This is a genomic window from Pseudomonas sp. P9_2, assembly GCF_034008255.1.
Taxonomy (GTDB): Bacteria; Pseudomonadota; Gammaproteobacteria; order Pseudomonadales; family Pseudomonadaceae; genus Aquipseudomonas; species Aquipseudomonas synxantha_A.
Genome location: NZ_CP125376.1, coordinates 4,716,693 through 5,178,065 on the forward strand (window position 1 = coordinate 4,716,693; position 461,373 = coordinate 5,178,065).

The 461,373-nt window shown below is 59.5% G+C and carries 382 protein-coding genes, 2 tRNA genes and 5 pseudogenes (1 of these 389 cut by a window edge); 210 read left to right on the top strand and 179 right to left on the bottom strand.

Annotated features, from left to right (window positions below):
• Nucleotides 1-63: 63 nt before the first annotated feature.
• Nucleotides 64-1,239: pseudogene (locus tag QMK52_RS21005) on the top strand (pyridoxal phosphate-dependent aminotransferase); the annotation flags it as partial.
• 319 nt (nucleotides 1,240-1,558) lie between these two features.
• Here QMK52_RS21005 and QMK52_RS21010 read toward each other — a convergent pair.
• The gene (locus QMK52_RS21010; protein WP_005788428.1) at nucleotides 1,559-1,999 is read right to left on the bottom strand and encodes an Lrp/AsnC family transcriptional regulator; all 441 of its coding nucleotides are present in this window, start codon (nucleotides 1,997-1,999) and stop codon (nucleotides 1,559-1,561) included.
• A gap of 108 nt (nucleotides 2,000-2,107) precedes the next feature.
• On the opposite strand from QMK52_RS21010, the gene QMK52_RS21015 reads away from it, so the two are divergent.
• Entirely contained in the window at nucleotides 2,108-3,010 is a 903-nt protein-coding gene (locus QMK52_RS21015; RefSeq protein WP_005788426.1) for a DMT family transporter, read from the top strand.
• On the opposite strand, the gene QMK52_RS21020 is transcribed toward QMK52_RS21015, so the two are convergent.
• From QMK52_RS21020 to QMK52_RS21040, 5 genes are all read right to left on the bottom strand, one after another.
• Nucleotides 2,988-4,967 carry a peptidase U32 family protein gene (locus tag QMK52_RS21020; RefSeq protein ID WP_194438298.1) on the bottom strand — a complete coding sequence of 660 codons (1,980 nt, stop codon included), beginning with the start codon at nucleotides 4,965-4,967 and terminating at the stop codon, nucleotides 2,988-2,990. The genes QMK52_RS21015 and QMK52_RS21020 overlap by 23 nt on opposite strands.
• A 206-nt stretch (nucleotides 4,968-5,173) precedes the next feature.
• Nucleotides 5,174-5,554, bottom strand: coding sequence for a RidA family protein (locus QMK52_RS21025; protein ID WP_005788423.1), 381 nt, complete (start codon nucleotides 5,552-5,554; stop codon nucleotides 5,174-5,176).
• Nucleotides 5,555-5,637: 83 nt separating this feature from the next.
• Nucleotides 5,638-6,507: an isocitrate lyase/PEP mutase family protein gene (locus QMK52_RS21030; RefSeq protein WP_005788420.1), complete on the bottom strand. Its 870-nt coding sequence runs from the start codon at nucleotides 6,505-6,507 to the stop codon at nucleotides 5,638-5,640.
• A 109-nt stretch (nucleotides 6,508-6,616) separates the two neighbouring features.
• Nucleotides 6,617-7,282 carry a DUF3313 domain-containing protein gene (locus QMK52_RS21035; protein ID WP_194438296.1) on the bottom strand — a complete coding sequence of 222 codons (666 nt, stop codon included), beginning with the start codon at nucleotides 7,280-7,282 and terminating at the stop codon, nucleotides 6,617-6,619.
• Nucleotides 7,282-7,593, bottom strand: a complete 312-nt coding sequence (locus QMK52_RS21040) for a hypothetical protein (protein ID WP_005788417.1) — start codon at nucleotides 7,591-7,593, stop codon at nucleotides 7,282-7,284. The genes QMK52_RS21035 and QMK52_RS21040 overlap by 1 nt, the downstream gene beginning before the upstream one ends.
• A gap of 129 nt (nucleotides 7,594-7,722) precedes the next feature.
• Between QMK52_RS21040 and QMK52_RS21045 the strand changes: the two genes are divergently transcribed.
• The 4 genes from QMK52_RS21045 (at nucleotide 7,723) to QMK52_RS21060 (ending at nucleotide 12,235) form a co-directional block, all read left to right on the top strand.
• Nucleotides 7,723-8,466: a response regulator gene (locus QMK52_RS21045; RefSeq protein ID WP_122735028.1), complete on the top strand. Its 744-nt coding sequence runs from the start codon at nucleotides 7,723-7,725 to the stop codon at nucleotides 8,464-8,466.
• Entirely contained in the window at nucleotides 8,463-9,794 is a 1,332-nt protein-coding gene (locus QMK52_RS21050) for an ATP-binding protein (RefSeq protein WP_320403352.1), read from the top strand. Before QMK52_RS21045 ends, QMK52_RS21050 begins: the two co-directional genes overlap by 4 nt.
• Nucleotides 9,795-9,950: 156 nt before the next feature.
• Complete coding sequence (locus QMK52_RS21055) at nucleotides 9,951-10,907, top strand: ABC transporter substrate-binding protein (protein WP_122735030.1); 957 nt, start codon at nucleotides 9,951-9,953, stop codon at nucleotides 10,905-10,907.
• Nucleotides 10,908-10,918: 11 nt separating this feature from the next.
• Nucleotides 10,919-12,235: an LLM class flavin-dependent oxidoreductase gene (locus QMK52_RS21060; RefSeq protein WP_320403353.1), complete on the top strand. Its 1,317-nt coding sequence runs from the start codon at nucleotides 10,919-10,921 to the stop codon at nucleotides 12,233-12,235.
• Between the two features lie 28 nt (nucleotides 12,236-12,263).
• Here the strand turns inward: QMK52_RS21060 and QMK52_RS21065 are convergent, their stop codons facing one another.
• Complete coding sequence (locus QMK52_RS21065; RefSeq protein WP_320403354.1) at nucleotides 12,264-13,130, bottom strand: hypothetical protein; 867 nt, start codon at nucleotides 13,128-13,130, stop codon at nucleotides 12,264-12,266.
• Between the two features lie 207 nt (nucleotides 13,131-13,337).
• On the opposite strand from QMK52_RS21065, the gene QMK52_RS21070 reads away from it, so the two are divergent.
• The gene (locus QMK52_RS21070; RefSeq protein ID WP_320403355.1) at nucleotides 13,338-14,369 is read left to right on the top strand and encodes a hypothetical protein; all 1,032 of its coding nucleotides are present in this window, start codon (nucleotides 13,338-13,340) and stop codon (nucleotides 14,367-14,369) included.
• A 118-nt stretch (nucleotides 14,370-14,487) separates the two neighbouring features.
• Nucleotides 14,488-15,417 (top strand): cupin, encoded by a 930-nt coding sequence (locus QMK52_RS21075; protein WP_320403356.1) that lies wholly within the window; start codon nucleotides 14,488-14,490, stop codon nucleotides 15,415-15,417.
• On the opposite strand, the gene QMK52_RS21080 is transcribed toward QMK52_RS21075, so the two are convergent.
• Nucleotides 15,410-16,324: a LysR family transcriptional regulator gene (locus tag QMK52_RS21080; protein WP_005788400.1), complete on the bottom strand. Its 915-nt coding sequence runs from the start codon at nucleotides 16,322-16,324 to the stop codon at nucleotides 15,410-15,412. The two genes, QMK52_RS21075 and QMK52_RS21080, sit on opposite strands and share 8 nt — an antisense overlap.
• A 207-nt stretch (nucleotides 16,325-16,531) precedes the next feature.
• On the opposite strand from QMK52_RS21080, the gene QMK52_RS21085 reads away from it, so the two are divergent.
• From QMK52_RS21085 to QMK52_RS21145, 13 genes are all read left to right on the top strand, one after another.
• Nucleotides 16,532-18,253, top strand: a complete 1,722-nt coding sequence (locus QMK52_RS21085; RefSeq protein ID WP_320403357.1) for a hydrogenase maturation protein — start codon at nucleotides 16,532-16,534, stop codon at nucleotides 18,251-18,253.
• Nucleotides 18,254-18,402: 149 nt separating this feature from the next.
• The gene (locus QMK52_RS21090; RefSeq protein WP_005788397.1) at nucleotides 18,403-19,014 is read left to right on the top strand and encodes a dTMP kinase; all 612 of its coding nucleotides are present in this window, start codon (nucleotides 18,403-18,405) and stop codon (nucleotides 19,012-19,014) included.
• Between the two features lie 236 nt (nucleotides 19,015-19,250).
• Entirely contained in the window at nucleotides 19,251-19,415 is a 165-nt protein-coding gene (locus QMK52_RS21095) for a hypothetical protein (RefSeq protein ID WP_005788395.1), read from the top strand.
• Between the two features lie 86 nt (nucleotides 19,416-19,501).
• On the top strand, nucleotides 19,502-20,974 hold the full coding sequence (locus QMK52_RS21100; RefSeq protein ID WP_320403358.1) for an MBL fold metallo-hydrolase: 1,473 nt from the start codon (nucleotides 19,502-19,504) through the stop codon (nucleotides 20,972-20,974).
• The gene (locus tag QMK52_RS21105; protein WP_320403359.1) at nucleotides 20,971-22,362 is read left to right on the top strand and encodes an MBL fold metallo-hydrolase; all 1,392 of its coding nucleotides are present in this window, start codon (nucleotides 20,971-20,973) and stop codon (nucleotides 22,360-22,362) included. The genes QMK52_RS21100 and QMK52_RS21105 overlap by 4 nt, the downstream gene beginning before the upstream one ends.
• Entirely contained in the window at nucleotides 22,359-23,144 is a 786-nt protein-coding gene (locus QMK52_RS21110; RefSeq protein ID WP_005788390.1) for a hypothetical protein, read from the top strand. Before QMK52_RS21105 ends, QMK52_RS21110 begins: the two co-directional genes overlap by 4 nt.
• Nucleotides 23,141-25,957: a hypothetical protein gene (locus tag QMK52_RS21115; RefSeq protein WP_005788388.1), complete on the top strand. Its 2,817-nt coding sequence runs from the start codon at nucleotides 23,141-23,143 to the stop codon at nucleotides 25,955-25,957. The genes QMK52_RS21110 and QMK52_RS21115 overlap by 4 nt, the downstream gene beginning before the upstream one ends.
• A 23-nt stretch (nucleotides 25,958-25,980) precedes the next feature.
• The gene (locus QMK52_RS21120) at nucleotides 25,981-26,775 is read left to right on the top strand and encodes a hypothetical protein (RefSeq protein WP_320403360.1); all 795 of its coding nucleotides are present in this window, start codon (nucleotides 25,981-25,983) and stop codon (nucleotides 26,773-26,775) included.
• On the top strand, nucleotides 26,772-27,332 hold the full coding sequence (locus QMK52_RS21125) for a hypothetical protein (protein WP_005788384.1): 561 nt from the start codon (nucleotides 26,772-26,774) through the stop codon (nucleotides 27,330-27,332). Before QMK52_RS21120 ends, QMK52_RS21125 begins: the two co-directional genes overlap by 4 nt.
• 61 nt (nucleotides 27,333-27,393) lie before the next feature.
• Complete coding sequence (locus QMK52_RS21130) at nucleotides 27,394-28,002, top strand: class I SAM-dependent methyltransferase (protein WP_005788382.1); 609 nt, start codon at nucleotides 27,394-27,396, stop codon at nucleotides 28,000-28,002.
• 53 nt (nucleotides 28,003-28,055) lie between these two features.
• Nucleotides 28,056-28,547 carry a hypothetical protein gene (locus QMK52_RS21135; RefSeq protein WP_005788380.1) on the top strand — a complete coding sequence of 164 codons (492 nt, stop codon included), beginning with the start codon at nucleotides 28,056-28,058 and terminating at the stop codon, nucleotides 28,545-28,547.
• Between the two features lie 36 nt (nucleotides 28,548-28,583).
• Nucleotides 28,584-29,159, top strand: coding sequence for a c-type cytochrome (locus QMK52_RS21140; RefSeq protein WP_194438284.1), 576 nt, complete (start codon nucleotides 28,584-28,586; stop codon nucleotides 29,157-29,159).
• Nucleotides 29,156-30,454, top strand: coding sequence for an FAD-dependent oxidoreductase (locus QMK52_RS21145; RefSeq protein WP_194438282.1), 1,299 nt, complete (start codon nucleotides 29,156-29,158; stop codon nucleotides 30,452-30,454). Before QMK52_RS21140 ends, QMK52_RS21145 begins: the two co-directional genes overlap by 4 nt.
• 14 nt (nucleotides 30,455-30,468) lie before the next feature.
• On the opposite strand, the gene QMK52_RS21150 is transcribed toward QMK52_RS21145, so the two are convergent.
• The gene (locus tag QMK52_RS21150; RefSeq protein ID WP_320403361.1) at nucleotides 30,469-32,106 is read right to left on the bottom strand and encodes a GMC family oxidoreductase; all 1,638 of its coding nucleotides are present in this window, start codon (nucleotides 32,104-32,106) and stop codon (nucleotides 30,469-30,471) included.
• Nucleotides 32,107-32,338: 232 nt separating this feature from the next.
• Between QMK52_RS21150 and QMK52_RS21155 the strand changes: the two genes are divergently transcribed.
• The 3 genes from QMK52_RS21155 to QMK52_RS21165 are packed head-to-tail and all read left to right on the top strand — an operon-like array spanning nucleotide 32,339 to nucleotide 35,098.
• Nucleotides 32,339-33,286: an MBL fold metallo-hydrolase gene (locus tag QMK52_RS21155; protein WP_005788373.1), complete on the top strand. Its 948-nt coding sequence runs from the start codon at nucleotides 32,339-32,341 to the stop codon at nucleotides 33,284-33,286.
• A 47-nt stretch (nucleotides 33,287-33,333) separates the two neighbouring features.
• On the top strand, nucleotides 33,334-34,185 hold the full coding sequence (locus QMK52_RS21160; protein ID WP_194438277.1) for a LysR family transcriptional regulator: 852 nt from the start codon (nucleotides 33,334-33,336) through the stop codon (nucleotides 34,183-34,185).
• Between the two features lie 16 nt (nucleotides 34,186-34,201).
• Nucleotides 34,202-35,098: an alpha/beta hydrolase gene (locus QMK52_RS21165; protein WP_320403362.1), complete on the top strand. Its 897-nt coding sequence runs from the start codon at nucleotides 34,202-34,204 to the stop codon at nucleotides 35,096-35,098.
• A 48-nt stretch (nucleotides 35,099-35,146) separates the two neighbouring features.
• Here the strand turns inward: QMK52_RS21165 and QMK52_RS21170 are convergent, their stop codons facing one another.
• From QMK52_RS21170 to QMK52_RS21190, 5 genes are all read right to left on the bottom strand, one after another.
• Entirely contained in the window at nucleotides 35,147-36,076 is a 930-nt protein-coding gene (locus QMK52_RS21170) for a LysR family transcriptional regulator (protein ID WP_320403363.1), read from the bottom strand.
• Between the two features lie 399 nt (nucleotides 36,077-36,475).
• Nucleotides 36,476-36,808: an isochorismate lyase gene (locus tag QMK52_RS21175; protein ID WP_005788364.1), complete on the bottom strand. Its 333-nt coding sequence runs from the start codon at nucleotides 36,806-36,808 to the stop codon at nucleotides 36,476-36,478.
• A 28-nt stretch (nucleotides 36,809-36,836) separates the two neighbouring features.
• Nucleotides 36,837-38,060, bottom strand: a complete 1,224-nt coding sequence (locus QMK52_RS21180; protein WP_005788362.1) for a histidine decarboxylase — start codon at nucleotides 38,058-38,060, stop codon at nucleotides 36,837-36,839.
• A 39-nt stretch (nucleotides 38,061-38,099) separates the two neighbouring features.
• Nucleotides 38,100-39,935, bottom strand: a complete 1,836-nt coding sequence (locus QMK52_RS21185; protein WP_005788360.1) for a (2,3-dihydroxybenzoyl)adenylate synthase — start codon at nucleotides 39,933-39,935, stop codon at nucleotides 38,100-38,102.
• 27 nt (nucleotides 39,936-39,962) lie between these two features.
• A complete protein-coding gene (locus QMK52_RS21190) occupies nucleotides 39,963-41,138 on the bottom strand; it encodes an isochorismate synthase (RefSeq protein WP_413817823.1) in 1,176 nt (391 codons plus the stop codon).
• A gap of 113 nt (nucleotides 41,139-41,251) precedes the next feature.
• Between QMK52_RS21190 and QMK52_RS21195 the strand changes: the two genes are divergently transcribed.
• Nucleotides 41,252-45,592, top strand: a complete 4,341-nt coding sequence (locus QMK52_RS21195) for an amino acid adenylation domain-containing protein (RefSeq protein WP_320403365.1) — start codon at nucleotides 41,252-41,254, stop codon at nucleotides 45,590-45,592.
• A 31-nt stretch (nucleotides 45,593-45,623) separates the two neighbouring features.
• On the top strand, nucleotides 45,624-46,943 hold the full coding sequence (gene basC, locus QMK52_RS21200; protein WP_005788355.1) for a putative histamine N-monooxygenase: 1,320 nt from the start codon (nucleotides 45,624-45,626) through the stop codon (nucleotides 46,941-46,943).
• 45 nt (nucleotides 46,944-46,988) lie between these two features.
• On the opposite strand, the gene QMK52_RS21205 is transcribed toward basC, so the two are convergent.
• A complete protein-coding gene (locus QMK52_RS21205) occupies nucleotides 46,989-49,100 on the bottom strand; it encodes a condensation domain-containing protein (protein WP_320403366.1) in 2,112 nt (703 codons plus the stop codon).
• Between the two features lie 229 nt (nucleotides 49,101-49,329).
• On the opposite strand from QMK52_RS21205, the gene QMK52_RS21210 reads away from it, so the two are divergent.
• The 8 genes from QMK52_RS21210 (at nucleotide 49,330) to QMK52_RS21245 (ending at nucleotide 59,586) form a co-directional block, all read left to right on the top strand.
• Nucleotides 49,330-49,848 (top strand): sigma-70 family RNA polymerase sigma factor, encoded by a 519-nt coding sequence (locus tag QMK52_RS21210; RefSeq protein WP_194438265.1) that lies wholly within the window; start codon nucleotides 49,330-49,332, stop codon nucleotides 49,846-49,848.
• Nucleotides 49,849-49,984: 136 nt separating this feature from the next.
• Entirely contained in the window at nucleotides 49,985-51,763 is a 1,779-nt protein-coding gene (locus tag QMK52_RS21215; RefSeq protein WP_005788350.1) for an ABC transporter ATP-binding protein, read from the top strand.
• A complete protein-coding gene (locus QMK52_RS21220) occupies nucleotides 51,757-53,514 on the top strand; it encodes an ABC transporter ATP-binding protein (protein WP_320403367.1) in 1,758 nt (585 codons plus the stop codon). The genes QMK52_RS21215 and QMK52_RS21220 overlap by 7 nt, the downstream gene beginning before the upstream one ends.
• Nucleotides 53,511-54,455: an ABC transporter permease gene (locus tag QMK52_RS21225; RefSeq protein ID WP_005788347.1), complete on the top strand. Its 945-nt coding sequence runs from the start codon at nucleotides 53,511-53,513 to the stop codon at nucleotides 54,453-54,455. Before QMK52_RS21220 ends, QMK52_RS21225 begins: the two co-directional genes overlap by 4 nt.
• Nucleotides 54,452-55,402, top strand: coding sequence for an iron chelate uptake ABC transporter family permease subunit (locus QMK52_RS21230; RefSeq protein ID WP_320403368.1), 951 nt, complete (start codon nucleotides 54,452-54,454; stop codon nucleotides 55,400-55,402). The genes QMK52_RS21225 and QMK52_RS21230 overlap by 4 nt, the downstream gene beginning before the upstream one ends.
• Entirely contained in the window at nucleotides 55,399-56,181 is a 783-nt protein-coding gene (locus QMK52_RS21235) for an ABC transporter ATP-binding protein (protein WP_122735051.1), read from the top strand. Before QMK52_RS21230 ends, QMK52_RS21235 begins: the two co-directional genes overlap by 4 nt.
• The gene (locus QMK52_RS21240) at nucleotides 56,178-57,161 is read left to right on the top strand and encodes a siderophore ABC transporter substrate-binding protein (protein ID WP_032803542.1); all 984 of its coding nucleotides are present in this window, start codon (nucleotides 56,178-56,180) and stop codon (nucleotides 57,159-57,161) included. Before QMK52_RS21235 ends, QMK52_RS21240 begins: the two co-directional genes overlap by 4 nt.
• A gap of 148 nt (nucleotides 57,162-57,309) precedes the next feature.
• Entirely contained in the window at nucleotides 57,310-59,586 is a 2,277-nt protein-coding gene (locus QMK52_RS21245) for a TonB-dependent receptor (protein ID WP_087945247.1), read from the top strand.
• Between the two features lie 370 nt (nucleotides 59,587-59,956).
• On the opposite strand, the gene QMK52_RS21250 is transcribed toward QMK52_RS21245, so the two are convergent.
• The 3 genes and pseudogenes from QMK52_RS21250 to QMK52_RS27440 form a co-directional block, all read right to left on the bottom strand.
• Nucleotides 59,957-60,391, bottom strand: coding sequence for a hypothetical protein (locus QMK52_RS21250; protein WP_320403369.1), 435 nt, complete (start codon nucleotides 60,389-60,391; stop codon nucleotides 59,957-59,959).
• A gap of 194 nt (nucleotides 60,392-60,585) precedes the next feature.
• A complete protein-coding gene (locus tag QMK52_RS27435; protein ID WP_413817850.1) occupies nucleotides 60,586-61,449 on the bottom strand; it encodes a methyl-accepting chemotaxis protein in 864 nt (287 codons plus the stop codon).
• Nucleotides 61,444-62,199 (bottom strand): annotated as a pseudogene (locus QMK52_RS27440) (HAMP domain-containing protein); the annotation flags it as partial. The gene QMK52_RS27435 and the pseudogene QMK52_RS27440, both read right to left, overlap by 6 nt.
• Before the next feature lie 159 nt (nucleotides 62,200-62,358).
• Between QMK52_RS27440 and QMK52_RS21260 the strand changes: the two are divergent.
• Nucleotides 62,359-63,570: a multidrug effflux MFS transporter gene (locus QMK52_RS21260; protein ID WP_194438202.1), complete on the top strand. Its 1,212-nt coding sequence runs from the start codon at nucleotides 62,359-62,361 to the stop codon at nucleotides 63,568-63,570.
• Nucleotides 63,571-63,592: 22 nt separating this feature from the next.
• Here the strand turns inward: QMK52_RS21260 and xerC are convergent, their stop codons facing one another.
• Nucleotides 63,593-64,507, bottom strand: a complete 915-nt coding sequence (xerC, locus tag QMK52_RS21265; RefSeq protein ID WP_005788332.1) for a tyrosine recombinase XerC — start codon at nucleotides 64,505-64,507, stop codon at nucleotides 63,593-63,595.
• Between the two features lie 106 nt (nucleotides 64,508-64,613).
• Nucleotides 64,614-65,426, bottom strand: a complete 813-nt coding sequence (locus QMK52_RS21270) for a M949_RS01915 family surface polysaccharide biosynthesis protein (RefSeq protein ID WP_005788330.1) — start codon at nucleotides 65,424-65,426, stop codon at nucleotides 64,614-64,616.
• A 410-nt stretch (nucleotides 65,427-65,836) separates the two neighbouring features.
• Here QMK52_RS21270 and arnC point away from each other — a divergent pair, with 410 nt between their 5' ends.
• From arnC to QMK52_RS21330, 12 genes are all read left to right on the top strand, one after another.
• Entirely contained in the window at nucleotides 65,837-66,871 is a 1,035-nt protein-coding gene (gene arnC, locus QMK52_RS21275) for an undecaprenyl-phosphate 4-deoxy-4-formamido-L-arabinose transferase (RefSeq protein WP_005788328.1), read from the top strand.
• Nucleotides 66,868-68,859: a bifunctional UDP-4-amino-4-deoxy-L-arabinose formyltransferase/UDP-glucuronic acid oxidase ArnA gene (gene arnA / locus QMK52_RS21280; RefSeq protein ID WP_005788327.1), complete on the top strand. Its 1,992-nt coding sequence runs from the start codon at nucleotides 66,868-66,870 to the stop codon at nucleotides 68,857-68,859. The genes arnC and arnA overlap by 4 nt, the downstream gene beginning before the upstream one ends.
• On the top strand, nucleotides 68,859-69,743 hold the full coding sequence (gene arnD, locus QMK52_RS21285; protein WP_320403371.1) for a 4-deoxy-4-formamido-L-arabinose-phosphoundecaprenol deformylase: 885 nt from the start codon (nucleotides 68,859-68,861) through the stop codon (nucleotides 69,741-69,743). Before arnA ends, arnD begins: the two co-directional genes overlap by 1 nt.
• Nucleotides 69,740-71,395, top strand: coding sequence for a lipid IV(A) 4-amino-4-deoxy-L-arabinosyltransferase (gene arnT / locus QMK52_RS21290; protein ID WP_005788322.1), 1,656 nt, complete (start codon nucleotides 69,740-69,742; stop codon nucleotides 71,393-71,395). Before arnD ends, arnT begins: the two co-directional genes overlap by 4 nt.
• A complete protein-coding gene (arnE, locus tag QMK52_RS21295) occupies nucleotides 71,392-71,739 on the top strand; it encodes a 4-amino-4-deoxy-L-arabinose-phosphoundecaprenol flippase subunit ArnE (protein ID WP_005788320.1) in 348 nt (115 codons plus the stop codon). The genes arnT and arnE overlap by 4 nt, the downstream gene beginning before the upstream one ends.
• Nucleotides 71,736-72,149: a 4-amino-4-deoxy-L-arabinose-phosphoundecaprenol flippase subunit ArnF gene (gene arnF / locus QMK52_RS21300; RefSeq protein ID WP_005788319.1), complete on the top strand. Its 414-nt coding sequence runs from the start codon at nucleotides 71,736-71,738 to the stop codon at nucleotides 72,147-72,149. Before arnE ends, arnF begins: the two co-directional genes overlap by 4 nt.
• Nucleotides 72,146-73,528 carry a UDP-glucose dehydrogenase family protein gene (locus QMK52_RS21305; protein WP_005788317.1) on the top strand — a complete coding sequence of 461 codons (1,383 nt, stop codon included), beginning with the start codon at nucleotides 72,146-72,148 and terminating at the stop codon, nucleotides 73,526-73,528. Before arnF ends, QMK52_RS21305 begins: the two co-directional genes overlap by 4 nt.
• Complete coding sequence (locus tag QMK52_RS21310) at nucleotides 73,529-75,151, top strand: ArnT family glycosyltransferase (RefSeq protein WP_005788316.1); 1,623 nt, start codon at nucleotides 73,529-73,531, stop codon at nucleotides 75,149-75,151. It abuts the gene before it with no gap.
• Nucleotides 75,152-75,472: 321 nt separating this feature from the next.
• Entirely contained in the window at nucleotides 75,473-75,661 is a 189-nt protein-coding gene (locus QMK52_RS21315; RefSeq protein ID WP_269745282.1) for a type VI secretion system contractile sheath small subunit, read from the top strand.
• A 164-nt stretch (nucleotides 75,662-75,825) separates the two neighbouring features.
• Nucleotides 75,826-76,533, top strand: a complete 708-nt coding sequence (locus tag QMK52_RS21320; RefSeq protein WP_194438199.1) for an HPP family protein — start codon at nucleotides 75,826-75,828, stop codon at nucleotides 76,531-76,533.
• Between the two features lie 131 nt (nucleotides 76,534-76,664).
• Nucleotides 76,665-77,765, top strand: coding sequence for an enoyl-CoA hydratase/isomerase family protein (locus QMK52_RS21325; protein ID WP_320403372.1), 1,101 nt, complete (start codon nucleotides 76,665-76,667; stop codon nucleotides 77,763-77,765).
• A 3-nt stretch (nucleotides 77,766-77,768) separates the two neighbouring features.
• Nucleotides 77,769-78,920 (top strand): acyl-CoA dehydrogenase family protein, encoded by a 1,152-nt coding sequence (locus QMK52_RS21330; protein WP_005788309.1) that lies wholly within the window; start codon nucleotides 77,769-77,771, stop codon nucleotides 78,918-78,920.
• A 136-nt stretch (nucleotides 78,921-79,056) separates the two neighbouring features.
• On the opposite strand, the gene QMK52_RS21335 is transcribed toward QMK52_RS21330, so the two are convergent.
• Genes QMK52_RS21335 through QMK52_RS21355 form a run of 5 tightly spaced genes read right to left on the bottom strand, consistent with a single transcriptional unit; the run spans nucleotide 79,057 to nucleotide 84,613 of the window.
• Nucleotides 79,057-79,830 carry an enoyl-CoA hydratase gene (locus tag QMK52_RS21335; RefSeq protein ID WP_005788307.1) on the bottom strand — a complete coding sequence of 258 codons (774 nt, stop codon included), beginning with the start codon at nucleotides 79,828-79,830 and terminating at the stop codon, nucleotides 79,057-79,059.
• An 11-nt stretch (nucleotides 79,831-79,841) separates the two neighbouring features.
• On the bottom strand, nucleotides 79,842-80,969 hold the full coding sequence (locus tag QMK52_RS21340; protein ID WP_194438198.1) for an acyl-CoA dehydrogenase: 1,128 nt from the start codon (nucleotides 80,967-80,969) through the stop codon (nucleotides 79,842-79,844).
• A gap of 9 nt (nucleotides 80,970-80,978) precedes the next feature.
• Nucleotides 80,979-82,163 carry an acetyl-CoA C-acyltransferase gene (locus tag QMK52_RS21345; RefSeq protein WP_005788302.1) on the bottom strand — a complete coding sequence of 395 codons (1,185 nt, stop codon included), beginning with the start codon at nucleotides 82,161-82,163 and terminating at the stop codon, nucleotides 80,979-80,981.
• A gap of 11 nt (nucleotides 82,164-82,174) precedes the next feature.
• Nucleotides 82,175-82,942, bottom strand: coding sequence for an SDR family NAD(P)-dependent oxidoreductase (locus tag QMK52_RS21350; RefSeq protein ID WP_005788301.1), 768 nt, complete (start codon nucleotides 82,940-82,942; stop codon nucleotides 82,175-82,177).
• 21 nt (nucleotides 82,943-82,963) lie between these two features.
• Nucleotides 82,964-84,613, bottom strand: a complete 1,650-nt coding sequence (locus QMK52_RS21355) for an AMP-binding protein (protein ID WP_320403373.1) — start codon at nucleotides 84,611-84,613, stop codon at nucleotides 82,964-82,966.
• 245 nt (nucleotides 84,614-84,858) lie between these two features.
• Here QMK52_RS21355 and QMK52_RS21360 point away from each other — a divergent pair, with 245 nt between their 5' ends.
• From QMK52_RS21360 to QMK52_RS21380, 5 genes are all read left to right on the top strand, one after another.
• Complete coding sequence (locus QMK52_RS21360; protein ID WP_005788297.1) at nucleotides 84,859-85,752, top strand: bestrophin family protein; 894 nt, start codon at nucleotides 84,859-84,861, stop codon at nucleotides 85,750-85,752.
• A 76-nt stretch (nucleotides 85,753-85,828) separates the two neighbouring features.
• The gene (locus QMK52_RS21365) at nucleotides 85,829-86,887 is read left to right on the top strand and encodes a HEAT repeat domain-containing protein (protein ID WP_005788294.1); all 1,059 of its coding nucleotides are present in this window, start codon (nucleotides 85,829-85,831) and stop codon (nucleotides 86,885-86,887) included.
• A 132-nt stretch (nucleotides 86,888-87,019) separates the two neighbouring features.
• Entirely contained in the window at nucleotides 87,020-88,522 is a 1,503-nt protein-coding gene (locus QMK52_RS21370) for an ATPase domain-containing protein (RefSeq protein WP_005788292.1), read from the top strand.
• On the top strand, nucleotides 88,519-90,189 hold the full coding sequence (locus QMK52_RS21375; RefSeq protein ID WP_005788290.1) for an ATP-binding protein: 1,671 nt from the start codon (nucleotides 88,519-88,521) through the stop codon (nucleotides 90,187-90,189). Before QMK52_RS21370 ends, QMK52_RS21375 begins: the two co-directional genes overlap by 4 nt.
• Nucleotides 90,190-90,442: 253 nt before the next feature.
• Entirely contained in the window at nucleotides 90,443-95,068 is a 4,626-nt protein-coding gene (locus QMK52_RS21380) for a YopT-type cysteine protease domain-containing protein (protein ID WP_320403374.1), read from the top strand.
• A 40-nt stretch (nucleotides 95,069-95,108) separates the two neighbouring features.
• On the opposite strand, the gene QMK52_RS21385 is transcribed toward QMK52_RS21380, so the two are convergent.
• The 5 genes from QMK52_RS21385 to QMK52_RS21405 all read right to left on the bottom strand — a co-directional run bounded on the left by QMK52_RS21385 (nucleotide 95,109) and on the right by QMK52_RS21405 (nucleotide 101,676).
• Nucleotides 95,109-95,486 carry a response regulator gene (locus QMK52_RS21385; protein WP_005788286.1) on the bottom strand — a complete coding sequence of 126 codons (378 nt, stop codon included), beginning with the start codon at nucleotides 95,484-95,486 and terminating at the stop codon, nucleotides 95,109-95,111.
• A 78-nt stretch (nucleotides 95,487-95,564) separates the two neighbouring features.
• A complete protein-coding gene (locus QMK52_RS21390) occupies nucleotides 95,565-96,758 on the bottom strand; it encodes a hybrid sensor histidine kinase/response regulator (RefSeq protein ID WP_005788284.1) in 1,194 nt (397 codons plus the stop codon).
• On the bottom strand, nucleotides 96,752-97,351 hold the full coding sequence (locus QMK52_RS21395) for a chemotaxis protein CheB (protein WP_005788283.1): 600 nt from the start codon (nucleotides 97,349-97,351) through the stop codon (nucleotides 96,752-96,754). Before QMK52_RS21395 ends, QMK52_RS21390 begins: the two co-directional genes overlap by 7 nt.
• Nucleotides 97,348-98,178 (bottom strand): CheR family methyltransferase, encoded by an 831-nt coding sequence (locus tag QMK52_RS21400; RefSeq protein ID WP_171905487.1) that lies wholly within the window; start codon nucleotides 98,176-98,178, stop codon nucleotides 97,348-97,350. The genes QMK52_RS21395 and QMK52_RS21400 overlap by 4 nt, the downstream gene beginning before the upstream one ends.
• A complete protein-coding gene (locus QMK52_RS21405; RefSeq protein ID WP_194438196.1) occupies nucleotides 98,179-101,676 on the bottom strand; it encodes a response regulator in 3,498 nt (1,165 codons plus the stop codon). It lies immediately after the preceding gene.
• Between the two features lie 283 nt (nucleotides 101,677-101,959).
• On the opposite strand from QMK52_RS21405, the gene QMK52_RS21410 reads away from it, so the two are divergent.
• From QMK52_RS21410 to QMK52_RS21420, 3 genes are all read left to right on the top strand, one after another.
• Nucleotides 101,960-105,547 carry a hypothetical protein gene (locus QMK52_RS21410; RefSeq protein ID WP_320403375.1) on the top strand — a complete coding sequence of 1,196 codons (3,588 nt, stop codon included), beginning with the start codon at nucleotides 101,960-101,962 and terminating at the stop codon, nucleotides 105,545-105,547.
• Between the two features lie 258 nt (nucleotides 105,548-105,805).
• Nucleotides 105,806-106,168 carry a response regulator gene (locus tag QMK52_RS21415; RefSeq protein WP_005788275.1) on the top strand — a complete coding sequence of 121 codons (363 nt, stop codon included), beginning with the start codon at nucleotides 105,806-105,808 and terminating at the stop codon, nucleotides 106,166-106,168.
• Nucleotides 106,169-106,289: 121 nt separating this feature from the next.
• Complete coding sequence (locus QMK52_RS21420; protein ID WP_194438192.1) at nucleotides 106,290-107,690, top strand: DUF1254 domain-containing protein; 1,401 nt, start codon at nucleotides 106,290-106,292, stop codon at nucleotides 107,688-107,690.
• A 19-nt stretch (nucleotides 107,691-107,709) separates the two neighbouring features.
• Here the strand turns inward: QMK52_RS21420 and QMK52_RS21425 are convergent, their stop codons facing one another.
• The 3 genes from QMK52_RS21425 to QMK52_RS21435 all read right to left on the bottom strand — a co-directional run bounded on the left by QMK52_RS21425 (nucleotide 107,710) and on the right by QMK52_RS21435 (nucleotide 110,436).
• Nucleotides 107,710-108,381, bottom strand: a complete 672-nt coding sequence (locus QMK52_RS21425) for a DUF3313 domain-containing protein (protein WP_320403376.1) — start codon at nucleotides 108,379-108,381, stop codon at nucleotides 107,710-107,712.
• A 105-nt stretch (nucleotides 108,382-108,486) separates the two neighbouring features.
• Entirely contained in the window at nucleotides 108,487-108,981 is a 495-nt protein-coding gene (locus tag QMK52_RS21430) for a hypothetical protein (RefSeq protein WP_005788270.1), read from the bottom strand.
• 96 nt (nucleotides 108,982-109,077) lie between these two features.
• Nucleotides 109,078-110,436 carry a M10 family metallopeptidase C-terminal domain-containing protein gene (locus tag QMK52_RS21435; RefSeq protein WP_320403377.1) on the bottom strand — a complete coding sequence of 453 codons (1,359 nt, stop codon included), beginning with the start codon at nucleotides 110,434-110,436 and terminating at the stop codon, nucleotides 109,078-109,080.
• 256 nt (nucleotides 110,437-110,692) lie between these two features.
• On the opposite strand from QMK52_RS21435, the gene QMK52_RS21440 reads away from it, so the two are divergent.
• Nucleotides 110,693-111,385, top strand: coding sequence for an aspartate/glutamate racemase family protein (locus QMK52_RS21440; protein WP_005788267.1), 693 nt, complete (start codon nucleotides 110,693-110,695; stop codon nucleotides 111,383-111,385).
• Here QMK52_RS21440 and QMK52_RS21445 read toward each other — a convergent pair.
• Nucleotides 111,382-111,894, bottom strand: coding sequence for a GNAT family N-acetyltransferase (locus QMK52_RS21445; protein WP_005788265.1), 513 nt, complete (start codon nucleotides 111,892-111,894; stop codon nucleotides 111,382-111,384). The genes QMK52_RS21440 and QMK52_RS21445 overlap by 4 nt on opposite strands.
• Before the next feature lie 227 nt (nucleotides 111,895-112,121).
• On the opposite strand from QMK52_RS21445, the gene QMK52_RS21450 reads away from it, so the two are divergent.
• From QMK52_RS21450 to QMK52_RS21465, 4 genes are all read left to right on the top strand, one after another.
• The gene (locus tag QMK52_RS21450) at nucleotides 112,122-113,093 is read left to right on the top strand and encodes a helix-turn-helix transcriptional regulator (protein WP_005788263.1); all 972 of its coding nucleotides are present in this window, start codon (nucleotides 112,122-112,124) and stop codon (nucleotides 113,091-113,093) included.
• A gap of 99 nt (nucleotides 113,094-113,192) precedes the next feature.
• Nucleotides 113,193-114,068 (top strand): transporter, encoded by an 876-nt coding sequence (locus tag QMK52_RS21455; protein WP_194438189.1) that lies wholly within the window; start codon nucleotides 113,193-113,195, stop codon nucleotides 114,066-114,068.
• Between the two features lie 22 nt (nucleotides 114,069-114,090).
• Nucleotides 114,091-115,245: an MFS transporter gene (locus QMK52_RS21460; protein ID WP_005788260.1), complete on the top strand. Its 1,155-nt coding sequence runs from the start codon at nucleotides 114,091-114,093 to the stop codon at nucleotides 115,243-115,245.
• Entirely contained in the window at nucleotides 115,242-116,354 is a 1,113-nt protein-coding gene (locus QMK52_RS21465) for a class II histone deacetylase (protein ID WP_194438187.1), read from the top strand. The genes QMK52_RS21460 and QMK52_RS21465 overlap by 4 nt, the downstream gene beginning before the upstream one ends.
• Here the strand turns inward: QMK52_RS21465 and QMK52_RS21470 are convergent.
• Nucleotides 116,344-117,483, bottom strand: a complete 1,140-nt coding sequence (locus tag QMK52_RS21470) for a glycerate kinase (RefSeq protein WP_194438185.1) — start codon at nucleotides 117,481-117,483, stop codon at nucleotides 116,344-116,346. The genes QMK52_RS21465 and QMK52_RS21470 overlap by 11 nt on opposite strands.
• 100 nt (nucleotides 117,484-117,583) lie before the next feature.
• Nucleotides 117,584-118,699, bottom strand: coding sequence for a sugar diacid recognition domain-containing protein (locus QMK52_RS21475; protein WP_320403378.1), 1,116 nt, complete (start codon nucleotides 118,697-118,699; stop codon nucleotides 117,584-117,586).
• A 161-nt stretch (nucleotides 118,700-118,860) separates the two neighbouring features.
• Between QMK52_RS21475 and QMK52_RS21480 the strand changes: the two genes are divergently transcribed.
• Both QMK52_RS21480 and QMK52_RS21485 read left to right on the top strand, forming a co-directional pair.
• Nucleotides 118,861-120,171, top strand: coding sequence for an MFS transporter (locus QMK52_RS21480; RefSeq protein WP_005788253.1), 1,311 nt, complete (start codon nucleotides 118,861-118,863; stop codon nucleotides 120,169-120,171).
• Nucleotides 120,172-120,350: 179 nt separating this feature from the next.
• Entirely contained in the window at nucleotides 120,351-121,223 is an 873-nt protein-coding gene (locus QMK52_RS21485; protein WP_032803537.1) for a hypothetical protein, read from the top strand.
• A gap of 24 nt (nucleotides 121,224-121,247) precedes the next feature.
• Here QMK52_RS21485 and QMK52_RS21490 read toward each other — a convergent pair whose 3' ends face one another.
• Complete coding sequence (locus QMK52_RS21490; RefSeq protein ID WP_194438181.1) at nucleotides 121,248-121,952, bottom strand: SDR family oxidoreductase; 705 nt, start codon at nucleotides 121,950-121,952, stop codon at nucleotides 121,248-121,250.
• Nucleotides 121,953-122,053: 101 nt separating this feature from the next.
• Here QMK52_RS21490 and QMK52_RS21495 point away from each other — a divergent pair, with 101 nt between their 5' ends.
• From QMK52_RS21495 to rarD, 3 genes are all read left to right on the top strand, one after another.
• Nucleotides 122,054-122,956 carry a LysR family transcriptional regulator gene (locus tag QMK52_RS21495; protein WP_320403379.1) on the top strand — a complete coding sequence of 301 codons (903 nt, stop codon included), beginning with the start codon at nucleotides 122,054-122,056 and terminating at the stop codon, nucleotides 122,954-122,956.
• 81 nt (nucleotides 122,957-123,037) lie between these two features.
• Complete coding sequence (locus QMK52_RS21500) at nucleotides 123,038-124,054, top strand: aldo/keto reductase (protein WP_005788244.1); 1,017 nt, start codon at nucleotides 123,038-123,040, stop codon at nucleotides 124,052-124,054.
• 127 nt (nucleotides 124,055-124,181) lie between these two features.
• The gene (gene rarD / locus QMK52_RS21505; RefSeq protein ID WP_005788242.1) at nucleotides 124,182-125,063 is read left to right on the top strand and encodes an EamA family transporter RarD; all 882 of its coding nucleotides are present in this window, start codon (nucleotides 124,182-124,184) and stop codon (nucleotides 125,061-125,063) included.
• Nucleotides 125,064-125,118: 55 nt separating this feature from the next.
• Here rarD and QMK52_RS21510 read toward each other — a convergent pair whose 3' ends face one another.
• Both QMK52_RS21510 and hppD read right to left on the bottom strand, forming a co-directional pair.
• Complete coding sequence (locus QMK52_RS21510; RefSeq protein WP_320403380.1) at nucleotides 125,119-126,348, bottom strand: dermonecrotic toxin domain-containing protein; 1,230 nt, start codon at nucleotides 126,346-126,348, stop codon at nucleotides 125,119-125,121.
• Between the two features lie 164 nt (nucleotides 126,349-126,512).
• A complete protein-coding gene (hppD, locus tag QMK52_RS21515) occupies nucleotides 126,513-127,589 on the bottom strand; it encodes a 4-hydroxyphenylpyruvate dioxygenase (protein ID WP_320403381.1) in 1,077 nt (358 codons plus the stop codon).
• A gap of 426 nt (nucleotides 127,590-128,015) precedes the next feature.
• Between hppD and QMK52_RS21520 the strand changes: the two genes are divergently transcribed.
• Entirely contained in the window at nucleotides 128,016-129,557 is a 1,542-nt protein-coding gene (locus QMK52_RS21520; RefSeq protein WP_320403382.1) for an EAL domain-containing protein, read from the top strand.
• Nucleotides 129,558-129,731: 174 nt separating this feature from the next.
• Nucleotides 129,732-130,097: a histone-like nucleoid-structuring protein, MvaT/MvaU family gene (locus QMK52_RS21525; RefSeq protein ID WP_005788234.1), complete on the top strand. Its 366-nt coding sequence runs from the start codon at nucleotides 129,732-129,734 to the stop codon at nucleotides 130,095-130,097.
• Nucleotides 130,098-130,208: 111 nt separating this feature from the next.
• Here the strand turns inward: QMK52_RS21525 and QMK52_RS21530 are convergent, their stop codons facing one another.
• Nucleotides 130,209-130,745, bottom strand: coding sequence for a DUF4946 domain-containing protein (locus tag QMK52_RS21530; protein WP_005788232.1), 537 nt, complete (start codon nucleotides 130,743-130,745; stop codon nucleotides 130,209-130,211).
• 177 nt (nucleotides 130,746-130,922) lie between these two features.
• Here QMK52_RS21530 and gloA point away from each other — a divergent pair, with 177 nt between their 5' ends.
• On the top strand, nucleotides 130,923-131,444 hold the full coding sequence (gene gloA / locus QMK52_RS21535) for a lactoylglutathione lyase (RefSeq protein WP_005788230.1): 522 nt from the start codon (nucleotides 130,923-130,925) through the stop codon (nucleotides 131,442-131,444).
• 83 nt (nucleotides 131,445-131,527) lie between these two features.
• Here the strand turns inward: gloA and ahpF are convergent, their stop codons facing one another.
• The 3 genes from ahpF to QMK52_RS21550 form a co-directional block, all read right to left on the bottom strand.
• Nucleotides 131,528-133,093 (bottom strand): alkyl hydroperoxide reductase subunit F, encoded by a 1,566-nt coding sequence (gene ahpF / locus QMK52_RS21540; RefSeq protein ID WP_320403383.1) that lies wholly within the window; start codon nucleotides 133,091-133,093, stop codon nucleotides 131,528-131,530.
• A 130-nt stretch (nucleotides 133,094-133,223) separates the two neighbouring features.
• On the bottom strand, nucleotides 133,224-133,787 hold the full coding sequence (gene ahpC, locus QMK52_RS21545) for an alkyl hydroperoxide reductase subunit C (protein ID WP_005788226.1): 564 nt from the start codon (nucleotides 133,785-133,787) through the stop codon (nucleotides 133,224-133,226).
• A gap of 133 nt (nucleotides 133,788-133,920) precedes the next feature.
• Nucleotides 133,921-134,853: a site-specific integrase gene (locus QMK52_RS21550; protein WP_005788224.1), complete on the bottom strand. Its 933-nt coding sequence runs from the start codon at nucleotides 134,851-134,853 to the stop codon at nucleotides 133,921-133,923.
• Between the two features lie 169 nt (nucleotides 134,854-135,022).
• On the opposite strand from QMK52_RS21550, the gene QMK52_RS21555 reads away from it, so the two are divergent.
• The gene (locus tag QMK52_RS21555; RefSeq protein WP_005788222.1) at nucleotides 135,023-136,030 is read left to right on the top strand and encodes a DNA-binding protein; all 1,008 of its coding nucleotides are present in this window, start codon (nucleotides 135,023-135,025) and stop codon (nucleotides 136,028-136,030) included.
• Here QMK52_RS21555 and gorA read toward each other — a convergent pair whose 3' ends face one another.
• Both gorA and galU read right to left on the bottom strand, forming a co-directional pair.
• Complete coding sequence (gene gorA / locus QMK52_RS21560) at nucleotides 136,031-137,389, bottom strand: glutathione-disulfide reductase (protein ID WP_005788220.1); 1,359 nt, start codon at nucleotides 137,387-137,389, stop codon at nucleotides 136,031-136,033.
• Between the two features lie 105 nt (nucleotides 137,390-137,494).
• Entirely contained in the window at nucleotides 137,495-138,334 is an 840-nt protein-coding gene (gene galU / locus QMK52_RS21565) for a UTP--glucose-1-phosphate uridylyltransferase GalU (RefSeq protein WP_003173830.1), read from the bottom strand.
• A gap of 302 nt (nucleotides 138,335-138,636) precedes the next feature.
• On the opposite strand from galU, the gene QMK52_RS21570 reads away from it, so the two are divergent.
• From QMK52_RS21570 to QMK52_RS21620, 11 genes are all read left to right on the top strand, one after another.
• Complete coding sequence (locus tag QMK52_RS21570; protein ID WP_005788216.1) at nucleotides 138,637-138,822, top strand: hypothetical protein; 186 nt, start codon at nucleotides 138,637-138,639, stop codon at nucleotides 138,820-138,822.
• A 507-nt stretch (nucleotides 138,823-139,329) separates the two neighbouring features.
• Nucleotides 139,330-139,851 (top strand): fimbrial protein, encoded by a 522-nt coding sequence (locus QMK52_RS21575; RefSeq protein WP_320403384.1) that lies wholly within the window; start codon nucleotides 139,330-139,332, stop codon nucleotides 139,849-139,851.
• A gap of 51 nt (nucleotides 139,852-139,902) precedes the next feature.
• Nucleotides 139,903-140,463 (top strand): fimbrial protein, encoded by a 561-nt coding sequence (locus tag QMK52_RS21580; RefSeq protein WP_005788213.1) that lies wholly within the window; start codon nucleotides 139,903-139,905, stop codon nucleotides 140,461-140,463.
• A gap of 19 nt (nucleotides 140,464-140,482) precedes the next feature.
• Nucleotides 140,483-143,092 carry an outer membrane usher protein gene (locus QMK52_RS21585; protein WP_320403385.1) on the top strand — a complete coding sequence of 870 codons (2,610 nt, stop codon included), beginning with the start codon at nucleotides 140,483-140,485 and terminating at the stop codon, nucleotides 143,090-143,092.
• On the top strand, nucleotides 143,089-143,850 hold the full coding sequence (locus tag QMK52_RS21590; protein WP_005788210.1) for a fimbria/pilus periplasmic chaperone: 762 nt from the start codon (nucleotides 143,089-143,091) through the stop codon (nucleotides 143,848-143,850). Before QMK52_RS21585 ends, QMK52_RS21590 begins: the two co-directional genes overlap by 4 nt.
• Before the next feature lie 18 nt (nucleotides 143,851-143,868).
• The gene (locus QMK52_RS21595) at nucleotides 143,869-144,450 is read left to right on the top strand and encodes a fimbrial protein (RefSeq protein WP_005788208.1); all 582 of its coding nucleotides are present in this window, start codon (nucleotides 143,869-143,871) and stop codon (nucleotides 144,448-144,450) included.
• Nucleotides 144,451-144,460: 10 nt separating this feature from the next.
• Complete coding sequence (locus QMK52_RS21600; RefSeq protein ID WP_032803532.1) at nucleotides 144,461-144,952, top strand: fimbrial protein; 492 nt, start codon at nucleotides 144,461-144,463, stop codon at nucleotides 144,950-144,952.
• Nucleotides 144,953-144,981: 29 nt separating this feature from the next.
• On the top strand, nucleotides 144,982-145,461 hold the full coding sequence (locus QMK52_RS21605) for a fimbrial protein (protein WP_032803882.1): 480 nt from the start codon (nucleotides 144,982-144,984) through the stop codon (nucleotides 145,459-145,461).
• 11 nt (nucleotides 145,462-145,472) lie between these two features.
• Entirely contained in the window at nucleotides 145,473-146,015 is a 543-nt protein-coding gene (locus QMK52_RS21610; RefSeq protein ID WP_194438171.1) for a fimbrial protein, read from the top strand.
• A gap of 100 nt (nucleotides 146,016-146,115) precedes the next feature.
• Nucleotides 146,116-147,087, top strand: a complete 972-nt coding sequence (locus QMK52_RS21615; protein WP_005788202.1) for a fimbrial protein — start codon at nucleotides 146,116-146,118, stop codon at nucleotides 147,085-147,087.
• Nucleotides 147,088-147,232: 145 nt separating this feature from the next.
• A complete protein-coding gene (locus QMK52_RS21620) occupies nucleotides 147,233-147,514 on the top strand; it encodes a hypothetical protein (protein ID WP_005788201.1) in 282 nt (93 codons plus the stop codon).
• A 9-nt stretch (nucleotides 147,515-147,523) separates the two neighbouring features.
• Here the strand turns inward: QMK52_RS21620 and QMK52_RS21625 are convergent, their stop codons facing one another.
• Together QMK52_RS21625 and QMK52_RS21630 are read right to left on the bottom strand one after the other, a co-directional pair.
• Nucleotides 147,524-147,754: a hypothetical protein gene (locus QMK52_RS21625; protein WP_005788199.1), complete on the bottom strand. Its 231-nt coding sequence runs from the start codon at nucleotides 147,752-147,754 to the stop codon at nucleotides 147,524-147,526.
• 164 nt (nucleotides 147,755-147,918) lie between these two features.
• Nucleotides 147,919-148,269: a hypothetical protein gene (locus QMK52_RS21630; protein WP_005788197.1), complete on the bottom strand. Its 351-nt coding sequence runs from the start codon at nucleotides 148,267-148,269 to the stop codon at nucleotides 147,919-147,921.
• A gap of 213 nt (nucleotides 148,270-148,482) precedes the next feature.
• Here QMK52_RS21630 and QMK52_RS21635 point away from each other — a divergent pair, with 213 nt between their 5' ends.
• The 11 genes from QMK52_RS21635 to QMK52_RS21685 all read left to right on the top strand — a co-directional run bounded on the left by QMK52_RS21635 (nucleotide 148,483) and on the right by QMK52_RS21685 (nucleotide 158,219).
• A complete protein-coding gene (locus QMK52_RS21635) occupies nucleotides 148,483-148,785 on the top strand; it encodes a DUF1883 domain-containing protein (RefSeq protein ID WP_003173824.1) in 303 nt (100 codons plus the stop codon).
• A gap of 25 nt (nucleotides 148,786-148,810) precedes the next feature.
• Nucleotides 148,811-148,978 (top strand): hypothetical protein, encoded by a 168-nt coding sequence (locus QMK52_RS21640; RefSeq protein ID WP_005788194.1) that lies wholly within the window; start codon nucleotides 148,811-148,813, stop codon nucleotides 148,976-148,978.
• Nucleotides 148,979-148,981: 3 nt separating this feature from the next.
• Complete coding sequence (gene alkB / locus QMK52_RS21645; protein ID WP_005788193.1) at nucleotides 148,982-149,647, top strand: DNA oxidative demethylase AlkB; 666 nt, start codon at nucleotides 148,982-148,984, stop codon at nucleotides 149,645-149,647.
• 75 nt (nucleotides 149,648-149,722) lie between these two features.
• Nucleotides 149,723-150,772, top strand: coding sequence for a bifunctional DNA-binding transcriptional regulator/O6-methylguanine-DNA methyltransferase Ada (ada, locus tag QMK52_RS21650; protein WP_320403386.1), 1,050 nt, complete (start codon nucleotides 149,723-149,725; stop codon nucleotides 150,770-150,772).
• A 96-nt stretch (nucleotides 150,773-150,868) separates the two neighbouring features.
• Nucleotides 150,869-151,933, top strand: a complete 1,065-nt coding sequence (locus tag QMK52_RS21655) for a nitronate monooxygenase (RefSeq protein ID WP_320403387.1) — start codon at nucleotides 150,869-150,871, stop codon at nucleotides 151,931-151,933.
• A 113-nt stretch (nucleotides 151,934-152,046) separates the two neighbouring features.
• A complete protein-coding gene (gene modA, locus QMK52_RS21660; RefSeq protein ID WP_320403388.1) occupies nucleotides 152,047-152,796 on the top strand; it encodes a molybdate ABC transporter substrate-binding protein in 750 nt (249 codons plus the stop codon).
• Complete coding sequence (modB, locus tag QMK52_RS21665; RefSeq protein ID WP_320403389.1) at nucleotides 152,797-153,477, top strand: molybdate ABC transporter permease subunit; 681 nt, start codon at nucleotides 152,797-152,799, stop codon at nucleotides 153,475-153,477.
• Nucleotides 153,478-153,482: 5 nt separating this feature from the next.
• The gene (modC, locus tag QMK52_RS21670; protein ID WP_122735166.1) at nucleotides 153,483-154,562 is read left to right on the top strand and encodes a molybdenum ABC transporter ATP-binding protein; all 1,080 of its coding nucleotides are present in this window, start codon (nucleotides 153,483-153,485) and stop codon (nucleotides 154,560-154,562) included.
• 74 nt (nucleotides 154,563-154,636) lie between these two features.
• The gene (locus QMK52_RS21675; RefSeq protein ID WP_122735168.1) at nucleotides 154,637-155,686 is read left to right on the top strand and encodes a DNA topoisomerase IB; all 1,050 of its coding nucleotides are present in this window, start codon (nucleotides 154,637-154,639) and stop codon (nucleotides 155,684-155,686) included.
• A 124-nt stretch (nucleotides 155,687-155,810) separates the two neighbouring features.
• On the top strand, nucleotides 155,811-157,445 hold the full coding sequence (locus tag QMK52_RS21680) for an ABC-F family ATP-binding cassette domain-containing protein (RefSeq protein WP_320403390.1): 1,635 nt from the start codon (nucleotides 155,811-155,813) through the stop codon (nucleotides 157,443-157,445).
• 69 nt (nucleotides 157,446-157,514) lie between these two features.
• Complete coding sequence (locus QMK52_RS21685; protein WP_320403391.1) at nucleotides 157,515-158,219, top strand: YoaK family protein; 705 nt, start codon at nucleotides 157,515-157,517, stop codon at nucleotides 158,217-158,219.
• A gap of 148 nt (nucleotides 158,220-158,367) precedes the next feature.
• On the opposite strand, the gene QMK52_RS21690 is transcribed toward QMK52_RS21685, so the two are convergent.
• The 4 genes from QMK52_RS21690 to QMK52_RS21705 all read right to left on the bottom strand — a co-directional run bounded on the left by QMK52_RS21690 (nucleotide 158,368) and on the right by QMK52_RS21705 (nucleotide 160,184).
• Nucleotides 158,368-158,721, bottom strand: a complete 354-nt coding sequence (locus QMK52_RS21690) for a hypothetical protein (protein ID WP_005788175.1) — start codon at nucleotides 158,719-158,721, stop codon at nucleotides 158,368-158,370.
• Between the two features lie 172 nt (nucleotides 158,722-158,893).
• The gene (locus QMK52_RS21695; RefSeq protein ID WP_320403392.1) at nucleotides 158,894-159,205 is read right to left on the bottom strand and encodes an AzlD domain-containing protein; all 312 of its coding nucleotides are present in this window, start codon (nucleotides 159,203-159,205) and stop codon (nucleotides 158,894-158,896) included.
• Nucleotides 159,202-159,897: an AzlC family ABC transporter permease gene (locus QMK52_RS21700; protein ID WP_005788171.1), complete on the bottom strand. Its 696-nt coding sequence runs from the start codon at nucleotides 159,895-159,897 to the stop codon at nucleotides 159,202-159,204. Before QMK52_RS21700 ends, QMK52_RS21695 begins: the two co-directional genes overlap by 4 nt.
• A gap of 71 nt (nucleotides 159,898-159,968) precedes the next feature.
• A complete protein-coding gene (locus QMK52_RS21705; RefSeq protein ID WP_005788169.1) occupies nucleotides 159,969-160,184 on the bottom strand; it encodes a hypothetical protein in 216 nt (71 codons plus the stop codon).
• A gap of 175 nt (nucleotides 160,185-160,359) precedes the next feature.
• Between QMK52_RS21705 and QMK52_RS21710 the strand changes: the two genes are divergently transcribed.
• The 8 genes from QMK52_RS21710 to QMK52_RS21745 all read left to right on the top strand — a co-directional run bounded on the left by QMK52_RS21710 (nucleotide 160,360) and on the right by QMK52_RS21745 (nucleotide 168,097).
• Entirely contained in the window at nucleotides 160,360-160,716 is a 357-nt protein-coding gene (locus QMK52_RS21710; RefSeq protein WP_320403393.1) for a metalloregulator ArsR/SmtB family transcription factor, read from the top strand.
• Between the two features lie 19 nt (nucleotides 160,717-160,735).
• The gene (locus QMK52_RS21715) at nucleotides 160,736-162,019 is read left to right on the top strand and encodes an arsenic transporter (RefSeq protein ID WP_320403394.1); all 1,284 of its coding nucleotides are present in this window, start codon (nucleotides 160,736-160,738) and stop codon (nucleotides 162,017-162,019) included.
• An 11-nt stretch (nucleotides 162,020-162,030) separates the two neighbouring features.
• Entirely contained in the window at nucleotides 162,031-162,513 is a 483-nt protein-coding gene (locus QMK52_RS21720) for an arsenate reductase ArsC (protein WP_122735181.1), read from the top strand.
• Nucleotides 162,514-162,672: 159 nt separating this feature from the next.
• On the top strand, nucleotides 162,673-163,284 hold the full coding sequence (locus tag QMK52_RS21725) for a LysE family transporter (RefSeq protein WP_320403395.1): 612 nt from the start codon (nucleotides 162,673-162,675) through the stop codon (nucleotides 163,282-163,284).
• Nucleotides 163,285-163,602: 318 nt separating this feature from the next.
• Entirely contained in the window at nucleotides 163,603-163,896 is a 294-nt protein-coding gene (locus QMK52_RS21730) for a hypothetical protein (protein ID WP_320403396.1), read from the top strand.
• Nucleotides 163,897-164,131: 235 nt separating this feature from the next.
• Nucleotides 164,132-166,846 carry a magnesium-translocating P-type ATPase gene (gene mgtA, locus QMK52_RS21735; protein ID WP_320403397.1) on the top strand — a complete coding sequence of 905 codons (2,715 nt, stop codon included), beginning with the start codon at nucleotides 164,132-164,134 and terminating at the stop codon, nucleotides 166,844-166,846.
• A 63-nt stretch (nucleotides 166,847-166,909) separates the two neighbouring features.
• The gene (locus QMK52_RS21740) at nucleotides 166,910-167,257 is read left to right on the top strand and encodes a DUF2493 domain-containing protein (protein ID WP_005788155.1); all 348 of its coding nucleotides are present in this window, start codon (nucleotides 166,910-166,912) and stop codon (nucleotides 167,255-167,257) included.
• A gap of 18 nt (nucleotides 167,258-167,275) precedes the next feature.
• Entirely contained in the window at nucleotides 167,276-168,097 is an 822-nt protein-coding gene (locus QMK52_RS21745; protein ID WP_005788153.1) for a hypothetical protein, read from the top strand.
• On the opposite strand, the gene QMK52_RS21750 is transcribed toward QMK52_RS21745, so the two are convergent.
• Nucleotides 168,094-168,789 carry a tellurite resistance TerB family protein gene (locus tag QMK52_RS21750; protein WP_320403398.1) on the bottom strand — a complete coding sequence of 232 codons (696 nt, stop codon included), beginning with the start codon at nucleotides 168,787-168,789 and terminating at the stop codon, nucleotides 168,094-168,096. The genes QMK52_RS21745 and QMK52_RS21750 overlap by 4 nt on opposite strands.
• Nucleotides 168,790-168,914: 125 nt before the next feature.
• Here QMK52_RS21750 and QMK52_RS21755 point away from each other — a divergent pair, with 125 nt between their 5' ends.
• Nucleotides 168,915-169,442 (top strand): DinB family protein, encoded by a 528-nt coding sequence (locus QMK52_RS21755; RefSeq protein ID WP_005788149.1) that lies wholly within the window; start codon nucleotides 168,915-168,917, stop codon nucleotides 169,440-169,442.
• A gap of 114 nt (nucleotides 169,443-169,556) precedes the next feature.
• Here the strand turns inward: QMK52_RS21755 and QMK52_RS21760 are convergent, their stop codons facing one another.
• Nucleotides 169,557-170,033, bottom strand: a complete 477-nt coding sequence (locus tag QMK52_RS21760) for a hypothetical protein (protein WP_005788147.1) — start codon at nucleotides 170,031-170,033, stop codon at nucleotides 169,557-169,559.
• A gap of 224 nt (nucleotides 170,034-170,257) precedes the next feature.
• On the opposite strand from QMK52_RS21760, the gene QMK52_RS21765 reads away from it, so the two are divergent.
• The 3 genes from QMK52_RS21765 to QMK52_RS21775 all read left to right on the top strand — a co-directional run bounded on the left by QMK52_RS21765 (nucleotide 170,258) and on the right by QMK52_RS21775 (nucleotide 173,234).
• Nucleotides 170,258-170,344, top strand: a tRNA-Leu gene (locus tag QMK52_RS21765).
• 503 nt (nucleotides 170,345-170,847) lie between these two features.
• A complete protein-coding gene (locus tag QMK52_RS21770; RefSeq protein ID WP_078821311.1) occupies nucleotides 170,848-171,126 on the top strand; it encodes a hypothetical protein in 279 nt (92 codons plus the stop codon).
• Nucleotides 171,127-171,785: 659 nt separating this feature from the next.
• Nucleotides 171,786-173,234, top strand: a complete 1,449-nt coding sequence (locus QMK52_RS21775; protein WP_320403399.1) for a serralysin family metalloprotease — start codon at nucleotides 171,786-171,788, stop codon at nucleotides 173,232-173,234.
• A 124-nt stretch (nucleotides 173,235-173,358) separates the two neighbouring features.
• Here QMK52_RS21775 and QMK52_RS21780 read toward each other — a convergent pair whose 3' ends face one another.
• Nucleotides 173,359-173,997, bottom strand: a complete 639-nt coding sequence (locus QMK52_RS21780) for an NAD(P)H-dependent oxidoreductase (protein ID WP_005788144.1) — start codon at nucleotides 173,995-173,997, stop codon at nucleotides 173,359-173,361.
• 94 nt (nucleotides 173,998-174,091) lie between these two features.
• Between QMK52_RS21780 and QMK52_RS21785 the strand changes: the two genes are divergently transcribed.
• Nucleotides 174,092-174,559, top strand: a complete 468-nt coding sequence (locus QMK52_RS21785) for a MerR family transcriptional regulator (protein ID WP_242462602.1) — start codon at nucleotides 174,092-174,094, stop codon at nucleotides 174,557-174,559.
• Between the two features lie 110 nt (nucleotides 174,560-174,669).
• On the opposite strand, the gene QMK52_RS21790 is transcribed toward QMK52_RS21785, so the two are convergent.
• The 19 genes and pseudogenes from QMK52_RS21790 to QMK52_RS21880 form a co-directional block, all read right to left on the bottom strand.
• Entirely contained in the window at nucleotides 174,670-176,529 is a 1,860-nt protein-coding gene (locus QMK52_RS21790; RefSeq protein ID WP_194438017.1) for a calcium-binding protein, read from the bottom strand.
• A 475-nt stretch (nucleotides 176,530-177,004) separates the two neighbouring features.
• Nucleotides 177,005-177,481 (bottom strand): hypothetical protein, encoded by a 477-nt coding sequence (locus QMK52_RS21795; protein ID WP_242462601.1) that lies wholly within the window; start codon nucleotides 177,479-177,481, stop codon nucleotides 177,005-177,007.
• A 152-nt stretch (nucleotides 177,482-177,633) separates the two neighbouring features.
• Nucleotides 177,634-177,981 carry a hypothetical protein gene (locus tag QMK52_RS21800; RefSeq protein WP_194438016.1) on the bottom strand — a complete coding sequence of 116 codons (348 nt, stop codon included), beginning with the start codon at nucleotides 177,979-177,981 and terminating at the stop codon, nucleotides 177,634-177,636.
• A 10-nt stretch (nucleotides 177,982-177,991) separates the two neighbouring features.
• Nucleotides 177,992-194,938 carry a hemagglutinin repeat-containing protein gene (locus QMK52_RS21805; RefSeq protein WP_320403400.1) on the bottom strand — a complete coding sequence of 5,649 codons (16,947 nt, stop codon included), beginning with the start codon at nucleotides 194,936-194,938 and terminating at the stop codon, nucleotides 177,992-177,994.
• A 33-nt stretch (nucleotides 194,939-194,971) separates the two neighbouring features.
• Nucleotides 194,972-196,693 carry a ShlB/FhaC/HecB family hemolysin secretion/activation protein gene (locus QMK52_RS21810; RefSeq protein ID WP_194438014.1) on the bottom strand — a complete coding sequence of 574 codons (1,722 nt, stop codon included), beginning with the start codon at nucleotides 196,691-196,693 and terminating at the stop codon, nucleotides 194,972-194,974.
• A 200-nt stretch (nucleotides 196,694-196,893) separates the two neighbouring features.
• Entirely contained in the window at nucleotides 196,894-197,520 is a 627-nt protein-coding gene (locus tag QMK52_RS21815; RefSeq protein WP_413817824.1) for a hypothetical protein, read from the bottom strand.
• Complete coding sequence (locus QMK52_RS21820; RefSeq protein WP_320404210.1) at nucleotides 197,520-198,218, bottom strand: hypothetical protein; 699 nt, start codon at nucleotides 198,216-198,218, stop codon at nucleotides 197,520-197,522. Before QMK52_RS21820 ends, QMK52_RS21815 begins: the two co-directional genes overlap by 1 nt.
• Before the next feature lie 55 nt (nucleotides 198,219-198,273).
• Nucleotides 198,274-199,035, bottom strand: a complete 762-nt coding sequence (gene pstB, locus QMK52_RS21825; RefSeq protein ID WP_019817112.1) for a phosphate ABC transporter ATP-binding protein PstB — start codon at nucleotides 199,033-199,035, stop codon at nucleotides 198,274-198,276.
• 76 nt (nucleotides 199,036-199,111) lie between these two features.
• The gene (gene pstA, locus QMK52_RS21830) at nucleotides 199,112-200,005 is read right to left on the bottom strand and encodes a phosphate ABC transporter permease PstA (RefSeq protein WP_005788134.1); all 894 of its coding nucleotides are present in this window, start codon (nucleotides 200,003-200,005) and stop codon (nucleotides 199,112-199,114) included.
• Nucleotides 200,002-200,970, bottom strand: a complete 969-nt coding sequence (pstC, locus tag QMK52_RS21835; RefSeq protein ID WP_005788132.1) for a phosphate ABC transporter permease subunit PstC — start codon at nucleotides 200,968-200,970, stop codon at nucleotides 200,002-200,004. Before pstC ends, pstA begins: the two co-directional genes overlap by 4 nt.
• Before the next feature lie 75 nt (nucleotides 200,971-201,045).
• Nucleotides 201,046-202,077, bottom strand: coding sequence for a phosphate ABC transporter substrate-binding protein PstS (gene pstS, locus QMK52_RS21840; protein ID WP_005788130.1), 1,032 nt, complete (start codon nucleotides 202,075-202,077; stop codon nucleotides 201,046-201,048).
• Nucleotides 202,078-202,208: 131 nt separating this feature from the next.
• Nucleotides 202,209-202,499: pseudogene (locus tag QMK52_RS21845) on the bottom strand (transporter); the annotation flags it as partial.
• Nucleotides 202,500-202,605: 106 nt separating this feature from the next.
• On the bottom strand, nucleotides 202,606-204,024 hold the full coding sequence (locus QMK52_RS21850) for an OprD family outer membrane porin (protein ID WP_320403401.1): 1,419 nt from the start codon (nucleotides 204,022-204,024) through the stop codon (nucleotides 202,606-202,608).
• 119 nt (nucleotides 204,025-204,143) lie between these two features.
• Nucleotides 204,144-204,770, bottom strand: a complete 627-nt coding sequence (gene ycaC, locus QMK52_RS21855) for an isochorismate family cysteine hydrolase YcaC (RefSeq protein ID WP_320403402.1) — start codon at nucleotides 204,768-204,770, stop codon at nucleotides 204,144-204,146.
• Nucleotides 204,771-204,833: 63 nt separating this feature from the next.
• Complete coding sequence (locus QMK52_RS21860; RefSeq protein WP_005788122.1) at nucleotides 204,834-205,523, bottom strand: isochorismatase family protein; 690 nt, start codon at nucleotides 205,521-205,523, stop codon at nucleotides 204,834-204,836.
• A gap of 248 nt (nucleotides 205,524-205,771) precedes the next feature.
• Nucleotides 205,772-205,930, bottom strand: a complete 159-nt coding sequence (locus QMK52_RS21865) for a DUF2474 domain-containing protein (RefSeq protein WP_005788120.1) — start codon at nucleotides 205,928-205,930, stop codon at nucleotides 205,772-205,774.
• Nucleotides 205,917-206,933 carry a cytochrome d ubiquinol oxidase subunit II gene (gene cydB, locus QMK52_RS21870; RefSeq protein WP_194438010.1) on the bottom strand — a complete coding sequence of 339 codons (1,017 nt, stop codon included), beginning with the start codon at nucleotides 206,931-206,933 and terminating at the stop codon, nucleotides 205,917-205,919. The genes QMK52_RS21865 and cydB overlap by 14 nt, the downstream gene beginning before the upstream one ends.
• Before the next feature lie 15 nt (nucleotides 206,934-206,948).
• Entirely contained in the window at nucleotides 206,949-208,370 is a 1,422-nt protein-coding gene (locus QMK52_RS21875) for a cytochrome ubiquinol oxidase subunit I (RefSeq protein ID WP_194438008.1), read from the bottom strand.
• A 132-nt stretch (nucleotides 208,371-208,502) separates the two neighbouring features.
• On the bottom strand, nucleotides 208,503-210,827 hold the full coding sequence (locus QMK52_RS21880) for an FdhF/YdeP family oxidoreductase (RefSeq protein ID WP_005788114.1): 2,325 nt from the start codon (nucleotides 210,825-210,827) through the stop codon (nucleotides 208,503-208,505).
• 411 nt (nucleotides 210,828-211,238) lie between these two features.
• Between QMK52_RS21880 and moaA the strand changes: the two genes are divergently transcribed.
• The 4 genes from moaA to moaE are packed head-to-tail and all read left to right on the top strand — an operon-like array spanning nucleotide 211,239 to nucleotide 213,485.
• Entirely contained in the window at nucleotides 211,239-212,237 is a 999-nt protein-coding gene (gene moaA / locus QMK52_RS21885; protein WP_194438005.1) for a GTP 3',8-cyclase MoaA, read from the top strand.
• Nucleotides 212,238-212,283: 46 nt separating this feature from the next.
• Nucleotides 212,284-212,778: a cyclic pyranopterin monophosphate synthase MoaC gene (gene moaC, locus QMK52_RS21890; protein ID WP_005788109.1), complete on the top strand. Its 495-nt coding sequence runs from the start codon at nucleotides 212,284-212,286 to the stop codon at nucleotides 212,776-212,778.
• Complete coding sequence (gene moaD / locus QMK52_RS21895; RefSeq protein WP_078821301.1) at nucleotides 212,775-213,026, top strand: molybdopterin converting factor subunit 1; 252 nt, start codon at nucleotides 212,775-212,777, stop codon at nucleotides 213,024-213,026. The genes moaC and moaD overlap by 4 nt, the downstream gene beginning before the upstream one ends.
• A gap of 3 nt (nucleotides 213,027-213,029) precedes the next feature.
• Nucleotides 213,030-213,485, top strand: a complete 456-nt coding sequence (moaE, locus tag QMK52_RS21900) for a molybdopterin synthase catalytic subunit MoaE (protein ID WP_194438004.1) — start codon at nucleotides 213,030-213,032, stop codon at nucleotides 213,483-213,485.
• Between the two features lie 52 nt (nucleotides 213,486-213,537).
• Here moaE and glp read toward each other — a convergent pair whose 3' ends face one another.
• Together glp and moaB are read right to left on the bottom strand one after the other, a co-directional pair.
• Nucleotides 213,538-214,743 carry a gephyrin-like molybdotransferase Glp gene (glp, locus tag QMK52_RS21905; RefSeq protein ID WP_320403403.1) on the bottom strand — a complete coding sequence of 402 codons (1,206 nt, stop codon included), beginning with the start codon at nucleotides 214,741-214,743 and terminating at the stop codon, nucleotides 213,538-213,540.
• Nucleotides 214,740-215,279, bottom strand: a complete 540-nt coding sequence (gene moaB, locus QMK52_RS21910; RefSeq protein ID WP_005788101.1) for a molybdenum cofactor biosynthesis protein B — start codon at nucleotides 215,277-215,279, stop codon at nucleotides 214,740-214,742. Before moaB ends, glp begins: the two co-directional genes overlap by 4 nt.
• A 285-nt stretch (nucleotides 215,280-215,564) precedes the next feature.
• Here moaB and QMK52_RS21915 point away from each other — a divergent pair, with 285 nt between their 5' ends.
• Nucleotides 215,565-216,461, top strand: coding sequence for a LysR family transcriptional regulator (locus QMK52_RS21915; RefSeq protein WP_005788099.1), 897 nt, complete (start codon nucleotides 215,565-215,567; stop codon nucleotides 216,459-216,461).
• Nucleotides 216,462-216,510: 49 nt separating this feature from the next.
• On the opposite strand, the gene QMK52_RS21920 is transcribed toward QMK52_RS21915, so the two are convergent.
• Nucleotides 216,511-216,969 carry an Hsp20 family protein gene (locus tag QMK52_RS21920; protein WP_005788097.1) on the bottom strand — a complete coding sequence of 153 codons (459 nt, stop codon included), beginning with the start codon at nucleotides 216,967-216,969 and terminating at the stop codon, nucleotides 216,511-216,513.
• Between the two features lie 228 nt (nucleotides 216,970-217,197).
• Between QMK52_RS21920 and QMK52_RS21925 the strand changes: the two genes are divergently transcribed.
• Nucleotides 217,198-217,626, top strand: a complete 429-nt coding sequence (locus tag QMK52_RS21925; protein WP_032875586.1) for a glycine zipper domain-containing protein — start codon at nucleotides 217,198-217,200, stop codon at nucleotides 217,624-217,626.
• Between the two features lie 65 nt (nucleotides 217,627-217,691).
• Here QMK52_RS21925 and treS read toward each other — a convergent pair whose 3' ends face one another.
• Together treS and QMK52_RS21935 are read right to left on the bottom strand one after the other, a co-directional pair.
• Entirely contained in the window at nucleotides 217,692-219,755 is a 2,064-nt protein-coding gene (gene treS / locus QMK52_RS21930; RefSeq protein WP_194438000.1) for a maltose alpha-D-glucosyltransferase, read from the bottom strand.
• Between the two features lie 185 nt (nucleotides 219,756-219,940).
• Entirely contained in the window at nucleotides 219,941-220,729 is a 789-nt protein-coding gene (locus tag QMK52_RS21935; RefSeq protein ID WP_320403404.1) for an AraC family transcriptional regulator, read from the bottom strand.
• A 186-nt stretch (nucleotides 220,730-220,915) separates the two neighbouring features.
• On the opposite strand from QMK52_RS21935, the gene QMK52_RS21940 reads away from it, so the two are divergent.
• The 5 genes from QMK52_RS21940 (at nucleotide 220,916) to QMK52_RS21960 (ending at nucleotide 227,417) form a co-directional block, all read left to right on the top strand.
• Entirely contained in the window at nucleotides 220,916-222,541 is a 1,626-nt protein-coding gene (locus QMK52_RS21940; RefSeq protein WP_194437996.1) for an APC family permease, read from the top strand.
• An 11-nt stretch (nucleotides 222,542-222,552) separates the two neighbouring features.
• Nucleotides 222,553-223,479, top strand: coding sequence for a 4-hydroxyproline epimerase (locus QMK52_RS21945; protein ID WP_320403405.1), 927 nt, complete (start codon nucleotides 222,553-222,555; stop codon nucleotides 223,477-223,479).
• Between the two features lie 35 nt (nucleotides 223,480-223,514).
• Complete coding sequence (locus tag QMK52_RS21950; RefSeq protein WP_005788086.1) at nucleotides 223,515-224,462, top strand: dihydrodipicolinate synthase family protein; 948 nt, start codon at nucleotides 223,515-223,517, stop codon at nucleotides 224,460-224,462.
• A 133-nt stretch (nucleotides 224,463-224,595) separates the two neighbouring features.
• The gene (locus QMK52_RS21955; protein WP_320403406.1) at nucleotides 224,596-226,167 is read left to right on the top strand and encodes an aldehyde dehydrogenase (NADP(+)); all 1,572 of its coding nucleotides are present in this window, start codon (nucleotides 224,596-224,598) and stop codon (nucleotides 226,165-226,167) included.
• A gap of 2 nt (nucleotides 226,168-226,169) precedes the next feature.
• Complete coding sequence (locus QMK52_RS21960; RefSeq protein WP_320403407.1) at nucleotides 226,170-227,417, top strand: NAD(P)/FAD-dependent oxidoreductase; 1,248 nt, start codon at nucleotides 226,170-226,172, stop codon at nucleotides 227,415-227,417.
• Between the two features lie 15 nt (nucleotides 227,418-227,432).
• On the opposite strand, the gene QMK52_RS21965 is transcribed toward QMK52_RS21960, so the two are convergent.
• Nucleotides 227,433-228,416 carry a GlxA family transcriptional regulator gene (locus QMK52_RS21965; RefSeq protein ID WP_194440670.1) on the bottom strand — a complete coding sequence of 328 codons (984 nt, stop codon included), beginning with the start codon at nucleotides 228,414-228,416 and terminating at the stop codon, nucleotides 227,433-227,435.
• 551 nt (nucleotides 228,417-228,967) lie between these two features.
• Between QMK52_RS21965 and QMK52_RS21970 the strand changes: the two genes are divergently transcribed.
• Nucleotides 228,968-229,213, top strand: coding sequence for a hypothetical protein (locus tag QMK52_RS21970; RefSeq protein WP_005788077.1), 246 nt, complete (start codon nucleotides 228,968-228,970; stop codon nucleotides 229,211-229,213).
• Between the two features lie 62 nt (nucleotides 229,214-229,275).
• Here the strand turns inward: QMK52_RS21970 and QMK52_RS21975 are convergent, their stop codons facing one another.
• From QMK52_RS21975 to QMK52_RS27445, 7 genes and pseudogenes are all read right to left on the bottom strand, one after another.
• A complete protein-coding gene (locus tag QMK52_RS21975; protein WP_143508449.1) occupies nucleotides 229,276-229,458 on the bottom strand; it encodes a hypothetical protein in 183 nt (60 codons plus the stop codon).
• Between the two features lie 178 nt (nucleotides 229,459-229,636).
• Nucleotides 229,637-230,362 (bottom strand): META and DUF4377 domain-containing protein, encoded by a 726-nt coding sequence (locus QMK52_RS21980; protein ID WP_232289425.1) that lies wholly within the window; start codon nucleotides 230,360-230,362, stop codon nucleotides 229,637-229,639.
• A 586-nt stretch (nucleotides 230,363-230,948) separates the two neighbouring features.
• Complete coding sequence (locus tag QMK52_RS21985; RefSeq protein ID WP_199803501.1) at nucleotides 230,949-231,929, bottom strand: MBL fold metallo-hydrolase; 981 nt, start codon at nucleotides 231,927-231,929, stop codon at nucleotides 230,949-230,951.
• A gap of 128 nt (nucleotides 231,930-232,057) precedes the next feature.
• Entirely contained in the window at nucleotides 232,058-232,996 is a 939-nt protein-coding gene (locus QMK52_RS21990) for a DUF481 domain-containing protein (protein ID WP_320403408.1), read from the bottom strand.
• Nucleotides 232,997-233,538: 542 nt separating this feature from the next.
• Nucleotides 233,539-234,279, bottom strand: coding sequence for an alpha/beta hydrolase (locus tag QMK52_RS21995; protein WP_320404211.1), 741 nt, complete (start codon nucleotides 234,277-234,279; stop codon nucleotides 233,539-233,541).
• A 314-nt stretch (nucleotides 234,280-234,593) separates the two neighbouring features.
• The gene (locus QMK52_RS22000; RefSeq protein ID WP_320403409.1) at nucleotides 234,594-235,913 is read right to left on the bottom strand and encodes a serine hydrolase; all 1,320 of its coding nucleotides are present in this window, start codon (nucleotides 235,911-235,913) and stop codon (nucleotides 234,594-234,596) included.
• A 122-nt stretch (nucleotides 235,914-236,035) separates the two neighbouring features.
• Nucleotides 236,036-236,114 (bottom strand): annotated as a pseudogene (locus QMK52_RS27445) (hypothetical protein); the annotation flags it as partial.
• 111 nt (nucleotides 236,115-236,225) lie between these two features.
• On the opposite strand from QMK52_RS27445, the gene QMK52_RS22005 reads away from it, so the two are divergent.
• A complete protein-coding gene (locus QMK52_RS22005) occupies nucleotides 236,226-237,188 on the top strand; it encodes a LysR family transcriptional regulator (protein ID WP_248091500.1) in 963 nt (320 codons plus the stop codon).
• 277 nt (nucleotides 237,189-237,465) lie between these two features.
• Here the strand turns inward: QMK52_RS22005 and QMK52_RS22010 are convergent.
• Nucleotides 237,466-237,539: transfer RNA gene (locus QMK52_RS22010), tRNA-Cys, on the bottom strand.
• A 214-nt stretch (nucleotides 237,540-237,753) separates the two neighbouring features.
• Nucleotides 237,754-240,033, bottom strand: coding sequence for an acylase (locus QMK52_RS22015; protein WP_320403410.1), 2,280 nt, complete (start codon nucleotides 240,031-240,033; stop codon nucleotides 237,754-237,756).
• Nucleotides 240,034-240,270: 237 nt separating this feature from the next.
• Here QMK52_RS22015 and QMK52_RS22020 point away from each other — a divergent pair, with 237 nt between their 5' ends.
• A complete protein-coding gene (locus QMK52_RS22020; protein WP_005788058.1) occupies nucleotides 240,271-240,651 on the top strand; it encodes a hypothetical protein in 381 nt (126 codons plus the stop codon).
• Nucleotides 240,652-240,666: 15 nt separating this feature from the next.
• On the opposite strand, the gene QMK52_RS22025 is transcribed toward QMK52_RS22020, so the two are convergent.
• On the bottom strand, nucleotides 240,667-240,861 hold the full coding sequence (locus QMK52_RS22025) for a hypothetical protein (protein WP_005788056.1): 195 nt from the start codon (nucleotides 240,859-240,861) through the stop codon (nucleotides 240,667-240,669).
• A 316-nt stretch (nucleotides 240,862-241,177) separates the two neighbouring features.
• Here QMK52_RS22025 and QMK52_RS22030 point away from each other — a divergent pair, with 316 nt between their 5' ends.
• Nucleotides 241,178-244,642, top strand: a complete 3,465-nt coding sequence (locus QMK52_RS22030) for a membrane-targeted effector domain-containing toxin (RefSeq protein ID WP_320403411.1) — start codon at nucleotides 241,178-241,180, stop codon at nucleotides 244,640-244,642.
• Between the two features lie 47 nt (nucleotides 244,643-244,689).
• Here the strand turns inward: QMK52_RS22030 and QMK52_RS22035 are convergent, their stop codons facing one another.
• Genes QMK52_RS22035 through QMK52_RS22055 form a run of 5 tightly spaced genes read right to left on the bottom strand, consistent with a single transcriptional unit; the run spans nucleotide 244,690 to nucleotide 249,095 of the window.
• A complete protein-coding gene (locus QMK52_RS22035; RefSeq protein WP_164699546.1) occupies nucleotides 244,690-245,394 on the bottom strand; it encodes an ABC transporter permease in 705 nt (234 codons plus the stop codon).
• Nucleotides 245,395-245,447: 53 nt separating this feature from the next.
• Nucleotides 245,448-246,647, bottom strand: coding sequence for an ABC transporter substrate-binding protein (locus QMK52_RS22040; RefSeq protein WP_005788052.1), 1,200 nt, complete (start codon nucleotides 246,645-246,647; stop codon nucleotides 245,448-245,450).
• Nucleotides 246,634-247,437 (bottom strand): ABC transporter ATP-binding protein, encoded by an 804-nt coding sequence (locus QMK52_RS22045; RefSeq protein ID WP_005788050.1) that lies wholly within the window; start codon nucleotides 247,435-247,437, stop codon nucleotides 246,634-246,636. Before QMK52_RS22045 ends, QMK52_RS22040 begins: the two co-directional genes overlap by 14 nt.
• Nucleotides 247,434-248,495 (bottom strand): acyl-CoA dehydrogenase family protein, encoded by a 1,062-nt coding sequence (locus QMK52_RS22050; protein WP_320403412.1) that lies wholly within the window; start codon nucleotides 248,493-248,495, stop codon nucleotides 247,434-247,436. The genes QMK52_RS22045 and QMK52_RS22050 overlap by 4 nt, the downstream gene beginning before the upstream one ends.
• 39 nt (nucleotides 248,496-248,534) lie before the next feature.
• On the bottom strand, nucleotides 248,535-249,095 hold the full coding sequence (locus QMK52_RS22055) for a carboxymuconolactone decarboxylase family protein (protein WP_032875627.1): 561 nt from the start codon (nucleotides 249,093-249,095) through the stop codon (nucleotides 248,535-248,537).
• 103 nt (nucleotides 249,096-249,198) lie between these two features.
• Between QMK52_RS22055 and QMK52_RS22060 the strand changes: the two genes are divergently transcribed.
• The 21 genes from QMK52_RS22060 (at nucleotide 249,199) to QMK52_RS22160 (ending at nucleotide 276,678) form a co-directional block, all read left to right on the top strand.
• Complete coding sequence (locus QMK52_RS22060; protein WP_005788046.1) at nucleotides 249,199-250,104, top strand: AraC family transcriptional regulator; 906 nt, start codon at nucleotides 249,199-249,201, stop codon at nucleotides 250,102-250,104.
• A 200-nt stretch (nucleotides 250,105-250,304) separates the two neighbouring features.
• Nucleotides 250,305-251,207, top strand: coding sequence for a calcium-binding protein (locus tag QMK52_RS22065; protein ID WP_320403413.1), 903 nt, complete (start codon nucleotides 250,305-250,307; stop codon nucleotides 251,205-251,207).
• A gap of 90 nt (nucleotides 251,208-251,297) precedes the next feature.
• On the top strand, nucleotides 251,298-251,756 hold the full coding sequence (locus tag QMK52_RS22070) for an SRPBCC family protein (protein WP_320403414.1): 459 nt from the start codon (nucleotides 251,298-251,300) through the stop codon (nucleotides 251,754-251,756).
• Between the two features lie 82 nt (nucleotides 251,757-251,838).
• Complete coding sequence (locus tag QMK52_RS22075; RefSeq protein ID WP_005788041.1) at nucleotides 251,839-252,285, top strand: DUF411 domain-containing protein; 447 nt, start codon at nucleotides 251,839-251,841, stop codon at nucleotides 252,283-252,285.
• A 9-nt stretch (nucleotides 252,286-252,294) separates the two neighbouring features.
• Nucleotides 252,295-252,732, top strand: a complete 438-nt coding sequence (locus QMK52_RS22080; protein ID WP_005788040.1) for a YqaA family protein — start codon at nucleotides 252,295-252,297, stop codon at nucleotides 252,730-252,732.
• 45 nt (nucleotides 252,733-252,777) lie between these two features.
• Nucleotides 252,778-253,779, top strand: coding sequence for an alpha/beta hydrolase (locus tag QMK52_RS22085; protein WP_320403415.1), 1,002 nt, complete (start codon nucleotides 252,778-252,780; stop codon nucleotides 253,777-253,779).
• A 16-nt stretch (nucleotides 253,780-253,795) separates the two neighbouring features.
• Nucleotides 253,796-254,749 carry a D-2-hydroxyacid dehydrogenase family protein gene (locus QMK52_RS22090; protein ID WP_320403416.1) on the top strand — a complete coding sequence of 318 codons (954 nt, stop codon included), beginning with the start codon at nucleotides 253,796-253,798 and terminating at the stop codon, nucleotides 254,747-254,749.
• Between the two features lie 457 nt (nucleotides 254,750-255,206).
• Nucleotides 255,207-256,763 carry a glycogen synthase GlgA gene (gene glgA, locus QMK52_RS22095; protein ID WP_005788034.1) on the top strand — a complete coding sequence of 519 codons (1,557 nt, stop codon included), beginning with the start codon at nucleotides 255,207-255,209 and terminating at the stop codon, nucleotides 256,761-256,763.
• 31 nt (nucleotides 256,764-256,794) lie between these two features.
• On the top strand, nucleotides 256,795-258,540 hold the full coding sequence (gene treZ, locus QMK52_RS22100; protein ID WP_320403417.1) for a malto-oligosyltrehalose trehalohydrolase: 1,746 nt from the start codon (nucleotides 256,795-256,797) through the stop codon (nucleotides 258,538-258,540).
• Nucleotides 258,537-260,621, top strand: a complete 2,085-nt coding sequence (gene malQ, locus QMK52_RS22105) for a 4-alpha-glucanotransferase (RefSeq protein WP_320403418.1) — start codon at nucleotides 258,537-258,539, stop codon at nucleotides 260,619-260,621. The genes treZ and malQ overlap by 4 nt, the downstream gene beginning before the upstream one ends.
• Complete coding sequence (locus tag QMK52_RS22110) at nucleotides 260,618-263,368, top strand: malto-oligosyltrehalose synthase (RefSeq protein WP_320403419.1); 2,751 nt, start codon at nucleotides 260,618-260,620, stop codon at nucleotides 263,366-263,368. Before malQ ends, QMK52_RS22110 begins: the two co-directional genes overlap by 4 nt.
• A 23-nt stretch (nucleotides 263,369-263,391) precedes the next feature.
• Entirely contained in the window at nucleotides 263,392-263,652 is a 261-nt protein-coding gene (locus QMK52_RS22115; RefSeq protein ID WP_005788027.1) for a DUF2934 domain-containing protein, read from the top strand.
• A 121-nt stretch (nucleotides 263,653-263,773) separates the two neighbouring features.
• Nucleotides 263,774-265,933 (top strand): glycogen debranching protein GlgX, encoded by a 2,160-nt coding sequence (gene glgX / locus QMK52_RS22120; protein ID WP_005788025.1) that lies wholly within the window; start codon nucleotides 263,774-263,776, stop codon nucleotides 265,931-265,933.
• A 1-nt stretch (nucleotide 265,934) separates the two neighbouring features.
• Nucleotides 265,935-266,933: an acyl-CoA dehydrogenase family protein gene (locus tag QMK52_RS22125; protein ID WP_320403420.1), complete on the top strand. Its 999-nt coding sequence runs from the start codon at nucleotides 265,935-265,937 to the stop codon at nucleotides 266,931-266,933.
• Nucleotides 266,930-267,688, top strand: coding sequence for a PIG-L deacetylase family protein (locus QMK52_RS22130; protein WP_005788022.1), 759 nt, complete (start codon nucleotides 266,930-266,932; stop codon nucleotides 267,686-267,688). Before QMK52_RS22125 ends, QMK52_RS22130 begins: the two co-directional genes overlap by 4 nt.
• Complete coding sequence (locus tag QMK52_RS22135) at nucleotides 267,685-268,284, top strand: SAM-dependent methyltransferase (protein ID WP_005788020.1); 600 nt, start codon at nucleotides 267,685-267,687, stop codon at nucleotides 268,282-268,284. Before QMK52_RS22130 ends, QMK52_RS22135 begins: the two co-directional genes overlap by 4 nt.
• Entirely contained in the window at nucleotides 268,281-268,940 is a 660-nt protein-coding gene (locus QMK52_RS22140; protein ID WP_194440620.1) for a glycosyltransferase, read from the top strand. The genes QMK52_RS22135 and QMK52_RS22140 overlap by 4 nt, the downstream gene beginning before the upstream one ends.
• 143 nt (nucleotides 268,941-269,083) lie before the next feature.
• A complete protein-coding gene (locus QMK52_RS22145; RefSeq protein WP_005788016.1) occupies nucleotides 269,084-269,845 on the top strand; it encodes a PIG-L deacetylase family protein in 762 nt (253 codons plus the stop codon).
• A gap of 250 nt (nucleotides 269,846-270,095) precedes the next feature.
• Nucleotides 270,096-272,648: an autotransporter outer membrane beta-barrel domain-containing protein gene (locus tag QMK52_RS22150; protein ID WP_194440619.1), complete on the top strand. Its 2,553-nt coding sequence runs from the start codon at nucleotides 270,096-270,098 to the stop codon at nucleotides 272,646-272,648.
• Nucleotides 272,649-272,851: 203 nt separating this feature from the next.
• Nucleotides 272,852-275,005, top strand: a complete 2,154-nt coding sequence (locus QMK52_RS22155) for a TonB-dependent siderophore receptor (RefSeq protein ID WP_320403421.1) — start codon at nucleotides 272,852-272,854, stop codon at nucleotides 275,003-275,005.
• Between the two features lie 179 nt (nucleotides 275,006-275,184).
• Nucleotides 275,185-276,678: a methyl-accepting chemotaxis protein gene (locus QMK52_RS22160; protein WP_194440617.1), complete on the top strand. Its 1,494-nt coding sequence runs from the start codon at nucleotides 275,185-275,187 to the stop codon at nucleotides 276,676-276,678.
• A 77-nt stretch (nucleotides 276,679-276,755) separates the two neighbouring features.
• Here the strand turns inward: QMK52_RS22160 and QMK52_RS22165 are convergent, their stop codons facing one another.
• The gene (locus QMK52_RS22165; protein WP_194440616.1) at nucleotides 276,756-277,766 is read right to left on the bottom strand and encodes a zinc-dependent alcohol dehydrogenase family protein; all 1,011 of its coding nucleotides are present in this window, start codon (nucleotides 277,764-277,766) and stop codon (nucleotides 276,756-276,758) included.
• Between the two features lie 144 nt (nucleotides 277,767-277,910).
• Between QMK52_RS22165 and QMK52_RS22170 the strand changes: the two genes are divergently transcribed.
• The gene (locus tag QMK52_RS22170; RefSeq protein WP_005788004.1) at nucleotides 277,911-278,825 is read left to right on the top strand and encodes a LysR family transcriptional regulator; all 915 of its coding nucleotides are present in this window, start codon (nucleotides 277,911-277,913) and stop codon (nucleotides 278,823-278,825) included.
• Between the two features lie 12 nt (nucleotides 278,826-278,837).
• On the opposite strand, the gene QMK52_RS22175 is transcribed toward QMK52_RS22170, so the two are convergent.
• From QMK52_RS22175 to QMK52_RS22185, 3 genes are all read right to left on the bottom strand, one after another.
• Nucleotides 278,838-281,270 carry a TonB-dependent siderophore receptor gene (locus tag QMK52_RS22175; protein WP_194440614.1) on the bottom strand — a complete coding sequence of 811 codons (2,433 nt, stop codon included), beginning with the start codon at nucleotides 281,268-281,270 and terminating at the stop codon, nucleotides 278,838-278,840.
• A gap of 77 nt (nucleotides 281,271-281,347) precedes the next feature.
• The gene (locus tag QMK52_RS22180; protein ID WP_005788000.1) at nucleotides 281,348-282,313 is read right to left on the bottom strand and encodes a FecR domain-containing protein; all 966 of its coding nucleotides are present in this window, start codon (nucleotides 282,311-282,313) and stop codon (nucleotides 281,348-281,350) included.
• A complete protein-coding gene (locus QMK52_RS22185) occupies nucleotides 282,310-282,837 on the bottom strand; it encodes a sigma-70 family RNA polymerase sigma factor (protein ID WP_194440613.1) in 528 nt (175 codons plus the stop codon). The genes QMK52_RS22180 and QMK52_RS22185 overlap by 4 nt, the downstream gene beginning before the upstream one ends.
• Before the next feature lie 235 nt (nucleotides 282,838-283,072).
• Here QMK52_RS22185 and QMK52_RS22190 point away from each other — a divergent pair, with 235 nt between their 5' ends.
• From QMK52_RS22190 to QMK52_RS27450, 3 genes are all read left to right on the top strand, one after another.
• On the top strand, nucleotides 283,073-283,312 hold the full coding sequence (locus tag QMK52_RS22190; RefSeq protein WP_032803874.1) for a hypothetical protein: 240 nt from the start codon (nucleotides 283,073-283,075) through the stop codon (nucleotides 283,310-283,312).
• 156 nt (nucleotides 283,313-283,468) lie between these two features.
• Complete coding sequence (locus QMK52_RS22195) at nucleotides 283,469-284,602, top strand: sensor histidine kinase (RefSeq protein WP_005787994.1); 1,134 nt, start codon at nucleotides 283,469-283,471, stop codon at nucleotides 284,600-284,602.
• Between the two features lie 155 nt (nucleotides 284,603-284,757).
• Complete coding sequence (locus tag QMK52_RS27450; protein ID WP_413817851.1) at nucleotides 284,758-284,877, top strand: DUF6429 family protein; 120 nt, start codon at nucleotides 284,758-284,760, stop codon at nucleotides 284,875-284,877.
• Here QMK52_RS27450 and QMK52_RS22200 read toward each other — a convergent pair.
• Nucleotides 284,856-285,371 (bottom strand): GNAT family N-acetyltransferase, encoded by a 516-nt coding sequence (locus QMK52_RS22200; RefSeq protein ID WP_005787992.1) that lies wholly within the window; start codon nucleotides 285,369-285,371, stop codon nucleotides 284,856-284,858. The two genes, QMK52_RS27450 and QMK52_RS22200, sit on opposite strands and share 22 nt — an antisense overlap.
• A gap of 191 nt (nucleotides 285,372-285,562) precedes the next feature.
• On the opposite strand from QMK52_RS22200, the gene QMK52_RS22205 reads away from it, so the two are divergent.
• Together QMK52_RS22205 and QMK52_RS22210 are read left to right on the top strand one after the other, a co-directional pair.
• Nucleotides 285,563-286,183, top strand: coding sequence for a LysE family translocator (locus QMK52_RS22205; protein WP_320403422.1), 621 nt, complete (start codon nucleotides 285,563-285,565; stop codon nucleotides 286,181-286,183).
• 168 nt (nucleotides 286,184-286,351) lie between these two features.
• Nucleotides 286,352-286,891 carry an AAA family ATPase gene (locus QMK52_RS22210; protein ID WP_320403423.1) on the top strand — a complete coding sequence of 180 codons (540 nt, stop codon included), beginning with the start codon at nucleotides 286,352-286,354 and terminating at the stop codon, nucleotides 286,889-286,891.
• Nucleotides 286,892-286,990: 99 nt separating this feature from the next.
• Here the strand turns inward: QMK52_RS22210 and QMK52_RS22215 are convergent, their stop codons facing one another.
• The 4 genes from QMK52_RS22215 to QMK52_RS22230 all read right to left on the bottom strand — a co-directional run bounded on the left by QMK52_RS22215 (nucleotide 286,991) and on the right by QMK52_RS22230 (nucleotide 291,277).
• On the bottom strand, nucleotides 286,991-288,205 hold the full coding sequence (locus QMK52_RS22215; protein ID WP_320403424.1) for an aldose 1-epimerase family protein: 1,215 nt from the start codon (nucleotides 288,203-288,205) through the stop codon (nucleotides 286,991-286,993).
• A 240-nt stretch (nucleotides 288,206-288,445) separates the two neighbouring features.
• Nucleotides 288,446-289,012 carry a hypothetical protein gene (locus tag QMK52_RS22220; protein ID WP_320403425.1) on the bottom strand — a complete coding sequence of 189 codons (567 nt, stop codon included), beginning with the start codon at nucleotides 289,010-289,012 and terminating at the stop codon, nucleotides 288,446-288,448.
• A gap of 202 nt (nucleotides 289,013-289,214) precedes the next feature.
• A complete protein-coding gene (locus tag QMK52_RS22225) occupies nucleotides 289,215-290,384 on the bottom strand; it encodes a hypothetical protein (protein WP_320403426.1) in 1,170 nt (389 codons plus the stop codon).
• On the bottom strand, nucleotides 290,384-291,277 hold the full coding sequence (locus QMK52_RS22230; RefSeq protein ID WP_320403427.1) for a LysR family transcriptional regulator: 894 nt from the start codon (nucleotides 291,275-291,277) through the stop codon (nucleotides 290,384-290,386). Before QMK52_RS22230 ends, QMK52_RS22225 begins: the two co-directional genes overlap by 1 nt.
• A 94-nt stretch (nucleotides 291,278-291,371) precedes the next feature.
• Here QMK52_RS22230 and QMK52_RS22235 point away from each other — a divergent pair, with 94 nt between their 5' ends.
• From QMK52_RS22235 to QMK52_RS22255, 5 genes are all read left to right on the top strand, one after another.
• On the top strand, nucleotides 291,372-292,556 hold the full coding sequence (locus QMK52_RS22235) for an MFS transporter (protein WP_320403428.1): 1,185 nt from the start codon (nucleotides 291,372-291,374) through the stop codon (nucleotides 292,554-292,556).
• A 65-nt stretch (nucleotides 292,557-292,621) separates the two neighbouring features.
• Complete coding sequence (locus QMK52_RS22240) at nucleotides 292,622-293,341, top strand: SDR family NAD(P)-dependent oxidoreductase (protein ID WP_005787976.1); 720 nt, start codon at nucleotides 292,622-292,624, stop codon at nucleotides 293,339-293,341.
• 65 nt (nucleotides 293,342-293,406) lie between these two features.
• A complete protein-coding gene (locus QMK52_RS22245; protein WP_320403429.1) occupies nucleotides 293,407-293,889 on the top strand; it encodes a VOC family protein in 483 nt (160 codons plus the stop codon).
• 325 nt (nucleotides 293,890-294,214) lie between these two features.
• The gene (locus tag QMK52_RS22250; RefSeq protein ID WP_005787970.1) at nucleotides 294,215-295,591 is read left to right on the top strand and encodes a pyridoxal-phosphate dependent enzyme; all 1,377 of its coding nucleotides are present in this window, start codon (nucleotides 294,215-294,217) and stop codon (nucleotides 295,589-295,591) included.
• Nucleotides 295,588-296,754 carry a cystathionine gamma-synthase gene (locus tag QMK52_RS22255; protein WP_005787968.1) on the top strand — a complete coding sequence of 389 codons (1,167 nt, stop codon included), beginning with the start codon at nucleotides 295,588-295,590 and terminating at the stop codon, nucleotides 296,752-296,754. Before QMK52_RS22250 ends, QMK52_RS22255 begins: the two co-directional genes overlap by 4 nt.
• 126 nt (nucleotides 296,755-296,880) lie before the next feature.
• Here QMK52_RS22255 and QMK52_RS22260 read toward each other — a convergent pair whose 3' ends face one another.
• Nucleotides 296,881-299,079, bottom strand: a complete 2,199-nt coding sequence (locus tag QMK52_RS22260; RefSeq protein ID WP_005787966.1) for an OsmC domain/YcaO domain-containing protein — start codon at nucleotides 299,077-299,079, stop codon at nucleotides 296,881-296,883.
• Between the two features lie 155 nt (nucleotides 299,080-299,234).
• On the opposite strand from QMK52_RS22260, the gene QMK52_RS22265 reads away from it, so the two are divergent.
• A complete protein-coding gene (locus QMK52_RS22265) occupies nucleotides 299,235-299,795 on the top strand; it encodes a cysteine hydrolase family protein (protein ID WP_005787964.1) in 561 nt (186 codons plus the stop codon).
• Nucleotides 299,796-299,871: 76 nt separating this feature from the next.
• Here the strand turns inward: QMK52_RS22265 and QMK52_RS22270 are convergent.
• The 3 genes and pseudogenes from QMK52_RS22270 to QMK52_RS22280 form a co-directional block, all read right to left on the bottom strand.
• A pseudogene (locus tag QMK52_RS22270) lies at nucleotides 299,872-300,003 on the bottom strand (DNA mismatch repair protein MutT); the annotation flags it as partial.
• Nucleotides 299,996-300,793: a nucleotidyltransferase domain-containing protein gene (locus tag QMK52_RS22275; protein WP_320403430.1), complete on the bottom strand. Its 798-nt coding sequence runs from the start codon at nucleotides 300,791-300,793 to the stop codon at nucleotides 299,996-299,998. The gene QMK52_RS22275 and the pseudogene QMK52_RS22270, both read right to left, overlap by 8 nt.
• Nucleotides 300,790-301,269 (bottom strand): AAA family ATPase, encoded by a 480-nt coding sequence (locus QMK52_RS22280; RefSeq protein ID WP_005787958.1) that lies wholly within the window; start codon nucleotides 301,267-301,269, stop codon nucleotides 300,790-300,792. The genes QMK52_RS22275 and QMK52_RS22280 overlap by 4 nt, the downstream gene beginning before the upstream one ends.
• Before the next feature lie 188 nt (nucleotides 301,270-301,457).
• Here QMK52_RS22280 and QMK52_RS22285 point away from each other — a divergent pair, with 188 nt between their 5' ends.
• On the top strand, nucleotides 301,458-301,883 hold the full coding sequence (locus QMK52_RS22285) for a DUF2231 domain-containing protein (protein WP_005787957.1): 426 nt from the start codon (nucleotides 301,458-301,460) through the stop codon (nucleotides 301,881-301,883).
• Nucleotides 301,880-303,172: a sorbosone dehydrogenase family protein gene (locus QMK52_RS22290; protein WP_320403431.1), complete on the top strand. Its 1,293-nt coding sequence runs from the start codon at nucleotides 301,880-301,882 to the stop codon at nucleotides 303,170-303,172. Before QMK52_RS22285 ends, QMK52_RS22290 begins: the two co-directional genes overlap by 4 nt.
• A gap of 30 nt (nucleotides 303,173-303,202) precedes the next feature.
• Here QMK52_RS22290 and QMK52_RS22295 read toward each other — a convergent pair whose 3' ends face one another.
• Nucleotides 303,203-304,111, bottom strand: coding sequence for a LysR substrate-binding domain-containing protein (locus QMK52_RS22295; RefSeq protein ID WP_005787953.1), 909 nt, complete (start codon nucleotides 304,109-304,111; stop codon nucleotides 303,203-303,205).
• A 92-nt stretch (nucleotides 304,112-304,203) separates the two neighbouring features.
• Here QMK52_RS22295 and QMK52_RS22300 point away from each other — a divergent pair, with 92 nt between their 5' ends.
• A complete protein-coding gene (locus tag QMK52_RS22300) occupies nucleotides 304,204-305,187 on the top strand; it encodes a DMT family transporter (protein ID WP_194440601.1) in 984 nt (327 codons plus the stop codon).
• The gene (locus QMK52_RS22305; protein ID WP_005787950.1) at nucleotides 305,184-306,044 is read left to right on the top strand and encodes an alpha/beta fold hydrolase; all 861 of its coding nucleotides are present in this window, start codon (nucleotides 305,184-305,186) and stop codon (nucleotides 306,042-306,044) included. Before QMK52_RS22300 ends, QMK52_RS22305 begins: the two co-directional genes overlap by 4 nt.
• Here QMK52_RS22305 and QMK52_RS22310 read toward each other — a convergent pair.
• Both QMK52_RS22310 and QMK52_RS22315 read right to left on the bottom strand, forming a co-directional pair.
• Nucleotides 306,031-307,434: an MFS transporter gene (locus QMK52_RS22310; RefSeq protein WP_005787948.1), complete on the bottom strand. Its 1,404-nt coding sequence runs from the start codon at nucleotides 307,432-307,434 to the stop codon at nucleotides 306,031-306,033. The genes QMK52_RS22305 and QMK52_RS22310 overlap by 14 nt on opposite strands.
• A gap of 144 nt (nucleotides 307,435-307,578) precedes the next feature.
• Complete coding sequence (locus tag QMK52_RS22315) at nucleotides 307,579-308,109, bottom strand: GNAT family N-acetyltransferase (RefSeq protein WP_194440600.1); 531 nt, start codon at nucleotides 308,107-308,109, stop codon at nucleotides 307,579-307,581.
• A 320-nt stretch (nucleotides 308,110-308,429) separates the two neighbouring features.
• Between QMK52_RS22315 and proP the strand changes: the two genes are divergently transcribed.
• Both proP and QMK52_RS22325 read left to right on the top strand, forming a co-directional pair.
• Nucleotides 308,430-309,932, top strand: a complete 1,503-nt coding sequence (gene proP / locus QMK52_RS22320) for a glycine betaine/L-proline transporter ProP (RefSeq protein ID WP_005787944.1) — start codon at nucleotides 308,430-308,432, stop codon at nucleotides 309,930-309,932.
• Nucleotides 309,933-309,984: 52 nt separating this feature from the next.
• Nucleotides 309,985-310,488, top strand: coding sequence for a GAF domain-containing protein (locus tag QMK52_RS22325; protein ID WP_005787942.1), 504 nt, complete (start codon nucleotides 309,985-309,987; stop codon nucleotides 310,486-310,488).
• Here the strand turns inward: QMK52_RS22325 and QMK52_RS22330 are convergent.
• The gene (locus QMK52_RS22330; RefSeq protein ID WP_005787940.1) at nucleotides 310,466-311,386 is read right to left on the bottom strand and encodes an AraC family transcriptional regulator; all 921 of its coding nucleotides are present in this window, start codon (nucleotides 311,384-311,386) and stop codon (nucleotides 310,466-310,468) included. The genes QMK52_RS22325 and QMK52_RS22330 overlap by 23 nt on opposite strands.
• 168 nt (nucleotides 311,387-311,554) lie before the next feature.
• On the opposite strand from QMK52_RS22330, the gene QMK52_RS22335 reads away from it, so the two are divergent.
• Nucleotides 311,555-312,742, top strand: coding sequence for an MFS transporter (locus QMK52_RS22335; protein WP_005787938.1), 1,188 nt, complete (start codon nucleotides 311,555-311,557; stop codon nucleotides 312,740-312,742).
• Here the strand turns inward: QMK52_RS22335 and QMK52_RS22340 are convergent.
• Nucleotides 312,735-313,556 (bottom strand): AraC family transcriptional regulator, encoded by an 822-nt coding sequence (locus QMK52_RS22340; protein WP_005787936.1) that lies wholly within the window; start codon nucleotides 313,554-313,556, stop codon nucleotides 312,735-312,737. The genes QMK52_RS22335 and QMK52_RS22340 overlap by 8 nt on opposite strands.
• Before the next feature lie 96 nt (nucleotides 313,557-313,652).
• Here QMK52_RS22340 and QMK52_RS22345 point away from each other — a divergent pair, with 96 nt between their 5' ends.
• Nucleotides 313,653-314,864, top strand: a complete 1,212-nt coding sequence (locus QMK52_RS22345; protein ID WP_005787935.1) for an MFS transporter — start codon at nucleotides 313,653-313,655, stop codon at nucleotides 314,862-314,864.
• Between the two features lie 539 nt (nucleotides 314,865-315,403).
• Here QMK52_RS22345 and iolG read toward each other — a convergent pair.
• Nucleotides 315,404-316,408: an inositol 2-dehydrogenase gene (iolG, locus tag QMK52_RS22350; protein WP_005787932.1), complete on the bottom strand. Its 1,005-nt coding sequence runs from the start codon at nucleotides 316,406-316,408 to the stop codon at nucleotides 315,404-315,406.
• 43 nt (nucleotides 316,409-316,451) lie between these two features.
• The gene (locus QMK52_RS22355) at nucleotides 316,452-317,477 is read right to left on the bottom strand and encodes a LacI family DNA-binding transcriptional regulator (RefSeq protein WP_320403432.1); all 1,026 of its coding nucleotides are present in this window, start codon (nucleotides 317,475-317,477) and stop codon (nucleotides 316,452-316,454) included.
• A gap of 123 nt (nucleotides 317,478-317,600) precedes the next feature.
• Here QMK52_RS22355 and QMK52_RS22360 point away from each other — a divergent pair, with 123 nt between their 5' ends.
• Genes QMK52_RS22360 through QMK52_RS22370 form a run of 3 tightly spaced genes read left to right on the top strand, consistent with a single transcriptional unit; the run spans nucleotide 317,601 to nucleotide 320,533 of the window.
• Nucleotides 317,601-318,446, top strand: coding sequence for an SDR family oxidoreductase (locus QMK52_RS22360; RefSeq protein ID WP_005787928.1), 846 nt, complete (start codon nucleotides 317,601-317,603; stop codon nucleotides 318,444-318,446).
• Nucleotides 318,446-319,570 carry a phytanoyl-CoA dioxygenase family protein gene (locus QMK52_RS22365; RefSeq protein ID WP_320403433.1) on the top strand — a complete coding sequence of 375 codons (1,125 nt, stop codon included), beginning with the start codon at nucleotides 318,446-318,448 and terminating at the stop codon, nucleotides 319,568-319,570. Before QMK52_RS22360 ends, QMK52_RS22365 begins: the two co-directional genes overlap by 1 nt.
• Nucleotides 319,571-319,609: 39 nt before the next feature.
• Nucleotides 319,610-320,533, top strand: coding sequence for a sugar ABC transporter substrate-binding protein (locus QMK52_RS22370; RefSeq protein WP_320403434.1), 924 nt, complete (start codon nucleotides 319,610-319,612; stop codon nucleotides 320,531-320,533).
• 134 nt (nucleotides 320,534-320,667) lie between these two features.
• Here QMK52_RS22370 and QMK52_RS22375 read toward each other — a convergent pair whose 3' ends face one another.
• Nucleotides 320,668-320,973, bottom strand: coding sequence for a DUF2834 domain-containing protein (locus tag QMK52_RS22375; protein WP_320403435.1), 306 nt, complete (start codon nucleotides 320,971-320,973; stop codon nucleotides 320,668-320,670).
• Nucleotides 320,974-321,056: 83 nt separating this feature from the next.
• Between QMK52_RS22375 and QMK52_RS22380 the strand changes: the two genes are divergently transcribed.
• Together QMK52_RS22380 and QMK52_RS22385 are read left to right on the top strand one after the other, a co-directional pair.
• Complete coding sequence (locus QMK52_RS22380; RefSeq protein ID WP_320403436.1) at nucleotides 321,057-321,845, top strand: helix-turn-helix domain-containing protein; 789 nt, start codon at nucleotides 321,057-321,059, stop codon at nucleotides 321,843-321,845.
• 54 nt (nucleotides 321,846-321,899) lie between these two features.
• Nucleotides 321,900-323,609, top strand: a complete 1,710-nt coding sequence (locus QMK52_RS22385) for an amidase (protein ID WP_320403437.1) — start codon at nucleotides 321,900-321,902, stop codon at nucleotides 323,607-323,609.
• 453 nt (nucleotides 323,610-324,062) lie between these two features.
• Here QMK52_RS22385 and QMK52_RS22390 read toward each other — a convergent pair whose 3' ends face one another.
• Entirely contained in the window at nucleotides 324,063-324,278 is a 216-nt protein-coding gene (locus QMK52_RS22390; protein WP_005787917.1) for a DUF6434 domain-containing protein, read from the bottom strand.
• 152 nt (nucleotides 324,279-324,430) lie between these two features.
• Here QMK52_RS22390 and QMK52_RS22395 point away from each other — a divergent pair, with 152 nt between their 5' ends.
• Nucleotides 324,431-324,856 (top strand): nuclear transport factor 2 family protein, encoded by a 426-nt coding sequence (locus QMK52_RS22395; protein ID WP_320403438.1) that lies wholly within the window; start codon nucleotides 324,431-324,433, stop codon nucleotides 324,854-324,856.
• Between the two features lie 7 nt (nucleotides 324,857-324,863).
• Here the strand turns inward: QMK52_RS22395 and QMK52_RS22400 are convergent, their stop codons facing one another.
• Nucleotides 324,864-326,189, bottom strand: coding sequence for a PLP-dependent aminotransferase family protein (locus tag QMK52_RS22400; RefSeq protein ID WP_320403439.1), 1,326 nt, complete (start codon nucleotides 326,187-326,189; stop codon nucleotides 324,864-324,866).
• Between the two features lie 87 nt (nucleotides 326,190-326,276).
• Between QMK52_RS22400 and QMK52_RS22405 the strand changes: the two genes are divergently transcribed.
• Genes QMK52_RS22405 through yghX form a run of 3 tightly spaced genes read left to right on the top strand, consistent with a single transcriptional unit; the run spans nucleotide 326,277 to nucleotide 328,645 of the window.
• On the top strand, nucleotides 326,277-327,167 hold the full coding sequence (locus tag QMK52_RS22405; protein ID WP_005787914.1) for a DMT family transporter: 891 nt from the start codon (nucleotides 326,277-326,279) through the stop codon (nucleotides 327,165-327,167).
• 51 nt (nucleotides 327,168-327,218) lie between these two features.
• Entirely contained in the window at nucleotides 327,219-327,713 is a 495-nt protein-coding gene (locus tag QMK52_RS22410; RefSeq protein ID WP_005787913.1) for a PaaI family thioesterase, read from the top strand.
• A gap of 44 nt (nucleotides 327,714-327,757) precedes the next feature.
• Nucleotides 327,758-328,645, top strand: coding sequence for a YghX family hydrolase (gene yghX / locus QMK52_RS22415; protein WP_320403440.1), 888 nt, complete (start codon nucleotides 327,758-327,760; stop codon nucleotides 328,643-328,645).
• A gap of 18 nt (nucleotides 328,646-328,663) precedes the next feature.
• Here the strand turns inward: yghX and QMK52_RS22420 are convergent, their stop codons facing one another.
• The gene (locus QMK52_RS22420) at nucleotides 328,664-329,536 is read right to left on the bottom strand and encodes a LysR family transcriptional regulator (protein ID WP_194440588.1); all 873 of its coding nucleotides are present in this window, start codon (nucleotides 329,534-329,536) and stop codon (nucleotides 328,664-328,666) included.
• Between the two features lie 131 nt (nucleotides 329,537-329,667).
• On the opposite strand from QMK52_RS22420, the gene ampC reads away from it, so the two are divergent.
• Nucleotides 329,668-330,807, top strand: a complete 1,140-nt coding sequence (gene ampC, locus QMK52_RS22425; protein WP_005787910.1) for a class C beta-lactamase — start codon at nucleotides 329,668-329,670, stop codon at nucleotides 330,805-330,807.
• A 45-nt stretch (nucleotides 330,808-330,852) separates the two neighbouring features.
• Here the strand turns inward: ampC and dctM are convergent, their stop codons facing one another.
• From dctM to QMK52_RS22465, 8 genes are all read right to left on the bottom strand, one after another.
• Nucleotides 330,853-332,133, bottom strand: a complete 1,281-nt coding sequence (dctM, locus tag QMK52_RS22430; protein ID WP_320403441.1) for a C4-dicarboxylate TRAP transporter large permease protein DctM — start codon at nucleotides 332,131-332,133, stop codon at nucleotides 330,853-330,855.
• Nucleotides 332,133-332,765, bottom strand: coding sequence for a TRAP transporter small permease (locus tag QMK52_RS22435; protein WP_005787907.1), 633 nt, complete (start codon nucleotides 332,763-332,765; stop codon nucleotides 332,133-332,135). The genes dctM and QMK52_RS22435 overlap by 1 nt, the downstream gene beginning before the upstream one ends.
• A 162-nt stretch (nucleotides 332,766-332,927) precedes the next feature.
• Entirely contained in the window at nucleotides 332,928-333,911 is a 984-nt protein-coding gene (locus QMK52_RS22440) for a TRAP transporter substrate-binding protein (protein WP_005787905.1), read from the bottom strand.
• Between the two features lie 146 nt (nucleotides 333,912-334,057).
• Nucleotides 334,058-334,873 carry an HpcH/HpaI aldolase/citrate lyase family protein gene (locus tag QMK52_RS22445; protein WP_005787904.1) on the bottom strand — a complete coding sequence of 272 codons (816 nt, stop codon included), beginning with the start codon at nucleotides 334,871-334,873 and terminating at the stop codon, nucleotides 334,058-334,060.
• 14 nt (nucleotides 334,874-334,887) lie between these two features.
• The gene (locus QMK52_RS22450) at nucleotides 334,888-336,081 is read right to left on the bottom strand and encodes a CaiB/BaiF CoA transferase family protein (RefSeq protein ID WP_005787903.1); all 1,194 of its coding nucleotides are present in this window, start codon (nucleotides 336,079-336,081) and stop codon (nucleotides 334,888-334,890) included.
• Between the two features lie 10 nt (nucleotides 336,082-336,091).
• Complete coding sequence (locus QMK52_RS22455) at nucleotides 336,092-337,441, bottom strand: MmgE/PrpD family protein (RefSeq protein ID WP_320403442.1); 1,350 nt, start codon at nucleotides 337,439-337,441, stop codon at nucleotides 336,092-336,094.
• Between the two features lie 10 nt (nucleotides 337,442-337,451).
• Nucleotides 337,452-338,615, bottom strand: a complete 1,164-nt coding sequence (locus tag QMK52_RS22460; protein ID WP_005787901.1) for an acyl-CoA dehydrogenase family protein — start codon at nucleotides 338,613-338,615, stop codon at nucleotides 337,452-337,454.
• 28 nt (nucleotides 338,616-338,643) lie between these two features.
• Nucleotides 338,644-339,462: a MaoC family dehydratase N-terminal domain-containing protein gene (locus tag QMK52_RS22465; protein ID WP_005787900.1), complete on the bottom strand. Its 819-nt coding sequence runs from the start codon at nucleotides 339,460-339,462 to the stop codon at nucleotides 338,644-338,646.
• Between the two features lie 131 nt (nucleotides 339,463-339,593).
• On the opposite strand from QMK52_RS22465, the gene QMK52_RS22470 reads away from it, so the two are divergent.
• The 3 genes from QMK52_RS22470 (at nucleotide 339,594) to QMK52_RS22480 (ending at nucleotide 343,244) form a co-directional block, all read left to right on the top strand.
• On the top strand, nucleotides 339,594-340,475 hold the full coding sequence (locus QMK52_RS22470; protein ID WP_005787897.1) for a LysR family transcriptional regulator: 882 nt from the start codon (nucleotides 339,594-339,596) through the stop codon (nucleotides 340,473-340,475).
• 137 nt (nucleotides 340,476-340,612) lie between these two features.
• Nucleotides 340,613-342,436 (top strand): serine hydrolase domain-containing protein, encoded by a 1,824-nt coding sequence (locus tag QMK52_RS22475; protein ID WP_320403443.1) that lies wholly within the window; start codon nucleotides 340,613-340,615, stop codon nucleotides 342,434-342,436.
• 16 nt (nucleotides 342,437-342,452) lie between these two features.
• Nucleotides 342,453-343,244, top strand: coding sequence for a MipA/OmpV family protein (locus QMK52_RS22480; RefSeq protein ID WP_320403444.1), 792 nt, complete (start codon nucleotides 342,453-342,455; stop codon nucleotides 343,242-343,244).
• Between the two features lie 50 nt (nucleotides 343,245-343,294).
• Here QMK52_RS22480 and QMK52_RS22485 read toward each other — a convergent pair whose 3' ends face one another.
• Both QMK52_RS22485 and QMK52_RS22490 read right to left on the bottom strand, forming a co-directional pair.
• Nucleotides 343,295-344,572, bottom strand: a complete 1,278-nt coding sequence (locus QMK52_RS22485; protein WP_320403445.1) for an ATP-binding protein — start codon at nucleotides 344,570-344,572, stop codon at nucleotides 343,295-343,297.
• The gene (locus tag QMK52_RS22490; RefSeq protein ID WP_194440580.1) at nucleotides 344,573-345,280 is read right to left on the bottom strand and encodes a response regulator; all 708 of its coding nucleotides are present in this window, start codon (nucleotides 345,278-345,280) and stop codon (nucleotides 344,573-344,575) included.
• 157 nt (nucleotides 345,281-345,437) lie between these two features.
• On the opposite strand from QMK52_RS22490, the gene QMK52_RS22495 reads away from it, so the two are divergent.
• A complete protein-coding gene (locus QMK52_RS22495) occupies nucleotides 345,438-346,637 on the top strand; it encodes an MFS transporter (protein WP_320403446.1) in 1,200 nt (399 codons plus the stop codon).
• Here the strand turns inward: QMK52_RS22495 and QMK52_RS22500 are convergent.
• A complete protein-coding gene (locus QMK52_RS22500) occupies nucleotides 346,593-347,195 on the bottom strand; it encodes a tRNA-(ms[2]io[6]A)-hydroxylase (RefSeq protein WP_005787889.1) in 603 nt (200 codons plus the stop codon). The two genes, QMK52_RS22495 and QMK52_RS22500, sit on opposite strands and share 45 nt — an antisense overlap.
• 147 nt (nucleotides 347,196-347,342) lie before the next feature.
• On the opposite strand from QMK52_RS22500, the gene QMK52_RS22505 reads away from it, so the two are divergent.
• Complete coding sequence (locus tag QMK52_RS22505) at nucleotides 347,343-348,206, top strand: universal stress protein (protein WP_194440578.1); 864 nt, start codon at nucleotides 347,343-347,345, stop codon at nucleotides 348,204-348,206.
• A gap of 528 nt (nucleotides 348,207-348,734) precedes the next feature.
• On the opposite strand, the gene QMK52_RS22510 is transcribed toward QMK52_RS22505, so the two are convergent.
• The gene (locus QMK52_RS22510; RefSeq protein ID WP_005787885.1) at nucleotides 348,735-349,202 is read right to left on the bottom strand and encodes a DUF1289 domain-containing protein; all 468 of its coding nucleotides are present in this window, start codon (nucleotides 349,200-349,202) and stop codon (nucleotides 348,735-348,737) included.
• A 396-nt stretch (nucleotides 349,203-349,598) separates the two neighbouring features.
• Here QMK52_RS22510 and acnB point away from each other — a divergent pair, with 396 nt between their 5' ends.
• Nucleotides 349,599-352,208, top strand: a complete 2,610-nt coding sequence (acnB, locus tag QMK52_RS22515) for a bifunctional aconitate hydratase 2/2-methylisocitrate dehydratase (protein WP_005787883.1) — start codon at nucleotides 349,599-349,601, stop codon at nucleotides 352,206-352,208.
• Nucleotides 352,209-352,425: 217 nt separating this feature from the next.
• Here the strand turns inward: acnB and QMK52_RS22520 are convergent, their stop codons facing one another.
• Nucleotides 352,426-353,703, bottom strand: a complete 1,278-nt coding sequence (locus tag QMK52_RS22520) for a serine/threonine transporter (protein WP_005787881.1) — start codon at nucleotides 353,701-353,703, stop codon at nucleotides 352,426-352,428.
• A 553-nt stretch (nucleotides 353,704-354,256) separates the two neighbouring features.
• Between QMK52_RS22520 and QMK52_RS22525 the strand changes: the two genes are divergently transcribed.
• The 7 genes from QMK52_RS22525 (at nucleotide 354,257) to QMK52_RS22555 (ending at nucleotide 360,320) form a co-directional block, all read left to right on the top strand.
• Nucleotides 354,257-354,757: a DUF4822 domain-containing protein gene (locus QMK52_RS22525; protein ID WP_005787879.1), complete on the top strand. Its 501-nt coding sequence runs from the start codon at nucleotides 354,257-354,259 to the stop codon at nucleotides 354,755-354,757.
• A 53-nt stretch (nucleotides 354,758-354,810) separates the two neighbouring features.
• Complete coding sequence (locus QMK52_RS22530) at nucleotides 354,811-355,245, top strand: hypothetical protein (RefSeq protein WP_320403447.1); 435 nt, start codon at nucleotides 354,811-354,813, stop codon at nucleotides 355,243-355,245.
• A gap of 145 nt (nucleotides 355,246-355,390) precedes the next feature.
• A complete protein-coding gene (locus QMK52_RS22535; protein WP_005787875.1) occupies nucleotides 355,391-356,344 on the top strand; it encodes a 2-hydroxyacid dehydrogenase in 954 nt (317 codons plus the stop codon).
• Between the two features lie 129 nt (nucleotides 356,345-356,473).
• Nucleotides 356,474-357,541, top strand: coding sequence for a phosphotransferase family protein (locus QMK52_RS22540; protein ID WP_005787874.1), 1,068 nt, complete (start codon nucleotides 356,474-356,476; stop codon nucleotides 357,539-357,541).
• A gap of 21 nt (nucleotides 357,542-357,562) precedes the next feature.
• Entirely contained in the window at nucleotides 357,563-358,330 is a 768-nt protein-coding gene (locus tag QMK52_RS22545; protein ID WP_005787872.1) for an SDR family oxidoreductase, read from the top strand.
• Between the two features lie 70 nt (nucleotides 358,331-358,400).
• On the top strand, nucleotides 358,401-359,834 hold the full coding sequence (locus QMK52_RS22550; RefSeq protein WP_194440577.1) for a PLP-dependent aminotransferase family protein: 1,434 nt from the start codon (nucleotides 358,401-358,403) through the stop codon (nucleotides 359,832-359,834).
• Between the two features lie 84 nt (nucleotides 359,835-359,918).
• On the top strand, nucleotides 359,919-360,320 hold the full coding sequence (locus QMK52_RS22555; protein WP_005787870.1) for a cupin domain-containing protein: 402 nt from the start codon (nucleotides 359,919-359,921) through the stop codon (nucleotides 360,318-360,320).
• A gap of 351 nt (nucleotides 360,321-360,671) precedes the next feature.
• On the opposite strand, the gene QMK52_RS22560 is transcribed toward QMK52_RS22555, so the two are convergent.
• On the bottom strand, nucleotides 360,672-361,796 hold the full coding sequence (locus QMK52_RS22560; RefSeq protein ID WP_216091764.1) for an IS481 family transposase: 1,125 nt from the start codon (nucleotides 361,794-361,796) through the stop codon (nucleotides 360,672-360,674).
• A 224-nt stretch (nucleotides 361,797-362,020) separates the two neighbouring features.
• On the bottom strand, nucleotides 362,021-362,650 hold the full coding sequence (locus QMK52_RS22565; protein ID WP_320403448.1) for a DNA-3-methyladenine glycosylase I: 630 nt from the start codon (nucleotides 362,648-362,650) through the stop codon (nucleotides 362,021-362,023).
• A gap of 216 nt (nucleotides 362,651-362,866) precedes the next feature.
• Here QMK52_RS22565 and QMK52_RS22570 point away from each other — a divergent pair, with 216 nt between their 5' ends.
• From QMK52_RS22570 to QMK52_RS22580, 3 genes are all read left to right on the top strand, one after another.
• On the top strand, nucleotides 362,867-364,192 hold the full coding sequence (locus tag QMK52_RS22570; protein ID WP_177327440.1) for a C4-dicarboxylate transporter DctA: 1,326 nt from the start codon (nucleotides 362,867-362,869) through the stop codon (nucleotides 364,190-364,192).
• Nucleotides 364,193-364,350: 158 nt separating this feature from the next.
• Nucleotides 364,351-365,052 carry a FadR/GntR family transcriptional regulator gene (locus QMK52_RS22575; protein WP_005787865.1) on the top strand — a complete coding sequence of 234 codons (702 nt, stop codon included), beginning with the start codon at nucleotides 364,351-364,353 and terminating at the stop codon, nucleotides 365,050-365,052.
• Between the two features lie 16 nt (nucleotides 365,053-365,068).
• On the top strand, nucleotides 365,069-365,755 hold the full coding sequence (locus QMK52_RS22580) for a GntR family transcriptional regulator (protein WP_005787864.1): 687 nt from the start codon (nucleotides 365,069-365,071) through the stop codon (nucleotides 365,753-365,755).
• A gap of 137 nt (nucleotides 365,756-365,892) precedes the next feature.
• On the opposite strand, the gene QMK52_RS22585 is transcribed toward QMK52_RS22580, so the two are convergent.
• Nucleotides 365,893-370,761 carry an NAD-glutamate dehydrogenase gene (locus QMK52_RS22585; protein ID WP_005787863.1) on the bottom strand — a complete coding sequence of 1,623 codons (4,869 nt, stop codon included), beginning with the start codon at nucleotides 370,759-370,761 and terminating at the stop codon, nucleotides 365,893-365,895.
• 481 nt (nucleotides 370,762-371,242) lie between these two features.
• On the opposite strand from QMK52_RS22585, the gene QMK52_RS22590 reads away from it, so the two are divergent.
• The 10 genes from QMK52_RS22590 (at nucleotide 371,243) to QMK52_RS22635 (ending at nucleotide 384,350) form a co-directional block, all read left to right on the top strand.
• The gene (locus tag QMK52_RS22590) at nucleotides 371,243-371,596 is read left to right on the top strand and encodes a hypothetical protein (RefSeq protein ID WP_320403449.1); all 354 of its coding nucleotides are present in this window, start codon (nucleotides 371,243-371,245) and stop codon (nucleotides 371,594-371,596) included.
• Nucleotides 371,597-371,855: 259 nt separating this feature from the next.
• On the top strand, nucleotides 371,856-372,815 hold the full coding sequence (locus QMK52_RS22595; RefSeq protein ID WP_005787860.1) for an AAA family ATPase: 960 nt from the start codon (nucleotides 371,856-371,858) through the stop codon (nucleotides 372,813-372,815).
• Between the two features lie 5 nt (nucleotides 372,816-372,820).
• Entirely contained in the window at nucleotides 372,821-373,753 is a 933-nt protein-coding gene (locus QMK52_RS22600) for a DUF58 domain-containing protein (RefSeq protein WP_005787858.1), read from the top strand.
• A complete protein-coding gene (locus QMK52_RS22605; protein WP_003190798.1) occupies nucleotides 373,750-374,244 on the top strand; it encodes a DUF4381 domain-containing protein in 495 nt (164 codons plus the stop codon). Before QMK52_RS22600 ends, QMK52_RS22605 begins: the two co-directional genes overlap by 4 nt.
• The gene (locus tag QMK52_RS22610) at nucleotides 374,237-375,325 is read left to right on the top strand and encodes a vWA domain-containing protein (RefSeq protein ID WP_005787856.1); all 1,089 of its coding nucleotides are present in this window, start codon (nucleotides 374,237-374,239) and stop codon (nucleotides 375,323-375,325) included. The genes QMK52_RS22605 and QMK52_RS22610 overlap by 8 nt, the downstream gene beginning before the upstream one ends.
• Nucleotides 375,322-377,061, top strand: a complete 1,740-nt coding sequence (locus QMK52_RS22615; RefSeq protein WP_005787854.1) for a tetratricopeptide repeat protein — start codon at nucleotides 375,322-375,324, stop codon at nucleotides 377,059-377,061. Before QMK52_RS22610 ends, QMK52_RS22615 begins: the two co-directional genes overlap by 4 nt.
• Nucleotides 377,058-378,698 (top strand): BatD family protein, encoded by a 1,641-nt coding sequence (locus QMK52_RS22620; RefSeq protein WP_005787853.1) that lies wholly within the window; start codon nucleotides 377,058-377,060, stop codon nucleotides 378,696-378,698. The genes QMK52_RS22615 and QMK52_RS22620 overlap by 4 nt, the downstream gene beginning before the upstream one ends.
• Nucleotides 378,699-378,880: 182 nt before the next feature.
• The gene (locus QMK52_RS22625; protein ID WP_122733831.1) at nucleotides 378,881-380,122 is read left to right on the top strand and encodes an exonuclease SbcCD subunit D C-terminal domain-containing protein; all 1,242 of its coding nucleotides are present in this window, start codon (nucleotides 378,881-378,883) and stop codon (nucleotides 380,120-380,122) included.
• Nucleotides 380,119-383,760: an AAA family ATPase gene (locus tag QMK52_RS22630; RefSeq protein ID WP_320403450.1), complete on the top strand. Its 3,642-nt coding sequence runs from the start codon at nucleotides 380,119-380,121 to the stop codon at nucleotides 383,758-383,760. The genes QMK52_RS22625 and QMK52_RS22630 overlap by 4 nt, the downstream gene beginning before the upstream one ends.
• The gene (locus QMK52_RS22635; RefSeq protein WP_005787848.1) at nucleotides 383,757-384,350 is read left to right on the top strand and encodes a glutathione S-transferase; all 594 of its coding nucleotides are present in this window, start codon (nucleotides 383,757-383,759) and stop codon (nucleotides 384,348-384,350) included. Before QMK52_RS22630 ends, QMK52_RS22635 begins: the two co-directional genes overlap by 4 nt.
• A gap of 372 nt (nucleotides 384,351-384,722) precedes the next feature.
• Here QMK52_RS22635 and QMK52_RS22640 read toward each other — a convergent pair whose 3' ends face one another.
• The 3 genes from QMK52_RS22640 to QMK52_RS22650 form a co-directional block, all read right to left on the bottom strand.
• Nucleotides 384,723-384,902, bottom strand: a complete 180-nt coding sequence (locus QMK52_RS22640; protein ID WP_005787847.1) for a hypothetical protein — start codon at nucleotides 384,900-384,902, stop codon at nucleotides 384,723-384,725.
• 156 nt (nucleotides 384,903-385,058) lie between these two features.
• The gene (locus QMK52_RS22645; RefSeq protein ID WP_032803498.1) at nucleotides 385,059-386,234 is read right to left on the bottom strand and encodes a lactonase family protein; all 1,176 of its coding nucleotides are present in this window, start codon (nucleotides 386,232-386,234) and stop codon (nucleotides 385,059-385,061) included.
• Entirely contained in the window at nucleotides 386,221-386,517 is a 297-nt protein-coding gene (locus QMK52_RS22650) for a DUF5629 family protein (RefSeq protein ID WP_320403451.1), read from the bottom strand. Before QMK52_RS22650 ends, QMK52_RS22645 begins: the two co-directional genes overlap by 14 nt.
• 893 nt (nucleotides 386,518-387,410) lie before the next feature.
• On the opposite strand from QMK52_RS22650, the gene QMK52_RS22655 reads away from it, so the two are divergent.
• Nucleotides 387,411-391,898: a dermonecrotic toxin domain-containing protein gene (locus tag QMK52_RS22655; RefSeq protein WP_320403452.1), complete on the top strand. Its 4,488-nt coding sequence runs from the start codon at nucleotides 387,411-387,413 to the stop codon at nucleotides 391,896-391,898.
• Nucleotides 391,899-391,953: 55 nt separating this feature from the next.
• Here QMK52_RS22655 and QMK52_RS22660 read toward each other — a convergent pair whose 3' ends face one another.
• Both QMK52_RS22660 and QMK52_RS22665 read right to left on the bottom strand, forming a co-directional pair.
• Nucleotides 391,954-394,329, bottom strand: coding sequence for an efflux RND transporter permease subunit (locus QMK52_RS22660; protein ID WP_005787841.1), 2,376 nt, complete (start codon nucleotides 394,327-394,329; stop codon nucleotides 391,954-391,956).
• A 16-nt stretch (nucleotides 394,330-394,345) separates the two neighbouring features.
• A complete protein-coding gene (locus tag QMK52_RS22665; RefSeq protein ID WP_005787840.1) occupies nucleotides 394,346-395,386 on the bottom strand; it encodes a WD40/YVTN/BNR-like repeat-containing protein in 1,041 nt (346 codons plus the stop codon).
• A gap of 298 nt (nucleotides 395,387-395,684) precedes the next feature.
• On the opposite strand from QMK52_RS22665, the gene QMK52_RS22670 reads away from it, so the two are divergent.
• Together QMK52_RS22670 and QMK52_RS22675 are read left to right on the top strand one after the other, a co-directional pair.
• On the top strand, nucleotides 395,685-396,800 hold the full coding sequence (locus tag QMK52_RS22670) for a Gfo/Idh/MocA family protein (protein ID WP_005787838.1): 1,116 nt from the start codon (nucleotides 395,685-395,687) through the stop codon (nucleotides 396,798-396,800).
• 379 nt (nucleotides 396,801-397,179) lie between these two features.
• A complete protein-coding gene (locus tag QMK52_RS22675) occupies nucleotides 397,180-399,261 on the top strand; it encodes a M10 family metallopeptidase C-terminal domain-containing protein (protein WP_194440570.1) in 2,082 nt (693 codons plus the stop codon).
• A gap of 26 nt (nucleotides 399,262-399,287) precedes the next feature.
• Here the strand turns inward: QMK52_RS22675 and QMK52_RS22680 are convergent, their stop codons facing one another.
• The 10 genes from QMK52_RS22680 to QMK52_RS22725 form a co-directional block, all read right to left on the bottom strand.
• Entirely contained in the window at nucleotides 399,288-400,991 is a 1,704-nt protein-coding gene (locus QMK52_RS22680; protein ID WP_194440569.1) for an AMP-binding protein, read from the bottom strand.
• 31 nt (nucleotides 400,992-401,022) lie between these two features.
• Nucleotides 401,023-402,321 carry an acetyl-CoA C-acetyltransferase gene (locus QMK52_RS22685; RefSeq protein WP_194440568.1) on the bottom strand — a complete coding sequence of 433 codons (1,299 nt, stop codon included), beginning with the start codon at nucleotides 402,319-402,321 and terminating at the stop codon, nucleotides 401,023-401,025.
• Nucleotides 402,321-403,208, bottom strand: coding sequence for a MaoC/PaaZ C-terminal domain-containing protein (locus QMK52_RS22690; protein ID WP_122732922.1), 888 nt, complete (start codon nucleotides 403,206-403,208; stop codon nucleotides 402,321-402,323). Before QMK52_RS22690 ends, QMK52_RS22685 begins: the two co-directional genes overlap by 1 nt.
• A gap of 4 nt (nucleotides 403,209-403,212) precedes the next feature.
• Nucleotides 403,213-404,556: a 3-oxoacyl-ACP reductase gene (locus QMK52_RS22695; RefSeq protein ID WP_005787830.1), complete on the bottom strand. Its 1,344-nt coding sequence runs from the start codon at nucleotides 404,554-404,556 to the stop codon at nucleotides 403,213-403,215.
• A 79-nt stretch (nucleotides 404,557-404,635) separates the two neighbouring features.
• Nucleotides 404,636-407,161 (bottom strand): acyl-CoA dehydrogenase, encoded by a 2,526-nt coding sequence (locus QMK52_RS22700; RefSeq protein WP_122732924.1) that lies wholly within the window; start codon nucleotides 407,159-407,161, stop codon nucleotides 404,636-404,638.
• A 262-nt stretch (nucleotides 407,162-407,423) separates the two neighbouring features.
• Nucleotides 407,424-408,872: an outer membrane protein transport protein gene (locus QMK52_RS22705; RefSeq protein WP_005787826.1), complete on the bottom strand. Its 1,449-nt coding sequence runs from the start codon at nucleotides 408,870-408,872 to the stop codon at nucleotides 407,424-407,426.
• A 132-nt stretch (nucleotides 408,873-409,004) separates the two neighbouring features.
• Nucleotides 409,005-409,499, bottom strand: a complete 495-nt coding sequence (gene praB, locus QMK52_RS22710) for an alkane oxidation protein activator PraB (RefSeq protein ID WP_005787825.1) — start codon at nucleotides 409,497-409,499, stop codon at nucleotides 409,005-409,007.
• A gap of 134 nt (nucleotides 409,500-409,633) precedes the next feature.
• The gene (praA, locus tag QMK52_RS22715; protein ID WP_005787823.1) at nucleotides 409,634-410,128 is read right to left on the bottom strand and encodes an alkane oxidation protein activator PraA; all 495 of its coding nucleotides are present in this window, start codon (nucleotides 410,126-410,128) and stop codon (nucleotides 409,634-409,636) included.
• Nucleotides 410,129-410,253: 125 nt separating this feature from the next.
• Nucleotides 410,254-411,534 carry an alkane 1-monooxygenase gene (locus QMK52_RS22720; RefSeq protein WP_005787821.1) on the bottom strand — a complete coding sequence of 427 codons (1,281 nt, stop codon included), beginning with the start codon at nucleotides 411,532-411,534 and terminating at the stop codon, nucleotides 410,254-410,256.
• 307 nt (nucleotides 411,535-411,841) lie between these two features.
• On the bottom strand, nucleotides 411,842-412,840 hold the full coding sequence (locus QMK52_RS22725; RefSeq protein WP_320403453.1) for an alpha/beta hydrolase: 999 nt from the start codon (nucleotides 412,838-412,840) through the stop codon (nucleotides 411,842-411,844).
• Nucleotides 412,841-413,134: 294 nt separating this feature from the next.
• Between QMK52_RS22725 and QMK52_RS22730 the strand changes: the two genes are divergently transcribed.
• Genes QMK52_RS22730 through QMK52_RS22740 form a run of 3 tightly spaced genes read left to right on the top strand, consistent with a single transcriptional unit; the run spans nucleotide 413,135 to nucleotide 416,418 of the window.
• Nucleotides 413,135-414,673 carry a flavin-containing monooxygenase gene (locus QMK52_RS22730; RefSeq protein ID WP_005787817.1) on the top strand — a complete coding sequence of 513 codons (1,539 nt, stop codon included), beginning with the start codon at nucleotides 413,135-413,137 and terminating at the stop codon, nucleotides 414,671-414,673.
• A complete protein-coding gene (locus tag QMK52_RS22735; RefSeq protein ID WP_005787815.1) occupies nucleotides 414,670-415,560 on the top strand; it encodes an SDR family NAD(P)-dependent oxidoreductase in 891 nt (296 codons plus the stop codon). The genes QMK52_RS22730 and QMK52_RS22735 overlap by 4 nt, the downstream gene beginning before the upstream one ends.
• A 15-nt stretch (nucleotides 415,561-415,575) precedes the next feature.
• Nucleotides 415,576-416,418, top strand: coding sequence for a metal-dependent hydrolase (locus QMK52_RS22740; protein WP_005787814.1), 843 nt, complete (start codon nucleotides 415,576-415,578; stop codon nucleotides 416,416-416,418).
• A 28-nt stretch (nucleotides 416,419-416,446) separates the two neighbouring features.
• Here QMK52_RS22740 and QMK52_RS22745 read toward each other — a convergent pair whose 3' ends face one another.
• Nucleotides 416,447-419,083: an MGH1-like glycoside hydrolase domain-containing protein gene (locus QMK52_RS22745; protein WP_194440566.1), complete on the bottom strand. Its 2,637-nt coding sequence runs from the start codon at nucleotides 419,081-419,083 to the stop codon at nucleotides 416,447-416,449.
• A 239-nt stretch (nucleotides 419,084-419,322) separates the two neighbouring features.
• On the opposite strand from QMK52_RS22745, the gene QMK52_RS22750 reads away from it, so the two are divergent.
• Nucleotides 419,323-420,699 carry a VOC family protein gene (locus tag QMK52_RS22750; protein ID WP_005787810.1) on the top strand — a complete coding sequence of 459 codons (1,377 nt, stop codon included), beginning with the start codon at nucleotides 419,323-419,325 and terminating at the stop codon, nucleotides 420,697-420,699.
• A gap of 139 nt (nucleotides 420,700-420,838) precedes the next feature.
• Here QMK52_RS22750 and QMK52_RS22755 read toward each other — a convergent pair whose 3' ends face one another.
• Complete coding sequence (locus QMK52_RS22755; RefSeq protein WP_320403454.1) at nucleotides 420,839-421,063, bottom strand: YdcH family protein; 225 nt, start codon at nucleotides 421,061-421,063, stop codon at nucleotides 420,839-420,841.
• Nucleotides 421,064-421,238: 175 nt separating this feature from the next.
• On the opposite strand from QMK52_RS22755, the gene tkt reads away from it, so the two are divergent.
• On the top strand, nucleotides 421,239-423,296 hold the full coding sequence (gene tkt, locus QMK52_RS22760; protein WP_320403455.1) for a transketolase: 2,058 nt from the start codon (nucleotides 421,239-421,241) through the stop codon (nucleotides 423,294-423,296).
• A 58-nt stretch (nucleotides 423,297-423,354) separates the two neighbouring features.
• Here tkt and uvrA read toward each other — a convergent pair whose 3' ends face one another.
• The 8 genes from uvrA to QMK52_RS22800 all read right to left on the bottom strand — a co-directional run bounded on the left by uvrA (nucleotide 423,355) and on the right by QMK52_RS22800 (nucleotide 435,597).
• The gene (gene uvrA, locus QMK52_RS22765; RefSeq protein ID WP_320403456.1) at nucleotides 423,355-425,874 is read right to left on the bottom strand and encodes an excinuclease ABC subunit UvrA; all 2,520 of its coding nucleotides are present in this window, start codon (nucleotides 425,872-425,874) and stop codon (nucleotides 423,355-423,357) included.
• Entirely contained in the window at nucleotides 425,871-427,583 is a 1,713-nt protein-coding gene (locus tag QMK52_RS22770; RefSeq protein WP_005787802.1) for an ATP-binding protein, read from the bottom strand. The genes uvrA and QMK52_RS22770 overlap by 4 nt, the downstream gene beginning before the upstream one ends.
• Before the next feature lie 101 nt (nucleotides 427,584-427,684).
• Entirely contained in the window at nucleotides 427,685-430,756 is a 3,072-nt protein-coding gene (locus QMK52_RS22775) for an error-prone DNA polymerase (RefSeq protein ID WP_320403457.1), read from the bottom strand.
• 19 nt (nucleotides 430,757-430,775) lie between these two features.
• Nucleotides 430,776-432,191 (bottom strand): Y-family DNA polymerase, encoded by a 1,416-nt coding sequence (locus tag QMK52_RS22780; RefSeq protein ID WP_005787798.1) that lies wholly within the window; start codon nucleotides 432,189-432,191, stop codon nucleotides 430,776-430,778.
• Nucleotides 432,192-432,198: 7 nt separating this feature from the next.
• On the bottom strand, nucleotides 432,199-432,813 hold the full coding sequence (gene imuA / locus QMK52_RS22785) for a translesion DNA synthesis-associated protein ImuA (RefSeq protein WP_005787796.1): 615 nt from the start codon (nucleotides 432,811-432,813) through the stop codon (nucleotides 432,199-432,201).
• On the bottom strand, nucleotides 432,813-433,430 hold the full coding sequence (gene lexA, locus QMK52_RS22790) for a transcriptional repressor LexA (RefSeq protein ID WP_032803494.1): 618 nt from the start codon (nucleotides 433,428-433,430) through the stop codon (nucleotides 432,813-432,815). Before lexA ends, imuA begins: the two co-directional genes overlap by 1 nt.
• A 517-nt stretch (nucleotides 433,431-433,947) precedes the next feature.
• Entirely contained in the window at nucleotides 433,948-434,577 is a 630-nt protein-coding gene (locus QMK52_RS22795) for a ribonuclease T2 (RefSeq protein ID WP_320403458.1), read from the bottom strand.
• Nucleotides 434,578-434,619: 42 nt separating this feature from the next.
• Nucleotides 434,620-435,597: a Gfo/Idh/MocA family protein gene (locus QMK52_RS22800; protein WP_194440563.1), complete on the bottom strand. Its 978-nt coding sequence runs from the start codon at nucleotides 435,595-435,597 to the stop codon at nucleotides 434,620-434,622.
• A gap of 126 nt (nucleotides 435,598-435,723) precedes the next feature.
• On the opposite strand from QMK52_RS22800, the gene QMK52_RS22805 reads away from it, so the two are divergent.
• On the top strand, nucleotides 435,724-436,086 hold the full coding sequence (locus QMK52_RS22805) for an NUDIX hydrolase (protein ID WP_005787788.1): 363 nt from the start codon (nucleotides 435,724-435,726) through the stop codon (nucleotides 436,084-436,086).
• Nucleotides 436,087-436,101: 15 nt separating this feature from the next.
• Here QMK52_RS22805 and QMK52_RS22810 read toward each other — a convergent pair whose 3' ends face one another.
• The 13 genes from QMK52_RS22810 to QMK52_RS22870 form a co-directional block, all read right to left on the bottom strand.
• The gene (locus tag QMK52_RS22810) at nucleotides 436,102-436,350 is read right to left on the bottom strand and encodes a DUF1652 domain-containing protein (protein ID WP_005787786.1); all 249 of its coding nucleotides are present in this window, start codon (nucleotides 436,348-436,350) and stop codon (nucleotides 436,102-436,104) included.
• Between the two features lie 457 nt (nucleotides 436,351-436,807).
• Nucleotides 436,808-437,044 (bottom strand): hypothetical protein, encoded by a 237-nt coding sequence (locus QMK52_RS22815; RefSeq protein WP_242462659.1) that lies wholly within the window; start codon nucleotides 437,042-437,044, stop codon nucleotides 436,808-436,810.
• Nucleotides 437,045-437,048: 4 nt separating this feature from the next.
• Nucleotides 437,049-437,495 carry a GNAT family N-acetyltransferase gene (locus tag QMK52_RS22820; RefSeq protein WP_005787782.1) on the bottom strand — a complete coding sequence of 149 codons (447 nt, stop codon included), beginning with the start codon at nucleotides 437,493-437,495 and terminating at the stop codon, nucleotides 437,049-437,051.
• A gap of 89 nt (nucleotides 437,496-437,584) precedes the next feature.
• Nucleotides 437,585-437,914: a hypothetical protein gene (locus tag QMK52_RS22825; RefSeq protein WP_032803867.1), complete on the bottom strand. Its 330-nt coding sequence runs from the start codon at nucleotides 437,912-437,914 to the stop codon at nucleotides 437,585-437,587.
• 150 nt (nucleotides 437,915-438,064) lie between these two features.
• The gene (locus QMK52_RS22830; RefSeq protein ID WP_005787777.1) at nucleotides 438,065-439,138 is read right to left on the bottom strand and encodes a class I SAM-dependent methyltransferase; all 1,074 of its coding nucleotides are present in this window, start codon (nucleotides 439,136-439,138) and stop codon (nucleotides 438,065-438,067) included.
• Nucleotides 439,139-439,176: 38 nt separating this feature from the next.
• Nucleotides 439,177-440,625, bottom strand: coding sequence for an adenylosuccinate lyase family protein (locus QMK52_RS22835; protein WP_320403459.1), 1,449 nt, complete (start codon nucleotides 440,623-440,625; stop codon nucleotides 439,177-439,179).
• Nucleotides 440,625-442,058, bottom strand: coding sequence for an adenylosuccinate lyase (gene purB / locus QMK52_RS22840; protein ID WP_320403460.1), 1,434 nt, complete (start codon nucleotides 442,056-442,058; stop codon nucleotides 440,625-440,627). Before purB ends, QMK52_RS22835 begins: the two co-directional genes overlap by 1 nt.
• Before the next feature lie 29 nt (nucleotides 442,059-442,087).
• Nucleotides 442,088-443,074 carry an HOASN domain-containing protein gene (locus tag QMK52_RS22845; protein WP_320403461.1) on the bottom strand — a complete coding sequence of 329 codons (987 nt, stop codon included), beginning with the start codon at nucleotides 443,072-443,074 and terminating at the stop codon, nucleotides 442,088-442,090.
• 37 nt (nucleotides 443,075-443,111) lie between these two features.
• Nucleotides 443,112-444,107 (bottom strand): HOASN domain-containing protein, encoded by a 996-nt coding sequence (locus QMK52_RS22850; protein WP_005787770.1) that lies wholly within the window; start codon nucleotides 444,105-444,107, stop codon nucleotides 443,112-443,114.
• Between the two features lie 512 nt (nucleotides 444,108-444,619).
• On the bottom strand, nucleotides 444,620-446,068 hold the full coding sequence (locus QMK52_RS22855) for a TolC family protein (RefSeq protein WP_320403462.1): 1,449 nt from the start codon (nucleotides 446,066-446,068) through the stop codon (nucleotides 444,620-444,622).
• Entirely contained in the window at nucleotides 446,065-449,241 is a 3,177-nt protein-coding gene (locus QMK52_RS22860) for an efflux RND transporter permease subunit (RefSeq protein ID WP_320403463.1), read from the bottom strand. The genes QMK52_RS22855 and QMK52_RS22860 overlap by 4 nt, the downstream gene beginning before the upstream one ends.
• A complete protein-coding gene (locus tag QMK52_RS22865; RefSeq protein WP_320403464.1) occupies nucleotides 449,238-450,404 on the bottom strand; it encodes an efflux RND transporter periplasmic adaptor subunit in 1,167 nt (388 codons plus the stop codon). The genes QMK52_RS22860 and QMK52_RS22865 overlap by 4 nt, the downstream gene beginning before the upstream one ends.
• Nucleotides 450,405-451,042: 638 nt before the next feature.
• Entirely contained in the window at nucleotides 451,043-451,480 is a 438-nt protein-coding gene (locus QMK52_RS22870) for a DUF3995 domain-containing protein (protein WP_005787763.1), read from the bottom strand.
• Nucleotides 451,481-451,573: 93 nt separating this feature from the next.
• Between QMK52_RS22870 and QMK52_RS22875 the strand changes: the two genes are divergently transcribed.
• Together QMK52_RS22875 and QMK52_RS22880 are read left to right on the top strand one after the other, a co-directional pair.
• Entirely contained in the window at nucleotides 451,574-451,963 is a 390-nt protein-coding gene (locus QMK52_RS22875) for a DUF2946 domain-containing protein (protein WP_005787761.1), read from the top strand.
• 94 nt (nucleotides 451,964-452,057) lie between these two features.
• Nucleotides 452,058-454,184, top strand: a complete 2,127-nt coding sequence (locus QMK52_RS22880) for a TonB-dependent receptor (RefSeq protein ID WP_320403465.1) — start codon at nucleotides 452,058-452,060, stop codon at nucleotides 454,182-454,184.
• Nucleotides 454,185-454,310: 126 nt separating this feature from the next.
• Here the strand turns inward: QMK52_RS22880 and QMK52_RS22885 are convergent, their stop codons facing one another.
• Both QMK52_RS22885 and QMK52_RS22890 read right to left on the bottom strand, forming a co-directional pair.
• The gene (locus QMK52_RS22885) at nucleotides 454,311-455,318 is read right to left on the bottom strand and encodes an ABC transporter substrate-binding protein (protein WP_005787756.1); all 1,008 of its coding nucleotides are present in this window, start codon (nucleotides 455,316-455,318) and stop codon (nucleotides 454,311-454,313) included.
• A gap of 131 nt (nucleotides 455,319-455,449) precedes the next feature.
• Nucleotides 455,450-455,899: a hypothetical protein gene (locus QMK52_RS22890; protein WP_177327419.1), complete on the bottom strand. Its 450-nt coding sequence runs from the start codon at nucleotides 455,897-455,899 to the stop codon at nucleotides 455,450-455,452.
• A gap of 395 nt (nucleotides 455,900-456,294) precedes the next feature.
• On the opposite strand from QMK52_RS22890, the gene QMK52_RS22895 reads away from it, so the two are divergent.
• The 3 genes from QMK52_RS22895 to QMK52_RS22905 all read left to right on the top strand — a co-directional run bounded on the left by QMK52_RS22895 (nucleotide 456,295) and on the right by QMK52_RS22905 (nucleotide 457,219).
• Nucleotides 456,295-456,570 (top strand): hypothetical protein, encoded by a 276-nt coding sequence (locus tag QMK52_RS22895; protein WP_194440557.1) that lies wholly within the window; start codon nucleotides 456,295-456,297, stop codon nucleotides 456,568-456,570.
• Nucleotides 456,571-456,680: 110 nt separating this feature from the next.
• Complete coding sequence (locus QMK52_RS22900; protein WP_005787750.1) at nucleotides 456,681-456,911, top strand: hypothetical protein; 231 nt, start codon at nucleotides 456,681-456,683, stop codon at nucleotides 456,909-456,911.
• A gap of 71 nt (nucleotides 456,912-456,982) precedes the next feature.
• Entirely contained in the window at nucleotides 456,983-457,219 is a 237-nt protein-coding gene (locus QMK52_RS22905; protein ID WP_005787748.1) for a DUF2789 domain-containing protein, read from the top strand.
• A gap of 7 nt (nucleotides 457,220-457,226) precedes the next feature.
• Here the strand turns inward: QMK52_RS22905 and QMK52_RS22910 are convergent, their stop codons facing one another.
• From QMK52_RS22910 to QMK52_RS22930, 5 genes are all read right to left on the bottom strand, one after another.
• A complete protein-coding gene (locus tag QMK52_RS22910) occupies nucleotides 457,227-457,430 on the bottom strand; it encodes a hypothetical protein (protein ID WP_005787746.1) in 204 nt (67 codons plus the stop codon).
• Nucleotides 457,431-457,630: 200 nt separating this feature from the next.
• Complete coding sequence (locus tag QMK52_RS22915; protein WP_003191666.1) at nucleotides 457,631-458,035, bottom strand: TraR/DksA family transcriptional regulator; 405 nt, start codon at nucleotides 458,033-458,035, stop codon at nucleotides 457,631-457,633.
• Nucleotides 458,036-458,396: 361 nt separating this feature from the next.
• On the bottom strand, nucleotides 458,397-459,419 hold the full coding sequence (locus tag QMK52_RS22920; RefSeq protein WP_003191668.1) for an ABC transporter permease: 1,023 nt from the start codon (nucleotides 459,417-459,419) through the stop codon (nucleotides 458,397-458,399).
• Nucleotides 459,420-459,445: 26 nt separating this feature from the next.
• Nucleotides 459,446-460,999, bottom strand: coding sequence for a sugar ABC transporter ATP-binding protein (locus tag QMK52_RS22925; RefSeq protein ID WP_320403466.1), 1,554 nt, complete (start codon nucleotides 460,997-460,999; stop codon nucleotides 459,446-459,448).
• 65 nt (nucleotides 461,000-461,064) lie between these two features.
• A protein-coding gene (locus QMK52_RS22930) for a sugar ABC transporter substrate-binding protein (RefSeq protein ID WP_005787737.1) crosses the window boundary here: on the bottom strand, nucleotides 461,065-461,373 show its 3' end. It continues 627 nt past the right edge of the window; 309 of the gene's 936 nt are visible here — the last part of the coding sequence; its start codon lies beyond the right edge, outside the window — the gene reads right to left on this strand; the stop codon is at nucleotides 461,065-461,067.

The window sequence follows — 461,373 nt, forward strand, 5'->3', positions numbered from 1 at the left end:
CCATTCTCCCCGTTCGCACAGCAACGGATTTGCGCATTTTCATCTTGAACCAGAGGCTCTGGCATGAGGTTTTCTCCCTTCGTTGAGCGAATTGCAGGGCAGGGCGTCGCCGCCTGGGACATCCACCACGCTGCGTTCGACGCTGCCAGCCAGGGCGAAGACGTCATCATCCTTAGCGTCGGCGACCCGGATTTCGCCACGCCGGCCTTTATCACTGACGCCGCCGTCAATGCCTTGCACGCGGGAGATTCCCACTACACCGAGATCGCCGGGCGCCCGGCCTTGCGCGAGGCGATCGCGACCCGTTACAGCCAGACCCTGGCCCGCCCGTTGGCGGCTGACAACGTCATCATCGTGCCCGGTGCGCAGAACGCGCTGTTCATCAGCTCGCTATGCCTGTTGCAGGCCGGCGACGAAGTGCTGGTGCTCGACCCGATGTACGTTACCTACGAAGCCACGCTCAAGGCCAGCGGCGCCACTCTGGTGCGGGTGCCCTGCAGTGCGCAGTCCGGCTTTCGACTGGATCCACCATTGCTCGCCGCCGCGATCACGCCGCGTACCCGGGCGATATTCTTTTCCAATCCGAACAACCCCACTGGCGTGGTGCTCAACCGGCAAGAGCTGCGAGCCATTGCGGACTTGGCGATCGCACACGACCTGTGGGTGGTAGTGGATGAGGTCTACGAAAGCCTGGTGTTCGACGGTCAATACCACAGCCTCGCGGCGTTGCCGGGCATGGCGCAGCGCTGCATCGTGATTGGCAGCTTGTCCAAGTCCCATGCCATGACCGGCTGGCGTATCGGCTGGCTCATCGCCCCAGCGCAAATGGTGCAGCACGCTGAAACCCTGCTGTTGAGCATGATGTACGGCTTACCCGGCTTCGTGATGGAGGCGGCGACAGCTGCGGTGTTGGCCCATGACGAAGTCACGCAAGGCATGCGTGAGACTTACCGACGCCGACGCGACCTGGTGGTGACTGCCTTGAGCGCCTGCCCGGGCATCCGCGTGCAGGCGCCGCAAGCGGGCATGTTTGTGTTGGTGGATGTGCGCGATACGGGCCTGGGGTCCCTGGATTTCGCCTGGCGCCTGTTTCGTGAAGCTGGTGTGTCGGTGCTGGACGCGGCAGCCTTCGGCGAGCCGGCCCAGGGCTTCGTTCGGCTTTCCTTTACCTTGGGCGAGGAGCGTCTGGCGCAAGCCTGTCGGCGGATTGTGCTGTTTGTTGAACAGCTTGCCAGTGAGCGGGCCGTGCACTGGGCGTGAGTACTTGCCCAACTTTTGGCCTTGTCTCGTTTCAAATGTGGGAGGGGCAATGCGACGATTCGACTTGCCCCGATGGCCATAGGTGTCTACCCAAATTGGTAGCAGCCGACGGTAACCACGATGCGTAGCGAGCCGCTCTTGATCTTGATCTGCTTTTGATCTCAGGCGCCCCGTCAAACCACGCTGGCCGGAATTCGACAGGGATTTGGGGGATATGTACTCGGTCTGACCCAGCATCCTGGTCGGCCCCGAGGCCGCCATCGGGAGCAAGCCCCCTCCCACAGGCTACGCAGCCCTGTTAGTCAGCCAACGGCGGCAAACGCCGTTTCACCGGGGTTTTCTTGACGATAGCGGTGTTGGTCTCGGCATAGGTATTCAGCCGGTCCAGCAGCGTGTCGAGGTGCTCCATGGTGCGTACATGCAGGCGGGCGATAAAGCAGTCGTCACCCGTGACCTTGTCGCATTCGGTGAACTCGGGGATCGCCTGGATCTGGCGTTCCACTTCCTGCAATTTGCCGGGCAGGGGGCGGATGCGCACGATGGCTTGCAGCAGGTAGCCGAAGTGCTTGGGGTCGATGTCGACGGTGTAGTGGGTCAGCACGCCGCGCTCTTCCAGGCGACGCAGACGTTCGCTGACGCTCGGCGAAGACAGACCGATGATGCCCGCCAGGGTCTTGAGGGACAGGCGCGAGTCGTCCATCAAGGCGGCGATCAATTGCTGGTCGATAGTGTCGATCATGAGGTTTGCCTAATAAGAAAAGGTGAATCCTGGGTTTTGCCTTTTTTAGTCGCTGTAGCCGTGTCGAGCAGATTGCCATAATTGAGCCTCACTTGAGGAGCCTCAGTCATGGATACATCAATCCGTCGCGGAACCTGGGAAATGATCGCCGCCATGCTGATCTCCGGCACCATTGGCTGGTTTGTGCTGGTATCGGGCGTGTCGGTGCTTGAGGTGGTGTTCTGGCGCTGCGTGATTGGCGCGCTGACACTGCTGCTGGTGTGCGCGTTGCTGGGGTATTTGCGCCTGGCGTTACTCAACTGGGCCAAGCTCGGGCTGGCAGTGCTCAGCGGCGTGGCTATCGTCGGTAACTGGCTGTTGCTGTTCGAGTCCTATTCCCGTGCGTCCATCTCGATCAGCACGGCGGTGTACAACGTGCAGCCGTTCATACTGGTGATGCTGGCGGCGGTGTTTCTCGGTGAGAAGATCACCGTGCAAAAAATGGCGTGGCTGAGTGTGGCGTTCCTGGGCATGTTGGCGATCGTGACCGCCCATGGTGAGCAATCGGGTGGCGGGAATTATCTTGCTGGCATTGCCTTGGCCTTGGGCGCGGCATTTTTGTACGCGGTGGCGGCGCTGATCATCAAACGCCTGAAGGACGTACCGCCGCATTTGATGGCGTTGATCCAGGTGACCACCGGCGCAGTGCTGCTGGCGCCGCTGGTGCCCTGGCACAGCTTGCCCGTGTCGACCACTGCCTGGACGGCACTGGCGACATTGGGCGTGGTGCATACCGGTTTGATGTATGTGTTGCTGTACGGGGCTATTCAGAAGCTGCCCACGGCGATGACCGGCGCGTTGTCGTTCATCTACCCGATTGCGGCGATCCTGGTGGACTGGATCGCGTTCGGGCATCGCCTGGGGTGGCTGCAATGGCTGGGTGTGGCGGCGATTCTGCTGGCCGCTGCCGGGTTGCAGCGGGGCTGGTGGTGGCCCCGCGCCCGTCAGCTCAGTGCGTGCCCTGATAGATAAGGTTTTCCGGGTTGAAATGCTCTACAGCACTGCCCGGCTGCGGCAACCCGAGGATATGCCCCTTGATTTTGCCTACCACATGCATCTCGCACGGCTTGCAATCGAACTTCAGGGTCAGCACTTCGTCACCGTGGATCAATTGCATCGGCGCCACCTTGGTCTTTACCCCGGTCACACCCTTGGCCTGTTTAGGGCACAGGTTGAACGAGAAACGCAGGCAATGCTTGGTGATCATCACTGGCACTTCGCCGGTTTCTTCGTGGGCTTCGAAGGCCGCATCGATCAGCTTCACGCCGTGACGGTGGTAGAAGTCGCGAGCCTTCTGGTTATAGACGTTGGCCAGGAACGACAGGTGCGCATCCGGATACACCGGCGGCGGGGTGGTCTCGGCCTTGCGTCCACCCCGAGGGTGCGCCTGGATGCGGGCGGCGGTCAGGGCTTCGATCACTTCACGGCGCAACGCCTTGAGCTGCGAGTTGGGGATGAAGAACGCCTGCGGCGCGTCCAGGTCGATGCGGGTGGCGTGGTACTCGGTGGTGCCGAGTTGGCCGAGCAGATCGCGCAGAGTGTCCAGTGCCTGTTCCGGCTTGTTGGCTACACCAAACGGGCCGGGCAGGGTGACACTGGCGCTGATGCCTTCTTCGCTGGTGGCGGTGAGGTGCAACTGCTCTTCACGCAGGCGTGCAACCCACGCCAGGCCGATACGGCGTTCGGCGGACGTCTTGAGCAGTGCCTGTTGCCAGTTATGGTCCAGGTTACGGTTCAAAGGATGGTTGGGGCGCAACTGATGCAGGCCGGCCGGCATTTCATTCGGCTCGACGCGGTAGCGATAGCGCTTCTCGCCGTCTTCCTCGAACTCGCCCTTGGGCTCGGCGATATTGGCGCGAAAGCCCACCACTTCACGCTTGACCAGCACATTCAGGCCATCGCCGTTGGACAGCGGCTCATGGGTGACTACCTGCAAGTCACGCTTGCCGGCTTTTTCCACCACACCCACCGGCAGGCCGGTAAACGTCGGAGTATCGAACGCGCCGATGTCGATCTTGCGATCGGTGACGAAATAGTCGGTGCTGCCACGGTGGAAGGTCTTCTCCGGGTCCGGCAGGAAAAAATGCGCGGTACGCCCGCTGGAGGCGCGGGCCAGGTCCGGGCGGTCTTCGAGGATTTCGTCAAGGCGCTGGCGGTAGTAGGCGGTGATGTTCTTCACATAGCCCATGTCCTTGTAGCGGCCTTCGATCTTGAACGAACGCACACCCGCTTCGACCAGCGCGCGCAGGTTGGCGCTCTGGTTGTTGTCTTTCATCGACAGCAGGTGCTTTTCAAAGGCCACGACGCGGCCCTGGTCATCTTTCAAGGTGTACGGCAGACGGCAGGCCTGGGAGCAATCGCCACGGTTGGCACTGCGGCCATTCTGCGCATGGGAAATATTGCACTGCCCGGAGAACGCCACGCACAGGGCGCCGTGGATAAAGAATTCGATGGCGGCATCGGTTTCGTCGGCGATTGCGCGGATTTCCTGCAGGTTCAGCTCACGGGCCAATACCAACTGCGAGAAACCGGCCTGGTCAAGAAACTTTGCCCGGCCCAGGGTGCGGATGTCGGTCTGGGTGCTGGCGTGTAGCTCGATGGGCGGAATATCCAGCTCCATCACGCCCAGATCCTGCACGATCAACGCGTCTACACCTGCGTCATACAGCTGGTGGATCAGCTTGCGCGCTGGCTCCAGCTCGTTGTCATGCAAAATGGTGTTGATGGTGGTGAAGACGCGGGCGTGGTATCGACGGGCGAATTCCACCAGCTGCGCGATATCGCTCACCTCGTTACAGGCGTTGTGACGGGCGCCGAAGCTTGGGCCGCCTATGTAGATGGCGTCGGCGCCATGCAGAATGGCCTCGCGCGCAATGGCGACATCGCGGGCAGGGCTGAGCAATTCAAGGTGATGCTTGGGCAAGGACATAGTTTTTTTAGTCAGGCTTGTCACGGTCGAGGCGCGCATTGTAGCCGTGAAATGCCCGGCCGGCATCTACCGCAGGGCTGTCGGGCCCAGGGCTTGTGTGGGAGGGGGCTTGCTCCCGATGAGGGTGTGTCAGTAATTAAAACTGTTCTGACCCACCGCTATCGGGAGCAAGCCCCCTCCCACATTGTTCATAGCGCGCTGAGATATCAGGCTTTGGCAGCCATCGCTGTTACTTCAACACGCATTCCGTCCACCGCCAATGCAGCAACACCCACCGCAGCCCGCACCGGCCATGGCTTGGCAAAAAAGCGCTTGTAGACTTCATTGAACGCAGCGCGGTCGGCCATATCGGTGAGGTAGATGGTCAGGTGCATCACCCGGTCCATGGAACTGCCGGCTTTTTCCAGCGCGACTTTGAGCGCTTGCAGGGTGCATTCGCTTTGCAGGGTGATGTCGCCCAGCTCCAGGCTGCCGTCGGAGTGGGTCGGGATTTGGGTCGAGACCAGAATACCGTTGAAACCGATCACGTCAGATGAGATGGAGTCGGCGTCCGGGTCGGGGGTATAGGACAGGTCGTGGTTGGCCATGGGCACCTCGTGTTGGCAGGAACAGAAAGGCGCCATGGTCCGCGAAAAAAACGCTTGGGGCAAATCAGCGGGTTGTCTGAAAATTACTCCTTCACATCCATGAACTCTTCAGCCCACGCCACATAGCTCTCCGGCAACGTGTAGGTGTGGGTCAGTTCCGTGGCGCTGAGATTGGACGTGCTATGGGTAAGCTGGCGTTGCGCACGCAGGCTGTCGTAGGTGGCCTTGATCGCGGCGAAGTAGGCGCCATGCCCGGCTACGACGATGCGCACGCCCAGGCTGGCCAGGCGCTCGCTGTCATGCAGTTGCGGGTTGCCGTAGGTCACCAGCATCAACGGCACGCTGAGGTTCTCGGCGATTTGCTCCAGGTGCTCGAAGTCTTTGACGCCAACCATGCAGATACCATCGGCGCCGGCCTTTTCGTAGGCTTTGGTGCGGGCGATAACATCGGCGGTGGGCAACACGCCGGCGTTGGTGCGGGCAATGATCGACAATGCGGGGTCGACGCGCGCCTCAATGGCTGCCTTGACCTTGCCGATGCCTTCTTCTACCGAGATCAAATCGGTGGACTTGCGCCCGAACTGCGCCGGCAGCAGGGTATCTTCAATGGTCAGCGCGGCAACACCGGCGCGTTCCAGTTCCTCGACGGTACGCATCACGTTCAGCGCATTACCGTAGCCGTGGTCGGCGTCGGCAATGAAGGGCAACTGGGCGACACGGCCAATGCGGGTGGCTTGCTCAACAAACTCACTCAGGGTAATCAACGCGAAATCGGGGGCCGCCAGCACCTGCAGGGAGGCGACTGAACCTCCCAGGATCCCGACTTCAAAACCCAGGTCGGCCGCGATGCGGGCAGACATGGGGTCGAATACGGAGGCGGTTTCAACGCAGATAGGCGTTGCCAGCAGGTCACGGAAGTTACGGCGTAGCGCTGAGTGAGAAATCTTGGGCATGTTCTTTCCTGGCTTTGGTCATCGTCAAGTGACGATCAATGTCTATTCGTGGTGCCGGGAGATTACCACGCAGACGGGCAGGGGATTATGACGTTTGAGCGGGGCCGTGCTATTGAGCGACGGCGCTGTATGACTGGCCCAGGTCGCGGGCCCAGCCGTCGAGCACTTCTTTTACGTTGTCGGCGGTCATCACTTGCTTGTCGTTATCCAGGGGAATGCCGGTGCCCTCGCTCACGATGGCAGCCACCACATCGCCGGTCGAGCCGTCTTCGAGGGACAGCTGCGTGGCGATCTCGCTGTCCTGGTCGCGGATGCCGGCGGCGGTGCTCACGCCCGCTGCGACCAGGGTGATCGGCAGCCATTCATACAGGCGCAAGCCTTGGGTGCTGGTGGTGATCCGGGTAATGGCGGGGCGTACCGTAAGCGTGTCGGGCCCGGGCTTTGCGGCCAGATACATGTGTTTGCCAAGCTCCGACCGCAGTACCAGGTCGTAATATCCGGTGACGTGGAAGAGGGTGCTTTGCGGTATCTGGGCGCTGGGTTCAACGGCCGGGAAAAACTGGCTGGGCGCCAGGTACACCTGCTTGTATCGGCCACGCTTCAAGGCCGGACTGACCCAACTCAGCACGGTCTGGCCCGAAGCACTCTGGTGTTCTTTAAGCAGGCTGTAATCGTGAAGAAAACCCGCGTCTTCGGGCTCGATACGGTTGCTGCTGCAGGCCGCCAGGCTCAAGGAGGCCGCCATCAATAACGGCAGTGAACGTTTGCAGGTCATTAGTGGGCTGCCTGTTCGTTCGGGTTGTCATGAGAGCATTCGATGTGCAACTGCCCATGGGTCATGATCCAATGGACAAGCTCGGCGATGGGGATGGAGTGGGCATACTCGACCCAGCGCCCGGCGTCAGGGCTGTAATGTTCGAAGTAGCGGCGCAATACGATGCGGTCCTGGTCCGCCGTCAGGCCCAGGCAGGACTCCTGGAACAGCATGGGGCTGTCCTGTGCGAGGGACGATGTGCGCTGGCTCAGCACCAGGGGCCGCCCGGTGTCCTGTGCCTGCTCTGTATACCTGCTGCTGGAAACCTTCATGAACGTCGCCTTGAATGGAAGGCGTGCAGGATGCCCGACGGTTTTTTCCCGAAGATGTCCGGGTTGTGTCCGTGGCGAAGGAATGTTGCTCGATTGAAATAAATGACCCCGGCGCCGGAATGGTTTTAGATGTTTTCCTTTTTTGCCAGGGGGCCTGGGAACGTGAGCAGACTGCTGATCGTCGACGACGACGGAGAAATTCTGGCATTGCTGAAGAAGTTCTTCGTGCAGCACGCCTACGAGGTCGACGTGGCTGCCGACGGAGAAGCCATGTGGGCAGCCATCGCCCGGCAGCGGCCAGACACCATTATCCTGGACCTCATGCTGCCCGGTGAAGGCGGCCTTAGCCTGTGCCAGAAAGTCCGGGCGCAGATGGGCATTCCAATCATCATGCTCACGGCCATGGGCGAGCTCAGTGATCGCATCGTCGGCCTGGAGCTTGGCGCCGACGACTATCTGACCAAACCGTTTGCCCCCCGCGAATTGCTGGCCCGTCTGCGGGCGGTGCAACGGCGGGCGGGGCAGCCCGTCGGCGCTGCCAGTGAGCATTCCCGGCCAATCATCGCGTTCGCCGGTTGGCATCTGGATATTACCTGCCGCGAGCTGCGCTCTCCCGAGGGCGTGATGATTCCGCTGTCCGGTGGCGAATTCGACTTGCTGGTGGTGTTTCTTGAGCATCCTCAGCGCATCCTCACCCGCGACCAATTGATCGACCTGACCCACGGCCGGGGCCACGACGCCTTCGACCGCAGCATTGACGTGCAGGTCAGCCGGCTGCGGCGCAAGATCGAGCCCGATTGCAAACGCCCGGACCTGATCCGCACGGTACGCAATGGCGGCTATCTGTTCACCGCCCCGGTCACCCGGTCATGATCCGCGGCCTGTTGCATCGCGACACCCTGAACCGGCGCATCGCCCTGACCATTCTCGCCGCGATGCTTGCTTCACTGGCGCTTAATGCCTTGTTCGTCCAGGTTGCCGGGGTCTGGGCGCGCCCGCCGATCGAGCGCACAGGGTTGCTGGAGCAGATGGGCGCCACCACCAAAGTCATCGAAGCCGCGCCTGCAACGCTGCGTCCGCAACTGGCGGCAGCGGCCAGCGATGCCCGCCTGCATGTGGCCTGGCATAACGACCCTGCGGATTTCGGCCTTCCCGACGGCAACACGGCGCTTCAAACGGGCGAAGTCCCGGGGATACAAGCACTGTTTGGCACTGGGCGACAAATTCAGGTGTTCAGCCCCGACGATTGGCCGCGTGGCAGCCCCGAGGCGCACTATGTTGCGCTCGTGCAGTTGCTCGATGGCAGCTGGTTGTCATTCGTCCCGCCTGAACGCACGTGGGGGCTGAGCGCACCCACGCGCATCGCGGTGATCATCACCCTGGGGTTGATCGCGACCTTGTTGGTGGCCTGGCTCGCGACCCGGCAATTGGCCCAACCGTTGCAGCGTTTCGCCAGTGCCGCCAGGCGTTTTGGTGGTGATTTGCGCGCTCCGCCCATCGACAGCGAAGGCCCCCACGAAATACGCCAGGCCATCATCGCCTTCAACACCATGCAGGCGCAGATCCAGCATTTCATCGGCGAACGCACCCATATGCTCGCGGCGATTTCCCACGACTTGCGCGCGCCTTTGACGCGGATTCGCCTGCGTTGCGAGTTCATGGAGGATCTGGACCATCAGCACAAACTGATTCGCGATGTCGAGGAAATGCAGTCGATGATCAACACTGCGCTGGCGTTCTTTCGCGACGATACGGTGCTGGAGCAACGCACTGCATTCGATCTGTCGGAGCTGCTGCAAACCATCATCGATGATTATCGCGACCAGCATTTTGCGGTGGATTTCATTGGGCCGTCCCACCTGGTCTATCACGGACGCCCACTGGGACTTAAGCGGGTGATGGTCAACCTGCTGGAGAACGCCGCCAAATATGCGCGTCACCCTGGCATCTCTCTGAGTGGGGACGGTCAGCGCATCTGCATTGAGGTTCATGACCAGGGACCGGGGATTCCCGAGGCTGACCTTGAGCGCGTATTCGATCCATTCTTTCGCCTCGAAACCTCGCGCAATCGTAATACCGGTGGCGTGGGTCTCGGGCTTTCAGCAGCGCGCGCCATTGTGCGCGAGCAGGGCGGCGAACTGACGCTAAGCAACCGTCTGCGTGGCTCAGGCTTGGTGGCGCGGGTCGAGTTGCCTCTATAGCCTGATGCGGGGAGCGCATTATTTTCGCATTACGTTATGCGTTATAGGTATTTTACACGCACCTCTTAGAACCGCATCGTATCGATCCTTACGAATATTGCCGAGACCGCGCGCGCGGATCGACTTGACTGCCCCACACGGCATCTGGAGACGAGCGTGCGTTACCTGACAACATTGGCGGCCGGGTTGGCCGCCACCTTGCTAAGCCTGACGGCACAGGCACAAACCCTGGTCGTGGGTGACCAGAGCTATAACGCCCAAGCGGTGATGGAAGCGGCGGGGGTGCTGGATGATCTGCCCTATACCCTGGAATGGAAGCAATTCACCGCCGGGTCACCGGTGGCCGAAGCGCTCAACGTCGGCAGCCTGGATATCGGCCTGCTGGGCGATGCGCCGGTATTGTTCCTGGGCGCATTGGGCGCACCGATCAAGGTGATTGCCGTCAGCCGCCAGAATCTTGCGGGCGTGGCGATCCTGGTGAAAAAGGATTCGTCGATCCACAGCCTGGCCGATCTTGCGGGCAAGCGCGCGGCCATCTGGAAGGGCTCCTGGAGCCAGCAACTGCTGCTGACTGCATTGGATAAAGCCGGGGTTGCACGGGACTCTCTGGAGTTGCGCTACCTCAGCGCGCTGGATGCGTCCCATGCGCTGGAGGGCGGCGCAGTTGACGTCATCGCCACCTGGGAGCCGTATGTCACGCAACAGGAACGCCAGGGTGCGCGAGTACTGGCGACCGCCGAGGGGTTGATCCCGGCCCAGAGCTTCATTGCCGCCAACGCCAATGCGGTAGAGGCCAAGCGTGAGCCTATCAGCGACTTTCTCCAGCGGCTGAAAAAAGCCCGTGACTGGGCTCGCCAAAACCCGGCCAACGCCGATGCCTATGCCGATGCCTGGGCCAAGCGCACCCGTGCCGACGCCGACATCGCCCGTGTGTGGTTTGCTCGGGCGCGCACCACCGTCGAGCCACTGACCGCCCAGGCGCCTGTGGAAGCGCAAAAGACCGTGGACTTTTTCGCCAGCCAGGGCCTGATCAAGGCTTACCCGGCCGCCCAACTGTTTGACCCGTCCTTCGCGGCGTCCTTGCAGCCAGCCGTCGCCACCCGCCAGCCCTGAAGGTTCTTGTCATGACTAAAAGACAGCTCAAACTGGGCGCCCTGACCATGGGCAGCGGTGGCCCGGGCCGCCATAACCTGTGGCTCGACCCGCAACTGCCGGCCGATGCCAGCGTCAACGTCGATTGGTACATCGAAATTGCGCGCCAGGCCGAGGCGGCGCTGTTCGACTTGATGTTTATCGTCGACAGCCAATTTATCACCCCCGGCTCGCCATCCCATTACCTCAATCGCCTGGAGCCGCTGACACTGTTATCGGCGCTGGCGGTGAGTACCCGGCATATCGGCCTGGTTGGCACGCTGACCACCTCCTACAACTCGCCGTATAACGTGGCGCGGCGCCTGGCGTCCCTGGATTTGATCAGCAAAGGCCGCGCCGGCTGGAACGTGGTCACCAGCGGTGATGCTGGCACCGCAGGCAATTACAGCCGCGATGAACATTATGACTACGCTACCCGCTATGGCCGCGCCGCCGAACACGTCCAGGTGGTGCAGGGGTTGTGGAACTCTTACGAAGACGATGCGTTTGTGCGCGACCGCGCTACCGGCCAGTTTCTCGACCCCAGCAAGCTGCACAGCCTGAACCACCAGGGCGAACATTTTCGCGTGGTCGGCCCGCTGAATATCCAACGCTCACCCCAGGGCCAACCGGTGATCTTTCAGGCCGGTGATTCCGAGCCAGGCCGCGATCTGGGCGCCGCCACGGCGGACGTGATCTTCACCCATGCGGCCAGCATCGAGCAGGGCCAGGCGTTTTACCGGGATATCAAGGGCAGGGCGGCACAAAGAGGGCGCGATCCGGAGCAGTTATTGATCATGCCCGGTGCGGAAGTCTATGTGGGTGACACTGATGCACAGGCCCGGGAAATCGAGCAGCACTACCATCAACTCGACCATAGTTTTGAACTGGCGCTCAAGGAGTTCGGGCGTAATTTCGGCTGGCATGATTTCAGCCAGTACGACCTGGATGCGCCATTCCCGCAAGAGAGCCTGGAAGCGGCGCGCAGCAGTTTTTTCACCAATGCCAAACGCATTGCCGATCAGGCGCGGGAGAAGGGTTTCACCTTGCGCCAGGCCATTGAGTTTGGTCGGCAACTGCGTCCTGGCGCCTTCGTGGGTAGCGCCGATACGGTGACGCAGAAAATGGCTGACTGGCTCCAGGCGCGGGCTGTGGACGGGTTCAATATCTACATCGGCCACCCCGGGCAGTTCGATCGATTCACCCGGGAGGTGATTCCGTTGTTGCAGGAACGCGGGGTTTATCGCACAGAGTATGAAGGCTCGACTTTGCGCGAAAGCCTGGGGTTGGCAGTTCCCAGGTTTAAATGAGAAGAATAATAGCAAAGTAAACAGCTATTTATTTGCGACGCTTCGATTTACTTTCGGCCACAGCCGCCTCCAAGGCCGCTGAGAGATCGTTTAGGTCTTTATAGAACGGTGCTGGAGTTGTATGTGGCTGTTCCGTTTTAAACATGATTATTGGATTGTTTTCGAAGTGAATCTTCATTGGTAGCTCGCTGACTAATCGAACGGAAAGCGTATGCAAATAAAGAAGTGCGTCATCCAGCGTCCTGATTAATTGCTCGCTATATTCGTAAAGTCTTAAAAGGCTCGTATGACTATGAATGCCGACGAGCTCTCCTAGGGTTGGGCTTTGTCTCCCCCTGGTCTTTGCAAGATAGGTGTCGAGTTGTTTTGCAAACGGTTGAACCATATCATTTCGCTCTTGAAAGCTTGAATGAATAGCGGCGTACTTTTTCTCGGCAATCAACATTTTTGTAAGTAAATCGCCCATGCCCTCTTTGATGAAGATTTGATTGAGCGCATCCGCTGCATTTTCGGCATTCGGGAAAAGCCCTTGAGTTCTTGGTATATGCATGAATCGCAGTTCTTTGTCTTGATGCGGTGTCACGAGTTGATGCTTAAGAACCCAAAGATCATTGTATTTCATTGAAAGAATCGAAACGCCTTTGTTGTACGCATTGATAGCGGCTATTTTTTCCTTTCGTCGCTCTGCGTGGGACTGAATACCATAAGTCGCAAAAGCACCTAGTAATGCACCACCAAAACCCGCCGCCACGGGGCCCAGTATATCCTTGAAGATACTGGATACACTTGTAGGGAAGGGTGAGTAGGTTTCTGGGAATGCAGAAAGCAATGAAAAAAAAGAAAAAATTGATACGACTATACCTACTGTAACGCCAATCCAGAATAATGGATTCATAGCTTACAGTTGCCAAGAAATAGAATGAGAGTGCAACATGAATCTTTTTGACCCTGTTCCCCTGCGAGGGTTTCGATCATCGGTTTCAAGCATATGGCAAAGTACATTCGTGTCCTTTCGGGCCGTCCAACCCAATACAGTAGAGGCAATTTGCCGCTATTATGCCTGTTCACAGCACTCGAATCCATGACATGATTTGCATCTCGCATGTATGGTCCCATTGCTGAATGCAAAACGACTCCAGCGACCAGCTTAATGAATGGTGTCATGTCCAACATAAGGCTTGAATTTATGTACATATCGAGTAATTTATTGAAGCTTGTCTATCCGCCCATCTCAAATCAGTTTGCACAGTTGTTATGGGAAGATGCGGAGGTCAGGCAGTTTGTAAAAAAAAGCAAGTTATATATGCTTGCTCAACGCCATGCGCTTGAATTTGATAACCGCCGAATCGACCGTGAGCACGCTCGATTCTATTTTGATCTGGTTTGCGGCAAAATCAAAAGAAAAAACTTGAGCGTAAATCTTGCAGACTTGATAGGCGACTATCAAGAAGAAGTAGTTATAGATTGGGGCGCCCAAGCAATAAAAATCTCTACCGAACATGCTCACAACAATAAAGAATCAATACTTTATTGGGCGACTACCGATAAAATGCTATACGATTTTTGGAGAGGCAGGATCGATATAGTAGGTTTGAGCAATGCTTTGCAATTCACTGATTTTAATCTGTATTATGTGGGGATATCAAAGGAGGGCGACAGCTTCTCCAGGCTTTTCGCTAATGGGCATAAAAGCAGGGCTGAAATACTTTCACGTGAAACTCAATACAGCCCAACGGCCAGACTGACAGATGAGCTTTATATATTTCTTTTTGATATTGATGACTTTGCAGTCAAAGAATTGACAGAGAGCGACTTCGAGCTGCCTGGGTTTATCGATAAAAAAATCTTAGCCGCCGATGCAGAAAAAGCGTTCGTGAAAATTTTACAATCAAAGTACAACATTGTTAAATATCAATCATACCCTAAAGGCAAGGATGGATTGTACGGTTCTGGATTAACGTCTTACTCTTATCAAATTGATGAGGATATTACATTTTTTACGGCAACTCATAAAATAAGGGGGTGCTATAACTCTCCCTGGCGGGTTGAACAACCCATTGATGTCATTCACGTCGAAGGAGAACGGGTAAAAGTGGTTTCGGCAGATGCTAACGATGATCCCCATTCCGCATAACTGCTGTGCAGCGCCAGGGATTACTCCGCCCGTAAGCGATGCCTATAGTTCATTCACTTACCGCAGCGCCTTCAAAAGCGCAGCGGGCTCCGGCCCCCCCCAGACTGAGGTGAGACTGATGAACGAATTCAACCCTGCGCCGACGGATATAAACCAAGTGGACGCCGAGTACTTCGAGTACAGCAAAGCGGCCAACCCCATCAGTGCCAACCTTATTGCGCGCATTCCCTACCACAGCTTTCCCGCCTCGTTATACGACAGTGGCCCTTCACGCGTGGTACCGCTGGACCTCAGTGACGCCTTGGGCTGCGAAGGCCCTGCGACAGGCCCCGGGCTGTGCGCGAACTTCATGCGCCTTAACCGTGGCGACACGCTGACCCTGCAACCCAATGCGACGTCCCAGGTGTTCTACGTGATCGCCGGCGAGGGCAGCGTGGTTCAGGGCGAACATGAGATTCAATGGTCAAAAGGTTGTTTTATGGCCTTGCCTGGCTTGCAGGCAGCACACTTCAGCGCCCGCCAGGATGCCCGTCTTTACTACGTGCACGATGAACCGTTATTGCGTTACCTGGGGGTGGCACGCAGCGCAGACCGCTTCGCGCCGACGTTGTACCCCGCAGAACTGGCTAACGCCAAGCTGCGTGAAGCGGCCGACGATCCTCGTGCGCAAGACCGCAGCCGCATCAGCATTTTGCTGGGCAACCGCAACTTCCCCCAGACGCGCACCGTGACCCACGTGCTGTGGGCCATGTATGGGATCCTGCCGGCAGGCTCGGTACAGAAACCTCACCGGCATCAGTCGATTGCGCTGGACTTCATCATTGATTGCCCGCCGGGCTGTTACTCGCTGGTGGGCACCGAGTTGGATGCGGACGGGCAGATCTGCAATCCGCAGCGGGTGGACTGGTCGCCTGGCCTGGCATTTGTCACGCCGCCGGGGTACTGGCACGCGCACTTCAATGAATCGGACACCGAGGCGTTCCTGATTCCGATTCAGGACGCAGGGCTGCAAACCTATCTGCGCTCGCTGGATATTCGCTTCAGTTGAGTGATGTCCACTCGGGCGTCTGGCCCAGTCGCTCAACGATAAAGTCGATAAAACACCTGACCTTGGACGACACTATGCGCTTGGGCGGGTAGACAAACCACACGGCGAAGTCGCGCTCGACATCGCGTATTCGCCATTGCGGCAGCCACACGAGCAACTCGCCGGCCTGGATGCTCTGGGCGACCAACCAATCCGGCAAAAGGGCAAAGCCCAGCCCCTGGCGAGCGGCGATCAGTTGTGCGTCGAGATCATTTATCCGAATGCAGCCGTTGTGCAGCAGCGGTGATACCTGATCGCCGCAGACAAAGCTGATAGCGCCCGTAGGCAGCGTACCCAACACCGCAGGCAAACCGGCGAGGTCGGCGGGGGTTGAGGGTGCAGGGTGCTGCCTGGCAAAAGCCGGGCTGACCACCACGCGGTAGTGGCCGTCGCAGAGTTTGCGGGCCTTGAGCGTCGAATCGGCCAGCGCGCCAATGCGTATGGCTAGATCGACGCCGGCATGAATCAGGTTGACCTGAGCATTATCCAATACCAATTCCACACTGATTTGCGGGTAGCGCGCGCAAAAGTCCTTCAAGGCTGGAAGGATGTGATGGCGGGCGAATGCCGGCGGCAGGTTGAGCTTCAACAAGCCCCTGGGCTGCTGGTTCAACGCAGACGTCGCCGCCTTGGCGTGTTCCAGTTCATCCAGCACCCTGCGGGCGTGCATCAGGAAGGTCTGGCCGCCTTCGGTCAGGTGCAAGGTGCGCGTGGAGCGGTTGAACAACGCGATACCCAGGTCTTGCTCAAGATCCTTTATATAGCGTGAAACCGTGGACGCCTTGATCCCCAAACGCTCGGCTGCGCGGGAGAAGTTATTGCCTTCGGCAGCTTCGACGAAGGCGGTGAGGGCACTGAAATAGTCCAAGGACAGCCTCGGGGCAGGGCAGGAAAGTTGGCAGGTTGTTGAAGTTTGCAGGGCGCTGTCAACTCGAAACTATCGTCATTTGCTGGCACAAGCTTGATCCTGGTCAGGTAACGCTGCTGCCACGCTCTATAACCTTGAGCTTCCATCAAAGGCCAGGGACGGCTCAAGGAGCACCTCTGGTCGCCCAATCTCAAGGAAGAGTCAGCCATGCGATCATTGAAGATCCTGTTGTTATCCTCGGCATTCAACGGTTTGACCCAGCGGGCCTGGCTGGATTTGCGCCAGGCGGGTCACGACCCCAGCGTTGTGGTATTCACCGATGAAACCACGGTGTGTCGCCAGATCGAGGCGTCAGGCGCCGACCTGGTGATCTGCCCATTCCTGAAGGACCGTGTACCACAGCAGCTATGGAGCCACCCGCAGCGCCCGGTGGTGATCATCCATCCCGGCATCGTCGGCGACCGTGGCGCCAGCGCACTGGACTGGGCCATCACCCAGCAGGTCAGGCGCTGGGGCGTCACGGCCCTGCAGGCCGTGGAGGAAATGGACGCCGGGCCGATCTGGTCGACCTGTGAATTCGATATGCCCGCCGATGTGCGCAAATCCGAGCTGTACAACGGCCCGGTGAGTGACGCGGCGATCGTCTGCATCCGCGACGTGGTGGAAAAATTCGCCAATGGCTTCGTCCCGGAGCCCCTCGACTACACGCAACCCAGCGTTATCGGGCGGTTGCAGCCGAACATGACCCAGGCTGACCGCACCTTCAGTTGGTTCGATTGCGCAAGCTTCATCAAGCGCAGCATCGACGCCGCCGACGGCCAGCCCGGTGTGTTGGCAAGCCTGCTGGGTGGGCAATATTACCTGTACGACGCGCACTTGGACTCACGCCAGGGCACCCCGGGAGATATCCTCGCGGTACAGGACGACGCCGTGTTGGTGGCAGCTGGGGATCACAGCCTGTGGATCGGCTCGCTCAAACGCAAGGCCCAGCCAGGGGAGGAGACCTTCAAGCTGCCGGCTCGCCATGTCTTGGCTGAACAACTGGCTGACATTCCGGTGTTGAACAGCTCGATCGCGCAACAAAGCTTCAATGCGCTGGCCTATCAACCGATTCGCTACCGGGAGGCCGGTCACGTCGGCGAACTGACATTCGAGTTCTACAACGGCGCCATGAGCACCGAACAATGCCAACGGCTGGTGGCAGCATTGCGCTGGGCCAAGGCGCGAGCCACCCAAGTGTTGTTGATCAAGGGCGGGCGCGGGAGCTTTTCCAATGGCGTACACCTCAATGTCATCCAGGCCGCCAAAGTGCCGGGGCTGGAAGCCTGGGCCAATATTCAAGCCATCGACGATGTGTGCCGGGAGCTGCTAACCGCCAGGCAACTGGTAATCAGCGGCCTGACCGGCAGTGCGGGCGCAGGCGGCGTGATGCTCGCGCTGGCCGCTGACATTGTATTGGTCCGTGAGGGGGTAGTGCTCAACCCGCATTACAAAACCATGGGGCTCTATGGCTCCGAATACTGGACCTACAGCCTGCCACGGGCCGTCGGCAGTGAGGTGGCGCACAAGCTCACCGAAGAATGCCTGCCCGTCAGTGCCGTCCAGGCCTTGCAGTACGGCATGGTTCAGGACATCGGCCCACGCTGCCTACACGCCTTTGATCTGTGGCTCTCTCAACAGGCCCAAAGCGCGCTGACCGATGAGAAGTACCTGTACGCACGCACCCGTAAAGCCACGCTGGATAGTCAGCAGGTTGAACGTTGCCGCGAACATGAGCTGGTACAGATGCAGTTGGATATGGTGCAAAACCGCCAACAGTTTGCCGAAAAGTGCCGCAACTTCGTGTTTAAACGCAAAACCTGCCGGACCCCGCAGCGCTTGATCGCGCCCTGGGCGGTGACGTACGAGGCCGAAGTCCCGGAATGCTGAATGGCTGACCGATCCTCTACGGTCGACGCGGGGAGGGTACAGCCTCGCATTGGGCAATAGGGTTCCCCATAATGGAGGCCAATTCGCCCAAACGCTCAGACCAGAGGCCCCATGGAACTGCACAACCTCAACGATAACGCAGCGCTCGTATGAATCGTGCGCTGTTTATTTCGTTGGATGGGCCCAAGGGCACCGGCAAAACCACGCTGTTGGAGGCCGTCACGGCAGCATTGAGGGCTGATAACAAGAAGGTGGTCCGATTGTGCGAACGCAAAAGCGATCCCTATCGAGCGCAAACGATGGCTCTGGTTAACAAATTCGCCAGAGACCCCAGCCGGGATCTGGAACTTGAGGTGTGTGAACGCTTTGCTGACAGCCGCAGTTGGATTACCCGGCACGTACTGGCTGCACAGCCACCTGACAGCATCATCCTGATGGATCGCTGGTACCCGTCCGATGCGGCGTTTCGGCGGTTGATACCGTTTACAGACATTCTTGCGCTGAACCTTGATCGACAGGTGCAAGTGCCGGATCTGCATGTGGGGGTTGTCACCTCAGCGCAAATATCCTGGGCGAGGGCAGCGACACGACGGCGCGGGTTGAGCAGTACGGTGATGCATAAGCTGGAGGAGCAGGTTGTGTGTACAGAGGCGTTTGAGCGGGCGGTTGTGGGGCAGGGGTGGGTGATGTGTCGCAATGAAGGGACGATTGAGGAGGCGATGAGGCGGGTGGTTTCTGCGATCTATACTTATTGTTTTTAAAAGTTTTACCTTGGTCAGCGCTATGACCGATATGCGTGAAGGCTCACCTTTAATCAGGTCATCGCAGGCAGATGATTTGTGACAAAGTTTTGCAAATAGCACAAAACCGTACCTGTGTCGCTACTCAATCCACTTTTGTTTATTGAAAAATCGGCTTCCTCCGCTATGTTCATTCATGCGAGGACGCCGTTACGCTTTCGACGTGCTTGGATAAACAGCCAGACAAGGAGCAAGTCATGAACCAGAAGATCCAGCAAGATGCAGTAGCCGCACCCGCTCATCAAGACGGCGAGAAAGTGCTGTTCAGCAAGGAGGAATTGCAGGTCTTGAGCGACGCCATCAAGAAGTCCAAAACCGGAGCTTCGCAAACCAAGGCGGCGAGCTGCGCATACCACCGTTGAGCTGACCCAGAAAAAGCAAGAAAGGACTTTCTTGCTTTTTCTCCTTTTGGGTGCTGAGCATTCAATTGTCAACCAGGGAGGTGGGCATGAGAGCGATCTTTATCGGCCATCAAACATGGCTTGTGGAACACGGAAGTACCAGGATCCTGATTGACCCGCTGTTATGTGAAGACTTCGGCCTGGTCGACGCGCACCGGATCGAGATCTATCCGCCGAGGGTTGTTGATGCCACGGCACTATCCGATATAGACCTGATTTTTCTCAGTCATGAGCATTCCGATCATTTCGATATCCATTCGCTGAATCTGTTGCCACGTTCCGCCCGGTTTGTCGTGGGAGCGACCATCGTCGAACCGGTCAAGCAATGCATCCGCGACCTTGGGTTCACCCTTACGCAAGTCTGCGACACCGAGCCGATGCTGATCGGTGACTTGAGCCTGCGCTTCTATCCGGCAGATCCCAAGACTGCCTTCTGGGAAAGTCGGGTTACCCAGGTGCATATCGAGGAGGCCGAGCAGCCAAGCAATGGCATCTTCATTGCCGTGGACGCCCTGGTGTCCGAGGTGTTCAAGACCGATATCGTCGAAGGTCGACTGGCACCGCCCAAACTTGTCATTGTCTCGAACAACTCCAGGGTGTCACCTCCGGGAGCTTTTCAGTCCCTGGAAAACTGGGGCAAGAACGCGAGTGACGGCAACCGTAAGGTCGGTCCGCTGGGGATCGGTGTGCTGAGCGCTGTGCTGACCAGCTACATGGACGATTTTCCGGTGCAACCCGCAAACATAGCTCTTTGCGGCGGCGGGTTCATCAAGCGTATGGGAGAGTTCGCCGCTTTCCCCTTTTCCGACCAGCCGACATTGAGCAGATTGGCTAATCGGCTCAGCCTGGACACCAATATTGTCGGCCTGCTGCCAGGCGAAGCCTTTGCCCTTGATCCAGATCTCGGCCAGCAGGCGATCATCGACTGGGTCCAGGTAGACAAGGTGCAGCACAACTTGCTGATCGATGAACTGGATCAGTTCATCGAGGCACGCAAGACCGTCGAGGTGGTCGCCTCGGTAAGACCCGACGTGCAGGACGTCGAGGGTTATGAAGAGCTGCTGCAACGCGCGCTGGCCGAGCTGCAACGCCTGGCGAAAAGCCTGATGCTGTTCATTACCGGGCGCAAGGCGTTGGCGATGTCTCACTACAAGGGGCGCAAGCTGGGGCCGAAACGAATCGTTTTCAGTTTTGCCTCGCATGCTCTCGGGCTTCAGGACAGCTATGCGCTGAATCTGATCAGCGGCCAGTTCGAGGCTGAGACGCACAACCAACTCGAATCGCTGGTCGAGCAGTATCCCTTTGGCATATGCCTGCCCCTGGTGGACTTCATCGGCATGGTAGAGGGTGACCTGCAGATCTGGGACATCGTGGGCGTTTCGGTCCAGTCCTGGTTCGAGAGCGGCATCTTCGACGGCTTGATCCCGTTCTTCTACAGCTATTACGGCGAGAACGGCAGCCCTGAGCTATTGGCGAAAATCATCGGGCGCAGCATGCGTAATCTTGAGGTGGGCCCATGAAGCTGACAATGATCGGTCACGAAAGCTGGTCGTTGCAGGCTGGCGATAGTCACGTGTTGGTCGACCCGGTGCTGGGTCCTGGCTTCGGTTCCGATGCCGACCGACAGTTTGCGATAGTCCCGGCGCGCAATGTCGATCTGCAGCGTATGCCTGCGGTGGATGGCATTGTCTTGACTACCGAACACCTGCAGCACTTTCACCCAGCCTCCTTGCGCCGACTGTCGTCGGACTACGGGCATTTGCTTAAGCGCAAGGTGGTCTATGTCCCGGAACTGTTTCCCGGCGCGGCCGAAGCGATAGCCTGCGCCTGCGGTTACGAGGTGCAGCGTGTCAATACCCAGACCTCGTTCGTCATCGGCTCGCTGAGCTTGCGCTTTTACATGCCCGGCACCGAGGTACTGTTCTGGGACAGCCGGGTAGCGTCGCTGCATGTCGAGCACCAGAGCCGCGAGGCGATTTTCATCCAGTCTGATACGCGCATCGCCGACGCCTACTTTGCTGATGTCAATAATGGAGCTATTGCCTGGCCACAGGTCATGGTGATGACCAATAATTTCCAGGGTAGCGGGGTGCAAGGCCCCATCGGCCTGGACAACCTGTTGCCGCTGCCCGACCAGCGCTACACCAGGGTGTCGGGCTTGCGTCTGCTGGACGAAATCGTTCACAAGCCAATGCGCCGACTTGACCAGGTACCGACCTTGATCATCGCGGGCAACGGTTATCGCGATCCCTCAGGCAAGATGCATCACCCCTGGTCGAACCTCGAACTGGCGCAGATCTGCAGCGAACTATCGTTGTTACGGACGGTGTACTCGCTCACACCCGGCGAAAGCTTCGACGTGGCGATGGCACGGCCTGGCGAGCCGGCGGACTGGATCCGCTTGTCCGATGAATACGCCGGGGTCAGTCCGGCGAAAGGGCGATGCCGGACGACGTCGCTCGACAAGCAGCAGATCAAGGCCCATCTCGACGAAATGGCCAGGACATGGCTTATCACCCGCTATGGCCAGGTGCTGATGACGCAGAGCAATTACCTGGGGCGTCCCGTCGGTCCGTGCCGTGCGGTGCTGCAGTTGACCCGGCGCGACGGCGCCGACCAACAGTGGCTGCTGGACGTGTCCAGGGTCGAGTTCGTCCAGGTGCCGGACGAAGGCGCGGGGGCAATAAAGCTTTATCCCTACGGCATCCGTGTCGACCATGACGATTTCTGTCAACTGGTTCTGGGCGAGTTGCAAATATGGGAGCTGCTCAACCTGTCGGCATCGCAGTGGTATGTCTGCGATCGCTATGACAGTCCGCTGGCGTTCTGGCTCGAGTATTACAACGAGCAAGTGGACTATGAACGCGCTCTGCGCAGTTATGAACTGTCCCTGGCGACCGCGCCATGAGCGGGCAAAGAACCTTTGAACATGTGCATCTGGAACTCCTCGAAGCAGCTCAGGTAGAGCAGCACCGCCAGGCGCTTGGCGACCTGTTGGCCGAGCGTTATCAGGTTCTGCTTGTACTCGGCCAGTCGGTCAAGTCCCTGGTCTGCTCCGGCCTGTGCATGGTCTCGGGCGAGCAGGTGGTGATCAAGCGTTACTTTGACGAGGCGGCCTATGCCGCTGAGGCCAGCGGGTATTTGCTGTTCCGTTCGGGTCCGATCGCAGGAATGCGCTATCAGGATTCGCGGCATCAGGTACTGGTGCTGGAAGCTCTCCAGGGTCGTTTGCCGGTTTTGGCCGATCTGCCTGAAGTGATTGCGGCCTATGCAGCGATGCATTCTACGGCCCTGGCTAATTTCCAGCGTGTCATGGGCCACCGCAGTACCCCTGAATTCCTCGATCCTTGTCTGTCTTCCAGCTGTCGTTTTCCCTCGTTTGACCTGCAGGGCATCAGCGTCGGTGACTGCAAGGCGGAGCATCTGCTTGTTACGGTGAATGGCGTGCACATCCTCGACCTGGAGACCTATTCACTGCAGCGCAGCGTGTGGTTCGACATTTTGTCCTTGAGCCGCTTTCTGGGGGCAGGACCATCATGTCCGTGGAGTCTGGAGGAATGGGTGGCCCGCTACTGCGAATGCCGGAAGATTCCCGCGCACTATTACGATCTACAGAAAATCCGAGACTACCTGCAGCGCGTACAGTCCCTGGAGCCGGGTCGGGTGTACTGCGAGGAGGCGCTGTCGTGAAGTGGATGTACTCTTTTACCCCAGAATTGCGCTATCGGACAGCCGCTCGCTCCGAAGGACGAGCGTTCGCCGATGGTTTTTTCGGCTTGGCCTTCAACCTTGCGCCTTGGGCGGTCGGTGCTTATGTACTGGTGTCGCTGTTGCAGTACAGCGTGCCGCTGTTGTTCATCTACACGCTGAGTACGCTGGTGGCTGCCCAAAACAGCGTCGATACCACGCCGGGGGACATCGCGCTCCTGGCGTTCCTGGCCATCAGCGGGTTCTTGCTGGTGGTGAGCGAGCTCAATCTGGAACGCTACATCTCGCTGAGGTTATGCCGCGAATTCGAGCACCTTCTGGCGCGCAAGATGCCCCCCCGCGTAGAGGTCGCTTTGCTGGAACGGGTGGTTTCCAGGGATTTCAGCGTCATTCTAGAGGGCATCGGCACTAGCGTTAATCTGCTGGCTATCCCGGTTTTTCTTCTGCTTTCCATCCTGATGGCATTTCTGGTTTTCGGTACGGCAGGGTTATGGGCCGTTGCGGTGATCGGTGTGTTTCTGCCGTTCTCGTATCTGCTGTCCAGGCTCTCGGATCGCAACTACCAGCGGATCATGGATATGACCGCGCAGCGCATCGAACAGTGTTCGGCATGGTTGCGCAAAGGCCCGTGGCTCAAACAGTTCGCTGACCGCACGGCCTTGCAGAACATCGAGCGGACACTGACGGGCGAACGCGGCCTGCGCAACCTGGATACGCTGCTGCGCGGCGCTGACAGCTACATCATTGGTTTCGGTCGCTTGATTCCTTTTGTGTTGCTTGGGCTGCTGGGCACCTCAGAATCGGCCACGGTCTGGGACGGGGCGATTTTCTGGCTGAGTATCCCGTTGCTGGCTGCGGTACTTGCGTTGCCCCGCGCTTATGTGAGTTACAAGGCCGTCGGCCGCTCCTTGGAAGCGCTTGATGGCCTGTATCAAAGCACCTCAAGGCAGCCGGTATTGCAGAACGCCGCCGCCGATCAGACCCGCAGCGTGATCGAGTTCGATGTCGACTGGCCGATATGGCCCGCGACACTGGTCGAACTGGTTCCAGGCCCGCTGGAGAGCCAGCGCGAGGACATACAAGCGTTGCTGGGCGCTTTCCTGTTGATACCCGAGTTGGGACAGAGCCCACAGCAAGTTATGCAACTGCCCATCGAGCTCGACGGGAGCAATCTTTCTGCCGGGCAGCGCCTGCGTTTGCAACTGCTGCGCGGAGTGTTTCTGGCTCGTACCCGGAACGGGACCCTAAGTATCGACCACGATTTCTCGGTATTGGACGCCGCGGCTGCCTTGGCAGTCAGAGACGCCTTGGAGCGCCTGCCCTGGGTGAGCTTCAGCCCATCGGCTGCAAGAGCGATCGCGCAGCGCGGGGGCTCGGCGATGGAGGTCGCTGAGAGGACGGCTCCGACGGTGTTGGAAGGCCCCACCGTGCCGGAGCATTTCAGCCTCGGCGATCTCTTCAAGTACTGTCGCTGGGGCGTGCTGATGTTGTTGGTGCCGGCGCTGATGATGAGCTACGCAGCCAACCTGACGCTGCCAGAGTCGGGTTTCTCACCCTGGCAGGTTCTGTTGTATGCCGTAACCGGGGTTGGGGCAGGGGTCGCTGCCGGGCTGTTTATCGAGGACCTGCTGCGCAGCCGCTTTTGCCGCTTGTTCATCGGGGGGCTGCGAGACATCCGGATCACCAGCCTGGCCGATGCGCTGCAGGTGGTTTCTCGCGATGTCACCACGACATTCGAACGCATTGCCTGGTATGCCCACGACATCGCCTGGATCATCGCGCTTTTACTGTGCAATGGCATGGCCTTGTGGATGGGGTTTGGCCTGTTCGGCATCGCCGTGGCGCTGTTGTTCAGCGGGTTGCTGGCGGTTTTGTACCGCCTTTCGATCGACGAGCTTTATAGAACACGGGTGGAGAGCACCAAGGGATTCGACTCCCTGCTGCGCTCGGCCCATGTGGCGTTTTCTATTTCCCGAACCGGCGGCACCGGTTTCGAACGCCTGGGGGACTGGCTGGCACTCACCCAACAGGGCGCGATAGCCGAGGGGCTGAAGCATTTCTATACCACCCGCATGCACAGTGTGATCACCCGCACGATCACCGCCGCCAGTTGCAGTTTGCTCAGCGACCTGGTGATTGTCCTGGTGGTTCTGATGGGCAGCCTCTATCGCACCAGCGATTCAGCTTTTGTGCTGGCAGTCACGGCCTTGTTGTTGGTGCGCTCTGACCTGGCCAACGTATTTCTGGCAATCACGGGGTTTAAATCGCAGTCGGTGTCCGTGACGCGCCTGCAGCATTTTGGCCAGCCCAAAAGTGTGGTGTCCGTGACGATTGTCGGTCAGAGCCTGAACATCGCGTCCTTTGTCGCTCAACGTACCTATCGTGCCCTAAGCCTGGAACGGGGACGGTTATATTCGCTCTCTGGCCATTCCGGCGCTGGCAAAAGCGATTACCTCAAGGGCGTGGCCGGTATCACCAATGTGATCACCGACGAGGCGGGCGCGCCGCAGGCTACGGCATCAACCCGCTATTACCTGGACAGCAATGTCCTGGCGCTGCTCGGTGGTGAGCCTGGGGCAAGCAACTGGCTGGATACCTGGCTGAGCGCGCTGCCAAATGACCGCCATCACCTGTTGCTGCTGGATGAGCCGTTCAGCGCTTTGTGCGCCGAGCAATTGGCGGAGCGTGTAGAAGCGTTGCACCGTTACGTCGAGCGTAGCGGCAACACCCTGGTGCTGGTGGAGCATCGCTGCAGACTGGAACATGACATCGAGCTCAGCGAGCTGGTTCGCTGATTGCCCGCCGCAAGGAAGTACTCATGGATGAGCCGATTCTGTACCTGGGTGACCGGGGGTTTCTCAAACGTTACGGCAGCCCCTACTCGGCGCAGCAGGTCAAGGAGATCGCGCGCCGGGTATTGGCCAGTTCCAACCTGGGCATGGCCAGCGGCGACTGGCCCACAGCCAAGGCCGTCAGTAATGCCTTGGCCGGCGGCCCACGAACGCGGCATATCTATCATTCGCGGTTTCTTCTGCGGGTGACCGAGCAGGCAACAGGGCAGGGCGTCAGTGTCCGTCAGGTCCAGGCAGCCCCGGCGTACTACTACACTGCACTTGGCTATACCTTCACCGCCGATGCGCAACAAATAGCCGAAGACCTCGAAATCATCCGGTGCTGCCAGCCTGGTTTGGTGACCTTGGGTGGCGACTGGCTGGACATACTACTGGCGCAACAGCAATACGCGCTGCTTGAGGCGATCCTGCGACAGATGGAGGCGGCCATTCCGGCGGCCTCGCGGATTCTCCTGGGGTTCCATCCCAGCGCCGGCTTCCTGCAGGTGTTGAAAGAACGGCCGTTCGCCGGCGCTGCGGTGCCAGTCAACCTCTTGAATATGCAATGCGCGAGCTACGCGGGCTATCTACATCAGATCAAGGCCCGGTCCCGGCTTTACGCAGTGCATTGTCTGGCGGGCGGCGATATTCCTTTGGAGCCTGCGCTGGACTACGCCTTTCATCATCGCCAGGTCGATGCTTGTATTGTCGGAGCTACCCGTACACGGCATATCGAGGCATTGGCGGCTTGCGAGGCTGGTTTCAGGAGTTCCATGAGATGAACGTGATTCTGATGCGCTGTGCGCGGCAGGTCGACGAGGCGTTATTGCAAGACCACCTGCAAACGTTGCATCGGGCACATGACAACCTGCTAGTGATGTCCGGCCGCTCAGCCTGCTATGCCCCGGTCCTGGCACTGGCTGACAGTCTGGAGATCCAGACCCAGGTCTTCGAGCAGGATTTCTACGATCCGCAGCAGGTGCATGGGGCCCGCAAGATGGACTGGTTGTTCGATCCCTATGCCGGTCGCAACGGCAGCCTGAGCCTGAGCACGCTCTATCATGCATTTGCCATCGAACTGGAAGCGATTTTTTGCCGACACAGCGAAAGCACTCTGGTGATCTATCTCGACCAGTTGCTGCTGGAAATTGCATACGCCGTACTTGCCGGGCTATCCCTGCAGACGCTCCAAGGCTTTTCTCTGTACCTCGAAGAACTGAGCATCGCGGTCCTTGCCAGGGTTCCATTCAAAGGCGGGTTCCAGACCCTGTTGCTGAAATCAAATGTAACGCCGGCGCAAGCCTTCGTCGGCAGGCCGGAATTGAAACTGGTGAGGTGACGCTACCGCCCTGTTGGCGTGATTGCCGATCCTCCCTTGAGTGAAGTGAAAAGGAGTGTTCATGGACCCGCAACGCAAGGAATATTTGGCGACAGAAGCGGTTTACACCGGTGATTCGCTGCGCATCGGCGATGAGTACGTCATGCATGAATGGGAGAGGCCACTGATCCGCAGGATGGTCGAGGACCTCAAACTCACGCCTGATGACCGTCTACTGGAAATCGGCTTCGGCATGGGCATCTCGGCCAGTATTCTGCAGGAGTTCGGCCCGGTGTCCCACACGATTGTCGAACCCCACCCCCAAGTGCTGCTCCAGGCTGAGCGCTGGAAGGGCATGCGCACGAACATACAGTTGCACCCAGGTTATTGGCAGCAGCTACCCACCCAGCGCTATTCGGCGATCTTCTTCGATCCGTTCGCCGATGACATGGCTGCGGTTGACGACGAGAACCTCCAGTTCCTCAAGTTCGCCGCACAATCGCTGCTCGACGATGGCGGACGCTTGGCCCTGTTCTGCATCCGGCCCTTGCTGCCGCTGGAGTACCAGCGCGTGATGTTCGAACACTATCGCCGCGTGGAAATCAGCTCGGTGCAGGTTGCCCCCAGGGATACAGCCGACCCCACGGCGGAGTTGGACGGGCGAATGATTTCAGTTGTGTTGCACAAATAGGAAAAGCCTCGTGTCCGCCATCGGGCCGGCTCGCCGGAGGAGCCTGGCCCAACATGAAAAATAAGCCATCAGTAACAATAACGGTGATCGTGATGAACAAACTTACAGCACGTCTTGGCCTGGTCAGCTTTCTGTGGTTTTTTGGCAGCCAAACATGGGCTCAGACTCAGCCCCCGACAACTGCGGCTGCAGCTTCCACCAGCAAGGCCATGACCATCATATTTGAGCCACCCAAGGGACAGGAGGAGGCGTTCCTGAATACCTTCGTCACCTCGCAGGCTGCGTACATGCAAACTTATGCCGGCAAATCGAAGGAAGGGGTCAAGGTGATCAACCTCATCCCCACCGAACTGGGCGAGCCGCTGATCCACCTGATGATCTACCGCGATGCGGTGGCCTTCGAGCGGGCCAAGCAAATATTTGCTTCACGCGAGGCCATGAGCGGCTATATCGACGGCCATGTGAAAGCCTACGGCGGTTACCACATTCCCAAGGAGTACCTGCGTCATACCAAGGTGTACATGAGCAATGTGCTCACTGAGTAAAAACGGCCGATATAAAGCACAGAGAGAGTCCTGCCTATGCGCGTGGTCATCGGGTCGTTGTTTATCGTCCTGGTTTTTGCGGTGCCCGGTCTGCAAGCCAGCAGTCGTGGCGAGCCCTTCATGTTGAGCAACGGTTGTATCAATTGCCACGGCTTTGAGGGGCAACGCACGCCCGGGGCGATTCCTTCGCTGGCCGGCCAGCCCGAGGCCTACTTGTACAAGACCCTCGCCGCTTATCGCGATGGCACTCTCAAAGGCACCATCATGAACCGGGCGATGGAAGGGTACGACGACCGGACACTCAGGCAGTTCGCCAAGTATTACAGCGGTCTGCCGAAAGTCTTGCTGGGGGCGCCGCCGTCCCAGGCACCCGGCCAAGGGGAGCAGTTGTACGCTCAACACTGTTCCAGTTGCCATGACAAGCAGGCGGATACGCCGTATGTAAAAGGACAAAATGCGCGATATATGGAAGGAGTGCTGAAGGATATGGCCACGGGCGAACGAACGGTTCCGGAGGAAATGGCCAGCGCGATGTCTGCCCTCAAAGGCGAGGAATTACAAGAGTTGCTGGGTTACCTGCAAGGTTGCGCGCGGGAGGCTCTATGCCGATGAACCGACAACGAAGACTGCTGCTCAAGTGGCTGGCCACTGGTATCGGCGCTTCCTCAATCCAGACGCTGGCCACGCCGATGGGGCACCTGACGGCCTCATCTTATGCCGTAGTGGTGATCGGCGGCGGCTTTGCCGGCGCAACTTTCGCTCGTACGCTCAGGCGCCTGGATAGCAGCGTCGGTATCACTTTGGTCGAGCCCAGCCCGCAGTATCATTGCTGTCCACTGGGGGTTGAGTACCTGGTAGGCAAGCGGGACGAAGAAACCCTGATCTTCGGGTACGCGCAGTTACGCGCCGAGGGCATCGAGGTGGTGCATCAGAGGGCGCGCTCGATTGATGCCAAGCGAAAGCAGGTCATTCTTGTCGATGGTTCGGTACTTGGTTATGACCGCTGCGTAGTTGCGACGGGCATTGGCTACAAGTACGAAAGCATCGCCGGTTACAGCGAGGCGGTGGCCCGTCGTGTACCTCATGCCTGGGGCGGCGGCGAACAACTGCGTCTTCTCCGGCAGCAACTGGAGGCTATGCCCAACGGCGGCAATGTGTTGATCTCGGTACCTGTGGACGATTACCGCTGCCCGCCCGGTCCATATGAACGGGCTAGCCTGATTGCCGATTATCTCAAGACCCACAAGCCCGATTCACGCGTGATCATTCTGGATGCCAAGCCGCGGTTCGCCAAGCAAGCGCAATTCGAGCAGGCTTGGAAACGCTTCTATGGCTATGGTAGCGAGCAGGCCAACATCCAGTGGATCGGCGCCTTGCAGGGAGGCACCGTGCAAGGTTTCGACGAAGCCAAAGGACAGTTGCTGACGGAGGGAGGGCCGGTCAGTGGCCAAGTGATCAACATTATCGCGCCCCAGCAGGCTGATGATTTTTCACGGTGCAACGGCCTTGCTGCCGAACATGGCTGGTGTCCAGTCAACACCCAGACCCTGGAATCCTTGTTGGTACCGGATGTGCATGTGATCGGCGACGCTGCCTACGCCGAGAAACTACCCAAGTCAGCCTTCGCCGCGACCTGTCAGGCCAGAGTCTGTGCATTGGCCATCCATAGCCAGATGCACGGCCTGGCGTTGCTCAAGCCGCAATACATGAATGTCTGCTACAGCCTGTGTGCTGACAACTACGGTATCTCGGTGCTGCTTCACTACCAGCATGACGCAACCCGCAATCTCATCGAGATCCAAACCCTACGGGTCACCCCCCTGGACGCCAACGACGAGGATTATCGTCGTGAAGCGCTGTCGGCCTACAGCATGTTCGACAGCTTGGTCAAAGAGGCGTTTGGTTAGTGTGGTCTCGCGAGTCATGCGTACTGGCCGGCGATTTTCTCGGCAAGGGCAATTACGGTGATATTGGTGGCTACCGAGGGCACATCCGGAAAGATGGACGCATCGACTATCCGCAAAGCTTGCAGGCCAAATGGCCGTGCATTCAAATCCACCACGGCGCGCGCATCGCCTGGACGCCCCATGGGCGCAGATGAAGTGGGATGGTGATAGGTATCGAGGCTGGACCGCGCGCTGGCGAGCAGGGCTTCGTCCGAGTCGTTGCCTTTGCCAGGATTGAGCTCCGAGTGAATCAACTCCCGCAACGGTGTGGTGTTACCGATCTTGCGAGCCAACCGAATACCCTCCAGCAGACGCTGGCGGTCTTCTTGCCTTGCGAGGAAATTCAAGTCGATGCGCGGCGCAACAAATGGATCACGGCTGGCCAGGGTCAGTGTGCCTTGGGACATGGGGCGGGTCAGGGCAACAGCGAGTACAAACCCCACCTTGGTCGGGCTCTGGTCGTGCGGGAACAGATGGGTTGCCGTGATGTGCAGATCAAGATCGCCATGACTGGCGCTGCTGCTATGGGTCCACAACTTGGCACCAATGGCAGGTGACTGTCGGCCGATCAGTTCGGGCCGGGCTGCGTAGGCATTGTAATAGAAGGGGTGATCCATCAAGTGCTGGCCAACGGGTAACTCCACCACTTGCTCGATGTTCAACGCCTGCAAGTCAGCTTTAGGCCCGACACCGGAGCGCAGCAGGATGGCCGCACTGCCATAGGTTCCGGCCGACAGGATCACTTCGCCGGCGTGCAACGTCTCGCCATCGGCCAACCGTACGCCAATTGCACGATTGCCTTCGAAAAGCACCTTGTCCACCAAACTATCTGGGCGGATTACAAGGTTTTTGCGCGCGCGGACCTCATCGTTCAAATATGCCATGCCGGTATTGATGCGCACGCCATTGACGATGTTCATCGGGTAGGGCCCCACACCGTCAGCGTCGGCCCCATCGAAATCGTTGATGATTTTGAATCCGTTGGCCAACGTCGCATCCATGAACGCCTGCTGCATTGGCGTTACGTCTGCGCGCTTGAGTTGGTGTACTGGAAGCGGTCCTTCGTGGCCGTGCAAAGTAGCGTCGCCGCCGCTGCGGGTTTCAAGTTTCTTGAATGAAGGCAGCATCTCTTCATAACTCCATCCGGGCAAGTTCCAGCGCTTGAAGTCGGTGTCGCGTGCACGGATCGCCACCGCCCCATTGATAGCCGAACTGCCTCCCAGTACCTTGCCACGCAGCGCCCCAATAGGGTGACCGACGTAACCTGGCTGAGTCTTGTAACCCCATTCGAACTCAGGGTTGGCATTGGCTCCGACAATGTCGCTGTTGGCGACAATTTCCGGATAACCTTGCGGACCGTAACTGTGACCCGCCTCAAGCAGCAGTACCCGACGGTTGCTGTTCTCACTCAAGCGCCGGGCCAATACCGCACCAGCAGATCCGCCCCCCACAATGATTACATCCACGCGCGAGCTTGCGTCCGAGTCTTTGGTATGAGACTCGCCGGCAGCGTAAACACTGGTCAGCCCACTGCCTGCTGCCAGGGTCGCGGCGACTGCAACACCGCTTGCCAATAGAGTCCTTCTTGAGGGATTACCGATAGTTTCTCTCATGCATTTTCTTCCTGTTGAAGGTGAGGTCAGATGCGTGCAGAGGGAACGATAAAGCCGAGCTCGCCTGCTTAATAAGCCTGCAAAAAGCGAATCGACATTTCGTATTTGGCGAACGAACAGCTGCGCAACCGACGTACATTTTTGTACGCCCGGATTTCACACAAAAATGTTTATTTCAGTGGGTTCAATCGAGGACAGTGTGTGCAACACAACCTACTTCAGGAACCACACAATGAAGCTATTCAAATCCATTTACTCAGCAGTACTGCCGTTCGCATTCGCACTGTCTATCTCCAATAGTGTGTTCGCATCTGCGCTGCCCGACGCCCAGGCCAGTTACTCGATGAATGTCGGCAAGTTCAAGGTGGTTGCCCTCTATGACGGCTACCTCCCTGCCGATATGGTCAAGATCCTTGAAGGGGGCGATGGTGCCCGCATAAGTACGCTGCTTGAACAGGCAGGGCTGGATAAAGATGCGCGCATGTCCGTCAATGTTTATCTGGTCGATACAGGGGACAAGAAAATCCTGGTAGACACCGGCGGTGGCGAACTGACCGGAAGCACTGCCGGCCGCCTGCTGGAAAGCATGAAGGCCGCGGGCTACAGCGCCGATCAGATCGATGTGGTACTGATGACGCACTTGCATGCCGATCATATCGGAGGGTTGTTGAACGGGCAGCAACGCACGTTCAAGAATGCGGTAGTTGAGGTCAATGACAATGAGTTGAACTACTGGATGTCGGACGCCTCCATTGCGTTGGGCAAAGAGGACAAGCCTGAAGCATTCTCTGCAGTCAAACGTTATCTCAAACCTTACCAGGACGCCGGTCGTGTCAGGACCTTCAAATGGGGGGACAAGCTTTTTGCGGGCATTGAAGCCATCGATTTACGCGGGCATACCCCGGGGCATACTGGGTTCAAGGTCAGTGAAGGAGGGGACCAATTGCTGTTCTGGGGCGATGTAATCCATGTGCAACCGGTTCAATTCCCTGAACCGCAAGTCACCGTCATCTACGACAGTACCCCAAGTCAGGCAATCAGTACCCGTAAGGCGGCGCTGGAAGATGCCGCCACATCCACTGAACGATACTGGGTTGCCGACGCCCACATTGATTTCCCTGGTATTGGCAAGGTGGCAAAGAAGGGCGAAGACTACCTCTGGCAGCCCGTTCAGAAATGAGTGCTGAGTGATTAAGCGCAACGGCACTGAAGACAAGGAGCATTCATATGGAGTGGGGCGATGTTAAGGTCTTTCTTGCCGTTGTGCGCGCTGGAACCTATGCCGATGCAGCAACGCAACTGAGGGTCAGCCGACCTACGGTGAGTCGCCGTGTGCAGGCCCTGGAAGAAGCGTTGGGCCAAAAATTGTTCCAGCGCACCGGGGAGGGGCTGGTGATCACGGCCGAAGGCGAATCCATTCTCGATTTGGCAGAAAGCATGGAACAAAGCGCTTTGGCGCTAAATCGCAAGATGGCAATCCATGATGAGCACCTTGAGGGCGGAATAAGAATTACCTGTCCGGAGTGGTTCGCTGGTTATGTAATGCCTGACTTGATGGTGAGCTTCGCGCGCAAGCATCCGAACATTCGAGTGGAAATCCTTACTTCGCCGCGCATGCTCGACTTATCGAGACGTGAAGCCGACGTTGCACTTAGAAATGTTCCCTTCGACCAACCGGATATCGTTCAGCGCAAATTGATGGACGTTCGATATGCCGTGTACGCGGCGCAGAACTACAGCGTCGCCAGCGGTACAGGGGAGGGGGTCAACCTGATTCTGATGAATGCAGACCTCAACCATTTTCCGGATGTGGCATGGCTACAGCAATTGCTACCCGAAGCGTCCGTCATGCAACGCAGTAATGATCGGATCATTCAGGCGCAGTTATGCGCGGCAGGGCTAGGACTCGCGGTATTGCCCGTGGTCGTGGGGCAAAAAATCCCGGGGCTTAAAGTGATTGATCTGCAAGCGTCTCCACCAGGTCGAGAACTCTGGCTTGGTTACCATCGTGATTTGCGTGATGTACCACGATTAAAGGCGATTGTGCGCGCACTCTTGAGTGCGCAGGTAATAGTTTGAATATGGTGAGGATGTTATGAAACGCAGCAACATCAGTTTTGTTTCCGAGGGAACTCTATTAAAGGGCTGGCTTTATGAGCCAGAAAACACCTCGTCTGCAACACCCGCTATTGTCATGGCGCATGGTTTTACATCGGTCAAGGAACAATACCTTGATAAATATGCGGAGGTGTTCTGTTCGCAAGGTTTTCATGTACTGGTCTATGACCATGCAAACTTTGGTGACAGTGAAGGCACGCCACGGCAGGAGATGGACCCTGTCTTGCAACGTCGTGGCTATCGCGACGCCATTACCTTTGTGCAATCACTTCCAGGCATTGATCCACAGCGAATTGGCATCTGGGGAACAAGTCTGAGCGGCGGACATGTCATAGAAGTTGCTGCAATTGATCGTCGCGTAAAATGCGTTGTTGCTCAGGTTCCCTCGATCAGTGGCTATGAATCGGCGAAGCGCCGGCTACGCTCGGACCTCGTGCCTGCCATGCTTGCTCGCTATGACAATGACCGGCAGGCCCGTTTTGCAGGTGCACAACCCGCAAGCATTGCGGCCGTGTCCGATGACCCGAGCGTTGCCTGTGCCATGGTAGGAGCAGATAGTTATGAGTTCTTCATGAACACTAGGTCGTTTGCGCCGAACTGGAAGAATGAGGTGACCTTGAGGAGCACCGAGTTGTTCCGGGAGAACGAACCTGGTCATTTTATTTCGCGTATCAGCCCAACACCGTTCCTGATGATTGTGGGGGATAACGATCTTTTGACCGCCACGGATATATGCCTCGCGGCTTATGAAAAAGCACTGGAGCCAAAGAAGCTTGTGATGATCAAAGGAGGGCACTTCACCCCCTATGTTGAAAACTTCAAGGTTACCAGTGAAGCCGCTGCCAGCTGGTTCAATCAACACCTCAACACCTGACATGACCAGGCCTTCAAAGCAAACGAAGATCTCGGGCTTTGCGCACAGTCAACTGACGGTTTCCAGATAAGCCGTCAGTTGCTGTTCCCATATAGGAGGACTGCCAATCTGTTCGATCAGAAAGTTCGACAAGGCCTCCATCTTGGGCGAGGTGCGCTGAGACTGGCGATAAACCAGCGATATGTTACCGCCCCGAGGCTCGTAAGAAGTCAACACGATCTGTAGCTCACCGGCAACGATTGCATCCACGGCAAGGAACGTAGGCAATATCGCCAGCCCCATGCCAGCTTTTGCCCCCTCCAGCAATTGAAATCCATTGTTTGTGCGCATCCGGCTTCGAACCCGGAAAGACTCTGTCAAGTTACCTACCGGCAATGCCCACATGCCGTGAGGCTCACGATGCACATACAGCAGGGCATGGTGCTCGGCCAGCTCCTCGGGCGTTTGCGGCGCACCATGAGTGGCTATATACCCAGGACTTGCACAGATGAGATGGCGGTTTCCAGCAATGCTTCTGGCGACCAGGGAGGAGTCAGGCAATTCACCAATGCGAATCGCAGCATCAAAGTTCTCCTCCTGTAAATTCACATAACGGTCATCATATTCAATATCCAGGCGCAACGACGGGTAGCGCAGTGCAAAAGACGAAAGAATCTGCGTCAGATAACGGCTGCTGAACGCCATCGGTGCCGACAAACGCAGGTTGCCGCTTAATTCTGACTTGAACGCAAGAATGGCTTCTTCGGCGTGCTCAACATCTGCAAGGATACGTACGCAGTGCTGATAAAACACTTTTCCCGCCTCAGTCGGGCTTACTTGGCGACCTCGATCGAAAAGAATAATGCCAAGGCGTTTTTCCAACTGCCGGATACGCTGGCTGACCACCGACTTGGCTGTTCCAAGACGCCTTGCGGCTTCTGAAATACTGCCGGTATCAACGATTACCACGAAGCACTGCATTTCAGCCAACTTGTTCACGGTCGCTCCTGTTGCTGTGCCATTGGGCGCACCTACGGTTTTCAGGAAAGAGTACCGCACTTTGAACCCGACCTACCTGTAAGTGTTATGAGTGCGCAGGTGTCCCTGATGACGAGACGTGATCCAGGAAATGATCTGGAAATAGCGAGGCAGACAGTGAACGGGGCTTTGGATCTCATGCACACTGGGTTCGCGAGACAGCAGCCCTGAATTGAACATCTGACATAGCACCTCGTTTAAAAGTGGGCGATGCCAGATGTTCATAAGCAGCTCATGGGCCCGAGATTGCTCACTGATCGCTCTCGAATCAGCGCGATTGTTCATCGATTCTTGAGGACGTGTTGGCGTTGGCCATTAAGTCAAAGCGGGTGGACTTAAATGGGCGGGCCTTTCGACGCTTTAGCGGGTGTTTTCGATACTTCGCTGCGGATAAAGCGCCTGCCAATGGGAAATTTGCTGTTGGATGTTCCAATAAATGATGTGCTCGTAGAGTTTTTCCACAAAATCCACATCGAACCCGGTCTCGACGGCCCACTCGCGGCGGTCCTGCAGCATCGCCGCAACCCGTTCCGGCGCGGGGATCGCTTGTTCGTTGGCCTTGAAGCGCACGGCGGCTTTCACGTAACCCAAGCGCTGTTGCAGTGACTGAAGGATCTGACGGTCGAAAAAGTCGATGCCAGCGCGGATGTCGGTGAGGCTTTCGCACGCCTCGGGTACTTTCAGTGACGACATGGTGTTTGTCTCTAATAGGGGTTCGGTTTCAGATTACGTCGAAGCGTGGGCATGCCAGCCGGGCAGTGGCAGGGGGGCGCTCATGGGTGTCTTGATGAGCACGGGCGGCGCCAATGCTCCAGGCGTCGGTGTCACACTCGGCGATGACCTCATCAATCAAGGCATCGATCATGCAGTTGTCGTGATGATGAGGCGTGGTGATCAAGTGCGCGGTGTCGCCAGAGGTGGCCAGGCAATACTTTTTCGCGATCCCTTCTGACGGGCAGGGAAACACCACGGTGATGGAGTTCTCGTTGCGCCATGCATCGATGCCGGCTGCCTGGAAGCGATCCACGGCATATTGCGCCTGGTCCAGACAGTGGCGGATACGCTGGCGCCAGTCGGCGAACGAGTGGCTGCGCAGTGCCGCCCACATCATCAGCGGCGTGTGGCCATTGCGTGAGCCGCTGATGGTTTTGTCATGGGCCAGGATGTAGTCGACTTGCACGGAGATGCGCGCCACGTTCTTGCGCTTGGCCACCACGATGCCGCATGGGATCGGCGAACCAATCATCTTGTGCCCGGACACGCAGATCGAATCGATGCCGTCGGCAAACGTGAAAGGTTGTGGGTGGTCGACGAAGGGCAGGATCATCCCGCTCAGTGCCGCGTCGGCATGCAGGTAATAGTCACGCCGGGCAATGCCCGCCAGTTGCAGCCGTTGTTGGATGGTCGCGATGTTGTCCACCGCGCCACGCATCGTCGTGCCGATATTGGCGAAGATGATCGGGTGACGCTCCTGGTCGGCGGCGATCTTGAGCATCAGGTCGTCGTAGTCGATCTCGCCGTTGGGCAGGGATTCGACGGCACGGCATTTGATGCGCAGCAGCTTGACGATCTTGGCCACTGAGTAGTGGGTGTCCTTGGAGTAATACAGGGTGCCGTCAGGGAACAGTTCGCGGGCCAGGTAGCAGCCGAACATATTGCCTTCGGTGCCGCCATTGGTGACGTAGCCCCAGCTGTCTTCGAGCGCAATGTCGAACAGCTCGGAGAAGTAAGTCATCACGTCCTTTTCGAAGTCGAACGAGTTCAGCACATAGTTGCTGTACTCGTTCCAGTCCCCGCAATTGTTGATCGAAAACTGCAGGAAACGGTGCAACTGGGAGTAATCGAAATCGGCGGATTCGGGGTAGCCGATGTTGAAGTACTGATGGGTCACGCAGTGCTGCCAGAAGTGTTCAAGCCTGCTTTGGTCGGCCGTGGATAAAGTCATCTCTAACTCCTTTTAAATCGACTGGGCGAAGCGGCCCGGTCAGGCCGCTGTTTTCCGCGTGTCCACCAGCGACCACCAACTGGCGAGCGTGGGCGAGTCGGCCAGTTCTTCAAAGGTGACGGCGATTCCACGCTCCTTGAGTTCGGCGGCGAGTTTCATCACTTGCAGGGAGTCGAGGCCGTAGAAAATCAGGTTTTCCTCGGGGTCCAGCTCTTCACCGTCTTCGATCAATTGCAACACGCGGGTTTTGAGCCAGGCGCGGGTGGTTTCCGCCGTCAGCAGATGGCGCAGCTGTTTCTTGTCGATCTTGCCCACGGCGGTGAGCGGCATGGTGTCGATCAGCCGGATGCGGTCGGGCAGTTTGTATTCGGCGATGCCCAGTTCGATCAGGTGGCGGCGCAGGGCGGGCGGCTTGAGGTTGGGATTGCACGAGACGACGAAGGCGCAGCTTTTTTCCCCGAGTGCGGCGTCGGGCATGGCGACCAGGCCGGCGTGGGTGACCTCGGGGTGCAACACGATGAGGTTTTCGATCTCTTCGGAAGCGACTTTTTCGCCCCCCCGGTTGATCTGGTCCTTGACCCGGCCGACGACGCGCAAGTCACCGCTGGGTGTCATTTGCACCAGGTCACCGGAGTAGTAGTAACCCTCGTTATCGAAGGCTTGAGCATTCTGTTCGGGGCTCTGGTAGTAGCCGCAGAAGGTGTAGGGGCCGCGGGTAGCCAACATGCCGGGCTCGCCCTCCGCTACGGGCACACCTTGTTCATCGACGATTTTGATTTCGTCCCCCGGGCTGATCGGGCGGCCTTGGGTGGTAAAGATTTGCTCGTCGGTGTCATCCAGGCGAGTGTAGTTGATCAGGCCCTCGGCCATGCCGAACACCTGCTGCAGTTTGCAGCCGAGCACCCCGGGCACCTGGCGGGCCAGCGAGTCGGCGAACACGGCGCCGCCGACCTGGAGGAATTCAAGCGATTGCAGTTGCTCGGTGCGCTGCGGCGCGGCCTGCAGCCACAACGCGACGGCACTGGGCACCAGGGCGACGGTGTTGACTTCGTGGCGCTGGATCATTGCAAAGCAGGTCTGCGGTTCTGGGCTCGGCGCCATGATGATGGTACCGCCCGCGTACAATACGCCCAGGGCGCCCGGCGAGCTGAGCAGGAAGTTATGCGCTGCCGGCAGGGCGCACAAAAAGCGTGTTTGTGCGCTCAGGCCGCACACCTCGGCACTGGTGCGGGCATTGTAGTGGTAGTCATTGTGGGTGCGTGGGATGAGCTTGGGTGTGCCGGTGCTGCCGCCGGATAACTGAAAGAGAGCAACTTCATCTGGTGCGCTGGGAGAGAAGTCCACGCGGCTGTCGCTTGGGCTTTCAATCCATGCGGTCAGGTTGTTGGGGAAGTGCTGTTCGCCGAGGAACAGCGTGACCTGAGGGCTTGCGCCGACTTCGTTGAGGTCGGCGAGGTAGCCGTCATCACGAAACACTTCATGCTCACGCGAGGCGATCAACAGCTTTGGTGTGATTTGTTTGGCGTAGCTTTTGAGCTCCAGTTTGCGATGGCTGTAGAGCGCGTTGAGCGGCACGATGCCGGCCTTGAGCAGCGCGAACAGCACGATGTAGAACTCGGCGATGTTGGGCAGTTGCACCAGCGCGGTGTCGCCGTGGCCAAGTCCGTTGGCGGCCAGGCGCGAGGCCAGGTTGGAGGACAGTTGGTCTAGCTCGCCGTAACTGAAGCGACGCTCGCCGCAAATGATCGCGCAAGCCTGGGGCTGTGCTTGGCTGCGGGCCTGAAGCAGGTGGGTGAGGGGTTGATCGATCCAGTAGCCGTTTTCCCGATAGCGTTGTGCTCTTTCGAGGGGCCAGTGCGTGAATTCTAGAGTCATGAGGGTCACTGCTGAAAAATGGGGAAGTTAGTGGGCCAGGCCGCATGCGCGCAGCATGGTGCCGAGCTTGGTCTGGACTTCTGTCCATTCGGAGTCGGGGCTTGAGGCTTCGACGATGCCGGCGCCGGCGAACAGGCGGACCTTGTTGCGCTTGATGGTGCCGCATCGGATGGTCACGACCCATTCGCCGTTACCTTGGGCGTCGCACCAGCCGACCATGCCGGTGAACAGGCCGCGCTCGACGTGTTCGACGAATCGGATCAGGTGCCGGGCGCGCTCGGTAGGGAAGCCACAGACCGCAGGGGTTGGGTGCAGGCGGCAAGCCAACTGCAAGGCCGAGATGCCGGGGTCGGCCAGGGTGCCTTCGATACGAGTGGAGAGGTGCCACAACGCAGGCGTGCTGATCAGGCTAGGGCGCTGTGGCACGTTCAGTTGCGTGCACAATTCGCTGAGCTGGGAGGCGATGTCTTCGGTCACCAGACGGTGTTCGTAGTGGTCTTTTTCCGAGGCGGCCAGCCAGTCGGCGTTACGTCGGTCGGCTTCGGGGTCAGCCATACGTTTGGCCGAGCCGGCCAGGGGGTTGGACACGAAGTCCAGACCGTCCTTGTGCACCAGCAATTCGGGGCTGACGCCGATCAGCGTGGCGCCGTCCGGCATGGGTACGCGAAAGTGGTAGCCGCCGGGGTTCTGGGCCCGCAGATTGTTCTGCATGGCGCTCACGTCCACATCTTGGGCAAACAGCAATTCGCGCTGCACCGAGAGCACTGCCTTGCGCACGTCGCTGTGGCGGAAGTTGACGATGGCGTGTTCGACCGTGCGCTTGAAGCCTTGCTCGTCCGGTATGTTTTTTTGTTCAAGCAGTTCCGGCATCGAGGCCGCGCCGGTTTGCACGGCACCGCTGCGGGCGCGCCACTCGGCGTGTTCGGGGATGTAGAGGCAGGACGCTTCAGCGGGGTCGAAGGGGATGGCACCGACGATAATCGGGTTGGCCTGGCCAGCTTTGCGCGCTTGTTCAAAGGCGTGCGAAACGGTTTTTTGAAACAGGCTGCTGGCGTTTTCGCCGGCGATGGCCGGAGTTTCGATACGTTGCAACATGCCGCTGACGGCTAGCTCACGATCACCCGAGGTAAATGAAAAACTCCGCGTTGCATCAAGCTGTTGCACCTCATCCATGTCGCTCGTCCTAAGGGTGCTCGTTCTCATTTGCAGAAAGCCTCCGTGGCTTGTGGTCGAAAATTTATATCTTGAAATATAATCATTATCGTTTTTAATAGGTGACGCTAATCATTTAGATTTGTCAATCACATGAGTGGACCATGAGAGAGTTAACTTCGATGCAAGCCGCCTGTTGGATCGGGCGTACTGCTCACGCCTTTTTAGGGAGGGTTTCGGCTCATCTTTATGCCGAGTTCGATGGCCATTCCATTGAACTGGACCGCTTACGCGAAGCGCTTGAGCGGGCCAGCCTGCTGCATCCGATGCTGCGAGTGCGGGTGGATGCGCAAGGGCTGCAATTCATTGCTTCCATGGACCAATCGCCTCAGTTGGAAGTCGAAGACCTGCGTGCCATGACCGCGCCGGAGGCCGCCCGCCACCTGCTGGCCAAGCGGGAGGCGTGGACACATCAGCAACTGGACCTCGGCCATGGGCCGGGCGCCCGGTTTGCAGTAAGCCTGATGGCGGACGATAGGTTTCGCCTGCATGTCGATACCGACATGATCGCCATCGACCCATCCAGTTTCCGCACGCTGATGGAGGACTTGGCCCGGCTTTACGAGCAGCCCGATGAAACGCTGCCGCACACGCCATCCTTCTTCGATTGGTACGACAAGGCCCGTGTCGACCCGGCGCTCAAGGCCGCTCGTGATCGCGACCGTGCCTGGTGGCGTGAGCGCCTGGCGCACGTTGCCCCGGCACCCACCTTGCCATTGCTTGAACGCCCGCCGGAGCAAGCGCAAAGCCACCGGCTCCATACCTGGCTGGGCCCCGTCGAGCGTCAGGCATTGCAACAAGTGGCACGGGAACGCAGGATTACCCTCTCGACCTTGATGATGGGGCTGTTTGCGGCGGTGCTCGGTGAGCAGACCGGCGACCGTAGCTTGCGCCTCAATGTACCGACGTTCTGGCGCCAGCCGTTGGTGGATAATGTCGAGCGCGTAGTGGGTGACTTTGCCAATGTGTTGATTCTGGATGTGGACATCGAGTCCGCCGCCACGCCGGCCGTGCTGTGTGCGCAGCTGGCGAAAAAAATGGTCACCCTGCTTGAGCATTGCGCCTATCCGGGCGTGAATGTGATGCGCGATCTGTCCCGCCATCAGGGTTCGCCACAGCTGGCGCCGGTGGTCTTTACTGCTGCGCTGGACATGCCCGGTGGCGACTTGCTTTCGCCGCGCGTCCGGCGTGTATTCGGCCCGATGAATTGGGTCATCTCCCAAGGGCCTCAGGTGGCTCTTGATGCACAGATTGCCTGCGCCGATGGCGGTATCCTGATCAATTGGGATATCCGTCTTGATGCGTTGCCACTGCCGTGGGTAACGACGTTCTTTGACCGCTTTGTGGCGATTACGCAGGAAGTGGCGGCCGATTCTCGCGCGTTGGATCAAACGCTCAATGTCGGTGTATCGCGCACTCTCGAAAAACCACTGTCAGCACTGCAGCAGGCGTACTTATTGGGCCGTGGCACCCAGGTGCCTCTCGGCGGCGTGGCCATGCAGGAGTTTCGTGAATACCACGGGGCCATGGACCCGACGCTGCTGCGCAGTCGCCTGACGGCGATGGTTCAGCGCCATGACAGCCTGCGCACACGGGTGGATGCGCTCAAGCTGGTGAGTTATTTCAGCGATGAAGCCTGCATCAATCTAGAGGAAGTTGACCTCACCTCGATGTCGACGCAAGCAGCGTCGGCCTACATCGATGGGCGTCGTGAGGCATACGCCCACGCCATCTTCGAGCTGGACCGTGCGCCTTGGAATGTCACGATCTTCCACCTGCCCGACCACCAGTTGACAGTGTTCGTGCGCCTGGATGCGTTGATCCTCGACGGCCGCTCCATTGCTGCGTTGTTGGTCGAGCTGTTCGACGGCCTGACTGGCGATGAGCCCGCTGCCGAGGCTGCGCCTGCCTCGGTGGATCAGACCGGTCAACGCAAGGCCGATGCGGTTTACTGGAAGACCAAGCTCGCCGATGTGACGGGTGCACCACGCCTGCCATGGCGGGTGCCGCTCGATCAAGTGCGGGCATCGCGCTACGAGCGCCAAAGCCGGCAAGTGCCCAAGGCGGTATTCAACGGTTTCTGCAAATTGGGCGCCCGGCAGCGGCTATTCAAGAACTCCGCCCTGATGGCGCTGGTAATGGAGGTGCTGTCCCACTGGATCGATGAGGGCAGCTTGTGCGTGGCGGTGCCTGTTGCGCCGCAAACGGGTGGTGCATTTGCCAATCGTTCCAGCTTTATCGCGATCAACCGAAGCGAGGCTCCCGGCACCTTGACGGAGCGTGCGGCGAAGCTGCAAGTGGACGTGCTGGAAGGGCTGCAACACCTGGCCTATTCGGGCGTTGACCTCGCCCGGTTGCTGTTCGAATCCCACGGCCCTGGGCCAGTGCTGCCGGTGGTGATTACCAATGGTTTTTCCTGGCCAGTGTCGGCGTCGAACAGTCTAATGCAGTTGCAAGGCGGCCTGACCCAGACGCCTCAGGTGGCCATGGATATTCGCTTCTGGGCTAACGCCGAGGGCGCGCTGATGCTGGATATCGACTATGCACGGGAAGTCCTGGACCCAGCGGTGGTTCACGACATCCTGGATGCGCTGGAAAAGGCCATCAGCCAGATCAGCGCCAGCGGTGAGTTTGCCATGGACGCTACCGCGATCATCGACACCTCTCACTATCGCCTCAATAGCTCGACGACCGAGGCCAGTGCCGAAGGATTCCTGGCGCAAATCGCCAAGCACCTGTTCGATCCCGCCAATCAACGGATCGCCCTGATCAGCGGCGAGCGGCAGATCAGCTACGCCGAACTGGGAGCGGGGGTGTCGCGTGTCATTGCGGCGTTCAAGGTCCGTGGCATCGGGCCGGGCCAGGTGGTCGCCATCTGCTTGCCACGCAGCCCGGAGCACACCACGCTGACCTTGGCCTGTGCGTTGACGGGCGTGATCTGGGTACCTATCGACGCCTCGGCGCCAGACGAGCGTCGGAAGTATCTGTTGGAAAACTGTCGACCCGATCTGGTGGTCATCAGCTCGGGCGAGACGGTCGCGCAAGCCCACGCCACGCCGAACGAATTGCTGGCCGGGCCGCAGCCCAGTGCGCCAATGTTGGATGATCGCTCAATGAGCGAAGCGCCGGCGTATTACCTCTACACCTCAGGCACCACCGGCAAGCCCAAGTGCGTGGTGTTGTGCAACCGTGCCACGGCCAATGTCATCGGCAGCACCTTGTCACACTGGCGCGTGAGCCAGGGCGACGTGTTCATGTCGGTCACCCCGCTGCACCACGACATGTCGGTCTTCGATGTGCTTGGCTGCCTGACGGCCGGCGCCACTCTGGTGCTGCCTGGCGTCGGCGAGGAAAAGGATGCGGTGCGTTGGAATCAGTTGATCGCCAGGCACCGTGTGACATTGTGGTGTTCCGTGCCGGCCATTCTGGAAATGCTGCTGTCGTGCCGTGGTGAACATGACTTGGTCAGTCTGCGCCTGATCGCCCAGGGCGGCGACTACATCAAGCCGGGCGTGATCGCCGAGTTGCGCGGGCTGCTGCCATCGTCCCGCCTGATTTCCCTGGGGGGGCCGACAGAAACCACGATTTGGAGCATCTGGCACGACATCACTGCTGATGACCAGCTGCAAATTCCCTACGGCCGACCGTTACCGGGCAACTGTTATCTGGTTCTCGATGCCCAGGGAGCCCATTGCCCAGCAGGCGTTGTCGGTCGCATTCATACGGCAGGCGTCAACCTGGCCCTGGGCTATCTGGAAAACGGCGCGCTGGCACAAACCGAATTTATCAGCGTCATCGATGAGCAAGGCCAGGCCGTACGCGCATTTCGGACCGGTGACTGCGGGCGCTATCGCCGTGACGGCACGTTGATGTTCGACAGCCGTGTGAATGGCTACGTGAAGGTGCGCGGCGTACGCGTGTCGCTGCCCGACATCGAGATCGAGCTGATCAAGCATCCGGCGGTCAGGCATGTGCTGGTAGTGGACTACGGCGAACAGCGCCAGGGCGAGGTCAACATTGGTGCGCTGTACGTGAGTGCCGAAGACGCCGCCCCCTTGACCGCCGCCGAGTTGCGCCAGTTCGCTCGCGAGCATTTGCCGCAATCCCATGTGCCCACGCGATTCCTGGCGGTGGAGGCGCTGCCGTTATCGCAAAACGGCAAGCCTGATCGCCCGCGTGCCCGCAGCTTGTTGCAGGAACCTGCCGAAGAGGTCGTTGCGACCCAGGGCAACAAGGTCTTGGCGATCTACCTGAGTGTGTTGGGCAGGCCCCCGCAGGATGGCGCCAATGCATCGGTCGACTTCATCAGTCTGGGCCTGCGGCCCCAGCATTTGAAAGCCATCGCGGCCCGGCTCCAAGAGGAACTGGCGGTGACGCTTTCCCCCGGACAATTACTGCGTTGCCGTAACGCACAAGATGTCGAGCGATTGCTCGCCTGCGCATAACCACATAGCAATACCCAGGGAGACAGATTGGATGACGGATTTACCCACTGTAGATATCGCCGGTGTTGGCATCGGGCCCTTTAACCTCGGGTTGGCCGCTTTATTGTCCAAACATTCCGGCGTGACCAGTCTTTTCCTGGATCGCAAAGCCGAATTTCGTTGGCATGAAGGGTTGCTCTTACCGGGCACCACGTTGCAGGTGCCGTTTCTGGCGGACCTGGTGACGATGGCCGACCCGACCCACGAACTGAGCTATCTGAATTACCTGCACCAGCACGATCGCCTGTATCAGTTCTATTACTACGAGAACTTCCAGGTGCCGCGCCGCGAGTACGATCACTATTGTCGTTGGGCTTCGCTGCAGTTGCCGACGTGCCATTTCGGCGAGGATATCTGTGATGTGACTTACGACGCGGGCGCCGAAAAGTTCCTGATTGAAAGCCAGTCCGTGTCGGGCTTCAAACGCTACTATTCCAGTCGAAACCTGGCGGTAGGCATCGGCACTACGCCGATATTGCCGCAATGGACTCAGGTAAAAAGCACGGCGCCCATCATGCATTCGGCGGAGTTTGGCAAGCGCCAGGCGCAGTTGTCGGAATGTCGGCGTGTCACCGTGATTGGCTCCGGCCAGAGCGCCGCCGAGTGCGTGCTCGCGTTATTCAATGAGCTGACCCCCGAGCGGATTGCCGCGGGCGCCTCGATCCGCTGGATCACCCGTTCAGCCGGTTTCCACCCCATGGAATACTCCAAGCTGGGGCAGGAGTGCTTTACGCCGTCCTATATGGAGTACTTCCACAGCCTCCCGCGTGAGCGCCGTCGTGAGGTCGTGGCCAAGCAGGGGTTGTTGTACAAGGGCATCAGTTTTTCCACTATCGCCGCTATCTACGACTTGATCTATGAGCGCTCCATCGGCGGCAATGATCCTGGCCTGACCTTGATGTCCAACTGTGAGGTCGAGACGGTCGAGGATGTCGCCGGTACGCTGCGTATTGCCTATCGGCATCGTGAGCTGGACCAGACCGGCAGCCTGGAGGCGGACGCGATTGTGGCCGCCACGGGCTACGGGCATGCCTGGCCGCAGTGGTTTGAGCGGCTCAAGGGGACAGTGCTGGAAACCGATGAGCACGGTGACTGCCTTGTGGAGGATGACTTCACTGCACGTCGCTGTGATGACGGGGCAGGGCGTATCTTTGTGCAGAACGCCGAGATCTTCCAGCATGGCGTGGGCTCGCCGGACCTGGGCATTGCCGCGATTCGTAATGCGAGCATTGCCAATCAACTGCTCGGCCGCCCGCACTACCGCCTGCCCAAACGTTCGTCGTTCCAGCGTTATGGCATGCATGAGGTTTAGTGCGTGAAAGGCAGGGCCTTGGTGTTACCAAGGCCCTGTTGAAGGTCAGACGCGGATGTGGTCCAGGGTGATGCCATCGGCGCCAGGTGTCGCAAACAGCGCGAACATCTGCTCAATCGTGGCGCTCATGCGAGCCATCTGTTCTGCACTGTAACGATCCGAACGGTAGGTGATCACCAGGCGCAATGCGCGCTTGCCGTCGAGTGTGTTTTCCATGATCTCGAACTGAATACCGAACATCGACTGGTTCTTGTCCGGGTCAATCTGGCGGTAGCGGATTGCGCCGTTGTCCGGTGTGCTCAGGGCGCCGTTCAAGGCGTTGTTGGCGTGAATCTGGATGTACACGTCGAACAGCAGTCCATCCGCCGGCGTCATGCCCAGGGCCTGTTGAATCTGCTCCATCGGCACATCGGCGTAGGCCATCGAGTCGTTGATCAAGCGACTGACGCTTTCAATCATGGCGCCGACGGCTTGCCGAGCATCGAATTGCACGCGGTGCGCGACCATGGTGGTGAAGTAGCCGACCGTGTCGTAATACGCGGGGTCTGTGCGACCGGAAGCCGACGTGCCCACTACCAGGTCTTTCAAATCGCCGAGCTTGTACAGGGAAAGCACGATTGCCGAATAAACCACGCCGAACAGTGACGCGTTGTTCTGGCGGGCGAAGGCGTACAGGTGGTCGGTCGTGCCCTGGGTGGGCTTGATCTCGAACCACTGGGCCTTGGTCGAAACCTGTGCGGGCTGTACCTCGGAGGAGGGCAGCGTCAGGCCACGGGTGGCGTCGCGCAGCATACTGGTCCAGTAGTCGAGGTGCTTCCGGTTGATCCCGGCGGCTTGCTGGCGCACGGCGAACTCATGGAAGGACGGTGCCGGGCTTTTCCAGACGGGCGCTTTGTCGGCTGCACGGGCCAGGTAAGCCTGGGCCAGTTCTTCCATCATCACGTTGAGCGACCATTCATCGATGGCCATGTGGTGGACGAGCAGCGACAAGGTTTGGCGTTGATGTTGCGAGCCCTGAATGAAGCGCACCCGCAGGGGTAACTCGCGGGTCAGATCGAACTGATAGGTGGCTTCACTTTGCAGGGTGACGCCCTGGCTTTCGCGGCTCGGCCAGAACCACTTGAACTGCGATAGCTGCGAGGTCGGCACGATTTGCTGGTATGCCTCGTCACTCTCGAAGTGGAAGGTGCTACGCAGGCTGGCATGGCGCTCAAGCAGGTCATGGAATGCCTGCTCGAACAGCACTTCGTCCACCGTGTCGAGAAACTCCACGGCAAACGGCAGGTTGAAGATCGTACCGAATTCGAAGGCGGCGTAAGCGCGTCCCAGGGATGCCTGGGCCAGTGCAAACGGTGCTTTTTGTACGTCTTGCGGCGAGCCGGTGGCGGTCGTTGGCGCAGCGTCTCTCGCGATGACCTGGGCGCGCGCCGCCAAGGCGGTTGCCGAGGGGGCGCTGAAGAAATCATTGAACTGGACTTCGATGCCGTGGCTGCTCAACAGCTTGCCGATGATGCGGGTGGCCAGCAGCGAGTGGCCGCCAAAGTCGAAGAAGTCATCTGTCGCCAACATGCCCGGTTCCGCCAGGGCTTCGCGGAACTCGGCGAGGATGATGGCTGCAACGTCAGGTGTTTCGGTTTGGGCGGCGTTCTCGCCGATGTCCGCCTGGCGGTGCAGCCAAGGCAGTGGCGTATCAACTGTGTGCATGATCTTGCGGTACAGGTCGTTCGCCTGGCAGGTCTGGTCAAGAATCGGGTGAAGGACCAGTGCGAGGATGGGCGCCTCCGGCGTTTGCATGATCAGCGCCTTGAACGGCGGCTGGTGCTCAGCGTCCCACGGCGCGGCTTGTTCGGGGAGCAGGTAGTGACTGGCGTCACCGGTTACCTGAATGCGCTCGATGCACGCTTGCCAGTCGCGCGCTTGGACCTTGTCGACTTCGCCGTCATCGTTGAACTGATAGCGGGCATTCAGCTCGGGGATTGATTCGATCACCGCCTGGAGTGCTGACTCCAGCCTTGCGGGGTCGACATCCGCGTCGAGTTTCCAGGCACTCAAGTGCCTGAGAATGCGCTCGGGATATTGCTGCTGCAAGAGCCAAATATGCGCTTCGTAATCGGTGGCAGACCGTTTCGAAAACGTATCTGGAGTGAGTTCCATCATGGAAGTTTCCCGCCTTATCAGACTGAACAGTAAGAAGTAGAGATGGCACCAAGTGCCGACAGACCCATCCTCGGTCTGGTGTAACGCCTGGGAACCCGGGCGTCAGAGGACGTGCAATCCGGCTGCGTTGCAGGGGCTTTATGAACACCGTATGATCACAAATAATAATCATACATATTCGCATTAGTCAAAAGCTGATCGCGGGTGGATTCGTCTCAGGAGAGGTGTTGTGAACAACGGAGCGTTTGCGTCCAAGCAGCAATTCGAAAAGCTGTATGTCGACCATCACCGCTGGTTGTGCAGGTTGCTGCGGCGCAAGCTGGGCAATTCGGTGGATGCTGCGGATCTGGCCCACGATATCTATCTCAACCTCATCAAGAAGGGCCGCGTGCCTTCGATTGAAGACTCGCGCTGCCACTTGTCCCAGATCGCCAAAGGCATGGTGATTGACCTGTATCGTCGCCGTCACCGCGAAGCCTGCCACCTCGAAACCTTGATGCAGCAGGCCGAACCGCTGGTGCCGTCGGAAGAGGTGCGGGCGCTGGCCACCGAGGCGCTGGTGCAAATCGATGACGCGCTGCATGCCAAACCGCCCAAGGCCCGCGAAGCACTGTTGCTGTGCAAGCTGCATGGAATGGGCCATCGGGACATCGCCGCGGAATTGAAAGTGTCGGTGTCTTCTGTCGAAAAATACATCGCGGCGGGCCTGCGGGCGTGCCATCCCTTCGCATCGGCGGCCGGGCTGTGAACAATTAAATCTGCAGCGCCGTTGAGGTTTTCGCCGTGTCGTTCGGAATACACGGTATGCACCGTGCAAAACGCTCGAACGCAAAGGACGCCAGGTACGCCACACGGTGGCCGGCAGTGGTTATTCAGGAGAGCTCATGAGCGTTAAAGACACACCCGTCGGTTCGGTATCCCAGGTATTACGCCCCATTCGCGGGCGTCTGATACTTGCCGCGGTACTGGCCGCCCTTGGAACCATGCTGACCATGGTGCCCCTGGCTGGCATTGCCCATATTGCTCAACTGGCCATGAGTGACGCAGCCAGTTGGGTCCAGTTGCAAGGCCCAGTCTGGCAAGTGGTCGGTGTCAGTCTGGCTTGCCTGTTCCTCGGCATGACCTTGATTTCGCTGGGGGAGATGGTCGCGCACCTGGCCGACAACCACATCACGGGCCACCTGCGCCAGGCCATCACCCGTCGGTTGGCCAGGGTGCCGCTGGGTTGGTTCACCAGTCGTGCTTCGGGTGAGGTCAAGCAGGCGATGCAGGATGACATCGGCACCTTGCACAGCTTGACGGCGCACTTTTTCACCACCCTCGGCCGTACGCTTGGGGCTGTGATCATCGCTGTCCTTTACCTGTTTGCCATGGACTGGCGCATGGCGATTGTCTCGCTGTTGCCATTCCCGCTGTTTTTCCTGTTTTTCACCCGCGCCACCAAGGCCAGTGGGGCTAACATGCAAGCGTTCGGCGCCGGCATGATGCGCATCAACAATGCCGTGGTCGAGTTTGTCAACGGTATTCCCGTGGTCAAGGCATTTGGCGCCGAGGGCAAGGCCCATGGCAGCTACCGGGATGCCGTGGATGACTTTGCTGCTGCGTTTACCGACTTTACCCGGCCACTGGTCAGCGCGATGGCCAACGCCCACGCCATGATCACGCCCGTAGCGGTACTCGGCGTGGTGCTGGCCTTCGGTACGCTGGGGGTGAGCCAGGGCTGGCTGGCTCCGGTAGACATCCTGCCGTTTGCCCTGGTCGCCCCGGGCATCTGCGCGCCGCTGTTGCTGCTGAGCTATATCACTCACGACCTGAACAACGCGACCGCCGCTGCCCAGCGCGTGCAAACCCTGCTGGAAACCCCTGTGCTCGAAACCCTGCCAGGCACCTCAGCACAATTGCCTGCAAACGCTGAAATTCGCGTCGAACACCTGAGCTACCACTATAACGACCAATCCCCGGTGCTCCAGGACCTTAGCTTCACCCTCAAGCCAGGCACGGTGACCGCCATTGTCGGCGCATCAGGTTCCGGCAAGTCGACCCTGGCCCGCCTGCTGCTGCGTTTTTTCGACCCGACCGAAGGGCGTATCACCCTGGGTGGCGTCGACCTGCGCCATATCGAGAGCACCCAGTTGTACCGGCGCATCGGTTTCGTGTTGCAGGAAGTGCGCCTGGTTCACGCCAGCCTGCGCGACAACATTGCCCTGGGCCGTCCCTCGGCCAGCCAGCAGGAAATCGAGGCCGCCGCGCGTATTGCGAACATCCACGAACGCATCCTGGACCTGCCACGGGGCTATGACTCGGTGATCGGTGAAGATGTACAGCTCTCCGGCGGTGAGTTGCAGCGCGTCAGCATCGCCCGCGCCGTGTTGCTCGACCCACCCGTGTTGGTACTGGATGAAGCCACGGCGGCAGCCGATGCCGAAAATGAGGTGAAGCTGCAACAAGCCCTGTCGCGATTCGCCCAGGGTCGCACCCTTATGGTGATTGCTCACCGGCTCGACACGGTGATGCACGCCGACCAGATCATCCTGATCGACAACGGCACCCTCTGCGAGCAAGGCACCCACGCCGAGTTGCTCGCACGCAAAGGTCGCTACGCCAGGCTGTGGGCGTTGGGCGGTTATGAAAAAGCCAAGGAACAGGCGGTGTCGTCATGCTGAAAACCTTTATTCAACTGCTCGGCGAAGATGCCTCGGTATTGCGCCGCTATCTGGCAATGGCCCTGGTCTATGGCCTGCTCTGCGGGGTGACGATTGTCATGCTGGTGCCGATCCTCACCCACCTGCTGGGTGGTGATACCCACGCCGCCGCGCAATGGCTGATCGCGCTGGCCATCGGTGTAGTGGTGTGCTGGGCGCTGCGACGCAGCGTGGAAAAAGCCGGTATCTGCGTCGGCATCGCCGTGCTCCAGCGCGGCCGCCACCGCCTTGGCGACCATGTGGCGAAGTTGCCCGTAGGCTGGTTCAGCGCGCAAAACACGGCGCGGCTCAGCCATCTGGCGACTTCGGGCATGATGGAAATGGCGCAGTTGCCCGCACACGTGTTCACGCCACTGTTGACCGGTGTGGTCACGCCGGTGGTGATTCTTATCGCGCTGTTCACCCTGCACTGGCAAATGGGCCTGGTTGCCCTGGCGACCCTGCCGGTGTTGCTGGGCGTGTTCGTGTTGACTGCACGGTTGGGGCAGCGAGCCGACCACGACTTCCAGCATAACGCCGCCCTGACCAGCCAGCGCATGGTCGAGTTCGCCCAGGCGCAGTCGGTACTGCGTGCCTTCAATGGCGAGGACGGCGGTACACAGTTCCTCGAACAGGCCATCGCTCGCCAGCAGCAGGCTGCGAAGCATCTGATCCACGTATCGGCGATGTCAGTGGTGTTCAATGCGTGGGCGGTGCAGGCCGGTTTTGCTGCGCTGCTGGTGGCTGCCACCCTGTGGCTGGGCGACCTGCTGGGCGCCGGTCTGGAAGTGGGCTCGGTCATCGCCGTGATGATTACGCTATTGCTGGTCAGCCGCTTCATCGACCCGCTGCTGGAAGTGGCCGGTTACAGCGAAGTGCTGCGCGGTGCCCGTGGCCAGTTGGGCGCCGTGCGCGAGATTTTTGCAGTCAAGCCACTGCCGCAGCCACAGGCACCCGAGGCACCTGTCGATAGCTCCGTCGAGCTGTGCAATGTCAGCTTCGCTTATGCCGAGGGCCAGCCCGAGGTGCTGCGCGATGTCAGCCTGCGCATCGAACCGGGCAGCATGACCGCACTGGTGGGTGCTTCCGGCTCGGGCAAGACCACATTGGTGCGCTTGATCGCACGCTTCTTCGATGTGACCCAAGGCCGCGTGATCATCGGCGGCGTGGATGTGCGCCAGATGTCCGGTGAGCAACTGGCCGGCCAGATCAGCCAGATCTTCCAGGATGCCTACCTGTTCCAGGGCAGCATTGCCGACAACATCCGTATCGGCAAACCCGCGGCCGGCGATGCCGAAGTGATGGAAGCCGCGCGACAAGCCGGCGTGCTGGAAATCATCGAGCGACTGCCCCAGGGCCTGGACACGCCGGTGGGCGAGGGCGGGGCACGGTTGTCCGGTGGCGAACGCCAACGGATCTCCATTGCCCGTGCGCTGATCAAGGATGCACCGATCCTGCTGGTCGACGAAGCCACCGCGGCCCTTGATGCCGAGAACCAGGCCGCCATCGCCGAAGCGCTGGCGCGGCTGCGCTGCAAACGCACGCTGATCGTTATCGCCCACCAGCTTTCGACCGTGGTCATGGCCGATCAGATCCTGGTGCTCGATCAAGGCCAGCTCAGCGAACAAGGTTCCCATGCCCAATTGAGCGCCAAGCCTGGGCTGTATGCCCACTTTCTCGCCCAGCGCAGGGCGGCAAAAGGCTGGCGTATCGCGGGTGAGGGCGGTTCTTGAGTCGTGCAGCGTTAGTCGTCCTGTTTGTAGTGCTGTGCGGCCTGTCGCTGATGGTGGGGGTCAAGCAGGTGTCGTGGGTCGAGCTGCTGAGCTTTTCCGACGACGCCTGGCTGACCCTCACCGCGAGCCGGCTGCCACGCCTGGCCGCGCTGATCCTCACCGGGGTCGGGTTGGCCGTGTGCGGGGTGATCCTGCAGCAGATCGTGCGTAACCGCTTCGTCGAGCCCGGTACTTGCGGTGGGCTGGATGCCGCCAAGCTGGGCATCCTGATTTCCCTGACGGTAGCTCCGGGAGCCGGGGCCGCCGGTAGAATGCTGTTTGCCTTGGCCTTTTGCTTTGCTGCCAGCCTGATCTATGTCGCGATCATCCGGCGCATCCAGTTCAAGAACACCGTAATGGTGCCGGTGATCGGCCTGATGTACGGCAGCGTGCTGAGCGCCGTCGCCGAGTTCTACGCTTACCGTCACAACATCCTGCAGAGCATGCAGGGTTGGATGCTCGGCGATTTCTCGAAGATCGTGCAGGGCAATTACGAGATCATCTACCTGATCCTGCCCATTGTCGTGCTGACCTACCTGTATGCCCATCGTTTCACCGTACTGGGCATGGGGGAGGGCATGGCCAGCAGCCTGGGCCTGAACTACGCCGCCAACGCGGCGCTGGGCTTGATGTTGGTGGCCGTTACCGTCTCCGCCACGGTGATTACCGTGGGCGCGATCCCCTTCGTCGGGCTGGTGATTCCCAATCTGGTTGCCCTGCACTACGGTGAAAACCTGGAGCGCACGCTGCCCATCGTCGCCCTGTGCGGTGCCTCGTTGCTGTTGGCCTGCGACATCCTCGGCCGCCTGCTGATCTACCCCTTCGAAGTGCCGATCGGCCTGACTGCCGGCTGCATTGGCGGTGTGGTGTTCCTGGTGCTGCTGATCCGGAAGTACGCATGAAACACCTGGCTACCCGTTATGGCCCCTGGCTGCTGGTGTTATTGCTGGCCCTTGGGTTCCTGTTGCTGGGCTCAGGCCTGGATTTCGATTACATCATTCCCAAGCGGCTTACCCGCCTGGCCGCAATGGGCATTGCCGGCGTGTGCATTGCGTATTCGTCGGTGATTTTCCAGACCATCGCCGGCAACCGCCTCCTCACGCCGGCCATCATGGGCTATGAGGCAATCTATCTGTTGTTCCAGGCGTTGCTGATTCTGGTGCTGGGTACCCAGAGCCTGGTGCTGCTGGGGCGTGACGGCAACGTGCTGTTATCGGTGCTGTTGATGCTCGGCTATTCGTGGCTCCTCCATCGGTGGCTGTTGCGCGACGGCAGTCACAACGTGTACCTGCTGTTGCTGCTGGGGTTGGTGTTGAGCATGGTGATGGGCACCTTCACCCAATTCATCCAGTTGAAGATCAGCCCCGGGGAGTTCTCGATTTTCCAGGGATTCAACTACGCCTCCTTCAACAAGGCGCAAACGGGGCAGGTGATCTATTCGGGCGTATTGGTGGCGGTGGTGTGTTTCATCGCCCAGCGCACGTTGCCGGTGCTCGATGTGTTGGCCCTGGGACGTGACCAGGCGATTTCCCTGGGGGTCGACTACCCACGCAGCGTGCGCCTGCAACTGGCACTGATCGCCGTTCTGGTAGCGGTGTCCACCAGCCTAGTGGGGCCGACCGCGTTCATGGGCGTGTTCGTCGCCAACATCGCCTATGCCTTGGCCCGCACCACGCGGCACAGGGTCACCTTGCCTCTGGGCTGTGCGATTGCTATTGGCATTTTCATCATCGCTCAGTATCTGGTGGAGCAATGGTTCAACTACAACACCTCCGTGAGCATTCTCATCAACCTGCTGTGCGGTGTGTATTTCCTCGCGCTGATGATCCGAACCCGAGGCACGGCATGATCTCTCTCCAACACGTCTACAAAGCCTATGGCGCCAAGCATGTGCTGAGTGACGTCAGTGTGCAGTTCCCACCGGGGCAGGTGACCTCATTGATCGGCCCCAACGGGGCGGGCAAATCCACCTTGTTGATGTTGATCGCCCGTCTGTTGACGCCTACCCGTGGCGATGTACTGATGGGCGGGCGCAGCATCGCCGACGTACCGGTACGCGACTACGCCAAGCGCGTCGCCACCTTGCGTCAGTCGCCGGATTTCAACCTGCGCCTCACCGTCGAAGAGCTGGTGGCCTTCGGGCGTTTCCCCTACAGCCGAGGCGCGCTCACCGCCCAGGACCGGGTGGTGATCGACGAGGCCATCGACTTCCTTTCACTGCAACCGCTGCGCCTTTGTTACATCGACGAGCTCAGCGGCGGGCAGCGGCAGATGGCGTTCCTGGCAATGACGATCGCTCAGCAAACCGATTATCTGTTGCTGGATGAGCCGCTCAATAATCTCGACATGAAGCACGGTGTTCAAATCATGCGCGCCTTGCGCCGCTTGTGTGATGAGCAAGGTCGCACGGTGATCCTGGTGGTGCATGACATCAACTTCGCGGCCAATTATTCCGACCATATCGTGGCGATGAAAGGCGGCGCCATCCATCGTCACGGCCCAGTCGACCAGGTAGTGACTGAGGCCAACCTGCGCGAACTGTTCGACCTGGATTTCGAGATTCTGCACAGCCAACAAGGCTTCGTTTGCAACTACTTCAACCCATCACCTTCAAGGGAACTGACATGAGCACTGATCGCACGAACAGAATGCACGCGCTACTGCTGACGATGGCCGTGGCGGCGGGGCTGCAGGGGTGTGACAAACCGGCGCCAGAGGCCAAGGCCCCAGTCGTGGCGCAGGCGGCCTACGCGCCGATCACCATCGAGCATCCGCTGGGCACCACCGTGGTCACTCAGTTGCCCCAGCGTGTAGTGGCCTTCGACATGAGCGAGCTCGACACCCTGGATCAACTCGGTGCCCCTGTGGTCGGTATCGCCAAGGACTACGTTACCAGCTTCCTCACTCACTACCGTGACGACACGAATGTCGCGGATGTGGGCTCGACCATCCAGCCCAACCTGGAACGCCTGCATGCGCTCAAGCCCGACCTGATCCTGATCTCTCCGCTTCAGGCCCAGAGCTATAAGGAACTCAGCCAGATCGCTCCAACCGTGTACGACGACATGGACCTGACCAACAAAAAAGGCAATCTCATCGAGACCGCCAAGGCCCATTTGACCCTGCTGGGACGTATCCTCGACAAGCCGGAACTCGCCCGCCAGAAAGTGGCGCAAATGGATGCCAAGGTCGCGCAGACCCGCCAAGTCACTGCCGGTCGCCCCGAGAAGGCCTTGATCGTGCTGCATAACAATGGTGCCTTCACCTCCTACGGCGTGAAATCGCGCTACGGTTTTGTGTTCGACACTCTGGGCGTTAAACCGGCCAGCACCGACATCGAGGCCGGCTTGCATGGTCAGCCGATTTCCAATGAGTTCATTCAGCAGGCCGACCCGGACATTCTGTACATCATCGACCGCACGGCAGTGATGGAGCACCGCCCGGCCCTTGACCTCAAGAGCCTCGACAACCCACTGCTGCGCAAGACAAAGGCATGGAACAACGGCCGGGTGGTCTTCGTCGACGCCCAGACCTGGTACCTGTGCACGGCCAGTGTGACCTGCCTTAACCGCATGGCGGACGAGGTGGTCGAAGGCTACAAAGGCTGATCCAGACACGCGTCGTGGTACCCAAAGCCGCTGCCATTCAGGTCGCGGCTTTTTTTGGGAATATTTATCATTTAGATTGAGGGTTTGTAGTTCTGGTACGGAAACCTAGTGAATGCACTTCAATACTTCGCATCGAAAGGAATCCAGCATGTCGGAACACGGCCGCCCAACTCGCGCCCATCCTGATTTATTCCAGGCTACACCGCGTACTTTCCCGTTTACCTTGAACCGTACGTTCTGCGCCGTGCAGATGGCCTTGCTGCTCGGGTTGAGCGGCGGCTCGCCGGCAGTGTCGGCGGCGCCTGAACCGGAGCCGGCCACCCAGGTCCGGGCCGAAGCGGAAAAGAACAGCCTGGTGCTGTCGGAAACCATCATCGACGGCGAGCGGCTCGCCACCGACGACCTGCCACCTGCGTACGCGGGTGGGCAGGTCGCCACGGGCGGTCGTATCGGGCTGCTGGGCAACAAGGACTTCATGGAAACACCGTTCAACGCCATCAGCTATACCGATGAATTCGTGCGCAACCACCAGGCCAAGGACATCGGCTCGGTAATCGGCGCCACTGACCCGTCGGTCAACGTGCCGTCCAAGCGGGCCATCCTCGAAACCTTCTTCATCCGCGGCTTCAACACCAGCGCCAACGACATCACCTTCAACGGCCTTGCCGGCATGGCGCCGAACCTGCGCGGCTCGACCGAACTGGCCGAGCGTATCGAAGTGCTCAAGGGCCCGTCTGCGCTGCTCAACGGCATGCCGCCCGATGGCAGCGTCGCCGGCAGCATCAACATGGTGCCCAAGCGCGCCGCCGACGAGCCGCTGACGCGCCTCACCACCAGTTACGAATCCAACGGGCTGTATGGCGCCCACGCTGACGTGGGCCGGCGCTTCGGCGAGCAGAACCAGTTCGGTATCCGCTACAACGGCGTGTACCGCGATGGCGACACCAACGTGGACGACCAGCAGCAAAAGATGCAACTCAACGCCCTGGGCCTGGACTGGCGCACTGAGCGCGTACGCCTGTCCCTGGACGCTTACAAGCAGCGTGAGCGCCTGGATGGCGCCAACTATTTCGGTATTTTCGGCATCTCGCCAACGGTCAATAAAGTGCCCAGCCCGAAGAAGGGCGATAACTCCCTGGCGCCCGACTGGGCCTACACCATCAACGACACCGAAACCGTGTTGATCCGTGGCGAGGTCGACCTGAATGACTCGCTCACCGCCTTTGCCGCCTATGGCCAGCGCGACGGTGGCCGCAATGCCCTGATGACCCGTGACACGTTGATCAACAACGCCGGAGACATCGACGTGCTGGCTTATCGCTCGGACGGGCAGGGCACGCAGAAGTCCGGTGAAGCCGGCCTCAAGGGCACTTTCGACACCGGCCCGGTAGGCCACGCCTGGTCTGTGGCAGCCACCCAGTACAAATCGGAGATGAGCTTCAAGGATTTGATGATCCCCAACTATGTAGTCACCAACTACGACAACCTCGACTTCGGTGCAACACCGCCTCTGGGCAAATACGGCGCCGTCACCTCCCGCAGCGAAGCCAAGCTGAGAAGCTTTGCGTTCCTCGACACTCTGTCGTTCCTCGATGGCCGCGTGCAATGGACCGTGGGCTGGCGCAACCAGACCGTGGAAAGCGCCAGCCTGACGCCGGCCCGGGTCAAGACGTCCCGCTACAGCGACAGCAAGGTGTCGCCGGCGACAGCGTTGCTGGTCAAGGTCACCGATGATGTTTCGCTCTATGCCAACTACATCGAAGGTTTGTCCCAAGGGGGCACGGCACCCACCAGCGCCGCCAACTCGGGTGAAATCCTCAGCCCTTACCAGACCAAGCAGTATGAGGTCGGCGCCAAGTTCGACCTGGGCACCTTCGCCACGACGCTGGCCGTGTTCCAGATTGAAAAACCCAGCGCCTACACCGACCCCATCACCAATATTTACGCCACCAACGGCGAGCAGCGTAACCGTGGCGTGGAATGGAGTTTCTTCGGTGAAGTCCAACCCGGCCTGCGCCTGATGGGCGGCGCGTCCTATACTCAGGCTGAACTGACCAAGGCGTTGGTCACATCCAACGAAGGCAACCAAGTGACCGGCGTACCGAAGATCATCGCCAAACTGGGCGCCGAATACGACCTTGAGATGGTGCCGGGGCTGACCCTGACCGCCAACACCAACTACGTTGGCAGCCGCTACGTTACCGACGACCATCGTATGGAACTGCCGTCCTACACCGTGTTTGATGTAGGCGGCCGCTACACCACCAAAGTCATGTCCAAGCCAGTGACCTTGCGCGCCAATGTCGAGAACGTGGCCAACCGTGCTTATTGGATCGGTTCGTACAACGGTGGCGACGGCAGCGGATTGTCCGGTGGCCTGGGTACGCCACGTACGCTGCAACTGTCGGCCTCGGTGGACTTTTAACCCTCAAGCCAAGCGTGGAGGCGTCCTGGGACGCATCCACGCTGGCTTGTTTCAACGCTGCGAAAAATTCCCGCGATAATTGAGCCTTCAGATAGCCAACACGAGTAGGACTCGCCATGAACACGAAGTGCATGGCCCGTTGAGAGAGGGCAGCAGAAGCGGTTTTGTCGAATCAGTGCCTTAGGTAACTCATAACACTCTATGACATGATCCTTTATTTAACATAATATACATTATGCGAACAAATGAACTATCCTTCAGGGCCTCTGTTCGGCGCATTTCACGAAGCGACTTAGACCACAGCGCGCCAGATTTAAAAAGCAGCCATCTCGCTGACCTGCCTCCGTTTGACCCTTGGGCCACCGGGCATTTACGGCAAGTCGGCACACTGTTCACCCACGCTGTGGTGAAATCGATAACGTTGGCCGTCATAACGCATTACTGGAAAACAAGAGCCCGGGCCGCCGACCTCGACATCAGGCCAACCATTACTGCCTTTGCTAGCGAGAAACTCCGCGACGCCGCTTTCTTTGAGCATGAGCTTCCAGTGACCGTCAGTCTGCTGGCTGACTAGATAAAATCCAGTACCCGCTTGCCCATAACAGTCAGTGCTGCCTTCGGTAATCAACGCATCCGGCCGACCGTCGCCGTTCAGGTCCTTGATCAGCTCCATGGTTGCCGGCGTGTAGCTACCGGTTGTCTCGATTTCGCACTCCGACGTCTCTTGGTTAAATCCTGCAGCGCGGAAAGCTTTTATCTGCTCGCTACGCGGCAGTTCATCCGCCAGCGCCGGGGCACTGATCACGAAACATGCCACCCATAGACCTGACGTAAGCCTTCCCCGCATATAGACCGTCCCTTTATGATGCTCAAATGTAAAGTATCGTGCATGTACCCACACTAGCGTGAAAGATGAGCTGGCTCTGCCCTCACAATATAATCAATGCATATAACTAAACTAAATGACTATTTAGTTGAGTTATAACTAGATAGATCGGTTCACAACCTGAACCGATCCACCGACTGCGAAAGCTTCCCCGCCAGACTCGACAATTCATCCGTCGTTGACGCCGTGTCTCCAATCACGCGGCTGTTGTTTTGCGACATACCAGCAATCATCTCCACCTGGTGAGCAATTTCATTGCTGGCCAGGCTTTGCTCGCTGATGGTGCGGGAAATATCGTTGACCAATTCGGTGGTGCTGAGTGTGGCCTGAAGGATCTCGCGAATGGCGCGTTCCACTTCGGCGGTAACGGCCATGCCCTTGTCCACTTGAGCAACGCCCTCCTCCATGCTGGTCACCGCTTCCCGGGTGTTCTGCTGGATGCGCCCGACCATGCTGGCGATCTCCTGCGTGGATGCGCTGGTGCGTCCGGCCAGGCTGCGTACTTCATCGGCGACGACTGCAAAGCCGCGGCCCTGCTCACCTGCACGGGCGGCTTCGATGGCGGCGTTCAGGGCCAGCAGGTTGGTCTGGTCGGCGATGCCTTTGATCACTTGAATAATGCTGTAGATCGCCTCGGACTCCTTGTCCAGTGTGCGGATCACTTGGGCCGATTGCTGCGCTGAACGGGCAATGCCATCCATGTCGCTGACAACCTGGTGAATGACGCGGCCGCCGTCCTTGGCCAGGGTTTCTGCCTGGTTAGCCATGTCGAGAGCGCGTTGGGCGTGGCGAGTGATTTCCTCGATGCTGGCAGTCATTTCGCTGGCGGCGGCGGCCATGGTGCTGGCGGCGGCGCTTTGCTGTTGACTGCTGCCTGCGACTTCATGGCAACCCTGGCTCAGTTGTTCGCTCATGCCATTGACGCCGTGGGCGTTGCTGCGAACCACTTCAATCATGCCGCGCAAATCCCGCTGCATGGTGGCCAGGCTGCGAATCAGCGCACTGGCTTCATCGTGATTTCTGGGCTCGATAATCGGTTCGCTCAAGTTGCCATGGGCAATGCTGTCGGCAATGCCCATGGCGGTACGCAGTGGCCCCATGATGCTCAGGATCACCCAGCGCCCTTGTGCCAGCAGCAGTAACAGGCTGGCGATCAATACCACGGCCAGGGTCCAATTGGCGTGGCTGATGGTTTGTCGGGTACCGATACTGGTCAGTTGAGTTTTGTTTTCGATCAGTTCGCTCAAGGCCGCCATTTGATCTTCCAGCCGACTGAACGCGGCATTGAAGGTCTCCAGCTCCCCACGGGCGGCTTCGGGGTTGTCCAGGGCCAGCGCGACGATACGCTCACCGGCGCTGATATAGGTATCCAGGCTGGGCTTGATGTTTTCCAGGCTCGCCTTGATTGCATCGTCCAACGGCTGCTTGAAGTTGTCCGCCAGCACCTGGCGAAAGTGTTCGGCATGTTCCTTGAGCGAGCTGTTGACCTGGGCCGGTGTGCTGGTGCTTTTGCCTAGCCCCACCAACATGGCCGACAGCACGTCGGCACGCAGGGCGTCGTGCATCATGTCGGCTTCCATGTGATTGCGCAGCACGGTCATGCTGACGTCATTTTCCTGTACCGCATCGCCCATCCGGGTATTTCCCAAATAGCTGGCCAGGCTCATGATCAAGGCGGTGAGCAATCCGGTCCCAATCAACAGCATCAAGCGTAATTTGATCGTCATGCTGGTATCCCCGTGCCAGGACCATCGGTTGGGAATCCAACCGTTCAAGTGCTCACTGTTAGCTGTATCGGCAACAACTCCTTGTTAGTGAAGCCTAAGTTTGCGGATCTGCGCGTTTCACTTAAGCTGGCCGTCCTTTGCTCCAGCCGGACCTGCCAAATGTCTCGAAGTATCGCCCATCTCGCCCTGCTGCTGGGCTTGATCACCGCCGTCGGCCCGTTTGCCATCGACATCTACCTGCCCGCGCTGCCAACCCTGGGCGCAAGCCTTGGGGCCTCACCGGCGGCGGTGCAGATGAGCCTCACCGTGTTTTTCATGGTCATTGGTGTGTGCCAGTTGTTCTACGGGCCGATCAGCGATGTGTTCGGGCGCAAACTGCCGATTTATGCGGGTTTGGTGATCTTTGCCGTTGGCAGTATCGGCTGCGCATTGGCGCCGACCATCGAAGTATTGATTGGATTTCGTGCCATACAGGCGTTCGGTGCCTGTGCGGGGATGGTGATCCCGCGGGCGATCGTGCGCGACCTGTACACCGGCCATGAGGCAGCGCGCCTGATGGCTTTGCTGATGCTGGTGATGAGTGTTTCGCCAATCCTCGCGCCGCTGGCCGGCAGCCTGGTGATTTCGATCTGGAGTTGGCGCGAAGTATTTGCTGTGCTGGCGGTGGTCGCCGTGCTGTGCCTGGTCATGACCATCGTGCAACTACCGGAAACCCACCCGGCCGAACGCCGTTTGGGCAAGACCCTGGGCAATGCATTCGGCAGTTATGGAGCGCTGTTGCGCGACCCGGTATTCACCGGGTTATCGGTGGTGTGCGGGTTTGGCCTTGCGACCTTCTTTGTATTTATCGGCAGCGCGCCCTTCGTATACATCGAATATTTCGGCCTGACACCGACGCAGTTCAGCCTGTGTTTTGCCCTCAACGCCGCCTCGTTTTTTGCCATGAGCCAACTGACCGCACGCCTGAGCGCACGGTTTGGTCTGGCGCCGCTTATTCGTTGGTCGGTGGTCGCAGTAGCCACGGTCATGGCCCTGTTGGCAGCCACCACATTCTGGGGTGATAGCCTGTCCTTGATGATGGGCCTGCTGTTTGTCGGGTTCGGTTTTCTCGGCCTGTTGCTGCCGGCGGCAGGTGTGCTGTCGCTGGAAGATCATGGCGCGGTGGCAGGCTCTGCATCTGCCTTGCTTGGCGCGATCCAGATGGTTACCGCGGCCGTTTCGATGACCCTGGTGGGCGTGTTCGCCGACCATACTCCTGCACCGATGTTGATCGGCATTGCGCTATGTGCGCTTGCCGCGATGCTCACCACGCTGTGGACCTTGCGCCGGTTGCCGGCGCACCTGGCCTCAAGCGTCCCGCCCTCCTCCTGAGGCTTGCCCTACCCCGTCCAGCTCACAGATCAAAGCGGTCCACTGCCCTGCGCCGCTCGTTGTCGTCGCGTACGTCATAGCTGGCGGTGGTCTGGATATTGGTGTGATGCGCCAGTTTCTGGGCGATCGACAAATCATGCTCTTCGATCACTCGGGTGATGAACGAACGGCGGAAATCATGGGGCATGATTTTTACACCCACCTGATCACCGCGCTGCCGAGCAATGTAATAAATCGCATGTTTGGTAATGCGTTCGCGCGTGATGTGGCTGCCCCGGCGGATACGGTTGAACAGAAAGGTGTCGTCCTGCTCACCTTCCTTGAGTTGTTCACGACGAAACTCAAGCCACGCCCGCAGTTTTGCGAACGCCCAGTCCGGCGCGTACTTGATCAGTTCCTTATTACCTTTGCCGATCACCCGCAGGCTGCGCTGATCAAAATTGATCTGCGCGAGGTCGAGATTGACCGATTCCGACTTGCGCATCCCGGAGCCATACAACAGGCCGATCACCGCGGCATCCCGCAGGCCCTGGGGCCGAGGATCGGCTGCGCATACATCGAGCATCTCGCGGATCAGTGTACGACGCAGGTTGCGGCCCTGCCCCAGGCGCGTACCGGCGGCAGCCTTGACCGAGCGCATCTTCAACAGGTGATCCTGGCTGATCAAGCTCATGCGCCACGCTTCATTCATCACCCCACGTATCGCATTCACATACAGCGATGAGGTATTCGGCGCATAGCCGTCCTCGCGCAATGCGGCCACCAGTGCGACGACGTGTTCGGGTTGCAGTAGATGCCAGTCGATGTCTTCGAGGTTGAGGTCTTCGAAACCCAGGCGGTCGGCGGCATCCTGCAGCACGTAGCGCATGGTCAGTTGGCTGGAGGGCGCCAGGCGAGTGAGGTAGAGGGTCAGCGGGTTGCGGATAGTCTCGGTCAAGGGATCAGCCTTTGGATTAAATACATCAATCAACTCATTGATTAATCGATGTATTTAGTGGGTTGGCGAAGACTGAGTCTAACCCAGGCGCGGCCCTGGCACAAAATCACGGCGCCAATTCGACTTCCTCTGCCGGTTCCTGCGGTTGCGCCAGGGACTGGCTCCAGTCAGCGTCCTGTCGCTGCATCAGCGCAAACCAATGCCCACGCATAAACGTCAGGTAGCCAGCCGGGGCCTTGGCAAAGTCCTTCTCGTCGCCATAGCAGCCTGGCAGTGGCAGTTCGGTGCCCTGCTCCTTGTACTGGCTGACCAACTTCTGTTGGGCCTCGACGCTGCAGTCAGTGGGCAACGGCATGCCGCGCAGGGCACCGGCATCTTCGTCCCACCAACTGGCGCCGACGCGATCGAGGCCGCGCAGGCGATACTTGCCGGACTTGCCGACCCGCATGATCAGCTTGAACTCATTGGGGCTCACATCACTGGTACAGGTGCGCGAATAACCGACCGTGACCTGGGTATTGCCGTCGCGCAGCAGGTCGGTGACTTTGGTGGCCGCCTGATCAAAGCGCAGGCTGGCGTCGAACTCGCAGCGTTGCACGTCGTCGTGCAGCATCCAGACGCGCTTGGGGCGATCGCCCTTAAGCAGGTACTGCGCTGCGTAAACAAACGCCGACTGGGTGCCATCATCCTCCCGCTCGCTGACCTGCTCGGCGAGTACCAGCAGGTTCTTGCCCTGAAGGTCATCCCAGGTATAAGCAGCGACTTGCTTGCCGGGCACTTCCACACCTTCCGGCACCTGTTCGATGCTGGTCAGTGCGATCCCTTCATCAGCGCGTACGCTGGTGACACAGGCCATCGTCATCAATAATCCCATCAACGCAGGCCGCAACTGGCCGCGCAAAAGCTGCACGCTATTCATCCGAGTACCCTGGCAAGAGATGGCTTACTTTACCGGCACTTGAGCGCCAATGCAGAGAAGATTGTTCAATCACTGGCATTGGCCTAGCGGGAGCGCCCGAATTGAACCAAACGCCCAGCACAGCGTTCCGATCTGACCATCCGGCCTGCACATGTAACGCCTTGATTACTTAGCTGAACCCTAGCTGTCTACCTGTCAAATAAACGAGTTTTTCATCCGCCTTTCATATTCGTTGCACACATTTGCGCTTAACCTTGTAAGCAGTACTTCAGGGCATTCCGTGATTTATCGACTAACCTGTTGATTACGCTTTATCTTTAGCGCCGCGTTGTCATCTGCGGGCTGTAGTTCTGCCCAATAATTGCTGCTGTTTTCACGCGTCAAGTTGCTCCAGCCGAGGTCATGAAACTTTGAAACCCTACCCTATTCATTGCGTGTCGATCGTTATCCCGGTCTACAACGAACAAGAGAGCCTGCCGGAGCTGCTGCGTCGTACCACGGCAGCCTGCAAGCAGCTGGCCTACGAATACGAAATCATCCTGGTGGATGACGGTAGCCGCGACAATTCGGCCCAACTGCTCGAAGACGCCGCCGCCGAAGAAGGCAGCCATGTTGTAGCGGTGATCCTCAACCGCAACTACGGTCAGCACGCCGCTATCATGGCCGGCTTCGAACAGTGCCGTGGCGAAGTCGTAATCACCCTCGACGCCGACTTGCAGAACCCGCCGGAAGAGATCCCGCGCCTGGTTGAGCAAGCTGCCCTGGGCTACGACGTGGTCGCCACGGTGCGTAACAACCGCCAGGACTCGGCGTTCCGTCGCTGGCCGTCGCGCTTGATCAACCTGGCCGTGCAGCGCTCTACCGGCGTGGCCATGACCGACTACGGCTGCATGTTGCGTGCCTACCGCCGCACCATCGTCGACGCCATGCTCGCCTGCCGTGAACGCAGCACCTTCATCCCGATCCTGGCCAACGGCTTTGCCCGCCATACCACGGAAATCCTCGTGCACCACGCCGAGCGTGAGCACGGCGAGTCCAAATACAGCGCCATGCGCCTGATCAGCCTGATGTTCGACCTGCTGACCTGCATGACCACCACACCATTGCGCCTGCTGTCCATCGTCGGTTTCAGCCTCGCGGCGTTGGGCGTGCTGTTCGCCTTTGCGCTGATCGTCATGCGCCTGGCCTTCGGCGCCGATTGGGCGGGTGATGGTCTGTTCGTGCTGTTTGCGGTGCTGTTCGTGTTTACCGGTGGCCAGTTCATCGGCATGGGCCTGCTGGGCGAATACCTGGGCCGCATGTACAGCGATGTACGCGCCCGCCCGCGCTTCTTTATTGAAAAAGTGCTGCGCAACCAGCCGGCAGCACCGACTCCAGTCGTCGTCGTTGACGGCCTGGTGTCTTCCCATACTTCTACTTCTCCTTCCGATCAGGTTCAGTCATGAGTTCAAAAGCTGTTGTCTTCGCTTACCACGATATCGGCTGTGCAGGCATTGAAGCCCTGCTCGGTGCGGGTTACGACATTGCTGCCGTGTTCACCCATGCCGATGACCCCAAGGAAAACAATTTCTACGGCTCCGTGGCCCAGCTCTGCGCACGCCATGGCATCCCGGTGCACGCCCCGGAAGACGCCAACCACCCGCTGTGGGTCGAGCGCATCGCCAAGTTGAACCCGGAGTACATCTTCTCCTTCTACTACCGCAACCTGCTGAGCGAACCGCTGCTGGCCATCGCTCGCAAAGGCGCGTTCAACCTGCACGGTTCGTTGCTGCCTAAATACCGTGGCCGCGCCCCGGCCAACTGGGTGTTGGTCAACGGCGAAACCGAAACCGGCGTCACCCTGCACCGCATGGTCAAGCGTGCCGATGCCGGCGCCATCCTCGCCCAGCAGAAAGTCAGCATCGACCGCACCGATACCGGCCTGAGCCTGCACGCCAAGTTGCGTGATGCGGCCACAGCCTTGCTGCGCGACGCGCTGCCACAATTGGCCCTGGGCAAGCTCACCGAAACCGCCCAGGACGAAAACCAAGCCACCTATTTTGGCCGCCGCACTGCCGCCGATGGCAAGCTGGACTGGAAAAAGCCTGCCGAACAACTGTTCAACCTGGTGCGCGCGGTGACGCAGCCGTACCCGGGCGCCTTCTGCGCAGTGGGCGAGCACAAGCTGATCGTATGGCAAGCCGACGTGGTCAAGGGTAACGACGGTTTGGCGCCAGGCCGTGTGATCAGCGTCAACCCGCTGCGTATTGCCTGCGGTGAAGACTCCTTGGTCATCAAGTTTGGCCAGCGTAACGAAAACGGCCTGTACCTGGCCGGTCCGGCCCTGGCCGATGAACTGGGCCTGGTGGATGGCTCAGTACTGCGCGGCGCCGAGTCTGGCCGCAAGCCACGTCGTACCCGCGTGTTGATCCTGGGCGTAAACGGCTTTATCGGTAACCACCTGTCCGAGCGCCTGCTGCGTGACGACCGTTACGAAGTCTATGGCCTGGACATCGGCTCCGACGCCATCGAGCGCCTGCGCAGCCACCCGAATTTCCATTATGTGGAAGGCGATATCAGCATCCACACCGAGTGGATCGAGTACCACATCAAGAAATGCGACGTGGTCCTGCCATTGGTTGCCATCGCCACGCCAATCGAATACACCCGTAACCCACTGCGTGTGTTCGAACTGGACTTCGAAGAAAACCTCAAGCTGGTGCGCTACTGCGTCAAGTACAACAAGCGTGTGATCTTCCCCTCGACCTCCGAAGTCTATGGCATGTGCCAGGACCAGTATTTCGATGAAGACACCTCCAACCTGGTGGTCGGCCCGGTCAACAAGCAGCGCTGGATCTACTCGGTGTCCAAGCAACTGCTGGACCGAGTGATCTGGGCCTACGGCGACAAGGGCCTGAAGTTCACCCTGTTCCGTCCGTTCAACTGGATGGGCCCGCGTCTGGACCGCCTGGACTCTGCGCGTATCGGCAGCTCCCGCGCCATTACCCAATTGATCCTGAACCTGGTGGAAGGCACCCCGATCCGTCTGTTCGACGGTGGTGAGCAGAAGCGTTGCTTTACCGACATTGCCGACGGCATCGAAGCGCTGGCGCGCATCATTGATAACGACAATGGCGTGTGCGACAGCCAGATCATCAACATCGGCAACCCGGAAAACGAAGCCAGCATCCGCCAGTTGGGCGAAGAGCTGCTGCGTCAGTTCGAGGCTCACCCGCTGCGCCACAACTTCCCGCCGTTCGCCGGTTTCCGCGACGTCGAGAGCAAGGCGTTCTACGGCACAGGCTACCAGGACGTGGCGCACCGCAAACCGAGCATCGAAAACGCCAAGCGCCTGCTGAACTGGGAACCGAGCGTGCAGATGAGTGAAACCATCGGCAACACCCTGGATTTCTTCCTGCATGAAGCCATGCTTGAAATTGCGGATAAAAAGTAATGCAGGCAGGTCTTCGCATCGACGTCGACACCTACCGTGGTACCCGTGAAGGTGTGCCGCGGCTGCTCGAATCCCTGGATGAAGCCGGGGTAAAGGCGACGTTCTTCTTCAGTGTCGGCCCGGACAACATGGGCCGCCATCTGTGGCGCCTGATTCGGCCACAGTTTCTGTGGAAGATGCTGCGTTCCAACGCCGCCGGCCTGTATGGCTGGGACATCTTGCTGGCCGGCACCGCCTGGCCCGGCAAGCCGATCGGCCGCGACCTGGGGCATCTGATGCGCCAGGCCAAGGCCGCCGGGCATGAAGTCGGCCTGCACGCCTGGGATCACCATGGCTGGCAGGCCAACACTGGGCGTTGGAGCGAGGCACAGCTGGTCGAGCAGATTCGGCGTGGTGTGCAGACTTTGAGCGACATCCTAGGCGAGCGCGTGGACTGTTCAGCCGCCGCAGGGTGGCGCGCCGACGAACGCGTGGTGCAAGCCAAGCAAGGCTTCAATTTTCGCTACAACAGTGATTGCCGGGGCAGCAGCCTGTTTCGACCGACACTGGCCGATGGCAGCGCGGGCACCCCACAAATTCCGGTAGACCTGCCGACCTTCGACGAAGTCGTCGGGCCGGTGGTGGCTGCCAATGATTTCAACCGCTTCATCCTGGACCGGTTCAGCGCAGCGAAGCTGAACGTCTACACAATCCACGCAGAAGTTGAAGGGATTCTGATGGCCAATGATTTTCGCCAGTTGCTCGCCCAGGCAGGGCAACGCGGCATTGATTTCAAACCCTTGGGTGATCTTCTGCCCGCAGATGTAACCACCCTGCCCCAACAAAAACTGGTGCGCGGCGCATTGAGCGGCCGCGAGGGTTGGTTGGGAGTACAGCGGGCATGATTCGTCGCTGGGCCTTGCCCCTGCTCCTGCTGGCGTTTGCCGCGTTTTACCTGCTGCCGCTGGCCACCCATGGCCTGTGGATTCCCGATGAAACCCGCTATGCGCAGATCAGCCAGGAAATGCTGCTGACCGGCAAATGGGCCTCACCGCACTTCATGGGCATTCGTTACTTCGAAAAACCCGCCGCGGGCTACTGGATGATTGCGCTGGGCCAGGCGATTTTCGGGCAGAACCTGTTCGGCGTGCGGTTTGCCTCGGCCTTGAGCAGCGCCTTGAGCATTGTGCTGGTTTACCTGGTATCCCGCCGCTTGTGGAACGACCCGCACAAAAGCCTGGTCAGCACCCTGCTGTACATGAGCTTCGTCAGCGTGGCGGCCCTCGGTGGTTATTCCAACCTGGACCCGCAGTTCACCTTCTGGGTCAACCTGACCGGCGTGGCGTTGTGGTTCTGCTTTGACAGCAGCACGCGGCGCGGCCGACTGTGGTCCTGGGCGCTGTTGGGTTTCGCGTGCGGCATGGGCTTCATGACCAAGGGCTTCCTGGCCTGGTTGCTGCCGGTATTGATCGCCCTGCCCTACGCCCTCTGGCAAAAACGCCTGGGTGAGTTGTGCACGTTTGGCGGCGTGGCCGTGGTGGTTGCAATTGCTGTCAGCGTGCCGTGGGCATTGGCTGTGCACCTGCAAGAACCGGACTACTGGCATTTCTTTTTCTGGCACGAGCACATCCAGCGCTTTGCCGGGGAAGATGCCCAGCACGCTGAGCCGTTCTGGTATTACCTGCCGCTGCTGATAGCGTTCGCGCTACCGTGGGTAGCCCTGTTGCCGTCCACGCTCAAGCAGGCATGGCTGCAAAAGCGCGCGCCGAAAACCGCATTCCTGCTGCTATGGCTGTTGATGCCGCTGGCGTTTTTCAGCCTGGCCAAGGGCAAACTGCCCTCCTACATCATGCCTTGCATGCTGCCCCTGGCGTTGCTGATGGGCTCGACCTTGAGCGACAAGCTCAAGCAAGGCCACGGTCGCGTCCTGCGCATCAATGGCTGGCTGAACCTGGCGATCGGTGTGCTGGTATTGCTGGCCCTCAGCTGGTTCCAGTTGAAAAAACCGGTGTACGAGCCGGGTGAGGAAACCTTCAGCCTGGTGCTGGTGTTCATCTTCCTGTTCGGTTGGATCGTGGTCAACCTGCTACAAGCGGCACGGCCCTTGACGTTGTGGGCCGCGCCCCTGATTGGCAGTGGGCTACTCGTGGTATTGGTGCCTGCGGCATTGCCCCATTCGGTGGTTTATAACAAGACCCCGGACCAGTTCATCATCGATCACATCGAGGAATTACAGCCCACTGTCGCCCTGTTGAGCAATGATCTGGGCGCTGCTTCTGCACTGTCCTGGCGCCTCAAACGACCGGATATCACGCTTTACAACACCTCGGGCGAGGTCAAGTACGGGCTGGCCTACGCCGACACGGCCCATCGGCTGGTCGACCGTAACGCGATCCAGGCGTGGATGGCGCAAACCCGCCGCACCGGGGCCGTAGGTGTGGTGATGCGCGTCAACAGCCAGGGCGAAAAGGACGAGCTCGCGTTGCTGCCCACCGATGGCAAGCGTTATGCCCAAGGCAAGATCGTGATCCTGATTTTCCCGCAGGTCGCGCCATGACCACCCTGCTGCTGTTGCTCACAGCCTGCTTGCTCACCTGCATGGGCCAGGTCTCGCAAAAGTTCGCCGTGGAAAGCTGGCGGAACCTGCCTCAAGGCTGGGCATTGAAGCTGCGTTCGCCGTGGTTATGGTCAGCGCTGGTGTGCCTGGGCCTGGGCCTGCTGGTGTGGCTGCTGGTATTGCAACGCCTGGAAGTGGGGATTGCCTACCCCATGCTCAGCCTGAATTTTGTGCTGGTCACGCTGATGGCGCGCTTTGTATTTCACGAACCCATTGATGGCCGCCACTGGCTGGGTGTGGGGCTGGTGATTGCCGGCGTCGTGCTGCTGGGGCGCCAGGTATGAGCCGCATAAAGGGTTTCGCCCTGGCCCTGGGCAGTGTCGGCCTGGTGAGTGTCGCCCAACTGGGCATGCGCTGGAGCATGACGCGCTTGCCCTTGCCCACCGAGTGGCTGGCCGCCTTCACCCGCAACAGCATCGACCTGAGTGCCCTGGGCGTGGTGATCCTGGCGATCATTGCCTACGCGCTGTCGATGCTCTGCTGGCTTGGCGCACTCAAGCATTTGCCTCTGGGCCGTGCCTACTCGCTGCTCAGCATCAGCTACGCGTTGGTCTACCTGCTGGCCGCCAGCCTGCCGGTGTTCAACGAAGCTTTCTCGCTTTCAAAAACCCTGGGGGTGGCCTTGGTCATCCTCGGCGTACTGGTTATCAACTCTCGTCGTGCTTGCACCTCAAGTCCCAGGAATACCCCATGAAAATCAGCGTATTTGGTAGTGGTTACGTTGGTCTGGTACAGGCCACTGTATTAGCCGAAGTCGGTCACGATGTCATTTGCATGGACGTTGACAAGAGCAAGGTCGAGTCGCTCCAGAAAGGTCACGTGACCATCTTCGAGCCGGGCCTGGCCGCGATGGTCAAGGACAACCTGGAAAGCGGACGCCTGCATTTTACCTACGACGAAAAACTCGCTGTCGAGCACGGTGAAGTGTTGTTCATCGCCGTGGGTACGCCGTCGGATGAAGACGGCTCTGCCGACCTGAAATACGTGCTATCGGTGGGTGACGCCGTGTCCCGCCATCGCGTGCAGCCGGTGATTCTGGTGGAGAAATCCACCGTGCCGGTCGGCACCGGTGACACCCTGCGCGCTCATATCCAAAAGAACCTGAATGCCGCTGGCCGTCAGTTGGAGTTCGATATTGTCTCCAACCCGGAATTCCTCAAGGAAGGCTCGGCCGTTGCCGACTGCCGCCGCCCGGACCGCATCATCATTGGCTGCGAGCGCGAGGAAGTACGTGAGGTCATGCGCGACCTGTACGCGCCGTTCAATCGCAACCACGACCGCATCATCTTTATGGACCTGCGCAGCGCCGAACTGACCAAGTACGCTGCCAACTGCATGTTGGCCACCAAGATCAGCTTCATCAACCAGATTGCCGAACTGGCCGAGCACCTGGGCGCCGATATTGAATCGGTGCGCCTGGGCATTGGTGCCGACTCGCGAATCGGCTACCACTTCATCTACCCAGGCTGTGGCTACGGCGGCTCGTGCTTCCCCAAAGACATGCGTGCCTTGATCCATAGCGCCAAGCAAGCCAACTGCTCCAGCGACCTGCTCGAAGCAGTGGAAGCCATCAACCAGCGCCAGAAGAGCAAGCTGTTCGAGCGCATCAATGCGTTCTTCAAAGGCAATCTGAAGGGCAAGACTTTCGCCCTGTGGGGCCTGGCCTTCAAGCCCAACACCGATGACATGCGCGACGCTCCCAGCCGCGTGCTGATGGAAGCCTTGTGGGCCGCCGGTGCCAATGTGCGCGCCTTCGACCCGGAAGCCATGCAGGAAACCCAGCGGATCTATGGCGACGACCCGCGCCTGATGCTGATGGGCACCCCGGAGTCCACCCTGGGCGGCGCCGATGCGCTGATCGTGTGCACCGAATGGCAGCAATTCAAGGCGCCGGACTTCGACCTGATTCACCAGCGCTTGAAAACCCCGGTGATCTTCGATGGCCGCAACCTGTATGACGGCGAACGCCTGACACGCAAAGGCTTCAAGTATTTCCCCATTGGCCGTGGCGATTCCTGCGAGTTGCCGATTCCCCAGCAAAACTGGGTGGAACAGGTCAGGGATGTCGGCTAGGTGAACAAGGCTTTCCCATCCATGCAGAGCGCCACAATCCGCCGCCAGTCACTGGGGCTTGGGCTCTTGGCGCTGGTGCTGTTTATCGCCGGCAACTGGCACCAGGCAATTATTGGCTTTGATTCACGCTTCGTGGTGTTTGCCCAGGAAATGCTGCGCCACGGACCAGGTTTCTTCCCCACGACCTACGGCCAACCGTATGCCGACTACCTGGCGACTTCAACGCTGCTGACCTGGCTGCTGTCGTTGCCATTGGGCCAGGTCACCAGCCTGACGGCATGGCTGCCCACCGCGGTCGCGTCAGCAGTGATCGTAATGCTGGTCTACCGCCTGACTGCGCCCTACTCCCCGCGCTGGGGGCTGTTGAGCCTGGCAATGTTGCTGCTCAGCAGCACCTTTGTCAGCGAAACCCGCGCGGTCTCCCTGGACCAGATGCTCGCCGCCGTGACCCTGGCGGTGTTCTATCTGGGCTATGCCCATGATCACTTCGCTGCTGCCAAGCGCTTGCATTGGGTGTTTGTGTTGCTGCTGCTCGGGTTTGCACTGCGTGGGCCGATTGGCCTGGTGATCCCCACAGGCGTGTTGTGCAGCTATTACCTGATCAACCGCCAGTGGCGCCGCCTGTTCAGTTTCGGCCTGCTGGCGTTGGCGCTGCTGGCGGCGTGCGTCGGTCTGTTGCTGCTACTGGCCAAGCTCAGCGGCGGCGAAGACTTCATGCATGACGTGATTCGTATGCAGTTTCTGGGGCGCATGGATGGCAGCGAAGGCTCCGGCGGTGTGCTGTATTACTTCACCAGCTCCATGGGTAACTACGCGCTGGCTTATCCGCTGGCAGTGTTGGTACTGGCGGCTGTCATGATCGGCGGGCGGCGCACACCGGATCCGGCATTGAAGCTGGTGTTGTATTGCGCAGCCGCGGGTGTGCTGGTGATGGTGGGCCTGTCGGTGCCACAGGCAAAAAAAGCGCGCTATATCCTGCCGATGTTGCCGATGGCAGCGATCATTGCCGCGTATCCGTTCCAGGCGACACAGGGGCGACTGTTTGCCTGGCTGCGCGGCCTGATGCTGGGCGTCTGGACGCTATTGCCGACGCTGTTGGTGATTGGCCTGCTAGCCGCACGGCGGCGTTATCCGGAGCCGCTGGCCCACCTTGAAGTGATCTTCGCCGTGCTTGGTCTGCTTCAGATCCTGGCGCTGCTGACACTGCTCAAGTCCCGGCTGCGTACGTATGGCCCGGCCCTGGCTGCAGTGCTGGCCCTTTGGACAACCTACATCCTGGTGGTCGAACCCCTGGAGCGTCGGTTATACGACACCCGCACGTTCAGCCTCGCCGTCAAGGCTCAAGTCCTGCAGCAACCGGCGCCCGTGGTGCTGCACGCGCTGGGTAAAGACGCCAAAGCCATCAAGTTCATGGTCAACTTCGATTGTGACAAGGTCCCGCTGTTTACCCAATTGCCCATTGAATTGAAGCCGATCCAGGCCCCGGCATGGTTGGTCATGAGCCAGGCCGACTTCGAAGGGCTGGACGATCCACGCTTGCGTTCGATCACGCCCACGCTGACCGGCGAGTTCGACAAGAACCCTTACGTATTGCTGCATTTGGTAAAAACCACGGTGCCATGAGCACTTTTCTAGGGGCGTTGTAAGAAAGAACGTCGACTCGTTAACCGGTGGGCGTCTTTCATCACAGGCACCAAGAAAACGCCTACATTCCTTTGCGTAATAGCTGGTGCACTTTCCCTTCCTGTGCCTGGAACCCGACGGTAGACTCGCTGCCACGTGCATTAAGTATCTACCACCCGATCGTCAGGGCTGTCCCGAAAGCGCTTGGGTCAAGGCACGCCATAACTACAAGGACTCTGTAGGCTGCCCACGCGCGATGGCTTACTTCATTGAGAGGACAATGCCGTGCGAGAGGAACTGTTGAATGTACCTTTACCAAGACTGGATCGTTTGATGGCATTGCGCGACGCGCTGGTGGCGTTGAAGGGGCCACTGGCCAACGACGCCAAATTGCGCGAAGACCTGCATGAGCGCTTGTTCAATGAAGAGGCCAATAACCGGGTGCTGGGCAAAATCTGCACACCAGCGTCCACTGTGGCAGGCCCCATTACGTTCGGAGACACCCTTTAACTGCATAATATTTGCGTTTAACCCTCATTAATATGCAGTGGTGCGATCAGACCAACCTCGGCACACTGCACGGGTTCCTCCCCCAAATGTTGGAACGTTCAAAGGGCTGCACCGGGAAACCAGGCAGGCCTTTTTTTTCGCCCGCCGTTTATGGATCGTCTTTAATGCTCGCTCGCTGGTTACCCGCTGCAATCAACACCCGCCCCGCTGAATGGAGTCGTGCCGGCATCGGCATGGCCTTGGGCACAATGTTCAGTGTCTGGGCTTGCGCCCAGGTATTCGGCATGGAGGTTGCCCTGCATTTGCTCGGCCCCCTTGGCGCTTCGGCCGTGTTGCTGTTTGCGGTGTCATCGGGAGCGCTGGCCCAGCCATGGTCGATCATGGGCAGTTACCTGTGTGCCGGCATCGTTGCATTGCTGGTGGCACGGGTACTGGGGCGAACCCTGGGTAGCGCGTGCCTGGCGGCGGGCATGACGGTAATACTGATCTGTTGGCTGCGTTGCCTGCACCCACCGGCCGGTGGCCTGGCCATGACCCTGGTGTTGGCCGACCCTGCGTCCATTACCCTGGGCTGGTATGAACTGGCGCCGGTCATGCTGGGTGCCGGCGCTCTGCTGGGATGCGCACTGCTCTATAACAATGCCACGCGCACACGTTATCCCAAGGGGCTGGCCGAACCTGCTCCTGTCGTCCTCGGCATTCAGCCCGTGAGCGATCCATCGATTACAGCGGCCGACCTCAAGCTGGCGCTGGCCGAAATGGAGCAATTTTACGATGTCGAGCCCACCGAGCTGGAACAACTGATTCACGCAGCAGAAGGCCATGCACGACGTCGCAGTATCGGTGAGGTCCTGGCCAATCGCGTGGCTTGATCCCTACGGCATAAATGCAAAAACGACCTGCATGATTCCGGGTTGTACGGGGCAAATTTGCACTGGTACGATCACGGGATGGTTCGTCCGCGAACATTTATACAAAGAACAATAAAAGCAGGGAGTTAGTGATGACTGCTCAGGTTTCATCCGAAGCAAGCCACGCCGATATTCAGCAGGAAGTACTGAGTGAAGTGCGTAACCATATCGGCCACCTCACCCTCAATCGCCCCGCCGGCTTGAATGCCATCACCCTCGACATGGTCCGCCAGTTGACGGCGCAGCTGCAGGCGTGGGCGGATGACCCGCAGGTTTATGCCGTGGTGCTGCGTGGCGCCGGCGAAAAAGCCTTCTGCGCTGGCGGCGATATCCGCTCGCTGTACGACAGCTTCAAGAACGGCGACACCCTGCACCAGGATTTCTTCGTGGAGGAATATGCCCTTGACCTGGCCATCCACCATTACCGTAAACCGGTCGTGGCACTGATGGACGGCTTCGTCCTCGGCGGCGGCATGGGCCTGGTACAAGGCGCGGATCTGCGGGTCGTCACTGAACGCAGTCGCCTGGCGATGCCGGAAGTGGCTATCGGCTACTTCCCTGATGTAGGCGGCAGCTATTTCCTGTCGCGTATTCCCGGTGAGCTGGGGACTTACCTTGGTGTGACCGGGGTGCAGATACGTGCCGCCGATGCGCTGTATTGCGGGCTGGCCGACTGGTCTATCGACAGCGCCAGACTCCCCGCCCTGGACAACAAGCTCGACCAGTTGCAATGGAGCGACTCCCCCCTCAAGGATTTGCAAGGTGTGCTCGCCAAACTGGCGGTGCAGCAATTGCCCGATGCGCCGCTGGCGGCCCTGCGCCCGGTCATTGATCACTTCTTCGCCCTGCCGGATGTACCCAGCATCGTCGAGCAATTGCAGGCAGTTACGGTCGCCGACACCCACGAATGGGCGTTGACTACCGCCCATCTGATGCAGACCCGCTCACCCCTGGCCATGGCCGTGACCTTGCAAATGCTGCGTCGTGGCCGGCACCTCCCGCTGGAACAGTGCTTTGCTCTGGAGCTGCACCTGGACCGTCAATGGTTCGAACGTGGCGACCTGATTGAAGGCGTTCGCGCCCTGATCATCGACAAGGATAAAGCCCCGCGCTGGAACCCGCCCACGCTCAATGCGCTGGATACCAGCCACGTCGAGAGCTTCTTCCACAGCTTCGCGCAGATTGAGAAATAAGCCATGCAAGATCTTGAATACACAGAAGAACAAATCATGATCCGCGACATGGCGCGGGACTTCGCCCGTGGCGAAATTGCCCCCCATGCCCAAGCCTGGGAGAAAGCCGGCTGGATCGACGACGCACTGGTGGCAAAGATGGGCGAACTGGGCCTGCTCGGCATGGTTGTCCCTGAAGAATGGGGCGGCACCTATGTGGACTACGTGGCCTACGCGCTGGCCGTGGAGGAAATTTCTGCGGGTGACGGCGCCACGGGCGCCTTGATGAGTATCCATAATTCAGTGGGTTGCGGGCCTATCCTCAACTACGGCACAGCTGAGCAAAAACACACATGGCTGGCCGAACTCGCCAGCGGCCAGGCCATCGGCTGCTTCTGCCTGACCGAACCTCAGGCCGGCTCCGAAGCCCACAACCTGCGCACCCGTGCAGAATTGAAAGACGGCCAGTGGGTGATCAACGGCGCCAAGCAATTTGTCAGCAATGGCAAGCGCGCCAGGTTGGCCATCGTGTTTGCGGTGACCGATCCGGAATTGGGCAAGAAGGGTATTTCAGCGTTTCTGGTGCCTACCGACACCCCGGGTTTTGTGGTCGACCGCACCGAACACAAGATGGGCATTCGTGCGTCGGACACCTGTGCCGTTACGCTCAACCAATGCAGCGTGCCGCAAGCCAACCTGCTGGGTGAGCGCGGCAAGGGCCTGGCAATCGCCCTGTCCAATCTGGAAGGTGGGCGCATCGGTATTGCCGCCCAGGCATTGGGCATCGCCCGCGCCGCCTTTGAAGCAGCGCTGGCTTATGCCCGGGATCGCGTGCAGTTCGACAAGGCGATCATCGAACATCAGAGCGTGGCCAACCTGTTGGCTGACATGCAAACGCAGCTGAACGCAGCACGCTTGCTGATTCTCCACGCGGCGCGCCTGCGCAGTGCCGGCAAACCATGCTTGTCCGAAGCGTCCCAGGCCAAGCTGTTTGCCTCGGAAATGGCCGAGCGGGTCTGCTCCAAGGCGATGCAGATTCATGGCGGGTATGGGTATCTGGAAGACTATCCGGTGGAGCGTTACTACCGGGATGCGCGGATCACGCAGATTTACGAAGGCACCAGCGAGATCCAGCGGATGGTGATTGCCAGGGAGCTCAAGCACTACCAGCTCTGACTGACACACTGCAAAAAACTGTGTCAAACGCTGCAGTTCAAATGTGGGAGGGGGCTTGCTCCCGATGGCCGTGGTTCAGTAGCTGATGTGCTGACTGATCCACCGCCATCGGGAGCAAGCCCCCTCCCACAGCGTTTTACTTATCCTTGAACTCCGGCGCCCGCTTGGCCACGAATGCGGCCATGCCTTCCTTCTGATCCTGGGTCGCGAACGCCGCGTGGAACACCCGGCGCTCAAAACGCACGCCTTCGGACAGGCTGACTTCAAAGGCGCGGTTCACGCTCTCCTTTACCATCATGCTGATCGGCACTGACTTACTGGCGATCAGGGCAGCGACTTTCAGCGCTTCGTCCAGCAACTCATCGGCCGGCACGATACGCGCCACGATCCCGCAACGCTCGGCTTCGACGGCGTCGATAAAGCGCCCGGTCAGGCACATTTCCATAGCCTTGGCCTTGCCCACGGCGCGGGTCAGGCGCTGGGTGCCGCCCATGCCCGGCAGCACGCCGAGGTTGATTTCCGGCTGGCCGAACCTGGCACTGTCACCGGCCAGGATAAAGTCGCACATCAACGCCAGTTCACAGCCGCCACCGAGGGCAAAGCCATTCACCGCCGCAATGATCGGCTTGCGGCGGTTGGCCACACGGTCACTGTCGCTGAACAGGTCGTCCATGTAGATCTGCGGGTAAGTCAGCTCGGCCATTTCCTTGATGTCGGCGCCGGCCGCAAAGGCTTTTTTCGAGCCGGTGAGCACGATGCAGCCGACCTCTGGGTTGGCCTCCAGCTTATCCAGCGCCTGGTTCAGTTCGCTGACCAGTTGCGCGTTCAAGGCGTTCAACGCCTGCGGGCGGTTGAGGGTAATCAGCCCGACGCGGCCCTGGACGTCAAGCAGGATGGTTTCATAACTCATGTATCGGCTCCTTATAGATTGCGTGAGATGACCATGCGTTGAATATCGCTAGTGCCTTCGTAAATCTGGCAGACCCGCACATCGCGGTAGATCCGCTCCAGGGGAAAGTCGCTCAGGTAACCGTAACCGCCCAGGGTTTGCAAGGCGGCCGAACAGACTTTCTCGGCCATTTCCGAAGCAAACAGCTTGGCCATGGACGCCTCCACCAACGCCGGCTTGCCGCTGTCACGCAGGGCCGCGGCGTAATGCACCATCTGCCGGGCCACGGCAATTTGCGTGGCCATGTCCGCCAGGCGAAAGGCGACGGCCTGGTGTTCGATCAACGGTTTGCCGAAGCTTTCCCGCTCACGGGCATAGTCGCGGGCTGCTTCGAAGGCGGCGCGGGCCATGCCCACCGACTGGGATGCGATGCCGACACGGCCACCCTCAAGGTTGGCCAGGGCGATCTTGTAGCCCTCGCCCTCCTCGCCCAGGCGATTGGCCACGGGCACCTTCACGTCTTCAAACAGGATCTGGCACGTGTCGGAAGCATGTTGCCCGAGCTTGTCTTCGACTCGCGCCACGGTGTAGCCCACAGAGTCAGTGGGTACGATGAAGGCACTGATCCCGCGCTTGCCCGCTGCCGGGTCGGTGACGGCAAACACAATCACGATCCCGGCGTTTTGCCCGGAGGTGATGAACTGTTTGCAGCCATTGAGCACATAGTGATCGCCTTCAAGGCGTGCACGGGTCTTCAAGCTGCTGGCATCGGAACCGGCCTGGGGTTCGGTCAATGCAAAGGCACCGAGCATGGTGCCACTGGCCAGGGGCGTGAGGAATTGGGCCTTTTGCTGGTCATTGCCGAATTTGAGGATCGGCACGCAGCCCACCGAGTTGTGCACGCTCATGATGGTCGAGCACGCACCGTCACCTGCGGCGATTTCTTCCAGGGCCATGGCGTAGGCCAGGTAGCCGGTGTCGCAACCGCCCCACTGTTCCGGCACCAACATGCCGAAAAAGCCTAGTTCGGCCATTTCAGCGATGGCTTCCTTGGGAAAGCGATGCTCGCGATCCCATTCGGCGGCGAACGGCTTCAAGCGTTCCTGGGCAAATTGCCGGGCGGCGTCGCTGATTTGCAGTTGTTCGTCATTGGGCAGCATAAGTCATCCTTAGTAGAGGCATTCAACGGCCATGGCCGTGGCTTCACCGCCGCCGATACAAATGGCCGCGACGCCACGTTTGAGGCCCTTCTGGCGCAGGGCCGAGAGCAGTGTCACCAGGATCCGCGCACCCGAAGCACCAATAGGATGGCCCAGGGCGCAGGCACCGCCATGCACGTTGACCTTGTCGTGAGGGATCGCAAGCTTGCTCATGGTCACCAGGCTGACCACGGCAAAGGCTTCGTTGATTTCGAACAGGTCGACGTCTTCCAGGCGCCAACCGGTCTTGCTCATCAAAGTGCGAATCGCCCCCACCGGCGCCACCGGAAACAGCCCCGGCTCATCGGCAAACGCGGCGTGCCCGTGGATCACCGCCAACGGCTTGAGGCCACGTTTATGGGCGTCCGACTCGCGCATCAGCAGCAATGCCGCGGCGCCGTCGGAGATCGAGCTGGAGTTGGCCGCGGTGACGGTGCCGCCTTCACGGAACGCCGGCTTCAGGCTGGCGATCTTGTCCAGCCTGGCTTTAGGTGGTTGTTCATCGTGCAGGATGGTTTTTTGTTCCTTGCCCACGGTGACCTGCACCGGGACGATCTCGCTGGCGAAGCTGCCGTGGGTGATGGCCTCCTGCGCGCGCGTCAGCGAGGCGATGGCGAAGGCATCCTGAGCTTCCCGGGTAAAGCCGTTGTGCTCGGCGCAGTCTTCGGCAAAGGTGCCCATCAGGCGGCCCTTGTCGTAGGCATCCTCCAGGCCATCGAGAAACATATGGTCAAGTACCTTGCCGTGGCCCATGCGATAGCCGCTGCGTGCACGATCCAGCAGGTACGGTGCGTTAGACATGCTTTCCATGCCGCCGGCGATCACCACATCGACGCTGCCGGCGCGCAATGAGTCGTGGGCGAGAATCGTCGCCTCCATGCCTGAGCCGCACATCTTGTTCAGGGTGGTGCAGCGGGTGCCCTTGTCCAGCCCGGCGCCCAGGGCCGCCTGGCGTGCAGGTGCCTGCCCGAGCCCGGCCGGCAGTACGCAGCCAAACAACACCTCGTCCACCGCATCGGTGGCGATACCGGCGCGTTCAACGGCGGCACGAATCGCTGCAGCGCCCAGCTGCGGTGCGGTCAGGCTTTTGAGGTCGCCCTGGAACCCGCCCATGGGCGTGCGCACAGCGCTGACAATCACAATAGGGTCGTTCATACAGGCATTCCTTACTTGGCGGCCATACGCAAGGCACCGTCGAGACGGATCACCTCACCATTGAGCATGCTGTTTTCAAGGATATGTCGCACCAGCGCGGCATATTCGGCGGGTTTGCCCAGGCGCGGTGGAAACGGCACGCCAGCGGCCAGGGAGTCGCGAACTTCCGGGGTCATGCCGGCCATCATCGGGGTTTCGAAAATGCCCGGCGCGATGGTCATCACGCGGATGCCGAAACGCGCCAGTTCCCGTGCGGCGGGCAACGTCAAACTGGCAATCGCACCTTTGGACGCGGCATACGCGGCCTGGCCGATCTGCCCATCGAATGCCGCCACCGAGGCGGTATTGATGATCACACCGCGCTCGCCGTCGGCATTCGCTTCGGTTTCTGCGATCGCCGCAGCGGCCAGGCGCAAGAGGTTGAAGCTGCCGATCAGGTTGACGTTGATCACCTGGGCAAAGCTGGCCAGCCCATGCGGGCCGTTCTTGCCAAGGATTTTCTCGCCGCGCACGACACCGGCGCAGTTGATCAGGCCATGCAAACCACCAAACGCCTCCACCGCTGCCTTCACGGCAGTTTCAGCAGCGGCTTCCTGGCAGATATCTGCCACGGTGCTACGAGCGTTGTCGCCCAGTTGCGTGGCCTTGGCGGCAACGGCGTCAGCGTTCAAGTCCACCAGCATGACTTTGGCGCCGGCCGCGATGAGCATGTCAGCCGTGGCCGCGCCGAGGCCAGAAGCACCGCCGCTGACCAGAAATACCTTGTTTTCAATCTGCATCGTTGTTTCCTTTGAAAGGGGTCAAGCCACGGCCGCCTGGGCCTTGGCTATTTCCTGATTGCGCAAAATGAAGCGTTGCAGCTTGCCGCTCGGGGTTTTGGGCAAGTCGCTGACAAATTCGATTTCCCGTGGGTAAGCATGGGCGGCCAGGCGCTGGCGTACATGCAGGCGCAGCTCTTCGGCCAGTTCCGGGGTGGCGCGGTATTGCTCGCTGATCACCACGAAGGCTTTCACCAGTTCAGTACGCTCAGGGCAAGGTTTGCCGACCACGGCGGCCTCGACCACCGCCGGGTGTTCGACCAGGGCGCTTTCGACATCGAATGGCCCCACGCGGTAGCCGGAAGAGGTAATCACGTCATCGCTGCGCCCGACAAAACTGATACTGCCGTCGGGGTTCAATTCCACCGTATCGCCACTGAGGTAGTACTTGCCGACGAAGGCTTTGGTCTTCACACCGTCGTAGCCGGCAAACCAGCACATCGGCGATTGCTCGCGGTCGATGGCCAGAATGCCGGGCTGCCCGGCTGGCAGTTCCTGGTGGTTGTCATCCAGCACCACGATGCGGTGCCCGGGCGAAGCGAACCCCGCCGAGCCCACATGCACCGGATGCGTCAGGCCGTGGTGATTGCACAAGACCATGCCCAGTTCGGTCTGACCGTAGTGGTCGTGGATGGTCACCTCCAGGTTGTCGGCGAACCAGCGAATCACCTCCGGGTTCAACGGCTCGCCGGCACTGCTGACGATGCGCAGCTTGCCCTTGATTGAACGGGCGAACTGCTCGCCGCCGGCAATCAGCAATCGATACGCCGTGGGCGAGCCGGTCAGGTTGGTGATCGCGTATTTATTAATGACCCGGCAGGTGCTTTCCAGGGTGAACGGGCCGTCGTAGAAGGTAATCGGATGCCCCATGGACAACGGCCCGGTCACACCGAAATAGATGCCATAGGCCCAACCGGGGTCGGCGACGTTCCAGAACGCGTCTTCAGGGCGCAAGTCCACGGCGTCGCGCATATAGCCCTGGAACGCGACAATGGCTTTGAGCGGCACCGAGAGTGCTTTGGATGGACCGGTGGTGCCCGAAGTGAACATCAGCAGAAACGGATCCTCCGCGCCCAGCAATACCGGCTCGCAGACGTTGGAGTAGTTGGGCAGCTCAGCCCAGAAGCTATAGTCGCCACGCACGATGCCCTCGCCCTTGGCGCCGGTGACCGTGACAATGGTCGGGCAGCCGGCGACTTCGGCCAGCTTGGGGCGGTTCACCGCGTCGGTGACCACCAGCGCCGCGCCGGAGTTGGTCAGGCGATGTTCAATGGCCTTGGGGCCGAAGGCGGTAAACAGCGGCTGATATACCGCGCCAATGCGCCAGGTTGCGAACACCACCACCAGCAACTCGGCCGTACGTGGCAGCAGGCCCGCCACCTTGTCGCCGCGCTTGACGCCCTGGGCCAGGAGGAAGTTGGCGAAGCGTGCGGCCTGATCCTGCAATTCGGTAAAGGTCGACGTGGCGCTGCGCCCGTCCCGACCCTCCCAGAACAACGCGATGCGCCCTGGCAGCGCGTGGCGGTCACAGCACTCCACGCAGGCATTGAGCGCCTGCAGGTTGCCAGCCAGTGCGGCATCGACAGTGCGCTGATAATCAAACTCGGTGGTGGCGGCCAAATACTCACGCATCGTTTCAATCCTTCTGTATTTTTATTTTCAGGACTTTTTAACTGGATAAATCGGCTGAAATAGTCGCTCCAGAGCGCTGCAGGGGCAATGGTCAAAGCCTTCAACTTGGCTGACTGGTTTGGCCAATCCTGCTACCGGCGGGTACGCCGATCATTGATCCCACCGATCAAACGGTCGATCCAAGTGATTGGACGCTCTGCAAGCCAGCTTCTACCCTGATGCCTGCACCCTCACAGAAGCCTGCCATGATCGTTCGCCCCAAGCCCAACCTGCTGGGCATCCTGTTTTCCCTCAAGGGCTCGATTGCCAAGCGCATTGCCTGGCGCAGCCTGATGGTCACGCTGCTGGCCTCGGTCATCGTGCTGGTGGAAACCCTGCACCCCGCCTATTTTTCCAAGGTCAACGCTACGCCCTTTACCTTGCTGGGCTTGTCGTTGTCGATCTTCATGAGTTTTCGCAACAACGCCTGCTACGACCGCTGGTGGGAAGGCCGCAAGCAACTGGGGCAGATGATCATCGAGGTACGCTCGCTGATTCGTGAAACCCAGGTGCTCGGCGATACTCCCGAGCGGGCCGAGTTGCTGCGTGAGCTATGCGGTTTTGCCCATGGCTTGATCGCGCATTTGCGCCATGAAGATGAGGTGCGCGCCATGCAGCCCTGGGTTACCGTGCGCGCGAGCCACCCCAACTTGCCTGACAGCGTGCTGCAGATGCTCGGTGCGCGGTTGTGCGTGCTGGCCCGGCAGGGTGTGATCAGTGAATGGCGCTACACCCAGCTGGAAGCTCGGTTGGTCGGCCTCAGCCAGGTGCAGGCGTCCTGTGAGCGTATCAAGACCACTCCGCTGCCCTTCCCCTACACCCTGCTGCTACACCGCACCATTTACCTGTTCTGCATCCTGTTGCCCTTCGCCATGGCCGAACCGCTGGGCTGGTTGACGCCGGTGTTCACCGCGATCGTCAGCTACACCTTCTTTGGTCTGGATGCGATCGGCGATGAATTGGAAGACCCGTTTGGCTTTGACGAAAACGACCTGCCGTGCGATGCCATCCTGCGAACCCTGGAGCGCGAGATCCTGGCGGCCCTCGGTGAAGTCGACTTGCCTGCTGCGCCGCAACCGGTGGAGTACGTGCTGACCTGACGCCGGTTTGACACTGGCCCTGCACTGACCGAAGCTGATGGCTTTGCACTAGCAACCACAGCTTTCGGACGCCCGCATGTCAAAGTCACGCCGTAACTCCATCATCGGCCTGTGCGCCCTGTTGTTGATCGTGTCGATCACTTGGTTTTTCTCTCGCACCCCTCAAGTCACCGTGGCGCCCGCCATTGCCCACGGTTATTCCAAGGCGTTGAAACAGGCCCAAAACGGTGAGCCGGGCGCTGCGCGCGTGTTGTACCAACAGTTGGGACGGCCTGATCTGTCGCCTGAGCGCCGTGCCGCCCTGCACGCCCAATTGCCCAATTACCCCAGCCCCCAAGCGCTGAAGCTGGCGGATAAAGACCTGGCCGATGAATCTGCAATGGTTCGCGAAGCGGCGATCCACAGCATCGTCGGCCTGGTACCTAGCGGCCAGCGCACCCTGTTGCTCGGTCCGGTACTGGATGATCCCGAACAGGCTGTGCGCTTTGCTGCTGCCAATGCCCTGCTCGGTCTGTCGCCAGACACCCTGGGCTTGTATTTCGGCCCCTTGCAGCAGGTACTCGACGAATTTGTGAAGACCCTCAAGGCCCAGCCCGAAACCGCGCAAGGCTGGATCCAACTGGCGCGCCTGTACATCCACAGCGCGATGCTGGCACCGGCGCAAGACGCTCTGGAACAGGCAATGCGCCTGGAGCCGGACAACCTGCAAGCAGGCGTGGCGCAAATCGAACTGCTGGACAAGCAAGGCAAGACCGAGGAGTCGCGCCAACTGTTGGCGCAGCAATTGGCGGCGCATCCGGAGTCGGCCTACCTGCAACACGCGCTGGGCATGTGGTTGCTGCACCACGGCGAGCGCCCCTATGCCTTGCTCGGCCTGTCCAAGGCGGTGGAGCTTGAGCCGGACAACCAGGATTATCGCTTTGACCTGGCCACCACACTGCACGACCAGGATGAACTGGAGGCGGCCCAGCGTCAGTTGGAAGAGATCGTTCAGCGCCACCCGGCCAATCGCAAAGCACGGGTACTGCTGGTCAATTACTGGAAAGAGAGCGGCCAATTGCAGAACGTCCAGGTGCTGCTGGCACAGTTGGAGCAGCAGAACCCGGATGATCCGGCCTTGCAGCAAGGCCTGTAGGAACGAGCTTGCGCGCTCCTACACAGCTGCAATTATTAAGAAACGTTGAACCGCCACATGCCGTTACGGTCAAGTGAATATGGCGCGCCCCTTCGGCGTGCACCCAACTTGTACGTGACCTGAGGGCACTTCTTGTCTACATCCAATGCGCTTTTAAGTGAAAAGGCGGCCACCGGCATCGAAGGTCTTGATGACATTCTTTCCGGCGGGCTATCACGTAGCCATTTGTTTCTCCTTGAAGGTGAGCCGGGCACCGGTAAAACCACCGTCGCCCTGCACTTTTTGCAGGCAGGGGCGAAAAAAGGTGAAAAATCGCTGTATATCACCTTGTCAGAAACCGAGCGGGAACTGCGCCAAGGTGCCAAATCCCACGGTTGGGACCTGGACGACAATATCCATATCTTCGAATTGACCCCGCCCGAAAGCTTGCTCAATGCAGAGCATCAGCAGAGCTTGCTGTATTCCTCCGACCTGGAGCTGGGCGAAGCCACCCGGCAGATTTTCGAAGTGGTGGAACGCGTCAAACCGACCCGCGTGGTGGTCGACAGTCTGTCGGAGATCCGTCTGCTCGCGCAAAGCTCGCTGCGCTATCGCCGGCAAATCCTGGCGATCAAGCACTACTTCGTGCGTTATGACGCCACGGTACTGCTGCTCGATGACCTGACCACCGAGTCTCTCGACAAAACCGTGCACAGCGTGGCTCACGGCGTCATCCGCCTGGAAGAGTTGACCCCTGACTACGGCGCCGAACGCCGTCGTGTGCGAATCGTTAAGTACCGCGGGCAGAAATACCGGGGCGGCTTCCACGACTTCACCATCATGGGAGACGGTGTACATGTGTTCCCGCGTCTGGTGGCGGCCGAGCACCGTGGTGGCTATGTACGGCAAACCATGAGCAGCGGCATTGCCGAACTGGATGCCTTGATGGGCGGCGGTGTCGAGACCGGCTCCAGCAGTCTGATCCTCGGTCCGGCCGGTACCGGCAAATCCTTGATCTCGATGATTTTTGCCGCCGCCGCCGTAGAGCGCGGAGAAAAGGCCGCACTGTTCATCTTTGACGAAGAGATGGGTCTGCTGTTCGAGCGCATGAAGAACATGGGTATTGACCTGGAGGCTATGCAAGCGACCGGCAATCTGTTGATCGAACAGGTGGACGCGGCCGAGTTGTCCCCGGGTGAGTTTTCCCATCGGGTACGACGTTGTGTGGACGAACGCGGTATCAAGACGGTGGTAATCGACAGTATCAATGGTTATCAAGCGGCGATGCCGGAAGAAAACGCACTGATCCTGCATATGCACGAACTGCTGCTCTATCTCAACCGCCGCGGCGCTGCGACCTTTATGACCGTTGCCCAGCATGGCCTGGTCGGCGATATGCAAACCCCGGTAGACATCACCTACCTGGCCGACACCGTTATCTTGCTGCGTTATTTCGAAGCACTGGGCAAGGTCCGCCGCGCGATTTCCATTATCAAGAAACGCACGGGTTCCCACGAGTCGACCATACGTGAGTACCGTATCAGCAGTCGCGGCATGACCGTCGGCCAACCACTGGATAATTTCCAGGGCGTGTTGCGCGGCATTCCGACCTACATGGGCGCCGGTTCACCCCTGCTCAAGGAAGAGGACGTGTGACTCCGCCTCCTTCTGCCTTCGAACGAGCCATCATCCTTGCGCCCCTGGGACGAGACAGCTCACTCGCGCTGATGATGCTCAATGAAGCCGGTTACCAAGGTGTGGTTGCCGGCAGTCTTGAAGATTTGTGCGCAGCGCTGAACGAGGGTGCCGGCCTGCTCATCATTGCGGCTGAAGCCTTGCGTGGCGTGAACCTGGAACCTTTGCTGGAGTTCCTGCACCAACAGCCGGCCTGGTCGGACCTGCCCATTGTGTTGATGACCCATCACGGCGGCAGTGAACAAAACGGCTCTTCACACTTGAGCGGGCTACTGGGCAACGTCACGTTCCTTGAACGCCCGTTTCATCCTGTGACGCTGATCAGCCTGGTCAGCACTGCCCTGCGCGGTCGTCGACGCCAATACGAAGCGCGCGACCGACTGATCGACTTGAGCCAGAGTGAATTGCATTTGCAGCGCACCCTGGAAACCCTCGAACAGCAAGTGGAAGAACGCACTGCGCAACTGCGCAACAACGAAGAAGCGTTGCGCCAATCGCAGAAAATGGAAGCCGTCGGCCAGTTGACCGGCGGTATCGCCCATGACTTCAACAATATGCTCACCGGAATTATCGGCAGCCTGGAATTGCTGCGCAGGCGCGTGTCCCGCGGCAAGCTGGATGACCTGGACAGCCTGATCGACCTGGGCGTGACCTCTGCCAACCGTGCTGCGAGCCTCACCCATCGCCTGCTGGCGTTTTCGCGTCGCCAGTCCCTGGACTCCAAGCCTGTGGCGATCAACCAGCTCGTGAGTTCCATGGGCGAGTTACTGCAACGCAGCATCAATGAAAGCATCGCCCTGGACATGCGTCTGGACAGTGCCTTGTGGACCGCCGAAGCCGACCCCAATCAACTGGAAAGCGCCCTGCTCAACCTGGTGATCAACGCTCGCGATGCCATGCCCGGCGGCGGCCGCCTGACGGTTGAAACCACCAATCGGCACCTGGACAGCGTGTTCACTGCCGCTTACGGCACGTTAAAGCCGGGTGATTATGTAGAACTGAGCGTCAGTGATACCGGCTGTGGTATCCCGGAACACCTGATGGGTCGGGTGTTTGATCCGTTCTTCACCACCAAGCCGATCGGCCAGGGCACGGGGCTTGGGCTGTCGATGATCTATGGCTTTGCTCGCCAGTCCCACGGTCATGTGACGATTCATAGCGAGATTGGTAAAGGCACCACGGTGAGTTTGTTCCTGCCGCGATTTGTCGGCGAGATGAAGCCCCAGGAGCCGCTCAATCCAACGTCGCTACCATTTGCTACGACGGGTGAGACTGTATTGATCGTCGAGGATGACCCCGCGGTACGGGTGTTGGTCAGCACTGTGCTCAAAGAACTGGGTTACGGGTTCGTCGAGGCAGGTGACGCGGATACGGCGTTGCCGATCATTGAGTCCGAGCAGCGCATTGACCTGATGATCAGCGATGTCGGTCTGCCGGGAATGAACGGCCGGCAACTGGCCGAAATTGGCCGCCAGGCTCGTCCAGAGCTGAAGGTGCTCTTTATTACCGGATACGCTGAGCACGCGGCCGTACGGGGTGGCTTCCTGGACCCGGGAATGCAGCTGATCACCAAGCCGTTCACGTTTGATTTACTGACGGCCAAGGTGCGGGAGATGATCCAGGCGTAGACATGCACGCCGCTATGTAACGAATTGTCATGGATCGATGTTGAACAGATGGAATCGATGCCTGTTTTTTTCCACGAAACGATAGCGAGTTTCGTATGAAAAAATACTTCAATCAGCATCGACTAAGAGAATTCCGTCAGTGATAACGTCCTCTTCCACCGCAAGCCCGTTGGTTGTCCAGATCGAAACCCCACCTGTTGGGCACAACGCACGCGCGCTCACCGCCTCTCCGTCTCCAATGGAAGAGGTTCCCGTGGTTAGCGAGTCCTCTGATGAAACACCTCAGGCAGCGGGGGACTGGACCCTAACCAGGAGGTACGCAAATGCACTAAAAAGTCCGGTCATTCAAGAGCAGAATCTGGACTATAAAAAGTTAAAGATAGACATCCCGCCAAACTCTTCCTTCGGACAATGGCGAAGGCATCTGCATGATATTATTGAAAGCCGCGCAATGAAGGATTGGGCAGCCGATAAGAACATTGACCTATCCTCCCCCATCAAGATTGATGCCCGCAATGGCACCATCATTTCCGACTGGGCCGGCGGCGCTGTAAGCGTATACGACTTTCCTGGCTGGCCTCTGCTCATGAGTGCCGTCAAAGCGCTGACGCCGTACGGCGGGGTTGTTACGATCGGGGAGAAAGATACCGCACAGGCGCAAGACATCGGTTTCTTTTATCACAAGCATGTTCCCTTTGATGGCTCCACCCCCAAGCCCGCTCAAAAAGAAATCTTGAAAGAGTATGCTGATCAAGTGCTGGAGGGGCCCCCTTTCGAACCAGCAGATTTGCATAGCCCTTTCAGGGAGAACCTCAGTCTGCAACAGACCGAACTGGGTGACTTTAATAATCGTAGGGCCGTGAGTGGCCAGATAACCGCCAGTCTTGTTGCAAAGCTGGGAAGGCTATCGAACTCCGCAATTCCCTATAGCACTCAGGAAGAACGCGCACAGCCTTTTGGACCGGACCAACGGGAGGCGTTGAAAAATACGGTATTCACTGTAGACCCCGCCTCATCCTATTTTCGAGAACACAATCTGATGCCAGGGGCGACTGTAAGCCTGCATCAGTTTATGGAAGATCAAGGTATAGAGATTCCCACAAGCTATGATCAACTTGTGGGGGTGGCCAAAGCACTGATGGGTGTCCCCCCGGTTAAGCCTGCTCTCGGAGATCTGGGCGGTGCGCTTTCCTGGCCAACGCTGCTAAGCAACGAAGATCAGCGCAAGCTCCACTCTGTCATTCGCCACGACTTGAAAGATACGCAAGACAACAATTTGCTCGCTCATTGGACCCGTAACGTTCACTGGGACGCCAGCGCCCTCAACGATAATCCTCATCAAGTGCTTAACGATATTTTCAAGTCCACTAAAGCACGATTGTTGGGCATGAGAGCTAGGTCAGAGCTGGGCGAAATAGCTTCGCCTGACACTATCATGGAGTGGATGCTTGCCGCGCTCCAAACTTCCTTGGACAGCGAAAGCGTGTTCACGAACCCAAACGCTTCAACGAGAACCACGGTCGCTGGATTCAACTTGGCCACCCCCCACCTTGGAGGGAAAAGTGCATCCGCTATACGAAGCGCCCTGAGTGAACACTTGATCCGTGAAGGAAAAGCCACGGCCCGAACCGCCCCTCTCGCTGTGTTTGTACTATTGTCTCGCAAAGCGCCGGAACTTTTGGTTAAAAATATACCTGAGGAAGTTAAATTTGGCTCGCACACATGGGTCAGTTTCAGCACTGCGGTGGCGCGTATCGAAGCCCAGGCACCTGGTTCCACCAGTAAAATGACATTTGCACAGGTGATGACCCGTGCTGAACAAATACCACTTTATCCTCAGGAAAAGCTCGTTGAACAGCTTGCACAAAGTGACGCGCTGAAAGACTGGGGTATCGTAAACGGCATCTTGGACGTCAACGGCGAGGATGTGTATACAGGCGCTCAGATGGATGAGGTGCGCAACGCATTTAATAAACAGGTGGCTGAGTTGAGCGCAGCGTCGACTACGCTTGCAACGCAGATGCCCCAGTTTCAGAAAAAAGTGGCGAAATACTTGCAATCGCTTCTACCACATTTATCTCTGGAAGATCTTCAAGATAAATGCATCACTCGTGATACCGCTCATCATGACTCCCCTGGTCCTTATTCGGTAGTGGATTTGTACCTGACGAACAGGCTCAAACCGGACGATATACAATGGCGGTCAAGTAATAGCAAAATAAGCCTGCCCGCCATTCGAGCAAGACTGAGCACGGAAACTTCGTCAGTATCAGCTCTAAAGGCTGAATTTGAACATGAGTTTTCCGCTTACGTTGATGACCATGAAGCGGCAATCAGTGCGCAAACCAAAAACTTGATTTCATCGCTGCCCCTGTCTGACCGGAAAATGATTGAATATGGGCAGCTCACCGTTGCTCAACATTCTGTCGTTAATCTTCCCGCTACCACAGGGCAATTAAAGAGTCATCCAAGGAATGAGGGAAAAATATTTTTGCGTAGTAGGCTCGATGAAAAAACGCACACTTATGAAATAGACTGGCATAAGAACACCATTATAAAACGCGATGATTTGAATGACGCAAAAATCGGCTCGCCCCCTACAAGCAGTTCGCCTATTCCACCCGGAATGAAGCCTGGAGACAGCTTCGACCTGCTTACACCCATTGCCCCTGCCAGTAACTATACAGACAAACTGCTTGATGAAAAAAACGACACCAAGATACCCAGGAGTTACTTTAGCGAGCGAACACGCTACATCGCGGATGCAAAGTTGAAAATTGCCGACATTCAGTCGTATAAAGAAATAGCTAAGGGTATGACGACGTTCGATACAGAAGTATCGACCAATAAAAAAATAGGTGATTTTTTCCTGAACCTTGTTCCGTTTTACTCTGCGGTCAATAATTTTGCGAAGGGCAACGTTGGCGAAGGTATCGTTGACCTGGCCCTTGATGTGTTCGGTTTTTTCGTTTCGTTCAACGCGGCCGCAAAGGGCGTAAAAGCCCTGAAGATAGGATCATCCGCATCCCGATACTTCAAGTATGGTGCCAAGATTTTCCGTCGTGGCATCATCGGTGCACTTAATCCACTGGACGGCGTTGGCACGCTAGTGAGCGGCGTTGCAACTGCCGGAAAAAACCTGGCCAAACTAGCCACCCGAAAAGTCATCAAATGGACTATGCCGGAAACCTATAAGGCGATAAAAGCGTTGAAAGGTTTTGATTCCGGCGCGATAGGAACCGCTAGAATTCATGGAGAACTCGTTGAAACTGTCGCAGCACAGAAGAATGGCAAATGGTATGCCATCGATACAGTTACCCGGCAACCCTACGGGCTTCCCCTCAAAGACTTCTTACCCTCTCCGCGAATAAATGTGGAAGAATTTGGGAACTGGGCGAGTGCGGCGGACCCCAAAAAGAAAATAAGCGATGAGATAGTCAACAAGTGGAAAGGAAGCGTTATAAAGCATCGGGGAACAGCGGAGTTTGATAATGGTTACTATATCGGCGCTTATAGCAAGGTGCCTGGACTGGACAGAGCTAAAAAAATAGAAGACATTATGAAGTTGGCTGGCGACAGCACACTCACTGCTGAGCAAGTAGGCATTATTGCAAAAAAATACGATGATATTGCGTACGGTTTTGGGCGCTCCGGTTCGGCGCGATTTATTGACAATATAGAACCTCGCTTCGGCAACGTGATCCCTGTGCCGCAAGTTGTCTACCTGACTGAGACATTACAGCTGTCTGACGGGCAGTGTGCTGCGCTGTCCCGTGTAATGGCGATGGCAATGGAGGAAGGAAAGGAGGCGCAACTCATTAAAAATCTCTACACCGCCGCGGCGTTTCCTACAGACCCAGCCTCACGCAAGTTCATTCAAGCTCTAACCAAACTTCAGACTCAAGTAGGCGGCCAGACCGCTTTCCACGCTGGGAAAACTCCTCGGCAGCTTTCCTATCAAGCCATGATAAAAGAATTGAGCGATTCGCCGGTTCAAAAATCGATAATGATCGATACGCCGGGCCATGCAGTGTCAGCTGGGATCAAGGTAACAGAGGGCGAAAAGCTATTCTGGTTTTATGACCCAAATTTCGGTGTGGCAACGTTTTCAAGCGCCGAGGCCATGGAAGGTGGCTTGAAGAAACTTTTCCATGATAAAAAACTGAATGTTCAATATAAAACTCACAGCCTTGACAGGAACGCTCTTGAGTTTAAGGTTTTTGATCATGATGACACCTGGCTGCAAAAAAACAGTGTACTCAGCTCAGAGGTGAAGCCATTATATGACGTGCCACTGACCCCTTCGGGTAGACCGCGCAACCTCACTAACGAAGAACTGAGGCTCAACTTGGAGAAGCTGCATGCGCACCCTGGCAACCGATGGCTGATTTGTTACGAAGCTTCCATACGCGTGGGGCAAGCTGAAAAAACCCTTTCGCCTCAGGTATTCGACACCGTTGTAGCCGCCACAAATCGCAAAGGCGGTAATAACTATTCAGCCGGCTACCTTGAACTCATGGGCATCAAGCCCGACAGCCTGAAAACCACCTTCAATCCCGCTGACATTACAGAGTCGGGATTTATTAACTTCAAGTATGCCAATGAAGGAGGGGATTTCTCTCACACGGTGTATATACAAAAAACCAGCAATAATGAGTTATTCCTTTTCAATACTAATAACCTGAGCTTTGATGCGGCGATGATCAAGAGTGGCAATCTTCCACAGACCAGCGCCGGAATCAGCGTCTATAAAATTAGCGATGGCAACCACAAAGGTCTTCAAGATTTCATCGACGGACTTGGGGAAAATGTCAAGCGACAATATGCTTACACCCCTGCGAGTGAACTAAACGCAAACGTTAAGAAGGCCCAGCCTTGATTGAATGAAATGCGCGGCGCCCGATATGGCGCCGCTTGCTTCAGGCCAACAACCGCTGGATATGCTCTTGCAACGTATCCAAATCAAACGGCTTGGCGAGGATAGGTGCATTGCGCGTGATCGGGCTGTTGCAGTCGAGAATTTCCTGCGGGTAGCCGCTGATAAAAATCACTTTCAGTTCCGGTCGCAGCTTCAGCGCCGGCTCGGCAATCTGCACCCCGGAAATCCCGCCAGGCAGGCGATAATCGGTGACCATCAGGTCCAGGTGCGGCTTGGTCGCAAGGATTTCAAAGGCCTGCTCCCCATCGATCGCCTTCAAGACCCGGTAGCCCAAACCTGCCAGGTATTCACCCAGCACAAACATAATGGATTCGTCATCCTCGACGATCAGTACGACATCTTGCGCATCTTCACTCATGGGAAGCCTTTGTCCGGTCAATTGCTGCAGTTACGACCATGGGGTCACGCAGAGGTTGCGTTGAGCTGACGATTGATTTCACGCAGCCGCCTCAAGGGGCAGGCACACCCGAAACAGGGCGCCCTCGCCTATCTGGCTCTCGACCTCAATGGTGCCGCCATGGGCAGCAACAATCTGCTCGGAAATAAACAACCCCAGGCCCAGGCCAGCGGCGGCATGGTTGGCGGAAACCCGTTCGAACTGCTGAAAAATGCGCTTCTGGTTGGCTTCACTGATACCAATGCCACGGTCGCGCACTTCCACACGCGCCTCGCCATGCTCGGTATACACCCGCACATCCACCGGGCTTTTGGCCCCGTAGCGCAGGGCATTGGTCAGCAGGTTGGTAATCACCTGCTCGATACGAAACTCATCCCAGTTGCCTTCCACAGCCTCGTCGGCCACCAACTGCATCGACGACTCGGCAGCGGCGACCTGTGGTTCGAAGTTATGTACGAGGTTGCGCACCAGTTGCGCCAGATCAAAATGCGCCGGGCGTATGGACAGTTTGCCGGTGCGGATGCGCGACACATCGAGCATGTCTTCGATCAGGCGGATCAGGCTTTTGATCTGGCGCTCATCGCGGTCGACCATCGCATGCATCTTGTCCAGGGTAAACGCGGCAGCGTTGTCACGGGCCAGGTGCATCTTGCGCAGCTGGGTCTCCAGAATCAGACCGTTCAGAGGCGTACGCACTTCGTGGGCGACAATCGACATGAAGTCGTCACGCATACGCACCGCCTGTTCCAGCTCGGCCTGTGTAGCCTGCAGGCGCGTGAGCAACAGCTCCTGCTCGCGGCGGCTGCGCTCCAGTTCCTCGACTTGCAGCTTCATCGCCTTGCTCTGGCGATACAGGTCGACGAACACATTGACCTTGCTCTTGACCGCGTGGATGTCCAGCGGCTTGTGCAGGAAGTCTACCGCCCCGCTTTCATAGCCCTTGAAGGCATAGTTGAGTTCGCGGCCGGCGGCACTGACGAACACAATGGGAATGTTCTTGGTCTTTTCGGTGCCGCGCATCAGTTCGGCCAGTTCGAAACCGTTCATGCCGGGCATCTGCACGTCGAGAATCGCCATGGCGAATTCGTGTTCCAGCAACAAGGACAACGCCTCGTCGGCACTCAATGCCTTGAAGACCTGGCGATCCTCGCGCTTGATCAGCGCTTCAAGGGCCAGCAGGTTTTCCGGCAGATCGTCGACGATCAGCAGTTTGGCCTGGACAGTACTTAACATGGGAAGGGTTCCAGGGAAGCCAGCAATGAGCCGATCTGGCTCAAGGAAAGAATATGGTCAGGTGTATGCAAGGCCAGGGCCGCCAGGGGCATCACGGCGATCCGTGCCTGTTTGGGGTCCTGCACGATGGTGGTGCCGCCGGATTGCTTGACGTGGGCCAGCCCCTGCGCGCCGTCCTGGTTTGCGCCGGTCAACAGGATCGCCAGCAGGCGCGGCCCGTACACATCGGCAGCCGAGGCAAACAGGTAGTCGATGGCCGGCCGTGAGTGGTGCACACGGTCTTCCTGGCTCAGGGACAGGCTGCGGTCATGTTCCACCGACAAGTGATAACCAGGCCCGGCAAAATACAAGGTGCCCGCCTCGACCGCCTCTTTGTCCCGGGCTTCCTTGACCGGAATGCTCAAGCGCCGCGCAAAGACTTCTGCCAACTGGCTGCGACGCTCATCCGGCAGGTGCAGCACGGCGATGATCGGCAGGCTGAAGGTCACAGGCAGTTCACCAAAAATGCTCAGCAGGGCCTCAACGCCGCCGGCGGAAGCGCCGACAACGATAGCTTCAATCCCACGCATCGGGGGGTCATGCGCCTCGCTCATGATTTTCGGTAGATCCGTTCCTGTTTGACCAAGGGTTCGAATTGCTTGCTGTAGGCAGAAAAATCCAGGGTTTCCTTGCTGCCCAAGACGAGAAAGCCACGATGACACAGCGACTCATGAAACAATCCGAATGCGCGATCCTGCAACTTTTTATTGAAATAAATCAATACGTTACGGCATGAAATTAATTGTGTTTCTGAGAACACGCTGTCGGTCGCCAAGCTGTGGTCGGCGAAGGTCACGTTCTCGCGCAGCGTCTTGTCGAAGATCGCATAATCGTAGGCTGCGGTGTAATAGTCGGCGAATGAACGTTGCCCGCCTGCCTGCTGATAATTGGCTGTGTAGGCGCGAACGTTCTCAAGGGAGAAGATGCCCTGCTTGGCTTTCTCCAGCGATGCCGGATTGATGTCCGTGGCGTAGATGATCGTGCGCTCCAGCAACCCCTCTTCGCGCAACAGGATGGCCATGGAGTATACCTCCTCGCCCGTGCTGCAGCCGGCGATCCAGATCTTGATCGACGGGTAGGTCTTGAGCAGCGGTACCACTTCCTGGCGGATGGCCAGGAAGTGCGACGGGTCGCGAAACATTTCGCTCACCGGGATCGTCAAGAATTGCAGCAACTGCATGAACGCTGCCGGGTCGTGCAGCACCCGCTCCTGCAGCGCCGAAATAGTCGCGCAGTCGAACTGGCGCAACGCGTGGGCAACGCGCCGTTTGACCGACGCACCGGAGTAGTCACGAAAGTCGTAGCTGTACTTGAGGTAAATCGCCTCAATCAACAGGCGCAGCTCAATGTCGCTGCTTTTGTCCAAAAAACACTGCTCCACTTAAATACGTTCCATCTTCGGTAGCCATACGCGAATCAGCGAGAACAGACGGTCCAGGTCAATCGGCTTGGCCAGGTAGTCGTTGGACCCGGCCGCCAGGCAGCGTTCCTGATCGTCTTTCATGGCCTTGGCCGTCACCGCAATGATTGGCAGTTTTTTCCAGCGCGGGTCCTGGCGGATCAAGGCCGTGGCCTCGTAACCGTCCATCTCGGGCATCATCACGTCCATCAATACCAGGTCGACATCTTCGACTTCGTTGAGTTTGTCGATAGCTTCGCGTCCGTTACGCCCGATAACCACTACGGCGCCCTTGTGCTCCAGGGCGCTGGTCAGGGCGAAGATATTGCGTACATCGTCGTCCACCAGCAGGATCTTGCGCCCTTCAAAGACCTTGTCGCGGCTGCGGGCCGTCTTGAGCATCTTCTGGCGGTCATCGGACAGCTGGGATTCGACTTTGTGCAGAAAGAGTGTGACTTCATCCAGCAGGCGTTCAGGTGAGCGTGCACCCTTGATGATGATCGAGCGGGAATACTTGCGCAGCTCAGCTTCTTCATCGCGGGTCAGGTTACGCCCGGTATAGACGATTACCGGCGGGAACGAGCAGATATCTTCGGTGGCCATGCGTTTGAGCAGCTCATTGCCGAGCATATCCGGCAACTTGAGGTCGATGATCATGCAGTCGTAGATGTTGTTGCGCAGCAGGTCGAGGGCTTCCTGGGCAAAGCCTACGGCCGTGATCTCGATGTCATCGTCGCCGATCAGGCGGGCAATGCTGTCACGTTGCAGATCGTCGTCCTCTACCAGGAGCACGCGCTTGACCTTCTGGGTCAGCTTGGCTTCCAGGCGGGCGAACACGTCCTTGAGCTCTTCACGGGTGGTGGGTTTGACCGCATAGCCGATGGCGCCCATGTGCATGGCAGCTTCGACGCGGTCTTCCACGGAAATCACGTGCACGGGGATGTGCCGGGTGTTGGCGTGCTCTTTGAGACGCTGCAGCACGGTCAGCCCGGAATGGTCTGGCAGGCGCATGTCCAGCAGGATCGCGTCCGGGATGTATTCCTCGGCAAGGCTGTAGCCTTCGTCGGCGCCGTGGGCGACCAGGCAGTGGTAGCCCAGCTCGTGGGCCAGGTCGAACAGGATGCGCGCGAAGTTGGGTTCGTCTTCCACCACCAGGATGCAGCGGGTGCTGAAAGGGGCCTTTTCACGGTCATCGGCAAAACGTGGGATCTGCTGGGTATCAGTGACTGGCAGCGGAGAAATCTTCACCGGTGCAGGGTTTGGCGCGACCACGGCTTGGCGCGGTTGCTCGATAGGTGCTGCGTCTTCCTCACGCTCCACGTACTGCTCCGGCAATACCAGCGTGAAAATGCTGCCTTTGCCTGGTTCGCTGGTCACGCTGATGTAGCCGCCGAGCAACGCCGCCAGGTCGCGGGAAATGGACAGGCCCAGGCCGGTGCCGCCATAACGGCGATTAGTGGTGCCATCAGCCTGGCGGAAGGCTTCGAAGATGCTTTCTTGCTGGTCCAGGGCGATACCGATGCCGGAGTCGCGCACGGTAAAGGCAATGCCCTCCCCTGGCGCCCTGGAGACCGTCAGGCTGACCTCACCCTGTTCGGTGAACTTGATGGCGTTGGACAACAGGTTCTTGAGGATCTGCTCCAGACGCTGCCGATCGGTAAACAGCAAAGTCGGTGCACCCTCCTGCACGTCCACCTCAAAGCCCAGCTTGCGATCTGCCGCCAGCGGCTCGAACATGCCCCGCAGGCCGTCGACAAGGCGTACCACACTGGAGTTCTCCGGGCGCACTTCCAGCTTGCCGGCTTCAACCTTGGAAATATCCAGAATGTCGTTGATCAGGTTGAGCAAGTCATTGCCGGCCGAATAGATCGACTCGGCAAACTTGACCTGCTCGGCGCTGAGGTTTTCCTGAGGGTTCTCTGCCAGCAACTTGGCCAGGATCAACGAGCTGTTCAGCGGGGTGCGCAGCTCGTGGGACATGTTGGCAAGGAACTCGGACTTGTATTTGCTGGAGCGTTGCAACTCATCGGCGCGGTCTTCGAGCTCCAGTTGGGCCTGATTGAGCTGGATGTTCTTGCGATCCATGGCGTCGCGCTGCTCGGCCAGGGTCTGGGTCTGCGCGGCCAGTTGCTCGTTGGTCTGCTCAAGCTCGGCCTGCTGGGTTTCCAGGTGGGCCTGGGATTCCTTGAGGATACGCGACTGTTCTTCCAGCTCTTCGTTGGCGGTCTTGAGTTCTTCCTGCTGCACTTGCAGCTCTTCGTTGAGCTGTTGGGTTTCGGCCAGTACTTCCTGCAAGCGCTGGCGATAGCGAGCGGCTTCGATAGAGGTGCCGATATTGCCGGCAATCAGTTCCAGCAGTTCAACATCGCGCTCATCCAGCGCACGCAGGAAGCCCAGTTCAACCACGCCGTTGACGCGGTCTTCATCGCTGGTCGGCATCACCAGCACGCTGCGGGTAGCGCCTTCGCCCAGGCCGGAGCTGACCTTGAAGTAATCCACCGGCACATCGTCCAGGCGAATCAGGCGATCCAGCTGGGCGGCCTGCCCGACGATGCCTTCGTCGCTATAGATCGACTGCTCCTGCTGCTCTTGCTCGCGGGAGAACCCATAAGTGGCCACGCGCTTGAGGCCGCCGTGCTCTTCGCGCACATATAGAGCGGCAACGGCCGAGCCCATGTACTGGGCGAAGAACTGCAGGATGTTGCGCCCGAGCATGTTCAGGGTCAGCTGGCCAAGCACCTGTTCAGCCAGTTCGGTCTGGCCATTGCGTAGCCAGGCTTGCTGTTCGAGGCGTTGCGCAATCTTCTGTTGTGACGCGAGGTTTCTACTGTAACTATCTGAAAGTGAAACTAAATTCTTTCTACCGATATAAGCAAGAAAACCACTCAGTCCCAGTACGAACACCAGGTACAGGGTGACGCTGAGCACCGTCGTGCGGGTGACCTCTTGGTTCCGGGTGATGCGGAACTGCTGCTCCATCGCCACCGCGTCTTCGTACTCCCGGCGAATCTCGTCCGTCAGGCGTTTGCCACGGCCAGCCTTGACGGCGCCACGGTAGTCACCGTTCTGGCGCTGCATATCAATCATCGACTGGGCGTAGGTGTTCCACTCGTTCTGCAAGGCTTCCAGGCGTTTGAGGCGGTCGACCTGCTGGGGGTTGTCCGCCACCAGGTCTTGCAAATTACGCAGGTCGGCAATGATTCGCGGCTTGGCCACTTCATAAGGGTCGAGAAAATGCTCGTCACCGGTGATCAGAAAACCGCGCATGCCGGTTTCAAGGTCCACGGTCAGCTTGGACGTTTCATTGAGGTTATTGATGACCCGGTCGGTGTGCTCCACCCACTGGATCACCGACAGTAAATAGGTGATCAGGCAGACGAAAAATACCGCACTGAGCACACCCACGCCCAACGGTAGGGCCACGTTTCGGCTCAACAGGGTACGAAAGCTCTTTTCATCGACGGACGAAGCGGGAGTCATGGGCATGCCTTGGCCAAGTGCGGAAAAACCGGGAGTTTGCCCCAAAGTGGCGCTTGAACGCTATTTTTCTACGGCCGAAATACACAGGAATCATCACCCGCGAGCAAAAAGTACGCCATGGCTTTGCCTATTTTACATTCGGTTATTGACGTTATTTCTCACACAGCGGAGTAGGAAGTATCGGAACCTGCCCCATCCACCCCCCCACTCAGGAGGGCGTCTCGGGACAAGGAGGCTCCATTAGGAGGGCGCATTTCCTATCCACATTTAAGGTTTATCTATCATGTTGAATATCGAGCCACGTGCTTTGTCCTCTGTGTCAAGCGCCATTCCATTCCCTGAAGAAACACAAGCCCCCGACACCCCTAAAACTCAATCGACCCTATCGTCCCCCCCTGCGCGCACCAGCCTGATACCTCCCCGGAAAACCGGTTTGGCCGCCCAGTTGGCAGACAAAGAAAATTTGAAGTCACTGGGCCAAAAGCTCCAGCAGATTGCGGCGAAACTGGGTGAAGAGGCGCAGCCCTCAGCCGTCCTCGCCGCGCTTGGCAACACCCCGCTGGATATTCACCCTGGATCTTCCTACGCTGAAGAAGCGGGTGGCAGTGTGACCCTGGAGACCTTCATCAAGAAGTTCCTGGGATTGCCGTTGCCCAGTAGCCATGTCCAACTCACGGGCCTCGCGTCCACGGTGACCAGCCGCTCGATGGAAAACCCGCTGGGCAACCTGAGCGGCGCGCTGTCCTGGCCGGTGCCCTTGAGCGAAGATGAACAACGACGCTTGCGTAACATCACCCTGAATCAAGAACATGCGCTGGGCGATAAGCCGTTATTGATGCAAACCAAAGGCGGTGTATTGGAGTTCCTGCGCTACCAGCAACCCATTACCACAGGGCCTCAGGATGATCCGGCTAAAATACTGCAGGCACTGATCCGTACCCCGCAGGCACAGTTGATGGGCAAAGACCTGCAGGAGCGAATGCAAGGCCTTGCCAGCGACAGCAGCGTGACAGACTACCTCTTGGCGGGCATCACATTGCAGTTGGACCCGGAGTCGATCACCGCTCCTCATCGCAATAAAATCGCCGGTTTCGATCTGGCCAGCAACCAGCACTGGGGTAAGCCTGCGTCCGCTATCATCGATAACCTGTCCAATTGGCTGATCGATAAAGGCAAAACGTCCCCGGAAATGGCCAAGGTGGGGGCCTACCTGCTGTTGGCCGGCCGCGCGCCTGAGTACCTGATCAAGGACATCCCTTCCAGCGTGAAAGTCGGCAGTGCCCTGTGGGCCCAACTGACCATCGCCGCCGCAAAAATCGAAGCCCACACACCTGGTCGGGTTCCCGGCATGACCTATGCCGAAGTGCTGATAGCAGCAGAATCCTTACCGGCCAATACCTATGCCGTTCAAACGGCCCAGCGCGATGCCTTGATACTTTGGGGGGTAACCCGAAACCTGCTGTCCCCCCATAACAGCGAACCTGCACCTTCACAAATCGAACAGGTCAGGGTGGCTTACAACAACCATCTGAAATCGCTGACGGATATCTCTTCTTCCATACAAGTGCCTATCCCCAATCGCACGGAGATGGCGCTTGACTGCCTGAAAGCTGAGTTTCCCGACGTTGATCCGGCGGTTTTCGAAGCTCGAGTATTGGCCAAGCGTTACACCGGTGATGGCCGCGCTCCCAGCGGTGACCCGAGAATGCGCTCCATGCTCGATATTCTGCTGGAGGGGGAGCGTCTAGGGGAAAAATACGCATGGATCACCAACGACAAACGGATTCCGATCACTGCATTCAATCGCTTTGCACGCACCGAAGAGTGTGACATCACCGCAAACTTCATGGATCAATATGAAAAGGCTATAGCGGCACAAAAGAAAGGCCACCATGGGATGGTCAAACATCTGATTGGCGAGCAGCCATTGGAAGATCGCAAAAACTTTGAATTCGGCAAACTTGAATACTTCTACAGCGATGAATACCGCAAAACAAAGAACGGTAGATTAGAGTTGGTCAAACGTGACCGTACCTTGTATGTGAAAACCACCCGAGAGGGCGTGGAAAATCTCTACCACATCAACACCAGCACCGGCAGTATCGAGAAAAAAAACGAGCTGATCTCAAATTTCCCTGGCCTGCTCACCCTAGAAAAAACCAATAAGGCCGGGGAACAACTCCACGCGATATCAAGGCCTTATCACCCTTTCACCAACTCGCCGGCCCCTGACTCTGCAGAAAAACCTGGCAGTGATGCGATTCCCAATAGCTTCGACTCCAGCCGAACCAATGCGATTGCCAGTTTCTACCTGGAAAAAATGGACCTCGACCGCAAGGAGTTACTCAATTACGCCAAGAGCGTTACTTCCTTCGAACATGATCGGATGGGCGATAGTCAGGTGGGTGAGTTCCTGCTCAATCTGATCCCATTTCGGTCTGCCGTTAACAACGTTCGGCAAGGCAACTACGGCGAGGCGGTATCTGACCTGGCCTTCGATATCCTCGGATTCCTCACTTTTGGCGTGGGCAAAGCTGCGCAAGCCGGCAATGCCGCCCTCAGGGGCGTGCGGACCTTTAGTGCTGGCGCCAGGGCCGTGAAGACAGCAAAGCTCTTCGGTGCAATGGCAATTGATTCACTCAACGTACTCGGCGGTCTGGTCGGCGGGATAACCGGGGTTGGGACCCTGCTCCATAAAATTGCGACCAAGGGGCTCGAATGCGTGAACATGCTCAAAGGCGCAACCGGTAGTTATGACCTGCTTAAAGCCGCCAGTAAACAGGAGGGCATCGTCGCAACCGGTACCTACAAGATTACAGAGCAGACGGTCGAAGGTGGTGCTGTATTTCGAGAGGGCAAGTGGTACGCCTACGACCCGATCACGCAGAAGCCTTACGGAGCTGCGCTGGTTGATTTCACACCTGCAACGGTTGCCGCCAATGGTCATATAAACAGCAACTTTATCGATTGGTTAGCCAGGTATGCTGCACCCAATCCAACAACCACCCGCGATAAATTCAGAGAAGTACTAGAGACCGTCCAGAGAAATGATAGCGCGGGGTACAAACAAGGCTTTGACTCGGGCGTGGCCGAAGATGTCCCAGGCTACCACCCGACGATGAAGCAATCAGAGGTGAGGGATCTGGCGGTCACGAAGGTCAATGATCCCGAAGCGGTAGGCACTTTGGCCAAGGAGATACAAAAACGCATGGCGGACACTAGCCGTGAACACTACAAAATCTTTCAAAAAGAGATGGTTGCCCAAGGGGGCAGGACCTACGAGATGCCGCAAAACCTCTACCTCAGCCAAACGGACCTGGCTTCAAATGGAGAGTGCGCAGCCATTGTGAATACTATGGCGCTGGCTATTTTGCGCGGCCGCAGGGATGAGTTCATCAATAACTTTATGAAAGCAGCTGAGCATACTGACGACAAGAACGTAAAGGCTTTTCGTAACCAGCTGAACCAAATGCATCAGGTTCTGAGTAGTAATTATCACGGCACACAACCCTTCAGCCAGTTAGCGTACACCGGCATCATCGACGAACTCACCAACGCAACACGTCCGACACTCTTGAGGATCAGTACCAAAGATCATGGGCTGCTCGCAGGCGTCACCCTGACCCCAAACAACGAGAAAGAATGGTTTTTCTTTAACCCCAACTTCGGATTGGCGACCTTCCCGGATGAGGCCTCAATGCGCCGGGGGCTGGAAGTCTCTTTGAACAGCGGGTGGAGCGCCGGCACGCTCAATCCTGTCGACATTGCAAGCGGCGTACCGGCATTCAACGCCAGCTATTTCACCGAAGAAAGCTTTACCCATACCGTGCCCTACAACAACCCGCATGCCCTGATCAACGCAAATCTTTAACCTTCGTACGATCACGTGCGTCAATGGCATTCTTGGGCAGTGCCATTGGCGCCTTCTACGTCGAAGACGTGGTATCTCAACAGTAGGGCGTTACTCCATTACGCCAAGAACACGATGCATCGCTCTCAACGCGACATTTGCCTCTATTCCCTTCACAATACCCCACCGCAACGGAACTTGCCGAGATCGACGCGACTCATTAGAGAATGGTCTTTCAAGCGTTGAAGACACGCCCTTTATTTTTCAGGAATCTCCCTTATGCCCGCTGAAGCATCCACCATCCTTGTAGTCGAAGACGATGCCATCGTGCGCATGCTGATCGTGGATGTACTCGAAGAGTTGGATTTCAAGGTGCTTGAGGCCGCTGACGCCGAAAAGGCACTCGAAAGGGTGCAAGACACCAGCCAGGTGATCGACTTGATGATGACCGACGTCGGCCTGCCAGACATGAATGGCAAGGAGCTGGCGACCAAGGTCCGCGAACTGCGCCCCACCCTGCCTATTCTATTTGCCAGTGGCTATGCCGAAAATATTGATGCGACGTCCGGCATGCAGGTGATCGCCAAGCCATTTTCCATCGACCAACTACGTGACAAAGTCAAATCAATGCTTCCAGCCTGACACCTCCTTTAGGATCTGTCCGCGTCGACGAAGGGATTAACGTGACGTTCAGCCAATAAAACTGGAAACTCTGCGCCTTCACCTCACGCTCTTAGACAGAACTCAGGAAGGACGCAACAACATGATTGGAAAACCGACGCGCCTGCTGTTGGCGAGCCTCTCGATATTTATGAGTACCGGCGCCTGGGCTGACTTCACCGCCAGCCCGAGTGAAGCCCGGGCAATCGCCAAGGAAGCCTACCTGTACGGTTTCCCGGTGGTGCAAATGTACAAGACGCTCTACACCCAGGCCGTTGACAAGGGCGGCGCCCACTTCAAGGCGCCGTTCAACCATATCGGTAATACCGCGCAGGTATTGACCCCCAAGGACACCGCGCTCCCTAGCCCGAACGCCGACACACCCTACTCATTCGTATGGATGGACCTGCGCAAAGAGCCTCTGGTACTGACCCTGCCCAGGATTGAAGACGAGCGCTACTACTCGGTGCAGTTGATCGACCTCTATTCCCAGAACATTGCTTACCTGGGCACCCGCAGCACCGGCAACAACGGCGGTCACTACATGATCGCCGGGCCTGACTGGAAAGGTCAGCAACCGGTGGACATCGACCGAGTGGTCTACAGCGAAAGCAACATCGCCTACGCCCTGTACCGCACGCAGCTGTTCGATGACAAGGACCTGGGCAAGGTCAAGCAAATCCAGAGCGGCTATAAAGTGCAACCCCTGAGCAGCTATGTGAAGCAGCCTGCCCCGGCCAAGGTGCCGAAGATCGAATGGCCCAAGCCGACGGCGACCATGACCGAAGGCCCGCAACTGTTTCGCTACCTGAACTTCATGCTGGCCTTCGCCGCCCCACAGGACAGCGAAAAAGACCTGCTGGCGCGCTTTGCCAAAATCGGCATAGCGCCGGGTGCGCCGTTCAAGGTCAACCAATTGACAGCAGAACAGCGCAAGGCCCTGGAAGAAGGCATCGCCGATGGCCGGGCCGAATTTGCCGCCTTCAAGAAGGACAAACTCGACACTCATCAGGTTGCCCAGGCTGATCTGTTCGGTAGCCGCGACCGTCTGCAAAACAACTACCTGTATCGCTACGCCGGTGCCGAGTTAGGCATTTTCGGTCACTCCAGCGACGAAGCGGCTCACCTGAGCTACATCGTCGACAGTGAGGGTAAGCCGGCCAACGGCGCACGCCACAGCTACACCGTGCATTTTGCCAAGGACCAGTTGCCACCGGCCGATGCGTTCTGGTCGCTGACCCTGTACGACGCCAAGACAAAATTGCTGGTGCCCAACCACAAGAAGCGCTACCTGATCAACTCGCGGATGTTACCGGCCCTCCAGCGTGACGCCGACGGTGGCCTCACCCTGGCGCTGCAACACCACGAGCCACCGAAAGCCGAACAGAGCAATTGGCTGCCGGCCCCGCCCGGTCCGTTCTATGCGGTCCTGCGTATTTACCTGCCCAAGCCCGAGGTGGGTAACGGTCAATGGAAGCTGCCCCCGTTGACACCGCTGAAATAGCACCTGGGCTTGCCGAGGCTCAATGTTTTTTGAGCTTCACGTAGGACTGATGCAGGTCCGACGCCCAGCCGTCAATGACAACTTTCACGTCGTCGGCCTTGAGCACCTGTGAGTCATTGGCCAATGGCTTGCCGGTGCCTTTGCGCACCACCTGGGCCACCACTTTGTTCGTGCCTCCATCGAGGAACTGCGCCTCAGTGCCCAGCGTGGTCTCCTGATCGCGGATACCCGTGCCGGTGCTGACTGCTGCGGCCACCAGAGCCACGGGGATAAACTCGTAGGGTTTGAGGCTTTCGGTCTTGCTACTCACGGCGGTAATCGCCGCACGCACCACGATCACGCCTGGGCCTGGAGCATTGGCCAGGGGCAGTGACTTGGCCAGTTCACGCCTGAGCGCCTGGTTGTAATAATCGCTGATGCCCCGCAGGGTGCTGTCCGGAATCTTTGCGGTGGCCTGGGGTTTGGGATAGAACTGGGTAGGCTCGATGTACGCCGCGGTGTAGCGGCTCAAGTCCAACTGCGGATCGACCCAGCGCATCACCTCTGCCCCGGAGGGCGACTTGGCTTCCTTGAGCTGGCTGTAATTGGAGAGAAACCCTGAATACTCATCCGGTTGCGGCACCTTGCTGGCACAGCCTGCCGTGCCGAGCGAGGCGACGCACAGTGTGCTGATCATGAGCCTTAACTTCATTGTTGAACTCCCTGGCGACCATCATCGTAAGAATGAGATTTAGGTATAGCCAATACTTGGGCAATGCACCTGATTAAATGCAGAGCCTGTTTTTTTCTGTGCCGATCATGCGCGTTCGCGAGGGATCAGGCTTTGCAGCTGAGCGGCCAGGAAGTTGGCGTCGAAACCGAAGGTGTCCGGGTCTTTCAGGCCGTTGGTTTTCTTCCACAGCCAGTCGTGCTTATCCGCCGGCAGGACCAGCGACACACTGCCGTGGCGGGCGGCGGTGAGGCCCATCACCGACACTGAAATCAAACCACCGACGCCCATCACATCCGGCACGAACTCCACGCTTTTGCCAGTGATATGCACACTGAGTTTTTCGCTCTTGAAGGGTGAACTCTCCACCGGCACGCTCGGGCTGCTGGCGGTGTAAGCCTCGCGCTGAACTTCCAGCAAGCCTACGGTTTTTACCGGCTCCAGCCACTGTTCAATCTGGCCGAACAGCTCGCCAAGCTTCTGCGCCCAACGTGCTGATTGCAGGTCGAACTGCTGCTGTTTGTGTGCTTCGCTATCGGCGTAATGACGAAGCATCTCGCCCAGTTGCTGTACATCGTCCATTGCGGATTTCCTTGGGTGAGCCAGGTCGCGAAGCGTCATCATGGCAGATGCAGCCGCTCAAGGGGCGAGTAACGCGTACGAATAGGGCGAACGAGGTCAAACGCGGAAATCGGAACGCGCGATTCGCCCACTTATGCTCATTATGAAGTCTTCATTTTTGTCGCCATCGAAATCGAAACGCAATAAGGTGAGCTTATGGCTACGATAATACTCGCTGGTGACGGTGAGTTGAGGGTGGGCTGCGCGCAGGGCGGAAGTATCCAATTTATCCTTGCCGCTGACAAAGTCCGTTATTGTTGTGCTTCCCAAGCTGACGGATGAATCATTCGCGCCAATAACGAAGGTATTTTTACCCGGCCCGCCTGTCAGCTTGTTAGTGCCAGAGTTCGCCTTGACATAAAAAATGTCATCGCCCTCACCGCCCTCCAGTTCGTTACCGACGTCATTGCCAATTAAAATGTCATTGCCAGCACCGCCAATAGCCCGTTCGATGGTGACGCCATTGGCGATCGAAACGTTCCCTATGCCTCCCCCTACATTAGAGAAGCTGCCCGACCTTAAGTTGACAACCTGATCTTGCTTGAATGCGGAGAAATCGAATGTGTCTTTACCACCGGCGTCCCACACGCAAAATAATGGTAAATCATCGCCCGACGCCAATTTGAATACTTCACGATCGGCATTTGAGTTAAAGCCATATGTCGTATCTCCCGTACGCGTTTGAAGGTTCACACCGAATCGATCTTGCATGAGTGCGATATCATCCATCATCGGTGTACTTGAATACTGATTGCCCTCACCATGGGATTTATTAAAGCGATGGTCTGAGCGGTTTTCCAGAAAAGGACTTCTTAGCGTGTAAGCCAGCGTATTTTCCGCGTACTTGCTTTGCGATGCTGTGGGCGCCGGGTCAGGAAGCCCTAATTTAAAGGCCGTCGCCTTTGCAATGACGTGACGCCCAAAATTATTGGGTTTTTCCAGCCCATCAACATGGCCCTGGTTCAGCGTTACCAGCACCCTGCCGGGCTGATCATCGGACACGGGTGCATACCAGGGGGCCTGCCACTTGAAGCTACTGCCATCAACCTTAAACTGCATATGATGGGATTTTGCATTGACAGACTCTTTGAACCGAATATTTGCAGCATCGCTGAAATTATTCAGAGTCTCACGGATGACGCCTTTTTGTGTTTCTGTGAACCGGCTGGTCGTGGCGCCCGTTTCGGCACGATTGGAGAACTCATACGTCACCTCCGCGGGGTCCCCGGGACGCAGTGAACCCGCAAATCCGCTGGCATGTTTTGACCTCTCTAATACTTGGTCCGTGGACAATGAAACTTGGCGATATTTAATTTGATTGCCGCGGTCGCCTGCATGATCAATTTCGACGACAGTCCTGTGTGCCACGCTGGTGGCGTTTAACCTTGTCAAAGCAATGTTCGGATCAATATTCATGAGGTAGTCCTAAGGGAATTGGGAATTTGTCTACTCGTCTGACGGCAGATTAGTGACCTGCGTATCAGTGGTATTCCTACACAAGACAGTTCCAAAACTGACTTGGCACTTGAGGCGCGGCTCGCCTGGTAGCGTTGGCAAAAACTCCCGCCGGCGTCCGGCCTTCAAAGGATGTAACCCCAGGTACAGATGACAGCTGTAACGAACCGCCTTCATTGGGTAAGGTGAAGCCTCATCCCCTTGTCCGGAGCATTGCATGCGCACCATCGGCCTTATCGGCGGCATGAGCTGGGAATCCAGCGCCGAGTATTACCGCCTCATCAACCAGCGCGTACGTGACCAGCTTGGCCCTTTGCGCAGCGCGCAGATTTTGCTGTACAGCGTGGACTTCGGCCCGGTGGAGCAGGCCCAGCACGCCGGTCGCTGGGACGATACCGCGCTGATCCTGGAGGACGCCGCGCGCCGTTTGCAGGCAGGGGGCGCCGAGTGCGTGGTGCTGTGTACCAATACCATGCACCTGGTGGCGCCGCGTATCGAGGCGGCGGTGTCGATTCCATTCCTGCATATTGCCGACGCCACGGCGGCCGCGGCGTTGGAGGCCGGTACCTTGAAGGTAGGTCTGCTCGGCACCGGTTTCACCATGGAACAGGACTTCCTCAAATCCCGTCTCGCCGCCCAGGGCCTGACCGTGCTGATACCGGACGCGGATGAGCGCAAGCAAGTGCACCGAATCATTTATGAAGAGTTGTGCGTGGGGGTCATCAGCGACGCCTCGCGCCAGGTGTATCAGCGGGTGATCCAGGCGCTCGCCGCGCGCGGCGCCCAGGCGGTCATCCTCGGCTGCACGGAAATCTGCCTGTTGATCCAGCCCGAACACAGCGCCCTGCCGCTGCTGGACACCACCGCGCTGCATGCACAGGCGGCGGTGGCGTTTGCTCTAGCGGATTAAGCCGACTTGCGCAGGCGCGCCATGCTCAGGGTGTCGACAAACGCACCGTCACGCAGGGCGTAATCGCGCAACCGCCCCTCCACTTCGAAGCCGAACTTGCGATACAGGTGATGCGCGGCTTCGTTGTCGGCATACACCGTCAGTTCCACGCGGTGCAGGTTCATCCAGTTGTCGGCGACGTCCAGCGCGGCGGTCAACAGCCGCGAGCCGACGCCCTTGCCCTGCCAGGCAGTCGCCACGCCCATGCCGAACGAACCGACATGGCTCTGACGCACGCGCAGGTACTGCTCCAGGCCCAGTTGGCCAACCACTTCACCGCCATGTACCGCCACCAACTGCAAGCGCCGCTCGTTATCCATCACCAAACGCTTGCGCCAGGCTTCCACCGATTGGAAAGGCATTTGCAGCACCTGACGGCAGACCGCCGGTTCGTTGTAGAGCGCGGCGACGCCCTCAAGGTGGGCCTCGGTAAAGCGCTGGATCACGATATGGGGCTCAGGTGCGTGCATTGTGTTTCATCCTTTGAAAGACCAATGGCGGACCAGTGTAGGGGCAAAGTCAGGCGCCTGACGAGCCCGGCGTTTTCCCACACATCAACCAGCGCCATCCTGCATCTGAACGATGGCAGTCCAGCCGTGCAACATCGATACTCAACCCAGGCCCTGCCCCCTGAACCCAGGTCCCGGCCTTCACCCTGTGACGAGAACAACAAAAAAAGTCCCACAGAGGAATACCTATGAGTCGCCTTGATTCCAATGGCCTGTTGCAGGCCTTCAGTACCCTGGCCCTGGATCTGCAGCGCCTGGCTCAACATCAAGACATCGAACATTTCCAGCACCATGCCCTGGCGCGGCTGAGCCAGTTGCTGGCATTTGACAGTGCCTGGTGGGGGCGCGCGGCGGTGATTGAGGGTGTGCCGGAGGAGCACAACAGTTACCTGTACCATTTGCCACCACACTACCTGGCGGACTGGCAGTCGATCCGCCATCTGGACGTGACCGTCGGCCGAGTTCATGCAACACCCGGCCAGGCCGTGATCATCGACATGCGCGACCCGGCCAATGGCAGCGCCTTGAATTGGCTGGGGCAGCGCCACGGCCTGGACCAATTGCTGTGCGTGATCCATATCGACCCGCAAACCCACCTCAGCGACCACCTGACGCTGTACCGCAAACCCGGTGCGCCCAGGTTCAACACCCATGACTGCCTGCTGCTCAATAATCTGATGTTGCATCTGGTGGCGGCAGTGTCCGCGAACCAGATCCGCACGCTGGTGGCCATGCGTGAAACCCTGACCAGCCCACGCAACCTCGCCTTGGCCGTATGCGACCCTCGAGGCGTATTGCAATGCGCCGAGCGCGGCTTTATCGACATTTTGCTCAGTGAGTGGCCGCGCTGGAGCGGCCCTACCCTGCCGGTACAACTGGATGAACGCGGCCATGCCGGCAAGCACATTCACATCCAGGTTTCGGCAGTGGGCGACCAGTTGCTGCTGGCGGCGCGCCTCAACCGTGCACTGCCCCAGTTGAGCCCGCGAGAGAACGACGTGGCCCAGGGGTTTGGCGAGGGCAAGACTTATAAGCAAGTGGCCCGCGACCTTGGCCTTTCACCCAATACGGTGCGCCACCATCTGCGCGCCATTTACACCAAGCTCGGGGTCAACGACAAGGCGCGTATAGCGCACTTGGTGCACGCCCCTCCCGACTGATCCTCGCCCTTTCAACTTAAGACTTTGCCACGCTCGTTTTCACGGTCGCGGGCAGCTGTTGCCCGTTTTTTGGCTGCCGCTTACAAGAGATGCCTTGCCATGATTCATTCACCTCTATGCAAGATCACAGTGCTGCTTGGCGGCACGCTGCTCAGCCTCGACAGCCAGGCCGCCGACCTTAACGCCCGGGACTTTTTCGGCGCACCGCCGGGCACCAGCCTGGGGGTGGTGTACCTGCCCGCCACCCGTGCCGGCGATTTCCATGGGCCCGCCGACAGCACCGGCAAGGCCGACCTCAAGGTCAACGCCCTGGCCTACCGCCAGGTGTATTTCACCGACGCCTGCGGCACGCTGTGTACGCCGCAGTTCATCCTGCCATTTGCCGACATTACGGCGCGCTTGCCCGGCACTGAGCAGCGCACCCGCGAGCGCGGCCTGGGCGATCCACAAGTGGGCGGCACGCTGTTTTTCATCAACGACCCGGCATCGCGCACCTACAGCGGCCTGTTGAGCCTGATCACCGTGCCGCTAGGTGAGTACCACAGCCATAACCCGGATGTGTCCCCGGGTGCCAACCGTTGGGGCGCCACCTTTGTCTACAACTACACCCAGGGCATCGGCGACAACTGGGTGCTGGAAGCCAACCTCGAAGCCCAGCTTTACGCCAGGAATGACGACTATTTTGGCAGCGAACTCAAGCAAGCCCCGCTGTACCGCCTGCAAGCCTTCGCGTCCTATGACTTCAGCGCCGCCACTTACGGGGCACTGCGCCTGATCCAGGCGGATGGTGGTGCGCTGCGCATCAACAATCGCCGTATCGACGATACCCACAAACGCTACACGCAACTGGGCCTGGAACTGGGGCATTGGCTCGACACCCAGAACCAACTGATGGTCAGCCTTTCGCAAAACGTCGCTGCCTCCAACGGCTATGCCGGGACCGAGGCCTTGCTGCGCCTGGTCCATGTGTTCTGATCCCCATTCCTGGAGTTTGAAAATGCCTACTCAACCCTCTGCGGCAAAGGCACGGCTGGCAGCAATCGTGCTGTTTGCCGCCATCACCCCAACCATCCTGATGACCGCACCCGCCGTGGCCGCGCAGTTGGCCAGCGAATGGCAACTGAGCCCGGCACGCATTGGCGATTTGTTTTCCGTGGAGCTGGGCGCGATGAGCCTGGCGACCTTGCCTGCCTGGTGGTGGCTCAAGCGCGTTGACTGGCGCGCCGCGGCCCTGATTGCAGCGCTGCTGTTTATCGTGGCCAATCTGTTGTCGATGCGCGCCGACACCTATGCAGCGTTACTGGCGCTGCGCTGTACCAGCGCCCTGGCCGGCGGCTCATTGATGATCCTCTGCCTGGCCAGCGCCGCCACTACCGCCAATCCCAGCCGTGTCTACGGGCTGTGGGTGATGGGCCAATTAGTCGTCGGTGCACTCGGGCTGATCGTACTGCCGGGCTTGTTCGAGCGGTTTGGACTGAACGCCTGTTACCTGATCCTTGCGGGCTTGATGACCCTGTTACTGCCTCTGGCCCGGGCGTTTCCCGCTGGCAATGCCACGGCACCGGCAAGCCACGGCCCTTCATTGCCTGGCTCGCGCTGGAAAGCCGCGCTGGGGCTCGGCGCGGTCCTGGCCTTTTACATCAGCTTGGGCGGTGTCTGGACCTTTATCGGTGCCTTGGGCGCCAGTGTCGGGATTTCCCCGCAACACAGTGGTGAGGTACTCGCCATCGCAACCGTAATGGGCATTGCCGGCGCCGCGAGCGCGTCGCTGATTGGCGGGCGACTGCCCCGAGCAATGCTGTTGCTCGGGGGTTATGCGCTGATGGTGGCGGCTGTGCTGCTTTTGCTCGGCGAGCCAGCGCTGCTGCGTTTTGCCCTGGCGGCGCTGCTGTTCAAGTTCATCTGGACGTTCATCCTGCCGTTGGTGCTGGCCTGCCTGGCCGATCTTGACCACAGCGGCAAACTCATGAACGCCTCCAACCTGGTGATCGGCGGTGGCCTGGCCATCGGCCCGGCGATTGCCGGCCGCCTGATCGAGGCCAGCGGCGGGTTCACCCTCCTGCTGCTGGGCGCTGCCGTTATCACGTTGCTTTCCCTGGTGATGATCCTCACCAGCCGTCCCAACCACCTCACCGAACTGGAGCCGGTATGAACCGAACCACCGCATTTTTCTTCGATGAAATGAGCCTGTGGCACAGCGCAGGTGCGCACGCGCTGACATTACCCGTAGGCGGCTGGGTACAACCGCCGGCTGGCAGCGGTCATGCCGAATCCCCGGAGACCAAACGCCGCTTGAAAAGCTTGTTGGATGTGTCTGGATTGACGCGTCATCTGCACCTGCTTAGCGCACCGCCGGCCAGTGAAGCAGACCTGCTACGGGTGCACAGCAGCGCTTATCTGCAACGCTTCAAGGCCCTGAGCGATGCTGGCGGCGGCGAGCTCGGCCCGCAGGCGCCGATTGGGCCGGGCAGCTACGAGATCGCGAAACTGTCTGCGGGCTTGACCATCGCCGCCGTAGACACGGTGCTCAAGGGCCAGGCGCACAATGCCTATTCCCTGTCCCGGCCACCTGGGCATCACTGCCTGGCAGACAGCGCCATGGGCTTCTGCTTTCTCGCCAATATTGCCATTGCCATCGAAGCGGCCAAGGTCCATAACGGGCTCGGCAAAGTCGCCGTGATCGACTGGGACGTGCACCACGGTAACGGCACGCAATCAATCTTCGAGGAGCGCGCCGATGTGTTGACGGTTTCACTGCATCAGGACGCTTGCTACCCACCGGGCTACAGCGGCGAACAGGATCGTGGCCGGGGTCCTGGCCTGGGCGCCAACATCAATATCCCGCTGCCGCCGGGCAGTGGTCACGCAACCTATGCGCATGCGATGGAACGCATCGTGTTGCCCGCCCTTGAGCGTTTCGAGCCAGAGCTGATCATCGTCGCCTGCGGCTATGACGCCAATGCCGTCGACCCACTGGCGCGCATGTTGCTGCACAGCGAATCGTTCCGGCTGATGACCCGCAGCCTGCGCCAGGCAGCCGAGCGTTTGTGCCAGGGCCGCCTGGTGCTGGTGCATGAAGGCGGTTACAGCGAAGCCTACGTACCGTTTTGCGGGTTGGCGACTCTCGAGGAATTAAGCGGCGTGCGCACCGCGGTGCAAGACCCAATGCTGGAGTTTGTGCAATTGCAGCAACCCGGTGCGGCGCTGCAAGCGTTTCAGCAACAGTGGGTGGAGCGGTTGGCGCAGGGGGTCAGTGATTAGCAGCAAGGCGCCACACCCGCGCAATATCCGCGGCGCGCTCGCGCAACAGGCGAGGGGCCTCGCTGCAGGCTTGCTCCAGACTCATTGGTCCCGACGGTAGGGCAAACGCCGCATCCACACCGTGGGCATACATCTGCTCGTAACCGTCGCCCAAGGTGCCTGCGATCACAATGACCGGTACGCCATGCTGGCTGGCGATGCGCGCTACCCCGAACGGGGTCTTGCCGCGCAGGGTCTGAGCGTCGAAGCGGCCTTCGCCGGTGATGACCAGGTCGGCGCCGCGTACGGCGTGTTCGAGGCCAACCAGTTCGGCGACCACCTCCACGCCCGGACGAAATTGTGCACCGAGGAATGCCTTGGCGGCGAAGCCCAGACCACCGGCAGCACCACTGCCCGGTTCGTCGCGCACATCCTTGGGCAGCACCTGGGCGCAGTGGTGGGCGAAATGGTCAAGGGCGGCGTCCAGTTGTGCCACCTGCTCGGGACTCGCACCTTTCTGCGGGCCGAAAATTGCTGAGGCGCCGTGAGGACCGCACAGGGGGTTATTGACGTCGGCAGCGATCTCAAAGCGCACCTGCGCCAAACGCGGGTCGAGCGTTTCAAGGCTAATACGCGCCAGGCGCGCCAACGCCAGCCCACCCGGGGACAGCGGCTGGCTTTCTGCGTCAAAAAGTTGCACACCCAGGGCCTGCATCGCACCAGCCCCGCCATCGTTGGTCGCACTGCCGCCAATCGCCAGGATAATGCGCTGCGCCCCCGCATCCAGGGCGGCGCAGATCAACTCCCCGGTGCCATATGTTGTCGTCGAACACGCGTCGCGCTGGCCCGGCGCGACCAGTTGCAAACCACTGGCCTCGGCCATCTCGATAATCGCGGTATGGCTGTCGGCCAACCAGCCCCAACGTGCCTCGACTTCGTCTCCCAGTGGGCCTCGCACGGTTTGCCGGCGCAACTGGCCATTGCACGCGGCAAGTACCGCATCCACCGTGCCTTCACCGCCATCGGCCATTGGGCATTCGACCAACTGCGCATCCGGCCAGACCTGGGCCAACCCTTCGGCAATGGCCTGGGCCGTGCCTGCGGCACTGAGGCTGTCCTTGAACGAGTCGGGGGCGATGATGATCTTCATGATGGGCTTTCTCCGGTTTTTATGATGCCCATGCTGCCAGTTGGCCTGGGCAATGACGCCGGTCCGATGCACAAGTGCAGGTGGGGTTTGTTGGTCATTTCTACAAAGCCTGCGCCTCCAGAGGCTGAGGCAACAACTGCACGCCCAGGTATAAGGTAAGCATACCGTCGAGGGTCAGCGGGTCGACGCCGCTGAGTTCGGCAATACGCTCCATGCGGTAACGCAAGCTGTTGCGGTGGATGCCCAAGGCATCGGCACACGCCTGGCTTTGCCCGTCGTGCTCGCACCAACTGCGCAAGGTGGCCAGCAGTTGCCCGTTGCTGTCCTTGGCCAGCACCTTGCGCAAGGGGTTGAGCAACTCGTCCAGGGCGTCGTCGTTGCGATGACGCCAGAGCATGACCGGCAGACGATAACGGGTGAGGGTCAACAGGCGTGTCTGCGGCAGGAGATCGCGGCCATAGGCAAGCAGATCACCGACACGGCGGTAGCAGCGGCGCAGCCCTCGCAAGCCATCCGCTTGCCCGCCAACCGCAACACGCAGGATAGTCCAACCCAGGCCGTCGAGCTTTTCCAGCAAACGCGGATTATCGACCTGCACAGCGGCAGGCCGGCACCACAGCAGGGAGAACTGCGCAGGGCTGACGCACCAACTGTCGGGATAGCGGCTGGTGAGCCAGGCACTCAAGGCTTCTGCCGATTGGCCCGGGCCCAGTTCGAACAGGTATGGCGTGCGCGCCAGATGCGGTTTGAGGCCCAGTTGCCGGGCTTCGTCCACCAGACGGGGGGAGTCGCCATTGTCGGCCAGCAGCAAGGCCAGCAAATCATCACAACGCTGGCGTCGCCATTGCTGCTCGGCTTGCTGATGGCGGTGGCTGACCAACATTTCAGCCGTCATGCGCACCAGTTCGGCATAGGTGCGCAGGCCATCGGGTTCGCCGGTAATGCCCAGCACGCCGATCAGCCGCTGATCGTGCATAAGCGGCAGGTTGATGCCCGGTTGCACGCCCTTGAGATGCTTGGCGGTCTGCCCGTCGATTTCCACCACCCGGCCATTGGCCAGGACCAACTGCGCCCCTTCGTGACGAGTATTGATACGCTCCGGCTCACCGCTGCCGAGGATCAGGCCCTGGCTGTCCATGACGTTGACGTTATAGGGCAGGATTGCCATGGTGCGATCGACAATCTCCTGCGCCAAGTCATGATCCAACTCGAACATGGGGCTAATTTCCTGAAAAGACGGGTTGTTCACCGGCACAGCGCAAAGGTGGCTTCGCTGTGCGCCGGCACAAAGACAGTCGCCCATCACGTCGCTGAGACTGTTGGGGCGGTCAACGTTACCCTCGCGCCGCGAAAAATCATAATAAAGAGAGAATCCCCATGTCACAGAGCGCTACTGCCGCACTGGCCAGCGATGACGATAAAAACGCCATCTACAAGCGCATTACCCTGCGCCTGATCCCCTTCATCTTTATCTGCTACCTGTTCAACTACCTCGACCGGGTCAACGTTGGCTTTGCCAAGTTGCAGATGCTCGATGCGTTGAAGTTCAGCGAAACCGTGTACGGCCTGGGCGCCGGGATTTTCTTTATCGGCTACGTGCTGTGCGGCGTGCCGAGTAACCTGGCGCTGACCCGGTTCGGCCCACGGCGCTGGATCGCGTTGATGATGATCGTGTGGGGCACGCTCTCCACGTGTTTGCTGTTCGTGACTACGCCCACGCATTTCTACACTTTGCGCCTGTTTACCGGTGCCGCTGAAGCCGGCTTCTTTCCAGGGGTGGTGTTGTACCTTTCACAGTGGTTTCCGACCTTCCGCCGTGGGCGGATCATGGCGCTGTTCATGTCGGCCATTCCGGTGTCCGGCTTGCTCGGCAGCCCGTTTTCCGGCTGGATTCTCAACCACTTCGCTGCCGGCCAAGGCGGGTTGGCCGGCTGGCAGTGGATGTTCCTGCTGCAAGGCATCCCGACTGTGATCCTCGGTGCCCTCGCCTACTTCCTGCTCAGTGACAGCTTCGCCCATGCCAAGTGGCTCAAGCCCCATGAACGCGCAGTGTTGGAAGCCGACCAGGCCACGGACCTGGCGAACAAGCCCGCAACCACCAGCGATTCGCTGGCTGAAGTCTTCAAGAACCCGGCGATCTGGGCGTTCGGCCTGATCTACTTCTGCATCCAGAGCGGCGTGTACGCCATCAACTTCTGGTTGCCGTCGATCATCAAGAACCTGGGCTTCAGCGACAACCTGGTGATTGGCTGGCTCAGCGCGATCCCGTATCTGCTGGCGGCGGTGTTCATGTTGCTGGTGGGCCGCTCCGCCGACTTGCGCAAGGAACGTCGCTGGCACTTGGTAGTGCCGATGCTGATGGGCGCCATCGGCCTGGTGATTGCGGTTAACTTCGCCACCACCCCGGCCATCGCCATCCTTGGCTTGACCATCGCCACCATGGGCGCCCTGACCGGCCTGCCAATGTTCTGGCCGGTGCCCACGGCCATGCTCAGTGCCGGTGCCGCAGCGGGTGGCTTGGCGTTGATCAACTCCATGGGGCAGATGGCGGGGTTTCTCAGCCCGTATATCGTGGGGTTTGTGAAGGATGCCACTGGGTCCACGGATGTGGCGTTGTACCTGCTGGCGGCGGTGATTGTGGGTGGGAGTGTGCTGGCTTTGAGGATGACGCGTACGCTCAAGGTTTAACCTCCACGGGACGGCGCAGATGCTCTTGGAAGGCGTGAGGGTGTTTGCGTCGGCACACGGTGCCTTGAATGGAATTAAAGGCTTGCCTTTTATACCTGTCACTTTTGACAGTATTCAAATTCCTGGATCGCGTTTAGCCTTCTTGGTGAATTCATTTCACTTCTTGAAGGGCTATCGAGATGATCAGTAAAACGGCACAGGGCACTCAAGGTACGTTAGCAGTCACAGTAGCAGGCGCGCACAACCTGACCTTCCAGGGTGACGCGGATAAAATGGATATGTACCAGGAGCCAAATGGAATATGGCATTTGGTGGCGACAAAACGGCTCTCGCCAGAGCCCAACCATTTTTATGGCATTGATATTTATCTTCCCGCTGAGCTACCGAGTGACGGGACCCAACACAGCTATAGCTTTGCCGATGGGCGCGCCAGGTTGCTCTTTTCTGCGCATGAAAACTCGGGTATTTCTCCCTATTGGGCAACTGCCGGGGAGATAACAGTGTCATTCGACGGTGAACGGATGCAGGCGTCTTTCTCGGGTAAAGCGCAGTTTGGTAGCGATAAACAGATAACGCTGACAAAAGGTGATGTCGACCTGACAGGCGTGTCAATGGTTCACAGCGCCCAGTATCCGGCAAAAGGCGAACTGAACCTGACCTTCGAGGGGGGACCACTACCGGGTTCTTACTCTTTCAAAACCGACCTGCGGATTGATAGCTCCGACTTCGGGGGCCACCGCCCAGATCGCCGAATCTTCATGGGCGACTATTACGATGACGGCTTGCCGCGGACTCGGAATATTTTTGCCATCGTGGTCTATAACGACGCGAAGGGATTGATCCATGACTTGGCCGGCAACAATGACGTCCGCGTTCAGTTTCAACGACTCGACAGCTATGGGACGGTGACAGCCCATGCTGGGGTGCTGAAACTGAACGAAGAAGTCACTGACGAGCATGGCTCGGGTGAGTTTGCCTGTTCCTTTCGAAGAAATGACGGGCCTGAGTTTACTGCCATAGGGACGTTTACACTGGACAAGGCCCGTCATTAACCAAAGGGCACCGGCGGTGGGCGGTTACAGTTGTCCGCCGCCGTCGATATCGATGATGCTTCCCGTTATAAAGCTGTTCTCCATGGCCAGCACATACCCCGCCGCCACGTCTTCAGCCTGCCCTACCCGGCCAACCGGCAATGCCCCGCCCGCGTTGGCAAACATCGCCACGCGCTGCTCTTGCGCCAACCCGGCATAGGCCGGGGTGTCAATCACGCCCGGGCTGATAACATTGACCCGACGTGGCGCCAGTTCCTTGGCCAGTTGCTTGCCCAATGCCTCGGTCGCAGCGTTGATGCCGGTCTTGATGAACTGCCCCCCTGCCAGCTTGCGCCCCAACTGACCGGAAGTCAGGGTGATGCTGCCGTGTTCATTCAGGAACGGCAGCGCTTGTTGAATCGCACGCAGCGCGCCCCAGAGTTTCACATTGAAGTTGTCTTGGGCTTCGCCAAGGTCGGTTTCGATCAGGGGCTTGGCCCGCACCGAAGGGCCCGAGGTGTAGACCAGGTGGTCAAAGTGCCCCACCGTTTCGAACAATCGCTGCAACGACGCGCTATCGGTGACGTCTACCGGTTCGCTGCGTACGCCGTTCTCGATGCCGGAGGTCAAGCGACGCCCGGCCAGCACCACGTGCGCGCCGCGAGCGATGGCCGCCTGGGCCACTGCCGCGCCGATACCGCTGCTGCCGCCAATAACGATGACGGTTTTACCGCTCAGAGAAGAAATCATGAGGAAACTACCTGGACAAGAAAGTGAGCCTTCATCTTCCCAGCTTGGCAATCGGCGAAAAATCCGGGTAAAACGACAAGATCTTTAAAGGATTTTTATCAATGGGCTCGATTCTCGACCTTGAAGTCTTTGTACGCAGCGCCGACACCGGTAGCCTGACGGCCGCCGCCCGTGGCCTCGGCCTTACCCCAGCAGCAGCCAGTATCGCCCTCAAGCGCCTTGAAACCCGGCTCGGCATCCGCCTGCTTGCTCGCTCCACCCGCAGCATGCGCCTGACCGAAGAAGGCCGGCGTTATCTGGACAGCGTGCGAGTGGCGCTGGAAGCCCTGTCCGAAGGCGAACATGCCATCAAGCAACAAGGCCAAAGCCTCAGTGGTTTATTGCAATTGGCCGCTCCCTCGGACTTTGGCCGCAATGTGCTGCTGGGCTGGTTGGATGAGTTCAAGCTCGAGCACCCGAACATCCGCCTGCAATTGTTACTCAACGACAGCAATGCCGATTTGTTTCGCGACACCGTCGACATCGCCCTGCGCTTTGGCGTGCCGAGGGATTCCAGCCTGGTGGCGCTGCCGGTGGTGCCCGGCCACCAGCGCATCGTCTGCGCCAGCCCCGACTATCTGGCGCGCTACGGCGCACCGCAGGTACCTGCAGATTTGGCGCAGCACAGTACGCTGCGCTACATGCGCCGCGGGCAGGCCAATAGCACCTGGTATTTCCGCCAGGGCACACTGCTGCGGGAGGTCGAAGTCAGCGGTGACTACCTCAGCGATGACGGCGAAATCGTTCGGCGCTGGGCGCTGGCCGGCCATGGCATTGTCTATAAAGCCAACCTGGATGTGGCCCGGGACATCCAGGCCGGGCGGCTGGTGCAGTTGCTTCCCGACTGGCAAGGCGAACCCACGCCGTTCAACCTGATGTGCCCTCACCGCCTGCAAGTGTCGGAGCGGGTGAAAGTGCTGCATCGCTTTTTACAGGCACGCTGCCAGACATTGCTGCGCGGATGAAGAAATGCACCCAGGGCTTGTTCCAGAGCCGTCGGGTCTGGTATTGCATGACTCACATTTGCCTGCCATGAGGAGCTTTGCATGATTTACCGCACATTGGGCCAGTCCGGGTTGAAGGTCAGCGCACTGACGCTCGGCACCATGATGTTTGGCGAACAAACCAGCACCGAAGACTCGCTGCGTATCATCGACAAGGCCTGGGACCAGGGTATCAATTTTATCGACACCGCCGACGTCTACACCGGCGGGCGCTCCGAAGAGATCGTCGGCGAAGCCATTGCGCGCAATCGCCAGGATTGGGTGCTGGCCACCAAGGTCGGCTTCGGCCCCGCCGATGGTTTGCCCAACCGCAGCGGGTTGAACCGCAAGCGCATCTTCAATGCGTTGGAAGCCAGCCTTGCGCGCCTGGATACCGATTACCTGGACATCTACTATCTGCACCGTGAAGATCACGACACGCCTCTGGAGGTAACCGTGTCGGCCATTGGCGACCTGATCCGCCAAGGCAAGATCCGCTACTGGGGCCTGTCCAATTATCGCGGTTGGCGCATCGCTGAAGTGATTCGCGTGGCCGAGCGCCTGGGGGTAGATAAACCCATTATCAGCCAGCCGCTGTATAACATCGTCAACCGCCAGGCCGAAGTCGAGCAAATCACAGCGGCGGCAGCCTATGGTTTGGGTGTGGTGCCTTACAGTCCGCTGGCCCGAGGGGTGCTCAGTGGCAAGTACGCACCTGACGTTACACCCGAGCCAGGCAGCCGTGCCGCGCGCCAGGACAAGCGCATCCTGGAAACCGAATGGCGGGTGGAGTCGCTGCGCATCGCCCAACTGATCCAGCAATACACTCAGGGACGTGGCGTGGGGATTGTAGAGTTCGCAATTGCCTGGGTGCTTAACAATGCGGCAGTGAGTTCGGCGATTGTGGGCCCGCGTACCGAGGCGCAGTGGGATGCCTACACTCGCGCGCTGGACGTAAACATCACGCCTGAGGATGAGGCCTTCATTGATTCGCTGGTCACGCCTGGGCACTCGTCCACTCCGGGGTTCAACGATGTGGGCCATTTTGTTTCCGGCCGCGTGGCGTTGCGAGCGGGCTGAAATCTGCCTGATAGCATGGAGATTAAAATGTGGGTGGGAGCAAACTCCCGCCCACATTCTATTTCTCGCAAAAAACGCCATACTCCCCTCCTGGAACTGGATATGAATCGGCTTTCGCGAGGACAGTGTGTCTAAAGGTGTGGTGTTATCGGTCTTGGCCTCGGTGTTGTTTGCCGTGATGTATTACTTCACGTCACTGCTCACACCGTTGAGTGGTCTGGAGATTTTCGGCTGGCGCATGTTGCTTACAGTACCTTGCATGACGGTGTTCATGATCGTCAGCGGCGAGTGGCGGCGGGTGTGGGAACTGTTGCGGATATTGGCGGCCAAGCCGCGCCTGATCGCCGGGGTGCTGGTGTCTTCTGCCTTGCTCGGCGTGCAACTGTGGCTGTTTATGTGGGCGCCGCTGAATGGGCGCAGCCTGGACGTGTCCGTTGGGTACTTCCTGCTGCCGCTGACCATGGTGCTCACCGGGCGCCTGGTCTACGGCGAGCGGTTGTCACGGTTGCAACAGATCGCTGTGGTGTTTGCCGCGCTGGGCGTACTGAACGAGTTGTATCAGGCTGGTGGTTTTTCCTGGGCAACGCTGGTGGTGATCATCGGCTACCCGGTGTATTTCGTGGTGCGCAAATACCTGACCACCGACCATTTGGGCGGGCTGTGGCTGGATATGGCGCTGATGCTGCCGGTGGCTTGGTGGTTTGTTCAGAGCGGTGAACAGGGCTTTGCTGTGCTCGATGTGCATCCCAAGCTATACGGGTTGATTCCGATGCTGGGCTTGATCAGCGCTTCGGCGCTGGTGAGCTACATTATTGCCAGTCGCTTGCTGGCCTTCAGTCTGTTCGGGCTGCTGAGCTACGTAGAACCGGTGCTGCTGCTGGCGGTGGCTCTGCTGTTGGGCGAAGGCATCCAAGGCGGGCAATGGCTGACCTATATCCCGATCTGGCTGGCGGTGATGGTACTGGTGTATGAAGGGTTCAAACATCTAGTGCGTCAGCACCGAGCTTGAATGGCTGGATGGAAGTGGCGCAATGGCGTGGGGGTATCCATTCCCCTTTGTCGAGTCAGGTCCTGACTTCGGTCGTCGGTAATTCAGGCGTACCTACGCTTTGTTCAATAACGTCGGCTGTGCTCTCCAGCCTTTCCCTCCACTTACCGTAATGGGGGATGTTGCTCTGGATTTGACTGCCCACCCTTTCCAAGTTGGCATCCATCTCTGCCTTATCAACACCAAACAGCTTGCCGATACGATTATCGTGATTCAATTCAAGCAGTGTTCCTTTGATGGGGTCTTTCAGGATGGTTTCGATGGAATTCGCCACGTTGTCAGGAACACTCAGCGCTTTCAACGCGGTAGCCAGGCCATGCCCAGGACTTCGGAGTTGCTTCAGGAACTCGTCGTAAAGACCCATTAGGTCATTAGCGCGCACGTTGTTCAGGGAGACACTGGTTATTTTCTTGCGGAACTCATTGAAGGTCATGGGTTCAAGCGGTTGGTTTTGGTTCAACCCGTTTTGGACGAAATAAAATCTCCTCGCCTTGGCGTCCTTTTTTTGGCCGCCGCCTTGCAAGTTTCCATAAGCGTCGTAGCTATAGACGATGGCCTCACCATCTGGCCGATACCCGACATAAAACGCCTTGCCATCTGGTTCCAGTTTATAGAGCTGCGTTCGCACCAGCTCGTCGACCTGAGCGGGTGGGACCGAAGCGTCTTTGTTCAACCGCTCGAAAATATCCCCCCGCTCATGGCCGAAACTACCCACGACCGCATTAATATCACCAGCCGCGAACTCGCCGAACTGCTTGTTGACCCGTTCCTGTTGCTTGGGTGCTTCAGGATTGGAAAAATGCTGGGTAAATCGCTTTCGCTCAGTCAGGTCATTGGCTACGTCCTTGAGCCAGGCCGTCATTTCCTCTGCATTCTTGAACTCATGAAACGAGGTTACGTCATCTTCCGGCATATACAGCACGAAATTAGGCCCATCTTCGGTAGGCGGCACCCGCTTGATCACCATCATGTCATTGGACTGAGCGCCATCAACCGCGAATGTCGAGACCTGCACCCCAGGCGCACCCGGTTTGTTGGGTGAGACCACAGCCTTCACCAACTGATAACCCTCGGCGCTGAGGGTGTCGCCCAGGAACTCGGTTTCACCATCATCCAGAAACTTCTTACGCGCCTGATTGACCGGGTCTGCATCATCGGATGAACGCACATTACGAACTGGCGCGGCCTGTTCCGCTGGTAGGCTGGGCTCGATCGGGCGTTGATGGGTAGGAGAATTCACATTCATAAGCGGACCTCTTCGGAATAGAAGCGCAGGTTTCTCTGCGCTCCTCGCCTCTGTGTGATACTTGAAAAAACATCTGTTCCTATTCCACCGCCCGGCAATTGCAACCCGATATAACCGACACAAAAAAACCCGGTAAAAACCGGGCTTTTTCGTTATCCATTGAATTACTCGGCAGTCAGTACGCCGCGACGCACCTGGTCGCGCTCAATCGACTCGAACAGCGCCTTGAAATTGCCTTCGCCAAATCCATCGTCGCCCTTGCGCTGGATGAATTCGAAGAACACCGGCCCCATCAGGGTTTCCGAGAAGATCTGCAGCAGCAGGCGCTTATCGCCTGCAACCGAGGAGCCATCCAGCAGGATGCCGCGCGATTGCAACTGGTCCACCGGCTCGCCGTGGTTCGGCAGGCGGCCTTCCAGCATTTCGTAGTAAGTGTCTGGCGGTGCGGTCATAAAACGCATGCCGATCTTCTTCAACGCGTCCCAGGTTTTGACCAGGTCGTCGGTGAGGAACGCCACGTGCTGGATGCCCTCGCCGTTGAACTGCATCAGGAACTCTTCGATCTGCCCGGCGCCCTTGGACGATTCTTCGTTCAACGGGATGCGGATCTTGCCATCCGGTGCGCTCATGGCCTTGGAGGTCAGGCCGGTGTATTCGCCCTTGATGTCGAAATAGCGCGCTTCGCGGAAGTTGAACAGTTTTTCGTAGAAGTTGGCCCAGTAGATCATGCGTCCGCGATAGACGTTATGGGTCAGGTGATCGATGACCTTGAGACCCGCGCCTACCGGGTTGCGGTCAACGCCTTCGAGATAGACGAAATCGATGTCATAGATCGAGTTGCCTTCGCCGAAGCGGTCGATCAGGTACAGCGGCGAACCGCCGATGCCCTTGATCGCCGGCAGGTTCAGCTCCATCGGCCCGGTTTCAATATGAATCGGCTGGGCGCCCAGTTCCAGGGCCCGGTTGTAGGCTTTTTGCGAGTCCTTGACGCGGAATGCCATGCCGCACACCGACGGCCCATGTTCGGCCGCGAAGTAGGCGGCGAGACTGCCGGGTTCGCTGTTGAGGATCAGGTTGATCTCGCCCTGGCGATACAGGTGCACGTCCTTGGAGCGGTGGGTCGCCACCTTGGTGAAGCCCATGATCTCGAAGATCGGCTCCAGTGTGCCAGGCGTCGGCGATGCGAATTCGATAAATTCAAAGCCCATCAGGCCCATTGGGTTTTCATATTGGTCGGTCATTTCGATGCCTCATCATTCTTGTAGGTAGCAATTGATCAGTTGCGAGCAAGGATGAGGTTCGAGGGTGGCGCACAGGAAAGACCCCGCACGCTGCGGGCGAGGAAGTCACCAAAGATGAGGGGGGAGCCGAGTAGCTTCATGGTGTCATCAGTCTCTGACGGCCGAGGCTTGCGTGAGCGCAAGTCCATATTCTTGTATGCGTAAACCGATTCTACACAGCGTAAACAGATTTGTCCGTACTCTTATCAAATCCCCATTGCCCTGTTTCGTGCAAGAGATTTGTAGCAAGCGCGCCGGCTGGTTGAGCACCCGGGACACGCGTGAATAGGCCCTCAGCCCAGAATCAACAATCGGTAGCGAGCGTACTTGGGCAATGCCATCTATCATCGGCACATACCCTTCTTTTTTCAGCGACTGACTGTCCCTATGCCCCTGACCTCCAAAGGCCCACGAGGCCGAGCCACACGTTACGTCATCAGCGCAACCTGTGGACTGCTCCCGATTCTGCTGGGGGTCGCGATTCTTTACTGGCAAGCTGAACGCACACTTGAACAAAGCACCACACAAACAGCTCAGGAAGCAGTGCGCCAGTTTGATTTGATGCTCGACAATACCGCCCTCGCCGCCCGGGATTTGCTGCCATTGGCAGGTAAGCCGTGCGATAACGCGGCGAAACTGGCGCTGCGCGAACAAGTCACGCGCCGGCCGTTCGTACGCGCCACCACGTTGTCCTGGCAGAAAAACATTTATTGCAGCTCACTGTTTGGCGGCGACTACCAATCGCCGGTCAACCCGGACGACTATGTAGATGGCCGGTTGTGGTTGATGAATGGCAACCCTGTCACGCCAGATACTGCGTTACTGGTTTACCGCCTGGTGGAGGGTGAGCGAGGCGCGTTTGCCTCGATCGACAGCTACCACCTCACCAATGCCTTGCGCCTGATCAGTCGTTACGCCCACCTGATCTTGCAAGTCGGGCCCAATTGGCTGGATGCCGACGGCAAAGTGCATAACGACGCAGTGCCCGTGTTTGCCGTAGCCCATCATCACCTTGCATCCGCGCGCTATCACTACAGCGTCGAGGCCGGGATGCCTGCCGGAGAAACCTGGCGTTATATGCAGGCCCGCTATCCGGCGGTGTTCAGCCTGGTGGCGTTCTTTGGTGTGCTGGCTGGCATCCTCGCCCATTGGCTGCAAAAACGCTCGTCGGCACCCACCCACGAACTGCAACGTGCATTAAGCGCCAACGAATTTATCCCGTATTTCCAACCCGTGGTGCGCGGTGATACGCGTCAGTGGGCCGGTTGCGAAGTGCTGATGCGCTGGAAACATCCCAAAGAGGGCCTGGTGCGGCCAGATTTGTTTATTCCCCTGGCCGAAGACTCCGGCCTCATCGTGCCGATGACCCGCGCCCTGCTGCGCCAGACCGCCGCGCAACTGGCGCCCCATGCCGAACGCTTCAACCCCGGTTTTCATATTGGCGTGAACATTACCGCGCGGCATTGCCAGGACCTTGAACTGGTGAACGATTGCCAGGAGTTTCTCGCGGCCTTCCCGCCCGGCCAGGTCACCCTGGTACTGGAGCTGACCGAACGCGAACTGATCGAGCCCACCGAGACCACCCGGAGCCTGTTTGACGCCCTGCATCAGTTGGGGGTGATGATCGCGATCGATGACTTCGGCACCGGCCATTCCAGCCTCGGTTACTTGCGCAACTTCAATGTCGACTACTTGAAGATTGATCAGAGCTTTGTCGCCATGATTGGGGTGGATGCACTGTCACGGCATATTCTGGACAGCATCATAGAACTGTCAGCCAAGCTTGACCTTGGCATTGTTGCCGAAGGCGTGGAAACAGCAGAACAGTGTGAATACCTCGTCGCCCAAGGTGTGGATTTCTTACAAGGTTACCTGTTCGGCAAGCCGCTACCCTGCGATGAGTTCATTAAATCGTTAGGCAGCCGATGAAAGATTGTTATTTGGACAGAAGACATGATTTACTCCAGAGGGATTAACTACTACAATTTTTCTGCCTGTGCAGAACTCGCAGAAGGGTCTTCTTCGTTGACGTCGTGTTAACGTTCCTGGCTTATAGCTTTGTCTGCAGTTGATATCAGCCACTACACTATTGGAGTACAGATTTTGTCCAGACTCGCCGAATTTCGCGCAGCAGAAAAAGCCCTTCAAGAGCAGCTGGCCCAGCTGGAATCCTTGAAGAACGACGCAGGCTTGAAGAAAGAAATCGAATTCGAAGAAAAGCTCAAAAAGCTGATGGACAGCTACGGCAAAAGTCTGCGCGATATCATCGCCATTCTTGATCCAGCCCCGCGCAAGGCGGGTGCAACCATCGCCGCAGCGCCAAAGCAGCGCCGTGCACGGGTCGTCAAGGTTTACCACAACCCGCATACCGGTGAACTGATCGAGACCAAAGGCGGCAACCACCGCGGCCTGAAAGCGTGGAAAGAAGAGTACGGCGCTGCCACAGTAGATTCCTGGCTGCGCGGCTAATCACCCCACACTAAAAAAGCCCCGCACATGCGGGGCTTTTTTGCAGTTGACGGTTCGAAATCGAACTTAACCAGCCGTTCATTTTGTTCAAAACCACTAAAATGGGCCGATTCAAAGTTTCAGGCTGTTACGCACCGAACTGACTTCGTCCTTGCTCGCCTCGTAGGCTTGCGCCTGGCCCGCGTAAGAAAATACATAGGCCTTATCTGTATCCACCGCGCCGACTAATGTTTGTGACAACACGTGCCGTCCGTTTTCGGTTATCACGCAAGTAGTCTCCAACGCTTCAAGGCGACTCAGTGTCGTAGGATGCATCTTGCTGCACACGCTTTGATAACCGCCCCGGGCGAAATCTTTCTGAATCGATTTGCGCATCTCCAGTAACACGCTTGGAAGATTAACTTTATGCCCGGGCTCAATTGGCGTGCCGGTCAACTCCATGACCATCAGGGTTGCGCCGTTTTCATCATTTTTGATCGCGCGCTGGCGAGACACTGTTTGAGCCTTCGCGGGGACTTCGTCGTCAGGTATGACTTCTTCGACCTGCCAGCCGCTGGGCCAATGAATCTCCGGGTCGGCCGCCAATACGAACGAACTCCCCAGCATCAGGCACAACGTACTCAACAGCGATTTACGAAACTCGATCATTATGAAAAACGCCCAGGGTTCAAGCCGCAAAGTTTGCGGCCCCAGACCCGCCGCTCGCAAGGGCCGCGTGCGTTTTTTCATTTGGCGCGACAGGTAGCCCTTGCGTATCATGAGCCGGCAGCACGGATGCTTGCCGCACGCCAAGGGACCGCTTTGCCCCATTTTTCTGGAGGGCCCATGAGCCTGCACGAACTGAACACCTTCCCGGGCGTCACTGCCCAGCCTGACACCGCCACTGCAAACTTTGTGTTTAACCACACCATGTTGCGGGTCAAGGACATCACCAAATCGCTGGACTTCTACACGCGCGTGCTGGGTTTCTCCCTGGTTGAAAAGCGCGACTTCCCGGAAGCCGAATTCAGCCTGTATTTCCTCGCCCTGGTGGACAAGGCCCAAATCCCGGCCGACGCCGCCGAGCGCACCCAGTGGATGAAATCGATTCCGGGCATCCTTGAGCTGACCCATAACCACGGTACCGAAAACGACGCCGACTTTGCCTATCACAACGGCAATACCGACCCGCGTGGCTTTGGCCATATCTGTATTTCGGTACCGGATATCGTCGCTGCGTGCGAGCGTTTCGAAGCGCTGGGCTGCGATTTCCAGAAGCGCCTGACGGATGGCCGCATGAAGAGCCTGGCCTTCATCAAGGACCCGGATGGTTACTGGGTCGAGATCATCCAGCCGGCGCCGATGTAACACGCGGCGCGTCTCGCGCAGTACGCAGGAATAAAAAAGCCCCATGATTGCTCATGGGGCTTTTTTGGTTTTTCGCGTGTCACTTATGCCGGGGCTGATGTGCGAATCAAGTGATCGAATGCACTCAGGGAGGCCTTGGCACCCTCGCCCACCGCAATGACGATCTGCTTGTAGGGCACGGTAGTGACGTCACCGGCCGCAAATACACCCGGCAGTGAAGTCTCGCCACGGGCATCCACGATGATCTCGCCGCGAGGCGTCAACTCCACCGTGCCTTTGAGCCAGTCGGTGTTGGGCAACAAACCGATCTGCACGAAGATACCTTCCAGGTCGATAGTCTTGAACTCACCACTGTCGCGATCCTTGTAGGCAAGGCCGGTGACTTTCTGGCCATCGCCTTTGACTTCGCTGGTCAGCGCGCTGGTAATCACATCCACGTTCGGCAAGCTGTAAAGCTTGCGTTGCAGCACCGCATCGGCGCGCAACTTGCTGTCAAACTCAAGCAGCGTGACATGGTTGACGATCCCGGCCAGATCAATAGCCGCTTCCACACCGGAGTTACCGCCGCCGATCACCGCAACGCGCTTGCCCTTGAACAGCGGCCCATCGCAGTGCGGGCAGAAGCACACGCCCTTGGCCTTGTATTCCTGCTCGCCCGGCACACCCATCTCTCTCCAGCGGGCGCCAGTGGCCAGGATAACGGTCTTGGACTTGAGGGTCGCACCGCTTTCGAAGCGAATCTCATGCAACTCACCGGCATTTTTCGCCGGCACCAGGCTGCTGGCGCGTTGCAGGTTCATGATGTCCACGTCGTACTGACGCACATGCGCTTCCAACGCACTGGCCAGTTTCGGCCCTTCGGTTTCCTGTACCGAGATAAAGTTCTCGATGGACATGGTGTCCAGCACCTGGCCACCAAAACGTTCAGCCGCTACACCGGTACGGATACCTTTACGGGCTGCGTAGATGGCCGCCGAGGAACCGGCTGGGCCGCCGCCGACAACCAATACATCGAACGCCTCTTTGGCACTGATTTTCTCGGCGGCTTTTTCGAGACCGCTAGTGTCGAGCTTGGCAAGAATTTCTTCCAGGCCCATGCGGCCCTGGCCGAAGTTCACCCCATTCAAGTAGACACTGGGCACCGCCATGACCTGGCGCTCGTCGACTTCGGCCTGGAACAGCGCGCCGTCGATGGCCACGTGACGGATATTGGGGTTCAGCACCGCCATCAGGTTCAGGGCCTGGACCACGTCCGGGCAGTTCTGGCACGACAGCGAGAAGTATGTCTCGAAGCTGAACTCGCCTTTAAGGGCGCGGATCTGTTCAATCACTTCGACACTGGCCTTCGACGGGTGGCCACCGACTTGCAACAGAGCCAGCACCAGCGAAGTGAATTCATGGCCCATGGGGATGCCGGCGAAACGCAGGTTGATATCGGCACCCGGGCGGTTGATGGAGAACGATGGCCTGCGCGCATCATCACCATCGGTTTTCAAGGTAATCAACGTCGTCAGGCTGACAACGTCCTGCAAAAGAGCGAGCATTTCCTGGGATTTCGCGCCGTCGTCGAGGGAGGCGACGATCTCGATCGGCTGGGTGACCCGTTCCAGGTATGACTTCAACTGAGCTTTAAGATTGGCGTCCAACATACGGGCGATTTCCTGTTCATTCGGTTTATTGCAGACAAAAAAACGCCCGAGCGAATCTCGCCCGGGCGTTTCGAGGGCGGATGCAGCTTACTGAGGTGCGGATTCCCGCCCTTGATACGTCTTCACAGACTTAGATCTTGCCGACCAGGTCCAGGGACGGAGCCAAGGTAGCCTCGCCTTCTTTCCACTTGGCTGGGCACACTTCGCCTGGGTGGGCAGCGACGTATTGAGCAGCCTTGATCTTGCGCAGCAGCTCGGAAGCATCACGGCCAACACCACCGTCGTTCAGTTCGACGATCTTGATCTGACCTTCCGGGTTGATCACGAAAGTACCGCGATCAGCCAGGCCAGCTTCTTCGATCAGCACGTCAAAGTTGCGGGAGATGGTCAGGGTTGGGTCACCGATCATGGTGTACTGGATTTTGCCGATGGCTGGCGAAGTGTTGTGCCAGGCAGCGTGGGCAAAATGGGTGTCGGTGGACACGCTGTAGATTTCGACGCCCAGCTTCTGAAATTCGGCGTAGTTGTCAGCCAGGTCTTCCAGTTCGGTTGGGCAAACGAAGGTAAAGTCGGCTGGGTAGAAGAACACTACCGACCACTTGCCTTTCAGGTCAGCGTCGGTCACATCCAGGAAGCTGCCGTTTTTGAAAGCGGTGGCTTTAAACGGTTTTACTTGGCTGTTGATGATAGGCATCGTTGACTCTCCGTCAGGGGTTAAGAAGTTGATGAGATGAATCCTACCGACTCTTTCGGTCGATGGCCCATTGGCAAACCTGATGCTGACGATTGGCTTTCTCTATCAAGTGGCGGTATTAATAGAAGAAATTTCAAATCAGCGGCTGGGTCGCCAGGGTCATGCCGAGAAATGGCGTCGCTTCAACATAGCGCATGGCGGATTTCATGTCGTTCCACCCGACGTAATTCATCAGCGACTTCAAGTCCCAGCCACTGCGATGGGCCCAGGTGGCAAAGCCGCGCCGCAGGGAGTGGCTGGTGTATTGCTCGGCGGGGATGCCTGCGCGTTCCAGGGCTTGGCGCAATAATGGGATGACACTATTGGGATGCAGCCCCTCCTCGCCCAGGTTGCCCCACCGGTCGATGCCGCGAAAGACCGGGCCGCGAACCAGCGCCGAGGCGCTGAGCCAGTCGCTGTAAGCTTGCACCGGGCACAGGCGCAGCAGCGCTGGCGTCTGGTACGTCTTGCCCAGGTTTTCCCGATCGCCTTTGCTGCGCGGCAGGTACAGGCTGATCCCGGCGCCGGGCACAGCCTGGACGTGTTCAATACTTAATCGGCACAGCTCATCACTGCGAAACCCCCGCCAAAAGCCCAGCAGGATCAGCGCAGTATCACGCTTGGCGCGCAGCAAGCGGGGCGGGTCCTGGTTTTCGCGGGCCTGGCTTGCTTCAAGCGCCAGTGAAGTGACGACCTGCTCAAGATGCTGTAGCTGCAAAGGCTCAGCCTGCCGCTCGCGCGCTGGATGCACGGCACGAATCCCCTTGAGCACCTTGCGCACCACGGGCGCTTTCGTCGGATCGGCAAAGCCCTGGCTGGTGTGCCACTGCGCCAGTGCCGAAAGCCGCAGTTTCAAGGTGTTTACCGCCAACACTCCGGCGTGCGCCACCAGATAACGCGCCACGCTGTCGCTGGTGGCCGGCAGGAACCCTCCCCAACTCACTTCGAAGTGCTCGATCGCCGCACGGTAGCTGCGGCGCGTGTTATCGCGGGTCGCAGCGTTGATATATCGATCCAGGTCGCTCATGGGTGTCGTTTCGTACTGCTGTCAGGGGAAGTGGCGGTTAAAACCGTTATGACACGGGATAATACGCCAATATCCCATCTCTTAAATCATGAATTTCAACGAGTTTTTATACGTGTTATAGTACGTATATACATACCATGTACCACAGTACTAAATCGACGGAGACTCCATGGCTCGCGGCGGCATAAACAAAGCAGTAGTTCAGACGGCACGCCTGGCAATCCTTGCCCGCGGTGAAAACCCCAGCATCGACGCAGTACGGATCGAGATGGGTAATACCGGCTCGAAAACCACCATTCATCGCTATTTGAAAGAGTTGGACGAAAGTGAAACCCGGCTGACCATTACCGAGGCGCCGATTGACGACGAGCTCGGCGAGCTGGTCGCACGCCTGGCCCAGCGCTTGAAAGAGAAGGCTCAGGAGCCGATTGACTTGGCGCTGGCGCAATTTGAACAGCAGAAAACCGCCCTGCTCGCCCAGGTTGAGGCGCTTGAAGAGGCACACACTCAGCTCAAGCAGCAATTTGATATCCAGGCCGCAGCCCTGGCGGAAGAAAGCGCTGCGCTGCAAACCACCAGCACCAGCCTGCAAGCCGAGCAAACCCGTAACGCCGGGTTGAGCCAGGCGTGCAGTGATTACGAGTTGCGGATCAACGACAAAGACGAGCAGATTCGCTCACTGGAAGAGAAACACCTGCACGCACGCGACGCGCTTGAGCATTACCGCAACGCGATAAAAGAACAGCGCGAGCAAGAGCAGCGTCGCCATGAAGGCCAGCTGCAGCAGATTCAAGCCGAATTGCGTCAGGCTCAGCAAAGCGCACTCGTACGCCAGGATGAAATCACCCAACTGCATCGCGATAATGAACGCCTGCTGATTGAGCAGCGAGTAACCACCAAGGAACTGAACGCATTGCAGGATCAGAGCCGCAAAGATCAGGCCGCACAACTCAAGCTCAACGAGCATCTGAGCAAGATCGACAGCGAGCGCGCCCTGCTTCAGGAGCGCCTGCGGGTTGCAGCACTGGACAGTCAGGCACGCCAGGAGGCGCTACTTGAAAATCAGCAGCGCAACAAGGCACTGGAACTGGACCTGATCAAGGCCCAGGCCAGCATCGACGCGCTGCGCCTAGCCGCCGCCGTTGCAACGGCGCCAGAAACAGCACAACCATCCTGATCAATCGGCCACAGGCGTGCGCATGGTGACGAACTCTTCGGCCGCCGTCGGGTGCACGCCGATGGTCTCGTCAAAATGCTGTTTGGTCGCGCCCGCCTTGAGCGCGATCGCCAGCCCCTGCACGATTTCGCCTGCATCCGGACCGACCATATGGCAGCCCAAGACCTTGTCGGTGTCGGCATCGACCACCAGTTTCATCAGGGTCTTTTCCTGGCAGTCGGTCAAGGTCAGCTTCATCGGCCGGAAACGGCTTTCAAAGATCTGCACCTTGTGGCCTTGCTTGCGCGCGTCTTCTTCCGTCAGCCCGACGGTGCCGATATTCGGCAGGCTGAACACCGCCGTTGCGATGTTGGCGTAATCCACCGCACGGTACTGCTCCGGCTTGAACAGGCGCCGCGCCACAGCCATGCCTTCAGCCAGGGCAACCGGCGTCAGTTGCACCCGACCAATCACATCGCCAATGGCCAGGATCGATGGTTCGGCGGTCTGGTAAAGATCGTCCACCTCAACGAAGCCGCGCTCGTCCAACTTCACGCCGGTATTTTCCAGCCCCAGGTTGTCCAGCATCGGGCGGCGGCCGGTGGCATAGAACACACAGTCGGCTTCCAGCACGCGGCCATCTTTCAAGGTGGCCTTGAGGCTGCCATCGGCTTGCTTGTCGATACGCTCGATATCGGCATTGAACTGCAGGTCCAGCCCGCGCTTGGTCAGTTCTTCCTTCAGATGGGTGCGCACCGAACCGTCGAAGCCGCGCAAGAACAGGTCGCCACGATACAGCAAGGTGGTGTTGGCACCCAAACCATGGAAAATTCCGGCGAATTCCACTGCAATGTAACCACCACCCACCACCAGTACGCGCTTGGGTAGCTCTTTAAGAAAGAACGCCTCATTGGAACCGATCGCGTGTTCACGCCCTGGAATTTCCGGGATCTGCGGCCAGCCGCCGGTAGCGATCAGGATGTACCTGGCAGTAAAGCGCTCGCCGTTGATCTCTACCTGATGCGCATCTACCAGACGCGCATGACCTTCATGCAGGGTCACCCCGCTGTTGACCAGCAGGTTGCGATAGATGCCATTAAGACGGTTGATCTCGCGATCCTTGTTGGCAATCAGGGTTGCCCAGTCAAAGTTCGCTTCGCCCAATGACCAACCAAAGCCACTGGCTTGCTCGAAGTCTTCGGCAAAATGCGCGCCGTACACCAACAGCTTTTTCGGCACGCAGCCGACGTTCACACAGGTGCCGCCCAGATAGCGGCTTTCCGCAACAGCCACCTTGGCACCGAAGCCTGCGGCAAAGCGCGCCGCACGAACACCGCCGGAACCGGCGCCAATTACATACAGATCAAAATCGTAGGCCATTTCACTCTCCTCGGCAGAACACCAGCATACCGACTTACATGGGGCTGAAAAACGAAAAAGCCACCCGAAGGTGGCTTTCTCTTGAAACAGTGCGGCAAGTGTAAATCAGTAGGCCTTGCCAGTCTTGTAGAAGTGCTCGTAGCAGAAGTTGGTTGCTTCGATGTAGCCTTCGGCGCCACCGCAGTCAAAACGCTGCCCTTTGAACTTGTAGGCAATTACGCAACCGTCTTTGGCTTGCTTCAACAGCGCATCGGTGATCTGGATTTCGCCACCCTTGCCCGGCTCGGTTTCTTCGATCAGTTTGAAGATGTCCGGGGTGAGGATGTAACGACCGATGATCGCCAGGTTCGACGGAGCATCTTCCGGCGCTGGCTTCTCGACCATGTCACGCACGCGGATCAAGCCATCGCCAATATCGTCGCCGGCGATAACACCGTACTTGTTGGTTTCAGTTGGGTTGACTTCCATCACCGCAACGATGGTGCAGCGGTATTTCTGGTAGAGCTTGACCATCTGGGTCAGCACACCATCACCTTCCAGGTTCACACACAGGTCATCCGCCAGAACCACGGCAAACGGTTCGTCACCGATCAGCGGGCGACCGGTAAGGATAGCGTGGCCGAGGCCTTTCATCTGAGTCTGACGGGTGTAGGAGAACGAGCACTCGTCGAGCAGTTTGCGAATACCGACCAGGTATTTTTCCTTGTCGGTGCCTTTGATCTGGTTTTCCAGCTCATAGCTGATGTCGAAGTGGTCTTCCAGGGCGCGTTTGCCGCGGCCGGTAACGATGGAGATCTCGTTCAGGCCGGCATCCAGGGCTTCTTCCACGCCGTACTGAATCAGTGGCTTGTTCACCACCGGCAGCATCTCTTTGGGCATGGCTTTGGTCGCTGGCAAGAAGCGAGTGCCGTAACCGGCTGCTGGGAACAAGCATTTCTTGATCATATGAGTCCTTACAAAGGGCTGTGCGTACGGAATTCGGCGCAGTCTAATCAGGCCGCAGTCACCTTACAATGGCTCCTGCTGGCGTTGCGATGTCATCATAGAGAAAAAATGGCGCAGTAAGTTCCGCTGATCCTGCAAAGGGCTTCATCAACGGTCAGGCAGAACGCACCCTGCTTATAACATCTGCAATTGTTTTAGCACGCTTTTCGCCTGCCAGCACGGACCTGCAACAACGTGCGCGCTACCCCAGGCTTTTGGCGGTATCATGGGCGCCTTGTACCAGACCATGAGATTCCCAATAGATGTCAGAACCCAAAGGTGTAAACGGCTACCTGATCACCCAGCGTGCAGACGGCTGGCACTTGATCAATTTTCACGGCGACAGCGTTGCTGGAGCATTCGCGACCGAAAGCCAAGCCATTGCAGTAGCCGAGGTGTTTGTGGATGAAGCAGGCCACGCGTCGAGCAAGCGTCCGAAAAACAAGTAAGCCTCGCCACACCGCCACAAAAAAGCCCCGGTCGACGGGGCTTTTTTGTGGACGTCTGTTTTTGTCGGCGCCCTGCGACCTCTGCGCCCCCGACACTTAGTTGTTTCGCCTGGTAAACGACTATTGTTTTTCAATTCGCGTAATCCCATTCTTACATCCAAAACCCCAACTAAAGCATTCTCATTTGGCGGCATGTAGTCCAACTCTTACAGTCAAAATAAAACTTTTGGCAAATTGCCATATCCTTCCTATATATCACTACACGTTACGGCTACATCACTAAACGAATGCGCCGACTTACTTCAACAGTGCAAAGCCACACAATCATTTCCGCCTCAAACGTGCCGCCTGATTGCAATGCAATTAATTGGAAAACCTGATTATCAGAAGGCCGACTCGGCTGACGACATCGGGATTTACCGGGCGCCACTTTTGCGGTGAAACCGTCAGTCCCAGACCCAATAGCGGCGGGACTTTTCAATGACATTTTTATGTGGGCGTCTGCAAATGAAAACTAAGTTTAAAACTGCGCTGTTTACCCTTGGGCTGTTCGCCGGCTCGATCTCAGGAGCTCATGCCGCAGATGGAACAGTCACCTTCCTCGGATCGGTCCACTCGGGTGCTTGCTCCATTAAGCCTGAATCCATCGACCAGACCGTTAACCTCGGCGCCATCGCAAAGCATCAATTGCAGGCCGGCGGCAAGTCGGAAGCCCGAAGCGTGAAAATCGAACTGGAGGGCTGCGACCTGACGAACCTTACCGATAACACGGTAACCACCACCTTCACTGCCGCCCCCTCAAACGATGTCCCAGGTGCAATCGGTACCGTCGGTGGTGCAGGCCTCATCGGCATCATGATGACCCACGGCGGCAACCCCGTTGAGCTGGGCGTCGCGACAACCCCGCAAGCCATTTCCACGGGTGATAACACCCTGGAATTCGGCGCCTACGTTCAAGGCGCGGCTACCGGCGACATCGTCCCCGGTGATTTCAGCGCCGTCACCAACTTCACCTTGGCCTATCAGTAAGTTGTTCCCCCCGCCACCTGAGGGTGACGGGGGGACGGGTGGGAGATACCGGTGAAAACATTCTTGAATCTCGTAGTCACCTCCTCGTTGACGATGTTCATCAGTCCTTGGAGTTTCGCCCAGCCACCTGCTCAGGGCGAAGGCATTGTCACGCTGGGTGGCGTGATCGTCGACTCCGCATGCGGGCTGGAACTGGTCAGTGCCGATCAGTCCATCGAGATGACACCCGAGCCCATAGGCAGGCTATTGCGCAATGCATTGGGCGAGCCACACCCCTTCGAATTACGCCTGGTCAATTGCTCCTTGACGCGCCCGGACCCGTCGCGGCCCGGGGCCACGCTGCCTGATTGGGAGCATCTGCGGGTGACCTTCGACGGCCCTCGCGACAGGGACGGCCGCTCCTTTGCCGCCTTTGGAGACTCACAGGGGGCTGCCTTTCATATCTGGGATTCGGCTGGCCAAGAGAGTGTGCCGGGCGAGCCCATGGCTCCGCACCCCCTGGCTGAAGGTGACATGACACTGCACTACACGCTTCGGCTGGTCGGCAACGGGCTGCCACTGGCACCGGGGGCTCACCGGGTCGCAGTGCGGTTCAGGTTGGAATACTTTTGAACATTGATGGGTTGCTTTCATGCTGAATACGTCGAAGATCAAAAATACGCTTCGCCCCAGCCTGGTAGGCGGGCTGATGTCGCTGGCCGGAACCGCGTTGGGCGCCGGGGATATCGAATTCAATACCGACGTGCTTGATTTGAATGATCGCACCAATATTGATTTGTCCCGCTTCGCCCGTAGCGGTTTCATTCTGCCCGGCACCTACACGATGCTTGTGCAGATCAATGGCCAGCCTGTTTCCGAGCAAACGGTGGCTTTCTACCCTCCCGAGCATGATCCCAAGGGCAGCCAGGCATGCTTGTCCCCTGGCCTGGTGGAACTGTTGGGGCTGAAGGCGTCGGATGCTACCAAACTCATCGCGTGGAAAAACGGCGAGTGCCTGGATACCCAAGGCCTGCCAGGCACAGAGGTGAGTGCTGACCTGGCCACCTCCACGCTGAACATCAACCTGCCCCATGCCTACCTTGAATACAGCGCCCTCAACTGGGATCCACCCGCGCGCTGGGATGAGGGAGTGCCAGGATTACTGGTTGACTACAACCTGACGGCACAGTCCAACGCCCAGAAAAACCAAAGTACACGCAATCACCTGAGCGGTAACGGAACCCTGGGGGCCAATGCCGGGGCCTGGCGCCTGCGTGCCGATTGGCAGGGACGCGTCGACAGCGCGAGGGACCGATCCGCCGGGGAGCAGAAGCTGGAGTGGAGCCGCTACTACGCTTACCGTGCCATTCCTTCGCTGAAGGCCCGATTGGTGGTCGGCGAGAACTACCTTTACTCGGACCTGTTCGACAGCTTCCGTTTTACCGGTGCCGCGCTGAATTCGGACGAAAGCCAACTGCCACCGAACTTGCGCGGCTATGCGCCGGAGGTTGTCGGGGTTGCCAAGACAAACGCCAGGGTCGTCGTCAGCCAGCAAGGCCGCGTGCTGTATGAAGCCCTGGTGGCGGCCGGCCCCTTTCGCATTCAGGACCTCAATGACGCCGTCACGGGTACGCTGGATGTGCGTGTGGAAGAGCAGGACGGCTCGGTGCAAACCTTCAAGCTCAACACCGCCGGTGTTCCTTACCTGACGCGCCCCGGGCAAATCCGCTACAAACTCGCGACCGGACGGCCTTCCGATCTTCAATACGGGGCTGACGGTGACTTTTTCGGCACCGGCGAATTCTCCTGGGGGATCAGCAACGGCTGGTCGTTGTTCGGCGGCGCCATTACCGATAACAACTACCATGCGGCCACTGTCGGTGCAGGTCGTGACTTGCTGGTGTTAGGAGCATTATCCCTGGATGTGACCCAGTCCCATGCGAACGTGTGGAATCAGACCCTCTCGGGTAAATCCTATCGCCTGCAATACTCCAAGAACTTCGAACAATACGACAGCCAAGTAACCTTCGCAGGTTATCGGTTTTCCGATAAGAACTTCTTAAGCATGAGCGAATACCTGGATGCTCGTCATTATGGAATGAACGGCGAACTCGCAGGGCGCGGAAAATACGACGAGTTGGGTCAATACGCTGGCGAATTCAAACCTATAGGGGGCAGTAAGGCGCTGTATACCGCCACGATCAACAAACAGTTTCGCGACCTGGGTGCCACGGTGTACGCCGGTTACAACAAACAAACTTACTGGTCGCGGCCGTCCAGCCAGCGTTGGAACTTGTCGGTGTCTCGCTACTTCAATGTCGGCACGGTCAAGAATCTGAGCCTGTCCCTGAATGTCTATCGCACCCAGGACTACAACTATAAGGATAACGGCATGGCGCTGACGGTCAGCCTGCCGCTGGGACGCAGTGGCACGTTATCGCTGGACGCAAATAGAACTGCAGGCAAGAGCGGCTTTTCAACGCGCTACAGCGATCGCCTGGATGAACGCAACAGCTACCAGCTCAGTGCGAGTGACAATTCCGCCAGCGGTTACCTGAGCCACATGGGTGATCAGGCTGACTTGACGCTGGCCGCCAGCCGTCAACAGGGCAACACCAGCCTGAGCATGTCGGCCCGCGGTGGCGGCACCCTCACGCCCCACGGCGCAGCACTGCATCGAACCAGCAGCATGGGCGGCACGCGTCTGATGGTCGATACCGGCGGTGTAGCCGATGTGCCAGTGCGCGGTTACGGCACGCCGACGCGCAGCAACGCCTTTGGTAAAGCAGTGATTTCCGATTTGAGCAGCTACCAGCGTACGGCGGCCAGCGTGGATCTGGAGCGCCTGCCGAAAAACGTCGAAGCCACACAATCTGTCACGCAAGTGACGCTCACCGAAGGTGCCATCGGCTACCGATCCCTGGAAGTGATTTCCGGTGAGAAAGCCATGGCGGTACTGCGCCTGCCGGATGGCAGTACACCGCCCTTCGGCGCAACGGTTAAGAACGCCAAGCAGCAGGACACCGGCATTGTGAATGATGGCGGCAGTGTGTACCTCAGCGGTATCCAGGCGGGTGAGCAGATGTTCGTCACCTGGGGAGAAAGTTCGCGCTGCATTCTTACGCTGCCTTTGGATTTGCCGGCTGATGGCTTGACCCATGCCCTGCAACTGGATTGCCGAATGGTAGCCACTGATCAAACCTCGCCCGCGCCGTCCGAGCTGACCGGCCAGCACACCGCCACGGAGAACACATCCTCATGATGCTCAATACACGCCTCACCCTCTCGTCCATCGCATTGCTGGCCTTCAGCCTGAGCCAAAGCGCCCACGCCGCGATTGCCCTGGACCGTACACGCGTGATCTTTGACGGAGGCAAGGACGCCACCAGCGTGAATATCACCAACAACAACACGCAGTTGCCGTACCTGGCCCAAGGATGGATTGAGGATGAACAGGGTCAGAAAATCACCGCGCCCTTGATCGTGCTGCCACCGGTGCAGCGTGTGGAGCCCGGCAAACAAAGCCAGGTAAAGGTCCAGGCTCTGCCCGCGGCCAAATCCTTGCCGCAGGATCGGGAGACGGTCTACTACTTCAACCTGCGGGAAATTCCGCCGCGCAGCGACAAGGCCAACACGCTGCAAATCGCGCTGCAAACCCGGATCAAATTGTTCTATCGACCGCAAGCCATCACACCGACCCAGCAAGATCTGTCCAACCCCTGGCAGGAAAAGCTGACCCTTTCACGGCAGGGCGAACATTACCAGGTGAACAACCCAACGCCGTATTTCGTGACCCTGGTGGATGCACGCAGCACCAAGGATGGCAAGACCGTGTCAGGTTTCGAACCGCTGATGGTGCCACCCAAAAGCTCGCTGACCCTGGGCCCGACCGCCAAGGCCCTCGGAACATCGCCTTATCTGGCCTACGTGAATGACTACGGCGGGCGGCCGCTGCTGGCGTTCACCTGCAGTGGCGAGACGTGCAAGGTGAACCTGCAAGCAGCCCCGCTCACACAGTAATACCGACCGGAGTCAGCCATGAAATCGCACTATGTGAAGGTCTTGGGCGGCCTGCTACTGGCCCTTGTCGGGAGCGCGCAGGCCCAGGATGGAGACGATATAGAAGGCATGAGCGGACGACTGAATATCTCCGGATCAATGCATGAAACCCCCTGCAACCTGGAGATGACGTCGGTGCATCAAACCATTGACTTGGGCGACGTCTCCACCAGCGAACTGCGTCGTCCTGGCGATCAGGCAAGGTCAGTGGCATTCCAGTTGCGCTTCACCGATTGCCACCGCACCGCCGGCAGCATCCGCAGTGAACGCACAGGCAATCTGACGTGGAGTGCCTTTCAACCGGTGCTGTCGGTCGCGTTCCTCGCTCCGGCCGATGCCGATGATCCACGCCTGGTCAAAGTGCAAGGCATTACCGGGATGGGCCTGCAATTAACGGATGTGCGTGGCCGGGATGTAAACCTGGGGCAGCGGGGAGAACCTTTGTTCCTGCCCCTGGGTGGCGCCACCCAGACCTGGAACGTTCGGCCCACACGCACCTCCGCGCCGTTGACCAGCGGGGCATTCCGGGCCGTGGTGGATTTCAGGCTCAATTATGAGTAAGGGCAGAAAAATGGCGAAGTCAAACGGCTCGTGGGCCGTGTTTATAGGCGCCCTGATGTGGGCCGTCAGCGAGGCGGTTTTGGCCGAGACCAGCCTGACCATCCGTGCGGTGATCATTGCGCCGCCGCCGTGCGTCATCAACAGCGGCAGTACGCTTGATGTGCCATTCGGCAATGACCTGCTGACCTCAAGGATCGACGGAATCAACTACCGCCGTGGTGTGCCCTACACCGTTACCTGTAATGCGCCGTACAGCAACGCGCTGACACTGGAACTCAAGGGCACCGGGGCTGCGTTTGACAGTCGTGTGCTCGTGACCCGCAAGCCAGACCTTGGGGTGAAGCTGTTCGTCAATGGCACTGACTGGCCTTTGAACACGGCGGTGAACTTTACCTATCCCAATTTACCGGTGGTTCAGGCGGTACCGGTCAAGCGCGTCGGCAGTACGTTGACAGGCGGGGCCTTCGATGCGACCGCCACTCTGGTGGTGGATTACCAATGAAGTCGATTACCCATGAAGAGAAACGATCCATGACCTTTTGGCCGCAGAAAGCATTGCTCGCCTTGTGCGCCATCAGCCTTTGCAGCGGCGTATCGGCCAACCTGACCTTCAGCGGAACACTGAACGAGCCCCCGCCCTGCACCATCGACGCCGGCAATACCATTGAAGTGGATTTTGGCGATGTCGGCGTAAAGCGCGTCGATGGAGTGAAATACCGCCAGAGCGTCGGCTACACCATCAACTGTGGCACCGACACGCTGCCTTGGGAGCTTAAGTTGAGCGTCAACGGTACCGCGACAACGTTTGACAGTTCGGCGGTACAGACCAGCGTACCGGCACTGGGTATCCGGGTTTTCCAGAACAACCAGCCATTTGTCCTGAACTCCCCGCTGGAAATCAGCCTGTCGTCGCCACCGGTATTGGAAGTGGTTCCGGTCAAACAACCTGGCGCAACCCTGACACCCGCCCGGTTTACCGCGGTGGCCACGTTGTTGGCCGAATACCAGTAGGAGTTGAGTCCATGGGATATAAACGCATCCACCCGGTCTGGGCCTGTGCCGCGCTGGTACTGAGCCTGGGCTTGATCGCCGAAGGTAACGCAGCGGACAACCTGAGTTTCAGAGGCAATCTGGTTGAAGAAGCCTGCACGATTCGTCCCGGCGACGAAGCCATTACCCTGGAACTCTGGGACCTGACCAGCAAGTACCTCTACCTCAACACCCGCTCACTCGGAAAGGTTTTCAAGCTGCACCTGGAGGACTGCGACACCACGGTTGGCAACACAGTCACGATCACGTTCGGCGGCAGGGAAAACCCCGAGCTCCCCGGATTGCTCGCGCTCGATGGCGGCAGCGGCGCCTCCGGCATTGCGGTGGGCCTGGAGACGCCGGCTAACAACCCCCTGCCACTTAATACCGTCAGCGACAGGCAGGTGTTGAGCGATGGCAATAATGTGATCGAGCTCAAGGCCTATGTGCAGGGCGAGCCACGGGCTATCCAGGACCAGACCATCGGACATGGTGCCTACACAGTGACGTCCACGTTCACGCTGGACTATCCGTAAACCTGCCTGGCAAATCCCCACTTTATCCGAGCTCGCGTTGACAGGCGGGCTGAACGCTCGCCGGGGTAGAGCTCGGACAAAGAATCAACGAGAGATCAAAATGAAACGACTACATGGCGCCATTGTGTTTCTTGCACTGCTTGGTATCACCATGAATGTGAAAGCAGCTCAATGCCGTGTGAACGGCGGGCCGTGGATACAAATAGACATCGGCGGAACCCTGAATTTGCAGGTCCCGGTAGACGTACGCCTAGGCTCGGATGCCACCCGCATTCTTCTTGAGGGGGCGAACCTGGAATGCCGATTCACGCCTTACCCCGGTTTCCCGCCTCATCTCACGGACTACTGGTCAACCGGTGTACAAGCCGGTGCCCCCTGGACGCCTGGGCCAAAGTTCGTCAACCAGGGTACGGGCCTACGGATAAACGGGACATTCCAGAACACCCCGGTCCCCTATGGTATTCGTGTGTCAACAATGCCCAATAACAGCCTGGGAGTTCCGATCAACGTAACCCCGTATATTTTGATACGCAACAATCCGACAAACCCTATCGACATTCGAATCGGAGACACCCTAGGGGTCTTGCGTCTCTACCAGACAAACAATTACAACGCCTACGGTACGGCGCTCGCACTGACTTATACCGCTGCCAACAACTTCTCCATCTCACCGTCAACCTGCACCATCAACAATAACAACCCGATCGAGATCAACTTTGGTGACGTCAATCAGCGGGCGATCGGCAGCGACCCCCTCACGAGCGCCATCCGCGTCAACCGCAGGCTCACCTATTCCTGCCCGGATGGCGGCATTACCACGCCCATCACCATTACCTACAAAGGGATACCGTCGTCGTTCGATAATCGGCTCCTGATGATGACCAATCCGAACGTGGGTACTGCCCTTGTACGAGGCGGATCCGCAGTGCCAGTCAATGGCTCGTTCCTGACCCGGATTACCAACAGCGTGGGCGGCGATGACGTGACGTTTTCCCTGGCTCGGCGCGCGGGATCCCTCCCCACCCCCGGGGCCACAAGCGGCAGCGGAGTGCTCGTGATGGGAGTGCCATGACACAGGTGCGAGGCTGAGGCACTCTGGAGTGAGCAGTCGAAGATCTTGTATCTGGGACTGCGCACCAGGTGGCAGTTCGCTATAATCCGCGCCAACGCCCCACGACAGTGTCAGCGCCCTCCACTTCTTCTCGATGATGACTTCTATGAACAAAATCCTGGCACTGACCGCAGTACTGGCACTGGCCGGTTGCACCACCACTTCAGACACCCTGCTGAAAAATGGCGAGCAAGGCTTGACCATCGACTGCTCGGGCGAGGCCAACTCATGGGCCAGTTGCTACGAGAAAGCCGACGCCTCCTGTGCCGGCACCGGTTACCGCATCGTCGGCACCAATGGCACCCCAGCCCTCAAGGAAAGCGACAAGACCCTGGGCCAGGACGTGGGCAACTTTAAAGGTCGCAGTGTGGTGGTCGTGTGCAAGTAAGCCGTTGCGCTATAGATGCACTTCGGCGAACTTGATCCCAAGGCCACGCAATATTTCAATCAGGTCATCCAGCCGCGGGAATGACTCGACCTCATCCTGATCGTCTACCAGGAAGTAGCTGCGACCGCCGCTTTTCTTGAAGAACACGATCCACTCGCCCAAGTCGGCGGGGTTCTGGATGACATGGGTCGCTGCAATCTGACCTTCGGCGTGGCGGGCTTTGACGATTTCTCGTTTCATAACAGGCTTTCCAGAAAGAACAAATGCCGCTCAATCCCAGGATTGGAGCGGCATCTTTGTAGTGAATGCCCGGCAGTTTAACGGATGCCCTGCCCTGGATGCATACCGCGCCTGCGCGGTGTTGGACTTTTTATCGGGTTCGTAGCTCAGGATGAGCCTCGGCCTCAGCCGGAAATGCACTCTTCCCCGGCTTTCTTCACGTCGCCCGGCCGGATCGGCACGTTGGACATGCTTTCATAGAGCTTGATGCTGCTACCACTGGAGCGGTCTTCGATTTCGAAGATCGCAGAAGGGTCCGCCGAAAACTTCTGCGGCACGATGACCTGGATACCGTCTTTATGGGGTTCGATCTGCGGCGGCCGACGGGTCGCCTCCAGTTTGCGCACAACACACGCCGCATATTCCTGCGGTTTCTTCCCTGAGATGACCACCAACGTTGGCGGGGTCTGCTTGATATCTGCAACCGAAGCACACCCAGCGATTGCCAAGGCCAGCACCAACACACTCCACTTCATACTAAAACCTCCGATAAAGACCCTACGACAGCGGGGATGGTAAATTTCTCCCAGCAACGTAGGATTTATCTCTGATAACACGGTAAATAACTGTTTTTAATTGTCGAAGTCGTCGACGACGGCCCGATAATAAACGCGCTGGGGCTGATAAACTCCATCTTAACCTACGTATCGTTCTGATTTTTCAGAAAAAGCCCTTCTGGAGACACCCGCATGAAATTCATTCACCAGCGTGAGCACCTCAACGAGGGAGACATTGTCGTTATCGAATGTTCACAGACCTGCAACATCCGCTTGATGAGCGATGCGAACTTTCGCAGCTTCAAAAATGGCGGACGCCATACCTACCACGGCGGTGCATTCGATAAATTCCCGGCCAAGATCACTGCACCCAGCACCGGCTTCTGGAACATCACCCTTGATGTGGTCACCCGTCGCGCCATCAGCGTGACCCGCAAGCCAGCGCTGTCCCACAAGATCCGCATCGTTCGTCGCACCAGCACCAAGCTGAGCTGAACCAGCAACTGACAGGAAAAAAGCAGTGACCCATACGACCAAATACGTCATCAAGTACAAGCTCAACGGCGAACGCCGCTTCGAATTTGCCCAGTTGACCGCCAACAGCGTCGAAGAAGCCAAGCAAGCCCTGGCGAAAATTCACGATGCCAGCGACATAATTACCGACATCACCGTGAGCAAGGCGCTGTAAGTCATGCCGGGCCCTACTGCCGATTTGTTCGCCGATGCTGCCCTGCAACAACCTGCCGGGCGCGAGCAGATCGGTGAAGAATCCTACGTTCTAAGGGGCTATGCCCTGCCCTGGATTGAGCGGTTGCTACCTGAGTTGCGGCGCGTGCTGGCCCAGTCCCCCTTTCGGCAAATGGTCACGCCCGGTGGCTTTACCATGTCGGCAGCGCTGAGCAGTTGCGGCGCACTGGGCTGGACCACCGATACCCGCGGCTACCGCTACAGCCCACTCGACCCGCGCAACCAGCAACCCTGGCCGGCCATGCCGGATGCGTTGCGCCAACTGGCCATGGCGGCGGCAACCGAGGCCGGCTTCCGCGACTTTCTGCCTGACGCCTGCCTGATCAACCGTTACGTGCCAGGGGCAAAGATGTCCCTGCACCAGGACAAGAACGAGCGCAGCTACAGCGCGCCGGTGGTCTCGGTGTCCCTTGGCCTGCCGGCGATTTTCCTGTTCGGCGGCCATGAGCGCAGTGACAAAACGCAAAAAGTCTCGCTGTTCCATGGCGATGTGGTGGTGTGGGGCGGGGTTGATCGCCTGCGCTTTCATGGGGTGATGCCGATCAAGGCCGGCGAGCATCCGGTCATGGGCGCGCAACGCATCAACCTGACCTTTCGCACCGCCGGCTAATTTGACCGCAAGCTTCGGAGTTTTACCGGTGGGCGACCCGCTTAATCTGCCCCTGAACCGTCTGGAGTGCAGGCCATGAACAACGAACACGATCCGCGCTGGGCCGCCATCATTGCCCGCGATGCCAAGGCAGATACCCTGTTTGTCTACGGCGTGAAAACCACGGGCGTATATTGCCGCCCCAGCAGTGTTTCGCGTTTGCCACGCCCTGAGAATATCGAGTTCTTCGACACACCGGCCCAGGCCGAAGCCGCGGGTTATCGTGCCAGCAAACGCGCTGCGGGCGATCAGACGCAACTGGCGGCTTACCATGCGCAGTTAGTCGCCGACGCCTGCCGGCTGATCGAACAGGCTGAAACGCCCCCGAGCCTGGATGTACTGGCAGGCCAGGCCGGGTTGAGCCCGTTCCACTTCCATCGTGTGTTCAAAGCCGGCACCGGCTTGACCCCCAAGCGCTACGCCAGCGCCCTGCGCTCACGCAAGGTCCGCGATGGCCTCAAGGGGCAGCAGTCGGTGACAGACGCCCTGTATGACGCAGGCTTTAACGCCAACAGCCGTTTTTATGAAGCGGCTGACCAGCTACTCGGCATGAAACCCAAGGACTACAAAGGCGGAGGCGTCAATAACACCATTCGCTTTGCCGTCGGCCAATGCTCGCTGGGCGCAATTCTGGTGGCGCAGAGTCAGCGTGGCGTGTGTGCGATTTTGCTCGGGGATGATCCGGATAAGCTGGTGCACGATCTACAAGATCAGTTTCCCAAGGCCGAGTTGGTTGGCGCGGATCAGGATTTCGAACAACTGGTCGCCCAGGTGGTGGGCTTTGTCGAAGCCCCTGCCCTGGGCCTGGATCTGCCTCTGGACCTGCGCGGCACTGCCTTTCAGGAACGGGTATGGCAGGCATTGCGCGAAATCCCGGTAGGAAGTACCGCCAGCTATGCCCAGATAGCCGAGCACATCGGCGCGCCCACCGCCTTTCGCGCCGTGGCCCAGGCCTGTGGTGCCAACCACCTGGCGGTGGCGATTCCCTGTCATCGTGTGGTGCGCAGCAATGGTGAGCTTTCGGGGTACCGCTGGGGGGTGGAACGCAAACGTGAGTTGCTGAAGCGCGAAACCCCGCCTTCATAAAACGCCCTACTCGTCCAGTGAATAAAACAGAGTGGCCCGGCGCCAACGGCCCTGCTAAAACAGCGAAATGCCCTACTAACGCTGGAGACGCATCCCATGAGCACCTGGCCAGACCCCCGTATTCTCGACCTGCTGGGCATCGACGTGCCGATCATCCAGGCGCCAATGGCCGGCGCGACGACCACCGCCATGGTCATCGCTGCCCAACGCGCCGGGGCGCTGGGTTCCATGCCTGCCGCAGCGCTGAGTATCGAGCAACTGCGTGAAGCGGTCACTGTCATCCGCCAGGCCAGTACACGGCCGTTGAATCTGAACTTCTTCTGCCATCAGCCGCCTGTAGCTGATGAAGAGCGTGACCGCCATTGGAAGGATGTGCTGCAACCCTACTATCACGAACTTGGTGCCGATTTTGATGCGCCCACCCCCGTGTCCAATCGCGCACCGTTCGACGACGCGGCGTGCCAGTTGGTGGAACAACTGCGCCCGGAAGTCGTGAGCTTTCATTTTGGCCTGCCGGAAAAGTCCTTGCTCGATCGGGTAAAAGCCACGGGCGCCAAAGTGCTGTCCTCGGCTACCACCGTTGAGGAAGCGATCTGGCTGGAAAAACACGGCTGCGACGCAATTATTGCCATGGGCATTGAAGCCGGTGGGCACCGTGGCCTATTCCTCAGCGATGACCTGAACAGCCAGATCGGGTTGATGGCACTGGTGCCGCAAATGGTCGACGCGGTCAGCGTGCCGGTGATTGCCGCAGGCGGCATCGGTGATGCGCGTGGCATCGTCGCGGCCCTTGCCCTGGGCGCCTCGGCAGTCCAGATCGGCACGGCGTACCTGTTCACGCCCGAAGCCAGCATCACCGCCTCTCACCACCACGCGCTGCGCCATGCCCTGGCCAGTGAGACGGCACTGACCAACCTCTTCACCGGCCGCCCGGCGCGGGGCATCGTCAACCGCGTGATGCGGGAGCTCGGCCCGATCAACCCGAGCGCCCCGGCATTCCCCAAAGCCGGTGGTGCGTTAATGCCGCTCAAGGCCAAGGATGAAGCAGGTTTCAGCAACCTGTGGGCGGGCCAGGCACTGGGGCTTGGCAAAGACCTGTCCACTTATGACCTGACGAGTCAATTGTCCGAGCAGGCGTTGACCCGACTCTCGCGCCACTGACATCAGCGGCAACTTTGCACTGTACCGGCAATGGCCAACCGCTATATATTCCCATACATAGCGGTAGAGCCTTCTACCTGAACGCCCCGTACAGCCCAAGGAGTCGCTTCACGATGAACCGTATCTCGCGCCTGGCCCCCCTGCTTGCCGTGTTCGTGCTGGGTTCGGCCCATGCCGATGAAGTGCAGGTGGCCGTGGCCGCCAACTTCACCGCGCCGATCCAGGCAATTGCCGCCGACTTCGAGAAAGACACTGGCCATAAACTGGTCGCGGCTTACGGTGCTACCGGGCAGTTCTACACCCAGATCAAGAACGGCGCGCCGTTCGAGGTGTTCCTCAGCGCCGATGACACTACCCCGCAGAAGCTCGAAAGCGAAGGCCAGACGGTCAAGGGGTCGCGCTTTACCTACGCGGTCGGCACCCTTGCGCTGTGGTCGGCAACAGCAGGCTACGTGGACGCCAAAGGTGAAGTGCTCAAGCACAATCAATTCAAGCACCTGTCCATCGCCAACCCCAAAGCCGCGCCCTACGGGCTGGCGGCCACCCAGGTGCTGGCCAAGCAAGGCTTGACCGAGCAGGTCAAGGACAAGCTCGTCGAAGGCCAGAACATCACCCAGGCCTATCAGTTCGTGTCCACCGGCAACGCCGAGCTGGGCTTTGTCGCCTTGTCGCAGATCTATAAAGACGGCAAAGTTACCCGCGGTTCGGCGTGGATTGTTCCGGCATCCATGCATGACCCGATCAAACAGGACGCGGTGATCCTCAACAAAGGCAAAGACAGCGCCGCTGCCAAGGCGCTGGTTGAGTACCTCAAAGGCCCGAAAGCCGCTGCCATCATCAAATCCTACGGCTACGAATTGTAAATGCCCCTGTCGAGTGCTGATTTTTCCGCGATCTGGTTGACCATCAAGCTGGCGTCACTGACGACTGTGATCCTGTTGATCATCGGCACTCCGATAGCCCTGTGGCTGTCGCGCACCACCTCATGGTGGCGCGGCCCCATCGGTGCAGTGGTCGCATTACCCTTGGTGCTGCCGCCAACGGTCATCGGTTTCTACTTGCTGTTGACGATGGGCCCTAACGGTTACTTCGGCCAGTTCACCCAATGGCTGGGCCTGGGCACCCTGACCTTCAGTTTCGCCGGGCTGGTGATCGGCTCGGTGATCTATTCCATGCCGTTCGTGGTACAGCCGTTGCAGAACGCCCTTTCCGCCATTGGCACACGCCCGCTGGAAGTGGCGGCGACTTTGCGCGCCAATCCGTGGGACACGTTTTTCACAGTGATACTGCCCCTGGCACGCCCGGGTTTTATCACCGCGTCGATTCTCGGCTTTGCCCATACCGTCGGCGAGTTCGGCGTGGTGTTGATGATTGGCGGCAATATCCCGGACAAGACCCGAGTGGTCTCGGTGCAAATATACGACCACGTCGAAGCCATGGAATATGCCCAGGCCCATTGGTTGGCCGGCGCCATGGTGGTGTTCGCGTTCCTTGTATTGCTGGCGCTGTACTCCAGCCGCAAGACCCGGATGGGCTGGAGCTGATCGCGATGATTGATATACGCCTGAAGTTGAAATATTCCGCCTTTGCGCTGGACGTGGACCTGCAATTGCCTGGGCGCGGGGTGACCGCGTTATATGGGCAGTCCGGCTCCGGCAAGACCACTTGCCTGCGCTGTATCGCCGGTCTGGAGCGCGCCGAGGAAGGTTTTGTACAGATCAATGATGAGGTCTGGCAAGACAGCCGCAACGGGCTGTTCGTACCGCCGCATAAACGCGCCCTGGGGTATGTATTCCAGGAGGCAAGCCTGTTTGCTCACCTGTCGGTGCGGGCCAATCTGGAGTTCGGCCTCAAGCGCATCCCGCGCACGCAACGCCATGTGGATATGGCCCAGGCCACCGAGCTGCTGGGCATCGGTCACCTGCTTGAGCGTCCCCCCCAGCACCTGTCCGGGGGCGAGCGTCAGCGCATCGGTATCGCCAGGGCCTTGCTCACCAGCCCCAGGCTGTTACTGATGGATGAACCGCTGGCCGCCTTGGACAGCAAACGCAAAAACGAGATCCTGCCCTACCTGGAGCGCCTGCACGACGAACTGGACATCCCGGTGCTGTACGTCAGTCACGCCCAGGATGAAGTCGCGCGCCTGGCCGACCATATCGTCCTGCTCAGCGACGGCAAGGCCCTGGCCAGCGGCCCCATCGGCGAAACCCTGGCGCGTCTCGATTTGCCCCTGGCCCTGGGCGACGATGCCGGCGTGGTGATCGCCGGCAGCGTCATTGCCTACGACGCGCACTATCAGTTGCTCACCCTGCAACTGCCTGACTGCCGATTGCAGATTCGCGTGGCCCATGCGCCGGTGGCGGTGGGTAAACCGTTGCGGGTCAAGATCCAGGCACGGGATGTGAGCCTCAACCTGCAAGCGGACGAACACAGCAGCATCCTCAATCGTTTGCCCGTAACGGTCATCCAGGACATGGGGGCGGATAACAGCGCCCATGTGCTGGTACGCCTGGATGCCGGCGGCACACCATTGCTGGCACGTATCACACGTTTCTCCCGCGACCAGCTGCAACTGCATCCGGGCCAGGTGCTGTGGGCGCAAATCAAGGCGGTGGCGGTGCTGGCTTAAGCAATTGGCACGACCGCAAAACGCTGCGGTCAATCAGACATACCGGCCTGATTTGTTGCCAAGGAACCCGCACCATGCCCGACTCTTCGTTGCCCGCCGACCTGCCCCGTGACCTGCATTATGTGGATGACACCCAGCCTGGAATCCGCCGTAAAAAGCTGCGGGGCAAGTTTCAATACCTGGACGCAAAAGGCCAGCGCATTACCGATGCCGATGAAATCAAACGTCTGAACGCGCTGGCGGTACCGCCCGCCTACACCGATGTGTGGATCTGCGCCGACCCGCGCGGCCATCTGCAAGCCACCGGCCGCGACGCTCGTGGCCGCAAGCAATACCGTTACCACCCACGCTGGCGCGAAGTGCGTGACAGCGACAAGTATTCGCGGTTGCAGGCATTCGGCAGCGCCTTGCCAAAATTGCGCAAACAGCTGGAAGCCCAAATCGCCGAGCCCGGCTTTACCCGCGAAAAGGTGCTGGCCACGGTGGTGATGTTGCTGGACGCCACGCTGATCCGCGTCGGCAATACCCAATACGCCCGCGAGAATAAATCCTACGGCCTGACCACCCTGCGCAATCGCCACGTGGACATCAAGGGCAGCGAAATCCAGTTTCAGTTTCGCGGCAAAAGCGGTGTCGAGCACCAAGTGAGCGTCAAGGACCGACGCCTGGCCCGCGTGGTCAAGCGCTGCATGGAATTGCCCGGGCAGAACCTGTTCCAGTACCTGGACGAAGACGGTGAACGCCACACCGTCAGTTCCCATGACGTCAACGCTTACCTGCACGAACTCACCGGCGAAGACTTCACCGCCAAGGACTACCGCACCTGGGCGGGCACCGCGATGGCATTGGCGGTGTTGCGCGAATTGGCGTGGCAGCCGGAGTCAGACGCCAAGCGGCACGTGGTAGGAATGGTCAAGGACGTGGCCAGGCAGTTGGGCAACACGCCCGCCGTGTGCCGCAAGTGCTACATCCACCCCGCGGTGCTTGAGCATTTCAGCCTCGGTGAACTGTCGAAACTGCCCAAGCCACGAGTGCGCAAGGGGCTGAAAGCCGAGGAAGTCGCCCTGGCGATGTTCCTGGAGAAGCTGGCCGAAGACTTGCCGCACAAAGCCAAGGTGGGTTAGCCTTTGCGCCCCTTCTGATTTACGGGACGAGCGCCGACGTGAACAACTAAGCCTTCCAGAATGTATCCGCAACGAGCCGCCTGGCGCGCTTGTTGGCCTGTCCGACATTTTTTTGGAGGTGCTGATGACTGACGTCAACCGGCTGCCCGTTCTTGTTTCGCTGCAACATGTGTCTTTCCAGTTCGCCAATGGCGAAACCTTGCTGGAGGACGTGAGCCTGTCCATTGATCGCACCCACACCGGCATCGTTGGGCGCAATGGCCGTGGCAAAAGTATCCTGGCGAAGTTGATCGCTGGCATCCTGCAACCGTCCTCAGGCACATTGAAAAGACCACTCAGCCTGATCTATGTGCCCCAGGCGTTGACGATTCAAGCGGGAGAAACGGTCGCCCATATCACCGGCACCGCCCCTGCCCTCGCCGCCCTGGAGCGTATGGCGCGCGGCGACGGCCGCCTGGGCGATCTGGAACTGATCGATGATCGCTGGGACCTCGCAGAGCGCCTGCGCCTGGCATTGGATGCCGCAGGCTTGCCCTCACTCACCGCCGACACCCAGGCCGACCGACTCAGTGGCGGCCAACTGGCCAGGGTCGCGCTGATCGGAGCGCTGTTGGCGGCACCGCAATTGTTGATCCTGGACGAACCCAGCAACCACCTCGACAGCGCCGGGCGCGAGTGGCTGTTGCGCGAACTGGCCGATTGGCGCGACGGCCTGGTGGTGGTCAGCCATGACCGCCAATTACTCGACACCATGGCGCGAATCATCGAATTATCGCCCCTAGGCGTTCAGGTGTATGGCGGCAACTACGCTGCCTATCGACAGCAACGCGATACCCAACAGCACGCCGCTATCGCCGCATGGGAACATGCGCGCCAGGAACGTAGCCGTGAGCGTCGGCGCTTGCAAAAAGACCATGACAACCTCCAGCGTCATGCTGCGCGCTCACGCAAGCAGGCCGAGACCGCCAACGTCGACCGTTTTACCAAAGCCCGCTGGAAAAGCGCTGCCAAGGAAGTCGTCAGCACGGTGCGCAGTGCCCACCACGATCACAAACAGCAACTCGACGCCCAGGTACGCCAAGCCTACGCGCGCGTAGTGGATGAGACGCCGACCCTGCTCGCCTTGCCAGGCTCGGCAGTACCCAACGGCCGGCAGGTCCTGACGCTGGAACATGCGCAATTGCCCTGGCTCGACCCCAAGGCGTCGGGCACCTACCTGACGATCAGCCTGTCGGGGGCCGCACGCGTTGCCGTACGCGGGCCGAACGGTTGCGGTAAATCCACCCTGCTCAAATTACTTGCAGGCCAGTGGCAGGCGGTCAGTGGCGAATGCACAGTGGCGGTTCCCAGCGCTTATATCGATCAGCAGCTGGCGTTGCTGGATGACCGGTGCAGCATTGTCGAGCAGCTCAACCTGCTCGACACGCCGTTGGCCGAAGCCGAACTGCGCACGCGCCTGGCGCTGCTGCAGCTGGATGCTTCGCGGGTCACGCGGCCGACCGGGCAACTCAGCGGTGGCGAGCGCTTGAAAGCCGCCATGGCCGTTGCCTTGTGGCGTGATACACCGGCGCAATTGTTGCTCCTGGATGAACCCACCAACCACTTGGACCTGGAGTCGGTGCTTGCCTTTGAGCAGGCCTTGAAGGGATTTACCGGCGCGATGCTGGCCGTGTCACACGACCCTGCATTCTTGCAGGCGATCGAGCCGACTCATCATCTGACCTGGCACCCCACAGGCTGGCAACTGGAACGTGCCTGAGGTCATTGCGCATACACGCAAAGCGTCCTACGGTAGTGGCCGAATAATCTCATCGTGGAAACCAGCCCCATGCTGCCTTCGTCCCGCAAGCCTTACACCAATGCCACGCTCGCCCATCGCCAGCGCTGGCGTGGCCGCGTGGGCTTGATGCTGGTGGCCTGCCTGTCAGTGCTGGCGGGCATGACCGATGCCATTGGCTTTATGGCCAGCGGCGATTTCGTCTCGTTCATGAGCGGCAACACCACGCGCCTGGCGGTGGCCATCAGCGCGGGTGACCTGGGGCTCACCGGGCGTCTGGTGTTGCTGGTTGCCGCCTTTGTGGTCGGTAATGCCTTGGGTGTAGTGGTCAGCCGTTTCAGCAAGCGCCACGCACTGCCGTTGTTGCTGTGCATCGGCGCCTTGCTCTGCGGCGCGGCGCTGTTGCCGGCAACCGACACCTTGCCCGCGTTGCTCGCGGCAATTATTGCCATGGGCATGCTCAACGCGGCGGTCGAAGAAGTGAACGGATTACCCGTGGGGCTCACGTACGTCACCGGGGCGCTCTCACGTTTTGGTCGCGGGCTGGGGCGCTGGGTAATGGGCGAGCGTCGCAATGGTTGGCGCGTGCAATTGATTCCGTGGGCCGGAATGTTTGTCGGTGCCGTGATCGGCGCGCTGCTGGAGCAGCAAATGGGACTGCGCGCACTGTGGGTCAGTGGTGCATTGGCGGGGTTATTGGGGCTGGTGACTTTGATGATTCCGCGACGCTGGCACTTGGGTTTTATGCCGCGTTGAGGCTGAACAAAGAGGTGCTCGCTCGACGTTTAAGCCTCGACATCCGTGTACCGGTAAAGAGCCATCACGTCGAGCGAGCGATTGAATCATAAGGCAATGCCCGGCGGCTGTCCCGCCAGGCGTTTCGGAATCGGGTTAAGGCAAGGTATTACAGACAAGTGGCAAGCGCTGCCAGGCGACGTTTGGCTGGCATGTTGTCCTCCACGGCATAGTATTTGACGGTAGAACCCGCTCCTGTGCTTTGTATGTCAACAAAGTAGTCGCCGGCCGTGGTGTAGACGGTGTAGCCACCTGCCTCGGTGGGCTCTTTGAAACCGCCGGCATCAACGCCGAACACGCGCTCATCCTGCCAGCCGAACTGAATGCACTGGGCGACCACCAGGGTGGCCTTGTCCGATGCCAGGGTTTTATAGGGGCTGCCTGCACGCGCCTCTTTCATCTTCGAGCCCGCGCAACCGGCCAGTGCGGCCAGTACCAATGCACCGATTACCATCTTGAACATGCCTGTGCTTCCTTGGAAAAACCGTGACTCTACCACTGTGCCGCGGCCAACTGACGCGCCCATGAACTTTGTTTCACTGTGACGGGCCAACCCGCCGTCTATAGTGGCCAAGCTCATTTTTTGGAAGTCTCCCTTCTGCCCGCCCTCCCGCGGGTTTTTTTTTGCCCTGGCGTCAGAACCACCAGCGAAACAGATAGAACAGCGCCATGCTCAACAGCACAGTGATCAGCACACTGCGCGTCCAGAACATCAAGGCCACGGCGCAGATACCTGCGAGCAAGTAAGGGTTGCTCGGGCTCAGGTTGAGCCGATGATCTGCCAGGAAAATAATCGGCCCGCAGATCGCCGTAAGCATCCCCGGCACGGCAAAGCCCAGGAACTCACGGGCGCCACGATTAAGCCTCACCGGCAAACGTGGCTCGATAAACAGGTAGCGGTTGAAAAACACCATAAGGCCCATGGCCACAATCATCAGGTAAATCATCGCTGCCCAACTCCCAATCGCTTGCAGGCAAAACCTGCGCTCATCCCCAGTACACCCGAGACCACCACCGCCGACTCCCAGTGCAAATAACTCAACCACACCGAACACAGCAGCGAGACCGCGACGCACACCACGGTCGGCACATCGCGCACCACCGGAGTGATCAGGGCGATAAAGGTTGCGGCAATGGAAAACTCCAGCCCCAACTGATCAAGGCCCGGAATGCTTTTGCCCAACACAATGCCGGCCAGGGTGAACAGGTTCCAGATGATGTAAAACGTCAGGCCGACGCCCAATGCGTACCAGCGATTGAAGGTCTGGCGGTCATAGTGGTTGACCAGGGCAAAGAATTCATCGGTCAGCAGGAAACCCAGGCTCATGCGCCACCGGACATTGAGCGACGACAACGTGGGACGCATGTGCATGCCATAGAGCAGATGCTGGGAGGTCAGTAACAAAGTGGTGAGTACGATGGATATCAGGCTGGCACCGCTCTTGACCATGCCGATGGCCACCAACTGCGCCGCGCCGGCAAACACGATGGCAGACAAGCCTTGGGCTTGCAGCGGGGTAAATTGCGCATCGATGGCCATGGAGCCGGCGAGCAACCCCCACGGGGCGCAGGCAAGAGACAAGGGAATAACGGCGATGGCGCCGCGAGTGAAGGCGTAATGAGGTAATGCAGTGGGCATGGAAACGGCTCATCGACGGACAGTCGACAAGCATGCCAGCGCAATCAGGGGCTTGTCTTGAACGATCTTGCTCAGGCGAGCCTCACCGAAACCTGCTCCACCGAATCCCGCGCTTCACGCAGTTCGTACGCGTCCTGGTTCAGCCGGTGGATGGTGTTGAGCAGGCGCTGGCGCAGCACTTCGTCACCGAGTTTTTCCACGGCGCGCATCAGGTCGAACGCCGCGGTTTCGTTATTTTCCGCGACGGAATCCAGGGTCTTGCGCAGGTTGCGAGTGGCACGGGTCACGCGGGTTCTTCCTTCATGAGCAATGAGCAGGCACTGTAGGACCTTTGTGTTTCATTTTAATTTCAAACAGTTGTGGCTGTTTCACGGGCATTTGATCCATATCAACTGAAACCGGATTTGACCAAAACATATGGAAATACGTATATTCGAATAACCATATATGGATACCCTGATCATGTCGGATCTCCTCTCTCCTCCCAGCCTGTTCAAGTGCCTGGCTGATGCCACCCGCGCTCGGATGACCCTATTGATCCTGCGCGAAGGCGAACTTTGCGTATGCGAACTGATCCATGCCTTGGACGATAGCCAGCCGAAGATATCCCGTCATCTGGCGCAACTGCGCAGTTGCGGGCTGCTGCTGGACCGCCGTCAAGGGCAATGGATCTACTACCGCATCAACCCGGCACTGCCCGCCTGGGTCACACAGGTGTTGGACACCACCCTGCAAGCCAACCAGCCATGGTTGCAGAACGACGCGCTGCGTCTGGATGCAATGGGCGACAGACCACAACGGGCCAGCATTGGGTGCTGAGCCATCGGAGCGTTTATTCATGCTTGTCGCAATTGCGATTTTCCTCGTCACCATCGTACTGGTCATCTGGCAGCCCAAGGGCCTTGGCGTGGGTTGGAGTGCCAGCCTGGGCGCGATCCTGGCCCTGGGTTGCGGGGTGATCAGCCTGGCGGACATCCCCGTGGTGTGGCACATCATCTGGAATGCCACCGGTACCTTCGTCGCGCTGATCATCATCAGCCTGTTGCTCGACGAAGCCGGCTTCTTTGCCTGGACCGCCCTGCATGTGGCACGTTGGGGCCGTGGCCGCGGCCGGCGGTTGTTTGCCTATATGGTGCTGCTCGGTGCGCTGGTGTCGGCGCTGTTTGCCAATGACGGTGCGGCGTTGATTCTCACGCCCATCGTGATGTCGATGCTGCTGGCCCTGCGCTTTTCACCGGCGGCGACCCTGGCATTCGTCATGGGCGCCGGGTTTATCGCCGATACGGCGAGCCTGCCATTGGTGGTATCGAACCTGGTAAACATCGTCTCGGCTGATTATTTCAAGATCGGCTTCAACGAATATGCTGCCGTGATGGTGCCGGTGAACCTGGTCAGCGTGGCCGCGACCCTGGCAGTGCTGCTGTGGTTTTTCCGCCGGGACATTCCCCAGACCTACGACCCGGCCGACCTGGAAGACCCCGCCAGTGCCATCCACGACCCAGCGACGTTCCGCGCCGGTTGGTGGGTACTGGGTATTCTGCTCATCGGCTGTTTCGCCCTGGAACCGCTGGGCATTCCCATCAGTGCGATTTCCGCCGTCTGCGCCGTACTGCTGCTGGTGATTGCCGCCAAGGGCCACAAGATTTCCACGCGCAAAGTCCTCAAGGAAGCGCCCTGGCAGATCGTGATTTTTTCCCTGGGCATGTACCTGGTGGTGTATGGCCTGCGTAATGCCGGCCTGACTGACTACCTGGCAACCTGGCTGGACACCTTCGGCACCTACGGGGTGTGGGGCGCGGCGATGGGCACCGGAGTGCTGACGGCGCTGCTCTCATCGGCGATGAATAACCTGCCGACGGTGCTGATCGGCGCGCTCTCCATCGAGTCCAGCCATGCCGTGGGCGTGGTCAAGGATGCGATGATCTACGCCAACGTGATCGGCAGCGACCTGGGCCCGAAAATCACCCCCATCGGCAGTTTGGCCACCTTGCTGTGGCTGCATATCCTGGCGCGCAAAGGCATCACTATCACTTGGGGTTACTACTTCAAGGTCGGAATCGTGCTGACCTTGCCGGTGCTGCTGATCACCCTCGCCGCCCTCGCCTTGCGCCTGAGCGTTTAAAGGAGCCTGCAATGAAAGTGCTGTTCATGTGTACCGCCAACAGTTGCCGCAGCATTTTGTCCGAGGCGATGTTCAACCACTTGGCGCCGCAGGGCTTCAAGGCGGTCAGCTCCGGCAGTTTCCCCAGGGGCCAGGTATTGCCGCGCAGCCTGACGACGCTGCAGGCGGCGGGCATCCGTATTGAAGGCTTGTACAGCAAGGGCAATGACGCCTTCGAAGACAGCCCGCCGGATGTGGTCATCACCGTGTGCGATAAAGCAGCCGGTGAAGCGTGCCCGGTGTATTTCGGCCCGGCGCTGAAGGCGCATTGGGGCTTGGCAGACCCTTCCGAGGTGCAGGGTGATGAGGCGCAAGTAGACACTGCATTCAAGGCCACCCTCGACATTATCGCCGCACGCTGCGAGGCGTTTTTTGCGCTGCCCTTTGCAAATTTATCGCCGGATGAATTGAAGGCTGAACTCGACCGCATTGCCTCAACGCCGCAGCTTGTGTAGGAGCGAGCTTGCTCGCGAAAAATTCACAGGCACCGCGTTCATCCAGCAAACACGCGTTATCGTTGACGTTTTTCGCGAGCAAGCTCGCTCCTACAGAGGACGTGGTATCCCCCTCCCGGACTGACGTATGCTTTCGCACTTTCTCGAAAGGAACTGAGCATGCTGTCGATCTTTGTCTACGCGCTGGTATTCGGTTTTGTGTTTTGCCTGTCTCCCGGCGCCGTGCTGGCTGAGACCCTGCGTCGCGGCTTGCTGCATGGTTTCACACCGGCGCTGATGGTGCAGTTTGGTTCCCTCGTAGGCGATGCCGTCTGGGCGGTGATCGGCCTCACCGGTATCGCACTGCTGATTCAGCATGATGCGGTGCGAGTGCCACTGACGATCGTCTGTGCGCTGTACCTGGCCTGGCTGGGCATCCGCAGCCTGATTGATGCCTGGCAGTTACCCGCAACCGACAACGTCCCTGCCAGCTCAGGCAAAAATGCGTTGGCCGTAGGCGCGGCGATCTCCCTGGCCAACCCGAAGAATATTGTCTACTGGGGCGCCCTGGGCAGCGCCCTGTCGGGCATCGTCGGCGCAACTCCCAGCCACGGGCAGACCCTGATGTTTTTTGCCGGATTCATGCTGGCGTCGGTGCTCTCGTGTTTTCTCACCGCCGCGTTGGTGAATCTGCTGCGCAAGAATGCATCACCGACCTGGCAACGCGTGAGTTATGCGGCGTGCGGTTTAGTATTGATCTATCTGGCGATACTCGCCGCGCAAGGTATATAAAGTTATCCGGCCAGTAACTTTCACATGCCTCTTGTCTGAACAAACTCTGAACGCGGGCTGATTTAATTAATCATGCGTTGACATTCTGTAACGCTCTGAGTAGATTGCCCGTGCCCGCAACTGGGGCCTTTTTTAAACCTCACAAAAGAAGCCAATGGACACAGTATCTAGTCGCTGTCCGAGCACCGCCTCTGCGGGCATCGGGCGCCAAACCCAGAATATGACAGGACTCGCCTTCCAGGTCCGGTAAGCTGCGCTAGAGCTTGATGCTCCACCGTAACTGCCTCACCGGTCGCGTGTCCGGTCCCGAGGTGTGTTATGACCTTCCAACTCATTGCTTTACCCGATGTACCTGCACTGGCCGCAGCCTTGCGCGCCAAGCTGTGCCGCGAGCCCGTGGGCTTCAGACCAACCCGCCCGGCCTTTGCTGCACCCTCCTCCCAGGCACGCCCGGTACCGCCGCTGGCGCACTGGCGTATCTGCCCTGACAGCGGCCAACTGGTGCAGCACTGGGATCACGCCGACCCTCAAGACCCACAGAGACCCAAGGTTTCCAGCCTGGCGCAAGCCAGCTTGATGCTCGGTCTTTACGTGAGCGCTCGCGCCGCCTGAGCTGGCTGGAAACAACAACTTTCTTACTAAGACCCTGGAGTTCTTTATGAACAAATCCAGTAGTAGCCCGCTGCCCGTTAGTTAACTAACGGGCTATCAGCGGGCCTGACAGAAGTTATGTGAATACTTTATTTAAACCGATCGCGAAGTCCGCGGCTCGGCATGCTTTCGCTCGCCTGCGTGCAGGTAAGTACCGGGTATGTTTTGTCGAGAATTGGCGACAGGAGTACAGACAATGAGCGCCGTAAAAAACACGCCTCTGCACAAGAAAAATGGCACCGCTGCCGACACCAAACTGTCGATGCGCGCCGCCCGTGAAGCCCACAATGGCCTGGCGGCCACCCTTGCCAATGTACGTGCCACCCAGGACGGCCTGACCGAACTGGACGCCTCGGCGCGTCTGCAACGGGAAGGCTATAACGAAGTCGCCCATGACAAGCCGCCACACGCCATCGTCCAGTTTCTGCAGGCACTGAACAACCCGTTCATCTACGTGCTGTTGACCCTGGGCGGCATCAGCTTTGTCACCGACTATTGGTTGCCACTGCAGGCAGGTGAAGAAGTCGATCTGACCAAAGTCATCATCATCATGACCATGGTGTTGCTCAGCAGCCTGCTGCGCTTCTGGCAGGAACACCGTTCGGCCAAATCCGCCGAGGCCCTGAAGGCGATGGTACGCACCACCGCCACCGTGCTGCGTCGCGAACAGGTCGGCGCCCAGCCCACTTTGCGCGAAGTGCCGATGCGTGATCTGGTGGCCGGCGACATCGTGCAGTTGTCGGCCGGCGACATGATCCCCGCCGACATCCGCCTGATCGAGTCCCGCGACCTGTTTATCAGCCAGGCCGTGCTGACCGGTGAAGCCTTGCCGGTGGAGAAGTACGACACCCTGGGCGATGTCACGCAAAAATCCGCCTCCAACCTCGCCGCCGACCAAGGCAATCTACTGGACCTGCCGAACATCTGCTTCATGGGCACCAACGTGGTGAGCGGCCGCGCCAAGGCGGTGGTGGTGGCTACCGGACCGCGCACTTACTTCGGCTCCCTGGCCAAGGCGATTGTCGGCTCGCGGGTGCAAACCGCCTTCGACCGTGGCGTGAACAGTGTCAGTTGGCTGCTGATCCGCTTCATGTTGGTGATGGTGCCGATCGTGTTCTTCCTCAATGGCTTCTCCAAGGGGGACTGGGGCGATGCCTTCCTGTTTGCCCTGGCGGTGGCCGTCGGCCTGACCCCGGAAATGCTGCCGATGATCGTCAGTGCCAACCTGGCCAAAGGCGCTACAGCCATGGCCAAGCGCAAAGTGGTGGTCAAGCGCCTCAACGCGATCCAGAACTTCGGTTCAATGGATGTGCTGTGCACCGACAAGACCGGCACCCTGACCCAGGACAAGATCATCCTTGAGCATCACGTCAACGCCTTCGGCCAGCGCGACGATGCGGTGCTGTCCCTGGCCTGGCTCAACAGCTTTCACCAGAGCGGCATGAAGAACCTGATGGACCAGGCCGTGGTGCAGTTCTCGGCGCAAAACCCCAAGTTCCAGATGCCATTTGCCTACAGCAAGGTCGATGAATTGCCCTTCGACTTTGTACGCCGTCGCCTGTCGATCGTGGTCAAGGATGCCGCCGATGACCAGTTGCTGGTGTGCAAAGGGGCCGTGGAAGAGATGCTGAGCATCTCGACCCACACCCTGGAAGACGGCGCCGCCGTGCCTCTGGACGATCGCCGTCGCGAGGCACTGCTGGCGATTGCCAACGACTACAACGAAGACGGTTTCCGGGTACTGGTGGTCGCAACCCGCCATATCCCCAAGGCATTGGCGCGTCAGCAATACACCACTGCCGATGAACGCAACCTGGTGATCCAGGGCTTCCTGACCTTCCTCGACCCGCCGAAGGAAACCGCGGGCCCGGCAATTGCCGCGCTGCAACAGATTGGCGTGGCGGTCAAAGTGTTGACCGGCGACAACGCGGTGGTCACCAGCAAGATCTGCCGCCAGGTTGGCCTCGAACCCGGCCAGCCGCTGCTGGGCGTGGAAATCGAAGCCATGGACGACGCCACCCTGCTGCGCCGCGTGGAAGAACGCACGGTGTTCGCCAAGCTGACGCCACTGCAAAAATCCCGTGTGCTCAAGGCGCTGCAAGCCAACGGCCATACGGTGGGCTTTCTCGGCGACGGCATCAACGATGCACCGGCGCTACGGGATGCCGACGTGGGTATTTCGGTGGACAGCGGCACGGATATCGCCAAGGAGTCGGCCGACATCATCCTGCTGGAAAAGAGCTTGATGGTGCTGGAAGAAGGCGTGCTCAAGGGCCGCGAAACCTTCGGCAATATCATGAAGTACCTGAACATGACCGCCAGCTCCAACTTCGGCAACGTGTTCTCGGTGCTGGTAGCCAGTGCGTTCATTCCGTTCATGCCGATGCTGGCGATCCACCTGTTGCTGCAGAACCTGATGTACGACATCTCCCAACTGGCTCTGCCGTGGGACAAGATGGACAAGGAATACCTCGCCAAACCGCGCAAGTGGGATGCGAAAAACATCGGCCGCTTCATGATCTGGATCGGGCCGACCTCATCAATCTTCGACATCACCACCTTTGCCCTGATGTGGTACGTGTTCTCGGCCAACAGTGTGGAAATGCAGACGCTGTTCCAATCAGGTTGGTTTATCGAAGGGCTGCTCTCGCAAACCCTGGTGGTGCATATGCTGCGCACCCGCAAGATTCCGTTCTTCCAGAGCACGGCCGCCTGGCCGGTGTTGATGATGACCTGCATCGTGATCGCCCTGGGCATCTACGTGCCGTTCTCGCCGCTAGGCACCCTGGTGGGTCTGCAACCGCTGCCGATGGCGTACTTCCCATGGTTGGTAGGCACCCTGCTGGCTTACTGCTGCGTCGCTCAACTGATGAAAACGATCTACATCCGCCGCTTCAAGCAGTGGTACTGATCCCCCGCCATTCAAACGGTGGTGGTCGCCCGGCCGCCGCCGTGCAATACAAGGATGCTCCCTATGCGCGTCTTGATCTGTGCAGGTCGTCATTACGCCGACACCAAAAAGTCCCGCCACGTGCTGGACGCTTACCACCGCCTGCACCCAGTGCAGGTGTTGATCCACGGCGGCAACCAGTTCCTCGGCAGCGAGATCGAGGAATGGGCGCGGGAAATCGGTATCGACGTGGTGCGCTACCCACCCAATTGGCAGCGCCACGGCAAGCAGGCGGAACGCCAGCGCAACCACTTCATGCTGGCCGACAGCCGCCCCGACCTGATCATCGCCCTGCCCGGCGGTGACGATACCTCGGAGCTGGTCTGCCAGGCCAAAGCCAGCGGCATTTCGGTGCTGACCGTAGAAAGCTGAATTCAAGCGAGGTGCATCATGCACAACCCACACAACCCGAAGCACACGGACGGGTTTGCCAAATATCGCGCGCGCCATTTGCGCAGGGCGCGTCCCACCCTGCTGCTCTTGCCACCGGCCAAGCGCCGCGCCTTGCAGCGCAACCTGATCTTTATCGGCGTGACGCTGGGCACGCTGTTAATCCTCGCCCTGGTTTCCAAGGCGAATGCTGCCGGCGGCGCCTACGTGGTAGATGATGGCGCGATCAATGCGCCAGGCGAATGCAACATCGACGCCTGGCACACCGCCAATCGGCACGCAGGCAGTACGCACAACGAAACCTTGTCCCCGGCCTGCACGCTCAGCGGTATGCCATGGGTGCAGTGGGGCGCGGCGTTATCGCGGGCCACTGACGCGGGAAAGGGCGAAACGCAAGTCAGCCCACAGGTGAAGGCGCAGCTGTTGTCACGAGAAGACCTGGGGCTGGAGTTGGCAGTCGCCGCCGGGGCACACATTGCCCTCGATCGCCAGCACGCATTCGACGGCGCTGACTTCAACCTGCCGTTAACGTGGCAGGCCATGGATGCACTGCGCCTGAACCTGAATGCCGGCTGGAACCATGCCTATAACGACGGCGCGCAACAGCACCGCCTGACCTGGGGTATGGGTTTCGAATACCAGCTTGCGCAGGTGTTGACGTTGATTGGCGAACGCTATGGCCAGGAAGGCGGTGAACAAGCATGGCAGGCGGGGCCGAGATTCCACGTCGGCAAGTTTGTCGACGTGGACCTGGTGGTCGGGCGCAGTTTGACTGGGGACCGTGCCCAGTGGCTGACCACTGGGGCGACTTTCAGGTTCTAGGCCTTGGCCTGTTGCTCCAGGTGGACCTGCAACTGCGGGTCGATTTGCAGCTGCCCGGCCAGATCGTCCAGGTAGTTGCGCTCGGCGTCCTGCTGATCATTGACCAGCAGGACGCTGGCCAGGTAAATCTCCGAAGCGATTGCTGGGTCCTTGGCATATTCAGCGAAATCTGCGGCATCCAGTGGCTTGGCGACTTCGGCGTCGAGCCACTGCTGCAGTTGTGGATCGTCGGTATGACGGCCGATCTCGGTAGAGATCATCTTTTTCTCTTGCTCATCGATCCTGCCGTCCGCCTTGGCTGCTGCGATCATTGCACGCAGTACGCCGTGGCTATGGGCTTCGGCTTCAGGCCCTTCAAGCTGGTCAACGGTCTGGATGGCTTGCTGCGGCGCAGTCGCCTGCTGACGTTGCCACGCTTGATACGCCTGGAATGCGGCCATGCCGAGAGATGCCAGCGCCGCGTAATTCATTCCGCCGCTGCTACGCGTCTGGGTCGTGCCGCCTGCCGGAGCGCCGCCCAACAAGCCACCCAGGCCACCCAGTAAACCACCCAAGCCGCCACCGGCTGATGCATTGCCGGTACCGGCGTTTTTCAACAAACCTCCAAGCAATCCGCCCAGGCCGCCGCCCGAAGCGCCGCCGCTTTGCTGCCCTGCTCGCCACAGTTGTTCCAGTAGATCGCTGGTATTCATGGTGTCGCCCTCCCGGGGCGCAATAATGGCGTTTATCAAACATAGTTCGCCTGCGATGGAACACCATGACCGCCGGGCGGGCAAGCTTTATGATGTCGCCACCATGCCGTCAAGGGAGAACCGCGGTGAACCGTATCGAGCATATTGGGTTGATGGCCCACTACAATCAATGGATGAACCGTAAGGTCTACGCCGCCGCCGGCACCTTGACCGACGCGGAGTTGACAGTGGATCGCCAGGCGTTTTTCGGCTCGATCCTCGGCACCTTGAACCACCTGACGCTGGGCGACACAGTCTGGCTCAAGCGCTTTGCCGAACATCCGGCGGGCTTTCGCGCGTTGGCACCGTTGAGTGACATCCCTACACCGGTGGATCTCAAGCAATTGGCCTTTGCCAACTTGAGTGAACTGTCAGCCCATCGCGCCTGGCTGGATCAATTGATCATTGATTGGGCCAACACGCTGCAGGAGTCTGATCTGGACCAGCGCCTGCGCTACCACAACATGCGCGGCGTGGCAGGTGAGAAGCCCTTCTTCGGCCTGCTGGTGCACTTTTTCAACCACCAGACCCACCACCGGGGCCAGGTGACAACACTGCTGACCCAGGCTGGCGTGGACGTAGGTACTACCGACCTGCTGGCACTGATTGACTGAACGCGGGCACAGCGCATAACACAAATCTTGTGGGAGCGGGCTTGCTCGCGAATGCAGTACGTCAGGCACTGAGCCAGTTACTGAAGCACAGCTTTCCCGAGCAAGCCCTCTCCTTTACTTCACCTTGCTGCTCAACGTCTCCACACTGCGCTTCAAATCATCCAGGCCGCGCTTGAGGCCGGCGATTTCGTCTTTCTGCCGATCTATCGTATTTTTCTGCTCATCCACCGTGCGCTTGAGACTCGACAACTGGCTATCACTGCTGCTGGAACTCGACCCGTCTTTACGCTTGAACTCGTCAAATGCACGATCCTGATCATCCATTTTGGTTTTCAGGCTTTGCAGCTCGCTTTCGCTACGCTTTTGCGCCGCTTGCAACGCCTCGATATCGCCGACGGAAATACTCGACGACTTCAACACATAGGTATTGCCCGCCTCTACCGAGGCGCCCGTCAATCTGTCTGTCGACGATGCACTGAACTCTCCCCACCGCACCGAACTCGCCGCCTGCGCCGGGCCAGCTATCGCCGCACCCAACAGCCCCACCACGCCTGCAGCCATCATCCAAGAACGCCTACGGACACTGAGCATCAACTGACTCCTTTGCGATTTGCCGGGATGGCATGTCGCTATGACTGTCATTTATGAGGCTTGTTCCTGCGGCGCAAGCATTCATCAGGACTTAACCCCAAGGCCCTGTAGATCACTGATCTGCCACACTTTTTCATCGGTATCTTTATGCAGGAAAGCGCGCTTCGAGGTTGCGCCGAAGCGACAGGATCTATATATTCCCAACCCTGCTACACCGCGCTACCGCCCGAATGGCGAAACTGGTAGACGCATGGGACTTAAAATCCCCCGCTCGTAAGGGCGTCCCGGTTCGATTCCGGGTTCGGGCACCATAGATATCAAGGGCTTGCCAGGGAAACCTGAGCAGGCCCTTATCCTTTCTGCTCCGCAATTCTCTCCAAGCTCTACGAAAACCAACTGGCTCTAGAAACTTCCATCATGGAGTTGTCGAGCCGGGTGGAAGCAGCGAGGGCTAGAGTGCTTATTCACTCCAGATTGAATACTAGGAAATGGGCCTATGCGAAAGAACTCGAGTGAATAACAATTATTTCAAAAACCTATTTAACCACTCGTCGGAATCGACGCATTGGCAAGGTAATAACACCTTGCATTTTCCCGTCTGTAGGCTTGACTGCGGAAGCAGGTAGAACAATAAACTCATGCAACACATTGCATTTTACTTGGAGTCCAGTATTGAGCTGGACTCCAGTATCAATTGAATAGGGCGCCAGCGAGTTAACCTAACTACGGATTTTCTGTAGCAGTGGCAAGTCTGCAGCTTTATTTTAAATAGGGAGCCAACTCATGGAATTTAAAATCCAAAAGGAATGCAAATATGGCTATCACAATTACAAACGGCGCAAGCAGAATTGTCAAAGTTGCAGTAAGTGCATGGCATACTGATACAAACCCCAGCGAGGACTACTACCCAATAGAGCAAGGTAATAGCGACACGTGGACGCGCAGCGATTCAAGAGGCTATTTAATGGTCGTCCAAGGTCTAGCAAAGACAAACGAGTACTACATTTCTTCCAGCAGCAAAATCGTTATCGAGGATGACCGTGTCAAAGATCACGGCCAATCTATTAGCCCACTAACGTCTGTAAATGCCTGATGTGTGTCGATAAACGCATGTAGAGGTCACTCAAAACAGGAGACGGCCGAGAAAATTCATGCCCGGGTCGGAGTTGCCAACCCGACACATTAGTAAGTATTGGCACGTCCTCTTCAGTATTTTGGTGCTTCTATAGTTCCCCCATCTGCAAAAAACTCCGTAGATGTCAATCTACGGGGTTTTTAAGAGTGGAGGCCAAGGTTTTTTGCAAGAGCAATCTACGGGCGAGTGAGATCAAATCGTTCGTTCGCTTTCGTTGTTATCTCGAAGCGAGAGCAATGCCAGGCAGAAGACAGCTTCATGACCGATCTCTACACACTGACCGGCTAACTGACCGAGTCAGCATGAGAAGGGGTCTGGCCGTGATCAACATATTGAGGGCGAGCCATCAATACGCCACCACACTACTTAGCCGTCTCTTGGATGCACCTTTAGAACCGTGAATTACCGGCCCGCAATAAAATCAGTCAATTGACTCACCAACCCAAGGTTGTCTTAATAATTTTTAAGAATATATCAACAAGTTATATACCATATTTAATTTTTAAATAACACTAAACCCATAAGTCCTTTATAAATGACTACCACAACAAGAAGGCAACGAAAACGTGATAAGCATATAACACTTCAAATCAATGGACACGAAGGAATGTACTCGTATGACTATCTTGGCGAAAAATCTTGTTAGCCCACTCACCACTTCGGCGCAGCTCCGAACAAGTGAAGATTACCAGGCACTCTATAATTTTTCACATACCTATGATCGAGGAGGATTTAATTCCTCACAGGGCAAGCCGTCTTACACTATTGCGCAGGCCGCGGATGAAATAACTCGAGGAGGTTACTATTGGGGTGACAACGACCACAATGGGAAATACAACTTCACCTACAGCTTTCTGACTTCAGAAAGTCAAGCATACGCCTCCGAGAATGTGTCTGGATTCAGCGCATTCAACGCTCAACAGAGATCCCAGGCAGCCCTTTCGTTCCAATCCTGGTCGGACGTCGCCAACATTTCATTCATCGAATCCAGAAGCGGAGGCGACGCACATATATCACTGGGCAATTATAGTAATGACCTGCAGCATGGAGGTGCCAGGTCAGCTTTCGCCTTCTACCCTAATAACAGCGGAAATAGCGATGCGTTGTTTTATACCAATCAAAACTATCAAGAAAATTTAACACCGGCAAACGGCAATTATGGTCGTCAAACCTTGACCCATGAAATTGGTCACACGCTTGGACTGCAGCATCCAGGTTCGTACGACGCCAGTGTGGGTCAACCGTCGTATTCGGATGCGAAATATGCCGAAGATACACATGCTTACTCCGTGATGAGTTACTGGAGCGAGAGCAACACCAACCAGAACTTCAGTAAAGGTGGTGTCGAAGCCTATGCTGCGGGCCCGCTGATCGACGACATCGCCGCGATCCAGAAGCTCTACGGTGCCAACTACAGTACTCGCGCCGGTGACACGACCTACGGATTCAACTCCAATACCGGGCGCGATTTCCTCACTGCCACATCCGATGCCGACAAGCTGGTGTTTTCGGTATGGGACGGCGGCGGCAAAGACACTCTGGACTTCTCCGGTTTCACTCAAAACCAGAAGATCAACCTTACTGCCACCTCGTTTTCTGATGTGGGCGGCCTGGTGGGCAACGTGTCGATCGCCAAGGGCGTTACCATCGAGAACGCATTCGGCGGTTCGGGCAACGACCTGATCATTGGTAACCAGGTCGCCAACCTTATCAAAGGCGGAGCCGGTAACGACCTCATCTACGGAGGTGGCGGCGCAGACCAATTGTGGGGCGGCGCCGGCAACGACACGTTCGTGTACGGTGCCAGTTCCGATTCCACGCCACGCGCTGCGGACAAGATCTTTGACTTCACCTCGGGCTCCAACAAGATCGACCTGTCGGGCATCACCAAAGGTGCGGGCTTGAGCTTCGTCAATGCATTTACCGGCCATGCCGGCGATGCTGTGCTGAACTATGCCTCGGGTACCAACCTGGGCACCTTGGCCGTGGACTTCTCCGGGCACGGTGTGGCGGATTTCCTCGTCACCACCGTCGGCCAGGCAGCCGTCAGCGACATCGTGGCGTGATACAAAGCGCGGCGCTTCGTGCGCCGCGCTCAGTGATTGGAAAGGAGCTCACGATCAAATACTCAGCTCTACCCATGCAGCTGCGCCCCACTATTGCTGCAATGTGGAGCGGCTGCACTTCTTCCTAGTTGATTTCAGTTACGAAATTTTCGCGAGACCGCCGTACTTTTTTCAGGTTTACCAGCCAGTCAGACTCTGCTGCCCGATACCCCAAAGGCAGCAGCACCACACTGCGCAGATGCCTGGCTCCCAATCCCAGAATCTCATCGACAGCCGATGGGTCGAACCCTTCCATGGGCGTCGCATCGACTTGCTCGGATGCCGCGGCGATTAAAGCCGAGCCGAGGCCGATATAGGCTTGGCGCGCAGCCGCTTGATAGTTGGCCTCCTGCCCACGCTCGGCGACTATACCGAGGAGCATTTGACGGTAATCTTCCCAACCCTGGTTGACGGTAGCTCGTACCGAATTGGTCAGGTCGAACATCATGTTGACACGCTCAGGCGTGATGTCATCCCAGGCGGCGAACACCAGCAAATGAGAGCAGTCGGTCACCTGGGACTGATTCCAGCTGACCGCCTTAATCTTTTCGCGAATTTGCGGATTGGTCACCACCAGCAATTCAAATGGCTGGAGCCCGCTCGACGTCGCCGTCAGGCGTACCGCCTCCAGGATTCGCTCCAGCTTTTCAGCAGGTATTGTCTTGGACGAATCGTAACTTTTCGTCGCATAACGCCAATTCAGCAACTCGGTTATTTTGCTCATTCTTCACATTCCACGTAGGTCAACGGTGTTTATCCAGCCCAATCCGATTACCTTCCGGATTACGCTGCGGCTTATACTGCGGATTAAAGTCAACTTGAAGGTCAAGCAAAAAATGAAGATAGGCGAGATTGCGCGACGTACCGGCCTTGCTGCTTCAGCAATACGCTACTACGAGGAGCAAGGCCTGCTGGACGCCCCCACGCGCGACATGAACAACTATCGCTATTACAGCGAATCCACCATTAAGCGCCTGGAAGTCGTGATCCACGCGCAAAGGCTGGGGTTTTCCCTCGACACCATTCGTGGCCTTTTCCTTCATGACGGGAGCTGCTCCAAATCCCTCACTCTGGAACAGATCAATGTACGTCTGGAGGAGATACAGCAAATCGAAGCCACGCTAAAAGTGCAGCGTGAGGAGTTGTTGATGCTGCAACAAACCCTCGAAGAAAGCCTTCGTACTGGCATCGCACCGGGATTGGATTGCCCGCGCAGCGCTGAGCGATCAAGGCCTGATCGAGCCGTAGTCATGCGAAGCAAGCACATGATGGCTTCCGGCAAGTGACGAGAACGCGATACCGCGGGATATAGATTGCTGTAAAACGACAGGCATGAAAAAACCCCACAGCATCTGCGACCCTGTGAGGTTTTATCGCCAGCTGTACCGATGCCGCATCAAACCACGCTGATCATCTCTGCGCTCAGTTGTGCCGCATTGAACCCCACCAGGGTGACACTGCTGTCCCCCGCCAGAATCACGCTGTCACTGCCGTTCTGGGTGGTGGACCCGATTACAGCATCGGCGCTCGCAAACAACGACTTGGAGAACACCAGCAGATCATGCCCGTTCTGATGGATGTTGAAGTCGCTGATCACGTCATGGCCGAACCCGCGCTGATCGAACACAAACAAGTCGCTGCCCACGCCACCACTGAGCAGGTCATTGCCCTGCCCGCCGATCAACACGTCATTACCACTGGCGCCATACAGCGAGTCGTTACCCGTGCCGCCCAGCAGCGTGTCGTTGCCGTCACCGCCGTGCAGCAGGTCATTTCCGGCGCCACCGTCGAGCCGATCGTTGCCGTTCTGGCCGAATATCAGGTCGCGAGCTGCAGTGCCTTTCAGGGTGTCGGCCAGTTGGCTACCTTCGATGGATCTGGCGTAAGCCTTGTCGGCGCCGAACAGGCCATCGAAATCCAGCTTGCCGTTGGTGACCGTATAAGACGGTGTCAGCGCCTGCCCGATACCGCTGAAGATGCCGCCGATAACGGGTAACTGGCCGAGCGTGTTGGCAAGGCCGGTTTCGAACTCGACATGCTCTACGCCATGCAGTTCTTTAAGGCCGTATTGGCCGCTGCTATCGTTTAAAAACAACGTACCGTCGCTCAGTTTCACGGCTTCGTAGGAGGACGCCGTACCTTTGAGAAAGACTTTGTCATCGCCTGCACCGCCAGCAACGATATCGGTACCGGTACTGACCCGGAAACTGTCGTCACCACTGAACCCGTCGAGGAAGTCATCGCTGCGACCATCCTGCAGCTTGTCTGCACTGTCGGTGCCCAGCAGGAAGGCCGGTGTGCCGTAATGGTTGGAGGTGGCGGTCTGTTTGTCGCTGACCCAGGTGAAGCTGCGGCTGATCGCGTCGAGGTTACTGATCACGATGGTGCTATCGCGCTCGATGTAATCGTAGAACGTCGACTGGGCGATGCGCTGGATGGGGTTGATGAAAATACCTTCGAGGTGCGCAGCCCATCCTGACAAGTTGGCAATGGAAAACGGACCATTGGGCCAGGTTGGCAGGGCGTAGATCGTATCGAACAGCACGATATTGTCGGTCGTCGAGGTGTAACTGGCGTCACTCCCCTGAAGAGCGTCGATGATGGCGCTTCCCACGTTGGTTTCCTGCCCGGTGAGGCGGTGCACCACATCGTTTTCAAAACCGAAGTTGTAGATTCCGTCGCTGTTGCTGGACTTGGGCGACTCCATGCCAAAGTAGTCCGAATCCTTGAAGAAACCGTCTGCCAGCGTGTCCTTGCCGATATACATGCTGTTAGTGACTGAGCCGCCCTGGCTGTAGCCGGTCACCAGCACATCCTTACCGCTCAGGTTGTGGTCTATCGCGTAATCCTTGATTGAATTGAGCAGGTACTCATAGCCGTTGATATACGAGTTGTCGATCATGGCCGGCCAGCCCAGCAGATCCGTCAGGGAGTTGGTGCCGGCAATGGAAAACCCCATTTTCAGCAATTGACCACTGTCATCGTATTGACCAAACACCCTGGCCTGGGAGCCGAACACGCCATCGCCGGTGAAGCTTCCGGTGATATCGGTGTGGCTGCTATCAACGCTCAGTTCATTGGCGCCGATTTCACGCCAGCCCTTGGGCAATGCAAAGGTGTTGCCCTCCCCCAGTACCGCCCCTGGAAGGTTGTAGAGCGCGCCTACGGTCGCGACACCGCTGGTGTAAGTGGCGAGGTTCCAGGCATCTGAAATCAGCACACGGGCATCTTGCCCCTTGTAATCGAATATAGCCATGTCAGTACTCCTTGAGCCCAGCGATCAACACCGAAGTCGACGGCAATAACTGATACGTCGGGCTAAACAATATGCATTGAAGTTGTTGTTGTGCATTCTGTTCAGGCTGCTTCTTTTCTTAATATCGACTTTGACCATTAAGGAAGCTTGTCAACATTAGCGTAGGAGTGCAGTGAGGAAGTGACCGACTATCGGATTAAAGGAGCATATTGTTAGGGATACATACGACATAAATGCCATGAGCAATATTTACTAAGCACGATAGAAAAATCTGTTTTTTTCGTGACCCACTGGTCAAAAAAGTAGGGCGTCGTGCTCTGCTCTGAAAAAGCAAAAATTTGATTGAGAACCAGACAGAAAATTGAAAAATGGAGGCGGAGAAAATGCCTGACTTATTAGCTCAGAACAACCAAAGAAACCGTCACTTTTTACCCGATTTGCGACCTCACCTTTTTACCAGGCTCAATTTACAGCTTCAGTCACGAGGCTTACAGCTTGAAACTGAAAACCCACGAGACAGTACTTCAAATCCAGAACCTCCATGATCTTTAAACCTAAAATTGATGCCCTCAAGCTGATCTGCGGAAACATTTTCCAGTTCTATCTCGCTCAAGTAAAAAGCACCGTTCACTTCGGAAACTTTAAACCGACTCACCCCCATAAATCTTAAGCCAACTTCGTATTCAAAACGCTCAAACTCATAAAGCATGACAAGCCCAATCTCATACGTCGAGACATCCTCTCCCGAGTGTTCTTGCCGAACGTTAAAGCTTAATACGAGATTCAAATTGTACAAATTAAATCCTGGAATAATCGAAAGTTTTTCAACCCCATCTATATTGCTTTCTATCCCTTGCACATCCCCTCCCAACACGAAAAATGGGAAAGTTTTATTTTTTGGATACTCACTCGCCATATCTAAAAGGACTCGTAAATCAAATAAATCTGTCACCTTTGTGATTCAAATCTGCCCATTTTTTCTTTAACTGGTCCACCATCAAGCTTAAAACGCCCGCTTATCTGGGCTGCACTTCGCAACGGGCCGCCTGCAAGGTTGCTTGCGTTGCGTGGTACTGAAGGAGGATTTATTCCTTTTACACCATCTTATCCGTTACGCAATGTCCACCACCGACAACTGACCTCCGGCTCAAATATCACTATGGCCTCCGAAATTGATTCGCAAAATTCAAATACAACATGAACTCCAGCCCCAGAACTATCCCGCACTAACTCAATAGACTTGACATTTTCCGACGAAATAACTGCCAGCTCTTGCATAGAAAGCCTAAGCACGACCTGAAACGATTTCATCACAGCACTAAAAGAAACATCAACCTCGAGTTCACTATTTTTTGACTTCTTTGTATAGCGACATAGAGCCAAGGTTGGATCAACCTCGATAGGCTCGATACCAAACTCCTCCAAAAAGTCACTTGTGCTTGGAAATTTCATTACGAGCTCCTCAGTGAAGCGGTATGACTGTGCTGAGTTTACGAGTTCCGTCATCAAGAATCTGGAATGTGCTCTGAAAATTAGCAGCCTTGCCCGATGGTCCCATAAACAAGGACTCTCTGACCTCAAATTTTCCGTACTGATTGGAGAACGTGCTCATCACATTGCCGTCAGTTTTGGCAGAAAGGGTCAAGTGATCAGTAAGCATCTGACGACCAGCGGCATTGTCTGGAACACCAAGTCTCTTCATTTCGAGCGCAAGCTGATTTGAACGAGCGGCATTATGGGAGTTACTAGCGACACGGCCAAACAAGTAATCAAATTTACCAGGCGCAATTTCTAACCCTTTTGCACCAGCCCCCTTTACCGGGTGGGCATACGGCATGCCAGCCTCAGCATCCGTCGAGACAGTCGAGGTGTATGGCGCCTTTCCTTTGTCCGTCCTTTTTGCACCCTCACCTTTACGAGCAGGCATCGCCCCAAACAATATACTGGAAAGCAGCTCTCCCCCGCCAATCAGATATTTGTCGCTGTCATACGTCGGATTCAGTTCGGTCCCTTCAACGATTTCGGCGACCTTCTGTCCGACGAAAGCATTGGCCTTGTCTATGTTTTCCGAGATCGCTTGCCCCGCCTCGGTCCCCTCAACAGCCTTCATCGCGATAAATTGGGCAACACCTTTCGGGCCTTGAGCCGCGGCCAACACATAGGCTATCGCTTCCAAACTCTCAGGATGCTCGTTTTTATAAGCCTGTATTGCCCCGAGTTGACGAATCACACCCTGAAGCTCGTCAATCCCTGTCGGATTGACTTCCGACGTTTCCAGTACCAGTGCCTGAGGGTCGGGTTTATAGGTGCTCGACTCAACCATCTTCTGCGCGTCGGCAAGCACCTTAGGTTCGATCCCGTTTAACGACGCCACACTTCTCAGGACGCTGTCGATAAATTCGGGTTCCCCCATTTTTGCCATTGCCGATCTGGGGCTCATGCCAGAGAGAATTAGGGCTTCAAGTGTACTTTCGGCCAAGTCTTTGCCGGCCATGGCTTCTGCACGAGCATCCATCGGACGGCCCTGCATGGCTTCCACTCGATTGACTACTGCATGCAATGCCCCGGCGGCCTTGTTGAAGTTGTCCAGCGCCGTTTTATCGTAGTTGAGTAACCCGTCAGACCATTGTTTCAGCGTTTCTCCAGGTTTAAGTACAGCATCAATGGACGAACTACTCGCATACAGATCCGTTCGCTTTTCATCATCCTTGGTGATCTCATAGGCCTTGCTCACATCCCGGTTCAACCCGGCCGTAGAGTCAGCGTCTGTCTCAGCATCCTTGCGTACGACGATTTCACCTGCCCCCACCGTGGCTCGGACAATCTGCTCACGCTCTTTCTCGTAGTTCCAACCCTCAACGCTCCAACCGGTTTGACCTTCCTTGCCTTTGCCCGCCTGGCTGCTGTCTTGTACGGTGTTGCCTTTGCTTTCACTGCTCCCGGCTTTATAGGTGCCACCTACGTTCAGGTAGTACCCATGCTCTTTGTCTTGCCCGGCGATATCGCTGAAGCCGAGGGTGCCGGTGTCCAGTTTCAGGTTGCCGTTGTCAGCGGCGATGACGGCTCCGTCGATTTGGGTGTGGTTCTCTGTCCTGATATCAACTGCGTTTTTGCCGGTAACGCGGGTTTGCTCTTCGACCCAGTCGGTTTTGCCTGTGGTCTTGCCAAAGCCGACCGAACCGCTGACACCCGCACCCGGGCCGATGGTGGCCGTAACGCTGATATCGAACTCTTTGCCCTTGACCTTGCCCGTATCAGCGACCGACGAAACCTTGAGGTCGCCGCCCACACGCCCCACCACTTCATCGCCTCTGAGGTTCGCTCCGCCGATGGTGGTGTCTTTGCCACTGGCGAACCCCAGGCGGTCGCCGGCATAGAGGTATGCCTCTTGTTGGCGTTGGCCTTCTCGCTCCAGGTTGCCCTTGCCCATGCTGACACTGACGTAGACGCCAATGCCTTCGGAACCAAACGTCAGGCCTGCTTCGCCGCCGCCGCTGTGACGGTTGTTTTCGCTGTTGCTGTCGTTATGCGCCGAACGAATGTTCAAATCGTTGCCGGCATTCAGCTCGATATCCCGCTGGGCTTTGGCCTGCGTTCCAATCAAGTTCAGGTCATTGCTGGCCTTGAGGTTGATATCGCGACCGGCTTCCAGCTGTGAAGCCGTAGACGAGCCTTGAGAGCTCTCGCCCGTAGCCGTGCCGAAGCTGCCGCCGGCGCCCAGCTTGATCCCGCCGCTGGTGCCGCCATGAATACCGCCCCAACTCTGGGTGTGGGTGGTTTCTTCACTGATGCTGCCCTTGGCTACGTCCAGCGTGACGTCACGCCCTTTGATATTGATGTCACGCCCGGCGTCCAGGTGGCTTCCCTTCACCAGCACATCGTTGCCAGCGTTAAGGTGCAGATCGTTACCAGCGCTCAGGGTTGAAGATCGGTTGGTCTGCTCGATAACCTGCTGGCTGTTGGTTTGCTTGCTGTTGCCGAACTTCCCGTCCAGCGTCGGCCCACTGACAAACTGACTGACCGAATCAACTGCTTTGAGTGTGCTTGAGCCTTTGCTGACATTGTCCTCGCCTTTCCCTGCTCCGCTGACAGCGTCCTTGGTATTGGCATAGTTATGGTTGATTGAAACACCCAGGCCGTTGCTCTCTTTCTCGCGTATCTGCTCGGTGAGCACACTTTCACGCGCAGCATCGATATTGATATTTCTGCCCGCCGTCAGCTCAATATCACTGGCAGCACCCACATCAGAGCCGCGCTGGTTGATATCACGCTTGGCGTTGATCGCCACATCTTGTCCGGCGCTGATCCGGCTGCTGGAAGCGGTCTCGTGTTCGACACGATTCTTCTCCCCACTGCCTTCGGTGCCGGCGAAAATGCTGATGCCATTACCGTTACTGGAGAGGCTTGAACCCGTCTGCTTTTTCTTCTCCCAGCTACGTTCGCTGCTGGTGTCTTGCGCGGCGACCACATTGACGTCGCGGCCTGCATCCAGATTGACATTGCGCCCTGCGGTGATTCCGCTGCCAACCAGGTTGATGTCGCGCTCAGCCTGCAAAGTTGCATCGCGCTCGGCGCTTACATGGCTGCCCACGCTGGTGCTGCTCTGGGCTTCACGACCGGCCTTCTTAGCGGACGAAATGGCGACCGATGTCGGCCTTTCCGTATAACCAAACTTCTTCTTGTGCTCTTCACTGCGGCTATAGGCCGTGTCGTTCGCAGAAATCAGGTTGATGTCACCCGTGCTATTGACCAGCCCGGAGCGCAGTTCGGTGTCGTTATCGGCACTTATCTCACTGGCCCGCACCCGCACGTCATTACCCGCAGCCACCACCACGTCATTGCCCGCCTCCAACTCACTGCCCACTTGGCTGGCAGTAGTTTTCAACTGGCTCTTGCCGCTTTTGGACAGCCCCAGGAACCCGGACTTGGTTTTCTTGCTGTAGGAGCCATGCTCCTCGACACCCGACAGCACCGCGATGTCACCGGTGGCCCCCAGCAGCATGTCGCCGCCTGCTTTCAACTGGCTGCCGATCACGGTGACGTCACGCCCGCCGTCGATGCTCATGCCGCCATCGGCTTGCTTGCTGGCGTTGACGGTCAGGTCTTTGCCGGCTTCTACGACGGAGGCTACGTTGGTGCTGTCGTAGCTTTCCTGCTGCCGACTTTTGCTGCGACCGAACGAGCCTTTGCTCTTTTTCGAGTAGAACGAAGCGTCTTCATCCAGTGCCGACAGAATGCTCACATCGCGTTGTGCATCAAGTGCCACGTTGCCGCCACCGGAAATCCGGCTGGCGGTGAGTTCCAGGTCTTTACCGGCATTGAGCGACACGTCGCCGCCGGCCGTCAGCACGCTGGAAACCTGGCTGATGTGATCCTTGGACTGAGTGACCTTCTTGGACTTGCTCGATGAATGCTGTTCGTCGGCGGCCGACGAAATGCTCAGGTTCTCAGTTGTCGTAATGCTCAAGTCACGCTTGGCATCGATGCGGCTGGCAATGGCGCTGAAGTCACGCCCTGCCGACACCTTGAGGTCACGACCCGTCTCCACACTGGCACCGTTTTGCGTCACGGTTTCGGTACGCAGGCGGTTGCCCAGATCCAAACCATTGCGTTGCTCAACGGCATCGATGTGCACATCACGGCCAGCGACCAATGTGGTGTCACGCCCGCTTTGCAGTACGCCACCGGTATTGGCTATGTCACGACCTGCATTCATCGTCAGGTCATTGGCAGCCTCGATGCGTGACGCACTGTCGAGATAGTCGCGGCGTTCAGCAGTACCGTTACCGGTACGGGTCACGGCACGTTCGTTGATCACATCACCCTTGATCGCGGTGAGCGTTACGTCGCGTCCGGCGATGATGCCGCCGGACTTGTTGACGATGTTGTTACCCGCCAGCAGGTCCAGGCGGTTACCGGCTTCGATCAAGCCGCTGTTGATCAGGTCGTTGCCCGCTTTGGCTGACAGGTTGTTGGTGGCGCGCAGGGTACCGGCGTTCTCCAGGTTTTCACCGGCGATCAGGTTCAGGTCGTTACCGGCGATCAAGGCACCGTTGGGCGCCAGGCGATTGTCGGCCTGGGCCATATACAGCACGGGCACCAGCACCTTCTCACCGTTCACTTCGTGCTGTTCGAGCCAGACGATGTCATGGGTCAGGGCCGCAACCTGTTGTGAGGTCAAGGTCACGCCCACTGCCAGGTTCAGTTGCTGTTTGCTCTGGATCGCATTGTCCATCAGGTACTTGAACAGTTTCTCGTCGGTGTTCTGACCGTCGATAAAACGTTGCCCTGTGCGCGCTTGCACGGCTTGCTGGATCAACCGTTGCTCATAGAGGCCGTCGCCCAGGCGTTTGGCGCTTTCGTCCGGGTTGTAACCCAAGCCTGCGAGCAGGTAGTCGGAACTCATGAACTGCTTGAGGTCCGTGAGTACCGGGTTGGTTTCGATCAGGTATTTATGCGGTTGGGACACCGGCGCGGTGGGCATAAAGCCTTGCACGCGGTTGATGGTCTGGCTCGCTACTATAGTGGTTTGCGCCGCTGCATTGACCGGTTGGGCAGTCACCTCTGCGATCTGGGTTGGGCTGCTGCCCGGACCTTGTGCAACGGGTGCGCTCACTACCGGCTGGACGCCTGGCATAACCGGCGTCACGCCAGGAATGTCCAACGTCGGTCGAGACGGCTCGCCCGGCGTGACGACCTGAATATGTGTATCCCTTTCAGTCAGCGCCAAGCCAGGCTGATCGCTTGGACCTGTGACGTTCGCCACTGGCGGAGTTGGGCCTGTAGACGGATTCTGGGCGTTAATGTCCTCACCCCGGGCGATTTCACCTGTGGTGATCTGGCTGGGAGTCCAACCGCTGCCGTTGTCGACATCACCGGCCCCGGCAACGTTAAGTGTTCTGCTGGTGGCGGTGATGCCACTGACCTGACGTGCGGTGGGATCCAACTGACGGGTAGACGCGTCCTGGTGGGCGACATTCTTGAAGTCGAAGGTGCGTGTTTCAAGCGCTGGCTGTGCGTCCTGGCGCTGAGCGAGGCCTAGAGTGGCACCGCCCATGGTCCAACTCTGCGGGCCACTGGCGGCTTGGGTGGCTTGAGTGTCATCAACCGCCTGGCTACTGAGGCGGAACAGACCGTGGGTGCCGGTGGGCAAGGTGAAGCCGCGTAATGTCAGCGGGTTGACTTGTCGCTGGGCCAGGTCCGGTGGCAATTGCGGAGCGAGCTGCACCACCACGGTTGCTGGACCGCTGGCGACACCCGTGTCCTCATTGCGCGGCGCGCGCCCGGCCAACGCTGTGTTGGACGTCTCAATGCTGTTGATCAAGGTCTTGCTGGCGGTGATGTTCACGGCACCTGCAGCCTGAATGATCGCTGGGGCCAGTGAAGCGCCAGCGGTCGACACCAGGGTGTCGTCAATCAGCCTGAACGCTGACAACGCACCGACCGGCAAGCTTTTAGGTCCTGGCTGGGCGTTGTAGGGGTCCATGACACCACGTTTGAAGCGCCAATAAGTACCGTTAGTCGCTTCCAGCCGCCAGGTACGGGTACGCGTTCCGGAGCTGGACGCAGCGCCTTTGTTGGTCAGCGTATCCGCAGCGATGTTCATGTCGGCGCCAGAAGCGATAACACTGTATTCATTGAGCAGCGTATTAGCGGCGATATCCATGCGCCCGCCCGACTGGATAGTCGAAGTAGCCGATGTCTTGAGTAACTCAGTTTGATAGTTTTCCGTGCCGACAAAGTCGACAACAAAGTGATCGCCTCGGCAGTCCCAACAAATATTGGTGAGTGACCCGCCGCTACCGGCGGTGTCTTTTGTGGTGAACTCATCCCGGCGGTTAGTCAGGCTGGCAACCTTAAGAGACATGTCACGACTGGATTCAATGCTGCCTGACAGGTTTTCGAAACTGGCTGCTTTGCTCACGCCATCTCGACCGGTCACGTCCAGTCGCCCAAGGCTGTAGATGTCGCCGTACTGGTTGGTGATTGTGTTGCTGTGCAAAGCCATGTCGCTGCCGCTGAACAACAAGCCATGATCGTTCAACAAGGCTGCACTGGTTACCGTCACATTTTGTGCGCCACCCAATGTCCCGTAGTTGTTCAGCGTACCTGTCGAGAGTTCAAGGCTGGTCGCAGAGGTCAACCGTCCATAGTTGTTCAATTGACCATCAATGTTGACCAGGGTATCGCCACCGCCGGTAATCTTGGCGCTCTTACTGAGGTCCAACTGAGCCGCATGCAGGTTGAGACCGCTCTGGCTGGTGATTCGCCCGTTACCGCTATAAACGCCCGTGAGGTCGAGCTTTAAACTGCCATCACTGGCAATCAAGCCATTATTGACCCAACTACCGCCCTTGCCTTCCAGGTGCGTCGAAGCCAGCAGTTGTCCGGTCTCAGTCTGGGTGAAGTTATTGACGTTGACGTTCAAACGCCCGGCCTGAATGACGCTGGTGTTGGTCCAGGTGTCCGCGTTCAAGGTCAGGCCGCCACGAGTGACTATGGTGCCCCCGGCACCGGTCACGTTGGGCAACGAGATGTCGAACGTGCCCTCACCCACATGCAGCAATTGGCCGCCGTTGTTCTGGAAGCTGGCAGCCGCCAGGGTCAGGTCCTGGTTGGCGGTTTCCACGGCGCCGTTACGGTTGTCGAACACGCCGCCGATCTGGAACTCCGTCTTGCCCGTACGACCCAGCGCGCGTAACTTGCCGCCCTGGTTATCGATGGCGTTGGCGGCCACGGTCAGGCTGTTGGTGCTTTCGATCAGGCCGTTGTGGTTGGTCAGTTGGCCATTGAGGCCTAGCGCTATCTGGTCACCGGCTATCTGGCCGGTGCTGTTATCAAGGCTACCGCCATTGATGCGCATGAGGGCTTTGGCGTACAAAGCGCCCTGCTGGTTATTGAGGGTTGCGGTGGTCAGCAGCGCACTCCCCGTCTGCGCGCCAACGTGACCACCCTGATTATCGAGCTGGCCAGCCGTCAGCAGAAGGCTCTGGCCCTGAATCAAGCCGCCCTTGGGGTTGCCGCTCAGGTCAGGACCGTTGCGAAGCACACCGACCACACCGGCCTCGATGGCGCCCTTGAGACTCGCGAGCACACCGCTGCGGTTGTCTAGGTTGCCGGCCTTGAGGTGCACGTCACCGGTCTGGCTGATGATATTGCCGCCCTGGTTGTCGAGGTCGCTATTGACCTCGACACGCAAACCGTTTTGCCCCTGCAATTTGCCCTGCGCGTTGGTCAGGCCAAAGGCTTTGATTTGCAGGTCGCCTTCTTGACTGTAAATCAGGCCGTCGGCGTTGTTTTGCACAATAGCGCTGGCATCAATGGCTAGCCGACCTTTGGACGCAACGGTGCCGCCTTCGCTGTTGTTCAGACCACCCATGGCCAATGACAGCGCTCCCTGGCTAGCGAGTTGCCCACCACGGTTATCCACTTCAATAGCTTGCTTGAGCAGCAGCGAGCTGGTACCCGCAATCTTGCCGTTGACGTTGCCAAGGTGACCTTGCAGGTTCAGCACCAGATGGTCGTTACCCATCAGCGACCCACCGGTATTGAGCAAGTCGCCACCCAGGAAGTTCAGGTTGCGCAGGGCCGTGATAGTGCCGGCACTGTTGTCGAGGTTGGCCGCGCTCAGATCCAGCGTCGAACCGCTGTCGATCAACCCACTTTGGGTGTTGTTCAACGCGCCAATCACGCTCAAGGTCTGCTGCGCGCCGCTGGAGATAACACCTTTGTTGCTGTTATCCAGGCCGGCGGTGCTGACACTCAACCGCCCTTGGCTAGCCAACGCACCCTCGCCACTGTTGAGCAAGCTGCCACTGAGGCGCACATCAAGATCGCCGTTGCGACTCGACAGTGTGCCTTTGTCACGGTTGTCCAGGCGCGTGCCGGTCACCTTCAGACCCTGCCAGCCTGATATCAAGCCGCCTCGATTGACGGTGTCATCTGCCTGCACAGTGAGTATCTGCTGGCTGATGAGCGTACCCGCACTGTTATCCAGGTTACGGGCCACCAGGCTCAGGACACTTTGGCTGGAGACTTCACCGCCTTGGTTTTGCAGGTCGCGCAAGCGCTTCAAGGTCAGCGGGCCTTTAGCGAAGACAAGGCCTTTACGGTTATCCAGATCACCGTCGGACAGGTCAGCAGTCAAGCGCTGCTCACCAATCAGCCGGCCGTCACGCAGTGCCAGGGAGGTCAGCGTAAGGTCCATATCACCCTTGGCGGACACCTCACCGCCATCGCTGGCATCCAGGGCCAGTGCATTCAACTGCAGGCGGCCCTGGCTGTTGATCAGGCCTTTGGCGCTGTTGTCCAAGGCCGAAGCATTGATCGTCAGGGCGCTGGTGCCAAGCAGACTACCGCCCTGGTTATTGAGGTTGCCCGCATTGACTGTCAGTGCTTGTGCGGCGTTGATCAACCCTTGTTGCCCGTTGCTCAGTAGCCCGGTGCTGGTCAACTCAAGCCCGCCGCGACTGGTCAGCGTACCGCCGCGGTTATCGACGGCGGCCGCTTGAGCACTCAGGCTCGAACCTGCAACCAAACCCTTGACGTTGGTGAGTACCTGGTCGATACGCAGGGTCAGGCCCTGGTTGCTGAGCAGGCGACCACTGCTGTTATCCAGGTTGCGCGCCACGATATTGAAGGCCTGGCCGCTGGATATTTCACCGGCCTGGTTGTTCACACCATTGAGGTGGCTGAGCACCAGCGGTCCGGTCGCGTTGATGAGTCCCTGCTGGTTGTTGAGCTGGCCATTGTTCAGGTCCAGGGTCAGGCCCGCGTTGCTGAACAGCTTGCCACCTTGTTGATCAAGCCCACTGACGCTGGCCGTCAGGGCCTGGGCGCTGCCGATGTTGCCAGCGCTGTTGTTCACTAGCCCCGCCTTCAGCTCCAGGGTGTCGCCACTGGTGAGACGGCCCCCAGTGTTATCCAGCGCGCCGGTGGTTACACTGACCGCCCCTTTGCCACTGAGCACGCCCTTCTGGTTCTCCAGGCTAGCGCTGCGCAGTTGCAGCGTGCTGTCAGTCACGAGCTCACCGCCCTCGTTGTCCAGAGCCCCCTGCGAACCCAGCACCAACGCGTCGGCGCTGGAAATCCGCCCCTGGCGGTTGACTACGCTCGCCGCATCGACGCTCAGGCGCCCTTCACTGTTGAGCACACCCTGGCCGTTATTCAACTCACCTTTGAGCTCAAGTTGCAGAAGCTGTTGAGCGAGCAGTTTGCCGGTACTGTTGTCCAGGTCCTGAGCACTGAGCATCAGACGCTGCGTGTTGAGCTGGCCCTGGTTGCGATTAAGCAGCTTGGCAAGTGTGAGATTCAACGATTGCCCGGCCAGCACACGACCGGCATCGCTGTTATCCAGGGTTTGCCCGGTGACGGTCAAGTCGGCGTTGGTCGACAGTTCGCCGCCACGATTGTCGATACTATCGACCCGCAGTTTCAGGGTTTTATCGGCGCCAACCAGGCCTTTGCGGTTGTCCAGGGACGCACCACGCACATCCACTGCCGTAGTGCTGATGAGTTGACCGCCACGGTTATCGATCTGATCGATATCAACCGTCACCAATGCCTTGCCCGATACATCACCGTCACGGTTGTCGAGCCGAGCGGAAGACAGCCGCATGGCGCCGTCGGCAATCAGCGTTCCGCGCTGGTTATCAAGCGCTTGGGTGGCCGAGACGTCCATGACGCCACGACTGTTGAGCAGACCATCAGTGTTGTCCAAGCGGGCACTGTTGGCGTTGAGCGCGGCTGCGCTGATCGCACCTTTGACGTTGCCCAAAACGTTTTGCACCTGCAGTGTCAGAGCCTGGTTGCTGATCAGCTTGCCGCCGCCGTTATCCAGGTTACGAGCCGCCAGGACGAAGGCGTGCTGGCTGGAAATTTCGCCACGCTGGTTGTTCACATCGGCCAGGTTTTTCAACATCAGCAGCGGGCTATTGATAAGCCCGCCCACGTTGCTCAGTTGGCCGTGGTTCAGGTCAAGATCGAGCTGGGTATTACTGAATAGCTCACCGCCCTGTTGATTCAGGCCGGTGATCGCGGCGGTCAGGTTTTTGCTGCTGGCGATACGTCCGCTGTTGTCCACCTGGGTTGCTGAAAGACCCAGGCGATCGGCGCTGGTGATACGACCATTGTTGTTCAGCGTGCCGGTGGTCAGGGTCAGCGCACCCCGGCTGTTGAGCAGGCCTTTGGGGCCGTTGTCCAGGCTCGCGCTGGTGAGCGTCAGGGCGGCATCGGTCTCCATGATGCCGCCCTGGTTGGTGATAGCACCGCTGGCAGCAAGTGTGAGCGCACCCGCCGAAGAGAGTGCACCGGCGTTGTTGTTGAGGGTCGCGCTGGTCAGTTGCAACGTGCCCTCGCTGCTGACCTGGCCCTGCTGGTTATCCAGTCGCCCGTCCAATTCACTCCCCGGAATGGCAGCCAGGGAAATATTGAGTGACTGCTGGCCGGCAAAGCGGCCTTGGCCGTTGTCCAGGCGCGCGCCGTTAAAGCGGTTGTCTCGGGCAAATACCAGCCCTTGGGCCTGGTTGATCACGTGGGCCACGGCCAACTCCAGCGCCGTACCAGCCATCAGTTTGCCTGCGCTGTTATCCAGGCGCTGTCCCTTGAAGTCGACACTGCTCTGGCTGGAGATCTCGCCCGCGCGGTTATCAACGGTGCCGACCGTCAGTTTCAGCGCTTTTGTGGCCCCTACCAGACCGCCATCGCGATTGTCCAGGGAGGTCCCGCTCAGGCTCAGCTCGTTCTGGGCAACCAGCTCACCGCCCTGTTGGGCCAGTACGCCGATGGTTGCCTGCAGATCACTCTGACTGGCGATGCGGCCAGCCGCGTTTTGCACATTGTCGGCAGTCAGTCGCAGGGGCCCGACTGCACTCACCAGGCCCTTCTGGTTGCGCAACTGTTGCCCGGCGAAGCCCAAGGCCGCCTTGCTGCTGAGTGAGCCTTGCTGATTGTCCACTTCAGCCACATTGAGTTGAAGGTCCTTCTTGGAAAGGATCAAACCGCTGCGGTTGTCGACATTCGCACTGTGCAACGTCAACAGGTCCTGCCCGGTTAGCCGCCCTTCGCGGTTATCCAGACGACCGGCACGCAGTTCCATCGCGCCCTTGGCCAACACCTGCCCTTTTGCCTGGTTGTCCAGTAGCCCGTCAATCGTTGCGCTGAGCCGGCCGTCACTGGCCAGTTTCCCGGCCTGGCGGTTATCCAGGCTTGCCGCGTGTACGTCCAACGCGCTACCGGCGCCGAGTGTGCCAGCCTGATTATTCAAAGCACCCTTGACCTTCACGTCCAGGCTGACATCACCGAGCACTTGCCCTGCGGTATTGCTCAAGCTTGCCGCATTCAACTGCGTGTGGCCTGTGCTGACGATTTCGCCCTGGTCGTTAAGCAGATCTTCTTTGACCGCCAGACGCGTGCCGAGGGAGCTGCTGACCTTACCTTCGCGGTTATCCAGGCGCACGGCGTCGAGCCCAACGCCGGCGGCCGAAATCAGCCCTTTGACGTTGAGCAGGGCCTGTTCGATTTTGAGGGTCAAGCCTTGGTCGCTGAGTAAATTGCCGGCGCTGTTATCCAGGCTGTCGGCACTCACGGTAAAGGCCTTCGTGCTGGATATTTCGCCGTTACGGTTGTCGACGCCTTTCAGGTTTTTGAGCAACAACTGCCCCGGCGCGTTGATAAAGCCATCGGCGTTGTTCAAGTGCCCATGGTTCATGTCCAGGGTCAGTTCGCTGTTGCTGTAAAGTTCGCCAGCACCGCGCTGGTCCAGGCTGGTGATATTGGCGTTGAGCGCCTGGTCACTGGCGATGCGGCCCTCGAAACGGTTGTCTACATCGGTCGCTGTCAGGTTGAGGCGATCAGCGCTGGTGACACGGCCCTGGTGCTGGTTGAGCAATACGCCGGTAGTCAGTTGCAATGCACCATCAGCAACAATACGCCCTGCGCTGTTGTCGACACTGCCAGCTTTCACCGTCGTTGTATCCGCGCTGAGCACATCACCGTTCTGGTTACTGATCGCATTGGCTGCGGTCAACAAGAGTGCCCCGCCGCTGCTGATGCGCCCGCCGTTGTTGCCCACGCTGCCAGCGCGCAGTTGCAAGGCGGCGTCGCTGCGCATTACGCCTTGGCTGTTGTCAGCCTCACCGGCCAGGGTCACGTCCAGATTGCGTTTGGCGTAGAGGTTGCCTTGGGCGCTGTTGTCCAGGCTGGTTGCTTTGATATTGACTTCCTGTTGCGCAGAAATCAGGCCCTTGAGCTGGTTGTTCAGCCTGTCGAGCGTCAACTGGAGCGTGCTATTGGCCAGTACGCGACCGGCATTGCTGTTGTCCAGTTCGCGGCCGGTCATCGTCAGTTCGGTAACGCTGGAAACTTCGCCCCCTCGGTTGTCCAGTTTGCCGATGGACAGGTTCATGGCCTTGCCCGAGTTGAGCAACCCGGCCTGACGGTTATCCAGCTGGTCACCCTTGACCTGCAACTGCCCGACCGAGGTGATGCTGCCGCCGCGGTTATCCACACTCCCCACCACCAGGTGCGCGTCACCCTTGCTGGTCAGGCGGCCCTTGGACTGGTTGTCCAGGCTGGCGGCATTGACCATCAGCATCTGACCGGCGGCTAGCGTACCTTTGTCATTGTTGACCGCACCGTGGCTGGTCAAGGTCAAGCGGTTATCGCCCTGGATGCGCCCCTGACTGTTGTTCAGCGCAGCCACTTCGACTGTCGAGTGCTGACCCAGCAATTCACCGTTGCGGTTGTCCAGCACACCGTCTACGCCGAGGTTCAGGTCGGAAACGGCACTCAGCTTGCCGCCCAGGTTGCCCAGGCTGGCGCTGTTTACCTGCAAGGCAGCGGCGGAAATCAAGCCACGGGTGTTGTCCAGCGCTTGGGCAATACGCAAGGTCAGGGCTTGCTGGCTGAGTATCTTGCCGTCCGTCGTATTCAAGGCCGTCGCCGCCAACTCAAAGGCGCGCGCACTGGAAATTTCACCGCCCTGGTTATCAACGCTGCCCAGTTGCTTGAGCAGCAATTGCCCTGGGGCATTGATCAGACCAGAACTATTGTTGAGATGGCCACCTTGCAGGTCCAGGCTTACATCGGCCTGGCTGGAGACCTGCCCCTTGCGGCTGTTGTCCAGTGCGGTAACCGCCATACCCAACTGGGTCGCGCTGCTAAGGCGCCCGCCCTGGTTGCTCAGCTTGCCGGCCGTAATCTTAAGGTCGCTGGCACTGGAGAGTGTAGCGTCATCATTGGTTAAACCGGAGGCATTGATGGTCAAACGACCATCGCTGCGCAGTGTGCCTTGGGCGTTGTTCAACTGGCCGCCGAGGGCCACACCCAATTGACCTTTGGCATACAGACTACCGCCTGCACTGTTATCCAACCCTTGCCCCGTGAGCTGTACCTGCTGAGCGGCAATCCGCCCCTTGAGCGAGTTGTTCAGGTCGGTGGCATTCAACTGCAGGTCAGTGCCGGCACTCAAAAGCCCCGCTTGGTTGAGCAGGCTGCCCGCAATACCTGCCGTCAGCGCACCGCCGCTGGTCAAGTTACCTTTGCGGTTATCCAGACTCGCGCTGTTGAGCGTCACGCTGTGCCCAGCGGCCAACGTGCCTGCCTGGTTGCTGACCGCGCCGCCCGCCTGGAGCAGCAACGTCGAATCACCCTGTACCAGGCCCTGGTCGTTATTGAGCGTCCCAACGCCAAGCACAAGATTTTTGCCCAGAACCTTTGCACTGCGGTTATCGAGTTCGCCATCGACTTGCAGGTTGAGGCCGTCCACCGCAGCGAGTCGACCGGACTGGTTAATCAGCGTTAAAGCCCTTACATCCAGGGCCTTTGCGGTCAACGCACCTTTGGTGTTGTCCAGGGCGCGGGCAATGCGCACACTCAAGGCTTGCTCACTGAGCAACTTGCCGGCGCTGTTATTGAGTTGATCCGCGATCAGATCGAAGGCTTGGGCGCTGGAGATTTCGCCGCCCTGGTTATCGACGCTGTTAAGTTGGCTCAGCAACAACTGGCCTGGGGAATTGATCAAGCCACCCTGGTTGTTCAGGTGACCCCGATTGAGGTTCAGGCTCAAATCGCGTTGGCTGAAGAGTTGGCCGCCATTGCTGTTGTCCAGGCTTCCCACGTTTAACTCTGCGCCCGCGTCGGCACTGAAACTCCCGCTTTGATTGGCGAGCAAACCACCTACCCTGGCGTTAAGCCGATCACGGCTGTGAACTCGACCGCGTTGGTCGTTGATCAAACTGGCAACGTCAATATCCAGCCCGCTGGCTGCAATCTGACCGGCACCATTGTTCAGCGTCTGGGCGATACGCAAGCCCAAGGCCTGGTCACTGAGCAGCTTGCCTGCGCGGTTGTCCAGGCTGTTTGCCGCGACGCTAAAACCATGGACACTGGAAATCTCGCCACTGCGGTTGTCGACGCTATTGAGATTTTTCAACGTCAGTTGGCCACTGGCATTGATCAAGCCTGCATCGCGGTTGTCGAGGTGGCCGTTGCCCAGGTCCAGGGTTAGGTCGCTATTGCTGGAAATGCGCCCTTGCTCATGCTGGTCGAGGCTGGTGACACGGGCATTGAGAGCCTTGGCGCTGGAGATTGATCCACCTTGGCTGTTATTGAGCGAGCCGGCCGTCAGTTCAAGGGCGCCACCACTGGCGAGGACGCCCTGTTGGTGGTTGTTGAAGTTCCCGGCATTGACCTGTAAGGCGGTACTCGATTCGATTCGGCCATGCTGTTGATTCTCCAACGTACCGGCAACATTCAGCCCCAGGTCGCCCTGACTGGTCAGGACGCCTGACTGGCTGTTGTCCAGTTGCCCGGCGTTAATCTGCAGATGCTGCCCGGCAACCAGGCGACCACCTTGATTATTGGCCATGCTACTTGCGGTCAAGCGTAGCGCCTGGCCGGCAGATATCAGGCCAGCGACGTTGTCCAGACTCTCCACCTGCAAGGTGACTTCAGCCAGGCTTGAGAGCTCACCCTTACGATTGACCAACTGCCCGACGCGCCCGCTCAGGCCTCGGTCGCCGACCACCAAGCCTGCGTTGGAATTGAGCAGCCGTGCGGTATTCAGCTCAATACTTGCGGCACTCAGCACACGACCTTGCTGCTGGTTATCCAGTGTTGCGGCACTGACCTTGAGCTGGTTTTGTGCACTCAGGGTGCCGCCCTGATTATTCAGAGCTCCAGCGACATTGACTGAAAGGTCGCGGCTGGCAACGAGTGTCTTGCCATTGTTGTTCAACTGCCCGGCTGAGACCTGAACATCACCCTGTACATTGCGTGTCTGGTCAACATTGACACCCGCTTCGATGATGCCGTTGTTGGTCAACGCACCACCGCTTTGTAGCTGCACGCGATCACGAGCAACCAGGCTTTTTTGGTTGGTCAGATCGCCCTGAGTTTTCATGTTCAGGGAACCGCCTGCGGCGACCAGCCCCTGAGTTTCGACGCTCTGGGCCTTCACGTTGACAGCACCGCCCGCGGTTGTCTGGCCCATGACCACATGGCCACCGGCATCGATCTGAATATCGCCGCCAGCGACCATGTCCCCCGACAACTTCACGCCGACACCGGCCTCAGTCCCCATCAGCTTGACCGCGCCCACATACATGCCGCCCAACGCCGACGAGTCAATCGCCAGTTCGGGCGCCTGGCTGCCATCCGCTGCCCGCGCCGTGGCATTCAGGGTGCGAGCGTCGACGTCGTTACGACCGGCGACGATGGTGAGTTTTTTCGCCTGAATCTGCGCATTGATGGTGGTGGCACGGGTGATGATTTCGAACTGGTCGACGTTGCTGGCATTCAGGCCAGCGCCTTCGATAGCCACACTGCCCTGATCAACCTGGTAACGATTGATCTGGCCGTTTTCGATCACGGCCTTGCCGGTAGTGAGTGTCGCTTGCGGGGTGTTGATAAAGCCGCAACCGTTACAGCTGATGCCATAGGGGTTGGCGACGATCACATGCGCCGATTGCCCGGCCACTTCGGTATAGCCACGCAATTGGCTGGGGCTGCCGCCGTTGACTTCGTTGAGGATGATATTGGCAGCGGCGCCGTTAAGATTGGGGTTGCCGACGATGATGCCACCCAGTTGCGTGGACTGGGTGCGGTCGGTGGCGTTGTTGAGGATGACCCCATTGGTGCCGACGTTGTAGTCGTGAAACTGGTTGTGTGAGAGCCCGTTCGCATTTGGCGTAGCGATGTTAACGATGGGCACGCCATTGCCCGCTTGCCCGAGCGTAGTGCCCGGTGCACTCACTACGATGCCGTCCGCTTGAGCCAGCAACGGATGCCAGAACATGGCGTTGGCCAGGATCAACGCCAACCCACGTTTAGGCAGCCCCAGGAAATGGGAACGGCTTTTTACGGCAGCAGAAGGCTGGCGCGCGAGGAAGGCGAACTGGCGAACATCCATGTCATGTCTCGATGCCCGAAGGCGGTCAAAAATTTAAAGGGAAAAATCCAGACGGAAATAGATCGGTGCTTCACGGTCTGTGATCGCGTCCGGCCGTTCCAAAGAGTGTGCAAAGGTCACACTGGCCGCGACGTTCTTGCCGCGCGCAAACAACTCCACTGAGTTGCTGCTCATGCGCCCGTGCTGCTCGCCGTTGTAGCGGTTACGGCTGATCACGCCCTGGTCGTAGCCGAGGCTGGTGCCGTATTCGCTGAACACCGACTGCATCCAGGCCCATGTCACCGGGCGGCTCCAGCGCAGGTCATTGCGCCAGTAACCGCCGCTGTCGCCGGCAAGCATTTGATCTTTGTAGCCACGAATCGACGACTGACCGCCCAGGCTCATGCGCTGTGGGCTGAACAGCACGTCTTCACTGCGCTGGCCGGTCATCAAACTGCTGAAGCTGAGGGACTCGCCCCACAGTTTGAATGGATACAGGTAGCTCACTGTGGCGGTGTATTTGCGGTAGCGCGCATCGGGCTGGCCGGGTTTCGGGTCGTGGTTGGCCTGGGCATCGAACGCGCCGATGCCGTTTTGCATGCCAAGGTCAATGTTGAGGAATGAACCGCCGATACGTCGACCATGGTTGATACCCAATTGCGCTTCACTGAGGCGGTTGCTGCTCAAGGCGAGCTTGCTGTCTTCGATGAAATTGTTGGTACGCAGATAGGCGATGCCCGTGTTCAGGGAAGTCTTGCTCAAGGCATCACGATGGATAACCCGCTCCAGGCGCAACTGGTGATTCTGGCTGTCGCCGGTCTGCTTGAACTTGAAGTTGTTGGCCTGGGCCTGGGAGCGGTACTCGCTTTCGATGTAGCTGTACGAGAGGTTCCACCAGCCAAATGGTACGTTGTAGCTGAGCATCGAATTGCGTGAGGTACGTTGATGATCGCTGACGGCATCGTGGCCGCCACGCAACGCAAGCTGGTCGGCCAGGCCGAGCGGGTTATCCCAGTCCAGACTGGCGCCCCACTGCTGCTCACCGGTGCTGCGCTGGCCGCCGTTATGCCGTGACAGCCCGACACGCCAAGGCTTTTGCGGAGTATTTTTCACCAGCACATCGCTGCCACCCACGGCCTTGCCCGGCGCCAGTTCCATCTGCGCCTGGTTCGACGGCAGGCGGTTCAACTGATCAACCATCTGCTCGATCTCACGCAGGTTGAGCAGCTCGCCCTGCTTGCCGGGAAAACTCATGCCCAATTGGCGGTCGGTGATGCCACTGCCTTCGGCGCCCTTCAGGCTTTCCAGCCTGCCTTCGACGACCTGAATCTTGAGATTGCCGCTGGAAAGGTCCTGCTGCAGCAGGTAAGCACGACTGGTGACCAGGCCTTTGGCCAAATAGCGGTCGGTGATGACCTTGAGCACTTCGTTGAGCTGCGGTACGCCCAGGCATTGGCCGATGTAAGGCTTGATAAGGCCCGCGCGCTCCTCTTCGGACAGCGCATCGGCACCGCCCAGTTCGATGGTTTTGATCGGGAAGCAGCGGGTGTCGACAGGAGCGACCGGTGCGGCGGACGCCGCGGGCTTTCCGGGCAGATCCTTGAGCTCTTCGATCCGCCGTTGCTGATCCTCGAGCAGGCGGTCCTGGCGATCACGGATCAGGTCGGTGATGCCTGGGGCGTTCTGCGGCGTGGCGGCTTGCACCCCTCCGATAATGCCCAGGCAAAAAAAAGCGGACAGCAGATTACATCTGGTCCGACGCAGTAAACGCCACATTCTCTAGATCCCTCTATGTGGCGTTAAGCCACCAATGGAGGGCGATCATAGGATGTCATTTTGATGGCGTCAAATAAGCGAGTAATTTTTCTCAATCTCTAACACGCGACGAAGCGTGCTGAAAGGTAAGACTTTTTCGTCTGCGGGTTCCTCATCAGTCACGGGCATTCAAGGCGTTCTTGCACGACATCCCATTGATCTCAGGAAGAAAAAACTTCAGCGCCTTGTCTCGCTGGCTCCAGGTATCGAGGAACTCGCTGCCTTGCCAATTGCGCCTGCACGCCTGCGACAGCCTCAAGCACTCTCTGCGCCCACTGTTCATCCTGCGGGTCAACCACGACCACACGAAAGCCATGCTCATGACCTTCTATGCGCACGCCCTCGGAATCATCCACGTGTAAATCGATATCGAAGGCCGACGGAAGCTTCGACGGCGTGTTCAACAGCCCGCGCGCGTTGAGGGCTTGGTTATGCACGACGCTGTTCACCACGCCATCGACGCGTATGCCGTACAGCATCAGCCAACGCCTGATATACGAAGGCGCCCGGCCTGAGGAGGTGTAAACCCAGATGCTGCACCCCTGACGCCGTAGCTCCCGGGTCAGGGAGCGGGTGCCGACACGCAGCGGCTCGCCCCACCAGCGATGGACGCAGGCCGGCAACCAGCTGCTTTCCACGGGCGAGTGATCAAGTTGGCAGGCCAGGGTGTCGTCGATATCAAACGAGATCCGTACGCGTGGCCGTGTGAGCATTCGCGTGGACAGGGCTTGAACGAGTAGGTTGGCGGACGTTCGGCATTTGCCCGCAAAGGTTTGATACCTGCTCATCATTGGCCTCCCTGATAGATTGGCTGCGGTGTGTCGCTCAAGAAAAACACACCCGGATCAGGCGCTTGTTCCTCCAGGAACGCGGCGTACTTCTTCTTGATCTTGGGCAATTCATATAACGCCTTCACCCCATGTTTGGCCGAGTTGCGGATCACCGAGGAGGGGTTGAAGTAGCCTTCGGCGTTTTCGAGTGTCAGCACGAACGGCGGCAACCCTGCACGCATCAGCAGGTAGCTGACGATCAGCGAGCCACTGCGGTTATTGCCTTCGATGAACAATTGCGGCTTGCTGAGGATGCGTACATACACACCTGCTGCACGCTTCCACACCGATTCACTGCGGTAGGCGCAGTACCAATTGAACAAGTCCTTGATGCCACCCTCAACGTTGTTGAAGAAGTGCTCCTCGGTTGCGGCCAGGTGTTGCGCGTATTCCAGGCGGCGTGCCGGATCTCGACCACAGAGCACCGTGGCGTTGATCTCCAGCATCAGGTCAAGGTGGTGCAGATCAAACAGGTCCACGCCCTGGGCCACGTAGTCGTCAACCAGCGCATAACCTGCAAGCACATTCTCCAACACCTCGTCCGTCAGCGGGTCCCGCGGCTCGGTAAACTGCGTGCTGAGCTGGACAAAGCGGCTCTGCACCTTACGCAGGGCGCGCTCAATCGCTGGCAAATCTAGACGACGCGTTACAGGCATTGGCATTCCCGAGAAGACGTTGGCGCAGGTGCGGCTGTTATCGAACATGGATGGCTCAGCTGAACTTGCCGCTGATGTAATCCTCGGTCATCTGCTCACGCGGGCTGCCGAAAATCTGCGCGGTCGGGCCCATTTCCACCAGGTAGCCAGTGCGCGTGCCTTGGGAAATATCCACCGAGAAAAACGCCGTGGTGTCTGCTACGCGGATGGCCTGCTGCATGTTGTGGGTCACCAGTGCGATGGTGTAGTCCTTCTTCAATTCCACCATCAGCTCCTCCACCCGGCGGGTCGCGATGGGGTCGAGGGCCGAACAGGGCTCATCGAGCAACAGCACTTCCGGCTCGGTGGCGATGGCGCGGGCGATACACAACCGCTGCTGCTGACCACCAGAGAGCGACAAGCCACTGACCTTGAGCTTGTCCTTGACCTCATCCCACAGCGCCGCGCCTTGCAGGGCGTGCTTGACGCGGTCGCCCAGATCGCCTTTGTAGCGGTTCAGGCGCAGGCCGAACGCGACGTTGTCGAAGATGCTCATGGAAAACGGGTTGGGCTGCTGGAACACCATGCCGATGTAGCGGCGAACCACCACCGGGTCGACGCCCTTGCCATACACGTCCTGGCCGAGGAAATGCACGTGGCCCTCGAAGCGAAAGCCCTTCACCAAATCGTTCATGCGGTTGAGGCTGCGCAGCACAGTACTTTTGCCGCAGCCCGACGGGCCGATAAAACCGGTGATCTTGTTTTTTTCAATCGGCACATGGCTGTCACGCACCGCCATGAAGTTGCCGTAGAAAATCCTGTCCAGCTTGCAGTCCATGACCACAGGCGACTGGGTGACAAACGGAGCGGCTATTTGCGCAGTTGAGACGTTCAAAATTCAGATGCTCCCGTTCTTAATACTTGGGCTTGCCGAAGATACGGCTGACAATATTGACAACCAGCACGATCATCACCAACACCAACGAGGCCGCCCAGGCGAGCTCAAGCTGGTTGTCGAACGGCATGCCGGAGAAGTTGTAGATCAGCACCGCCAGCGAGGCCGTGGGGTTCATGACCGCGAGGTCGCCGTCGTGGTAGATCCAGTAGTTGCTGAACAGCGCGGTAAACAGCAGCGGCGCGGTTTCACCGGCAGCACGGGCCACGGCCAGCATCACGCCAGTGAGGATCGCCGGCAGGCCGGTCGGCAAAATGATCTTCCAGATCACCTGTGAGCGCGTGCAGCCCATGCCGTAGGCGGCGTCCTTCATGATCTTGGGCACCATGCGCATCGACTCTTCGGCGGTCAGCACCACGATCGGCAGCATCAGTACCGCCAGGGCTACACCGCCCGCCGGCGCCGAGTAAGTACCGGTGGTCATGACCACCAGGGCGTAGGCGAACACCCCGGCCAGGATCGAAGGCAAACCGGTAAGCATCTTGGCGGCAAAGCGCGCAGTGTTCGCCAATTTGCTGTCCGGCCCCAGTTCGGCCAGGAAGATCGCCGCCATGATGCCGACCGGCACCGCGATGGCGGCAGCAATGCCGACCATCACAAAGGTGCCTGCCATGGCGTTGCCGAAACCGCCGCCGGTTTCGAAGCCGGTGGGCGGCAGTTCGGTAAACACTTCCAGGCTCAAGCGTGCGCCGCCACGGGTGATCAGCATGTAGAGCACGGAAATCAGCGGCACGCTGGCCAGCAGCGCGCCGAGCCAGACCAGCGTTGTCAACACCAGGCTGCGCAGGGCGCGGCCTTCGAACTTGCGCTGCAGGCTGGGCACCGCGGTGATCGGGGACGTGAGGTCAGTCATTGTTTAGTACCGCGCTGGGCGTAGAGCATGATCATGGAACCGATGACGTTCACCAGCAGCGTGATAAACATCAGCACGAGCGCGGCGTACATCAACACCTCGATCTCATTCGGCCCGGCTTCGGGAAAGTTCAGCGCCAACAAGGCCGCCAAGGTATTGGCCGGCGCAAACAGCGACAGTGAGATGTTGTTGGCGTTGCCCACCAACATCGCCAGCGCCATGGTTTCACCCAGCGCGCGGCCGAGGCCGAGCACCAGCGAACCGAAAATACCGGTGGCGGCAGAAGGCACCATCACCTTGAGAATCGCCTCCCAATGGGTAGTCCCCATACCGTAGGCAGCCTGCTTGGTTTTCATCGGCACGCTGGTCAGGGCGTCCTGGGACACGGCGGCAATCGTCGGCAGAATCATGATCGCCAATACCAGCGCTGCAGGCAGCAACCCTGGCCCGCTCAAGGAGGTGCCGAAAAACGGGATCCACCCCAGTTCACTGTTCAACCAGGTGGTCAGTGGCCGGATCGCCGGGATCACCACGTAGATGCCCCACAGGCCATACACCACGCTGGGGATGGCCGCGAGCAATTCAACGATGGTGCGAAACACCGCCGCCAGCTTCGCCGGCAGGAAATCCTGAGTCAGGAAAATCGCCATGCTGACGCCGAAAACCCCTGCAATCAGCAGCGCAATCAGGGCGCTATAGAGCGTGCCCCAAATCGCCGGCAGGATCCCGTACTTGCCTTGGTTGACATCCCAGACACTGCCAAAAAGCACGTCGAAACCGTGCTTCTCCATGCCGGGAAGGGCCTTGCGTCCCACCTCGAATACCAAGGCTGCGACCAACGCCAGAATCAGTACCACCCCGATTCGCGCGAGCCCACGGAAGGTGCGATCGACCAGGAAGTCTTTTGCAGAGGGGGGTTGGCAGGCAGAATCCGGGTTAACCGGAACGACGAAAGGTTTGATCATGGGCGAATTCCGGAACAAGGGGGGAAACGCTCCCGGCCTGGCTGACAGCCCAGGCCAAGAGCGACCTCACGGGTGTTACTGGATGTTGGCGGAAGCTTTACGCACCTGATCGACCACCGATTGCGGCAGCGGGATGTAGCCCATCGAGTCGGCGATTTTCTGCCCCTCGGTCAAGCTGTATTCGACCATTTCGCGCATGGCCTTGGCCTTGGCCGGATTACCGTTGTCCTTGCGGAAGATCATCCAGGTGTAGGACGTGATCGGGTAGGACTTGGCACCGTCCGGATCCGGCAGCCAGGCCACCAGGCTTTCCGGCATCTTCACTGCTGCCAGGGCCTCGGCACCGCTCTCGGCGTTCGGTACCACGTACTGGCCGGCCTTGTTCTGCAACTGGGCGAAGTCGACCTTGGCCAGCTTGGCGAAGCCGTACTCAATGTAGCCAATCGCGCCTGGCGTCTGGCGTACGGTGGCGGTCACGCCATCGTTCTTGGGCGACTTGATGAATTTGTCGCTGGCTGGCCAGTTGACAGTATTGCCCTCGCCCAGCGCCGTTTTGAATTCAGGATTGATGGTCGCCAAATGCTTGGTGAAGACCGCCGTGGTGCCGCTGGAGTCTGCACGCACTACCACGGTGATCGGTGTGTCGGTCAGTTTCAGGTCCGGGTTGGCGGCGACGATCTGTGGGTCGTTCCACTTGGTGATCTTGCCCAGGAAGATATTGGAATAAACGTCACGTGGCAGCTTGAGGCCCTTGGGGTTGCCCGGCAGGTTATACGCCAGCACGATTTCACCCGCGGTCATCGGCAGCAATTGCACGCCTTCGGCCACCTTGGCGATGTCTTCATCCTTCATGGCCGAATCACTGGCGGCGAAATCGACGGTTTTATTCAGGAAGTCCTGCACACCTGCGCCGCTGCCCTTGGATTGATAATCCACCGTGACGCCAGCGGTCTTCTTGCTGAAATCCTTGAACCAGGTGAGGTAGATCGGTGCAGGGAAGCTGGCGCCGGAGCCGGTGAGGCGCACGTTTTCGGCGGCGAAGGTCATGGAGGAGGCACACAGAGAAACCGTAACGGCCAGTGCTGCAGACTTCATCAAGCTTTTCATTAAAAGGAACTCGTTGTGGTGACGGGCTCCCGAACTGTGCAGCAGGGTTGTTACATTTTTATGAAAATTGAGTGGCAAACCGGGGTTTTGTCCCTGTTTGCCACTACAGCGATGTATTTCCGGGGGACTGGTTAGTAACAAATTGCGTCTAAAATGCTGCGATCCCCTATGGCGGGGGCGCTTGCTCCTGCTGAGCTACGCAGCAGGTTCGCAAAGAACGTTTGCTTGCCTTGCTGATACATCACGCCGGGGCCTATGCCCACTACTTGCTCCCTGGAATCCTGTTGCCGATGGCCATCGATACGGTCATCGCTGATCTGCTTGAGTTGATACCCCGCCACACCGACCCGCCAGCGTTCGGCAACGGCATAGGACACTGCGAGGTTACTGTGGATCGCTTGGCCCGGCTGGACACTGATGGCATTCTGCCACTGCTCACCTCGCTGGTGGCGCAGGCCAATGCAGAGCTGATGCCCAGAACCCGAATCCATTGTGTTTGACGCATACAGCACCTTCATTGACTGCCGATTAAAAAACGTTGAATGGGTAATCCACGATCACCCGGTACTCATCGGCATTCGAGTTGCCACGGGTATTGCCCGGCGCGGTATAGCCTTGGCCGGATCGATGCGCGGCCCAGCGCAATGTGACGTTCAAGCCCTTGGCCTTGCCGCCCGGCACCGCATAACGCAGGGCGACGTCGCGTTCCCAGTGGTGCGCGTCCTTACCCGCAGCGTTATAGATGTAGCCGTAGCCGGTGCTGTTGGGGTCGACTCGCGTCAGGTCCGCTTCACCCCAGGTGTAGGAGGTGCTGAGCTGAAAGTCCGGCGCGTTGATGAAGGCCAGGCTGGTCTGGTATTGGATCTTCCAGGACTTTTCACCCGGGGCATTGAAGTCGGCGTATTGCTGGGAATTGTTCAGGTACATGAACGTGCGGTCGTCCTGCACGACGTAGTCGAACGGTGTGTCGCCGTCGACCTTCTGCACACCGAGGGTCAGGCTCTGGCCTGCGCCGGACAGGGTCAGGCCGCCGGTGTAAGTATTGTTGTCGATGCGCCCCAAGTGGCTTTGGCCCTGGTTACGGGTCTTGAAGTAATGCACATACGGCGTCAGCGTGATCCCATGGTTCAACGTGAAGGGGTAGCTGACCCCAGCGTAATACTGGCTCCAGATATCGCTGAGCTGGCCGCCATACAGGGTCAGCGTAACCCCGCCCGGCGCACTGTAAACGCCGCCCAGCCAGCTCATGTGCGAACTCTCGCGCTCGGCCGCCACACCGGCCTTGTTGCCAGTGCCGTAACTGGTGGTCAGGTGGCTCTGGCCGCTCTGGTTGCGCAGGCGTATGGAATCGACCCAGCCGGTGTCGAGGGTCAGGTTTTGCAAGCTGTAGTTCTTCAGCGTGACGCCACGATAGGTCTGTGGGAACACCCGGCTCACACCGCTGGCCACCAGTGGGTTATCCAGATACTGGTCACCTGCCTGCACCAAGCTGCCAAAGCCGCGCAGCTTGAGTGCCACGCCCGCTGCCGAGAAGTCAGACTCCGGAGCCTTTTTCGAATCCAGCGGCAGCAAACCCGCCCCGCCACTGCCTCCACCGCCATCGAGCTTGAGACCATAGAACCCATGCACATCGACCCCCACACCAATCGGCGTGTCGGTGTAACCCGAGCGAAACGACAGGTACACACCTTGCACCCATTCACGCTGATCCAGGCGCGACGGCGTGTTGTGGTTATCGCGGCCCAGGTAGTAATTGCGCAGCAGCCCATTGAGGGACGAGCCGCTGACAAATCCCGGCGTCACCGCCAGTTCGGCTTTCTGTCGTTCATTGATACCGGTGCTGAGGTTATCCCGTTGGCCCAAGGAGTTATCGGCCTGTACGCCCGTCGCCGAGAGTGACACCGTGAGCGATATGGAGACACGCACGATCCGCTTGAAAATAGGCATCAGCGTTGCTCCTGTGGTTGTTCAAGCACCGTCACGGTCGCCGTAGTGCCCGCGCGCAAGCGGCCCTATCCCAAGAGCAAGTGCAAGCTGCCAATACATCGGCAGCCTGCATTCCAGGCTTACTTGCCTTCAGTCAACGCGTTGTAGCTGGTGAACAGGTTGCGGTAGTCCGGGATGTGGTTGGAGAACAACGTCCCCAAGCCTTCGATATCGTTGCGCCAGTCGCGGTGCAGCTCACAGGCCAGGCCGAACCAAGTCATCAGCTGCGCACCATTGGCCGACATGCGGGCCCAGGCCGATTGCTGGGTCAGCTCATTGAAGGTGCCGGAGGCATCGGTCACCACGAACACTTCAAAGCCTTCCGCCAGCGCCGACAGCGCCGGGAATGCCACGCACACTTCGGTCACCACGCCGGCAATGATCAGTTGCTTCTTGCCGGTGGCCTTGATGGCCTTGACGAAGTCTTCGTTGTCCCAGGCATTGATCTGCCCAGGACGGGCAATGTACGGAGCGTCCGGGAACAGCGCCTTGAGTTCCGGTACCAGCGGGCCATTGGGGCCGGTTTCGAAACTGGTGGTCAGGATGGTCGGCAGCTTGAAGTACTTGGCCAGGTCAGCCAGGGCCAGCACGTTGTTCTTGAACTTGTCCGGGTCGATGTCGCGGACCAATGACAGCAGGCCAGCCTGATGGTCCACCAACAACACAGCGGCGTTATTTTTGTCCAAGCGAACGTAAGGTGTAGACATCGTGATACTCCTGATAAAGAAGGTGACGCTCCGAGTGGGCGCCCGGTAAAGAACCCAGCGTGTTTACTTGCGCTGTGAGTCTAGTTCTTCGTGATTGTTTGCCACTTCCTGAGCCTTGATGTAGCTCTCGATCAGCAGTTGGTAGTGCGGCATCGCCTGGGTGTAGACGTTCGCCCACTCCTGGGCATCCGGACGGTTCCACGAACCTTGCAACTCCGAGAGCGTGCCCATGATGTCGATCGGCACCGCGCCGGCTTGGGCCAGGCGCGCGATGGTCAGGTCGGTGGCCAGCCTGGAGTGGTTGCCCGAAGCATCGACCACTGCGAACACCTTGTAGCCTTCGTGCACCGCTGCGATAGACGGAAAGGCCAGGCATACGCTGGTCAGGGTGCCGGCAATCACCAGGGTCTTCTTGCCGGTGGCTTTGACGGCGGCGTGAAACTCAGGGTTATCCCAGGCGTTGATTTCGCCGCGACGGGCGACGTACTTGGCGTGGGGCGCGGCTTCGTGGATTTCCGGGATCAGCGGGCCATTGGGGCCTTGTGGAACCGAAGCGGTAGTGATGACCGGGATTTTCAACAGGGTCGCGGCCTTGGCCAGCGCGATAGCGTTGGCGCGCAACTGAGGAACATCAATGTCCTTGACGATCTGGAACAGACCACTCTGGTGGTCGATCAGCAACATGGCCGTGTCGGCGGGATCAATCGTCGGCTTTTGACCATTGAAGTTTGCAGCGTTACCTGATGCAGTCATTTGCATTTCCTCTTTGCTTGGATAGACCTCCCTGGAATGGTGTGCCGGAACAGTGCCCGGCAGTGTCTGCACTTCCTGTATAGACACGCTCCGACCGGTATCCACGACTTGCGCCTGTAGGACACCTGCGAATAAACAATGGAGCCACCTTAATCATCAGGTTCAGGGTTAGGTAGTGGCTGAACCGGGCCGCTGCATCTCAAAAATGGAACGATGTACCGCCTCTTGCACATTGGCTCAGGCTCGCCTCAATGGCTGGCCATGCCAGCCATATGCATCATCCAGCGCAAGCCACTCGCAAGGATGCCGAGGGCGAGCACGCTGGCGAACCAGATAGCGATCAGCCACAACACCCGCTGGTACCAACGGCCAGCAGGCAGCGGCTTTTCACCCTTAGTGGTAGCCATCGCCAATCCTCACTTTGCCGCGGAATACGTAGTAGCTCCAGCAGGTGTACATCAGGATGATCGGCAGGATGAACAGCGTGCCGATCAGGATGAACAACTGGCTCGAAGGCGGCGATGCAGCGTCCCACAAGCTGATGGATGGCGGCACAATGTTCGGCCAGATGCTGAAGGCCAGCCCGATATACCCCAGGAACACCAGCACCAGGGTGAATACGAACGGCCAGTGCGAGTGGTGTTGGCGCAACGTTTTCAACAGCCCCACCAGTGCCACTACGCCCAGCAGCATCAGGCCGCCAAACACCACAATGTGCGCCTGGGCAAACCAGCGCAGGGCGATTTCCGGGTGTAGCCACGGCGTCCACACGCACAGCACCGCCACCACCGCCATCAGCGCGAAGGCCAAGTAGCGGCTGAACAGGCGCATGCGCGATTCGAGCATGCCTTCGGTCTTGACCAGCAACCAGGTGCTGCCCAGCAACGCATAGGCCACCACCAACCCAACCCCGCAGAACAGCGGGAACGGCGAGAGCCAGTCGAGGCTGCCCCCGGCAAACTGGCGATTGACCACCGCAATGCCGGCGATGTAGGTGCCGATCACCACGCCCTGGCAAAAGGTCGCCAGGAACGAGCCGCCGATAAACGCCATGTCCCAGATATGCCGCTTCTGCGGGCTGGCCTTGAAGCGAAACTCAAACGCCACACCACGAAAGATCAGCCCGGCCAGCATGAAAATCAGCGGCAGGTACAACGCCTCCAGGATCACCGAATACGCCAGCGGAAACGCCCCATACAACGCCGCGCCGCCGAGTACCAACCATGTCTCGTTACCGTCCCATACCGGCGCCACGGTGTTCATCATCACATCGCGCTCCTGCTCGTCCGGGATCAGCGGAAACAGGATGCCCAGGCCCAAATCGAAGCCATCCATGATCACGTACATCATCACCCCGAAGGCAATGATCACGCCCCAGATCAACGACAGGTCTATACCTACAATGCCCATGTGCAATCCCCTTGATCAGTTGGTGTGGTCGCCGGACGCGAGCGTCTCGGTGACGGCGGACAGGGGGCGGCGTGGTGTGCGCTCCTGGCCGGGGCCGCCCTGTGGCGGATGGTCGTGATGGGGCTGCGGGCCCTTGCGCACCAGCTTCATCATGTAGCCGATACCCACGGCAAATACCGAAAAGTAGATCAGCACAAACAACGCCAGGGAGATGCTCAATTGCGTGACGCTGTGATTGGACGCCGCGTCTGCGGTACGCATCAGCCCGTAAACCACCCACGGCTGGCGCCCTACTTCAGTGGTGATCCAGCCGGCCAGCATGGCGATCAGCCCGGTCGGCCCCATGAACAACACCAGGCGCAGGAACAGGCGATTGCGATACAGCGCGCCGTTACGCCGCAAGGCGAAGCCCAGCAAGCCAGTAAGGATCATCAACATGCCCAGTCCGGCCATGATGCGGAAGCTGAAAAAGATGATGGTCGAGTTCGGCCGGTCTTCCTTGGGGAAGCTCTTGAGCGCCGGGATCTGTTTGTCCAGGCTGTGGGTGAGGATCAGGCTACCCAGGTACGGCACTTCGATTGCAAAGCGGGTCTTCTCGGCCTGCATGTCAGGGATGCCAAACAACACCAGCGGCGTCGCGCCGTTACCGACGTTTTCCCAATGCCCTTCAATCGCAGCAATTTTCGCCGGCTGGTGCTCCAGAGTGTTCAAACCATGGGCATCACCGACGACCGCCTGGATCGGAGCCACGATCAACGCCATCCACAACGCCATCGAGAGCATTTTACGCACTGCCGGAGTGTCGTTTTTACGCAGCAAGTGCCAGGCCGCCGATGAGCCGACGAAGAACGCCGTGGCAACAAAGGCAGCGATTGCCATATGCGCCAGGCGGAACGGGAACGACGGGTTGAAGACGATGGCGAACCAGTCCAGCGGCACCACCCGGCCATCGACGATGGAGAAGCCCTGGGGCGTTTGCATCCAGCTGTTGGACGCCAGGATCCAGAACGTCGAGATCAACGTCCCGATGGCGACCATCACCGTAGAAAAGAAGTGCAAACCGCGCCCCACCCGGTTCCAGCCAAACAGCATGACCCCGAGGAAACCCGCTTCCAGGAAGAACGCCGTCAGCACCTCATAGGTGAGCAACGGCCCGGTGATGCTGCCGGCAAAGTCCGAGAAACGACTCCAATTGGTGCCGAACTCGTAGGCCATGACCAGGCCCGAGACCACGCCCATGCCGAAGTTGACGGCGAAGATCTTCGACCAGAAGTGATACAGGTCCTTGTAGACCGCGTTGTTGGTTCTCAGCCACAAGCCTTCGAGCACCGCCAGGAAACTGGCCAGGCCGATGGTGATAGCGGGGAAAATAATGTGAAACGAGACCGTGAAGGCGAATTGAATTCGCGCAAGGTCCAGCGCCTCGATATTTAACATGGCAATACCCTTATGGAAACTTGATGCGCACGCGCACCCAGATCGGCGTGCCTCTGGCCTGGTGGCCTGGGGCAAGCGGATGTGCAGTGATCAGGGAAAACCAGGGCGCCATACTGGCCGCCCCGGTACGACTCAAGCGCCGTGGGACTGGATCAGATTGCTGACCGGCGCGGGTTCAAGCCGGATGGCGATGAACTTCGACGTCGGGGTAAACGTACGGTCGCCATAGCTTTCCAGCGGCACCAACGGGTTGGTTTCGGGGTAATAGGCGGCGGCCTGCCCGGCGGGAATGTCATAGGCGATCAAGGTGAAGCCGCTGACCCGACGCTCACGGCCATCGCCCCACAGCGAGACCATGTCGACTTTCTGCCCCGGCTCGTAGCCCAGCTTGCGGATGTCCTGTTCATTGACGAACACCACATCGCGCATGCCATAGACACCGCGATAACGGTCATCGAGCCCGTACAGGGTGGTGTTGTACTGGTCGTGGGAACGCATGGTCTGCAGGATCAGCTCCGGCTTGACGTCCAGATTGCGCACGCCTTCGCTGACCAGGTGCGCCGGCAACACGCTGGAGACAAACTGGGCTTTGCCGCTGTCGGTTTTCCAGATGCGTCGCGCTGCGTCGTTGCCCAGATGAAAGCCGCCCGGATGCAGCAGTTTGGTGTTGAAGTCCTTGAAGCCGGGAATGGTGTCGGCAATCAAGTCGCGGATGCGGCCGTAGTCGGCCACCGTCCACAGCCAGTCAATCGGGTGATTGCCCAGGGTCGCATTGGCGATCCCGGCAATGATGGCGGGTTCCGAACGCATCAGCGGCGACTTGGGTTTCAGCTGGCCGTGGGAGATGTGCACCATGCTGAAGGTGTCTTCAACGGTCACGCCTTGCGGGCCTTGTTCCTGGATGTCGATATCGGTGCGGCCCAGGCACGGCAGGATCAAGGCTTCGCGGCCCGTCACCAGATGGCTGCGGTTGAGCTTGGTAGCGATGTGCACAGTGAGGTCGCACTTGCGCAATGCCGCGTGGGTGCGCGGGGTGTCCGGCGTCGCTTGGGCAAAATTGCCGCCCAGGCCGATGAAGACCTTGGCGCGCCCTTCTTCCATGGCCGCAATCGCCATGACCGTGTTGTGACCATGGCGGCGCGGGACCTTGAAGTCAAAGCGTGCTTCCAATGCGTTGATCAACTCCGGCGGCGCCAGTTCGTTGATGCCCATGGTGCGGTCGCCCTGCACGTTGCTGTGGCCACGCACGGGCGATAGCCCCGCCCCTGGCCGGCCGATATTGCCACGCAACAGTTGCACGTTGATGATTTCCTGCACGGTCAGCACCGAGTGTGTGTGCTGGGTCACGCCCATCGCCCAGCACATGATCACCCGCTTGGCGCGTCGGTACATGCGTGCGGCCAGCTCGATATCCTCAAGGCTCAGGCCCGATTGCTCGACGATATGCTCCCATGAGGTGGCGTCCACTTGCGCCAGATAGTGCTCCAGGCCCGAGGTGTGCTGGGCAATGAAAGCGCGGTCGAAGACTGCCTCGCCATCGTTCTCCAGGGCTTCACGTTCCCATTTGAGCAGGAACTTGGCGATACCACGAAAGGCCGCCATGTCGCCGCCCAAGGCCGGGCGAAAGTACGCCGACGAGGTAGGTTCGGAACCGTTGGTGAGCATCTCCAGGGGATGCTGCGGGTGTTGGAAACGCTCCAGCCCACGTTCCTTGAGCGGGTTGAAACAGATCACCTGGGCACCGCGCTTTACCGCCTCGCGCAGCGGTTCGAGCATACGTGGGTGGTTGGTGCCGGGGTTCTGGCCGATGACGAAAATCGCGTCGGCTTCTTCCAGGTCATCGAAGGTCACCGTGCCTTTGCCCACGCCAACACTGTCGTCCATGCCCAGGCCGCTGGCTTCGTGGCACATGTTCGAACAGTCGGGAAAGTTGTTGGTACCGTAGGCGCGAACGAACAGTTGGTACAAATAAGCCGCTTCGTTACTGGCGCGCCCCGAGGTATAGAACTCGGCCTGGTCCGGCGACTCCAGTTCGTTGAGGTGCTTGGCGATCAGGGCAAAGGCATCGTCCCAAGTGATTTCGACATAACGGTCCAGCGAGTCGTCATAGCGCATTGGGTGTGTCAGGCGGCCCTGGTATTCGAGCCAATAGTCACTTTGCGCTGCCAGCGACGACACCGTGTATTTGTTGAAGAACGCCGGATTGACCAGGCGCCCGGTGGCTTCCCAGTTGACCGCCTTAGCGCCGTTCTCGCAGAACTTGACCATGCCGCTTTCCGGCGACTCGCCCCAGGCGCAACCGGGACAGTCAAAACCGCCGTTCTGGTTGGTCTTGAGCATCGCACGGATGTTCTTGAGCGCGTTTTCACTGCCCAGCCAGTTTTTCGTCACCGCGATCAGCGCGCCCCAACCGGCGGCGGCCCCCTTGTACGGTTTATAACGTTCAACTTCGCTCATGATGTTTCTCCAGGACTTCACGCATAGGCAGCGCCTAACTTAAAGCCTTTATTGATGGTTATTTTCAGGCATTGCAGAACGCAAACAGTGTTTGCACCGATCTTTCCACGGTCTGGAAATCGGTTTACATATTCAGGCTAGGCCCTGCAAAAACATCTGTCTAATCACAAATAACGACCACGCCATCGACACCATCTATCAACATTAAAATCTTTATTTTTCATAGTGATACGAACCTAAAAAGCTCAAATAAAATCGCTATAGATTTCATCGATCACTCAGTTGTTAATAGTGATTAGACGCCCTTGAAAAACAACTTTAGGCTTGAATCAAATAAGGCTCTCATCTCTGTCGAGCGCTCAAAAACAACGCCATGGCTACGCTCTTATTGAGTCGCAGCCGGAGGTTTCCATGACCGATAAAATCCTGATGGATAGTTTTTCTCGCCGGGTCGACTATCTCAGAATGTCGGTGACCGACCGCTGCGATTTCCGTTGTGTGTATTGCATGGCCGAAGACATGCAGTTCCTGCCGCGCCAGCGCATCCTCACCCTGGAGGAGCTGTATCAACTGGCTGAAAGCTTCGTCACCCTGGGCACTCGCAAAATCCGCCTGACCGGCGGCGAGCCGCTGATTCGCCCAGGTGTGGTTGACCTGTGCCAGCGCATCGCCGCCCTCCCCGGCCTGCGCGAGCTGTGCATGACCACCAACGGCTCGCAGTTGGGCAAGCTCGCCGCCCCCTTGTTCGAGGCTGGCGTGAAGCGCCTGAACATCAGCCTCGACAGCCTTGATCCCCAGCGCTTTCGCGAACTGACGCGCACCGGCGATCTGGCCAAAGTCATCGCCGGTATTGACGCTGCGAATGCTGCGGGTTTTCAACACACCAAACTCAATTGCGTGGTGATGAAAGGCCGCAACGATCACGAGATCAACGACCTGGTAGCGTTCGCCATCGAACGCGGCGTGGATATCAGCTTTATCGAGGAAATGCCCCTGGGCGTGATCAGCGAACACAGCCGTGCCGAGGCTTTCTATTCCAGCGCGCAAGTGCGCGAGCGCATCGCCGAACGCTACACCCTGATCGACTCGGCCGAATCGACCCAGGGCCCTTCACGCTACTGGCGCCTGGCCGAAGCACCGCATATCCGCCTGGGCTTTATTTCCCCCCACAGCCACAACTTCTGCGGCACCTGCAACCGCGTGCGGCTGACCGTTGAAGGCCGCTTGCTGCTGTGCCTGGGCAACGAGCATTCGGTCGACCTCAAGGAGGTGCTGCGCCGTTACCCGGGTGAACCGCAACGGCTGGAGCACGCCATTCTCGAGTCGATGAAGATCAAGCCGTATCGACACAACTTCGAGCTCAACGATGACGTGCAGGTGGTGCGTTTCATGAACATGACCGGCGGCTAGCTGGCCGGCCTCTCTTTCTTTGTACTCAGTTGACCCGAGGTACCCCATGCACGAACACTCGCCTACCCTGACCCATCTGGACGCCGCAGGCCGAGCCAGCATGGTCGACGTCACCGACAAAGCCGCTACCACCCGCGAAGCCCAGGCCCAGGCTTGGGTGCACATGTTGCCGGCCACCTTGCAACTGATCCAGGCCAACGGCCATCCCAAGGGCGATGTGTTTGCCGTGGCACGTATCGCCGGGATCATGGCCGCGAAGAAAACCCATGAGCTGATCCCGCTGTGCCACCCGCTGATGCTCAGTTCGATCCACCTCGAACTGCGCGCCATCGAGCCTGACAGAGTGCAGATCCTCAGCACCTGCCGGCTCAACGGCCAGACCGGCGTCGAACTCGAAGCCCTGACCGCCGCCAGCGTGGCAGCCTTGACGATCTATGACATGTGCAAGGCCGTGGATCGGGGCATGGTCATCGACCGAATCCAGCTGCTGAAAAAACACGGCGGCAAATCAGGCACCTTCATTGCAGGAGACGCCCAATGATTCTGATCAACTACTTTGCGCGCTACCGTGAACAACTGGGCGTTGGCGGTGAAAAGCTCGTATTGGATGAGTCCCTGCGCACCATTGCAGACGTCAGGCAATTGCTATGCGCCCGCGGTGAGACCTGGCAGCAAGTGCTGGGTGAAACCAGCCTGATGTGCGCGCTGAACCAGGAACTCTGCACACCGCAAGCGCTGATCGAAGACTTCGACGAAATTGCGTTCTTCCCCCAAGTGACCGGAGGCTGACCCATGCCGATTCAGGTGCAGACCGAACTGTTGGACCTGGGTGAACTGACCCGCAGCGTGCACGCCGAAGACCCCGGCGTTGGCGCCGTGGCCACGTTCGTGGGGTATGTACGCGATATCAACCAGGGCGATCAGGTCAGCGCATTGTTCCTTGAGCATTACCCCGGCATGACCGAGCGCGCACTGCAGTTGATCGTTGATCAAGCCCATGAACGCTGGCCGCTACAGCGGGTAAGCATCGTTCATCGTGTGGGCCCGCTGAAGGTGGGTGAGCCCATCGTCTTCGTCGGCGTCGCCAGCCAACATCGCCTGGCGGCCTTTGAAGCCTGCGCGTTCCTGATGGACTACCTCAAGACTCGGGCGCCGTTCTGGAAGCGGGAGCAAACGCCAGCTGGAGAGCGTTGGGTAGAAGGACGGGAAAGTGACCGCCTGGCGCAGGAGCGCTGGGTACTCAGTTAAGCGTACATCGCTCCTGCAAAAGCCTTAACTGACTGGCATTAGCGTGCCCGAATCAGAACAACTCAGAGAACGGTATAAACCGCGCCGTATCACCGGCCTGCAACGTGCTGCCCTCGCAAATTTCAACCAACCCATCCGCCCACGACGCACCCAGCATCACCCCGGAACTCTGGTTCGGATACAGCACCGCCCTGCCCGCCTCGATCCTGGCTCGCAGGTACTCGCGGCGACTGCCGGCCTTGGGCCAGTCAAACCCCACATACACCTCAAAGCTCATCGGCGTGACATCATCGACCCCCTGGATACGCAGTAGATAAGCCCGGGCCAGCAAGCCGAAGGTCACCAGTGCCGAGGCCGGGTTGCCGGGCAGGCCAATCACCGGCACTCGGCCAAACGAACCGACGGTCAGGGGTTTGCCCGGTTTGATCGCAAGTTTCCAGAACAATGGCTTGCCGCATTCACGCAGTACCTGGCCGAGGCAATCGGCATCGCCGGCCGACACGCCGCCGGTGGTCAGGATCAGGTCGGCCGCCTGTTGCAGCTGCTCCAGCTTGAGCCGAGTCAGTTGCGACTGGTCGGGGAGAATGCCGCCGTCGATGACCTCACAACCCAGTGCCCCCAGCCAATGGCTGAGCAAAGTTCGATTGCTGTTGTAGATGCAGCCAGGCTTGAGCGGTGTGCCCGGCTCGGCCAGTTCATCGCCGGTGGACAGCAGCGCCACCCGTGGCCGGCGTACCACCGACACATGGGTGCAGCCCTGGGCTGCCGCGACGGCCAGCTCGAAAGGGCCGAGTCGCTTGCCGGCATGCAGTAATACCTCACCGGCGCGGTTTTCCTGGCCTTGGGTGCGGATATTCTGGCCCTCGCGCAGCGGCTGGGTAAAGCGCACACGCGCATCGTCCAGCACCTCGGCGTTCTCCTGCATTTCGATGCAGTTGGCCCCGTCCGGCACCGGTGCGCCGGTGAAGATGCGCGCACAGGTACCGGGCTGCAGCGGTTCAGGCGCTTGACCGGCGAAGATCTGCTGCGACACCGGCAGTGGCTGGCCGTGCCAGTCTGTGAGGTTCAGGGCGTAGCCGTCCATGGCACTGTTGGGCCAGGGCGGCAGGTCCAGGCTCGCCACCAGGTCATTGGCCAGCACCCGTTGCCGGGCATCGCTGAGCAGCACCGGCTCGCTGTCGTGCAGGCGATGCTCCTCGGCCAGGGCCAACAACGCAGCAATGGCCTCCTCCACCGACATCAGCGCGGCGCGCCTCATCCTCGCGTGCCGCACAGAGCCACCGGCTTGAGGTGCGGCACGAAGTTACATGGTCGGTGGCGCGCATCGAGCTGCTCGGCCAGAATACCTTCCCAGGCAGTACGACAAGCACCCGTCGAGCCCGGCAGGCAGCACACCAGCGTGCCGTTGGCCAGCCCGGCCAAGGCGCGGCTCTGCACCGTGGACGTACCAATATCAAGAATCGAGATCGCACGGAACAGCTCACCAAAACCATCAATGTGCTTATCCAGCAAACAGCCCACCGCCTCGGGGGTGCTGTCGCGGCCGGTAAACCCCGTGCCGCCGGTAATCAACACCACCTGCACGCGCTCATCGGCGATCCAGGCCGCCACCTGGGCGCGAATTTTGTACAGGTCATCCTTGAGCAGGTTGCGCTCCAACAGGCTGTGCCCAGCTTCCAACAGGCGACTGACCAGCAATTGCCCGGAGGTGTCATTGGCATATTCGCGGGTATCGCTGACCGTCAACACGGCAATATTCAGGGGTACAAACAATGCATCCGACGTGACGCTCATGTGATTCTCCGGCAGGCAATTATCAAAACAATGGCCTGAGGCTAAAGCGCTGAAACGATGGCTGTCTAATCGTTACGACTGACCGGGTTATCGAGCGTTTCTATCACGGCTTTTACTGCCGGCCCTGGACTGCTATCGAGTGCATCAATCACTCTGTCAATACAGGTGATTGGACGTGCCTGCCGTTACAATGAGATCGTCTGCTCATTCATTCGCCGGGTTGCGCGGGGTTCCAGCACCTTGCGCCATGAACGGCTTTTCACTTATTCCCAGGCAGGTGCATTAATGGACATAAAGCAACTCAAATTCCTGATCGCGCTGGAGCAGACCCGGCACTTCGGCCAGGCTGCTGCACGCTGCCATATCACCCAGCCGACCCTGTCGATGCGCCTGCGCAACCTGGAAGATGAGCTTGGCCTGGAGCTGGTCACCCGCGGCCAGCGCTTTGAAGGCTTCACCGAAGCCGGCGAGCGTGTGCTGGCCTGGGCGAGGACGCTGCTCGCTGCCCATGACGGCCTGTTTGCCGAAGCCGCCGCATGCCGTGGCCAACTGGTCGGTAACCTGCGCCTGGGCCTGGTGCCCCTGAGCGGCTTCAACCCGATCCGTTTCATTCAGGACTTGTCCCACACCTTCCCGGAACTCAAGTTCAGCCTCACATCCATGAGTTCGGACAGGATCATCGAAGCGCTGGGCACCAACCAGCTGGACCTGGGTGTGTGCTACCTGGACCACGTCAATCCCAACTATCTGGATTTTTTTGAAATGGGCGAGACCCGTGTCGGGCTGCTCTACGACACCCGCCACTTCCATTTCGAAGGCACCCAAATGAGCTGGGAAGACGCCGCCGAACTGCCATTGGGGATGATCAGCAACGGCATGCACTACCGCAAATCCATCGACCTGAGTTTCCGCAGCCGTGGCCTGGATCCGCAGCCGATCCTCGAAAGCGATTCCACCTATCAACTGTTCCAGGCGATCCACGAAGGCTTCTGCTGCGCGATCATGCCGTTGGACAGCGGCCTGGAAAGCCCGATCGAGAACCTGGCGTTCATCAACCTGCCGGACGCCAGCGTCCTCGCGCCCCTGGGCATGGTGATGCGCAAGACCGAACCACGCTCGGCCATTGCCGAGAAGTGTTTTGCCGAAGCCAGGAAGTTGTTTGCGATCAAGGGCGAGGGTTAACGCCCACAAAAAAGGCGCTCCGTAGAGCGCCTTTTTACCGCCGTTTGCTTTACTGCACACTTACCTGACGCAGTTCAGGCTTGCTTTCGCCACCAATCGTGATGCGTTTGGGCTTGGCCTCTTCAGGCACCTCGCGCTGCAGGTCGATGCTCAGCAAACCATTGGTCAGGGCTGCGCCGCGCACTTCGATGTGGTCCGCCAGGCGGAACGACAACCGGAAGGCACGTTGAGCAATGCCTTGGTGCAGGTAAGCGACCTTATCGTCGGTTTCGCGTTTACCGCCGGAAACCGTCAAGACGCCCCTTTCGACCTGGATATCCAGATCCTCCTCGGTCAGGCCAGCGACGGCGATGACAATGCGGTACGCGTCGTCACCGTGCTTTTCCACGTTGTGAGGTGGATAGGAGTTCGGAGCCTCGCTACGCAGCGCCGACTCGAACAGGTCATTGAAGCGGTCAAAGCCCACCGATTGACGGAACAGTGGTGCCAACGAAAGGGTAGTAGCCATTTTAAAATCTCCTGAGTTTCTCCAAGTGATTTAGTACGCGACCCGCATTCGGCATCGCGTGATCAAAAATTTATGGACGAGGAAACGGAATTCAAGAGGGCTGCAAGAAATTTTTTCTTGCGCCAATGACTATCGCAAAAACCGCAGTGATACCGCATGTGCTCTAATCTGAATGCCAGGCGTGCTTTAACCCGTGAGCGCCTGAGACAGCCCTTGAGGTACAAAAAAATGAAAATGACATTCCCTGCCCTGGCATTGGGCATCCTGATTTCCCAAGGGGCCCTGGCCGCCGGAGATGGCACTGCCGCGCTGGGCGGCGGTGTCGGCGGCGCGTTGGGCAATGTGGTAGGCCAACAGCTCGGCGGTTCGACCGGCGCGGCTATCGGTGCAGGCGTGGGCGGCGCCGCCGGTGGCGCGGTTGGCGCGCAAAAGGGCAATAAAACCGAAGCGGCGATTGGCGGCGGTTTGGGTTCGGCAGGCGGGTCGCTGATTGGCAATCGCCTGGGCGGCACCACCGGTTCGACCATCGGCGCAGGCGTCGGTGGTGCAGCCGGTGGCGCGCTGGGTAATAACCTGGCCGATGACGAGAGCGATCATCGCTCAGGCGGCGCCAAGCACAAAGGCAACAAGCATAAGCACAAGAATAAGCATCATTGATCGGCTTGCCATAATGCCAGGTGTAGGAGCGAGCAAGCTCGCTCCTACGTCGGGCCAATATCCATTTACATCGGCGTGCTGCTCACTACCCGCAATGCCAGCCCTTCATAGGCATCCAGCGTAATCGTGAACGTGCCCTCCTCTGTCAGGTCCCCTTCTACACGCTCATTGATGATATCCACCACCGGCCCCGGCGCGATGTTAGGCAGGTGCAGGGATTCGGTGATCGGCGTGGCACCAAAGTTCAGCGCAGTGATCTGCGTCCCCTTACCCGCCGGCAGTTCGTGAACCATGACCAGCAACCCCGGATGCTCGACATCCGGTATCAGGATCTGACGGCTCGCGGCGATGTCGTAGGCGCGGCGTACGCTGAGGATTTTCTGCAGTTGCGAAGCGAATGAATCCGGATCCTGCAACTGGTGGTTCAGGCTGCCGTACAGGCTTTTGGAGCGCGGCATCTGCCCGGCCGACAGCTCGGCCTCGGGGTTCAGGTCCACCAGATCGTAAGCGCCGCGATGTATCCAGCGGGTATCACCATCGGCCATCAGGTGCGCCACGTCTTCGGCCGCCAACGGCAGCGCGCCCACCAGGTCCCAGCCGGATAACGCGAACACCCCAGGCTGCATGGCGTTGTACATCACCAGCAGCAAATGGATCTGGCGAATCTGCTGGGTATCAGCCTGGGTAATCGCCTCAAGGTCACGAATGCCCAAGGCAGCAGTGATGATGCTGACCGTGGTGCAGGACACGCCGTTGGTGACGAACTTGAGGTTGTACGGCGCATGTTCACCGGTCAGGCGTTCGTACATCTGCTCGCGGATATGCTCGCGCAGGATGTTGCCGGGAAAAGTCTGGCCCTGGAACAGGAAGGTGTCATGGGCGTGCAGCGTCCAGAAATGCACCAGTTCCAGGGTCAGTTCGTCGTGGTTCTGCAGCGCGTGGATCAACGAACCCGGGTCGATGCCCAGCGTGTGCATCTGGCGCAGCATCAGGCGCAGGAATTCGGTGTCGCCCATCAGCAACGCGTGCTGGTAGGCCGGCCGGGTGATGAAGTCGTATGACAGGTCTGCACCGCCGTGGGACATGGAGGCAATGTCATCCACAGTCAGGTTGAGTTCCTGGAAGCTGAAACCACCGGCCTTGCGAATTGCGCCGCCGAGCAACTGGTTGCCGGTGATCGACAGCGGATGGCTTTCCGACCAGGCCGTACCATCGAGCTTGCGCTCCACACCGAGAAAACCGTTGGCGTCCAGGCGCAGGATCTTTGCGCCCATCACATCAATGGCGTGCAACGCATCACCGATGATCATCTGCTGCGCGGCGAACGAGGGGTCCAGCCAATTGAGCGACGGTTGGCCTTCCTTGAAGTAATGCAGGTACACCCATCGCCGTGGTTTGCCATCCACGCCGACCACCTCTGGCGTGGCGCTCCAGTCGGTTTCCTTTACCCCGGGTTCGAAGAAGATCACCCGCTGCAACTGGCCAACGATGTAGTGCTTGTCGCGCAGCGCATCCACCTGCATCGGGCTGAGGTTCTGCGCATCACGGCCCTCGACCACGTCCGGCAGCAACGGCCAATCTTCCTCACGGATTTCCACCATGTGGTACAGCCCGGGGTAGTCCTCGTAGGCCATCTCCGCGAGGCGAAAGTCCGCGCCCTTGCCGGTGTGGGATGGGATTACATCGTCGATGATCACCGCATTGTGCGCGGCGGCCATGCGCGTCAAGGCCTGCAACTGCGCCTCGGTGCCCAGTTGCGGGTCGATGTCGAAGCTGATGCGGTCAAAATTGCCATCGATGGTCGGGGTGTGTTCGGTGCCAGCCAAGCCACCAGACTTTTTCAATGGGCCGTTGTGAATGCCTTGAATGCCGATTTTCGACAAGGCATGCCACAGGGTTTCATCCCCCAGCGCTTCGAGCACCGTGCCGCCTTCGCGGGTGACAATCGACGCCGGGTAGGCGGTGAACCACACTGACGACAAGGCTGACGCATCACGCGGCCGGGTATGCGCGTAGGGCTGCTGCCACAAGCGCCCTTGCCCGGAGTAGAGCTTGGCCCGCTGCCGCGCCGCGTGCAGCATGGATTGTTGCACCAGCCAGTTCACATGATCGTTGTTCGCCGCGGTCATAAGCTCGGTACCTGTCGTGGTGAAAAGGGTCGGTGTAAGCATATGAGGGGCTTGGGCGCTATTCGTTGCATTGCAATAGGACGCTTATCTTGTAGGAGCGAGCTTGCTCGCGAAAAACTCACAGGCGCCGCGTTCATTCAGAAAGCGCGCGTTATCGTTGAGGTTTTTCGCGAGCAAGCTCGCTCCTACATAAGACATTCACCTGCCCTGCCGCCTTGCGTGGCTTGCCTGTACTGCCTCGGGGTGAACCCGGTCGATGCCTTGAACTGGCGGGTAAACGCGCTGTGGTCGGTGTACCCACACTGCAACGCCACCTCGGTAATCGGCAGCTCGCTATGCAACAGCCGCCGGGCATGTTCCAGACGTACTTTCTGGATCATTTGCCGCGGCGTCAGGTGGAAAACGCGTTTGCAGTAGCGCTCCAGTTGCGCCACGGAAATCCCGGCGATACGGGTCAACTCACCCAAGGTGACGCGGCGGTTGAAGTGGGCGCGGATGTGTTCATCCACCGCCGCCAGGCGTTGATAAGCCGGATGGGTTTCGCTGGCCGATTGCAGGTCTACCGAAATCCCGGCCAAGCCGATGATTGCACCGAGCCGGTTGTACAGCGGCCATTTGTGCGTGAGGCACCAGCCGGGTTCGCGGGTGCCGTAGAGGTGTAATTCAAGCTGGTCTTCCAGCACCCGCCCCTGTTCAAGCACACGCCTGTCCTGCTCGGTATAGCCCGGCCCCAGTTGCGCAGGGAACACCTCGGCGCTGGTCTTGCCCAGCAGCGGTTGCAACTGCCTCAGGCCGCAGCGCTGCACCAGGGTGCGGTTGGCGAGCACGTAGCGGGCGTCGATGTCCTTGATAAAAATCGCGGCGTTGGGCAGCACGTCGAACATCGGTAATAACTGCTCTACCCCGTTCAATAGCTGCTCGATGCTGTCGGGGCGGCTGCCGTGGAGAAGGCTCGCAAACGCGCTGTGCAACATGACTTTCACCGCCCTTTTATTGATCGACGGCCAGCAGATTGCGCCATGTGCCGGGCGCTGTCGAGTGCGAGAAATTGTGCTGAATTCGTCATTCATCCCCACGTAAAACATCAATCGCCGCCGGGCTGGCGGGTTCACGATAGCGCCACTGCATGCCTATCCAATAACTCACAAGAAGGCGCCGCTATGTCAGGCCAAGGCAAGTTCAAGAAACAGTTGTCACTGATGGACCTCACCTTTATCGGGCTGGGAGCCATCTTCGGTTCGGGTTGGTTATTCGCCGCCAGTCATGTGTCGGCCATCGCCGGCCCGGCAGGGATTTTTTCCTGGTTGCTGGGTGGGTTCGCCGTGCTGTTGCTGGGCATTGTCTATTGCGAACTCGGCGCCGCCCTGCCCCGCGCCGGTGGCGTAGTGCGTTACCCGGTGTACTCCCATGGCCCGTTGCTGGGCTACCTGATGGGCTTTATCACGCTGATCGCGTTTTCCAGCCTGGTGGCGATTGAAGTGGTTGCCTCGCGCCAATACGCTGCAGCGTGGTTTCCGGAGTTGACCAAGGCCGGTTCCAGCGACCCGACCACCCTGGGCTGGCTGGTGCAGTTCGCGCTGCTATGCCTGTTCTTTATCCTCAACTACCGCAGCGTCAAGACCTTTGCCATCGCCAATAACCTGGTGAGCGTGTTCAAGTTCATCGTGCCGTTGCTGGTGATCGGTGTGCTGTTCACCTTCTTCAAACCGGCGAACTTCCAGATGCATGGTTTTGCACCGTTCGGCCTCTCGGGCATTGAGATGGCGGTGTCGGCTGGCGGCGTAATCTTCGCTTACCTGGGGCTGACGCCGATCATTTCGGTGGCCAGCGAAGTCAAGAACCCGCAGCGCACCATTCCCATCGCGCTGATTCTCTCGGTGCTGTTGTCGACTGCCATCTATGTGCTGCTGCAAACCGCGTTCCTCGGCGGTGTGCCCACCGAAATGCTCGCCAATGGCTGGGCCGGCATCAGCAAGGAGCTGGCCCTGCCGTATCGCGATATCGCTCTGGCGCTGGGTGTAGGTTGGCTGGCTTATCTGGTGGTGGCCGATGCGGTGATCTCCCCCAGCGGCTGCGGCAATATCTACATGAACGCCACCCCGCGCGTGGTGTATGGCTGGGCGCAGACCGGCACCTTTTTCAAGATCTTCACGCGCATCGATGAAAAGTCCGGCATCCCGCGTCCGGCGCTGTGGCTGACCTTTGGCCTGTCGGTGTTCTGGACCCTGCCGTTCCCTTCCTGGGAAGCGCTGATCAACGTGGTATCCGCCGCGTTGATCCTGAGCTACGCCGTGGCCCCGGTGACCGTCGCCGCTCTGCGCCGCAATGCACCGGCCATGGCGCGGCCGTTCCGGGTCAAGGGCATGGCGGTACTGGGCCCGCTATCATTCATCATCGCCGCGTTGATCGTGTATTGGTCAGGCTGGAACACGGTGTCATGGCTGTTGGGCCTGCAAATCCTGATGTTTGTGGTGTACCTGCTCTGTGCACGCTGGGTACCGACCGCGCACCTCAATCTCAAGCAGCAAGTGCGCTCTTCGGCCTGGCTGATCGGCTTCTACGCCGTGACCATTTTGCTCTCCAAGCTCGGCAGCTTTGGCGGTATTGGTGTGATCAGCCACCCGTTTGACACGCTGGTCGTAGCGGCCTGCGCCCTGGGCATCTACTACTGGGGCGCCGCCACCGGTGTGCCGGCCCACCTGGTGCGCCTGGAGACCGAAGACGATGAAAGCGAAGCGGTCACTGACAGCCACTACGACACTCCCCTCTCGGCGGCCACTCACTGATGGAACCTTCCATGAAGCGACTGCATGTAATCGACTCCCACACCGGTGGCGAACCCACGCGCCTGATCATGAACGGCTTCCCGGCTTTGGCGGGCACCACCGTCGCCGAGCAGCTTGAAGATCTGCGCACTCATCACGATCAATGGCGTCGCGCCTGCCTGCTGGAGCCACGGGGCAACGATGTGCTGGTCGGTGCACTGTACTGCGCGCCGGTCACGCCGGGCGCCACCTGTGGAGTGATTTTCTTCAACAATGCCGGCTACCTCGGCATGTGCGGCCACGGCACTATCGGCCTGGTCGCCTCCCTGCGCTACCTCGGCCTTATCGCGCCAGGTGTCCACACCATCGACACCCCGGTAGGCCCGGTGGCAGCCACGCTGCACGAAGACGGTGGCGTAACCCTGCGCAACGTGCCCGCCTACCGCTACCGCCAGCAGGTACCGGTGCAGGTGCCCGGGTATGGCGTGGTGCTGGGCGACATCGCCTGGGGCGGCAACTGGTTTTTCCTGGTGTCGGACCACGGCCAGGCCCTGCAGATGAGCAACGTTGACGTCTTGACCGACTACACCTGGGCGATGCTCAAGGCCCTTGAGGCCCAAGGTATTCACGGCGCAGACGGCGCGTTGATCGACCATGTCGAACTGTTCGCCGACGACGCCCAGGCCGACAGCCGCAACTTCGTGATGTGCCCCGGCAAAGCCTATGACCGCTCCCCCTGCGGCACCGGCACCAGCGCCAAGCTCGCGTGCCTGGCCGCCGATGGAAAACTCGCGGCGGGGCAGACCTGGGTACAAGCCAGCATCACCGGCAGCCACTTCCAGGGCCGCTATGAATGGGAAGGCGAACGCGTGCGTCCCTTCATCACCGGCCGCGCCTTCATGACCGCCGACAGCACCTTGCTGATCGACGAACAGGACCCGTTTGCCTGGGGCATCTGAGCCTTTTATTTATTAACCTGAATGGAGTTAGCACCATGAGCGACAACATCTTCACCGGCTGCATGCCCGCCCTGATGACCCCCTGCACTGCCGAGCGCCAACCGGACTTTGACGCACTGGTCGCCAAAGGCCGCGAGCTGATTGATATCGGCATGAGCGCAGTGGTGTATTGCGGCTCCATGGGCGATTGGCCGCTGCTCACCGAGGCCCAGCGCCAGGAAGGCGTGGCGCGTCTGGTCGCGGCCGGCGTGCCGACCATCGTCGGCACCGGCGCGGTGAACAGCCGTGAGGCCGTATCCCACGCAGCCCATGCCGCCAAGGTCGGCGCCCATGGTTTGATGGTGATTCCCCGTGTTCTGTCCCGTGGGGCTTCGGTCACCGCACAAAAGGCCCACTTTGCAGCGATCCTCAACGCCGCGCCCAACCTGCCGGCGGTGATCTACAACAGCCCCTACTACGGGTTCGCCACCCGCGCCGATCTGTTTTTCGAACTGCGCCGCGAACACCCGAACCTGATTGGCTTCAAGGAATTCGGCGGCGGCGCCGACCTGCGCTACGCCGCAGAAAACATTACCTCCCAGGACGATGACGTAACGCTGATGGTTGGCGTCGATACGCAAGTGGTGCACGGCTTCGTCAATTGCAACGCCACCGGCGCCATCACCGGCATCGGCAACGCCTTGCCTCGGGAAGTGCTGCAACTGGTGGCCCTGAGCAAAAAGGCCGCCAAGGGTGATGCCAAGGCGCGGCGCCAGGCCCGCGAACTGGAAGCTGCGCTGGCGGTGCTGTCGTCGTTCGATGAGGGCTGTGACCTGGTGCTGTATTACAAGCATTTGATGGTGCTCAACGGCGATCAGGGCTACGCCCTGCACTTCAACGAAACCGATGTGCTCAGCGCTGCCCAGCGCCGCTATGCCGAGCAGCAGTACGCGCTGTTCCGCCAGTGGTATGCCAACTGGTCGGCGGAACAAAACGTCGCTTGATTTTCTGTAGGGGTGGGCTTGCTCGCGAAGGTCGTTAACGATAACGCGTTCATCCTGAATAAACGCGTTATATGCACTTTTTTCGCGAGCAAGCTCGCTCCTAAAACAACCCTCTATTTTCCAGGATGCCCCCATGACTCTGACAGGCAAGATGCTGATCGGTCAGCAATCCCTTCATGGCCGTCGCGATGCGATCCGGGCCATCAACCCAGCCACCGACACGCCACTGGAACCCGCCTACGCCGGCGGCGATACCGAACACGTGGGACAGGCCTGCGCACTGGCCTGGGCTGCCTTCGATATGTATCGCGAAACGTCCCTGGCAGATCGCGCCAGGTTTCTTGAAACCATCGCCGACAACATCGAAGCCCTGGGCGATGAGCTGATCGAACGCGCCAGCACAGAGACCGGTCTGCCCCGCGCGCGTATTGAAGGTGAGCGCGGCCGCACCTGCGGGCAGTTGCGCGCCTTTGCACGCACTGTACGCCTGGGCGAGTGGCTCGACGTACGGGTCGATAACGCGCAACCCCAACGCCAGCCCCTGCCCCGTGCCGACCTGCGCCAGCGCCATATCGCCCTGGGCCCGGTAGCGGTGTTTGGTGCCAGCAACTTTCCCCTGGCCTTCTCCGTGGCGGGCGGCGATACCGCATCGGCGCTGGCGGCGGGCTGCCCGGTCATCGTTAAAGCTCACAACGCCCACCCTGGCACTAGTGAGCTGGTGGGCAGTGCCATTGCACAGGCAGTAAAACAGTGCGGCTTGCCCGAGGGCGTGTTTTCACTGCTCTACGGCTCGGGTAACGAGTTGGGTGTCGCACTGGTGACCGACCCGCGCATCAAGGCCGTAGGCTTTACCGGTTCGCGCAGTGGTGGTGTCGCGCTGTGCCAGGCTGCCCAGGCACGCCCGGAGCCTATCCCGGTGTATGCGGAAATGAGTTCGATCAACCCTGTGTACCTGTTTCCTGCCGCGCTTGAAGCACGGGCCGAGGCATTGGCCGAAGGTTTCGTCGCGTCACTGAACCAAGGTGCCGGCCAGTTCTGCACCAACCCTGGCTTGGTAATCGCCGTGAAAGGCAGCGCCCTGGACCGATTTATCAAGGTCGCCAGTGATCTGCTTCCACGGTGCCCGGCGCAGACCATGCTCACCCCAGGCATTTTCAGCGCCTACAAAACCGGCGTGAGTGCATTGGCCCGGCACGCCCAAGTCGCCGCCAAGGGCCTGGCGGGAGCTGGGCCGAACCAAGGCCAGACCCATCTGTTCGTAACCCAGGCCCAGGCATTCCTGAGCAACGAACACCTGCAGGCGGAGGTCTTCGGCGCCGCCTCGCTAGTAGTGGAATGCGACGATGCCGAGCAAGTGCGACGGGTATCCGAACACCTGGAAGGTCAACTCACCGCGACCTTGCATATGGATGACCTGGATCTGCCACAAGCCCGGGCCCTGCTGCCCGTGCTGGAGCGCAAGGCCGGGCGCCTGCTGGTCAACGGCTGGCCGACCGGCGTTGAAGTGTGCGACGCGATGGTGCACGGCGGGCCCTTCCCGGCGACCTCGGATGCGCGCAGCACCTCGGTGGGTACGGCGGCGATCCACAGGTTCCTGCGGCCGGTGTGCTATCAGGATTTTCCGGATGCGCTGCTGCCCGCTGCGCTCGGGCACGACAACCCGCTAGGGCTGCGGCGCCTGCTTGACGGCCAGAGAGAGGCGTAGCCATGGCCCAGCCCAATCAAGCAGACATTGTGGTGGTGGGCGCCGGCATCATCGGCGTCGCCTGTGCCTTGCAGCTGGCGCGCCAGGGCCGCCAAGTGCTGGTGGTCGACGCGCAGGCGCCGGGCATGGGCGCCTCCTATGGCAATGCCGGTCATCTGGCGACAGAGCAAGTGTTCCCCATTGCTGACCTGTCGATCCTCAAGCGCTTGCCGGCCATGCTGCTGGACCCCATGGGCCCACTGCGCCTGGACTGGACCTACCTGCCCCGCGCTCTGCCCTGGTTTATTCGCCTATTGTTGAATCTGCGACCGGCAAGCTACCAGCGCACCGTGGCCGGCCTGCGTGCATTGAACGAAGGCAGCCTGGGCGCGTGGCAGCGCTTGCTGCACTCCATTGGGCAAGCGCATTTGTTGCGTGAAGACGGTTCGCTGCTGGTGTTTGAGCGCGCCGAATCCCGCGCTGCCATCGATGCGTTGCAGCAGCGCATGACTCAGCAAGGCGTAGCGGTGAACTTCTGGAGCGGCGATGCGGTGCGCAAGGCCGCGCCACAACTGAGCGACGCGATACAAGGCGGATTGTTCTTCCCCACTACCGGGCACTTTCTCGACCCGTACACCGTGGTGGGCGAACTGGTGAACGCGGCCAAGGCCGAGGGCGTGCAATTTCTGAAGCAGCGCGTGTTGGATGGACGCCTGGAGGGCAACGGCGTTTCACTGATGACCGACCAAGGCGTACTGACGGCACGCCAAGTACTGATCGCCTGCGGTGCGCACTCGGCCAAACTCACCGCCGCACTGACCGGCAAACAGGTGCCGCTGGACACCGAGCGCGGTTATCACCTGATGCTGCCCCACGAGCATCAGCGCCTGCCCTTTGCCGTCACTTCGCTGGAGCGCAAATTCATCATGACCCCCCTGTCCGGCGGTTTGCGCCTGGCCGGCACAGTCGAATTCGCCGGCCTCGACCGCCCGGCCAATATGCAACGGGCCTGGCAACTGCACCGTCTGAGCAAAGGGCTGTTTCGTCACGACCTGAGCGACAGCCAAGCCACCCCCTGGATGGGGTTTCGCCCCTCCCTGCCCGACTCGCTGCCGATCATCGACCGGGTGTGCGACGGCAAAGTGCTGCTTGCGTTCGGGCACCAGCATTTGGGGCTGACGCAGGCGGCGGTGACAGCCGAAAGGGTTGGGCAGCTTGCGACGGGAGAGCGGGTGCCTGAGTTACGGCCCTATCGATTGGAGCGGTTCTGAGACAGCTCAAGATGCTTACCTGACCAACCGCTTCTCCTTGGAGGGGCGATATCCGAAATACGCGCTGTAGCACTTGCTGAAATGGCTCGGTGAGACAAACCCGCACGCTACCAGCACATCCACCTGGGACAGCTCGGTATGCTGCAGCAGGCGCCGCGCTTCGGTCACACGCAATTCCATGTAGTAGCGTTGCGGCGTAGTTCCCAGTTGCTCCTTGAACAGGCGCTCCAGTTGGCGGCGGGAGCGACCGGCATAGACGGCGAGTTGGTCGAGTTCCAGCGGTTCTTCGAGGTTGGCGTCCATCAACTTCACCACTTCACGCAGCGGTGCGCTGACACAGACGTTTTCGGTGGGTTTGATACGGCGATAGCGCGACTCTTCGAACGCGAGGATATCTTCGATACCTTCGACCAATGCTTTGCCATGCAGGCTCTTGATCCAGTCCAGCGCCATGTGGAAAGCGCCGGATGGGCTGGACGCAGTGAGGCGATCACGGTCGATCACGTAGGGCTCGCTGGTGACCTGGGCGCCTTTGGATACCTCCGCCAGCGCCGGACGATGCTCGGGATGAATGGCGCAGCGATAGCCCTGCAACAGGCCGGCGCGACCGAGAAACCATGAGCCGTTCCACAAACCCGCCAGGCTGACACCCGCCTCCGCCGCGCTGCGCAACAGCTGGATAAAGGGTTCGCTGGCCTTGAGTTCGGTGCGAAAGCCCCCGCAAATGACCAGCAGGTCCAAGTCCGGCAAGACCGCAGGTTCCAGGCTGGCATCGGGGCGGATGACCAGGCCCAGGTCACTGACGACTTCGCCTTCACCCCAACCGAAGGTGCGCGAAGCAAATAGCTCGGGGCGCAACAGGTTAGCGGTCACCAGCGTGTCCAGGGTCTGGGTGAAAGCGGGCAGAGAGAAGTGTTCAAGCAGCAGGAAACCGACGCGGGTCACCAACGCTGCTTGCCGGGAGGGATCGTTGAGGTAGCGCAGGTTCTTGCCTTGCATGCCACCGCTGAACTGGCGTCTTTCCATCGAGGGTGGACCCACTCTTATTGTTGATGCAGTGGCGCTATCTTAGGGGCAAATGCGGTGGCTGTCTCAGGGGGCGGCGCTGATCTTTATAAAAACTGTTGGCTTGAAAAGCCGCGGCGCAGGCGCTAACGGGCAATCTGATACGGTTTTTTCTTTTCTATCTGCGCCTGTATTGAAAACCCCTCCAGGCGGACAATAGCCCCATCCCGACATTCCTGTCGTCCCCCTTCCCTTCGGAGGCCTTATGACCAAGATGGCAATTTTCCTGTTCGGCTTTTTGGTGCTGACCATTGGTATCGGGATGCTGGCGACTATCTCGCCGGTGTAGGCGCATTTCAATTCAGGAGCGCGTTTCACAAAGCTTTCACAGGCGAGCGCCTATTGTGCCTACAGCTCCTGAAAACATCCCCTTTAGCCCGCCCCCCATCGCGGGCTTTTCTTTGTCTGTAATTTTCCCTTGTGCGCCGGTATGACTACCCTGTCGTACACACTTAAGCTTTTTACCCCACACAGAGTGCACGCTTTTGATAGACGACCTCGACGGCCCCAGGACAGCGCAACAGGAATTGTTCTACGACCTTGAAGACGCCAGCGCGGTTATCGGCTGGTCGGTGTTGCAACTGACAGCATTGGCAACAGGCGAAGCATCCAATAACGTGGCGACGTTAACGAAGGTCTGCGCGCTACTCACGGCCCAGCAGCAAAGGCTTGAAACCTACGCAAGTGAAGTCAAGGCCCAGAGAATCAATAGATCCGAGGCCAGTGGCTGACGCCGAGCCTCGGATCATCGGACTGAAACCGGCGCGAATGGCTGGCCCGGATTTATGCTCAATCAGCGGTTTTGAGCGGAAGGCTGCTGATTACCACCTTGTTGTTTTTTTACACGCTTACGTGACCTGAGCTCGTATTGATGGTGAATAAACCAGGCAATCAACAGCACGCCGGTCACGGCGAAAACCAGGGTCAACAGCTCTATTGCGGTACCTTCGTGTGAAAACATTTTTTCGTCCCTCATCCTGAAGTCGTTTGACCGAAAAAAGCCAAACCGAAATTGTTTGTAATAATTCAAACATTTTCAGGGTAGTTGGCAAACACACACGTGACAACCCCAACCGAGCTGAAACCGTTGATCTAGACGTGTCACTCGTCGAAAAACGGCCATTTTCTCGAACGTCACCGGCTTAGGGTCTCGGTTACTGACTAGTCCCGGAAGCGTCCTGCTCGACCACCATATCCAGTACGTAGACCTTTGAAGGTGCGTCTGCGGGCGGATTTTTCCATTCGTATTGCTTGACCCGCAGCACAGTGCGCACGCCGTCATGATGCTCGAAGCCTTCGATAGGCTGATACAGCGGATGCCATGCGTCCTGGGTCGCAAGTTGCAGGCCGGCGTCGTCATAGCGTCGCTCGCGCACTTGAAGGCACTGATAGTCAGGAATCATCGGGTGACTGCACTTGATGGTCTTGGCGGCCACCTCCAGGAATTTGACCTCACCCTTGCTCCCGTAACGCGTCTGCGGCGTAGCCTCGCCCTGCAGCCTGAGCACCGAGCCGTTGGCGGTAGTCAGTTGCAGCACCGGCGCCGTGTTGTCGCCGGTGATGACGGCGCGCAGGTCGCCCTTGAACAGTCGAGCGACCTCTGCGTCAAGGTCCATCAGGCTCTTGTCGCAAGCCATAAGCGTTGAAGCCAGTGACTGCACTTTCAACACCCCGTCCTGATACTGATAGCCGCCGAACTGGCCGTTGCAGCCACCGCTGATATTCAGATTCTTGTCACCGAAGGAAACGCGCAGCTTGCGTTCGATGCCTTTGTTCAGAGCGACGAGTGGTTTACCCGAAGCATCATTGGCCGAAACCAGGTTCCAGTAATAGGCAGGTAAAGCTGGCTGGGCTACAGCAGCCGAGGTAGTCGTGAGCATGGAGGGCGAGTCCTCATGGCTTTTGGAGGTGGAGGCACAGCCCTGGATCAGTACAGCGCAAACGGCTGCAAGAAGAATGTTCTGTTTCATGGTTGTCTCGGTCAGCTTTGATAAGTACGGACATAGTCCTGCGCTTGCCACCATACGCACTGAATAAGGGCGCTGGAAGCGCTGCCAAATCACAGGCAATAAAAATCCGTGGCCTCATTGCGCCGACTCACAGGCCTTCAACGGCTCCTTGGGGTGCAATGCACAGATGTCAAAACCGTCACGCCGGGTATAGCCCGCACGCTTCATACATACAAATCGCTGGGCCATCTCTTGGAAGCTGGCCTTGGGATCAACGCCGGAGCCATTCTTTTCACCACACGCCAACATGGACGCAACAACATCCTGGTGACTGGCGCCGGGTTTCTCCCACAACTCGGCATCGGCTGATTACTGCTGCCTGCAACCGACACAAGGGCGAGCACATAGGGCTATTTTTTGGACGCCCCCGTATTTCTCCAGGAAAATTAGGTCCTTGCGTTCTCATAATTTGGCGGTGGCTTCCGTAGGCCAACCGTGTGGCGGGCCTATTCGATGTCTACCGGGCATCTAGATCGATAGGGGCGAAAGCGACAGGCAGTTGCACCTTCACAGCGTCCCGTTGTGCCAGGGGGAGCAACATGGCCATGCTCTGATCGAAAGCGTCCAGTATGCGCGGCATAGCGGTCAACGGTTGGTCCAAGGGCTCAAAAAAATTATCCCAATGGATCGGGATCACGATTTTAGCGCCCGTCTGGACAACCGTCTCTTGCCAATATTGAGCGACAAACTCCGGGGTTTGTTTACCTAAAGTTCCGATGCCGAGAAACACCACATCTGCCCTGACATCCTTGAACTTGCCTGGACTGTAATTACCACTGGCGATCACCAGAAGACGGCGGCTGCCATGAGTGATCAGGTATGAGAAGTTTTCGCCAACTTTGAAATCCCCCTCCGGGACAGGGGTGTGCAGCGGATGATCTATGAAGCCTGGTGAGGTGGGATGTGGTGAATGCGGGGTCTCGAAGGCTTTGATTTGAAATTGACCAAACAAAAAAGAATCTCCGTCTTTGATTACCTTGATACGCTCAGGAGGTAATCCGGCACCCAGAACGGCGTTGGCAGTCGATTTTGTACCCAATATGGTAGCGCCTGTTTTGAGAGCCACCAAGCCACTGTCCAGGACATGGTCGTAATGCGAGTGCGCGACGAATATCGCTGCAAGCTTGGAAATGCCAGCGCCGCGCAAACTCGCATCGATGCGCTGCTCATTAGGCTGTATAGGCGTCAGTAGCACCGAAAAAATACTGGGCCGTGAGAAAAAACCGTCCTCCATGATTGCTGTCTCCCCATCATCGAAGCTCAATGTGCCAGCCCCCAGAAAACGCACCGTCAAGTCCGGAGATCCTTGACCGCCTTGCGGTCTTAGCGAAGCAAAGGGTTGAACCGAGGGTGATGAAAATTTCCATGCCCCCCAGAGCGCCCCTGCCACCACTGCAATAACAAATGCACAGCCCAACATTTTTTTGCTACGACTCACGCTTCATCTCCCGATATTGAAATGGACAGGCATCGCTCGCCTGCATAGGCGGATCTAGATTTTTGTATCTAAGCCGCTAGGAAATAGTACGCCCGGCCTCAGCATCGTGGATGCAGCCAAAATATACATCACCAGTTCACACCAAAACCGGCTGTATATCTAGCACTGTCCAAGTTGCTATTATCGGACTTACCCGCGACTACCGCGTGTTCGTACTTCAAATTTAAGGAAGCCCATTCTGTGACGCTGTAGCGCAAACCTAGCTCAGAGTCATAAGCATAGTATGCTATATCACTGAGCGGCCTTCCCAGCTCACCCGATGTGAAAAATTCAAACTTTCTTCCGACTAGATATCGTTTGAAGTCCCAGCGGGCAGATGTGAAGTAAAACGTATTACTGCCACCGCCTGAGTACCCGAATCGCATACGATTTAGCAGTGCAACAACGGTAAGATTGCCTAATTGATCGTCCCAGAATTGGTAGCCGGGACCGGTGCCAATTTTTCGCCTAGTTTGTAGGTTTTCGATCTGGTCTTTTTTGTAACTCAAGCCGCCTTCCCAAAGCCATCTATCGGTGAGGAAACGAATCACAGAGTACTCGGCACTCCAGTTTGCCGTACTTGCAACCTCATCGTCGTCTTCGCGGACGTGAGCAATCGCGCTATGGCGCCAAGGGCCACTGACAAAACTTGTTTGTGCTGCCAGGTTAACATTATCCTTCTCTGTCTTAACCTTTTCAGCATGAAGCGCAAGGTCAATATTCCCCTTCCAGATTGCAGCCTTGAGGTTGGGTTGGGGTTTCATAATCTGATCGATATTATTAAGGTCGACGAAATTCAAACCAACGCCTACAGCATGCTGCACATTACCTCGCGGACCGGCCCGAATCGATTCAACCGTTCCTTGCAACTGGCCCACTTGCCTTACCATGAGCGGCTGCTTGCTTTCCAAAGTCTGAATCTGATCCTTACTGATCGTTATATCGCCTCCGTAACTCGTACTTAGAACAAGATTTGCGCCCTCCATCAAAATAATGTCTCCGCTGATATGGTCACCATTTTTCAGCATTACATTGTCCGCAGATGCGCATGGTGAAAGAACGCTCACGCAGACATAGCACGACAACATCACCGCCGCTAATCGCATGACGAACCTACCGCGCTTGGGATACCTACCATATATTACAATTACCGTGCTTTACGTTACGAAGAACCGCCCTCCGTTCGCTCTGCAGCATGAAGTCAGCATCGCAATTTCAATGCCGTCGTTAGCCGCGAGATCTTAGTGTCTAAATAAAGCTATTTAGCCAGGGGGATATTTATTAAAAGCGCTCACTCTTTGCATCTCAAAGGCAAGCTTATCGGCAACGCGAACAATGCCTGTGCGTTCTTTGATTGCTGCCAAATTGGTGCCGGCGATGCACGATGAATAGTCATCATCTTATAAGGTATTCCATGTGGAAGCTGTACAGCGATTGGTGAAAACCCGATCTACACGGGCGCCATTAAAGCGCCAAACTCACGCCGCGATAAAATGAACTTTTTCACGTGTACTTTCCCACCTCCTGCATGAACGCCAAATTTAACTGACAGTTGGCATTCGCACTAACGCTAAAGGAAACAAGCTATTTTATCCATGGCTTGTTTCGCTTCAGGTATCGGGAAGATTGGCCATACGTGAATCATTCCTCGCCCTATATGCAACTGAACCTCACCTCCGAGTGCCAACATTTTCTCAGAGAAATTTATTGCATCGTGGTGAGCAATGTCGCGCGTGCCAGCGAAAATAAGGATCGGAGGTAGATTTTCTGGATCTCCGTTAATCGGGCTTACGTAGTCGTGGTCCGTGCCGAGACCTCCCGCATACATCATGCCGGCCGCTCTTAAACCTCTCGCGCAGAGCATTGGATCTGACTTCTCCGTTCTTGATATCAACTCGTTACTCAAAGTGACATCCATCCATGGGCAGATCAATACTAGTTTTGTAGGTTGAATACATCCGATGTCCGTCAACGCGTAGCAGAGGGCAACTGCAAGGCCGCCGCCAGCTGAATCGCCCATTACATTCATTGCGTGACATCGAGCGTTAAAGCAAGCAAGCTTATATATAGACAACATGCGAAAAATAACGATTTTACATTTAGTCTCTGGTGCAAGAGGATAAAGCGGCACTATGATAATATAGCCATATCTTTCGACTAACGTTTGAAGGAAGCGCCAGTGCAAAAATGTGATAGGCCAAACGTAAGCACCACCATGAAGATAGAAAATATGTTTGGAGTTTGCTTGGTCATCTTTAGGGGCTAGCCTGTAGACTTCGATACCATCAACTATCTGGAGTTCGATAGAGATTTTTTGTGCATTTTAATAGTTGGTCTTGCAGGACCCTGCTCTCGTGATTTTCGAAAACTCTTGAGCAGTTTGTCCAAGGAGCCATAAACTGATTTTCGCCTGATCAACAAAAGATAGGCTATCAGTGCGCGACTTCTAAAACTAGGCTTTTGAGGATTAGTTAGCGAGCCCACAGTATCACCCAGTATAAATATAAAAGTTAAATAAGTAATCGTTCAGACCTGCGCTGATCAACGAGTCAGCATTGGCGAACGGTACATCGCGGAACACTGCCGCCCATTCTCCAATGCCTGCTATTACCGCTTTTCATCGCACTATAGTGAGTTGGCCATCAAGTGATTGGCCACCGCTCGATAGGCGGGCAAGGTAGTCGGATCGAAGTTCGAACTGCGAGCCAGGGGATGCGAGGCATAACGCACAATGACCATTTTCGCCTTGGGGTCGATATACATGCTTTGTCCGTGAAGCCCACGCGCCGAGTAGACGCCATGAGTGTCGTGGGACACCCACCACATGTCGCGATAACTCCAGTTTGGCAGTAGCTCATAGCCCGCCTTCGCGAAGTCTTGCTGGCTGGCGCCCCCGCGAATATCCGCGATCACGCTCTTGGGCACGATCTGCTGGCCGTTAAACTTGCCGCCCAGGCGCATCATCTCGCTGAAACGGGCCAAGTCGCGCAACGAGGTGTTGAAACCGCCACCGGTAAACGCGGTACCCACTTCATCGACGATCAAGTAGGCGTCCTGCTCGGCGCCCAGCTTGCTCCAGATGCGCTCTTGTAGATTGACCGCGATGGGTTTCCCCGTTGCGCGCTGGATCACCCAAGACAAAACGTCAGTATTGACCGTCTTGTAAGCAAAGGCCTGACCGTGCTCGCCCTCTTTGCGCAGTTTCATCAGGTATTCGGTCACCGTGGTAGCGCCGGCGTACCCCTCCGGCCGCGGCGTCATATGGGCGGCTCGCAAGTACTCCCAGATTTCCGCTTTGGGGTCGGCGTAGTCTTCCGAGTAGCGAACACCGACTGTCATATCCATTACCTGGCGTACCGTGGCATCGCCAAATGCACTGTCCTTCAACTCCAGAACGTAGTGGCTGACCTTCGCCTGTGGGTCGATACTACCTTCCTCGACCAGCATCGCCCCCAAGGTGCCGATAAAAGATTTGGTGACCGACATCGCAATGTGCTGGCCCTGATCAGTCAACGCGCCGAAGTAGCGTTCATAGACCACCTGCCCACGGTGCAGTATCAGGATCCCATCGGTGTAGTTGGCCTTCAATGACTGTTCCCAGGTCATAGTGCGGTCGCTGCCCAGTGGAGTGAAGACCAGGGCGTCGATGTCTTCGCGTTCGGCGCGAGGTAACGGGCTGGCTGCTCCCTTTCCACGCGCGACCTGCACGCTTGGCAACAGCTCGCGCAGATGCGAGAACGACCAGCGCGTCTGCGGGAACTGCAGGATGCTGCTGAACCCCACGACCTTTTCCGGCGCCGGCGGTGAACCTTGCATCCAGCCTATGACCTGTGGATCGCTGGCGTCGGCACTGAGGAACTGCGGCTGGACGTCAGCCTGAGCCTGGGAACATGACAGGGTCGCGCTGCCCAGCAAGGTTTGCAGAGCGTCTATTTTCACTTGCATGTTTGTCTCCTTCGCACGCTTGATTACTCGGATTGCGTCGCAATCGGGTGGCCGGCAGGCCTTTTCCATTCACGGCAACCAATTAGGCCTAAGGCCGCAAGATCACCACGGAGCTCTGTACTCAATTGCAGATCGTGAATGCCTTTGAAGATCTTCGAGAAGGTCTCACTCTTTTTTAAAGTTGAGCCGGCCGTCATCGTTTCAGGACATCGAAACGCAAACGGACAGGCTGCCAACCAAGCGCAAACTCTGGCGAAGTTTCTGGGAGTGAGGTACAACCGTCCAATGCAAATATGAAGAGTGATTGATGCATTGAGCGACTTAATTGACTTGAAGCGAATTCGTCACCTGGTCTTGCTTGGAGAGGAACTACACTTCTCCCGGGCCGCAGAGCGAGCCCATCTTTCGCAGACGGCGTTCAGCCGTAGCATCCAGTCGCTGGAAAAAGACCTGAGGGTACGCCTGTTTGATCGGGACACCCGTTCAGTGACGCTGACATTCGCCGGTCACCAGCTCATTGCTCGGGCACGCGAGATGCTGGCGTGCGCCGACAAGCTGGTCGCGGAGGCCAGCGACATCGCCGGGGGGCAGGGAGGTGAACTCAACTTCGGCGTCGGCATGATGACCGCCAACACCACCCTTCCCAACGTGCTGCTGGCCTTGCGCAAGAGTTCGCCCAAGCTGGTGGTGACCCCTGAGGTCAATTACTGGCATCACCTGGCCAACCAACTGGCACGGGAAGACATCGAGTTTGTCGTAGCGAGCGTGCGGGTCGAACAGGGGGTGGACCCACGCTTTGACGTTCGGAGTTTGCCGCCACAACCGGCCTCTATCTTCTGTCGCCATGAGCACCCACTGGCTCGACAGGTCGAGCCAGTGACGTATCAGCAGCTACTCGCCTACCCGTGGGCTGCCGTGACCACGGACGACGTGCACGCCCGGGCGCTGTTCGGAATGCCCTCGACGACACTGCTGCCGTGGACATTGGTGTGCAATGAGCTGAACTGCCTGCGTCAGGCCACGCTGACTAGCGACGCCCTACTGCTCACTTGGCAATCTTGGCTAGCGCCTGATCTGGGGAGTGGGGTGCTGATTGATCTAATCCAAAAAATCCAGCCCGCGATCCCCATACATCTGCGCTATATCCCGGAAACCATCGTGTTTCATGCCGGCCGCACGTTGTCACCCATCGCCAGAAAAACCATCGCACTGATCGTCGACGAGGCAGAAAGACGCCGACCTGTCGTAACTCAGCCAGCGGTCATCTCAGACTAACTTCAGACTACGGTCGAGTTCCATCTGAGCAAACGAAGCGCTGGCCTGCATGAGAACCGAACTTTCTCTCTTTCCCCTCCGTTGTATGCAGGGCTGGGGGGAGTTGGAGGCTGCTTTCGACATGGATCAATCTGCTGGAGCAAAAGGCCAACCACACCCTCCCCTGGCATTGTTCTGCCCCCTCATTGCGATCAACAATGAGTAGGGTTGCGGAACACTTCTCAAATCACAGGCAATAAAAAACCCCGTAGACGTTAATCTACGGGGTTTCTAAGAGTGGAGGCCGAGGTCGGAATCGAACCGGCGTAGGCGGATTTGCAATCCGCTGCATAACCATTTTGCTACTCGGCCTCAAACGATCAATGTCCTTGTCGCTGACATTCACCGCATACAAACTTGAGTGGGCTATGTGAAGCTTGCCTATACTCTAACTCATTGAATACATTGAAGTTTTTAATGCTTCATTGCGTTCGATGGGCGCCATTATGTACTCATTTGCCTATGCCTGCAACCCCTTGATTTCAAAAAATATTCTGCTCTGGCATCAAGGGGTTGCGGGCCTGCCCTACTCCTTCACGGTGTGGAGTTGGTACTGCGGATCGGCCTTGATCTGAGCGTCGGTGAACGGCAACGGGCGCAGTTTTTTCTCGGAGAAGGCTTGAGTCTGGTCCTTTGAGTAAGGGGACGCCGGGTTGCTGGATTCGGAGAACGCCAGCACGCCGACTGCGTTGGGGCCGTTGTTATCAAAGGTGACGATTTGCAGGTAGCTGGTACCGCTGACGACCTCGCGTTTGCCGTCGGCGCGGGGCACGGTTTGCATGGCGTTGTAGATACCCAGCTCTTGCGGGCCGCCGTGGATGGGGGTTTGGCCGCTGACCTGGATCTCACCCCAACGGCTCAGGCCGAGTTGGTTGACGTCTGCGCTGGAGGCCAGCATGGCTTCACGCAGGGCGGCGGCCACCGGCGCGCGATCGATGGCGAGGCCGCGGGGCGTGGTCAGGGGGTGGGCCGGGTCGAAGGCGACACGCCAGGCATCGGGAGTTTGCTGCAGGTGCTGCATCAGGTTGATGAAGTGCACCAGGCCGATGCCGCTGTCGAGGTTGGCGCGCCGGTCCCAGGTTTTCAAGCTGGTGCACAGTGGCTGGAGCGCGGCGGCGTCGGTGCCGAGTTGCTTGGCGCAAAAATCGAGCAGGTCCGGCATGACTTGGCCCGCCAGGTACACCTCGTTGTCCATGACCATGTTTTGCAGGTCGCTGACGCTGATCGGCTGTTTGTCCAGGGATTGCAGGCGTTGCAGGGCGAAACGTGCACGCGGACCCAGGCCGATGTTGTCCTGGCTAATCACCGGCGAGAACCCGCTCAGCGGCGCCTCGGGGTTGGCCATCCAGGCGGAGTCGTTGGAGTGCTGTACATAGTCGGTGCGTTGCAGCTGCGGTAACTGCGCCGCCGGGAAGATCCCTGCTTGCGCAGCCTTGGGGTCGATGTCCCAGGCGCATGCACTGCGGCTACCGTCGAGCATGATCATTTGCAGGCCGGCCCGTGGGTCGCTGCATTGCGCCAGTTTGGCAGCGCTGACGTTGGGTACGACCGACAGGTTCATGTACAGGCTCTGGCCCTGATCATCGGCAGCCAGGGTGTTGACCCATGGGATGCCCTGAAAGGTGTGCACCGCAGTTTGCAGCTCAGTGATGCTGCCCGCACGATTCATGGCGTGCCACTGTTGCAGCACGCGGTCGTTGCCCAGGTTCGCGTCGCGCAGGCTGAAGGCGTACTTGTTGTCCCAGTCCAGCTTGCCGGGCCATTGCACCACGGGGCCGAACTGCGAACTGTAGACGGTGTGGGCAACGTCTTTGAGGCTGCCATCGGCCTGTTTGACCTGCACGGTCAGCGTGGTTTTATCCAGAGCAACGGACTTGCCGTCAAGCATATAGCGCGTGGAATCCTTGGGGTCCAGGGTCAGCCGGTACAGGGTGAAGTGCTTGGAGGTGTCCACGGTATGCGTCCACGCCACATGCTGGTTGAAGCCGATATTCACCACGGGTAACCCTGGCAGTGCGGCACCCATTACATCCAGCTGGCCGGGGATGGTCAGGTGCATTTCGTAGAAACGCATGCCACCCACCCATGGGAAATGCGGGTTGGCCAACAACATCCCACGGCCATTGAAAGAACGATCACGCCCCACCGCGACGGCATTACTGCCCCGGTCGAGGCTGAAGCGTTGCTGATGCGCGGCGGCCTGTGCAAATGCCTGCGCGCCGGGTTGCACACCGGCGATGGCTTGGGGTGGCGTGGCGCCCACCAAGGCTTCGGCGAACTGACCGATGCCACCTTCTACCAGCAACCGGCGCGTCAGTTTGACCAGATCCTCTTTAACCAACGGTCGTACCCACGCCGCCTGGCATTGTGCAGGTGCGCCCTGCTCCTTCAAATAGCGGTTATAGCCGGCCACGTAGCCTTCGATACGCTGGCGGATCTGCGGGGTCTGCGCACGCCAGAATGCCTGCACCGCGCCGGGTGTATTGAGCCAGGTAAAAAACACATCGCTGGCGAGATTGTTGCGTTCCTCCAGGGTGGCCTGCTCGGGGCCGAAATAGCGCGCGCGCTCGCCGTTCACCGTGACCACTTCATTGGCCAGCAGGCACAGGTTGTCCTGGGCATACGCGTAACCGATGCCAAAGCCCAGGCCACGCTCGTCATTGGCGCGGATATGTGGCACGCCGTAAGTGGTACGGCGGATATCGGCCGACGCCTGAGCCACATGCTCGCGCGCCGAAGCTGCAAAGCTCAGCCCCAGCAACACCCCTGCCACGCAGACCCTGAACAACCCGTTGGAAATAATCACGCAGACCCCGCAGTCAAATTGAACACCCTCGGTAGATACAACTACCCCACCGTAAGGACGCATTTAACCGGGAATAATTTAGCCACGAATGGGGCTTATCCAGGCCGGCGACAGTGTGACAAACCTGATACCGACAAATTTTCTACATTCGGCACTTCATGATTTTGCTCTCTCGTTCGTCTTATTGAATAAGAGCACCATCATTTTCCTGATCAGGCTCTGATAAGGAGTTTTTGCATGTACAACCCGCAAGTGCCCACGGATGGACATTCACCGACTGCCGAGGCCAACTACGGCAACGGTTCACAAGACTTTGGCAAGGCACCCGAACAGCAAGGCAACCAGCGCATTCGCCATTTGCTCAAGTGCTTCGGTCTGCGCACCAGCCTGATTCGGCTGAAGGTCATCGACGCCCTCCTCACCGCCGCCGACAATCAGCGCACCCTGGGGGTGCGGGGCGTGCACAGCCACTTGCTGGAGCTGGGCATCCCATTGTCGTTTCTCAGTGTGCGCGAGGTGCTCAAGCGTCTGTGCAGCGAGGGCGTGATCACCCTCAATGCCGATAAAAGCTACAGCCTCCATGAAGAGGCTGCCAAAGTGCTCGAAGGTCGCGCCTGAGTCACGCCGCGCTGATCAGAAGTGCGGCTTGACCTTGCGACGCATGATGCCGTTGATCACCACTACCACCACGGCAATCGCAATGGCCAGGTACTGGAAGGTCTTTTCGCTGATCACGCCAATGTTCTGCAGGTAGGACAGGCCGAACATCGAGGCCAGCACGGCCAGGGCGATCAGAATCGAGTATTTCAAGCGTTGCTTTTGGGTCATGACGAAGTTCCTGAACCTTAAAGAATGTATCCGCTGTGTTTCGCCGCACATACCCGAAAATCGGGACGAACCGGGTCGGCTGCGTCTCATGTTACAGGCGATCAAAAATTTTGGCTTGTTCGGCGCTCACACGGGCCGTCGGTTTTAATCGTTGAGAGGGCAATCCCCTCGCGTCTTGCTGACTTGATTTCTCACACACCACAGGTAGCCATGTGGGAACCGTAATGCCCAGAGCGCACACGAATCAGTGCGCTCAAGCTACAGGTATGTAGCCTTTTGGAGCGTTGACGTTTCCATGCCTGAAAGGTGAGTGACTGTGAACATTCAACATGCTGCCCCACTTCGTAGTTTGCAATTTTCGCCGCTATCTACCGACCTCCCCCAAACACCGCCAGATGTTGACGCTCAGGTGGGCGATACCACCGCCACCGCTGAGCCAGCGCTGCCGGATGGACGCCAGACACTGAGAAAAAAATCAAGCGACCGCCAGGAGCTGCATAACCTTGCCAAGGCCCTCGATACGGCGCTGGAGAAACTGCCCGAAGACGCAACGCCAGAAGCCGTGGCCGCGTATTTCCTGTCCACCCATCTCACGCTTGCGTCCGCCGATGCGTCCCCACGCACCGCCAGCCTCGAATCGCTCATCAAAGCAGCAAGCCCTTACTATCCCAAGACCCGAGTAGAGCTGCAGGAGCTTGCCCAGACCCTCTACGAGCACGTCCAGAAGCACCCATTGGGCAACTTGAGTGGTGCTCTGGCCTGGACGCTGCCATTGAGCATTGAACATCAGCGCACGGCCTACAATGTCATCGCGTCGAATAGCGCGAATCTGCCAGGCTTGCCACTGCCCAAGCCTGGCGTCGGCGCCCTGGACTACCTTGCCAACGCCGTCACCCTGTCTCCACAACTGATGCAAGACCCTGCTGCCGCGCTGGAGAAACTGCTCGACTCACCGCAAGCCGCAGCGCTAGGCGCCGCGGTTCAAGCCAGTGTGGGCGGGATTGCCACAAGCAGCAGCGCCAATGACTATGTGCTGGCGACCATCCACTTGAGCCTCGACCCTGAAGCGCTGGATCAAAAATCCAATCGAAACATAGTGGCCGGCTTTGATTTGGGCGTCGAAATCCACAGGGACTCATCGCCCGCCTCCGTGGTTGAGGCCCTTGCCAATCACCTGAGCAGCACTGGCCGTACCTCCCCTGCTACCGCCGCGCTGGCAGCCCGGTTGCTGCTGATGCGGGTCGCCCCCCAGTTTTTGATCAAAGACATTCCAGCGTCAGTACGTTGCCACAGCCAGGCGTGGGCGAACTTATGTATCGCGGTGGCCGGTATCGAAGCTCACACGCCCGGCAGGACGATCAACATGAACTTCGCCGAAGTGATGTGCGCAGACCCGTCGCAATACCCAGCCAGTGAAGCGGCAAAGAAAAATGCACTGATTGACTGGTGTGTGGCCAACGACGTGATTTACCGCCTCGACGACGCACACTACACCGCGGAGGATTTCGAGTACGCCCGCACAGCTTTCAATGCTCAACATGAAGCGTTGAAAGAGGCGTCCGCTTTGCTCGACAAACCCTTGCCGAATCGAGAAAGAATGGCACAAGAACGAATCCAGCAGCACTTGGGTGATGACTTCCCTCTGGATGACAAACTCTTTTGTCTGAATTATCACAAGATGGGGCTCAAGGGCCAACGCCTCGGCCCTCTCTACTCGCTACGCGAGCTCACCATGCAAGGGCTGAAAATCAACACCAACGACTGGGTGATCCGCAATAACACCAAGGGCATCAACCTGGGTGCCGTCGCTCTTTTCACCCACAGCCCACACTTCAACGTCCCCCAGGAATTTGATAAACAATTCGCCGAAGTAACGACCCATTGTAAAAAAATCCACCATTACACGTGGATGAATGCCATTACCCAGTTGCCTGTCGCAGATCGAGAGATTTTAAACAACGCAAAGCTTGGTTTTTATCAAGAGAACACCTACCGCAGCTCGCCTATTCCGTTTTGGCCAAACAAACTGTTCCACACCAGCCCAAGAGTTTTGATGCAAGCAGAGCTCAAGGGCGAGAAACACGTCTACGAATTCGACCCGGTCACCGCGACTATCAAAAAAGCTTCTTCGGGACGCATCGCAGCGGATGAATACATAGCCAATGAAGTCACCAGGATCGAAGCACTTCCACTCAGCAAGAACCTGAATAATCTGGGTATCGAAAAGACCCGAGAAAGCCCCCCTGTCAACACATTCAAAAACCCACGCATCCACGACATCGCCCAGATGATAGTCAACGCGCAGGGCATCGACAGTGACGCCGTCAGGCGGCAAGCAGAAGGTAGGACGTCTACGGAGAGGAACCGTGACACCCTCAATACCATCGGCGAATTTATCCTCGATCTGATTCCGCTGAGAACGGCCATCGTCAATTGGCGTAACGGCAACTATAAAGATGCGGCTGTCGATCTGGCATTTGACGTCTTCGGTTTTCTCACTGTCGGCGTGGGCACCGCGTCAAAATTGCTGAAGGGCGCGCATAAAACCAGCAACGCCATCAGCAAACTGGCGCGCGCCACCCGAATAATCGGCGCCGACGTCTTGAGCGCTTTCAATCCGCTGGGTGGTTTAGGCGATGCGGCGGTGGGCGCCGGCAAGCTGGCTCTGGCAGGTGCCGGCGCAGCCGGTGACGGCATACAGCGTCTGCGAGGCATGGCCAGGGGCAGCGACCTGATCGAGGCAGGCGCGGCCTTCGATGATGTCGCTATCGGCCTGTTCAAGCGTGGTGACAAAAACCTGGAAGCCTCTGCCGTTCTACATGAGGGCAAATGGTACGCCGTGGATGCGGACACTCGGGAGCCTTACGGCCCGCCTCTTGAGGCGTTCGTTCCGACGCATACTTACATGCCTGTGGCATACGCCCCAAGTCATTCGCAAGCGCATCGATTCGACCCGATAGGTCGACCTACACGTCCCAGGATCAGCAGCAAAGTCACAAGAAAGGAGCTGCCCAAAGGCAGCTACGTAGAAAGCATGAAAGGGAAACTGGAGCCAGGGCACTTCCTGCGCGGTGACGGCAAAGATGAAACGCTGAAAAAATTCATCGAGGAAATGTACGAGACCTATGACGCCATCAAAGACGGCGCCCTGCCACCACGCATAGTGGCGCCGCAAATCTCCAAGACCGCGCCCGCAGCCGAAGTGATCACAGAGGCACTGAAAGTGTCCAATGGCATCGTGTTCGGAGAGTCCCATAAAGAGATGGCCAGCTTTAAGTTGCTCTTCGACAATGTTGAAAAATTTAAACAGGAAGGGGTGAAGAAGATCTATTTCGAAGGCGTCATCGACTTACCGCCCAAGGGTATTGTGGATGATGGCATCGGCAACCTTGCCAATCCTAACCTCCCTCGTACCCAACCGACCTTTGACGAGCTCAAAGCCAAATTCGAGTTGCATGGCATCGAGGTGTTGCCGCTTGATCACTATTATTTAACCCGGCATAAAGACGCAAAACTAGGCCGCACCGAGACAGGGTTCGGCTCCAGGCAACGCCTCGAAGAGTTCAATTACTATGCGTCAGAAGTGATCCAGGCCAACTCTGGAACGGAAAAGTGGCTTGCCTTGGTCGGTCAATCACACATGAATACCACTGAGGGTGTTCCGGGCTTGGCCGAGATGACAGGCAGCATCAGTATCGGGGTCTTCGACAAACCTTCGCCCAACGTACGAAACCCTCTCTCCCCCACAGACTTGCCAGGTGACCTGGTTATTCAGGTTTAACCCTGCCCTGCGCTTCGAGCGACAGTGTGTCGCTCGAATGTGCGTGTTTATCCCCGCTGCACCCAGCGCTGGTGCAGCCCACGTGCCAGCGCATCCAGCGCGAACCCCAACAGCCCGATCACCACCACCATCGCCATCAACTCCGAATACGCCAGGCGATCACGGGTATCGAGGATGTAATAGCCCAGCCCTGCACTGACCCCGAGCATCTCGCACGGCACCAGCACGATCCATAGGATACCGATGGCCAGGCGTACGCCGGTCAGCACATGCCCGACCACACCAGGAATGATGACTCGACGCAACGTCTCCCAGCGCGTGGCACTCAGGCTCTTGCTCAACTGCAACCAACGCGGGTCGAGTTGACGCACGCCGGCTGCGGTGTTGAGCACGATCGGCCATACCGCGGCAAACGCCAGCAGGAAATAGATCGGCTGGTCGCCTACCCCCATGAGCATCACCACGATCGGCATCCAGGACAACGGCGAAATCATCCGCAGAAACTGGAAGGCCGGCGTGGTCGCCGCTTCCAGTCTGCGCGAACTGCCCACCAGCAGCCCCAGTGGCACCCCCACTAACAGTGCGAGAAACAGCCCGACAAAAATGCGCTTGAGGCTCACGGCAATGTGCAGGTACAGCTCGCTGCGCCCAAGCAGTTCCCACAGGCTGCTTGCGGTGGCCGCCAGCGAAAAACGCGCCGACAGGCCGTCGGCCTCGCCGAACACTTTTACGCCCAGCCACCACAGCAACATCAAACCTGCCAAGCCGCTCAACCCCAGCGACCAGCCCAGGATTCTACCGTTGTTCAAACGCCAATCTCCTCATGCCGCTCATAGCCGCCCGGCAAGCCGAAGGTTTTCATGCCGCCCACCGCCTCGATCGCTTGACGCACGAAACGGTCGTCCACCAGGTCCTTGGCGACGAATGCCGGATCGAGATCGGCAAGAAACTTCTTGTCGCCTTCGATCAGCGTGTCTTTGAGGCGGCGCACCAGTTCTTCGGTGTAACTGGGGAAGGGATAAGGCTGAAAGTCGATGCGGTGCTCGTCCCAATTGGCGTGCTGGATCGCACCGTCCGCCAAATAGGCGGCGCGGTCGCTGGCAGCCGGGGCCAGGACTTTGCTCAACACCGGCTCGGCGTGTGGCGTGTAACGGTTCGGGCCATCCTTGGACAAGAGCTTCACCGCCTCTTCGCGGTTGTCGCGGGTCCACACCTGGGCCTTGACGATAGCGTTCACTACTTTCTGCGACCACTCCGGACGGTTGGTCAGATCGTGTTCGTGCATGAACACCACACAGCACGCGTGGTTGCGCCATACGTCGCCAGTGAAGCGCTGCACGCGGCCGACCTTGAGGTTCTCGGCCAGCGCGTTGAACGGCTCGGCGACGATATAGCCGTCGATGCGCTTGCTGGCCAGTGCGGGCGGCATGTCCGACGGCGGCAACACGATCAGGTTGACTTCATTGGCGGCAATCGAACTGCCGGTCGCACGCGTCACCGGCGTGAGGCCGTTGTCGCGGAACAGCTGTTGCACAACCACGTTATGGATCGAGTACCAGAACGGAATCGCCACCGACTTGCCGCCCAGTTGCTTCACGTCGGTTATGCCTGGCGATACAGTCAGGCCCGAGCCGCCCACATGGTTCCAGGCCACGACTTTGGCCGGCACCTTGCTGCCGTAGCGCGCCCACACGGTCATCGGTGACAGCAGGTGAATCACGTTGACCTGCCCCGAGATGAACGCCTCGATCACCTGGGCCCAACTGCGCAACAGCACCGGACGTTCGGCCTTGATGCCTTCGGCTTCGAACAGGCCGTTGTTGTGGGCAACCAGCAACGGCGTGGCGTCGGTGATCGGCAGATAACCGATACGCACCGGCGCGTCGGGCTCATTGGCGGCACGCGCCTGCAGGCTGCTCAACAGCGGCAAGGCGCCGGCGGCACTGAGCACCGCCGAGAGTTTGAGAAAGTCACGGCGCGAGTGGGTCAGGTCATCCAGACACATGGCTAAGCTCCTGTTGTTCAAGGGGGTTGGGTTGAGGGCGGCTCGCCTGCCGTAAGGTTTTCAGAATATCGATACGCAGCGCGCCGATGGCCTCGACCTGTTCGTCCCGAGGTTGCGGCAAGTCGATATGCCATTCACCCAACGTCCGTGCCGGGCGGTTACCCAGTAGCAGGATGCGGTCGGACAGCAGTAGCGCTTCGTCGATGTCATGGGTGATCAATACCGCCGCCGAACCTTGCTCACGGTTGACCTTGAGCAGCAGGTGCTGCATGTCGGCGCGGGTCACTTCGTCCAGCGCGCCGAAGGGCTCATCCAGCAGCAGCACTTGAGGCTGGCGGGCCAGGCAGCGGGCCAGCGCGGTGCGCTGGGCCATGCCGCCGGACAGTTGCGCCGGGAACTGCTGGCGCGCATGTTCCAGGCCTACCGCCGCGATGGCGTGGTCGACACGACGGCGGCGCTCTTCAACACTCAGGTGCGGTTGGCGGGCGAAGTCCAGGCCAAAGGCGACGTTCTTTTCCAGGTTCAACCAGGGCAACAGGCTTGGGTCCTGAAAGGCCACCGCCACCCGTGGGTGCGGACCGCTCAAGGGTTCGCCCAACACGTGCACACGACCGGCCTGGGGTAGCTGCAAGCCGGCAAGCACACGCAGCAGGCTGGATTTGCCCACGCCGCTGGGCCCCAGGATCGACACCACTTCGCCCGCCTGCAACTGCAAGTCAAACCCTTGCAGTACCGGGCCGCTGGCATACCCCAGGCAAATCCCCTGGGCCGTCATGACCGCCTGGCTCATAGGTTGGCCTGGCGCTGCAACTCAGTGCGCAGTTGCACCAGGCTGGGCGTCACAATCGGCACAAATGCCGACTCGCGCCAGCGCCGCGCAAAACCACTGCCGTGGGCGGTGAGGTAGGCCTTGCCGCCACTGGCCTGCAGTTCAAGCTGCACGGCGCTGGCGGCGGTTTCTGCCAGGGCAATGCGCAGCTTGAACAAGGGGATCGGCTCGGCAGCAAAGCGCCCGGCCAGCAACCCGCTCTTGAGCTCGCTGACCAGATGGTCCAGCGTCGCCCGCAAGGCTTCCAGCTCTTCGCGCAACACCGTACGGCTGGCCCCCAGATGATTGGCCACCTCGGCCAGGGAACGGCGGGCCAGGCCAATCGACATGCCGCACTGCAAGCCAAGAAACGCCGGGCGCACTGCCGGCAGGAACTTGCGCGCGTCCTCGTGCAGCAACCAGTCACGGCTCAGCTCCACGCCTTCCAGGCCAAGGGCAGCGGTGTTGCTCGATTGCAACCCAAGCAGCTCCAGATCGCGGGAGCGCTGCAAGCCCGCCACTGAATCCGGGATCGCCAGGATAAACGGCGTACCACCGCCGGCATGTTCGATAGCAGCTGCGGCGACAAAACCATTTTTGCGCAGGTTGGTCACCCAATGCAGACGACCGTTGAGCGTCCAGCCATGCTCGTTGGGCTCGGCGCTGATCTGCAACGACTCGATACCCGATATGAACTTCATCGCATTCGACAGCCCGGTGGCTCCGGCCAACTTGCCGCTGAGCAGGTCCGGCATCAGGTGTTCGCGCAGGCGCTGATTGGGGCTCTGCAACAAGTACTCGATAAACGAGCGCTGGCCCCAGCACACAAATGCCGCCGCCAGGGAATGGCTGGCCATATTGGCGATGGCCTCGACCGCACCCGTCACGTCACCGCCCAGCCCGCCCAGTTGGGTGGGCACACCGATTTTCAGAATATTGGCTTCTGCCAGGCGTGGCAGCACTTCCTGTGGATCGCAACTGCCCACATCCAGGGCCTGCGCTTGAACATCGAGCCAACGGCTCAAGATTGGGTCAAGCATTCATGTCTCTCCTTTTACAGCAGGTGGACCATCGCCGATTCAGCTTGCCGGTTTTTCCCAGCGGTACTGCGCCAGTTCCGGGTTCAGCGGGGTACGGGCAAACACGTTAGCGAAGTTGCACAGGGTTGCCAGGCTTACGCCCAGGATGACCTCCAGCGCGTGGCCCTTGGTATAGCCGGCCGCGAGAAATGCCTCAAAGCCGGCATCGCTGACATCACCCCGAGTGGCGATCACTTCGCGGGTAAAGGCGGCGAGTGTCTCATAGCGAGTATCAGGCAGCTCACCCAGCCGGCGCAGGGCCTCGATCACGTTCTCGGGCAGCTTGGCCTTGTTGCGCGCAACGGCGGTGTGGCCGGCGACACAGAAATCGCACCCGTGGGTAGTAGCAGCAATCAACTGCACCACTTCGCGGTCGGCCAGGCTCAGTTCGGCCTTGGCATTCAAGCCGGAGACAGTGATATAGGTTTCCAGCGCCGCCGGTGCATTGGCCAATACCGCCAGCAGATTAGGAATGAAACCCGAGGCCTTCTGCGCATTTTCCAGGAAAGGTTTCGCCGCTTCCGGGGCGGTGTCAGGGGTGAGCAACGGTACACGGGACATGGAGTGGTCTCCTGTTGGGTTCGAGTGCGCCAGTCTGTTGGTTCTAAAAAAATCGCTCAATAGGCTAAAGTAGCGATTACTTGCTCTTGAGTCTTTCCATTAGATGAATTCGTCCAGCACACTTGTCGATTGGTTATTAGATAGCCTTGAACTCAATACCAATTTGTTTCACGTCGGCCGCTACTGCGGTGACTGGCACGCCAGCACGCACGGCCTGGCCCAGGCAAGCTTCCATTTGATCGTGCAGGGCGATTGCTGGCTGCATATCGACGGTGATCCAACGCCCCGGCACCTGAACAATGGTGACGCCGTGTTTCTACTGCGTGACCTGGCCTATCGGTTGTCCGGGGAAAGTACCGCGGCAAGCGCCCAAGAGTGCCCTCGCCGGCCGATGCTGCCCCTCGATAGCAGTGCCATGGATGGCGTGGGCCTGGTTTGCGGCTTCTTCCATTTCCAATCCGGCTTGTCGGCGATGATTGTCGACAGCCTGCCCGCCTGGATCATCCTGCGTGCCGGTGATCCATCGTTGACCGCTGCGCGCAATCTGTTCGAATTGATCCTGCAGGAGTGCGAGCGCCTACCCGCGCCCTCCTCGGCCTTGCTCGAACGTCTTTGCCACTTGTTGTTTTTATATGTACTGCGCCAGCAAGTCATCGACAACACTGAGCTGGGCGGCCTGGCAGCGTTGGGCCGGCAACCGGCATTTGCCGGCCTGCTGGAGCAACTGATTGCGCGCCCGGCCGAGCCCTGGAGCCTGGAAAGCATGGCGGCGTGCACGGGGTTATCCCGTTCGGCGTTTTTCAAGCGTTTCAGGGAGTTATGCGGGCAGTCGCCGGGGCAGGTATTGCTGGTGATACGTATGCGCCATGCCTGTGGGCTGCTCAAGGCGGACCAGACCGTGGCCGAGGTCTCGCTGGCAGCCGGGTATCAGTCGGTGGCCGCATTTACCCGGGCCTTTCATAAAGTCACCGGTCAGCAACCCGGCGCCTATCGCAGGGCACAAGCCTAAGCAATCGCCGGTTTGCGCTACCCCAGGCAAGTGCTGGCCATGCTGGATATCTGATCGCCCCGGGGGGCGCATTAAAGGTTGGCATAAATGCCTTGACGCAAATGCGTCACCGCCCGCAGGAACCCTTTGGGCTGATCCTCCACGCAAGAGTAGTCATGGCGCACTGTCAGACTTTCTACGATCAACCCGAAGGACACCTGATGCTATTACCCCTCACTCATGCAGCAGTCCCCCATCACTCCACGGCTTCCACCGAACCGCAGCGGTCCAGGCCGTCACCCTATGACCCCCCCTTAGACCTGCAGCTGGGCGTACCGAATATCAGGACGCACCTGCTGCTTGAAAAAAGTGATGTGACCTTCAGCCGGGAAATTACCTGGAGCACCCGGAACCCCGAAAAACCGCAGATCAGCTCCAGCCGACTTGTGATAGAAACCAGTAACGGCGCCGACGAGGTCCACGTGCGCAGTTGGCCGGGCGACAAGCTGCAGTTCATCATCAACGGCAGACCGTATGTGCTTGACGCCAAAGCACCACAAGGCCCGGATCAGAGCCTTTTGATCAAAACCAACGGCGGCGATGACAGGGTCATCATCGATGATGACGTCAAGCACCTCCTGGAAGTACAGGGTGGCGCCGGAAACGACTTCATCCAGGCCGGCGGTGGCGTGTCCGGGCTATTTGGCGGCAGCGGCCACGATACTCTGCTCTTGGGCAGCAACTCAGGCTACGCCGAAGGCAACGACGGAGACGACCTGATCATCGGCGGCAGTGGCAACACCATCATGTTCGGTAACGGGGGCAACGACCGACTCGATGCAGGGGTTGGCAATGCACATAAACAGAACTTGCTCGATGGTGGCGACGGCGACGACAAACTGTATGCCGGTAGCGGGACCAACCATCTGAAGGGCGGCAACGGCGATGATCTGCTGACAGGGCATGACCGTACGTCTTTCTATACCGGTGAAGGTAATGATCGCATCGCCAATCATCGGCCAACGGACAGCATTTACACGCGCGTCAATGATAAGTTGACACTCACCCAAGGCTCGGCCTGGAATCAGGCCAAACCGGGCAAAGCCAGCGAGCAACCAAGTTAACCAACGGTCGCAATACTCCCGTGCGAAGCGCGGGAGTCGGACTATTCTGACAACTCCCAGTGTAAAAACCCGCCACACAGGAGGTGTGTCATGCACGCGACTGAGCAGCCGATCCGCTTGGAGCAGATCAGTCAGGAACGCTTCATCCAGGTCCCAATCCATACTGTTTACGATTATATAACCCAGCCCGACCGCTGGCACGAATGGCACCCCTCCTCCCTCAGCGCCGACACCGGCACCCGCGGCTCATTGCCGGTCGGCTCGCGCTTTACTGAAGACATAGACCTGCTGGGCATTCGCGTATCAATGAGCTACCGCGTGCAAATCGCCCGCTGCCCCGACGAGTTCAAGACCGTGTTCACCTCACTGGCAGTGGACGGTTGTATCCATTATTTTTTGCAAGCTCATCAGGGTGGCACTCGGTTCAAGCGCGTATTGACGTATGAAACCGAACTGCAACTGGCAACCTTGCACGAACGCATGATCAAACTCTCCGCCATCGCCCTGGACCAGCTCAAGCAGCGGTTGGAAAGCCCAAACTTCGTATAATTTAGAAACATTACCACCGCGTCTCAGTGTAAAAAGCAGGGAGAATGCGCGGTTTATTGCTGCGCTTTCAGTGAGACCCCTGATGAAAATCCCATTGCGACTGGCCTTGCTCTGCGCCCTGCTTGCCACCCCCCTGGCCCAGGCCGCCGAGCTGATTCCCATCGATGTACACCGCGATGCCAATTGCGGTTGCTGCAAAAAATGGATCAGCCATCTGGAAAACAACGGTTTCAAGGTCAACGACCACGTTGAAGCAGACATGAGCGCGGTCAAGCAACGCCTGGGCGTCGCCCCGCGCCTTGGCTCATGCCACACGGCGGTAATCGATGGCAAATTCGTCGAAGGTCACGTACCTGCCGAACAAGTAATGGCCTTGCGCAAGCGCGACGACCTGCTGGGTCTTGCCGCACCGGGCATGCCGCTGGGCTCCCCAGGCATGGAAGTTGACGGTCGCAGCGAGGCCTATCAAGTCATTGGCCTGACCCGCGACGGCAAAGACGTAGTAGTAGCCGACTACCCGGCACATTGACCGGTGCTGATGGGTTACCTGGGCCTGTTCGTCGCGGCGTTTGGCGCCGCAACGTTATTGCCCCTGCAATCGGAAGCCGTGTTGGTGGGCCTGTTGCTGAACGGCCAGTACCAGCTGTGGCTACTGCTGGGCATTGCTACGCTTGGCAACGTGCTCGGCTCAGTGGTCAATTGGCTGCTCGGACGCTCGGTGGAACGTTTCAAGGAGCGGCGTTGGTTTCCAGTGAACGCCAGGCAACTGGACAAAGCCCGCCGCCATTACGGGCGTTGGGGGCACTGGACACTGTTGCTCAGTTGGGTTCCGATCATTGGTGACCCGCTGACGCTGGTGGCCGGGGTGATGCGCGAGCCGTTGTGGCGGTTTTTGCTGTTGGTTACCCTGGCCAAAGGCCTGCGTTATGGCGTGCTCGCAGCGCTGACGTTGCAATGGGTGTTAATCCCCCGTTAATCCTCTCCCAAGAGCATCCGGACATCTTTCTCGGAGCCCCAGCCCATGCCTTTCATCCGTTCGTTATGCATAGCCGGCCTGTTTTCAGTGAGCGCCACCCCCGTGTTAGCCGCCACCTATGGCCCCGAACTCCAAGGCTTCCAATACCCCCATCCTCTCCAGCATTTCACCTTCCAATCCCAAGGCAAATCCCTGCAAATGGGCTACATGGACGTGCCCGCCAAAGGCACAGCCAACGGCCGCAGCGTGGTGCTGATGCACGGCAAGAACTTTTGCGGTGCCACCTGGGAAGGTTCGATCAAGGCACTCAGCAGTGCCGGTTACCGCGTCATCGCCCCCGACCAGATCGGCTTCTGCACTTCCAGCAAGCCCGATCACTACCAGTACAGCTTCCAGCAATTGGCGGCCAACACCCACCAACTGCTGGAAAAACTCGGCATCCAGAAAGCCACGGTGATCGGCCATTCCACCGGCGGGATGCTTGCCACTCGCTATGCCTTGATGTATCCCGAGCAAACCGAACAACTTGGACTGGTGAACCCTATCGGCCTGGAAGACTGGAAAGCCCTCGGTGTGCCCTACCAGAGCGTCGACCAGTGGTACCAGCGCGAACTGAAAATGAGCGCCGACGGGGTGCGCAAATATGAACGCGACACCTATTATGGCGGGCGCTGGAAGCCGGAATACGAACGCTGGGTGGATATGCTCGTCGGCCTGAACAAAGGCCCGGGGCATACCCAAGTCGCGTGGAACTCGGCATTGATTTACGACATGATCTTCACCCAACCGGTGTACTACGAATTCAAGGATCTGAAGGTGCCCACCCTGTTGCTAATTGGCACCAGCGACACGACTGCGATCGGCAAGGATGTAGCGCCGCCCGAGGTCAAGGCCAGGATTGGCAATTACCAAGTGCTGGGCAAGCAGGTGGCCAAGCTGATTCCCCACGCCACGCTGGTGGAATTCCCCGGCCTGGGCCATGCGCCACAGATGGAAGAACCGGAGCAGTTTCATAAAGCGCTGTTGCAGGGTATGAATGCCCTTTGATTTCGAGGCCCATGGCATGTCGATACAGATCGCAGTGATAGATGACTGGCAGAACGTCGCCAGTGACGTGGTGGATTGGTCGGCGCTGGACGGCGTGGGCCAGGTGCAGTTCCTCCACGACTACCCCGCTGATACGGCGACAATGGTTGAACGCTTGAAGGGCTTCGAGGTGATTTGCGTCATGCGCGAACGCTCCACCTTCGATGAGGCCCTGCTGCAAGAGTTGCCCAAGCTCAAATTGCTGGTCACCGGCGGTATGCGCAATGCCGCCATCGATATTACCGCCGCCAAGGCCCTGGGTATCCAGGTGTGCGGCACCGACAGCTATAAACACGCGGCGCCGGAACTGACCTGGGCGCTGATCATGGCCTCTACGCGCAATCTGCTCGCCGAAGCCAACTCGCTGCGCGCAGGCGGATGGCAGGTGGGCCTGGGCGGTGACCTGCATGGCAAGACCCTGGGCGTGCTCGGCCTGGGCAGTATCGGCCAGAAAGTCGCGACGTTTGCCCAGGCATTCGGTATGCGGGTGATCGCCTGGAGCGAAAACCTCACGCCGCAACGGGCGGCTGAAGCAGGCGTGAGATGGGTCAGCAAGCGCGAGTTGTTTGAACAGGCGGATATCCTCACCATCCATCTGGTGCTCAGTGAGCGCAGCCGTGGGCTGGTGGATGCCCAGGCTCTGGCGTGGATGAAGCCCACGGCGCAGCTGGTGAACACCGCACGCGGGCCGATTGTGGATGAGCAGGCGCTGGTGCAGGCATTGAGCAGTGGCCGCCTGGCCGGGGCGGCGCTGGATGTGTATGCCCAGGAACCGCTGCCGGCTGATCATCCATTTCGCAGCTTGCCCAATGTGCTGGCCACGCCACATGTGGGGTATGTGAGTGAGCGCAATTACCGGCAGTTCTATCAACAGATGATTGAAGACATTCAGGCCTGGGCCGATGGCGTGCCCATTCGCGTGCTGGGCTGACGCACCATTTAAGGGCACCCCCCCTTGTGGCGAGGGAGCTTGCTCCCGCTGGAGTGCGCAGCGCTCCCAAGATTTTGGGGGCCGCTACGCAGGCCAGCGGGAACAAGCTCCCTCGCCACAGGGGGCATATCGTTAGATTTATTTTGTCCTACAAAAAACCACGCTAAACCCGGCAGGCTCTGGGATCTGGCCTAGACTCATGACCGATGGGTCCGTTCCAAAACAAAAACCCCGCAAAAAATCTAAACTTTCCAACTCCGCCTCAGGTCAAGTTTTAGGTAAGGACGTGCACGAGCGTTTCACGCCGAATGCCCGTTCATCCAATCTTTTTCAGCCGACGTTGCAACTGGCATACGCCTTGCCAGCTTGTATAGCGCTGGTGTGCCTGGCCGCAGGATGCGGCCACTTGGAGCTAGTGGCAGCGGGCCATTAGCGAACCAACAAATGGGAGTGCATTATGATCAGTGCCGCAGTAGATACTCAGGGAGAGCGTTTTAGTCAGCCGGTAGGGGGGCCAACGTCTTTGGTCGACCTGCCCAACACTGTGCGGCCGATCGTGAGTCAGAATCCGAATCGAAAGAAAGTCTTGTTTGTCACTTCCGAGTTCGCCGACCTGGTGAAAACCGGTGGCCTGGGCGATGTGTCCGCCGCCCTGCCCCGCGCCATGGCGCATTTGCACGATGTGCGGGTGCTGATCCCTGGTTACCCGCAAGTGATGGAAAGCGACAACCCGATTCATATCGTCGGTGAACTGGGTGGCCACGCGGCGCTGCCGCCGTGCAAGATCGGGCGCATGGACCTTGCGGACGGCCTGGTCATCTATGTGCTGATCTGCCCCGAACTGTACGAGCGTGAAGGCACGCCGTACGGCGCCAATAACGGCCGCGACTGGCCGGATAACCATATTCGCTTCGCCCGCCTGGGCCTGGCCGCCGCTGACATGGCCGCCAACCTGGCACAGATCCATTGGTGCCCCGACCTGGTGCACGCCCATGACTGGCCCGCGGGCCTTGCGCCGGCGTACATGCACTGGCGTGGGTCACGCACGCCAACGCTGTTCACCATTCATAACCTGGCCTATCAGGGTGTGGTGAGCCTGGCGTCGACGCCCGAACTGGGCATTCCACCCCATGCCCTGCAGCAGGAAGGCATGGAGTTCTACGGCAAAATGTCGTTCCTCAAGGCGGGCATGGCGTATTCCAGCCACATCACCACCGTGAGCGCCACCTACGCCCAGGAAATCACCACGCCGGAATTCGGCTGTGGCCTGGATGGCTTTCTTGCCAGCAAGACTCAACAAGGTCTGCTCAGCGGGATTCCCAATGGCATCGACGAAAGCTGGGAAACGTCCACCGATACGCACTTGACCCACAATTTCAATATCGGCGACTGGGAAGGCAAGGCGATAAATGCCGCCCATGTGCGCGAGCTGTTTGGACTGCACGCGTCCAACGGCCCGCTGTTCGCCGTGGTGTCACGCCTGGTTTATCAGAAGGGTCTGGACCTGACTGAAGCGGTCGCCGGCTTTATCGTCGAAAACGGTGGCCAGATCGCGATCATCGGCCGTGGCGAACCCGAAGAAGAACAGGCCATGCGCGAATTGGCGCTGCGCTTCCCGGGCCAGGTGGGTGTGCGCATCGGCTTCAACGAGACCGATGCCCGTCGCATGTTTGCCGGCAGCGACTTCCTGTTGATGCCTTCGCGCTATGAACCTTGCGGCCTGAGCCAGATGTACGCGCAACGCTTTGGTTCGTTGCCGGTGGCGCGTAATACCGGTGGCCTGGCGGACACCATCGAAGATGGCGTCACCGGCTTCCTGTTCAATGAATCGACGGTGCAAAGCTACGAAGAAGCCCTGCGCCGTGCCTTCAAGGTATTCGCCTTCCCCGGCCTGCTCAACGCCATGCGCAGCCGCGCCATGACACAACCGTTCAACTGGTGCCAGGCGGTTGAACCCTACGCTGAGCTCTACGAACAACTGGTGGCCAAGGCCTTGGGGAAACCAACCAAATAGCCACTTGAACCAACCCGGGAGGTCTTCATAGATGCCGTTACGGACTCTGGACACCTGGCCCCACGGCGCAATCATGCTGGACGCGCAACACACGCGTTTTGCCTTGTGGGCGCCAGACGCTTTTTATGTCAGCGTTGAATTGCAACACGGTAAATCCATCACCCTGCTGCCCCAGGCGGATGGCTGGTTCGAAGTCGAAGCAGCCTGCCCTGCCGGCACGCTCTACCGCTTTAACATCGATGGGGAAAACGCGGTTCCCGACCCCGCTTCCAGGGCCCAGGCCCAGGACGTGCACGGTTGGAGCCAAGTGGTCGACCCCAACGCTTACCCATGGCGCAATACCCAGTGGCAAGGCCGCCCCTGGCACACCGCGGTGATCTACGAACTGCATGTGGGCGCCATGGGTGGCTACGCAGGAGTCGAGAAGCACCTACCACGCCTGGCTGAGCTGGGAATCACTGCGATCGAGTTGATGCCGCTGGCGCAGTTCCCCGGTGAACGCAACTGGGGCTATGACGGCGTGCTGCCCTACGCACCGCACGCCGCCTACGGTACGCCCGAACAGCTCAAGCACTTGATCGACACTGCCCATGCCCATGGTTTGGCGGTGATGCTCGATGTGGTCTACAACCACTTCGGGCCCGATGGCAATTACCTCGGACAGTACGCCAAAGGGTTCTTCCAGGAAGACGCGCATACCCCGTGGGGCGCCGGCATCGATTTCGAGCGCCGTGAAGTGCGGGATTTCTTCCTCGATAACGCGCTGATGTGGCTGCTGGAATACCGCTTCGACGGCCTGCGCCTGGATGCGGTACACGCCATCGATAATCCCGGGTTCTTGCAGGAGCTGGCACACCGCGTGCGTCAGCAGGTGCACGACGAACGGCACGTCTGGCTGGTGCTGGAGAACGAGCTGAACCAGGCCAGCCTGCTGAAGGAAGACTTCAACGCCCAGTGGAATGATGACTTTCATAACGTGCTGCACGTGCTGCTGACCGGTGAAACCGACGCCTATTACAGCGATTTCGCCGAACAGCCCACCGCCAAGCTGGCGCGTTGCCTGGGCGAGGGCTTTATCTATCAGGGCGAAACCACCCGCCACGGCCACGCACGCGGCGAACCCAGCGCGGATCTGCCGCCCAGCGCTTTCGTGGCGTTTTTGCAGAACCACGACCAGATCGGCAACCGTGCCCTGGGCGAACGCTTGCACCAACTGTGTTCGCCCCAGGCGCTGAACGCGGCCACGGCTCTATTGCTGCTCAGCCCGATGATTCCGCTGATGTTCATGGGCGATGAGGTGAATGCGGCCGAACCCTTTCTGTTTTTCACCGACCATCACGGCGAACTGGCCGAGGCGGTGCGCGAAGGCCGGCGCAACGAGTTCGCCGATTTCGCGGCGTTTCACGACCCCGAGCAACGCGAACGCATTCCCGATCCCAACGCACTGGAAACCTTTGTGCAATCGGCACCCTCTTTCGTCGAGAACGAGCACACCCAGCTCTATCGTCGCCTGTTGAGCCTGCGTCACCAACACATAGTGCCGCACTTGCCGGGCACTGTAGCCTTGGGCGCGCAGGTGATGGCCGAGGGAGCTGTGACGGCGCGTTGGCGCCTGGGCAATGGCAGCCTGTTGCAGATCGACCTGAACCTGAGTGAACAGCCTCTGGATCACCCCGCGCGCCACCCCATCATTTTTCAGACGCCTGCCCAGCAAGGTACGCAGTTACCACCGTTGAGCGCACGCGTTTGCTTATCACCTGTCGGAGAACACTTTTGAGCGAAGCGAACCTGGAACTACTCGCCAGTCGCGCGGGCCTGGCCGTCGATTGGATCGATGCCAACGGTCGCCCGCAACACGTGCAGCCCGAGGCCTTGCGCGCCGTTCTCAAAGGGCTGGGGCACCCGGCCGATACCGACGCCGAGATCGACGCCAGCCTGCAGGAACTGGAGCAGGTGCAACAAGACACGCACCTGCCGCCCTTGATCACCATCGACAGCGGCGCAAGCCTGGACCTGGCCCGCTACTTCGCCCCGGACACGCCGTGTCGCGTCAGCCTGGAAGGTGGTGAAACCCTGGAGCTGCGCCTGGACGGCAATGCGGTGCTGCCCGGGGTGATTGCCCTCGGCTACCACCAGGTGCATATCGATGGGCAAACCTTCACCCTGGCCGTTGCGCCCAGCCACTGCTACAGCGTGGCCGACGCGGTGGACAGCCGCCCCGCTCGCGCCTGGGGCTTGAGTGCCCAGCTGTATGCCTTGCGTCGCCTCGGCGATGGTGGCTTCGGGGACACCCTGGCCCTGGAGCATCTGGTGCGCTCGGCGGCCGAGCGCGGTGCCGACGCAGTGGCGATCAGCCCCATGCACGCGATGTTCAGCGCCGACCCCGAACGTTTCAGCCCTTATTCACCGTCCAGTCGCCTGTTTCTCAACAGCCTGTACGCCTCGCCCGCCTGCATCCTTGGCGAGCGTGAAGTGCGCGACGCTACCGAGGCCGTCGGCCTGACCGACGAACTTCGGGATTTGGAGCAACTCACGCTGATCGACTGGCCCACCGCCGCCAAGGCCAAGCAACGCCTGCTGCGTGCGCTGTATGAAGACTTCCGCCACGGCGCACATCCGCAACATGCCGACTTCCAGAGCTTCCGCCAGGCCGGCGGCGAGGCCCTGGAAAACCACTGCCGCTTCGAAGCCGTGCAAGCGCAACGTGCCGCCGCCGGCGAGGAGCTCGACTGGCGCCACTGGCCCGAAGACTGGCGCACGCCGCAGAGCCCGGCGCTGGCGCGGTTTGCTGAAGAAAACCGCGATGAGATCGGCTACTTCGCCTTCACCCAATGGTTGATCGCCCGCAGCCTGGCGCGCGCGCAACAGGCCGCCCGTGGCAGCGGCATGGGCATCGGCCTGATTGCCGACCTGGCGGTGGGTGCCGACGGTGGCGGCAGCCAGGCATGGAGCCGCCAGGATGAACTGCTGGCCGACCTCACGGTTGGCGCACCGCCGGACATTCTCAACCGTGCAGGCCAGGGTTGGGGCATCTCCGCCTTCTCCCCGGAAGGTCTCAAACGCAATGGCTTTCGCGCGTTTATCGAAATGCTGCGGGCCAACTTCGCCCATGCCGGTGGCTTGCGCATCGATCATGTGATGGGCCTGCAACGCCTGTGGGTCATCCCCCTGGGTGCCTCGCCCCGCGAAGGCGCCTACTTGTATTACCCGGTGGACGACCTGCTGCGTTTGCTGGCGCTGGAATCGCACCGCCACCAGGCCATCGTCCTCGGTGAAGACCTGGGTACGGTGCCCGAGGGCCTGCGTGAAAAGCTCAGCGCCCGCTCGATTCTGGGTATGCGCGTATTGCTGTTCGAACAGGACCACGAAGGCCGGTTCATGCCGATTCTTGACTGGCCCGACAATGCTTTGGCCACCACCAGCACCCACGACCTGCCCACCCTCAATGGCTGGTGGCACAGCCGTGATATCGAGTGGAATATCCAGCTCGACCTGATCGACCCTCCCACCGTGGAGCAATGGAGCGAACACCGTCTGCGCGAACGTCATGCACTGCGCCAGGCCTTGAGCCAGGACCCGCAGAATTTCGTCGATGAGATCCGCAACGACACCGATCACGTGATCGACGCCAGCGTGCGCTACCTCGGCCACACCCGTGCGCCACTGGTATTGCTGCCGCTGGAGGACGCGCTGGGCATCGAAGAGCAAGCCAACCTGCCCGGCACCCTCGATACCCACCCCAACTGGCGCCGACGCTTGCCAGGCGAGGCCGCCAGCCTGCTCGACCACGACAGTGCTGCGCGCCGCCTCGAACTGTTGGCCGTGGCGCGTAACCAAGCCTATGAGCGTGACCGATGAACGTACTGCCCCTGCGCGCCACCCAGCGCCTGCAATTTCATAAAGGCTTTACCCTCGATGATGCGGTGCCGCTGGTGCCGTATTTTGCCCGCCTGGGCATCAGCCACCTGTATGCCTCGCCACTCCTGAGCGCCCGCGCCGGCTCCATGCATGGCTACGATGTGGTCGACCCAACCCGCGTCAACCCGGAGCTGGGTGGCGAGGCTGCGTTGCGTCGCCTGGTCGCCGCCCTGCGTGAGCACGACATGGGCCTGATCCTGGATATCGTTTCCAACCACATGGCCGTGGGTGGCGCGGATAATCCGTGGTGGCTGGACCTGTTGGAGTGGGGCCGTTTGAGCCCCTACAGCGAGTTTTTCGACATCCAGTGGCACTCGCCCGATCCGTTGCTCAAAGGCCAATTGCTGATGCCGTTCCTGGGCAGCGATTACGGCGAAGCCTTGCAGAGCGGAGCGTTGACGCTCAAGTTCGACGCCGTTCACGGCAGCTTCTACGCCGAGCATTACGAGCATCGCTTCCCGATCTGCCCACGGGACTACGCCTTGATCCTGGGCGGCGATGAGGTGCTCAAACCGCTGGCCGAGCGTTTCGCCGCCCTCGCCTATCAGGACGATGCCTACACCGAAGCTGCTTGGCTCAAGCAGGCGCTGGCCGAACGCGCCACCGAGGTCTTGCCGGCCATCAAGCAACGGCTGGCCGCTTTCGATGGTCGCCAGCCTGAGGGTTTCGAGCGCTTGCATCATTTGCTTGAGCAACAGACCTACCGCCTGGCCAGTTGGCGCACCGCCGCAGACGACATCAACTGGCGGCGCTTTTTCGACGTCAATGAGCTGGGTGGCCTGCGCGTGGAGCGCACGGCAGTGTTCGAAGCCACCCACGGCAAGATTTTCGAGCTGATCAGCGCAGGCTTGATCGATGGCCTGCGCATCGACCATATCGACGGCCTGGCCGACCCGCGTGGTTATTGCCGCAAACTGCGCCGCCGCGTGGACGCGCTGTCGCCACAGCGCCATGTGCCGATCTTCGTGGAGAAGATCCTCGGCGAAGGCGAAACCCTGCGCGAAGACTGGCAAGTGGACGGCACCACCGGCTACGAATTCATGAATCAAGTGTCTTTGCTGCAACACCATCCTGACGGTTTTGCTCCGCTGGCCGACCTGTGGACGCGCCACAGCGAACGGCCCTCGGCGTTTATCGAAGAAGCCCGCTTGGCGCGCCAGCAAATCCTCAATGGCTCGTTGGGCGGCGACTTCGAAAGTGTGGCGCAGGCCCTGCTGCAAGTGGCCCGCGATGATGTAATGACCCGCGACCTGACCCTGGGTGCGATCCGTCGGGCCTTGCAGGAGCTGATTGTGCATTTCCCGGTGTACCGCACCTACATCAGTGCCAGGGGCCGCAGCGCCGCCGACGACAAGGTGCTCCAGCAGGCCATGGACGGTGCGCGCAGTACCCTTAACGAAGGCGACTGGCCGGTGCTTGAACACCTGGAAAAATGGCTGGGCGGCCAGCCTTGGCGTAATCGCCCGGTGGGCCGTGAGCGCAAGATCCTCAAACATGCCTGCGTGCGCTTCCAGCAGCTGACATCACCCGCCGCAGCAAAGGCCGTGGAAGACACCGCGTTCTATCGCTCGGCCGTATTGCTGTCGCGTAACGACGTGGGCTTCAGTACCGAACAATTCAGTGCGCCGTTGGCAGACTTTCACCAGGCCAATCAACAGCGCCTGGCCAGCTTCCCGGACAACCTGCTGGCCACCGCCACCCATGACCACAAGCGCGGCGAAGACACCCGCGCACGCCTGGCGGTGCTCAGCGAGTGCGCGCCCTGGTATGCAGAACAGGTCGAACACTGGCGCAACCTCGCCGCGCCCTTGCGCGAGGGTACCGACAGCCCCTCGGCGGGTGATGAGCTGATCCTGTATCAGGTGCTGCTCGGCAGTTGGCCGCTGGAGCACAACCCGGACTTTGAGGCTTACCAGCAACGGCTCTGGCAATGGCAACAGAAAGCTCTGCGCGAAGCCAAGTTACACAGCAGCTGGAGCGCGCCCAACGAAGCTTATGAGCAGGGTGTCGAGCGCTTCCTCAAGCGTCTACTGCTCAGCGAAGCCGGCCGACCGCTGCGCGATGCGCTCGACAGCGCCGCTCAAGCCATCGCCCCCTCCGGCGCTCTGAACAGCCTGGCGCAAACTTTGCTTCACCTCACCGTGCCGGGTGTACCGGATGTGTACCAGGGCGACGAGTTCTGGGACTTCAGCCTGGTGGATCCGGACAACCGACGCCCGGTGGATTTCGATGCGCGACAGCGTGCCCTGGATACCCCACCCGACATCGGTGAGCTGTTGTTCAACTGGCGCGATGGGCGTATCAAACAAGCGTTGATCGCCCAGGTGCTGAACGCACGTAGAGCCTGTCCCGAGCTGTTGCGCAACGGCAGCTATACGCCGCTCGAAGTAGTGGGTCGGCACGCGGAGCGCGTGGTTGCGTTTTACCGTGAGCACCAGGGCCAACAGCTGTTGGTGGTGGTGCCGCGCTGGCCTTATCCGTTGCTGGAAAACGGTGTATTTCCCCACATCAATGCGCAGGTGTGGGGCGATACCCGGGTGAGATTACCGTTCGCCACCCCAACACAAAACTGGAAGGGACTTTTTCAAACAGGCGCAGTCACACCCAACAAGGAGCTGTTGATCAGCGCTGCCCTGGGGGATTTCCCGGTCAATGTCTTTATCAATCCTGATAATCAAGAAAGCTGAACATTTTCTGTGAGGAGTTTGTGATGAGTAAAGAAGACAAACGTATTCGCGAACTGGCGCATCAGATCTGGGAGTCTGAAGGCAAGCCGGACGGTGCGCACGATCGCCACTGGGAGATGGCGCGCAAACTGGCCGAAGCCGAGGCGCTGACGCCCAGCAAGCCCAAGCCTGCCGCCAAGCCGAAAACCGCGCCCAAGGCGGCCGCCAAACCCAATCCGGTAGCCGCCAAGCCTGCGGCGAAAAAACCGACCGCCCCCAAGAAACCAAAACCACCCGCCCCATGATTTCTCGGGCCTGCAGCCGTTATCCCAGGCTACAGGCCCTTTTTCGTCCATGTCCTTCGCTGAAACACCGTCAGCACGGCCGCGTTCGGCCCGAGAAAAGACCCCTTGCAGGAGCAACACCATGAGCAAACCCGAGAACACCACAGCGACGCCGGATCATGAACCGTCGCGGATTCGTGAAGGTTTGCCCTTCCCGCTCGGCGCCACCTGGGATGGCCTGGGCGTCAACTTTGCACTGTTTTCGGCCAACGCCACCAAAGTGGAGTTGTGCCTGTTCGATGACACCGGCGAAGTCGAGCTGGAACGCATCGAACTGCCCGAATACACCGACGAGATCTTCCACGGTTACCTGCCCGACGCCCACCCCGGGCTGATCTACGGCTACCGCGTGTACGGCGCGTACGACCCGGCCAATGGTCATCGCTTCAACCACAACAAGCTGCTGATCGACCCCTACGCCAAGCAACTGGTGGGCGAACTCAAATGGTCGGAGGCGCTGTTCGGCTACACCATCGGCCACCCGGATGACGACCTCAGCTTCGATGAGCGCGACAGCGCGCCCTTCGTGCCCAAGTGCAAGGTTATCGACCCGGCACACACCTGGGGCAACGATCAACCCGTACGGGTGCCCTGGGACCGCACGATCATCTATGAAACCCATCTGCGCGGCATCAGCATGCGCCACCCTTCGGTGGGCGAGTCCGTGCGCGGCACCTGCGCCGGCTTGATGGAAGACGACGTGCTCAAACATATCCGCCAGTTGGGCGTCTCTTCGGTCGAGCTGCTACCGGTGCACGCCTTCGTCAACGACCAGCACTTGCTGGAAAAAGGCATGACCAACTACTGGGGCTACAACAGCATTGCCTTCTTCGCCCCCGACCCGCGCTACCTGGCCAGCGGCAAGATCGCCGAGTTCAAGGAGATGGTCGCGCACCTGCATGAGCAGAAGCTGGAAGTGATTCTGGACGTGGTCTACAACCACACCGCCGAAGGCAACGAGCGCGGCCCGACCCTGTCCATGCGCGGCATCGACAACGCCTCTTACTACCGCCTGATGCCCGACGACAAGCGCTTCTACATCAACGATTCCGGCACCGGCAACACCCTCGACCTGAGCCACCCTTGCGTGCTGCAAATGGTCACCGACTCCCTGCGTTACTGGGCCACCGAGATGCATGTGGACGGTTTCCGCTTCGACCTGGCAACCATTCTGGGCCGCTACCGTGACGGGTTCGACGAACGCCACAGCTTCCTGGTCGCCTGCCGCCAGGACCCAGTGCTGCGCCAGTTGAAAATGATTGCCGAACCCTGGGACTGCGGCCCCGGCGGCTATCAGGTGGGCAACTTCCCGCCAGGCTGGGTGGAATGGAACGACCGCTTCCGCGACACCGTGCGTGCGTTCTGGAAAGGCGACGACGGCCAACTGGCGGATTTTGCCGGGCGCATGACCGCCTCGGGCGAGATGTTCAACCATCGTGGGCGCCGGCCTTACAGCTCGGTGAACTTCATCACCGCCCACGACGGTTTTACCTTGCACGACCTGGTCTCGTACAACGACAAGCACAACGAGGCCAACGACGAAAACAACCAGGACGGCAGCAATAACAACCTGTCGTGGAACCACGGTGTCGAAGGCCCGACCGACGACCCTGAGATCAACGCACTGCGCCTGCGCCAGATGCGCAACTTCTTCGCCACCCTGCTGCTGGCCCAGGGTACTCCGATGATCGTCGCCGGTGACGAGTTCGCCCGCACCCAGCATGGCAACAACAATGCCTACTGCCAGGACAGCGAAATCGGTTGGGTCAACTGGGACCTGGACGATGACGGCAAGGCCCTGCTCAAGTTCGTCAAGCGCTTGATCAAGCTGCGCCTGGCCTACCCGATTCTGCGGCGTGGACGCTTCCTGGTCGGCGACTACAACGAAGACATCGGCGTAAAAGACGTCACCTGGCTGGCGCCCGATGGCAACGAAATGAACACCGAGCAATGGGAAGACAGCCAGGGTCGCTGCCTGGGCATGTTGATGGATGGCCGCGCCCAGGAAACCGGGATCCGCCGCGCGGGTGCCGATGCTACGCTGTTGCTGGTGGTCAATGCCCACCATGACATGGTCAATTTCCGCCTGCCGCCGGTGCCAGAGGGTGAATTCTGGACGTGCATGCTCGATACCAATGAGCCGGCGATACGCGGCCAGGAGCGTTTTGACTTTGAGCATGAGTACGCCGTGACCGGCCGCTCATTGCTGTTGTTTGAACTGCAGCGTGAAGACGAGGTGTGAGATGGCGTTGCACAGTTTCCTTCAGGGCTACCGGGGCTACGCGGATACGTACGCCCTGGGTACGGCACTGAAGGCACTTCAGGAAGAAGGCCTCGATCAACTGCCGCTGCCGGGCAGCGGCGAAACCCTGGCCCGCTTCAGTCGGCTGGCCCAGGTGGCCGGCCATGACTTGCGCCTGTGCAAGTTGTTCGAAGGTCATACCGACGCGCTGGCGATCATTGCCGAACTCGACAGCCCGCTGCCGCCGCTTGCCAGTACGTGGGGCATGTGGGCGGCCGAACCACCCGCAGCCAAGGTGCGTGTACGGCGCGACGGTCAGTGGCTGATCGTCGATGGACGCAAAGCCTGGTGTTCCGGCGCGGCGGTGGTCAGCCATGGCTTGCTGACTGCCTGGGACGAGGATGATCGTCAGCAACTGGTGGCCGTGGCGATGGATCAACCCGGCGTCACGGTGTCGGACGAGGGTTGGAATGCGGTGGGCATGGCTGCCACCGGCAGCGTTGACGTTCTGTTCGACGCGGCCAAGGGTATCGCGGTGGGTGGGCCGGGTGATTACCTGTCGCGCCCCGGCTTCTGGCAAGGCGGAGTCGGTATCGCCGCGTGCTGGTACGGCGGCGCGCAACGCCTGGGCGAAGTGCTGCGCGCGCACTGTGCGCAGCGCTCGGAGCCTCATGCGCTGGCCCATTTAGGGGGAGTTGACAGCGCACTGAACAGCGCCGCTTGCGTACTACGCGCCAGCGCCGAGCAGATAGACCGCGAGCCTCGCGCCAATGCCAGGCAACTGGCCCAACAGGCACGCGCATGTATTGAAGACACTGTCGAGCAGGTCATGCGTCATGTCGGCCATGCAGTAGGCGCCGGCCCCTACTGCAAAGACCCGCACTTTGCCCGGTTGATGGCAGATTTGCCGGTGTATGTGCGGCAAAGCCATGCCGAACGCGACCTGGCTGCCCTCGGCGAACTGGTCGCCGGCGACGACTCGGGACGGTGGCAGTTATGAAACCCAATCCGATTGTCGGCCAGGGCACCCCACTCAATCATTGGCAAACCTCGGCACGGCTGGCCGAGTTGCCGCACATCAGCGCCGCGCAGTTGGTACCGCAGGGGCACCGCGCGGTGATCATCGCACCGCACCCGGACGATGAAGTGCTCGGCAGCGGTGGCCTGCTGCAAGGTCTGGCCGTATTGGAGCGCCCAATCCTGTTGATCTCCGTCACCGACGGCAGCGCCAGCCATCCCGGTTCCAAACGCTGGCCGGTGGCACGCCTGGGCGTGGTGCGGCCGCAGGAGTCGGCCCAGGCTCTGCACCGCCTGGGCCTGCCGTTGCACAGCTTGAAGTGGCTGCGCGGCGGTTTTACCGACAGCAAGGTGGCCGAGCGCGAAGCCCAACTGTGCGAGTTCATCCAGCGCCACCTCAAACCCACCGACATCGTGTTCGCCACCTGGCGCGAGGATGGCCATTGCGACCACGAAGCGGTGGGCCGTGCCAGCGCTAAAGCGGTCCAGGCTGTCGGCGCCACCCTGTGCGAACTGCCGGTGTGGACCTGGCACTGGGCAACTGCCGAAGATCACCGGGTGCCCTGGCATCGGGCGCGCAAGATTGCATTGACGCCCGAGCAAGTGGCACGCAAACGCCACGCGATCCACGCGTTCGCCAGCCAGTTGGAGGGCGACCCGCAGGTCGGCCTGCCGCCGGTGCTGGCACCCTACGTAGTGGAACGCTTGCTGCAACCTTTTGAAGTGGTGTTTGTATGAGTGTGGCCACCCCGTACTTTGATCAACTGTTTGCCGGCAACGACGACCCCTGGGCGTTTCGTCAGCGCTGGTACGAACAACGCAAGCGCGCACTGACCCTGGCCGTGCTGACCCGACCTCGCTATGCCTCGATCTTCGAGCCTGGTTGTGCCAACGGCGAGCTGAGCGCCGAACTGGCGACCCGTTGTGAGCGCCTGCTGTGCTGCGACACCGCTAGCACCGCCGTGCAACTGGCACAGACGCGCCTGACCGCGTTTGCTCATGCTCATGTAGAACAGCGCCGGCTGCCCCAGGAATGGCCTGCAGGTCAGTTCGAACTGATCGTGTTGAGCGAGCTTTGTTACTACCTGGATGCGAATGATCTGAATCGTCTGATCGATCACGCGCTGGCGGCCTTGACCGATAACGGCCAACTCCTGGCCTGCCACTGGCGCCCGCCCATTGACGGTTGCCCGCAAACCGCCGAACAGGTGCACGCCCTGCTCCAGCACCGACTGGGTATGCCACCGCTGGTACAGCATCATGACAAGGATTTTCTGCTCGATTTGTGGAGCCGCGATGGCACCTCGGTCGCGCGCCATGAGGGGTTGCGATGATCGGCATCTTGATTCCGGTGCACAACGAAGAAGCGCTGCTGGATGACTGCCTGAGGGCTGCGCAGATCGCCGCCAACCATCCGGGGTTGCACGGGGAAACGGTGCAGATCCTGGTAGTGCTCGACAGTTGCAGCGATGCCAGCGCAGCGATCGCCCAGGCGCATGATGTGCAAAGCGTGCAGGTACAGGCACGCAACGTAGGGCGAGCACGAGGCGTCGGCGCACGGCACTTGTTGAACCAGGGGGCGCGCTGGATTTCCTGTACCGACGCCGACAGCCGCGTGGCCCCCGACTGGCTGGTGGCTCAACTGGCCCTGGGCTGTGACGCGGTGTGTGGCACCGTGACCGTGGACGCCTGGAGTGAGGGGTTCGACCCCGCGGCGCAGATTCGTTATCACCAGGCTTACCACGCGCGTGATGGCCACCGGCACATCCATGGCGCTAACTTGGGCGTGAGTGCCAGTGCCTATGTGCAGGCCGGCGGCTTTGAACCGCTGGCGTGCCACGAGGATGTGCAATTAGTGCGTGAACTGGAACGTTGCGGTGCTTCCATTGCCTGGAGCCATGCGCCGCAAGTGGTCACCAGCGCACGCCTGGATTGCCGCGCCCAGGGCGGTTTCGGCGATTACCTGAAAAGCCTGATGCTGGTTTCGTAAAAAAACGACAAACCTGTGACACATCCTTGTCTATGCTGAGAGTGCCTTGCATAGCATCCCAGGATTGGAATGCCGTGCACTCACCGCAGCGGAGCCTGCGCTGAAGTCAAGAGCATTACCCACCGACAAGGACGTGACACCCCATGAAGCCTGCCTCCTCAAGCGAAGGCCGTCGCGGCCCCGCGCAAATCTGGAACAGCGCGCCGCAGTTGGCGCAAATCCCCTGCCTCGCACTGGCTACCCTGGTGCCGCCCGGTGCCCGGGTTGTGGTGATAGCGCCCCACCCTGGCGATGAAGTCCTGGCGTGCGGCGGTTTGCTGCAACTGCTCAGCACCCGCGAGCATCCGCTGAAATTGATCTCCATCACCGATGGCAGCGCCAGCCATCCAGGCTCACAGGTGTGGCCGGCCAGGCGCTTGAGCGTGGTGCGCCCCCAGGAAAGCGCCGAGGCATTGCGCCGCCTCGGTATGCCGTTGCACAGCCTCAAATGGATTCGCGGTGGGTTTTGCGACGACGCGCTAGCTGCCCACGAGCAACCGATGAGCCAGTTCATTGCGCGCTACTTGCAACCTGGAGACGTGGTGTTTACCACCTGGCGCAATGACGGCAATGACGACCACGATGCAGTCGGTCGGGCGAGTGCAAAAGCCTGTAGCCTGGTGGGCGCTCGCCTGTATGAACTGGCGATCTGGGCCTGGCATTGGCCGGCACGCGAAGGTGCGGTGATTCCCTGGCAACGTGCACGCAAGGTGCGCCTGGATACCTGGAGCGTGGCGCGCAAACTGCACGCTGCCCATGCCTACGCCAGCCAATTGGTCGGCGACCCGCAGATCGGCTTGCCGCCCATGCTCGCCCAGGTGTTGCTTGAGCGTATGCGCGAACCCTACGAGATCGTGTTCACCTAGGCATTGGCTCGTCTATACCTGTCAGGTTTTACAGTGGCGGCCTTTTCGATCTGCAACTAAGGTGCGACAAGTGCTGCGCCAGTTGAGGTGCAGTCGAGAAAGCCATGCCAACCCATTGCATTGCCCGGTGTTTTCAGATGCAGGTAACTCGTAGTCCCTGATCCGTATCGCGTTCGTTGTTGCCATGGTTTTGAACCGCGCCCGCTGTTCCGGGCGACGGGACATCATTGTGCTCAAGCGAGGACGGATCATGCGCACACGGATAACTTCTTTGTTGTACTCAGCGATTATTGTGACGGCATGGCCGTTTGCCTCGTATGCGGCGTGCACGGTCAACAACACGCCAGGCAACGACACCTCCCGTTGTGACAGCGCCACCGCGCCGGGCTTTACCGATACCGGCGGCGACAACACCCTCGAACTCACCGCCACGGGGCGAGTGAGCGGGAATGTGATCTTTGGAAGCGGCAAGGATCACGTGGTTGTCAACGGCCCGAGCGCGGGCATCGATGGCAACCTCAACCAGGGTGATGGCAATAACATTTTCCAGCTCAACCAGGGCAGTATCACCGGATCCATCAGCCAAGGCGCGGGCGCTGATGTGGTGGAGATTTCCGGGGGCCAGGCAGGCGCTGTCAACCAGGGCTCGGGGATCGACCGTTTTGACATGCGCGGCGGCACCATTGCCTCGCTGGAACAGGGCGACGGCCTGGACGTCTTCAACATGAGCGACGGCACCATCACCGGCGGTTTCGACGACGGCGACAATGCGACGATGACCGGCGGCACCATCGGCCGGGTCAACATGAAACTCGATGACAACCGGTTCGATATGTCTGGTGGCAGGATCATCGGCAACCTGGTGACCGGCTTCGGTAAAGACACCATCCTGATCTCGAACAACGCGTTCGTGGGCGGCAATATCAGCGTCAGCGGCGGTGACGATCAGGTGATCATTTCCGGTGGTGAGGTTAACGGGCAAGTGTTGCTCAGCTTCGGTAACGATGAATTTATCTGGTCCGGCGGCAACCTGCATTCCTCCGTGTCAATGGGGGCCGGCGACGATACGGCGTTGCTTCAGGGGCTAGTGGCTGAGCAAGTGGCGGCGGCGCAACTGATAGATGGTGGCGTGGGGATTGACGCCCTGACCCTGAACAACACCAAAACCGCTGATCCCGGCCTGTTTGCCAACTGGGAAAGCATTCGCCTGGACAACGGCTCACAAATGAACCTGGGCGGGACGTTGACCCTGGGGGACAGCGAGACTGGCACCGGCGCCCTGCTCATTGACAGCACCAGTGCGCTGCTGGTCAACACAGGCGGGATCAATCCGTTTACCGCCGGCCAGTTGGTCAACGTGACCAACAGTGGCACCCTCGACATGGTCACTGGCAGCACCACCGCCCATGACACCTTGACCATCAACGGCAATTACACCGGCAACGGCGGGCGTCTGGCGCTGCAAACCGTGTTGGGAGCAGACGACTCGGCCAGCGACAAACTGGTGGTCAGCAGCGGCACACTGCTGGGCAACACCACTCTGTTGATCACCAACCTTGGGGGCGCCGGCGCAGCGACGTTACAAGACGGCATCCAGGTAGTGCAGGCGCTCAATGACGCCAGCGGGCCTGGCACTGCCTTTACCTTGGGCAATACGGTAACGGCCGGGGCGTTTGACTACTACCTGTTCAAAGGCGCGGGCACGGCTGGAACAGAGCAGAGTTATTACCTGCGCTCCACGATTCCGGTCACACCGCTGCCCGAACCTGAAGGGCCGGTTACGCCAGTGCCTGAGCCGGTGGTTGGAACCCCGCCCCTGCCGTCTAACCCCACTGACAAAGAGGTCCCGATCTATCGCCCCGAAGTACCGCTGTACTCTGTGTTGTTTCCTGCCGCGCAGCAAATCGTGCAGGGCATGCTCGGCACCTATCACGAGCGCATGGGCGATCAGAGCCGGCAACAGCAAACCGGCGTCATGCCGGCAGGTTGGGGCCGGGTCTACGGCAGCAGCAGCCGCCAGAGTTTTGCCGGTGCGGTCAACCCTACGTTGGACGGTTCGCTGACAGGGTTCCAGGTCGGCACAGATGTGTTCGCCAGCCTGCTGGAAAACGGCCTGTTGCAGCGCCTTGGGTTCTTCGTCGGTCACAGTCGCCTCAGAGGCAATGTAAAAGGCTTCAACGGCGGCTGGGAGGACAAGGACGCCGGCAAAACCACCTTGCGCGGCGATAGCCTGGGGGTCTACTGGACACTGATCGGCGCCAACCAGGCTTATCTTGACCTGGTGTTGATGGGCACCCGCTTTGATGGCAACAACGAGTCAGCGCGTGGCGTCAAGATGAAAACCCGCGGGCATAACGTTACCGCCTCCGCCGAAGTGGGCTGGCCGTTCGCGCTGAGTGCTCGCTGGATTCTGGAGCCGCAGGCGCAGTTGATCGTCGGCAAAACCAAGCTCGATAGCCAGAACGACGGTATTTCCGAGGTTTCCTATGACGCCGATACCAACGTCACTACGCGCCTGGGTGTGCGCTTGCGCGGCGATTACACCGTCAATGGCCTGCCGCTGCAGCCTTATGTGCGTGCGAATGTCTGGCATTCCAGCGCCGGGGACAACAGTGTGATATTCAACGATGTGACGCGTATAGACACCGAACAGAAATCCACCACGATGGACGCCCGGCTTGGCGCCATCCTTCAGGTGGCCAAAGATATTAACCTGTACGGCGAGATCGGCTATGACCGCAACCTGGACAGCAATAACTTGAACGGCCACCGAGGGACGATTGGCGTAAGTATGAAGTTCTGATCTGAAAACCTTGCTCGCGAAGAACTCACAGACGCAGCGTTCATTCAGCAAACACGCGTAATCGTTGACGTTTTTCGCGAGCAAACTCGCTCCTGCAGGACCACGCAAGGCTTTTTCCCATGGGCTCAATCTGACACACTGATGCGAATAATTATCAACAGATTTTTTATTCGCCACGGATGGCCTTTGGGAGCTCTCTATCCATGTTCGTGCAACAACGCGGCAGCAACGTTTTTTCACCTGGCTCGATTGCAATTGCTATCTGCCTGACAACCTCCCACGCGGCACTGGCCGCCGACGCCGAAGCCCCGGCCACCATTGAGCTGGGCGCCACCCAGGTCTCGGGCCAGCAGCTTGGCGCAACCACCGAAGGCAGCGAGTCGTACACCACCGGCTCGATGAAAACCGCGACCAAACTGCCGCTGACCCTGCGTGAAACCCCACAAGCTGTCACCGTGATTACACGCCAGCGCATGGATGACCAGGCCATGACCAGCATCAACGACGTGGTCAACGCCACGCCCGGGTTGTTCCTGAACTACTCCAACGGCCCCGGCCGGCAGTCTTACACCGCACGCGGCTTCAATGTCGACAACCTCATGTATGACGGCATCCCCAGCGGTTACAACGGCGCGTCGGTGGGCGCCCAGCCGAACCTGGCGATGTTCGACCGCGTCGAGGTGGTGCGCGGCGCTACCGGCCTGGTGACCGGCGCGGGCAACCCCTCGGCGGCCATCAACCTGATCCGCAAGCGGCCCCTGGACGAACAGAAAGTCACCCTCACCGGCGCCGCCGGCAGCTGGGATGACTACCGTGGCGAGTTTGACGCCTCCAGCCCGCTCAACCCCAGTGGCACCTGGCGCGGTCGCGTCGTCACATCCTACCGCGACGCCAACAGCTTTATCGACAAGGCCGAGCAGGATCACGGCCTGTTCTACGCCGTCACCGAAGCCGATCTGAGCGAAGACACCACTCTCACCCTCGGCTACTCGAACCAGAAGGACAAGACCAACTACTTCTGGGGGGCCTCGATGGTCGGCCTGGATGGCCGTCACCTGGACCTGTCGCGCTCTTACAACCCCGGTACCGACTGGGAAAACAAAGACCAGGAAATCAATACCGTGTTCGCCGAGCTGCGCCAGCGCCTGGCCAATGACTGGAGCCTGCAGGTCAACGCCAATTATTCCGAACAGGACGCATTGTTCTCCGGCTCCTATCAATCGCGCTGGACCAACAAGACCCTCGCCCGCACGGTGTATCAGGCCAGCTATGATGAAAACCAGGCCGGCGTCGACGCCTTTGCCAGCGGCCCGTTCGAGGCGTTCGGGCGCACTCATGAACTGGTGGTGGGCGCCAGCAAGCGCATCTACGACATGACCACTCATAACTACAGCCCGTATGAGATGAACTGGCCGATCAACGCCGGCAAACCGAACTTCACCCGTACCAACAACGCCCGCGAAGTCACCACCCAGGACGGTTTCTACCTGACCTCGCGCCTGAGCCTGGCCGACCCGTTGAAGCTGATCCTTGGCGGGCGCCTGGATTGGTATGACTATGACAACCGTGATGGCGACGGCGACTACAAGGTTACCCGCAACCTCACCCGCTACGCCGGCTTGATCTACGAACTGAACGACCAGCACTCGGTGTATGTAAGCTACAGCGACATTTTCACGCCACAGAAAGAGAAGAGCACTGCCGGCACCCCGCTCAAGCCCATCGTCGGCAAGAACTATGAAATCGGCCTCAAGGGCGAATACCTGGGGGGCGCGTTGAATGCGAGCGTGGCGCTGTTCCGCGTCGACCAGGAAAACCGCGCCGTGAAGATCGTTGTACCGAACTGCCCACAGGCCTCTTGCAACCAGGCCTCGGGGGAAATCCGCAGCCAGGGCATCGACTTCGAACTGCAAGGTGCCTTGACCGAGAACTGGCAAGTCGGCGGTGGCTACACCTACGCACGAACCCACACGATCAAGGACGACGCCAACCCGCAGAAGGTCAACAAGCAGTTCGACACCGACACCCCGGAACACCTGTTCAAACTGACCACTCGCTATAACTTCCAGGGCCCGCTGGAAAAACTCCGGGTCGGCGGCAACATCTCCTGGCAGAGCCGCATGTACAACGACATCAAGCTGGCCGATGGCAGCACCTACCGGCTCAAGCAAGGCGGTTACGCAGTCACCGACCTGATGGCCGGCTACCGGGTCAACCAGCACCTGGACCTGCAACTCAACGCCAACAACATCTTCGATCGTCACTACTACCAGTCCATCGCCGACGATGTCGAATATGGCGGCGACTCCTATGGCAGCCCGCGCAACATGATGCTGACCGCCAAATACAGCTTCTGATTCCAGCCTGTACCGTGGGAGGGCCTGCGCCCTCCCACTCAAGTCCCCTTCCCTCCTGCCGATAACCGATTGCCGGATCTGATCCGGTAAAAATCGCTGTACCTGCTTTGCTCTCACCAGCGGCCATCGTGGCACGCCACCTGCTTGGATGCTGGCATAACTATATGGAGTAACCGTGAATGCCCCTTCGCACACGCTTTCAGGAGCACTATCGCAAAGCCGACCGCATCATGCTGGCATTGATCTGGCTGATGTTCCTGTTCTCCCTGGGGTTGGCGTTCTGGCATGAAACCTTGCTCCAGGCGCTGATCGTCGGTGGCGGCACCGGCGTGGTGCTGACGGCGCTCTACCGTGTCATTGGCAGCACCCGCTTGATGCGTTGCGCACTGGGCGCCGGGTTGATGGTGATGGCGGCGTTGCACATCAATCAGGCGCACGGGGTGATCGAATCTCACTTCGGCATTTTCGCGCTGTTGGCGGTGTTGACCTTCTACCGTGACTGGCTGCCGATCCTGGTGGCGGCGTTGACCATCGCCGTGCACCACCTGGTGTTCCATGCGCTGCAGCACCAGGGTTTGCCGGTGTTTGTGATGGAGCATCACGGCGGCTGGACGATGATCTTCGTCCACGCCTTCTATGTGGTGATGGAAACCGTGGCCCTGTTGTACCTGGCGGTCCACAGCCAGGCGGAAGCTGTCGAAAGCCAGGAAATGCTCGAGAAGATGCTCGCTGTAACCTCACAGTTCACCGAGCAAGGCGCGCACGATGAAGACAAGGTACGCGTGTCCCTGGCCAAGCGCTTCGACCACTTCCTGCAACAACTGACCCACCTGATCGACGGTGTCGCCCGCGACTCCCACGGCCTGGGGCAACTCGGCCAGGAACTGGCCTGCGCCAGTGGCACCCTGGAAAAAGGTGCGCGGCATCAATTGGTGCAGATCGGCGAAATGAACGGTTCGATGCAGCGCATGGAAGACGCCATGGGCCACATTACGGTGCAAGTCGAACAAGCCGTGGAACACGCCGGCCAAGCCAGTCAGCAAATTGTTCGCGGCCAGGAGAGCGTCGGCCGCGCCCAACATGAAATCAGCGAACTGGCCTCACGCATCAACGGCACTGAATCCACCGTGCAATCGTTGGCCGTGCAGGCCGAGCAGATCGGCTCGGTGCTGGAAGTGATCAGCAGCATCGCCAACCAGACCAACCTGCTGGCCCTCAACGCCGCCATCGAAGCCGCTCGCGCCGGCGAGCAAGGCCGCGGGTTTGCCGTGGTCGCCGACGAAGTGCGCAGCCTGGCGCAGCGCACCGCCCTCTCCACCCAGGAAATCAAAACCATCATCGAGGGCCTGCAACATGGCAGCCGCGATGCCGTCGAAGCCATGCACGCCAGCCGCGAAGGCGTGGAGCGTTGCGTGCAAGACAGCCAATTGGCGGTGCAGATGCTCCGGGCGGTCGGCGAGGACATTGCGCATATCGATCAACTTAACGGCCGCATCGTCGCGACCACCCGCGAGCAGACCTCGGCGAACCTGGAGATCGTCGAGCGCTTGCAGTCGGTGCAGAGCATCGCCCAAAGCACCGCCGACGATGTGGAAACCCTGGCCCGCAGCAGCGAACGCCTGCCGCCGATTGCAGTGCGCCTGGATGCGTTGGGGCGAAGGTTTCATCCTTGACCCGTCAACCCGAACATCGGCGTAAATTCCGCTCACGCATTGGCGACAGACGTGCTCATTGCAGTGATCAAGGTCGGTTAACCCACCTTGATCACTACCTTCCCAAACGCACCCTTCGCCAAATGCGCGTAAGCCTCACGTGCCTGCTCAAACGGATACACCTGGTCGATAACAGGACGAATATCGTGTTGGTTGAGGAATTCATTCATCCGGTCGAACGATGACCGAGGTGCTACAGCAATACCGCGAAGGGTTGTCTGCCGAAAGATCAGCGGCATCAAATCAAGCGCCGCCGTCTGACCGGTCAAAAAGCCGATCTGCGCAATCCGCCCGGATGCCTTGGTGGCTGCCACTGACTGATTGATACCGCTGCCGCCGGCCACGTCGAGCAACAGATCGACACCCTTGCCGTTGGTGAGTTTCAGCACTTCGCCAGCCCAGTCCGGAGTGGTTCGATAGTTGATGCCAGCCACCGCGCCCCGGCGTTTCACGGCCTGTAGATTGTCATCGCGGCTTGAGGTTGCAATCACTTTCGCACCCAACGCGGTGGCGATTTGCACGGCGAATATCGACACCCCGCCCGTACCTTGCACCAGCACGGTTTGCCCCGGTTGGATCTGGCCGAAGTCGACCAGCGAATACCAGGCAGTGAGCGCCGCAATAGGCAATGTCGCGGCCTCTTCATCGCTCATGTTGGCAGGTGCAGCCACAGCGCTGTCCTGGTGGATGATCATGTACTCAGCCAATCCGCCCGGTAGCGGCGAGCCAAAGCAGTAATCCGGTTCGTGCGGCCCAGGCGCGCCATCCAGCCAGCGTGAATAAAGATGGGAGTTGACCCGGTCGCCGACTTTGAAGCGAGTCACCCCATCCCCCAGCGCTACCACGGTGCCAGCAGCATCACTCACTGGAATCAATGGTTTGGGGACTTTATGCGGCTCATAGATGCCGTCGACGATGGCCTTGTCACGATAGTTCAGCGAGACGGCGCCGACCTTGACCAACAACTCGCCAGCCCGCGGTTGTGGGGTGGCTACTTCGCCCAGTTGCAGATTGTCGAGGCCGAAGTCTTTCAATAACCACGCTTTCATGATGAGTCTCCAAATGCAGGTAATACCCGCAAACCGCAATCGGTTTGCCTGGGGCTCATCATTGGCCAGTGGCGGCGCGCAATAAATACGCAGAAAAAGACAGCTTTGTTCTATCCTGAGACAACAATCATATTCAGGACCGTCATGCAGTTACTCGAATCAATGCGCCTATTCGCCAGGCTGGCGGAGCTCGGCAGCTTTACCAAGGCCGCGCAATCACTGAACATCGGTCGCCCCCAAGTCACCCGGTATATCCAGGAACTGGAGGCATCATTGGGCGTACGCCTGTTCCAGCGCACCACCCGCAAAGTCGCCCTCACTGCCGAGGGCGAACGCTTTTACGCACGCGTGCAGGACATTCTCGCGGATATCAGCGCCGCCACCAGCATGTTCGACCGCACCGGGGCGACGCTCGCGGGCCGTCTGCGGATCGATATCCCGACCGCCTTCGCACAAATGAAATTCATTGATAGCCTCAAGGGCTTCACCGACCGTTTCCCCGGCATCAACCTGGTGCTGGGCGTGACCGATCGGGCCGTGGATTTGGTTGGCGAAGGCATCGATTGTGCATTGCGCATAGGTAACTTGCCTGACTCCAGCCTCATCGCTCGTCCCATCGCCCGGGCAACCATGGTGACCTGCGCGGCCCCCGACTACCTGAGTACCCATGGCCACCCAGACACCCTTGAAGCGCTGGCCGGCCATCGAGGCGTCAACTTCCTGTCCGGCCAAAGCAACCGTATATTGCCGTGGCATTTCTCGGTCAAGGGTCATAATCGAACCCTGGTCAGTCAAGCGGGCATTACCGTCACCGAGTCAAACGCCTATGTGCAGTGCGGCGTGTCGGGCTTCGGCATTATCCAGGCGCCCGGCATCACCGTGGCAGAACATCTGCACAGCGGCGCGCTGGTGGAAATCCTGCACGCCTATCGGCCTGCCCCACGCCCGGTGTCGCTGCTGTACCCGAGCCGTACTCACTTGGCGCCGCAGGTGCAGGTATTCATTGAATGGTTGCAGGAGAACTTCGTGCAGCTACAGGCCGAGTGGCTGAGCAAGTAGGCCGTAGCGCCACTAAAAACTGTAACGCGCAGTCAGTTTCATATTGCGTGGATCGCCGTAGATGTCGTACGGGCTATAGCCCCCATTGGCCACGCTGCTGTAGTACACACGATCGAACAGGTTGTTGACGTTGACCTGCAAGTCCAGTTGCTCGCTGGCCTTGTAGCCTGCTACCAAACCAACCACGGTGTACGAACCCTGCTCGTTTTTCCAGGCCGTAGCGCCGGCCCCTCCCGAGGTGCGGATGCGGCTTTGTTGATAGACATCACCCCCCACGCGCCAGCGTTGCAGTTCACCTGGCAAGGTGTAAATGGTCGAGAGTTTGAACAGTTGCCGCGGCTTCTTGCGGTCGAAGTCTTCGCCTTCGCGGGCGGCATTGGCATCGCTGACATACTGGGTCTGGGTGTAGGTATAACCGGCAGCCAATTGCCAGTTATCAGTCAGGGCGCCCTGGATTTCCATATCGATACCACGGCTGCGTACCAGCCCGGCAGCTTCATAGCAGGCACTGGCCGGGCCTGAGCCGCAGCCTTTGACATCAGGCAGCTCCTGGGCGCGATTCTTCTGGTCCAGCTGGAACACCGCCATGCTGGCGTTCAATGCGCCGTCGAAGTATTCGCCCTTGATGCCCACTTCGTAGTTCTCGCCGACGATAGGCACGATTACGCTCCTATCGACGCCTTTTTCGCTCTGCGGCTTGAAGATATCGGTATAGCTGACATAGACCGAATGATGGATGTCCAGGTCGTAGACCAGGCCGGCATAGCGCGTCAGATTACGGGTAACCTTGTAGTTGCTTTCACTGTTTGCGCGGTCTTGGAATTCGTACCAGTCGACACGCCCACCGAGGATCAGCGACAGCGGTTCAGTCAGTCGCAGCCGGGTGCTGGCATAGAAGCTGTCCTGAGTGGTGGTCTGGGGAAGACCGTTGTCTGCCCTGACATAATTGGGCTTGGCATGACCACGCGGGTTCCACGTGAAGGGATTGATGCCCGTGTCGATGTAATCGCTCCAATCCTTGCCGGACCGGTAATCCAGCTTGCGCTTGCTGACACCGAAGGTCAGGTCATGCTGTTGGCCGAGCAATTGGAAGGGGCCACTGAGCGCAAGGTCGTAGCCGGTTTCTTTCTGCTCCATGGCTTCGGTCCATAGATACTGGCGATTGTATTCCCAGATCGAAGAAGCCAGCACGTCACCGTCGGTTTTCGACTGCATCGCCGCTGCGCGCAGTGTCCAGTCGTTGGGCAGGCCTTGTTCCAACGTAGCGAAATAGCCGGTGGTGCGATTGTCCGAGTATTCCCAGTCATGCCCCAGGAAAGTGTCACGGGGCAGCCCCAGATGACCACCACCACGGGCCATGGGCAATCCACCCCAGATGTAGTTGGTGTGGGTCTTCTGTCGGTAGCCGCCCAGTGTCAGAGTGGTGCTCTCGCTCAGGTCAGCGTCGACCACGCCGTAGAACAGATCGTTATCACTTTCCACCGAGTCCCGGAAACTCTTGGCGTCTTGCCGCGAGACCACAGTACGGGCGCGCAGGGTGCCGCTGTCGTTGAGCGGGCCACCCACATCCAGCGTGCCCGTGTAGTCATCCCAGCTGCCGGCGCTGCCGGTGAACGTGCCCTGGAATTGGTGGGTCGGGCGCTTGCGAACCAGGTTGATGGCGCCCGCAGGGCTGCCGGCGCCCTGGGCCAGCCCGTTGGGGCCGCGCACGATCTCTACCCGATCATACATGGCCAGGTTGGCCTCTGCGCTGGGCAGGTAGGTCTGGAAGCTGGTGGGAAAACCGTCGTACATGATGTTGTCAACGTCGAAGCCCCGTGAACTAAACGTAGGCCGCCCCGCGCCGCCCGCGTTATTCAGAAACAGCCCCGGCGTACTTTTGACCACATCGCTGATGGTGGTCATGACCTTGTCGTCCATGCGCTTGCGCGTCACCACGCTGACCGACTGTGGCGTTTCGCGCAGGCTCAAGGGCAGCTTGGTGGCCGTTTGCATAGGCCCGGTGGTGTAGGAACCGCTGTTCTCGGTCGTCGACGTCAGGCCCTGACCGGTAATGCTGGTCGCGCCCAGTTCCAGCGTGGTTCCGGCCACCTGCGGTACCAACAGGTAAAGCCCATTACCCTGTGCCGAGGCTTGCAGGCCGGTACCCTGCAGCAGTTGCTGCAAGCCGCCTTCCACACTGGTGGCGGCATTCAGGCCAGGGCTGCGCAGACCTTCCACCAGGCCCGGTTCGATCGGTAAGGTGATACCCGCCTGGCTGGCGAAGGCCGAGAGCGCACTACTCAGGTTACCGGCCGGCACATGATAGCCGCGGCTCTGCTGCGCACCTTGCTCGGCGGCGTGCAGCGACGCCGCAGTCAGGGCGTCACCACCTGTGATGATCAAACCCAATGCGGCAGCGTGTACTGCGCGCGCCAGTGGTTGCATGCCCTGTTTCGTCGCCATGTGTTCGTCCCCGCCCGATAAAAGTAGTGTTGTTATGAGGGGGACACGCAGCCCGGCAAAAACACGACAACTATTTTTTACGTGCTCGTACGCGCCGTTACAGTCACCCAATAGGGCGTGCGGTAGTGGACGCTCACCGGCAGAGTCTGGCTGAGGGCGTGGAGAACCTGGTCGGTATCGCGCAACTGGAAGGCACCGGAAATCAGCAACCCGGCGACTGCCGGATCGCAACGCAGCAGGCCACGTCGATAACGGTCCAACTCATTGACGAAGTCATCGAGGCGCATCTTTTCTGCGCGCAGCACACCGCTCAGCCAGTCCAGACGATGCTGCGCCAATGGCAGGGACGGCTCCATCGCCTGGCTGTTGATATAGGTCTGCCGGCCCGCCGCCAAACGCATCATGCGGCCGTCTCGTGACAGCCGCGGGCTCACCTCTGCGGCCCCCTCCAGCGCGGCGAGGAAAGTGCCTTGCGGATATTGGCGCACCAAAAAGCGGCTACCGAACAGCGCAATTTGCGCCTGGGCGGTGCTGACGATAAATGGCCGCGTGACATGCACATCGGATACCTCAACGAGCATTTCGCCGGCGATAAGGCGCACATGACGAACACTGTCGTCGTAGGCGATGTCGATAGCGCTACCGGTGTTCAAGCGAATCTGCGCGCCGTCCGGCAGATTCAGCGTGCGCTGTTCCCCCGTAGCCGTGCGCTCGTCCGCCTGCCATTCGCGCCATGGCAAGCCCCGGTATGCCGCGAGGCCTACCGGCGCGGCAGCGATCAACAATGCAAGGGTCTTGAGCGTTTGTCGACGCCCCAGGTTGCACGGGCGTTCCAACGCTGCGCGCGCGGCCCCCTCGCCAAGCTGCTGGGTACGAGCACTGAAACGCTCGGCCAGTTGCCAGGCCCGTTCGTGGTCTGGATGCTGCGCCCGCCACTCGGCACCAGCGACATGCTCGGCAGCGCACGCGCCGCTGCTCTGCAAGCGCACGAACCAGCTGGCCGCTTGGCGAGCAATACGCCGGTCAATGGGTTTGGTATTCATGCTGCGCTCTGGCTGGCGAGCACAATACACTCCTCGAACGCCCTCGCCAGGTGGCGTTGTACCGAACGCACGCTGAGCCCAAGCCGGCTGGCGATTTCTTCCTGCGTATACCCCTCCAGTTGCGCCATCAGGAAGGCCTGCCGGGTTTTGGCTGACAACAGCGCCAGTACCTGATCGATCTCGTCGAGCGCCTCAAGCACCAGCGCCTGATGCTCCAGCGATGGAGCCAGATCCTGCGGGGCTTGCGCCAGCGCGTCCAGGTAGGCCTGCTCCAGTGATCGGCGTCGATAGAGATTGATGCTCAACCGATTGGCGACAGTGGCCAGGTAGGCGCGCGGCGTCGTGAAGTTCAACGGTTCGCCAGGCCCACTGCTGAGCAACCGCACGAACGTATCCTGGGCCAGATCAGCTGCATCGGCGGCATTGCCCAGGCGCCTGCGCAGCCAGCCGCGCAACCAACCGTGGTGGTGGCTGTAGAGCTGATCGATGGACTGGTGGCGACTTGCCGACGAAGTAGACTGCACGGTATGAAATGGATGCTAATGAGAATTTGTCGCATTCTATCAGCCCAGGCTCTGCCTCGTGCAACTAAAACGTTGTGCAGACAACCAAGCCTTCCTTGCCCTGTTCCTGTTCGCTTCACCTCATCGCCTTTGGCTTGAGCGCTGCGAAACTCCTTAACCTTCCTTTGGTCGATGCTTTGAAGGGGCCGTTAGCGCCTCAGATGTCTTGTGTGTAATGAATGCTGCGGAGACAGCCATGAAAGAAGCCTTCAACGATTTGCCCGGCCCCATAAAGCGACAGGCTGACAGACTCCTTCGCGAGATCGAACTCGCGGGGTCGATGATTCTTGCAGTCAAAGGGGGGGCCAAAGCCCAGGGGTTTGTTCTGGGAATAACCTGCTGCAAGGGGCTGACATCCGAGCGCTGTGAGCAGCTGGCAAGCCATTTTGACAGCGTTGTAGAGCGCAAGCTGAGGTCGCTGACACTCGGGCTTTAGTGTCAGCGGGATGAATTCCGCCGGCATGCAGATGGGATCAATGCTATCGCCCCCCCGGCCGCGCTTTTAAAGCTGCGAACAACCTCCTACACTGCCGGGAATTTCCCTGCGTCTGCGCAGCATCGCTCTTGTGCCCTACCCTTCAGGATTACAGACATGCGCCTGGCCGATTTCATCCTTGAGCACCTCGAACCTATTCTGCAAGCCTGGGAAGATTTCGCCAGAACCCTCGACACCCCGGGCGAGGACCTCGACAGCGTGGCGCTGCGCGACCATGCCGAGCAGATGTTGCGAGCCATCGTCAGCGACCTGCGAACCAAACAGACCCGCCAAGAGCAAATCGCCAAGGCCCAGGGCCTGGCCCCCGCGGAGGAGCAGGAGACCGCGGCAGAAATCCACGCCATCACGCGGTTGATGGCAGGCTTCACTATCGATCAGATGGTGTCGGAATACCGCGCCCTGCGCACCAGTGTGGTCAGCCAGTGGATGCGCCAGATCAAGGACGGCACGCCGATCAACGTTGACGACATGACCCGTTTCCACGAGGCCATTGACCAGGCCCTCGCCGAGTCCATCGCCAGCTATTCGCGCGCGGTCGAGGCGTCGCGCAACGTGTTTCTGGGCATCCTCGGTCACGACCTGCGCACGCCGCTCGGCGCGATCCTGCTGGGTGCCGACGTGCTGCGGCGCTCCCAGGATGCAGGCCCCAAGGCGAACAAAGTGGCCAACCAGATCTACACCAGTGTGCGTCGAGCGAGCCAGATCGTCGGCGACTTGCTCGACCTGACCCGCTGCCAGATGGGGCCGGGCATTCCGGTCAGAACGGCCGATATAGATCTCTCACCGCTTTGCCAGCGTGTCGTAGAAGAAATCCGCACGTTTCATCCTGAAGCGATCATCCTGTTCGATTCGAAGACCCAGGCGTCGGGCCAGTTCGACGGCGCCCGAATGGAGCAGGTGTTCTCGAACATCGTCAGTAACGCCGTGCAACACGGCGACACCACGCGGCCTATCCAGGTCGAGTTGGGATTACAGGAAGATTTCGCGGTATTTTCCGTGCACAACAGTGGAGAGGCGATACCTGAGGATGTGCTGCCGTTCATCTTCAACCCGATGGGCCGCTTCTCTCAGCGTACTGCCGTCAATCACGGCCCCACAGAAGGCTTGGGCCTGGGCCTGTTCATCGCCTCGGAAATCGTCGCTTCCCATGGCGGATCGATTGAGGTCAGCTCTGATACCGAACACGGCACGGTGTTTCATGTGCGGCTTCCCCTCACTTCGATAGCCTAGGTATCAACACAGCTTCGGCGCGACCCTGAACCGATGGGAGGGGGCTTGCCCGCGAAGACGTCGGCGCAGCAAACATTGGTGTTGACTGACCCACCGCTTTCGCGAGCAAGCCCGCCCCCACAGGAAATCTACGTTTAACTGACCGGCATGGTTATATTCTGAACCCGGTCAACAAGAACAAATCGGTTTGGTTGACGACGCAAGGGCAGGAGCGAGGCAGGCAACTGGCGGATCAATTGTTTGGAGCAAAGGCTCAGGTAAAGGACAACCTGTAGCGCACCTCCACCAGTGTGACGCCGCCCCTCTCAATGTTGAGTTCGCTGCCTGCGTCCTCGACACAACCGACCCTGCGATAAAAGCGCATGGCCCGTTCATTGCGGGCCAGGACCCAAAGCGTCAGGCAGTCATACCCCTGCTGAACCAACGCCTGCAAACCCGCGTTCCACAGGGCCAGCCCGACACCCGTTTGCCAATACCTGGCCAGAACATAGATGGCCATAACCTCCCCTGCATTTGCCCCGGCGGCCTCTTCGTCACGGCTGGCGCCAACGGCTATCCACCCGACAATCTGCTGGTCCACCTCTGCGACCCATACACCAGGTTCGCCCGCGGCTATCGAGCGACGCCAATAGGCTTCGCGCTGAGCCAGGGTGGCTTGCAACCCGTTCAAATAGTCGGTGGGCACCAGGTCGCGATACGCCTCTTGCCAGCTGCTGATATGCACTTGGGCAATGGCGTTTGCGTCGGTGGGTAATGCTCTGCGAATCATCGCGTGCTCCTTCCCTCGTGCACTGAATCCTGTCTTCGCAGTATGACTGCGGGCTTATGACGAAATCAGTTTCGCCGGGGACTAAATAAAGATCTTGCGCTGCGGCACGCAGATGCACTGCCAGCCTCATTGCCGACCCTGCCGACTGCCCCTATCCTCAACGCTCTCATCCGACCAAACCCGGAGCCGCCATGGACCTCGCCACCCTCGCCCTCTTCTTGCCTGCCTGCTTCGCCCTGAACATGGCGCCTGGCCCCAACAACCTGCTGTCGGTAAGCAACGCCACTCGCTACGGCTTCCGCACCTCCTGCCTCGCAGGTCTCGGCCGCTTGCTGGCCTTTGCCGGCATGATCGCCCTCGCCTCCGCCGGGTTGGCGGCGGTGCTGCAAACGTCGGAGTTGTTGTTTTACGGGATCAAGATACTGGGCGCGGCGTATCTGTTTTATCTGGCGTATCAGCTATGGCGTGCGCAACCACAGGCCGAGTCACCAACAGCCGCTCACCAGGTCGGCTTATGGGCCCTGGCACGGCAGGAGTTTCTGGTGGCGGCGGGCAACCCGAAAGCCATCCTGATCTTCACCGCTTTCCTGCCGCACTTCGTGGTACCTGGCCAACCCATCACCGCACAGTTCGCCCTGCTGGGCGCGATGTTCCTGGTTCTGGAATGGATCGCCATCAGCGCCTACGCCTACATGGGCCTGCACATGCGCCGCTGGTTTGCCGAACCAAGGGGCAAGCGCATCTTCAATCGTTGCTGCGCGGGGCTGTTGTCAGCGGCGGCGACAGTGTTGTTAACGGCGCGCAGGGCGTAACCCAACCACTGTAGAAGCGAGCTTGCTCGCGAAGACCGCCAACGTTGGCACGGGGTGCCTGGATAAAAGGTGGCGCTCTTGGGCTTGCGTGAGCACGTTGACGCAGACAGGCATTGCCGTAGAATCGCCCCCCCAAAAAATCAGCGTACACAGCGAGAAGGTGCTTCGATGCGACGGGTGATGATTGTGGGTCAACCTGGGTCAGGCAAAAGCACCTTGGCGCGCAAGCTTGGTCAGTGCACGGATTTGCCGGTCGTTCATATCGACACTATCCACTGGCAGCCAGGGTGGATCGAACGCAGTCGCGACGCGAAGACCCAGCTTTGCCTGGAGGTCGAGGCCCGTGAACGCTGGATATTCGAAGGTGGCCATTCAACCACTTGGGACAACCGGCTGGCTCGCGCAGATCTGTTGATATGGATTGACCGTTCGGCGACGCTCCGATTCTGGCGCGTGCTGCTGAGGACGCTGCTCAGACGCGGTCAGACTCGACCTGACTTGCCGGAGAACTGTCCCGAGCGACTGGCGAACCTGCCGGAGTTTTTTAGATTCATGTGGCAGACCAAAGAATCAGCGCGAGTAAAGATGCAACAACTCGTGGCGGCTGCCCCACCCGCCTGCCGTGTGGTTCATCTGCGGTCCAATCGGGATACCCGGATTTTTCTTGCAAGCATTGGACGTTCGATTGGCCAGACAACGCCAGATTGATCATCGGCTGACGGCTTCACTCCGTCGTTAATGTTGTCGCACCCCGCCTAAGCGTGGGTGCTCAACATCAATAACATCGCAATGATGCACCAGGCGACGTCATTCCTTGGTCAAATCAACCAACGGCGTCTGCCGCACCTCAGTCTCACGCCCATCCTGAATTTCGCTGACCTGCTTCAAAGCCTTATCAACAGCGGCCTTGTCCGCCAACAGGCTATAGCTGATGCGGAACTGCTTGTGTTCCTTCGGCCCGATTGTCGGCACCAGATTCAGTGGCCGCTGATAACGACGGTTGTAGGAAAAACTCGTCCCCGGCTCCAGCCCCGTGACATAGCCCTGGCCTTGGGTGTCGGTGTTTTTCCAGAGGGAAAACACCGGCAGTGTCTGCGTATTGAAGCCGACCGAAACGCCCAGGCTGCCGGCCTTGTTATGCAGCACGGTCAAGGTATCGCCCTTGGCATCGGCATACGGCACCACGTTGTAGACCGTTTCGTCATAGTCTTTGGTCGGTGCACGATAGGTTTGCCAGTCGGCCAATTCGCCCTTGGCCTTGTCGTTGAACGGCGACACCTGCTTCACCGGCGCGACAAACCGCGCGCCCTGCTCCAGGAACGGGGTGCTGAAGTTACTGTGATACAGCGCCTGGTATTCCTTCGGATAGTCGCCGTTGTTGGTCAGGGTGTCGTTGAGGGCAAACACCACACTGCCAGGTTGGGTGACCAGTTCGGTCGCGACAGAGAAGTCGACCTTCTTGAACGCCTGCTCTTTCAGCTCACCGCGCACGGTGATGGCATACGGTGGTTTTTCATTGATATGCAGCGTGACTTTATTCGCAGGAATATTGGCGGCCCGCCCGTGCAGGGTCAGCAGTTCGCCGTTGTCGATGCCAGGGTGGCCGACCCACTCGTAGCCGCAGCGGGTGACCAGCTCGTTGAAGCCTTCCAGCCAGCCCAACCCACCGCGGCCATTGAGCTCGATGAACGACGGATTGACCACTTCCTTGACCGGCGAATCCCAACCCATGCGCACATCGCCGACCGAAGCCTGCAACACGTTCATACCGCGAGTCGGCACCACCGAAAGCTTCATCGTGCCGTTATCGATATCAACGATGCTGACCCCCTCCTGCCGACCGCCGTGCAAGGTGCGCAGGGTAACGCTGAAGGGTTTGTCGGTTGTTATGCCGAGTTGCTGGCTGGTGATCTGCCAGTTCTGGGCGGCTTTGTCGGTGTCGAGCAGGACGTAATCCCAGGCCATGGCGTGGGAGGTGACGGAGAGTGTGCTGAGGGCGATGAGGAGTTTGAGCGGGGTCATGGCTACGCCTTTTTTTGGAGTTGTAGGCGTTTTATAAACTCGATGAAACGTTTCAGCAAGCTGAAAAAGCTACACAAAGCGGGTAGATTCTGAGAAAACTTTGGCACAAACCGATAAATTAAGTCTCTGTCAGGTAAAAATAACTGGGCCGAAAAAAGGTATGGTTATATTTATCTGAAAAAATAAACGGTCTCTTTTTTCGCTACAACAGAGTAGGCGTCACGCTACTGTAGCTTCCAATTACTTAAAGAGATGATCATCCTCATCAAAAACCTCAAAAAGATTCCAGGCAATTAATTTCTCAAACAAAAACCGCCCAACTTGTTTGAATACATCTAGAGCCAAGTGCTCTTCGCCGCCGGCTTCGACAATCAAGTTAAATTTCATTTTATTTGAATCGGGATCAACTAAAACAAAACGACATAAACAGCGAAGGCGAAGATCTCGCCCTGGAGAGGCGTGCTTTGTAGAGTTGCACAAGGTTTGGCAAATCAATAAGCTTCGGCATTCCGCCGCCATGGCAGTCTTAAAACTTTTGAATGTGCCGTCAGGGCTAATTTTTGCCTTCTGCTCTTGATTGCATGTCCTCCATACCCAATCTAAGATATGCCAGGCAGAAATCGCACAATTAAAAGCAGCAAACTCTGCTTCTTTTTCATTTTGATAGGGTCCGGTAGTGGAATTTTCCTCTCGTTCAAGGTTGCGTATCTCCCACGCGAGTTTCCAGACCATATCATCTAGGCATCTTGCTCCAAAAGCGCCCAACCCCACATCCTGTTCTAGCTCTTTACACCTGACCTTGGACAAAACAAACTCCTAAATTACCTTATACATAAAGTCATTTACCACACCTCGAAGAGCCAGTTGCAAGTTTGATCATTTTGCCTAACAAAGCGCGCACGCCCTCCGGAATTGAACTTCACAGATAACTTTGCCACGGCTTGTTAGCTTAGCTCAAACACTCAAGCCAAAAACCCCACAAGTTAAAAATAAACTTATCCAGTTGAACTCACAACCGATAGCGAATCCCCCTATTTAACAGAGTGTACATCCGCATCGCCCACCTAAAACCATCTGACAATGATCCTGCCGCCTCAAATTCATCATCAATCGCTGAAAAAATTTCATCCCCTAGTATTACCTGCATCTGAGACTTCATTGCCTTTCTGACTTTAACTGAAGGGATTTCAATACTTTTATAATAGATGTTTCCGAGGCGGAGCCCCATATCGAGCACTAGGGCTTCTTCATTCGTTAGCCATGAGCCGGCTTTGTGGAAACGCGTCGATACTCGATCAGCGTGAAGCTTGACTGTTTTCCAGTCAGCAGGAGTATTTTTTTCAGAAAGGCAAACTTTTCTAACGAGCGCAAGTGACTCAAGTATTATGCTGCTGTCTTTTGGTGGAAATATCTGTTGGGTACGGCGCTCTAGCCCCTGAATGACTGTAGTTAATTCATCGGGATCTTGGTTAACCATGTTGCCAACACTACCATGAATGAGCTCTACACCCTCCCACAGTTCACCGCCGTGATAGCCAATTTCCAATGCAGCGATCATTCGGTCTGGGTCAGACACCTTTACAGATGGTAATGATATCTGTGGATAGTGGTTTTTAAACACCTGAGGATTCAGTAGTAGGCTAGCCACAATTTCGTCCCAATAAATGACAGATACCGCAAACAGTCCTTGAGCCACTCTGGCGTCAGATATGTCTCGCACTTGTTGCTGGAGGACTGCATCGTGATCGGTTGCGGTCGCGATAAACAGCGCTGTCAATCGCCCCCCAAATCCCTCGGCATTTGTAATCTCAGACGTGACATCTGTAAGTTTCAACTGCTCCCTATAACATTTACATTGAACCCCTACCGGCCGCCCAATATTGTCTGCGCCATAGATGTCTACTCCATTTTGAGCCTGGCCGGGCCGACCGTTTTTCTGCAAGTTTACGCTGCACCAGCGTAGCGCCTGAGCGTCTCTGACGATCGTTTCGAAATCCTGCCAGTTCGCAGGTATTGGTAAACGCATGGACTGGATAGTAGGCATAGCAATACCCGATAGTCTCGAAGAGGTCATGACCGTATCATTGCAAGTGTTTTTTTTCATGTTCCAATTAAAATTACCCTGATTTTTTAGGCAAAAACGAATAACTGCTATTTGCAGGGATTCGTCACCCTCCATCAAACCCCATGCCGCTCCACCAAAAAATCCACAAACGCCCTCACCCGCGCCGGCATCGCCCCTCCCCCCACAAACACCGCATGAATCGGCTCCACATCCCCCGGGTTAAAGTCCTCCAGCAACACCACCAACTCCCCCCGCTTCACCTCCTCCACCACACTAAACGCCCCAATCCGCGCAATTCCTGCCCCCAGCTTCGCCAACTGTGCCAATGCCTCGCCACTGTTGCCCTCAATCGTCCCCGCCACCTTCAACGAAAACTCCAGCCCATCCACCCTGAACGGCCAATCCGGCGTCGCTCGGCGAAAGTTGAAGCGCAGGCAGTTGTGCTGGAGTAGATCCTGCGGCGTCACCGGGGTGCCATGCCTTGCCAGGTAGCCCGGTGAGGCGACGATCACCTGTCCGGTGGAGCCGATATGGCGGGCAGTCAGCGGGCTGTCGGCGAGGGGGCCGAAGCGGATGGCGACGTCGGCCTGGCCGCCGAGGATGTCCACGACTTCATCGCCGAGCATCAGGTCGACGACGATGGCGGGATAGCGGGCGCTGAAGGCGGCGATCAGCGGGACGATGGTCATGCGGCCATGGGCCAGCGCGGCGCTGACTCGCAGGCGGCCGCGTGGGGTGCCCTGGTCGGTGATGGCGTCTTCGACTTCGGCCATGTCTGCGAGGATGCGCCGGGCGCCGCGCAGGTAGGCTTCGCCTTCGGCGGTGAAGGTGATGGCGCGGGTAGTGCGCAGCAGCAGTCGGGTGCCGATGCGCTTTTCGGTGCGGGTGATGATGCGGCTGATGGACGATGGCGTCAGCCCCAGGGCTCGCGCCGCGCCCGACAGGCTGCCGTGCTCGGCGACCATGGCGAACACTTCCATCTCTCCTGACCGACCGCCGATGTCCATTTGTGCCTCCTGCGCAAAGCTGTAGTTCCCGAGCAAGGGCTACTGCTTGAAAAGGCTGGATTGTAGCATTCGGCACACAGATGAGGAGTCAACCATGCGTATCAATCCACCCCTTGTAGCCTTGTCCATCGGTGCCTTCGGCATCGGGGTCACGGAGTTTGCGCCCATGGGCATGTTGCCCGGTATTGCCGCCGATCTTGGCGTATCCATTCCAGCCGCCGGGCTGCTGGTGAGTGCCTATGCCATGGGCGTGCTGATCGGCGCGCCGATCATGACCCTTGCCACGGCGAGAGTGCCGCGTCGTTATTTGCTGATCGGGCTGATGGCGATTTTTACCTTGGGCAATTTATTGTCGGCGCTGGCCACCAACTATCAGACCTTGATGATCGCAAGGCTGGTGACGTCGCTGAACCACGGGGCGTTTTTCGGCATTGGTTCGATTGTGGCAGCCAGCGTGGTAGCGCCGGAGAAACGCGCGGGAGCGGTCGCGGCGATGTTTCTCGGGCTGACCTTGGCGACCATCGGCGGCGTGCCGCTGGCGACCTGGTTTGGCGAGAACTTTGGTTGGCGCACGGCGTTCTGGGGTATCAGCGGCCTCGGTGCGGTGGTAATGGCGGCGCTGTGGTGGGCGTTGCCGAATGCACCCGCGCCTAAAGGCGGCAGCCTGATGGCGGAAATCCGCGTGTTGGGCCGCGGGCCGGTGCTGGCCGCGTTGGCGCTGACGGTGGTGGGCTCCAGCGCGATGTTCACGGTGTTCACTTACATCGCGCCGATTCTGCGCAACGTCACCCACGCCTCGACCAACTTCGTCACCGGGATGCTTGTGCTGTTCGGTATCGGGCTGACCCTGGGCAACGTGTGGGGCGGCAAGTCGGCCGACCGCTCGGTGGACCGTACCTTGATCACCTCGCTGGTGGTGTTGATTGCCGTGCTGCTGGCCTTCTCGGTACTGATGCAATGGCCGCTGCCTGCCGCCGTGTCGATCCTGCTATGGGGTGCCGCGAGTTTTGCGCTGGTACCGCCGTTGCAGATGCGTGTGATGGAGGCCGCCAAGGATGCGCCTAACCTGGCGTCGGCGATGAACATCGGCGCGTTCAATTTTGGCAATGCGATTGGTGCGGCGCTGGGTGGCGCGGTGATCAACGCAGGGTTGGGCTACCCGGCTATTTCCCTGGCCGGTGCAATCATGGCGGGCCTGGGCTTGATGATGGTGCTGGGTTTGGCCTGGCGCTCGCGGCGTGCGGGTTTACGCACTTGCCGGGAAGCCGTGCAAGCCTGAACACCACCCTGGAAAGCCCCACCCAACTGCTTTATAACTACGCGCTTCAGTCAAGGAGACGCGTAATGAAAACCATGGTAGTGGGCGCCAGCAAAGGCCTGGGCAAGGCCCTGATCGAGGGGTTGGGCGAACCCGGGGATACGCTGATCGGTGTATCCCGCAGCCGTCCTGAACAGCTCAACCACAAGGCTGATGTGCAGGTGCGCTGGATCGAAGCCAACCTGGCCGAACCCGCCAAAGCTGCCCAGGCCATTGAGGCCGCGGTGGCCGAGAGCGGGTTGGATACCTTGATCTACAACCTGGGTATCTGGGAAGAATTTGCCTTCGACCCGGCGTACAACTTTTTGGCCGACGGTGATGAGCAGCTCGAAGCCATTGTCACGTGCAACATCACCGCTACCTTGTTGCTGATCAAACGCCTGCTGCCGGTGCTGCTCGACAGTGCCAACCCACGGATCATCCTGACTGGCTCGACCTCCGGCCTGCCGCAAAGTGGCCGCCCGGAGGTGGCCTTCGGTGCCTCCAAGTTTGCGTTGCGCGGGATTGCCGATGCCTTGCGTGAAGGCTATCGGCATCAGCGCCTGGGCGTGACCTGCCTGAACCTGGGTTACCTGAACACCGAAGACCCGTTGAGCACACCCCTCGCAGTGGCAGCGCAACGCGATCAGGGCCAGTCGATTCCTGTGCATGACGTGGTGCAAGTGGTGCGCATGACGCTGAACTTGTCCCCGGCCAGTTTCGTCAAGGACATCACCTTACCGGCGATCCTGGATGAGCGGTTCTGAACGGGGTAGAACGCCCGCGGTTATCGTCTAGACTTCACGCACCTTCCAACCCGAGGAGCCTTGCGATGAACAACAAAAATACGATCTGCCTCTGGTACAACAACGATGCGCTGGAGGCCGCGACCTTCTACGCCAAGACCTTCCCCGACAGCGAAGTGAAGGCCGTGCACTATGCGCCTGGCGACTACCCGGCGGGTAAACAGGGCGATGAGCTGACCGTGGAATTCACCGTGCTGGGTATCCCCTGCGTTGGCCTCAATGGCGGCCCGATGTTCAAGCACAGTGAGGCGTTTTCCTTTCAGGTGTCTACGGATGACCAGGAAGAAACCGATCGCTTGTGGCATGCCATCATCGACAATGGTGGGCAGGCAAGTGCTTGCGGTTGGTGCAAGGACAAGTGGGGGTTGTCGTGGCAGATTTCGCCACGGGTGTTGGTCGATGCGGTCACCAGTAAAGATCCTGTCGTGGCCAAGCGTGCGTTTGAGGCGATGATGAAAATGACCAAGATCGACATCGCTACCATCAAAGCTGCCATTGCCGGGAACTGAACTGTGGGAGCGCTCGAGCCTTAGCGAGGCCGCGATGGCGGTGAGTCAGGCAACATAAATGCCGACAGCACCGCCGCCATCGCAGGCAAGCCAGCTCCCACATTTGGATCGCGTGGCGTCAGGTAGGTATGGGTCGGCAATCCGACAAGCCAACTCCCACCTTTGATCTTCAGCGCAATCCTGAATTGCGCGCCCTCCCCCATGCGCCAAAAAAAGTCAAACAACGGACGCCCGGTTGCGACCCGGGCGATACCGGCCTATGTTTCAAGCCATGCTGTGATTTGCTGTCCCCCACCCTGTGCCCATCCCGTAACCAGGTGACGACATGCCTACCCTTTCCCGTCCTGCCGTACTTGAACTGATCGGTAACACACCGCTGGTCAAGGTCAGCCGGTTCGATACCGGCCCTTGCACGCTGTTTCTAAAGCTTGAATCGCAAAACCCTGGCGGCTCCATCAAGGATCGCATCGGCCTGGCCATGATTGACGCCGCCGAGCGTGATGGGCGCTTGCGTCCTGGCGGTACCATCATCGAAGCCACCGCCGGTAATACCGGCCTGGGCCTGGCGCTGGTCGGCCGGGCCAAGGGTTACCGGGTGGTGTTGGTGGTGCCCGACAAGATGTCCACGGAAAAAGTCCTGCACTTGAAGGCCATGGGCGCCGAGGTGCACATCACCCGCTCCGATGTGGGCAAGGGCCACCCGGAGTATTACCAGGACGTAGCGGCACGCCTGGCCAAGGATATTCCGGGCTCGTTCTTTGCTGATCAGTTCAACAATCCGGCCAACCCGCTGGCCCACGAAACCAGCACCGCGCCGGAGATCTGGGCGCAGACCCAACATGATGTCGACGCGATCGTGGTCGGCGTCGGCTCGGCCGGCACCCTCACCGGCTTGACGCGTTTTTTCAAGCGTGTGCAGCCCGATCTCACGATGGTATTGGCCGATCCGGTGGGTTCAGTCATGGCCGAATACAGCCGCAGCCGGCAACTTGAAACGCCTGGCTCCTGGGCCGTGGAAGGCATCGGCGAAGACTTCATCCCATCGATTGCCGACCTGTCCAGCGTGCGCCATGCCTATTCCATCAGCGATGAAGAAAGCTTCGATCACGCCCGCCAATTGCTCAAGGCCGAAGGCATTCTCGGCGGCTCGTCCACCGGCACCCTGCTCGCCGCTGCCTTGCGCTACTGCCGCGAGCAAACCGAACCCAAGCGCGTGGTGACCTTTGTGTGCGACACCGGCACGCGTTATCTGTCCAAGGTTTACAACGACCAATGGATGAACGACGCCGGCCTGCTGCAGTACAAACACTACGGCGACCTGCGCGACCTGATCGCCCGCCGCTTCGAAGACGGCCGCGTGATCAGCGTGAGCCCCGACGACACCCTGCTCACCGCGTTCCAACGCATGCGCCTGGCGGATGTGTCGCAACTGCCGGTGCTGGTAGACGGCCAACAATTGGCGGGCGTGATCGACGAATCGGACATTCTGCTGGGCCTGCACCATGACGCGGCGGACTTTTCCATGACCGTCGCCAGCGCCATGACCGACACCTTGCACACCCTGCCCCCCAGCGCCAGCCTGGCCGAGTTGCAGGCGGAGCTGGATCGCGGCCTGGTTGCCATTATTGCCGACGCCTCGGGCTTCCATGGCCTGATCACCCGCGTCGACCTGCTTAATCACCTACGGAGATCCCTTGCATGAGTCAGCCCGATAAAAGCGCGTTTGCCACCCGTGTGATCCACGCCGGGCAGTCACCCGACCCGACCACGGGCGCGCTGATGCCGCCGATCTACGCCAACTCCACTTACCTGCAAGACAGCCCCGGTGTGCACAAGGGCTTCGACTACGGCCGCTCCCACAACCCCACGCGTTTTGCCCTGGAGCGCTGCGTGGCCGACCTTGAAGGCGGCAGCCAGGCGTTTGCATTTGCCTCGGGGCTGGCGGCGATTTCCACCGTGCTCGAATTGCTCGATGCCGGTGCGCATATCGTTTCGGGCAATGACCTGTATGGCGGCACCTTCCGGCTGTTCGACAAGGTGCGCCAGCGCAGCGCTGGGCACCGTTTCAGCTATGTCGACCTGAGCGACTTATCGGCCTTTGAAGCGTCGTTGCAGGACGACACGCGCATGGTCTGGGTCGAGACCCCGAGCAACCCGCTGCTGAGCCTCACCGACCTGCGCGCCGTCGCACGCATCTGCCGTGCCCGCGGAATTATCTGCGTGGCCGACAACACCTTCGCCAGCCCGTGGATCCAGCGGCCACTGGAACTGGGTTTCGATATCGTGGTGCACTCCACTACCAAGTATCTGAACGGGCATTCCGATGTGATCGGCGGTATCGCCGTTGTCGGTGACAATCCGGACCTGGCCGAACGCCTGGGCTTCCTGCAAAACTCGGTCGGTGCCATTGCCGGGCCGTTCGATGCGTTCCTGACCCTGCGCGGTGTGAAAACCCTGGCGCTGCGCATGGAGCGCCATTGCAGCAATGCCCTGGAGCTGGCCACCTGGCTGGAACAGCAACCGCAAGTGGCGCGGGTGTATTACCCCGGCCTGAAATCCCACCCACAGCACGCGCTGGCCAAGCAGCAAATGCGCGGTTTTGGCGGGATGATTTCGGTGGATTTGAACAGTGACCTGGCCGGTGCCAGGCGCTTTCTGGAGAACGTCAGCATCTTCGCCCTGGCCGAGAGCCTGGGGGGCGTGGAAAGCCTGATCGAACACCCGGCGATCATGACGCACGCGAGCATCCCGGCGGCCACGCGGGCGCAGTTGGGGATTGGTGATGGGTTGGTGCGGTTGTCGGTGGGGGTTGAGGATGTGGAGGATCTGCGAGCGGACTTAGCCCAAGCCTTGGCACACATTTAACGTCAAACATCGAGCAAAATGTGGGAGGGGGCTTGCTCCCGATAGTAGGGTGTCAGTCAATGTATTTGTTGACTGATACACCGCTATCGGGAGCAAGCCCCCTCCCACATTAAATCAACTGCGTAATCAGCCTTGGGTGATGTTAGCCCGCGCCGTATGCAGCTTCTTGTAGCTGTCGATCAAGCGTAGATGCCGGTCCAGCCCTTCGAGCTTCATGCTGGTCGGCGTCAGCCCGTAAAAGCGCACACTGCCGTCCACCGAGCCGATCACCGCATCCATACGCTCATTGCCGAACATGCGCCGGAAATTGGCCTCGTAGTCGGCCAGTTCCAGGTCGTCATCCAGCTCCATCTCCAGCACCGCGTTCATCGCCTGGTAAAACAGGCCGCGCTCGACGGTGTTGTCGTTGTACTGCAGGAACATCTCCACGCATTCCTTGGCTTCTTCATACTGCTTGAGGGCCAGGAATATCAAAAGCTTCAGCTCAAGGATGGTCAATTGGCCCCACGCGGTGTTGTCGTCGAACTCGATGCCGATCAGGGTGGTGATGTCGGTGTAGTCGTCCAGCTCGCTTTCAATCAGGCGTTCGACCAAGGCTTGCAGCTCGTCCTCGTTGAGGCGATGCAGGTTGAGGATGTCTTCGCGGAAGAACAGCGCCTTGTTGGTGTTATCCCAGATCAGGTCGTCCACCGGGTAGATTTCCGAATAGTCCGGCACCAGGATGCGGCAGGCGGTGGCGCCCAGGTGTTCGTACACCGCCATGTAGCACTCCTTGCCCATGCCTTCGAGGATGCCGAACAGCGTCGCGGCCTCCTGGGCGTTGGAGTCTTCGCCGTGGCCTGAGAAGTCCCACTCGACGAACTCGTAATCTGACTGGTCGCTGAAGAAGCGCCACGACACCACGCCGCTGGAGTCGATAAAGTGCTCGACGAAATTGTTCGGCTCGGTCACCGCCTGGCCTTCGAAGGTCGGCTGCGGCAGGTCGTTCAAACCTTCGAAGCTGCGGCCTTGCAGCAGCTCGGTGAGGCTGCGTTCCAGCGCCACTTCCAGGCTCGGGTGCGCACCGAAGGAGGCAAACACGCCACCGGTGCGCGGGTTCATCAAGGTCACGCACATCACCGGGAATTCACCGCCCAGGGATGCATCCTTGACCAGCACCGGGAAACCCTGGGCCTCCAGCCCCTCAATACCGGCGAGGATGCCAGGGTATTTGGCCAACACCTCGGCGGGTACGTCCGGCAGGGCGAATTCGCCTTCGATGATTTCGCGCTTCACCGCCCGCTCGAAAATCTCCGACAGGCACTGCACCTGGGCTTCGGCCAGGGTGTTGCCGGCACTCATGCCGTTGCTCAGGTAGAGGTTTTCGATCAGGTTGGAAGGGAAATACACCACTTCACCATCGGACTGGCGCACGAACGGCAGCGAGACAATGCCACGGGCTTCGTTGCCGGAGTTGGTGTCAAACAGGTGCGAACCGCGCAACTCGCCCTCGCGGTTGTAGATCTTCAGGCAGTAGGCATCGAGGATTTCACTCGGCAGCTCATCGTCCGGGCCCGGCTGAAACCAGCGCTCATCCGGATAATGCACGAACGGTGCATTGGCCAGCTCTTCGCCCCAGAACTGGTCGTTGTAGAAGAAGTTGCAGTTGAGCCGCTCGATAAACTCGCCCAGCGCCGACGCCAGTGCGCCCTCCTTCGTCGCGCCCTTGCCGTTGGTAAAGCACATCGGCGAATGCGCATCGCGCACATGCAACGACCAGACGTTGGGCACGATATTGCGCCACGAGGCGATCTCGATCTTCATGCCCAGCCCGGCGAGGATGCCGGACATGTTGGCGATGGTCTGCTCCAGCGGCAGGTCCTTGCCAGCAATGTAGGTGCCCGCGTCGGACGTGGAATTGGGCATCAACAACGCCTGCGCGTCGGCGTCGAGATTTTCCACCTGCTCAATCACGAACTGCGGCCCGGCCTGCACCACTTTCTTCACGGTGCAACGGTCGATGGAACGCAGGATGCCCTGTCGGTCCTTGTCCGAGATGTCCGCCGGCAGCTCGACCTGGATCTTGAAAATCTGGTTGTAGCGGTTTTCCGGGTCGACGATGTTGTTCTGCGACAGGCGAATATTCTCGGTGGGAATATTGCGCGTCTGGCAGTACAACTTCACAAAGTACGCCGCACACAACGCCGACGAAGCCAGGAAGTAATCGAATGGCCCCGGTGCCGACCCGTCGCCCTTGTAGCGGATGGGCTGGTCGGCAATGACCGTGAAGTCATCGAACTTGGCTTCAAGCCGAAGGTTGTCGAGAAAGTTGACCTTAATTTCCATGCGGGCACACCAGAATAACGAGCTAAACAAATTGGCGGCCATTATGAAGCGTTTCGCCGGGAAGTCTCAGGGTTTTGCGTGTGGGTTGCCGATCGGTGGTAACGTCCAACCGACCCACACTTGAATCGCGATACTCATCCCTACAAGGACAGGCCATGGAACCGATAGCGACGAACGCTGCACTGGTGATCATTGATATGCAGAAAGGCATGGCCGATCCCGCCCTTGGCCGCCGCAACAACCCAGACGCCGAACTGCGCATACAACAGTTGCTCAATGCCTGGCGACAGGCGCAACGCCCGATCATCCATGTGCGGCATATCTCCCGCTCTGACGCTTCGGTGTTTCGGCCAGGCCAGCCCGGCTGTGAGTTCCAGGATGCGTTGCACCCCCTGGCCCACGAGCATGTGGTGGAAAAAAACGTACCGGATGCATTCAGCGCCACGGGCCTGGAGCGCTGGCTGCACCTGCGCTCGATCCACCAGTTGGTGATCGTTGGCGTCATCACCAACAACTCCGTGGAATCCACCGCCCGCTCGGGCGGCAACCTGGGATTTGACGTGATCGTGGCAGCAGATGCGTGTTTTACCTTCGATCAAACCGACTTGTCGGGACGGCTGTGGCTCGCCGAAGACGTGCATGCGTTGTCGCTGAGTAACTTGGCGATGGACTATGCCAGGGTGCTCAACACCGGGGGAATCCTGGCCAGTCACTGACAAGGAAGATGGATGTGTCTCAGGGCAAGCACGTTGTGGTGCTTGGATCAATACATCCGCTTGCTCCCGTGACGGCCTTAAAACCGCCGCCCGGCGTGGCCCAGTAATCCTGGCCGGCCAAGGTGCTGTCTTTGTGTACGAAGCGAAACAGCAGCACTTGCTGTGCAAGGTTTATAACCAGCAATCGTTCGGTTTTGCGTTCACGCATCTGATTGATTCCTTTCTATAAGTGCCGAAACCATCCAGCTCAAAAACGCCCGTAGCCGTGTAGTGAATGCCTCGCCCTCGGCGCTCGGGTTACGTGCCTCAAACAGGAAGTAGGCGATTTGCACGCGCATGTTCGGGTAATGCTGAACGAACAGCCCGACGTAGTCTTCCAGGGTTTGCGGCCAGCTTTGCGCGTCTTGCGCTCGCAAGGTGTGGGTAGCGCGGATCAAGGCCCGCGATGCTTCCCGCTGCAGGCCAAGCCGTGTGTGTTCAGTGCCGGCCTGTTCGATGCGCACCAGGTACGCCGTAAGCGCCTGTTCAAAATCGCCGTTGACCGCCAGGGCGATTGAGCGGGACGGGCGAAACGGTTCGAAATGCAGTGACAGGTCTTCGCCCCAGATACAGCGGCAATGATGTTTAAGCCAGAAGCCCCAACTGTTTCGGTTCTCGGGCGCCAACACCTGGGCGCGGTGGCCGATGTCAAAGTCGATCTTGGTGACTTGGGGATGCCGTTGCTCCAAGGCGAGTCGGGCGGACTCCAATTGTTCAAGCACGGGCGCATCCGGTGGTTCGACCAGTATCAGTGAAAGGTCAAGGTCGGAAACTCCGGCCTCGCTCTCGCCCCGTGCAATGCTGCCATACAGGTAAATCCCGTGCAGCCCCAGCGCAGGCTGGGACAGGGTGACGCAGATGTCCGCCAGCAGGGGCTGGAACTCGGATTGTATAGACGCATCGGCGACGGTGAGGATATAGCCGTCGGCATTGATGCCTGCAGGTTTTTGCGAGGTCACGGGCGGTGCACCTCAATCACCAGCCCTTCTTCTTCACTCGGCACGCAGAAGTGGCGAGTGATCAGGTCGAACTCGGCGTCGGTCGCGGCAAAATCATGCTCACCCCGGGCGTTACGCTCATGCAGGCGGGCGCGGCAGGTGGCATCGTCCAGTTCCAGATAATGCAGGCAGTGCGGCACCTCGGCCGCCTGGGCCAGGCCTAGCAACCATTGGCGATTGGCGAGGGTGTTGGCGGGAAAATCCAGCACCACGTTGACACCGGACGCCAGCAGCTCGATCACCAGCGGCTCAAGCACGCCGCGAACCCGCTGGGCACAACGCAGGTAGTCGGCAATGCTCTGGATCTCACCGGGGTAGAGAGTGGCCAGCCAGTGGTCTTCGCTGAGCACAATGGCCGCGTGCTCGGCAGCCAGGGTTTTGGCGAGCGTGGACTTGCCAGAGGCGATCTTGCCGCACAACAGATGCAGGGTTGGCATAAAACGATTCCTTGTTGGGGCCAAGCAGGATGAGTCATGGAGCTGGCGTCGTAAACACATCCAGCTACATCTGCCAGGAAACATCTCCACCTCTCAATGAACTTTCTGACAAATGACAGGCTCCTTTCCTATGCGAAGTCAGCGCACCTTGAGTCCAGGGTGCAGAACGATAAGGAGCCGCCACCGACATGACTACCCTACCCACCTACCCCGTCGTCAGACCTGGCCCGCTGCATGGGACCTTACTGGCCGGCACTGTGCCGTTGTTTCTCGGCGCCTTGCTCAGTGATATCGCCTACGGCCAGAGTTACCAGATCCAATGGGCCAACTTCGCCTCCTGGCTGATCGCCGGGGCGCTGGTGTTCTGTGGTTTTGCCCTGTTGTTTGCGTTGGTCAATCTGGTGCGTGCCGAACACAAGGGCGGGCGCCCCGTGGCGTATTTCCTGCTGTTGTTGGCTACTTGGGTACTCGGGCTGATCAATGCCTTCCAACACGCCAAGGACGCGTACGCCATGATGCCCACCGGCCTGGTGCTGTCGGCGATTGTCACCGCCCTGGCGATCATCGCCACCTGGATCGGCTTGACCAACCTGCGCTCAGGAGCTGCCCGATGAAACCACTCAACACATTGACCGTGCTCAGCGCTGCCCTGTTGCTGAGTGCCTGTGGCGGCGAAGGTGACAAGACCCAGGCCCGCGGCCCCGATCCCAAGCTGCCCGAACAACAAAGCAGCCTGCTGCCGAGCATGAAAATCGCCGAGCCCACGCCTTGGGGCGAACAAAAGCCCAAGGTGCCCGAAGGCTACAGCGTGACCGCCATCGCCACCGACCTGGCAATCCCCCGCCAAACCCTGGTGTTGCCCAACGGCGACATCCTCGTAGCCGAAGGCCGTGGCGGCAGTGCGGCCAAGCTCAAGCCCAAGGACGTGATTGCCAGCGTGATCAAGGCTCAGGGCAACACCAAGGTCAAAGGCGGCAACCGCATTACCCTGCTGCGCGATGCCGACGGCGACGGCACCTATGAACTCAAGACCGTGTTCGCCGACAACCTCAACGCCCCCTATGGTTTGGCATACGCCGACGGCAAACTCTATGTGGCCAACCAGGACGCGCTGGTGCGTTTCGATTACGCCGACGGCCAGACCAAGGCCAGTGCGCCGCCGGTCAAAGTCACCGACCTGCCGGCGCAGATCAATCACCACTGGACCAAGTCCTTGGCGGTCAGTGATAACGGGCGCCAGCTGTATGTGGGCATCGGCTCCAACAGCAACATCACCGAGCGCGGCATGGAAGTGGAGATCGACCGCGCCATGGTCTGGCAGATCGACGCGGCCACTGGCGCGCACAAACCCTACGCTACCGGGCTACGCAACCCCACGGCGCTGACCATCCAACCGGGCTCCGGGCAACTGTGGACGGTGGTCAACGAACGCGATGAACTCGGCCCCGACCTGGTGCCGGACTACCTGACGTCAGTGCGCGAAGGTGCCTTCTACGGTTGGCCCTACAGCTACTGGGGCCAGAACGTCGACCCACGGGCACAACCGCAGAACCCAGCCAAAGTAGCCTCGGCGATCAAGCCCGATTACAGCCTGGGTTCCCACGTGGCTGCACTGGGTGTGGATTTCTCCATCCCAGCCATGGGTGAAAAATTTGCCGACGGCGTGTTTGTCGGCGAACACGGCAGCTGGAACCGCGACAATCCGGTGGGCTACAAGGTGATCTTCGTGCCGTTCAGCAATGGCAAGCCCGCTGGCGAACCCATCGACTTCGCCACCGGCTTTCGGGGTGACGATGGCAAGACCCGTGGGCGCCCGGTGGGCGTGACGGTGGACCCCAAAGGCGCACTGATCATTGCCGACGACCTGGCCAATACCCTTTGGCGCGTCACCCGTAATAAATAACCGGGGGTGACAGGGGCGGCGACGCCCCTGTCAGTCGTCCTTCTGCAATTGCGCTTCAAGCCAGGCCAGCAACGCAGCCACCTCCTCCCGACTGCTTGCCCCATGCTGCCTGTACACCGAAATAGCCTCCGGCAGAAACACGCTTTCAGCACAGGGGCGCACCAGTGCCCCACTGTCAATCAGCCTGCTGGCGGTGCGACGCCAGCCCATGGCAACACCGTGCCCTTCCACCGCCGCCTGCAACATCAGCGGGTAGCTGTCGAAGGTGGCACTGCGCGCATCTTTGGCCAACACCCGCCCAAACACCTGCAGCCACTCATCCCACTCCATCAAGTGCGGAGGTTCAGAGCTATGGTGCAAAAAGGTGCAAGGCTGTAACTCAGCGAGCGCTAACGGCTGCTGCGGGCACAGGTAGGCGGGACTGCACACCGGAAACACTTCATCAGAAGCGGTAAACATCAGCGTATGGGCACCACTGGCGCGCCGGGTACTTTGCAGGGCTACATCGAAGTGGCCCTCGAATTGCGTGATGGGCCGCGTACAGGTCACCACCTGGATCTCGACCTGCGGATATTGCTGATGGAACGTCGACAGGCGCGGCATCAACCAATAGAACGCCTCGCACAACTGGCACAACAGCACCACCCGATTGCGTAGCGGCGCCGCGCGTAGCTGAGCCGCGCCATCACTGATGCTTTGCAACGCGGCACTGACCACCCGCCCCAATTCACGCCCCTCTTGCGTCAGGAACACCGCACGGTTGCGCCGACTAAAGAGTTTCACCCCCAGGTTATCTTCCAGCCCGCGAATCTGCCGGCTGACAGCCGCCTGGGTGATGTGCAGTTCATCGGCCGCCTTGGAAAAACTTTCCAGGCGCGCAGCGGCTTCAAACGGCAACAGGCTGGCGAGGGGCGGTAAGGTTTTGCCAAGTAGATTCATAATCTGAGGTAATGCATCAAGGGCCGAGAACTCGTTTGTAGCACAGCCGTGCGGCTGGGCACCATGAATCCATTACTTCATGGATCAGCCTGATGAGCACTTCCCAAGCTTCAGTCTTTACCGGCGTGATATGCGCGGTGGTCGCCACCCTTGGCTGGGCACTGAACTTCATTGCGCCCTACGTCACCGGGGCCTATAGCCTCTACGATCTGATGGCTGTGCGCTTTCTGATGGCCGGCGGGCTGGGCGTCGTCTGGATGATTGTGTGTCGATCGCAACTGCGGATGCTCAGCCATGGCCAGTGCCTGCTCGCGGCACTACTGGGCGCAATGGGCTGCCTGGGCTACGGCGTATGCATTGCAGGCGGCGTGATCGTCGGCGGCCCGGTGCTGACGCCAGCGTTTGTCGGGATGGTCCCGGTGCTCCTGGCGCTGATAGGCAACGCCAGCGATAAAACCCTGCAGTGGCGTCAACTGGTGATGCCGTTGCTCTGTCTCTCGGTGGGGCTGTTGCTGGTCAATATCAGCAGTCTGCACCAGCCCTCTTCGGGCAGCGGCTCCTGGTTGGCCGGTCTGTTTTTTTCTTTGGGCGCCGTCGCCTTATGGATGGCGTTCAGCGTGATCAACCAACAGCAACTGGCGCACCTGCCGGCCAAGGTGACAGGTGTGTGGACCGCCCTGATGCTAGTGGGGGCCGGTGCCGCTGCGCTGATCATCCTGCCGTGGCTATACGTGTTGGGCGTGTTGCGGTTGCCCACCCTTGGCGCTGGCTGGAGCCAGGCATGGCCGCTGTATACCTGGAGCCTGGTGATCGCCGTGATGTCCACCGTCGTCGGCGCCTGGGCCTGGAACGCCGCGACGCGGCGCCTGCCCATGGTTTTGAGCGGCCAGTTGATTGCCCTGGAATCACTGTTCGCCAGCCTGCTGGGCCTGTGGTTTCACCAGCGCTGGCCAACGCCCCTGGAAGCAGCGGGCCTGGCCGCGGTACTGATCGGTGTAGTGATGGCAGTTCGTATTATCCTGGCGGACGCAAAGTCCGTCACAGCCCACGATGCTTTAGGGGAGATTCAATCATGACCCACGCAAGTGATGCCTTGGCACTGCGCGAAACGTTCGACTTTCACGGCCAGGCGGTGCGCTGGGGCCAACTCGGCACTCAGGGCCCGGCCTTGGTGATGGTGCATGGCACGCCCTTCTCTGCCCATGTGTGGCGACGCATCGCGCCATTGTTCGCCCAGCACTGTCGCGTGTTCTATTACGACCTGCTCGGCTACGGCCAGTCGCAAAAGGCGCCGGGGCAGGACGTCTCCCTCGGCGTGCAAAACACCTTGCTGGCCGCACTGCTTGAACATTGGCGCCTGGAACGCCCTCATCTACTCGCCCATGATTTTGGCGGTGCCACGGCACTGCGCACGCATCTGCTGGATAGCTGCGACTACGCCAGCCTCACCCTGATCGATCCCGTTGCCCTGGCGCCCTGGGGTTCGCCGCTGATTCAGCATGTGCGTCAGCACGAACGGGCCTTCAGCGATGCGCCGGCATACATCCACGAGGCGATCGTGCGTGCCTATCTTCAGGGCGCCGCTTTCAAGCCGCTGCCTGCCGAGGTATTGCAAGCTTATGTCACGCCCTGGATGGGCGAGATTGGCCAGGCCGCTTTTTACCGACAGATCGTGCAAATGGATCAGCGTTATACCGATGCGATAGAAGATCAACTCGCCAGCGTCCGTTGCCCGGTGCTGTTGCTGTGGGGTGAAGAAGATCGGTGGATCCCGCTGGCGCAAGGCGATGCACTCGCTGGCAGATTGGCCGGGGCACGCTACCTGCGTATCCCCCATGCCGGGCATCTGGTGCAAGAAGATGCACCAGATGCCATCGTTGCCGCGCTGATGGCGTTTCTACGGTTGCCTGAAGCGGCCCCTAAAGATCAGTAATTTCCTTGTGACGGGGCACCAATGCCTTCATCACGCTCCAGGCCACCAGGTAGGCCAGGGCGCAGATGGCAAACATGATCATGTAGCCGGTGTGGATGTCGTTGACAGACTTGTAGTAGTCGAACACCCAACCGCCGATCTTGGTCATGACCACGCCGCCCAGGCCCCCGGCCATGCCACCAATGCCGACCACCGAGGCCACGGTTTTCTGCGGGAACATATCGGACACGGTGGTGAAGATATTGCACGACCACGCCTGGTGCGCCGAGGCGCCCACGCCAATCAGCAGCACCGGTACCCAGAAGCTCAGGTAACCCAGGGGCTGTGCCAGCAACACCACCAGCGGGAACAGCGCAATCACCAGCATGGCTTTCATACGCCCGTCATAGGGTGCATCGCCGCGCGCCATGAAGTAGCTCGGGAACCAGCCGCCACCGATGCTGCCGACCATGGTCATGCTGTACAGCACCGCCAGCGGCATGACGATATCGGCGCCTTTCATGCCGTACTGCGCCGACAGGTAGGTGGGCAGCCAGAACAGGAAAAACCACCACACACCGTCAGTCATGAACTTGCCGAATGCGAACGCCCACGTCTGGCGGTAAGTCAGCAGTTTGAACCAGGAGACTTTCTTTGCGTTGGCGCCCGTAGGCTCCGGAGTGAAAGGCTGTACGGTCTGATCGCTGCGGATGTAGGCCAGTTCTTCAGCGGACAGTCGTTTTTGCTGTTCCGGTTTTTCGTACACGGCGGCCCAGACTGCCACCCACACAAACCCCAACATGCCAATGACTATAAATGCCGCCTCCCAACCCCACCAGCCTGCGATCAACGGCACGCAGATCGGCGCCAGGATCGCGCCGACGTTGGCACCGGAGTTGAAGATGCCGGTGGCCAGTGAGCGTTCCTTCTTGGGAAAATATTCAGCGGTGGCCTTGATCGCGATAGGGAAATTACCCGCTTCGCCGATCGCCAACACGGCACGCGACAGCATGAACCCGGCAATCGACACCGGAATCACCGCCAGGCCGACAGCGCTGCTGACCGCCGCAATGCCCTCGCCCATCGGCACCGAAAACGCATGCATGATCGCCCCAGTGGACCAAATGCCGATCGCCACCACATACGCGGCCTTGGTACCGATCTTGTCGACAAACCGCCCGGCAAACAGCATGGAAATCGCGTAGACGAACTGGAACACCGCGGCAATGTTGGCGTAATCGGTGTTGCTCCAGCCAAATTGTGTCGAGAGTTGCGGCGCCAACAGGCTCAGCACCTGACGGTCGAGGTAGTTGACCGTGGTCGCGAAAAACAGCATCGCGCAGATCGTCCAGCGATAGCTGCCGACCGCCTGGCCGACACGATAGGCACTGATGGGCTCGTTCAGATTCATGGCATCACTTTTTTATTTTTGTTAGGTAGGACACATGTAACGTCATATGTCGTCGTACAACTATGGCTTTTATATCGGGACGCCTGCGCAGTGTCAATCTGAACAAGCGCCGTTTATCGAGGAATTACGTACGTATGAAAAATGTCAGGCGTTAGCAGTTGTAGGATGACAAACCCGCAACACCAGACTGGGTGCCTGGCCAGGTACGTCGTCCAGCAGGCCGAAGGGCTGCATGCCAATCTTCTCCAGTACGCGGATCGACGCAGCATGATCGGGCCGTACCAGGCCGAAAACCTCCGGCAAACCCAAGGTTACAAAAGCCAGCTCCAACGCGTCACGGCCCACTTCGGTGGCGTAGCCCTGCCCCCAGGCTTCGACGGCAAAGCGGTAACCGAGGTTGATGCGTCGTTGGGTCAGATAGTTAAGCGGTGCAATGCCGCCAAACCCGATGATGTGTTCGGGCGCTTCTTTACGGGCAATCGCCCACCAGCCGTAGCCGTGATTGGCCCATTGCTCCATCCAGTGAGCCAACAAGCGTTGAGCCGTCGCAAGATCGGGCATGGGCCCGGCCGGGTTGAACAGATTGGTCTGCGGATCACCGAAGATCGCAAACAACCGCCGGACATCTGCCAGTCGTGGTTGGCGGTAGATGAGGCGTGAATGGAGGTTAGGCATACAAATGACGTCCCTGTTTGGGGCATGAACCTTCGAACCGAGTTTAGCCAATATCGCTATCGTCGCCGCAGTCAGTTAAGCGAACGAAATGCTCAAAGCAGCGACGACCCAATGTGGGAGGGGGCTTGCCCCCTCCCACATTTAAATTTGGTTGAGGCGTGGATTTGCACGCCGCCGCGAGGGCACTCACACGATATTTTCGCTAATGCGAGAAAAAACACCCGATGCGGTGAATTTTTTCGTGTCCACTTGTATCTGAACTGACAGAGCGGTGCCATCGTAGCGATGGCACCTCCCCGTTCAGCTTTAGAGTGGCCCGCATGAAACTACGGAAAAAACGCGTCAAACCCATCGGCTTGAAAGACATCACCATTGTCGACGACAACAAGATGCGCAAGGCGATCACCGCCGCCGCCCTTGGCAATGCCATGGAATGGTTCGACTTCGGCGTGTATGGCTTTGTCGCCTATGTGCTGGGCAAGGTGTTCTTCCCCGATGCGTCCCCCAGCGTACAAATGATCGCCGCATTGGGTACCTTCTCGGTGCCCTTCCTGATTCGCCCACTGGGCGGTCTGTTCTTCGGTGCCTTGGGAGATAAGTACGGGCGGCAAAAAGTCCTCGCTGCCACCATCGTGATCATGTCCCTGAGCACCTTCGCCATTGGCTTGATTCCCGGCTATGCCTCCATTGGCATCTGGGCGCCAATCCTGCTGCTGCTGTGCAAAATGGCCCAGGGCTTCTCGGTAGGCGGCGAGTACACCGGCGCATCGATCTTCGTCGCCGAATACGCCCCGGACCGCAAGCGCGGCTTCCTCGGCAGCTGGCTGGACTTCGGCTCGATTGCCGGTTTCGTCCTCGGCGCAGGTGTGGTGGTACTGATCTCCACCGTGCTCGGCGAAGCGGAATTCGAATCCTGGGGCTGGCGCCTGCCGTTCTTCCTTGCCCTGCCCCTGGGCATCATCGGCCTGTACCTGCGCCACGCACTGGAAGAGACTCCAGCGTTCCAGCAGCACGTCGACAAGCTTGAACAGGGCGACCGCGAAGGCCTGAGCCACGGCCCTAAAGTCTCGTTCAAGGAAATCGCCACCAAACACTGGCGCAGCCTGTTGACCTGCATCGGGATCGTCGCGGCGACCAACGTGACGTACTACATGCTGCTCACCTATATGCCCAGCTACCTGTCGCATAACCTGCACTACGCCGAAAACAGCGGCGTGTTGATCATCATCGCGATCATGGTCGGCATGTTGTTCGTGCAGCCATTCATTGGCTTTGTCAGCGACAAGATCGGCCGCAAGCCGTTCATCATCGCCGGCAGCATCGGCCTGCTGTTCCTGTCGATCCCGGCGTTCATGCTGATCACCAGCGGCAAGACCGGCTTGATCTTCAGCGGCCTGCTGATCCTGGCGATCGTGCTGAACTTCTTTATCGGCGTGATGGCCTCGACCTTGCCAGCGATGTTTCCAACGCACTTGCGCTACAGCGCCCTGGCCAGTGCATTCAACGTATCGGTGCTGATCGCCGGCGTCACGCCAACCGTCGTCGCCTGGCTGGTGGAGAGCACCAACGACCTGTACATGCCCGCCTACTACCTGATGGTGTTTGCCGTGGTTGGCCTGGTCACCGGCCTGACCATGAAAGAAACCGCCAACAAGCCACTGCGCGGCGCGGCCCCGGCGGCTTCCGACATGGAAGAAGCCAAAGAACTGCTGCAGGAGCATCACGACAACATCGAGCAGAAGATCGAAGACATCGACGCCGAGATTGCCGCGCTGCAAGCCAAGCGTGAAAACCTGGTACAGCAGCATCCACGGATTAACTAAGACCTGACTGTGCGTGGTCGCGACCAGCGACCACGCCATTGGAGCGTTCAGCATGGCTACAAGCGTCACCGCCGCACAATCGCTACTCAGCGCAGACGAACGCGCCGCTATCGCAGAAATCGAAGCCACCACCAACATTCTCAAGCTGGTCACGCGGCTGACCGGGATGAGGTTCGCCGGCATCGCCAAGTTCACCGACCATGAATGGGTAGTGTGTTCGGCCTACGACCCTCTGCAAATGGGCATCCATGTCGACGACGTACTCGACCTGGAAACCACCCTGTGCAGTGAGTTCTGCATCGACCCTCAAGCCCTGTTCATCCCGCAGATCAGCCATAACGGTCGCTTTGCCTCGCGCCCGGTGGTCAAGCAATACGCCATCGAAAGCTATGCCGGTGCACCGATCTTTCTGCCCGACGGGCGCCTGTTTGGCGCGCTGTGTGCGCTGGACTCACGGGCAATGCTGTTCGATGACCCCAACCTGCCCGAAACCCTGAGCCTGTTTGCGCGGCTGATCGGCTGCATTTTCTACGCTAACCTGGCCCCGGATCAGTAACCCCCGCCCTGCCCCGCAGCGCGACCATGTCGCGCTTGGGTGGCACGCCAAACAAGCGACTGTACTCACGACTGAACTGCGACGGGCTCTCATAGCCCACTTTGAACGCTGCGCTGGACACGTCCTGGTGCTCGTTCAACATCAAGCGCCGCGCCTCATTCAAGCGCAGCCATTTCTGATACTGCAACGGGCTCATCGCCGTCAGTTGGCGGAAATGATGGTGAAAGGTCGCTGCGCTCATCTGCACCCGCGCTGCCAATTCTTCCACGCGTAGCGCCGCATCGAAATTCAATTTCAACCAATCGATAGCCTTGGCAATCCGATAACCCTGCCCGTCCACCGAACAGATCTGGCGCAGGCGGCCGGCCTGGTCGCTTTTCAATAGGCGGTAATGAATCTCACGCTGGATCAACGGCGCGAGCACCGGGATCGCTTCAGGCTCCTCAAGCAACGCGACCAGACGAGCGAATGCGCTGAGCATACCGTCGGTGACCGTACCGATACCCACGCCTTTCAGCACCGCACGCTCTCGGGTTGGCGGCAGATCACCTTGGGCAATCAGCTCGGCCAACATGCGCAAGTCCAGTTTGAACGTCAGCCCCAGGCAAGGTTGCTCGGGGCTGGCGACCAGTACCTCCGAGTTGGCCGGAATGTCCAGCGACGTCACCAGAAAGCGCGAGCTGTCGTAGGGGTAACCCTCACCACCGGCCCACAATTGCTTCTGGCCCTGCACCACCAGCACGATGCACGGTTCGACCATGCACACCACAGGCGCGGCCGGTTGTTCACGCCGATAGAACGCCAGCCCGGGAATCGGCATGGGGTAATCGCCGGGCGACGGGGTGCGCGACTCGATGGAGTGCGCGAGGGTTTGCAGGGATGCAGGGTGGATGCTCATAACGGACTCTTTTGCCTCTTTGCGCAACTTTACTCCCGCACGGCTCGCGAGTCCCCGGTATACCGCGAGACTCAGAGGATCAGGCAAGTAATCTGGCGAATCGAACTATGGAGCATGGGGTTTGATCCGGAAAATGCGCAGGCCATTACGCATCAACGGGTTTACGCCATGTCTGATACACCTACCAAAAGCAGTTGGGGCGCGGTGCTGGCGATGTCGCTCGCCGCGTTCGCCCTGGTCGCCTCCGAATTCATGCCCGTCAGCCTGCTGACACCGCTGGCCGCCGACCTGCACATCACCGAAGGCCAGGCTGGCCAGGGCATTTCCGTGTCCGGGGTGTTTGCCCTGCTCACCAGCCTGGTGATCGCCTCGATCGCTACACGGGTGGACCGCAAGCGCCTGTTGATGGCGCTGACGCTGCTGATGATTATCTCCGGCACCGTGGTAGCGTTCGCGCCCAATTACCTGGTGTTCATGCTCGGCCGAGCCTTGATTGGCGTGGCGATTGGTGGCTTCTGGTCATTGTCGGCGGCCACGGCGATGCGCCTGGTGCCGCAAGCACAGATACCGCGGGCCCTTGCCATCGTCAACGGCGGCAACGCGCTGGCAACGGTGATCGCTGCGCCGCTGGGCAGCTTTCTCGGCGGGATCATCGGCTGGCGCGGTGCGTTCTTCTGCGTGGTGCCGGTCGCGGTCGTTGCACTGCTATGGCTGCTCGCCAGCCTGCCCGCGCTGAAAAACCAGGGTGAGGCGAAAACCGCCAATGCCTTGCGCCTGATGAAAAACCCCAAGGTGGCCTTGGGCATGTTCGCCGTCAGCGTGTTCTTCATGGGCCAGTTCATGTTGTTCACCTACCTGCGCCCGTTTCTGGAAAGCGTCACGCGGGTTGAGGTGTCTACGCTGTCGTTGATGCTGTTGGTGCTTGGCCTGGCAGGCCTGGCCGGTACGTTTTTGATTGAACGCTTCCTCAAGCACAACCTGTACCCGACACTGATTGCCATCCCCCTGATCATGGCAGGCCTCGCACTTGCGCTGGTGGAATGGGGCAACTCAACGATCGTAACCACGCTATTGCTCGGCAGTTGGGGCCTGGTGGCAACCGCCGCACCTGTGGGCTGGTGGACGTGGCTGGCGCAGACCTTGCCCGATGACGCCGAAGCCGGCGGCGGATTGATGGTGGCGATCATCCAACTGGCGATTGCTGCCGGCGCCACCGTCGGCGGCGTGGCGTTCGACCTGAGCGGCTACCAGGCCACCTTTGAACTCAGTGCCGGCTTGCTGGTAGTCGCCACCCTGCTCGCCTGCCTGGCGTCACGCCGTGCTGCGCAAGCTGGTGTTATCAGCGGTGCTACCTGAAAAAATGACTCGGCGTCTTGCCAAACTGTTTCTTGAACATGCTGGTAAAGGCGCTGGGGCTTTCGTAACCCAGTTCAAATGCCACATCGATAATCTTCTGCCCTACCGCAATGCGCTCCAGCGCCAATAGCAACCGTGCCTGCTGGCGCCATTGGCCGAAGGTCATGCCGGTTTCCTTGCGAAACAGGCGCTGAATGGTGGTTTGATCCAGCCCCAGGCGCGCGCTCCAATCGGCGACGGTGGAGGCATCCCCCGGTTCGTCCTGCAACGCCAGGCAAATCTGGCTGAGGCGCGAGTCGGCAGGCTGCGGCAGGGACAGCGGCAAGTCCGGCAGGATCGCCAGTTCGTCGAGAATCAGGTGCATGATCCTGGTATCGCGTGAGTCCTCGGCATACGGCGGCTTCAGGCTGACCGAGGCCTTGATCAGTTCACTCAACAGCGGCGAAACCGTCACCGTCTTCGGCTCGGCTGGCAGGTTCGGGAAGCTGTCCGGGCGCACGAACACGCTGCGCATCTTCAACGTGCCCACGCATCGCAGCGAATGGACTTGCCCGCACGGCATCCAGAAGCCACGGTTGGGTGGCACCGTCCATTGATTCAGCGCCGAATACACCACCATCACCCCGCCAATGGCATAGAGCAGTTGATGCTTGTTGTGGCTGTGTTCCGGGATCACCCAGTTTTCCGGATAATCGGTGGCCGAGCTGATGACGGCCCAATCACCTTCATCGATCTCTTGGAGAAATTTGTCGAGGGATTTGATTGTTTCGCCCTTTTTGCGATGGTTTATGCCCGAATTTCGCGAGACAGGCATTTTCTCCGAATTTAGCATAGCTTTCGAAACAATTAGAAATGGCTGCCAGCTAAAGTACTGTCTGCCCCTGTTCGCTGCCTTGTATGGAATGCCCGCATGTCGAGCCTCACCGCGACACCCGCCGCTGCCACCACGACACCCCAGGTAAGCCCTCTGGTCATGCGCGTCCTCGGCGCCTGCGCCCTGGCGCATATGATCAATGACCTGATCCAGGCCGTGCTGCCGTCGATCTACCCGATGCTCAAGGCCAACTACGGCCTGAGCTTCACCCAGGTCGGCCTGATCACCCTGACCTTCCAGTTGACCGCCTCCCTGCTGCAACCGTGGATCGGCTACCACACCGACCGCCACCCCAAGCCCTGGCTGCTGCCGGCGGGCATGGTGTGCACCTTGATCGGTATTTTGATGCTGGCGTTTGTCGGCAACTTCCCGGCGATTCTGCTCGCGGCGGGGCTGGTGGGTGTCGGCTCGTCGACCTTCCACCCGGAAACCTCGCGGGTCGCACGCCTGGCGTCCGGTGGGCGCTATGGCCTGGCGCAGTCGACCTTCCAGGTCGGCGGCAACACCGGCAGCGCGTTCGGCCCTTTGCTGGCGGCGGCGATCATCATTCCCTACGGCCAAACCCATATCGCCTGGTTCGGCCTGTTTGCGGTGTTCGCGATCCTGGTGCTGTATGGCTTGAGCCGCTGGTACCGTCACCATCTCAACCTGTTCAAGCTCAAGCAGGGCAGCCAGGCGACCCATGGCTTGTCCAAAGGCCGCGTGACTTTCGCCCTGGTGGTTCTGGCCGTGCTGGTGTTCTCCAAGTATTGGTACATGACCAGCCTGACCAGCTACTTCACCTTCTACCTGATTGAAAAATTCCAGCTGTCGGTGGCCAGCTCCCAGATGTACCTGTTCCTGTTCCTTGGCGCGGTGGCGGTCGGCACCTTCGCCGGGGGCCCGATCGGCGACAAGATCGGCCGCAAGAAAGTCATCTGGTTCTCGATCCTCGGCGCCGCCCCGTTCACCCTCGCCCTGCCCTACGTCGACCTGTTCTGGACCGCCGTACTCAGCGTGGTCATCGGTTTCATCATCGCCTCGGCGTTCTCGGCCATTGTGGTGTTTGCCCAGGAACTGGTGCCGGGCAACGTGGGCATGATCGCTGGGATATTCTTCGGCCTGATGTTCGGTTTCAGCGGGATTGGCGCGGCGTTGCTGGGGTTGCTTGCCGATAACCACGGGATCGAATACGTCTACAAACTGTGCTCGTTCCTGCCGCTGGTGGGCATCCTGACGATACTATTGCCTTCGACCAAGGGGGTTTGAACGAAGGCAGGTGAGTATTTACCTGATCAAACTGTGGGAGGGACTTGCGCCCGGTAAGCATAGGTATCTTCACAACTTTGGTGCGACGCCGAAACTGTGGGAGGGGGCTTGCTCCCGATGGCGGCCTCAGGGTCGACCAGGGTGCTGGATCAGACCGAGTACATATCCGTTATTTGGGTAACGGCTGCTATTGGTTCCGCTTTTACAGCGGGTCACTTTTGAAAAGCGCAAAAGTAACCCAAACGCTCTTGCCCCACCACTCGGCACCTCGCCTAGGCTCGGTGTGCCCGTAATCCGCCATGGATTTGGGGGGCCGCCGCCACGCGCCATCCATGGCGCGGGGCGGCTAAACCGGCATCCCTGCCGGTTTACCCCCCAAATCCCTGTCGAATTCCGGCCAGCGTGGTTTAACGGGGCGCTTAAGATCAAAAGCAGATCAAGAGCGGCTCGCTTCGCATCGTGGTTACCGTCGGTTGCTATCAAGTTGTGTAGATACCTATGGCCATCGGGGGCAAGCCCCCCCATTTACGCCGCGTAACCTACCGGTCATAACAAACGGCCACGCTGCGCCCCGTCTTAACCGACTCCAACGCACAGTCAGCCAGGTGCAAGGCATACAGCCCATCACGCATGCCGGTGGGCAACTCACGCCCCTCATTCAGCGCATCGACAAACTGCATCAACTCATTACGATAGGCATCCGCATAGCGCTCAAGGAAAAAGTGCTGCAACGGCTCCAGTGCTTCAGTGTGTTCAGCACTCCAGTGTCGCAAGGTACTGGGCCTGTGGTTATCGGTGAGCAGTACGCCGCTGGCGCCGGAGACTTCTACACGTTGATCGTAGCCATACACCGCCTGGCGGCAGCAGTTGATATGGCATTGCTTGCCCGAGGCGGTGCGCAGCAGGACCATCACGCTGTCGTAGTCGTCAATCTGTTCCAGGCTCGGGTCTACCAGGCGGCTGGCGAAGGCGCTGACTTGCACCGGCTCTTCACCCAGCAAGTGCCGGGCAGTGTCGAAGTCGTGGATAGTCATATCGCGCAGGATGCCACCGGAATGTTCCAGATACTCGCGCGGAGCCAGGCCGGGGTCGCGGCTGGTAATGATCACCTGGCGCACTGCGCCGATCTGGCCGGCGTCCAAGGCCTGGCGCAGCCGCAGCATGTCCGGGTCGAAACGGCGGTTGAAGCCAAGCATCACCTTGCCGCCCTGACGCTCCACGGTTTGTGCTGCGCTGCGCGCCTTGGCGATATCCAGGTCGATGGGCTTTTCACAGAGTACCGCCTTGCCCTGGGCCACGGCGGCCAGCAACAGGTCGATATGGGTGTCGGTGGGCGTGCCGATCACCACTGCGTCGATGTCCTTGCGGTTCAGCACGGCGGCGCAGTCGTATGCTGCTTCACATCCCAACTGCGTGCTCAGGGCATCGACGCCTTCGCGCCAGGGGTCGGCCACCAGCACCAGCGTGGCGTTGGGATGGGCAGCGACGTTGGCGGCGTGGATCTTGGCGATGCGCCCCGCACCTAGAACGGCAATACGTAGCATGGTCGAACTCCTGAATCGTTATTGGATTTGTAGTTTCAGAGCTTCAGTCCGGCAGGTTGAACGGCGTGACGATCTGCACCTGTGACGGCGCAATCGGCCCGGTCTTCCATAACCGGTGGTACTGCAGGATGTACAGGAACACGTGGCGGGCATCGATCTGCAAGTTGTGGTCGATGATTGCCGCGACTTTTTCTTCCCTTAGCAACTGGCGGTTTTCTTCGTCGAGGTCGTGGCCGATAAAGACGTCCAGCGGGCGATTCCGAGCGGCAAAGGCGTCGACAATCGCACGGTTGCCGCCGCCGATGCTGTACACCGCCTTGAGCCCGGGATGCTGCTGCAGCGCCTGGGTCACTCGCTCGAAGGTGCGCTCGTATACGCCGTAGCCGCCGCTGATCTCCAATACCCGCAAGTGCTCGGCGCGGCCGCGCAGCCAGGTGCGAAAGCCCATTTCGCGTTCTTCTTCACCCCGGAACAATTCACTGCCGATCACCACCGCGACGTCCTGGGGCACGTTCGGCAGCCAGTTCGACATCAGGTAGGCGGCGGTCTGGCCGGCAGTGCGATTGTCCATGCCCACATAGCCGACGCGCTCGCTCTGGGGCAGGTCAGTCACCAGGGTCACCACCGGAATGCCGGCCGCAATCAGTTGCTTGACGGCCAAGTTCACCGCTGGCTCATCGGCGGCCTTGAGCACCACGCCCTGGCTGCCGGTTTCGAGGCAGCGCAGCAATTGATCGTGCATGGCCTGGGGCTCGATCTCTTCGAACAGATGAAAGCGCGGCGCAATGCGAAACGGCGCGAGGCTGGCCAGTTGCGCCACGATCGCCACCTGCACCGCCGCGCTGAACCGCTGGGGCGTATGCATGATCACGTCCACATGGAACGTGCGCCCCACGGCCAGGCCGTTTTTTTCCTGGGCCTCCAACTCCTCCAGCGCCTGCTCGATACGCCGACGGGTCTGCGCATGCACGCTGCCACGCTGGTGCAGCACGCGGTCGACTGTGGCTTTGCTGACGCCTGCCTGAGTGGCGAGCTGCTTGACGGAAAAGTGTTTTGCGCGTTCGAGCATGGTTTTCGCCTGAGGTCTTTTTGAGGTCTTTTTTGGGCTTTACTGAGGTTTTGCAATGCTAGTCTCAGTTTTGTCCGGCGTCGAGCCGAGCGAGCAAAACAACAAAAACTCCAGGAGAGCCCAATGCCCCACACCAATCTTGCGACCTCGTTCAACAGCCAATACTTTGTCGTCACCGGCAGCACCCAGGGCCTCGGCGCGGCGGTGGCCCATACCCTGGCTCGCCGGGGTGCGGCCGGGCTGATCATTTGTGGACGCCGCCGTATCGAAGGCCAGGAGCAGGTGCGCCAGTTGGCGCAACTGGGCTGCCAGGCATTTTTTGTCGAGGCCGACCTGGAAAAAGTCGAGGATTGCCGCGCGATCATCGAGGCGGCACGCACGCATTTCGGCACTTTGCATGGCTTGGTGAACTGCGCCGGCATGTCTGACCGTGGCACCATTCTGGACACCTCGCCGCAACTCTTCGAGCGCCTGTTTGCGGTGAATGTGCGAGCACCATTTTTTCTGATGCAGGAAGCGCTCAAGTTGATGATCAGCAAGGGCGTGGAAGGTGCGGTGGTGAATATCCAGAGCGTCACCGGGCATGGCGGGCAATCGTTCTTGAGTGCCTATGCCGCGTCCAAGGGCGCGCTGGCAATCCTGACCAAGAACGTCGCTTTCAGCGCCTTGCGCAACCGCATCCGCGTGAATGGCTTGAATATCGGTTGGATGGACACGCCCCACGAAGATCAGATCCAGCGCCACTATCACGGTGCCCAGGACGGCTGGCTCGCCGAGGCCGAACACGCCCAGCCGTTTGGCCGTCTGCTCAAGCCCGAAGAAGTGGCACGTAGCGTGGCGTTTTTGCTGTCCACTGAGTCTGGAATGATGAGCGGCGCGGTGATCGACCTGGAGCAAGGCGTGGTCGGCTGCACCGACAGCAGCACCCCGCAACCTCACAAGGCCCTGAGCCTGCCCGGAGGTGCATAATGTCCGCCTTCGTAACCAGCGATGCCGTGCGCCTGGCCGACTTCAGCCGCATTTGTGCGCAGTGCGTCAACCCCGGCGACTACCCGTTGTGCCTTGAGGTGCAAGGCAATGTGCCGATCTATCAGGCCCACACCTTGCGCAACAACGACCGACTGACCGTCATGAACGAACTGCATGGCCTGTTCCGTGACGGGCCTGGTGTGATGGTGGTGCGCCAAGCCTATGAAGACCTGGAAGTCGTGGACCGCCACAGCCAGGTATTCGAAGCGATCTTTGCCCATGAGGCCACCCAAGGCGTGGCCGCCGATCACTTTGCCAGGCCCGGCAGCAATGGGCGGATATGGAACTCGTTGCAAAAGACTGCCTTGCAGTCCCCCGAGTCCTTTGCCGAGTACTACGCCAATCCTCTATTGGAGTTGATTGCTGAAGCCTGGTTAGGGCCGGGCTTCCAGGTAACGGCGCAGGTCAATGTAGTGCGCCCCGGCGGCCAGGCACAGCAGCCACACCGCGACTATCACCTGGGCTTCCAGTCCAATGAAGTGGTGGAGCGTTTTCCGCTGCCGCTGCATGTGCTGTCGCAGTATCTGACGCTACAGGGTGCTATCGCTCATTCGGACATGCCGCTGGAAACCGGCCCGACCCTACTGCTGCCGTTTTCCCAACAGTACGCCCTGGGTTACCTGGCCTGGCGCCGCCCGGAGTTTATCGACTACTTCCAGCAACACTCCGTGCAATTGCCTCTGAACAAGGGCGACTTGCTGTTTTTCAACCCCGCCCTGTTCCACGCCGCCGGCACCAACCGCACGACCGATCGCCAGCGCATGGCCAACCTGCTGCAAATTTCCTCGGCGTTCGGCAAACCGATGGAAGCACTCGACCGCGACCGCATGATGCTGGCGGTCTACCCGGTGCTGCTGGCCAACCCCAACCTGAATACCCACGCCGTGATCGCCTGTACAGCAGACGGTTATTCCTTCCCCACCAACCTCGACACCGACCCACCCTTGCAGGGCCTGGCCCCTCAGACCGGGCAACAGCTGATGCTGCAAGCCCTTGACGAACGCTGGCCCTACGCGGACTTCGCCACCGCCGTGGCGCATCTGCGGGCCAAGCGCCAAGCGTGAATCGCTGCTTTGACAACAACAAAAACAACGGAGCAAACCATGAAAAAGCAACTCCTTGCGACACTGCTGACCCTTGCGATCAGTCCCTGGGCATTGGCCGATATTCGTATAGGCGTGAGCATCGCCCAGGTGGACGACGTATTCCTTGCGCAAATGCGCGACTACATGGCCGCCCACGCCAAGGAACTGCCTGATGTCACCCTGCAATTCGAAGACGCCCAGGGCGATGTAGTGCGCCAACTCAACCAGGTGCAGAACTTCACCGCCCAGGGTATGGACGCAATTATCGTCAACGCGGTAGACACCGCAGCCACCCAGAAAATGACCCTCAACGCCCAGCAAGCCAAGATCCCGCTGGTGTATGTCAACCGTCGCCCGGAGTTCAAGGAGGTGCCGGCCGGCGTGGGCTATGTCGGCTCGGACGAGATCAAAGCGGGTGAAATCCAGATGCGCTACCTGGCCGAAAAAATGGGAGGCAAGGGTAACCTGGCGATCATGCTCGGGCTGCTCTCCAACAACGCGACCCACAACCGCACGTTGGGGGTGAAAACCGTGCTCAAGGACTACCCCGACATCAAGATTGTCGAGGAACAAAGCGCCGAATGGCAGCGCGGCAAGGCGATTGACCTGATGAACAACTGGATCGTATCCGGGCGCAAAATCGATGCCGTGGTGGCCAATGCCGATGAAATGGCGATCGGCGCGGCCATGGCTATCAGCCAGGCAGGCATGCAACCGGGCAAGGACATCCTGGTGGCCGGCAGCGACGGCGGCGCGGCCGGTCTGGATGCGGTGAAAAAAGGCCAGTTGCTGGTCACGGTGTATCAGGACAACAAAGGCCAGGCAGTGGGCTCCATTGACTTGGCGGTGAAGATGGTCAAGCAGCAGCCGTACACGGCGGAACTGACGATTCCCTATCAACAGATCACCAAGGAGAACTACCAGGCGTTCATGAATCCTTGAGTCTGGCAGGGAGCGAACTTGCCGGCAAAGCGTTCAGCCCCGGCGCGGCGCCCGCGTGATCGCTGACGTTTTTCGCGAGCAGGCTCGCTCCTACCCTACCGCCCAGCCCGCACAGGGCATGAACGTGCAGAAAATCACTCATCACGAAATCCATTGATGACGATGTAAAGCAACGGGCCCACCGACACAAACACCGCCGTCAGCAGAAAGTACGGCATCATCGAAGCCAGCGACCGCCCTCGCCCGCGCCCATCCCGGTACATCCACACACACGCCAGCGCCGCCATCAAATACAGGTCGATCACCACCTGCGCCGTATCGGGCCGTGACATCAGTTCCCTTCCAAACGCGAGCAGTGATTGCTCGGCGGTCAGGAGAGTCGCCAGGGTATAGAGCGAAAAAACCAGCAGTGCGGCCAGGGCAATATAGGGTCTTGGCATGGTGCCTTCCTTAGAGTGATCGAGCCCCAAGGTAGTGATAAGGTGCGGCCCTTCGCAATGACCTCGCAGGTTATGAATAAACCATGGATACCCCTGCCACCGCTGGCGAACAGTTGCGTCAACTGCGTCGCGACGCCAAGCTCAGCCAGCTCGACCTGGCCCTGATGACCGGCGTGTCCCAGCGCCATCTGAGTTGCATCGAAACCGGCCGCGCCAAGCCGAGCGCGGGCACGTTGCACCATTTGCTGACGGCACTGCAAACACCGTTGGAGCGCTGCAACCACGTGTTCCTCGCCGCCGGTTTTGCGCCGCGTTATCCAGCCACGCCACTCGCCGCACCGGGCATGGCGGCGATTCGTGAAGCACTCGACCACGTGCTGCACGCGAACAACCCCGCACCGGCAATACTGATAGGCAGCCAATGGGATGTGTTGGCGGCGAATGCCAGTGCCGGCCTGTTGTTTGAACTGGTCGGCATCCAGCCAACTGCGCTGGACGGCTTGAACCTGCTGGCCACACTGCTGCAATCCGGCGGACTGGGCGATCACCTGGTCAATGGCGAAGAGATCCGTAGCCTGGCCTGGCAGCGTGCGGCCCGTGAGGCCCTGGGCAACCCTGGATTGGCCGCACTGCTCGCCAACCTGCCAGCGCCAGCCAGCACGCAACTGCCCCAAGAGCTCCCGCCATTGGTGCTGACACGCGTGCATTCGCGGCACGGTGAGCTGAACTTCCTGTCGACCTTCACCACCTTCGGTATGCCTCAGGACATTACCCTCACCTCGTTGCGCATCGAGCATCTGATTCCTGCGGACGAGGCTACCTGGCAAGTCATGCGTGCGGCCTACGCGAAGTATGCCGCGCTGGTTTTGTGAAATATCTGTACGTAGACTGCCGCCATCCCCCCACGTGAAGGCGGCGAAAAAAACGTGATGCAAGTTACTGAAGTCTCCATTGCCCAATTGCGCGCTGCGCTTGAAGCCGGGCAGACCACGGCCGTTGAACTGGTCCAGGCATACCTGGCACGGATCGATGCCTACGATGGCCCGCAGACGGCTACCGCGCTGAATGCCGTGGTGGTGCGTAACCCTGACGCCCTGAAAGAAGCCGAGGCGTCCGATGCACGCCGCGCCAATGGCCAGACCCTGGGACCGCTGGAGGGTATTCCCTACACGGCCAAGGACAGTTACCTGGTCAAGGGTCTGACGGCCGCATCCGGCAGCCCGGCGTTTGCCAAGCTGGTGGCCCAGCGCGACGCCTTCACCATTGAGCGTCTGCGTGCCGGTGGCGCTATCTGCCTGGGCAAGACCAACATGCCGCCGATGGCCAATGGCGGTATGCAGCGTGGCGTGTATGGCCGCGCCGAAAGCCCTTACAACGCCGACTACCTGACCGCGCCATTTGCGTCCGGTTCTTCCAATGGCGCGGGCACTGCCACCGCCGCCAGCTTTGCAGCGTTTGGCCTGGCTGAAGAAACCTGGTCGAGTGGCCGCGGCCCGGCCTCCAACAATGGTTTGTGTGCCTACACACCTTCCCGTGGGGTGATTTCGGTACGCGGCAACTGGCCATTGACCCCGACGATGGACGTCGTGGTGCCGTATGCGCGCACCATGGCCGACCTGTTGGAAGTGCTCGACGTCGTGGTGGCCGAAGACCCCGACAAGCGCGGCGACCTGTGGCGCCTGCAACCCTGGGTGCCGATCCCCAGCGTCACCTCGGTGCGCCCGGCCTCATACGCCGCACTGGCCACCAGCAGCGAGAGCCTGGCCGGCAGGCGCTTTGGCGTGCCGCGCATGTACATCAATGCCGACCCCGACGCAGGCACCAGCGAAAAACCCGGTATCGGCGGGCCCACCGGGCAGCGGATCAATACCCGCGCCACGGTGATCGAGTTGTGGCAAGCCGCCCGCCAGGCGCTGGAGGCCGCCGGCGCCGAAGTGATCGAGGTGGATTTCCCGCTGGTGTCCAACTGCGAAGGCGACCGTCCCGGCGCGCCGACGGTGTTTACCCGTGGCCTGGTGTCCAAGGAGTTCCTCCACGACGAACTGTGGGAACTGTCTGCCTGGGCCTTTGATGATTTCTTGCGCGCCAACAACGATCCGGCGCTCAACCGCCTGGCGGATGTGGACGGACCAAAGATCTTCCCCCATGACCCCGGTACCCTGCCCAACCGTGAAGACGACCTCGCCGCCGGCATGGATGAATACGTGCGCATGGCCCAACGCGGCATCACACCGTGGGACCAGATCGGTACCGTGCCCGATGGCCTGCGTGGCCTGGAAACAACCCGGCGCCTGGATCTGGAAGACTGGATGGACAACCTCGGCCTCGACGCCGTGCTGTTCCCGACCGTAGCCGATGTAGGCCCGGCCGATGCCGACGTGAACGAAGCGTCTGCCGACATTGCCTGGAGCAACGGCGTGTGGGTCGCCAACGGTAACCTTGCGATTCGCCACTTGGGCGTGCCCACCGTCACCGTGCCGATGGGCGTGATGGCGGATATCGGTATGCCGGTAGGGCTGACGTTTGCCGGGCGTGCTTATGATGATTCGGCGCTGCTGCGCTTTGCCGCAGCGTTTGAAGCCACCGGCAGCAAACGCGTGATACCGCCACGCACACCGCCGCTGCCCAGCGAATAAAAGCAATTCAAATATGGGAGGGTATCTACACAACTTTGCAGTCGCCAACAGTAACCACGATGCGAAGCGAGCCGCTCTTGATCTGCTTTTGATCTTAGGCGCCCCGTTAAACCACGCTGGCCGTAATTCGACAGGGATTTGGGGGGTAAACCGGCAGGGATGCCGGTTTAGCCGCCCCGCGCCATGGATGGCGCGTGGCGGCGGCCCCCCAAATCACTGGCGGATTACGGGCACACCGAGCCTGAGCGAGGTGCCGAGTGGTGAGGCAAGAGCGTTTTGCTTACTTTTGTGCTGTTCAAAAGTGAGCCGCCGTAAGGGCGGAACCCATAGCGGTCGTTACCCCAATAACGGATATGTACTCAGTCTGATCCAACATCCTGGTCGGCCCTGAGGCCGCCATCGGGAGCAAGCCCCCTCCCACATTTTGCTGTATTTGCAATCAAGCACCATGGCTTAGGGCAGCGTCACCTCGCGACGCTGCCACTCGTCCACCACATCACCCATAGTCTTCGGGACGCCATTGAGAATCCACGCCATAAAGGGGCGGTTGAACTTGAACGTCGGCCCGCACTGTTCGCGCATGAAACGGCGCACGTTCTGAGTGTTTTTATAGCTCGGGGTCACCGGTGTCCCACGGGTGAGAGGGTCGCTGTGCCAGTCAAAAGCCATTTTTACCTCGGCTATGGGGTGCTGGTTACCACTCTAACCTCGAATCATTTCAGACCACCTCAAAATTTCACTTTCCTTCCCTGCCGAAATTATTGCATGGTTGTACGACGACATACCTCGTCGTATCCACCCAACAAAAACAAGGAACACCCATGCCCAACCTCAAAGTGCTGATCGGCTTCCTGTGCCTGTTTTCCAGCTACGTCGCCGCCGCCCCCGCTGAAAAGGAAGTGGCCCAGGCAGTCGACCAACTGACCCAAGCCATGTTGCATCTGGACGTCAAGCAACTTCACGCGCTGACATCCGACACGCTCACCTACGGCCACTCCAGCGGCAAAGTGCAGAACAAGGCGCAATTTATCGCCGACCTGCAAACCCACACCAGCGCCTTCAAGACTCTGGAAATGCAGAACCAGACCATCACCCTTAACGGCGATACCGCCCTGGTGCGCAACCACTTCCATGCCTTGGCGGTGAACAGTGGTGTGGACACGCCAACCGATATCGACAACTTCCAGGTCTGGCAGAAGCAACACGGCAAGTGGCTACTGATCGGGCGGCAGGCTTACAAATACTGAGCACAGCTCACCACGCCACCACTTTGCGTATCGTCTCCAGGGCCCCACGCAACTGCGCCATCGGCACCGACCCCAGGGCCACGCGCAGTGCATGGGGCACCTGGGCCGAGACTGCGAACGGTTCGGCGGTGGACACGCAAATGCCTTCGCGCTGCAAGGTCATGGCGACTTGATCAGCGCGAGCCTCTTCGGCCAATGGCAGCCACAGAAAATACGATGACGGATGGCTGACATACCGCACGCCCGTCAGCACTTGGGCTGCCAATGCCTGGCGAGCTTGAGCATCCGCGCGTTTTTGCGCTTCCAGTTGCGCCACCGTACCGTCTTCGAGCCAGGCCACTGCAATGGCACTCATCACGCCTGGCACGCTCCAGGTGGTGGCCATGATCGTACGTTCCAACCTGCTCACCCAAGCTGAAGGCGCCGCGATAAACCCTATGCGCAAACCGGCGGCGACATTCTTGGACAGCCCACCCACATACACCGTGCGCTCCGGGGCCAGTGCCGCCAACGGCGCAGGTGCATCTTCGGCGAGAAACGCATAGGCGCCATCCTCGACGATCATCAGGTTGTGCTGCCGGGCAATCGCCACCAAACGCTCGCGCTGCTCCAGGCTCAGTACCCAGCCCAGCGGGTTATGCAGGGTTGGCATGCTGTATACCGCACGTACCGGGCGCTGGCGACACAGGCTATGCAGATGGTCCAGGTCCGGGCCGGCCGTGGTCACCGGGATGGCGACGATTTCCAGGTGCAGGGTTTCGGCCAGCGCCTTGAAGCCCGGATAGGTCAGCGCATCCACCGCGATCACATCCCCAGGCTTGAGCAACGTCATCAGGGTCACCGCCAAGCCGTGCTGGGCGCCGCTGACCACCAGCACCTGCTCGGCGTCCACCGTGAGTCCTCGGTTCAACAAGTGCCGAGCCATGGCGGCGCGCTCATGCACACGCCCTGCATGGGGCTGGTAACGCAGCAGTGCCTCCAGATCGCCCGACAGCGCCAACTGGCGCAACGCCGTGCGCAACAGCTCGGCCTGCCCAGGCAAGGACGGGTAGTTGAAATTCAGGTCGAGCAGGCCCGGCGCCACCGTCATCTGCCCGCTGCCCTGCCCCGGCGGCAAGGTGATTTCGCGCACGAAGGTACCGCGACCGGTCTCGCCACTGACCAGGCCCATGGCTTCCAACTCGCTGTACACCCGGCTCGCGGTGACCAGTGCCAAGCCATGCTCAGCGGCCAACTGGCGATGAGTAGGCAAGCGCGCGCCGGCAGGCATCTGTCCACTGCGGATGGCCTCGGCGAAGGTATCGACCAGCAATTTGTAGCGCGCACGGGGCATCGGGATGTATCCATGACAATTTTTTGATTGTCCTAATCTTCAGCCCTAGGATGAGCCGCACGCAACCCCACTTTCGGACATACCGTCATGGAACGCATCGCCCGCTTCGGCACCCTGGATGTCAGCACTCAGGGTTGGATCAACGGTTTTATCGGCGTGGTGATTTTCAGCGGATCGCTGCCGGCCACGCGCCTGGCGGTCATGGAGTTCGACCCGGTGTTCCTGACCATGATCCGCGCCACCCTCGCCGCCCTGCTGGGGGGCTGCCTGTTGTGGCTATTCAAGGAAAAACGCCCCACCCGTCAGCAATGGGCTCCCTTGGTGATCGTCGCTCTGGGCGTGGTGGTCGGCTTCCCACTGCTCACAGCCATGGCCCTGCAATACGTGACCTCGGCCCATTCAATCGTCTTCATCGGCCTGCTGCCCCTGGCCACGGCGGTATTTGGCGTGCTGCGTGGCGGCGAGCGACCCAAGCCAGTGTTCTGGTTGTTTTCCATCCTGGGCAGCCTGTTGGTGATGGGTTACGCCTTTGCCCAAGGCTTGAGCGCCGCCCCTGCAGGCGACTTGTTGATGCTGTTGGCGGTGCTGGTCTGCGGCCTGGGTTATGCCGAAGGCGCCAAGCTGTCGCGCAGCCTGGGTGGCTGGCAGGTGATTTGTTGGGCGCTGGTGGTGTCGCTGCCGCTGGTGGCACCGTTGAGCCTGCTGCTGGCGCCTTCGACCCTCAGCGGCATCAGCCTGCCGGCGTGGCTGAGCCTGGGGTACGTGGCACTGTTCAGCATGTTGATCGGCTTTGTGTTCTGGTACCGCGGCCTGGCCCAGGGCGGCATTGCCGCAGTCGGCCAGTTGCAGCTGCTGCAACCTTTCTTCGGCCTGGCGCTGGCCGCGGGCCTGCTGCATGAGCAGGTCAGCCTGGGCATGGTGCTGGTGACCGTCGCGGTGATCGGCTGCGTGGCCGGGGCGAAGAAGTTTGCCCGCTGACACGTGGCCTGCTAAACAGGGAAGTCGCCTGAACAATAACAAGGACTTTGCATGACCACCGCTTCTCTCCAAGACATCACCGCGCCAGAAGGCATCTGCTACGGCTGCGGCAGCAGCAACCCCCATGGCCTGCATATCAAGAGCCGCTGGGCCGAAGATGGCGTACACGTGGTCGCCGAGCATCAACCCGAAGCCAGATACAGCGGCTGGCCAGACCTGGTCTACGGCGGCCTGATCGCCATGCTGGTGGATTGCCACTCCAACTGGACCGCCATGGCCTACCACTACCGCGCCGAACAGCGCGAACCCGGCAGCCTGCCGCGCATCGACTGCGTCACCGGCAACCTGGGGATCAAATTCATCAAGCCCACACCGATGGGCGTGCCGCTGGCCCTGCGCGCACGGGTCGAAGGCGACATCGGGCGCAAAAGCCGCGTGGTCTGCGAGGTGTACGCCGGTGATGTGCTCACGGCCATCGGCGATTCAGTTTTCGTACGCGTCGACACCGGGCAATTGGCCGCAGCCGCCCATGGTCGCGAGGCGTGATCCTGGTCTACAGTGACTGCAACCGCTGATCGAGGACTGCACCCATGCCCCGTCTTACCGCCAAGGACTTTGCTCCCGAACTGCTGGAACTCTACGACGGCTACGCCCACGGCAAGATCAACCGCCGCGAGTTTCTCGACCGTGCCGCGCTGTTCACCTTGGGCGGCCTCACCGCCTCGGCGCTGCTGGCAGCCCTGAGCCCCAACTACGCCCTGGCCGAACAGGTCCAATTCACCGATCCGGATATCGTCGCCGACTACATCACCTACCCTTCGCCCAAGGGCAACGGCACGGTGCGCGGCTACCTGGTGCGCCCGTCCAAGGCTGCGGCAAAACTGCCCGCCGTGGTGGTGGTGCATGAAAACCGCGGCCTGAACCCCTATATCGAAGACGTGGCCCGGCGCCTGGCCAAAGCCGGCTTCATTGCCCTGGCACCCGATGGCCTGACGTCCGTGGGCGGCTACCCCGGCAACGATGAAAAAGGCGTGGCGCTGCAACAGACTGTCGACCCGACCAAACTGATGAACGACTTCTTCGCCGCCATCGAATGGCTGATGCACCACGACAGCAGCACCGGCAAAGTCGGCATCACCGGTTTCTGTTACGGCGGCGGCGTGACCAATGCGGCGGCGGTGGCCTACCCGGAACTGGGCGCGGCGGTGTCGTTCTACGGGCGCCAACCCGAGGCCAAAGACGTGCCGCGCATCAAGGCACCCGTCATGTTGCATTTCGGTGAGCTGGATACGCGAATCAATGAGGGTTGGCCGGCGTATGAGCAGGCGTTGAAAGCTGCGAGCACGACGTATGAGGCTTACATCTACCAAGGCGCCAACCACGGTTTTCACAATGACTCAACGCCGCGGTATGACGAGGCAGCAGCTAACCTGGCCTGGGAGCGCACCCTGGGGTGGTTCCGCAAATACCTCGCCTAACCGCCGCCTCCCACATTCTTATCCAATGCACGTCTGCAACCACCCCTTGAAGGCCAACATCGCCGGCGTCTCAGCCCGCGATTGCAAACGGGTCAACCAATAACTGCCGGTCGTGATCCCCACATCGAACGGCTGGCGGATCACATCGCTTTCCAACTGGCGTGAAAACATCAACGCTGGCGCCAGGGCCACACCGCTGCCTTGCAGGGCGGCCTCCATCATCGCCAGCGACGAGTCGAACACAATACTGCGCGGCACCAGGGTGTCTGCCGGCAACCCGGCAGCCTGCAACCAAAGGCTCCACTCATCGGCCCGGTAAGAGCGCAGCAAGGTGTGCTTCAACACGTCGGCCGGGCTGTGCAATTGCTCGGCAATCTGCGGCACACACAACACCGTCAGCGGTGCTTCCAGCAGAGGGCAGGCCTCGGTGCCATGCCAGGCGCCTGCGCCAAACCGAATGGCGTAATCCAGGCCCTCGGCAGCGACATCAACGCGGTTGTTGTGGGTGGACAGGCGCAAATCAATAAACGGATAGCGGCTGTGGAAATCCGCCAAACGAGGCAATAGCCAGCCCACGGCGAAGGTGCCGACCGCGCCCACTGTCAGCACCTCGCGGTAGTGACCGCCCTCGAACTGGCCCAGGGTGTGGGCAATGCGGTCGAAGGCTTCCCGCAACACCGGCAGCAGGGTTTCGCCTTCGCGAGTGAGCATCAGGCCGCGTGGCAGGCGCTTGAACAGCGTGACATTGAGCTGCGCTTCGAGGCTTTTGACTTGATGGCTGACTGCGGCTTGGGTCACGCATAGCTCGATGGCCGCGCGGGTAAAGCTCAAATGGCGCGCCGAGGCTTCAAAAGCGCGCAGGGCATTGAGGGGCAGATGGGAACGCAACAAGGCTTACCCCAATTTTTCTAATGGCTGGTGCGAGATATCATCGTTTGCTCCGGGTATAAAATCCACCTAGATTTGCCACGCCTGCGCAGGCTCTGATCATCATTGCCACCTTTACATGGAAGCGAATCACCATGAAATATCAGCCAAAGTACCTGGTTTCAGCTTTGCTGCTCGTATCCGGCGGCTGTATGGCCGCCACCGATATGCGCCAGGTCGTGGACAGCAACATCAAACCCTTGATGCAACAGCAAGGCATCCCCGGCCTTGCGGTCGCGGTGGTGAACCAGGGCAAGGTGCAATACTTTAATTACGGCGTAGCCGCCAAGGACACCCAGGCCGCGGTCACTCAAAACACGCTGTTCGAAATTGGCTCGGTGAGCAAAACCTTCACCGCCACCCTTGGTGGTTATGCCCAGGCCATCGGCAAGCTCAAACTGTCGGACACAGCCAGCCAGTACTTGCCGTCCCTGGCCGGCAGCGCGTTCGATCGCATCAGCCTGCTGCAACTGGCGACCTATACCCCTGGCGGCCTGCCGCTGCAATTTCCGGATGCAGCCGACAGTGCATCGACCATGCTGGGCTACTTCCAGCATTGGAAGCCCACTTACGCTGCGGGTGAACAACGCTTGTACTCCAACCCCAGCATCGGCCTGTTCGGCTACCTGACCGCGCAAAGCCTGGGCCAGCCGTTCAACGTTGCCATGGAGAAGACGCTGCTGCCCAAGCTAGGGTTGACCAACACCTATGTCAACGTGCGCACTGACAAAGCCAGCCAATATGCCCAAGGCTATGACAAGCAGCAAAAACCTGTGCGCGTCAGCCCCGGCGCCCTGGACAGTGAAGCCTACGGGCTCAAGACCACCAGCCAGGACCTCGCCCGCTATGTCATTGCGAACATGCACCCGCAAACCCTGGAACAGCCCGTGCAACAGGCCATCGCCGCCACCCACGCGGGCTACTACACCGTGAACGGCATGACCCAGGGCCTGGGCTGGGAGCGCTACCCCTACCCCATCACCCTGCAAGCGTTGATCGACGGTAACTCAACACCGATGGCAATGGAGCCGCACAAGGTCACCTGGCTCAACCCGGCCCAGGCGCAGCCGGCCAACGTGTTGTACAACAAGACCGGCTCTACCGGTGGCTTTGGTGCGTATGTGGCGTATGTGCCGAGCAAGGATATGGGCGTGGTGATTCTGGCCAACAAGAACTACCCGAATGCCGAGCGGGTAAAAGTGGCCCATGCGATCTTGAGTGCGATGGATCAGTAAGGCCGAAACAATCAACAAATGTGGGAGGGGGAAATCCCCCCCACCTTACATCCCCAGCCAATGCGGAAGCGCAAGGGAAATGAACGGCAAGTAAGTCACCATGATCAGGAACACCAGCAAAATCATCAGCCATGGCATCGCCGCGCGAATGGTCTGCCCCAATGTCAGCCCGGTCACCGCCGAGGTCACGAACAGGTTCAGTCCCACCGGCGGATGAACCAGGCCGATTTCCATATTCACCACCATCACGATCCCCAGGTGAATCGGGTCAATCCCGAGCTTCATCGCGATCGGGAAGAAGATCGGCGCCAGGATCAACACAATGGCCGAAGGCTCCATGAAGCTGCCTGCAATCAGCAACACCACGTTGACCATGATCAGAAAACCAATCGGTGTCAGCCCTTCGGAGATCACCCACGCAGTGATTTCCTGGGGGATCTGCTCAGTGGTCAGCACATGGGCAAACAGCATGGCGTTGGCGATGATGAACATCAGCATGATCGACAGCCGCCCGGATTCCAGCAGCACCTTGGGGCAGTCGTGCAGCGTCATGTCCTTGTAGATGAACAGCGCAACAAACGCCGAATACACCGCCGCCACCGCCGCCGCTTCGGTGGGGGTGAACATGCCGCTGTAGATGCCGCCGAGGATGATCACCAACAGCAACAGGCCCCAGAACGCTCGGCGTGCGCAACTGAGCCACTCGCGGAACGTCGCCCGTGGTTGCGCGGGTAGCTTCTTGATACGCGCGACGATGTAGATCGCGATCATCAACATCAGGCCCAGCAACAGTCCCGGGATCACCCCAGCCATGAACAGTTTGCCCACTGAGGTTTCGGTCGCCGCCGAATACACCACCATCACAATCGAAGGCGGAATCAGGATACCCAAGGTCCCGGCGTTGCAGATGATCCCCGCACCAAACTCCTTCGGATAACCGGAACGCACCATGCCTGCCACGGCAATCGAGCCCACCGCTGCCACCGTGGCCGGTGACGAGCCGGACAGCGCCGCAAACAACATGCAGGCCAGCACCGCCGCAATCGCCAGGCCGCCACGGATATGACCGACACAGGCATTGGCAAAGTCGATCAGCCGCTGAGCCACACCACCGGTGGTCATAAAGGCACCGGACAGCAGGAAGAACGGGATCGCCAGGAAGGTATAGGCGTCGCTGGTTTCAAACAGCTTGATCGCCAGGGAGCTCACCGAGTCCTGACTGAACATCAGGATCGACACCGCGCCGGACAGCCCCAGGGAAATCGCAATCGGCACGCCGAGAAACATGAACACGAACAACAGCAGAAACAGACAGAGCACGGCCATCAGTGACGCTCCTCATGGCTGCCGGCCAACTTGCTGGCCTCCCCGGCCTCGTCGGCCAACCCCAACCCGACCTGACGGTGGGTAAAGATGCGGTAGAAAATTTCCAGGTAGCGAATCAATACCAGGGCAAAACCGATGGGCACGATCACCACGATGTCACCGACGTCGATACCGAACTGGTCAAGGTCCTCGGCACCGATATGCGCGGTCATTACCGCACTCACCCACTTGTAGCTGGCGACCATGAACAGGCCGGCGTAGGCCAGGCAGCACAGGCAGGCGAGCATCCCGAGCAGGCGTTGTACCGGGCGTTTGGTCAACCTGACCAACGCGTCCACGCCCAAATGGCCGGCAGTGCGCACACCGTAGGAAATGCCGAAGAAAATCAACCAGCCGAACATGGCCTTGGTCAGCGCCACGCTCCAGGTCATGTCCTGGGCCCAGGTCATGGTGGTGTCGCCCAGGGCATTGAAGAAATGACTGCTCCAGGCCCATTTATCCGCCAGGGCAAAGAACAGGGTGTAGATGTTATTGAGCATGACGTAGACGAATGTCACCAGGGTCATGGCGGCCAGCAGGAAGGCAATAAAGCCTTCCTCCAGGTGCTCCCAGACGCGCCTTAGCGTTTGCATGGCAAAACCTCGCGAGGCAAATGAAATACCAGGGTGGAACTTGCCCGAAATGTGGGAGGGGGCTTGCTCCCGATAGCAGTGTGTCAGCTTGCAGGTCTGTCTCTGATCCACCGCTATTGGGAGCAAGCCGCCTCCCACATTGGACCTCAGTACGCCCTGGGACTATTGGTTGGAAGCGTCCGCTGCCTTGATCAGCTCAGCCCCGATCTGGCCTTCGAACTTCTGCCACACCGGGCGCATGGCTTCGCGCCAGAGCGTGCGTTGCTCGGGGGTCAGTTCGATGATCTCGCTGGTCTTGGCATCGATGATCTTCTGCCTGGCCGACTGGTTCAGCGCTTCGGCCTGCTTGTTCACCTCGACAGTGACTTCGGCCATGATCTGCTCCAGCGTGCTGCGCACATCCGGCGCCAGGCCGTTCCAGAACTTGGCGTTGGTGATCACCATGTAGTCGATCAGGCCATGGTTGGACTCGGTGAAATACTTCTGCACCTCGTTGACCTTCTGGCTTTCATAGTTCGACCAGGTGTTCTCAGTGCCATTCACGGTGCCGGTCTGCAAGCCCTGGTAAACCTCGGCAAAGCTCATCTTACGCGGGTTGGCGCGGATCGCCTTGAACTGCTCTTCAAGCACGCTGGAGGCTTGCACGCGAAACTTCAGACCACGGGCGTCCTTGGGTTCGTGCAGGGCCTTGTTGGCGGAGAGTTGCTTGAGGCCGTTGTGCCAATAGGCCAGGCCGAGAATGTTCTTGTCCTGCATCGCAGTCAGCAGTTGCTTGCCCTGGGCGGCCTGGAAACGGTCGACGGCAGCCAGGTCGTTGAACAGGAACGGCAGGTCGTAGATCTGCACCTGTTTGGTGTACTGCTCGAACTTGGCCAGGGACGGCGCCAGCATCTGCACGTCACCCAACAGCAACGCTTCCATTTCCTTGCCATCGCCGAACAGCGACGAGTTGGGGTACACCTCGACCTTGACCTTGCCGGGAAGGCGTTCTTCGGCGAGCTTCTTGAACAGCAGCGCGCCCTGGCCTTTGGGTGTGTTCTCGGCCACCACGTGGGCGAACTTGATTACAATCGGGTCAGCCGCCTGGGCCAGGCCCGCGGCGAACAAGGTGGCGGCGCACAGCAGCGCCCGAGAGAGCTTGAGCATGGGAAATCACCTTCTTATTGTTGTGTTGTAAGGCAAAGTGCCTGATGTGCTGCATATTGAGAATTTCGAATTTTAGATACCTGCGTTCGGCCTGGCCGAACACCAACCTCAAGGAACATGTCGATCCTGTGGGAAGGCTTATCCAGTCAGGGTTGGGCAGCCAGCAGTCTTTGTGCCCGCAGCAACACCGGCGCATCCACCATCTGCCCATCAATCTGATAGGCCCCTGCCCCATGGGCACTCGCCTCCACTACCCGCTTGGCCCAGGCCAGTTCTTCGGCGCTGGGCGCCAAAGCCTGATGAATCACCGGAACCTGCTTGGGATGGATACACAACGCCCCGGCAAAACCCATTTCATAGGCGTGCCGGATCGAACTGCGCAGGCCCTCTGGGTCGTCGATGGCCGGATGTACGCCGTCCAGCGGTGCCACCAGGTCGGCGGCGCGGGAATGCACGATCAGTGACAGGCGCGCCTGGTCGAGGGCAAACTCAGCAGCGCGGGAATGACTGCTCAGGTTCAGATCCAGGGCCAGGTCCAAGCCACCGAACGACAGCCGCTCCACCAGCGGAGCATGGGCAATCTCGGCCACCGCCAACAAGCCGCGAGCGCTTTCGATGATCGGCCAGATGGGTTTGCCGGTGGCAGCCACTACGGCGACCTGGGCTGCGCTCTCGACCTTGGGTAGCAGCACTCCCGCGACATTTGCATGAGCCTTGCAGAACGCCACATCCTCAAAATGCTCGACGTGTTCCGGCGCATTGATGCGCACCCACACCTGGGCCTCGGGGTGGGCCTGCAGGAACATCCCCAGGTTGCCCCGGGCCTGGCGCTTGAGCGGCTCTTCCACGGCGTCTTCAAAATCCACAATCACTGCGTCGGCGCCGCTGGCCAAGGCTTTGGCGAACCGCTCCGGGCGGCTGCCCGGCACAAACAATGCTGAACGTACTAAGGGCTTTGGCATCGCACACTTCCTGATCAGATAACGCCGCGCGCACGCAGGCTGTCGATGGCTTCACCGGAATAACCCAGCTGGTCGAGAATGCCCTGGCTGTGTTGCCCCAGCGCCGGCACACCATCCATGCGCGGGGTAAACGCGGCGTTACGCGCCGGTGGCAGCAGCGAGGGCAACGGCCCGGCCGGGCTGTCGACTTCACGCCAACTGTCGCGGGCCTTGAGTTGAGGGTGGGCCCATACGCCTTGCATATCGTTGACCCGCGCGCTGGCGATCTGCGCATCCTCCAGACGCTGAATCACCGCCTCGGCGTCCAACCGGGCAAAACTGTCCACGATAATCTGGCGCAGCGCCTCGCGGTTGGCCGAACGCTTGAAGTTGGCGCTGAAACGTTCGTCCGTCGCCAGCGCTGGAGTGAGCAGTACCTTGTCGCAGAACGCCGCCCACTCGCGCTCATTCTGCAACCCGAGCATCACCGTGCCGCCATCACCGGTGGGAAACGGCCCATAGGGGTAAATCGTCGAATGTGCTGCGCCCGCACGCGGGGGCGGCGGCGCGCCGTCGAAGGCGTAATACATCGGGTAGCCCATCCACTCCACCAGGCTTTCCAACATGCTCACATCGATACGGCTGCCCTTGCCGGTTGTGCCCCGCAGCAGCAACGCCGAAAGAATGCCGCTGTAGGCGTACATGCCCGCGGAGATATCCGCGATGGAGCAACCGGCCTTGGCCATCTGCTCATCACCCGGGCCGCCAGTCACCGACAGGAAGCCGCCTTCGCTCTGGATCAGCAGGTCGTAGGCTTTCTTTTTCTCGTAGGGCCCGCCTTCGCCATAGCCGGAAATATCGCAGACGATCAGCCTTGGAAAACGTTGATGCAGTGCCTCGAACGACAAGCCCATGCGCGCCGCCGCGCCGGGTGCAAGGTTTTGCACCAGCACATCGGCATCGGCCAGCAGCGCTTCAAGGATGGCGCCCGCCTCGTTCTGCTTGAGGTCCAGGGTCAGGCTTTCCTTTGAACGGTTGGTCCAGACGAAATGCGATGCCAGGCCGCGCACGCGTTCGTCATAGCCCCGGGCAAAGTCACCGGCACCGGGGCGCTCGACCTTGATCACGCGGGCGCCAAGATCGGCCAATTGGCGGGTACAGAATGGCGCGGCAATCGCGTGTTCCAGGCTGACAATCGTGATGCCGTCCAGCGGTCGTTGATTACTCATGACAAATTCCTCAAAGCCAATGGGCCATGGACACGGTGTTACGCAGGTTCCATACCTGCTCGATCAGGCCACTGGCCTGGGCGGAGGTACGGGCGCCGCTGAAGTGAGTCAGGCGTTGGAACTTATCCGCCAGTTCGGCGCGGCTCAGGGTGTTGCCCGGGTCGCCCTTGGGCTCGTCGATGGCGCCGTGCAGCGTGCGGCCATCGGTGGTGGTGACGGTGACGCGGCCCAGCCAGCGTTGCGGATAGGCGCTATCGACCTCGGGATCGAGGGTCATGCTGACCTTGTCGCGAAAGGCCGCGACCGCAGGGTCGGTCAACGCCAGTTCATGGAACTCGGGCAACCCGGCTTCGCCATGCACCGCGATCAGGCCAAGCACGGTGCCCATGGAGAATTTGGCCTGGTGCACGGTGGCCGGCACCGTCACCCGGCCAAGCACATCGATTGCGCCTTGATGCACGCGGGTTTCCACTCGGCAGATCTGCGCCGCGCTCAAGCCTTCACGCTGCATCACGTCCAGTAGCGCATCCGCAGCGGGATGGGTGTGGCGGCAGGAAGCGTGGAACTTGAACGAAGTTTCCACCAGCGCCCAGCGGCTCCCCAAGTCAGCCGACAACTTGCTCGGTTCTGAATCACTCGACATGCCCGCCGCCAAGCCTTGATCGCCTTCAAGGATATTGCGCGCACCGGTCAATCCATCGGCTGTCAGGTAAGCCGCCAGCAAGCCATCCGCTGCGGCTTTGGCCGTGTGCAGTTGCTTGGAGTCGGCGGCATCGCGCAAGAACTCCCACAGCCCTGCCGCTTGAGTGCCGGCACTGCCGAGCAGGTTGATGAACTGTTCCTGGTTGAAGTCGAGCAATTTGCCCACGGCGACCGCCGCCGCCAGGGTGCCGACGGTGGCCGTGGTGTGGAAGATGCGGTAGTGCGAGCGGCCCAGGAACTCGCCGATGCGAATCCCGGCTTCATAGCCGGCCACCGCAGCCAGCAACAGATCGCGACCCGATTTGCCCAGGTCCTGGGCGGCCGCCAGCGCGGCGGGAAACACCACCGTGGCCGGGTGCAGCACCGAACTGTTGTGCAGGTCATCCTGCTCCACCAGGTGCGACGATGCCGCGTTGACCAGTGCCGCAAAATACGCGCTGCTGCTGGCGCCGCTGACGATCACCTGGGCCGGGCCGCTGCCGGGCCCCATCGTCTGCGCATAGCGCTCGAACAGGGGAATCGGGTGTGCGCCCTGGCTGGCCAGCGCCGAGGCGAGCCAATCCAGATACAGCTCCTCGATGCGATCCAGTACGTGCTCGGGCAACTGCGAGTAGGTCAGATCAGCGAGGAATTGGCACAGGGCTTGGGTATGACGCATGCTCAGGCCCTCAGAAACTGCGTGGCAGTTCGAGCAGATGCTCGGCCACGTAGGACAGGATCAGGTTGGTGGAAATCGGCGCCACCTGGTACAAGCGCGTCTCGCGGAATTTGCGTTCCACGTCGTATTCGCAGGCAAAACCAAAGCCACCGTGGGTTTGCAGGCAAGCGTTGGCTGCTTCCCACGACGCCTTGGCCGCCAGGTACTTGGCCATGTTGGCGCTGGCCCCGGCGTTCTTGCCGCTGTCGTATTCCTCGCAGGCACGCCAGCGCATCAGGTCGGCGGCTTCGATCTCGATATGCGCTTCGGCAATCGGGAATTGCACGCCCTGGTTCTGCCCGATGGGCCGGCCAAATACCACGCGGTCGCGGGCATAGACGCTGGCCTTTTCGATAAACCAGCGGCCGTCGCCGATGCACTCGGCGGCGATCAGGGTGCGCTCGGCATTGAGGCCATCGAGGATGTATTTGAAGCCCTTGCCCTCTTCGCCAATGAGGCTGTCGGCCGGCAGTTCCAGGTTGTCGAAGAACAGCTCGTTGGTCTCATGGTTGACCATATTGGCGATGGGCTGCACGGTCAGGCCGTTACCGATGGCCTCGCGCAGGTCGACCAGGAAGATCGACATGCCTTCGGACTTTTTCTTCACCTCGGCCAGGGGCGTAGTGCGCGCCAGCAGGATCATCAGGTCGGAATGCTGCACTCGAGAGATCCAGACTTTCTGACCGTTGATCACGTACTTGTCGCCGCGTTTGATCGCGGTGGTCTTGATCTTGGTGGTGTCAGTGCCCGTGGTGGGCTCGGTGACGCCCATTGATTGCAAGCGCAGTTCACCGCTGGCGAGCTTGGGCAGGTAGAAGCGCTTTTGCGCCGCGCTGCCGTGACGCAACAGGGTGAACATGTTGTACATCTGGCCATGCACGGTGCCGGAGTTACCGCCGCAACGGTTGACCTCTTCGAGGATCACCGACGCTTCGGCCAGGCCCAGGCCGGAACCGCCGTACTCTTCGGGGATCATTGCCGACAGCCAGCCGGCAGCGGTCAGGGCCTTGACGAAGGCTTCGGGGAAGCCTTTGTCTTCGTCGATCTTGCGCCAGTAGGCGGCATCGAACTCGGCGCACAAGGCGCGCACGCCTTCGCGGATAGCATTGAGTTCTTCGTTGTCATTGGGGTTCATGCGCGGCTCTCCGCCTGTTGTTCTTGGGTTATTCGAAATGCACCTGGGCGGTCTGCGCCAGACCTTCAGCGTTGCCAGCCCAAAGTTCTGCGACGCCGGTTGCGCTGATGCGCCCGCCTACTTCAAACGGCTGCGGTGCAATCAACGGGCGCACGCCGCGATAGATGAAACGGCGCAGCGTGGCTTCAGGGTGCGCCCGGCAGAACGCACGCAGGCTCAAGGTGGCGATCAGTGGGCCATGCACCACCAAGCCGCTGTAGCCTTCAGTGGCGGTGACATAGGGATAGTCGTAATGGATGCGGTGGCCGTTGAAGGTCACGGCGCTGTAGCGGAACAGCAGGGTTGGTGTCGGTTCCACCGCTTCTGTCCATTCGCCCCGAACCAGAACATCGCCGCTGCCGGGTTTGGGCGGCGTGGGCTCGCGATAGACGATGTCCTGTTCCTCGCGGATCGCCAGGCGCCCGGCCTGGGAATAGTCGTGGCGCACCGTGACAAACAACAGCGAACCGGTGCGACCGGTCTTTTCTTCGACCTGAGTGATGGTCGACACGCGGGTCGCCGCCTCGCCGGCCCGCAGCGGGTGCACAAACTCGATACGCCCACCGGCCCACATGCGATTACGGTTATCGGCCGGAGGCAGGAACCCGCCGCGCGCCGGGTGGCCATCGCTGCCCAGGGCCGACTCCGGCAGCGGGTCCTGGAAAAAGCACCATTGCCACAATGCGGGTACGGCTGCACCGTCGGCAGGCACCCCTTCACCGAACGTGGCGGCGATGCGCTTGAGCAGGTTATGGCTCAGGTGGTCGTGGGCGGTCTCGCTTCGGCCGATCCAATCAGTGGCGCTCATCGGGTGCAGATCCTCAGGCAGTGGGTGTCTGCTGCCGATCATGCAAGGGACTGCCCGTTCTGAGAATTTGCATTTCAATAAACCAGCGTTCGGTTATGCTGAACGCCGCCACCCTGTACCGGGAGTCTTGCATGCACTTTGATCTCGCCGACCTGCGCCTGTTTATCCATATCGCCGAATCCCCCAGCCTGACCCAGGGCGCCAGGCGCGCGTTTCTGTCGCCGGCTGCCGCCAGTGCGCGGATCAAGGCCCTGGAAGGTCAGCTCGATACTCGCCTGCTGTACCGCGACAGTCGTGGCGTGGAGATCACCCCGGCGGGCGAACGCCTGTTGCACCATGCGCGATTGATCATGCGTCAGGTGGATTACCTGAAAAGCGAGTTCACCCAATACGGCGTGGATTCAGCCGGGCATATCCGCATCTTCGCCAACACCACGGCGGTCACCGAGTTCTTGCCGGAAGTGCTGGCGGGCTTTTTGTCCCAGCGCCCAGGCGTGACCGTCGACCTGCAGGAGCGCCTGTCTCGGGACATCGTGCGCGGCGTACTCGATGGCACCAGCGACATGGGCATTATTGCCGGCCCCGTGGAAGCGGCGGGTTTGCAAGTTCTGCATTTCAGTACGGATGAATTGGTGCTGATGGTGCCCGTCGGGCATCCCTTGGCCGATCAGCCTTCGGTCACCCTCGAACAAACCCTCGCCTACCAGCATATCGGCCTGCATGAAGGCAGCACGCTGCTGAGTTTCCTGCGCGAACATGTCGAGCGCCTGGGCAAGCAGTTGTCGCTGCGCATCCAGGTGTCGAGCTTCGAGGCGATCTGCCGGATGGTCGAGGCCGGCGTGGGCATCGGGATCATTCCCGAGTCCGCCGCCCAGCGCCACAGCCGCACCATGCAGTTGGTGACGGTGAAGCTGGACGAGCCTTGGGCGATTCGCGAGCGCAGCATTCTGGTGCGCGAGCTGGAGGCATTGCCGGGGACCATTCGGGCACTGATCGCCACATTGATGCCCTGATCTTGTAGGCGCGAGCAAGCTCGCGCCTACAGTTGGCCGTTAACAATCTTTGACAGTTTCCCGACAAAGCAATCAAAGATTCTCAGCCCCCGCCGCCCTAGCATTCCAGCATCCAAATCATCATTCGGGTGCTCTTGATGTTTCGCAGACTGCGCGGTATTCCGCTATTGGGTTGCCTGCTGAGCAGTATCGGTTGCCACTCGCAACCGCCTGCTCCGCCGCCGATTCAAAAAGGCGATTACGGCGCGATCATCCGTTACCTGCAAACCCGCATACCCCGGGAGATGGTCCGGGAAAATGTGGCAGGCTTGTCGATTGCCCTGGTCAATGGCCAGGAGTTGATCTGGGCCCGAGGCTTTGGCCTGGCCGACAAGGCCCAGGGCGTGCCGGTGACGCCCAACACGGCGTTTCGCGCCGGGGGGATTTCCAAACTGATCACCGCCACGGCGGCGTTGCAGTTGGTGGAGCAACAGCGCCTGGCACTGGATGCACCGATCCAGCAAACCCTGCGTGAGTTTTACGTACGCTCGCGCTTTCATGACGACCAGGCCGAAGCAGATCGCGCCATCACGTTACGGCGTTTGCTCAGCCATCAATCCGGCCTGCCCAGTGAGCACCTGCGTGACCTGCACAGCACCTATGCCATGGGGCAGATGCCGATGCGCGTGTCGGGCGTATGGCTGAGCAGCCCGCCCGGTTTTCAGGTGGCCTATTCCAACCTCGGCTACTCGCTGGTGGGTGCCGCCATCGAGCGCAGCAGCGGCAAAAGCTTCGAAGCCCAGCTACAAAGCAGCCTCTTGACCCCCTTGCATATGAACCAGTCCAGTTTCCTCGGCACCGGTGCGCAATTGAGCTTTCGCGCCCTGGGTTATGAGGACGGCAACGCCAGCACCGACGCCCAGGTACGCGACCTTGCCGCCGGTGGCCTGTGGGCCAGCCCCAAGGATCTGAGTCACTACGTGCAGATGTTGTTTGCCAAAGGCACCTACAAGGGCAACCGCGTGCTGGGCAGCGCTTCAATAGATCAAATGTTCACCCAGCAAAACACCGGCAACGCCTTGGATTTTGACTGCCAGATGGGCCTGGGCTGGTTTCTGGCGCCATGCGGTGACGAGCCGATTACCCCTGGGGTGCGTACTTACCAGCACAGCGGCGGCGGCGATGATTTTGCCGCCCAGTTGACCCTGCTGCCGGACCAGCAACTGGCCGTGATCATCATGGCCAACGACAGCAATGCCGAAGAGATGGTGGTGTCGTTGGCCACCGACAGCCTGCGCCTGATGCTTGAGGCACACACCGGCGAGCGCGCCTGCGCCGACGACTGCCGGGCTCCCAGCCACGGTCTGAAACTGCGCCACGTGCCAGCGGCCGTCGACCGCAAGCGCCTGGCAGGGTTCTACGCGACCCCCTGGGGCATATTCCGTATCAAGGATGACCGTGAGCGCCTGGCCGGCGAACTGGCCGGCTACACCTTCGACTTGCTACGCGATGACCAGGGCTGGCTGCGTGCGCAGAAAAAGGTCATGGGTTTTTGGCTCAAGGACCTGGGCGACCTGGGTCGCATCCAGCTTGATGTAGTGACGGTACAAGGCCGGCAGATGCTCACGGCCCGCAGCCACGGCCAACGCATTGCCATCGGTGAGCGCATCGAGCCGCCGACCCTGTCTACGGCTTGGGCCGACACCATCGGCACCTATCAGGTACTCAATAGCCATGAACCCGACGCACCGTTGAGCGGTATCAGCGTGCGCCTGGAAGACGGCTTCCTGGTGATCCGCGGCCAATTGCACGACGAGCCACTGACTGACTACATCCTGCTGCCGGTCGACAACGCCCACGCGGTACTCGCCGGCACCGGCTACGGCCTGGGCGACACCGTCAGCCGCCAGGTCAACGGGCTGAGCGCTTCGGGTTATTCCTTCAAACGCACCCAGTCCCCCCACACACCCTTGAATTTCTAACCTGGAGAAACACCTGATGCACGCAAAAAACCTGTGCCTGTCAGTGACCTCACTGTGCCTGCTTGCCGCCGCCGACACGGCGCTTGCCGAAGACTGGCAATACAGCCTCAAGGCCGGCATAGCCAACGCCCCCCGCTACAGTGGCAGCGACGAACGCATGACGGCGCCTGTGCTGGGCGGCAAAATCATCAGCCCTTGGGGCGTCTTCCTCGACACTGATACGGGCCTGGGCTGGGGTTACGAAGGCAATGCCTTGAGCTTCAGCGCATACATTGGCGCAAGCGATTCGCGCAAGGATAAAAACGAAAGCATGCATGCCGGTTCCAAACGCCTCAAAGGCATGGGCGAGATCAAATCACGCCCGCAACTGGGGGTGAGTGCCGCCTACAACCTCGGCGGCGTGATCATCGGTGCCACCCTGGAACATGCGCTTGAAAAAGATAAACACAAGGACACCGGCAAGGCTTTTACCCACGTGGAGTTGAGCTTGGGTACCAATCTGTATGAGGGGCGCTTCGGTTCCGTCGATGCTGCCATCAACAGCCACTTTGGTGACCGTGACTACCTGCAGAACTGGTACGGCGTGACCACCGGCCAAGCCGCGCGCAGCCGCTTCAAGGGATATAAGGCCAGCGGCGGCAATATCAGCAATGGCATGAACCTTACGTGGAGCTTGCCAATCAGCGAGCACACACAGTTCTCGACGCTGCTGGATGTGCAGTACCTGGCGGATAAAGCGGGCAAGAGCCCGATTGTGGAGCGCCGCTTGCAGACGTCGGTGATGGGGATGGTGGAATACACCTTCTGATTCAAATTGGTAACCCAATCCAAATGTGGGAGGGGGGTATTCAAAAGGTGTTACTCGGCATACGCCCAGGTCATCCGAAACGACGCCCCGCCCCACTCCGAATCCAGCACTTCCACGTGCCCGCCATGCCACTGGCTGACGCGCTTGACCAACGCCAGGCCCAAGCCAAACCCTCCCGTGCGGCGGTCGCGGCTGGCGTCGAGGCGCAGGAAGGGTTCGAAGATCTTGGTGCGACCCTCCAGCGGCACGCCTGGGCCATCGTCATTGACCCGTACTTCATAGCCGTTGCCGAACTTGACCAGCGACACTTCCACGCGGCGATCGGCATAACGGATGGCGTTACGCAGCAGGTTGATCACCGCCCGCGCCATAAAGCGTGGCTCGATGCGGATAAAGTCGACCTCACAGGTACGCAGCGATAACTGCACCCCCTGTGCTTCGGCCTCCAGGGCCACACTGCCGATCACGCTGTCGAGCCAGCTGTGGGCTTCGATGTTCTCGCGGGTGACCTGGGTGGCACCGCGCTCCAGGCTGGCGTAGGTCAACAGTTCGGAAACCATTTCTTCCAGCTCGCCGAGGTCGGCATACATATCGGCAATCAACTCGCTGCTTTGGCCTGGATCGATCTGCTGGCGCAGTTGGTCAAGTTCAAACGACAAGCGCGCAATCGGCGTGCGTAGCTCATGAGATACGGCGTTGGTGAGTTCGCGCTGGTTGGCGATCAGGCTCTCGATACGCTCGGCCATCTGGTTGAAGTGCCCGGCCAGTTCGCGCACGGTGGAACGCCTTGGCAACAGGATGCGTGAGCCGAGGTCATTGTCACCAAAACGTTGCGCCGCCAGGCGGATATGCTCCAGGTCACGCCAGTGCGGGCGTACCCAGAAATACAGGACGATGGCCAGGCCTGCGCCCAGAAAGCCATAAGCCCACAAGTACAGCCATTTGGGTTCTTCCGGCAGCTGGATCTCCAGTAATTGCGGGCCGCCGTCAATCGCTGACAGGAACTTCATAAAATCCTCGCGTACCACCACTTGGTCACTCGCCAGGAGTTTCTGTTCGCGCTCGCTCAGGTGCTGGGCGTCGCGCTGCACCAGTTTCAGGCGCAAGCCATAATGCGGCTGCAGCTCATCCAGGCGTGCCTGGCGCGCCTCTCCCTGTACCGGTCGCAATTGTTCCACCAGGGCCCACGCCGGGCCGCGCAAGGCTTCACGGTTATACGTCTCGTTGGACTCGGGCATGTAAGCGTCCAGGCCATAGTTGACCAGCCAGACCGACCCGGCCAGGCCGAGCGCGAGGATCACATAGAGGCGCAGATACAAGCGCAGCATCTAAACCTCCCACGCGAACGGATTGAACAGGTAACCCTTGCCCCAGATGGTTTTGATGCACACCGGCTCGCGTGGGTTGTCGTTGAGCTTGCCGCGCAATTTGCTGATGTAGACGTCAACGCTGCGATTGAGGCCATCAAAGGCAATGCCACGCATACGGTTGAGGATGTCATCGCGCGAGAGGATCTTGCCCGAGCTGCTGGCCAGTAACCACAGCAACTCGAACTCCATGGTCGTCAGGTCGATGGTCTGACCGCCCAGGCTGACGCCCCGGCAGCTGCGATCAATCGACAAGCGGCCGAACTCCAGGGCACCCCGCGCCGCGGGCTCGGGCACCTGGCGGCGCTGCAACGCACGCAAACGCGCAAGCAGCACTGGCGGCTTGATCGGCTTGATCACGTAATCGTCAGCCCCGGACTCAAGGCCCAGGATATGGTCCAGATCGTCTTCCTTGGCTGTCAGGATCACGATGGGCGTGTCTGACACAGTGCGAATTTCGCGGCAAACATGCAGCCCGCTCTGGCCTGGCAGCATCAAATCGAGCACGACAATCCTGGGTTTGAAGTCCAGGAACGCTGCCAGGGCTTCATCGCCCCGGTGCACGACACGCACCTCAAAACCATGCTGCGACAGGAACTGCGCGATCAGCCCCGCCAGCTTTTCATCGTCCTCAACGAGCAGGACCTTGCCCAGACCCAGGTTTTCCATAAGTTCTCAGTGTAGAAACGCAGATTGAAGTGCGCGCATTATAGGTGGCAAGCAGGCGCACAGAAGCAGCTGGCCAGTACGAGCCGATGAAGCTTCATGCTTTTAAGAGTTTTTAACAAATAGCCTGCAATCTTTAACGCCATTCACAAGGAGTTGTATGCGCAAGGATTACCTGGCGTTCTTCGTTTCGCTGTTCCTCTCGCGGCTGGCCGACCAGATCCTGCTGTTCATCGTGCCGCTGATCGTGTTCCAGACCACGCAAAGTGTGTCGTGGGCGGGCCTGGCGTTTTTTGTCGAATCGCTGCCGCGCTATCTGGCATTTCCGGTGTGCGGAGCCTTGTGCGACAGGTTTTCACCCGTACGCATTCTGCATATCAGCCAGGTGTATCGCGCGCTGGCCTGCGTGGTGGCGGTGGCGCTGTATGGGCTGTTCGACGGGATCCATTGGCTGGTGATGCTGTCCGCGTTGTGCGGGGTATTGACCACTCAGGGCATCATGGCGCGGGAGGTGGTGATGCCGCATGTCTTCCAGCATTACACCTACGCCAAGACCTTGTCCTATTCGCAGATTGCCGACCAGAGCGGCCTGGTGCTCGGGCCGTTGCTGGCAGCGCTGATGCTGCAGGTTTGGGCCTGGCCCTGGGTGGTGCTGGCCATCGCCGCACTGTTTGTTCTCGCTGACCTGGCAATGCTGATCTGGCAGCGCAACACCACGGTGAGCCTGCAAAGCCATGGGCAGCCCCCGGGTATCTGGCTGCAACCGCTGCGCACCGCGTTTGGCCACATCCGCAACCTGGTGGAACTCAAGCGCATCATCATTCTGGCCGTCGGCGTGAACCTGATTATCGGGGTCACACTGGCCACCTCGGCCGCCATGGTTACCGGCCAATACGCCGCCGACAAGGATGCCTACGCCCTGCTGCAAGCCGCCGGCGCGCTGGTCACCATCGGGATTCTGTTTTACCTGGCGCGCTCGTCATTGCCGTTGAAAGTGATGGGTGGGCTGTCGTATTCGATGATTGCAGTCGGCGCACTGATCACCGCCGTCAGCCCCGGTGTGTGGGCGTATGCCGTGGGCTTTTTGCTGGTGACGGGCTTTGACAAGATGTTCAACGTGTACCTGCGCAGCACCCGTCAAAAAGTGATCCCGGTGCAGGATTTCGGCAAGACGGTAGGCGTGATCACCTTGCTCAACAACCTGCCACAGCCCTTGGCAGGCCTGATGATCGCCGTGCTGGCAGCGCCGTTGGGCACGCAAACGGTGATTCTGCTGCTCGCCGGGATCACCGCCTTGATCGGCGTGGCGGTGGCCTCAGGCTGGCACGCCACTGTGAAAGCGGAACTCGATGTCCGGTGATTCGATCAGTTCCTGCTCGGCGGCACGCACCCGTTCGATGACTTGGGCAATGTCCTTGGCGTCGCCATACTGGTAGGCCAGCTTCAAATAACCCTGGAAGTGCCGGGCTTCGCTTTTGAGCAAACCGAAGTAGAACTTGCCGAGCTCTTCGTCCAAATGCGGCACCAATGCTTCGAAACGCTCGCAGCTGCGTGCTTCGATAAAAGCACCGACTACCAGGGTGTCCACCAGCTTGACCGGCTCATGGCTGCGCACCACCTTGCGCAAACCCGAGGCATAGCGGCCCGCGTGCAGTTGGCGCAGTTCGACCTTGCGCTTTTTCATCAGGCGCATGACTTGCTCGTGGTGCACCAGTTCTTCGCGGGCCAGGCGCGACATCATATTGATCAGGTCAACATGGCCGTGGTACTTGGCCATCAAGCTCAGGGCGGTGCTGGCGGCTTTGAATTCGCAGTTCTTGTGGTCGATCAGCAGGGTGTCCTGATCGGCCAGGGCGGCCTGGACCCAGGCGTCGGGGGTGCGGCAGCCGAGGAATTCATGGATTTCGGGCAGGTTCATCGGGCTCACGGGCAAAGGATCACAAAAGGGCGCCGATTATACCGACCCCGCCGCAGACCACCAGCCACCGGCCTTGATGTGCATCAACATGACGTCTGGCGGGCAGCAACTATAGTTGTTGCATGCCCCTTCCTGGAGAACCCGATCATGCAAGCCATCCGCAGCATCCTGGTGGTCATCGAGCCCGAACACTCGGAAAGCCTGGCCCTCAAGCGTGCCAAGCTGATTGCCGGGGTGACCGACGCGCACCTGCATTTGCTGGTCTGCGACAAGAAACACGAGCATTCGGCGCTGTTGAGTGTGCTCAAGGAGGGTTTAAAGAACGACGGTTACAGCGTCACCACCGAACAGGCGTGGAACGACAGCCTGCATGACACCATTATCGAGGTGCAGCAAGCCGAAGGCTGCGGCCTGGTGATCAAACAGCATTTTCCCGACAGCCCGCTGAAAAAAGCCCTGTTGACGCCGGCGGACTGGAAGCTGCTGCGCTACTGCCCCACGCCGGTGCTGTTGGTCAAGACCGCTACGCCATGGGCGGGCGGAGTGATTCTGGCGGCCATCGATGTGGGCAATACCGACAGCGAACACCGCTCACTGCACAATGCGATCATCGACCATGGTTTTGATATCGCCAGCCTGGCCAAGGCGCAACTGCATGTGATCAGCGCCCACCCGTCGCCGATGCTGTCGGCAGCCGACCCGACCTTCCAGCTCAAGGAAACCATCGAGGCGCGCTATCGCGAACAATGCAAGGCATTCCAGGACGAGTTCGACGTGGACGACAGGCACCTGCATATCAAGGAAGGCCCGGCCGATGTGCTGATCCCGCATATGGCCCATCAGCTGCACGCGGCGGTGACCATCATCGGCACCGTGGCCCGCACCGGGATTTCGGGGGCGTTGATCGGTAATACAGCGGAGGTGGTGCTGGATGCGGTGGAAAGTGACGTGCTGGTGCTCAAGCCGCAGACGTTGATGGATCACCTGCAAGAGCTGGCAACCAAACCCTGACACCGACCCTTCAGGCAATGAAGATCAAATGTGGGAGCTGGCTTGCCTGCGATTGCGGTGGGTCAGCTGGCGCATTTGCTTCTGATACACCGCTATCGCAGCATGGGTATCTACACAACTCTGACGTAGCAACCATCAGTAACCACGATGCGAAGCGAGCCGCTCTTGATCTGCTTTTGATCTCAGGCGCCCCGTCAAACCACGCTGGCCGGAATTCGACAGGGATTTGGGGGGTAAACCGGCAGGGATGCCGGTTTAGCCGCCCCGCGCCATGGATGGCGCGTGGCGGCGGCCCCCCAAATCCATGGCGGATTACGGGCACACCGAGCCACAGCGAGGTGCCGAGTGGTGGGGCGAAGGCCTTTTGCTTACTTTTGGGCCTCTCCAAAAGTGAGTCGCTGTAAGAGCGAAACCATAAGCGGCCGTTACCGCAGCAACGGATATGTACTCGGTCTGATCCAACATCCTTGTCGGCTGTCAGGCCGCCTTCGCAGGCAAGCCAGCTCCCACATTGAGCTCGTCAGTCAGTTAGCCCAGCGCATCTTTCAAGAATCCCGGGGCGATATAGCGCTGGTAATGCGCTTCAGAGAGGATAAAGAACTCCCGATCAATCGCATCGCGCAGGTCCGGCAAGGGCCAGTCGCGAAACTCCGGCAACAGCACCATGCCGTACGCCTCAAGGTTATTGATCACCCGCGCCCCGCGTGCGATCAACTGGTAGGCCCAGCAATACTCGGACTGGTGCGGCACGAAGCGAATCTTGCGTTGCTCCAACTGCCCGCGCAGGGTCTTGGGGTCAAACACCTCCACTTTGCCGGCCATCACCTGGACCAGCAGTTGCTCAAGCCTGAGCCAGACTGCACGCTTTTCTTCTTCGTTATAGCCATTCCACTGGATCACTTCGTGGTGGAAGCGCTTGCAGCCGCGGCACACGAGATCGCCGTAGACCGTGGAGCACAGGCCGACGCAGGGGGTCTTGATGGTTTGGTTGGACATGGGCGACAACACGCAAATCAGCGAAACAGTGCGCCATGTTAGCCCTTTGTCTAAGGTTGATCACCCAGCAAACTTGGCCAGGCAACTTACCTTTAGATTTTTTTTGCCGTAGAATCACCCGGCCTTGTAAGGCGCCAATAATCCGCTGGAAGCTGTTTTCAAAGCGTCACGAGCACAGTCGTTCCTTCAGAACGGTGTTGGCGTGGTTTCGACCCGGTAGGTCAGAGCCCACGCCAACCCTCATCAGCTCCGTTCTGCAGGCGTAAAACTTTGAAAGCAGCTTCTGTAAAGGAATGCCGGCAGCGCTGGCTTTGCGGCCCAAAAAGCCCCTGAGCGCATGCGTGCCGTTCATTTCTGGATGAGCGTCCCGTGGGACCACTGATGAGGGTAATAACTGTGCTTGAAGCCTACCGCAAACATATCGAAGAGCGTGCAGCACTGGGTATCGTTCCCCAGCCGCTTAACGCCGAACAAACCGCAGGCCTGGTCGAGCTGCTGAAAAATCCTCCGGCTGGCGAAGAAGAATTCCTCGTTGACCTGATCACCAACCGCATTCCACCAGGCGTTGACGAAGCTGCCTACGTCAAGGCCGGTTTCCTGTCTGCCCTGGCCAAGGGCGAAGCGACTTCCCCCCTGATCGACAAGAAACGCGCTGTTGAACTGCTCGGCACCATGCAAGGCGGCTACAACATCGTGACGTTGGTCGAGCTGCTGGACGACGCCACCCTGGCGCCCGTCGCGGCCGCCCAACTCAAGCACACCCTGCTGATGTTCGATGCGTTTCACGACGTCGCCGAAAAAGCCCGCAACGGCAACGAACACGCCAAAGGCGTGATCCAGTCCTGGGCTGACGGCGAGTGGTTCCGCAACCGCCCTACCCTGGCCGACAAGATCAGCCTGCGCGTGTTCAAGGTCACCGGCGAAACCAACACCGACGACCTGTCCCCGGCGCCGGACGCCTGGTCCCGCCCTGACATCCCGCTGCACGCCCTGGCCATGCTGAAAATGGCTCGTGAAGGCATCGTGCCGGACGAGCAAGGCAAGACCGGCCCGATGAAGCAGATCGAAGAAATGCGCGGCCAAGGCTTCCCTATCGCCTACGTCGGTGACGTGGTCGGTACCGGTTCGTCGCGCAAGTCGGCCACCAACTCGGTACTGTGGTTCTTCGGTGACGACGTGCCTTACGTGCCGAACAAGCGTGCCGGCGGTTTCTGCTTCGGCAGCAAGATCGCTCCGATCTTCTACAACACCATGGAAGATGCTGGCGCACTGCCAATCGAATTCGACGTCACCAACATGAACATGGGCGACGTGATCGACCTGTACCCTCATGCTGGCAAAGTTTGCAAACACGGCACCGACGAAGTCCTGACCACCTTCGAAATGAAGACTCCGGTACTGTTGGACGAAGTTCGCGCCGGCGGCCGTATCCCGCTGATCATCGGTCGCGGCTTGACCGACAAGGCCCGCGCCGAACTGGGCCTGGGCCCTACCGACCTGTTCAAGCTGCCTGAAGCGCCTGTCGACACCGGCAAAGGCTTCACCCTGGCACAGAAGATGGTCGGCAAGGCGTGCGGCCTGCCAGAAGGCAAAGGCGTTCGTCCTGGTACCTACTGCGAGCCGAAGATGACCACCGTGGGCTCCCAGGACACCACCGGTCCAATGACCCGTGATGAACTGAAAGACCTGGCGTGCCTGGGCTTCTCGACCGACCTGGTGATGCAGTCGTTCTGCCACACCGCGGCGTACCCGAAGCCGATCGACGTGACCACCCACCACACCCTGCCTGACTTCATCATGACCCGTGGCGGTGTATCGCTGCGTCCGGGCGACGGTATCATCCACAGCTGGCTCAACCGTATGCTGCTGCCGGACACCGTCGGTACCGGTGGTGACTCCCACACCCGTTTCCCGATGGGCATCTCGTTCCCGGCCGGTTCCGGTCTGGTGGCGTTTGCCGCAGCCACTGGCGTGATGCCACTGGACATGCCGGAATCGATCCTGGTGCGCTTCAAAGGCAAGATGAAGCCTGGCATCACCCTGCGTGACCTGGTTCATGCCATTCCTTACTACGCGATCCAGGCTGGCCTGCTGACCGTAGAGAAGAAAGGCAAGAAAAACGCCTTCTCCGGCCGCATCCTGGAAATCGAAGGCCTGAACGACCTGACGCTGGAACAGGCTTTCGAGCTGTCCGACGCCTCGGCTGAACGTTCGGCTGCCGGCTGCACCATCAAGCTGTCCAAAGAGTCCGTTACCGAGTACCTGAATTCCAACATCACTCTGCTGCGCTGGATGATCGGTGAAGGCTACGGCGATGCCCGCACCCTGGAACGTCGCGCCCAAGCGATGGAAGCCTGGGTTGCCAACCCGGAACTGATGGAAGCCGATGCCGACGCCGAATACGCCGAAATCATCGAGATCGACCTGTCGGAAATCAACGAGCCGATCCTCTGCGCGCCTAACGACCCGGACGATGCCCGTCTGCTGTCCAGCGTTGCCGGTGAGAAGATCGACGAAGTGTTCATCGGTTCGTGCATGACCAACATCGGTCACTTCCGCGCTGCCGGCAAGCTGCTGGAGCAGGTCAAGGGCCAGCTGCCGACTCGTCTGTGGCTGTCGCCGCCGACCAAGATGGACGCTCACCAGTTGACCGAAGAAGGCTACTACGGCATCTACGGAAAGGCTGGCGCACGCATGGAAATGCCGGGCTGCTCGCTGTGCATGGGTAACCAGGCACGTGTTGAGCCGAATTCGACCGTTGTGTCGACCTCGACCCGTAACTTCCCGAACCGCCTGGGTGACGGTGCAAACGTCTACCTGGCATCGGCCGAACTGGCGGCAGTGGCCTCTACCCTGGGTCGCCTGCCGACTGTCGAAGAGTACATGGGCTACGCAGCGAAACTGGACACCATGGCCAGTGACGTCTACCGCTACCTGAACTTCGACCAGATCGCCGAGTTCCGCAAGATCGCAGCAAGCGCCAACATCCCGGTGATTCAAGCTTAAGGGTGTGTTGATGTGAAAGACGCCGCGTATCGCAAGGTACGCGGCGTTTTTTATGCCTGGAACTAACCTTTACTGCCAACACAAAACCAATGTGGGAGCTGGCTTGCCTGCGATAGCGGTGTATCAGTCATGAATGTAATGACTGACACATAGCTATCGCAGGCAAGCCAGCTCCCACACTTTTAGAGCTGTGCAGTCAGATAGACCGCATCAGGGCTCAGGCAACCAGCGAATACACCAATGCCGTAATCGCCACCAGGCCGACGGCGGTGACAAACACATTCGATGCCTGCCCACGGTACTTGGCCATGGCCGGCACCTTGCGGATCGCATACATCGGCATCAGGAACAGGATCGACGCAATCACCGGCCCACCCAAGGTCTCGATCATACCGAGGATGCTTGGGTTAAGCGTGGCGACAATCCAGCACACCACCAGCATGAAGGCGGCGGTCATGCGGTCCAGGGTCTTCGGTGCCGGGCGGCGACCGGTCTTGACCACGAGCCCCTTGAGACCCTCGCTGGCGCCGATGTAGTGGCCCAGGAACGACTTGGCAATCGCCACGAACGCAATCAACGGTGCCGCAAAGGCGATGGTCGGGTTGTCGAAGTGGTTGGCCAGGTAGGACAGGATCGACAGGTTCTGCGCTTTCGCCTCGGCCAGTTGTGCGGGCGACAGGGTCAGCACGCAACTGAACACGAAGAACAGCACCATCGCCACCATCAGCAAGTGAGCGCGGGACAAGATCTGCGAACTGCGCTCCTCGGCGTGTGCGCCGTACTGGCGTTTCTGGTCAACCGCGAAAGCCGAGATGATCGGCGAATGGTTGAACGAGAACACCATCACCGGAATCGCCAGCCACAGCGTATTGAGCAGCGCCGACGGTGCTGGCACCTCGCTGGCAGTGCTGAGAATACCGCCATTCCAGTGCGGCACCAGGTACACGGCCAGGAACAGCAAGGCGACGATAAACGGATACACCATCAGGCTCATGGCCTTGACGATCACTTGCTCGCCGCAGCGCACCACGGCCAGCAGGCCGAGGATCAGCACAAACGCCAGGATCGCACGAGGCGGCGGCATGATGTGCAGTTGGTGTTCCATGAAGCTGCTCACGGTATTGGTCAGTGCCACGCTGTAGATCAGCAGGATCGGGAAGATCGCGAAGAAATACAGCAAGGTGATCAACGCACCCGCCTTGATACCGAAATGCTCTTCGACCACGTCGGTGATGTCTGAGCCTTCACGGCCAGACAGCACGAAACGGGTCAGCCCACGGTGGGCAAAGAACGTCATCGGGAACGCCAGTAACGCCAGGATCACCAGCGGCCAGAAGCCCCCCAGGCCCGCGTTGATTGGCAGAAACAAAGTACCGGCGCCAATGGCGGTACCGAATAGCCCGAGCATCCAGGTGGTGTCCTGGCGGCTCCAGCTTGTGAGGGTTGCAGGTGTCGTTGCATAGCGTTCGTCGACGCTATTGGCCTGATCATTCATCCGGTCGGATCTCCGCATTCACACGGCCAGCACGAGTCAGAAAAACCTGACAGGCAGCGCCCTGGCCGTAACAAGGGCCGGATTGTCCGGGATTCTCTTGAATAAGCAAAGACTTAGCTGAGGAACGGCAATGCAGTGCAAAGGCTGGAAGGCAGCCCATGGGCGGCTCAGTTGATTCGACGCCAGATGTCCACCGCCTTTACCCACCTCACGAACGCCCCTGCCAGCGGGGCATTGGGAGGGGCGATCACACAAGGCCGGCGAAGCTTTGTTTAAATAAACGCCGTCACTCAAAGTTCGCCAGTGGGGAGCCGCTGACAGAAACCCAATATCAATTAAAGTTAAACACCCTCACATATAAGAAAGTTCTTACATACAGTTAACCAACGCCTCTCGATTGAAACTCTAATGATTACGGCATTTGTTGCAAGGGTTTTCCCAGGCATTGAGACCCCCTTCTATCACGTCTATATTCCAGTCCAGTTCAAAAAAAACAAAGGTATCTAAACCCACCACAGCAGAATTAAAAACCTCACTCTTCAGGAGCGACTTGATGAACAAACACAACCTTATTTTCTCCCTGATACTTGCCACCGGAATACTCAGCCCATTGGCCAGTCAAGCACAACCGGCAGTAGAAAACTCAGACGCAAGTGCCCTGGGTACATCCCCCCGCTGGCTGACGACAAAAGTTTATATAGAAGGCGCCCCGGAGATCGACGTAAAGGACAAGTACCCAGGTGTCGTTGGAATATCAGTGTGGGACCCTGAACGGAATCGCTACGAATTTTTCTACACCGATACCGGGCTATCAAAATATGACAACGGCGGCGGCGGTTACTTCATGGTAACGGGTGACAAGAAAAACCATATCCTGATACCGGATAAAGGTGCAACGAGAACCATCGTCAGAAAACTTGAGACGTTGAACAATCAGGAATTCACTTATTCTCGTGAAGTGCCGCGCGACATGATCGACGCCAACCCTCTTGTTCGAATACATGTGGTTCATGCGCCCTATACCGGATCAGTCAAAACCACCCCCACCCACTAACCCTCAATACTCATCCCACGAGTAGCGACAATACTCATAAAAGGCCTCAGTCAATGAAAACACTATTAAAGCCTTTATTGGCGTCTGTTTTATTGCTCTCTACCCTTGTTTCAGGCGGCCTTCATGCGCAGGTTTCCACGCCAGGAAAACCTGTCGCCATCAGCGCTGACAATGCAGTCATGTTGACCGTCTTCCTCAAACATGACCAATCTCGCAACTTGAACGAAATAAGAACAAAACTCACCGAACAGGAACTCTTTAAAGTATTCCCTCCTGAAGGGGTAGAGATTGTCAGTTGGAACATCGCCATGGGGATCGGTCACGTCATCGTTCTACGCTTCCCCGCCTCGCGCCTGCGGGAAGTCAATCTCGCCATCGAACGCTCTGCATGGGGGCCCTTCAGGACGGAGTTCTTTCCTACCTACGATTACATGGACATCGTAGCTGCCGAACAGAGCAAGGTACGCAAGCCCATAGCCGCTAAATAATTCGCACGCGTGCAAACAGCGTCTCCCGCTCGCCGAGACGCTGGCACTTTTCGCAAAATCAGGGGCGCTTTCTCAGCGCCCTCAGCATTTCGCGCAACAAAAATGCAGCATACTCCGAGCATCGAACTCACCGGAGAGCTGCCCCATGCCCACCACCGTTCTAGTCCTGGTTGAAACCATCAACGAATACCTGCAAATCATCGAGAGCAATGACTTTCATGTGATTCTGGCGCCGACGCCCGCCGAACGCGCTCAGGCGATCAAGTTGCACGGTGGGCAGATCAAGGCCGTGCTGACCCGTGGTCCGCTGGGGTTGTACGCTGATGAAATCGCGGCACTGCCGTTGCTGGAAATCATCTGCGTGATCGGTGCCGGCTACGAACATGTGGACCTGCAGGCCGCGAGCAATCGTGGGATCGTGGTGACGAACGGCGCCGGGGTGAATGCGCCGTCGGTGGCCGACCATGCCATGGCGTTGCTGCTGTCGCTGGTGCGTGGCATTCCCCAGACGGATGCGGCAGTGCGGCGCGGCGAATGGCCGAAAGTGATGCGCCCTTCCCTGAGCGGTAAACACCTGGGGATTCTCGGGCTGGGCGCGGTGGGTATGGAGATCGCCCGGCGCGCCGCCCTGGGGTTCGGCATGGAGGTCAGTTATCACAACCGCCAACCCCGCGATGACGTAGATTACACCTACTGTGCGACGGCCGTGGAGCTGGCGCGCACCTCGGACTTCCTGGTGCTGGCCACGCCCGGCGGTGCCAGCACCCGTCACCTGATCGACCGCCATGCCCTGGACGCCTTGGGGCCACACGGTTTTCTGGTCAACATCGGCCGCGGCAGCGTGGTAGTGACCGCCGACCTGGTCGCCGCGCTGGAGCAGCGCCGCATCGGCGGCGCCGCGCTGGATGTGTTTGACGATGAGCCCGCGGTGCCCGATGCCCTCAAGCGCCTGAGCAATACCGTGCTGACCTCCCACGTGGCCGGTCTGTCCCCGGAAGCGGCCCATGACACGGTGCAGCGCGTCGCTGATAACCTGGTGGAATACTTTGCCGGCCGCCCCGTGCTTACACCGGTAGCCTTGCCAGCGCCCGCAAAATGACCGATCAGGCACGCTGATCACCGTTCAACACGCTAACCTATTAAGCCGCCCCGACCTTGTCGCTGGGCGGCGGTGCGCATTAGATTAGGAAATAGTCCACGGCCTTTAGAATAAGCAGAAGGGATAAGCATGGCGCTGAACGACCAATCGACCCAGATTCGCCCCGGCGAAGAACTTGATGCCAGCCTGATCGATCCCTACCTCAAGGCCCACATTCCGGGCTTGAACGGCACGCCTGCGATCAGTCAGTTTCCCGGCGGGGCATCGAACCTGACCTACCTGCTGGAATACCCAGGCCAGGAATTCGTGCTGCGTCGCCCGCCGTTTGGCCACAAGGCCAAGTCCGCCCACGACATGGGCCGCGAATACCGCATTCTCAACCAGCTCAAAGATGGTTTTCCGTATTGCCCCAAGGCATACGTGCACTGCACCGATGAATCAGTGATCGGTGCCGAGTTCTATGTGATGGAACGGGTCAACGGCATTATCCTGCGCTCTGACCTGCCGCCCGAACTGGGCCTGGATGCGGCCAAGACTCAAGCGCTGTGCAAAAGCTTTATCGACAAGTTCGTCGAACTGCATCAAGTCGACTACAGCGCCTGCGGCCTGGCCGACCTGGGCAAGCCTGAAGGCTACGTGGCGCGGCAGATTCGTGGCTGGAGCGAGCGCTACGAAAAAGCCCTGACCCCTGATGCGCCAAAATGGGAAGCGGTGCGCGCCTGGCTCAACGACAAAATGCCAGCCGACTCGCCCACATCCAGCATCGTGCATAACGACTACCGCTTCGATAACGTGATCCTCGACCCGCATAACCCGATGCAAATCATCGGTGTGCTGGATTGGGAACTGACCACCCTGGGCGACCCGCTGATGGACCTGGGCAACACCCTCGCGTACTGGATCGAAGCCGCAGACCCGGCGCCGGTGCAACTGATGCGGCGCCAGCCGAGCAACGCTCCGGGGATGCTCACCCGCCGTCAGTTTGTCGACTACTACGCCGAGCGCTCGGGGCTTGCGATCGACAATTTCGATTTCTATTACACCTACGGGCTGTTCCGGCTGGCCGGCATCGTGCAGCAGATCTACTACCGTTTTTTCCACGGCCAGACCCAGGACAAACGCTTTGCGCAGTTCATCCACATGAACAAGCTGCTGGAGCAAATGAGCCTGAATGTCATTGGCAAATCAGCGCTCTGATCGCAACCACAAGGAACCTTTATGTCCAAGACCAACCTGTTTGACCTTGACGGCAAGATTGCCTTCGTTTCCGGCGCCAGCCGTGGTATCGGCGAGGCCATTGCCAAGCTGCTGGCCCAGCAAGGCGCCCACGTGATCGTCTCCAGCCGCAAGCTGGAAGGTTGCCAGCACGTCGCCGACGCGATCATTGCCGACGGCGGCAAGGCCACGGCGATTGCCTGCCATATCGGTGAAATGGAGCAGATTACCCAGGTGTTCGCCGGCATCCGCGAACAGTTCGGCCGCCTGGATATTCTGGTCAACAACGCCGCCACCAACCCGCAGTTCTGCAACGTGCTGGATACCGACCTTGGCGCATTCCAGAAGACCGTCGACGTAAATATCCGCGGTTACTTCTTCATGTCGGTGGAAGCCGGCAAGCTGATGCGCGAGAACGGCGGCGGCAGCATCATCAACGTGGCGTCGATCAACGGCATTTCGCCGGGCGTGTTCCAGGGCATCTACTCGGTCACCAAGGCTGCCGTGATCAACATGACCAAGGTGTTCGCCAAGGAATGCGCAGCGTTCGGCATCCGTTGCAACGCACTGCTGCCGGGCCTGACCGATACCAAGTTCGCCTCGGCGCTGGTCAAGAACGACTCGATCCTGAAAGTGGCCCTGGCGCAGATCCCCCTCAAGCGCGTGGCCGAACCCAGCGAAATGGCCGGCGCGGTGTTGTATCTGGCCAGCGATGCGTCAAGCTACACCACCGGTGTGTCGTTGAATGTAGACGGCGGTTTCCTGTCCTGACACTGCCTGGTTTCTTCAGATCGATTTGCGCGTAACCTTGGCGCGGATCGATCTGTCTCCAGGATGAAACATGGAACTGCACCTCGTCATCAAGGGCCGCAAGGACCTGGCTGCCCAGCTTTATCAGCAACTGCGCGAAGCTATCGCCACCGGGCGACTGTCGGCGGGAGCGCAACTGCCACCGAGCCGACTGCTCGCCGAACAACTGGGCGTATCACGCAAGACAGTGTCGGATACCTACACCACCCTCACGTACGAAGGCCTGCTGATCGGCAAGATCGGCCGCGGCACTTTCGTCAATGCGTGGGCGCCCCAACCCGATCGTGTACAAACCGCCACCGACCTGGCCTGCGCCGCCAACCTGGGCAAGTGGGCAGCACTGCCCTCGCCCATGGGCCACCCTTCCCGTGAGGGTATCCTGCGCTACGAATTTATCGGCGGCGCGACTGCACGCAACCAATTCCCCCAGGACGAATGGCGACGCTGCACCCAGGATGCGCTGCGTCGTATCGCCCAGAACAGTGGTTTCTACAGCCAACCGGAAGGGTTACCGGCATTGCGCGAGGCCATCGCCGGGCATATCGCGTTTTCCCGAGGGGTCAAATGCCGCGCCAGCGATATCGTGGTCACCAATGGCGCGCAGCAGGCGCTGGACCTGATTGCCCGCGTGGTGCTGGAACCCGGCAGCATGGTCGCGATGGAAGACCCAGGCTATAGCCCCGCACGCCAAATGTTCGTAGCGATGGGCGCCAGCGTTGCCAGCGTGGCCGTTGATGAACAGGGCATCCAGGTCGATCAGATCCCCGATGGCACCCGTCTGATCTACGTAACCCCGTCCCACCAGTTTCCACTCGGCATGCCGATGAGTCAGAAGCGCCGCCAGGCGCTGCTGGACCGCGCAATCGAGCTGGGAGCGATCATCATCGAAGACGACTACGACAGCGAATTTCGCTACGAAGGGCGCCCCACCGACTCCCTGCAAAGCCTGGACACCCGAGGCGTGGTCACCTACGTCGGGACCTTTTCCAAAACCCTGTTGCCCGAGTTGCGCCTGGGCTACGCGGTGCTGCCGCCAGCGATCTATGGCGCGGTGCTCAAGGCCAAGCAGTTGACCGACCAGCACAGCTCTACCCTGCCGCAGTGGGCATTGGCCAAGTTCATCAGCGAAGGCTACCTGCTCAAGCATATTCGCCGTTGCCACAGCATCTATGCGGGGCGTCGCGAACGAATACTGCAGCGTCTAGCGGGCGATCTGTCACCGTGGTTCGAGGCGGTTCCGACGGTGGCGGGCTTTCACCTGGCGGCATTGTGCAAGGTGGCGTTGAATATCCCCTTGCTGATAGAACAGGCGCGTCAGGTCGAGGTGGGGTTGTACCCTCTGGACGTATTCTTCCACGACGTGCCATTACGCTCGGGGCTGATTTTCGGCTTCGGCGCCATCGAGACCCTGGACATCGACCCGGCGCTGGACAAGGTGCGCGATATTCTCCGGCAGATTGGCTAAGGGGTTTTCCGGCGTATTGGTCATTGGTGGCGTACAGGCTACGGCGTAGGGTGAAGAGGTCTCGAACTACGCGGAATCCTGATCATGAAACGATTGCTCGCCACCACGCTGATGCTCACCTCCCTCAGCGCATTTGCCCACGACCCGGTATACAACCAGGAAACGCTCAAGGTGCTGCAGGAGCACGCCTTGACCAACGTGCCCGGCAAGAAAACCATCATGCTCACCGTGGACTATGCCCCCGGCCAGGCCACCGTGCCCCATAGCCACACCGGCACTGCGGTGGCTTATGTGCTGCAAGGCGCGATCACCTCGCGGGTCAACGATGAAAAGGCGATCACCTACAAGGCCGGGGAATCGTTCTATGAACCGGCAGGCTCACGACACTTTGAATCAAGCAATGCCAGCCAGACCCAACCGGCCAGGCTGCTGGTGGTGATGGTGCTGGATGACAAGGCTGAGGTACTCACCCCGCTTCCCAAATAATCAGCAACACCCCAAAACCCATGTGGGAGTTGGCTTGCCTGCGATAGCCATAGGTATCTACACAACTCTGTAGCGCTCAACGGTAACCACGATGCGAAGCGAGCCGCTCTTGATCTTGATCTGCTTTTGATCCTAGGCGCCCCGTTAAACCACGCTGGCCGGAATTCGACAGGGATTTGGGGGGTAAACCGGCAGGGATGCCGGTTTAGCCCCCAAATCCATGGCGGATTACGGGCACACCGAGCCTAGGCGAGGTGCCGAGTGGTGGGGCAAGAGCGTTTTGGTTACTTTTGCGCTTTTTGTATAGACCGGACACATGGTGGACACATGTGCGGGGACATGGTTGACACATTATGGGCCATAGTCAGGTTTGCTCAGGTCGATCGTTCTTAGAAAGTGATGGCAGAAGTAAACATCAAAGAGACCGTCTTTTTCAGGGTTAGGTCGTATTCCGATGTGATGACCATTCAGGCCCTTGGCGATGCTGAAATAGCGTTTCTGAAAACGAAATCGGCTGTGATACGCCTTGATCGACACATCATCCGGCCCGTACTCGAAGGGTGATAACTGCTGCGGGTAAGCCCAAGGGCTGGACCGATACCGGTCCATGGGCACCTTGTAGTCCAGTGCTTGATGAGGACGCTGCAGGTTATAAACCTCACGCCACTGATCAAATGCGGTTTGAGCCTCCTTGATCGTGGAAAATTGCCGTCCATTAAGCACCTCCGCCTTGAGTGATCGATGAAAGCGCTCGATCTTTCCGTTGGTTTGAGGGTGATAGGGGCGACTGAAACTGATCCGGATTCCCAAGCTAATCAACCAGATACTTAACTCTGTGATTTCACCGGGGTTGCGCGGCGATCCCCATGGAGGACCGTTATCAACATTGATACGAGCGGGCAATCCGAAGCGTTGGAATACCTCAATCATCTTCTCCTTCACTGTGCCCCCGCGTTCGTTATCACACGCCTGAATAGCTAAATTGAATCGCGAGTGATCATCCAACAAGGTCAGGGGATGGCATCGACCTTCTTGAGTTGCGAAATGCCCTTTGAAGTCCATCTGCCAAAGGTCGTTAGGCGCATCGTGTTCAAATCTCAGCTTTGCTTCCTGTTCCTTCTGAACGGGCTGAATCAGGTCGTGTCGGTGCAGCACGTTAGTTACTGTGCTGGGAGCAATTTGCTTTTTCAAGATGCTGCTGATTGTGCGTCCGCCCCAGGCCGGATGTTCCTGCCTGAGCGCTACGACCTCCGCCTCCAGGGCCGCATTGGTCAGTTTGGGACTGGTAGCTGGTTTTCGGGACTTTTCTTGCAGCCCCGACTGCCCTTGCATCTCGTATCGTTTGAGCCATTTATAGGCCGTTTGCGGGCTGATGCCGAAGCGTCGACACAGTTCTCTTTTATTACTGCCGGGCTGCCGTGCTAAGGCAACGAACTCTTCTTTCAGGCTCATGGTATCTCTCGTGTTCCAAGGCATGATGGCTTTCCGGCGAAGTTGGCTCGCCGAAAAGTGTCCACCATGTCCCCGCACACCCGTCAACCATGTGTCCGGTCCGTACACGCTTTTCAAAAGTGACCCGCTGTCAGAGCGGAACCCTAAGTGGCCGTTACCGCAGGAATGAATATGTACTCGGTATAGCGGTGTCGCCTGTCAGGCCGCTTCGCAGGCAAGGCAGCTCCCACAGTTTTAACCGTGTCTGGTCAGGGACGTTTGAATAGGTCGCGCTGGTGTTCAATGCGCAGCCGGCATTCGCAACCCTCCAGATGATCATTGACCATCCCCATCGCCTGCATCAACGCATACATCGTGGTCGGGCCGACGAAGGTCCAGCCGCGTTTCTTCAGGGCCTTGGACAAGCGCATCGAAGCCGCTGAGGTCGGATTGGCCGTCCAGTAAGCCATGTCCACCACTGCCGGGCGTTCGGCTTCGCCGGGTTCGAATGTCCATAACCAGCGTGCCAGCGAGCCGGTTTCTTCCACCAGCTCACAGGCCCGGCGCGCATTGTTGATGGTGGAGACGATCTTGGCGCGGTTACGCACGATCCCCGGATCCGTCATCAAGCGCTCGATATCCGACTGGTCATATTGCGCGACCTGGCGAAAATCAAATCCGTGGAACGCCTGCCGAAAATATTCACGCTTGCGCAAGATCGTGATCCACGCCATCCCCGCCTGAAAGCCCTCCAGGCAGATTTTCTCGTACAACTGGATGTCATCCGCCACCGGCACGCCCCATTCGTGGTCGTGGTAATGGAGGTATTCCGGGGCGGCGTTGCGCCAGCTGCAATGGGTACGTCCTGCGGGGTCGGTTGTCAGCCCTGGTTGATCCATCCATCACCTCGTGTGCCGTGGGCCGATGATACGCAAAAAACTTTAAAGCCCGTCAACCGCTCAAGCACCGTACTTACCGACCAACTGGTCAGACCGGGACCTGTCAACCGCTGAATATTTACTTGTTGTTTGAAAAAAACCGAGCGTAGACTGGCCGCGCACTGGACTTACCGGTAAGACCACAACAATTAAGCCCTGGAACCACCAGGGCACCGAATAGAGATCCCTCCCATGCTCAGATGGTGCTCGCGTTCGATTTTCCTGCAAGTCGTGATTGGCCTGATGCTCGGCATCGCCTGCGGCCTGGCCCTTCCCGAATTTTCCTCACAACTCAAACCCCTGGGCGACGGCTTTATCAAGCTGATCAAAATGCTGATCGGCCTGATCGTGTTCTGTGTCGTGGTCAGCGGTATTTCCGGCGCCGGCGATTTGAAGAAGGTCGGGCGTATCGGGCTCAAGTCGGTGATCTACTTTGAAGTGCTGACCACCGTCGCCCTGGTGCTTGGCCTGATCATGGCCTTCAGCACCGGCATCGGCAGCGGCGCCAATATTCACCTTGAGCAACTCTCTTCCGCCGGCTTGAATGAGCTGGCCGACAAGGGCCAGCACATCAAGGGCACCAGCCAGTTCCTGATGGACCTGATTCCCAACTCGGTGATCGGTGCGTTTGCCGATAACAACGTGTTGCAGGTGCTGCTGTTCTCGGTGCTGTTCGGCAGTGCGCTGAACCTGGTGGGCGAAGCGGCCAGCGGTATCTCGCGGCTGATCAATGAGCTTAGCCATGTGATCTTCCGCATCATGGGCATGATCGTGCGCCTGGCGCCGATTGGCGTATTCGGTGCCATCGCGTTCACCACCAGCACCTACGGCCTGGACTCGCTGCAACACCTGGGCAGCCTGGTTGGGCTGTTCTACCTGACGTGCTTTGCCTTTGTCGCGCTGATCCTCGGGCTGGTAATGCGCTTGTCCGGCCTGCGGATGCTGCCGCTGCTCAAGTACCTGCGCGAAGAGCTGCTGATCGTGATGGGCACCGCTTCGTCCGACGCTGTGCTGCCGCAGATCATGCGCAAGCTGGAACATTTGGGCATTGGCAGTTCCACCGTGGGTTTGGTAATTCCCACCGGGTACTCGTTCAACCTCGACGGTTTTTCGATCTACCTGACCCTGGCCATCGTGTTTATCGCCAACGCCACCGGTACACCGTTGTCGATGACCGACTTGCTGACCATCCTCCTGGTATCGTTGATCACCTCCAAAGGCGCCCACGGCATTCCGGGCTCGGCACTGGTGATTCTAGCGGCGACACTCACGGCGATCCCGGCAATTCCGGTGGTGGGCCTGGTGTTGGTGCTGGCGGTGGACTGGTTCATGGGTATCGGTCGTGCGCTGACCAACCTGATCGGCAACTGCGTGGCTACCGTGGCGATTGCTCGCTGGGAAAAAGATATCGATATCCAGCGTGCCAACAAGGTGCTCGACGGTCAGCAGGGTTATGCCTTTCAGGCCAAGAAGCCGGTGCTGCCGGCGCATCAGGAGTTCTAGGACAACACCCATCCAATGTGGGAGCTGGCTTGCCTGCGATAGCGGTGAGTCAGCGTCAAATGTAGTGCCTGACACTCAGTCATCGCAGGCAAGCCAGCTCCCACATTGGCCCTTTGCCAGACTGAATACTGTATGAGCAACATCAAGGAGCCTTCGACGTGATCAGCACTTCAACCGTCGTCAATTCAGTGGTAGAAAAACTGCGCGCCGCCCTGGCGCGAGGCCAGTGGCGCCGCGGTGAAATGCTGCCCGGTCAACGCGAACTGGCCGAACAGCTGGGCATCAGCCGCCCGAGCCTGCGTGAAGCGGTGATCGTGCTGGAGACCTTGGGCCTGGTGCGTTCCATGCCGGGCAAAGGTGTGGTGGTACTGGAAACCAGCGTCAGCGAGCCGCAGTCGAACGACGCGGTGGCCGACGCCAGCCTGGAAGACATCCTGCAACTGCGCTATACCCTCGAACCCTTCATCGTCGGCCTGGTCGCCCAGTCCATCAGCAGCAAGGAAATCGGCCAACTGCGCCTGACGCTGATGGACATGCGCGAAGCCCTGGATGCCGGCGACGCCGAGGCGGGCATGAACGCCTACATCGACTTTCACGAAGAACTGTTTGCCCTGACCTCCAACCCGATTTTCCAGAACGTGGTGCAGCAAACCAGCACCGCGCTCAAACAAAGCGCCCAGGTATTGCGCAACTCCCCTGAACACCTGGCCGAACGCCTGCAAGAGAACGAAGCCGTGGTACGCGCCATCCGCAACAAGAACAGCGCCCTGGCCAGTGCCGAAATGCGTCGGCACATCCTGCAGGAAGGCTTGCGCATGGGCATTCGCTTGAATATCCCGGATGACCATCTGGGCAGCTGATTTTCGGAGACCGGCCATGAACGCTCACGCCCTGCAACGCGATTCCACTCTCACCTCCCTACGCTGGGCGCCCGAAAAAAAGCCCTCGGTGGACGATATCTACCCACGCTTGTTCGACGCCATCCTTGAGCAGCGCATTGCCCCCGCCAGCCGCTTCACCGAAGAAGGCCTGGGCGAACTCTTTGGCGTGAGCCGCAGCGTGATTCGCCGGGTGCTCGCCAAGCTGTCCCATCAGCAAGTGGTCATCCTGCGCCCCAACCAGCGCGCCCAGGTCGCCGCGCCGGATGCCCAGCACACACGGCAGATTCTGGAAGCACGGCGCCTGACCGAAATGACCGTGGTGCAACTGGCCTGCGCCCAGGCCACAGCGATGCAGATCCGCCAACTGCGCGAGCTGATTGCGCAGGAGCGCGACGCCATTGAGCGTGACCAGCGTGGGCCGGCGATCCGGTTTTCTGGAGAGTTTCATCTGCAACTGGCGCACATGGCAGGCAATGCGCCGTTGGCACAGTTTCTCAACAGCCTGGTGCCGTTGACGTCGTTGATCATTGCGCAATTTGAAACGAAGGCCTGCACGTATTGTGCGTGGCAGGAACATGTGGCGATTGTGGATGCCGTGGAACAGCGCGACGCCCACACGGCTGTCGCCCTGATGACCCAGCACCTGAATCACCTGGAAACCCGGCTACTCAAACACCACTGACCTGCGGATAATAAGGAGATCCAAATGTGGGAGGGGGCTTGCTCCCTCCCACACTAGCCCTTCAGTGTTTGATAAATGGTGTTCCAATAAAAAGCCCCCGCATCTCACGATGCGGGGGCTTTTGGTTTACCGAAGCATCAAGCCGGCTGCAACACCGACTGACCACTCAACGCCAGGTCCAGCAACTCACGATTGGCCACCGCGTACATGGCGTAGTCCGTGCCAACCGCAGCACGAATTTCCACCATCATGGCACGCCAGCGATCAGCCATGTCCTGGTGCTGTTCAAGCCACAGGGCCACGCGGGCTTCCATGTCTTGTGGCGCGTCGGCCATTTGCAGTACCGAAATGGTAATCGCCCGTTGCTGCCAGTCCACATCATCGCGGAAGGCTTCGCGGGCCTGGGCCTGCCAGTTGTTGGCCACTGGCAGATCGCTGATCTGCTGCAGGTACCACGGCAGGTCCAGAGCGCTGCCAACGGCGAAGTAGGCTTTGGCCACTTCGGCGGCGTCATGCCCGGTCACGTCGGCGGCTTCGATGATCGGCAGCAAGGTGTACAGGTGGGTAGTGCCTGCAACCATGCGTGCCAACAACTCCGGTACGCCGGCCTGGGTGTAGGCCTGGTAACGGTTCTGCCAGCCTTCACGGGTCGGACCTTCCAGCAGTTCGTCGAGCTTGAGGCCCAATGCCGCCAGGTGCGGACCGAAGTGCGCTGTGTCACGCCCGGCGTCCTGTTCGTTGCGACGGCTGCGCAGGAACCAGCGCGTAGCACGACGGCCCAGGCGCATCAGCTCGTCCATCAGCTCCAGTTGCACGTCGGCCGACACCTGGTGGTCCAGGGCTTCGATCTGACGGAACCAGTGCGGGAGGTGGAAGATATCGCGCACGATCACATAGGCACCGGCGACGTTCGCCGGGCTCATGCCGGTCGACTCTTTGAGTCGCTGCACGAAGGTGATGCCCATGTGGTTGACCAAGTCGTTGGCGATCTGGGTGCTGACGATCTCGCGCTTGAGGCGATGGCGACGCATGGCTTCGGAGAACTTGGCCACCAGGCTCGGTGGGAACGCGGTCTCCATGTCACGGGTCAGGTATTCGTCATCCGGCACCAGGGATTTGAGCAGCGCTTCCTTGAGGTCGATCTTGCTGTACGAGATCAGCACCGACAACTCCGGACGGGTCAAGCCCTTGCCGGTCGAAGCGCGCTCGCTGAGCTGCTCTTCGGTCGGCAGGTACTCGATGGCACGGTCCAGCTTGCCACGGCCTTCCAGGTCGCTCATCAGGCGTTTGTACTCGGCGGCGCGCTCGTAAGCCTTGCGTGCGGCCAGGGACAGGGCCTGGGTCTGCTTGTAGTTGTTGCCCAACACCAGGTGGCCGACTTCGTCGGTCATGCTCGCCAGCAACTGGTTGCGTTGCTTGTCGGTCATGTCACCGGCCTGCACCACTTCGTTGAGCAGGATCTTGATGTTCACTTCGTGGTCGGAGCAGTCCACGCCACCGGCGTTGTCGATGAAGTCGGTGTTGGAACCGCCACCATTGAGGCCGAATTCCACACGACCCAGTTGGGTCATGCCCAGGTTACCGCCCTCGCCCACCACCTTGCAGCGCAGCTCGTTGCCGTTGACACGCAGCGCGTCGTTGGCCTTGTCGCCCACGTCGGCATGGCTTTCGGTACTGGCCTTGACGTAGGTACCGATACCGCCGTTCCACAACAGGTCCACCGGCGCCTTGAGCAAGGCGTTGAGCAGTTCGGTCGGGGTCAGCTTGTCGGCCTGGATGTCGAAACGCTCTTTCATCTGTGGCGAGATGGCGATGCTCTTGGCGCTGCGCGAGAAGATACCGCCGCCTTCAGACATGATGCTGGTGTCGTAGTCGGTCCAGGACGAACGCGGCAGCTCGAACATGCGCTGGCGCTCGACGAAGCTGGTGGCCGGGTTCGGGTTCGGGTCGATGAAGATGTGCAGGTGGTTGAAGGCCGCCACCAGTTGCAGCTTGTCGGACATCAGCAAGCCGTTACCGAACACGTCACCGGCCATATCGCCGACGCCCACTACGGTGATGCTGTCTTCCTGCACGTTGATGCCGCGCTCGCGGAAGTGACGCTGCACACCCACCCACGCGCCCTTGGCGGTGATGCCCATTTTCTTGTGGTCGTAACCGGCAGAACCGCCGGAAGCGAACGCGTCACCCAGCCAGAAGCCGTAGTCGATAGCGATGCCGTTGGCGATGTCGGAGAAGGTCGCAGTGCCCTTGTCCGCCGCCACCACCAGGTAGGGGTCATCGTCGTCATGACGCACGACGTTGGCCGGTGGCACCAGGGCGCCGTCCTTGAGGTTGTCGGTAATGTCCAACAGGCCGGAAATGAAGATGCGGTAGCAGGCGATGCCCTCGGCCGCGATCTCGTCCCGGCTGCCGCCCAATGGCAGGCGACGCGGCAGGAAGCCGCCCTTGGCGCCCACCGGCACGATCACCGAGTTTTTCACTTGCTGGGCTTTTACCAGGCCGAGCACTTCGGTACGGAAATCTTCTTCACGGTCGGACCAGCGCAGGCCGCCGCGAGCGACGTTTCCGAAGCGCAGATGCACACCTTCAACCCGTGGCGAGTACACGAAGATTTCAAACTTCGGCACCGGCTTGGGCAGCTCAGGGATCGCGTGCGGGTTGAACTTGAAGCTGAAGTACGACTTGTTCTGGCCGTTGGCGTCAGTCTGGTAGAAGTTGGTACGCAGGGTCGCCTTGATCAGGTCCAGGTAGCGACGCAGGATACGGTCTTCGTTGAGCACCTGAACATCGTCCAGGGCGGTGAGGATCGCTTGTTCCAGGCGTTGCTGCTTGTCTTCCAGGTCGTCGGCGGTGAGCTTGCGCGCCAGGTAGAAGCGGGTCTTGAACAACCGGGTCAACTCGCGGGCGATGTCGGTGTGGTTGTTCAGGGTACTGGCGATGTAACCCAGGTCGAAGCCCAGGCGGATCTGCTTGAGGTAACGGGCGTAGGCACGCAGCAGCGCAACGTCACGCCATGGCAGGCCGGCGGTCAATACCAGGCGGTTGAATGCATCGTTCTCGGCGTCGCCATGCACGATGTGCACGAAGGCGTCCTGCAGGGTGTCGTTGAGCTGCTGGATATCCAGGTTCACGCCTTCGGCGGCGATGAATGCAAAGTCATGGATCCAGAACTCACGGCCATTGGCATGGCGCAGGCGATACGGAAACTCGCCCAGCACGCGCAGGCCGAGGTTTTCCAGGATCGGCAGCACGTCGGACAGCGCCAGCGGGGTGTCAGCGTGATAGAGCTTGCAATGCAGTTCGCGCTGACCGGAGACCTGGCCCAGCGGCTGATAGAAGCTCATCACCAGCGGGTTGGCTTCGGTGAGGCTGTTCAGATGCTGCATGTCGACCACGGCCGAATGCGCGGCGAAACGCTCGCGGTAGCCGGCCGGGAAGCCTTTGGGGAAGTCCGCCAGCACGTTGGTGCCGTGGGCTTCGCCGAAACTTTCCACCACCAGACTGGCGTAGTCGTCCTGCCAGCTGCGGCAGGCTTGCACCACTTCTTTTTCCAGTTGCAGCGGGTCGATGTCCAGGCGGTTCTTCGGGTCGACCCGCAGAATCAGTTGCACACGGGCCAGCACGGACTCGGAGAAGAAGGTCCAGAACTCGCAGTCCGAAGCCTTGAGGCGATCCATCAGCACTTGCTGGATCTTCTGGCGCACTTCGGTGGAGTAGATGTCGCGCGGCACGTAGGCCAGGCAGTAGCAGAAACGACCGTACGGATCTTTGCGCAGGAACACGCGGATCTTGTTGCGTTCCTGGATCTGCACGATCGACATCACGGTGCTGAATAGCTCGTCGACCGGGGTCTGGAACAGGTCGTCACGGGGCAGCACTTCAACCACCTGGGCCAGTTCCTTGCCCAGATGCGCCTTGGCCTGGAAGCCCGAGCGACGCTCGATTTCCGCTACCTTGCGGCGAATGTACGGGATCACTCGCACGCTTTCGCCGTACACCGAGGAGGTGTAGAGGCCCATGAAGCGGTGTTCCTTGATGACCTTGCCGTCGGCACTGATCTCGCGGATCGACACGTAGTCCGGATACGCCGGGCGGTGCACGCGGCTTGGGTGTGCAGCCTTGGCGAACGACAGCACCGTCGGTTCACGCAGGTAGGCCACGGCGTAGTCTTCGATGCGCAGGTCTTCGGCGGTGAGGCCGGCGCGCAGCAGCTTGGTCAGACCGAGGAAGGAGCTGGCGTCATATTCGATATGACCGCCGTCCGCCTCGTCACGTACCACGAACTCTTCATAACCCAGGAAGGTGAAGTGGTTGCCCACCAGCCATTCCAGGAAGTTCTTGATCTCGGCTTTTTCTTCACCGTCGATCGTGAACGCGCTGGCGTCGATACCGGCCAGCAGGTCCTGGACCTTGGCTTTCATCGGTTCGAAATCGGCCACGGCCACGCGCACTTCGCCCAGCACCTGCTCCAGCTCTTTGCTCAGCACGTTCAGCTCGGCGGCGTTGGCGCAGCGGTCGATCTCCAGGTACATCAGCGATTCTTGCAGGATGCCTTCGCCCTGGGTGCCCTTGGGCAGGATTTCCAGCAACTCGCCCTTGCTGCCACGGCGCACGCTGAGCACGGTGGTTTGCAGGGTGTGGATGCTGTAGCCACGGCGGTTCAGCTCGGTACGGACCGAGTCCACCAGAAATGGCAGGTCATGGTGCAGCACTTCGACCGCGGTGTGGGTCGATTGCCAGCCATGACGTTCGTAATCGGGGTTGTAGACCCGCACTTGCGGTTGGGTGTGATCGAAGCGCTCAAGCAGGCGCCAGGCAGACAGGGTGCAACCGGCCAGGTCGGAAAGGCGACGCTGGGTCAGTTCGTCCAGGGAAATGATGCCGAAGAATTGCTCAGCAAACAGCGCCACTTGTGGCAGTGCCTGTTCACTGATGTGCTGCGCCAGTGCCGCTTGCAGTTGATGCTGGAAGTCGGCCTTGCTGGCTGCGGTGAAGAACGCCATCTGTGGTACTCCGCTTGGGCTTGTTATTGATGGAAGCGTCGCGTGTTATCCCCTTGCGGGGAGACCGTCAGCTCTGTTCGTGGGTCACGATAAACGAATCAGGCCGACAGGTGGGTGAAGCTGGACAGGACAGTCAGGTCACATACAACTTCCACAAGATGCACACCTTGCCGGGTGACGGTACGACGGGCAGGTCAGGCGCCGGGCGCGGGGCACATCCGTTGCGCAGCTTAACGAGTGTAGGAAGACCGCTGCTTGCGACGCTGCGACATATTCGGTCATCGGTAAGCAGGCAATAGGTTGCAACTTGGGCAACCGCGATTTTCCGGGCAAAAAACCTGCGCTTTTCAGCCCTCTGAGTACCGAAAATGACTGATACCGCACCCCAGGTCATGCCCTGGGTCTGACACACCCTGCAGCATAAAATTCGCCGCAATGGCACAATTGCCAGCGCAACGCCCTCCTCCACACAGGATTTCCCATGCTGCAGCTGAAAACCGACGCCCTGATGGCCACCCCGTGCGACGAAGAAGAAGACAACATGACCATGCTTTGCTGCCACGGCAAGAACGGCGAAATGTTCATGTTGAGCCGCTACCCGGATGAAGAGGAAGTGGAACTGACCTGGGATTACGAGCCGTCGACGCTGGATGGGCTGAAGATCACCTTGAGTGCCACGACGTTGCTGGTCGAACTTGCAGCCGGTGATGCCGATGCATTGGGTGGCAAGGATCATCTGGAGATCACCCACGCCACGGCCGCATCCGACCTGGCTGAAGTGGAGGAAACCTTGCAGAAAATCCTCGCAGGCACTGGCACTTTCATCCGGACTTGAGCTGCACCCTGGTTCAAATGTGGGAGGGGGCTTGCCCCCGATAGCGGCGGGCCAGTTAATACATCGGTGCCTGACACACGGGCATCGGCGGCAAGCCCCCTCCCACATTGACCGTGTTCCCACACCAAAAGCCTACAAGTTTTTCTGAAAATACCCGTGACGTCGTTAGTCGTCACCCCCTTCGATGCATTAAAGTAAGCCTCCCAAGCCTGGCGCTCGCGCTCCACCATCAGGCTCATCTTTCCAGGAACCGTCATCGATGGAACATCGTGAAGCGCTGCTTGCGCTGCGAACCTTTCTTTCTACGCAGATTCTCGGCCAGGAAAAACTCATCGATCGCCTGCTGATTGCCCTGCTCGCCGACGGCCATATGCTGGTCGAAGGCGCACCGGGGCTGGCCAAGACCAAGGCGATCAAGGAGTTGGCCGAAGGCATCGAAGCGCAGTTCCATCGTATCCAGTTCACCCCCGACCTGCTGCCCGCCGACATCACCGGCACCGAGATCTATCGCCCGGAAACCGGCAGTTTCGTGTTCCAGCAGGGGCCGATATTCCACAACCTGGTGCTCGCCGACGAAATCAACCGCGCCCCGGCCAAGGTCCAGTCGGCCTTGCTTGAAGCGATGGCCGAGCGCCAGGTCAGCGTGGGCCGTAGCACTTACGAGCTATCGCCGCTGTTTTTGGTGATGGCCACGCAGAACCCCATCGAGCAGGAAGGCACCTACCCTCTGCCCGAAGCCCAGCTCGACCGCTTCCTCATGCACGTCAAGATCGGTTTCCCGGACGCCGCCGTCGAACGGCGCATCCTGCAACAGGCCCGCGGCGAAGCGCTCAATGGCGAAACCAAGCCTGAGCGGCGCGTCAGCCAACAGGCGATCTTTGCCGCCCGCAAGGAAATCCTTGGCCTGTACATGGCCGATGCGGTAGAGGAATACCTGGTGCAACTGGTCATGGCCACACGTACGCCTTCCAAGTTCGACCCGGAAATGGCCGAGTGGATCGCCTATGGCGCCAGCCCCCGAGGCTCCATCGCCCTGGACCGTTGCGCCCGCGCCCACGCCTGGCTGGCCGGTCGCGACTTCGTAAGCCCCGAGGATATCCAGGCGGTGCTGTTCGACGTGCTGCGTCACCGCATCATCCTGTCGTTCGAAGCCGAAGCCGCCGGGATCGACCAGGACCGTGTGGTGCAACGCATTCTTGACGTTGTTGCCGTCGCTTGAAGCCGATGAACGCCAGCGATGGTATACGCGTAACCCTCAGTGAACTGATTGAGATGCGTCACCACGTGCGCGAAGTGCAGCTGTTCTCCACGCCCGGCCAGCGCAGCCCGTTGATCGGCCTGCACCACTCCAAGCTGCGCGGGCGCGGTGTGGACTTCGATCAGGTGCGGGTGTACCAGGCCGGCGACGACGTGCGCACCATCGACTGGCGCGTGACAGCGCGCACCCAGGAACCGCACACCAAGTTGTTCCACGAAGAACGCGAACGGCCAATCTTTATCATGGTAGAGCAGAGCTGCCGGCTGTTCTTTGGCTCGGGGCAGATGTTCAAGTCGGTGCTCGCCGCACAAGCGGCCAGCCTGATCGGCTGGGCGGCCCTGGGGCATAACGATCGGGTCGGCGGTCTGGTGTTCGGCGACAGCGAGCACTACGAAATCAAGCCTCGACGCAGCAAACAAAGCCTGTTGCAGCTGCTTAACCGCCTGGTGCGGGTCAACCAGAGCCTGAACACCGAAAGCCGCCCCGAAGCTGACGCCCTGGGCATGGCCTTGCGCCGTGGCCGTGAAGTGTTGCGACCGGGCAGCCTGGGGATTGTGATCTGCGATGAACGGGCGCTGACTGACAGCGCCGAGCAACAGCTGAGCCTGCTGTCGCGACATTGCGACCTGTTGCTGCTGCCCATTTCCGACCCCCTTGATCACGCCCTGCCCGCCGCCGGGTTACTGCGCTTCGCAGAACGTGGCGCACAGCTGGAACTGGACACCCTGAACATTGATTTGCGCCAGGCCTACAAAGCCCAGGCCGAAGCGCGTATCGCCCGCTGGGAACGGCTCGCGCAAAAGCTGCGGGTGTTGTTGATGCCGTTGAGCACACAGAGTGAAATGGTCGAGCAATTGCGCGAGTACCTCAACCCGCAACGCCCGGTTAAAAAACAATGAGCAGCCTGGACCAACTGCAACCGCTGATCGCCCCGCCGGCCATCGGCTTCTGGCCGCCTGCGCCCGGCTGGTGGCTGTTGCTGCTGGTGATCCCGCTGCTCGGCTGGGGCCTGTGGTGGTTGCGCCGCTTCCTGCCAGCGCGCCGCCCCGTGGCCCGCGCCGAACAACCGCTGGACCCGCTGCGCATCGCCGCCCTCGCCGAACTGGCCTTGATGCCCAAGCCCTACGACGGCGCGCCCGCAGGTGCCTGGCTGCAACAACTCAACGGCCTGCTCAAGCGCCTGTGCCGTAACGACTACCCGTATAGCCAGAGCCATACCCTCAACGGCCGCAAATGGCTGGCCTTCCTCGACAACCGCTGCCCCGCCGCCGGCCTGACACGCTGGATGGTACTGGTGGAAGGCGCCTACAAGCCCGAATGCAAACTCGATGACAAAGCCATCGCCGGCCTGACCCAGGCTGTCGACACCTGGATTCGCAAACATGTTTGAGTTCGCCTGGCCGTGGATCTTTACCCTGCTGCCATTGCCCTGGTTGATGCGCCTGATCCTGCCCGTGGCCGACAGCGGCGAGCCGGCATTGAAAGTCAGCTACCTCAGCGACCTCGAAAGCCTCGCCCGTCGCCGCGCCCGGGCCAACCTGCCCGGCTGGCGTCAGCAGGCCCCCTTCGTGGTGCTGTGGCTGCTGTTGCTGACCGCCGCCGCACGCCCGCAATGGCTTGGCGAACCTTTACCGATTGCCGCCAGTGGCCGGGACTTGCTGGTGGCGGTCGACGTGTCCGGCTCCATGGATTTTCCCGACATGCACTGGCAAGACGAGGACGTGAGTCGCCTGGCCCTGGTCAAACACCTGCTCGGGGACTTTCTTGAAGAACGCGAAGGTGACCGCGTGGGCTTGATCTTGTTTGGTACTCAAGCCTACCTGCAGGCACCGCTGACCTTCGATCGGCGCACCGTACGTACCTGGCTGGATGAAGCGCGTATCGGCATTGCCGGCAAGAATACCGCTATCGGCGATGCCATCGGCCTGGCCTTGAAACGCCTGCGCCAACGCCCGGCGCAAAGCCGTGTGCTGATCCTGATCACCGACGGCGCCAATAACGCCGGGCAGATCGACCCGTTGACGGCAGCGCGACTGGCGGCCGAAGAAGGCGTGAAGATTTACCCGATCGGCATTGGCGCCGACCCGGAGCAAACCGGTTCCCTGGGCATTCTCGGCGTAAATCCGAGCCTGGACCTCGACGAACCGGCGCTCAAGGCGTTGGCCGAGGCCACCGGCGGCCAATATTTCCGCGCCCATGACGGCGAAGAACTGCAGCAGATCAAGGAGACCCTCGACACCCTGGAGCCCGTCGAACAACAACCCACCCAAGCGCGACCGGCCCAGGCGTTGTACAGCGGCCCGCTGGCGCTGGCGCTGATCTTGAGCCTGTTGCTGGTGATCCAGGAACGCTGGCCCAACAACGCCTTGCAACGCGGGTTCAACAAGCTGTCGAGCAGAGGGATCTTCCTGCAACAACACCCTGAATGGCGCCAGCGCCTCAAGCGCCTGCGTTTGCGGAGACGTCGATGATCGCCCTGTGGCCGCACTGGTTCCGGCCCTGGTGGCTGTTGCTGCTACCGCTGCTCGGCTGGTTGCTGTGGCAGTTGTGGCACCGACAAAAGCGCGCCGGCCGCTGGCAGATGATCCTGCCACCGGCCTTCCATGCCGTACTGCTCAGTGGCGGCAACGGCCGCGAGAGCAAATCGCCGTGGGTGGTGCTGGGCATCGCCTGGCTGTTGGCCGTGCTGGCGTTGCTGGGGCCCAGTTGGCAACGGGTTGAACAGCCCAGTCAGAAACCCGCTGACCCGCTGGTGGTACTGCTGGAACTGACCCCGGAAATGCTTGCCACCGACAGCCCGCCCAACCGTCTGGAGCAGGCGCGGCGCAAGCTGTATGACCTGCTGCAAGCACGCACCGATGCGCAAACCGCCATCGTCGTGTATGCCGGCAGCGCCCATACGCTGGTGCCGCTGTCGGACGACCTGGCCACCAGCCGCAATCTGCTGGAGGCCCTGCGCCCCTCGATCATGCCCGAGCCCGGCCATCGCGCCGATCTGGCCGTGGAAAAAGCCCTCGGCCTGCTCAAGCAAGGCGGGCTCGGCCAGGGGCGCCTGCTGCTGATCGGCTCCTCGCTGTCGAAACAGGAGCGCCAGGGCATCCGCCTGCAACTGCAAAGCGCCCAGGCACCGCCCTTGTCGATCCTCGGCATCGGCAGCCGTGAAGGCACACCGGTGACCCAGGAAAGCGGCGAGTTCCTCAAGGACGACCAGGGCGCGATCCTGGTGCCACGCCTCGACAGCCCGACGCTCAAGGCCTTCGCCAGTGAAATGGGTGGCCGCTACCGTGCAGCGCGCCTGGATGACAAGGACCTGCGCCAACTGGGTATGCTCGACAGCGTACAAGCCCTGCGCAACGACGGCCAAGTACTGCACCTGGACACCTGGGCCGATCAGGGTTACTGGCTGCTGCTGCCGCTGTTACTGCTGGCCGCCTGCGCCGGGCGTCGCGGCTGGCTGTTCTGCCTGCCGTTGCTGCTGCTGGGCGCACCACAACCCAGTTACGCCTTTGGCCTTCAGGACCTGTGGCTGCGCCCCGACCAGCAAGGCCAATACCTGCTCAAGCACAAGCGCCCAGCCGAAGCCGCCGAACACTTTCAAGACCCGCAATGGCAAGGTGTAGCCCTGTACGAAGCCGGCAATTACGCCGAGGCGATCAAACGTTTTGCCCAAGGCAACGACGCTTATTCCCACTACAATCGAGGCAATGCTCTGGCCAAAGCCGGTGAACTCGAAGCCGCTATCGACGCCTACGAGCAAGCCCTGGAAGCCCAGCCCGATCTGCAACCGGCGCTGAAAAACAAGGCCCTGGTTGAAACCCTGATGCAAGAGCAAGCCCAGCCCGAACCGACCCAGCCTGCAAAAAACGAAGATGACGAAAGCCCCCAACCCGGCCAAACTGCGCAACCGGGGGCCAGCGGGCAAACGGGCCAGAGTGGCGAACAATCGCCCCAGGGCCAGGGCGAAGCCAGCAGCGGTGAAACGCAGGCCGGCGCCACCCCACAGCCAGGCCACAATGAAGTGCCGGGCAGCGAACTGGGCGACGAGCACACCACCACGCCGCCCCTGCGCCCTGTCGACACCCGCCTTGAAGGCGAGCGCCGCCAAGCGCTGGAGCAATGGCTGCAAGAGATCCCGGACAACCCCGGCGAACTGCTGCGGCGCAAATTCTGGTACGAACAGCAACAACATCAGGACACGACTCGATGAGCCGCCGCACCACCCTTTTGCTTCTGCTCGCGTTGTCGGCAGGCCACGCCCAGGCGGCGAACCTGGTTGCCAGCGTTGACCGTAACCGCCTCAACTCCGGGGAAACGGTGGAGCTGACGGTGGAGTCCAGCGATGTAACCCAATTCGGCAAGCCGGACCTGTCGCCCCTGGACGCACAGTTCGAAGTCAGCGGCACCCGCCAGATCAACCAACTCACCACCCTGGGCGGCGATAACCACGCCACCACCCGCTGGATCATCACCCTGCTGCCCAAGGAAAACGGCAACGTGGTCATCCCGCCGTTGCAAGTGGGCGCACTCAAGACCCAGCCGATCACCCTGCAAGTGGTCGAAACCGCCAGCCAGAACACCAGCACCGAACTGGCCCCGGTATTTATCGAGGCCAACCTCGACCAGACCGCCGTGTACGTCCAGGCCCAGGCGCTGTTGACCGTACGCGTGTACCACTCGGTATCGCTGTATGACGACAGCAGCCTCACGCCCTTGCAGATCCCCGATGCCCGTGTCGAACAACTGGGCGAGTCGCGCACCTATGAGAAGGTCATCAACAGCATCCGCCATGGCGTGATCGAGACCCGCTACGCTGTCTACCCCCAGCACAGCGGCACGGTGGTAATTCCGGCGCAGACCTTCAGCGCTACCCTGGTCGAATCGCGCCCCCCCCAGGAAAACACACTGCAGGGCACCAAGCCGGGCAAGATGATCCACGTCAGCTCTGCAGCCCTGCCGTTGACGATCAAACCCAAGCCGGACCTCTACCCCGCCGACGCTCCCTGGCTGCCGGCGCGCAGCCTGACCCTGAGCGAAGGCTGGAACCCTACGCCGGACCACGTGCAGGTCGGCGACTCTCTGACCCGCAGCCTCACCGTGCAGGCCGAGGGCTTATCCAGCGCACAGTTGCCGGCGCTGCCCAGCGCCGACGTCAACGGCCTGCGCCGCTACCCGGACCAACCGGTACTGGGCAACCAGACCAGCGACCGCGGCCTGATCGGCAGCCGTGAAGACCGCGAAGCCCTGGTGCCAACCCGCGCCGGCGAGCTGGAACTGCCGCCGGTGGAAGTGGTGTGGTGGAACACCCACGAAGATCACCTGGAACGCACCACCCTGCCGGCGCGCACTATGCAAGTGGCGGTCAATCCCAGCCTGGTGGTGGACACACCCGCCACGCCGACCATCATCACTGCACCCGACGATGAGCGCCTGTGGCTGTGGCAACTGAGCACGCTGATCCTGGCTTGCACCACGTTGCTGGGCTTCGGCCTGTGGTGGCGCGCCCGTCGGCAGCCGGCCGTACAGCGCGCCGCGCAAACCGGCCCAAGCCCACGCACCCTGCTCGACGACCTCAAGCGCGCCACCCAGGCCAACGATCCGCAAGCCACCCGCCAGGCCCTCGATGCCTGGGCGCGTCAACAGCCGGAAACCCTGGCCGACATGGCGGCGCGGTTTGTGCCATTGTCAGATGCCCTGGATGGCTTGAACGGCGCGCTGTACAGCGAAAGCGGCCAGTACTGGCTGGGTGAAGACCTGTGGCGTGCAATCAAGGCCATCCCCGTGGCCGAACGCGAGCAAGACCCGGCGACCGACACCACCAGCTTGCCGCCGTTGTATCCCAAGTAATACCGCAAACTCATGTGGGAGGGGGCTTGCTCCCGATGGCGGTGGATCAGCCAGTTAATCCATATCTGACTCATCGTCATCGGGGCAAGTCCTCTTCTATATCGGGTCTGGGCCACTTGCAGGCACTGCGTGCGTGTTACAGGTAAACTCCCCTCCTTTTCATCTTCTCCACGGAGTTCGCCTTGCGTCTGTTTCACACCTCCGACTGGCACCTGGGCCAAAACCTCCACGGCCAGGAACGCGACTTCGAACATGCCTGTTTCCTTGAGTGGCTGCTGGGCCAACTGAAGGCCCAGCGCCCGGATGCGCTGTTGATCGCTGGCGATATTTTCGACACGGTCAACCCGCCGCTCAAGGCCCAGGAACGCCTGTATGACTTCATCATCAGCGCCCACGAGCAAAACCCGACGCTGACGATTGTGATGATCGCCGGCAACCATGACTCCGGCTCGCGTATCGAGCTGCCCGCGCCGTTGATGCGCCGCCTGCGCACTCATGCCCTGGGCCGGGTGTTGTGGCTCGATGATGGCCAGTTGGACGCCGAACGCCTGCTGATCCCCTTGCCGGATGCCAAAGGCAAGATTGCCGCCTGGTGCCTGGCGTTACCTTTTCTACGCCCGGCGGAAGTCACCGGTGCGCACTTGGGCGATGATTACTTGCGGGGTATCGGCCAGGTGCATGAATGGCTGATCGCCGCCGCCAATGCCAAACGCAAAAAAGGCCAGGCGCTGATAGCCATCAGTCATGCGCACATGGCCGGGGGGTCGGTATCGGAAGACTCCGAGCGCAGCCTGATCATCGGCAATGCCGAGGCGCTGCCGGCCAGCCTGTTCGACAAAACCGTCGGCTATGTTGCCCTCGGCCATTTGCACAAGCCGCAACAGGTCAATGGCGAAGAGCGCATTCGCTACAGCGGCTCGCCGATTCCACTGTCGTTTTCCGAGATTGGCTACAAGCACCAGGTGCTCGACGTGACGTTCCAGGGCGAACGGCTGGTGGGTGTTGAACCGCTGCTGATCCCCCGTTCAGTCAACCTGCAACGCCTGGAAGCCGCACCGCTGGCGGACATCCTCAAGCAGCTGCACGACCTGCCCGACATCGACCTGCTGGCCGAAACCCAACGTCACCCTTGGCTGGAAGTGCGGGTACGCCTCGACGAACCACAGCCAGACCTGCGCCAGCAGATCGAAACCGCCCTGCAAGGCAAAGCCGTGCGCCTGGTGCGCATCGCCGCCGAATACGCCGGCCAGCGCGGCAACAGCGAAAGCGACGATGAGCGCTTGATCGAACTCGACCAGCTCACGCCCCAGGAATTGTTCAGCCGCGCCTGGCAGGACAGCTATGGCAGCGAAGTGGATGAACAAACCCTGAAGGATTTCGCCGTGCTGCTCCAGGAAGTGCAACAGGAGGGCGAACAGCCATGAAGATCCTCGCTATCCGCCTGAAAAACCTCGCCTCCCTGGCCGGCCCGTTCGAGATCGACTTTACCGCCGAGCCCCTGGCCAGTGCGGGCCTGTTCGCTATCACCGGGCCGACCGGCGCGGGTAAAAGCACGCTGCTTGATGCATTGTGCCTGGCGTTGTTCGGCGCGGCGCCGCGCCTGGGCAACTTAGGTAAAGAAGGTAAAATTCCGGAAGTTGACGCCGAGTTAGGTACAGACGATCCGAGAACTCTTTTACGTCGCGGAACCGGAAGCGGCTACGCCGAAGTAGATTTTGTCGGCGCTGATGGACATCGATATCGAGCTCGCTGGGAAGCAAACAGGGCTCGTGAAAAATCCAACGGACGCCTCCAGGCAGTGCGTCATAGCCTATATGACCTAGATACCAATCAGTTACTCGCTAGCCAAAAGAAGGAAGCTGAGCTACTGATTCAAACAAAGCTTGGGCTGAACTTCGCGCAATTCACCCGGGCCGTTATGCTTGCTCAAAGCGAGTTCAGTGCTTTTCTTAAAGCGGATGATAGATCCCGTAGCGATCTGCTGGAAAAGCTCACCAACACAGCCATTTATAGCCATCTTGGCAGGCGAGCATTCAGCAAAAGCAAAGAAGCCGAAAAAATACATGAGGACCTAAAAACCCAATCCAATGGTGTAACTCCTCTCCTCCCTGAAGCCCGCGCCGAACTCGATCAACAGTTGGCCGAGGCCCAGCAACAACTCAAGACTCAGCAGGCCCAGCTCAAGCAGTTGGAGTTGCAGCACACCTGGCTTAAAGAGTTGCGTGAGTGGCAAGAGCGCCAGCTCAGCGCCGTCGAACAATTGCAGCAGGCCCAGCAGCAGTGGGACAACCAAGGCCCGCAACGCCAGGACCTCAATCGCCTGGAGCAATTGGCACCGCAACGTCATCACTTCCTGCGCCAGGCTGAACTCGGCACCCTGCTGACGCCACTCGCGGCACAGATTCAGCAACAGCTTGAGCAGCAAGTCGCCCTGCATACCCGCCAGGACCAGGCGCAACAACAGCAACTGGCTGCCCAAACGGCGCTGGTCGATGCCCTGAAAAACCAGGCCGAGGCGGCTCCCCTGCTGCGCCAGGCCGTTGAAGAACAGAACACCCTCGCCCACTTGACCCGGGAACTGGCCAAGCGCAGCGAAGAAAAACAACAACAGCAAAGCGCCTGCGACGAAGGCCACGCCCTGCTCAAGGGTTTGCAAGACACGCAAACCCAAGTCGCCGAGCGCCTGCACCGCCTGGCTGCCGAGCTTGAGCACAGCGCCGCCCTTGCCCCGCTGAGCGAAGCCTGGAACGCCTACCGCGACCGTCTGCAACAGCTGATGGTGATCGGCAATCGCCTCAACAAGGGCGAGGCCGAACTGCCACAACTCGAACAGCGTGCCAGCGCCGCCGCCGATCAGTTCACCCAACAGCGCGAAGCCCTCGACCTGCTCTACCAGGAAGCCGGTGCCGAACCCCACGCGGTGGCCGAGCAAATTCAGTTGCTGGCCAGCCTGCTGCAGGATAATCGCAAGCAACAGCGTGCCTTCGAGGACCTGGCCCGCTTGTGGGACAGCCAGCAGCAACTGGATCAACAGACAGCCGCGCTGACACAAAAGCTCACCGACGCCGCGCAACGCCGCGAGCAACTGAACCAGAGCGGTTTGCAAACCAAGGCCGAACTCAGCGTGGCTGAGCAAACCCTCACGGTGACCAAGCAACTGCTGGAACGTCAGCGTCTGGCCCGCAGTGCCAGCGTCGAAGAGTTGCGCGCGCAATTGCAGGATGACCAGCCCTGCCCGGTGTGCGGCAGCCACGAGCATCCGTATCACCAGCCCGAAGCCCTGTTGCAGAGCCTGGGTCGCCATGACGAGAACGAAGAAGCCACCGCGCAAAAGGCGGTCGACGACCTCAAGGAAAAACTCAACGAACTGCGCGGAGAAGTCGGTGGCCTGATCGCCGAACAAAAGGAGTTCCTGCGCCAACAGGAACAGCTGGCGATACACCAGCAAGGCCTGGCACAGAGCCTGGAAGCCCATCCGCTGGCCGCTTCGTTGTTCAACCAGGACGCGGCCAAACGCAGCGGCTGGCTGGCTCAGCAACTGGCCCAACTGACCCAGAGCCTCACTCAGGACGAACAACGCCAGGGCGCCCTGCTCAACCTGCAACAAAACGCCGGGCGCCTTCAGCAGCAATTGCAAGCCGCCCAGGAGGCCAGCCAGCAAGCCCGGCAGCTGCTGGTGGACCAGCAACGGGAATTGGCCAAGGACCGCGAACGCCTCGACGCAGAACTCGCCACCTTCGCCACCCTGTTGCCGGCCCAAACCCTGGCGGGTTTGCGCAGTGAGCCTGCGGCGACCTTCATGCAACTCGACCAGCAGGTCAGTCAACGCCTTGAGCAGTTGGGCCATCAGCGCGATGAACTGGCCGAGCAGCAGGAGCGCCAGCAGGCCATCGAGAAACAGCAGACCCACCAGCAACATCGCCAGCAGCAGCTCGACGCGCTCACGCTGCAAGTCACCGAAGTGGCCTCACAGCAACAAGCTGTTCAAGAAAAACTCAGCGCCTTGCTGGGCGACCACGCCAGCGCCGAACACTGGCAGCAGCAACTGGAGCAGGCCGTCGCGCAGTCACGCCAAAGCGAGACCGACGCCAACCACGAGCTGCACACCGTGCACACGGCCCTGGTCCAACTGGCTGCTGACCTTAAGGCCCAGCAGGACCGCCAGCACGCGCTGCAAGCGGAACAACAAGCGCTTGAAACACGCATCAATGAATGGCGCACGCTGCACCCCGACCTGGATAACCAGGGCCTGTCACGTTTATTGGCCTTCGATGAGGCCCGGATCACGCAGCTACGCCAGGGCCTGAACAGCAGCGAAAAAGCTGTCGAGCAAGCCAAGGTACTGCTGCAAGAGCGCGAACAGCGCTTGGCCGAACACCAGGCCTTGCACAACGGCAATCTCGACGCCGATCAACTGGACCACACCCTGGCGGCGCTCAATCAGCAGCTGGCTGAAGGCGAGAAGCAGTGCGCCGAACTGCGCGCCCGCCAAGCCGAAGATCAACGCCGCCAGGACGCCAACCAGGCCCTGGCCGAACAGATCACCAAGGCCTATGAAGAATGGCAGCGCTGGGCGCGCCTGAATGCGTTGATCGGTTCGGCCACCGGCGACACCTTCCGCAAGATCGCCCAGGCCTACAACCTCGATTTGCTGGTGCACCATGCCAACGTGCAGTTGCGCCAACTGGTGCGCCGCTACCGGCTTAAACGCGGCGGCAGTATGCTCGGGCTGTTGGTGATGGACACGGAGATGGGTGACGAATTGCGCTCGGTACACTCACTGTCCGGTGGCGAAACCTTCCTGGTGTCATTGGCGCTGGCCTTGGGCCTGGCGTCCATGGCCTCAAGCACCTTGAAGATCGAGTCGCTGTTTATCGATGAAGGTTTCGGCAGCCTCGACCCCGAGTCCCTGCAATTGGCCATGGACGCTTTGGATGGTTTGCAGGCTCAGGGCCGCAAGGTGGCGGTGATCTCTCACGTTCAGGAAATGCACGAGCGTATCCCGGTGCAAATCCAGGTCAAGCGCCAGGGCAATGGCCTGAGCACCCTGGAGGTCAAGTGAGCCAGGCGCTGCTGTATTCGTTCCGGCGTTGCCCTTATGCAATGCGGGCGCGATTGGCGCTGCGCTATTCAGGCGTGCCGGTGGACATTATCGAAGTGAGCCTGAAAGCCAAGCCGACCGAGATGCTGGCGCTGTCGCCCAAGGGCACGGTGCCGGTGTTGAGCGTCGAAGGCCGAGTGATCGAAGAAAGCCTGGAGATCATGCAGTGGGCGCTGGCACAGCACGATCCCGAGGATTGGTTGTTGCAGGGTGAGCCTGCGGTATTGGCGCTGATTAGCGAGAACGATCAGGTGTTCAAACATCACTTGAATCGATACAAGTACGCCGAACGCTACCCGGAGCAACCGATGGAACATTATCGGGCCGAGGGCGAGGTGTTTTTGCGCAAGCTGGAGGGTTTGCTGACAGAGCGGGAGTATTTGCTTGCCGATCACCGGAGCCTGGCAGATGCGGCGCTTGTGCCCTTTGTACGGCAGTTTGCCCATGTGGATCGCGAATGGTTTGCGGGGACGCAGTACTACCGGTTGCAGGCGTGGCTTCAGAAATTTCTGGAGTCACCGCTGTTTATTGCGGTGATGGCAAAAACCTGAGTCTTACTCGACTAAATGTGGGGGGGCTTGCTCCCGATGGCGGCCTGAGGGCCGACCAGGATGCCGGATCAAACCGAGTACATATCCGTTATTTAGGCAACGGCTACTATTGGTTCCGCTTTTACAGCGGCTCACTTTTGAAAAGCGCAAAAGTAAGCAAAACGCTCTTGCCCCACCACTCGGCACCTCGCCTAGGCTCGGTGTGCCCGTAATCCGCCAGCGTGGTTTAACGGGGCGCCTGAGATCAAAAGCAGATCAAGAGCGGCTCGCTTCGCATCGTGGTTACCGTAGGGCTGGGAACTGAAGTTGTGTAGATACCTATGGCTATCGGGGGCAAGCTCCCTTCCACATTAGTACTCTGTAGTCTGAAGCTCAGTGCTGAGTCTTGTGATCCAGCGCTGCATAGAAATTGGCACTCTGTTGCAGGTATTTCTGGGTGTAGGCCGTGACACTGGATTTCTTGTCAGTGACTTCCACGCTGGCGCTGGCAGGCAATGCCACGGTAGCGGAAACAGCGGAAGCGGCGATGATGGAGAAGAGATTCAAGTTCATGGCGGTAACCCTTGTGTTCGTTTGGTTGGGTGGCCGGTGGAGGCCTTGGAACCAAACTTACGCCCGAGGATTGAACCTTAGAAATGCTTTGAAACAGTAGCCGCTATCAACCGAATTAATACAAAGGCTCAGGCCCCGCACTGCGGGGCCTGTGGCTTATTGACGCACCAGGAACTTGAGGTCGCTGGGGGCATCGATCGGCAATTGCTGCACGGTTTTACCCAACAGACCGGTCTTGGGGTCGCGTTCAACCACCACGATTTCATTGCTTTTCTGGTTGGCGATCAGCAGGAACTTGCCGCTCGGGTCGAGGCTGAACTCGCGAGGGTGATCACCTTCCACAGAGCGACGCTGGATTTCCTTGAGGTGCGCGGTGGCCGGGTCGATGCTGAACACCAGCAACTGATTGGCGGTACCGCGGTTGCTCACGTAGAGGAACTTGCCATCGCTTGACGCATGCAGCGCCGCGCCGGCCTTGTCGGACACCGGTTGGCCAGCGGCATAGTCCAGCAGCTGGGTTTGCGTCAGCTTGCCATCGCTGTAATCGAACACCGCGACCTGAGCGCTCATTTCGGTGGTCAGCCAGGCGTGTTTGCCGTCGGCGCTGAACAGCAAATGACGTGGGCCGCTGCCGGGTGGCAGTTGCACCGAGGCCGGGTTGGCCGGCGTCAGCGGCAATTCGTGATTGGCCTTGGGATCGTACTGGTAGACAAACACTTTGTCCGCGCCCAGGTCCTGCACATACACGTACTTGCCATCCGGCGACGACACCACAGAATGCACGTGATTGGACGCCTGGCGCTCAGGATTTACCCGGCTGGCCGGATGCCCGCTCAACTGCACCGGGGCCGACAGCTTGCCCTCGGCGCCTACCGGCAGCACCGCCAGGCTGCCGCCCGGGTCTTCGAGTACCGAATAGTTGGCAACGAACAGGTGACGCCCATCGGCGGCGACGCTGGAATGGGTCGGCTCGTTGCCCAGGCTCTGCACCTGGTTGATCAGGGTGAGCTGATGATTTTGCGGGTCGATGCTGTAACTGCTGACACGACCCACCGGGTCTTTCTGGCCTGGACCGTTCTCGTTGACCACAAACAGGTACTTCTGGTCCTTGGAAACCGTCAACCACGACGGGTTGGCCGTCTTGGCCGCCAGCACCGGCTTGCCGCTGAACTGCCCGGTGCGGCTGTCGAATTGCAGGCGGTAGATGCCTTCGCTGGTACCGGCAGTGTAGCTGCCCACCAGCAGTTCATAGGTGTCAGCCGGTGCAGCCTGCACCGACATGGCACCAACACTGCCGGCCATCAGCAGGGGCCAGAATTTACGCATCATCATCGGCTTCATCCTCACCGTTATTGTTGCCGGTGAAAGCGCTCATGCAGATCAGACGATGCTCGCCCGATTCACCGGTAAGGGTCCAGCTTTGCAGGGTGTCGTCGAACGTGGCCGCCTGCACCTGGGCCAGGCTGAATGCCCAGCGTTTTTCTGCACGGCCGTCCATGGCGGTGATCAGCAACTTCTCGTCATTGAGTTCGAAGTCAAAAGCGTGCAAGCCATCGATTTCAAGCATGTCGCTGGTTTCAAGGGTGTCCGGCAGGGTGGCAGATTCGGCAGTCATCACATCAGTCGTTCAGAGGAAAGACCTCATGATAGGCCAAATTGTTGCATCGGCCTAAATGCTGCCTTCAACCATCGGGGGCGTTCACATGCCGCCATAATTGCTCCCTCCCTAAGTCGGCCCGCGCATTATCAGCTTTTACCGCTGATACAGCGTTACCGGAAACAGCTGATTACTCATTGTTCATTTGACGGTTAAGCACCGGTCGTTAGTTTTCGCTCGCCTGTTCGCTTTACGCGTTCAGGGTCAAATCGCTATGCCGAGCAAGATCTCAACGACAAGGAAGCTACATGATGATCCATGGAAACCACCCTCCACGACCTTCCGACTACACCTTGAGCCCCGTACCGCTCCCCCCCGTTACCCACAAGTCGGGTGAAGTGCTCGAAACACCCCCTGGCAGCCACTCCGAGGCGTCGCTCCAAACGGACCACGATCATTCACTGCGCAGATCCCGGCGCGATACCAGCGTCCATTACGAAATATCGCCTGGGTCGTCATCGCTCAGATCCGGCTTGAGCTTTGTGCCGCTAAGCCCAACGCCGGCCGCTACGGTCTCAACGCTGCAGCCCGCTGCCGACGTCACTGCCAATACGGTTGCACACCAGTTCGCCGGCCGGCCCACGTTGCGCTCAGTGGTATCGAACCTGCTCGGCGACGCCATCAAAAACCTGTATCCCACCTTGGCGTTTGACCCTCAATACACAGCGCTGGCCGAACCCATTTCCAACAATCCCCCCCAGTACTGCTTGACCCCTTTGCTGGACGTAGCGCTCAAGCACCTGACCCGCGACGGCGAGCTGGACTTTACCGATAAGCACTCACTGGCCTGCACGCTGATTGATCAAGCCACGGGCCATATGCTCAAACCGGGGCCCTTGGCGGGAGCGCTGGTGCCGGGCATCGATATGCAAGCCATCGAATTGATCATCCGCAGCCTGCGAACCACTCTCAAAAGCGGCTTCGAACAAGCGCTGGTTCGCCACTTCAACGGCAACGCCTATGACACCCCCGAGCTTGAGACAAACCGTTGGCTATGGCTGAGCGACACACTCAGGGACACCTTGCAAACCGCTGCATTGAAACAACCCAGGCTCACCGACACGCAACGCGAGACTCTCGATCAGCTCGCCACCTACCCGGATCAAGTGCACCGCCAAGCCGCAAAAGGCAACGCAGCGGCCAAGGTATTTATCCTCGACACCACCGTAAGCCATGGCGCCAGCAGTTCAGCTCAACTGAGCCCGGATCTGTTGATCACACGAGAAGTCGACGGCCGTACGCAAGTGCTGCATACCACCCCCGCTGGAGTCGTCACACCGTATGACTCATTGCAAGCATTCGGCGAAGCCTGGGGGCGAAACCTGGAGAAAGTATTTGTTTTCGACAGCCTGAATTGGAAGCGCCAGGAAATCGATGCAAACATTTTTGATACACAAGCGGCGCTCATCCTCAATGCCATGGTGGAAAACGTAGCGTCCATTGCGCTTCCGACGTCGGGCACGCTTGATCAACTGGAGCAGGCCTTCTTCCGTGCAAGCGACCCGAGCCCCTGGTTCACCGGAGCCTATGCTGCAAATGCGGCCGAGCTTGGGCGGCTGCGCAATAATTTGCCAGGCTGGCTCAAAAACGCCAGCGAAGCAGATCGTGACACTTACCGGCGTCACTCGTTGGCACTGGCCAGCAGCGTACAACGTAACAATGGCCGGACGTTTCTCGACGGCATTCCCGATATCCGCACCTACGCCCAGCAGCAGCTGGACGAGCAATTGTCCGGTAAGGGCTACACGGCAAAAGATGTGGAAGTGGTGTTCAAGGTCGCCGTGGGTAACCTGGGCAGCGGCTACATCGAGCGGGTGAAGATGAGCCTGGTGGATATGGCTCTGAACAATCTCGCCGGCTTGCCCAAGGGCGAGATGGAAGTCCATCTGCGCGGGCAACCAAGCAGCGACCCGCAAATGCCGCAGATGCTCAAGAACCTGATCAGCAGCGTGGACATCGGTAGTCACTACCCGCAACTGCTTAATCGCGAACTGCTCAGCAAGACCCCGCAATCCCAGGAGCGGGCAGCGCGTTTTGTCGAACAGGTGCCGATCCAGCTCGCCATGCAGGCGCTGGGGCTCAAGCTCAAGGGCGAAGCCGGCATGACCGCCCAGGGTTACCGCTTTATTGAAGCACTCACCCAGCCCGGTGCGGGCAGCAAACAGGTGGATGGACAGGAGATTACCGTGCGCCCCCTGGCATTTGTGCGCAAACCAGGGGCAACGCCAGACGTTGTCGACAACATGTTCATCATCGAACCACTGGCCGGCACCAGCGGCCCACATATTCTCTATCGTGCGCAACTGAAGCCTGCGTTGCTGGAGTTTGCAAGCCGCGACGCGCTACTGGAAGCCATCCGCCAGCCGGGTGCGCTGCAAGACAGCGTGCTGGCCTGGTTGAAGGATGACAAGGTCAGAGCGGTGTATGGCAATGGCGGTTTTCGCATCCCCAATATTGCACGCTTCACCGTATTCAATGAGTTCGACCCACCCACCACGCCCAAGCCCACCACCCTCGCCGTCGACGGCTATGCTGAGGCCACCAAGCTACGCCAGGACCAGCTCAACGGTGGTCTGTTCACCCATTGGTTCCGATCCAACGCCAACAGCCTCGTCACCCTGGCGCAAGGCCAATCCACCTCCGACGCTGAAAGCCGCTGGGCTTCGCACAAGGAACTCGGTTGGCTGCTATTCAACACGTTGCTGCCGGTATTGCGCGGGCCGGGGGCCATGGCAGGCTGGTTATTGCAATTGGCCAACAGCGAAGAGGACATCAAGCGGCTCTCCACACCAAACGACCCGGACCCGACTTCGGCGGTGATCGACCTGCTGATCAATTTGGGCATGACGCTGACCCATGCTCCGACCAGCGAGCCTGGCAAACCAGCGCAGTCCTTTGAACACTTCGAGCAGGACGCCCATTCCGACAGCCGCGGTCCGCTCCCTCGCGACAGCAATCAGCCGATAGTACGCCAGGCTGTGATCCGCCAGGACCCGACACCTCCCTCCTCCGGCAATTTTGGCGGCAACGGTACGGCCATCGATATCCGCTTATCCAGCCCGCGTGGATTGACGCCAAGCCTGCTTGCACACATAGACTCGTTCAAAGTAACGGCTCCGACCACCCCTGGATTGCCCATCGCCGAAGGCATCAAAAAAGGTCTGTACCGAGTGAACGATAAGCTGTATGCCAACATCGACAATCACTGGTATCGCGTAGCGACCGACCTGGATGGCCCGTACGTTATTGATGAACAGAACAAGGCGCGTACGGCACCGCCAATACAACGCGATGCCCAGGGTCGTTGGCATTTTGACGTGGCACCCAAGCTCAAGGGCGGCATGCCAAAAAACGAGAGCCCGCAGGATATGGTCAAAAAAAACCTGCTAGCGCAGAAGCAAGCAAAAGCGAACTTCCAGCGCAGCACGCGGGAATTGACCAAAGTGGTAGAAGCCCATGAAAGCGCACTCAAAGAAATCCAAACCAGCCTCTCCGACTACGAGGCCGCTCGAAAAAAACTCAAGACGCTTCGCAACCTATCCAGGAGTGAGGGTTCGGCACAGCGATTTCTTGCGCCCTATCTAGAACAGTACGAGGTCTCCGAGCGGCTCAAGAGCAACCTGGACCAGCAACTTCAGGCGCTCAAGCCGCTGACACAAACCCTAAAGGTGGCTGGCGAAAAAGCCATTGAAATCATTGCACCCAAAAAATTCGGCGGGGTCGACGACCTGTCCAAATTCAAAGAGGACCGCTCAGAGGTGTACGAAAAAGTCCTGCACGCCCTGACTGAAATAGATGACGTTTACACGAAGCTGGCCAACGACGCCCGCCACGTTGGAGTGAACGGCGCCTCGCTGGAGGAGTTGATACGGCAGTCCAATAACGACTCCGAGATCGCTTACGATGAATTGATGCAAGTATCCGAAATGGCCTATCACGCTACTGAAAACCTATTGGCGTCGAAGCAGGCGGTCAGTGACACATTTGATCAGTGGAAGAACGACTCCCCCTTCGGTAATAAAAACGCCGAGGAGTACATCAAAGAGCGATACACCTCCCCTCCCGCCGCCAGAATACTGACATCAAAACTGAATAGGATGTCGTTCCTCAAATTACTAACCACGACATGGTCTGCCCGCAGCGCAGGGGCAACTGATCGCCTGCAGATGAAGCGCTTCCTGACAGAATCCCTGAAAACCGAAATAGTCGCTTTTAACGATCTGCGCCAATACACCGGCTACACCTTGAGCGAACGCAATGCCGCGCTGACTACCATTATCACTAAATACAAACAGGTATTGAGCGACAGCCTCCTTATGCAGGAGGAGCACCCAGAACTCTTTCGGGCGCAATACCACCAGCGTTTCACCGAGGTGCTCAATGAGCTCATCGCCGAAGCGGAAGCCGAGTTGGTCCAAGTCGTCGAAGAAGAGCAGTTTCTAATTCCAAAAGCGCCCCCACGCAGCGACCAACGGGCCAAACCGAGTAATCAACGCGTATTCAAGACTGAAGACAATGAGACCTTGATCGGCACCCTGCGCGCTCCGGAACCGGGCCAGACCTTTGACATTGTCGATGTGATAGACCCACAAAGCGGCCAACCCATGGAGAGTTATAGCGAACACGCGAATGATCGTGGGTGGGTGAAGATCATCCGTGGGCAGCCCACACCTCCCCGCCTTACCTCCCCCCCGAGGTCCCTGGCGAACTATAAGAGCGAGGCACAAAAGCTGATGAGTGACGCGGCGAAAGAGGAGCAGTCAATTCTTTTCCAGAAACGCAAACTTAACGATCCGGCGCGGCGCGATACTGTTGCCCCCAAGGATTGGAACGATATGCTAGAGCCGCTGGCCAATAAACTCAGGGAGACAGCGGATCAAGCCGAAGCCAGCCATAGAGCCAGACCGGAAACCGCCGACTTAGTTGCACAATGGAGGGCCGCCGCAGATGAGCTGCTGCAAAAGGCCCGTCAACACGCCGCAGACGGCTTTCTGGTTCAGCCGCCGACAGCGGAAAATGTCGACTTCTTGTGGACCCATCGCTTTGTCGATATCAACCTGGTAAAGCGGGACTTCCAATTAAAGCCAAACGACTTTCTCACCGAGTACCAAGTTCGCAAAAAAGGCGAAGTCGAACCGTTGTGGTATGCCCACTTCCACTATCCGCAGAAAGGCTGGAAGCGAGCCGACCACAACGCTGCGCATCTGAAAATCCCATCCCAACGCTACAAGACCCAAAAGGACTTGATTAGAGAAGCAGGAAACAATGGCGTCGTGGAGAAAATAACCAAAACCAGTATTACAGCCCCGTTGGACCAGAAGCTCTTTCTGGATCTGTGAGGCTGATCAACTGACGCTCTGCAAAAAGCCGCACAGTGCGGCTTTTTGCATTGACTCAATGCGCAAACAACGAATTGCCCTTCTGCCCCGCCAGTTTCTCAGGCTTGATCAGGAACCGCGCGAGTGCGGGTAGTAGCCACAACGCGCCGAACATGTTCCACAACAACATGAAGGTCAGCATCAGGCCCATGTCGGCCTGAAACTTGATCGCCGAGAAGATCCAGGTACACACGCCGATAGCCAGGCACAGACCCGTGAACAGCACAGCCTTGCCGGTGGATTTCAACGTCTGGTAGTACGCCTCTTGCAGCGGCAAACCTGCACGCAGGAAACTTTCCAGACGGCTGTAGATGTAGATACCGTAGTCCACGCCAATCCCCACACCCAGGGCCACCACCGGCAAGGTCGCGACCTTGACGCCAATACCCATGAACGCCATCAGCGCGTTACCCAACACCGAGGTCAGCACCAGCGGCAGCACAATGCACAAAGTCGCCGCCCAGGACCGGAAGGTGATCATGCACATGGTCGCCACACACAGGTACACCAGGATCAGGATGATCAGTTCCGACTCCTTGATCACTTCGTTGGTGGCGGCTTCGATCCCTGCGTTACCAGCAGCGAGGATGAACTCCAGGCCGTCCTTGTTGTTTTCCTTGGCGAAGTCCTGCACAGCGTGCACCGCACGGTCGAGGGTTTCGGCCTTGTGATCGTTGAGGAACACCAGCACCGGCGCCAGGGAACAGTTGTTGTTGTACAGGCCATCGGCACGGGCAATGGAGTTGTTCAGTACGTCGGGGTTACGCGACAGGGTTTCCCATTTCAGGTTGCCCTCGTTCATGCCTTTGATCATTTGTTTGGATACGGTCACCAACGAGATCGCCGACTGCACACCCTCGGTGTTCTGCATCTTCCACATCAACTGGTCGATGGGCGCCATGGCTTCATAGCGCGAGCAACCTTCGGCACGGGTCTTGACCATCACTACCAGCACGTCGGAGCTGGTGGAGTAGTTGCTGATGATGAAGTTGTTATCTTTGTTGTAGCGCGAGTCCGGGCGCAGTTCCGGTGCGCCTTGGTCGAGGTCGCCGATCTTCAGGTTCTGGCTGTACCACAGGCCGCCACCAAAGGCGATCAAGGCCAGGAAAATCGAGACCGGTGCGACTTTCGGGCTGGCGAATTTGGACAGCAGGCGCCAGAACGCATGTTCGCGGTTCGCATCTTTCTTGCTTTTGGCGATGGCGCGTTTGCTGATGCCAACGTAGGAAATCGCCACCGGCAGCAGGATCAGGTTGGTGAACACGATCACCGCCACGCCGATCGATGCGCCAATGGCCAGTTCACGGATCACGCCGATATCAATGATCAGCAGGGTAATAAAGCCGACCGCATCCGCGAGAATCGCGATCATCCCCGGCAGGAACAGTTGCCGGAACGTGCGGCGCGCAGCCGTCAGGGCGTTGTCGGCCTCACCGGATTGCAGGGCGATACCGTTGATCTTCTGTACGCCGTGGGAAATACCGATGGCGAAGATCAGGAACGGTACCAGCATCGAGTAGGGATCCAGCCCGAAACCGGCGGCATGCATCAGACCCAATTGCCATACCACCGCCACCAATGTGGTGCTCAACACTGCGATGGTGCTGCGCAGGCAGTTGGTGAACCACAGCAACAGGACCAGGGTGATGCCAAAGGCCACGCCAAAGAACAGCACCACCATGATCAGGCCGTCGATCAGGTCTCCGACTTTCTTGGCAAAGCCGACAATGTGGATTTTTACATTAGGGTTTTGCGCCTCGAACTTGTTGCGGATCTTGTCCTCAAGCTCGTGGGAAAACTTCTGGTAGTCCAGGGCCAGTAGCTTGCCCTGGTCCTGCGGGTCAGGGTAGGACTCCAGCAACGGGATATCGACAATGCTCGACTTGAAATCGTTAGCCACCAAACGCCCGACCTGGCCGGACTTGAGCACGTTGTTGCGCAGTTGGTCGAGGCTTTGCGGCGAGCCGTTGTAGCTCTGCGGGATCACTTCACCGCCGGCAAAGCCTTCTTCGGTCACTTCGGTCCAGCGCACGCTGGGGCTCCACAGCGACTTGAGGCCCGAACGATCGACGCCGGAGATGTAGAACACCTCGTCATTGATCTGACGCAGGGTCTCCATATAGTCCTTGGTGAAGATATCCCCATCCTTCGCCTCCACCGAAATGCGCACGGTGTTGCCCAGGTTGGCCAGGTCGTTGCGGTGCTCCATCATCTTTTCGATGAAGGGGTGCTTGAGGGGGATCATCTTTTCAAAGCTGGTAGACGGGCGAATCAACGTCGCCTGCCAGAACAGGAAAATGCTCACCAGCAGGCAGATGACGATCACCGCCGGGCGATTGTTAAAAATCAGGCGCTCAAGAAAGGTCGCTTTATCGTTGTGATGACTGCTCATGCGTTCCCCGCCCTTCTTATTGTTTTACGAGTTCGGCGCCGGCGGGCGTGGCGACACGAACGCCACCCTGCCCCACCAGAATCAAGTTGCCATTGCCTGCGGCTGTGACTGCCGAGAGTGAAATCCGGTCCGGGCGATTGAACACGCTGAACGTCTGGCCGTCGTCATGACTGACCACCACGCTGCCACCGTTGCCGACCACGACGATGGCGCCATCATCAAGCAAGGTGGCGCCAGACAGGCCGAACTCAAGCGCACCGCGTGTGGCATTGAGTTCGACCTGCTCCCAAGTGCTGCCGAAATCCGTGGAGCGGTAGAGATTGCCGCGCAAGCCATAAGCCAGCAGGGTCTGCGGCTGCGCCGTACTGATCACGCCAAACAACGAGCCCTCGTAGGGGCCTTCGAGTTTCTCCCAGGTTTGGCCATCGTCGCTGGAGCGGAACATGCTGCCCTGTTCGCCGACGATAAACAGGCCGGCGCCCTTGATCCGGGCAATGGCGTTGAGGTGAAACTGGTCTTCGTTATCGAGGCGGTCACTGACGTCGGCCCAGGTGGTGCCGCCGTCGGTGGTTTCAATCAACGCACCGTAGGCGCCGACGGCCAGTCCGTGCCTGGCATCGTTGAACCACACATCGAGTAGCGGCGCTTCGCGCTTGAGGTCTTCATATTGCTGAGTCCAAGTGGCGCCGCCATCGGAACTGGCAAGAATTTGCGCATCATGGCCGACGGCCCAGCCCTGTTTGTCATCGACGAAAAACACCGCCGTGAGCAGTTGCCGGGTGGGGACTTTGGCTTGGGTCCAGGTGTTGCCCTGGTCATCGGAATACAGGATATGCCCACGATCACCGACCGCCACCAGGCGCTTGCCGGCGTGAACCACATCGATCATCAAGCCTTTGGCGGCCTTGGGGGATTGAATCGCAAATACCGCGGCGGCGGAGGTATCGCTGGCGGCCAGCACGGGCGTAGACAACACCGCACCGGCAAGCAGCGAGAGCGCTGTGGCCAGCAACGCAACCCTGCGTGCGGCGCGTGGGCGGCAAACAACCCAACCCATGACAGGCTCACTCATAGACCTTTCTCCCATTTATTATTGTTAGGTCGGCTTATCTTCCAGGACGTTGAAACCTGCAATCTAGAGCGCCTGGAGTCAGCACGGGCCATCCTATCGGGCTTTGGAATCGTCTGACAATCGGCGCTACGTTATCTTTTGTTAACTGGCGGCGTTTGGCTACGGCTGAATAGGTTCATATCAACTGAAGTGATGAGTGAATTTTTATTCCAACTATTGATATTTACGAATTTTTATTCCATTAATGCCATCCCTGAAAACAATAATCCAAAGGACCACGGCTATGCGTGAACTCGGAATCGGCTTGATCGGCACAGGCTTCATGGGCCGTGCCCACGCGTTGGCGTTCAATAATGCGCGCACAGTGTTCGAGTTGCCGGTACAGCTAAAGCTTGCTGCCCTGGCCGATGCCGACACCGAGCGCGCCCGACGCTGCGCAACGGCCTGGGGTTTTGCCCAGGCCCATGGCGATTGGCAGGCGCTGATCGAGGACCCCAAGGTCGATGTCGTGGCCATCACCACCCCCAACCACCTGCACTACCCCATGGCCATGGCCGCGATTGCGGCGGGCAAAGCGGTGTATTGCGAGAAACCCCTGGCCATCAGCCTGGAGCAAGCCGATGCCATGCGCCGTGCAGCCAGCAGCGCCGGGGTGGTGACGCGAGTGGGCTACAACTACCAGCACAACCCGATGATCGTGTTGGCGCGCCAGATGCTAGCCCGGGGTGAGCTGGGCCAGATCATCAGCTTCCAGGGTGAGTTCAGCGAAGACTTCATGGCCGACCCAGTCTCGCCGTGGTCGTGGCGCTGCGAAGTGGGCCACGCCGGTGGTGCTCTGGCTGACCTGGGCAGCCATTTGCTGTCGATGGCCCGTTACCTGGTGGGCGATGTGGTCAGTGTGTGTGCCGATACCCAGACCGTGCATGCTCAGCGCCCCGCTACCCAAGGCAGCACTGATTTGAAATCCATCGCCGTGGATGACCAGGTGCACGCCCTGCTGCGCTTCGCCAATGGTGCACGCGGCACGGTGAGCAGCAGCTGGCTCAAACACGGCTACAAAAACCACCTGTGCTTTGAGATAAGCGGCACCAAAGGTACCTTGGCATTCGATCAGGAGCGCTTGAATGAACTGCGCCTGCACCGCGTCGGCCAGGACGGCTTCCAACGCGTGCTGGCCGGCCCTGCGCTGCCCGGCTATGCGGCGTTCAGCCCGGCGGCGGGGCATCAGTTGGGCTACAACGAGTTGAAGACGCTGGAGGTGCAGGAGTTGATCATGGCGCTGGCGGGGCAAGGTGCGGATGGCACGGACTTCGAGGCTGCATGGGAGGTGGAGCGGTTGGCAACAGCGATTCGCGTAGCAGCCCTCGAAGAACGTTGGGTCAAGGTCAGCGCGCTTTAATCAATCACGGTGCAAATAATCAATCACGTCGCCCTGTCTACGGGCGACGTCACTCAGTGTTGCATGTTCTTTACGCGCACTCATTGCTTGCTTGCTAAATAACGAAAACATGAACGCACGCCTCATTCAACGCCTATTCTGCCTGACAAGTTAACCGTCACCCTTCGCTTAAATATCTTGCCGCCTCCCCCACAAAGTAATTATTCCGACAACACTTAGCACACCAGTAACACGGCCGCAGTTACCTAACAACACAATCATATATCGAAATACTGTACCCCTAGAGCACCCTCCAAAAAGCGTCTAACTTACCCCTGCCTTAAATATCAATTGCAAGCATGGCCAGCAACTAATATCCACTTACTCAAGAGCCTCTATCATGTCGTCCATTCGCGTTTATTGCCCGCCCGCAAAACCGCTTCCTGTGACAACCGGAACTTCCAAGTTACCCGCCAGTAACTCACCCTCTTCCGACCCTTCCAATGAAGTTGCCAAAAGCCTCACTCGAAGCAACTATAAAATAAAAGATCGCAATGGTGACGGACAAATAACGATCTCCTATACACTTAGCGAATTCAGCGAGGCCAAGAAAAGAGCATTCAGGCAGGCACTTCAGTCTTGGGAAGATGTTATAAAAGTCAAGTTTGTCGAAAATGGCAAAAATGCTGACACTCACCTGTCAGTTCGGGAAGTCTCAGGCGGGGGCGGTAGCGCTACGTTGCCAAATGCTTACGGCGCTCAGAGGATAGACATCGGAAAAAATGAAGGGGCTGGGCTACATGCGGCAATGGTCCACGAAATCGGACACACCTTGGGACTTGAGCATCCGGACCTTGACCTCCCTCAAAGCAGCGACGTCTATAGCACTATGAGTTATGGTTTCACCATGTTTCGCCCCTATGAAAACAGTAAAAACTCCTTCGTCGCGGACTCTTCCCAAACCCCGATGATGCACGATATTGCCGGCGCTCATCTGCGATACAAGGCCAACGACGAAACCCGTAAAGGCAATACGACCTACGGTTTCAACTCCAACACAGAGCGCGACCACTATACGTTGACTTCCCCCAACGACTTGCCGTTCTTTTGTGTCTGGGATAACGGCGGCGAGGACACTCTGGATTTTTCCGGTTTCAAAAAAAATCAAAGGATAAACTTGAACGCGGGAACACTCTCGGATGTCGGCGGCCGTGAGGGTAATGTATCAATTGCCAAGGGCGTTGTTATTGAAAACGCCATTGGCGGCTCCGGGCACGATGTGCTGATCGGCAATAATGTCAACAATCGCATGAGGGGAGGTGCTGGCGGCGACACGCTGACCGGTGGAGGTGGCGCAGATACGTTTGTATATAACAGTGTCAGCGACTCATCGGGTGAAAATCCCGATACACTCACAGACTTCACAAGTGGCATCGACAAGATTGATCTGTCAACTATGTTGAAAGATGCGGGCATCCAGAAACCCACGTTTGTTGACCGGCACACGGGGAAGAAAGGTGAACTGACGCTGGACTACGATGAGAGTATCAAGCGCTACAGGCTGACCATGAATGTAACTGGCGACCCCTATTCCATGCTGGTGATTCTGAGTGAAAAGCCCATAAAACCCGAGGATATTTTGACCAGTGCCACGCCAGTTGCGCCACCTCAACCAGAGCCTGAGAAAGAACCTACAACGACTCCAGTCCCCAAACCGGTACCCACGCCCCCGGTAACGCCACCTCAACCAGAGCCTGAGACAGAACCTACAACGACTCCAGTCCCCAAGCCGGTACCCAAGCCCCCAGTAACGCCTTCACATCCCGAGTGCGAGGTCGCCGACACTGTTTATGGCTTCAATTCCAATACCGGCAAGCCTGAAACCAGCCTGACCTCTCCCACCGACAAGCCCGGTTTCAGCGTGCACGACAAACAAGGCAATGACACGCTGGACTTCTCTGGCTTCGCGCAAAATCAGCGAATCAACCTGGCTCCGGATTCGCGTTCCAGCGTGGGTGGTTTGACTGACAACGTGCACATCAGCGCCCAAACCCTTATCGAAAACGCCAAAGGCGGCACAGGCAACGATCGTATTACCGGAAACAGTGCGGACAACGTCCTGACCGGAGGTGGCGGAGCCGACATTCTGACCGGAAACGGTGGCTTCAACACTTTCACTTATCATGCCGCCAGCGACTCGCTGCGCAACAACGCCGACTTGCTCATGGACTTCACCACAGGCCAGGACAAGATCGACTTGAGCAGCCTGAGCGAAAACACGCAGCTCAAGTTCAACTACGTCACTCAGTACAGCGGACAACCGGGCGATACCATCCTGACATTCAACCCAAAAACCAATAGGTACTTACTCGGTGTCGATTTGACGGGAAATGGCAAGACTGACTTTTTGATCAAAAGCATCCGACCGATCCACAGCGAGGATGTCATTGGTCTCAATTTCCGGGAAGATGGTTACCTCTGACGATTGGCGAGCCCCGGTGAACCGAGTCAGCGCAATGCGCGCCGCAGTACCTTGCCAACAGTCGTCTTGGGCAGCTCGGTACTGCGAAACTCCACATACCGGGGCACCTTGTACCCCGTCAGGTATTCCCGGCAATGCGCAAGAATCTGCTCCTGGGTCAGGGCCGGATCCTTGCGCACCACGATGATCTTGACCTTCTCCCCACTCACGGCATCTTCCACACCGATCGCCGCCACTTCTGCGACACCCGGGTGCATCGCCACCACATCCTCGATTTCATTGGGGTACACATTGAAACCCGAGACCAGAATCATGTCCTTCTTGCGGTCCACCAGGCGAATATAGCCGCGCGCGTCCATCACCCCGATATCGCCCGTGGACAGCCAACCGTCGGCATCCAATACCTCAGCGGTTTCCTTGGGCCGCTTCCAGTAGCCCTGCATCACTTGCGGGCCACGTACTTGCAGCTCGCCTTGCTCGCCGATGTCAGCCAGCTCGCCGTCTTCGCGCATGAAACGTACCCAGGTCGACGGCAACGGCACGCCGATGCTGCCGGTGAATTCCATCTCGCGCATACGCGAAATATCGATAGGGCTGATGCTCACCACCGGCGAACACTCGGTCAGCCCGTAGCCTTCGATGATCGGCAGCCCGGTCACCTCCTTCCAGCGCTTGGCCACCGCGGTGTGGGTGGCCATACCGCCGGCGATCACCAGGCGCAGGTCGGAAAAATCCCGCGAGCAGAATTCCTTGTTCTCCAGCAAGCCATTAAACAGCGTGTTAACCCCGGCAATCCCGTTGAAGCGCTCTTTGCGCAGGATCATCTGCACCCGCTTCACGTCCCGCGGGTTGGCGATGAGGATATTGCGCCCGCCCAGGCACATGAACATCAGGCAATTCACGGTCAGCGAAAAGATGTGGTAAAGCGGCAGCAGAGTCACATTGGTTTCCTGCTTGTGCTGGTCCAGTTGGTCGCCGACCCAGGCCTTGGCTTGCAGCAGGTTGGCAATGATATTGCGATGGCTGAGCATCACGCCCTTGGCATCGCCGGTAGTGCCGCCGGTGTACTGCAGGAAGGCCAGTTCATCGCGATCCAACGCAACCGGCAAGTGGTGCAACCCCCTGCCCTGTTTGAGCACCTGGTTGAAGCGCAGCGCGCCGGGCAGCGTGAAGGCTGGCACCTGCTTCTGCACGCGGCGCAGGATAAAGTTCATCGCAGCGCCCTTGAAGGTCCCCAGCAAATCACCGATAGCCGCTAGCACCACGCGCTTGACGCTGCTGCCGGCCATGGCTTTTTCCAGGGTGTGGGCGAAGTTCTCGAAGATCACCACGGTTTCGGCGCCGCTGTCCTTGAGCAGGTGCTTGAGTTCATGGGCGGTGTACAACGGGTTGACGTTGACCACCACGGCACCGGCCAGGATCGTGCCCAACAGGCAGATCGGGTATTGCAAGCAGTTGGGCATCATCAGCGCCACGCGGTCGCCCTTCTTTACGCCCTGGCCCTGTAACCAGGCGGCAAAGGCGATGCCCTGAACCCGCCAGTCGGCGTAGGTCATTTCGGTGCCGATGCTGACGTAGGCCACCCGCTCGCTGAACTTTTCCAGATGCTCCAGGAACACTTCACGCAGCGACGGATACGCCTCGATCCCGGCCTCGATATCGGCTGGAACGCCGGGCAGGTAAGTGTTCAACCAGATACGTTCGGTGTGTTCCAGGCTGATAGCGTTCATGGCAGTGTCCTTATTGTTGTTTTTAAAAGCGTTACTTTTCGACGATGGCGGTAATGCCCAGCCCACCCGCCGCACAGATCGAGATCAGGCCGCGACCGCCACCACGTTCATGGATCGCCTTGGCCAGCGCCGCCAATTGCCGACCGCCAGTGGCCGCGAAAGGATGGCCGCAGCCCAGTGAGCCACCGTTGACGTTCATCTTGCTGCGCTCGATGGTGCCCAGGGGTGCATCAAGGCCGAGCCGCTCGCGGCAATATTCAGGGTCTTCCCACGCTTTGAGCGTACACAGCACCTGGGCGGCAAACGCTTCGTGTATCTCGAATAAATCAAAGTCGGCAAAACTCAAGCCTTCCCGTTGCAACATGCGCGGCACGGCGTAGGCCGGTGCCATCAGCAGGCCCTCGGTGCCGTCGACAAAATTTACCGCCGCCGTCTCACCCGTGCGCAAGTAAGCCAGCACCGGCCAGCCATTGGCGGTAGCCCATTCTTCGCTGGCAAGCAGCACCACCGAGGCGCCATCGGTCAAGGGCGTGGAGTTGCCGGCAGTGAGCGTGCCGTTCTGGCGATCGAATACCGGCGACAGGCCCGCCAGTTTCTCCAGGCTGATATCGGCACGCAGGTTATTGTCGCGGGCCAGGCCGCGATGGGGGCTGATCAGGTCGTCGAAAAAACCGCGGTTATAGGCCGCGTCCAATCGTTGGTGGCTGGTAAGGGTCAACTCGTCCTGGGCCAGGCGCTTGATCTGCCAGCGCTTGGCCATTTCTTCGCAGTGCTCGCCCATGGACAGCCCCGTACGCGGCTCGCCATTGCGCGGCAGCAGCGGCTTGAACAACATCGACGGGCGTACGTTGAGGAGTTGCTTGAGCTTGTCGCCCATACCCTTGGCGCGATTGGCCGCAAGCAAGGTATGGCGCAAGGATTCGTTGATGCCGATAGGCGCGTCGGAGGTTGTGTCGGCGCCACCGGCAATGCCGACTTCGATCTGGCCCAGAGCGATTTTATTCGCCACCAGCAGCGCAGCTTCAAGCCCGGTGCCGCAGGCTTGCTGCACATCATAGGCCGGGGTTTGCGGCGACAGTGTGGTGGACAACAGCGCTTCACGGGCCAGGTTGAAATCCCGCGAATGCTTGATCACTGCCCCAGCGGCAAATTCGCCCACGCGTTGGCCATGCAGCTTGTAACGGTCGACCAGGCCCTGGAGAGCGGCGACCAGCAGATCCTGGTTGCTGTCATGGGCATACACCGTGTTGGAGCGAGCAAACGGAATGCGATTGCCGCCGATAATCGCCACGCGGCGAGTTGGCGCCGGGTTGAAGCTGTAGTCACTCATCACTGGTTCTCTTTCCAAATAAACAGCCCGCGCATATGGGGTTTGTCCCCGGCGAAATTGCGCACTTCGAACTCACGTCGTGGGCCGGTCACCGGGTGGCTCCACAGGGCGACCTGGCCAGGCAGGAAAATCGGCAACTTGAAATCGCAATGCGCTTGCGCCTGCTCCAGGCCACCGGGCGGTTGTTGCGCCGCCAATGCACGGCCCAGCGTCCACATGCCATGGGCGATGGCACGGCGAAAACCAAAGAGCCTGGCGCCAATGACCGAGGTGTGAATCGGATTGAAATCCCCCGAGACCTTGGCAAAGCGTCGCCCCAGGTCAGCCGGCAACACCCAGCGTTGGGTACGCAACAAACCGTCTTCCTGCAGCGGCAAAGGGTCACTCCAGGGTTCGCCCACGGGGTCATCGACGTCACGACGCAGGTACAGGCTGTCGCTTTCCCACACCAGGACGTCAGCACCGTAGGCCCGGGTGGCGATACTCAGCGCCTGCCCCTTGGGATGCGCGACCCAGCGCTCGCAGTACACCTCCACGCGCAACGCCTGGCCCTCGTGCAGGCGTTGGTGCTGGCGAATGCGATTGGCCAGGTGCACCATGCCGCTGGCCGGGTACGGGAAGCTTGGCCGGGTCAGCAGCATCAAATGCAGTGGGAACGCCAACACATGAGGGTAGGACAGCGGCACGCCCTGTTCACGCCGAAAGCCACAGGCCCGTGCGTAAGCGGCGATACCCGCGGGGGAAAGCGCCACCGCGGAGCGCACCAGGCACGCCGTGGGTAACAGCGGCGCACCGTCGAGCTTGGGCTTGCGCATAGCGCGCATACCGTCGAGCAGCAGCTGCGTGCGCGACGGCGGCGGGTCGATAATCTGTGTCACATAGTCCATCGCTTCAGGCTCCCAACAGGCTTTGGCCACACACTCGCACGACCTGGCCATTCACTCCGCCCGACGCAGGATGAGCGAGCCAGGCGATGGTCTCGGCCACATCAATGGGCTGCCCGCCCTGAGACAATGAATTCATGCGCCGCCCGGCCTCACGGATCATCAACGGGATCTTCGCGGTCATCTGGGTTTCGATAAAACCGGGCGCCACCGCATTCACTGTGACCTGCCGGGCCGCCGCATGCGGTGCCAGACCTTGCACCAGGCCAATCACGCCCGCCTTGGAGGTGGCGTAGTTGCTTTGCCCCAGGTTGCCGGCAATCCCTGAGATCGACGACACGCAGATGATGCGCCCACCGGCGTTGATGCCCTGGTTGTCGAGCAAGGCTTCACTGAGCTGCAACGGCGCCTGGAGGTTGACCGCCATCACGCTGCGCCAGGCGGCTTCAGTCATCTTGGCGATGGTCTTGTCACGCGTGATCCCGGCGTTGTGCACCACCACATCAAAGCCACCGTACTGGTTGGCATGGGCTTGCAACAGCGCGGCAGTATCGGCGGCGGTGATGTCCAGGGGCAACGACGACCCGCCGACGCTGGCGGCGGCCTGTTGCAAGGCTTGCTGGGCCTGGGGCACGTCCACGCACACCACATGGGCGCCGTCACGCGCCAGCACCTGGGCGATGGCCAGGCCGATGCCTCGGGAAGCACCGGTGACCAAGGCACGGCGACCGGCGAAGGGTTTGTCCCAATTGACGGTGGTGTTGCCATCCACAGGTTTTTCCAGGCGCACCACCTGCCCCGATACATAGGCAGAGCGGCGTGAGAGGAAGAAGCGCAAACTACTGTCCAATGCCTCCTCGGCACCCGGCGCCACATACAACAATTGCACGGTGATCGCCCGACGCAGCTCCTTGGCCAGCGAGCGCACCAAACCCTCGAGGGCGCGCTGGGCGATGGCTTGGGGCAAGCCCTGGCAGTGTTCCGGCGCGGTGCCGAGCACCACCACTCGGCCATGTTGACCGAGGCGTTTGGCATTGGCGTGGAAGAACAGGTAGAGCTCGTCCAACTGTTGCAGATCGACCACGCCACTGGCATCAAACACTGCGCCTTGCACCTTGACCGTCGACGGCGCCTTGAGGGTTGCCGCCGTGGCGGCGACGGTGTCGGTGGCGCTGAAGTTACGCAGCACCGACGCCGCCAGGCGCCCTGCCCCGGCGATGATCACCGGGTTGGCCAGCCCGGCCTGGCCGCTGCGATAACGCTGCAGCGGCAAGGGTTGCGGCAAGCCAATAGCCTGGGCCAGGCGACGGCCCCAGGGGGAGTTGACGAATGAAAGGTAGTTGTCACTCATGGTAAGCACTCACTCACACCACACATTTGCCTTGTAAACCCAATCAAATGTGGGAGGGGGCAAGCCCCCTCCCACACTGTCAATTCACCGGGGCGTTTTCGCTTTGGCTGCTGCGCCGTTTGGCGGTCGGTTCGAGCGCCTGCTTGCGCTGCTGCAACGCCTCCAGCAAACCAAAGTCCTGGGGGAAGTCATCCACCTGGATACCGTGGTCGGCGTATTCCACATAGCGGCCCAGCAAGGCGTCCTCGTCGTCGCTGATCAAGTCCAGCGCCCGCGCCTTGACGCGCCATTCGGTAAAGGCCGTGGCCGAAATCGGCAGCGGGCCAAGCAAACCTTGCTTGATGGCGGGTTTAAGCCGAGCCTCGATCGACTCCACCTGTGGCAGTAAACGAAAGCCCAATTCGCCGTAGGCCAGCTTGTCGATTTCCGGGCGCGGTATGTAGGAATTGGCCAGCAAGCGGTCGCGGGTTTCCCCAGGGGTTTGCACCACATCGGCCACTTGCGCCAACAGACGATCCGACGGTTTGTGCAGGGGAATGCCAAACGGAAAACTCAACGCGCGCACCACCGTCGCCGCTGGTTTCGACGGGTAGTTGTCGAGCACTTCGGCCAAGGCTTCATGGGCGCGCAGCAACGCGTCCTGCGCCGCCCAATGCACCAGCGGCAGATCTGCCTGGGGCCGGCCGTCGTCCTCGAAACGCTTGAGCACGCACGACAGGATGTACAGCTGCGACAGAATATCCCCCAAACGCCCGGTGATACTTTCCTTGCGCTTGAGGGCACCCCCGAGCACGCCCATGGAAATGTCCGAGATCAACGCCAGCACCACCGACAGCCGATTGGCCTGACGGTAGTAGGACGCCAGCGCCGGGTCGGTCTTGGCTGGCGCGGCAAGCAGGCGCCCGCCAGTCAGGGAATGCACGGCTGCGCGCACGGTGTTGGCCAGTACAAAACTCACATGGCCGAACATCGCGCTGTCGAAGTCTTCCAGCGCCTTGCGCCGGTCCGGGTTGCGCGCCGCTTCCATTTCGCGCAACACATAGGGGTGGCAACGAATCAGGCCCTGGCCAAAGATGATCAGGCAGCGGGTCATGATGTTGGCGCCTTCCACCGTAATGGCGATGGGGCTTTGCTGATAGGCACGGGCGAGGAAGTTATTGGGCCCCATGCAGATGCCCTTGCCGGCGACAATGTCCATGCCGTCGTTGACGATGATGCGCGCGCGCTCAGTGACGTGGTATTTGGCAATGGCCGAGATCACTGAAGGTTTCTCGCCGGCATCCAGGGACGCTACCGACACCTTGCGCACCGCATCGCAGGCATACAGATGCCCGGCCATGCGCGCCAACGGAGCTTGCACCCCTTCGAACTTGCCGATGGGCAAGCCGAACTGCTTGCGCATCGCCGCATAGGCCGTAGTGCCGCGCACGGCGACCTTGCCCAGGCCAACGTTCGCCGAAGGCAGGGAAATCGCCCGGCCCGCGGCCAGGCACTCCATCAACATGCGCCAGCCGTTGCCGACTTGTTCACGGCCGCCAATCACCCACTCCAGTGGAATGAATACGTCCTTGCCGGTGGTAGGACCGTTCTGGAACACCGCATTCAGCGGCCAGTGACGACGACCGCTGTTCACCCCGGGATGAGAAGTCGGGATCAACGCACAGGTAATTCCCAGGGAACCGGCCGCGCCAAGCAGGCCGTCCGGGTCTTCGGCGCGAAATGCCAGGCCCAGTACCGTGGCAATCGGGCCAAGGGTGATGTAACGCTTGTCCCAGGTCACTTTGAAACCCAGCACTTCTTCGCCTTCGTGCAGACCTTTGCAGACAATGCCCAGGTCCGGGATCGCACCCGCGTCAGAGCCGGCATACGGGCTGGTCAAGGCAAAACACGGGATGTCTTCACCCCGCGCCAGGCGCGGCAGGTAGTAATTGCGCTGGGCGTCGGTGCCGTAATGCAGCAGCAATTCGGCCGGGCCCAGGGAGTTGGGCACCATCACCGAAATCGCCGCCGCCGAGCAGCGAGTCGACAGCTTCATCACCACCTGGGAGTGGGCGTAGTGGGAGAAGCCTTTGCCTCCGTATTGCTTGGGAATAATCATGCCGAGGAACCCGGCGTCCTTGGTGTATTGCCAGCCTTCGGGGGACATGTCCTGCCAGACTTGGGTGGTTTCCCAGTCGTTGGCAATGTCGCACAGGGTTTCGACCTCATTGTCGAGAAAGGCTTGCTCCTCCGCACTCAGGCTGGCCGGCGCGGCTTGCAACAGGCGCTGCCAGTTGGGCTTGCCGCTGAACAGCTCGGCATCCCACCACACAGTGCCGGACTCGATGGCCGCACGCTCGGTGTCGGACATCGCCGGCATGATCGTGCGAAACAGGCCCAGGGCCTTGCTGGTCAACAGCGTGCGGCGCAGGGGTTTGAGCGCCAGCACCAGGGCCGGTAACACCACCAGTACCGCCGCGACGGCGGTGCCCAGGCCGGCCACGACGTTGAACAGGTAACCCGCTGCCAGCCAAACCAGGCCAGTGACCAGCCACAGGGTAGCGGCGGCTTGTCGATACGCCAGGGCAATCGCTGCTGCGAAACCCACCAATAACCAGATAAGCATAGGGATACCTCTACTTGATTCGGGATGTGGCCAGAGCACAGGCAGGTCGAGCTGCGCGGCGGCGTAAAACCACACTACAAACTTGAAAGACTAAATTCAAATTTTGTTTTGAAATTTTTATTTAATCCTTGGGCGAAAAAAATGGCTGACCGAATCAGCCTGCTCAAGGACTACCGAGAAACATCAAAGCCCGTCAGAAAAAAGCCCTGGGGGAAGGCAGCAAGATGCGCTTGCCGCCCTCCTCCATTCTGCGCATGTATCGCTAGAACGCGTAGGTTGCCGACAAACTCACTACATCCCCGGAAGACTCGGCCTTGCCATCCAGGCTCGCACCGCCAAGGCGATCGATGTTCTTGGTCTTGAGGTTGACCTTCTGCACGAACTGGTGGGAATAGGCCACGTCCAGGCTCAGCCCCTTGACGGCTTTGACGTCGTAACCCGCCCCCAGGGAAAGGAACGTGCGGTCGCCGTCCGGAATCCGTGGGTCGCGGGTGGAGTTACGTGTCGGTGTCTGATCAATCGCCACACCGGCTCGCAAGGTCAGCTCATCGGTCGCACGATAATCACCGCCGAGGGAGTACATCCAGGTGTTCTTGTAGTTGTAGGGAATGGAGACAATCCGCATGTCTCCGGAGTCGAGCGTCAGGTCCTTGAACGATGACCATTCGGTCCACGTCACGCTTGCGCCCAGGGTCAAGCGATCATTGAACTGATGCACCCAGTCCAGGCCGGCGGTGGCAGGAATGTCCAGCTGGACACTGGCATGGGCGCCATTTGGTGCCAGTTCCAGGCCTGGATACGCGGTGTTGACCAACGTGCCGGTGCCCCCGAATGGGCTGGGTTGCGTCATGAGGTTGTAGGAAAACTGATCGGCATACAGGTTGTATTTGCCGGTCATCTTGTTTTTGATCTTGGCGTGGTAATTCAAGCCCAAGGTGTCGCGTTCAGTGGGTTTCCACACCACGCCGGCAAACCAGCCAGTCGAGATATTGTCGACCTTGACGCGCATCAACGCGTGCCCCACATCGGACGGGAAATTGATGCCGCCCAGCTCGGAATCGGACACCGCCGCCGCAGACAACAGGTCGACGTTCTGGCTGACGAACCCCTTGCTGTGTTGCACGATCATGCCGCCACCGATAGAAAACTGGTCGTTGACTTTGAAAGACAACGAGCCCGTCAACCCGACGGTTTCGATTTTGGTATCCACGGCAAAATCGCGCACTTTGGAGTCTTCATCCCAGGTGGAGCGCATGCCCTGGGGCACGACCTGGCTCAAGCCGAAGGCGAACCGATCGCCCAGTGGCATCACCATGAAGCCAGTCGGCAGCCAGGCAGTGAAGCCACCCTGGCCCCCATCATTGTTATTGACCGCGGTCGCTGCACCGTCGGGAAAACCATTCTCGTCCAACGGCGTACTGGAAATCGGGTTGCCGGCATAGTCAGAGGCATTGCCTTTGTACTTGATCTTGATCCGCGCATAGTCGACCGTGAATTGCGCGACGTTGTGTTCGACAAACGCCATGGCGGCCGGGTTGTTATAGGCCGAGCTAGGGTCGTTCTTGAATAACGAGCCACCGGCAAACGCCCTGCCCCAACCGGGCGCGCCGTAAGTAGGGGTAGAAAAACCGCCAGCCTGCACAGGCGCGGTAACTATCGCACCTCCTATCAGTGCCAGCCCCAGCAACACCTGTTGTTTCTTATTATTCATGCGGCACTCCTTATTGTTATCTCTCTGAGCCGGCCCTGCCGGTTCGTCTTGCTGCCAGGCCATTGGTGAACTGGCGCCTGGTTCAGGCGCCAGTTTTTGAGCAGGTGATCAACCCCGCATTTCAACCTGCCATCAAGGCACGATGGTGAAGGTTGGGCTTGGGGTCACGCTCAAGCTCACCACGGTGCAGCTGCCGCTAAGCCCTTGGTTGGCCGCCGTCAGCACCCCACCGCTGTAGCCCACGGTGATGGTCGATGGGCCACAGTTGGATGCCGGGTACAGAACCGATGAGGCAATGGTATAGCCAACATTGGCGACCGAACCTGCGGTTGGGCCGGTGGCGGTCAATGTCCATGGCAACCCAGTGATTTTCGGCAATGCGCAAAGGCCGCTGCCGCTGACCGTTACTCCGGTGATTTTTGCTACCCCAGTGGCATCTACGTTGCCGGTAAAGTTCGCGGTGCAGTTAACGGTGGCCTGATAGGACGACGGTGATTTCACCGAAATGGTGCCAGGCGCAGTGAAGTTAGAATTAACCGGCGTGATGCTATAGGCGTTGGCCATGGAGGCAGCACCCATGCAAACAGCCAAGGCAGAGAGCGACACGAGAGTTTTCAAGCTTTTCATTGTTTTTCCTCACATGTTATGGCGATTCATTTCGCCAGGGGTAATGGCCATGATCGAGAGGTCACGGTGAAACTGCAGAACTTCCCTTTCCAGCCAAATTTCAATGCATTTACCGCTGCAACAGTTGGAACGGTTTATTCGACCACTTTGAAGTTGGCCGGCATCTTGATGGATACCGTGTTGATCTTGCAGTCTTCGCCAATAGCAACATTGGCGGCTTCCAACTTGCCGGTGGCGTTGTCCCAAGTACCGTCGGCGGTTGAAGGGCCGCACTTGCCGCCCAGGCCAAAGGCGTGCACATCGACACTGATCCTGGACATCGAGCCACTCTTTGTATCTTTGGCGACCAACACCCAGGGCAAGTTGATCGCTTCGACACGGCTGCATTTGAGGCCACCGTCGAACTCGACTTTATCGACATTCACCGATGAGCCATCGGCTGCAACCTTGCCGGCCACCTTGATAGTGCAGTCGGCGCTGATCAGCTTGCCTTTGGAGAAGCTGATGGGCCCTTGAGCCGTGAAGGCACTGCCGGCAGGTTCGATACGGGCAGCCTGGGCCTGGTGATAGACAATCAGGCCCATCGCTGCCAGCAGGATGTGGGCGGTGAACTTGGCAGAACTTTGCATGGTGTACGTCCTTCCCTTGAAATTATTTTTGTAGGGTCAAACCACGTTCTTGCACCTGATACTGGGGGCGACAAGGACCTGCGCGATACACAGATCCCGAGTACGCCCGTACTGCTTACTTCATTTCAAAACGGCTTGGCGCTGTTGCTGTACTTCTCCAGATACTTCAAACGCTGTGACGGTTGAAGATTGGTCAGGGTGATATCCCCGGCGTAATGATTGAGTACCCGATGGTCCATACGACGTCGCCACAAGTAAGGCACATAGGCCCAGACAATCATGCTCGCGTAACCATACGGAAGTTGCGGTGACTCATCGAAGTGGCGCAACGACTGATAACTGCGCGTGGGGTTGGCATGGTGATCGGAATGCCGCTGAAGTTGGAACAGGAAGATATTGGTGACAATCCGGTTACTGTTCCATGAATGGCGCGGCGAGCAGCGTTCGTAACGGCCATTGGGCAACTTCTGGCGCTTGAGGCCGTAATGCTCGACGTAGTTCACCACTTCCAGCAACGAAAACCCGTAGATGCCCTGGATGATCAGGAACGGAATCACCGCCGCGCCCAACCAGGCAATCATCGCGCCCCACAACACCACGCTGTACATCCAGGCACTGAGCACGGCGTTCTTCCAGTGCAAGGCCGGCAAACCGAGTTTGCGCAGGCGTTCGCGCTCCAGGTTCCAGGCCGACACGGCGCTGAACCACACCGAACGCGGCAGGAATGCCCAAAAACTTTCCCCCAGCCGCGAACTGGCGGGATCCTCCGGGGTGGCGACCCGAACGTGATGGCCGCGGTTATGTTCGGTGTAGAAGTGCCCGTAGAACGTCGGCGCCAGGGTGACCTTGGCCAGGAACACTTCCAGGGGCTTGGGTTTGTGCCCCAGTTCATGGGCGGTGTTGATCGCGATACCCGTGGCAGCGCCGGTGGACATTGCCATACCCAGGTAAGTGAACACGCTGATGTGGCCATGCAGTTCAGTGCGTGCGGTGACGAATGCAGCAGCCTTGGCCAGCCAGCTCGACGGCTCAAGTGTGGCCGTGGCGTTCAGCAGGCCGCCGTTGATGATCCAGTCGATGCCACCGGCGGCCAGCCAGCCGGTGATAATCACTGAAGAGATCACAAACAGCACGCCGGTGTAGACGATCCAGCGATAGTAACGTTGGGATTCAAGGTTGCTGACGGCAGATTCAGGCGGGTTGCTGACATCTTCGCCGAGCAGGCCGTCGATCAGGGGGATCAGGCCGAAGATCACCAGCACACCCACCCACCACAATTGCTGTACGCCGGTACCGATCGCCAGGGCGCCGGAGAGCAAGGGGGTTGCCAGTGGCATGATGCCGAGCCACCACAGGTGGCGCTTACCGTCGGTCCAGACGTGCGGGGCGGCCAGGGTCTGATTCATGGCAACCTCCGTACACATTCGGTGTGCATTGGGGCAGCAAACAGGTTTACGGAGCGCTGACTGCCCCGAGAAATCAACCATGCGATAAAAGACGTTTTTTTCATTATTTTATTCGCTCTTAGGCATTTCAAAAATAATTTCAAATTACACATTGAAATAATTTTTTTAAATAAATAGCGCGGAATCGTTAGGTCGTCAACTAGTTTCTCCAGCCCTTGTTACCGTGACCGGGCAGTCTCTTTTCAGCCGTCTGGTCAGGTGTCTAGGGCAGGCATCAACGCCTTTGAACCGCAAGTCGGGTGCACCCTTATCTACTCGCCAGGGCCTTGGGTGGGTGCAACAGCCTGATGCCTGCCCCGGGCCGGACGCGCTTGGCGACCTGCTCCACCAGCGCCGCCACCCGCTCTGTCGCGGTGATCGGCAACATATGCCCACAGCCTTCGACCACTTGCATTTTCAGCCCTGGCACCTTGCTCGCCAGTGCCTGGCCGTGTTTCTGAAAGTCGAGCACCTTGTCGCGGGTGCCATAGATCAGCCCGATGGGCAAGGTCAGTTGCGGGTAGCGCTTGACCATGTCGGGCAGGTGGTCGTTGACCTGGTTGATTTCGGTGGACGCGGCATAGAAGTTGTCCGGACGCATGCCCAGCAGCCCGCCGCCCCGGGTGGCGAAGTCCGGCGGTGCGGCATCGGGGGCGAAAACGCCTTTGACCACCGCATTTTTACTCAGCAGGCCGACGGGCATCGTCAGGGTGTGGGCCATCCAGCGTCGCAGCCAGGCCGGGCGCACCGCCAATGACAGGAACACCAGCGGCAACATGCGTTGCGGGTGGGTCAGGGGCGCTACCAGTATCAGCCCGGACACCGCATGGGGATGGTCGAGGGCCAGCGCCAGAGCAATCGCGCCACCCAGGGAATGGCCCAGTACCAATGGCTTGCCCAAGTCGAGCGTGTTGATAAAGGCCGCGATTTGTCGGGCCTGACCCGGTAAGTCTGCGGCCGTGCCGCTGTGTCGGCTGGAATAGCCGGACCCCGGCCGGTCAACGGTGATCACGCGAAAATGCTCTCGTAACTGACCGGACAAGGCATACGTGAGGTTACGGCTGCTGCCCATCAGCCCGTGGATCATCACCAGCGGCGGACCCTTGCCCTCTTCGACATAATGAAAGCGCTCGCCATCCACCTCGACGAAACGCCCGTTGATCGGAACCCGCGCTTCAATGCGCCGCGTCATCCAGGCACTCAAGCCCCATAACGCCACGCTGGCGCCGGCCAGCACACCCGCAGCGACAACCCATTCCACAGCCATAGCTCGGTCCTCTGCTTCCCTGCTGCTGGCGACCCGACCGGAATTGATCAAGGCCTCAGCCATCGTCCACCCCTTGGACCTGGGCGCCCTGCATACCACGCTCGTCCGTCGGACAAATCGCACATGCGGAACAAGGTCCTAGCGTAGGCGAAATTTTCAGGTAGATTATTTAAAATCTTTTTTAAAATAATTAATTCAATTTTCCTTTGCAATGGTGTTCTATCTAAAAGACAAAACAAAAAGAGGAGCACATCCGATGCCCACCCGCTTTCTATCTATCGATGAGGCACGCCCATGACTGCCCACAGTGATTCGATTGACATTGCCATCATTGGCTCGGGGTTCGCTGGCCTGTGTATGGCAATCAAGCTCAAGGAGGCCGGGCTCACCGACTTCTTCATCGCCGAACAGGCCGAGACCCTCGGCGGTACCTGGCGCGATAACCACTACCCGGGTTGCGCCTGTGACGTGCAGTCCCATGTGTATTCATTTTCCTTCGCGCCCAACCCGGACTGGTCGCGACAGTTCGCGACACAACCTGAGATCCGCGCCTATCTGGAACACTGCGCCACACGTTTTGAGCTGGCGCCCTACCTGCGTTTTGGCATGGCCCTGCAACGTGCGGTGTTTGATGAGCAACAGCAGCGCTGGCACCTGAGCTTCAGCAATGGCCGCCAAGTCAGCGCACGGGTGCTGGTCTCGGGCATGGGCGGGCTGTCTCGCCCGGCGCTGCCGCATATTCCGGGGCTGGACAGCTTCAAGGGCAAGCGTTTTCACTCCCAGCAGTGGGACCATGACTACTCGTTGAAAGGCAAGCGCGTGGCCGTGATCGGCACCGGCGCCAGTGCCATCCAGTTCGTGCCGCAGATCGCGCCACAGGTGGCGCACCTGGACCTGTTCCAGCGCACGCCGCCCTGGATCATGCCCAAACCGGACCGGCCGATTTCAACGCTTGAACGCTGGCTGTTCAAACACCTGCCGTTCACCCAAAAGCTGGTGCGCGGCGCGTTTTATTGGGCACTGGAAGGCCGGGTGGTGGGTTTTGCCTTGCACCCACGCCTGATGAAGATGGTGCAGAAAATCGCCCTGCGGCATCTGCGCAAACAAGTGGCCCGCCCTTCCCTGCGCAGGACGCTGACGCCGGACTACACCATCGGCTGCAAGCGCGTGCTGATCTCCAATGACTACTACCCGGCGCTGACGCGCAGTAATGTCGAGGTGGTCACCGACAGGGTGCTGCGCATCGAGGCGGACGGTGTGATCACCGCCGACGGGATCAAGCATCCCGCTGACTGCCTGATCTTCGGCACCGGTTTCCAGGCCAGCGACCCCTTGCCGCGAGACTGCATCATCGGCCGCGACGGCATCGACCTGATGGACGCCTGGAGCGACGGCGCCCATGCCTTCAAAGGCACTACCGTGCCGGGCTATCCCAACCTGTTTCTGATCGTCGGGCCCAACACCGGCCTGGGGCATAACTCGATGATCCTGATGATCGAAGCTCAGGTCACCTACATCCTCGATGCCTTGAAACATATGCGGCGCCAGCGCATTGCCACGGTCGAGGTCAAACCCGCTGTAGAGCACGCCTACAACCACCAGTTGCAGGACAAACTCAAGCGCACCATCTGGAACACCGGCGGCTGCCAGAGCTGGTACCTGGACCCACGCACCGGCAAGAACACCACGCTGTGGCCCGGTTCTACCTGGCGTTTCAAACAGCTCACCCGTCACTTTGCGCTCAAGGACTACGTCGCCAGCCCGTTGCCGGCGCCCGCTCTGCCACGTCCCGTACCAGCCCCTCACTCCGCCACAGAAGGCAGCCTGTCATGAAGTCATTCAATGGCCGCGTTGCGGCGATCACCGGTGCAGCCTCCGGCATGGGCCGCGCATTGGCTTTAGCCTTGGCACGCGAAGGCTGCCACCTGGCTTTGGCCGACAAGAACAGCCAGGGGTTGGAACAGACCTTGGAGCTGATCCGCACATCGACCTTGTCGCCCGTGACCGTTACCACGCAGGTGCTGGACGTCTCTGACCGCCAAGCCATGCAGGACTGGGCTGCACGCTGTGCCGCGGAACATGGCCAGGTCAACCTGGTGTTCAACAATGCCGGGGTGGCGCTGTCGAGTACCGTCGAAGGCGTGGACTACGCCGACCTGGAATGGATCGTCGGCATCAACTTCTGGGGCGTGGTGCATGGCACCAAGGCGTTCCTGCCGTATCTCAAGGCCAGCGGCGAAGGCCACATAGTCAATACTTCCAGCGTGTTCGGCCTGTTCGCCCAACCCGGCATGAGCGGTTACAACGCCACCAAGTTTGCTGTACGCGGCTTCACCGAGGCCCTGCGCCAGGAACTCGACCTGCAACGCTGCGGCGTATCGGCCACCTGTGTGCACCCCGGTGGTATTCGTACTGATATCTGCCGCAGCAGCCGCATCGACGCGAACATGACCGGTTTCCTCATCCACAGCGAACAACAGGCCCGCGCCGATTTCGAAAAGCTGTTCATTACCGACGCCGACCAGGCCGCCAAAGTGATCCTGCTAGGTGTACGCAAAAACAAGCGCCGTGTGCTGATCGGCCGCGACGCCTATTTTCTCGACCTGCTCGCCCGTTGCCTGCCTTCGGCCTATCAGGCACTGGTGGTGTTTGCCAGCAAACGCATGGCGCCCAAGCCGCGCACACAGGTCTTTGAAACCAACGACCAGTCCCATCTCTGAACAGGAGGACGCAGCATGTTGCCGATCCGTCGCGATATCCGTTTTGCCTTGCCTGCCGAGCGCATCAAAGACTGGCATGAACAAGGGCCGGTGATCAGCCACTTCTTCAACGCCCTGTCGTTGCTGTTTCCCCAGGGCGAGCTGTTTTTCATGGACAGCGTGCGCCACTACCGCGGGCAGATCGACGATCCCGAACTGAAAAAGGAAATCCAGGGTTTCATAGGCCAGGAGGCCATGCACAGCCGCGAACATGTGGCCTATAACGACCTGCTGCAAGCGGCGGGCTTGCCGGCGCACACCCTCGACCGACGCCTGAAGTTCTTCCTCGACTTGCAGAAGAAACACCTGCCGCCGTCGTTCAACCTGGCGGTGACCATCGCCCTTGAGCACTACACTGCGATGCTGGCGGAAATCCTGTTGAGCGACCCCTCGCGCTTTGGTGATTCACTCAAGGGTTACCAGCAGATGTGGTACTGGCACGCCTTGGAAGAAACCGAACATAAAGCCGTAGCCTTCGATGTATGGAACCAGGTGATCAAACCTGGCCCCGCACGCTACCTGCTGCGCACCGGCACCATGCTGACCACCACCGTCATGTTCTGGCTAGTGGTGCTGGACTTCCACGTGCGGCTGCTGATTGCCGACCGCACCTCGGGCGGCACGTTGAAGGGGCTGTGGCGCATGGTCAAGTACTTGTACGGCCCCAAGGGCGTATTCCCGCGGATGCTCAGGCCGTGGCTGCATTATTTCAAACCGGGGTTTCACCCTTGGGAACATGACAACCGCGCACGCCTGGCGGGCATAGATGGCTTGCTTGAAGAGATCGAGCGCACGCGGCGCGGCGCCAAAGGGGTGTAGCTACCGATGCCTATGCGCGCCATGGGTGCTAGACCTTTGGCTGCAGCAGCAAGGCGACCAGGGCGCTCCACCCCGTCTGGTGCGACGCCCCCAACCCTCGCCCTGTCTCGCCATGAAAGTATTCATGAAACAACACCAGATCGCGGCTGGCCGGGTCCGCCTCCAGCTGCGCATACCCTGCCATGGATGGCCGCAGGCCATTTTCATCGCGCAGGAATAATCCGATCAGGCGCTGGCTGAGGCTGTCGGCCACGTCTTCCAGCGACGCCAGATAGCCGCTGCCTGTGGGGTATTCCACTGAGAAGTTATCCGCGTAGTAGCGGTGAAATTCACGCAGCGATTCGATCAGCATGTAGTTCACCGGCATCCACAGCGGCCCGCGCCAATTGGAGTTGCCGCCGTACAGGCGAGAGTCGGATTCGCCGGGCTGGTAACTGGCGCACAGGGTATCGCCATTCATCTTCAGCGCCAGGGGTTGCTCTGCAAAGGTCTTGGACAAGGCGCGCACACCGAAGGTCGACAAGAACTCCTGGTCATCCAACATGCGGTGCAGCAAATCCTTGGTACGCTCGCCACGCAGCAACGCCAGCAGCAGGCGATTGCCCTGCCCCGGTTCGTTCCAGCGTGAGACCAATTTGGCCAGGTCCGGCCGGTGATGCATAAACCCCAGCAGACGCTCGCGCAGGCCTTCCAAGCCTTCATGTTCGCGCTGTTCCAGCACCAGCACGGCGAACAGCGGCATCAGGCCGACGATAGACCGCAAACGCACCGGTTCGCTCTGGCCGTCGGGACGGTGCAGTACGTCGTAGAAGAACAGGTCCTGCTCATCCCACAAGCCTTCGGCACTGTCATCGACGCGGTTGATGGCGCCGGCGATATACAGGAAGTGCTCGAAAAACTTTACCGCAATGTCCACGTACACGGCGTTGCGCTTGGCCAGCTCCAGCCCGATGCGCATCAGGTCCAGGGCATAGGCCGCGACCCAGGCAGTGCCATCGGCCTGGTCCAACTGGTAACCCGGTGGCAGCGTGGCCGAGCGGTCGAACAAAGCAATATTGTCCAGGCCCAGAAAACCACCCTGGAACAGGTTGCGGCCTTCGGCGTCCTTGCGGTTGACCCACCAGGAAAAATTCAGCAGCAGCTTGTGGAAGATCCGCTCCAGAAAGTCCATATCGCCCACGCCGGTCAGCGCCTTGTCCTGCTGATACACGCGCCAGCTGGCCCAGGCATGCACTGGCGGGTTGGCATCGTCGAAGCGCCATTCGTAGGCGGGCAATTGGCCGTTGGGGTGCATGAAACGATCTTTAACCAGCAACAGCAGCTGTTGCTTGGCATAGCCGGGATCGATCAGCGCCATGGCCACCGCCTGGAAGCCTTGGTCCCAGGAGGCATACCACGGGTATTCCCAGGTATCGGGCATGGACAGGATGTCGAAATTGGACAGGTGCCGCCAATGGGTATTACGGATATGCAGGCGCTCGGGCGGCGGCGCAGGCTGGGCCGGATCACCGTCGAGCCACTGGTTGACGTCGAAATAGTACAACTGCTTGGACCACAGCAAGCCGGCCAGGGCCTGGCGCTGCACATTGCGCGCATCGTCATCGGCGATCCCCTGTTGCAGGGCTGCGTAGAAGTCATCGGCCTCCTGGCGGCGCTGTTCAAACAGCTTGCGAGCGTTGACCTGGGGCGCGTCCACAGGGGCAAAGCGCAGATAGAGGCTTTTGCTTTCCAGGCCCGCCAATTCAAGACTGAATCGCGCCGCCACCTTGGTGCCCGCGTCACCGCGAATGGCCCCTTGATCACCCTCCACCACGTAATCGTTGATGCCATCCTTGAACGGCCCGGACGTCGGCTGCCCGCTCAGCTTGGCGAAGTTGCTCTCGTTTTCGCAGAACAACCATTGCACCCCATCCTGTCCCCAGGCGCTGAGCTGGCGATCGTCCAGCTCATGATGACGGGCCAGCACGCGGTCGCCGTCCAGCGTCAACCTGGGTTTGGGCGCATCAAAGGTCCAGCTCCAGTCATTGCGCGCCCACAACTGGGGCAGCACCTGCAGACGTGTCGGCTGCTCCGAGCGGTTGTGCACGGTGACACGCATGAAAATATCGTCGGGCTGGTGCTTGGCGTATTCGACGCTGATGTCGCAGTAACGGTTGTCTTCAAACACGCCGGTATCAAGGATTTCATACTCGGTATCGCCCAGCCCACGGCGAGCGTTTTCAGCGATCAGGTCGGCATAGGGAAAGGCGGCATGGGGGTATTTGTAGAGCATGCGCATGTAGGCATGGCTCGGTACGCCATCGACGAAAAAGTACAGTTCCTTGACGTCTTCCCCGTGGTTGCCTTCAGCGTTATTGAGGCCGAACAGGCGCTCCTTGAGGATCGCATCCCGTTCGTTCCACAGCGCCAGGCCCAGGCACCAGCGTTGTGCCTTGTCGCTGAAACCGGCCAGGCCGTCCTCGCCCCAGCGATAAGCGCGGCTGCGCGCCTGTTCATGGGGGAAGTAGGCCCAGGCGTCGCCATCGGCGCTGTAGTCTTCGCGCACGGTGCCCCATTGGCGTTCGCTCAAGTACGGGCCCCACTCACGCCAACGCTCGGCATCTTGCGTCGCCAGGCGCTGGCCTTCAATCGTGTCAAGCAGGCGGTTTGCGGGTACGGCCGTCATTGAGTCCTCCATCACCTACACAGTGAGGCGCAGTGTAGAACCCAATGGGGCCCGGTTGCACATGAAGACTCAAAGCACCTGGCGTTGACAAGCCGCTGGGGCTGGGTTTGCTCCTGTTCATGGCATCTCATTCATTTGCAGAATGAAGTCCAGAAGAATCTTCGTTTGCAAGCCGGCCTGCGCCTCAACAAAATCGGGCAAAGGTCATTTTGCTCGCCACAGCCATCAGGAATTTTTCTATGCACGCCACTGCACATGTCAGCCCCGATGAGATCCGCAAGGGCTTTTCCAAGGCCATGTCCGACATGTACCGCGATGAAGTACCTCTGTACGGCGCGCTGCTGGAACTGGTGGCCCAAACCAATGCACGCGTACTCGACAGCCAACCTGAGCTGGTGCAGCAGTTGCAGCGTACCGGAGAAATCCAGCGCCTGGACATGGAGCGCCATGGCGCTATCCGCCTGGGCACTGCCGCAGAACTGGCGACCATCAGCCGCCTGTTCGCGGTGATGGGCATGCAACCGGTGGGCTACTACGACCTCACCCCCGCCGGCGTGCCGGTGCATTCCACGGCCTTTCGCGCCGTGCATGAACACGCGCTGCAAACCAGCCCGTTCCGGGTGTTCACCTCGCTGCTGCGCCTGGAGCTGATCGAAAACCTGGAGCTGCGCGCCTTCGCCGAAAGTGCCCTGGCCAAGCGTTCGATCTTCACCCCCGGCGCCCTGGCGCTGATCGAACAGGCCGAAACACAGGGCGGCTTGAATGCCCGCGACGCCCAGGCTTTCATCGACGAGGCGCTGGAGACGTTCCGCTGGCATAACACCGCCACCGTGACAGGCGCGCAATACGAGCAACTGAGCAACCAGCACCGCCTGATCGCCGACGTGGTCGCCTTCAGGGGCCCGCATATCAACCATCTCACGCCACGCACCCTGGACATCGACCAGGTACAGGCCGCCATGCCCGGCAAAGGCATTACGCCCAAAGCCGTGATCGAAGGCCCACCCCGGCGCCATTGCCCGATCCTGCTGCGCCAGACCAGCTTCAAGGCGCTCGACGAACCTATCGCGTTCACCGACGCCCACGGCAGCCACAGCGCACGCTTTGGCGAAATCGAACAACGCGGTGTAGCGCTCACGCCTAAAGGCCGCGCCCTGTACGACCAACTGCTGAACGCCGCCCGCGATGAACTCGGAGCGTTCCCCAACGAGGCCAACGCCGAGCGTTATGTGCAATTGATGGAACGGCACTTTACGGCGTTCCCGGATACCCCCGCACAGATGCGCGAGCAGGGCCTGGCGTACTTTCGTTACTTCGTTACAGCCAAGGGCCTGGCGGCACGCGGCCAGCCCGAGCAGCCGCGAACTTTGCAAGCGCTGGTCAACGCCGATCACGTGGCGGTGGAGCCATTGGTGTATGAGGATTTTCTGCCGGTGAGTGCGGCGGGGATCTTCCAGTCAAACCTGGGGGATGCGGCGCAAAGTCATTACGCGGCCAACGCCAACCAGGCGCAATTCGAACAGGCGCTGGGGCGCAAGACGATTGATGAGTTGCAGCTTTACGGCGAGACGCAGCAGCGTTCCATTGATGAATGTCTGGGCACACTGCTGGCCTGAAATAGGGTGTCCTCCCCGGCTCAGCGGCACAATCCTTGCGCCGCAACAGTCCCCAGAGCCGGGTGGACGGGGCGCATCATAAAGACACAGTCCTGCGATGTCCCGCATACAAATCTGAACAAATATTGCCGTTTTGCGCCTAGCCTAATCGCCCGACGATTTCGTCCTTGATCAGCAGCCGTTTCTTCTTCAGGTTTTCTACGTCCTCATCACTGGCACTGGCTTTTTCTGCCTTCAGCACCTTTGTGTCAGCTTCATCATATTGCGCGAGCAGCGAATCCAGTCGTTTATCGTTCGCCCTGCGTTCGTGAACGTCTTCCTTGCTCAAACCCAAGTCCTGATACAGGTCGTGTTTCACTGGCATGGCGTACCTCCACAAATTGATCAATGGTCTACGCCCTTGAAGCTAGCCCATTCCAATGGGTCTTGTCATGTTTGAGGTCAATACAGTCCCGTTCGTCGTGCAGCCTGCGATGGGATCAAACCTTTGCCGTGCCCTGCCCTCCACTGTAGATCGCCACCCGAGGGAGACAGGTTTCATGAATCACGCTGCCACTGCTGCCGACACTCAATGCATCAACACGCTTCGCACCCTGGCCATGGACGCTGTACAGAAGGCCAATTCCGGGCATCCGGGCACGCCCATGGGCCTGGCGCCGGTGGGTTATACGTTGTGGAGTCGCTTCCTGCGTTATCACCCCGAACATCCCGATTGGCCTAACCGTGACCGTTTTGTGTTGTCAGTGGGGCATGCGTCGATGCTGCTGTATTCGCTGTTGCATCTGGCCGGTGTGGTGGAGATTGACGCCCACGGCCAGCGCTCTGGCCAGCCGGCCATCAGCCTCGACGATATCAAGCAGTTCCGGCAGATGGGTTCCAAGACCCCAGGCCACCCCGAATACCGCATGACCACCGGCGTGGAAACCACCACCGGCCCGCTCGGCCAGGGCTGCGCCAACAGCGTGGGCATGGCCATGGCCCAGCGTTGGCTGGCCGAACGCTTCAACCGCGACGGCCAGGTGCTGTTCGACTACGACGTCTACACCCTGTGCGGTGACGGCGACATGATGGAAGGCATCAGCAGCGAGGCGGCCTCGATGGCCGGCCACTTGAAGCTGGATAACCTGTGCTGGATCTACGACAACAACACCATCAGCATCGAGGGGCACACTGAACTGGCCTTCAGCGAAGACGTGATCAAGCGCTTCCAGGCCTACGGCTGGCACACCCAGCACGTCACCGACGCCAATGACTTGCAGGCGTTGAGCGTGGCGCTGGAAACCTTCAAGGCCAATACCGGCGCGCCGACCCTGATCGTGGTCGACAGCGTGATCGGCTATGGCTCGCCGCACAAGCACAACACCGCAGCCGCCCACGGCGAGCCTCTGGGCGAAGACGAGATTCGCCTGACCAAGGCTGCCTATGGCTGGCCGCAGGATTCGAGCTTCCTGGTGCCCGACGAAGCCCGCACGGTACTGCGTGATGCCCTCTACGAACGCGCCGAACCGCTGTTCGCCGAATGGAACCAGACCCTGGCATCCCTCGACCCGCAACGTGCCGATGAACTGCACCGAATGCGCGCCGGCGAAATGCCCGAGCAATGGCAGGCGCACCTGCCCAGCTTCGCCGCCGATGCCAAGGGCGTCGCCAGCCGGGCCTCCGGCGGCGAGGTATTGAATGCCTTCGCCCAACAGATCCCCTGGTTGCTGGGCGGCTCGGCGGATCTGTCGCCGTCGACCAAAACCAACCTGACGTTCGACGGCGCCGGGCGCTTCAGCGCCGATGACTACAGCGGGCGAAACCTGCACTTCGGCATCCGCGAGCACGCCATGGGCGCCATTGCCAATGGCATGGCACTGTCCTACCTGCGCCCGTACACCTCGACCTTCCTGGTGTTCAGCGACTATATGAAACCACCGATCCGCCTGGCGGCGATCATGGAATTGCCGGTGATTTTCGTGTTTACCCATGATTCCATCGGCGTGGGTGAAGACGGGCCGACGCACCAACCGATCGAACACCTGACCCAACTGCGCGCCACGCCGGGGCTGCTGACCCTACGCCCGGGCGACGCCAATGAAACCCTGGAGTTGTGGAAGGTGGCCCTGGCGCAGACCGATCGGCCGAGCTGCGTGGTGCTGTCGCGCCAGGCGCTGCCGACCCTGGACCGCACCCAGTATGCGTGCGCCTCCGGTGCGGCCAAAGGTGCCTATGTATTGGCCGCTGCGGATAAGCCTGAAGTCATTCTGATCGCGACAGGCAGTGAGGTCAGCCTGGCGGTGGCTGCCTACGAGCAACTCAAGGGCGAAGGCGTGGCTGCGCAAGTGGTATCGATGCCGAGTTGGGAGTTGTTTGAAGACCAGGATCAAGCCTACCGCGACAGCGTCTTGCCGCCTGCGATAAAAGCGCGGGTGGTGGTGGAACAGGCGGGGCCCCTGGGTTGGGATCGCTATGTCCTGCAAACCGGTGCCAAAGTGGTGATGAACAGCTTTGGCGCGTCGGCGCCATTGGCCAAGTTGCAGGAGAAGTTCGGATTTACCGTGGAGAATGTGGTGAAGCTGGCCAAGGAGCAGATCCAGCATAACCTCACTGACTAACACTGGGCTTAATGTGGGAGGGGGCTTGCTCCCTCCCACATTTGGTCATCAACAACTGCTAGATCAGCGCCTGGGTTAGATAAGGCGCGGTTCGGCTGTGCTTGCTTTTCGCAACCTTGTGCGGCGTACCACACGCCACCACCTTCCCGCCCCGGTCCCCTGCCCCCGGCCCGATATCAATCACCCAGTCACTCTGGGCTACCACGCGCATCTCATGCTCGACCACAACCACGGTATGCCCCGCATCGACCAGTTGATTCAACTGGCTGAGCAAGCGGTCGACATCCTTGGGGTGCAAGCCGGTGGTCGGCTCGTCGAGCACATACAACGTAGCGCCGCGGGCGTTGCGTTGCAGTTCGCTGGCGAGCTTGATGCGCTGGGCTTCACCGCCGGACAGTTCGGTGGCCGGCTGGCCAAGGCGCAGATAGCCCAGGCCGATATCGCGCAGCACCTGCAACGAGCGCAGTACGCCAGGCTGCTCGGCAAAGACGTCCACTGCCTGCTCGACCGTCAGCCCCAGCACCTGAGCGATGTTCAAACCCTGCCATTTGATCGCCAGGGTTTCAAGGTTGTAGCGTGCACCGTGGCAGGTGGGGCACGGCGCGTACACGCTGGGCATAAACAGCAGTTCAACGCTGACAAAGCCTTCACCCTCGCAGTTCGGGCACCGCCCCTTGGCGACGTTGAACGAAAACTGCCCGGCGTCGTAAGCGCGTTTCTTGGCCGCCGGCGTAGCGGCGAACAGCTTGCGCACGTTGTCGAACAACCCGGTGTAGGTCGCCAGGTTAGAGCGCGGCGTGCGGCCGATAGGTTTCTGGTCCACCTGCACCAGGCGGCGAATGTGTTCCAACCCGGCACTGATGCGCCCGCCACTGGCTTGCGGTGCAGCGTCTTCCAGGCTTGGCTCGTCGTCATTTTCCAGCACGCGCCCAAGGCCCGTGGCCACCAGTTCCAGCAACGCCTGGCTGACCAGGCTGGATTTGCCCGAGCCGGAAATTCCGGTTACCGCGGTAAAGCAGCCCAGCGGGAAGTCCACCTTCAGGTCATCGAGGTTATTGCGCGTCACGCCTTCGAGCTTCAGCCAGGCAGTGGGCGCGCGCCGCGCCACGTTGGCCGGGCGCTGTGGAGCAAACAGGTATTCACGGGTCTGCGACGCCTCGATAGCCTCCAACCCCGCAGGCGGCCCGCTGTACAGCACCTGCCCGCCATGTTCACCGGCAGCCGGGCCCACGTCGATCAACCAGTCGGCGCGGCGCATGGTTTCCAGGTCGTGCTCCACCACAAACAATGAATTGCCCGCGGCCTTCAAGCGCTCAAGCGCACTGAACAACGCTTCGCCATCCGCCGGATGCAGGCCCGCCGAGGGCTCGTCCAGCACATAGATGACACCGAACAACTGCGAGCCCAGCTGGGTCGCCAGGCGCAAACGCTGCAACTCCCCGGAGGACAAGGTCGGCGTGCTGCGCTCCAGCGACAGATAGCCCAGGCCCAATTCGATCAGGGTGTTCACCCGTTCGAGCAAGTCCTGGGCGATGCGTTGGGCTGCCAGGCGCTTTTCCACCGACAATTTCATCTTGTCCTGCCCCGCCGCCACCGGCCGCAGCAATTGAGCCAATTGCGCCAGGGACAGTTGCGACAACTCTCCGATATCCACCCCGGCAAACTTCACCGACAGTGCCGCCTGAGTCAGGCGCTTGCCGTGGCATAACGGGCAGGCACTGCCCTGCATGAACTGCGACACGCGCTTTTTCATGAGTGCGCTTTGGGTATGGGCGAAGGTGTGCAGGATGTAGCGCCGTGCGCCGCTGAAAGTGCCCTGGTAGCTGGGTTCGAGCTTGCGTTTCAACGCATCGCGGGTCTGCTGCGGGGTGAAGCCGGCGTATACCGGCACGGTGGGGGTTTCTTCGGTGAACAGGATCCAGTCGCGCTGTTTTTTCGGCAGGTCACGCCAGGGGATGTCGACGTCATAGCCCAGGGTCACGAGGATGTCGCGCAGGTTCTGACCCTGCCAGGCCAGCGGCCAGGACGCCACCGCACGCTGGCGGATGCTCAAGGACGGATCGGGCACCATCAACGCTTCGGTCACTTCATACACGCGACCCAAGCCATGGCATTGCGGACACGCGCCCTGGGGCAGGTTCGGGGAAAAGTCCTCGGCATACAGCATGGCCTGCCCCGGCGGGTAGCTGCCGGCGCGTGAATACAGCATACGGATCAAGCTCGACAGGGTAGTGACGCTGCCCACCGAAGAGCGCGCACTCGGCGTGCCGCGTTGCTGTTGCAGGGCCACCGCCGGCGGCAAGCCCTCGATGCTGTCCACATCCGGCACGCCCACCTGGTCGATCAAGCGCCGCGCATAGGGCGCCACCGATTCGAAATAGCGACGCTGCGCCTCGGCATACACGGTGGAAAACGCCAGGGACGATTTGCCGGAGCCGGATACCCCGGTAAACACCACCAGGGCATCGCGTGGAATATCCACATCGACGTTACGCAGATTATGTTCACGGGCGCCACGCACCCTGACAAAGCCCGGTTGCCGGGCGGTAACCGCAGGGATGTTGCGCTGTGATGTCATGGGCAACCTTGTCTTGCACTGAGCACCCTGCGCACGCGTTGAGTCAGGGCCTCGGGGCTGTAGGGTTTGCTCAGCAGGTGGATGTCGGCGCTGAGCAAATGATTGGAGGACAGGATGTCGCGGGTGTGGCCGGAGGTGAACAGCACCGCCACCGGCGGGTTCTGCGTACGCGCCCAAGTGGCCAGGTCAGTGCTCTTGACCCGGCCTGGCATCACCACGTCGGTGAAGATCAAGTCCGGCGCTGCGCCACGCTGCAACACCTGCATCGCGCGGTCGCCATCTTCGGCGGTCAATACGGTGTAACCCGACTGCTGCAGCAACTCGACCACCGTCAGGCGCACGCCTTCGTTGTCCTCGACCACCAGGATGGTTTCCTGGCCGCCTCCTTGCAGGTCTACGTCACTGTAGTCGTCGAGGCACTCGGGCTCCAGGCTGTGGGGGAAATACATCTGCACAACCGAACCCTTGCCCTCCTCGCTCCACATATCCACGTGGCCGCCGCTTTGGCGCACAAAACCAAACACCATGCTCAGCCCCAGACCGGTGCCGTGGCCTTCGCGTTTGGTGGTAAAGAAGGGTTCGAAGGCGCGCTTGAGGGTGGCCTGGGACATGCCCACACCGGTGTCGGCCACCGCCAGGCGCACGTACTCGCCGGGCTTGATGCTTTTGCCGATGCAATCGTCAGGGTTGAGGATGATGTTTTCCCCGGTGATCCGAATCACCCCTTCGCCCTGCATGGCATCCCGGGCGTTGATTGCCAGGTTGAGCAAGGCATTTTCCAGCTGGTTGCGGTCGACATTGATGCACCAGGAGTCCAGGGGCAATTGCACGTCGATATGGATGGTTTCCCCCAGCGCCCGTTGCAGCAACTCGCCCAGGCCGGCATAGATGCGCTGCGGGTTGTACACCGCGGGTGATAACGGTTGGCGACGGGCAAACGCGAGCAATTGCGATGACAACTTGGCCCCGCGCTCGACTGCCGCGATGGCCGCGGTCACGCGACGTTGCACCTGGCAATTGTCCGGCTCATGCCGGGCAAGCAAATGCAGATTGCCGGCGATCACTTGCAGCAGGTTATTGAAGTCATGGGCCACGCCCCCGGTCAGGCCGCCAATCGCTTCCAGCTTTTGTGACTGGCGCAACTGGTCTTCGGCGGCAGAGCGCGCCTGCACCTCGGCGGCCACGCGTTGCTCCAGATTATGGGTAAGCTCCTGGCGCACCCGCTCGGACTTCACCAGCTCGGTGGTTTCCACCACAATCGCCAGCACGCCGGCCGGCTGCTGGTTGTCACCCGCCACCGGGCTGTAGTAGAGATCCAGCCACACGCTTTCCGGTCGGCCGTGCCGCGACAACACCAGTTCCTTGTTATTGAACGACAAGGTACCGCCCGCCAGGCACGTATCCACCACATGCCGATTGAACTCGGCCACTTCCGGCCAGCCCAGTTCCACCGGCGTACCCAGCAGGTAAGGATGGCGCCCGCCGGCAAATGCCGAATAGCTGTCGTTGTAGATCATGTACCCCGCCCGCCCCCACAGCATCACCATCGGCACGGGTGAGGCCAGCATCATTTGCACGGTGCAAGCCAGGCTTGTGGACCACTGATCCAAAGGGCCAAGGTCGGTAGTTGACCAGTCAAAGGTGCGTATCCGCTGAGCCATTTCGCCGGCCCAGCCTTCACAGCCGTGGGGGTTGGATAAAAATTGCATCATTGGGCTCTGTGCGCAGGAGAAGACGATCGCAAGTTTTGGAGCGCGCCGACGGTGGATGGTTTCATCTTGTGAACGCTGGAATGCAGAAACCACTGAACTCAATGAAAATCCCGGCTGCGCACCACCATTCCATCCAACAGCGGCGTCAAATCGGTCAAGCGCCCTGCGATCAAATGCCGCACCTCGCCCACCGCCTCCCAGCGCCCATCCACCTTGAGCAGACGTGACCCCACCAGCGCCCGGCGCTGGCGCTCGGCCAGGTCGCGCCAGACCACTACATTGAGGTTGCCGAACTCATCTTCGAGGGTGACAAAGGTCACGCCACTTGCCGTACCGGGGCGCTGGCGACCGGTCACCAACCCGGCGATGCTCACATTGCGCCCATGCTCCACCGCCAGCAACTCCTGGGAACTGCGGCAGCGTCGCTTGCGCAGCTCGGCGCGCAACAAGGCCAAGGGGTGCGGCCCAAGGGTGGTGCCCAGCGTGGCGTAATCGGCTTGCAGGTCCTCGCCTACGCTGGGCGCGGGTAATGCCACCACGGTTTCATCCTGACCTGGCTGGCCGGCAAACAAGCCCAACTGCTTGTGCACACCGGCCACGTCCCAGCGCGCCTGGTGTCGGTTGCCGGCCAGGGCGCGCAAGGCACCGGCATCCGCCAGCAGCGCCTGGCCCCGGGCATCCAGGCCGGCGCGTGCGTCCAGGTCGGCGATGTCGCTGAACGGTTGCCGCTGGCGTGCGGCTTCGATACGCCGCCCGTCGTCCTCGCGAAACCCCGAGATCATGCGCAAGCCCATACGAATCGCCGGTTGCTGGCCGTCGATGGGCTCAAGGCTGCAATCCCAGTCGCTGGCCTGCACATCCACCGGGCGAATCTGCAAGCGATGGCGCCGGGCGTCCTGCAGGATCTGGTCCGGGCTGTAGAAACCCATGGGCCAGCTATTGATCAGGGCGCAGGCAAAGGCCGCCGGCTCATGGCACTTGAGCCAGCAACTGGCGTAGGTCAACAGGGCAAAACTGGCCGCGTGGGACTCGGGGAAACCATAGCTGCCAAAGCCTTTGATCTGCTCGAAAATCTGCGCGGCAAAGGCTTCGGTGTAGCCGTTGCCGAGCATACCGTCGCGCAGCCGCTTCTGGTGCGGCTCCAGGCCGCCGTGACGTTTCCAGGCGGCCATGGAGCGGCGCAGCTGGTCGGCCTCGCCAGGGCTGTAGTCGGCGGCGACCATGGCGATCTGCATCACTTGTTCCTGGAACAAAGGGATACCCAGGGTGCGTTTGAGCACGGCCTCCAATTCGGGTGAAGGATAGGTTTCTGCTTCCTCTTTGTTTCTGCGGCGCAAATACGGATGCACCATGCCGCCCTGAATCGGCCCGGGGCGCACGATGGCGACTTCGATCACCAGGTCATAGAACGTTTGCGGCTTGAGCCTGGGCAACATCGACATCTGTGCCCGCGATTCGATCTGGAACACGCCGATGGTGTCAGCCTTGCTGATCATGGCGTAGGTTGCCGGATCTTCCTTTGGAATGCCTGCCAGGCTCAAATCCAGGTTGCGATGCCGACGCAGCAAATCGAAACAGCGGCGGATTGCGCTGAGCATACCGAGGGCGAGGATATCCACCTTGAGCAGGCCGACGGCGTCGAGGTCATCCTTGTCCCACTGGATGATGGTGCGCTCGGCCATGGCCGCATTTTCCACTGGCACCAGGGTGTCCAGCGGGTATTCGGAAATCACGAAACCGCCGGGGTGCTGGGACAGGTGCCGGGGAAAGCCGATCAGTTGCCGGGTGAGCGTCAACACGCGGCGCAGCAGTGGGCTGTCCGGATCGAAACCGCTTTCACGCAGGCGTTCAAGAGGTGGCGCGTCATCACTCCAGCGCCCGCAGCAGTCGGCCAGCGCGTTGATCTGGTCTGGTGGCAGCCCGAGGGCCTTGGCTACATCGCGCACTGCGCCGGCGGCGTGGTAGCTGCTGACCACCGCCGTCAACGCTGCACGATTGCGGCCGTAGCGCTGGAATACGTATTGCAGCACTTCTTCGCGGCGCTCGTGCTCGAAGTCTACGTCGATGTCCGGCGGTTCATTGCGCTCTTTGGAGAGGAAGCGCTCGAACAGCAAGTCGCTCAAGCTCGGGTTGATTTCGGTGATACCCAAGGCAAAACACACCGCCGAATTGGCCGCCGAGCCACGGCCCTGACACAGGATCGAGCGGCTGCGGGCGAAGCGCACGATGTCGTGCACCGTGAGGAAATAACTTTCATAGCCCAACTCGCTGATCAGCAGCAGTTCCTTGTCGATCTGCTGCAAGGTCTTGGCATCGACGCCCTCGGGCCAGCGCCGGGCAATGCCTTCTTCGGTCACCGCACGCAACCAGGAGGCGGCGTCATGACCTGTCGGCACCAGTTCGCGTGGGTAGTGATAGCGCAACTGGCTGAGGTCGAAGGTACAACGCCGCGCAACCGCCAGGGTTTCGTCAAGCAGCGCTTGCGGGTACAGCGCGGTCAGGGCATCGAGGCTGCGCAAGTGCCGCTCGCCATTGGGATGCAACAAGGTACCGGCGTTGGCCACCGCGACGTGATGACGGATAGCGGTCATGGTGTCTTGCAGGGCACGGCGGCCACGAGCATGCATGTGCACATCGCCGCAAGCCACCGCCGGGATCTGCAACCGGGCGGCCAGGTTCAGGCGCTGCTCCAGGTGACGCCCATCGTCCTGGCCGCAATGCAACTGCACTGCCAGCCACAGGCGCCCGTTGAAAGTGCGGCACAGCCATTGGATCGAGGCCTGGGTGTCATGGTCCTGCGCCACCCACAGCACCAACAGGCCGGGCAATGGTTGCTCGAAGTCTTCCTGCAGCAGGCGGTAACGGCCTTTTTCAGCGCGGCGACGGGCCAGGGTGATCAGACGGCACAGATGCTGGTAGCCGTTGAGGTCTTGCACCAGCAGCACCAGTTTGGGGCCGTTTTCGATGCGCACTTCACTGCCGATAATCAGCGGCAAATCCACCGCTTTCGCTGCTTGCCAGGCCCGTACGATGCCCGACAAGGTGCATTCATCAGTGATTGCCAGGGCGCTGTAGCCCTGGTGTTTGGCCCGCTGGAACAGCTCCAGTGCACTGGAGGCACCGCGCTGGAAGCTGAAGTTGGACAGGCAATGCAGTTCGGCGTAACTCATGCGCGACTCGCTCCAGGGTTCATGCAAACCAGCCTTGCAGCCACAGTCCATCGCTGCACCCCACATTGCGGTAGGCCCAGCCTTGCTGGCCGGCGCGGGTCTGGATCAGGTAATAGTCGCGGCGGATATCGGCGCCATCCCACCAGCCGGATTCGATGCGCTCCGGGCCCATCAGAATGTGCACGCCCTGCTCGGCCAGCAGCGTCGGTTCGGACAACAACCAGCCGGGGCGCCGCACCTTGTTCAAGCTCGGGCATGGACGGCTGTCGGTCGCGGCTTGCCAGGCACATTCGGGGCGATGGTCGGCGTGAAAGCGCAAGCCCTGCACCGCCTCATCCCCCAGGCGCGCGCGCAGGCGTTCGCGCAATTGTTCCCACGGCAGGGTTTGCTGCGGGCGGTCGTCGAACAGGTCCTGGCGCTGGGGCACGAACACCGGCAAGTCCTCGGCCACCAGGCGCAAACCGCGCACCGGCGAGGTGACCTGGACCTGCTCCAGGCGCCCACGGGCCAGTTCGAACAGCATCAAAGGCTCACGCTCGGCACTGAGCAAGCCCACCTTGATCACGCTGTCGGGCGCCTGGGCATGTTCCAGGTGCAGGTCAAAGCCCTGCACGCCACTGTCGCGCCCGCAAAGGAAGGCCGACAAATCGCCGGTCAAGCGCCGTAATGGAAACAGCAAGGCCTGGTGGGATTGCACATCGAAGTTCAACTCGATGCGCGCCTCGAACTGGTCCGGCGGCTGATAGAACGCCAGGGCCAAGGGGCGTTGCCCGCTCAGGGCGTCGAGGTGCTTGAGCAGGCTGGCGTCAAAGCGTCGCGCCAGGGTATGCCGCGGCAATGCCTGCACCTGGGCCAGGGTGCGCAGGCCCATGCGTGACAAGGCGGTGGCGGCCTGCGGGTCAAGACCGGCGCGGTCGACAGGCAGTGGCGCCAGGGCCTGCATCAAGGCGTTGTCATCGGCCACGGCCAGGCCATCGTAAAGGTTTGCCAACACCCGCGCCGCCGCCGGGTTGGGCGCTGCGACGATACGGTGACGAAAGCCAAGGTCGGTCAACTCCTTGCGCAAGCGCGCCTCGAACTGCGACCAGGGCCCGAACAGGCCCAGGCTCGATTCGATCTCGAACAACAAGGCGCGCGGGTAATACAGGCTGACCTGGGAACTGAAACGGTAGGCCCAGGCGGCAAGCAACTGCTGCAAGCGCTCGATTTCCAGAGGGTCGTATTCCACACAGGCAAAGCCCTTGGCCAGGGCATGGGCTGCCGTCAACGATTGACCAGGGCGCAAGCCCAGGGCACGGGCGGCGGCGTTGACGGTTTGCAGCACCCGACGCTGCGGCGTGCCGGCCAGCAGTGCCAGAGGCTGGTCGGGTTCGGGATGCACACGCTGCGCCCCGTCCAGCGCCAATTGCGGGAAGACGATACAGACCCAACGCATGGCAACCTCAATGCCCCGCCAGGGCAATCGGTGCCGGATGGGCCAACCCGCCCCGGCACTTGAGCACGCGCACTTGTGCAGGCTTTGCCTCGACCGCCAGGCGCAAGGCCGCGGGCGAGGCATTGACCGCCTCATTCAAGGAGCGCCAGGCAAATGCCAGGGTCTGTCCGGTTTCCGCCGCCACCTGCAAACGCCGCAAGGCCCGATCATCGGCCTTGCGCGGCCAGCACAACACCGCACCGCAACTGCCGGAGCGCAGGCATTGTTCCACCGCCCACAGCGCATCGCGCTCCTGGGCCTGGATAATGGAAAGCTGACGCACATCTACCCCGGCGTTCTGCCAGGCATGGGGATACGGCGTATAGGGCGGCGCCACCAGCACAATACGCTCACCCAGGGCCGACAAGCGCGCCAGGGTTGGCAGCACCAGTTGCAATTCGCCCACCCCGTCCTTGGCCATGAGGATTTCACTCAAGGCCGCTTCCGGCCAGCCGCCAGTGGGCAGCACCGCATCCAGCGCCGCCAGCCCCGTAGGGTGCACGCTGGCCGGTGGTGCGGCGGGCCGGCCCTTCCAGACTCGCCCGCCATTGAACAGCGAGTCCAGGGCAACTACGGCGCCCATCAGCCTTGCCTCACCAGGCCACAGAACACCCCTTCGATGGCCAAGTCCTGGTCGGGGCCGACCACAATGGGTTGATATGCCGGGTTGCGCGGCAATAAACGCACCCGCTCGCCGTTGCGCTCGAAGCGCTTGATCGTGACCTCACCGTCCAGACGCGCCACCACAATCTGCCCGTTCAAGGCTTCGGCACTGCGACGTACGCCCACCAGATCGCCGTCGAGAATGCCGTCTTCGATCATCGAATCACCCTGTACTCGCAGCAGGTAGTCAGGGGTCTTGGCGAAAGTGGCCGGATCCAGTTGCAAGTGGCTGTGCACGTCCGCATCGGCACCGATGGGCCGGCCAGCCGCCACGCGGCCAAGTACCGGCACATCCAGCCACTCGGGACGCGCGGGTTGATTGAGCAAACGAATACCACGGGCCTGGTTGGGGTTGACCTCAATGAAACCGGCTTCGGTCAAGGCCACCACATGCTTGCGGGCGACGCTGCGCGAGGCGAAGCCGAACGCCTCGGCGATCTCGGCGAGGCTGGGGGGCTGACCTTGGTGCGCGATGCGCTCGCGAATGAAAGTCAGGATGGCGGTACGGCGGGGAGTCAGGTTTGTCATGGAGTACATTTGTACTCCTGTGGGAAATTTCTGACAATAACCGTCAGTCGGCGACCAACTGCCTGGTCATCACCGCATAAATATCTACACAACTTTATAGCTGCCAACCGTAACCACGATGCGAAGCGAGCCGCTCTTGCTCTTGATCTGCTCTTGATCTCAGGCGCCCCGTTAAACCACGCTGGCCGGAATTCGACAGGGATTTGGGGGGTAAACCGGCAGGGATGCCGGTTTAGCCGCCCCGCGCCATGGATGGCGCGTGGCGGCGGCCCCCCAAATCCATGGCGGATTACGGGCACACCGAGCCGAAGCGAGGTGCCGAGTGGTGGGGCAAGAGCGTTTGGGTTACTTTTGCGCTTTTCAAAAGTGACCCGCTGTAAGAGCGGAACCAATAGCAGCCGTTACCCAAATAACGGATATGTACTCGGTCCGATCCAGCATCCCAACCAACCCTGAGGCCGCCATCGGGAGCAAGCCCCCTCCCACAAGATCAGTGTTGGCTTTAACCTGGCTCCCGCAATTGAGCTCAGCGCTGCGACGGAATGCGAATATCACCGCTACGGCATTGGCTTTTTACACTGCGCGGGCACCCGGTGAATGCCAGCTCCTTGGTCAGGCACACGCGCACCTCCGACAGCACCTTGCCCTTGCAGATCACCGCCAAACCGTGATTGCCCATGCGTGGGTTGCTTTCGCGAAACAAGTCCTCAATCTCACGCGCCTGTAGCGACGGTGGTGTATTGAATGGCTGCAGTTGCGGCGGAATGACCACCGCGCCGAGTGCCGTGTCGGTCTTGTCCAGATACTCCAGCGGTTCGAGCCCGCTGCAGGTGCCATGCTTGGCCCACTCGTGCTTGAGCAGCGCACGGGTTGGAAACATTGCCGCGCCCTTGTCCATTTCTTCGTCATTCAAGCGTGACTGTGGCGCACAGGAGGCCGGCCACCCTCCCCGCGCGTATTGCGGCCACAAGCCATGTAACACAAACCCATAGCCCTTACCCGTGCACTGTTCATTGCCTGGGTGCGTCAGGCAGAAGGTCGGTGACCACGACAACGACAGCACATAAAAGTCAAACTCCCCCGGCAGCCCTTGGTCACGCGGCGCCGCAGTTGCAACTGTGGCGATCAGGAGCCACAACACCATCCAGTATTTCATCCCGGTATTCCTTTAAAAATGAGTCTTACGCTATCGCGGCAGCTAGGGATGGTTGGAGTAACGTTGCAACACCTTGTCCAGGATGATATCGGTCTTCAACGCCTCGATCGCCAGCGACGGATGTTCGGCGTCCCCGCGAATATGCGCATTCATGCCCAGTACGTGGTGCCACTGGATATGCGCATGGCACGGCACTTCCAACACCTCGCTGGTTTCGCCTTCCAGGCGCAACGGCTGGTCCTCGAACACTGAAAACTGAATGCGGCCACGGCTGCCGATCAATTCGACACGGTCTTCGCGACGGTCCGCCACAAAGTTCCAGCAGCCCATGCCCAAGGCACCATTGGCGAAGGTCCAGCAGGCCGTCACGGCATCCTCTGCCGCGTAGCGCCCGGCCTGACGCGCGGAAAAGCCTGAGACCTCGACAATATCCCCGGCCAGGTACTGGAACAGGTCGAACCCGTGGCTGGCCAGGTCGGCGAAATAGCCGCCACCGGCAATGGCCGGATCGGTGCGCCAATTGGCGGCGTTGCCATCAGTTGCAGCGGCAGGCTTGCACAGGGTCCAGGTCAGGTGCCGCAACTCACCGATACGACCTTCCTGCAACCAGCTGCGCACTTGCTGAAAGCGCGGCAACGAACGCCGATAGTAGGAAACAAACAGGTGCAGCCCGGCGCGCTCGAAGGTGCGTTGCATCAATGCGCTCTGCTCGGCATTCAGCGACATGGGCTTTTCGACGCAGCAATGTTTGCCCGCCGCCGCCACCATCAGGCTGTATTCAAGGTGACTGTCGGGCGGTGTGGCGATGTAGACCGCATCCACCTCAGGGTCATTGATCAGTGCCTGAGCATCGGTATGAAAACGCGCGATACCGTGCCGCGCCGCATAATCGCGCACCGCCTCGATACGCCGCCCCATCACGGCCACCAATGCCGAACCTGGCGCTTTGTAGAAAGCGGGTCCACTCTTTAACTCAGTGACACTGCCACAGCCGATCATGCCCCAGCGTATGGTCTTCATCGAATGCCCTCGTTCGTCTTCGTCAATCGGGCAGTATCCACATACAGAACCCGGCACGCCATAACCACTTAGCATGACATTTGCATTACACTTTTGTGACATTCATCCGGCGCGGGGGCACATACGATGAAAATTAGGGCAACCGTCATTTGCGAACATGAAGGGCATATTCTCTTCGTGCGCAAGGCCAGATCAAAGTGGGCCTTGCCGGGCGGCAAGGTAGAACGCAACGAACGCCCGGTGGGCGCCGCCGAACGCGAGCTGGAAGAAGAAACCGGATTAAGCGTCGATGGCTTGCTGTACTTGCAAGAACTGAAGGCCCGCGACACGCTGCACCACGTGTTCGAGGCCTCGGTGGTGAATATCGAGGAGGCGCGGCCGTGCAACGAAATCGTTGCCTGCCAGTGGTACGCCTACAGCGCCCTGGACGAACTGGACACCACCGACGCCACCCGTCACATCGTCAAATCCTTCCTGCGGCGCCTCTGACGCCGCGCACAGCCACTAACCCACCGCCGCAAACCCACGGCGCCCGGCCTTGATCTCGGCACGCAACTCACCAATCAGGTTTGAGATGGAACGGATGCTGTCCAGGCCCTCAGGGGATACGCACGTCAACAAAAGATCGACGCGACCGGACTGCGGCTCATAGATGCTGATGCGCAACGAGCCATCGCTGTTCAAGGTGCAGTCGCAGCAAAGAGGCTGGAACCCCGAGGCCATGATGCGGTTGAGTTCGACGATCGAGATCATGACAAGCGCCCTTGTGCGGGCCTACCTGGTGGTTGTGATCCAAACAGCGTAGATGAGGTTTTGTCGCAGGCCGGACGATTGATGCAAAAGTGTTAGCCATGCCTCATTTCGCCCGGCAACGAGCGCGTTTCGAATGACAGGCCGTATCGCTGCCGTTATTGCCCGTATTTAATTCCAGGCAAAAAAAATCCCAAGTAGCTGATGGAAACTTGGGATTTAAAAATGCATAAACCGTGGGAGGTGAACGCCCGGCTATAGTAGCGACTGTAAAAACGTGTAACAAGATTATTTTAATCCTTTCGTCGGATTGAAAGCGCTGTAAGTCATTCAATAACCACATGTTTTTTAAGGTAACGGGAACAATGAGTGCCACTTTTTGGTGCAAGTAACGGTTATACCCGTGCCATAAGTCCATCTATAAAAAAGGGTTATTGATTAGGTACGGCACACTGTTCAATCACTGTTCACTCAATTGCTTGCACGTCTGTTGAAGTTCAGCGCGCCTGGCAGCGCTCACCTCCACGACGGTCTCCATGTGCCGACAAAGCGCCAGGCGCTCAGCGGCCTCTTCACGCTGGCGGTCCACCTGGGCGTTGAGTTGAACGAAATAGAACCCCAGCAGCGCCGCGAGGCACAGCACCCCCACGGCGAGATACAGCAAGCCGCTGGAGGATGTGGGTTTTGGGGCATTCATGACCTTACGGCGCCCTGCTCTTTTCGTAGCGAACATCGTCGCCATCAACCGGGCCGACGTTGGACCAGCCCAGGTGTTGATAGAAACCGTTGGCACGGACTTCACCACGCCCGTCAGTGATCAGGTACAGCCTGTCGTGGCGTTCAAACAAAGCGGCTTCAGCCACTGCCATCAGTTGCCGTCCCAGGCCCAGGTTCTCGTGTGTAGGCAACACAAACATCGCGAACACTTCACCTTCATCCAGATCAACCATGGAAAATCCGGCGGCCTGGCCGTTGACTTCGGCGATCCAGGCGCAAGGCGCTTGGCGTAACGCGTCGATCAGTACCGGCGGCGTGATCCCCCGTTCGGCCATCTGCTCAAGGCTCAGATGGTTTTGCACCACCGAGGTGCGAATAGCACACAGCGTGTCGACATCATCGGCTGTCGCCGCTCGAATAAGCACTCGCATACAAGCCTCCATGAAGAAGTGCGCAATTGTATGCAAATACTCACACAGGGTTTGTGGGGGATTTGTAAGCGCCGTTAAACGGCTTCGGCTTATTTACGTGCGACTTTGTAGCGCAGGCAATCCTGGTAAAAACTTTTGCGGATCGCCTCCGGCTTCAGTCTTGAGTGGCTGTCATAGGTTTGCTCGGTAATCCCCATGGCCATCATGCGCATCCAGGATTTGTTGAACTTGATGGTCTGGATCTTCTGCCGAGCGGCATACAGCGACACTCCGGACAACTTCAACTCCTGAGCCCTGGCAGCTGTGCCCGCGCCCCAACTGCACATGTACTTGTCGCCCTCGCGCAACTCCCGAGCCTGTACGGTGGTCGCGCCCCCCGCCAGGGAGCAGGCAATCAGCATCATTCCAACAGTGCGCATTTGCATCCCCGCCTAACCACCTGAAAATAAAAGTGATTTTGGCGAGGATTTTGTTACAAAGGGGCCATTAAATTGCCTTATTGCGCAATATTTCGGGAACGCTGCGCACCGTGGCGAGGGTGCAAGCGCCTTCGCCACAGCAAGCTCACATCAAGGTTTGAGCTCGAATAGCGCCGGCATCGGCGGCCACTCCGAGGGGACTTTGCGGAAATGGCTGAAACCGGCCGCCTGCGCCATCTGGCGCGCACGTTTCTCGCCCATGAACGCTCCCAGCCCTTCCCCGCCATGGGACAGCGAGCAGGTCATGCAATAGAGGGTGCTCTGCGGGTACATGACGCGGCCGAACAGGTTCATGTTCTCGTGCAGCTCTTCGGACAGGTTGAGTTCTACCATCAGGTAGGTGCCGTCTTTGGCCGTGGCGGCGCGCAGGTCCTTGAGCATTTGCTGGGGGTCAGTGGCGTCGTGGATCACCACGAAAGTGGTCACGAAGTCGAACTGCTGTCCGCGCAGGGCATCCGAATCGTTGACCTCGAATTGCACCCGGTCGCCCACCCCAGCCGCCTCGGCGTTGGCGCGCGCCAACTCGATGGAAGGCAAGTGGAAATCGCAGCCGACGATGCGCGCCTCGGGGTAAGCCTTGGCCATAGTGATCGCCGCCAGGCCCGCGCCGCAGCCGAAATCCAGCACACTGCCGCCGGTTTTGAGCTTCTCTTCGACGCCGTCCAGGGACGGGATCCAGTGCTGGACCAAGTAGTGCTTGTACCAAGGCATGGTCATGCGCTCCATGCCTTTCCAGGTTTCCAGCGGGAACGCTTCTTCGGCACAGCCACCGCCATGGCGGAAGGCTTCGATGACTTTGGGCGCCATGCTCACGAACGGCACGCTCAACTGGATGATGCCACCGGCGAAATACGGCGAGTCTTCATCGGCAAGTACCGGCACAAATTCAGCGGGCATCCGGTATTGGCGAGTTTGCGCGTCATAGGTCACATAATTGCCGGTGACCATACTGCCCAGCCATTCACGCAAGTAGCGGGCGTTGTAGCCGGTCTTGTGCGCCAATTGTTCCAGGGTGACGGCCTCGCCATCGGCCAGTGCCTTGAACAAACCCAACTGGTCGCCGATGTAGAGCATGGCGCCGCGCAGCGTGTTGCCGTAATCCTCCATTATGCGCGCCGAAAACTGTTGAACCTTGGCTTGATCAACTTCCATAAGTTTGGACATCTGTCGCTCCTTGATGATTGTGTAAGTCTGTTCAGTGATCAACGCGCCGCCAGTTTGGCCAGCACGTTATCGACGATGTGTTCGGACATGCCCAGGTGAGTTCTCGGCTCGAACAGTCGCGCCAAAGCGCCTGCATTCATGACGGCAAGCACCCGGGCGTCGGCTTCGATTGCGGCGCGGATCGACACGTGATCACGCTGGCTGGCCTGGGACACTTCAAAGATGATCTGGTAGGCGCTGCTCTTGCCCAGCTTGCGCGCCATTTCGAACACCACGGCTTCGGTGCAGATCGCATCGCCGTAGGCATGGGCAGTGCCCTCCATCTTTTTGACGTTAACGGTGAGCCCATCGATGGTGTCGGTCAGGATCGACAGCGCCATCAGCGCATAGTGAGAAACGTCCGCCACCGCACACCATTCCAGGCGTGTGCCGCGATAATCGCGCTCGTGTTCGAGGATCATCGCGTCCAGGGCCAGCATGACCTGGGCCTTGGCCAGCCGCGCCAACACCACCACTTGCTCGCAGCCTTCGGGGTTGCGTTTGTGCGGCATGGTGCTGCTGCCGATCTGCTGGTCGCTCCAGCCCACTTCCACTTCAGCGATTTCCCAGCGATTGAGCGTGCGGATCTCATCGGCCACACGGGCCAAGGAGGCCGTGACCATGGCCAGGGTGCTGACAAACTCCGCGACGCGGTCACGGGACACGTGCCACCCCGTCAGCGGCACTTGCAGCGACAGACGCTGCGCAAAGCGTTCCAGCATCGGTATCGCTTCCGGGCCGAACGCCGCCATGGTGCCAACCCCGCCGAACAGCTGCACCACCAGCACACGCTGACGCGCTTCGGCCAGGCGCTGGCGATGCCGCAACAGTTCATCGATCCAGCCGGCGACCTTCAGCCCGAAGGTGGTCGGCAACGCCGGGATCGAGTGAGTCCTGGCCACCATGAGCGAGTCACGGTGCGCATCGGCCAGGGTCGACAACTTGCCGAGCAAGGTCTCCAGGGCCTGGTCCATCGCGTCGAGGACGTCACGCATTTCCAGGGACTGGGCGGTGTCCTGGATATCCTGGGTGGTGGCGCCGTAGTGCACGTACTCGCGGGCGCTTGGGCTGCAATTTTTTTGCAGGGCGCTCAGCAACGGCATCAGCGAATGGCCGGTGGCTGCCACGCCCTCGGCCAACTGGCGCACATTGATGCCCGACAGCAAGGCGGCTTTTTCGATTTCCAGGGCGGCCTCGCGCGGGATGATATTCACATCGGCCTGAGCCATGGCCAACGCGGCTTCCACATCCAGCCAGCGTTGCAAGCGACAGTGACTGCAGAAGATCTTGCGGCTCTGCGGGCCGGCATAGCCTGAACCGTGGGTTTTCGAGTCGAGAATGTGGCTGTGTTCATGGCGGCATTGCTCGCCTTCATGATCAAGGCCCAGGTGTTCGGTGCGTGCGGTGCAAGACGCACGGGCTACCGCTTCCAACGTTTGCGCATCCATTACATACCCTCCATAGCGTACTGGGACTGACTGGTATTGCCTTGGGTTGCCATCACCGCCTCAAGGCCATCGCTTGAACAGCGGGGGATTGTTTTATTGGCCACCAGTTCGACCATCTCCGCCGCCAACCCGGTGTAGGCGGCCGGGTCAAGCAGGTCGTCGAGTGCCTGGCGGGTGAAACAGCCGTGCAGACGTTGATCGCTGAGCAAGGCTTCGCGAAAAGAACCGCCCAAACCTTGGGCCTGCAGGGCAATGTCGTGGATCAGGTGATGGGCCGTCTGCTTGCCCAGACGCGGCGCCAGCGCGAGCATGATGCGTTCCGACAGGATCAGCCCGCCGAGCATGTCCAGGTTGCTGCGCATCCGTGCTTCGCGCACGTCCAGGCCGGCCAGCAGTACGCCTTCCATACGGGCGAGCAAGGCCCCGGCGTAGATGAACAGCTCCGGCAAGGCCGCCCATTCAATCCGCCAGGTGGTGCCGTCTCGCTCATGCAGTTGGAATGCCGCGTCGGTGAGCGCAAGCATCTGCGCACGCACCAGGCGCGACAGCGCGCTGATCAAATCCACCGTCGACGGGTTGTGCTTGTGGGGCATGGTGCTGCTCCCCACCTGCCCTGCCCGTCGCCCTTCGCGCACTTCATCAATCTCGGTGCGTTGCAGGTGGTAGATCTCATTGGCAACCCGGCCCAGGGTTGCCGATGCCTGCACCAGCAACCACGCCGCCTCCAGAATGCGGTCGCGGGCGCTGTGCCAACTGCTCAACGGTGCCGCCAGGCCGAGGCTTTCCAGAGTCCGGCGCTGCACCTCCAGACCCTGCGGGCCAAGGCCGGCCAGGGTGCCCACGGCGCCGGTGAGATTGCCCACCATGACCCGGGCATAGGCTTCGTCAAAACGCTCAAGGTGTCGATCGATCTCATCGACCCACACCGCCACCTTGTAGCCGAACGTGGTGGGCAGCGCTTGTTGCCCGTGGGTCCTGGCGACCATCGGTGTGTGTTTGTGCCGCAGCGCAAGCTTGAGCAAATGCCCACGGATAGCGCGCAAACGCTGCAACACCAGGCCCCAGGCATCGCGGACCTGCAACATGAGGCCGGTGTCGAGGATGTCCTGGGTGGTTACGCCGTAGTGCACGTATTCACCCAGGCCATCGGCGCACAGGGCCTCCAGTGCGCGAAGGGTCGGCACCAGGATATGCCCGGTTTCCATGCTTTGGCGTCCCAGGGCATCAAGGTCCAGCAGTTCCACACTGGCGACCCGGGCGATTTCCCGCGCGGCCTCAGGGGGGATGATGCCCATCTGCGCCTGGGTCGCCGCCAGTGCTGTTTCAACATCGAGCCACTTCTGCACCTGATTGGCATCAGAGAAGATCGCGGCAAATTCCGGGGACGAGTAAGCGCCCCCGTGGATACGGGATTCAGTGATATGACTTGGCATGTCGGGGTACTCGCGTTGTCCAGGGAGGGCTATTTCACGCGCTGCATTTCTTCCCAGACCGCATCGTAATAAGCCCGCTCCAGCCGGAAGTGCTCGGCCAGCGAGGTCAGAAACGCGTTCTGGAACCCGAGGTCCGGAATACGGCGTGAAATCAACGCCCATTCACGCTTGGCCCGCGGCGGCACCAGGCTGATATGCACTTCGTAGTACTGCGCGTCGTCCTGGCTCAAGCCTGCGTTGCGCAAAGCGTTGTACAGCTTGCCGTGATTGCCGGGCACCACCAGCTCGGTGATATAGAACACCGCCAGGCCCCAGCCGACATCGGGGTTACGGAAACACCGCGCGCGGTTGTTCAGGTAGGCGATTTCTTCGGGCATGGTCGAGATGGCTTCGAAATCGGCGGTCAGGCCAATGGCGGCGAGGAGCTTGGCCAACAACCGAGGGTGGGAGCGCTGCTCGTCCTCTTCGCCCAGTTCGCCGTACAGATAACGGCCCAGTGCGGCAGCCTCGTCTACGTCGGTCAGGTTGACCAACAGGTCGGCGGCATCACGGTACAGGCGGTAGGTGCGGAACCATTGATGGCGCAGAAACACCTGCAGTTGTTCGCGGGAAGCCTTGCCCTCAAACACATACTGCGACATCGGGTGATGCTCTCGCGATTGCGCGGCAATTTGTTCTTCCAGGCGTTGCTGGAAGCCGGCTTCGGACAAGGGCGATGCCAGGTCCACCGCCGGCATGAAGCGCTCTTGCACACGATAGATGGCATTGGCCAGCCAGCGGCGGGTCGAGGCGCTGGCAACGTCATCGCTCAGCGAAAGGATATACAGCAATTGCTGGCACTGCGCCGCGTTTGCGGCGTCGCCCTGCAAGCCCGACTCGCACAGGCCGCTCAGCATATTGGCGGCAATCTCGATACGATTGAACGTTGCCTCGGGCTTCAGCGCTTCGGCCAACAAGCGGGCTTCGGGGGTGTGGATATTCTGCAACTGCGGCTGCGAGAAATTACGTGGGCTCATCATGTGCTCCATTATTGTTGTTCTGCGATCACAGGGCTCAGGCAGACAGGCGCTGTGCCTGCATCTGCTGCCACAAACTGTCGAAGTAGGCCTTGTTGATTTCGAAGTGACGTTTCAACGCGCGCATGAACGTGCGCTGGAAGCCTTCATCGCCGGCAAACTTGGCAATCAGTGCCCACATCTCCTCGGTATCGATCTCATCCTGGGTGCCATGCAGGCGATGGAATTCACTGGGTTGCTGTGGAACATCCAGACGTTGCAACAACTCGTAGATGCGCCGATGGTTGACGCAACTGACTGACTCCACCGCATAGAGCAGTGCAAGGCCCCAGGCGACATCGGTGTGGCGCACGCAGCGAATGCGATTATTGAGGTAGGCCTTTTCCAACGGATGCAGCGCAGGAAAATCGATTGCCAGCGCAATATCGAAATACTCCATCAGATGGGCCAGCATCGCCGGGTGCGAACGCTCCGGCGTCTCGGCACCCGCTTCACCATAAAGGTTGCGGTAGAACACCGAGGCGTCTTCGATCGCTTCAAAGCGAAAGGCCAGTTCGGCCAGCAGGCTGTAAAAGTTGTAGGAGCGGGTCCAGTGATGCTCCAGGAAGAACCGCACATCTTGCACAGGCGGCGTACCCTGGAACAGGTGCACCGACATGGGGTGGTTGACCCGGCTGCGCGCGGCGATTTCAGCGTCGACCAACTGGCGGAACTCATCCACCGGCAACGCGGTGAAGCCCGGTAGGTCGGCGGCGAACTCGTCTTCGACGCGGTAGACCTCGCTGGCCATCCAGCGGCGGGTCGGCTCAGTGCGCGGCTCGCCCGGGATGTGCAGTTGCAGCAGAGCTGACTGGTAGTGGGCGTAGGCGTCGGCATCTCCCGAAAGGCCCTGGCGGGTCAGCGTGAGCAGTGCCTCGAGGGCACGGGTGAGCTGGGCGTAATTGGCACCGGGTTCCAGGGCGTTGGCCATCAGCGTTGAAGCCGTGGCAAACCGATGGGAATCCGAGCGTTGTTGCAGGGTAGCAGTATCCATTGATAACCCCTTGATTCTTGTTTTTGTGATTTGGCGTACACGGAAAAAAGCCTAAAGGTTCCTGTAGTGGCAAGGTCAACACCTGTAGGAAATTTCTTTTTGGAGGGAGTTGCCAGGGGTAATGTGGGAGGGGGCTTGCTCCCGATGGCGGCCTCAGGGCCGACCAGGATGCTGGATCAGACCGAGTACATATCCGTTGTTTGGGTAACGGCCATTATTGGTTCCGCTTTTACAGCGGGTCACTTTGGAAAAGAGCCCCAAAGTAACCAAAAGGCTCTTGCCCCACCACTCGGCACCTCGCCCAGGCTCGGTGTGCCCGTAATCCGCCAGGGATTAGGGGGGCCGCCGCCACGCGCCATCCATGGCGCGGGGCGGCTAAACCGGCATCCCTGCCGGTTCACCCCCCAAATCCCTGTCGAATTCCGGCCAGCGTGGTTTAACGGGGCGCCTCAGATCAAAAGCAGATCAAGAGCAAGATCAAGAGCGGCTCGCTTCGCATCGTGGACTAGCCGCTATCGCATCACCGCCACCCCACATCCCTGCCCCATCTGCTCACAAATCTGCCATCCACCTCCCAACGCCTTGTAAATCCCCACCACCGCCAGCCGCTGCCCGGTACGCGCCGCCGTCAACGCACGGCGGCTGTTGAAGTCCGCGCGTTCGGCCTCAAGCACATCCAGATACACGCCCTCGCCTTCGGCAAAGCGCGTACGCGCAAACCTGGCCGCCTCGCGATTGGCCGCCGCTTCCAGCAGCCTCAGGCTCAGGGTATTGCCCGCGGCGTTGTTGGCCTGAAACGCATCATCGGTCTCTTGCAGGGCACGCAAGACGGCCTGGTCGTAGGCGATCAGTGCCGCCTGGGTGCGCGCCTCGCTGGCGGCGATTCGCGCGCGCACGCGTCCGGTATCCAGCAGCGACCAGCGAATCACCGGGGCGATAAAGTTCGACTGCATACCGGCGTCCCCCAGCGAACCGAGGCTTCCGGCCAGTAGCCCGATGGAGCCCTGCACCTGGATATCCGGGTACAAACCCGCGGTTTCCACGCCTATTTGTGCAGTCTCGGCTGCCAGCGTGCGCTCGGCCGCAGCGATATCGGCGCGCCGGGCCAACAAGCCGGCCGGGTCGCCGACTTGCAGGGTACGCAGGTTCAAGGCCTCACGGCCGGGCTTGGCCGCAGGCGGCTTGAACCCCTGCGGCGCTTGCCCCAGTAGCACGGCCAGCGCGTTGGTGGAGGTTGCGCGTCGCCGTTCAAGGTCGGGCGCTACCGCCTCGACATTGCGCAGCAAGGCCTCGGCGCGCAGCCGGTCGAACTCGGTGGCGGCGCCGACGCTGACCAGATGTTCCACCAGGCCCAGGCTGTCGCGCTGGCTCTGGCTGATATCCGCGACCACCGCCTGTTCAGCTTCGATCCCTTGCAGTTCGAACCAGGTGGCCGCGACGGTGGCGGCGACGCTCGCCTGTACACTGCGCAGCAATGCCTGGCGCGACCCCGCCTGCGCTTGCGCTGCCTCTACCGAACGGCGGACGCGCCCAAACAGGTCGATTTCCCAGGCCGCATCCAGTGCCGCGCGGGTGGTTTCAATTGAGCGTTCCTGGCCCAACGGTGTCTCGACTTCACTGCGCCGTCGGTGCTCATAACCGAGGGCGGCACCGCCACTGGGCAGAAACCCTTGGCGGCTCTCGCGCAGCATCGCCTTGGCTTCATCCAGGCGTACGGCGGCGATGCCGATGTCGTGGTTGGCCGCCAGCGCCTGCTGGATCAATTGGCTGAGTGCCGGCTCGTCGAACACTTGCCACCACTGCACCTCGACCTCGCCGCTGCCCAGACCTGCAACGGGCGCACCGAAGCTTGCCGGCCTGTGCGCGGCGGGCAGCACCGGCGCGGAATAGTCAGGCCCTACCGCAGCGCAGCCGGCCACCAGCAGCAACGGCAACATAAAAAGTGGAAAAGACCGTTTCATGATGCGCGCTCCTCCAGCTGCAACTTCGGATTCGAACCCTGACGCTGCAAGCGCAGCGCCAGGCTGCGCATCACCACGTAGAACACCGGCGTGAGGAACAGGCCGAACAGCGTCACCCCCAACATCCCGGCAAACACTGCAACCCCCATGGCATGACGCATTTCGGCCCCGGCGCCACTGGCCAATACCAGCGGTACCACGCCGGCGATGAACGCAAGCGACGTCATCAGGATCGGTCGCAAGCGCAGTTGGCACGCGTGGATAACCGCCTCCAACGGGCTCGCACCTTCGGCTTCGAGGCTGCGGGCAAACTCGACGATCAAAATGGCGTTCTTCGCCGCCAGCCCGACCAGCACCACCAGCCCGATCTGCACGAACACGTTGTTGTCACCGTCCACCAGCCACACGCCGATGATCGCGCTGAGCAGGCACATGGGCACGATCAGCAAGACCGCCAGCGGCAACAACCAACTGTTGTACTGCGCGGCGAGGATCAGGTACGCCAGCAACACACACAGCGGGAAAATAAACAGCGCCGATGATCCGGCGAGTTTTTGCTGGTAGGTCAAATCCGTCCATTCATAGGTCACGCCTTCGGGCAGTACCTCCTGCGCCAGCCGCTCCATCAGCGCAACAGCTTGCCCCGAGCTGACCCCAGGCATCGCCCCACCGGAGATATCCGCCGAAGGGTAGCCGTTGTAGTGAATCACCCGGTCCGGGCCGGAACCCGGAGTGACGGTGACAAACGCCGACAACGGCAGCATGTTCCCGGCCGCATTGCGCACTTGCAGGCGGCCGATGGCTTCGGCCTGCATCCGATGGTCGGCATCAGCCTGGGCGGTCACCTTGTAGGTCCGGCCGAAACGGTTGAAGTCGTTGACATACAGCGACCCGAGATAGACCTGCAAGGACTCGAACACATCCGCCAGACGCACGCCCTGGCTCTTGACCTGGGTGCGATCGATGTCGACGTTCAACTGCGGTGCGTTGACGTCCAGGCTGGTCATCAATCCGGCGACCTGGCCCGACTCAGTGGCTTTGGTCATCAATACCTGGGTCTGCTGCACCAATGCCTCAAGCCCAACCCCGCCACGGTCCTCGACCTGTAACTTAAAGCCACCGGTCACCCCAAGGCCGGGCACCGGCGGCGGCGGGAATACGCCGAGGAATCCGTCAGGGATGCTCGCGAACTTGGCTTGCAGGCGCCCGGCGATGGCGACCGCGGTCATATCGGGCGAGGTTCGTTCCTTGAATGGATCGAGCATGACGAACATCACCGCGGCATTCGGCACATTGACGAAGCCGTTGACCGATAACCCCGGGAACGCCACCACGCTTTCTACACCCGGTTCATCCAGGGCGATCTTCGACATCTGCCGCACCACCGCATCGGTACGCTCCAGCGAGGCCGAATTGGGCAATTGGGCGATACCCACCAGGTAGTACTTGTCTTGCATCGGCACAAAGCCCGCCGGTACAGCGTTGAAGCCGAACCAGGTCAGCGCCAGCAATGCGCTGTAGGCGACCAGCGCCACCCCGCGGCGGCCGACGACCTTGCGCACCGAGTTGCCATACGCCTGCGGCGCCCGCTGGAACGGTCGGCTCAGCACCTGCACCCAATGCGCAGCACGACCGCGCAGGCTGCGCGGATCGTGCGCCACGGCGGCGCTGCGCGGGCGCAGCAACAGGCCGGCCAGCGCCGGGCTGAGGGTCAACGAGTTGACCGCCGAGAGGATCGTGGAAATCGCGATGGTCAGCGCAAATTGCCGATAAAACTCCCCCTGCAGACCACTGAGAAACGCCGTGGGAATAAACACCGCCGCCAGCACCGAGGTAATGGCGATGATCGGGCCGGTGACCTCCCCCATTGCCTTGCGCGCTGCCTCGGTGGGCTCCTCGCCGTTCTCGATATGCCGCTCGACATTCTCGACCACCACGATGGCATCGTCGACCACGATGCCGATCGACAACACCAGCCCGAACAACGACAAGGTATTGAGGGAAAACCCCATCAGATGCATGACCGCAAAGGTGCCAATGATCGACACCGGCACAGCCATCAACGGGATCAGCGATGCGCGCCAGTTACGCAGGAACACCACCACCACGATGACCACCAGCAGGATCGCTTCCATCAGCGTGATGGCGACTGACTCCAGCGAAGCGCGCACAAACACGGTCGGGTCGTAAGCTATCCGCGACACCAGCCCTTCGGGAAAGTTGGCCTGCAGGCGCTGCATGGTGTCACGCACCGCCTGCGCCACATCGAGCGCATTGGCCCCTGGGCTCTGGATGATCTGCAAAGCCACGGCCGGCTCGCCATCCAACAGGCTGCGCAGCGCATAGGCATCGGCGCCCATCTCGATACGGGCCACATCGCGCAGGCGCGTGACCTGGCCGTTATCGCCGGTGCGGATGATGATGTCGCCGAACTGCGCTTCGTCCGTCAGGCGCCCGAGGGTGTTGACCGTGACTTGGAAGGCCGCATTGGAATCAGGTGACTGGCCGACCGAGCCCGCCGCCACTTGCACGTTCTGCTCGCGTACGGCGCCGATCACATCACCGGCGGTCAAGCCTCGGGCAGCGATCAGGTCCGGGTCGAGCCACAGCCTCATGCTGTATTCACCCGCGCCCCACACCAGCACGTCGTTGATCCCCGGTATGCGCGACAGCTCATCGCGCACCTGCAAGTAGGCGTAGTTGGAGATGTACAGCGGGTCATAACGTTGGTCGGGAGACAGCAGGTGGACCACCATGAGGATGTCCGGCGAGGTCTTCTGCGTGACCACACCAAGACGCTGTACCTCTTCGGGCAAACGCGGCAACGCACGCGAGACGCGGTTTTGCACCTGGATCTGCGCCATGTCGGCATTGGTGCCCTGGGCGAAGGTCGCCGTCAGGATCATGCGGCCATCGGTGGCCGACTGCGAGGTCATGTAGAGCATGCCCTCAACGCCGGTGATCACCTGTTCCAGTGGCGCCGCCACCGTCTCGGCAATCACTTGCGGGTTGGCCCCAGGATAATTCGCGGTGACTTGCACGGTCGGTGGCGTGACCGCGGGGTATTCGCTCAGCGGCAGGTGGAAGAAGGCGACAAGGCCGCCGATCATCATCAACACCGACAGGACGATGGCGAAGATGGGCCGATCAATAAAGAACCGTGGAAAGCTCATTGCACGCCTCCCACGGTCAGCGGTGCCTCAAGCGGCTTGCCCTCGATGCTGGCGGCCAGCGGCGTCACCGTCATGCCCGGGCGCACCAGCCCTTTGACGACAATACGCTCGCCCGGTTGCAGGCCCTGCTCGATCACCCGCAGGCCTTCAGCCATCGGGCCCAATTCGACCGGGCGGTATTGGGTCTTGTCGCCGTCACCGACCACCAGCACATAGCGCCGGCCCTGGTCGGTGCCGATGGAATGGTCGGCAATCAACACCCGCGTTTGTGCCGCGCCGGTGTCCAGCTTGACCTTGGCGAACAGCCCGGGGGTCAGGCGCCCGTCCGGGTTGTCGACCACCGCACGCACGCGCACGGTGCCGGTCTTGCGGTCGGCCGCGTTGGCCAGAAAGTCCACCCGCCCGGCCCGCGCATAGGTCGCATCATTGAGCATCGCGACCATCACCTTGGCGGCTTTGTCCCCCTTCGATCCGGCGTGTTCACGCGTCGCGGCCAACGAGTGCAGATAGGTGCGCTCGTCAACATCGAAGTACACATGCAACGGATCGACCGAAACGATCGTCGTCAACGGCGTCTCCCCTCGGGTGACATAGTTGCCTTCGGTGACGAGGGCACGATCGATGCGGCCACTGATGGGCGCGGTGACGCGGGTGTAGCTCAGGTCCAACTGTGCCGTATCCAGCGCCGCCCTGGCCGCCTCGACCTGGGCCCTGCCGGCATTCAAGGAGGCAATGGCGGTGTCGAGACGATCACGCGCCACCACCTTCTTGGCGAACAGTTGCTCGGCTCGACCATGCTCGGCCTGGGCCAGCAACGCATTGGCCTCGGCCTCGCGCAAGCGCGCCTTGGCAGCGTTCAACGCGGCCTGAAATCCCCGCGGGTCAATCACAAACAACGGGCGGCCCTTGGTGACGAACTGGCCTTCGGGCACGCTGACACTTTGCAGATAACCACTGACACGCGGGCGCAGTTCGACCTGCTCAATGGCGGTCAACGAACCGGTGTACTCGACAAACGGCGTCACCGCTCGCGCCACCACTTCGGCCACTGGCACGCTGGGCGGCTTGGCGGCAGCGGCCGGCGGCGCGTTGTCTGTGCATCCGCCCAGCATCAACACCACGGCCATTGCCCCGGTGATCAGGCTTATTGGTTTGGCGTACATCGTTCACCCTCCTTGGAATTTTCAAGACAAATCGACACTGGAGGTTTTTATCGGGCTTGCCACATTGGGAAGGTCAAGCGCTATAAAACCGGGAGGGTGTGTTTTTGTCTGGAGGGTGTTTTGAGTGGGGATTGGGTGCGCAGGTCAAGCGCGCTTTATAGCAGCCGACGGTAACCACGATGCGAAGCGAGCCGCTCTTGATCTGCTTTTGATCTTGATCTTAGGCGCCCCGTCAAACCACGCTGGCCGGAGTCCGACATGGATTTGGGGGGTAAACCGGCAGGGATGCCGGTTTAGCCGCCCCGCGCTATGGATGGCGCGTGGCGGCGGCCCCCCAAATCCATGGCGGATTACGGGCACACCGAGCCTGGGCGAGGTGCCGAGTGGTGGGGCGATAGCGTTTTGCTTACTTTTGCGCCTTTCAAAAGTGAGCCGCTGTAAGAGCGGAACCAATAGCAGCCGTTACCTGAATAACGGATATGTACTCGGTCTGATCCAGCATCCTGGTCGGCCCTGAGGCCGCCATCGGGAGCAAGCCCCCTCCCACATTTGGATCTCGATTTGTCAGGTAGATATGTGCTGGCTGTCCGACCGTCACGAGAGCAAGCTCCCTAGCCACAGGTATGGCGCCGAGACCATCAGGTCCACGCCACCACCAACAACCCGGCACCCAACACCAGGCACAACGGCGAGTACAGGTACGTATCCAGGCGTGCAAACCGGGAATTGCCGACCTTCTTGAAAAAACCTACCAGCTCCGAATCGCCAATCGCACGGGCAAACATCAGCACCGCAATCGCGCTGATGCCCCACTGCAACGCACCATGGGACACCGGCGAGAAATACAGCCCGGCGCGCAGGCAAACCAGCAAGGCAATCGCTACCAGCCCCATCGCGACCAGAAAGGTGCCCAGCGCCGACGGCTTGAACGCTGGTCGCGGCCCGCTGGCAAATTCACCAGGCAGTTGCGGAATCGCCGCCAGGCTGCCGAATTTGCCGCCAGCCGCCCAGTAAAGATGCACCATGCTGATAAAGGTAAAAACCCCGACAATCCATCGCGCAATGACAAAACTCATGGCGCACACTCCCGAAAAATGTGGGAATCAGGATAGTCGCCCTGAGATTTTTTGCAGGCATTTCGTCGGCGGCTGATGGTAAAGTGCCGCCCCATGAAACTCGCCCGTGCCGACCGCTCGCTCATTGCCTGGATGCTCTACTGCTGCGTCCTGTTCAATGTGTTCGCCTGCAGCATTGGTCATGGGCAGATGGTGGGGATGCAGCTCAACGGCATCAGCGGCCAGTTCTGTACGGTGGACCCGCGCACCCAGGCGCCCCTGCCCAGCAACTCCACGGATGAAAGCCTGCCAACCCTGTCGAAGGCCTTTGGTTGCCCGCTGTGTTCTACCGGCGGCATGGGGCCTGCTCTCAACTCCCATCTGAATGTGGCGGTACTGCCACAACCCCATGCGCCACCTGCTGCGGTGGTGCTTGCCGCTGACATCCCTGCCCGTTTCACCTGGCCCACGGCTAACCCGCGCGCGCCACCTGCCTACGCCTGAGCCCTGCGCTTTCTGATCTGTATTGCCGACCGCTTCCGTGAGGAAGGACGGATGGCTGTGCGTTGTTTTCAAGCCAAGTTTTCAGGATTCAACCATGAAACATCTACCCCTATTGGCGGGCCTGTTCGGCTGCCTGCCCGTTTGCGCCTGCGCCCTTGAGCTGGCGCCGACCACCATTGAAGGCGGGCAAAGCGTTGAGCCCGGCCTGGCCCTGGATCAATCCAGCGGCATGGCCTCGCGCCTGGGCCTGAGTGTGCGGGAAACCCCGGCGTCGGTGGCCATCGCCAACCGCAACGATATCGAGCGCCATGGCGCCAGGACCTTTCGCGAGGCGGCCAATACCCTGCCCGGCGTCAACGCCAGCGCGCCGCCCGGGTTTGGTGGGTTTATCTCGTACCGCGGGTTTACCAGCAGCCAGATCACCCAGATGTTCAACGGCATCAATGTCGCCACAGGCCTGGCGCGGCCGGTGGATGCGTGGATCTACGACCGCGTGGAACTGGTCGGCGGCCCCTCCTCCCTGATCAACGGCGCCGGCTCCGTGGGCGGCTCGCTCAATTACGTGACCAAGTTGGCGACCCGTGAAGAACTGGCAGCAGAAGGCCAACTGACCTACGGCAGCTACGACACCGCCGGCATGGCCTTCGGCCTTAATCACGCGCTGACCGAGCCCGGCGCCGATGTGCAGCATTACGCGCGACTGGATGTGAGCCGCAACACCAACCACAGCCACATCGACCGCGCTCAACGAGATGCCTGGAGCGTGGCGTTTTCCCTGCTCAGCGACCTCACGCCCAACCTGTCCCATACCCTGGCCCTGGAATATCAGGATGAGCATGAAAACAGCCCGTATTGGGGCACGCCGGTGCTCAACCCCAAGGCCGGCGAACTGAAGATCGACAAGCACAACCGCTTCAACAACTACAACGTCGCCGACGGGCGTTACGAACAGCGCACGATCTGGGCGCGCTCGATCATCGACTATCGGATCAACGACAGCACCACGCTGAAAAATACCCTCTACCATCTCGACAGCCAGCGCGATTACGGCAACCTGGAGACCTACCAGTACAACGCCGACAACAGCGCGGTGAACCGTTCGACCGCCTATCAGGTGCGGCATCAGGGCGAACAGAACGGCAACCAGTTTGAACTGCGCCATGACACTAGCGTGTTCGGCCTATCCACCACTTGGTCTAGCGGTTTTGAGTACAAGGTCAACAGCACCACCAACAGCCCCTTGAACGTATCGGGTCGAAGTACCGTCGACCCGAACAACTACAACCCGGGGCACTTCTATGACATCCCCGGCACACGGCCGGGCTTCATCAAGGACAAGACCAACCAGGTCACCACCAAGGCGCTGTTCGTGGAAAACCGCCTGGGGCTCACGGACAAGCTGTCACTGCTGACCGGCCTGCGTTATGACGCTATCGACCTGGACGTGACCAACCACCGCACAATCACCGCTACCAACCCTCGGCACTTCAAGCGCAGTTGGGAGCCAGTAACCGGCCGTGTGGGGCTTACCTATCAGTTTGTTCCGTCGGCCAATGTCTACGTGCAATACAGCACAGCCGTCGAACAGCCCAATACCACCACCCAGGTGTTCGACGTGTCCACCGGCAAGCAGTGGGAGATCGGCAGCAAGTTCGATTACCTGGACGGTCGCGGCTCGGCAACGGTCGCCGTCTACAAGATCGAACGCGAAGACTTTGCCGTCACCGACCCTCAGGACCCCACCAACAGCATCCCGGTGGGCGCGCAGTCATCCAAAGGTATCGAACTGGCCAGCTCACTGCGCATCACGCCAAGGCTGCTGGCCGAAGGCAACTTTGCCTGGGTGGATGCCGAGTACGATGAATTCAATGACAAAGTTGCCAGCGGCGCCGTGGTATCGCGCAAAGGCAATACGCCGACCAATGTGCCCAAGCGCGTGGGCAACCTGTGGTTGACCTACGACTTCTCAGAGGATTGGCAAGGGGGGGTGGATGCGCGCTATGTCGACCAGGTGTATGCCGATTATGCCAACACCCAGACAGTGCCGGCTTACACGCTGTTCGGTACGTTCCTGCGCTACAAGCTGGATGCCCGCACCTCGGTGACCGCGCGCGTGCGCAACTTGACCAATGAGGTGTATGCCGAGTTTGCGCATGTGTCGCCAGCTTACTATCTGGGGTCACCGCGGACCTTCGAGATAGCGGTACAAACGCGATTCTAAATCTGGAATGCAAAAAAATTGTGGGAGGGGGCTTGCTCCCGATGAGGGCGTGTCAGTCAATTTATCTGTGATTGACACTCCGCCATCGGGAGCAAGCCCCCTCCCACATTTTGTTCTGCATTCAGGCTATTTAAGGGCCGTCTCAACCTTCTGGGCTACATCGGGCGTCAACCACGCCTTCCACACCTCAGGGTGCTCCTTGAGGAACGCCTGGGCCACGTCCCGTGGCGCGGTGTGGTTTTCGCTCATCTTCGCCAGGGCTTTGTTAAGCGGCTCGATGGGGAACTCGACTTTTTCGAAGAACTGGGTGATCTGCGGATATTGCTGCTGGAACGGCGTCGATACGCCAATGCTCAATTTGGATGCCAGCGAGCGCGTAGGCTTGGGGTCAGTGTTGTCCGCGTCGGTCAGGGTCTTCCATGCATCGGCATCAAACGGCGGCTCTTCCAGCTGGATCAATTTATAGCGCCCCATCAACGGGGTGGGTGACCAGTAATAGAACAGCACCGGCTTGCCCCGGCGGATCGAAGAGGCAATCTCGGCATCCAGTGCTGCGCCCGAACCGCTGCGGAAGTTCACGTAGGTGTCGTCCAGGCCATAGGCCTTGAGCTTCTGTTTGTTGACCACTTCGGACGTCCAGCCGATGGGGCTGTTGAGAAAGCGCCCTTTGCCCGGGGATTCCGGGTCTTTGAATACATCCTTGTAGCGCGCCAGGTCCTGTACGCTTTTCAGGTCCGGCGCCAGGGCCTTGAGGTTTCTGGACGGGTCGCCCTTGACCACGTATTCCGGCACCCACCAGCCTTCAGTGGCGCCTTTGACCGTGTCTCCAAGCCCTACCACTTTGCCTTCGGCTTCAGCCTTGACCCAAACAGGGCTGCGGCCCGCCCACTCTTCGCCGATCACCTGGATGTCGTTCTTGGCCAGGGCGGTTTCCAGGGTGATGGTGGTGCCAGGCAAGGTGTCGGTGGGCATGTCATAACCCTTTTCGACGATAAAGCGCAGTACTTCGGTGATCAGGCTGCCGCTTTCCCAGTTGAGGTCGGCAAAATGCACCGGTGCTTGTGCGGCCGATACCGGCAGTGACAGACTCAGGGCCGTCAGTGACGCGGCCAGCAGTGACTTCAATCCTCTCATGCCTTTGCACCTCGCGTTCTCGCAGTCATGGCAAACGGCTTTGCCGCTAATGCGCGAAGCCTCTGAATAGTTAAGTCAACTCAACTGTAGTAGAGGTTCCGAAAGACAAAGGTGCACAGCGTATTTATCGGTTATTCGCTGGCCTTGAACGTCACCAGTTCACCCTTGCGCCACTTGGCGGCCTTGCCCGTCACGGCCTTGAGGGTTTTGGTCAGCCCTTCCTGCAATTGTTCATGGGCGGCAAATACCAGCATCACGCTATGGCCTTCCTTGAACACAATGCCCTGGCCTTCGTTTGACGATACAAAGGCGTAGTCGCCGAGGCCGTAAACGGTCAACTTGATATCGCGAAACTTGAGTTCGAACTTTCCACCTTCGCGGCTGGGTAAGACAGCCGCACGGAAATGGTCGCCCACCTTGAGTTCCAGGCGTGGCTTGTCATCCACGACCAGTGCCGCTTCGGTATCGATCTCGGCGATGTAGATGCCTTCCGGCGTCTGTTCAGTGACGTAGACAAACCGGGATTGAAACTGTTTGACCAACTTTGCGCGCAAATCACCCAGCACGAATAACGCGTGCATATCCAGATTACTGACTGCCAAGGAAACGCCCCCACATCAAGAAAGCGCTGGCCGCCGAAGCGGGCAGCACAAAAAAACGGCCGTTACGGCACGATCACACATTCGTCAAAAACCTGAAGATAACCCGCAGGCCCCGTACACCCAGCCGCGGTGGACCTAAAGCAAGGTCAGCCGGTGGCACAGCAAATCACAGGTTCAACGACCCGAGAATACGAGTCGACCAACTTCAGAGAATAACCCAGTCAAAAGTGCAGTTTTCCGACACCCGAAACAAAAAATAGACGGGCATGGAACCAGTTGCGAACTACCGACGACAATACTAAAACAGCAAGCCGGGTCAAAACCACCCGAAACGCCAAAGACAGGCTAACAAGATCGATCGACAGGAGCTGAGCATGCAACGACGTCAACACGATGCTATGTCCTTCCACACTCGTTCATCATGTCCAGACGAACGCCAATACTACTGCTTGCATAACCTTGATGGGTACTCCCATTCGGTTCTTTACCAAGTGGTACCGGCCGGAAAGAACTTTTTCCACATTCTTGAAGTGCCCAGTGGCAGGATCAAGGGGTTTCGCAGCGATCACAATAAAGCCTGTGAATTGGCCAAAATGCTTGAAGCCAAGCTGCATGCCCTTTGCGGGGGGCTCGTTTCGTCACCTGGGTGACTTTACTGCGCCTGCGCCCCTCAACAACTGCCATACTGGCCCGTCCATTGAAGTTTGCCCCGTGCGGGTCAGGTTTCATCAGTGCAGTTACCTTGAAGGGAAGGCTATACGTGACGGAATTTGATATTGGCGAATTTTTTATCCACGGCGATGCCAGGGAAGTAGACGGAGAGTTTCAAGCAGTCATTATCATGCGGGCCAAACCACCGCTGACCACCGTAACCGCGCACCAGGTAGAAAAAGACCGTTGGTTCAAGACTGTAGACGCCGCTGCCTTTGCAGCAAAAGAAGCCGCAAAAGCCCTGAAAACCGCCGTGGATTCGGGTGCTCTCAATTCCTGACACTTCGATAGAACTCTAACGCGCCTCAAGCCTCCCATACACAACGATCCTCACTTTGTATGGAGTACCCAATGGACGCGCCAATCCCCACGCTCGAAACCCTGTTTGAACAACTGGGCCTGGACTCAACCCCTGAGGCCATTGATGCCTTCATCGTCGCGCATTCTTTGCCCGAAGACGTGAAGTTGATCGATGCGCCGTTCTGGACGCCCCAACAGGCGCAGTTTCTTAAGGAAGAACTGCGTGAAGACGCTGAGTGGGCCATCCCGGTGGATGAGTTGAATCAGCGCCTGCATCAACCTCACTAGCACGGTCTCAATGCAGGCTGTCTGACTGTTCCATGCGCAACAGCGCTTGCCAGGCAGCCTGACACTCCTGCGCCTCATCACGACTTGCAAAAGCGGTACCGCGCTGTTCACCATTGAGCAACACTACCCAGCAGGCTTTCTGACCCAAGGCGCGCAGGGTCTCAGGTACACCGCTGCCGATCATCACGGCCACATCGACTTTGTTTTGCATGGAAGTTCTCCGTAGCATTAGTTAGCTGCCTAACAATGTTGGCCATGCTACGGTTTTATTCCAGCTGGAAAAAGCTATCCTGGGAATAGCTTCATTGCATAAACAGCAACAATCCATCGCGCCAGACGCGGGCCGGATGATCTCGGGAGGTTGTTGCAGACGGGGCAGCCAGCTCACTGGCAGGCCCGTCATTCAGCACATCAGGCTTGGCGCTGATGCTTGTCGATCTGCTCGTGGCGCTCTTGGGCTTCGATGCAGTACTTGGTGGTCGGGCTGATCAGCAGGCGCTTGAGGCCGATCGGCTCGCCGCTGTCATCACACCAACCAAAAGAATCTTCCTTGATGCGCTCCAGGGCGCGCTCAAGTTGCGGCAGCATACGCTGGTCGCGATCAATGGCATTTACCAGCCAGGTGCGCTCTTCTTCAACGGAAGCCGCGTCAGCCGGGTCCGCCGGGGTGTCCAGGCTTTCAATGGCGATGCGGTTCTGTTCAATGCGCTCGTGGTGTTCCACCTTCATGTCTTGCAGCAACTTCTCGAAAAAAGCGTGCTGTTCGGCATTCATGTAGTCATCCGCCGGCATGGCCAGCAACTTTTCCTTTGTCATTGATTTCTCTATAAAAAATACGTGCATTAAGGCGAATAAGGGAGCGTTCCGCAAGGCCTGTACAGGTCTCGGAAGGGCGCCGTCCATTTCAAGCGCCACCCGGCACTCAATTTACGAGGGGCGGCAGTCTAAGGCCGACTTGAGAGCGCAGCAACTGAAAAGACAGGCATTTTTTCCCAATTAACCCCCAAAGGCACCAGGACGGGCTTGGCGAACGGTCATCGGAGTGCGTTTATAGCAAGAAATTCAGTGCAGTGGAGCTATATAGAAGACAAACGGTTGAAAGTGGCTGATCCCGGACTAAATGTGGGAGAGGGCTTGCCCCCTCCCACATTTGATCTGATTCGGCCCTTGGATTCACTCAGCGCTTGAGCTTGCGCTTGTTGCGGTACTGGTCGATCACCACTGCCACCACGATGATCAGGCCCTTGATGATGTCCTGGATATACGCATCCACACCCACGAAGGTAAACCCGCTGGCCATCACGCCGAGGATCAGCGCGCCGATCACGGTGCCGGTGATGCGCCCTACCCCGCCCGCCAGGCTGGTGCCGCCGATCACCGCAGCGGCAATCGCATCCAGCTCGTAGGACATGCCCATGCCCGCCTGCCCTGTCGCGGCACGGGCCGAGGCCACCACGCCGGCCAGGCCCGCCAGCAGCCCGGCGATGCTATAGACGATGATCAAGTGGCGCTTGACGTTGATGCCCGAGGTGCGCGCCGCCTGCATATTGCCGCCGATGGCGTAGGTGTACTTGCCGTACTTGGTATAACGCAGCGCGATGTGGAAGATCACCGCCACCACCAGGAAGATGATCACCGGCATGGCACCATGGCCGATGGCCGTGTAGGAATCCGAGAGCATGCTCACCGGCTGGCCTTCGGTGTAGTAACGCGCCAGGCCACGGGCCGAGACCATCATGCCCAGGGTCGCGATAAACGGCGGGATGCCGGTCACCGCGATAATGCTGCCATTGATCGCCCCCGCCAGCAGCCCCACGCCCAGGCCCATCGCCACTGGGATCCACACCGGCAAGTCGGTCAGGGACGGAAACACCGCCCGGGAAAAATCCGAGGTCTGCGCCAGGCTGGCGGCAATCATCGCTGACAAGGCCAGCACCGAGCCGGACGACAAGTCGATGCCCGTAGTAATGATCACCTGGGTCACACCGATAGCCAGCAGGCCGATGATCGAGACTTGCAGAATCATCAGCACCAGGCGCTGGGAGTTCATCAAGAAGCTCTGGTCGCGCACGATCCAGCCGAACAGTTCAAACACCAGGCCGATACCGATCAGCACCAAAAAGATGCTCAGCTCGGTGGGCATGCGTCGACGATTCTTCACCGGTGCCGTCGCCGGCTTGTTGTCTGTTATTGCGTTCATAGCCCATCACCTTCTTATTCTGTAGATCAGTGGACCGCAGACATGCCGGAGGCCAACTGCATGACTTTTTCCTGGGTGGCCTCGGCGCGATCCAGGGTGCCCATCAGTTCGCCTTCGTGCATCACCATCACCCGGTCGCTCATGCCAAGCACTTCGGGGAGTTCCGAGGAAATCATGATCACCGCCATGCCTTCGCTGGCAAGAAAGGCGATCAAGCGATAGATCTCGGCCTTGGCGCCCACATCGATACCGCGGGTCGGTTCATCCAGGATCAGCAGCCTTGGGTTGGTCATCAGCCAGCGTGCCAGCAGTGCCTTTTGCTGGTTACCGCCCGACAAGGTGTCGATGCATTGCTCCAGGGACGGAGTTTTTACTCGCAGCTTCTTGCACATCTCTTCGCACAGGCCGCGCAGGGCCTTCTGCTGGATAAAGCCGCTGCCCGAATAGTGCGGCAACACCGCCATCTCCATGTTTTCCAGCACCGACAGGCACGGGAACAGGCCGCTGAGCTTGCGATCTTCGGTCAATAGCGCAAAACCTTTCTCGATGGCCATGTGCGGGTCGGTAATGCGCACCGCCTTGCCATCCAGGGTGATTTGCCCACCGGTGCTTGGGGTAATGCCAAAAATGGTTTCCGCCACATTGGTACGCCCGGACCCCATCAGGCCGGCGATACCGAGAATCTCCCCGGCGTGCAGGTCGAACGAGACGTCCTTGAACACGCCGTCCAGGCTCAGATCGCGCACCGACAGCAGCAACTCACCTATCGGCGTTTCGCGCACCGGGAACAACTGGCTCAGCTCCCGCCCTACCATCATCGAGATCAGGCTGTCGCTGTTCAGGCTGTCGGCACGTTGCAGGCCGATGTACTGGCCGTCGCGGAACACCGCCACTTCATCGGCGATGGCGAACACTTCGTTCATTTTGTGCGTGATATAGACAATGCCTTTGCCCTGGGCCTTGAGGTCGGCAATGATCGAAAACAGGTGGGCCACTTCCTTGTCGGTAATAGCCGAGGTGGGTTCATCCATGATCAGGATGTCGGAGTCGTAGGACACCGCCTTGGCAATCTCGACCATCTGCCGCTCGGCGATGCTCAGGTTACCTACCTGCTCTTCGGGGTCGAGGTTGATGCGCAGGCGCGCCAGCAACTCGGCGGTGCAGCGATGCATTTCGCGGTGGTTGACCATATGCAGACTGTTGAGCTGCTCGCGGCCGATCCAGATGTTCTCGGCGATGCTCATATGGGGCATCAGGTTGAGTTCCTGATGGATCATGGCGATCCCGGCCTTTTGCGCCGCCAGCGGCGTCTCGAAGGTGATGGGCTTGCCACGCAGGCGGATTTCCCCGGTGTCGGGCTGGTAGATGCCGGCGATGATCTTCATCAGCGTCGATTTACCCGCGCCGTTCTCGCCCATCAATGCCAGCACCGTGCCGGGGCGCACCCGCAGTTGCACATCGTCCAGGGCGACAACACCAGGAAAGCCTTTGCTGATGTTGAGAATTTCCAGCAGGTAGGGTTCGTCCAGCGGCAACGGCTGGATGCCCGGGGGCTGCGAGGCAGCGGCTTGAGCAAGCATAGGGAGGCACTCCATCTGCAGGGCGGCCGTGACCGCCCTGCCGGCTTATTGTTGTTGTGTCAGGGCTACTTGAAGTCTTTGACGTTGTCCGGGGTGATCAACTGGAACGGGATCACCACGTTCTGCTCCACCGGCTCTTTTTTGGCCATCTTGCGCGCCGCTTCTACGGAACCCACCGCCTGGCCCTTGGCGTCCTGGAACGCCGAGGCGGCCATGTCACCCTTGGTGATCGCGTTCAAGCCATCCGGCGTACCGTCAACACCGGCAATCAGCACGCTGCCTTTTTCCTTGCCGGCCGATCGCAGGGCCATGGACGCCCCGATCGCCATCTCATCGTTGTTGGCCAGCACCGCATTGAAATCACGCCCCTGGGT

Bases quoted from the DNA above. Each gene is read 5' to 3' on its own strand.
- QMK52_RS21010 (WP_005788428.1), bottom strand. From the start codon at position 1,999: ATGATCGACACTATCGACCAGCAATTGATCGCCGCCTTGATGGACGAC.
- QMK52_RS21015 (WP_005788426.1), top strand. From the start codon at position 2,108: ATGGATACATCAATCCGTCGCGGAACCTGGGAAATGATCGCCGCCATG.
- QMK52_RS21020 (WP_194438298.1), bottom strand. From the start codon at position 4,967: ATGTCCTTGCCCAAGCATCACCTTGAATTGCTCAGCCCTGCCCGCGAT.
- QMK52_RS21025 (WP_005788423.1), bottom strand. From the start codon at position 5,554: ATGGCCAACCACGACCTGTCCTATACCCCCGACCCGGACGCCGACTCC.
- QMK52_RS21030 (WP_005788420.1), bottom strand. From the start codon at position 6,507: ATGCCCAAGATTTCTCACTCAGCGCTACGCCGTAACTTCCGTGACCTG.
- QMK52_RS21035 (WP_194438296.1), bottom strand. From the start codon at position 7,282: ATGACCTGCAAACGTTCACTGCCGTTATTGATGGCGGCCTCCTTGAGC.
- QMK52_RS21040 (WP_005788417.1), bottom strand. From the start codon at position 7,593: ATGAAGGTTTCCAGCAGCAGGTATACAGAGCAGGCACAGGACACCGGG.
- QMK52_RS21045 (WP_122735028.1), top strand. From the start codon at position 7,723: ATGTTTTCCTTTTTTGCCAGGGGGCCTGGGAACGTGAGCAGACTGCTG.
- QMK52_RS21050 (WP_320403352.1), top strand. From the start codon at position 8,463: ATGATCCGCGGCCTGTTGCATCGCGACACCCTGAACCGGCGCATCGCC.
- QMK52_RS21060 (WP_320403353.1), top strand. From the start codon at position 10,919: ATGACTAAAAGACAGCTCAAACTGGGCGCCCTGACCATGGGCAGCGGT.
- QMK52_RS21065 (WP_320403354.1), bottom strand. From the start codon at position 13,130: ATGAATCCATTATTCTGGATTGGCGTTACAGTAGGTATAGTCGTATCA.
- QMK52_RS21070 (WP_320403355.1), top strand. From the start codon at position 13,338: ATGTATGGTCCCATTGCTGAATGCAAAACGACTCCAGCGACCAGCTTA.
- QMK52_RS21075 (WP_320403356.1), top strand. From the start codon at position 14,488: ATGAACGAATTCAACCCTGCGCCGACGGATATAAACCAAGTGGACGCC.
- QMK52_RS21085 (WP_320403357.1), top strand. From the start codon at position 16,532: ATGCGATCATTGAAGATCCTGTTGTTATCCTCGGCATTCAACGGTTTG.
- QMK52_RS21090 (WP_005788397.1), top strand. From the start codon at position 18,403: ATGAATCGTGCGCTGTTTATTTCGTTGGATGGGCCCAAGGGCACCGGC.
- QMK52_RS21095 (WP_005788395.1), top strand. From the start codon at position 19,251: ATGAACCAGAAGATCCAGCAAGATGCAGTAGCCGCACCCGCTCATCAA.
- QMK52_RS21100 (WP_320403358.1), top strand. From the start codon at position 19,502: ATGAGAGCGATCTTTATCGGCCATCAAACATGGCTTGTGGAACACGGA.
- QMK52_RS21105 (WP_320403359.1), top strand. From the start codon at position 20,971: ATGAAGCTGACAATGATCGGTCACGAAAGCTGGTCGTTGCAGGCTGGC.
- QMK52_RS21110 (WP_005788390.1), top strand. From the start codon at position 22,359: ATGAGCGGGCAAAGAACCTTTGAACATGTGCATCTGGAACTCCTCGAA.
- QMK52_RS21120 (WP_320403360.1), top strand. From the start codon at position 25,981: ATGGATGAGCCGATTCTGTACCTGGGTGACCGGGGGTTTCTCAAACGT.
- QMK52_RS21125 (WP_005788384.1), top strand. From the start codon at position 26,772: ATGAACGTGATTCTGATGCGCTGTGCGCGGCAGGTCGACGAGGCGTTA.
- QMK52_RS21130 (WP_005788382.1), top strand. From the start codon at position 27,394: ATGGACCCGCAACGCAAGGAATATTTGGCGACAGAAGCGGTTTACACC.
- QMK52_RS21135 (WP_005788380.1), top strand. From the start codon at position 28,056: ATGAAAAATAAGCCATCAGTAACAATAACGGTGATCGTGATGAACAAA.
- QMK52_RS21140 (WP_194438284.1), top strand. From the start codon at position 28,584: ATGCGCGTGGTCATCGGGTCGTTGTTTATCGTCCTGGTTTTTGCGGTG.
- QMK52_RS21145 (WP_194438282.1), top strand. From the start codon at position 29,156: ATGAACCGACAACGAAGACTGCTGCTCAAGTGGCTGGCCACTGGTATC.
- QMK52_RS21150 (WP_320403361.1), bottom strand. From the start codon at position 32,106: ATGAGAGAAACTATCGGTAATCCCTCAAGAAGGACTCTATTGGCAAGC.
- QMK52_RS21155 (WP_005788373.1), top strand. From the start codon at position 32,339: ATGAAGCTATTCAAATCCATTTACTCAGCAGTACTGCCGTTCGCATTC.
- QMK52_RS21160 (WP_194438277.1), top strand. From the start codon at position 33,334: ATGGAGTGGGGCGATGTTAAGGTCTTTCTTGCCGTTGTGCGCGCTGGA.
- QMK52_RS21165 (WP_320403362.1), top strand. From the start codon at position 34,202: ATGAAACGCAGCAACATCAGTTTTGTTTCCGAGGGAACTCTATTAAAG.
- QMK52_RS21175 (WP_005788364.1), bottom strand. From the start codon at position 36,808: ATGTCGTCACTGAAAGTACCCGAGGCGTGCGAAAGCCTCACCGACATC.
- QMK52_RS21180 (WP_005788362.1), bottom strand. From the start codon at position 38,060: ATGACTTTATCCACGGCCGACCAAAGCAGGCTTGAACACTTCTGGCAG.
- QMK52_RS21185 (WP_005788360.1), bottom strand. From the start codon at position 39,935: ATGACTCTAGAATTCACGCACTGGCCCCTCGAAAGAGCACAACGCTAT.
- QMK52_RS21190 (WP_413817823.1), bottom strand. From the start codon at position 41,138: ATGAGAACGAGCACCCTTAGGACGAGCGACATGGATGAGGTGCAACAG.
- QMK52_RS21195 (WP_320403365.1), top strand. From the start codon at position 41,252: ATGAGAGAGTTAACTTCGATGCAAGCCGCCTGTTGGATCGGGCGTACT.
- basC (WP_005788355.1), top strand. From the start codon at position 45,624: ATGACGGATTTACCCACTGTAGATATCGCCGGTGTTGGCATCGGGCCC.
- QMK52_RS21205 (WP_320403366.1), bottom strand. From the start codon at position 49,100: ATGATGGAACTCACTCCAGATACGTTTTCGAAACGGTCTGCCACCGAT.
- QMK52_RS21215 (WP_005788350.1), top strand. From the start codon at position 49,985: ATGAGCGTTAAAGACACACCCGTCGGTTCGGTATCCCAGGTATTACGC.
- QMK52_RS21220 (WP_320403367.1), top strand. From the start codon at position 51,757: ATGCTGAAAACCTTTATTCAACTGCTCGGCGAAGATGCCTCGGTATTG.
- QMK52_RS21230 (WP_320403368.1), top strand. From the start codon at position 54,452: ATGAAACACCTGGCTACCCGTTATGGCCCCTGGCTGCTGGTGTTATTG.
- QMK52_RS21235 (WP_122735051.1), top strand. From the start codon at position 55,399: ATGATCTCTCTCCAACACGTCTACAAAGCCTATGGCGCCAAGCATGTG.
- QMK52_RS21240 (WP_032803542.1), top strand. From the start codon at position 56,178: ATGAGCACTGATCGCACGAACAGAATGCACGCGCTACTGCTGACGATG.
- QMK52_RS21245 (WP_087945247.1), top strand. From the start codon at position 57,310: ATGTCGGAACACGGCCGCCCAACTCGCGCCCATCCTGATTTATTCCAG.
- QMK52_RS27435 (WP_413817850.1), bottom strand. From the start codon at position 61,449: ATGCAGCGGGATTTGCGCGGCATGATTGAAGTGGTTCGCAGCAACGCC.
- QMK52_RS21260 (WP_194438202.1), top strand. From the start codon at position 62,359: ATGTCTCGAAGTATCGCCCATCTCGCCCTGCTGCTGGGCTTGATCACC.
- QMK52_RS21270 (WP_005788330.1), bottom strand. From the start codon at position 65,426: ATGAATAGCGTGCAGCTTTTGCGCGGCCAGTTGCGGCCTGCGTTGATG.
- arnA (WP_005788327.1), top strand. From the start codon at position 66,868: ATGAGTTCAAAAGCTGTTGTCTTCGCTTACCACGATATCGGCTGTGCA.
- arnD (WP_320403371.1), top strand. From the start codon at position 68,859: ATGCAGGCAGGTCTTCGCATCGACGTCGACACCTACCGTGGTACCCGT.
- arnT (WP_005788322.1), top strand. From the start codon at position 69,740: ATGATTCGTCGCTGGGCCTTGCCCCTGCTCCTGCTGGCGTTTGCCGCG.
- arnE (WP_005788320.1), top strand. From the start codon at position 71,392: ATGACCACCCTGCTGCTGTTGCTCACAGCCTGCTTGCTCACCTGCATG.
- arnF (WP_005788319.1), top strand. From the start codon at position 71,736: ATGAGCCGCATAAAGGGTTTCGCCCTGGCCCTGGGCAGTGTCGGCCTG.
- QMK52_RS21305 (WP_005788317.1), top strand. From the start codon at position 72,146: ATGAAAATCAGCGTATTTGGTAGTGGTTACGTTGGTCTGGTACAGGCC.
- QMK52_RS21320 (WP_194438199.1), top strand. From the start codon at position 75,826: ATGCTCGCTCGCTGGTTACCCGCTGCAATCAACACCCGCCCCGCTGAA.
- QMK52_RS21325 (WP_320403372.1), top strand. From the start codon at position 76,665: ATGACTGCTCAGGTTTCATCCGAAGCAAGCCACGCCGATATTCAGCAG.
- QMK52_RS21330 (WP_005788309.1), top strand. From the start codon at position 77,769: ATGCAAGATCTTGAATACACAGAAGAACAAATCATGATCCGCGACATG.
- QMK52_RS21335 (WP_005788307.1), bottom strand. From the start codon at position 79,830: ATGAGTTATGAAACCATCCTGCTTGACGTCCAGGGCCGCGTCGGGCTG.
- QMK52_RS21340 (WP_194438198.1), bottom strand. From the start codon at position 80,969: ATGCTGCCCAATGACGAACAACTGCAAATCAGCGACGCCGCCCGGCAA.
- QMK52_RS21345 (WP_005788302.1), bottom strand. From the start codon at position 82,163: ATGAACGACCCTATTGTGATTGTCAGCGCTGTGCGCACGCCCATGGGC.
- QMK52_RS21350 (WP_005788301.1), bottom strand. From the start codon at position 82,942: ATGCAGATTGAAAACAAGGTATTTCTGGTCAGCGGCGGTGCTTCTGGC.
- QMK52_RS21355 (WP_320403373.1), bottom strand. From the start codon at position 84,613: ATGCGTGAGTATTTGGCCGCCACCACCGAGTTTGATTATCAGCGCACT.
- QMK52_RS21360 (WP_005788297.1), top strand. From the start codon at position 84,859: ATGATCGTTCGCCCCAAGCCCAACCTGCTGGGCATCCTGTTTTCCCTC.
- QMK52_RS21365 (WP_005788294.1), top strand. From the start codon at position 85,829: ATGTCAAAGTCACGCCGTAACTCCATCATCGGCCTGTGCGCCCTGTTG.
- QMK52_RS21385 (WP_005788286.1), bottom strand. From the start codon at position 95,486: ATGAGTGAAGATGCGCAAGATGTCGTACTGATCGTCGAGGATGACGAA.
- QMK52_RS21390 (WP_005788284.1), bottom strand. From the start codon at position 96,758: ATGTTAAGTACTGTCCAGGCCAAACTGCTGATCGTCGACGATCTGCCG.
- QMK52_RS21395 (WP_005788283.1), bottom strand. From the start codon at position 97,351: ATGAGCGAGGCGCATGACCCCCCGATGCGTGGGATTGAAGCTATCGTT.
- QMK52_RS21405 (WP_194438196.1), bottom strand. From the start codon at position 101,676: ATGACTCCCGCTTCGTCCGTCGATGAAAAGAGCTTTCGTACCCTGTTG.
- QMK52_RS21410 (WP_320403375.1), top strand. From the start codon at position 101,960: ATGTTGAATATCGAGCCACGTGCTTTGTCCTCTGTGTCAAGCGCCATT.
- QMK52_RS21415 (WP_005788275.1), top strand. From the start codon at position 105,806: ATGCCCGCTGAAGCATCCACCATCCTTGTAGTCGAAGACGATGCCATC.
- QMK52_RS21420 (WP_194438192.1), top strand. From the start codon at position 106,290: ATGATTGGAAAACCGACGCGCCTGCTGTTGGCGAGCCTCTCGATATTT.
- QMK52_RS21425 (WP_320403376.1), bottom strand. From the start codon at position 108,381: ATGAAGTTAAGGCTCATGATCAGCACACTGTGCGTCGCCTCGCTCGGC.
- QMK52_RS21430 (WP_005788270.1), bottom strand. From the start codon at position 108,981: ATGGACGATGTACAGCAACTGGGCGAGATGCTTCGTCATTACGCCGAT.
- QMK52_RS21435 (WP_320403377.1), bottom strand. From the start codon at position 110,436: ATGAATATTGATCCGAACATTGCTTTGACAAGGTTAAACGCCACCAGC.
- QMK52_RS21440 (WP_005788267.1), top strand. From the start codon at position 110,693: ATGCGCACCATCGGCCTTATCGGCGGCATGAGCTGGGAATCCAGCGCC.
- QMK52_RS21445 (WP_005788265.1), bottom strand. From the start codon at position 111,894: ATGCACGCACCTGAGCCCCATATCGTGATCCAGCGCTTTACCGAGGCC.
- QMK52_RS21450 (WP_005788263.1), top strand. From the start codon at position 112,122: ATGAGTCGCCTTGATTCCAATGGCCTGTTGCAGGCCTTCAGTACCCTG.
- QMK52_RS21455 (WP_194438189.1), top strand. From the start codon at position 113,193: ATGATTCATTCACCTCTATGCAAGATCACAGTGCTGCTTGGCGGCACG.
- QMK52_RS21460 (WP_005788260.1), top strand. From the start codon at position 114,091: ATGCCTACTCAACCCTCTGCGGCAAAGGCACGGCTGGCAGCAATCGTG.
- QMK52_RS21465 (WP_194438187.1), top strand. From the start codon at position 115,242: ATGAACCGAACCACCGCATTTTTCTTCGATGAAATGAGCCTGTGGCAC.
- QMK52_RS21470 (WP_194438185.1), bottom strand. From the start codon at position 117,483: ATGAAGATCATCATCGCCCCCGACTCGTTCAAGGACAGCCTCAGTGCC.
- QMK52_RS21475 (WP_320403378.1), bottom strand. From the start codon at position 118,699: ATGTTCGAGTTGGATCATGACTTGGCGCAGGAGATTGTCGATCGCACC.
- QMK52_RS21480 (WP_005788253.1), top strand. From the start codon at position 118,861: ATGTCACAGAGCGCTACTGCCGCACTGGCCAGCGATGACGATAAAAAC.
- QMK52_RS21485 (WP_032803537.1), top strand. From the start codon at position 120,351: ATGATCAGTAAAACGGCACAGGGCACTCAAGGTACGTTAGCAGTCACA.
- QMK52_RS21490 (WP_194438181.1), bottom strand. From the start codon at position 121,952: ATGATTTCTTCTCTGAGCGGTAAAACCGTCATCGTTATTGGCGGCAGC.
- QMK52_RS21495 (WP_320403379.1), top strand. From the start codon at position 122,054: ATGGGCTCGATTCTCGACCTTGAAGTCTTTGTACGCAGCGCCGACACC.
- QMK52_RS21500 (WP_005788244.1), top strand. From the start codon at position 123,038: ATGATTTACCGCACATTGGGCCAGTCCGGGTTGAAGGTCAGCGCACTG.
- QMK52_RS21510 (WP_320403380.1), bottom strand. From the start codon at position 126,348: ATGAATGTGAATTCTCCTACCCATCAACGCCCGATCGAGCCCAGCCTA.
- hppD (WP_320403381.1), bottom strand. From the start codon at position 127,589: ATGACCGACCAATATGAAAACCCAATGGGCCTGATGGGCTTTGAATTT.
- QMK52_RS21520 (WP_320403382.1), top strand. From the start codon at position 128,016: ATGCCCCTGACCTCCAAAGGCCCACGAGGCCGAGCCACACGTTACGTC.
- QMK52_RS21530 (WP_005788232.1), bottom strand. From the start codon at position 130,745: ATGATCGAGTTTCGTAAATCGCTGTTGAGTACGTTGTGCCTGATGCTG.
- gloA (WP_005788230.1), top strand. From the start codon at position 130,923: ATGAGCCTGCACGAACTGAACACCTTCCCGGGCGTCACTGCCCAGCCT.
- ahpF (WP_320403383.1), bottom strand. From the start codon at position 133,093: ATGTTGGACGCCAATCTTAAAGCTCAGTTGAAGTCATACCTGGAACGG.
- ahpC (WP_005788226.1), bottom strand. From the start codon at position 133,787: ATGCCTATCATCAACAGCCAAGTAAAACCGTTTAAAGCCACCGCTTTC.
- QMK52_RS21550 (WP_005788224.1), bottom strand. From the start codon at position 134,853: ATGAGCGACCTGGATCGATATATCAACGCTGCGACCCGCGATAACACG.
- QMK52_RS21555 (WP_005788222.1), top strand. From the start codon at position 135,023: ATGGCTCGCGGCGGCATAAACAAAGCAGTAGTTCAGACGGCACGCCTG.
- gorA (WP_005788220.1), bottom strand. From the start codon at position 137,389: ATGGCCTACGATTTTGATCTGTATGTAATTGGCGCCGGTTCCGGCGGT.
- galU (WP_003173830.1), bottom strand. From the start codon at position 138,334: ATGATCAAGAAATGCTTGTTCCCAGCAGCCGGTTACGGCACTCGCTTC.
- QMK52_RS21570 (WP_005788216.1), top strand. From the start codon at position 138,637: ATGTCAGAACCCAAAGGTGTAAACGGCTACCTGATCACCCAGCGTGCA.
- QMK52_RS21575 (WP_320403384.1), top strand. From the start codon at position 139,330: ATGAAAACTAAGTTTAAAACTGCGCTGTTTACCCTTGGGCTGTTCGCC.
- QMK52_RS21585 (WP_320403385.1), top strand. From the start codon at position 140,483: ATGCTGAATACGTCGAAGATCAAAAATACGCTTCGCCCCAGCCTGGTA.
- QMK52_RS21590 (WP_005788210.1), top strand. From the start codon at position 143,089: ATGATGCTCAATACACGCCTCACCCTCTCGTCCATCGCATTGCTGGCC.
- QMK52_RS21595 (WP_005788208.1), top strand. From the start codon at position 143,869: ATGAAATCGCACTATGTGAAGGTCTTGGGCGGCCTGCTACTGGCCCTT.
- QMK52_RS21600 (WP_032803532.1), top strand. From the start codon at position 144,461: ATGGCGAAGTCAAACGGCTCGTGGGCCGTGTTTATAGGCGCCCTGATG.
- QMK52_RS21605 (WP_032803882.1), top strand. From the start codon at position 144,982: ATGACCTTTTGGCCGCAGAAAGCATTGCTCGCCTTGTGCGCCATCAGC.
- QMK52_RS21610 (WP_194438171.1), top strand. From the start codon at position 145,473: ATGGGATATAAACGCATCCACCCGGTCTGGGCCTGTGCCGCGCTGGTA.
- QMK52_RS21615 (WP_005788202.1), top strand. From the start codon at position 146,116: ATGAAACGACTACATGGCGCCATTGTGTTTCTTGCACTGCTTGGTATC.
- QMK52_RS21620 (WP_005788201.1), top strand. From the start codon at position 147,233: ATGAACAAAATCCTGGCACTGACCGCAGTACTGGCACTGGCCGGTTGC.
- QMK52_RS21625 (WP_005788199.1), bottom strand. From the start codon at position 147,754: ATGAAACGAGAAATCGTCAAAGCCCGCCACGCCGAAGGTCAGATTGCA.
- QMK52_RS21630 (WP_005788197.1), bottom strand. From the start codon at position 148,269: ATGAAGTGGAGTGTGTTGGTGCTGGCCTTGGCAATCGCTGGGTGTGCT.
- QMK52_RS21635 (WP_003173824.1), top strand. From the start codon at position 148,483: ATGAAATTCATTCACCAGCGTGAGCACCTCAACGAGGGAGACATTGTC.
- alkB (WP_005788193.1), top strand. From the start codon at position 148,982: ATGCCGGGCCCTACTGCCGATTTGTTCGCCGATGCTGCCCTGCAACAA.
- ada (WP_320403386.1), top strand. From the start codon at position 149,723: ATGAACAACGAACACGATCCGCGCTGGGCCGCCATCATTGCCCGCGAT.
- QMK52_RS21655 (WP_320403387.1), top strand. From the start codon at position 150,869: ATGAGCACCTGGCCAGACCCCCGTATTCTCGACCTGCTGGGCATCGAC.
- modA (WP_320403388.1), top strand. From the start codon at position 152,047: ATGAACCGTATCTCGCGCCTGGCCCCCCTGCTTGCCGTGTTCGTGCTG.
- modB (WP_320403389.1), top strand. From the start codon at position 152,797: ATGCCCCTGTCGAGTGCTGATTTTTCCGCGATCTGGTTGACCATCAAG.
- modC (WP_122735166.1), top strand. From the start codon at position 153,483: ATGATTGATATACGCCTGAAGTTGAAATATTCCGCCTTTGCGCTGGAC.
- QMK52_RS21675 (WP_122735168.1), top strand. From the start codon at position 154,637: ATGCCCGACTCTTCGTTGCCCGCCGACCTGCCCCGTGACCTGCATTAT.
- QMK52_RS21680 (WP_320403390.1), top strand. From the start codon at position 155,811: ATGACTGACGTCAACCGGCTGCCCGTTCTTGTTTCGCTGCAACATGTG.
- QMK52_RS21685 (WP_320403391.1), top strand. From the start codon at position 157,515: ATGCTGCCTTCGTCCCGCAAGCCTTACACCAATGCCACGCTCGCCCAT.
- QMK52_RS21690 (WP_005788175.1), bottom strand. From the start codon at position 158,721: ATGTTCAAGATGGTAATCGGTGCATTGGTACTGGCCGCACTGGCCGGT.
- QMK52_RS21695 (WP_320403392.1), bottom strand. From the start codon at position 159,205: ATGATTTACCTGATGATTGTGGCCATGGGCCTTATGGTGTTTTTCAAC.
- QMK52_RS21700 (WP_005788171.1), bottom strand. From the start codon at position 159,897: ATGCCCACTGCATTACCTCATTACGCCTTCACTCGCGGCGCCATCGCC.
- QMK52_RS21710 (WP_320403393.1), top strand. From the start codon at position 160,360: ATGTCGGATCTCCTCTCTCCTCCCAGCCTGTTCAAGTGCCTGGCTGAT.
- QMK52_RS21715 (WP_320403394.1), top strand. From the start codon at position 160,736: ATGCTTGTCGCAATTGCGATTTTCCTCGTCACCATCGTACTGGTCATC.
- QMK52_RS21720 (WP_122735181.1), top strand. From the start codon at position 162,031: ATGAAAGTGCTGTTCATGTGTACCGCCAACAGTTGCCGCAGCATTTTG.
- QMK52_RS21725 (WP_320403395.1), top strand. From the start codon at position 162,673: ATGCTGTCGATCTTTGTCTACGCGCTGGTATTCGGTTTTGTGTTTTGC.
- QMK52_RS21730 (WP_320403396.1), top strand. From the start codon at position 163,603: ATGACCTTCCAACTCATTGCTTTACCCGATGTACCTGCACTGGCCGCA.
- mgtA (WP_320403397.1), top strand. From the start codon at position 164,132: ATGAGCGCCGTAAAAAACACGCCTCTGCACAAGAAAAATGGCACCGCT.
- QMK52_RS21740 (WP_005788155.1), top strand. From the start codon at position 166,910: ATGCGCGTCTTGATCTGTGCAGGTCGTCATTACGCCGACACCAAAAAG.
- QMK52_RS21745 (WP_005788153.1), top strand. From the start codon at position 167,276: ATGCACAACCCACACAACCCGAAGCACACGGACGGGTTTGCCAAATAT.
- QMK52_RS21750 (WP_320403398.1), bottom strand. From the start codon at position 168,789: ATGAATACCAGCGATCTACTGGAACAACTGTGGCGAGCAGGGCAGCAA.
- QMK52_RS21760 (WP_005788147.1), bottom strand. From the start codon at position 170,033: ATGCTCAGTGTCCGTAGGCGTTCTTGGATGATGGCTGCAGGCGTGGTG.
- QMK52_RS21770 (WP_078821311.1), top strand. From the start codon at position 170,848: ATGGCTATCACAATTACAAACGGCGCAAGCAGAATTGTCAAAGTTGCA.
- QMK52_RS21775 (WP_320403399.1), top strand. From the start codon at position 171,786: ATGACTATCTTGGCGAAAAATCTTGTTAGCCCACTCACCACTTCGGCG.
- QMK52_RS21780 (WP_005788144.1), bottom strand. From the start codon at position 173,997: ATGAGCAAAATAACCGAGTTGCTGAATTGGCGTTATGCGACGAAAAGT.
- QMK52_RS21790 (WP_194438017.1), bottom strand. From the start codon at position 176,529: ATGGCTATATTCGATTACAAGGGGCAAGATGCCCGTGTGCTGATTTCA.
- QMK52_RS21800 (WP_194438016.1), bottom strand. From the start codon at position 177,981: ATGAAATTTCCAAGCACAAGTGACTTTTTGGAGGAGTTTGGTATCGAG.
- QMK52_RS21805 (WP_320403400.1), bottom strand. From the start codon at position 194,938: ATGGATGTTCGCCAGTTCGCCTTCCTCGCGCGCCAGCCTTCTGCTGCC.
- QMK52_RS21810 (WP_194438014.1), bottom strand. From the start codon at position 196,693: ATGTGGCGTTTACTGCGTCGGACCAGATGTAATCTGCTGTCCGCTTTT.
- QMK52_RS21815 (WP_413817824.1), bottom strand. From the start codon at position 197,520: ATGAGCAGGTATCAAACCTTTGCGGGCAAATGCCGAACGTCCGCCAAC.
- QMK52_RS21820 (WP_320404210.1), bottom strand. From the start codon at position 198,218: ATGCCTGTAACGCGTCGTCTAGATTTGCCAGCGATTGAGCGCGCCCTG.
- pstB (WP_019817112.1), bottom strand. From the start codon at position 199,035: ATGGACTGCAAGCTGGACAGGATTTTCTACGGCAACTTCATGGCGGTG.
- pstA (WP_005788134.1), bottom strand. From the start codon at position 200,005: ATGACTGACCTCACGTCCCCGATCACCGCGGTGCCCAGCCTGCAGCGC.
- pstC (WP_005788132.1), bottom strand. From the start codon at position 200,970: ATGATCAAACCTTTCGTCGTTCCGGTTAACCCGGATTCTGCCTGCCAA.
- pstS (WP_005788130.1), bottom strand. From the start codon at position 202,077: ATGAAAAGCTTGATGAAGTCTGCAGCACTGGCCGTTACGGTTTCTCTG.
- QMK52_RS21850 (WP_320403401.1), bottom strand. From the start codon at position 204,024: ATGCCTATTTTCAAGCGGATCGTGCGTGTCTCCATATCGCTCACGGTG.
- ycaC (WP_320403402.1), bottom strand. From the start codon at position 204,770: ATGTCTACACCTTACGTTCGCTTGGACAAAAATAACGCCGCTGTGTTG.
- QMK52_RS21860 (WP_005788122.1), bottom strand. From the start codon at position 205,523: ATGACTGCATCAGGTAACGCTGCAAACTTCAATGGTCAAAAGCCGACG.
- QMK52_RS21865 (WP_005788120.1), bottom strand. From the start codon at position 205,930: ATGGCTACCACTAAGGGTGAAAAGCCGCTGCCTGCTGGCCGTTGGTAC.
- cydB (WP_194438010.1), bottom strand. From the start codon at position 206,933: ATGGGCATTGTAGGTATAGACCTGTCGTTGATCTGGGGCGTGATCATT.
- QMK52_RS21875 (WP_194438008.1), bottom strand. From the start codon at position 208,370: ATGTTAAATATCGAGGCGCTGGACCTTGCGCGAATTCAATTCGCCTTC.
- QMK52_RS21880 (WP_005788114.1), bottom strand. From the start codon at position 210,827: ATGAGCGAAGTTGAACGTTATAAACCGTACAAGGGGGCCGCCGCCGGT.
- moaA (WP_194438005.1), top strand. From the start codon at position 211,239: ATGACCGATAAAATCCTGATGGATAGTTTTTCTCGCCGGGTCGACTAT.
- moaC (WP_005788109.1), top strand. From the start codon at position 212,284: ATGCACGAACACTCGCCTACCCTGACCCATCTGGACGCCGCAGGCCGA.
- moaD (WP_078821301.1), top strand. From the start codon at position 212,775: ATGATTCTGATCAACTACTTTGCGCGCTACCGTGAACAACTGGGCGTT.
- moaE (WP_194438004.1), top strand. From the start codon at position 213,030: ATGCCGATTCAGGTGCAGACCGAACTGTTGGACCTGGGTGAACTGACC.
- glp (WP_320403403.1), bottom strand. From the start codon at position 214,743: ATGAGGCGCGCCGCGCTGATGTCGGTGGAGGAGGCCATTGCTGCGTTG.
- moaB (WP_005788101.1), bottom strand. From the start codon at position 215,279: ATGAGCGTCACGTCGGATGCATTGTTTGTACCCCTGAATATTGCCGTG.
- QMK52_RS21915 (WP_005788099.1), top strand. From the start codon at position 215,565: ATGGACATAAAGCAACTCAAATTCCTGATCGCGCTGGAGCAGACCCGG.
- QMK52_RS21920 (WP_005788097.1), bottom strand. From the start codon at position 216,969: ATGGCTACTACCCTTTCGTTGGCACCACTGTTCCGTCAATCGGTGGGC.
- QMK52_RS21925 (WP_032875586.1), top strand. From the start codon at position 217,198: ATGAAAATGACATTCCCTGCCCTGGCATTGGGCATCCTGATTTCCCAA.
- treS (WP_194438000.1), bottom strand. From the start codon at position 219,755: ATGACCGCGGCGAACAACGATCATGTGAACTGGCTGGTGCAACAATCC.
- QMK52_RS21935 (WP_320403404.1), bottom strand. From the start codon at position 220,729: ATGTTGCACAGCGCGTTTGCGAGCCTTCTCCACGGCAGCCGCCCCGAC.
- QMK52_RS21940 (WP_194437996.1), top strand. From the start codon at position 220,916: ATGTCAGGCCAAGGCAAGTTCAAGAAACAGTTGTCACTGATGGACCTC.
- QMK52_RS21945 (WP_320403405.1), top strand. From the start codon at position 222,553: ATGAAGCGACTGCATGTAATCGACTCCCACACCGGTGGCGAACCCACG.
- QMK52_RS21950 (WP_005788086.1), top strand. From the start codon at position 223,515: ATGAGCGACAACATCTTCACCGGCTGCATGCCCGCCCTGATGACCCCC.
- QMK52_RS21955 (WP_320403406.1), top strand. From the start codon at position 224,596: ATGACTCTGACAGGCAAGATGCTGATCGGTCAGCAATCCCTTCATGGC.
- QMK52_RS21960 (WP_320403407.1), top strand. From the start codon at position 226,170: ATGGCCCAGCCCAATCAAGCAGACATTGTGGTGGTGGGCGCCGGCATC.
- QMK52_RS21965 (WP_194440670.1), bottom strand. From the start codon at position 228,416: ATGCAAGGCAAGAACCTGCGCTACCTCAACGATCCCTCCCGGCAAGCA.
- QMK52_RS21975 (WP_143508449.1), bottom strand. From the start codon at position 229,458: ATGAGGGACGAAAAAATGTTTTCACACGAAGGTACCGCAATAGAGCTG.
- QMK52_RS21980 (WP_232289425.1), bottom strand. From the start codon at position 230,362: ATGCTCACGACTACCTCGGCTGCTGTAGCCCAGCCAGCTTTACCTGCC.
- QMK52_RS21990 (WP_320403408.1), bottom strand. From the start codon at position 232,996: ATGCTGAAAAATGGTGACCATATCAGCGGAGACATTATTTTGATGGAG.
- QMK52_RS22000 (WP_320403409.1), bottom strand. From the start codon at position 235,913: ATGCAAGTGAAAATAGACGCTCTGCAAACCTTGCTGGGCAGCGCGACC.
- QMK52_RS22020 (WP_005788058.1), top strand. From the start codon at position 240,271: ATGTACAACCCGCAAGTGCCCACGGATGGACATTCACCGACTGCCGAG.
- QMK52_RS22025 (WP_005788056.1), bottom strand. From the start codon at position 240,861: ATGACCCAAAAGCAACGCTTGAAATACTCGATTCTGATCGCCCTGGCC.
- QMK52_RS22035 (WP_164699546.1), bottom strand. From the start codon at position 245,394: ATGTTGCTGTGGTGGCTGGGCGTAAAAGTGTTCGGCGAGGCCGACGGC.
- QMK52_RS22040 (WP_005788052.1), bottom strand. From the start codon at position 246,647: ATGTGTCTGGATGACCTGACCCACTCGCGCCGTGACTTTCTCAAACTC.
- QMK52_RS22045 (WP_005788050.1), bottom strand. From the start codon at position 247,437: ATGAGCCAGGCGGTCATGACGGCCCAGGGGATTTGCCTGGGGTATGCC.
- QMK52_RS22050 (WP_320403412.1), bottom strand. From the start codon at position 248,495: ATGCTTGACCCAATCTTGAGCCGTTGGCTCGATGTTCAAGCGCAGGCC.
- QMK52_RS22055 (WP_032875627.1), bottom strand. From the start codon at position 249,095: ATGTCCCGTGTACCGTTGCTCACCCCTGACACCGCCCCGGAAGCGGCG.
- QMK52_RS22060 (WP_005788046.1), top strand. From the start codon at position 249,199: ATGAATTCGTCCAGCACACTTGTCGATTGGTTATTAGATAGCCTTGAA.
- QMK52_RS22065 (WP_320403413.1), top strand. From the start codon at position 250,305: ATGCTATTACCCCTCACTCATGCAGCAGTCCCCCATCACTCCACGGCT.
- QMK52_RS22070 (WP_320403414.1), top strand. From the start codon at position 251,298: ATGCACGCGACTGAGCAGCCGATCCGCTTGGAGCAGATCAGTCAGGAA.
- QMK52_RS22075 (WP_005788041.1), top strand. From the start codon at position 251,839: ATGAAAATCCCATTGCGACTGGCCTTGCTCTGCGCCCTGCTTGCCACC.
- QMK52_RS22080 (WP_005788040.1), top strand. From the start codon at position 252,295: ATGGGTTACCTGGGCCTGTTCGTCGCGGCGTTTGGCGCCGCAACGTTA.
- QMK52_RS22085 (WP_320403415.1), top strand. From the start codon at position 252,778: ATGCCTTTCATCCGTTCGTTATGCATAGCCGGCCTGTTTTCAGTGAGC.
- QMK52_RS22090 (WP_320403416.1), top strand. From the start codon at position 253,796: ATGTCGATACAGATCGCAGTGATAGATGACTGGCAGAACGTCGCCAGT.
- glgA (WP_005788034.1), top strand. From the start codon at position 255,207: ATGATCAGTGCCGCAGTAGATACTCAGGGAGAGCGTTTTAGTCAGCCG.
- treZ (WP_320403417.1), top strand. From the start codon at position 256,795: ATGCCGTTACGGACTCTGGACACCTGGCCCCACGGCGCAATCATGCTG.
- QMK52_RS22110 (WP_320403419.1), top strand. From the start codon at position 260,618: ATGAACGTACTGCCCCTGCGCGCCACCCAGCGCCTGCAATTTCATAAA.
- QMK52_RS22115 (WP_005788027.1), top strand. From the start codon at position 263,392: ATGAGTAAAGAAGACAAACGTATTCGCGAACTGGCGCATCAGATCTGG.
- glgX (WP_005788025.1), top strand. From the start codon at position 263,774: ATGAGCAAACCCGAGAACACCACAGCGACGCCGGATCATGAACCGTCG.
- QMK52_RS22125 (WP_320403420.1), top strand. From the start codon at position 265,935: ATGGCGTTGCACAGTTTCCTTCAGGGCTACCGGGGCTACGCGGATACG.
- QMK52_RS22130 (WP_005788022.1), top strand. From the start codon at position 266,930: ATGAAACCCAATCCGATTGTCGGCCAGGGCACCCCACTCAATCATTGG.
- QMK52_RS22135 (WP_005788020.1), top strand. From the start codon at position 267,685: ATGAGTGTGGCCACCCCGTACTTTGATCAACTGTTTGCCGGCAACGAC.
- QMK52_RS22140 (WP_194440620.1), top strand. From the start codon at position 268,281: ATGATCGGCATCTTGATTCCGGTGCACAACGAAGAAGCGCTGCTGGAT.
- QMK52_RS22145 (WP_005788016.1), top strand. From the start codon at position 269,084: ATGAAGCCTGCCTCCTCAAGCGAAGGCCGTCGCGGCCCCGCGCAAATC.
- QMK52_RS22150 (WP_194440619.1), top strand. From the start codon at position 270,096: ATGCGCACACGGATAACTTCTTTGTTGTACTCAGCGATTATTGTGACG.
- QMK52_RS22155 (WP_320403421.1), top strand. From the start codon at position 272,852: ATGTTCGTGCAACAACGCGGCAGCAACGTTTTTTCACCTGGCTCGATT.
- QMK52_RS22160 (WP_194440617.1), top strand. From the start codon at position 275,185: ATGCCCCTTCGCACACGCTTTCAGGAGCACTATCGCAAAGCCGACCGC.
- QMK52_RS22165 (WP_194440616.1), bottom strand. From the start codon at position 277,766: ATGAAAGCGTGGTTATTGAAAGACTTCGGCCTCGACAATCTGCAACTG.
- QMK52_RS22170 (WP_005788004.1), top strand. From the start codon at position 277,911: ATGCAGTTACTCGAATCAATGCGCCTATTCGCCAGGCTGGCGGAGCTC.
- QMK52_RS22175 (WP_194440614.1), bottom strand. From the start codon at position 281,270: ATGGCGACGAAACAGGGCATGCAACCACTGGCGCGCGCAGTACACGCT.
- QMK52_RS22180 (WP_005788000.1), bottom strand. From the start codon at position 282,313: ATGAATACCAAACCCATTGACCGGCGTATTGCTCGCCAAGCGGCCAGC.
- QMK52_RS22190 (WP_032803874.1), top strand. From the start codon at position 283,073: ATGAAAGAAGCCTTCAACGATTTGCCCGGCCCCATAAAGCGACAGGCT.
- QMK52_RS22195 (WP_005787994.1), top strand. From the start codon at position 283,469: ATGCGCCTGGCCGATTTCATCCTTGAGCACCTCGAACCTATTCTGCAA.
- QMK52_RS22200 (WP_005787992.1), bottom strand. From the start codon at position 285,371: ATGATTCGCAGAGCATTACCCACCGACGCAAACGCCATTGCCCAAGTG.
- QMK52_RS22205 (WP_320403422.1), top strand. From the start codon at position 285,563: ATGGACCTCGCCACCCTCGCCCTCTTCTTGCCTGCCTGCTTCGCCCTG.
- QMK52_RS22210 (WP_320403423.1), top strand. From the start codon at position 286,352: ATGCGACGGGTGATGATTGTGGGTCAACCTGGGTCAGGCAAAAGCACC.
- QMK52_RS22215 (WP_320403424.1), bottom strand. From the start codon at position 288,205: ATGACCCCGCTCAAACTCCTCATCGCCCTCAGCACACTCTCCGTCACC.
- QMK52_RS22225 (WP_320403426.1), bottom strand. From the start codon at position 290,384: ATGGAGGGTGACGAATCCCTGCAAATAGCAGTTATTCGTTTTTGCCTA.
- QMK52_RS22230 (WP_320403427.1), bottom strand. From the start codon at position 291,277: ATGGACATCGGCGGTCGGTCAGGAGAGATGGAAGTGTTCGCCATGGTC.
- QMK52_RS22235 (WP_320403428.1), top strand. From the start codon at position 291,372: ATGCGTATCAATCCACCCCTTGTAGCCTTGTCCATCGGTGCCTTCGGC.
- QMK52_RS22240 (WP_005787976.1), top strand. From the start codon at position 292,622: ATGAAAACCATGGTAGTGGGCGCCAGCAAAGGCCTGGGCAAGGCCCTG.
- QMK52_RS22245 (WP_320403429.1), top strand. From the start codon at position 293,407: ATGAACAACAAAAATACGATCTGCCTCTGGTACAACAACGATGCGCTG.
- QMK52_RS22250 (WP_005787970.1), top strand. From the start codon at position 294,215: ATGCCTACCCTTTCCCGTCCTGCCGTACTTGAACTGATCGGTAACACA.
- QMK52_RS22255 (WP_005787968.1), top strand. From the start codon at position 295,588: ATGAGTCAGCCCGATAAAAGCGCGTTTGCCACCCGTGTGATCCACGCC.
- QMK52_RS22260 (WP_005787966.1), bottom strand. From the start codon at position 299,079: ATGGAAATTAAGGTCAACTTTCTCGACAACCTTCGGCTTGAAGCCAAG.
- QMK52_RS22265 (WP_005787964.1), top strand. From the start codon at position 299,235: ATGGAACCGATAGCGACGAACGCTGCACTGGTGATCATTGATATGCAG.
- QMK52_RS22280 (WP_005787958.1), bottom strand. From the start codon at position 301,269: ATGCCAACCCTGCATCTGTTGTGCGGCAAGATCGCCTCTGGCAAGTCC.
- QMK52_RS22285 (WP_005787957.1), top strand. From the start codon at position 301,458: ATGACTACCCTACCCACCTACCCCGTCGTCAGACCTGGCCCGCTGCAT.
- QMK52_RS22290 (WP_320403431.1), top strand. From the start codon at position 301,880: ATGAAACCACTCAACACATTGACCGTGCTCAGCGCTGCCCTGTTGCTG.
- QMK52_RS22295 (WP_005787953.1), bottom strand. From the start codon at position 304,111: ATGAATCTACTTGGCAAAACCTTACCGCCCCTCGCCAGCCTGTTGCCG.
- QMK52_RS22300 (WP_194440601.1), top strand. From the start codon at position 304,204: ATGAGCACTTCCCAAGCTTCAGTCTTTACCGGCGTGATATGCGCGGTG.
- QMK52_RS22305 (WP_005787950.1), top strand. From the start codon at position 305,184: ATGACCCACGCAAGTGATGCCTTGGCACTGCGCGAAACGTTCGACTTT.
- QMK52_RS22310 (WP_005787948.1), bottom strand. From the start codon at position 307,434: ATGAATCTGAACGAGCCCATCAGTGCCTATCGTGTCGGCCAGGCGGTC.
- QMK52_RS22315 (WP_194440600.1), bottom strand. From the start codon at position 308,109: ATGCCTAACCTCCATTCACGCCTCATCTACCGCCAACCACGACTGGCA.
- proP (WP_005787944.1), top strand. From the start codon at position 308,430: ATGAAACTACGGAAAAAACGCGTCAAACCCATCGGCTTGAAAGACATC.
- QMK52_RS22325 (WP_005787942.1), top strand. From the start codon at position 309,985: ATGGCTACAAGCGTCACCGCCGCACAATCGCTACTCAGCGCAGACGAA.
- QMK52_RS22330 (WP_005787940.1), bottom strand. From the start codon at position 311,386: ATGAGCATCCACCCTGCATCCCTGCAAACCCTCGCGCACTCCATCGAG.
- QMK52_RS22335 (WP_005787938.1), top strand. From the start codon at position 311,555: ATGTCTGATACACCTACCAAAAGCAGTTGGGGCGCGGTGCTGGCGATG.
- QMK52_RS22340 (WP_005787936.1), bottom strand. From the start codon at position 313,556: ATGCCTGTCTCGCGAAATTCGGGCATAAACCATCGCAAAAAGGGCGAA.
- QMK52_RS22345 (WP_005787935.1), top strand. From the start codon at position 313,653: ATGTCGAGCCTCACCGCGACACCCGCCGCTGCCACCACGACACCCCAG.
- iolG (WP_005787932.1), bottom strand. From the start codon at position 316,408: ATGCTACGTATTGCCGTTCTAGGTGCGGGGCGCATCGCCAAGATCCAC.
- QMK52_RS22355 (WP_320403432.1), bottom strand. From the start codon at position 317,477: ATGCTCGAACGCGCAAAACACTTTTCCGTCAAGCAGCTCGCCACTCAG.
- QMK52_RS22360 (WP_005787928.1), top strand. From the start codon at position 317,601: ATGCCCCACACCAATCTTGCGACCTCGTTCAACAGCCAATACTTTGTC.
- QMK52_RS22365 (WP_320403433.1), top strand. From the start codon at position 318,446: ATGTCCGCCTTCGTAACCAGCGATGCCGTGCGCCTGGCCGACTTCAGC.
- QMK52_RS22370 (WP_320403434.1), top strand. From the start codon at position 319,610: ATGAAAAAGCAACTCCTTGCGACACTGCTGACCCTTGCGATCAGTCCC.
- QMK52_RS22375 (WP_320403435.1), bottom strand. From the start codon at position 320,973: ATGCCAAGACCCTATATTGCCCTGGCCGCACTGCTGGTTTTTTCGCTC.
- QMK52_RS22380 (WP_320403436.1), top strand. From the start codon at position 321,057: ATGGATACCCCTGCCACCGCTGGCGAACAGTTGCGTCAACTGCGTCGC.
- QMK52_RS22390 (WP_005787917.1), bottom strand. From the start codon at position 324,278: ATGGCTTTTGACTGGCACAGCGACCCTCTCACCCGTGGGACACCGGTG.
- QMK52_RS22395 (WP_320403438.1), top strand. From the start codon at position 324,431: ATGCCCAACCTCAAAGTGCTGATCGGCTTCCTGTGCCTGTTTTCCAGC.
- QMK52_RS22400 (WP_320403439.1), bottom strand. From the start codon at position 326,189: ATGCCCCGTGCGCGCTACAAATTGCTGGTCGATACCTTCGCCGAGGCC.
- QMK52_RS22405 (WP_005787914.1), top strand. From the start codon at position 326,277: ATGGAACGCATCGCCCGCTTCGGCACCCTGGATGTCAGCACTCAGGGT.
- QMK52_RS22410 (WP_005787913.1), top strand. From the start codon at position 327,219: ATGACCACCGCTTCTCTCCAAGACATCACCGCGCCAGAAGGCATCTGC.
- yghX (WP_320403440.1), top strand. From the start codon at position 327,758: ATGCCCCGTCTTACCGCCAAGGACTTTGCTCCCGAACTGCTGGAACTC.
- ampC (WP_005787910.1), top strand. From the start codon at position 329,668: ATGAAATATCAGCCAAAGTACCTGGTTTCAGCTTTGCTGCTCGTATCC.
- dctM (WP_320403441.1), bottom strand. From the start codon at position 332,133: ATGGCCGTGCTCTGTCTGTTTCTGCTGTTGTTCGTGTTCATGTTTCTC.
- QMK52_RS22435 (WP_005787907.1), bottom strand. From the start codon at position 332,765: ATGCAAACGCTAAGGCGCGTCTGGGAGCACCTGGAGGAAGGCTTTATT.
- QMK52_RS22440 (WP_005787905.1), bottom strand. From the start codon at position 333,911: ATGCTCAAGCTCTCTCGGGCGCTGCTGTGCGCCGCCACCTTGTTCGCC.
- QMK52_RS22445 (WP_005787904.1), bottom strand. From the start codon at position 334,873: ATGCCAAAGCCCTTAGTACGTTCAGCATTGTTTGTGCCGGGCAGCCGC.
- QMK52_RS22450 (WP_005787903.1), bottom strand. From the start codon at position 336,081: ATGAGTAATCAACGACCGCTGGACGGCATCACGATTGTCAGCCTGGAA.
- QMK52_RS22455 (WP_320403442.1), bottom strand. From the start codon at position 337,441: ATGCGTCATACCCAAGCCCTGTGCCAATTCCTCGCTGATCTGACCTAC.
- QMK52_RS22460 (WP_005787901.1), bottom strand. From the start codon at position 338,615: ATGAACCCCAATGACAACGAAGAACTCAATGCTATCCGCGAAGGCGTG.
- QMK52_RS22465 (WP_005787900.1), bottom strand. From the start codon at position 339,462: ATGAGCGCCACTGATTGGATCGGCCGAAGCGAGACCGCCCACGACCAC.
- QMK52_RS22470 (WP_005787897.1), top strand. From the start codon at position 339,594: ATGCACTTTGATCTCGCCGACCTGCGCCTGTTTATCCATATCGCCGAA.
- QMK52_RS22475 (WP_320403443.1), top strand. From the start codon at position 340,613: ATGTTTCGCAGACTGCGCGGTATTCCGCTATTGGGTTGCCTGCTGAGC.
- QMK52_RS22480 (WP_320403444.1), top strand. From the start codon at position 342,453: ATGCACGCAAAAAACCTGTGCCTGTCAGTGACCTCACTGTGCCTGCTT.
- QMK52_RS22485 (WP_320403445.1), bottom strand. From the start codon at position 344,572: ATGCTGCGCTTGTATCTGCGCCTCTATGTGATCCTCGCGCTCGGCCTG.
- QMK52_RS22490 (WP_194440580.1), bottom strand. From the start codon at position 345,280: ATGGAAAACCTGGGTCTGGGCAAGGTCCTGCTCGTTGAGGACGATGAA.
- QMK52_RS22495 (WP_320403446.1), top strand. From the start codon at position 345,438: ATGCGCAAGGATTACCTGGCGTTCTTCGTTTCGCTGTTCCTCTCGCGG.
- QMK52_RS22500 (WP_005787889.1), bottom strand. From the start codon at position 347,195: ATGAACCTGCCCGAAATCCATGAATTCCTCGGCTGCCGCACCCCCGAC.
- QMK52_RS22505 (WP_194440578.1), top strand. From the start codon at position 347,343: ATGCAAGCCATCCGCAGCATCCTGGTGGTCATCGAGCCCGAACACTCG.
- QMK52_RS22510 (WP_005787885.1), bottom strand. From the start codon at position 349,202: ATGTCCAACCAAACCATCAAGACCCCCTGCGTCGGCCTGTGCTCCACG.
- QMK52_RS22520 (WP_005787881.1), bottom strand. From the start codon at position 353,703: ATGAATGATCAGGCCAATAGCGTCGACGAACGCTATGCAACGACACCT.
- QMK52_RS22525 (WP_005787879.1), top strand. From the start codon at position 354,257: ATGAACAAACACAACCTTATTTTCTCCCTGATACTTGCCACCGGAATA.
- QMK52_RS22530 (WP_320403447.1), top strand. From the start codon at position 354,811: ATGAAAACACTATTAAAGCCTTTATTGGCGTCTGTTTTATTGCTCTCT.
- QMK52_RS22535 (WP_005787875.1), top strand. From the start codon at position 355,391: ATGCCCACCACCGTTCTAGTCCTGGTTGAAACCATCAACGAATACCTG.
- QMK52_RS22540 (WP_005787874.1), top strand. From the start codon at position 356,474: ATGGCGCTGAACGACCAATCGACCCAGATTCGCCCCGGCGAAGAACTT.
- QMK52_RS22545 (WP_005787872.1), top strand. From the start codon at position 357,563: ATGTCCAAGACCAACCTGTTTGACCTTGACGGCAAGATTGCCTTCGTT.
- QMK52_RS22550 (WP_194440577.1), top strand. From the start codon at position 358,401: ATGGAACTGCACCTCGTCATCAAGGGCCGCAAGGACCTGGCTGCCCAG.
- QMK52_RS22555 (WP_005787870.1), top strand. From the start codon at position 359,919: ATGAAACGATTGCTCGCCACCACGCTGATGCTCACCTCCCTCAGCGCA.
- QMK52_RS22560 (WP_216091764.1), bottom strand. From the start codon at position 361,796: ATGCCTTGGAACACGAGAGATACCATGAGCCTGAAAGAAGAGTTCGTT.
- QMK52_RS22565 (WP_320403448.1), bottom strand. From the start codon at position 362,650: ATGGATCAACCAGGGCTGACAACCGACCCCGCAGGACGTACCCATTGC.
- QMK52_RS22580 (WP_005787864.1), top strand. From the start codon at position 365,069: ATGAACGCTCACGCCCTGCAACGCGATTCCACTCTCACCTCCCTACGC.
- QMK52_RS22585 (WP_005787863.1), bottom strand. From the start codon at position 370,761: ATGGCGTTCTTCACCGCAGCCAGCAAGGCCGACTTCCAGCATCAACTG.
- QMK52_RS22590 (WP_320403449.1), top strand. From the start codon at position 371,243: ATGCTGCAGCTGAAAACCGACGCCCTGATGGCCACCCCGTGCGACGAA.
- QMK52_RS22595 (WP_005787860.1), top strand. From the start codon at position 371,856: ATGGAACATCGTGAAGCGCTGCTTGCGCTGCGAACCTTTCTTTCTACG.
- QMK52_RS22600 (WP_005787858.1), top strand. From the start codon at position 372,821: ATGAACGCCAGCGATGGTATACGCGTAACCCTCAGTGAACTGATTGAG.
- QMK52_RS22605 (WP_003190798.1), top strand. From the start codon at position 373,750: ATGAGCAGCCTGGACCAACTGCAACCGCTGATCGCCCCGCCGGCCATC.
- QMK52_RS22610 (WP_005787856.1), top strand. From the start codon at position 374,237: ATGTTTGAGTTCGCCTGGCCGTGGATCTTTACCCTGCTGCCATTGCCC.
- QMK52_RS22615 (WP_005787854.1), top strand. From the start codon at position 375,322: ATGATCGCCCTGTGGCCGCACTGGTTCCGGCCCTGGTGGCTGTTGCTG.
- QMK52_RS22620 (WP_005787853.1), top strand. From the start codon at position 377,058: ATGAGCCGCCGCACCACCCTTTTGCTTCTGCTCGCGTTGTCGGCAGGC.
- QMK52_RS22630 (WP_320403450.1), top strand. From the start codon at position 380,119: ATGAAGATCCTCGCTATCCGCCTGAAAAACCTCGCCTCCCTGGCCGGC.
- QMK52_RS22640 (WP_005787847.1), bottom strand. From the start codon at position 384,902: ATGAACTTGAATCTCTTCTCCATCATCGCCGCTTCCGCTGTTTCCGCT.
- QMK52_RS22645 (WP_032803498.1), bottom strand. From the start codon at position 386,234: ATGATGATGCGTAAATTCTGGCCCCTGCTGATGGCCGGCAGTGTTGGT.
- QMK52_RS22650 (WP_320403451.1), bottom strand. From the start codon at position 386,517: ATGACTGCCGAATCTGCCACCCTGCCGGACACCCTTGAAACCAGCGAC.
- QMK52_RS22660 (WP_005787841.1), bottom strand. From the start codon at position 394,329: ATGAGCAGTCATCACAACGATAAAGCGACCTTTCTTGAGCGCCTGATT.
- QMK52_RS22665 (WP_005787840.1), bottom strand. From the start codon at position 395,386: ATGGGTTGGGTTGTTTGCCGCCCACGCGCCGCACGCAGGGTTGCGTTG.
- QMK52_RS22670 (WP_005787838.1), top strand. From the start codon at position 395,685: ATGCGTGAACTCGGAATCGGCTTGATCGGCACAGGCTTCATGGGCCGT.
- QMK52_RS22675 (WP_194440570.1), top strand. From the start codon at position 397,180: ATGTCGTCCATTCGCGTTTATTGCCCGCCCGCAAAACCGCTTCCTGTG.
- QMK52_RS22680 (WP_194440569.1), bottom strand. From the start codon at position 400,991: ATGAACGCTATCAGCCTGGAACACACCGAACGTATCTGGTTGAACACT.
- QMK52_RS22685 (WP_194440568.1), bottom strand. From the start codon at position 402,321: ATGAGTGACTACAGCTTCAACCCGGCGCCAACTCGCCGCGTGGCGATT.
- QMK52_RS22690 (WP_122732922.1), bottom strand. From the start codon at position 403,208: ATGGACTATGTGACACAGATTATCGACCCGCCGCCGTCGCGCACGCAG.
- QMK52_RS22695 (WP_005787830.1), bottom strand. From the start codon at position 404,556: ATGAGTGACAACTACCTTTCATTCGTCAACTCCCCCTGGGGCCGTCGC.
- QMK52_RS22700 (WP_122732924.1), bottom strand. From the start codon at position 407,161: ATGCTTATCTGGTTATTGGTGGGTTTCGCAGCAGCGATTGCCCTGGCG.
- QMK52_RS22705 (WP_005787826.1), bottom strand. From the start codon at position 408,872: ATGAATAATAAGAAACAACAGGTGTTGCTGGGGCTGGCACTGATAGGA.
- praB (WP_005787825.1), bottom strand. From the start codon at position 409,499: ATGAAAAGCTTGAAAACTCTCGTGTCGCTCTCTGCCTTGGCTGTTTGC.
- praA (WP_005787823.1), bottom strand. From the start codon at position 410,128: ATGCAAAGTTCTGCCAAGTTCACCGCCCACATCCTGCTGGCAGCGATG.
- QMK52_RS22720 (WP_005787821.1), bottom strand. From the start codon at position 411,534: ATGAATCAGACCCTGGCCGCCCCGCACGTCTGGACCGACGGTAAGCGC.
- QMK52_RS22725 (WP_320403453.1), bottom strand. From the start codon at position 412,840: ATGGCTGTGGAATGGGTTGTCGCTGCGGGTGTGCTGGCCGGCGCCAGC.
- QMK52_RS22730 (WP_005787817.1), top strand. From the start codon at position 413,135: ATGACTGCCCACAGTGATTCGATTGACATTGCCATCATTGGCTCGGGG.
- QMK52_RS22735 (WP_005787815.1), top strand. From the start codon at position 414,670: ATGAAGTCATTCAATGGCCGCGTTGCGGCGATCACCGGTGCAGCCTCC.
- QMK52_RS22740 (WP_005787814.1), top strand. From the start codon at position 415,576: ATGTTGCCGATCCGTCGCGATATCCGTTTTGCCTTGCCTGCCGAGCGC.
- QMK52_RS22745 (WP_194440566.1), bottom strand. From the start codon at position 419,083: ATGACGGCCGTACCCGCAAACCGCCTGCTTGACACGATTGAAGGCCAG.
- QMK52_RS22750 (WP_005787810.1), top strand. From the start codon at position 419,323: ATGCACGCCACTGCACATGTCAGCCCCGATGAGATCCGCAAGGGCTTT.
- QMK52_RS22755 (WP_320403454.1), bottom strand. From the start codon at position 421,063: ATGCCAGTGAAACACGACCTGTATCAGGACTTGGGTTTGAGCAAGGAA.
- tkt (WP_320403455.1), top strand. From the start codon at position 421,239: ATGAATCACGCTGCCACTGCTGCCGACACTCAATGCATCAACACGCTT.
- uvrA (WP_320403456.1), bottom strand. From the start codon at position 425,874: ATGACATCACAGCGCAACATCCCTGCGGTTACCGCCCGGCAACCGGGC.
- QMK52_RS22770 (WP_005787802.1), bottom strand. From the start codon at position 427,583: ATGCAATTTTTATCCAACCCCCACGGCTGTGAAGGCTGGGCCGGCGAA.
- QMK52_RS22775 (WP_320403457.1), bottom strand. From the start codon at position 430,756: ATGAGTTACGCCGAACTGCATTGCCTGTCCAACTTCAGCTTCCAGCGC.
- QMK52_RS22780 (WP_005787798.1), bottom strand. From the start codon at position 432,191: ATGCGTTGGGTCTGTATCGTCTTCCCGCAATTGGCGCTGGACGGGGCG.
- imuA (WP_005787796.1), bottom strand. From the start codon at position 432,813: ATGGGCGCCGTAGTTGCCCTGGACTCGCTGTTCAATGGCGGGCGAGTC.
- lexA (WP_032803494.1), bottom strand. From the start codon at position 433,430: ATGTACTCCATGACAAACCTGACTCCCCGCCGTACCGCCATCCTGACT.
- QMK52_RS22795 (WP_320403458.1), bottom strand. From the start codon at position 434,577: ATGAAATACTGGATGGTGTTGTGGCTCCTGATCGCCACAGTTGCAACT.
- QMK52_RS22800 (WP_194440563.1), bottom strand. From the start codon at position 435,597: ATGAAGACCATACGCTGGGGCATGATCGGCTGTGGCAGTGTCACTGAG.
- QMK52_RS22805 (WP_005787788.1), top strand. From the start codon at position 435,724: ATGAAAATTAGGGCAACCGTCATTTGCGAACATGAAGGGCATATTCTC.
- QMK52_RS22810 (WP_005787786.1), bottom strand. From the start codon at position 436,350: ATGATCTCGATCGTCGAACTCAACCGCATCATGGCCTCGGGGTTCCAG.
- QMK52_RS22815 (WP_242462659.1), bottom strand. From the start codon at position 437,044: ATGAATGCCCCAAAACCCACATCCTCCAGCGGCTTGCTGTATCTCGCC.
- QMK52_RS22820 (WP_005787782.1), bottom strand. From the start codon at position 437,495: ATGCGAGTGCTTATTCGAGCGGCGACAGCCGATGATGTCGACACGCTG.
- QMK52_RS22825 (WP_032803867.1), bottom strand. From the start codon at position 437,914: ATGCGCACTGTTGGAATGATGCTGATTGCCTGCTCCCTGGCGGGGGGC.
- QMK52_RS22830 (WP_005787777.1), bottom strand. From the start codon at position 439,138: ATGTCCAAACTTATGGAAGTTGATCAAGCCAAGGTTCAACAGTTTTCG.
- QMK52_RS22835 (WP_320403459.1), bottom strand. From the start codon at position 440,625: ATGGATGCGCAAACGTTGGAAGCGGTAGCCCGTGCGTCTTGCACCGCA.
- purB (WP_320403460.1), bottom strand. From the start codon at position 442,058: ATGCCAAGTCATATCACTGAATCCCGTATCCACGGGGGCGCTTACTCG.
- QMK52_RS22845 (WP_320403461.1), bottom strand. From the start codon at position 443,074: ATGAGCCCACGTAATTTCTCGCAGCCGCAGTTGCAGAATATCCACACC.
- QMK52_RS22850 (WP_005787770.1), bottom strand. From the start codon at position 444,107: ATGGATACTGCTACCCTGCAACAACGCTCGGATTCCCATCGGTTTGCC.
- QMK52_RS22855 (WP_320403462.1), bottom strand. From the start codon at position 446,068: ATGAAACGGTCTTTTCCACTTTTTATGTTGCCGTTGCTGCTGGTGGCC.
- QMK52_RS22860 (WP_320403463.1), bottom strand. From the start codon at position 449,241: ATGAGCTTTCCACGGTTCTTTATTGATCGGCCCATCTTCGCCATCGTC.
- QMK52_RS22865 (WP_320403464.1), bottom strand. From the start codon at position 450,404: ATGTACGCCAAACCAATAAGCCTGATCACCGGGGCAATGGCCGTGGTG.
- QMK52_RS22870 (WP_005787763.1), bottom strand. From the start codon at position 451,480: ATGAGTTTTGTCATTGCGCGATGGATTGTCGGGGTTTTTACCTTTATC.
- QMK52_RS22875 (WP_005787761.1), top strand. From the start codon at position 451,574: ATGAAACTCGCCCGTGCCGACCGCTCGCTCATTGCCTGGATGCTCTAC.
- QMK52_RS22880 (WP_320403465.1), top strand. From the start codon at position 452,058: ATGAAACATCTACCCCTATTGGCGGGCCTGTTCGGCTGCCTGCCCGTT.
- QMK52_RS22885 (WP_005787756.1), bottom strand. From the start codon at position 455,318: ATGAGAGGATTGAAGTCACTGCTGGCCGCGTCACTGACGGCCCTGAGT.
- QMK52_RS22890 (WP_177327419.1), bottom strand. From the start codon at position 455,899: ATGCACGCGTTATTCGTGCTGGGTGATTTGCGCGCAAAGTTGGTCAAA.
- QMK52_RS22895 (WP_194440557.1), top strand. From the start codon at position 456,295: ATGCAACGACGTCAACACGATGCTATGTCCTTCCACACTCGTTCATCA.
- QMK52_RS22905 (WP_005787748.1), top strand. From the start codon at position 456,983: ATGGACGCGCCAATCCCCACGCTCGAAACCCTGTTTGAACAACTGGGC.
- QMK52_RS22910 (WP_005787746.1), bottom strand. From the start codon at position 457,430: ATGCAAAACAAAGTCGATGTGGCCGTGATGATCGGCAGCGGTGTACCT.
- QMK52_RS22915 (WP_003191666.1), bottom strand. From the start codon at position 458,035: ATGACAAAGGAAAAGTTGCTGGCCATGCCGGCGGATGACTACATGAAT.
- QMK52_RS22920 (WP_003191668.1), bottom strand. From the start codon at position 459,419: ATGAACGCAATAACAGACAACAAGCCGGCGACGGCACCGGTGAAGAAT.
- QMK52_RS22925 (WP_320403466.1), bottom strand. From the start codon at position 460,999: ATGCTTGCTCAAGCCGCTGCCTCGCAGCCCCCGGGCATCCAGCCGTTG.